The organism is Mycoplasma sp. 332, assembly GCF_052378275.1.
Classification (GTDB): domain Bacteria; phylum Bacillota_I; class Bacilli_A; order Mycoplasmatales; family Metamycoplasmataceae; genus Metamycoplasma.
The window spans coordinates 173014-634386 of record NZ_CP198998.1; the positions used below are offsets into that span (position 1 = coordinate 173014).

At 27.9% G+C, this 461373-nt stretch carries 336 protein-coding genes, 25 tRNA genes, 2 rRNA genes, 3 other RNA genes, 1 pseudogene, 1 CRISPR repeat array and 1 riboswitch (2 of these 369 cut by a window edge); of the genes and pseudogenes, 126 read left to right on the plus strand and 241 right to left on the minus strand.

Features of this window, described 5'->3' with window-relative positions:
• From ACT1UH_RS00765 to ACT1UH_RS00810, 10 genes are all read left to right on the plus strand, one after another.
• Positions 1-726: the 3' portion of a Cof-type HAD-IIB family hydrolase gene (locus ACT1UH_RS00765; RefSeq protein ID WP_438340737.1), read on the plus strand. Its footprint begins 171 nt before the window's first position; the window shows 726 of its 897 coding nt (coding positions 172-897); the start codon falls outside the window, past its left edge; the stop codon is at positions 724-726.
• 1 nt (position 727) lies between these two features.
• A complete protein-coding gene (locus ACT1UH_RS00770) occupies positions 728-1981 on the plus strand; it encodes a hypothetical protein (RefSeq protein WP_444705065.1) in 1254 nt (417 codons plus the stop codon).
• Positions 1982-2239: 258 nt separating this feature from the next.
• Positions 2240-5077, plus strand: coding sequence for an excinuclease ABC subunit UvrA (uvrA, locus tag ACT1UH_RS00775; protein WP_444705066.1), 2838 nt, complete (start codon positions 2240-2242; stop codon positions 5075-5077).
• Positions 5078-5144: 67 nt separating this feature from the next.
• Positions 5145-6101: a prolipoprotein diacylglyceryl transferase gene (lgt, locus tag ACT1UH_RS00780; RefSeq protein WP_438340740.1), complete on the plus strand. Its 957-nt coding sequence runs from the start codon at positions 5145-5147 to the stop codon at positions 6099-6101.
• Between the two features lie 35 nt (positions 6102-6136).
• Positions 6137-7051 (plus strand): NAD(P)/FAD-dependent oxidoreductase, encoded by a 915-nt coding sequence (locus ACT1UH_RS00785; protein WP_444705067.1) that lies wholly within the window; start codon positions 6137-6139, stop codon positions 7049-7051.
• Between the two features lie 5 nt (positions 7052-7056).
• Positions 7057-8604, plus strand: coding sequence for a hypothetical protein (locus ACT1UH_RS00790; protein ID WP_444705068.1), 1548 nt, complete (start codon positions 7057-7059; stop codon positions 8602-8604).
• A gap of 12 nt (positions 8605-8616) precedes the next feature.
• Entirely contained in the window at positions 8617-10170 is a 1554-nt protein-coding gene (locus ACT1UH_RS00795; RefSeq protein ID WP_444705069.1) for a hypothetical protein, read from the plus strand.
• Between the two features lie 208 nt (positions 10171-10378).
• Complete coding sequence (rpsD, locus tag ACT1UH_RS00800; protein ID WP_444705070.1) at positions 10379-10981, plus strand: 30S ribosomal protein S4; 603 nt, start codon at positions 10379-10381, stop codon at positions 10979-10981.
• A gap of 128 nt (positions 10982-11109) precedes the next feature.
• Positions 11110-11205: signal recognition particle sRNA small type (gene ffs, locus ACT1UH_RS00805), an RNA gene on the plus strand.
• A 10-nt stretch (positions 11206-11215) separates the two neighbouring features.
• Positions 11216-11833: a hypothetical protein gene (locus ACT1UH_RS00810; protein WP_438340745.1), complete on the plus strand. Its 618-nt coding sequence runs from the start codon at positions 11216-11218 to the stop codon at positions 11831-11833.
• 708 nt (positions 11834-12541) lie between these two features.
• Here ACT1UH_RS00810 and ACT1UH_RS00815 read toward each other — a convergent pair.
• The 6 genes from ACT1UH_RS00815 to ACT1UH_RS00840 all read right to left on the minus strand — a co-directional run bounded on the left by ACT1UH_RS00815 (position 12542) and on the right by ACT1UH_RS00840 (position 34446).
• The gene (locus ACT1UH_RS00815; RefSeq protein WP_444705071.1) at positions 12542-21808 is read right to left on the minus strand and encodes a hypothetical protein; all 9267 of its coding nucleotides are present in this window, start codon (positions 21806-21808) and stop codon (positions 12542-12544) included.
• 204 nt (positions 21809-22012) lie between these two features.
• On the minus strand, positions 22013-22336 hold the full coding sequence (locus ACT1UH_RS00820) for a hypothetical protein (RefSeq protein WP_444705072.1): 324 nt from the start codon (positions 22334-22336) through the stop codon (positions 22013-22015).
• 75 nt (positions 22337-22411) lie between these two features.
• Complete coding sequence (locus ACT1UH_RS00825; protein WP_444705073.1) at positions 22412-22762, minus strand: hypothetical protein; 351 nt, start codon at positions 22760-22762, stop codon at positions 22412-22414.
• Positions 22763-23223: 461 nt separating this feature from the next.
• Entirely contained in the window at positions 23224-23346 is a 123-nt protein-coding gene (locus ACT1UH_RS00830) for a hypothetical protein (protein WP_444705074.1), read from the minus strand.
• A gap of 230 nt (positions 23347-23576) precedes the next feature.
• Positions 23577-31817, minus strand: a complete 8241-nt coding sequence (locus ACT1UH_RS00835) for a hypothetical protein (RefSeq protein ID WP_444705075.1) — start codon at positions 31815-31817, stop codon at positions 23577-23579.
• 304 nt (positions 31818-32121) lie between these two features.
• Positions 32122-34446 carry a hypothetical protein gene (locus ACT1UH_RS00840; protein WP_444705076.1) on the minus strand — a complete coding sequence of 775 codons (2325 nt, stop codon included), beginning with the start codon at positions 34444-34446 and terminating at the stop codon, positions 32122-32124.
• Positions 34447-34640: 194 nt separating this feature from the next.
• On the opposite strand from ACT1UH_RS00840, the gene ACT1UH_RS00845 reads away from it, so the two are divergent.
• Complete coding sequence (locus tag ACT1UH_RS00845; RefSeq protein WP_438340751.1) at positions 34641-35555, plus strand: gamma-glutamylcyclotransferase family protein; 915 nt, start codon at positions 34641-34643, stop codon at positions 35553-35555.
• A 3-nt stretch (positions 35556-35558) separates the two neighbouring features.
• Positions 35559-37253, plus strand: coding sequence for an excinuclease ABC subunit UvrC (uvrC, locus tag ACT1UH_RS00850; protein ID WP_444705077.1), 1695 nt, complete (start codon positions 35559-35561; stop codon positions 37251-37253).
• A gap of 61 nt (positions 37254-37314) precedes the next feature.
• Here uvrC and ACT1UH_RS00855 read toward each other — a convergent pair whose 3' ends face one another.
• Positions 37315-39009, minus strand: a complete 1695-nt coding sequence (locus tag ACT1UH_RS00855; protein WP_444705078.1) for a S41 family peptidase — start codon at positions 39007-39009, stop codon at positions 37315-37317.
• A gap of 458 nt (positions 39010-39467) precedes the next feature.
• On the opposite strand from ACT1UH_RS00855, the gene ACT1UH_RS00860 reads away from it, so the two are divergent.
• Positions 39468-39543, plus strand: a tRNA-Arg gene (locus ACT1UH_RS00860).
• A 250-nt stretch (positions 39544-39793) separates the two neighbouring features.
• On the opposite strand, the gene ACT1UH_RS00865 is transcribed toward ACT1UH_RS00860, so the two are convergent.
• The 8 genes from ACT1UH_RS00865 to ACT1UH_RS00900 all read right to left on the minus strand — a co-directional run bounded on the left by ACT1UH_RS00865 (position 39794) and on the right by ACT1UH_RS00900 (position 53443).
• Positions 39794-43885 carry a hypothetical protein gene (locus ACT1UH_RS00865; RefSeq protein ID WP_444705079.1) on the minus strand — a complete coding sequence of 1364 codons (4092 nt, stop codon included), beginning with the start codon at positions 43883-43885 and terminating at the stop codon, positions 39794-39796.
• A 267-nt stretch (positions 43886-44152) separates the two neighbouring features.
• Entirely contained in the window at positions 44153-46282 is a 2130-nt protein-coding gene (locus ACT1UH_RS00870) for an MSC_0620 family F1-like ATPase-associated subunit (protein WP_444705080.1), read from the minus strand.
• The gene (locus tag ACT1UH_RS00875) at positions 46266-46739 is read right to left on the minus strand and encodes an MSC_0621 family F1-like ATPase epsilon subunit (RefSeq protein ID WP_438340756.1); all 474 of its coding nucleotides are present in this window, start codon (positions 46737-46739) and stop codon (positions 46266-46268) included. The genes ACT1UH_RS00870 and ACT1UH_RS00875 overlap by 17 nt, the downstream gene beginning before the upstream one ends.
• On the minus strand, positions 46739-47647 hold the full coding sequence (locus ACT1UH_RS00880; RefSeq protein WP_444705081.1) for an MSC_0622 family F1-like ATPase gamma subunit: 909 nt from the start codon (positions 47645-47647) through the stop codon (positions 46739-46741). Before ACT1UH_RS00880 ends, ACT1UH_RS00875 begins: the two co-directional genes overlap by 1 nt.
• Before the next feature lies 1 nt (position 47648).
• Positions 47649-48158, minus strand: a complete 510-nt coding sequence (locus ACT1UH_RS00885; RefSeq protein WP_444705082.1) for an MSC_0623 family F1-like ATPase-associated protein — start codon at positions 48156-48158, stop codon at positions 47649-47651.
• On the minus strand, positions 48145-49626 hold the full coding sequence (locus tag ACT1UH_RS00890; RefSeq protein WP_444705083.1) for an MSC_0624 family F1-like ATPase-associated membrane protein: 1482 nt from the start codon (positions 49624-49626) through the stop codon (positions 48145-48147). The genes ACT1UH_RS00885 and ACT1UH_RS00890 overlap by 14 nt, the downstream gene beginning before the upstream one ends.
• Positions 49626-52424, minus strand: a complete 2799-nt coding sequence (gene mip / locus ACT1UH_RS00895) for an Ig-specific serine endopeptidase MIP (protein ID WP_444705084.1) — start codon at positions 52422-52424, stop codon at positions 49626-49628. Before mip (ACT1UH_RS00895) ends, ACT1UH_RS00890 begins: the two co-directional genes overlap by 1 nt.
• A 140-nt stretch (positions 52425-52564) precedes the next feature.
• On the minus strand, positions 52565-53443 hold the full coding sequence (locus ACT1UH_RS00900; protein WP_438340761.1) for a DegV family protein: 879 nt from the start codon (positions 53441-53443) through the stop codon (positions 52565-52567).
• A 271-nt stretch (positions 53444-53714) separates the two neighbouring features.
• On the opposite strand from ACT1UH_RS00900, the gene tyrS reads away from it, so the two are divergent.
• Complete coding sequence (tyrS, locus tag ACT1UH_RS00905) at positions 53715-54947, plus strand: tyrosine--tRNA ligase (RefSeq protein WP_444705085.1); 1233 nt, start codon at positions 53715-53717, stop codon at positions 54945-54947.
• Between the two features lie 698 nt (positions 54948-55645).
• Here the strand turns inward: tyrS and rplS are convergent.
• The 3 genes from rplS to rpsP are packed head-to-tail and all read right to left on the minus strand — an operon-like array spanning position 55646 to position 56926.
• Positions 55646-55996: a 50S ribosomal protein L19 gene (rplS, locus tag ACT1UH_RS00910; protein WP_444705086.1), complete on the minus strand. Its 351-nt coding sequence runs from the start codon at positions 55994-55996 to the stop codon at positions 55646-55648.
• A complete protein-coding gene (gene trmD / locus ACT1UH_RS00915; protein ID WP_444705087.1) occupies positions 55986-56663 on the minus strand; it encodes a tRNA (guanosine(37)-N1)-methyltransferase TrmD in 678 nt (225 codons plus the stop codon). Before trmD ends, rplS begins: the two co-directional genes overlap by 11 nt.
• Before the next feature lie 2 nt (positions 56664-56665).
• Positions 56666-56926: a 30S ribosomal protein S16 gene (gene rpsP, locus ACT1UH_RS00920; RefSeq protein WP_438340765.1), complete on the minus strand. Its 261-nt coding sequence runs from the start codon at positions 56924-56926 to the stop codon at positions 56666-56668.
• A 194-nt stretch (positions 56927-57120) separates the two neighbouring features.
• Here rpsP and ACT1UH_RS00925 point away from each other — a divergent pair, with 194 nt between their 5' ends.
• Together ACT1UH_RS00925 and ACT1UH_RS00930 are read left to right on the plus strand one after the other, a co-directional pair.
• Complete coding sequence (locus ACT1UH_RS00925) at positions 57121-57525, plus strand: cytidine deaminase (protein WP_438340766.1); 405 nt, start codon at positions 57121-57123, stop codon at positions 57523-57525.
• Between the two features lie 12 nt (positions 57526-57537).
• Positions 57538-58590, plus strand: a complete 1053-nt coding sequence (locus ACT1UH_RS00930; RefSeq protein ID WP_444705088.1) for a helix-turn-helix transcriptional regulator — start codon at positions 57538-57540, stop codon at positions 58588-58590.
• A gap of 78 nt (positions 58591-58668) precedes the next feature.
• Here the strand turns inward: ACT1UH_RS00930 and ACT1UH_RS00935 are convergent, their stop codons facing one another.
• Genes ACT1UH_RS00935 through ACT1UH_RS00950 form a run of 4 tightly spaced genes read right to left on the minus strand, consistent with a single transcriptional unit; the run spans position 58669 to position 63093 of the window.
• Positions 58669-59250 carry a hypothetical protein gene (locus tag ACT1UH_RS00935; RefSeq protein ID WP_444705089.1) on the minus strand — a complete coding sequence of 194 codons (582 nt, stop codon included), beginning with the start codon at positions 59248-59250 and terminating at the stop codon, positions 58669-58671.
• A gap of 37 nt (positions 59251-59287) precedes the next feature.
• The gene (locus ACT1UH_RS00940; RefSeq protein ID WP_444705090.1) at positions 59288-59761 is read right to left on the minus strand and encodes a hypothetical protein; all 474 of its coding nucleotides are present in this window, start codon (positions 59759-59761) and stop codon (positions 59288-59290) included.
• A gap of 10 nt (positions 59762-59771) precedes the next feature.
• Complete coding sequence (locus ACT1UH_RS00945; RefSeq protein WP_444705091.1) at positions 59772-62120, minus strand: OppA family ABC transporter substrate-binding lipoprotein; 2349 nt, start codon at positions 62118-62120, stop codon at positions 59772-59774.
• 22 nt (positions 62121-62142) lie between these two features.
• Positions 62143-63093: a hypothetical protein gene (locus ACT1UH_RS00950; protein WP_444705092.1), complete on the minus strand. Its 951-nt coding sequence runs from the start codon at positions 63091-63093 to the stop codon at positions 62143-62145.
• Between the two features lie 102 nt (positions 63094-63195).
• Here ACT1UH_RS00950 and ACT1UH_RS00955 point away from each other — a divergent pair, with 102 nt between their 5' ends.
• Positions 63196-65061, plus strand: coding sequence for an MAG3240 family lipoprotein (locus ACT1UH_RS00955; RefSeq protein WP_444705093.1), 1866 nt, complete (start codon positions 63196-63198; stop codon positions 65059-65061).
• A 3-nt stretch (positions 65062-65064) separates the two neighbouring features.
• Positions 65065-66075 carry an HxHSH motif-containing lipoprotein gene (locus ACT1UH_RS00960; protein WP_444705094.1) on the plus strand — a complete coding sequence of 337 codons (1011 nt, stop codon included), beginning with the start codon at positions 65065-65067 and terminating at the stop codon, positions 66073-66075.
• A 61-nt stretch (positions 66076-66136) separates the two neighbouring features.
• Here the strand turns inward: ACT1UH_RS00960 and ACT1UH_RS00965 are convergent, their stop codons facing one another.
• From ACT1UH_RS00965 to ACT1UH_RS00975, 3 genes are read right to left on the minus strand one after another with little or no spacing between them, the layout of a single operon-like run.
• The gene (locus ACT1UH_RS00965; protein ID WP_444705095.1) at positions 66137-67312 is read right to left on the minus strand and encodes an ABC transporter permease subunit; all 1176 of its coding nucleotides are present in this window, start codon (positions 67310-67312) and stop codon (positions 66137-66139) included.
• The gene (locus tag ACT1UH_RS00970; protein ID WP_438340775.1) at positions 67302-68261 is read right to left on the minus strand and encodes an ABC transporter permease subunit; all 960 of its coding nucleotides are present in this window, start codon (positions 68259-68261) and stop codon (positions 67302-67304) included. Before ACT1UH_RS00970 ends, ACT1UH_RS00965 begins: the two co-directional genes overlap by 11 nt.
• 51 nt (positions 68262-68312) lie before the next feature.
• The gene (locus ACT1UH_RS00975; protein WP_444705096.1) at positions 68313-69248 is read right to left on the minus strand and encodes a Vmc-like lipoprotein signal peptide domain-containing protein; all 936 of its coding nucleotides are present in this window, start codon (positions 69246-69248) and stop codon (positions 68313-68315) included.
• 223 nt (positions 69249-69471) lie between these two features.
• On the opposite strand from ACT1UH_RS00975, the gene ACT1UH_RS00980 reads away from it, so the two are divergent.
• From ACT1UH_RS00980 to recU, 5 genes are all read left to right on the plus strand, one after another.
• Complete coding sequence (locus tag ACT1UH_RS00980) at positions 69472-70539, plus strand: hypothetical protein (RefSeq protein ID WP_444705097.1); 1068 nt, start codon at positions 69472-69474, stop codon at positions 70537-70539.
• Between the two features lie 220 nt (positions 70540-70759).
• Complete coding sequence (gene msrA / locus ACT1UH_RS00985) at positions 70760-71278, plus strand: peptide-methionine (S)-S-oxide reductase MsrA (RefSeq protein WP_444705098.1); 519 nt, start codon at positions 70760-70762, stop codon at positions 71276-71278.
• A 192-nt stretch (positions 71279-71470) separates the two neighbouring features.
• Positions 71471-72322, plus strand: coding sequence for an MAGa7180 family putative nuclease (locus ACT1UH_RS00990; protein WP_438340779.1), 852 nt, complete (start codon positions 71471-71473; stop codon positions 72320-72322).
• Positions 72312-74438 carry a UU173 family protein gene (locus ACT1UH_RS00995; RefSeq protein WP_444705099.1) on the plus strand — a complete coding sequence of 709 codons (2127 nt, stop codon included), beginning with the start codon at positions 72312-72314 and terminating at the stop codon, positions 74436-74438. The genes ACT1UH_RS00990 and ACT1UH_RS00995 overlap by 11 nt, the downstream gene beginning before the upstream one ends.
• A 51-nt stretch (positions 74439-74489) precedes the next feature.
• Positions 74490-74993: a Holliday junction resolvase RecU gene (gene recU / locus ACT1UH_RS01000; protein WP_438340781.1), complete on the plus strand. Its 504-nt coding sequence runs from the start codon at positions 74490-74492 to the stop codon at positions 74991-74993.
• Here recU and ACT1UH_RS01005 read toward each other — a convergent pair.
• The 10 genes from ACT1UH_RS01005 to prfA all read right to left on the minus strand — a co-directional run bounded on the left by ACT1UH_RS01005 (position 74983) and on the right by prfA (position 84618).
• Positions 74983-75279, minus strand: a complete 297-nt coding sequence (locus tag ACT1UH_RS01005) for an HU family DNA-binding protein (RefSeq protein WP_438340782.1) — start codon at positions 75277-75279, stop codon at positions 74983-74985. The genes recU and ACT1UH_RS01005 overlap by 11 nt on opposite strands.
• A 29-nt stretch (positions 75280-75308) precedes the next feature.
• A complete protein-coding gene (locus ACT1UH_RS01010; protein WP_438340783.1) occupies positions 75309-76283 on the minus strand; it encodes an NAD(P)H-dependent glycerol-3-phosphate dehydrogenase in 975 nt (324 codons plus the stop codon).
• Between the two features lie 2 nt (positions 76284-76285).
• Positions 76286-77602, minus strand: coding sequence for a ribosome biogenesis GTPase Der (gene der, locus ACT1UH_RS01015; RefSeq protein WP_444705100.1), 1317 nt, complete (start codon positions 77600-77602; stop codon positions 76286-76288).
• Positions 77602-78270, minus strand: a complete 669-nt coding sequence (gene cmk / locus ACT1UH_RS01020; RefSeq protein ID WP_438340785.1) for a (d)CMP kinase — start codon at positions 78268-78270, stop codon at positions 77602-77604. Before cmk ends, der begins: the two co-directional genes overlap by 1 nt.
• Positions 78270-78560: a hypothetical protein gene (locus tag ACT1UH_RS01025; protein WP_444705101.1), complete on the minus strand. Its 291-nt coding sequence runs from the start codon at positions 78558-78560 to the stop codon at positions 78270-78272. The genes cmk and ACT1UH_RS01025 overlap by 1 nt, the downstream gene beginning before the upstream one ends.
• Before the next feature lie 3 nt (positions 78561-78563).
• Positions 78564-79673, minus strand: a complete 1110-nt coding sequence (locus ACT1UH_RS01030; RefSeq protein WP_438340787.1) for a hypothetical protein — start codon at positions 79671-79673, stop codon at positions 78564-78566.
• An 81-nt stretch (positions 79674-79754) separates the two neighbouring features.
• Positions 79755-81596 (minus strand): type I DNA topoisomerase, encoded by a 1842-nt coding sequence (gene topA, locus ACT1UH_RS01035; RefSeq protein ID WP_438340788.1) that lies wholly within the window; start codon positions 81594-81596, stop codon positions 79755-79757.
• Positions 81597-81686: 90 nt separating this feature from the next.
• Complete coding sequence (gene dnaJ, locus ACT1UH_RS01040; protein WP_444705102.1) at positions 81687-82793, minus strand: molecular chaperone DnaJ; 1107 nt, start codon at positions 82791-82793, stop codon at positions 81687-81689.
• A gap of 35 nt (positions 82794-82828) precedes the next feature.
• Positions 82829-83539 (minus strand): peptide chain release factor N(5)-glutamine methyltransferase, encoded by a 711-nt coding sequence (locus ACT1UH_RS01045; protein WP_438340790.1) that lies wholly within the window; start codon positions 83537-83539, stop codon positions 82829-82831.
• On the minus strand, positions 83539-84618 hold the full coding sequence (gene prfA / locus ACT1UH_RS01050; protein ID WP_444705103.1) for a peptide chain release factor 1: 1080 nt from the start codon (positions 84616-84618) through the stop codon (positions 83539-83541). The genes ACT1UH_RS01045 and prfA overlap by 1 nt, the downstream gene beginning before the upstream one ends.
• A gap of 95 nt (positions 84619-84713) precedes the next feature.
• Between prfA and ACT1UH_RS01055 the strand changes: the two genes are divergently transcribed.
• A tRNA-Thr gene (locus ACT1UH_RS01055) sits at positions 84714-84788 on the plus strand.
• Between the two features lie 101 nt (positions 84789-84889).
• On the opposite strand, the gene ACT1UH_RS01060 is transcribed toward ACT1UH_RS01055, so the two are convergent.
• The 5 genes from ACT1UH_RS01060 to ACT1UH_RS01080 form a co-directional block, all read right to left on the minus strand.
• Positions 84890-84964 (minus strand) — tRNA-Trp (locus ACT1UH_RS01060).
• Positions 84965-85000: 36 nt separating this feature from the next.
• Positions 85001-85225, minus strand: a complete 225-nt coding sequence (locus tag ACT1UH_RS01065) for a phosphopantetheine-binding protein (RefSeq protein ID WP_444705104.1) — start codon at positions 85223-85225, stop codon at positions 85001-85003.
• Between the two features lie 8 nt (positions 85226-85233).
• Positions 85234-85779, minus strand: a complete 546-nt coding sequence (locus ACT1UH_RS01070) for an MHO_1590 family protein (protein ID WP_438340793.1) — start codon at positions 85777-85779, stop codon at positions 85234-85236.
• Positions 85779-86912, minus strand: coding sequence for an MHO_1580 family protein (locus tag ACT1UH_RS01075; RefSeq protein ID WP_444705105.1), 1134 nt, complete (start codon positions 86910-86912; stop codon positions 85779-85781). The genes ACT1UH_RS01070 and ACT1UH_RS01075 overlap by 1 nt, the downstream gene beginning before the upstream one ends.
• The gene (locus ACT1UH_RS01080; RefSeq protein ID WP_444705106.1) at positions 86896-87204 is read right to left on the minus strand and encodes an MG284/MPN403 family protein; all 309 of its coding nucleotides are present in this window, start codon (positions 87202-87204) and stop codon (positions 86896-86898) included. Before ACT1UH_RS01080 ends, ACT1UH_RS01075 begins: the two co-directional genes overlap by 17 nt.
• 124 nt (positions 87205-87328) lie before the next feature.
• Here ACT1UH_RS01080 and ACT1UH_RS01085 point away from each other — a divergent pair, with 124 nt between their 5' ends.
• Positions 87329-88036: a pseudouridine synthase gene (locus tag ACT1UH_RS01085; RefSeq protein ID WP_438340796.1), complete on the plus strand. Its 708-nt coding sequence runs from the start codon at positions 87329-87331 to the stop codon at positions 88034-88036.
• A 16-nt stretch (positions 88037-88052) separates the two neighbouring features.
• Here the strand turns inward: ACT1UH_RS01085 and ACT1UH_RS01090 are convergent, their stop codons facing one another.
• From ACT1UH_RS01090 to efp, 3 genes are read right to left on the minus strand one after another with little or no spacing between them, the layout of a single operon-like run.
• Positions 88053-89894 (minus strand): hypothetical protein, encoded by a 1842-nt coding sequence (locus tag ACT1UH_RS01090; RefSeq protein ID WP_444705107.1) that lies wholly within the window; start codon positions 89892-89894, stop codon positions 88053-88055.
• Entirely contained in the window at positions 89887-90198 is a 312-nt protein-coding gene (locus ACT1UH_RS01095; protein ID WP_444705108.1) for an MMB_0454 family protein, read from the minus strand. Before ACT1UH_RS01095 ends, ACT1UH_RS01090 begins: the two co-directional genes overlap by 8 nt.
• Complete coding sequence (efp, locus tag ACT1UH_RS01100) at positions 90198-90755, minus strand: elongation factor P (RefSeq protein WP_438340799.1); 558 nt, start codon at positions 90753-90755, stop codon at positions 90198-90200. Before efp ends, ACT1UH_RS01095 begins: the two co-directional genes overlap by 1 nt.
• Positions 90756-90896: 141 nt before the next feature.
• Here efp and nadE point away from each other — a divergent pair, with 141 nt between their 5' ends.
• Positions 90897-91664, plus strand: a complete 768-nt coding sequence (nadE, locus tag ACT1UH_RS01105; RefSeq protein ID WP_444705109.1) for an NAD(+) synthase — start codon at positions 90897-90899, stop codon at positions 91662-91664.
• Between the two features lie 147 nt (positions 91665-91811).
• Here nadE and ACT1UH_RS01110 read toward each other — a convergent pair whose 3' ends face one another.
• From ACT1UH_RS01110 to ACT1UH_RS01120, 3 genes are all read right to left on the minus strand, one after another.
• Positions 91812-92921, minus strand: a complete 1110-nt coding sequence (locus ACT1UH_RS01110) for an MHO_1580 family protein (RefSeq protein WP_444705110.1) — start codon at positions 92919-92921, stop codon at positions 91812-91814.
• 183 nt (positions 92922-93104) lie between these two features.
• A complete protein-coding gene (locus tag ACT1UH_RS01115) occupies positions 93105-93485 on the minus strand; it encodes a hypothetical protein (RefSeq protein ID WP_438340802.1) in 381 nt (126 codons plus the stop codon).
• Positions 93486-93625: 140 nt separating this feature from the next.
• Positions 93626-94174 (minus strand): inorganic diphosphatase, encoded by a 549-nt coding sequence (locus ACT1UH_RS01120; protein WP_438340803.1) that lies wholly within the window; start codon positions 94172-94174, stop codon positions 93626-93628.
• A gap of 112 nt (positions 94175-94286) precedes the next feature.
• Between ACT1UH_RS01120 and ruvA the strand changes: the two genes are divergently transcribed.
• From ruvA to hpt, 13 genes are all read left to right on the plus strand, one after another.
• Positions 94287-94898, plus strand: a complete 612-nt coding sequence (gene ruvA, locus ACT1UH_RS01125; protein ID WP_438340804.1) for a Holliday junction branch migration protein RuvA — start codon at positions 94287-94289, stop codon at positions 94896-94898.
• Positions 94882-95829, plus strand: coding sequence for a Holliday junction branch migration DNA helicase RuvB (gene ruvB / locus ACT1UH_RS01130; RefSeq protein WP_438340805.1), 948 nt, complete (start codon positions 94882-94884; stop codon positions 95827-95829). Before ruvA ends, ruvB begins: the two co-directional genes overlap by 17 nt.
• A gap of 87 nt (positions 95830-95916) precedes the next feature.
• Positions 95917-98559 (plus strand): protein translocase subunit SecDF, encoded by a 2643-nt coding sequence (secDF, locus tag ACT1UH_RS01135; RefSeq protein ID WP_444705111.1) that lies wholly within the window; start codon positions 95917-95919, stop codon positions 98557-98559.
• Positions 98560-98574: 15 nt separating this feature from the next.
• A complete protein-coding gene (gene hisS / locus ACT1UH_RS01140) occupies positions 98575-99834 on the plus strand; it encodes a histidine--tRNA ligase (protein ID WP_438340807.1) in 1260 nt (419 codons plus the stop codon).
• A 1-nt stretch (position 99835) separates the two neighbouring features.
• Positions 99836-101509: an aspartate--tRNA ligase gene (gene aspS / locus ACT1UH_RS01145; protein WP_444705112.1), complete on the plus strand. Its 1674-nt coding sequence runs from the start codon at positions 99836-99838 to the stop codon at positions 101507-101509.
• Between the two features lie 14 nt (positions 101510-101523).
• Positions 101524-101766, plus strand: coding sequence for a preprotein translocase subunit SecG (gene secG, locus ACT1UH_RS01150; protein WP_438340809.1), 243 nt, complete (start codon positions 101524-101526; stop codon positions 101764-101766).
• 12 nt (positions 101767-101778) lie between these two features.
• Positions 101779-103923: a ribonuclease R gene (rnr, locus tag ACT1UH_RS01155; protein WP_444705113.1), complete on the plus strand. Its 2145-nt coding sequence runs from the start codon at positions 101779-101781 to the stop codon at positions 103921-103923.
• A 31-nt stretch (positions 103924-103954) separates the two neighbouring features.
• Positions 103955-104386: an SsrA-binding protein SmpB gene (gene smpB, locus ACT1UH_RS01160; RefSeq protein ID WP_444705114.1), complete on the plus strand. Its 432-nt coding sequence runs from the start codon at positions 103955-103957 to the stop codon at positions 104384-104386.
• Between the two features lies 1 nt (position 104387).
• Positions 104388-104780: a transfer-messenger RNA gene (gene ssrA, locus ACT1UH_RS01165) on the plus strand.
• A 622-nt stretch (positions 104781-105402) separates the two neighbouring features.
• The gene (locus ACT1UH_RS01170; protein ID WP_438340812.1) at positions 105403-105579 is read left to right on the plus strand and encodes a DUF2188 domain-containing protein; all 177 of its coding nucleotides are present in this window, start codon (positions 105403-105405) and stop codon (positions 105577-105579) included.
• 2 nt (positions 105580-105581) lie between these two features.
• Entirely contained in the window at positions 105582-106454 is an 873-nt protein-coding gene (locus ACT1UH_RS01175; protein ID WP_444705115.1) for a tetrahydrofolate dehydrogenase/cyclohydrolase catalytic domain-containing protein, read from the plus strand.
• 158 nt (positions 106455-106612) lie between these two features.
• Entirely contained in the window at positions 106613-107284 is a 672-nt protein-coding gene (locus ACT1UH_RS01180; protein WP_438340814.1) for a deoxynucleoside kinase, read from the plus strand.
• Positions 107254-107808: a hypoxanthine phosphoribosyltransferase gene (gene hpt / locus ACT1UH_RS01185; RefSeq protein WP_438340815.1), complete on the plus strand. Its 555-nt coding sequence runs from the start codon at positions 107254-107256 to the stop codon at positions 107806-107808. Before ACT1UH_RS01180 ends, hpt begins: the two co-directional genes overlap by 31 nt.
• Before the next feature lie 415 nt (positions 107809-108223).
• On the opposite strand, the gene tig is transcribed toward hpt, so the two are convergent.
• The 5 genes from tig to ACT1UH_RS01210 form a co-directional block, all read right to left on the minus strand.
• Positions 108224-109657 (minus strand): trigger factor, encoded by a 1434-nt coding sequence (tig, locus tag ACT1UH_RS01190; protein ID WP_444705116.1) that lies wholly within the window; start codon positions 109655-109657, stop codon positions 108224-108226.
• Positions 109658-109705: 48 nt separating this feature from the next.
• The gene (locus ACT1UH_RS01195; RefSeq protein WP_444705117.1) at positions 109706-110407 is read right to left on the minus strand and encodes a hypothetical protein; all 702 of its coding nucleotides are present in this window, start codon (positions 110405-110407) and stop codon (positions 109706-109708) included.
• 285 nt (positions 110408-110692) lie between these two features.
• A complete protein-coding gene (locus ACT1UH_RS01200) occupies positions 110693-111079 on the minus strand; it encodes a hypothetical protein (protein WP_444705118.1) in 387 nt (128 codons plus the stop codon).
• Positions 111080-111172: 93 nt separating this feature from the next.
• The gene (locus tag ACT1UH_RS01205; protein ID WP_444705119.1) at positions 111173-111559 is read right to left on the minus strand and encodes a hypothetical protein; all 387 of its coding nucleotides are present in this window, start codon (positions 111557-111559) and stop codon (positions 111173-111175) included.
• 158 nt (positions 111560-111717) lie between these two features.
• Positions 111718-112035: a hypothetical protein gene (locus tag ACT1UH_RS01210; RefSeq protein ID WP_444705120.1), complete on the minus strand. Its 318-nt coding sequence runs from the start codon at positions 112033-112035 to the stop codon at positions 111718-111720.
• 187 nt (positions 112036-112222) lie between these two features.
• Here ACT1UH_RS01210 and eno point away from each other — a divergent pair, with 187 nt between their 5' ends.
• Positions 112223-113599, plus strand: coding sequence for a phosphopyruvate hydratase (gene eno / locus ACT1UH_RS01215; RefSeq protein ID WP_438340818.1), 1377 nt, complete (start codon positions 112223-112225; stop codon positions 113597-113599).
• A gap of 109 nt (positions 113600-113708) precedes the next feature.
• Here the strand turns inward: eno and rplA are convergent, their stop codons facing one another.
• The 4 genes from rplA to ACT1UH_RS01235 form a co-directional block, all read right to left on the minus strand.
• A complete protein-coding gene (gene rplA, locus ACT1UH_RS01220; RefSeq protein ID WP_444705121.1) occupies positions 113709-114401 on the minus strand; it encodes a 50S ribosomal protein L1 in 693 nt (230 codons plus the stop codon).
• The gene (gene rplK / locus ACT1UH_RS01225) at positions 114401-114844 is read right to left on the minus strand and encodes a 50S ribosomal protein L11 (RefSeq protein ID WP_438340820.1); all 444 of its coding nucleotides are present in this window, start codon (positions 114842-114844) and stop codon (positions 114401-114403) included. Before rplK ends, rplA begins: the two co-directional genes overlap by 1 nt.
• A gap of 295 nt (positions 114845-115139) precedes the next feature.
• A complete protein-coding gene (locus ACT1UH_RS01230; protein ID WP_444705122.1) occupies positions 115140-116381 on the minus strand; it encodes a hypothetical protein in 1242 nt (413 codons plus the stop codon).
• A gap of 776 nt (positions 116382-117157) precedes the next feature.
• Entirely contained in the window at positions 117158-120127 is a 2970-nt protein-coding gene (locus ACT1UH_RS01235) for an AAA domain-containing protein (protein ID WP_444705123.1), read from the minus strand.
• Positions 120128-120701: 574 nt separating this feature from the next.
• On the opposite strand from ACT1UH_RS01235, the gene ACT1UH_RS01240 reads away from it, so the two are divergent.
• The 3 genes from ACT1UH_RS01240 to ACT1UH_RS01250 are packed head-to-tail and all read left to right on the plus strand — an operon-like array spanning position 120702 to position 124651.
• Positions 120702-121076, plus strand: coding sequence for a hypothetical protein (locus tag ACT1UH_RS01240; protein WP_444705124.1), 375 nt, complete (start codon positions 120702-120704; stop codon positions 121074-121076).
• Positions 121021-122322, plus strand: a complete 1302-nt coding sequence (locus ACT1UH_RS01245) for a site-specific DNA-methyltransferase (RefSeq protein ID WP_444705125.1) — start codon at positions 121021-121023, stop codon at positions 122320-122322. Before ACT1UH_RS01240 ends, ACT1UH_RS01245 begins: the two co-directional genes overlap by 56 nt.
• Complete coding sequence (locus ACT1UH_RS01250) at positions 122309-124651, plus strand: DEAD/DEAH box helicase family protein (protein WP_444705126.1); 2343 nt, start codon at positions 122309-122311, stop codon at positions 124649-124651. The genes ACT1UH_RS01245 and ACT1UH_RS01250 overlap by 14 nt, the downstream gene beginning before the upstream one ends.
• Before the next feature lie 250 nt (positions 124652-124901).
• Here the strand turns inward: ACT1UH_RS01250 and ACT1UH_RS01255 are convergent, their stop codons facing one another.
• The 4 genes from ACT1UH_RS01255 to ACT1UH_RS01270 form a co-directional block, all read right to left on the minus strand.
• Positions 124902-125501: an FMN-dependent NADH-azoreductase gene (locus tag ACT1UH_RS01255; RefSeq protein ID WP_438340826.1), complete on the minus strand. Its 600-nt coding sequence runs from the start codon at positions 125499-125501 to the stop codon at positions 124902-124904.
• A 107-nt stretch (positions 125502-125608) separates the two neighbouring features.
• Positions 125609-125682, minus strand: a tRNA-Gly gene (locus ACT1UH_RS01260).
• 3 nt (positions 125683-125685) lie between these two features.
• Positions 125686-125759: transfer RNA gene (locus ACT1UH_RS01265), tRNA-Gly, on the minus strand.
• Positions 125760-125940: 181 nt separating this feature from the next.
• Entirely contained in the window at positions 125941-127434 is a 1494-nt protein-coding gene (locus ACT1UH_RS01270) for a hypothetical protein (protein WP_444704989.1), read from the minus strand.
• Between the two features lie 314 nt (positions 127435-127748).
• Here ACT1UH_RS01270 and ACT1UH_RS01275 point away from each other — a divergent pair, with 314 nt between their 5' ends.
• From ACT1UH_RS01275 to ligA, 4 genes are read left to right on the plus strand one after another with little or no spacing between them, the layout of a single operon-like run.
• A complete protein-coding gene (locus ACT1UH_RS01275; RefSeq protein ID WP_444705127.1) occupies positions 127749-128552 on the plus strand; it encodes an energy-coupling factor transporter ATPase in 804 nt (267 codons plus the stop codon).
• On the plus strand, positions 128537-129553 hold the full coding sequence (locus ACT1UH_RS01280) for an ATP-binding cassette domain-containing protein (RefSeq protein WP_444705128.1): 1017 nt from the start codon (positions 128537-128539) through the stop codon (positions 129551-129553). Before ACT1UH_RS01275 ends, ACT1UH_RS01280 begins: the two co-directional genes overlap by 16 nt.
• A 15-nt stretch (positions 129554-129568) precedes the next feature.
• Complete coding sequence (locus ACT1UH_RS01285; protein WP_438340829.1) at positions 129569-130519, plus strand: energy-coupling factor transporter transmembrane component T family protein; 951 nt, start codon at positions 129569-129571, stop codon at positions 130517-130519.
• A 1-nt stretch (position 130520) separates the two neighbouring features.
• A complete protein-coding gene (gene ligA / locus ACT1UH_RS01290; protein WP_444705129.1) occupies positions 130521-132527 on the plus strand; it encodes an NAD-dependent DNA ligase LigA in 2007 nt (668 codons plus the stop codon).
• Here the strand turns inward: ligA and ACT1UH_RS01295 are convergent.
• From ACT1UH_RS01295 to ACT1UH_RS01305, 3 genes are all read right to left on the minus strand, one after another.
• Positions 132513-133874 (minus strand): MAG0480 family ComEC-like protein, encoded by a 1362-nt coding sequence (locus tag ACT1UH_RS01295; RefSeq protein WP_444705130.1) that lies wholly within the window; start codon positions 133872-133874, stop codon positions 132513-132515. The two genes, ligA and ACT1UH_RS01295, sit on opposite strands and share 15 nt — an antisense overlap.
• Entirely contained in the window at positions 133799-134314 is a 516-nt protein-coding gene (locus ACT1UH_RS01300; RefSeq protein WP_444705131.1) for an MAG0490 family ComEA-like DNA-binding protein, read from the minus strand. The genes ACT1UH_RS01295 and ACT1UH_RS01300 overlap by 76 nt, the downstream gene beginning before the upstream one ends.
• A 572-nt stretch (positions 134315-134886) precedes the next feature.
• Positions 134887-135621, minus strand: a complete 735-nt coding sequence (locus ACT1UH_RS01305) for a YebC/PmpR family DNA-binding transcriptional regulator (protein ID WP_438340833.1) — start codon at positions 135619-135621, stop codon at positions 134887-134889.
• Positions 135622-135713: 92 nt separating this feature from the next.
• On the opposite strand from ACT1UH_RS01305, the gene holA reads away from it, so the two are divergent.
• From holA to ACT1UH_RS01335, 6 genes are all read left to right on the plus strand, one after another.
• Positions 135714-136697 (plus strand): DNA polymerase III subunit delta, encoded by a 984-nt coding sequence (gene holA / locus ACT1UH_RS01310; protein ID WP_444705132.1) that lies wholly within the window; start codon positions 135714-135716, stop codon positions 136695-136697.
• Positions 136697-138205, plus strand: coding sequence for an alpha-amylase family glycosyl hydrolase (locus ACT1UH_RS01315; RefSeq protein ID WP_444705133.1), 1509 nt, complete (start codon positions 136697-136699; stop codon positions 138203-138205). Before holA ends, ACT1UH_RS01315 begins: the two co-directional genes overlap by 1 nt.
• Before the next feature lie 63 nt (positions 138206-138268).
• Positions 138269-138790 carry an MHJ_0274 family protein gene (locus tag ACT1UH_RS01320; RefSeq protein ID WP_444705134.1) on the plus strand — a complete coding sequence of 174 codons (522 nt, stop codon included), beginning with the start codon at positions 138269-138271 and terminating at the stop codon, positions 138788-138790.
• A complete protein-coding gene (gene pgsA, locus ACT1UH_RS01325; protein WP_444705135.1) occupies positions 138777-139640 on the plus strand; it encodes a CDP-diacylglycerol--glycerol-3-phosphate 3-phosphatidyltransferase in 864 nt (287 codons plus the stop codon). The genes ACT1UH_RS01320 and pgsA overlap by 14 nt, the downstream gene beginning before the upstream one ends.
• A gap of 208 nt (positions 139641-139848) precedes the next feature.
• Positions 139849-140001: a 50S ribosomal protein L33 gene (rpmG, locus tag ACT1UH_RS01330; protein ID WP_438340838.1), complete on the plus strand. Its 153-nt coding sequence runs from the start codon at positions 139849-139851 to the stop codon at positions 139999-140001.
• Positions 140002-140020: 19 nt separating this feature from the next.
• Positions 140021-141073, plus strand: a complete 1053-nt coding sequence (locus tag ACT1UH_RS01335) for an aminopeptidase P family protein (protein WP_438340839.1) — start codon at positions 140021-140023, stop codon at positions 141071-141073.
• Positions 141074-141327: 254 nt separating this feature from the next.
• On the opposite strand, the gene ACT1UH_RS01340 is transcribed toward ACT1UH_RS01335, so the two are convergent.
• The 6 genes from ACT1UH_RS01340 to ACT1UH_RS01365 form a co-directional block, all read right to left on the minus strand.
• Positions 141328-141933, minus strand: coding sequence for a hypothetical protein (locus ACT1UH_RS01340; RefSeq protein WP_444705136.1), 606 nt, complete (start codon positions 141931-141933; stop codon positions 141328-141330).
• A gap of 1309 nt (positions 141934-143242) precedes the next feature.
• Entirely contained in the window at positions 143243-144088 is an 846-nt protein-coding gene (locus ACT1UH_RS01345; protein WP_438340841.1) for a deoxyribonuclease IV, read from the minus strand.
• Between the two features lie 13 nt (positions 144089-144101).
• The gene (locus tag ACT1UH_RS01350; RefSeq protein WP_438340842.1) at positions 144102-145643 is read right to left on the minus strand and encodes an RNA polymerase sigma factor; all 1542 of its coding nucleotides are present in this window, start codon (positions 145641-145643) and stop codon (positions 144102-144104) included.
• Positions 145633-147567 (minus strand): DNA primase, encoded by a 1935-nt coding sequence (dnaG, locus tag ACT1UH_RS01355; RefSeq protein ID WP_444705137.1) that lies wholly within the window; start codon positions 147565-147567, stop codon positions 145633-145635. Before dnaG ends, ACT1UH_RS01350 begins: the two co-directional genes overlap by 11 nt.
• A gap of 15 nt (positions 147568-147582) precedes the next feature.
• Entirely contained in the window at positions 147583-148956 is a 1374-nt protein-coding gene (locus ACT1UH_RS01360; RefSeq protein ID WP_444705138.1) for a glycine--tRNA ligase, read from the minus strand.
• 672 nt (positions 148957-149628) lie between these two features.
• Positions 149629-150207, minus strand: a complete 579-nt coding sequence (locus tag ACT1UH_RS01365; RefSeq protein ID WP_444705139.1) for a hypothetical protein — start codon at positions 150205-150207, stop codon at positions 149629-149631.
• Positions 150208-150570: 363 nt separating this feature from the next.
• Here ACT1UH_RS01365 and ACT1UH_RS01370 point away from each other — a divergent pair, with 363 nt between their 5' ends.
• The 9 genes from ACT1UH_RS01370 to ACT1UH_RS01410 all read left to right on the plus strand — a co-directional run bounded on the left by ACT1UH_RS01370 (position 150571) and on the right by ACT1UH_RS01410 (position 157066).
• Positions 150571-151233, plus strand: coding sequence for a 16S rRNA (uracil(1498)-N(3))-methyltransferase (locus ACT1UH_RS01370; RefSeq protein ID WP_444705140.1), 663 nt, complete (start codon positions 150571-150573; stop codon positions 151231-151233).
• Between the two features lie 108 nt (positions 151234-151341).
• Positions 151342-151776 (plus strand): 50S ribosomal protein L13, encoded by a 435-nt coding sequence (gene rplM, locus ACT1UH_RS01375; RefSeq protein WP_438340847.1) that lies wholly within the window; start codon positions 151342-151344, stop codon positions 151774-151776.
• A complete protein-coding gene (rpsI, locus tag ACT1UH_RS01380; RefSeq protein ID WP_438340848.1) occupies positions 151776-152174 on the plus strand; it encodes a 30S ribosomal protein S9 in 399 nt (132 codons plus the stop codon). The genes rplM and rpsI overlap by 1 nt, the downstream gene beginning before the upstream one ends.
• A 43-nt stretch (positions 152175-152217) precedes the next feature.
• Positions 152218-152294, plus strand: a tRNA-Ile gene (locus ACT1UH_RS01385).
• A 140-nt stretch (positions 152295-152434) separates the two neighbouring features.
• Positions 152435-152701: a 30S ribosomal protein S15 gene (gene rpsO, locus ACT1UH_RS01390; RefSeq protein ID WP_438340849.1), complete on the plus strand. Its 267-nt coding sequence runs from the start codon at positions 152435-152437 to the stop codon at positions 152699-152701.
• Positions 152702-152938: 237 nt separating this feature from the next.
• The gene (gene msrB, locus ACT1UH_RS01395) at positions 152939-153376 is read left to right on the plus strand and encodes a peptide-methionine (R)-S-oxide reductase MsrB (RefSeq protein WP_438340850.1); all 438 of its coding nucleotides are present in this window, start codon (positions 152939-152941) and stop codon (positions 153374-153376) included.
• A 161-nt stretch (positions 153377-153537) separates the two neighbouring features.
• The gene (locus tag ACT1UH_RS01400) at positions 153538-154065 is read left to right on the plus strand and encodes a tRNA (cytidine(34)-2'-O)-methyltransferase (protein ID WP_438340851.1); all 528 of its coding nucleotides are present in this window, start codon (positions 153538-153540) and stop codon (positions 154063-154065) included.
• Between the two features lie 12 nt (positions 154066-154077).
• Positions 154078-154920 (plus strand): ribosome biogenesis GTPase YlqF, encoded by an 843-nt coding sequence (gene ylqF / locus ACT1UH_RS01405; RefSeq protein WP_444705141.1) that lies wholly within the window; start codon positions 154078-154080, stop codon positions 154918-154920.
• Position 154921: 1 nt separating this feature from the next.
• Positions 154922-157066: an SGNH/GDSL hydrolase family protein gene (locus tag ACT1UH_RS01410; protein WP_444705142.1), complete on the plus strand. Its 2145-nt coding sequence runs from the start codon at positions 154922-154924 to the stop codon at positions 157064-157066.
• A gap of 151 nt (positions 157067-157217) precedes the next feature.
• On the opposite strand, the gene ACT1UH_RS01415 is transcribed toward ACT1UH_RS01410, so the two are convergent.
• The 8 genes from ACT1UH_RS01415 to ACT1UH_RS01450 form a co-directional block, all read right to left on the minus strand.
• Positions 157218-157451, minus strand: a complete 234-nt coding sequence (locus tag ACT1UH_RS01415; protein WP_444705143.1) for a type I restriction-modification system subunit M N-terminal domain-containing protein — start codon at positions 157449-157451, stop codon at positions 157218-157220.
• A 333-nt stretch (positions 157452-157784) separates the two neighbouring features.
• Positions 157785-159110: a signal recognition particle protein gene (ffh, locus tag ACT1UH_RS01420; RefSeq protein WP_444705144.1), complete on the minus strand. Its 1326-nt coding sequence runs from the start codon at positions 159108-159110 to the stop codon at positions 157785-157787.
• Positions 159111-160201: 1091 nt separating this feature from the next.
• The gene (locus ACT1UH_RS01425) at positions 160202-160885 is read right to left on the minus strand and encodes a hypothetical protein (protein WP_444705145.1); all 684 of its coding nucleotides are present in this window, start codon (positions 160883-160885) and stop codon (positions 160202-160204) included.
• 709 nt (positions 160886-161594) lie between these two features.
• Positions 161595-164723 carry a hypothetical protein gene (locus ACT1UH_RS01430; RefSeq protein WP_444705146.1) on the minus strand — a complete coding sequence of 1043 codons (3129 nt, stop codon included), beginning with the start codon at positions 164721-164723 and terminating at the stop codon, positions 161595-161597.
• A gap of 265 nt (positions 164724-164988) precedes the next feature.
• The gene (gene ftsZ / locus ACT1UH_RS01435; protein WP_444705147.1) at positions 164989-166122 is read right to left on the minus strand and encodes a cell division protein FtsZ; all 1134 of its coding nucleotides are present in this window, start codon (positions 166120-166122) and stop codon (positions 164989-164991) included.
• Between the two features lie 67 nt (positions 166123-166189).
• The gene (locus ACT1UH_RS01440) at positions 166190-167251 is read right to left on the minus strand and encodes a hypothetical protein (RefSeq protein ID WP_444705148.1); all 1062 of its coding nucleotides are present in this window, start codon (positions 167249-167251) and stop codon (positions 166190-166192) included.
• A gap of 3 nt (positions 167252-167254) precedes the next feature.
• Complete coding sequence (rsmH, locus tag ACT1UH_RS01445; RefSeq protein ID WP_444705177.1) at positions 167255-168163, minus strand: 16S rRNA (cytosine(1402)-N(4))-methyltransferase RsmH; 909 nt, start codon at positions 168161-168163, stop codon at positions 167255-167257.
• Positions 168157-168597: a division/cell wall cluster transcriptional repressor MraZ gene (locus ACT1UH_RS01450; protein ID WP_438340860.1), complete on the minus strand. Its 441-nt coding sequence runs from the start codon at positions 168595-168597 to the stop codon at positions 168157-168159. Before ACT1UH_RS01450 ends, rsmH begins: the two co-directional genes overlap by 7 nt.
• 171 nt (positions 168598-168768) lie before the next feature.
• On the opposite strand from ACT1UH_RS01450, the gene ACT1UH_RS01455 reads away from it, so the two are divergent.
• The 4 genes from ACT1UH_RS01455 to ACT1UH_RS01470 all read left to right on the plus strand — a co-directional run bounded on the left by ACT1UH_RS01455 (position 168769) and on the right by ACT1UH_RS01470 (position 169186).
• Positions 168769-168844, plus strand: a tRNA-Thr gene (locus tag ACT1UH_RS01455).
• A 108-nt stretch (positions 168845-168952) separates the two neighbouring features.
• Positions 168953-169027, plus strand: a tRNA-Asn gene (locus ACT1UH_RS01460).
• Positions 169028-169031: 4 nt separating this feature from the next.
• Positions 169032-169107: transfer RNA gene (locus tag ACT1UH_RS01465), tRNA-Glu, on the plus strand.
• Positions 169108-169110: 3 nt separating this feature from the next.
• Positions 169111-169186: transfer RNA gene (locus ACT1UH_RS01470), tRNA-Val, on the plus strand.
• 107 nt (positions 169187-169293) lie between these two features.
• Here ACT1UH_RS01470 and ACT1UH_RS01475 read toward each other — a convergent pair.
• From ACT1UH_RS01475 to ACT1UH_RS01485, 3 genes are all read right to left on the minus strand, one after another.
• A complete protein-coding gene (locus ACT1UH_RS01475) occupies positions 169294-169476 on the minus strand; it encodes a hypothetical protein (protein WP_444705149.1) in 183 nt (60 codons plus the stop codon).
• Positions 169477-169590: 114 nt separating this feature from the next.
• Positions 169591-169674: transfer RNA gene (locus ACT1UH_RS01480), tRNA-Leu, on the minus strand.
• Between the two features lie 5 nt (positions 169675-169679).
• Positions 169680-169755: transfer RNA gene (locus ACT1UH_RS01485), tRNA-Thr, on the minus strand.
• 348 nt (positions 169756-170103) lie between these two features.
• Here ACT1UH_RS01485 and truB point away from each other — a divergent pair.
• Genes truB through ACT1UH_RS01500 form a run of 3 tightly spaced genes read left to right on the plus strand, consistent with a single transcriptional unit; the run spans position 170104 to position 172673 of the window.
• Entirely contained in the window at positions 170104-170955 is an 852-nt protein-coding gene (truB, locus tag ACT1UH_RS01490) for a tRNA pseudouridine(55) synthase TruB (protein ID WP_444705150.1), read from the plus strand.
• Between the two features lie 9 nt (positions 170956-170964).
• Positions 170965-171771, plus strand: a complete 807-nt coding sequence (locus tag ACT1UH_RS01495; RefSeq protein ID WP_444705151.1) for a YcsE-related riboflavin metabolism phosphatase — start codon at positions 170965-170967, stop codon at positions 171769-171771.
• Positions 171772-171824: 53 nt separating this feature from the next.
• Positions 171825-172673: an FAD synthase gene (locus ACT1UH_RS01500; protein ID WP_444705152.1), complete on the plus strand. Its 849-nt coding sequence runs from the start codon at positions 171825-171827 to the stop codon at positions 172671-172673.
• Between the two features lie 313 nt (positions 172674-172986).
• On the opposite strand, the gene ACT1UH_RS01505 is transcribed toward ACT1UH_RS01500, so the two are convergent.
• The 13 genes from ACT1UH_RS01505 to ACT1UH_RS01565 form a co-directional block, all read right to left on the minus strand.
• On the minus strand, positions 172987-175623 hold the full coding sequence (locus ACT1UH_RS01505) for a DEAD/DEAH box helicase family protein (RefSeq protein ID WP_444705153.1): 2637 nt from the start codon (positions 175621-175623) through the stop codon (positions 172987-172989).
• Positions 175616-177253 (minus strand): DNA methyltransferase, encoded by a 1638-nt coding sequence (locus ACT1UH_RS01510; RefSeq protein WP_444705154.1) that lies wholly within the window; start codon positions 177251-177253, stop codon positions 175616-175618. Before ACT1UH_RS01510 ends, ACT1UH_RS01505 begins: the two co-directional genes overlap by 8 nt.
• 451 nt (positions 177254-177704) lie before the next feature.
• Positions 177705-181403, minus strand: a complete 3699-nt coding sequence (locus tag ACT1UH_RS01515; RefSeq protein ID WP_444705155.1) for a hypothetical protein — start codon at positions 181401-181403, stop codon at positions 177705-177707.
• Positions 181404-181585: 182 nt separating this feature from the next.
• Positions 181586-185194: a hypothetical protein gene (locus ACT1UH_RS01520; protein WP_444705156.1), complete on the minus strand. Its 3609-nt coding sequence runs from the start codon at positions 185192-185194 to the stop codon at positions 181586-181588.
• 388 nt (positions 185195-185582) lie between these two features.
• Positions 185583-189305, minus strand: a complete 3723-nt coding sequence (locus ACT1UH_RS01525; RefSeq protein WP_444705157.1) for a hypothetical protein — start codon at positions 189303-189305, stop codon at positions 185583-185585.
• Between the two features lie 383 nt (positions 189306-189688).
• Entirely contained in the window at positions 189689-190417 is a 729-nt protein-coding gene (tpiA, locus tag ACT1UH_RS01530; protein WP_444705158.1) for a triose-phosphate isomerase, read from the minus strand.
• A 48-nt stretch (positions 190418-190465) separates the two neighbouring features.
• On the minus strand, positions 190466-190972 hold the full coding sequence (locus tag ACT1UH_RS01535) for a hypothetical protein (protein ID WP_444705159.1): 507 nt from the start codon (positions 190970-190972) through the stop codon (positions 190466-190468).
• Positions 190973-191068: 96 nt separating this feature from the next.
• A complete protein-coding gene (locus ACT1UH_RS01540; RefSeq protein ID WP_444705160.1) occupies positions 191069-193576 on the minus strand; it encodes an ATP-binding cassette domain-containing protein in 2508 nt (835 codons plus the stop codon).
• The gene (locus ACT1UH_RS01545) at positions 193566-194696 is read right to left on the minus strand and encodes an ABC transporter ATP-binding protein (protein ID WP_438340873.1); all 1131 of its coding nucleotides are present in this window, start codon (positions 194694-194696) and stop codon (positions 193566-193568) included. Before ACT1UH_RS01545 ends, ACT1UH_RS01540 begins: the two co-directional genes overlap by 11 nt.
• Positions 194697-194698: 2 nt before the next feature.
• On the minus strand, positions 194699-196000 hold the full coding sequence (locus tag ACT1UH_RS01550; protein ID WP_438340874.1) for an ABC transporter permease: 1302 nt from the start codon (positions 195998-196000) through the stop codon (positions 194699-194701).
• Positions 196001-196025: 25 nt separating this feature from the next.
• On the minus strand, positions 196026-197159 hold the full coding sequence (locus ACT1UH_RS01555) for an ABC transporter permease (protein ID WP_438340875.1): 1134 nt from the start codon (positions 197157-197159) through the stop codon (positions 196026-196028).
• Positions 197160-197167: 8 nt separating this feature from the next.
• Positions 197168-199972, minus strand: coding sequence for an OppA family ABC transporter substrate-binding lipoprotein (locus ACT1UH_RS01560; protein WP_444705161.1), 2805 nt, complete (start codon positions 199970-199972; stop codon positions 197168-197170).
• A gap of 392 nt (positions 199973-200364) precedes the next feature.
• Positions 200365-200517 (minus strand): hypothetical protein, encoded by a 153-nt coding sequence (locus ACT1UH_RS01565; protein WP_438340877.1) that lies wholly within the window; start codon positions 200515-200517, stop codon positions 200365-200367.
• A gap of 364 nt (positions 200518-200881) precedes the next feature.
• Here ACT1UH_RS01565 and ACT1UH_RS01570 point away from each other — a divergent pair, with 364 nt between their 5' ends.
• The gene (locus ACT1UH_RS01570; RefSeq protein WP_444705162.1) at positions 200882-201430 is read left to right on the plus strand and encodes a deoxycytidylate deaminase; all 549 of its coding nucleotides are present in this window, start codon (positions 200882-200884) and stop codon (positions 201428-201430) included.
• A 561-nt stretch (positions 201431-201991) separates the two neighbouring features.
• On the opposite strand, the gene ACT1UH_RS01575 is transcribed toward ACT1UH_RS01570, so the two are convergent.
• The 32 genes from ACT1UH_RS01575 to rpsJ all read right to left on the minus strand — a co-directional run bounded on the left by ACT1UH_RS01575 (position 201992) and on the right by rpsJ (position 222366).
• A 23S ribosomal RNA gene (locus ACT1UH_RS01575) occupies positions 201992-204893 on the minus strand.
• A 181-nt stretch (positions 204894-205074) separates the two neighbouring features.
• Positions 205075-206595: ribosomal RNA gene (locus ACT1UH_RS01580) — 16S ribosomal RNA — on the minus strand.
• The 16S and 23S rRNA genes sit together here, the layout of an rRNA operon.
• A 363-nt stretch (positions 206596-206958) precedes the next feature.
• Positions 206959-207156, minus strand: coding sequence for a 50S ribosomal protein L32 (gene rpmF, locus ACT1UH_RS01585; protein WP_438340879.1), 198 nt, complete (start codon positions 207154-207156; stop codon positions 206959-206961).
• Positions 207157-207172: 16 nt separating this feature from the next.
• Positions 207173-207538, minus strand: a complete 366-nt coding sequence (gene rplQ / locus ACT1UH_RS01590) for a 50S ribosomal protein L17 (RefSeq protein WP_438340880.1) — start codon at positions 207536-207538, stop codon at positions 207173-207175.
• A complete protein-coding gene (locus ACT1UH_RS01595; RefSeq protein WP_438340881.1) occupies positions 207538-208599 on the minus strand; it encodes a DNA-directed RNA polymerase subunit alpha in 1062 nt (353 codons plus the stop codon). The genes rplQ and ACT1UH_RS01595 overlap by 1 nt, the downstream gene beginning before the upstream one ends.
• 33 nt (positions 208600-208632) lie before the next feature.
• Positions 208633-209010, minus strand: coding sequence for a 30S ribosomal protein S11 (rpsK, locus tag ACT1UH_RS01600; protein WP_438340882.1), 378 nt, complete (start codon positions 209008-209010; stop codon positions 208633-208635).
• Between the two features lie 2 nt (positions 209011-209012).
• Positions 209013-209381 (minus strand): 30S ribosomal protein S13, encoded by a 369-nt coding sequence (gene rpsM / locus ACT1UH_RS01605; RefSeq protein ID WP_438340883.1) that lies wholly within the window; start codon positions 209379-209381, stop codon positions 209013-209015.
• A 4-nt stretch (positions 209382-209385) separates the two neighbouring features.
• Positions 209386-209499, minus strand: a complete 114-nt coding sequence (rpmJ, locus tag ACT1UH_RS01610; protein ID WP_438340884.1) for a 50S ribosomal protein L36 — start codon at positions 209497-209499, stop codon at positions 209386-209388.
• Positions 209500-209513: 14 nt separating this feature from the next.
• Positions 209514-209750, minus strand: a complete 237-nt coding sequence (gene infA / locus ACT1UH_RS01615; RefSeq protein ID WP_438340885.1) for a translation initiation factor IF-1 — start codon at positions 209748-209750, stop codon at positions 209514-209516.
• The gene (gene map, locus ACT1UH_RS01620) at positions 209750-210502 is read right to left on the minus strand and encodes a type I methionyl aminopeptidase (protein ID WP_438340886.1); all 753 of its coding nucleotides are present in this window, start codon (positions 210500-210502) and stop codon (positions 209750-209752) included. Before map ends, infA begins: the two co-directional genes overlap by 1 nt.
• On the minus strand, positions 210496-211167 hold the full coding sequence (locus ACT1UH_RS01625) for an adenylate kinase (protein ID WP_438340887.1): 672 nt from the start codon (positions 211165-211167) through the stop codon (positions 210496-210498). Before ACT1UH_RS01625 ends, map begins: the two co-directional genes overlap by 7 nt.
• On the minus strand, positions 211161-212633 hold the full coding sequence (gene secY / locus ACT1UH_RS01630; RefSeq protein ID WP_438340888.1) for a preprotein translocase subunit SecY: 1473 nt from the start codon (positions 212631-212633) through the stop codon (positions 211161-211163). Before secY ends, ACT1UH_RS01625 begins: the two co-directional genes overlap by 7 nt.
• On the minus strand, positions 212633-213067 hold the full coding sequence (gene rplO, locus ACT1UH_RS01635) for a 50S ribosomal protein L15 (protein ID WP_444705163.1): 435 nt from the start codon (positions 213065-213067) through the stop codon (positions 212633-212635). Before rplO ends, secY begins: the two co-directional genes overlap by 1 nt.
• Before the next feature lie 23 nt (positions 213068-213090).
• The gene (gene rpsE, locus ACT1UH_RS01640) at positions 213091-213726 is read right to left on the minus strand and encodes a 30S ribosomal protein S5 (RefSeq protein ID WP_444705164.1); all 636 of its coding nucleotides are present in this window, start codon (positions 213724-213726) and stop codon (positions 213091-213093) included.
• Entirely contained in the window at positions 213726-214073 is a 348-nt protein-coding gene (gene rplR, locus ACT1UH_RS01645) for a 50S ribosomal protein L18 (protein WP_438340891.1), read from the minus strand. The genes rpsE and rplR overlap by 1 nt, the downstream gene beginning before the upstream one ends.
• A gap of 21 nt (positions 214074-214094) precedes the next feature.
• Positions 214095-214634 carry a 50S ribosomal protein L6 gene (gene rplF, locus ACT1UH_RS01650; protein WP_438340892.1) on the minus strand — a complete coding sequence of 180 codons (540 nt, stop codon included), beginning with the start codon at positions 214632-214634 and terminating at the stop codon, positions 214095-214097.
• 28 nt (positions 214635-214662) lie between these two features.
• On the minus strand, positions 214663-215073 hold the full coding sequence (gene rpsH, locus ACT1UH_RS01655; protein WP_438340893.1) for a 30S ribosomal protein S8: 411 nt from the start codon (positions 215071-215073) through the stop codon (positions 214663-214665).
• 2 nt (positions 215074-215075) lie between these two features.
• Positions 215076-215261, minus strand: coding sequence for a type Z 30S ribosomal protein S14 (locus ACT1UH_RS01660; RefSeq protein ID WP_004417000.1), 186 nt, complete (start codon positions 215259-215261; stop codon positions 215076-215078).
• An 11-nt stretch (positions 215262-215272) separates the two neighbouring features.
• Positions 215273-215827, minus strand: coding sequence for a 50S ribosomal protein L5 (gene rplE, locus ACT1UH_RS01665; RefSeq protein ID WP_438340894.1), 555 nt, complete (start codon positions 215825-215827; stop codon positions 215273-215275).
• Between the two features lie 21 nt (positions 215828-215848).
• Positions 215849-216184 (minus strand): 50S ribosomal protein L24, encoded by a 336-nt coding sequence (rplX, locus tag ACT1UH_RS01670; protein ID WP_444705165.1) that lies wholly within the window; start codon positions 216182-216184, stop codon positions 215849-215851.
• The gene (rplN, locus tag ACT1UH_RS01675; RefSeq protein ID WP_438340896.1) at positions 216184-216552 is read right to left on the minus strand and encodes a 50S ribosomal protein L14; all 369 of its coding nucleotides are present in this window, start codon (positions 216550-216552) and stop codon (positions 216184-216186) included. The genes rplX and rplN overlap by 1 nt, the downstream gene beginning before the upstream one ends.
• Positions 216545-216826 (minus strand): 30S ribosomal protein S17, encoded by a 282-nt coding sequence (rpsQ, locus tag ACT1UH_RS01680; protein ID WP_438340897.1) that lies wholly within the window; start codon positions 216824-216826, stop codon positions 216545-216547. Before rpsQ ends, rplN begins: the two co-directional genes overlap by 8 nt.
• Positions 216826-217053: a 50S ribosomal protein L29 gene (gene rpmC / locus ACT1UH_RS01685; RefSeq protein ID WP_444705166.1), complete on the minus strand. Its 228-nt coding sequence runs from the start codon at positions 217051-217053 to the stop codon at positions 216826-216828. Before rpmC ends, rpsQ begins: the two co-directional genes overlap by 1 nt.
• Positions 217029-217466, minus strand: a complete 438-nt coding sequence (rplP, locus tag ACT1UH_RS01690; protein WP_444705167.1) for a 50S ribosomal protein L16 — start codon at positions 217464-217466, stop codon at positions 217029-217031. The genes rpmC and rplP overlap by 25 nt, the downstream gene beginning before the upstream one ends.
• Positions 217444-218187, minus strand: coding sequence for a 30S ribosomal protein S3 (gene rpsC / locus ACT1UH_RS01695; RefSeq protein ID WP_444705168.1), 744 nt, complete (start codon positions 218185-218187; stop codon positions 217444-217446). Before rpsC ends, rplP begins: the two co-directional genes overlap by 23 nt.
• A 1-nt stretch (position 218188) precedes the next feature.
• Positions 218189-218557 (minus strand): 50S ribosomal protein L22, encoded by a 369-nt coding sequence (rplV, locus tag ACT1UH_RS01700; RefSeq protein WP_438340901.1) that lies wholly within the window; start codon positions 218555-218557, stop codon positions 218189-218191.
• 1 nt (position 218558) lies between these two features.
• Positions 218559-218840, minus strand: a complete 282-nt coding sequence (gene rpsS / locus ACT1UH_RS01705) for a 30S ribosomal protein S19 (protein ID WP_438340902.1) — start codon at positions 218838-218840, stop codon at positions 218559-218561.
• Positions 218840-219688, minus strand: a complete 849-nt coding sequence (gene rplB, locus ACT1UH_RS01710) for a 50S ribosomal protein L2 (RefSeq protein ID WP_438340903.1) — start codon at positions 219686-219688, stop codon at positions 218840-218842. The genes rpsS and rplB overlap by 1 nt, the downstream gene beginning before the upstream one ends.
• A gap of 114 nt (positions 219689-219802) precedes the next feature.
• Positions 219803-220267 (minus strand): 50S ribosomal protein L23, encoded by a 465-nt coding sequence (gene rplW / locus ACT1UH_RS01715; protein ID WP_438340904.1) that lies wholly within the window; start codon positions 220265-220267, stop codon positions 219803-219805.
• On the minus strand, positions 220267-221193 hold the full coding sequence (rplD, locus tag ACT1UH_RS01720) for a 50S ribosomal protein L4 (RefSeq protein WP_438340905.1): 927 nt from the start codon (positions 221191-221193) through the stop codon (positions 220267-220269). Before rplD ends, rplW begins: the two co-directional genes overlap by 1 nt.
• Before the next feature lie 2 nt (positions 221194-221195).
• Positions 221196-221984, minus strand: coding sequence for a 50S ribosomal protein L3 (rplC, locus tag ACT1UH_RS01725; protein ID WP_444705169.1), 789 nt, complete (start codon positions 221982-221984; stop codon positions 221196-221198).
• Positions 221985-222057: 73 nt separating this feature from the next.
• Positions 222058-222366, minus strand: coding sequence for a 30S ribosomal protein S10 (gene rpsJ / locus ACT1UH_RS01730; RefSeq protein ID WP_438340907.1), 309 nt, complete (start codon positions 222364-222366; stop codon positions 222058-222060).
• A gap of 287 nt (positions 222367-222653) precedes the next feature.
• Between rpsJ and ACT1UH_RS01735 the strand changes: the two genes are divergently transcribed.
• The 3 genes from ACT1UH_RS01735 to ACT1UH_RS01745 all read left to right on the plus strand — a co-directional run bounded on the left by ACT1UH_RS01735 (position 222654) and on the right by ACT1UH_RS01745 (position 224495).
• Entirely contained in the window at positions 222654-224147 is a 1494-nt protein-coding gene (locus ACT1UH_RS01735) for a hypothetical protein (protein WP_444705170.1), read from the plus strand.
• A gap of 186 nt (positions 224148-224333) precedes the next feature.
• A tRNA-Tyr gene (locus ACT1UH_RS01740) sits at positions 224334-224417 on the plus strand.
• A gap of 3 nt (positions 224418-224420) precedes the next feature.
• A tRNA-Gln gene (locus tag ACT1UH_RS01745) sits at positions 224421-224495 on the plus strand.
• Between the two features lie 152 nt (positions 224496-224647).
• Here the strand turns inward: ACT1UH_RS01745 and ACT1UH_RS01750 are convergent.
• The 4 genes from ACT1UH_RS01750 to leuS form a co-directional block, all read right to left on the minus strand.
• Positions 224648-229036 carry a hypothetical protein gene (locus ACT1UH_RS01750; protein ID WP_444705171.1) on the minus strand — a complete coding sequence of 1463 codons (4389 nt, stop codon included), beginning with the start codon at positions 229034-229036 and terminating at the stop codon, positions 224648-224650.
• Positions 229037-229356: 320 nt separating this feature from the next.
• On the minus strand, positions 229357-231012 hold the full coding sequence (locus ACT1UH_RS01755) for a hypothetical protein (protein ID WP_444705172.1): 1656 nt from the start codon (positions 231010-231012) through the stop codon (positions 229357-229359).
• A gap of 370 nt (positions 231013-231382) precedes the next feature.
• Positions 231383-232642 carry a hypothetical protein gene (locus ACT1UH_RS01760; protein WP_444705173.1) on the minus strand — a complete coding sequence of 420 codons (1260 nt, stop codon included), beginning with the start codon at positions 232640-232642 and terminating at the stop codon, positions 231383-231385.
• 536 nt (positions 232643-233178) lie between these two features.
• Positions 233179-235584: a leucine--tRNA ligase gene (gene leuS, locus ACT1UH_RS01765; protein ID WP_444704766.1), complete on the minus strand. Its 2406-nt coding sequence runs from the start codon at positions 235582-235584 to the stop codon at positions 233179-233181.
• 149 nt (positions 235585-235733) lie between these two features.
• Between leuS and ileS the strand changes: the two genes are divergently transcribed.
• From ileS to ACT1UH_RS01780, 3 genes are all read left to right on the plus strand, one after another.
• On the plus strand, positions 235734-238409 hold the full coding sequence (ileS, locus tag ACT1UH_RS01770) for an isoleucine--tRNA ligase (RefSeq protein WP_444704767.1): 2676 nt from the start codon (positions 235734-235736) through the stop codon (positions 238407-238409).
• Complete coding sequence (locus ACT1UH_RS01775) at positions 238396-238980, plus strand: signal peptidase II (protein WP_438340295.1); 585 nt, start codon at positions 238396-238398, stop codon at positions 238978-238980. The genes ileS and ACT1UH_RS01775 overlap by 14 nt, the downstream gene beginning before the upstream one ends.
• An 82-nt stretch (positions 238981-239062) precedes the next feature.
• Entirely contained in the window at positions 239063-239302 is a 240-nt protein-coding gene (locus ACT1UH_RS01780; RefSeq protein WP_444704768.1) for a hypothetical protein, read from the plus strand.
• 61 nt (positions 239303-239363) lie between these two features.
• Here ACT1UH_RS01780 and rpmE read toward each other — a convergent pair whose 3' ends face one another.
• The 11 genes from rpmE to rplJ form a co-directional block, all read right to left on the minus strand.
• Entirely contained in the window at positions 239364-239573 is a 210-nt protein-coding gene (rpmE, locus tag ACT1UH_RS01785; protein WP_438340297.1) for a 50S ribosomal protein L31, read from the minus strand.
• A 73-nt stretch (positions 239574-239646) separates the two neighbouring features.
• Positions 239647-242028 (minus strand): phosphoketolase family protein, encoded by a 2382-nt coding sequence (locus ACT1UH_RS01790; RefSeq protein WP_444704769.1) that lies wholly within the window; start codon positions 242026-242028, stop codon positions 239647-239649.
• A 586-nt stretch (positions 242029-242614) separates the two neighbouring features.
• Entirely contained in the window at positions 242615-243991 is a 1377-nt protein-coding gene (locus tag ACT1UH_RS01795) for an MSC_0618 family F1-like ATPase beta subunit (protein WP_444704770.1), read from the minus strand.
• Positions 243991-245535, minus strand: coding sequence for an MSC_0619 family F1-like ATPase alpha subunit (locus ACT1UH_RS01800; protein WP_444704771.1), 1545 nt, complete (start codon positions 245533-245535; stop codon positions 243991-243993). The genes ACT1UH_RS01795 and ACT1UH_RS01800 overlap by 1 nt, the downstream gene beginning before the upstream one ends.
• Positions 245525-246013: an MSC_0623 family F1-like ATPase-associated protein gene (locus tag ACT1UH_RS01805; protein ID WP_444704772.1), complete on the minus strand. Its 489-nt coding sequence runs from the start codon at positions 246011-246013 to the stop codon at positions 245525-245527. The genes ACT1UH_RS01800 and ACT1UH_RS01805 overlap by 11 nt, the downstream gene beginning before the upstream one ends.
• Positions 246014-246112: 99 nt before the next feature.
• A complete protein-coding gene (gene rpmA / locus ACT1UH_RS01810; RefSeq protein WP_438340302.1) occupies positions 246113-246373 on the minus strand; it encodes a 50S ribosomal protein L27 in 261 nt (86 codons plus the stop codon).
• A gap of 3 nt (positions 246374-246376) precedes the next feature.
• Positions 246377-246679: a 50S ribosomal protein L21 gene (gene rplU, locus ACT1UH_RS01815; RefSeq protein ID WP_438340303.1), complete on the minus strand. Its 303-nt coding sequence runs from the start codon at positions 246677-246679 to the stop codon at positions 246377-246379.
• Positions 246680-246847: 168 nt separating this feature from the next.
• On the minus strand, positions 246848-251308 hold the full coding sequence (locus ACT1UH_RS01820) for a DNA-directed RNA polymerase subunit beta' (RefSeq protein WP_438340304.1): 4461 nt from the start codon (positions 251306-251308) through the stop codon (positions 246848-246850).
• Positions 251308-254901: a DNA-directed RNA polymerase subunit beta gene (gene rpoB / locus ACT1UH_RS01825; protein WP_438340305.1), complete on the minus strand. Its 3594-nt coding sequence runs from the start codon at positions 254899-254901 to the stop codon at positions 251308-251310. The genes ACT1UH_RS01820 and rpoB overlap by 1 nt, the downstream gene beginning before the upstream one ends.
• Positions 254902-255044: 143 nt before the next feature.
• A complete protein-coding gene (rplL, locus tag ACT1UH_RS01830) occupies positions 255045-255416 on the minus strand; it encodes a 50S ribosomal protein L7/L12 (protein WP_438340306.1) in 372 nt (123 codons plus the stop codon).
• Between the two features lie 44 nt (positions 255417-255460).
• Positions 255461-255952: a 50S ribosomal protein L10 gene (gene rplJ, locus ACT1UH_RS01835; protein WP_438340307.1), complete on the minus strand. Its 492-nt coding sequence runs from the start codon at positions 255950-255952 to the stop codon at positions 255461-255463.
• A 343-nt stretch (positions 255953-256295) separates the two neighbouring features.
• Between rplJ and ACT1UH_RS01840 the strand changes: the two genes are divergently transcribed.
• Entirely contained in the window at positions 256296-256736 is a 441-nt protein-coding gene (locus tag ACT1UH_RS01840; protein WP_444704773.1) for a hypothetical protein, read from the plus strand.
• A gap of 535 nt (positions 256737-257271) precedes the next feature.
• Here the strand turns inward: ACT1UH_RS01840 and ACT1UH_RS01845 are convergent.
• Positions 257272-257430: a hypothetical protein gene (locus ACT1UH_RS01845; RefSeq protein ID WP_444704774.1), complete on the minus strand. Its 159-nt coding sequence runs from the start codon at positions 257428-257430 to the stop codon at positions 257272-257274.
• Positions 257431-257621: 191 nt separating this feature from the next.
• Here ACT1UH_RS01845 and ACT1UH_RS01850 point away from each other — a divergent pair, with 191 nt between their 5' ends.
• Positions 257622-257786 (plus strand): hypothetical protein, encoded by a 165-nt coding sequence (locus tag ACT1UH_RS01850; protein WP_444704775.1) that lies wholly within the window; start codon positions 257622-257624, stop codon positions 257784-257786.
• 552 nt (positions 257787-258338) lie between these two features.
• Positions 258339-259709: an APC family permease gene (locus tag ACT1UH_RS01855; protein ID WP_438340311.1), complete on the plus strand. Its 1371-nt coding sequence runs from the start codon at positions 258339-258341 to the stop codon at positions 259707-259709.
• Positions 259710-259880: 171 nt separating this feature from the next.
• Here ACT1UH_RS01855 and ACT1UH_RS01860 read toward each other — a convergent pair whose 3' ends face one another.
• From ACT1UH_RS01860 to ACT1UH_RS01920, 13 genes are all read right to left on the minus strand, one after another.
• Positions 259881-260717, minus strand: coding sequence for a hypothetical protein (locus ACT1UH_RS01860; RefSeq protein WP_444704776.1), 837 nt, complete (start codon positions 260715-260717; stop codon positions 259881-259883).
• Positions 260717-261001 (minus strand): hypothetical protein, encoded by a 285-nt coding sequence (locus tag ACT1UH_RS01865; protein ID WP_444704777.1) that lies wholly within the window; start codon positions 260999-261001, stop codon positions 260717-260719. Before ACT1UH_RS01865 ends, ACT1UH_RS01860 begins: the two co-directional genes overlap by 1 nt.
• An 11-nt stretch (positions 261002-261012) precedes the next feature.
• Entirely contained in the window at positions 261013-261453 is a 441-nt protein-coding gene (locus ACT1UH_RS01870) for a hypothetical protein (RefSeq protein WP_444704778.1), read from the minus strand.
• Between the two features lie 123 nt (positions 261454-261576).
• A complete protein-coding gene (locus ACT1UH_RS01875) occupies positions 261577-261729 on the minus strand; it encodes a hypothetical protein (protein WP_444704779.1) in 153 nt (50 codons plus the stop codon).
• 567 nt (positions 261730-262296) lie between these two features.
• Positions 262297-265092, minus strand: coding sequence for an Ig-specific serine endopeptidase MIP (mip, locus tag ACT1UH_RS01880; protein WP_444704780.1), 2796 nt, complete (start codon positions 265090-265092; stop codon positions 262297-262299).
• A 32-nt stretch (positions 265093-265124) separates the two neighbouring features.
• Positions 265125-267482 carry a putative immunoglobulin-blocking virulence protein gene (locus tag ACT1UH_RS01885; RefSeq protein ID WP_444704781.1) on the minus strand — a complete coding sequence of 786 codons (2358 nt, stop codon included), beginning with the start codon at positions 267480-267482 and terminating at the stop codon, positions 265125-265127.
• 335 nt (positions 267483-267817) lie between these two features.
• The gene (gene fusA / locus ACT1UH_RS01890; RefSeq protein ID WP_444704782.1) at positions 267818-269911 is read right to left on the minus strand and encodes an elongation factor G; all 2094 of its coding nucleotides are present in this window, start codon (positions 269909-269911) and stop codon (positions 267818-267820) included.
• A 44-nt stretch (positions 269912-269955) separates the two neighbouring features.
• The gene (gene rpsG, locus ACT1UH_RS01895; protein ID WP_438340318.1) at positions 269956-270426 is read right to left on the minus strand and encodes a 30S ribosomal protein S7; all 471 of its coding nucleotides are present in this window, start codon (positions 270424-270426) and stop codon (positions 269956-269958) included.
• A gap of 28 nt (positions 270427-270454) precedes the next feature.
• Positions 270455-270871 (minus strand): 30S ribosomal protein S12, encoded by a 417-nt coding sequence (gene rpsL / locus ACT1UH_RS01900; RefSeq protein WP_438340319.1) that lies wholly within the window; start codon positions 270869-270871, stop codon positions 270455-270457.
• 150 nt (positions 270872-271021) lie between these two features.
• Positions 271022-271600 carry a hypothetical protein gene (locus ACT1UH_RS01905; protein ID WP_444704783.1) on the minus strand — a complete coding sequence of 193 codons (579 nt, stop codon included), beginning with the start codon at positions 271598-271600 and terminating at the stop codon, positions 271022-271024.
• Positions 271601-271612: 12 nt separating this feature from the next.
• A complete protein-coding gene (locus ACT1UH_RS01910) occupies positions 271613-272788 on the minus strand; it encodes a hypothetical protein (RefSeq protein ID WP_444704784.1) in 1176 nt (391 codons plus the stop codon).
• A gap of 14 nt (positions 272789-272802) precedes the next feature.
• Positions 272803-273759, minus strand: coding sequence for a hypothetical protein (locus tag ACT1UH_RS01915; protein ID WP_444704785.1), 957 nt, complete (start codon positions 273757-273759; stop codon positions 272803-272805).
• A gap of 67 nt (positions 273760-273826) precedes the next feature.
• Positions 273827-274723, minus strand: coding sequence for an RluA family pseudouridine synthase (locus ACT1UH_RS01920; RefSeq protein ID WP_438340323.1), 897 nt, complete (start codon positions 274721-274723; stop codon positions 273827-273829).
• A gap of 35 nt (positions 274724-274758) precedes the next feature.
• On the opposite strand from ACT1UH_RS01920, the gene ACT1UH_RS01925 reads away from it, so the two are divergent.
• Both ACT1UH_RS01925 and ACT1UH_RS01930 read left to right on the plus strand, forming a co-directional pair.
• Positions 274759-275106 (plus strand): YigZ family protein, encoded by a 348-nt coding sequence (locus tag ACT1UH_RS01925; RefSeq protein WP_438340324.1) that lies wholly within the window; start codon positions 274759-274761, stop codon positions 275104-275106.
• An 898-nt stretch (positions 275107-276004) separates the two neighbouring features.
• Complete coding sequence (locus tag ACT1UH_RS01930; protein WP_444704786.1) at positions 276005-278599, plus strand: hypothetical protein; 2595 nt, start codon at positions 276005-276007, stop codon at positions 278597-278599.
• Between the two features lie 392 nt (positions 278600-278991).
• Here the strand turns inward: ACT1UH_RS01930 and ACT1UH_RS01935 are convergent, their stop codons facing one another.
• From ACT1UH_RS01935 to ACT1UH_RS02065, 27 genes are all read right to left on the minus strand, one after another.
• On the minus strand, positions 278992-279252 hold the full coding sequence (locus ACT1UH_RS01935; RefSeq protein WP_438340326.1) for a hypothetical protein: 261 nt from the start codon (positions 279250-279252) through the stop codon (positions 278992-278994).
• Positions 279253-279486: 234 nt separating this feature from the next.
• Positions 279487-280290 carry a SemiSWEET family transporter gene (locus tag ACT1UH_RS01940; RefSeq protein WP_444704787.1) on the minus strand — a complete coding sequence of 268 codons (804 nt, stop codon included), beginning with the start codon at positions 280288-280290 and terminating at the stop codon, positions 279487-279489.
• Positions 280291-280472: 182 nt separating this feature from the next.
• Positions 280473-280548 (minus strand) — tRNA-Phe (locus ACT1UH_RS01945).
• A 1-nt stretch (position 280549) separates the two neighbouring features.
• Positions 280550-280626, minus strand: a tRNA-Asp gene (locus tag ACT1UH_RS01950).
• A gap of 1 nt (position 280627) precedes the next feature.
• Positions 280628-280703, minus strand: a tRNA-Met gene (locus tag ACT1UH_RS01955).
• Positions 280704-280709: 6 nt separating this feature from the next.
• Positions 280710-280800: transfer RNA gene (locus tag ACT1UH_RS01960), tRNA-Ser, on the minus strand.
• A 1-nt stretch (position 280801) separates the two neighbouring features.
• Positions 280802-280877 (minus strand) — tRNA-Ile (locus ACT1UH_RS01965).
• A 27-nt stretch (positions 280878-280904) separates the two neighbouring features.
• Positions 280905-280981 (minus strand) — tRNA-Met (locus tag ACT1UH_RS01970).
• A 4-nt stretch (positions 280982-280985) separates the two neighbouring features.
• Positions 280986-281062: transfer RNA gene (locus ACT1UH_RS01975), tRNA-Ala, on the minus strand.
• Between the two features lie 5 nt (positions 281063-281067).
• Positions 281068-281144, minus strand: a tRNA-Pro gene (locus ACT1UH_RS01980).
• Between the two features lie 65 nt (positions 281145-281209).
• A complete protein-coding gene (gene obgE / locus ACT1UH_RS01985) occupies positions 281210-282481 on the minus strand; it encodes a GTPase ObgE (RefSeq protein WP_444704788.1) in 1272 nt (423 codons plus the stop codon).
• A 110-nt stretch (positions 282482-282591) separates the two neighbouring features.
• Positions 282592-283602: a hypothetical protein gene (locus ACT1UH_RS01990; RefSeq protein WP_444704789.1), complete on the minus strand. Its 1011-nt coding sequence runs from the start codon at positions 283600-283602 to the stop codon at positions 282592-282594.
• Between the two features lie 103 nt (positions 283603-283705).
• Positions 283706-285271, minus strand: a complete 1566-nt coding sequence (gene metG, locus ACT1UH_RS01995; RefSeq protein WP_444704790.1) for a methionine--tRNA ligase — start codon at positions 285269-285271, stop codon at positions 283706-283708.
• Positions 285264-286061 carry a tRNA1(Val) (adenine(37)-N6)-methyltransferase gene (locus ACT1UH_RS02000; RefSeq protein ID WP_444704791.1) on the minus strand — a complete coding sequence of 266 codons (798 nt, stop codon included), beginning with the start codon at positions 286059-286061 and terminating at the stop codon, positions 285264-285266. Before ACT1UH_RS02000 ends, metG begins: the two co-directional genes overlap by 8 nt.
• A 203-nt stretch (positions 286062-286264) precedes the next feature.
• Complete coding sequence (locus ACT1UH_RS02005) at positions 286265-287047, minus strand: hypothetical protein (RefSeq protein WP_444704792.1); 783 nt, start codon at positions 287045-287047, stop codon at positions 286265-286267.
• Between the two features lie 302 nt (positions 287048-287349).
• A complete protein-coding gene (gene secA / locus ACT1UH_RS02010) occupies positions 287350-289938 on the minus strand; it encodes a preprotein translocase subunit SecA (RefSeq protein ID WP_444704793.1) in 2589 nt (862 codons plus the stop codon).
• Positions 289939-290033: 95 nt separating this feature from the next.
• A complete protein-coding gene (locus ACT1UH_RS02015; protein ID WP_438340334.1) occupies positions 290034-290225 on the minus strand; it encodes a hypothetical protein in 192 nt (63 codons plus the stop codon).
• A gap of 3 nt (positions 290226-290228) precedes the next feature.
• A complete protein-coding gene (locus ACT1UH_RS02020) occupies positions 290229-291263 on the minus strand; it encodes a carbohydrate ABC transporter permease (protein ID WP_444704794.1) in 1035 nt (344 codons plus the stop codon).
• Complete coding sequence (locus ACT1UH_RS02025; RefSeq protein WP_438340336.1) at positions 291205-292215, minus strand: carbohydrate ABC transporter permease; 1011 nt, start codon at positions 292213-292215, stop codon at positions 291205-291207. Before ACT1UH_RS02025 ends, ACT1UH_RS02020 begins: the two co-directional genes overlap by 59 nt.
• Positions 292216-294171, minus strand: a complete 1956-nt coding sequence (locus ACT1UH_RS02030; protein WP_444704795.1) for an ATP-binding cassette domain-containing protein — start codon at positions 294169-294171, stop codon at positions 292216-292218. It lies immediately after the preceding gene.
• On the minus strand, positions 294172-295140 hold the full coding sequence (locus ACT1UH_RS02035; protein WP_444704796.1) for a thermonuclease family protein: 969 nt from the start codon (positions 295138-295140) through the stop codon (positions 294172-294174).
• A 53-nt stretch (positions 295141-295193) separates the two neighbouring features.
• Entirely contained in the window at positions 295194-297317 is a 2124-nt protein-coding gene (locus ACT1UH_RS02040) for a P68 family surface lipoprotein (RefSeq protein WP_444704797.1), read from the minus strand.
• Positions 297318-297565: 248 nt separating this feature from the next.
• Positions 297566-298420 carry a DNA-binding protein WhiA gene (whiA, locus tag ACT1UH_RS02045; protein ID WP_438340340.1) on the minus strand — a complete coding sequence of 285 codons (855 nt, stop codon included), beginning with the start codon at positions 298418-298420 and terminating at the stop codon, positions 297566-297568.
• Positions 298421-298503: 83 nt separating this feature from the next.
• A complete protein-coding gene (gene lysS, locus ACT1UH_RS02050) occupies positions 298504-299970 on the minus strand; it encodes a lysine--tRNA ligase (RefSeq protein WP_444704798.1) in 1467 nt (488 codons plus the stop codon).
• A gap of 29 nt (positions 299971-299999) precedes the next feature.
• A complete protein-coding gene (gene hinT / locus ACT1UH_RS02055) occupies positions 300000-300323 on the minus strand; it encodes a histidine triad protein HinT (protein WP_438340342.1) in 324 nt (107 codons plus the stop codon).
• A 12-nt stretch (positions 300324-300335) separates the two neighbouring features.
• Positions 300336-302069, minus strand: a complete 1734-nt coding sequence (locus ACT1UH_RS02060; protein ID WP_444704799.1) for a HinT-interacting membrane complex lipoprotein P60 — start codon at positions 302067-302069, stop codon at positions 300336-300338.
• 27 nt (positions 302070-302096) lie between these two features.
• Entirely contained in the window at positions 302097-304250 is a 2154-nt protein-coding gene (locus tag ACT1UH_RS02065; protein ID WP_444704800.1) for a HinT-interacting membrane complex protein P80, read from the minus strand.
• Between the two features lie 209 nt (positions 304251-304459).
• Between ACT1UH_RS02065 and ACT1UH_RS02070 the strand changes: the two genes are divergently transcribed.
• Positions 304460-305221: a hypothetical protein gene (locus tag ACT1UH_RS02070; protein ID WP_444704802.1), complete on the plus strand. Its 762-nt coding sequence runs from the start codon at positions 304460-304462 to the stop codon at positions 305219-305221.
• A gap of 375 nt (positions 305222-305596) precedes the next feature.
• Here ACT1UH_RS02070 and ACT1UH_RS02075 read toward each other — a convergent pair whose 3' ends face one another.
• From ACT1UH_RS02075 to ACT1UH_RS02115, 9 genes are all read right to left on the minus strand, one after another.
• A complete protein-coding gene (locus ACT1UH_RS02075; RefSeq protein ID WP_444704803.1) occupies positions 305597-306511 on the minus strand; it encodes an ABC transporter ATP-binding protein in 915 nt (304 codons plus the stop codon).
• Entirely contained in the window at positions 306511-314877 is an 8367-nt protein-coding gene (locus ACT1UH_RS02080; protein WP_444704804.1) for an ABC transporter permease, read from the minus strand. Before ACT1UH_RS02080 ends, ACT1UH_RS02075 begins: the two co-directional genes overlap by 1 nt.
• Positions 314878-315001: 124 nt before the next feature.
• Positions 315002-315706: a 16S rRNA (guanine(527)-N(7))-methyltransferase RsmG gene (gene rsmG, locus ACT1UH_RS02085; RefSeq protein ID WP_444704805.1), complete on the minus strand. Its 705-nt coding sequence runs from the start codon at positions 315704-315706 to the stop codon at positions 315002-315004.
• Positions 315693-316664: a ribose-phosphate pyrophosphokinase gene (locus tag ACT1UH_RS02090; RefSeq protein WP_438340349.1), complete on the minus strand. Its 972-nt coding sequence runs from the start codon at positions 316662-316664 to the stop codon at positions 315693-315695. Before ACT1UH_RS02090 ends, rsmG begins: the two co-directional genes overlap by 14 nt.
• Before the next feature lie 124 nt (positions 316665-316788).
• On the minus strand, positions 316789-319581 hold the full coding sequence (gene mgtA / locus ACT1UH_RS02095) for a magnesium-translocating P-type ATPase (RefSeq protein WP_438340350.1): 2793 nt from the start codon (positions 319579-319581) through the stop codon (positions 316789-316791).
• A 208-nt stretch (positions 319582-319789) separates the two neighbouring features.
• On the minus strand, positions 319790-320533 hold the full coding sequence (locus ACT1UH_RS02100; RefSeq protein WP_444704806.1) for an ATP-binding cassette domain-containing protein: 744 nt from the start codon (positions 320531-320533) through the stop codon (positions 319790-319792).
• 190 nt (positions 320534-320723) lie between these two features.
• Positions 320724-321692 carry a lactate/malate family dehydrogenase gene (locus ACT1UH_RS02105; protein ID WP_438340352.1) on the minus strand — a complete coding sequence of 323 codons (969 nt, stop codon included), beginning with the start codon at positions 321690-321692 and terminating at the stop codon, positions 320724-320726.
• The gene (locus ACT1UH_RS02110) at positions 321685-323028 is read right to left on the minus strand and encodes a hypothetical protein (protein ID WP_444704807.1); all 1344 of its coding nucleotides are present in this window, start codon (positions 323026-323028) and stop codon (positions 321685-321687) included. The genes ACT1UH_RS02105 and ACT1UH_RS02110 overlap by 8 nt, the downstream gene beginning before the upstream one ends.
• Positions 323018-323353: a hypothetical protein gene (locus ACT1UH_RS02115; protein ID WP_444704808.1), complete on the minus strand. Its 336-nt coding sequence runs from the start codon at positions 323351-323353 to the stop codon at positions 323018-323020. Before ACT1UH_RS02115 ends, ACT1UH_RS02110 begins: the two co-directional genes overlap by 11 nt.
• Positions 323354-323560: 207 nt before the next feature.
• A riboswitch (TPP riboswitch) is annotated at positions 323561-323651 on the plus strand.
• A gap of 39 nt (positions 323652-323690) precedes the next feature.
• Here ACT1UH_RS02115 and cypl point away from each other — a divergent pair.
• A complete protein-coding gene (gene cypl / locus ACT1UH_RS02120; RefSeq protein ID WP_444704809.1) occupies positions 323691-324824 on the plus strand; it encodes an ABC transporter thiamine pyrophosphate-binding lipoprotein p37/Cypl in 1134 nt (377 codons plus the stop codon).
• A 499-nt stretch (positions 324825-325323) separates the two neighbouring features.
• The gene (locus ACT1UH_RS02125; protein ID WP_444704810.1) at positions 325324-326475 is read left to right on the plus strand and encodes a hypothetical protein; all 1152 of its coding nucleotides are present in this window, start codon (positions 325324-325326) and stop codon (positions 326473-326475) included.
• Between the two features lie 51 nt (positions 326476-326526).
• On the opposite strand, the gene ACT1UH_RS02130 is transcribed toward ACT1UH_RS02125, so the two are convergent.
• The 4 genes from ACT1UH_RS02130 to ACT1UH_RS02145 form a co-directional block, all read right to left on the minus strand.
• Positions 326527-326602, minus strand: a tRNA-Lys gene (locus tag ACT1UH_RS02130).
• Between the two features lie 3 nt (positions 326603-326605).
• Positions 326606-326692, minus strand: a tRNA-Leu gene (locus ACT1UH_RS02135).
• A gap of 189 nt (positions 326693-326881) precedes the next feature.
• Positions 326882-328267: a hypothetical protein gene (locus ACT1UH_RS02140; protein ID WP_444704811.1), complete on the minus strand. Its 1386-nt coding sequence runs from the start codon at positions 328265-328267 to the stop codon at positions 326882-326884.
• Positions 328240-328374: a hypothetical protein gene (locus ACT1UH_RS02145; protein WP_444704812.1), complete on the minus strand. Its 135-nt coding sequence runs from the start codon at positions 328372-328374 to the stop codon at positions 328240-328242. The genes ACT1UH_RS02140 and ACT1UH_RS02145 overlap by 28 nt, the downstream gene beginning before the upstream one ends.
• 262 nt (positions 328375-328636) lie before the next feature.
• Between ACT1UH_RS02145 and ACT1UH_RS02150 the strand changes: the two genes are divergently transcribed.
• Complete coding sequence (locus ACT1UH_RS02150; RefSeq protein WP_444704813.1) at positions 328637-328915, plus strand: hypothetical protein; 279 nt, start codon at positions 328637-328639, stop codon at positions 328913-328915.
• A gap of 1545 nt (positions 328916-330460) precedes the next feature.
• A complete protein-coding gene (locus tag ACT1UH_RS02155; RefSeq protein ID WP_444704814.1) occupies positions 330461-335155 on the plus strand; it encodes a DUF4011 domain-containing protein in 4695 nt (1564 codons plus the stop codon).
• Positions 335156-335827: 672 nt separating this feature from the next.
• Here ACT1UH_RS02155 and ACT1UH_RS02160 read toward each other — a convergent pair.
• The 5 genes from ACT1UH_RS02160 to lepA all read right to left on the minus strand — a co-directional run bounded on the left by ACT1UH_RS02160 (position 335828) and on the right by lepA (position 341239).
• The gene (locus ACT1UH_RS02160) at positions 335828-336211 is read right to left on the minus strand and encodes a hypothetical protein (RefSeq protein WP_444704815.1); all 384 of its coding nucleotides are present in this window, start codon (positions 336209-336211) and stop codon (positions 335828-335830) included.
• Positions 336212-336997: 786 nt separating this feature from the next.
• Entirely contained in the window at positions 336998-338050 is a 1053-nt protein-coding gene (gene adhP, locus ACT1UH_RS02165) for an alcohol dehydrogenase AdhP (RefSeq protein WP_444704816.1), read from the minus strand.
• Positions 338051-338281: 231 nt separating this feature from the next.
• The gene (locus tag ACT1UH_RS02170) at positions 338282-338506 is read right to left on the minus strand and encodes a YneF family protein (protein ID WP_438340363.1); all 225 of its coding nucleotides are present in this window, start codon (positions 338504-338506) and stop codon (positions 338282-338284) included.
• A 6-nt stretch (positions 338507-338512) separates the two neighbouring features.
• Complete coding sequence (locus tag ACT1UH_RS02175; protein WP_438340364.1) at positions 338513-339418, minus strand: MSC_0882 family membrane protein; 906 nt, start codon at positions 339416-339418, stop codon at positions 338513-338515.
• A 24-nt stretch (positions 339419-339442) separates the two neighbouring features.
• The gene (lepA, locus tag ACT1UH_RS02180; protein WP_438340365.1) at positions 339443-341239 is read right to left on the minus strand and encodes a translation elongation factor 4; all 1797 of its coding nucleotides are present in this window, start codon (positions 341237-341239) and stop codon (positions 339443-339445) included.
• 71 nt (positions 341240-341310) lie between these two features.
• On the opposite strand from lepA, the gene ACT1UH_RS02185 reads away from it, so the two are divergent.
• Positions 341311-342174, plus strand: coding sequence for a diacylglycerol/lipid kinase family protein (locus ACT1UH_RS02185; RefSeq protein ID WP_444704817.1), 864 nt, complete (start codon positions 341311-341313; stop codon positions 342172-342174).
• A gap of 123 nt (positions 342175-342297) precedes the next feature.
• On the opposite strand, the gene ACT1UH_RS02190 is transcribed toward ACT1UH_RS02185, so the two are convergent.
• Together ACT1UH_RS02190 and ACT1UH_RS02195 are read right to left on the minus strand one after the other, a co-directional pair.
• Positions 342298-342645 carry a hypothetical protein gene (locus ACT1UH_RS02190; RefSeq protein WP_444704818.1) on the minus strand — a complete coding sequence of 116 codons (348 nt, stop codon included), beginning with the start codon at positions 342643-342645 and terminating at the stop codon, positions 342298-342300.
• A 317-nt stretch (positions 342646-342962) separates the two neighbouring features.
• Positions 342963-344618, minus strand: coding sequence for a hypothetical protein (locus ACT1UH_RS02195; protein ID WP_444704819.1), 1656 nt, complete (start codon positions 344616-344618; stop codon positions 342963-342965).
• A 246-nt stretch (positions 344619-344864) separates the two neighbouring features.
• Here ACT1UH_RS02195 and ACT1UH_RS02200 point away from each other — a divergent pair.
• Together ACT1UH_RS02200 and ACT1UH_RS02205 are read left to right on the plus strand one after the other, a co-directional pair.
• A pseudogene (locus tag ACT1UH_RS02200) lies at positions 344865-345170 on the plus strand (helix-turn-helix domain-containing protein); the annotation flags it as partial.
• Between the two features lie 98 nt (positions 345171-345268).
• Positions 345269-346213 (plus strand): IS3 family transposase, encoded by a 945-nt coding sequence (locus ACT1UH_RS02205; protein ID WP_444705178.1) that lies wholly within the window; start codon positions 345269-345271, stop codon positions 346211-346213.
• Between the two features lie 55 nt (positions 346214-346268).
• Here the strand turns inward: ACT1UH_RS02205 and ACT1UH_RS02210 are convergent, their stop codons facing one another.
• Together ACT1UH_RS02210 and ACT1UH_RS02215 are read right to left on the minus strand one after the other, a co-directional pair.
• Positions 346269-349127, minus strand: a complete 2859-nt coding sequence (locus ACT1UH_RS02210; RefSeq protein WP_444704820.1) for a cation-translocating P-type ATPase — start codon at positions 349125-349127, stop codon at positions 346269-346271.
• A 178-nt stretch (positions 349128-349305) separates the two neighbouring features.
• Positions 349306-351021, minus strand: coding sequence for an APC family permease (locus ACT1UH_RS02215; protein WP_444704821.1), 1716 nt, complete (start codon positions 351019-351021; stop codon positions 349306-349308).
• A gap of 208 nt (positions 351022-351229) precedes the next feature.
• Here ACT1UH_RS02215 and ACT1UH_RS02220 point away from each other — a divergent pair, with 208 nt between their 5' ends.
• Positions 351230-351769 carry an isochorismatase family cysteine hydrolase gene (locus ACT1UH_RS02220; RefSeq protein ID WP_444704822.1) on the plus strand — a complete coding sequence of 180 codons (540 nt, stop codon included), beginning with the start codon at positions 351230-351232 and terminating at the stop codon, positions 351767-351769.
• 52 nt (positions 351770-351821) lie between these two features.
• Here ACT1UH_RS02220 and ACT1UH_RS02225 read toward each other — a convergent pair.
• The 3 genes from ACT1UH_RS02225 to ACT1UH_RS02235 all read right to left on the minus strand — a co-directional run bounded on the left by ACT1UH_RS02225 (position 351822) and on the right by ACT1UH_RS02235 (position 354696).
• Positions 351822-351911, minus strand: a tRNA-Ser gene (locus tag ACT1UH_RS02225).
• A gap of 238 nt (positions 351912-352149) precedes the next feature.
• Complete coding sequence (locus ACT1UH_RS02230) at positions 352150-353892, minus strand: MATE family efflux transporter (RefSeq protein ID WP_438340372.1); 1743 nt, start codon at positions 353890-353892, stop codon at positions 352150-352152.
• A 33-nt stretch (positions 353893-353925) separates the two neighbouring features.
• Positions 353926-354696 carry a hypothetical protein gene (locus ACT1UH_RS02235; RefSeq protein WP_438340373.1) on the minus strand — a complete coding sequence of 257 codons (771 nt, stop codon included), beginning with the start codon at positions 354694-354696 and terminating at the stop codon, positions 353926-353928.
• A 173-nt stretch (positions 354697-354869) separates the two neighbouring features.
• Here ACT1UH_RS02235 and ACT1UH_RS02240 point away from each other — a divergent pair, with 173 nt between their 5' ends.
• Together ACT1UH_RS02240 and pepF are read left to right on the plus strand one after the other, a co-directional pair.
• The gene (locus tag ACT1UH_RS02240; RefSeq protein WP_444704823.1) at positions 354870-355397 is read left to right on the plus strand and encodes an adenine phosphoribosyltransferase; all 528 of its coding nucleotides are present in this window, start codon (positions 354870-354872) and stop codon (positions 355395-355397) included.
• A 52-nt stretch (positions 355398-355449) separates the two neighbouring features.
• Positions 355450-357282: an oligoendopeptidase F gene (gene pepF / locus ACT1UH_RS02245; protein ID WP_438340375.1), complete on the plus strand. Its 1833-nt coding sequence runs from the start codon at positions 355450-355452 to the stop codon at positions 357280-357282.
• 56 nt (positions 357283-357338) lie between these two features.
• Here pepF and ACT1UH_RS02250 read toward each other — a convergent pair whose 3' ends face one another.
• The 27 genes from ACT1UH_RS02250 to ACT1UH_RS02380 all read right to left on the minus strand — a co-directional run bounded on the left by ACT1UH_RS02250 (position 357339) and on the right by ACT1UH_RS02380 (position 383604).
• Positions 357339-358223, minus strand: coding sequence for an aromatic motif membrane protein (locus ACT1UH_RS02250; protein WP_444704824.1), 885 nt, complete (start codon positions 358221-358223; stop codon positions 357339-357341).
• Positions 358224-358227: 4 nt separating this feature from the next.
• The gene (locus tag ACT1UH_RS02255; protein WP_444704825.1) at positions 358228-359058 is read right to left on the minus strand and encodes an aromatic motif membrane protein; all 831 of its coding nucleotides are present in this window, start codon (positions 359056-359058) and stop codon (positions 358228-358230) included.
• On the minus strand, positions 359045-360022 hold the full coding sequence (locus ACT1UH_RS02260; protein ID WP_444704826.1) for an aromatic motif membrane protein: 978 nt from the start codon (positions 360020-360022) through the stop codon (positions 359045-359047). The genes ACT1UH_RS02255 and ACT1UH_RS02260 overlap by 14 nt, the downstream gene beginning before the upstream one ends.
• Entirely contained in the window at positions 360000-360704 is a 705-nt protein-coding gene (locus ACT1UH_RS02265) for an ABC transporter ATP-binding protein (RefSeq protein WP_438340379.1), read from the minus strand. The genes ACT1UH_RS02260 and ACT1UH_RS02265 overlap by 23 nt, the downstream gene beginning before the upstream one ends.
• Positions 360705-360706: 2 nt before the next feature.
• Positions 360707-362506 (minus strand): ABC transporter permease, encoded by a 1800-nt coding sequence (locus ACT1UH_RS02270; RefSeq protein ID WP_444704827.1) that lies wholly within the window; start codon positions 362504-362506, stop codon positions 360707-360709.
• 152 nt (positions 362507-362658) lie between these two features.
• A complete protein-coding gene (gene dnaK / locus ACT1UH_RS02275) occupies positions 362659-364458 on the minus strand; it encodes a molecular chaperone DnaK (protein ID WP_438340381.1) in 1800 nt (599 codons plus the stop codon).
• 215 nt (positions 364459-364673) lie between these two features.
• Positions 364674-365777 (minus strand): nicotinate-nucleotide adenylyltransferase, encoded by a 1104-nt coding sequence (locus ACT1UH_RS02280; RefSeq protein WP_444704828.1) that lies wholly within the window; start codon positions 365775-365777, stop codon positions 364674-364676.
• Positions 365778-367025 carry a Y-family DNA polymerase gene (locus ACT1UH_RS02285; protein ID WP_444704829.1) on the minus strand — a complete coding sequence of 416 codons (1248 nt, stop codon included), beginning with the start codon at positions 367023-367025 and terminating at the stop codon, positions 365778-365780.
• Positions 367018-367443: an iron-sulfur cluster assembly scaffold protein gene (locus ACT1UH_RS02290; RefSeq protein ID WP_444704830.1), complete on the minus strand. Its 426-nt coding sequence runs from the start codon at positions 367441-367443 to the stop codon at positions 367018-367020. The genes ACT1UH_RS02285 and ACT1UH_RS02290 overlap by 8 nt, the downstream gene beginning before the upstream one ends.
• Positions 367430-368605: an aminotransferase class V-fold PLP-dependent enzyme gene (locus ACT1UH_RS02295; RefSeq protein ID WP_444704831.1), complete on the minus strand. Its 1176-nt coding sequence runs from the start codon at positions 368603-368605 to the stop codon at positions 367430-367432. Before ACT1UH_RS02295 ends, ACT1UH_RS02290 begins: the two co-directional genes overlap by 14 nt.
• On the minus strand, positions 368598-369344 hold the full coding sequence (locus ACT1UH_RS02300; protein WP_444704832.1) for a TlyA family RNA methyltransferase: 747 nt from the start codon (positions 369342-369344) through the stop codon (positions 368598-368600). The genes ACT1UH_RS02295 and ACT1UH_RS02300 overlap by 8 nt, the downstream gene beginning before the upstream one ends.
• A gap of 1 nt (position 369345) precedes the next feature.
• Complete coding sequence (locus ACT1UH_RS02305; RefSeq protein WP_438340387.1) at positions 369346-369777, minus strand: transcription antitermination factor NusB; 432 nt, start codon at positions 369775-369777, stop codon at positions 369346-369348.
• Positions 369777-370583 (minus strand): TIGR00282 family metallophosphoesterase, encoded by an 807-nt coding sequence (locus ACT1UH_RS02310; protein ID WP_438340388.1) that lies wholly within the window; start codon positions 370581-370583, stop codon positions 369777-369779. Before ACT1UH_RS02310 ends, ACT1UH_RS02305 begins: the two co-directional genes overlap by 1 nt.
• 75 nt (positions 370584-370658) lie before the next feature.
• Positions 370659-371657 (minus strand): recombinase RecA, encoded by a 999-nt coding sequence (recA, locus tag ACT1UH_RS02315; protein ID WP_438340389.1) that lies wholly within the window; start codon positions 371655-371657, stop codon positions 370659-370661.
• A gap of 96 nt (positions 371658-371753) precedes the next feature.
• Positions 371754-373931: a phenylalanine--tRNA ligase subunit beta gene (locus ACT1UH_RS02320; protein WP_444704833.1), complete on the minus strand. Its 2178-nt coding sequence runs from the start codon at positions 373929-373931 to the stop codon at positions 371754-371756.
• A gap of 20 nt (positions 373932-373951) precedes the next feature.
• The gene (pheS, locus tag ACT1UH_RS02325) at positions 373952-374890 is read right to left on the minus strand and encodes a phenylalanine--tRNA ligase subunit alpha (protein WP_438340391.1); all 939 of its coding nucleotides are present in this window, start codon (positions 374888-374890) and stop codon (positions 373952-373954) included.
• Positions 374883-376097 (minus strand): AAA family ATPase, encoded by a 1215-nt coding sequence (locus ACT1UH_RS02330; protein ID WP_438340392.1) that lies wholly within the window; start codon positions 376095-376097, stop codon positions 374883-374885. Before ACT1UH_RS02330 ends, pheS begins: the two co-directional genes overlap by 8 nt.
• 128 nt (positions 376098-376225) lie before the next feature.
• On the minus strand, positions 376226-376540 hold the full coding sequence (gene rpsR, locus ACT1UH_RS02335) for a 30S ribosomal protein S18 (RefSeq protein WP_438340393.1): 315 nt from the start codon (positions 376538-376540) through the stop codon (positions 376226-376228).
• A 15-nt stretch (positions 376541-376555) separates the two neighbouring features.
• Positions 376556-377020, minus strand: coding sequence for a single-stranded DNA-binding protein (locus ACT1UH_RS02340; protein ID WP_444704834.1), 465 nt, complete (start codon positions 377018-377020; stop codon positions 376556-376558).
• A gap of 29 nt (positions 377021-377049) precedes the next feature.
• Positions 377050-377478 carry a 30S ribosomal protein S6 gene (gene rpsF, locus ACT1UH_RS02345; protein WP_438340395.1) on the minus strand — a complete coding sequence of 143 codons (429 nt, stop codon included), beginning with the start codon at positions 377476-377478 and terminating at the stop codon, positions 377050-377052.
• Between the two features lie 165 nt (positions 377479-377643).
• The gene (locus ACT1UH_RS02350; protein WP_438340396.1) at positions 377644-378342 is read right to left on the minus strand and encodes a ribonuclease HIII; all 699 of its coding nucleotides are present in this window, start codon (positions 378340-378342) and stop codon (positions 377644-377646) included.
• Between the two features lies 1 nt (position 378343).
• Positions 378344-379300 carry a Cof-type HAD-IIB family hydrolase gene (locus ACT1UH_RS02355; protein ID WP_438340397.1) on the minus strand — a complete coding sequence of 319 codons (957 nt, stop codon included), beginning with the start codon at positions 379298-379300 and terminating at the stop codon, positions 378344-378346.
• Between the two features lie 84 nt (positions 379301-379384).
• A complete protein-coding gene (upp, locus tag ACT1UH_RS02360) occupies positions 379385-380011 on the minus strand; it encodes a uracil phosphoribosyltransferase (RefSeq protein ID WP_438340398.1) in 627 nt (208 codons plus the stop codon).
• 32 nt (positions 380012-380043) lie between these two features.
• Complete coding sequence (gene deoC, locus ACT1UH_RS02365) at positions 380044-380706, minus strand: deoxyribose-phosphate aldolase (protein ID WP_438340399.1); 663 nt, start codon at positions 380704-380706, stop codon at positions 380044-380046.
• A 27-nt stretch (positions 380707-380733) separates the two neighbouring features.
• The gene (locus tag ACT1UH_RS02370) at positions 380734-382029 is read right to left on the minus strand and encodes a thymidine phosphorylase (protein ID WP_438340400.1); all 1296 of its coding nucleotides are present in this window, start codon (positions 382027-382029) and stop codon (positions 380734-380736) included.
• Positions 382029-382745, minus strand: a complete 717-nt coding sequence (gene deoD / locus ACT1UH_RS02375) for a purine-nucleoside phosphorylase (RefSeq protein ID WP_444704835.1) — start codon at positions 382743-382745, stop codon at positions 382029-382031. Before deoD ends, ACT1UH_RS02370 begins: the two co-directional genes overlap by 1 nt.
• Positions 382746-382854: 109 nt before the next feature.
• Positions 382855-383604 carry a DNA-processing protein DprA gene (locus tag ACT1UH_RS02380; protein ID WP_438340402.1) on the minus strand — a complete coding sequence of 250 codons (750 nt, stop codon included), beginning with the start codon at positions 383602-383604 and terminating at the stop codon, positions 382855-382857.
• Positions 383605-383999: 395 nt separating this feature from the next.
• Here ACT1UH_RS02380 and ACT1UH_RS02385 point away from each other — a divergent pair, with 395 nt between their 5' ends.
• On the plus strand, positions 384000-384311 hold the full coding sequence (locus ACT1UH_RS02385) for a hypothetical protein (RefSeq protein WP_444704836.1): 312 nt from the start codon (positions 384000-384002) through the stop codon (positions 384309-384311).
• Between the two features lie 671 nt (positions 384312-384982).
• Here ACT1UH_RS02385 and rnpB read toward each other — a convergent pair.
• The 3 genes from rnpB to ACT1UH_RS02400 form a co-directional block, all read right to left on the minus strand.
• Positions 384983-385294: RNase P RNA component class B (gene rnpB, locus ACT1UH_RS02390), an RNA gene on the minus strand.
• A gap of 38 nt (positions 385295-385332) precedes the next feature.
• A complete protein-coding gene (locus ACT1UH_RS02395; RefSeq protein ID WP_444704837.1) occupies positions 385333-393318 on the minus strand; it encodes a hypothetical protein in 7986 nt (2661 codons plus the stop codon).
• A gap of 10 nt (positions 393319-393328) precedes the next feature.
• A complete protein-coding gene (locus ACT1UH_RS02400) occupies positions 393329-394771 on the minus strand; it encodes a TrkH family potassium uptake protein (RefSeq protein ID WP_438340405.1) in 1443 nt (480 codons plus the stop codon).
• Positions 394772-395140: 369 nt separating this feature from the next.
• On the opposite strand from ACT1UH_RS02400, the gene ACT1UH_RS02405 reads away from it, so the two are divergent.
• The 13 genes from ACT1UH_RS02405 (at position 395141) to ACT1UH_RS02465 (ending at position 410758) form a co-directional block, all read left to right on the plus strand.
• Entirely contained in the window at positions 395141-395830 is a 690-nt protein-coding gene (locus tag ACT1UH_RS02405) for a potassium channel family protein (protein WP_444704838.1), read from the plus strand.
• A 31-nt stretch (positions 395831-395861) separates the two neighbouring features.
• A complete protein-coding gene (locus ACT1UH_RS02410) occupies positions 395862-397190 on the plus strand; it encodes a C1 family peptidase (protein WP_444704839.1) in 1329 nt (442 codons plus the stop codon).
• 103 nt (positions 397191-397293) lie between these two features.
• Positions 397294-397596, plus strand: a complete 303-nt coding sequence (locus ACT1UH_RS02415) for a 4'-phosphopantetheinyl transferase superfamily protein (RefSeq protein WP_438340408.1) — start codon at positions 397294-397296, stop codon at positions 397594-397596.
• A gap of 24 nt (positions 397597-397620) precedes the next feature.
• The gene (locus tag ACT1UH_RS02420; RefSeq protein WP_438340409.1) at positions 397621-398409 is read left to right on the plus strand and encodes a lysophospholipid acyltransferase family protein; all 789 of its coding nucleotides are present in this window, start codon (positions 397621-397623) and stop codon (positions 398407-398409) included.
• Positions 398410-398424: 15 nt separating this feature from the next.
• Complete coding sequence (locus ACT1UH_RS02425) at positions 398425-399231, plus strand: segregation/condensation protein A (protein WP_444704840.1); 807 nt, start codon at positions 398425-398427, stop codon at positions 399229-399231.
• On the plus strand, positions 399221-399841 hold the full coding sequence (gene scpB / locus ACT1UH_RS02430) for an SMC-Scp complex subunit ScpB (protein ID WP_438340411.1): 621 nt from the start codon (positions 399221-399223) through the stop codon (positions 399839-399841). The genes ACT1UH_RS02425 and scpB overlap by 11 nt, the downstream gene beginning before the upstream one ends.
• Positions 399834-400667 carry a pseudouridine synthase family protein gene (locus tag ACT1UH_RS02435; RefSeq protein ID WP_444704841.1) on the plus strand — a complete coding sequence of 278 codons (834 nt, stop codon included), beginning with the start codon at positions 399834-399836 and terminating at the stop codon, positions 400665-400667. The genes scpB and ACT1UH_RS02435 overlap by 8 nt, the downstream gene beginning before the upstream one ends.
• 12 nt (positions 400668-400679) lie before the next feature.
• On the plus strand, positions 400680-400982 hold the full coding sequence (locus tag ACT1UH_RS02440) for an Asp-tRNA(Asn)/Glu-tRNA(Gln) amidotransferase subunit GatC (RefSeq protein ID WP_444704842.1): 303 nt from the start codon (positions 400680-400682) through the stop codon (positions 400980-400982).
• Positions 400972-402300: an amidase family protein gene (locus ACT1UH_RS02445; protein ID WP_444704843.1), complete on the plus strand. Its 1329-nt coding sequence runs from the start codon at positions 400972-400974 to the stop codon at positions 402298-402300. Before ACT1UH_RS02440 ends, ACT1UH_RS02445 begins: the two co-directional genes overlap by 11 nt.
• Positions 402293-403720: an Asp-tRNA(Asn)/Glu-tRNA(Gln) amidotransferase subunit GatB gene (gatB, locus tag ACT1UH_RS02450; protein WP_444704844.1), complete on the plus strand. Its 1428-nt coding sequence runs from the start codon at positions 402293-402295 to the stop codon at positions 403718-403720. Before ACT1UH_RS02445 ends, gatB begins: the two co-directional genes overlap by 8 nt.
• The gene (locus ACT1UH_RS02455; RefSeq protein ID WP_444704845.1) at positions 403704-404792 is read left to right on the plus strand and encodes a YihY/virulence factor BrkB family protein; all 1089 of its coding nucleotides are present in this window, start codon (positions 403704-403706) and stop codon (positions 404790-404792) included. Before gatB ends, ACT1UH_RS02455 begins: the two co-directional genes overlap by 17 nt.
• Positions 404793-404870: 78 nt before the next feature.
• A complete protein-coding gene (locus ACT1UH_RS02460) occupies positions 404871-405878 on the plus strand; it encodes a hypothetical protein (protein WP_438340417.1) in 1008 nt (335 codons plus the stop codon).
• Positions 405878-410758 carry a valine--tRNA ligase gene (locus ACT1UH_RS02465; protein WP_444704846.1) on the plus strand — a complete coding sequence of 1627 codons (4881 nt, stop codon included), beginning with the start codon at positions 405878-405880 and terminating at the stop codon, positions 410756-410758. The genes ACT1UH_RS02460 and ACT1UH_RS02465 overlap by 1 nt, the downstream gene beginning before the upstream one ends.
• Positions 410759-410811: 53 nt before the next feature.
• Here the strand turns inward: ACT1UH_RS02465 and ACT1UH_RS02470 are convergent, their stop codons facing one another.
• Both ACT1UH_RS02470 and dnaE read right to left on the minus strand, forming a co-directional pair.
• Positions 410812-411699: a 5'-3' exonuclease gene (locus tag ACT1UH_RS02470; RefSeq protein ID WP_444704847.1), complete on the minus strand. Its 888-nt coding sequence runs from the start codon at positions 411697-411699 to the stop codon at positions 410812-410814.
• Positions 411699-414683 (minus strand): DNA polymerase III subunit alpha, encoded by a 2985-nt coding sequence (gene dnaE / locus ACT1UH_RS02475; RefSeq protein ID WP_444704848.1) that lies wholly within the window; start codon positions 414681-414683, stop codon positions 411699-411701. Before dnaE ends, ACT1UH_RS02470 begins: the two co-directional genes overlap by 1 nt.
• A gap of 428 nt (positions 414684-415111) precedes the next feature.
• Here dnaE and ACT1UH_RS02480 point away from each other — a divergent pair, with 428 nt between their 5' ends.
• From ACT1UH_RS02480 to ACT1UH_RS02510, 7 genes are all read left to right on the plus strand, one after another.
• On the plus strand, positions 415112-415978 hold the full coding sequence (locus ACT1UH_RS02480) for a hypothetical protein (RefSeq protein ID WP_438340421.1): 867 nt from the start codon (positions 415112-415114) through the stop codon (positions 415976-415978).
• A gap of 12 nt (positions 415979-415990) precedes the next feature.
• Positions 415991-416902 carry a hypothetical protein gene (locus ACT1UH_RS02485; protein WP_444704849.1) on the plus strand — a complete coding sequence of 304 codons (912 nt, stop codon included), beginning with the start codon at positions 415991-415993 and terminating at the stop codon, positions 416900-416902.
• 288 nt (positions 416903-417190) lie between these two features.
• Positions 417191-417616, plus strand: coding sequence for a hypothetical protein (locus tag ACT1UH_RS02490; RefSeq protein ID WP_444704850.1), 426 nt, complete (start codon positions 417191-417193; stop codon positions 417614-417616).
• A gap of 26 nt (positions 417617-417642) precedes the next feature.
• Positions 417643-418440 carry a hypothetical protein gene (locus ACT1UH_RS02495; protein WP_444704851.1) on the plus strand — a complete coding sequence of 266 codons (798 nt, stop codon included), beginning with the start codon at positions 417643-417645 and terminating at the stop codon, positions 418438-418440.
• A 2607-nt stretch (positions 418441-421047) separates the two neighbouring features.
• On the plus strand, positions 421048-421944 hold the full coding sequence (gene cas1, locus ACT1UH_RS02500) for a type II CRISPR-associated endonuclease Cas1 (protein ID WP_438340429.1): 897 nt from the start codon (positions 421048-421050) through the stop codon (positions 421942-421944).
• A gap of 4 nt (positions 421945-421948) precedes the next feature.
• Entirely contained in the window at positions 421949-422254 is a 306-nt protein-coding gene (gene cas2, locus ACT1UH_RS02505; RefSeq protein WP_438340428.1) for a CRISPR-associated endonuclease Cas2, read from the plus strand.
• 3 nt (positions 422255-422257) lie between these two features.
• A complete protein-coding gene (locus ACT1UH_RS02510; RefSeq protein WP_444704852.1) occupies positions 422258-423004 on the plus strand; it encodes a hypothetical protein in 747 nt (248 codons plus the stop codon).
• A gap of 38 nt (positions 423005-423042) precedes the next feature.
• Positions 423043-424135: a CRISPR direct-repeat array (repeat unit 36 nt; unit sequence ATTTTAGTACTATACTATTCTTAAGCAAGGTTAGAC).
• A gap of 89 nt (positions 424136-424224) precedes the next feature.
• On the opposite strand, the gene cas9 is transcribed toward ACT1UH_RS02510, so the two are convergent.
• Positions 424225-427704 (minus strand): type II CRISPR RNA-guided endonuclease Cas9, encoded by a 3480-nt coding sequence (gene cas9, locus ACT1UH_RS02515; RefSeq protein WP_444704853.1) that lies wholly within the window; start codon positions 427702-427704, stop codon positions 424225-424227.
• Positions 427705-428122: 418 nt separating this feature from the next.
• Here cas9 and ACT1UH_RS02520 point away from each other — a divergent pair, with 418 nt between their 5' ends.
• The 6 genes from ACT1UH_RS02520 (at position 428123) to ACT1UH_RS02545 (ending at position 435015) form a co-directional block, all read left to right on the plus strand.
• On the plus strand, positions 428123-429415 hold the full coding sequence (locus ACT1UH_RS02520) for a hypothetical protein (RefSeq protein ID WP_444704854.1): 1293 nt from the start codon (positions 428123-428125) through the stop codon (positions 429413-429415).
• A 50-nt stretch (positions 429416-429465) separates the two neighbouring features.
• Positions 429466-430344 (plus strand): phosphonate ABC transporter ATP-binding protein, encoded by an 879-nt coding sequence (phnC, locus tag ACT1UH_RS02525; protein ID WP_444704855.1) that lies wholly within the window; start codon positions 429466-429468, stop codon positions 430342-430344.
• Between the two features lie 2 nt (positions 430345-430346).
• A complete protein-coding gene (locus ACT1UH_RS02530) occupies positions 430347-432542 on the plus strand; it encodes a PhnE/PtxC family ABC transporter permease (protein WP_444704856.1) in 2196 nt (731 codons plus the stop codon).
• 3 nt (positions 432543-432545) lie between these two features.
• Positions 432546-433475, plus strand: a complete 930-nt coding sequence (locus ACT1UH_RS02535) for a DHH family phosphoesterase (RefSeq protein ID WP_444704857.1) — start codon at positions 432546-432548, stop codon at positions 433473-433475.
• A 94-nt stretch (positions 433476-433569) separates the two neighbouring features.
• Positions 433570-434505, plus strand: a complete 936-nt coding sequence (gene pip, locus ACT1UH_RS02540; RefSeq protein WP_444704858.1) for a prolyl aminopeptidase — start codon at positions 433570-433572, stop codon at positions 434503-434505.
• A gap of 363 nt (positions 434506-434868) precedes the next feature.
• Positions 434869-435015: a hypothetical protein gene (locus ACT1UH_RS02545; protein ID WP_444704859.1), complete on the plus strand. Its 147-nt coding sequence runs from the start codon at positions 434869-434871 to the stop codon at positions 435013-435015.
• Between the two features lie 310 nt (positions 435016-435325).
• Here the strand turns inward: ACT1UH_RS02545 and ACT1UH_RS02550 are convergent, their stop codons facing one another.
• The gene (locus ACT1UH_RS02550) at positions 435326-436231 is read right to left on the minus strand and encodes a nucleotidyltransferase (protein ID WP_444704860.1); all 906 of its coding nucleotides are present in this window, start codon (positions 436229-436231) and stop codon (positions 435326-435328) included.
• Between the two features lie 139 nt (positions 436232-436370).
• Between ACT1UH_RS02550 and ACT1UH_RS02555 the strand changes: the two genes are divergently transcribed.
• The 7 genes from ACT1UH_RS02555 (at position 436371) to ACT1UH_RS02585 (ending at position 444888) form a co-directional block, all read left to right on the plus strand.
• A complete protein-coding gene (locus tag ACT1UH_RS02555) occupies positions 436371-438530 on the plus strand; it encodes a helix-hairpin-helix domain-containing protein (protein ID WP_438340438.1) in 2160 nt (719 codons plus the stop codon).
• Between the two features lie 105 nt (positions 438531-438635).
• A complete protein-coding gene (nusA, locus tag ACT1UH_RS02560) occupies positions 438636-440240 on the plus strand; it encodes a transcription termination factor NusA (protein ID WP_438340439.1) in 1605 nt (534 codons plus the stop codon).
• Entirely contained in the window at positions 440224-440523 is a 300-nt protein-coding gene (locus tag ACT1UH_RS02565; RefSeq protein WP_438340440.1) for a YlxR family protein, read from the plus strand. Before nusA ends, ACT1UH_RS02565 begins: the two co-directional genes overlap by 17 nt.
• Positions 440484-442289: a translation initiation factor IF-2 gene (infB, locus tag ACT1UH_RS02570; RefSeq protein WP_438340441.1), complete on the plus strand. Its 1806-nt coding sequence runs from the start codon at positions 440484-440486 to the stop codon at positions 442287-442289. Before ACT1UH_RS02565 ends, infB begins: the two co-directional genes overlap by 40 nt.
• A 1-nt stretch (position 442290) precedes the next feature.
• A complete protein-coding gene (rbfA, locus tag ACT1UH_RS02575; RefSeq protein WP_438340442.1) occupies positions 442291-442620 on the plus strand; it encodes a 30S ribosome-binding factor RbfA in 330 nt (109 codons plus the stop codon).
• Positions 442621-442630: 10 nt separating this feature from the next.
• Entirely contained in the window at positions 442631-444454 is a 1824-nt protein-coding gene (mnmG, locus tag ACT1UH_RS02580) for a tRNA uridine-5-carboxymethylaminomethyl(34) synthesis enzyme MnmG (RefSeq protein WP_444704861.1), read from the plus strand.
• 2 nt (positions 444455-444456) lie between these two features.
• Complete coding sequence (locus ACT1UH_RS02585) at positions 444457-444888, plus strand: 23S rRNA (pseudouridine(1915)-N(3))-methyltransferase RlmH (protein WP_444704862.1); 432 nt, start codon at positions 444457-444459, stop codon at positions 444886-444888.
• Positions 444889-445016: 128 nt separating this feature from the next.
• On the opposite strand, the gene ACT1UH_RS02590 is transcribed toward ACT1UH_RS02585, so the two are convergent.
• Both ACT1UH_RS02590 and ACT1UH_RS02595 read right to left on the minus strand, forming a co-directional pair.
• On the minus strand, positions 445017-453860 hold the full coding sequence (locus tag ACT1UH_RS02590) for a hypothetical protein (protein ID WP_444704863.1): 8844 nt from the start codon (positions 453858-453860) through the stop codon (positions 445017-445019).
• Positions 453860-461373: the 3' portion of a hypothetical protein gene (locus ACT1UH_RS02595; protein ID WP_444704864.1), read on the minus strand. It continues 1390 nt past the right edge of the window; the window shows 7514 of its 8904 coding nt (coding positions 1391-8904); its start codon lies beyond the right edge, outside the window; the stop codon is at positions 453860-453862. The genes ACT1UH_RS02590 and ACT1UH_RS02595 overlap by 1 nt, the downstream gene beginning before the upstream one ends.

The window sequence follows — 461373 nt, forward strand, 5'->3', positions numbered from 1 at the left end:
AATTTAGCTAAAAGACTAAATGTGAGATATCTTCTTTGTTCATCTGGTGCTGAAATATATGACGTGAAAAAAGCAGAGATTATTAAGAGCTGAAATATTGAATTCTCTTATTTAGAAGAAGTAATTAAAATTGCAAATGAGTTAAATTTACAAGTTATTTTTTGAGATGACAAAAATTATTTTTATCTAAAAGATGAAAAGATTATAATTGACGAGGTTATAAATTATCATTTTGTTAGTGACAAAAATAAGAAAATGATACCTAAATTATGGAAAGGCGAGTTTATAAAACCTATTAAAATTGAGTTGTATGCCATTGACGATCAGCCATCAACAACACTATATGAAAAAATATATGATAGTATCAAACACCTAAAAGATAAAATGGAAATTATTGTGACCCATTGCAATATAGAAATTAATTCGTTAGGAGTTAATAAAGGAAGTGCCGTTAGATGAATGGTTGAAAATATTTATAGCAATGAAGAAGTAATGCTAAAAGAAGTTATGACTATCGGAGATAGTAATAATGATACCCCGATGTTAAAACTTACTGATTATTCATATGCAATGGATAATTCATCTAATGAAGTATTAAAAACTGCTAAACTTTTTACAAGTGATGTAGCACAAAATGGGTTAGGGGAAGCTATTTTGGACTATTTATATCGATTAAAGAATATTACAAGAAAATATATGTTTCATGAATTTATAAAGGAGAAGTAAAATGAAGGTAACAAGAATTGGACAAAATTATATTTTAAAGGTTAATAATATTAATAAATTATCTCCTTTTTTTAATGAAACTAATGTTAAACTAGTTGACTTTTTGGGCGAAGATCAGCCGTTAGAACTAATTATATCTGATAATTTAACATTTGAGGAATTGGGTAGATTAATTCTATCTTTCTATGGATATAATAAGAATCCATATTATCCAATCTTTGATACAAGTGAATTTGATGAGAAAGAACTTAGAGAAATAACTTTTGAAACAAGAGCTCAAAAAGGCTTGATTGTCAATGTTGATGACTTTTTATTCAAAAAAATAGAATATCTTGATAAGAAATCAAATTATTTTACAGCAATATTATCTGATTTTTCGGTTGTTTCGTTTGAATTTACTCTTAAGAAGGGCATTAAATACGCTGGAGTATCATTGGCCGAAAGATTTAGCGCTATGCTAAAGCAAAACACAGATGCGGTATTAAAGCATTCATTAAAATTTAATAAAACAAATAGGGTCGAAAATAGTAAAAACACAAGCGTTTTTGGTATGCAACTAGCAAAATCTTTATATGATAATAATTACGTATATGCTTTCCATAATTCTCTTGTTCCTTCCTTTGGGGAAGTTTCGGCTACGACGGAATTTTTTGATTTCGGTCTTCTTTCAAGATTAGAACTTTCAACCATATCTAAAGAAATTTCATCAATTTTTGAATGAAGAAGTAAAGATAAAATATATCAGTCATACTTTGAATACATTGCCCCTAGTTTAAATGACCATGAGATGCTTAATATGGGTTCAATAGGTAATTTCTTTGGTTCGAAAGAATTATCGGAATCTGAACATAATGATGTAAAGAAAATTCAAGAAATTCTAAGTAATCCTGAAAAATATGCAGAATCTGAGAAAGAAATGATTGAAAAAGTTAAGAATGGTGATTTAGACTTGCCTTTTGATACTTCAAAAATTCAAACTCGTGATGATTTGAGATACGCATTTATAGAAAGTTTCGTTGAACCTTTAATTGATATGGGAATTGATGAAGCAGAAATCGTTCAAACATTAAAGGAATTTGTTGCTCAGGTTAAACAGGGAACTTTTGTTCCTGGTGTGCCTGCGATGAACATTACGGACTTTGAAGATGAATCATTTATAAGAACTGTGCTTGAAATATATAGAGAAAAGAAGTCAGGAAGAGAAAAAACAAGAGAGCAAGAACAAGAAACAGTAGATGAAGATGAAATAAATTAGGTTAGTTCTTATAATATATTATTTTCATTATTTGCTTGTATTATAGAAATATAAAAAAATAGGTCTTAATTAAGCTAAAAATGGTCTATTTTTTAAATATGATAATAAATATTCTTAATTTAAAATGGTAAACATTCATTATTAAATAATTAGAAATCAAACAATCCATCATGAATATCGTATTTTATTATAGATATTCATTTTTTAATTTTTTATTTACTATTTAAAAACACTAATTTATTAATATAATTCTATATTATGAAACATAATAATATTATTATTAAAAATGCAAGAGAAAATAATTTAAAAAATGTTAATCTTGAAATACCAAGAAATAAATTTGTCGTTTTCACCGGGCTTTCAGGGTCTGGAAAGAGTTCACTAGCATTCAACACCATCTATGAAGAGGGGAGAAGAAGGTATGTTGATAGCTTATCAAATTATGCTAAACAATTTTTAGGTGGAACAAAAAAACCTGATGTGGATAGTATTGAAGGATTGAGCCCTGCCATTTCTATTGAGCAAAAAACGGTCCACAATAATCCTCGTAGTATTGTTGGCACAGTAACGGAAATTTATGATTTTTTGAGATTGTTATACGCAAGAATAGCAAAACCTTATTGTTCAAATCATAAAATTGAAATTACAGCGCAAAAAAGCCGAGATATTATTAATTATGTTTTGTCGCAAAATGAGGGCTCTAAAATATTTATATTATCTCCAATAATTAATAATCAAAAGGGTTCTTTTGCTACCACGTTAGCAAAACTAAAAAAGGACGGTTTTCTCAGAATAAAAGCTAATGGTACTATTTTGGAACTAGAAAAAGACCCAATTTTGGATAAGAATAAAAGGTGAAACATCGACTTAATCATTGACCGCTTTAGTTTATCAAATGATAAAGAAACAATGTCACGTGTTGCTGAGGCTGTCGAGATTGCTTTATCTTATTCTAATGGATTGGTGACTATTGAGGTTGTTGAAGGACAAACAAACACATATTCAACAACACATAGCTGTAAATACGGCGATTTTAATATGCCAAAAATTGAACCACGACTTTTTTCATTTAACTCACCAAATGGAATGTGTTATAAATGCAAGGGACTTGGTGCCTTACAAAAAGCATCATGAGATTTAATATGTCCAGATAAAACAATGTCAATAAATGAAGGCGCAATATTAATTTATAAAAATATCATTAATTCTCGTAATCTTGAGTGGCAGGAATTTGATAGAATGTTAGGCTACTACGGTATTCCAAAAGACGTGCCAATAGGTGATTTATCTAAGGAACATATAAATATTTTAAAATATGGCTCGATGGAGGAAATTTCCTATACTATTATTTCTGAAAATGGAATTAAATATGAACGTAACAAAAGGATTGAAGGTGTTTGTGAAAAAATTGAGCGTAAATACCTTGATACTTCATCAAATGAAATGCGAATGTATTATTCTCGTTATTTGTCTGATACTCAATGTGATGAATGCCACGGAAAAAGATTGAATAAATTTGCCCTTGCTACTAAAATTAATGGTTTGGATATATATGAATTATGCAATATGTCCATTGAAGAACTTAAAGAATTTATTAATAATATAATAATGACTGACCTTGAAAAAGAAATAACTAATCTTATTTTGCAAGAAATAAACCATAGAATAGATTTTCTTATCAATGTTGGATTACAATATTTAACCTTAAATAGAAAAGCAGAAACGCTTTCTGGCGGCGAAGCTCAAAGAATTAGGTTAGCAACACAGATTGGTGCTAATTTAACAGGTGTTTTATATGTTTTGGATGAACCCTCAATTGGTTTGCATCAAAAAGATAATGAAAAATTACTGAATTCATTGCGAAAAATGGTTAATTTAGGTAATTCCTTGATTGTTGTTGAACATGACGAAGATACAATAAGACATGCTGATTTTATAGTTGATATTGGTCCAAAAGCTGGTGAATACGGTGGAGAAATTGTTGCTAGTGGCAATATTCAAAAAATAATGAGCACAAATGAGAGCATTACTGGCCAATATCTTGCAAAAAAACTTGAAATTAAGGTGCCAAAATCAAGGCGTTCTGGTAATGGTAAAGTATTAACATTAAAAAAAGCTACTGCTAATAATCTAAAAAATATAACGCTAAAATTTCCGTTAGGTAAATTTATTGCAATTACTGGTGTTTCTGGGTCTGGTAAATCTTCCTTAATTAATCAAGAATTGGTTAAGGAATTGGAAAACGCGATGAATAGAAAGGCTTATTATAGCCTTGTTAAAAACGAAAAAATTAATGGATTTTTAGAAGTCGATAAGTTAATTAAAATTGATCAAAGTGCAATTGGGAGAACACCAAGATCTAATCCTGCTACATATACTGGTGTATTTGATGATATTAGAGAAATATTTGCTAATTTAGAAGAATCAAAAATTAGGGGATTTACTAAATCAAGATTTTCATTTAATATACCAGGAGGTAGATGTGATAAATGTGAGGGTGATGGTGTTATTAAAATTGAAATGCATTTTTTACCCGATGTATATGTGACATGTGATCACTGTGATGGTCAAAGATATAATTATGAAACTCTTGAAGTAAAATATCATGGAAAGTCAATAAATGATGTGCTAAATATGACTATCGAAAAAGCATATACATTCTTTATTCAAAAATCTAAAATTAGAGATCAATTGCAAACCTTAATTGATGTCGGTTTAGGATACATAAAACTCGGACAAAATGCAACAACATTATCTGGTGGCGAAGCACAACGAGTTAAATTAGCAACTTATTTGCAAAAGAAACCTACTGGTAAATCGTTATATATTTTAGATGAACCAACAACTGGCCTTCATTCTTATGACGTACAAAATTTATTGAATGTTTTGAATAGAATTGTCGACAATGGCGATACAGTTATAGTTATTGAACATAACCTCGATGTAATTAAGAGTGCCGACTATATTATTGATTTGGGCCCTGATGGAGGTAAGTATGGAGGCAATATCGTTGCAACCGGAACACCTGAACAAGTTGCTGATGTTAGCTACTCATATACTGGCCAGTATTTAAGTAAGATATTAAAATCATCATAAAAATTTATTAAATTAAAATATAATTTTATATAAATTATATATAAGTAATTCTTTATTATTTTTTATTATGAAGGGAGAAAGTATGAAGGATTATGCAGGCGTTAGTCTTCAAGTTGGCCCTTTTCACGTATATTCTTTAACTTTAATGTTAGGTATGATATGTGCAATACTGACAGTTGCTTATTTCTGAAGAAGAGAAAAATATTCCTTTGAGCAATTAGCAATTCTGATTTTTATTGCTTTGCCTACCGCTATTGTTGGTGCGAGATTTATCTTTGTCGTTCAACAACTAATTGAACATAGAGGATGACCAAATGGGCCTTGATATACAATATTTTATGTATGGCAAGGAGGTTTATCTATTCATGGTGGGGTTATTACTGCTACAATTTGTTGTGTATTATACATTGTATTTTCAAAAAATCCAAAGAGGATAAATTTAAGAAAAGCATTTTCTATTATTTTACCTGCCGTTTTCATTGGTCAAGCTATCGGTCGTTGAGGAAACTTTGCTAATCATGAAGTTTATGGACAAATTATGTCTGAAACATCGTTTGCATTTAAGATATTACCTAAGTTGATTAGAGACCATATGTTTATTAATGGACACTATCGTCTTCCATTATTCCTATATGAATCAATTGCTAACTTATTTGCTTATATCTTGCTTGTTTGAATTTTAAACAATTACAACTGATTAAGACCTGGAACCACTGGGGCATTATATATTATTTTTTATGGAATTCTACGTTTTGGAATGGAACCATTACGTCAAGATAATTATGGTATCTATAAGGTAATTTCAGCTTTATATATGGTCGTTGGTACGGTTTTATTAATTCTATTTGAATTTGTAATTAAGCTAAACTTTAATGTTTATAAGGTGTATAAATATAAGAAAGAATGAACTCATAAAATATTCTACTTTATTGTTTATGAACCTAAAAATGACAACAAAGGTCTATTAAGAAGAGATCTATTAAGTCGTAAAGAAGCAGAGGATCAAAAAATAACGTTAGCCTAAAAAACTAATGTTTATTTTTTTAAAAAAGGAGAAAAATGAAAAAAGTATTTGATGTTTTAATTATTGGTGCAGGTCCAGCTGGTTTAACAGCAGCTTTATATTTATCTAGAAATGAGTATAATGTAGCTTTTATTGAATCATCTGTTCCCGGCGGTAAAATCGCTCAACAATCTAAGATTGAAAACTATCCTGGTTTTGATTTTATAAGTGGTTTTGAATTAGCAACAAGTATGTTAAATCAAGCAAGAAAAAATGGAGCCAAATATATTTATGGAAAAGTTTTAGAAATTAGGAACATTAGCGATAATGAAAAATTAGTTATTTTAGAAAACGGTGATGAGTATTATGCACAAGTTGTTGTTATTGCTAGTGGAATGACTAATTTAGTGCCATTATCAATTGAAAATATTGAGAAGTTTAGGGGACGTGGAGTTTCTTATTGTGCTGTATGTGATGGCGCCTTATATAAAAATGAACCATGTGCAATTATTGGTGGTGGAAACTCAGCATTTGAAGAATCGACTTTTTTAGCAGCAACCGCATCAGAGGTGCACATTTTTGTAAGAGACATAGTTAGAGCTGAAGCAAAAATTATTAACGATGCAAAAAAGCATGCAAATATTTATATTCATTATAACTCTGAAATATTAAAACTTCAAGGTGAAGATAAATTAGAAAGTATTATTGTCAAAATTGATGGAAATATTCAAGAAATGAATATTAAGGCAGTTTTTCCTTATATTGGTTTTAAGGCTGCGACATCGTTTATTTCTAACAAAGAAATGTTAGATGAGCGTGGTTTTATAATAGTTGATAAAAATATGGAGACACAATCCAAAAATATCTTTGCCGTTGGTGATGTTGTAGCTAAGGATATCAGACAAATTACAACTGCAACTAATGACGGCACTATTGCGGCAAGAGTTATTTCCTCACGTATTATCAAATAATAAGTATGTCAAAGAAAACAATTTTTAAAATTATTCCTACGATTTTTTCGCCACTCAGCGTGGCTTTTTGTAATTCTTGTCAAGTCAGCGAAGATGATAATGTTAATTTAATGGTTCCGTTTGTAGAAACCCATGAAAAAAAAGCATTTGCCACTATTGTAGAGTTAGTTAATAAATTCAATGATACCCTTGATTCAAAATATGCCAATCACAAGATTAGAATTCGCAACTCATTTGACAAAAAAAACATTAACAATAAAGTTATTTTAGAGCTAAATATCAAAGATAGTAGAACACCTTCCTTAATTCTTTCCTACCCTTCTATTGTTTCGGCTATTCATTATAATAACCGATTAGTTGAACTAACCGATATTGCAAAAAAGAGTAATATTGAGAAAAAGATTTTAGATTATAATAATCGTCTTGGTTTTGATAATCAAAACGAAATTTTTAGCCTACCTGTTGGCATTAGTTCAGAGATGCTTATTGTCAATAAAAGATTATTAATTAATTATTTTTATTTAATTTATGACAAAATCAAAGAATCATCAGAACCTTTTTTAGCTAGATTTAAAAATTTTAAAATTATTAATACAATAAGAAGTTTTATACCAACTAGTGCAGATAAAAAAAATGAGGAATTAATTAATTATTTAAGTAATAAAATACTTTGCTATGATGATATGTTTAACGAGTTTGTTGATCTTATAAAAAAAATGGAAATTAATGAGGATAATACAAGTATTTTATTTGTTAAACATATCGAAAATTATATTTTTGAGACCTTATTTAAAAAAGCTGGATCTGACTTTAATAATTATTTTCTTAAATACAATCAAGATTTTAAAATAGATTATGCCAATATTTTTAAAATAAATAGGAATGAGTATGAGGAATTTAGAGAAACTCTTATGAACTTCTATACTGCCCTAAAATCAAAAAAAATTGATATTGATGTTACAAAAAAAATAACTATTGAAGGGCTACAAGACCAACTTTTTACCTTCATAACAACCAGAGCATATAAGTATAATCTAAAATATTTCTTAAATCATCAGGATGATTTTTTGATTTTAGATGTGCCTCATCGTAAAACTAAAGAAGATAAAAAAGGCTCATTTTTTATCCAAGGTTTATTTCTCTCTGCAATCAAATCGGCTGTAGGCGCGAAAAATGAGGTCATAAATCTTTTTTTAGATTGAATGTATAATCAAAATAATAGGCATGAGCAAATTGTTGATGGGAGGCCTCTTTATTTAACGCCAATTGAATATTTAAGCTATCAACTTGATTATATTTTTCCCACAAAAAATTTTAAAAATGAGATAAAAAAACACAACTATTCAAATATTGCGAATGATTTAGTTTTAAAAAATATCTTTGATAATGACCTGATACCCTTTAGTGATCTCATCGATATAAAAGAATCTAAATTTAGGGAATATATTAAAATATTAGTTGAGAATAACCTTATTGAAAAAATAAGAAGGGATATATCACCAAAACAAGCAACAGATGAATTTCTTGTTAAGCTAGAAGAACTTATAAAATAAAGGATAAAAAATATGAAGCTGAAATTATTTCCTAATTTCTATGAATCTACAAACAATAAAATAAATAGCAATTTCGTTAGTAGAAACAATCACATTATTGCTAAAATTAAGGCAGGATATGATAACTTTAATGAGGTTACTATTAAATTATTAGGATTTGCTATTAAGAATGTTTTATCTAATGTTAGCAAGGATAAAAAATCAATTTTAATTGCAAATGATGGCAGCCATAAATTTTTAGCTTTTTTTGAAAATGAATTAATTGATAAAATCAATGGTGATCATATAGACTCATATGGCTATGAGAAAAATGAGCCTGTTAGCAGAGCATTTTGTTCATTTACAAACAGTGTTAGCGAAGCTTTTGTGGTCATCATATATCTTCATAAATATGATAATAATAATTTTGCTATTTCGTTATATGGTAAGAATAATGAACCATTAAATCATAAAATAATTGAATATATTCTAGACGAATATACAAAAGTATCAATAGACTTAGTTAAGGATAGCAATACGCAAATGCGTAATTTAAATTTTAGGAAAATATTAAAGGAATACACTGATTTTCTTTTAAGTAAAAACTTTACTAAAAACGCTAATCATATTCTCAAAATAGGTGTAATTTCCAGTGCACTACAAGATTCATTTGTTAAGAAAATTCTTGGAAAAAATGATATTGCTTATACAGTTTTAAAAGATACATTTAAGCTTGATAAGCCTAATTATTTGAAATTTTCAATTTTTAAACTTGCATTGCTTAAAAATGTGGATTATATTTTTAAATTTTCATTTGACTATGAAAAGGTCTATTTATATAGAAGAAATAATAAACAAAAATATTTTATTCAATATGATTTGGTTGATATCTCTGACCTTGTGATAAATTATTTATCCTTTATTAATAATTACACAAATACAAACAATGACTTTAAAAATCTAAAAAGCATTGCTACATCAAATCTTTGCAAGAAGGAGAATATTACAAACATAGCTAATAAATATAAAATTAACCTTGGTTTTAGTTGAAAATTTGATTCAAAAAATATAGAAAAACCTGATTTTATGTTTTTTAATGAAGATTATCAGGTTTATTTTAGTAATGATAAAAAAATCAAGTATGATGCATTTTTATTTTTTAATATTTTAGTCGATATGTTAAATTATTATCAAACTCAAGAAATGAGATATGATGATATATGTGACCAAAATTTGGACCTATCAAATAAATTGATTATTAGTGAATTTGTTTATGATTGTCATCCATCAAATGTTGTTGACTTTGAGACTAAATTATATATGCAGGATTCAATTGCCCAATTAAAAGTTAGCACAATTGAAGATGTTAGAAAAAATTTTAAGGATAGTGATACAAAGTATGTTGCAAAGTTTAATTTTGAGCAAAGAGAATGAATGGCTATTAAATACGATGCTAAATACGAAAAATTAATTTTTGTGATTCAAGAAAAAAATAATACTAGAGGTAATATTGCAAAAAAAATCAAGAAGTTTATGTATAAATTTACAATAAAATATGATAAACCATTGATTAATTTGACTGAATAAATATTTCTTGCGAAAATAATTAGTTATTGACAATAAAAATAAGGTATAATTGTAAAGCATTGACAACAGCATAAATAATATTATTTAAAAGTTTTTTCTTTGTTTTATAAATTTGATAGTAAGGAAGCTGTTTAACCGAAATCATTAGAGAAAAAAAATATAAATTAAGAATTATTTAATTGTCTTTGCATATTGAAAGGAAAAAAATATGTCAAGATTCTTAGGATCAATTTTTAAAAAATCTAGAAGATATGGAACATCGCTTCTAGAAAATAATAAAGAATTCACAAAGGGTAAGAAGAGAATGACTGCACCTGGTCAACATGGTGCCAAAAGATCAAAACCTTCTGATTACCAATTGCATATGTATGAAAAGCAAAAAGTTAGATTTATGTATGGTTTAAATGAAAGACAATTCAAAAATCTATTTACTGTTGCCGCTAGAAAAGATGGTGTTACAGGTATTAATTTATTGCAACTAGTTGAATCTAGACTAGACAACCTAGTATTTAGAGCAGGATTTGCTCGTACTAGAGCTCAGGCAAGACAATTTGTAAACCATAATCACGTAGTTGTTGATGGACATAAGGCAAACATACCTTCAATGATTATTAAACCAGGTTCTGTAATCGAACTTAAATCTTCATTAGAAAATAATGCAAATGTTAAAGACGCTCTTGAAGTTATGACAACTGCTGCATGGTTAACTCGTGATGGGAATAAGTTTACATATACAAGAATGCCAGAAAGAAATGAGTTTGCAAAAGAAATTGATGAATCATTAATTGTTGAATATTACAACAGACGTTAAAATTTGCGCTTCGGCGCATTTTATAATTCATTTTGGTACATTTGTTAATGTTGCAAAATAAAGTAGTTTATTCAAAGTGTTTTTTTGGATCGATTTAATATAATAAAATGCTTGCAAATATAGTATAATAATAAAGCCATGAGAACGGTAACCTTGTAAATTGGTCAGGATAGAGATATAGCAGCCATATCGAGAAGTGCAGTGTCTTGTGGTTTTTATTTTAAGGAGAAAGAAATGATTTGCACACGTTTATTAAGTCCTATAAAAAATCAAGAAGATTATGATATATTACCAATTCTTGATTTAGGTGATTTTGTTATTTATAAAAAAATTGCAAAATCTCCGTTTTATAATTCTATTGATTATGAATCATACATAAGCAATGAAGAAACTCAATATAATTTCTACTTTGAGGAAAGTTTATATTTCATTTGTTCTTATGAATTGTTTTATAGTCAGTTTAATAAAGATGCTGTTTTTATTAAAAATATCACTGCCAATAAAAAAATTTCTTATTTTAAATTAAAGCAGTTAAAAAAAATTCGTGAAATAATAAACAATGATGGAAAAGGCGGAACATTAATTACGTTTAAATATAAAGAAAATAATTTTTGACCATTTTATGTTTTTTGCGATCAAGAAATTGCTGAGAAAGAATTTAAATATCTATTAGAAACAGTATATAAATGTGACGTTAATGCAAATATTCAGCTTCATGAAAATTATTTCATTAAAATAAAAACCGCAAATGATGCTTTTTTAAACAAAGAATCATCAGTTTATCATTATGTCCATAATATTATTGGGATTAATATTGAAAAAGCCATTTATGACTTGGAATCAATAAATTAAAAAGTCCAAAAGGACTTTTTAATTTATTATTTTTGGTACCTTATTCCTAATTGAGGGTCTGTTTTTAATCAGTTACAATTTTTTTGAAAAAGAAGATTAAATAATTAAAACATCCAAACAACATATTTGGAAGAAAATTTATCCAATTTTGTCATGTTGTTTGGTTGTTTTTGCATAATAAATTTAGATTTGTGCAATTGCTATACTCAAATCTCTTACTAAAAGGTAAGCCTGAGATTAATTTACACAAAATTTTGTACACTACTGAAAAAATTCTTTTATTTTAACTTAATAAACTCCATAAAAATGGAATATTTATTTTTTTTATACTTAAAGCGGGAAACACGGGAATTGTTCATCTATATATAAATCTTTTAAAATTTTTAGTTATTGTTAAATATTACCCGGTATAAGTAACGAATGATATTTTTTTATCATCTTCTAATAATATACATATTTATTGTCATCTTTTCTAATGATTTTGACATTTTTAGGCATTTGAACTCTTTGGCCTTTTAGTATCATTTTTACCTTATTTTTATTTAGTTTATTTATAACTAGATTATTATATATTTGAGGTCAAAAAAAGTAAAAAATGCTGATTTTTTTAATAAATCAGCATTTTCCCTTTATTTTAGTTATAAAAAATGTTAAAAGTTTAAGTTATTAATTTATGAAAATCATTAATTAATGTTGCAATAAAATATTTTATTCAAAGAACGGTGCATGTCTTAGAGGAAATCCGTCTTTATCTAATAGAACGCCTTTTAGTAGCGTATCCTTATATTTTGTTTTAAACTCATCTCATAGTTTTTTAGCAACTTCTTTTCTTTCATCAATATTTAGGGTAATTTTATCAATTCATATATATTTGTTTTCTTGACTAATTATATTTTCTGGTGCTTCAGCAACCATTGAAACCCAATATTCAACAAAATCGACTTGTGAACTTGCTCTCCAGAAATCCCTTGTATTAGTTCCTTTTCCGATCAAGCTAGAATCAATATCAAGAGCTACTTTTGCTTTGCTGTTTATATCAGCAGCTTTCGTAAATTTGTCAAATTGCACATCAAGTCTTGATTTTTCATTTTCATCCAAGAATGGGTTTAATTTTAAGTCTTTAATAAATTGTAGATAGTCATAATCAAGCTTCTTTAATCTTCTTGCATTAAAGAATATATATTTTAGATAATCATTTTCTGCTTCTATGGCTTGTTCACGCGTTGTCGCTTTATTTTTAAATATTGTTTTAATTTGTTTAATATGGTTTTCCGCAACATTTACTGGGAATGGACCAGCTTCAGGCGGACTTTGCGTAGAATGTTTTTCAACTCTTTCAATAAAGAATGCTACTCAATTTTGAGTTTTACTATCATCTTCTCAACGTTTAGCAAAATTTTCAACTTCCTGTTTAACTTTTTTATATTGATCTATGGTTGTTGTTTGATGAAGTATTTTATTTTGCAATTCAGCTCCCTTATTTCTGAATTCATTTTCATCATTTGAATTGCCTATCCCTTTTATTATTTTTATGTTTGAAATAATAGAGAATAAAAATTTCTTCATTTCACTAAAATCATTAAAGGTAGTTTGACCAGTATATGCGTCTAGTTGAAATCCGCCGTTAGCTCGCTGTAATTTTAAATCATTAAGCTCGGCTTGTTTCTGTCTTTCTATATCTGCCTTAATAGTTTGCAGTTCGTGGTCGGTTGTTGCATCAGAAATTCTTTTGTTAAGCATTGATAACTGTGAGCTGTTTAAACCTCCTCTGCCGGTTTGACCATTTTCATTTAGGTGGCCAGATAGGTCAAATAGTTCAAGTTTTGAAACTTCATCTTTTAGTTTATCTTTTTCCTTAATTAAGTTAAGTTGTTGCTTAACCATATCAAGGTCTTTTTCGCTCTCGATGTGTTTTAGTTGGTTTATTAAATCTTTTTTGTCTGGTGAATCTTTTTGCTTTTCTATTTCTTTTTGAATATTACCTTTTTTCTTTTCTAATGCTTCACGATGCTTCATAATAGCCTTACCGGTAATATGTTTAATACCACTATTTTGGCCATCGATGCTTATGGTGCTATCAAGCTCTCTTTTTAAATTTTCTTTTTCATTATTATCTGTTAATTTATCAATAGCTTCAAGTGCCCTCTTAACAGCATCTTTTATCTTCTTATTATTTTCATTTAATCTATTAATTTCATCAATTGATTGTGCTTGATCAATTTGCTGTTTTAGAGTTTTCTTAGCGAGTGATTTGCCTCCACCAGGATAATTAATTTGATCAATGATTTTCTTTGCTTCATCTTTAGCTCTTTGAAATTCCTTAGACTTTTGCTTAATTTCTTTTTCTTTTTGATTTTCTGCTTCAGTTTTAATAGCATCAAAGTTTTCGATACTATTTGTTGGGTTATCTAATTTTTCTTTCAGTTTTTTCTTTTCATTTTGATCAGTAATTTGCGAAATAACTTCTTGAGCTAAACGTTTTTTGTCTTTATAATCCTGTTTATATTTTCTAACCTTTTGTAATAGTGTTGAAATTTTAGTATGATCAGTCTTAGAAAATTCTGTTAAGAATTCATTTTTCTTTGCTTCTGGTTTAATTTTATCTATTTCTTTTTTTAATGCATCAATATCTGTTTTTAGCGCATTTAGAGTCGCTTCCACAGAATTTTTGTTTGAATAATCAATTTTAGATGTTAGAGATTGTTTAATTTTTTCTTTTGTTTTTAATGAATTAGTTCTTAATTGCGATGGTTTTTCTGGATATGCTAATTTATCAATAAATAAGTTGAAGTTTTGTCTTGTAGCATTTGTAACAAGTTCCTTAATGCCATTGATGGTTTTAGATAAATTTGTATGTTCATTAGGAACATGTATGTTATCGATATCTTTCGTTATATTATTTTTTTCATTTTGAGGAATATTGCTTAAAGTGCCAATCTTGTCTTTTGCAAGACGTTTATAGTTTTGTATTATTTCATTTTTTAAATGATTTTCATTATAAATGTCATTGCCAGTTATTGTTGTAGGAACAGTTTGGTTTAATCTTGTTATTAAATTGTTCTTATCAGCGCCATTATCAAACGAAGAATTAATTACATTTTTGTATGTTTCAATCTTATTAGCTCAACCATCTGGTAGGGCGTTATTAGCTTGATTTATATTTTGTGCTGAATTTAGCTTTTGTTTTATTTTTTGAACTGCTTGTGCATTATTTTCTGAATATTTTAGATTTCCGCCGTTAGCACTTAACTGATTTTTCTTTGTTTGCATATGGCTGCTAAACTTAGTTATCTCAGTTTGTTTTTGATCTAAACTTTGGATATTATTTAATTGTTTAACACTATTTTTTAATGCGGTTTTGGCTTGGGTTGCTTCAGGTGAATCAGGATCTGGATAAGGAATTTTATCAATTAATTTGTTAATTTCTGTTTTCTTATTAGCAATGCTTGTATCACTATCTTGCTTTTCTTTCTTTTGTTTAGCCTTATTTAACTCATCTTCTAAATTTTTAGATATTTCCTCTAATTGTGCTTTTGTTTTTGTAGTTAGATTAGGTTTATTTTCTGAATTGTATGTATTAAGAATATCTTGCAGTTCTTGCTTAATTTTTTTGTATTCATTTTTATTTAAGATTGAATTTATATAATCTTTAATTGCATCTGCTTTTTGTTGAGTTTGCGCTCTTAGTGTTTCTTTTTGTTTATTAATAGCATCAAGAGCTTTTTTGGCGACATCCTCAGCCGCTGTCAATTTTTTATTAGCATCGATAATTTGAGCATCCGTTAGTTTAGCAGTTTTATTAGCCGCTGGTTCTGCTGAGCTAATTGCATTTGTAAGTGCAATTGTTGAATCACTTAATGCCGGTTCTTTAGCCATTTCTGCTTTTGTAGCATTTGCTTTTTCAAGTGTCATTTCTAATTTTGCAATCTCGGCATCGGTTTTTTGATTTGCAGCTACTCTTTGCGTTTCAGCGTCTGTTGTTGCTTGTTCTAAGGCACTAGCCTTATCTGAAATGCTTTTAATTGGATCGGTATTTTTTATGGATTTATTTGTATTAATTTTTTGTTGCAATTGATTAATTATGATAGCTAAATTTGCACGGTTTGAATCTTTCTTTAATGAATCTAATTTTGCTTGTGCATCACTAAGCTTTTTCTTATGCAGGTCTTGCTCGGTATGAAGTCTGTTATTAAAATTAGTTATTGCACTGTTTGCTTCATTTTTTAAATTATTTAATTTATTTTTTTGTTCAATAAATTTTTCGTGTTCTTCTCTGTTGAGTACATTTTCGGCCTCAGAAATGGCAGAGTTAAGTTTTTCTTTTAACTTAGTCATTTCAGGGTCACGTGTTATGATACGATTTGCAACACCCTGCAGATCGTTTTTAGCTTTTGTAAGTTGTCTCTTATTTGTCTCAGCAATTTCTGCATCTTTTTGCGCTTTATCTCTTTTTGCCTTTTCTAGGGCTGCATCAAGTTTAGATTTGATCTGTTCTAGGTCGTGTTTAGTTTTAGAATTAATATTTGTCTTATCGTTATTGTTGTAGTTATTTAGGATTGTTTCTAGTTCGTTTTTGATTTGTCTATAAGCACTATCGTTAGATAAATTTTGATTTTTATATTGTTCAATTTCGTCGGCTTTGATTTGAATCTGCTTTATTAATTTAGATTTTTGGTTATTGATACTATCAAGGGCAGCTTTTGCAACCTTTTCAGCTTCTGCAAGGATTTTATTAGCTTCTTTTATTTGAGAATCTAGAGCCTTTTTATGTGCATTTTTAATGTTATTTGCATTATTTATCGCTTGCTCAAGCGTTTGTTTTTGATTATTTAATTCAGGCTCATTATTCATCGCGTTTTTTGTTGCATTGGCTTTTTCTAATGTTTTTTCGAAATCTTCAAGATCCTTGTTAATTTTTTTGTCTACCTCAGCTTTCTCTGCTTCAGCTATTTGGATAGCATGTTGTAATGCTTCCTTTTTGCTATTAATGCTTTGAATTGAATCAGTAATGCTAGAGCTTTGGTTATTGCTGATTTCTTCTTGAAGTTTGGTAATAACTTCTGTTAAGTTATTAGAGTTTACATCATTTCTTAGATCAGTTAGTTTATCATTAGCTTCCTTTATTTTTTTATCGTGTTCTGATTTTGCTTCTTGAATTCTTGCATCAAATTGTTTCTTTTGTTGTTCAGCCGTTATTTTTAGATTATCAAGTTTTTTCTTTTGTTCCTCATACTTTTCTGATTGACTACTTTTTATAATTTTATCTGTTTCATCTATAGCCTTTTTAATATCTTCCTTTAATTTGATCATTTCAGAATCGTTACTTGTTATTGTACTTGAAAAATTATTTAATGCATCCTTTGAATTTAATAATTGTTGTTTATTAAATTCCTTAATGTCACCATCTTTTTTAGCTTGTTCTGCTTTGGCTTCGGTTAATTTTGAACTTAAATCATTCAAAATTTCATCTAGTTGTTGCTTGGTTTTGTTGTTTAGCTCTTTTTTGTTTTGTGTTTCAAAATCGCTTACAGCTTTGACAAGTTTATCCTTTATGTCCTTATATTCGCTCTTAGTTAAAGCGTCCGCATAATCTTTGATATCCTTTGCTTTTTGATTAATCTGGGTTATTATTTCACTCTTTTGCTTATTTATACTATTTATTGTATTTTCTGCTTCTTGCCTTGCTTGACTTAGTTTTTTGTTAGCATTATTGATTTCGGCATTAGTTAGTTTTTTAGGACTGTGATTTTTCTTAGCTGTTGCTTCTTTTATTGCTTGTTCTAATTTATTTTTTGCATCATTTAGCAATGGTTCTGATTGCATTGAACTTGCAAGAGAATTGGCTTCATTTATGGTTTTACCTAAATTATCTAGTGCTGCCTCGGTTTCTTTGTTAGCTATAATTTTTTCATTTTCTGCTGTTTGTATTGCTTTTTGCAATGTGTCCTTTTTGTGATTTATATCTGCAAGTGGTTGGTTGTCATCAGTTATTTGATTATTTGTGATTGCTTGCTGAAGTTTTTGAATGACATCATTTAAGTTAGCAGAATTTTCATCTGCTTGAAGCTGTGAGATTTTATTTCTTACGTCAAGAATTTTTTGCGCATGAGCTTCTTTGGTGTTTTGTAATTCCTTAGCAAATTCTGTTTTTGTGGTTTCTGCTTTTTTACTTAGGTTTTCTAGTTTTTCTTTTTGACTAACGTATTTATCTGATTCTTCATTTGTAATAATTGCTTCTGATTCGCTGATTGCTTGGTTAAGTTCGTCTCTTAAAGCAGTCATTTTTGGATCTTTGCTTGTTATTGAATTTGAAACATTTGCTAATGCTTCTTTTGCTTCTGCTAGAGCTTGCTTATTTTTAGCTCTTATTTCTGCATCTTTTTCGTCTTTCTTTTGTTTAGCAGAATCAAGATGCATATTCATTTGCGTTACTAAATCATCTAGTTGCTGTCTAGTTTTTTGCCCTAGAAGATTTTTATCATTTGCCTCATAAGATTTTAAAAAGGCATCTAGATCATTTTTAATAGCTTCGTATTCAGGTTTCATTAAAATATCGTTAATATAATTTTGAATTTCAACTTCTTTTTGAGCAATATTTGTTCTGATACCATCTTTTTGCTTATTTGCTTTATCGATGGCATCATTTGCTACATCTTCTGCTTGTTTTAGTGTATCTTGAGCTTGTTTTATAGCGTTATTAGTTAACTTCGGGCTTTGCATATGTGAAGTTCTAGCAACTTCAATTGCTTTTTCTAACACTGTTTTTTGTGTATCTAAATCTGGTTCTTGCTCCATTGTGTTTTTAATTTGTTCAGCATTTTCGATTTCTTGATTTAGTTTGTCAAGAGCAGCTTGTGTAATAGCATCAGCTTTTTCTTTTTCTGCATTATAAAAACTTGCTAAACCATTAAGTTCAGCTGTTGCAGCATCAATATTTTTTAAAGGACCGTTTTCATCAATAACATCATTTTGACTAATCTTTTCTTTGATTTTAGTAATGATGTCAGCATAGTTAGCGCTATTAGGATCACTTTTTGCTTGTTCCAGAACGCTATTAGCACTTTCTTTAGCCTGGTTAAATCTACTTTTTGCTTCTGCTAATTTTTGTTCAAAATCAATAATTTGTTGTTCTGCGCTTTGCTTTAGATTATCAATAGTTTGTTTTTCTTGAGTATATTTATCTGTTTGTTCTTTTGCGATTATTTCACGTGCTTTTTGGATTTCAACATCTAAGTTGTGCTTTAGTTGCATCATTTCGTCATCATTACTTTTGATGCTATCTTTTATAGCCTCAAGTTGGTTTGTTGATAATGAAAGCTGTTCTTTATTTTGTGTATTTGAAAGCAGTTGTTTTGCATTATCTAGTGCGCTTGTGATATTAGATAATTTTTGTTGTAATTCTTGGATAGTATTGTTATAGCTTGGATAATTATTGTCTTTGACTAATTTTAGCGATTCTAATAATGGGGTTGTTATTTGAGGATATTCATCTTTATTTGCATTAGCAAAATCGGTTATTTCAGCAATCTTGTTATTAATTTTTTCGATTTCTTCATCTTTATTAGAATTAATTTGGATAATTTTTGTTTCCGCTTTTCGATTTTTATCCTTAAAATCTTCAACTAATTGTTTTAATTCATCAATAGCATCCCTATTGGTTGGATCTTGGGTTTTGGTTATTAAATCTTTTAGATCTTGTTTTTCAGGATTATATTCATCAGTTGGCATTTGCGATACAAAGTCATTTGCTTTTTTAACTAATTCATCCAATTTAGTATTTAATTCGCTAAATTTTTTATTGATTTCTTCTTTTTCTTTAGGTATTTTATCAATTATTTTTTTTAGATTAACTTTAACATCATCTAATCGTGCGACACCAAAATCGCTAACATTTGGCTCAATGTTAGTATTATAATCTTCTAAAACTTTGTCTAATTCCTTGATTAATGTCTTATATTTTTCAGAATTTTCATTTTTTAGCCCATTTTGAGCACCAATTAGCTCATCCTTTTTGCTAATAATGTCTTCTTTTAATTTGATAATTTCTTCAATTATTTTCTTGCGTTCATCTTCATCAGCATCACGGAATCTTTTAGCCTCTTTAATTGCTTTATTTAGCTCGTTAAGTTTTTCAAGAACATTGTAACTATTTGAGTTAGCATTGTTATTTGTTTCTTCGGCCGAATTTATTCTTGATTGTAGATCCTTTTTAGAAACATGATAAGTTCCGTTGTCCTTAAATTTTTCTTGTTCTAGTTCAGTGTTAAGTTTTTTAGCTTCAACTATTGTGCTTATAGATGCTTCCTTAGATTTTTGAAGGTAGCTATCTTTTAAAGTTTTAGCACCGTTGTTATATTCAACCTCAATTTCATCTACGGATTTTTGTTCATTATCTAATGTTTCTAGCGTTTTTTCAGCATCTTGTATGAATTTTTCAAATTCATTAGTTGAACTAATAATATTATTTTCTTTGGTATATTTAAGATTTTGTTTTGCAATGGCAATTTCTCTGGTCAGATTATCTCTTGCGACTTGCTTTTTAGTTTTCGTTAATAAACTATCAAGCATATTTTTATTTGTAACTAGATCGCCTAACAAAGTATTAGCATTATTGTTTCGTTGTGCATTTTCAATGGCATCGCTAATTTGGTCTCTATTATTTTCATATTCATCAGAAGATTTAATTTTATCTAATTGTTGATGTCCTTTTTCAATTAAGTTAGTTATTTCACTAATTAATTTGTCTTTTTGTTTTGTAATTAAATCACTTGCTTGTTCTGATTTGTTGTTTAGATTAGCTAAAGCTTCTGTAATACTATTTTTGTCAAGTTTTTTTAGAGCTTCATTACCTACATTTATTGCATTTTTTAATTCGTCCTCAATTTTTTGAGAACTAAATAAATCACTAGCTGATTCGATTTCTTTTAATAATTTTTGTGAAGAAGGTAATTCTTGGATTAAACCATCAATAGCTTCTTTAATTTGTTGTGCATCACTTTTTAGTGGTTTAACCTTTTCTAGAATATCTCTTAGTGTAGCAATTTCATTATCTTTGCTCATTTTATTTTTTATGTTGGTTATTTCAGCGTCTAATTTTTTGGCTAAATTTTTATATTTGTCATAATCGAGGGTTGTGTTCTTATAATTTTCGGCATCTTTTACTAAGTCATTAATTTGCTTTATTAGGTTTTGTTTTTCTAATGATAGGATTTTTTGGAATTCTGAAATTTTTTCATGTAAAGAATTTAGTGCTTTTTGTCTTTCTTCTAGGGTTGCATTTGGATTATTAAGAATTTTTTCAGCTTCTTTGATTGCTTTTTCAAATATACCTTTATTTTTGATATCAGAAGGAAATTTTGAATCAATGTTTTTTGCATTTAAAATTTCATCTGTCAGGTTAAACAACACTTGGAGATTGTTTTTTAATTCAATAGCTTTGGCTTTTACTTTTGCAAGTCCATCTTCATTGGTTGCACTATTGTATTGATTTTCCAAATTTGTTTTTTCTTGATTGTAAATAGTTATATATTTGGTAGCAAAAGGTTTATTATTGTACTTAGATTCATAGTTTGCAAGAAGATCACTAAATGACGATTTTTCAGAAATTGCTTCACCATTAAGTAATTCAAGATTATCATATTGACTTTTATAATTCTTGAAATTAATTTTAGATGATTGTAATTTAGTTAATATTTCATCTACTTTTTTGATGTCTTTTATATTCAATAATTGTTCTAGCTCATTTAGTTCTTTTTCAAAGGTTGCATAAAGATCGTGAGTATATGTTTTTTTATCAATTTCATTTTGTTTCTTCCACTCATTCATTCTTTTTATTAATGCCTGCAATTTTGCCATTGTGTGATTTCATTTTATTGTTTCATTTAAAAGAACATAGCCTGTTCCAATTGTTGCCCCAATTGAAACACCAGTTATTATTCCGGCTACAACTTTTTTTCTTCTATTTGTTTTTTTCATAAACACCTCAATAAAATATTTTTTGTATAGTTTTTTACATTAATTTAATATTTTAGATAAAAAAAAAAAAAAAAGAAAAGAGGTTCAAAATTCATTAATTAGCATGAAAAATGAGACCAATATTTTGAACTTGTTTAAGTATACATTTTGCATAATTTCTAATAAAAAAATATAAAAAAATAGCTCTACTAGGAATAGAATAATTTATAAAATTACAATTTTATTTATATCTCTTCTTATTTTTTCTAAATCTTCATTAATTGATCGCATTAAATCTATTTCTCTTTGTGAAATAAGACCAGTTTTAACAAAAGATTCTAAAATTTCTGTTTTTTTAGATAACATTTGATTGTAGTAATATCCGGCTTCTTGATGTTTCACAATTTTTTTAATTGTCGATATTTCAAGAGGAAGTTTTTTACTATATGCTATTTTCTCATACATTTGAATGTCATTTTCATTTAATTCAAAAGCTTTATATCTTTTATTGTTTATGTGAAAATAGTATTGTTGATCTGCACCGATCATAAAAGTTGCATCATTTTTTGATGTGACTTTTATTTTTAACTTAAACTTTTAGTTGTTTTTATAACTAAAACAAGTTTAAATTGATTTTTTCATTTTTGATTTAATGAAATCTTCATCGATATTTAATAAATTACTTAATCTTTTGTTATAAGTTTTTGCCATAATTATAAAGACATTGTTTTCAGAAGCAATATTTTGAATATTGTCTTTTGAAAAATAACCGCGATCCAATACTAAAGTTGCTGATTTATAACGCAAATTTAAAACTTTATCAATCATTTTTTTGTAGTAACATACATTAATAACTGATTTGGGATATAAATCATAAAAAAAGGTAATTCAGTCTTTTGATCTAAACAATAAGATAAGTTTATTTGTAGCAGTCCTTCATCAACATTTGGCTTTTTTATATTCAGCATATTTCATGTTTTTTGAGCTTATATTAAAGTTCGTTGAATCGACAGATAAATATGCGTGATCCGAATTATTCTAAATATGTTCTTGATTGTTTTGATCATCTATAATTAAATTTAATTATTTTTTATGTTGTTATATCTTTGTGTAAAAGCATTGATATCATTGAGTTTGAAGGAATTGAAAACAAACCAGAAAAATTTTTATATGCCGCTTTTTAAATAATTGTGAAACCGTAAATTCTTCATCAATATAATAAGATGCCAATGCCTTTATTAATTCGCTTTTTGTGTTAAAAATATTTTCCAAATGTTCATCTATATAAATCTTTAAAAAATTTAGTTATTGCCAAATATTGCCCGATAGGAACAACGGATGATATTTTTTATCATCTTATATTATTGTTATTTTTGCGCCGGGATAATTAAAAACACTTATCATTTGATACTAAAAAATTGTCATTTTTTTTAAATCTATTTTACCAATATTAACTCTCTTGTTGATATTATATTTTTTATTTTTTTATATTCAGTTTCTGCAACATAATATTCATATTTATTATCATCTTTTCTAATGATTTTGACATTTTTAGGCATTTGAACTCTTTGGCCTTTTAGTATAATTTCTACCTTATTTTTCTTTAGTTTATTTATAACTAAATTATTATATATTTGAGGTCAAAAAAGTAAAAAATGCTGATTTTTTTAATAAACCAGCATTTTCCCCTTATTTTATTGCTTATTTATAAAAAATGTTAAAAGTTTAAGATTTAAAATATTTATACAAGAGAATATACATAAAAATTTCTACATTACTTTGATATTTTTTATCTTCAAATATAAGGTTTAGCATTTTTTGGATAGCCATCGTTATCTAATTCACCAGGGCCAATTAGACTACTACTATAGAATCTATCTTTGAATTTTTTCCATTCTTCTAAAAATGCTTTATCTGTTGAGTCTGTATTTAAAGCTATTTTATCTAGCAATTCATATTTTTCCTCTTGGCTAATCAAGCTTTCTGGAGCATTGGCTATTTTTTTTGCTCATCAGTTTAAGAAACTAATTTGTGACGTTTTTTTTCATCATTCAGAAACATTGTATGTACCGAATAATTGTTTATTTGATTCTAAAATAATTTTGCTCTTATCTTCTGCATTTATAACACCTTCAAAATTATTTTTTAATTGCTCTAGACTATATCGGGTCGAATCGTCAACTATTCCAGCATCTTTTACTCTAGCTATTAATTTTAGAAACTCATAATTTAATTTAGCATTTCTTCTATATTTGTAGTAAACTTCATACAATGCTTGATTTTCAGCCTTTATAGCTCCCGCTCTATCAGTATCTGGTTTTTCAAACTCAGATATTATATGCGATCACGAACCTAGAGGAATTGTTACATTATATGGACCTGCATCAGCTGGGTGTTTTTTGTAATGCGAGTCAACCCTTTGTTTAAAGAATGGCAATCATTTTTTGGTATCTTTAGACTCATATTTTGCTATAAATTTTTCAGCTTTAATTTTTGCGGCTTTATATTTTTCTATTGTATCAGCAGATTTAATTTGTTCATTTAATGCATTATATTCATTACTATATTGAGAAGTAAACGTTCCTGTGCTATCTTTACCTTGATCATTTACGGCTATAGATAATGACTGATTTAATGCTAACTTCATGACACTATTACCGTAATCTGAATCACCGTTTGAACCTAACCTCGTTTTTCTTAAATCCTCTAACTCCGCATTTCTTTGTTGATTTATTTTCTGACTTATTGTATTTAATTCACTATCTGATGAGGCATTATTTATAAGCTTATAAAGATCTTTTAGATTATATTTTGTCGCTTCGCTAGCTTCGGGTCTAAATTCACTAGGTAATCCACCTCTATTATTAGACAAATCAAATAGTGCTAATTTGTCAACCTCTTTTCTTAATTCTATTTTTCTAGAAATAATTTTAATTTCTGATTTGATAGCCGAAAATTCTGGTTCAGTTTTTGATAATTCTACCTTATCTAAAAGATTCTTTTTATCAGGAGAATTAGGTAATTTGTTAATTTGTTTGATTAATTCTTGTTTTTTAGCTTGAATTTCAGCTTTTTGTTTTATCTCCTTATCCTTTTGCTTTTCTGCTTCGGTTTTAATAGCTTTAAGGTTTTCAATACTATTTGTTGAGTTATCTAGTTTATCTTGCAGTTTTTTCTTTTCTTTTGGATCAGAAACTTGTGAAATTGCTTGTTGAGCTAAACGTTTCTTATTTTCATATTCTTGTTTATATAATCTAATTTTTTGTAATAGTGCGGAAATTTTAGTATGACCAGTCTTAGAAAATTCTGTTAAGAATTCACTTTTCTTTGCTTCTGGTTTAATGTCATCTATTTCATTTTTTAATGTGTCAATATTTGTTTTTAGCGTATTTAAAGTCGTTTCGACAGAATTTTTATTTGAATAATCAATTTTGGATGTTAGATCCTTCTTAATTTTTTCTTTTGTTTTTAGCGAATCAGTTCTTAATTGCGCTGTATTCTCTGGATATGCTAATTTATCAATAAATAAGTTGAAGTTTTGTCTTGTAGCATTTGTCACAAGCGACTTAATGTCATCGATGGTTTTAGATAAATTTTTATGATCGCTAGGAACTTGTATGTTATCGATATTTCTCGTTATATTATTTTTTTCATTTTGATTAAAATTACTTAAAGTGCCAATTTTGACTTTTGAAAGACGTTTATAGTTTTGTATTATTTCATCTTTTAGGTTATTTTCATTATAAACGTCATTACCAGTTATTGTTGTAGGAACAGTTTGGTTTAATCTTATTATTAAATTATTTTTATCTTCCCCGTCATCAAATGAACTATTAATTACATTTTTGTATGTTTCAATCTTATTTGCTCAACCATCAGGCAACGCGTCATTAGCTTGGTCTATATTTTGTGCTGAATTTAGCTTTTGTTTTATTTTTTGAACTGCTTGTGCATTATTTTGTGAATATTTCAGATTTCCGCCATTTGCATTTAATTGATCTTTCTTTGTTTGCATATGGCGACTAAAATTAGTTATTTCAGTTTGTTTTTGGTTTAAGCTTTGCATATCATTTAATTTATTAACAGCACTTTTTAGAGCATTTTTAGCTTGGGTTGCTTCATTTGAATTTGGTTGAGGATAAGGAATTTGGTCAATTAATTTATTAATCTCCTTTTTCTTAATAGCAATGCTTGTATCGCTATCTTGTTTTGTTTTCTTTTGTTTAGCTTTATTTAATTCATTTTCTAGATTTCTAGATATTTCTTCTAATTGAGCTTTTGTCTTTGCTGCTAGATGAGGTTTATTTTGCGAATTGTATGTATTAAGAATATCTTGTAGTTCTTTCTTAATTGTGCTATATTCTTTTTTATTTAGGTTTGAAGTTATATAAGTGCTAATTGCATTTGCTTTTTGTTGAACTTGCACTCTTAGTTTTTCTTTTTGTTTATTGATATCAACAAGAGCTTTTTTGGCAACATCCTCAGCCGCCGTCAATTTTTTATTAGCATCGATAATTTTGGCATCAGTCAGTTTAGTAGTTTTATTAGCTGCTGGTTGTGTTGAACTAATCGCATTTGTAAGTGCATCTGTTGAACTTTTTAATGCTGGTTCCTTAGCCATATCGGTTTTTGTAGCATTTGCTTTGGCAAGAGTCGCTTCTAATTTAGCAATTTCAGCATCAGTATTCTTATTTGCGGCTACTCTTTGTGTTTCGGCATTTGTTGTTGCCTGTTCTAAGGCTTTAGTCTTATCTTGAATGCTTTTAATAGGGTCAGTATTTGCTTTGGATTTATTTGTATTAATTTTTTGTTGCAATTGACTAATTATGGTGACTAAATTTGCATGGTTTGGATCTTGTTTTAATGATTCTAATTTTGCTTGTGCATCCTTGAGTTTTTGGTCATGTTGAGCTTGCACAGCATGAAGTCTATTATTAAAATCATTTATTGCGCGGTTTGCTTCATTTTTTAAGTTATCAATTACTTGTTTTTGCTGAATATATTTACTTTGAACATTATCATTAATAATTCTTTCTGCTTCTTTAATAGTTTCTTTTAAGCGTTCTTTAAGTTTGACCATTTCGGGGTCATGAGTAATAATACGCGTTGCAACACTATTTATTTGATTTTTAGCATTTATTAGATTTTGTTTATTTCTTGCAACAATCTGGGTATCTTTTTGAGTTTTATCACTTTTGGCTTTTTCAAGTGCATCATGAAGTTTTGACTTAAGTTGTTCTAAATCGCGTTTTGTTTTAGAATTAATATTTGCTTTATCATTCTTATTATAAGCATTTAAAACTCGTTCTAATTCAGTCTTAATTTGATTATAATCACTATTATTAGATAAATTTTGGGTTATATATTGTTGAATATTATTAGCGTTTGTCTGAATTTCACTTATCAATTTTGATTTTTGAACATTGATATTATCAAGCGCAGCTTTTGCAACTTTTTCAGCATCAGCAAGTACCTTATTAGCTTCTTTTATTTGAACATCAGTTGCATTTTTACTTGCATTTTTAATACCATTAGCTGTATTAATTGCTTGTTGCAAGGTTTGTTTTTGGCTATTTAATTCTGGCTCATTATCCATCGCGGTTTTAGTTGCATCAGCCTTTTGGATTGTTTTTTCAAACTCAGCAAGTTCGTTATTGGTTTTTTGATTTGCAGTGGTTTTTTCTGTTTCAGCAGTTTGAATAGCATCTTGCAATGTTTTTGTTTTATTGTCTATATTTACAATGCTGTCATTATCATTAATGCTTTTATTGTTATCAATAGCTGATTGTAATTTTTTAATTACATTAGTTAAGTTTGCAGAGTTCTTGTCTTGATTTAATTGGCTTATTTTATCTTCTGCTTCTTTAACTTTTTTATTATGTTCAGTTTTTGCGCGTTGCAATTTAGCTTCAAATTGCTTCTTCTTTTGTTCAGCTTCAGTTTTTAGATCTTCTAATTTTTGTTTTTGAGTAACATAATTATTTGCTTGATTATTATCAAGAATTGTTTTTGTTTCTTTTATTGCTTCATCAAGTTTTGATTTAAGTGTTGTCATTTCATCATCATGACTAGTAATTGAATTTGAAATACCTTGTAATGTATCTCTTACTTTTGTAAGCGATTGTTTATTAGCTTCTTTGATATCATTATCTTTTTTATTTTTATTTTGTTGTGCCTCAGTTAGTGCATCATTCAATTCCTTTGATATGTTTTCAAGTTCATTTTTAGATTTTGAATCTAGCACATTTTTATCTTTGTATTTATTATGAGTTGCATCTAATTTATCTTTGATTTGTTTGTATTCATGACGGTTTTTTAATGTATTTAAAAAGTTTGAAACTTCATCTATTTTTTGAGAAATTTGGTTTCTTAAGATAGTTTTTTCGGCATTTATATTTTTAATAGCTTCTTTTGCTGCATTGTCAGCCTGAGTTAATGTTTGAATTGCACTTTCTGTTTGAGTATCAGCTAATTTTTGATTATTATCTTTTGCTTGTTGAGCAACTCTTATAGCTTCACTCAATGTATCCTTAGCACTATTTAGTGCAGATTCATTTGCCATCATATCTTTTGTTTTATTTGCGGCAGTTATTGCATCATTTAATTTATTTAAAGCTGCTTGTGTCTTTTGATCTGCTGCATTTTTGGCTTGATCTGCTGCCTGTATCGCATTTTGCAACGAATCTTTTTTGTTGTCAATATCCTGAATTGAATCATTAATATTAGCGTTTTGATTATTGTTAATTTGTTGTTGCAAAGCATTAATTACATCAGTTAGGTTTGCTACATTTGGATCGCTTCTTAGATTTTTTAATTTCTCGTTAGCTTCTCTTAATTTTTGGTCATAGGCATCTTTTGCTCGTTTTACTTTGGCATCAAATGATGTTTTTTCTTTTTCAGATTTTTCTTTTAAATCATCAAGTTTTTTCTTTTGTTCAACAAATTTATCTGTTTGATCTTGGGAAATTATACTTTCAGCTTCCTTAATTGCATCGTTTATTTTTTTCTTAAGGTCTGACATTTCCTTATCATTGCTAGTTATTGAATCGACAAATGTCTTTAAATTATCTTTTGTGGTTGTTAATTCTTGTTTATTAAGAGCATTTGTGTCATTATCTTTTTTAGCCTTGTCCACCTTAGCATCGGATAATTTTTTATTTAGATCCTCTAATATTTTATCTAATTCAGCTTTTGTTTTAGAACCAAGATTATTCTTATTATTGCTATTGAAATTATTTAATTCTGTAGTTAATTTATTTTTAATTTCATTGTATTGATTTCCATTTAGGTTATTTTTGTAATCCTCAATTTCCTTGGCTTTTTGGTTTATTTGCGTCTTGATTGAGTCTTTTTGGCTATTTATGTTTGTTATAGCTTGTTCTGCTGCTGTTTTTGCTTCTAATAAGGTTTTATTTGCATTTTCTATATCTTTATCAGCTAGTTTTTTAGGTGTGTGATTTTTTATACCCTCAGCTGTTTTTATTGCTTCATTTAATTTATTTTTGGCATCCGATAATAAAGGTTCAGAATTCATTGAAGTTAGCGTAGTTTTTGATTCATTGATTGTATTTCCTAATTTTGCTAAATTTGCTTCAGTTTTCTGATTTGCAACAGCTTTTTCTCTTTCAACTGTTTTTATTGCTTGGTCTAAATTATCCTTTTTAGTAGTAAATGATGAAATTGGGTCTCTGTCTTGGGCATTGTTATTTTGATTTATTGTGTTTTGCAAATTTTGAATTACAGTATTTAGATTTGCTGAGTTAGCATCATTTTGTAATTTAGATACTTTATTATTGGCTTCTTGTAGCTTGTGTCTATATGCTTCTCTTTCGGCATTTAATTTTTTAGTAAAGTCACTTATCTTTTTATCTGCTTCAGTTTTTAAACTTTCGATTTTTGAAATTTGCGATATATATTTATTAAATTCGTTTTTGCTAATTATGCCCTCAGTCTCAGTGACGGCTGTATTAATATCTTGTTTTAGTTTTGTCATTTCAGGATCACGACTTGTGATGCTATTACCAACACTTTTAAGGGTTTCTTTTATTTTTGTTAGCTTTTGCTTATTTTGTTCTCTAATTTCTAAGTCTTTTTGTTGTTTTTTATTCTTAATGTCTTGTAGTTGTGAATCTAATTTAGATAGTAAATCGGTAAGTTGTTGTTTTGTTTTATTTGATAAGCTATTTTTTTCATTATTTACATAATCATTTAAGTGTTTTTCTAATTCGCTTTTTATATTTTTAAAATCATTTCCTGCTAAATCGGTATTTATATAATCACGAATTTCTGTTTCTTTTTGATTAATTTGATTTTTAATTTGGTCTTTTTGATCATTTATCTTTTTAATTTCTTGTTTGGCAATATTTTCTGCTTGTAGTAATGTTTTTTTAGCTTCATCGATTTCGTTATTTGCTAATTTTGGAGTTTGATTTTTTGCTGTTTGTGCTATTGCGATTGCTTGCTCTAAGTTAGTTTGGGCACTACTTAATAATGGCTCAGAAGTCATTGAGTCTTTTGTAGCACTAACATCTGTTATTGCTTTTTGTAGTTGTGCTAAATGCTCGTTAGTTTTTTGTGCCTCAGCATTTTTTTTGTTTTCTGCAGTTTCTATTGCTTTTTGTAATTGATCTTTTTTATTATTAATTTCTGATAGTGGTAGATTATCATCGATTGTTTGATTATCTGCAATTGCTTGTTGCAGTTCTTGAATAACATCATTTAAGTTAGCAGCATTTTCATCTGCTTGAAGTTGTGAGATTTTATTTCTTACGTCAAGAATTTTTTGCGCATGAGCTTCTTTGGTGTTTTGTAATTCCTTAGCAAATTCTGTTTTTGTGGTTTCTGCTTTTTTACTTAGGTTTTCTAGTTTTTCTTTTTGACTAACGTATTTATCTGATTCTTCATTTGTAATAATTGCTTCTGATTCGCTGATTGCTTGGTTAAGTTCGTCTCTTAAAGCAGTCATTTTTAGATCTTTGCTTGTTATTGAATTTGAAACATTTGCTAATGCTTCTTTTGCTTCTGCTAGAGCTTGCTTATTTTTAGCTCTTATTTCCGCATCTTTTTCGTCTTTCTTTTGTTTAGCAGAATCAAGATGCATATTCATTTGCGTTAATAAATCATCTAGTTGCTGTCTAGTTTTTTGCCCTAGAAGATTTTTATCATTTGCCTCATAAGATTTTAAAAAGGCATCTAGATCATTTTTAATAGCTTCGTATTCAGGTTTCATTAAAATATTGTTAATATAATTTTGAATTTCAACTTCTTTTTGAGCAATATTTGTTCTGATACCATCTTTTTGCTTATTTGCTTTATCGATGGCATCATTTGCCACATCCTCTGCTTGTTTTAGTGTATCTTGAACTTGTTTTATAGCGTTATTAGTTAACTTCGGATTTTGTGTATGTGAAGTTCTAGCAACTTCAATTGCTTTTTCTAACACTGCTTTTTGTGTATCTAAATCTGGTTCTTGCTCCATTTTGTTTTTAATTTGTTCAGCATTTTCGATTTCTTGATTTAGTTTGTCAAGAGCAGCTTGTGTAATAGCATCAGCTTTTTCTTTTTCTGCATTATAAAAACTTGCTAAACCATTAAGTTCAGCTGTTGCAGCATCAATATTTTTTAAAGGACCGTTTTCATCAATAACATCATTTTGACTAATCTTTTCTTTGATTTTAGTAATGATGTCAGCATAGTTAGCGCTATTAGGATCACTTTTTGCTTGTTCTAGAACGCTATTAGCACTTTCTTTAGCCTGGTTAAATCTACTTTTTGCTTCTGCTAATTTTTGTTCAAAATCAATAATTTGTTGTTCTGCGCTTTGCTTTAGATTATCAATAGTTTGTTTTTCTTGAGTATATTTATCCGTTTGTTCTTTTGCGATTATTTCACGTGCTTTTTGGATTTCAACATCTAAGTTGTGCTTTAGTTGCATCATTTCGTCATCATTACTTTTGATGCTATCTTTTATAGCCTCAAGTTGGTTTGTTGATAATGAAAGCTGTTCTTTATTTTGTGTATTTGAAAGCAACTGTTTTGCATTATCTAGTGCGCTTGTGATATTAGATAATTTTTGTTGTAATTCTTGGATAGTATTGTTATAACTTGGATAATTATTGTCTTTGACTAATTTTAGCGATTCTAATAATGGGGTTGTTATTTGAGGATATTCATCTTTATTTGCATTAGCAAAATCGGTTATTTCAGCAATCTTGTTATTAATTTTTTCGATTTCTTCATCTTTATTAGAATTAATTTGGATAATTTTTGTTTCCGCTTTTCGATTTTTATCCTTAAAATCTTCAACTAATTGTTTTAATTCATCAATAGCATCCCTATTGGTTCGAATCTTGCGTTTTGGTTATTAAATCTTTTAAATCTTGTTTTTCAGGATTATATTCATCAGTTGGCATTTGCGATACAAAGTCATTTGCTTTTTTAACTAATTCATCTAATTTAGTATTTAATTCGCTAAATTTTTTATTGATTTCCTCTTTTTCTTTAGGTATTTTATCAACTATTTTTTTTAGATTAACCTTAACATCATCTAATCGTGCGACACCAAAATCGCTAACATTTGGCTCAATGTTAGTATTATAATCTTCTAAAACTTTGTCTAATTCCTTGATTAATGTCTTATATTTTTCGGAATTTTCATTTTTTAGCCCATTTTGAGCACCAATTAGTTCATTCTTTTTGCTAATAATGTCTTTTTTTAATTCGATAATTTCTTCAATTATTTTCTTGCGTTCATTTTCATCAGCATCACGGAATCTTTTAGCCTCTTTAATTGCTTTATTTAGCTCGTTAAGTTTTTCAAGAACATTGTAACTATTTGAGTTAGCATTGCTATTTGTTTCTTCGGCCGAATTTATTCTTGATTGTAGATCCTTTTTAGAAACATGATAAGTTCCGTTGTCCTTAAATTTTTCTTGTTCTAGTTCAGTGTTAAGTTTTTTAGCTTCAACTAGTGTGTTTATAGATGCTTCCTTAGATTTTTGAAGGTAGCTATCTTTTAAAGTTTTGGCACCGTTGTTATATTCAACTTCAATTTCATCTACGGATTTTTGTTCATTATCTAATGTTTCTAGCGTTTTTTCAGCATCTTGTATGAATTTTTCAAATTCATTAGTCGAACTAATAATATTATTTTCTTTGGTATATTTAAGATTTTGTTTTGCAATAGCAATTTCTCTGGTCAGATTATCTCTTGCGACTTGCTTTTTAGTTTTTGTTAATAAACTATCAAGTATATTTTTATTTGTAACTAGATCACCTAACAAAGTATTAGTATTATTGTTTCGTTGTGCATTTTCAATGGCATCGCTAATTTGATCTCTATTATTTTCATATTCATCAGAAGATTTAATTTTATCTAATTGTTGATGTCCTTTTTCAATTAAGCCAGTTATTTCACTAATTAATTTGTCTTTTTGTTTTGTAATTAAATCACTTGCTTGTTCTGATTTGCTGTTTAGATTAGCTAAAGCTTCTGTAATACTATTTTTGTCAAGTTTTTTTAGAGCTTCATTACCTACATTTATTGCATTTTTTAACTCGTCCTCAATTTTTTGAGAACTAAATAAATCACTAGCTGATTCGATTTCTTTTAATAATTTTTGTGAAGAAGGTAATTCTTGGATTAAACCATCAATAGCTTCTTTAATTTGTTGTGCATCACTTTTTAGTGGTTTAGCCTTTTCTAGAATTTCTCTTAGTGTAGCAATTTCATTATCTTTGCTCATTTTGTTTTTTATGTTGGTTATTTCAGCGTCTAATTTTTTGGCTAAATTTTTATATTTGTCATAATCGAGGGTTGTGTTCTTATAATTTTCGGCATCTTTTACTAAGTCATTAATTTGCTTTATTAGGTTTTGTTTTTCTAATGATAGAGTTTTTTGGAATTCTGAAATTTTTTCATGTAAAGAATTTAGTGCTTTTTGTCTTTCTTCTAGGGTTGCATTTGGATTATTAAGAATTTTTTCAGCTTCTTTGATTGCTTTTTCAAATATACCTTTATTTTTGATATCAGAAGGAAATTTTGAATCAATGTTTTTTGCATTTAAAATTTCATCTGTCAGGTTAAACAACACTTGGAGATTGTTTTTTAATTCAATAGCTTTGGCTTTTACTTTTGCAAGTCCATCTTCATTGGTTGCATTATTGTATTGATTTTCCAAATTTGTTTTTTCTTGATTGTAAATAGCTATATATTTGGTAGCAAAAGGTTTATTATTGTACTTAGATTCATAGTTTGTAAGAAGATCACTAAATGACGATTTTTCAGAAATTGCTTCACCATTAAGTAATTCAAGATTATCATATTGACTTTTATAATTCTTGAAATTAATTTTAGATGATTGTAATTTAGTTAATATTTCATCTACTTTTTTGATGTCTTTTATATTTAATAATTGGTCTAGCTCATTTAGTTCTTTTTCAAAGGTTGCATAAAGATCGCGAGTATATGTTTTTTTATCAATTTCATTTTGTTTCTTCCACTCATTCATCTTTTTTATTAATGCTTGTAATTTTGCCATTGTGTGATTTCATTTTATTGTTTCATTTAAAAGAACATAGCCTGTTCCAATTGTTGCCCCAATTGAAACACCAGTTATTATTCCGGCTACAACTTTTTTTCTTCTATTTGTTTTTTTCATAAACACCTCAATAAAATATTTTTTGTATAGTTTTTTATATTAATTTAATATTTTAGATAAAAAAAAAAAAAAAAAGAAAGAGGCTCAAAATTAGGAAATTTTTAAATATTACAAGCTAAAATGGGCTTAAAAAAATAATATTAAATATAATTAATAATATCTACCTAAAATTTGTTTATGTTTAAGGAGTAAAAATGGAAAAAGACAACAAAATTTATTTATTTTCATATGGAACTATTCAAGATGAATTGTTCTATAAAAATTTATTGTCGCCTGATTGCGTAAGAAGACCCGCTTTATTAAATGGCTATGCTAAGTGTGTTGATGAAACTGCATATTTTTTATTAAAAAAAGATATTGCCCATCAAGTTAAAGGCACTCTTTTTGAAATAACAAAGGATGAATTATTTATGATTGATAGATGAGAAATGTTTCCGCAATATCAAAGATTTCAGGCCAATGTTATTGCCACTGATACAAACGAAATTATCGAAAACGTATATGTGTATACTAAATTAGAATTTGGTAAATATTATCTAGCAACCGATGACATGGGATTTTCAACTTCGCCTAATGAAAATGAGCAAAATTTAAAGGCTTTTATCACGTTAGAACAACAAACAGAATTATTTCCGTTGGTTGATAATGCTATTTTGTATGAAATTTCCGATGAAGAATTTGAAAAAATAATTCATCTTTCGCATCCGTATGTTGCATTGATATTGGATGACCAAAAATTTAAGAATTATTTGGTTGACCCTTATGCAGTTTTAGGTATTAAAATTCATGATAAAAAATATGCTTTGTTAATTTCGTTTGGTAGAAAAAATTCATTAAATAGTATTTTTTATTATCATGCTATAGAAAATAAAATTGAAGGGGTAGAAATTATTAAAGATATTAAACCACTTTATAAATTTAATATTGATTTCTTATTAGATAAAAAGCCAATTAAGTACATTAATTTGAAGTTAGATAAAACAATCGAAAAACCTAAGTTTGGTGTATTTGAAGATATTGCCTATGAAATAACTCTTAATGATTTTGATATTGATCCATTTAGAAGATTAGATATTATTATTCATACTCTTGAAGAAAATATGAAATAGCTAATGATTGATAAAGAATTAATTAAAGACGTTTCAACAAAACCTGGTGTTTATTTTTGAAAAGATAAAGATGGCAATGTTATTTATGTGGGCAAAGCCAAAAACCTAAAATCACGGATGTCACAATATTTTGACAAAAATGTTCATAATTCATTTAAAACTAGTGCAATGTTAAAACATATTGCTTCTTTTGATACAACCGTTTTTGATAAGGAATCGGAAGCCTTGATGTTTGAACGAGCTAGTATTAATAGATATAAACCTAAATATAATGTAATGCTCCCCTCTCATAATAATTATCCTTATATTTGTATTATAAAAAAAGCCAATAGTATTGATATACAACTTAAAAATGAATATAAAAAACGTGATGATATTATTTATTATGGTCCGGTTGTAGATGGTGAAAAAACACGTCTATTAATTAAATATTTAGTCCATTTATTAAAAACGCAAGAAGGATTAATTATTAAAAAAATGACTCCGGTAGAGGTAGATAAGAGATTCGCAAAAGCAAAGGAAATAATAAAATTTAATAAAGAATTTAAACAAGAATTAATTAGTAAAATTAGAAGCGCCTCTTTACAACTTGATTTTAGAAGGGCGGAAGAACTTAAAAAAATTCTTGATTTTATAAACGAAAAGAATAATATCCAAAACATTAGATTAAAGACAAAAAAATCTATTGATGTATGGGGCGTATATTTATATGATAATATTTTGTTTGCTTCTATTTTACAATATCGTTATTCATTGTTAAATAATCGCCAAGACTTTCAATTTTGTTTTGAAAAAAATGAAGAAGAATTGGTATTTGAATTTATAGAAAATTTTTATAAAAACAATCCTATTCCTGATCAAATAATTATTGATGATAAATATAAAAATCAGCCTTTTAATAAAGAAATTAGAAATTCGATTATTAAAAAGAATTATAGTATAAATTCTAAATTACTTGATTTAGCTAGTGCTAATGCTAAGAATGATTTAAGCAATAAAATAAAGAAAATAAAAGATAAAACAAAAAGCAATGATATTCTCCAATCTTTAAAAAATATATTAAATATTGATTGTTCAAGGTTTGCAATATTCGATAATTCATTTCAATCAGCAACTAAAGAAGTCGTTGGTAGAGGGATGATTTTTGTTGATGGAATTAATGTTAAGAAATTCAATCGTTCTTATATACTTTGCAAAAATGAAGATGCTAATTCTGATTACCATTATATGTATCAAAATATTAGTAAATTTTTTTGTGATCATTCAATTGATGAAGATATTAATTTGATTTTTGTTGATGGCGGTGAGATTCAAATTAATGCTGCAATCAAGGCCTTGAAAAAATTTCATAAAAATGTGCCTATTTTCGGACTTGTAAAAAATAATCACCACGAGTTTGCAAGATTAATTAATGATAGTGGCGTAGAAATTAAAATTTCAGATGCTAAGGTGTTTAATTTTTTATCGCAAATTCAATATGATGTCGATAAGAGTGCTAAGGCCGTTTATAATAAAAGACACAATAAAATAATTACAGATAGTCTCTTAACAAAAATAAAAGGTGTTGGGCCTAAGATAGAACAAAAATTATTGGAAAAGTTTGGCTCATATCAGGCAATAATTGACGCAGATATTTTAGAATTATCTAAAATTATTAATACAAAAATCGCTAGTGAAATTAAGAAAATAAAAATCTAAAAGTAGGAATTTTAAATTCCTACTTTATTGTTTAAAGAAAAAAATCAATTTAAATTTAGATTTATTTAGGCAAAATTTTAGTTAGATAGTCTATATCATAAAAGTTGTTATATGGAATTTCAATGTCTGGTTTTACACCATCTTCTAGATTTATTTCTGATCCGTGATGTTTATATAAATAATTTAATGGTGAACTAGTTGATATTGATGTTCCATCATTCAAAACCAAGGGCAATACAGGCGCGGTCCCTCCTCCAGATTTTTGACCTATAATTTTGGCTACTTTTAGTTCCTTTATGATTCCTGAAAATGTGTTAGCAGCACTAAAAGTATTTTTGCTAGTTAATATATAGTAATTAAAGTTTTCAAATGCATCATTATCATAATAATTGCCATCCTTGTTAGCATCGATTTTATATTTTTGTGTTTCTATAATACCAGAAAGTAGTGATTTACTATGCACAACAATGTCCTTATTTGTTAATAAACCAACAGCACGATACATTGCTCCAATATTTCCACCACCATTTCTAGAAATATCAATCACAACATTTTTAATATTTTTTTGTTTTAATATTTTTTGCAATGTATTTCTTAAAAATTCAAATGTGTCACTTTTGATATTTTTTGCATAAATTTCATTATTAGATGCTGTTTCAAAATTATCGATAATAATATATGCTAAGTTACCATTTATAATAAAGCCATCTTGTTTAATTTTTTGCTCAAGTATGGCTCTTTTTTGCTCAAGGTATTCATTAACTTTGGCATATTCACTTCGTTCAGTTCCATATAATTTAGATGCATAATCATTGATTTTTTTACTATTGTTTGTGAATATATTTAACATATTAATTCTAGTATGCAAGTCATTTAATTTGTTAAAGAATAATTTTGCATATGCCTTGTTATATATATCGGGATTATTGCTTAATAATTCTTTTTTTATATCGCTGATATACTGTTGAAAGTTTGATATATTTTTGTATGATTTAAGTCCATAAAAATTGTCAAGGGTAAATAAGAGATTATCAAGGTTATAAATTCGATCCTGTGTTGTTTCTTTATCCACCGACCATGAACCTTGTTGATATGAGTAAGTGTCATTTTCATCTTCCATTAGTGAAAAAAATTTACCATAAACCGCATCGCCATTATAGTAGAGATTGTAATAGTTTTGACTACAAAATAAGGTATTAAAAATACTTAAAGGAATAAAAGTTCTTCTCCCCTCTTTAAAAATATCGATGTGATAACTTCTTAAATCAAATTTGATAGGTCCGCTTAAATCATTAATATTTTCAATTTTTGAGCCTTCATAACTTATGAAGCGTGAGTAATTAGTCAAATTGCTTTGCTTAACAAAATTAAAAAATGCTTCGTTGCTAACACTAATAATATCACGATCTGCGTCAATATACATTAATTGATTATTTGAAACTAGTTGTGTTGCATTGATGTCATAAGTCGGTTTTTTTCTAATTAGCGAAGTATCAACGAAGCCATTTAAAACACCTAACATTTCCTCAATAGCAACATATGGTTGATGAATTTTATTGTCAAGAAAATATAAGTTTAGATTTTTATTTTTTATTGAATAATCTTTTGATGATAAATTTATAAATTTTGTTTTCTTGATATTAAAAATTTTAGAAGGACCATTGTCTAAATAATCAAAATCACTATAACATGAAACAGCACTCAATGGTATTAGTGGTAATGGTGTACCTAATAGAAATAAGAACTTTTTCTTCATATTTTAATTCCCTCTTAATTCCCTATAATATTGAAATTTTACGCTTTTATTAAGGTTCATTATCAAAATTATTGATTTACTTATGCAAAGATGTGAAATAGATTAATTTAATTAGTTTCTTTATAAAAACTTATTGATTTTGAAAAATTTATAAGTTTGTGTTGCTTTATACAAAAACAAAATTTTTTGATATTTGAAATTAAATATTTATTTTTCCAATTTTATGATTTAAAAATACAAACTCAACTTAAATTAAGATAGATTTATGATTTTATTTAATTGTTTAACTACAATTTTATCAAAATTTTGCATCTTTTATTATAGGATAATAGCCTATATAAAAAGCTCATATTTTGATATCAAAATTCATTTTATATGTATTGTGATAATTAATGCAAAAATAAATTTTATAAAAAGCGTTCTTAAATTTATTTTAGTGCTAAAATATTATATGCAACGGTCGTGTAGCTCAGGGGATAGAGTACGTGCCTTCTAAGCATGTGGTCGCAGGTTCGAATCCTGCTACGATCGCCATTTTTTTTATTCTTTTTTTTATACTAAATTATTAATAAAACTTAATTTAATTGTTTTTAATACAAAATAAGAAAAGACCCAAATCTTTTTATTTAAATTTGAGTCTGATGTTTTTTGATATTTTTGTTTTTTAGTTATTAGTATAGGTTTGTGGTTTATTGATTAGTTGTTCAAGTTTCTTTGATTTTTCAACTAATTCTTGACTTGTTTTTTCTAATTCTTTTTTAGCATTTGTATTTGCTAAATTTGCTTATTCTTTTTCCTTTGTTTTACTTACTAAAGTTTGGTTTAGGTTTGTAATATCTTTATTTATAGTTTCTAGTTTTTCTTCTTGTTCACTTATATCTTGTGTTGTTTCCTTTAAGATATTTTGAGATTCGCTAAGTTGTTGTTTGGTTTTTTGCAACTCGTTATCTTTATTTTTTAATTGCTTAATTGTGTTATCTAGATTTTGTTGTGCAATATCTAATAATGATATTGTATTATCTTTATTATTTTGAGTTTTTTGTTGCTCTAATCTTGTGAATTCGAGATTTTTGTTTATTTTATTTATTTCTGCAATTTTTTTATCCTTTGATTGTGTCAAAGTTTTTAACTCAGCTTCCTTTTCTTCTTTTTTGTTTAAAAACATTTGAATATCACTATTTATTTTTTTCAATTTTGAAGCATCATTAGCTTTAGTATCTTTGATTTTTTTAATTTCTTTATTTGCTGCTTGTAATTTTAAGTTTATATTTTCTATATTTTGAGCTTTATTTGCTACCTTCTTATTTGCTTCTTCTAAATCCTTTTGTGCTTGTGCATTTGTGTTTTCAGTTATGGTTTTTGATTGATTTGAGTTATTGATAGCATGTTTTATATTTTTAATATTTTCATTAACAATGCTAATTTGACTTGCTAATTTGTCAGCTTCTTGTTGTGTATTTTGTTTTGTAGTTTTATAATCTTGCAATACTTGTTGTTCATCATTTAATTGCTTTGATATGTTGTTTAATTCTTGATTTTTATTATTTAGTTTTTGGGTTGCTATTTTATGTTCAAAATCTGCTTTTTCCTTATTAGCTTGGGCTTTTTGTTCTTCTAGTTTTGCTATTTCATGTGCATTATTTTTTTTGTTTACTTCTTTTTGTTTTTCATCTATTGTTTGTATCGTGGTTTGAAGTTGCGTTTCGAGATCACTTTTATTTTTTAGAGTTTCCTTTAAATTATTATCAGCTTCTAGTTTTGCTAAGGTTGCTTCTTCTTTATTTTTCTTAATTTCCTGAATTTTAGCGTTTGCTTCTTTTAATTTAGTGTTTGCTAATTCAAGATCACTAGTTTTTTGTGTTACATTTTTATTAGCTTGACTCAATTCGCTTTCAGCTCCGTTATTTTCTGTTTGCAATGTTTTGCTTGAATTAGTTAATGGCGCTAATGAAAGGTTGATTTTAGCAATTTCATTATCTATTTGATTTATTTTTGTTTCAGTTTCTTGTATTTTTTGTTGTAATAAATTTTTATTTGTTTCTACATTATTTAATGTATCTACAGCTTTTTGTTCTTCTGCAATTTTTGTATTTAAGTTTTTTATATTACTTTCATATTCTTTTTTAGCTTCTTGTAATTCTGCTATATTTGATTGTTTTGTAACATTAGCATCCTGAAGTTCTTGCTTCGCAGCATTTAACTCTCTTTTTATCCTATCTATCTCGTTATTTTTTGCTTGAATAGAAGATTTTGTTTGCTCAAGTTCACGCGTTGCGTTATTTTTTTCACGTTCAGCATTGTTGTATTCTTGTTGAACATTATCTTTTTCTTTAGTTTTTTCGGCAAGTATTTTTGTTTTTTCTTCTAATACCTTTTGGGCATCGTTATATTTTTGCTCAGCAGCCTTAAGTTCAGACATAATTTTGTCAGAATCCCAATCCATCAGCTCTCGATCATATTGTTTTTTGAGTCTCTCTAACCGAGATTTAAGTGAAAAATTATTTCAATAATATCATGATATTATTGCACTTCTTCACTCTTCATTTCTTTTTTCCCTTTCCTCACTTGTTTTGGTGTCAGGGGCGTTTTCGATATCTTTTATTTTTTTTCATCTTCTTTCAGTTTCGTTGTCAAGCTCTTTCTTTTCCTGGTTAAATTCATCCTGTATTTCTTTAATAGTTTCTAATTCATTCTTTTTTTCTTTTTTTATTCTTTCAATATTATTTTTTGCATTCAAACTTTCTTGCTCTACTGATTTATGTTGATTATAAGCCTCTTCATATGTATGTATTGTTTGCGCTAAAATTTGACTAATTCCGTCTAATTCGGTGTTTTTTTCTTGCAACACTTGCATATTATATTGTTCTAAACGTTGTAGATTTGATAAATTAGTTTCTTCTATTTCTAATTCTTTTTCTTTTTTAGATACAGCAACTGATTTATCTTTAATTGAGTTGTTAGTTTCATCTAATTTATTTTCAGTTTCTGTGACTTTTTGTTTACTTGTATCTAATGCACTTGAAGCTTTGTTTTTTTCTTGTGATTTGGTAGTTTTGGAAGCGGTTTTTTGTTTTATTTCTTCCGTGTATTTTTGTAGGTCTTGTTCTAGTTTTGCTTTTTCTTGTTGTAGTGAACTCTTTAGATTATTTTGTTGTTGCAATTCCCTATTTTTTAGAGCAATATCATTTTGATTCTGCGAAAGTTTTTGCTTAGCTTGCTTTGCTTTTTCTATTGCACTCTTTTGAGACTCATTTGCTTTTTTTAATGCATCAATCGCACTTTGTAAATCATTTGCTAATTGCAAAATTTTGATTGATTCCTCTTGTAAATTATTGTTGATATTTAAAAGGTTTGTATCAGCCTCTTCTTTTTTAGTTTCTAGTTCTTTTATTTGTCTGTTTGTGTTTTCTAGGCTTTGCTTTGTTGCTTTTTGTGCTTCCTGAGCTTGTACTAGTTCTTTATTTGCCTCTATTAATTCATTATTTTTAGTTGAAATTTCACTTGCTTTTTGATTTAGTGATTGTGTTGCTTGTGCTAGCTTTTCATTTGCTTTTGTAACTTCTTGTTGTGCTTTATTTTGTTCAACCATTAATTGTTTTTTTACATCGGTTTTATCTAGAATTTCTTTTTCTTTTTTGCCTATATCTAAACTAATTTTATCAAGAAGTTGTTGCACACTTCGTTTCTGAGTTTCGAGAGTTTCTTTTTGTCTTTGTGTAAGTTCTAATTCCTTGTTTTTTAGTGAAATTTCTCCTTGCTTTTTTAGCAGGTTTTGCTTTGCTTGTTCAGCTTTTTCTACTTTATTTTTTTGATTCTCATTTTCTTTTTTTAATTCATCAATAGCAGAGCGCAGTTGCATTGTTATTTGATCGATTTTGTTGGTTTGTTCTTGAAAACTGTTGTTATTTTGTGATAAATTTGCCTCAAGATTTTTTCTTTGTTTTTCGAGGTCTATGATTGTTTGATTAATATTATCTAAATTTTGCATTGAATTATTTAGGGCTTCCTGAGCTTGCGCTAGTTCTTTATTTGCCTCTATTAATTTATTGTTTTTAGTTGAAATTTCACTTTGTTTTTGTGCTAAAAGATGATCGGTTTGTTTGATCTTTTCTTGTAGTTTATTGATTTTCTCTTGATTGTCATTTTTTTGTGCTTCTAGTTGATTTCTAACATTAGTTTGTGCCTGAATTTCAGATTCTTTTTGGCTAATTATGTTGTTAATTCTTTCTAGATTTTTATCAGCATTTTGTTTTTGGTTATTTATTAGTTCTTTTTTATTTTTTGCTTCTTCAAGCTCTTTGTTTATTAAAGAAATTTCGTTTTGTTTTTTTAATTCCTGGTTTTTTGTAAGTGAATCTAAGAGTTTTCTTTCTAAATCTTCTTTAATTTTTTGCGCTTCTTTTAATAGTTTATTTGTTCTTTCTTGTTCTATTGCTTTCTTATTAAGTTCAGTTATATTGTTTAATGTCTTGAATTTATGGCTTAAAATAGGTTTATTTTTAAAAATTATTTGAAATTCATAATCAGTGCTAGATTCTAAAGGAGCTTCGTTTCTTTTTTCGCCTCAAGAAATAGTTTCATTATTTTTGTTTATAATGTATTTCTTTTCAAGAAAAGCTTTTGGATTATTTTCGGGAAAGATTCTTGCTGTAAATTCGGAGTTTTCATAATTTTTATAGTTTTTTAGTATAAATGAAGCTGAGTTACTAGTTATTTTTTGTTTGTTTATTTCTAACTTATTTTGGTTATTGCTAACTAGGTATGCTGTTATTATGGCACCAGTTGCTAATGTTGCTGCTATTGCTAGTTCTGCTCCTAGTAAAACTCTAGGTGTTTTTTTCTTTTTTGTTTTAATTTCATGTTTGTTTTCAGTCATATTTAAACCTTTTCTTATGTTTTGGTATTTAATTTTTTTACTAATATAATAATGTTTTTTTTTTTTTTTTTGAATTTCGGGTTATGAACATTGGGCAAGGTTATAAATTGGGCATCAAATTTGAACTTATTTTGCTATTGAAATGTGAAATTTACTAGCTTTTTTAAAATTTAGCCTGGTTAATTTTGCTTTTTTTTTTTAAAAAAAAAAAAAAAATAGAGTTTTAATAATTGCGTAACAATTTCTTATTAAAAACTCTATTTTGAATTAGATTATTGACATTACAATAGAAAGAACAAGAACAAACAAGATTATGCCGATTACTGAAATTGAAAGTTTTTTTAATTTTATAGTACCGAGTTTTTTGCTTTTTATAGCAATAAAGGTAATTGCAATTATTGTTAATAATGCACTAATTGCAAATATTGCATAACCAGCTTGGTTTAAAGCTTTCTTTCCTTCTAGATTATTATCTTTAATTTGAATTTCCGCTTTTAGATATGAATTTGTAAATTTTTCTTTGTCCTCTTTTTTATCTGGCTTTTTATTATCGATTAAAGCAGCAAGAATATCAAATCTTTCAATAATATTTTTGACTTGTTTAGTGTAATTATCATATCAGCTAAAAATATTAATAGTTCTTGAACCAGTTGAAGAAATTAAACGAGATATTTGTTTATTTATAAGGTCATAATATTGATTTATTAAATTTAAATCAAATCCATTTTGAGCAAAGTTTTTCTTAATAATGTCTTTATTTATCTTAATTATTTCTTCAAATTGTATTAAAACAGCTTTAAGAGAGTTAGCAAGACTACTAAAATAATCTACACCATTGATTGTTGAAGAAAATAAACTAGTTAATAATAGATAATTTGAGTTTTTAATGTCGGCTTCGATAACAGATTTGTTATTTTCGTTTTTTAAGAGATTTTCAGCAGCTTTTGTGATTATATCGTTAGCAGCATTTACATACGATTCTTTATTAGTGATTAAAACCCCTGTGCCAACCATATTATATAAAACGCTACGTAGCGTATCATTTCTTAGATCATTATAGTTTATTTTGTCATCAATTCCCAAAGCGGTAAATATTTTGCTAAATAGTTGTTTATTTTCTTTAATTATTTCTTCATATGCGTAATTAAGTGATTCTTGTTCCGGAGAAGTATCAATATTTATTTTAATTACATAATCACGACTCTTTTTAGGATCTACTCTATCACTAATTCTCACTGTTGCTGATAATGAATTTCCACCTTCACTTTTTAGATTAATTACGCTATATTTAAATCTAGTGTTAATGGCATTATCAAAAAAGAATATCTTTTCTTTTTCTTCTGCTTTTGAACTATCAAAAAACGTTTTTAGATTGTTTGCTGTTTTAGATGTGTAAATTGAAGAAACATTAGGTATTAGCGAAGGAAGAGCTTGAATTTGCTCTTGGGTATCAATTTCTTTTTGTTGTTTATCCCCGGGAATTATTGGCGGTTTTCTTATTGGTTCATCTTCTTTTTTATTTTTTTGTTCATCAAGAATGAATTTTTTATTCTGATCAAGATCAAATTTAACAAATTTCTTATGCAATTTCGAAACAATGTAATCTTCTCATGATGCAAAGTCTTTGGGCTGAGTAAAACTAAAACCATTAATTGTATTTTCTTTTTCTTTGAAGGTGCCGAATTTAATATTAATTTGTTCTCCTATTTTAGGAATGTCTACCTTGTCAAAAAGCATGTTTGGAAGTTGCTTTTGCAACGCGCCAAAGTAATCCTTTATTAATTTATCAAGTCTTTGTTTGGTAATTGTATTAAGTTGTTCTTTATCTTTTGTAATTTTTCCATTTGGCTTAATTTGTTCTTCATAGTTGGTTTCTTTAGTTTTTCCGACCTTTATGTTATCAAATTTTTGCCCTTCGTATTCAACTACAGATGGAATGTAATTTTTATTAGTTGACATTACATATGGAAAAACAATTGTGAAACCAAGGTTATTCATATGCTTAGTTTTTAATGCATCTTTGTTTTTTTCAAGATACTGTTGTAGGACTTGGATGTAGATGAGTTTTTCTAAATTAGGTTTAAAATCCTTGTCTAAATCTTTCAACAATTTTCCTTTTTCATTATCAAGATATTTAATGGTAAAGTCAATTATTTTTTCAACATTTTTTTCCACATTATCTTTTGTAAATTTGGCAAAGGTATCAAAGTCGAGAGCTAGGCTAGGTTTTTCTGGAGCTTTTGGTTTTTGCTTGTTTGGATCAGTGGGTTTTTGAGGCGCATCTTGTTTGAGTTCTTTTGTTTCATCTTGACGATTGTAGGCAGAAATAAGAGCTAACGAGGGAAGCGGGATCACACTGATTAAACTTAAAGAGAATAATTTATTTTTTAATTTCATAATTTTCCTCCTTGACTAATTTTAGTTTTTGCTCCATTTTTAGCATATATAGCCTTTGCTTTAAATGTTTTTCTTCAAGAAATTGGTCAAGACTTAGTCCAATTTTTTGCAATGATTCATAGTAATTAATTTTGGTTGTTATTTCTTTGATTTGCAAATTATCAAATTTTATCTTATTGTTTTGTTTGTATAATTCTAACTTACTAAATGAATTAATGTTAATTTCGTTTTCTTTGATGATTATATTTGCGTTAATTAAAAATAAAAATAATTCTTTTTCTTGATCAAGGTCTCTAATTTTAATAACTGTGTTTTCAAATGCCATCATTGAATTCGAATTAGCAAGACCCCACTCATCCTCTTCATCAATATTGATAAATAATATGGCATTTCTGATTGATAGATGTTTATTACCAATGAAGTGAATATTAATTTTAAATGAATTATTATTAATCATTATTTAATACCCCCAAAACCTTCGTTTGCTTTTGTTAATAAAACAATTTCTTCAATTTCCTTTTCGCGTTTAGTACGAATTATTTTTTTCTTAACCTTTGCAATATCTTCTTCAATTTGATTAATAATTTTATTGGTTGTAACAAGGTCATTTTTGGCATTGTAGAAAAATGACTCAATTAACAATGAATATATAGCATTTTCTAAAATGATGTTTATTTCATTTTCAACAAAATCCTCAATACCGGGATAAATTTTGTAACCAGAAATATCACCAACTGAATTTTGTTTATTAACTTCATTTACTAGTTTATTAATGTTGAATTCATCGATAGGAAGAACTGTAAAGTGCCCGTTATAATTTTTGTTGGTATTAAGAACAAAATTAACTTTTGAATAGTTGTTATCTATATATAAGGTCTTAACTAATTGACTAACTCTTCAAGCAAGATTGGTAGCCTGTTTTTCTTCTTCACCAAAGGATTTTATTACGTTAAACTTGTTTTGATTGCAAAATTCACTAGCTCTTTGGCCAATTGCTATAAAATCATCGTGTTTAGGATTTACATTTGTAAGTAGCTTTTTTTCATATCTACTATATGAATCTGTTGAGTATTTTTGGTTCTCGGTCAAATAAATCCAAAGTACTGATCGTTTTTTAAATATATTACGTAGTTTTTGAATAGTTTTATTATTATTTTCAGAATCATTAATTAACTTATTTTTTATTGTGTATTTTTCCTTAATAGCATTGATTAAGTTGATATTTAGCAATGCATTAGAAATATTGAATTTTAGCTTTCTCGTAAGCTTCATTATCTCGATCAAAAGAATATTTTTGGAATTATTTACCTTTGTCAATATTCCTTCAAGGTTTTGTAATTTTTCTTCTCATTTTTTTAAATGCATACTATCATCCTATAATACTTTTTTCGTTGTAAAATATGTTTAATAAATTAGATTCATTATCTGTTTTAACAATAATATTTTCAATAATTTCAACAAAGAAATTCTTATTTAATAATTGCTTTATCTCTTCATTGAAGTAAAGCGCTATTTTTGATTTAAATAGGTTAGTTTCAGTTCTTAGATTAATTGATTCAATATTTGTTGATGGAAATTGCTTTATAAATGGTACTAGGTAGTAATTATTCAATCTTTCGTCCAATTTATAAGATAAAACAAATTCATCAAAAATAATTTCATATTTTTTATTTTGAGCCTGTTTTAGATAATTAAACAATTTTTTAACATCTATATCCTTTGATTTTGTTTGAGCTTTTAATTGAATTGTTGACATTAATTTATCAAAGGAGATAAAGTTAGGTTGTTTTTTTAGTTGCATGAAATCATAATTAAATACTTCTAAATCATTTTGTACGGCTTTTAAAATATTTTGTTCTTTCCTACTTAACTTCATTTGAAACTCCTTGGTTTATGACATTATTTTTCTTCGTAATTACTGTTAGAGTTCAAATTAGATTTATAACAGTTGATATGTTAAATAAAACAGCAAAACTTAAAGTAGTGATTACAAAAATTTGGTCCAGCGAAAGTTTTGAAGGAATATTATAGAATGATTGGTTATTATTTGAAAGTAGTAATGCATTTAAACCGTTAATTATTAGGGTAAATATTACTAATAAAACTAAACTCTTCAATATTATTGAAACATATATAGGTTCATTTGAAGTTCTGTATTTATAAAGCATTAATATTATAATGCTGAATATTGAAGAAAATAAAAGAGTAATATTTGTGACAATAATTTCTTGATTTTTTAAACTTACAATTGCGGTTATTATTCAAATTAGTGTAAAAATAAAGCCGGTAAAAATTGTATTTAATAAAACTCCTTTAATTTTTAGTGGTTTTAGAAAACTTACTAGGACATAACTAATAAAAAATAGAACAATAAATATTAAGCCAATAAGATAAATATAATTTCTTGATGGTTTTTCAGCATCAATGACATTTGAACTTGTTTTATAAAATAGTGCACGAATAAATCAAATTACAGTAGTAAAGGCAAAACCAATATAAAGAAGTAGTCTTTCTCTAGATTCATTATTTTTTTGTTGTTTTGATGCAGTTCATAAAATTCTTTCGATATTAATTCCAAATATTAGCACTCCTAATGTGACAAAAATTAGAATTAAGTAAAATAGATTAATTCCACTTTTTTGTGAAAATAAACTTATAAAGAATTGATGTACAGGGTTATTATCAAGAAAATCAAATTTTTGCTCATCTTTTTCGATGGTGAATATTCACGCTGATATCGTAGCCATAAATCCTATGACTAAAATTGATCGAGAAATAATTGAAATAATAAGAGTTTTTTTGTTTTTATAAAATAAAGGATTTGTTTTTTTCTTTAATTTGTATGTATAAATTGCATAGGCAACATCGACAATTAATAATATAACTGATAAGAATGATAAATAGTAGTAACTTAGTGTTTTTTCATTAAACATCGTAAATAACAATATTACAGAAATAATTGATAGGGTTGAATATATGACAAATCAAGGTATATATTTTTTAGCCGATTCTTTATGGGTGAAGATATTAGAAAAGTTTTTGCTAATTGTGTATAAAAAGATACTAATTAATAGTGAAATTCTGAATATAGCGAGGTAATTAATACGTTCCAATGATAAACTTGAAAAGTTTAGGAAGTATTCAGGGGTATTTGTAAAAGGAGCGAAAAGTTTTGTTGAAAAAATTGTTATGGGGGCAAAAAATAAGATTAATCCTGATAAAAAAATAAACAAGGAAATGATAGTAATTTTCAAGATTGATACTAACAGATTTTTTCGTTTATTATTGAATAATGACTCAAAGTCATCATATATGCGATTTTCTTTGACTGTGGAATTTTGCATTATCTTGTGGTTCCTTTCTTAAATTTAAATTGCTCTGGAATATTCTCATCACCTAATCCGTTTGCAAATAGGTTAGTTTTTTGTAGATTTGGATAAAGATTTTTTAGAGCTTGTCTATATGATTTTGTTTGATCCTTGCCACCACCATAAATTAAGTCATATTCTGGAAGATTATATGTCCCGAATAAACCTTGATAATTAAAACCTTCTGATCTAAACGCAAGAGCAAGCCCAGTTCTTGCGAATTGATTGGTTGTATGGTGAATAGCAACTAATTCATTATTTTGGTTTCTAATTGATGAACCAGATGATCCGCCAGCTGGTGCTCATCTTCTTGGGAGATAGTTAAGACTCATGCTGATATATTTTTTGTTTTCATATTCAAATAATTTATCACCATTGATTGGTGCACTAATAAAAGAATCTAGAACCCCAGGTTTGTCAGCGAATGAACGATAACCAATTTGATATGATAAATAATTTCCTCTATTTAGCACATCGCTAGGGAATGAAGATGGCCCGTTTTCAGAATTGGTTAATTTTGCATCATAAAAGTCATAATTAGCATTAAATCATAAACTAAATGAATAACCAAACTTTGCCCTTTCTCTTTGATCATCATCGATGTATGCTTTTAAATAGAAATCTTCACGGGCGCTTGGCCATCCAACGGCAAATAAATGATCAAGACTAGGTGGAATCTTTCCACTTAACGGATAATCTATTGCTTGATAATCCACAAGATATGATTTGCTTCTAAATTTGATATGAGATTTTTTATCATTGGCATAATCATTTGTAACTTCTTTAGCTAGATTGAAATCTTTTTTAGCCTTTAAAACTTCAGTTAAGGTTGTTGAATTAGAGGATGCTGAAAAATCTTTAATTTTTTCAAAGTCAATTTCAATAACAGCAAAATCAGCAAATTCTTCAACACCTTCATAAATTTTCTTTTGACGTTCTGATAAAAAATCAGTTGGATGAGTGCTTAGGTAGTCAGTTGCATTAAAAATGGTTCTAATTGCATCTTTATTTTGAGTTCCAAAAGTTGTGATATTGTCATCCATATCTGATATTCTTAGTTTTGCTCCGCTATGAATGTCTTTATTAATTCTTGTTAATGAGAATCCACTTAAATCCTTAGTTATAGCCCTTGCAACGTGGGCATTTGTTCCAAAATATCATTTAGTTGGATATTTTCCTGTGCTATCTGGTTGAAAGTCTAGAATTCACATAGTACCAGATTCAACATTATTTTCCTTCTTTGATTCAGCACGTTTTTTGTATTCATTAATTTTTTGCTCTAATTCCTTAATTTCTGCCGGTCTTGTATGTTTTTCGAAATGAGTTATTCTATCATCATATTCTTTAAGACTTTGTGTTTTTTGTTTGTTAAGACTTTCCACAAGATGTTTATCAGTATTTTCTTTTATTTTTTTATCTCAATCTGCTTCAACTTGTTTTTTATCTTCTTTTAGCTGAGCAATTTTTTCTTGAATTTTTTTCTTGAAGGTTTCTTCATTTTTTTCATCTTTTCAGAATTTAATTAAATCATTAGATTCAGAAATTTCTTTTTCATAAGTTTTGTAATTACTTATTGAAATTGAAAATGTTTGTTTAGCTATTTTTAGATACTGTTCGTTAATGATTGTTCTTGCGACACCGATGGTTTTAAAGATATCTGGTTTTCCTAATGAATCAATTAAACTAGGTTGCTTACCAACCTCAACACCATTTAATTCCAATCCATCTAATGTGCCATCTTGTTTGTATGTAGGGACACTGAAACCTTTGTAGGCGGAATTTTCATAGGTATCTAATTTTAATTCTTGCGCTTTTTGATCAAATTCTTTTTTCTTTGCATCGCTTATATTTAGGAAAGCTCTGAAATCTTTTAAATTATTAATACCGTTTTTCTTATAATTATCTTTTAGTCTTTCTACATATTCATTGTTATCTTTTTTATAACGATCATATTGACTTAATTTTTGATATTTTTGAATTTCACTTTCTTCAATTTTTTCATCAGAAACTCTTCCATTAGGTCTATTACCTTCACTATCAACATTGAAATTATTTTTGTTTAAACCTGATAGTTTAAATTTGTAATTTTTTTGCGTGTTAGTTGCTTTGTTTCTAAATACAAGTCTAATTTCAGCTTCGCCAGTGGTGTTGGCCTTATCTTCCAAATCAATATTAAAGACACTAAATTCAATTTTTTTGTTTATCGCATCATCTTTGGCTTTTATAACCAGCGATGCATATTGTTTTTGAAGTTGACTAGGAAAGATTTGCTTTTTTTCATGATAAGGGAAGAGATTTTTAAAAGATAAAACAAAATTAGTCTCAATATCTTGGGAACTAGTTAATCTATTAAAATCAGCTAAAAATTGTTCATCAGAATATTTAAGAGTGCTATCAATTTTTGGTTTACCATCGTTTTCTTCGTTAATTTTGCGAATATTTTCTAGTTCACTAGAAATTTGATTGTTTAGTTGAGATAATTTAGTTTTTGCTTTTTTTAGTTCAATGTTACTAATGTTATTATCTTCAAGCAATTCATTAATTTTTTTAATTTCATTTTTTGATTCGATATAGGCCTTGCTTTTGAAATTTGTTTTATTTTCATTTTCAACATTTTTTAATAAACCTTCTAATTTAGTAAGGGCTTCTTTAACTAAACGCTTCTCTTTATCTTGCTCATTTTCACATGAAATTAAGCCTAGAGTAGGCAGAAAACTTAATACCGATGATGCTATTAAAATATTTAGCAAAGTGCGTTTTTTCTTTGTATTCATAATCTTTCCTTTCAAATGCTATATTTTTATAATTTATAGTTTAAGGTTTTAATTTATAAATTAAACTTGTATTCAATTATTAGGAATTATATACTACTTTTATTTAAAAAACGAGTTTTTTACTCGTTGTTTAAACCTAATTATTTTTTTAGTAATGAGTCGAATTTTTTTTGGGTTTCATTATCTATAGAAACTATTGAAACTGCTACGGCCCCAATTCCTGTATGAATAGAAACATCGGCTGGTAACTTGTATGTATAAATTGGAATCTGATCATTTATGATGTTTTTAAATTTTGTCAAAAGCTCCTCAATCATTTCATTATCTGAGTGAAGAACAAAAAGCACTTTTCCATCAGGAGTGTCTTTGTTTTTATTTCACATATCTGTAACAGTTTTTTCAAGTGATTTAGTAAATACGCGTCCAATTGAATCCTTTTCTAATACACCATTGTCAAAAGCGATTAGTGGAACTATTTTTAATAATTTAGCTATTGCAGCAGCACCTTTTGAAAGCCTTCCACCTTTGACAAGAGCGTCGTTAAATTGTGGAATTAAGATTAATCTTTCATTATTTATTTCAAAATGTTTTATAGCATCTTTAAAAGAAACACCTGAATTAATTTGAGATTCAAATTTAAATAAATCTTTTAGAATCAAGAAGGAAATTCTTTTTGATTCAACAATATATACTTTGTTGTTATCTTGAAATTGTGTTTTAAGAAATGATGTTTGTGATGATAAAAATTTAGAGATAGGATAAACTAAAATTAAATCATACTCATTTAAGTATTTGTTTATCTCGATATCATTAATCGCTGGCGAAGAAGCTGCAGTGGTGGCATTAATTTTTTTATTTTCTCTTCACATTTTAGCATAATCATCAACAACAATGTCTCTTCCGATTTGATATGTTTTACCGTCTATTTCGCATTGCAATGGTATAAATCCTCAACCAAGCTCATTAGCCTGCTTTTCTGTTAATCCAGATGAAGAATCAACAATAATTTTTATTTTCATACATTCCTCCTAAAAAATGGTTGTAGCAAAATAATTTAGTATTATATATAAATAATTTAAAAAAAAATTATAAAAACCCACAAAATAAGTTGATTTATTAAATTTTTTATATTTATATTTATGTTTGCCATTAGTACTTTTTCGTTTTTTAATTAGTATAAAAAGTTTTAAAAATTAAAAGTTAGCTATAATTTTAAAAATATTAAACAATAGAGTTTTAAAATAATCATAACCAAACTAGTTGGTCTTAATTTAAGGAGTTATTTACATTATGAATTTTTTAGAAGAGCTTAAAAACAGAAAAATACTAAATAATATTTCTAACGAAGAAAAGTTTTCTCAAATTTCTCATGATTCAGGAATTTATATTGGTTTTGACCCCACCGCCAAAAGTCTTCATTTAGGAAATTATTTGCAAATTGCTACCTTATTAAGATTTAAGAAACAAGGCTATAAGGCTTATGCAATTCTAGGGGGGATTACTGGGATGATCGGTGATCCAAGTTTTAGAAAGAGTGAAAGAAGCTTCCTTGATCAAAAAACTCTTATCAACAATAAGGAATCAATAAAAAAACAACTAGAAAATTTTGGTTTATCAGTGATTGATAATATCGAATTTTATAAAGATATGACGTTATTTGATTTTCTTTCACAAATAGGAAAAATGATAAATGTAAATTATTTATTAGAAAAAGAAAGTATTGCAACTCGATTGGATAATGGATTAACATTTACTGAATTTAGTTATCAGCTTATTCAAGGTTGAGACTTTAAGAACATGTTCGAAAAGTATGATGTGAAGATTCAGGCTGGCGGTTCAGATCAATGGGGTAATATTACAACTGGTCTTGAGTTTATTAGAAAAATTTATGGAGAAGCTGCTTGTGCGATTGCTTTAACAATTAATTTATTAACTGATGAAAATGGAAATAAATTTGGTAAGTCAACTGGCGGCGGCTCCTTGTGGTTAGATAAAAATATGACAACTCCTTATTCTCTATATCAATTTTTATTAAATCAATCAGATTCCAAAGTGGATGAATATTTAAAGACATTAACTTTTCTTAAATTAGATGAAATTCAAAATATTATGAGAGAGCATGAGCAAGCTAAATTTAAAAGAGTAGCGCAAAGAATTTTAGCATTTGAAGTGGTTAAGGATATTCATGGAATACAATATGCAAATCAGGCAAAAAAAATAAGTGAAATTTTATTTGCAAATAGTAAAGAGGAATTATTAATTAGCGATATTGAAATAATTAAAGAATCCCTTAAAACTTTTAGTGTTAAACACGGCACTAAATTTATTGATTTTATAAAGGAAAATAAAATCACTTCTTCAAATAGGGAAACTCGAGAATTTATAGCTAAAAAATCCTTTATGCTTGATAACGAGATTGTTGAAAATGAAAATATTGTAATTAATTTTGATAGATATGATAATAAGTATGCAGTCCTTAAAAAAGGAAAAAAAGAGTTTTTTATTTTAATAAATGCAAATTAGAAGAAAAAATATTCTACCCTTAAATTTAATTAATGAAATAAAATTTAATTTATTTGATTTGTTTTAGGCAAAATAGCAAAAGTACAATTGATATTTGCAAAAGGTGGAAATTACTATTAAAGATTTTGCAGAAATAAAATAGAGGATGATTATAACATAAGATATTTTGGAGATAAAAGACTAGATAATTTTGAAAAATACAAAGAAATCTCGAACCTTAATTTTTTGTTGTTAACAAAACCAAGAGTATATTCTAATTTTAGCTGTGAATAATTTTTTTGGATAATTTAAATATGAAGACAACCGATGTATGCTAGGCAGTAATTTTCCAAACTTATATTATGGTTTGCAAAAAATAGAATGACTAGCAAAAATTTAGTAATTGCTTTTGTAATAATTTTTAGATTAAGAATATGTATTGCACAAGTTAAATAGCAATCCTTAGAAGCAAAATAGAAGTATTGATACTTATTTTAAATTGCTATTTTTTTAATACTTTTGGTAATAAAGCTCCTTATTTTGAAAATATTGATATTAAGAAAATTATTTTAGCTATTGAAAAACTGTGGATACGATGTTTTGCAACTAATTTACTAAGATAGCAATATTAATTATTTTTAGGGTGATTGTTGAAAAAAATATTTTTGTTATAAAAAAGCATGTTAGGTGAAACATGCTTTTTTAAGATACAAGAATAACTATTTTTTAATTTCTTTCAATCTTGCGCTTTTTCCTTTAAGACCTCTCATGTAGTAAAGTTTAGCTCTTCTAACCTTATTTTTTCTAGTTACTTGAATAGCAGAAATTAAAGGAGAGTTAATTTTAAATACACGTTCAACGCCAATGCCATATGAATCTTTTCTAACAGTGATAGATTTATTGATACCTTCACCATATGCAGCAATAACTAGCCCTTCAAATACTTGAATTCTTTCTTTATCGCCTTCTTTAATTCTAACGTGAACTCTAACTATGTACCCTTCTCTTATTTCGGGAAGATCTATTCTAATTTGGTCTTTTTCTACAAGTTCTAATAAGCTACTTCTCATTTTTTATCCTTTCGATAATATCTTTACGATTTTTTAGTGTTTTTAAATAAGCATGTTTCTCACGTCATTCTTTTATTAGTTTATGATTACCAGAAAGTAATATTTCGGGAACTTTTAGTCCTTTATATTCTGCTGGTCTAGTGTATTGGGGATAGTCAAGTAGTCCTTCGTTTTCAAAACTTTCGTTTTGATGGCTCCCCTTGCGCAAAACTCCGGGAACTAATCTAGCAACAACTTCGCAAACAACCATAGCTGCAGTTTCTCCGCCTGTTAGAATATAATCTCCAATTGATAATTCTTCATCCACAAAATTTAAAACGCGTTCATCAAAACCTTCATAATGGCCACACACGAGTGTTATTTCATTATGCTTAGCAAGTTCGTGTGCTTTCATTTGGTTGAATTTTTGTCCTTGCGGACTAATTAGGATTTTATAACTATTGGGTAGTGTTTCGAGAGCGAGATCGATAGGCTCGACTTGTAGAAGCATCCCATCACCCCCGCCGTATATAGAATCATCAACCTTATTTCTTTTTTCTTTTGAAAATTTTCTAAAATCAATAATATTTAATTCTAGGTGCCCAAGACGTATTGCTTTGCCTATAACACTATAGGTTTTAAATGCTTCAAAATGTTCTGGGAATATTGTGAGAATGTTTATTTTCATAACTATTTGTTTTTTGATTCGATGTATTTTTTGTAGAAATCGTTCTTCTTTAAAAGAGTTCTAACTGTCTCAGTAGGCTTTGCTCCATTGTTTAAGTATACAGTTGTTAATTCTTCATTTAGATATAAATTTTTTGTATGAGGATCATAGTATCCTAATTCATCAATAAATTTTCCATCACGTGGTGCTCTAGCATCAGAAGCAACAACTTTATATGTAGCATGGAATTTTTTTCCGGTTCTTTTTAGTCTTAATTTAACCATAAGTATTCCTCCTTGAAGTTTTTATATATTTTTAGTATATTTAAATTTTAATAAAAAAATTTTAACATAAAAAAATAAATGTTAAGTAAAAATGCTTAACACTTTAATTTGATTTTTATATTTGATATAAGCAAAGATAATTTGTATTATTTAGTTTTATAGTTTTAAAAACTATAAATAGTATAATTATTATTATGAACAAAGAATTATTAAAAGAAAAATTAAACTATTCATTTGCACCATATTCAAAGGTTAAAGTGGCAGCTTTAGCTATTGATAAGTTGGGCAATGAATATTATGGAGTCAATTGTGAAAATGCTGCGTATCCTAGTGGACTTTGCGCTGAAAGATCTGCACTTTTTGGTTCGGTAGCATATGGCGCAGAAGTGGGGACATTTAAGGAAATACATATAATTAGCAATTTGAATAAAATATTATTCCCATGCGGTGCCTGTCTACAAGTAATGTCTCAATTTTTAGATAAAGATTCCAAGGTAGTATTGCATTCTACTGATCTAACTGAGGAAAGACAATTTTCGATGAATCAATTAATACCTAGCGCAGTAAAAAATGAAGACATTATCCACGCTGCAAAATAAAATGGGGATTTTATGGAAACTGAACATGTTTGCGATTTAAAACATCTTGATTTGCATGGAAATAATTTTGGAGAAGAAATTTCTTATTATTTAGAAAAATTTTCAATATCACAAAAAGAATTAGCACAACGTTTGGGGCTTAGTGCTCAATATGTCTACATAATTATTAATAGCAAAACGAATGTTAATTTAAGTATTGCGATTATTGAAGGCTTGGAAAATGTTTTTAATTTGGAATTAGGTACGTTATCCGAGGTTTATTCAATATATGCTAATAAGGAAAAATCTAATCTACAAGATGCTGAAAAACTTTTGGTGCAATATGGAGAGGACTTTATCATTAAGAATCCAAGTTTGCCACTGGTAAGTAATATTAAATTAACAAAGGATATGCCTATTAGCAAAAAATTGATGATTATGAATAGGTTTTATGGCGTTGCTAATTTAGATAATTATACCCAATATTTGCGTGAAAATGCACTAGCAGATGAAAGTATTTATGCCAACCCTAATAGTAAGGTTTGAATTAGATTTTGTGAATTATCGGTTTTAGAAACAATTAGTACTAAAAAAATTGGTGTTTTTAGAAAAAATAATTTTGAAGTTGTGTATAAAAGAGTTGTTAAATTAATATGCTCTAAAAATTTAAACTTTAAAAATAAAATTGATGAAATACAAAATTATTTATTGACTAAAGGAATTATTTTGATTACAATGCCTTTTATCGAGAATAGCGATATTGCGGCCATTACTTTTCAAAAAGGAGCTAGAAGACTTATATTTGTTTCTGATATTTTTAATTGTGAAGCATTTATTTTTAACTATATTTTGCATGAATTAACACATTGTTTTTTTGTTAATAAAAACGAAAATGAAATTGATGATATTTATATTGAGGCATATCATAAAATTAAGTCTGAATATAATTTTAAATATGAGGGTATTGATGATGCTCTATTGGCTTTCGACAAGTGTAGTGCAGTGCAACATGATGATCGCAAGGGTGAGGTTTGCGATATAACTAAGAAAGTTTTTTATAAATACGAAAAAGTTTCTTTTAGTTAATATTTCTTGTAAAATATTCATTAAATGAAATAATTAAGAAATAAAAATAGGATCTGACTTAATAGATCCTATTTTTATTTAATTGTCTAAATCCAAATAAATATACTCAGTGGCCTCAGTGTTCATTTTCCCATTAACAATTATATCTAGGCATTTTACAGAATATCTGATAGCAGGTTGCTTCTTTTCAAGACCTTCAAGTACAAATTCCATCTCTATAACATGACCAGAAAGATATTTTAAGTTTCCTAATGTTGATGTAAAAGATAAATATTTTTTAAAATTTTCATTTGCTTTAACATTTTCGAACGTTCTTAAAGGGTCATTAGCAACTTTTGATGTAATTCCCCTATCAATTGGATAGGAATCAGCTCTAATTTTTTGCAATATTTTCATTAATTCTTCGCGAGGTAACTTTTTACCTTCATTTGTTAGGGTATATGAAAATGAGTTTTTTATTTCGCCTAATTGTGAAGTCGTTAGAAGTTTTGCTTTAGGACGTTTTAAAGGGTTTATTTTGCCTGTTGCATTATTTTGACTTTTGTCAGGCAAAAGCTGATTGTTTTGGCTATTTGTCGGTCCTCCACACGAAACAGCTATTAGCGGAAATACGATTCCACTAAATGAACTAAATATTAGAAATTTTTTTATCTTTTTCATATCTATATTATACCACTCCATTTTTTAATGTTTTAAATTAATCAGTTTGCAATTTGACTATTCCATTAGCTTCTTCTTGATAATTTCTATCGACACATTTTATAGTGTATTTAATTATTGGTGTTTGTCCATCAAATGCCAGTTTGAATTCATATATATGTGCTGAACCTAAACCATTTAATTTATGATATTTAAATGAAAAGTTTTTTTTAAATTCAGCATCTCAATTAATGATTTGAAAAGTATTTATTTTAGTATTATATTTTGATTTTGTAAACTTATCTCATAAGGCATATAATTTTCCTTCTTCATTTAATTTTTTGCCCTCGGGTTTTAATGTGAATTCAAATTTGTCTTTTATTTCTTGGATTTGTGAGTCGGTTAATAATTGTACTTTTGGTTTATTTGGATTTTTTTTATCAAAATTACATGATAATGTAACAATTGGCAGTGCGAGGATAGAACTAGTAGCAATTATTGATAAGAATATTTTCTTCTTATTTTTAATCATTTTTTTCTCCTTATTTAATTTTTATATCTTGTAAATAATTTAAGTTATTTCAACCAAGTGGTTTAATGATGTTATTTTGATAAATAATTTTAGAAAAGCTATTGATGTTAATTTGATTTATAAGATTTATTGAATAACTAATTAGATTATTAATTTCATTAATAAGTTTTAATTGGTTTTCTACTTCTAAATTACTTAGATAAGTGATAAATAATGTTTCTTGTGTTTTGCTCAAACTATTTTTGAGATTTATATTATTATTCACTAAAAAATTATGCAATGAAATAATCTGTTCAAAACTAGTTAAATAATCTTTCTTATTTTTAGATATAAGGTCAATTAATTTATTTAAATTATTTTCAAAATTTGTTAATTGTTTGTATAAATATTCTGGTGTTGTTCCCTGGAATAGTTTAAATGTAGATTTTTTGTATATTGATTTATTTCTCTCAAAAAATTCTTGATATTTTTCAAAGTTATCAATTTTAGTTATATCTATGTTTAGCCGGCGGTCGATAGAATTAAAAATCTTTTTAATCAGCAGTATCCTTTTGTTAATAAATTGATTATCCTTGGTGATCATTATAGGAATATTTACATAAATATTTTCATTTGAATTAGATGTTTTATAAAAATTATCAATTATATTTCTTAGGTTAGTTTCAATAAATTTAAATCATGTTGATTTAATCTTGTCTTCAACAAAAACAATTAATGGATCATTTAGTCTATTTTTATTTTGGTATTGGAATGTATCACTTAATTTTTTATTATTCGCTCCAAAAATAATAGGCTTCGATATTTGATTATATGCATCCTTTAGTTCGCTTATTCCAATAGCTTCATTAGAAGCTAAAATATCAAGATTTTCTGGTGCTTGACTTAATCATAGATTTTTGTCATCCTCAATTAGGCTATACTGGTTTATTAGGTTGTTAAATAATGATTGAAATGTCAAATTATTTTTGCTAAGTTCTAGTGAGTTATTATCTCTTAATCCATAATATAGTTTCATAAAGTTTTTATTCATATATTTCGTTTTTATATCAGGATTTTGGTTAATGATAATATTGTTGTTAATTGAATATCTATTATAATTTTTTTGATATGAAAAATTATATTTCTTATAGTTTTCAAGAATATAGTTTTTTTCATCTAAATTAAGGTCTTCATATTCTATTTTTGAAATAATATTTTGCTTAAAAGCATTTAATGATTGGAGTGAAAACGTAGATTGCGATAAGGGCAACGAGTTGTATTGAATGATTATTTCTTTAAGATTATCATCTTCATTTTTTTGATAGTTTTTATTTATTTTTAAGGTAGTTTCATTGGCATTCATATGCGAAATAAAATAATTACTTGCATAAAATCTGTTTTGGTAGGTTTCACCATAATTAAAAAATCAATCAAGATTTTTTAGGGGATCTTTGTAACTTGATTCTATTATTTCATAAGGAATTGCATCTAGATAATTTTGAATAATTAGGATATTATCAAATATTTGTTTTAGATTTTTAAATGATCCGTCCCTTGTTTTAATAGTAATTTTATTATTATCAAAATTAAGTAATGCATCAACATCAATATTATTTTGAATTAGGTAGTTATATAAATCGAAACCATCATTTTTTTGTAGTTTTTTATTGTTATATTTTGAAAGATCGATCTTATGCTTTGTAGCAAAAGAGTGGCGATATTCTTTGTTTCGTAACAATTTTGATAATAACCCCAGTTTAAATGATTTGTGGTTAATATGGTTATTAGTATTTATAATATTGCCTAGGTAATTAATCCAAACATTGTCTCTATTTTTGATGTCTATTATAACTTTATTTGTGTTATTCAAATCTTTAGCAAAGTTTGGGTTATTTATTGATTTGATATCACTCGAAGGAACAAATAGGAAGGGTGAGTTAAAACCATTACCCTTATCCTTTTTAGGCTTAAAAATACCATTTTCTGGTTTGTTTGATTCATTTTCATAATCTACAATATCAGTATTATCATTACTATATTCATTAGTGCCTATTGGCGTTGTGATATTAATTTTGTTGGCCCACTCTAATTTATAGTGAAGTTCTGAGGGAGCTAAAACAATATTGTCTCTAAAATCAATTAAGGGCTGTTGGCTTGATTTTATTCGTATTAGTTTTGCTGCTGTTGCTAGGTTAATTTTGTGAATATTTTTACTAGTATAGTTATCATCAAGGTAGCTAAAGCTAGCATAATCATTGCCATAATTATTTTTTTCAATGAAACGATATTTATTGGTGTTGAAATTATTTTTTACACATGATATTGTAATTATAGGCATTAAACTGATTAACGGTGTTAATAAAATCATTTTTTTGTTCATTTTATTTCCTCCCTTAGTTTGTTTAAACATGACTATGAAAACTTAAAAGCATTATTGTTGTGACAATAGAAGCAGCAAAAATTATTAATGTTCGATATAAAGTTTTAGTATCTTTGTTTCTTATATGAATAAATTCAGGGACTAGTTCAAAGATAGCGGTAAATATGATAATTGCGCCTCCAAAAATCAATAATGAGGATTGTATTCATTTTAAATCATCGTTTATGAATCGCCCAGTAAATGCTCCTAAAAAAATGAAGGGGATTATAAGTAAAAAAGTTATGAAATTATATAAAACTGCCTTTCCTTTTTTTTCTCCATATTGAATTTGACGGAAGTATATGATTGTGACTTCAATAAGGATGTGGATGGTAAATGTTATTAGTAGAGTAAGTGAACTTGAAAAAGTATTTTGAGTAAATATTATTTTAAATATTGAATATCCAATAAAAAAACCATCAATTATTCTGTGACTTAATAACATAACAATTGCTAATCAAGCTGCTTTGGGGTTATCAATATCTTTAAATGAAATTAGGTGATCTGAGTGGTTATGTTCTTCATGACTTTTATGAGGATCTATTTTAGATTTTCTAATAAATAAATACCTTCCTGCAATAACAACACTAAAGCCTATTAATGCACTTATCCCGAGAATACCGACAGTTACTAGTGTCCTGTTTATTTCTGAACCAAACTTATTTGGGCCATCATGTGTAAAATCGATAGCAATTTTATATCCTTCTCGCAAAAAACCGAATGCTCCAATCATTAAAAACATTCCAGTTGAAAAAGCGTACATATAAATAATTGCATTACCTTTTTTTGCTTTTTCAGATGGCTTTATAAACGAAAGGAGACCTAATAATATGAGTGGTAAAATCATTAATATCGGGATATAAACTAGTATATTTATAAATATGGTTAATTCTATATTATTTTCAAATGCAGTTCCCACGTTATTTATTATCATATATTTACCTCCTTTCACAATTGTTTATTAATTCGTAATTTTGTAATAATTATACAATATTTTTATAACTATAATATAAAAAAAAGTGATAAAATTTGTATTATGAAAATAAGAAAAAAGCTATTAAATTTGTTATTAATTTCTCCTATTGTGGCAATTCCTTTTGCAGTTTTAAGTTGTAGTCAAAATATTAAAAAAGAAGTATATTTAGATATTGATAAGGTATCGAGAGTATTTTTGAATAGATTAACTCTTAGCCAAATAGCTTCAATAGAAAAAGATGAACATATATTTTATTGATTCGATAAGAATGGCCGCCATAATTTTGATGCAGTAAAGATAGAAAACAAAAAAATGTACCTACTTAATAAAAATGAATGGGTTGAATATAAACCGGATTTTCCATATAGAAATAATTGAAAGCAGTTTACTACTGGCAATAATAATATTCGTATATTTGATTCAGATGAAAAGAGTGATATTAATAGCTTTTTGAATGAATATTCGTTTGATGATGTTGACTCAGCAGGTTCTTTTAATGACGAATGATTTACAACTTTATCATTGATATTTGGGAAAGATTTTAATAGAAATAGGGATCCCTATTTTGAGGACATACAGACAGTAATTTTTAGATTGAACCAAGATATTGATTTGAATTATTCTATAATGAATCGTAAATATCTTATTAATGCTAAAAAGCATAGGGTATTGTTTTCAAATTGAATTCAACCTCAATATATACAAGCAAAATCTTTTTTGTCAAATGAACATAATGATATGAGATCAACATTTGTAAAACTATTAAAACTTTATTTAAATAAGTTTAACGTTGATGTGGCATCAATCGATATTGATTGAAGCAATAGCGAAATAAAACATTCATACTCTGGAGCTACAGATTATATTTCCTTTGAGATAAGTAGTATTAAGGATTGGAACGGTCAAGAATTAATAAAATCTAAAAATAAGAATAAAAAGTATTATTTAAATGGCTTCAGAAATTATGCCACAAATGGAAAATTTGGGGTCGGAACTAAAGGAATAAAAGAAGAATATCCATTATTTACTGATTACGTCGAAAATCCCCTTTTATTCATGGATGGAAAGAGATATCTAACAATTATTGATAATATTAATCACTTCATAAAGTCATCAGGTTCAAAAGATTATTGAAATGCCAAAGGTTTGATGAATTTATTTTGAAATCTAAAAGATGAGATTTTTGTAATAAAGATTCCAGAATATAGAAAAAAAGAAGATCTTGAATATAAAATAGTTGATTTTGAATTTACTGATTATTTTGACACTAATCAGGTTTTTAGAGCAATTGTTGAGGTTACTAAGAAAGATGGCACAAAAAAGAAATATTCCTGGTTAAGTTCTAACTTTGATGATCATGGACACAGGTTAAAGGGGTTGATTACTAAAAATAAAAATAACGCAAATATTTTACCTGAGGATATTTATTCATTTAAACCAAGTAATAATGGGATAAAAGCTGGCATAAAACTTTCGGATTTTGTTAATAGTAACAAGGATTCAGCGTTTATTGAAGGGCTTAATGAAGCATCAAATAAGATGGATAAATTGTTTAATTATTGAAATAACGATAGTAGACAAAATTTTGATGTTTCGCTTTTAGATAATAATTCATATCAAGTCAAGGTGCTTGAAGCATATATTAATAACTATTTATTAGCTTATGCTCTAGAAAATAAACAAGGCAAAACATTAGATGGTATAAAGAGAATTGAACTTAATTTAAAACCAGAAAAAAATAAATTAGGTCAATTATATATTGAATTAAATTTTATTTCATTTAATAATCCGTCTGATTTTAAGTATAAATCAAAAAATGATAAAGTTATAGCAAAGGCTTCTGTTTATTGAAATTATTTTAAGGGCTATGATGTTCAAAAATCTAATGATATATTTACACTTATTAATTTTGAAAGGTTGGTATAACTAATGAGGATCAAAAAAATTTTGACTAGTTTTTTGGGATTATCTTTATTTGGGTTGCCTGCTATTTCAATCTCATGTATAAGATATCCAAATGATTCAGAAAATGTATCATTAAATGAATCGATAGAAAATAAGAGTAATATTGTTGAGATAAAACTTGAAAATAAACCAACACTTGAAATAAAAAAAATATACGATAATGAACTCTTGAAATTATTTTTAGAAGTTAAACAGACGTATCGAAATTATCGTAAGCGATATATTAGAATTATAAGAAGAATAGATGCTTTTAGAAACAAGGTTGCTGCATTAATTATCGACCAAGGAAAACCTGAGAATTCAAAAAAAATTAATGATTTTTTTGTTAAATGATTAGAAGAAGCAGGTAAACAAAAAACAAGTTTAGCTAAACTTTTAGATAAATATCAACTAATTTTTCAAGATGTTGATGCCGTTTTGAACGATGTTAATTTAGTTTTTGATAATCAACAGTTTATTAAATTTATCGAAATTATTGATAAGAGATTGAGTGGAAAGGATATTAATCTTGGTGAGCTGCAAAAGTCCATTATCGATGCCTGAGATTTTTTAAGAAAGAATGTATTTAATGAAAAAAAAGTTTCGAAAATAGAAGATCTTGACAAGATAAATATCGAGAGTGACAAGAATTCTCATACTCATTCACATGCCATTGTTAATCTTACCTTTGAAATGGGGTTATGGCATTTATTGTTAAAAAAGAGTGTAAAGGATCAAAAAATAATAGGTGAATTAAAAAAAGATTTTAAAGTTTTAAAAGAAAATGTTATTGACAACATTGGCCAAAAAAACTATGAATCAGATTATAATTTTTTAATTAAACTATTTAGTGAAAATATGGATTTTAACAAATCTAATAATCTAATTAATGATAAATATCAAGCCAAAGCTAAACAAATTATGGAAAGTATTAAGAAAATATTGATTGATGTTGCTAAAAAGGAAGGTATATCTGATAAATTAAATCTTAATTAATTGAATTTTTTAAAAAAATAGGCCTAAGTTGAATTTCTTTGTGAAGTATGCTTGGCCTATTTTATTTTGTTTTTGGGTTAAATGTATTAGCTAAACTTGATGATAGTAGCTTTAAATTTATTGAAAAAGCAATTATAAATATTGATGTGGTTAAGAGATATCCAGGATTATTGGATACCAAACTAATTGCTTCTTTTAAAATGAAACCTATATTTATGCTATTTGAATCATTAATAAAATCTAGGAATGCTAATGAAGAAGCAATTAAGATATTAATAGAAAATCTTTCAACTAATATTATTAGAAAGTTTGCAAAAATTCTTTTGAAAATATGATTATAGGCAATTCTTCAATTTGATGCACCAACAGCCCTAGAAGCAACGATAAATTCTTGTGTTAGCAAGGAATTAATTTCTTCTTTTGCAAATTTGAAATATGAAATTCAGCAAATTATTGATAATGATATAAACAACCCATATAAACTTGTTCCGATAAAAATAGATAATAGAAAAACTCAAATAATTTCTGGGATAACACTAATAGAGTTAATTATTCTATCAATAAATCGTACAATTATATTTTGCTTATAAATATTTATAATAACTGCAAAATTAAAACCGATAAAAATATTAATGATAATTGCAGCAAGAATTATTAAAATAGTTGACCAAATAGATGTTATCGTTCTAGCATATATATCAATTCCTTGGTTGTTTGTTCCTAGAAATAAACCATTAGGAATTTCTATGGGCATATCTTTAGATAATTGTAAGAGATTTACTGCTTTGATTAGATTGTAAGGATTGTATGTTAAAGTAACAATATCTGTATAAATAGTTTGCTCTCCACCAATATCTCTCGCTGAGTCAAATTCAATTCAAAATATTAAGTTTCTATGTTCACTAGCCGCTGATTTTGCTTCCAGTTTTGCGATGTTTCTTATAAAATCTAATTCAACACCACGATTAAAGTTTTTTGTTATTTTTTGAGAAATATTTGATGGCAGGTCATTAACTAGTGTTGTATTTTCATTGATTGAGTGAGTAGGAGAGTTTTTAATTAAAAATGTGGCAATTAATAAAGCTAATATTAAAATAGCAAAGCATATAAAACAAATAAGATTAAATTTATTGGCAAAAAATCTTTTTCAGTATTGTTTTGCGGAATTTGTATGGATAACATAAGGATTCGAATTCGATTTTTTTTCTCTTGCAAAGTTAAATAGATTATTGTGCATTTTTACCTCGTTTATATTTTTTAAAAAGAAGTAAAGAAGTGAATTCGTTTTTCGGGCTCAACTTTATTATAGCGATTTTATTGATTAATAAAAGAAAACTTAGTAAAATAAAATTAAAGATAAAGTAAAACATAATAATATCTACTTCACCTTTTCTGAAAGCAAATGAAATTAATAAACTTTGGCCTGGGATTGAAAAAATTCTTTCAACTAAAATTGTTATTGTGAATAATAAAACATAGAGAACAAAAAATAAGTTGAGTTCGCCAATTAACAATTCTTTTAAAACAACTTTTTTTAGTAAATCACGCTTTTTCATTCCATATGTTTTTGCAAATAGATAATAATCTGATTTAAGAATTTCAAACGTTTTTTTTCTTGATTTAGAAAAGAAGATAGCTACTGTTGGAAGTGAAGAAATTAGTATAGGAACTATTAGCGAAGCAAAGCTAAGTTTACTATTTAAAAACTGCGAGGGATAGCCAAATATGTCTGCACTTGATAAAGCAAGAATGCAAATAATTAAGATTGGTAAGGAACCTAAAAAAGAAATAATAATAGAGGTTATAACATCATATGATTTATTAAATTTATAAGCAGAAAACACTCCTAATATGTTGCCGACAATAAAGCTAATAATAAATACTGATAGACTTATTAAAAAGGTCCAACGAAATTGCCGTAGGTAGAGAAATAAAATGTTATTTTCAACACTTGCTAATTCATGAGAGTATATTTTTCCGGGATTAAATGTAAATAAATTTGTTAAAAAGGTCTTAAATCTAGCTCCATAGTTATGTGAAATTTGTGAATAAATAGCTATATTTTTTTTAATTTGAGGTTCAATTAAAACATTTATTGCAAAGAATATAATAACAATTGAAATAAAGAAAATAAAAAAATAGAAAGCAATATTTTTGAACAAGTTTATTTTAATTTTAGTTGTCATAATTTACCCCCTATTTTTAACTCTATCTATCATTGGCGTATTTTGAATGCGTTATTCTTCGTGATGGTCATCGATGTTTTCTATTTGAATTGATTCTGTTTGAACTATTTTTTTGTCTGCGGTGTTATAGAAATTTATATTTAATATTAAGAAGTTATCTACAAATTTAGTTTTTGAATCATCAAAATTGATACTAAATTCAATATCATTTTTATTCTTATCAATTTTTTCGATTGGTAGTGTTTTTTGTAATTCTTCTAATAAATTTTTAAAGCCTTTTTCCTGCTCTGCTTTTAGTTTATTCAAGAAATTAGTTTGTGCTTCTTTTTCTTCAATTTTATTTTTTAATTTTGTTGTAAATTTTCAATTTGAAATCGTTTTTACAGGTTCGATTTTTTTGAAACCAATTAATGTAAATCTAATTGTAGTATTTAAAACCTTGAATTTAATATCTAGGTGAATTTCACCCTCATCATCATGCGAATGAGTTGAAGCGGAGATACTTAATTCTTCTTTTTCTCTTAATTCATTTTCGATAAAAATAATTGAATATTTTGAAAAAACTTTTTTAACATCTTCTCATTTTTTTGCTGATTTTAATTCCTTAACTACATCAGAAGCAATAACTTCTTCTTGATTTTCGGCTATTTTTTGAACAATTAATCCTGATTTTTCTTGTGTGTTTCTTTTATTGAAACTTGATATTGCTAATTTTATTTTTTCTAATAATGATTTAACCTTTTTTTCGTCTTTTTCATCTTTTTTAAGTTTATTTATCTCTTCTAGTATTTTTTGAGCATTTTCTTTTTCATTTAAATCTTCCTCATATTTAATAATTTTTTGAATTTGGTCTTTTTTTGAAATAATTTGGTTGATTTCCGCAGTTGAATCGCCATTTTTATTACTACATGATGCAACTACTAATGGAGTGCTTAAAACTGCTATTAAAGGTGATAGTGATAAAAATAACTTTATGTTTTTTTTCATATATTTACCTCATTTAAAATTAAATTACTTTAATAAATTATAACAAAAATAGTTTAACTATATTTTTATTTTTTTTGCATTTTTGTCTTATTTATGCGATTTTTATTAAAATAATGTGAAAAATTAAATAAAATTTAAATTAACAAAGTAATTAACTAAAATTAATTATAAAATTGTTTCCAATTGGTATTATAAACTTGTTGCTGAAAGGTTAAGATGTTATATGAGTAAAAAAGATTTATTGATGTTAGAGAATCGAATAAATTCATGTACAACCTTTGGAGAATTTTTAAGAAATATTTTCAAAATTGCCAATATTAAGACAAATGATGTTTGCAAAAAGATTAAAGCCGATCGAAGAAAAATATTTAACTTGTTAAACGATTTAAGAGATGATGTTAGTCTTAATTTAATTCAAGATTTAGAAAAAATGCTAGACCTAAAAATTGGCTATTTAACAAATAAATGATATTTTTTTAGAAATAATCTTAATGTTGGCCCATTAGATAAAGCAGAAATAATTAAAAGACTAGGCTGGGAGATACTTGAAAAAAATCGTTATCTTACTAATATCTTAGGTGATAATAGCCTTAGCCAGTCGCCAAGTGAAGAAGAAATAATTGAATTTCTTGAAAAATATTATGGAACATTGAACATTGAGGAATATTCAAAGTATATTTCAAAACATTTGTATATTAATCATTGCAAAATTACAAAACATAATAGAATCCCTTTTATTCGTTTTTGTGAATTATTCATTAGAGAAAATTTTAAAGGAAAAGACATTGCTTCAAGATCAAGATTTAAGGAATATTTACCAAAATTTGTTATTGTTAGATTAATTGATACACTGTTTAATGAAATTGATTCTTTTGATGAAAAAATTAGTAAAGTTTCTTTACTTCTTAAAGATAGAAATATTGAGTTAATAAAACTGCCCTATATTGAAAAAACGATGACAAGATCGATAACCTTTTCATTTGGCCCTAAAAAATATATTATTATAACTGATATGTATAATTCCGAAATATTGATTTTATTTTCATTATTTAGAGAAATTATGATTTGCTTTAATCCTTGATTATCAAGAGAAGAGTATTATGAAGAATTTAGAAAAAAATATGATATTTGAAGAGGATACAATAAGGCTAGAAATTTAAGAATGATTGATGATATTTTAGAAGGAATTAAGCAAATTTCTTTGCTTGATAAGAATAATGCTAATTTTTATGAAAATATTCTTGAAATTTATAAGAGCATTGCTAAAAAATATAAAAAAATAAAATTTTAGATGTTAAATATTTTAAAAACTACTAAAAATAAGTTGATTTATAGCAAAATAAAAAAACATAAAATATAGGCTGATATCTATTTTTTATTTTTAATGTTATTATATTAAAATAAACTAATAATAATTTAAATTATGAATACCTAATAGAAATTAAGATATATTTAGCTTGGTTTTTAAGTATTATATTAACTTAAAATTAAATTAAATAAGGAGGAAAATTATGAAAAAAACTATCTATCTAGCTGGCGGATGCTTTTGGGGTGTACAAGCCTATTTTTCGCGTTTAAAAGGTGTTATAGAAACTAAGACTGGTTATGCAAACGGTAATACTGATGTAACCTCATATTATCAAATTAAATCAACCTTACATGCTGAGACAGTGAGAGTCATTTATGATAATGAGAAAATTTCTTTAGAGGAACTTGTTTTACACTTATTTAGAATTATTAATCCAGGATCCTTAAATAAGCAGGGAGGTGATATTGGTATCCAATATCGAACCGGTGTATACTATGATAATGAAAGTGATTTTACTAAATTAGAAAAGTTATTTAATATTTTAAAGGGAAATTATAGTGAATTTTATGTAGAACTTTTACCTCTCACAAATTTTGTAATCGCAGAAGAATATCATCAAGATTATTTGCAAAGAAATCCATCTGGTTATTGTCATGTAAGACTTGATATTGAACCTGAATTAAATGAAAGTGAGAAAAAAATTATTAATTCATTAAAATAATATCCTTATATTAATGTAGGTAACGAGAAAAAAACATAGCAAGAAAAGCTATGTTTTTAGTTAAATCTATATTATTTCGTTTATTTTTTTAAAAAAATTCAAATATAGTTAACATAATACTTAGTAAAATTAATAAATAATAACTTAAATGTATTTATTTTTATTTTTTTTAAGTATAAGTGAGGTAAATGAATGAATGAAGAAAAGAAAATAATTATTCCCAATCGCTTGCATTATAATGGCAATCAATATGTAGTTGATCACGAAACAAAAACAGTTAAATTAACTGCTGAATACCATAAAAACTTATTATCAAAAAAACCTGGTGAATTTGGCGGTTTTAGAAAAATAACTGGTTCAGCTCTTGGAGATATTTTAAAACTAACTCAGTTTAATAGCCCTTTTGCTGCATTTGCGAGAATAGCTAATTTTAGATTTCCAGTATTGGATCCGAAATATGTAAATGCCGGAGTTATTCTAGAACCTAAAATTCTTGAAAAAATTGAAAAATCATTCAATTTACCTATTCAACGGTTCCCTGCCGAAAAGTTTAACTATGATTATTTCAAAAATAATGTTTTCTTTGGCGGATTACCAGATGGCTATATTGCTGAAAAGAAGATGATTATTGAAATAAAAACCGTCGGAAGCAAAAAACTTGAATCTTGGAAACAAGGTATGATTAATGTTGCTTATTTAAAACAAGCACAATTATATTCGTATTTGATGGGGGCCAAACATTTTGCAATTATTGCTTGTTTTTTAGAAGAAGAAGATTACAAAGATCCTAATTTAGTTGACATAAATAATCGAGTTGTTAAGGGTTGACCTTTTGAGGTAAATGAAGAACAGGTCTTGGATGATATGGCAGCATGCAAAAAATGATATGATAAATACACAAAATTAGGTATTAGTCCTACTTGAAATAATAGTATAGATGTTGATATTGTAAAATATTTAGAATGTAAGAATTATGATGAATGAAAAAAATTATATCTAGAGTGAGTTAATGAAGGCAAGGCTGTGGCAGAGTATGAAAAATAAGGTAAGATATTCATTTAGCGATTTTTTAGTTGCTAATACTACACACCCATGGTTAGTATTTAATAGCATTGATGGCAATTTAGATTCAAGCCATGAAATTTTTGCAGGTAATTTTAATTTTGATTTAGAGGACGATAATGATTCTAGTGTCAACCATGAACTTATTAACTTTTATTTTGATAAAATAGACAATATTTCAAACGAGTTTGCGTCTAAATATTTAGATAAGGAAAAGCAAGACTATATCCAAGAACTCGACACCCTGGAAAAAATAGATTTTTTAAAGGAAACAGTTCGTAATAATCATGAATTAATTAATAACACAGTTGATGAAGATGTATATAAAAATTTAAATTTTCTTTTTTCCATTTTTACGACAGTTAATATTCTTTCCTCGGGCTTAGATACCGTTTATGATCAGGCAATAGATTTTTTAGTTGATTTTTATAAAGAAAGATATCATATAAAGGACGAAGAAATCAAATATATATCATTGAAGCAAAAGCAGGATGATGTATTGGCTGATACAATTAAATCAATAAATGAAAATTATCGCTTGATTATAAACCCAGCCTTTGAATATCAATCTTGTTATGCAAAAGTTGCTTTCTATGATACAAAATTAAAACATTTTGGTGATTTAATTTATTCGCAAAAAACGAATAGAAAAAATCTATTAAAGGCATATTGAAATTATAATATCATCACCAAATCACTAAATAGTGATATTAATGAGATATTTTTGTTAAAACCTAGATATCAAAAGAAAAAGAATGTAAGAAAAAATATCCTAAAGTTCAATCTGTCAAAATATTGTTCTCCAAATAAAGGCGGCGTAGATATTAAACCTAATGATAAAGTCTTATTATCAGAGGATGAAGTTGAAGCTAAATATATTTGTGATCCTAATTTTGCATATACAAAACCAGTAAGATCAAAAAAAACAAATAATTTATCAATCATTGACCATGTTAAAGGTGAATTGATTTCCGCTGGATACGATTTTAATGAGAAAAGATTGGCAAATATTGAAGAGCACACAAAAAATATAAGTGATTATACGTGTTCATTTAAAGAGTTTATTTATTTGATTAATAATAGAGATTCGCTACAAATGGATTGAACTTTAACTAAGGATGATTTCATTGACAATTTTAATTCGAATATTTTCTTTTATAAATTAGTTGAAAAACAGTTCCCTAAATATAAATTTGGAAGCAAAAAAATATTAAAGCTAATTTCCGGTTTAAATAATGATGTTGATTTACTAACAAAGAGAACTGTCAGTGAATTTTATGATAATAATCTTATTTCTATAAATCCAGAAATACAAAGCATTTATGAGTATAATGTAATAACGGATAAGAATGCCAAGATTGCTTGGTTTGATTTTGAAGGTGTAACATTACCTACTCCAATGCTCGATTATTTGCCAGCATGAAATCAGGTAATATATCAAACATCAATTGTAAAGACGCAGAATGATGAAATTTATGAAAGTAATGATTATGTTTATGATCCTTTAACTTTTGATATCAATACATATAAAAAAATTATCGATGATTTATATGACCAAGAAATTTCATATTATATTATTTACAATATAAATTATGAGAAGAGCAGATTACTTGAAATAAAAGAGTCGCTTCATATTTATTGTTTACAAAATAAATTAGACGAGATTCAATTTAATGAATATGCAAAAAAAATCGATTTTATTGTAAACCGTCTTGTTGACATATGCAATTTTTTTTCTGGACGAAAACAGAAAATTTTTGTTGTAGATAGAATGATAAATCTAGGATATATTAATGGATCATATTCAATAAAAAAGATTGAATATTTTGTAACAAATAATAATTTAAATAAACATTTAAAATATAATATCACTCCATATTCAAAACTTAATGTTAAAAATGGTTCGGAGGCGCTAACAATTGCTACGACAAGAGCCCTAAATCTTATTAAGGATAATGAATGAAACCGAAAAATTAAAGATCTAAAAATTTATTGTCATAATGATGTTATGGCAATGTTAATGGCTGCAGAACTGGTTAAGTATTTGTTAAAAAATAAGGACGAATATTTTGAGAATTTTTATAAATACAATAAATAATTAGAGAAAAAACAAGGAAAAATTTTATTGTTTTTTTGTTGTAATTCTAACATGAAAGCTAATTTCAAAAATCGCGGTATGTTATTAGAAACAATCATCAATCAAACGAGAGAGTTTTATTTTAAGAATAGCATTTGTATTATCCATAAGAAGAATCTTGATATTACTTTTAAATCTGTTCAATTGCATGATAAAAAGTTGAAACTAGATAATGCAATAATCAGCAGCAAAAGCTCTGTTGATTATTATGGAATATATAAAGGAAGGTTTTTGGCATTTGAGGCCAAAAGTACTGAATCGGATGTTTTACCTTTTAATAATATTAAACAGCATCAAATTGAATACCTTGATCTTATTAAAAAGCATAATGGTATTGCTTTTTGAATAATTTATTTTAAGCCTAAAAATTTATTTTTGTTAATTGAACATCATATTTTGCAGGAAAAATTTAAAACAAAAAAAGCCCTTCACTATGAAGAAGCCTTGTGTTGAGGAAAAAAATTATCATTATCTTTTCCTGGAATATTGAACATAGTTGAGAATATTACTTTTTAATTTTTTGATATATTTCATCAACTTTTGATTTTAAAACATCTGAAAACTTAAATCTTGGGTCCATTTTTGAAGGAACTTCAATTTCCTCTTTTGTAATGTTATGCTGTTGGGTTTTTGCAGCTACATATTTGGAGGAAAAAACGCCGAAACCTGAAATAGTTATTTGTCTTGAATTAGCTAACTCTTCAATAATGATATCGACAACTTGATCAAAAATTGATTCAACCATTGCTTGTTGAAAGCCCGTTTCTTCCGATGTTTTTTTAATTAATTCTCTCTTTGTCATTATTCAGACTCCTTAATTTAATAAATAGTTTAAACCCTTTTAATTAAGCTATTAATAATAATTTGGGGATTTTCTTTATTATATACTATTTTGTAAATTCCTTCTATTAATGGTAAATTTAGTTTATTTTTAGATATATTTTGATGATAAATATATTTTAGGGCATATAACCCTTCGACGGTTGTTTGGCTATCATCTATTTTATTTTTTAGGAAGTTTAAACCATATTGGTAGTTTCTTGATTTTTCTGATAATCCTGTAAGAATTAAGTCGCCTAAGCCGCATAAATCATATATTGTTTCGGTTTTAGCGCCTAAAAATTTTCCATATTTTACCATTTCTTTTAATCCCATAGTTAATAGCGCTGCCTGTGTATTGGTCGAATATCCCAATGATGCGATTATGCCCGATGCTATTGCTAGTATATTTTTATATATTGAACCTATTTCAGCGCCAATAACATCATCAATAGCCGAAACTGCAAATCAGTCATTTGTGAATATTGTTTTAACTTCATTAGCTTTATTTATATCCTTTGAAACGACATTGACAATTGTTATGTGTTTATTTATTATATCAATAGCAAAGGAAGGACCAATTAATGAAGTTATGCCTTTGATGTTTATGTTATCTTTTGCCATTTCAGCCATTTTGTTATGTACAAAACTGTTTGTATTAGGCCAAAAACCTTTTATTACATTAATAATTGTTACGTCGTTTTTGATTAATTTTATTAATTCTTCAAAAACAGGTGGAATAAATCTTGAAGGTATTGCTATGATGATAAATTCAACATTTTCTATTGCCTTTTCAAGGATTTTTGTTGTTTTGAAATTGGTAATTAATTTATTATCAAAATATTTTTTATTAAAGCCCTTTTCAAGGTCCTGCAATTCATTATCATTGATGCCATAAAATATAACGTCATGTCCGTTTTCGGCTAAAACATTTCCACATGCAGTACCCATTGCCCCGCTACCAAGAATAGCTATTCTTTTTTTCATAATTATTTGTCCTCTTTTTTATTTTTATTTTTTAGTATAAGGGTAATAGGTGTTCCACTGAAATCAAAATTTTGCCTTATTTGGTTTTCTATATATCTTAAATACGTAAAGTGCGCACATTTTTCATCATTTACAAATAATAAAAAAGTTGGAATTTTTCCATCAATTTGTCTTGCAAAGGTTATTGATAATCTTTTACCCTTAATGGGTGAAGCAGGTTTTATCATTTGTGCAGTCATCATTACTGAATTCAATTGATTGGTAACTATTTTTCTAGAAATATTGTTTTTAATTTTAATTATTTCATCTTTTAGTTTGTTTATTCTAACTCTGTTCTTAGCAGATATAAAAACAATAGGTGCTCAATCTACAAATTTTAATTTCTTAGAAAGATTTTTTTTGTAAATATCCATTGTATTGGTATCTTTTTCAATTAAATCTCATTTATTTACAATAATAATTAATGGTTTTTTTAAATCATAGGCAATCCCAATAATATTTTGGCTAAAATGACTAACTTCTTCTGTGGCGTCTAACATTAATAAACATAAATCAGCTTCCTGTATTGAATCTGTGGCTCGCATTAATGCATAGTGCTCGATGCTATTGGATAATTTACTTTTTCTTTTAATACCTGCTGTATCAATAATTTCAAATTCCTCATTTTCAATTTTTATTATTGAAGAGACAGAATCTCTAGTTGTTCCAGCAATATTCGATACAATAGAACGTTCCTCATTGGTAAGGGTGTTAAGTAGCGTGGATTTTCCGACATTAGGCGAGCCTAATATGGTAAGTTTAAAATGATTTGTTTGTTTATCATCATTAAAATTTAGATTTTTAACTATTTCATCTAGCAAATCGCCAACTCCATCGCCATGAATAGCGCTTATTGGAAAAATGCTTTGAAACCCCAATTTATATATTTGATTATCAAAAAATGTTTTTATATTTGATTCTAGCTTATTTAAAACAAGCAAAACTTTTTTGTTTGATTTTCTTAATAAACTAGCGACAAAAAAATCTTCTGATGTGATCGGTTCTCTACCATCAACTATGAAAACGATAATTTCAGATTCATTGATTGCTACTTCTGCTTGTTTTTTAATTTGCTCTTTAAAGTCTTCGTTTTCTTGTGTTATTCCTCCGGTATCAATAATATTAAAATCATATCCAGACCATTTTGCGCTATGATAAATTCTATCTCTAGTAACTCCAGGAGTATCATAAACAATTGATTTTCTTTTATCAATTATTTTGTTAAAAAGAGTTGATTTTCCGACATTAGGCTTTCCTATTAACGCTATTGTATTTTTCATTAGTTTAACCTCTTCTTAACCTCTTTTAGCATTACTAAAAAGTTTTCATCCACACTCATATTTGTCGAGTCAATCCTTATACTGCCTTCACTTTCTATTAATGGATCTATATCACGGTTTGTATCATTTTCATCTCTTATTTTAATTGATTCTAAAATCTCATCATATTGGGACTCTATACCAAGTAAATTATTTTGTTTTAAACGACGATGAGCTCTAACTTCTGGTGTGGCTCATAAGAAGAATTTTGCTTCTGCATCTGGAAGAATACGGTAAGTAGCATCTCTTCCATCGACAATTATTCCCTTTTCTTGTGCGCCTTTTTTTTGAATGAATGTGTTAACTTTTAAACGTACAGATTGATATTTGGCAATTTCTGATGCATACAAAGAAACTCTATCCTCACGAATTTTTAGAGTAATATCTTCTCCTCTTAGAAAAATTTTTTCATCTTTTGTTATGAATAAGTCCTCAAAATTTCATGCTTTATTAATTTCTGATTCGTTATTAGAATCAATGCCATTTAATATAGCATTATATGCAATAGCACGATATAAATTTCCGCTACTTATAAAAATATAATTTAACTCACTAGCTAGCATTCTGGCCATTACAGTTTTGCCTACGCCGCTAGGTCCATCTATTGCGATATTAATTTTATTTTTCATTACTTATTTTCCTTCCTAAAGTCTTTTATGAGTTTTTCTAGTTGTTTATCAGTTTTTAGTTTGATAGGTTTAAATTTTTCTTGGATTGGTTGTTTTTTTAGCAAATAGATTAAATTTTTGATTAATAGTGTGATATCATCAGATTGATTATTATTTAATTTATTAAGCAAATCGTTTTGGTCGATGTCAAGGTTGTATTTTTGTGCCACTTTAATTAGTTTTATTGCGACTTGATGATCGCTTTTGATGATGGCCTTTAAATTGTTATAATTTTCCTTATCCTTACTCATATTTTAAACATCCAAGGTGAAAATTTTTATTTCATTATTGCTTTTAATTTTTTTGTTATTAATATTAACAAACTGATATTTGATGGTCAATTCATTAACACCTTTTTTCGGATTTCATAAAACATATTGGTCATTATCTTTTTCTTTAAACGGAACAATTTTAAAAGTTTTCTTTGGATATATGTCTTGTGCAGCATTAGTTTCATTTATCGCCTTAACAAATCATGAAAAAATTTCTTCTTGAAAATTATTGGCCTTGAAGATTTTATCTACTTCCTGTTTTAAGTTATTAATTTTAATTTTTAAATCTTCTAATTCCTGCATTTCTAAAGGAGTTTTTGATTCTTTTTCATTAATATCTTTTCGTTTTTCTTCATATTTCAGAATTTTTTCTTTAATTTTTTTGTTTATCTCATCATATTTGCTTACAATCTTTTCGGCTTCTTTTTTAATTTTTGGTCATTCTTTTGAAAATTCTGTGCCTTGATGTGTTTTTAAGGTATTTGATAAAAAAGTTACAACTTGGCTTGATTTATAATAGTATTTTGATTCAGGAGTGGATTTTATTTTATTTGTTTCAAAAACTCCACTTGCATATTCATAATTTAAAAAAACTTCATAATGAATTCTAAGGTCAAAAGGGTTATTTTGAATTCTTTCAACATCTGTAAAATGAAAATCTAAAAACTTTGATTTTTCAAAATCGAGGATAATATTAATTTTGTTTTTTAAAAATTTATCCGCGTCAAATGGTTTTGGCCGATTATTGAGGATTTTTCTTTGTTCAAAAGTAAGTTTGCTCTTGTTCATTTTAATAATATCTTTATAAGTGTTATCAAAATCTTTAGTTCGGATTTCTGCAAGTTTTTGTTGATTTTTAAAATCTTCATACAAATTCTTAGCTTGCAACGATCCTATGATATTTTTTTCTAAGAGAATTTCCTTGGCTTTATTATTGAATTTATCAATTGACCAAAATTCTTTTTGAATTGTTTGACTATTTTTAACAATATAATATATAGCACCTGCTACTGCAGATAGCGTGACAGTTGGTATTACAAAAAGTGTTCAAAAGTCTGATTTTCCCCTAGCTTTCTTTTGCCTATTTTTCATGATTAATATTTTACATATTAATATTTTTTTTAAATAAAATAAAAATAAAATACATAGTATTTTACGAACTTATGTATTTTATTATTTTTTTGCTTTTTTTCTTCTGTAGAATTTTTTTACAGGATTATCAATGTTCTTAATAAAATTGCATTTAGGGAAAGCAGAGCAACCAATAAATTTTTGTTTAGTTAGTTTTGTATAGCGATAAACGAGTTCTGCATTGCATAAAGGGCAGCTTTCATTTGGTTTAGCTGGCTCCAAAATAGTAACATTTAATTGATCCTTTATATCTTCATAGCGTTCATTGAAACTATCTCAGAATTTTTTCATTAAAGTTTTGTATTCTTCTTTTCCTTCTGAAATTAAGTCTAATTTTTCCTCAACCTTAGCTGTATATTCTTCATTAATAGTTCTTGGGAAACTTGTTAAAAGTTTTTCAAGAACAACCTTTCCGAATTCTGTGGGTACTAGATGTCCGTCAATTGGTTCAACAAATATTCTTTGTTTTAATACTTTTATTGTTGAAGCAAATGTTGAAGGCCTTCCAACTTTAATATCATCAAGTTTTTTAATTAATGAACCTTCACTATAACGTGCAGGCGGCAATGTTTTTTTGTCCTCTTTAATAAAATCTTTTGCCTTGATGATATCGCCAATTTTAATATTTGGAATATTAATTAATGACTCTTTGCCTGAATAAATATAATAACCGTCAAAAAGTATTCTACTATACGACATTCTAAAATTATTGTTCCCGTTATGTAAATTAAATCTTACAATTTCTTTTTCAGGACAGCTCATTAGTGACATTATTGTTTTATCATAAATCATCTTATATATTTCAAAATCGATATTGTTAAGATTATACTTTTGTAATGCTAATTCTGGTGTTAATTCAATGTATGTGGGTCTAATTGCTTCGTGAGCATCTTGAGCGCCAGAAAAACCTTTTATTTCTTTAGCTACATATTGGCTACCATATTGTTCAGTTATGTATTTACGAGCTTTTTTAACAAATGTTTCACTTAATCTAGTTGAATCAGTTCTGGGGTATGAAATTAACCCGTTTTCAAAAAGTTTTTGGGCTGATGATTGCACTGCCTGGGAATTGTGTTTTGCTTCCTTGTATAAAACTGATTGTTTAAAAGGTGTATAAGCTGATTCCTTGCGTTTAGAAACATTGATGTCATCAACAATTAGTTCATAGTTGCTATTTAATAATTCAAAAAGTATTTTTTCACCTTGTTCATTGGTTAACCAAGTATTATCTTCATATTTTTTGTCTTTTTTTAAGTACAAAGGAATGTTGACATCATTATCTATAATTGCTTCAATTTTTGAATAAATTATTGGATCAAATGTTTCAATTTCGCGCTCACGATCACAAACTAGTTTTAAAGCAATGGATTGCACTCTTCCTGCCGAAGGGTTAGTAGGAGCATTTTTTACTTTTTGCATCATTAATTGTGATAGTCTAAAGCCTATAATTCTATCTAGCATCCTTCTTGACTTTTGTGCTCTTACAAGGTTTTCGTCTATTTCAGAAGGATTTTCAACTGCTAATTTTATTGCTTCATCTGTAATTTCATTATATCTTATTCTTTTGTATTTATCTTTTAATTTTAAGGTTGAAATTAGATTACTTGCTATTGCTTCGCCTTCGCGATCGGGGTCAGTTGCAATTAGAACTTCGCTAGCATTTTTAGTTGCTTTTTTTAAATCTGAAATGGTTGACTTTTTCATTGGATCAGGAATCATCTCTGGTTCTCAATTTTCGAAATCTATTCCAAGATTATTTGTGCCCGATGTTGCCATTTTTAAAATATGCCCTGAACTAGCAATAACTTTAATTTGATCACCAACAATTTTTTGAATTGTTTTAATTTTATTTGGTGATTCGACAATCATTATTTTTTCTGACATAAGCTAAGCCTCTCTTCTGAGTAAAATATTTTAAAATGTTATCAAAAATAATAGCACAATTTTATTTTAAAAAACGAATTAAAAAAACGATTAGAATTTTTTTAATCATTCTTCTCGTTTTGTATCACTTGTATTTTTAAATATTTCCTTAATTTGAGAATTATCGCTCTTGCTTAATTTAGGAACATATAAATCAAATTTAATGAATAAATCGCCCTTGGAACTAGAATTTTTATATGGGTATCCGCAATTTTTGATTTTAAATGGTTCATTTATTTTAATGCTATGGTCTAACTTAATTTTTTTTGTTCCGTATGGTGTTGGAACATTAATTTCCTCTTCGAGTAATAAGCTCTTAATTGATAAAGGCATTTCAATGTAAAGATCATTATTTATTTTTTTGTATTTTTTGCTAGGTTTAATAGCGAATACTATATATAAATCTCCAATATTATTTCCGTTTGATGAAGGTTTCCCAAAGCCAACAATTCTAATTGTATCCCCATCCTCAATCCCTACCGGAATATTTATCTTTTGAATAGTCTTTGAATTTACTGTTTTTTTGCCGTGGCATTGATGGCATATCTTATTTATTTTCTTGCCCAATCCTAAACATACTGGACATGGCTTTATGGTAGTAAATATTGCAACTCTTTGTTGTATTTTTCCAGAACCATGGCAATTATTACATAAAATTACATCAGAAGGGGTGTCTGCACCGCTGCCCTTACAATGACCGCAAACATCATATTTATCTAGGTTAAGATCAATTGTTTTTCCATATAGTGCATCTTCAAAATCAATGTTTAATATTAGTTGTAGATCTTGACCTCTTTGATGGTTTGATTCATCAAAATTTGAAAATGATCCAAAAATATCCCCAAAGATATCAGCACCAGAAAAACCTCCGCCAAAACCCTCAAAAAAACTACGGAAAATATCATCCGAATCCCCGAATTGATATCCATTAGCATCAAAGGCGTTATGACCAAATTTATCATATTTTGCTCTTTTATTTGTGTCTGATAAAATTTCATATGCTTCTGATATTTCTTTAAATTTTTCTTCAGCATCAGCATTTTTGTTTTTGTCTGGATGATATTGCATTGCCAATTTACGGTAGGCAGCTTTGATTTCCTTTTCGGTCGCACTTTTATTTATGCCTAAAACTTCATAATAGTCTCTTTTATTCATCATAATAATAAAATTTTAGCACATTTTTAATTAGAGTGCTATTTTTTAAGGTCATCATATTTTAGAATTGCAATTCTAAAATTTTTATTAATATCTTTTTTAAATGTAACATTAGAATATTCCTTTTCAATTCATTCTTTGGCATAATCATCAATTTCAAGAATTAAGTAACCATTATTTTTTAAGAAATTCGGTGCCTCTTTTGTAATTTTTTTATAAAAAAATAATCCATTATCCTTGGCAAATAGCGCTTGCTTTGGTTCTCATTTTAAAGAAGAAGAAAATAAATGTTTCTTATTTAAATAGGGTGGGTTGGAGATAATTAAATCAAATTTTTTGTTTATTTTTTTAAATAAATTACTTCTTATAATATTGTATTTTGATAGATTATTAATTTTTGCATTTAATTTAGTTTGTTTGATTGCTTGTCTTGAAATATCTGATAATGTTACATTACATCCTATATTTTTGCAAATAGCAAGACCAATAAAACCTGAACCGCAGCATAAATCTAGGACATCAGAATATTTGCTAATGTAATTATATGATTCGATGATAACCTCTTCTGTTTCGTATCGTGGAATTAATACATTATATCTAATATCGATATGGATATTTTGCATTGTTTGATATCCGATAATTTTTTGTACCGGATAGTCCTTTTTTAATAATTTTTCTTCCTTTTTTGAAACAAAAAGAGGTAGCTCATATCTTCTTTTTTCTTGTAGCAATACCTCTTTTTTAATCATTATAAACCTGCTTCTTTTATTTTGTGAGCTTTTTCATCAGCAATTAGCGCCTCAATAATTTTTTTCAAATCACCTTCCATAACTATTTTTAAGGAAGTTGAAAACCCGATTCTATGATCTGTAACCCGATCTTGTGGATAGTTGTAAGTTCTAATTTTTTCACTTCTTTCTCCGGTACCCGCAAGTTTTCGAAGTCCACTTTCTTCTTCTTCGCGCTTTTGAACTTCTAGTTCATAAAGTCTACTTTTTAATACTTTTAAAGCAGTTTCTTTATTTTGGATTTGACTTCTTTCATCCTGTGACGTAACTACTATTCCAGATGGTTTGTGTGTAATTCTAACTGCAGAGTCCGTTGTGTTAACTGACTGGCCTCCTGCTCCTGAAGATCTAAACACATCAATCTCGATTTCATCAGGCTTAATTTCGATATGAACGTCATCATCTACTTCAGGTAAAACCGTAACTGTCGCTGTTGAAGTATGAACTCTTCCCTGTGTTTCAGTTAATGGTACTCTTTGGACTCGATGAACTCCTCTTTCAAATTTCATTTTTGAAAACACTTTTTCACCCTTTATACTAAAAACTATCTGACTATATCCACCTGCTGAACCGTATGTGTAATCAATAATTTTTATTTTAAATCCCATTTCTTCACAAAATTTTTGGTACATTCTAAACAAATCACCTGAAAAAATATTGGCCTCATCGCCGCCAGCAGCCCCGCGAATTTCCACAATAACATCTCTTTCATCGTTTTCATCGACTGGCAATAGTAATTCTTTTATTGTTTCTTCAAGTTCGTGCATCTGTTCTATTTGTCTATTAATATCATTTCTTGCTAATTCAATCAATTCAGCATCTTTTTCATTGTTAATAATATCTTTTGATAATAAGTATAGTTCTTCAATATCTTGGTATTTTTTGAATGATACATAGATATCTTCAATGCTTGCTTTTTCTTTAGATATTTTTGTGTATTGTTTGATGTTGTTATAGATTTCAGGATCGTTTAGTTTTTGCTCTAATTCCAGGAATTGCTTCTTTATTGAGCATAGAGATTCATACATTGTTTTTTCCATAGTAATAAAAGTATATTTTAAATTACTATAATTTGCGTCAAATTTATTAAAAATAATATGCATTTTTTTATATAATTATTAGCGTATTAAATATTGCCGTCATAGCTCAGGGGCAGAGCACTTCCATGGTAAGGAAGGGGTCGCTGGTTCAATTCCAGTTGACGGCACCATATGTTTAATTGCCAAAAGCCAATTCAATTGGCTTTTATTTTGCTTTTTGTAGAAAAATAGAACAACCTTAGTTGTTCTATTAAAACATTTATTAATGATATGGCACGGGTAGCAAGACTCGAACTCACAACACACGGGGTTGAAGCCCGTTGTTCTACCATTGAACTATACCCGTATAAGAAACGCTCATAGAATATTATACATTTTTTTTCTATTTTGTATATTTTTGCTCTATTATGTAAATAATATCACCAATGGTTTTTAATTTTATTAGTTCTTCGTCTTTTATTTCTATTTTTAGTTTTAGTTCAATATCTGAAACTAATAGAACCAGATCTAAACTATCGATATCAAGATCCTTAATTAATGTTTCGTTATTAAAAATTTTTTTTGTATGTTTTTTAAGTTCGTTAAATACTAATTCTTTAAAATTCATAAATATTATTATAACTTATTTGTATTTATCTTGTATGTTACAACACTTTTTTCTTTTTCACTGCTCCATTTAAAAGTTATTAACAAATTTTGGTCATCAATTTGTTTGTAAGCATATTCAACTTCGCCTTCAGTTACAAGCATTCTATTTATGATGTCTTTTATGATATAAACTATCATGTCTTCATCAATTCAAGCCTGCCCGTTTCTATAGTTTAATTTGTCATAATAGTCACTGCTCTTTATATTAGGGAAAACATCATTTCAATTAATATTTTTCTTTTCCTGTGGTTCTATGTATGAATCTTCTTTATGGTCATTTTGTTCTAATTCATTCTCTTTATTTTTTAAATCTTTTTGTTGCTGGCTTTTTTTAATTGATAGTTTATTAGTTTTGTCGTTTAATTTTTCTTTTTGAATAGTATCGACTTGGCTACTTTCTTTTTCTTTGTTTTTTTGTTGTAATACTACAAATGCTGTCGCCAACCCAGCACAACCACCAATCGCTATTGTTAATGATGTTCATAATAATAATTTTTTACTTTTTTCACTCATTATTTACCTCCTATTTGTTCTATTGATTGCAAAGAGTTTGCCATTTTGATTACGTCCGCAAAATTATCGTATTTAATTTTGTGCCATTTTTCATCTGTAAGTCAACCTTTAATTGATCTTGTATTCATTCTTATTAATCCATTGTTGATATCAAAAAAAGGTTTTTCAATTTCCTGCGAATAACTCATTTTGAAGGACTTTAAATTTTTGCCTATATCAAGGTTAATTTCATAACCATATGTTCCCTTGTATTTTAATGGTATTAGAATCCCTAATTTTGCATTAAGGTTTTGATTATTTACCATAACAGTATCTGAAAATTTATCATAATAAGAATATGTATCTATAACTAAGTCTGCATTATTAAAATTATGATAGCTAAGCTTAGTATCATACTTATTTTTTGCGTAGTCATAAATGTTTGCAGATGAAAATGTTAAATCATAAATATCGCTATTATCTAGAATGTATTCTTCATTAGTCTCTTGATCACTTTTGGCAATTTTTAGTGATAATAGTTTGATGTTATGAATTCCTTGTTTTAAATTGTTGGTATTAAAGAATAAATTCAAATATTTTGTTTTGAATTTATGGTTAATTATGTTCTTATTAATGCGGTCTGGTAGTGATTTTATTTCAATTTCACTTAATACATTTATGGCCTTCGTATTATTTAGATTTATATTTTTAGATCTTGGATTGTTTTTAATTCAATAGGTAAATGCTTTTGCTTGATATCATAAATTTTTCACCTTATATTCAATTTCAAAATTGATATTTGCTATGTCATTAAATTCCAATTTATTTTTAGAATCATTATCACTATTATAAGTTAGTATAAAATGCCCACTATTATATTCATATTTTGGCTTGAATTCTATTATTTTATTATTAATTAGTCCATTAACTCTTATGGCCTCTATTTCTTTTAATGGATTTTTATGCTCAAATGTAATAATGAATTTATCACTTCTTATAATGCGTCTGATTTTAATTGTGGTTAATTCATTGAAACTATTTCAGTTTTCTAAATATTTTCTTTGTTTTGCATTTATGATATATTCTTCCATTCACTGTTCTTGCTTATTTTCTAATGAATGAAGTTTGGGGGTTTCATTAAAAGCAATAAACATAATCTATAAATAGGTCTACTAAATAATTTAATTTTTTATAATAAGCATTTTTAGATCAGTTTTCAAGATATCACGACGAATCACTATCTACTGTAATAAAATCATTAATGAAGATTTTTTTATAGTCCTCACTTAGCGAACTTATGAAAAAATCTAACAATCCTACATTCTTAGTATCTTTCATGTTGTTTTGTATTCTTTTAAGTTTTTGATTTAGGCAAAAATCAATTATAAAAGCTCGTTTTCTTTGCAAACTCATACTTTTAAGATTTTTAATTTTGTTTTCCAACATTTTTCCTCCTGCTTTAATTAAATTAGATAAATCAAAAAGATAAATAAAAAAGAAACTATGAACACAAAATATTTATAATATAAATATATTTTTTTTAACGTGTTATTTGAAGGGTTTGTTAATTATGGAAAACAAGGTTAAATTGCAAAAAATGATTTCGGATTTTGGTTTTTGTTCGCGACGCGAGGCCGAAAAAATGATTATGCAAAAAAGAGTATTAGTTGATGGTCAAGTTGCAAAAATTGGTCAGAGAGTTGATGCTGAGGCTGTTATTAAAATAGATGGCGAGATCATCGAAAGAAGTGATAAAAAATTTTATATATTACTTAACAAACCTCGAAACACCATTTGCACTTTAAGAGATCCGCAGGGTAGAAAAACTATTTATGAGTGAATGGGAATGGATAAATATTGCTATTCAATTGGAAGGCTTGATTTTAATACAACAGGAGTAATAATTATTTCTAACGATGGCAATTTTGCTAATATTTTGGCCCATCCTTCATCTAATATAGAAAGAGAATACATTGCAACATTGGAAAAGCCAATGAGTGAAAAAGATTTAAATTTTTTAAACTCTAATTTTGTAAAACTTAATGGTGTTTTTTCTAAACAAACAATAAAACATATTAAAGATTTAACCTACTCTATCGTTCTTAAAGAAGGTAGAAATCATCATGTGAAAAATCTTTTTTTATTAGTTAATAATTTTGTTAAAAAATTACACAGAAAAAGATATGGAGTTATTACAGATGATGGTTTAAGAGTTGGAGAACATAGGCATATTACGGCCTCTGAGTTGGAATGGTTTAAAAAAATTAAAAAAAGCTAGGTAGATATATAAGAACCTAGCTTTTGTTATTAATGATTAATTTTATATTTTTTTCAATATAATTAAAATCTGATTTAATTTTGTTGTTTGAGTTATTTATGTTGAGGTTATATTTAGCATATTTCATTCAACCTTCAGAAATATCTTTTGTGAATGTTATAGCCGTTTTTTTATCATAATTTAATTTTGCAATATTTTCATCATTTGATATTGAAATTAAATTCAAGTTATGCTTATTAGCAATTTTGAATGCAATCTGGAGATCGTTGCCTTTGGCTAAAAGGCTATATTTTGAATCATTTTTTAGTACATGATAAGACCCTGATAGAAATTTGTATTTTGAAGTTTTTTCACAATTTCAATTGCTATGAAAATTGGCTATAATGATTACGGGACCATTAAATTTATTAAGGTAATATTCAATAGAGCCCATCAATTCATTAAGATCGCCAGGATATAAAATTTTTATATTAGGAATTTGCAATAAAATACCTATTTGTTCCTCATTTTGGTAATAAATATTAGAGTTTTCAACAGAATTTAAGTCATTTTTTAGAATATATAATACCTTTAGGTTATCACTAACAGATTTTTTGATTCCTTGAATTAACTTGTCTGTATTTGATAAGGAATCAATTATTATTGGTTTAAAATTTGAGTGTCCAAATATACCATTTGCAATTAAACTCATTGCCTCGTTTTTTAATCCTAATAGTAAAGAACGGCCATCTTTGTTGTTAAAATCAAAAACTCCGTTAGTTGATTTAATTCTTGTTATTGGATCTAGCGAAGAAGAAAGTAGGAAAGCGTTTTTGTATTTATCAAATATATTATTTAAGATAACAACCATATTAGAGTAGATATCGCCTGAATTTGATATAAAGTTATCATTTACATTTTCTTTTAGATCTTCTCCCAAGAATTCAATTAATTTATCTGAAGCAGTTCATTTATTAAATAAATCGTTATTATAATTAATAACTTTCTTATACTCATCTACCACTTCTTGATATTTCTCAAAAAAGTCACCACGCTTGAAGTTAGTTGTTTCTTTGAATTCCTCAATTTCATCTACTGTTAAATAATATTTATTATTGTAGTAGTTGTTAAAATTATTAACTGCTAATTCAACAATTGAACTTTTGATTTCAATAAGTGTTGGTTTTTTTGATTTCTTAGCTTTCGATATTGCGTTTGCAATAGATTTGTAATTAGCATCCTTTAAAATAATATAATTAAATCCATATGATTCATATGTTTTTCTAATGTCATTACTATTCTTTTTAGAATTAAAGTTGTTTAATAATGTGTTTGAATCATATAGCACAATTAGTTTATTTAGTTTGATTGATCCTGCATATTGTAGAGCTTCAGTCGCAATGCTTGTTTCTAGATCTTTGCTTGAAGCGAAAACATATGTAAAGTGATTTATTTCAGAAAAATTACTTGATAGAAAGGCCTCAGCAACCGCAATACCAACAGCCTCTGCAATACCGCAACCATGTTTGCCTGATGAAAAGTCAATACCAAGTTTGTTATTGCGTTTTAAATAGTTATGATATTTGCAACTTGGTTTATTAATGCTTTCAATTTCTTCCTTCGTAATAAGATTCATTAAATATAAAATTGTGTAATAGGTGGTATTTACATCCGGACACGAAAGAATGAATCTATCTCTAGATATTCACTGGGGATTATTTATATCAAATTTATAATGAAAAGCAAAGAGTGCATGAAAAATCTTTGCAGCGCTAATATTAATTGCTACATTTGGATTTTTAGTATTTGCTATCTGGGCTAATGAATTAATTTTTATATTATCAATAGCTAAATTATTAATTCTTCTATTTTTAAACATTTTCAATTCCTTCAAAAACAATGTTAATATTGTTTGGTCTAACATTGATTAATGAATAAATTCTTTGTTCAAGCATGAATATTGTGTTCTTAGTTTCGAATGATAATATAGCTTCTTTTTTTAACTTGTAAGAAATAAAAATCTCAATATTATTTGTGCTATTTTTTATATTAATAATAGGTTTTTTTGTAAGAATTATTGAGTCTTGAGACTCAAAAAATTGATTTATTGCTTGATAAATAACATGTTCTTCAACCTTGAAGTCAAAATTCATTCTTGTGTTGACTGAGATAAAATTGCTCATTATGCTCTTCCTACATATTTACCAGTTTCAGTTGAAACCAAAATTGTTTCTCCTTCTTTGATGAATAGAGGAGTTTCGACTACATAACCGGTTTCCAAAGTAACTTTCTTTTGGGCGGCTTGAGCCGTGTTTCCTTTAACTGCATCTGGTGCTTCTGTTACTACTAATCCAACATTAGCTGGTAATTCAATATCCAAAACTTCTGATTCATATTTTCTAACAATAACTTTCATACCTTCTTTTAAAAAATTGACTTCTCATTTTATTGTTGATACAGGTATTTCTATTTGTTCGAATGTTTCTTGGTCCATTAGCACAATGTTATCTCCTGCATTGTATAGATAGTCCATTGATACCTTATCAATCATTGCTTTTTCTACTTTTTCACCACCAGTAAAAGATTTTACAGTTATCGATCCGGTTCTTAGATCTTTTGCCTTTGCTTTAACATTGGCTTGGCCTCTTCCTTGTTTTGAGTGTTGTGCTTCTAAAACAACATAAATATTACCGTCTAATTTAAAGGTTACACCCGGTTTTAGGTCATTAACATTTATCATAATTTAACTCCTTAAAATATTGTTTATTAATTATATTTGCTTTATATTGTTATAATAAAAATATCTAAATTATAAATTAATAAATTAATATTAATTTAAAAACATTTATAAAATCTAAATTTTAATAATAGAATAATTACTATGAAAAAAAATGAATTAAATAATTATAATGATAAAAAAAACTTAAACAATAAATACTTGATAATGATTAAAAAAATTCAAAATTGGATAAGAAATAAGGTGAAAAAAGCTAATGCTAGTGGGGTTGTCCTTGGGATTTCTGGCGGCATTGATAGTTCAACCTTGGCAATTATTAGTTATCAAGTTTTTAAAAAAGATGCTCATTTTTATTATTTAAAAACAAGGGTAGATGATATTAATGAAATACACATCAAGAAGTTAAATTTAGTTGTTGAAAATAAGATTGAAACGATTGATTTAACAAAAGAATTTAACGATTTTTCTGATAAGTTTAATTTAAAGGAGGATTGAATAAAAGCCAACACTAAATCACGATATTTTATGAATGTTTTATATACCAAAGCACAACAAAATAACTCATTGGTATTGGGTACAGACAATTTTGATGAATATTATTTAGGATATTTTACCAAATGAGGTGATGGTGGTTGCGATTTATTACCATTTGCAAATATATTTAAATCTGATATTTATGAAATGGCTAAACTATTAAATACACCAACAGAAATTTTGGATAAGAGGCCTTCTGCTAATTTGCTTAATGATCAATATGATGAAGATGAACTTGGCTTTTCATATGATGATTTCGAAAAATATATTATGGATAACGCTTTAATAAGTAGTGATATTTCAACTAAAATTGAGTATTTTCATAAAAAAACAAGCCATAAAAGAAAGTTAATTCCAAGAGGCCCAAAGTTTAAATAAAATTTATTTTTTTATAACTACATTGAAATTATTAATTTTTAATTAATGAATGTTATATATAAATTTTTTTAAATTTAGTTAATATATAGGCATAATGTTAAATTAAAATTTAGGTCTTTATTAATTCGGACCTAAATTTTAAAAAATTTATGAAGTTTTTATGTGTTTTTTTCAATTTGAATAATATAAATTTTGATATTCATCAGTTGTCTTTACAACTTGACAAAAAAGCTTGATTAATCCCTCGTTGGAATCAAAAAGTTTTTTGTCAAAATGGTCATAATATTTAATTTTGCTAACATTATTTATGATGTTTTGATTTAGTTGAAATTCTAATTTAACATTACCTTTAAATGTTGGCGAAATATGATAGCCTATAAGTCCGTCTGTTTTGGAACTGATAAATTCTTTCTTTTTATTATTTCAACTATTTTTATTATTTATATAGTAATCTATTGTGTGCTTGAACTTGTTTATTTCGGTTTTTCTTGATATTAATTCAGCAGTAATAAATCTATTGCCTTCTTCAATAGAGATACTATTTAAAAATTCTAACTGATATTGCCTTTTAGGAATGTAATATTGATCTGGACTCTTTAATTCAATTGTTTGTTGCATTGCTTTTTCTAAAAAATTATTTTGTTTTAGGTTAAAAAACTTCATATTGTAAATTAGGCTATTAGCATAAGCAACATTATTTTCGAAAATGTTTGTATATTCCCCAGTCTCGCCATCGAAGGTAATTTTTATAGATTCAATTAGCTCAAACTTCAAATCTTTTTCTTTAACATTAATATTATTAAAATCAACAACATTATTTTCTATTTTGAAATTAATAACAAAAGAAAGCTTGTTATAAAAATTAGCTCTTCACCTGTTATAAAAACTAACCTTTAATTCCTTTAAATCTTCGAATTTTATTTCGCTTTTGTCTACATATTTTGAAATGCGAAATTTTATCCGTTCATTTTCTAATTTCTCTAGATCTTGCACTTCAAGATCCTTATTATTTAATTGCAAAATTTTAATTCTTGAATTCTCATATGCTGATTTAGGAATCGTGAATTCAATAATTCATGTATTCTCTTTTAGGTTTCTTAAAATTAATATTTCACATTTTTGATCTTTTGTAAGTCCGATGTCTAAATTTCATCTATCTTCGACATTGTATGTTCCGACAGTTGCACTAATTTTCTCTTTATATTCAACAACTTCTTTTTGGTGTTCAATGTTTGAATAATTATAAATTGGTAGCATTAAATCCTCTCTATGCCTCTCTCATGGGCATAATAAGTACACCATTATTTTTTACTTTATGCTAATAAATGAAACTTTTGAAATCTTTTATTACATAAAAAAATATTTTGTTCTCATTTTTTGCCAAAATAAATAAAAGCCATATTTGCTATCTTTGCAAATAAGCTTTATTTGACTATTTTATTAATCGAATAAACATCAATATAATAAACTTTCGATAAATTTTAATCTTCGATAGAATGTGGATTTTGATATATTGAAGGTTTTTCAAGTTATGTTGCTTAGATCATCTTTGAATAAAATTGTTAGTAATATTGAACGGTCCAATTGACTTAGACTTTTAATTAGTTTTATAACTAATTGTTTCGATCCGCTCGTAATTTCTAATCTTTGCAATCTAAGTTCTTCAAAATTTGCAATTTTTTTGGATAATTCCAGTTCAAGTCTAGTAATGTCTAATTCTAATCTAAAACTGCCATTTTCATTTTTTAAACCCACAAAATCCTTTAATAGTTTTAATAATATTGGTCTTATAATAAGGATATTTTTAAATCTTTGTCTCATTTTTTACCTTTCACCATTATTTTAATATTTTTTTTAGGAATTATAGGAATCTATGAAACTGAAAAAACATTTTATATTTATAAATATAAAAAAATTTTAAAGTTTCAAAAAAAATGTAGCATTTTTAGCAATGCTACATTTTATAGATATTTATCTGGGTGTAATTCTTTCATTTTTTTAATGAATTCCTCTTTAGTAAGAGAGCCGTATTTTTGCATTAATTCGACACATTCATTATATTCATTTTGCGCTCATTTTGCATCTTCAAATCCAGTTATGCTGGTAATATTTGGGCCTTTGAAGAATTTATAGTTTTTAAAGAATATTTCTACTGAATGTAGTCACATTTTATCCAAGTCATCTAATGATTTAATGTGATCAAGACGATAATCATCAGCATGAACAGCGATTAATTTAGTATCAGTTTCACCTGAATCAATCATTTTCATTGCTCCAATAATTCTAGCTTCAACTGAGACACCAGGCATAAAAATTTCAGGTGAATAAACTAAGACATCTAGTTCATCGCCATCTCAATCAAGCGCTTCTGAAAGGTAACCATAGTTTGCTGGATATCTAAAACCCTCACGCAAAATTCTATCAACTTTTATTTTTTTGGTTTTTCGATCATACTCATATTTAATATTTGAATTTTTAGGAATTTCTATATTTACTATTACATTTTTCATAAATAAAATTTTATCAATTTTTATTTTTTCTAAAAAATTTCCCTATTTTTTCTTAAAGTCGATGATTTTTAAAATTTCGCACTTATATTTGAATTCAGGAGGAAGAAAAAAAATGACAATTTATTTATACGGAAAAATTGTACACACAAATACAAATTATTTTATTTTAGACCACAATGGTAGAGGTGAACTTATTTATGCGCCACAAATGAGTAGATTTAAAGCAGGGGAGGTGAGAAAAATATTTATATCTGAAATAAACAATGAATATTCTAGGGTGACATATGGATTTGACAATTTTAAAGAAATGGTAGTTTTTGAGGATTTAATTTCATTGCAAGGATTAGGCCCTAAAACTGCTATTTCAATATTAAATTCAGGTTGAGAAAATATTATTAATTATATTGCAAACTCTAATAAAGAAGAGTTAATAAAGGTACCTTATGTATCGCCAAAGATTGCTAATGCAATTTTATTGACCTTAAAGGATAAATATATTAAATTTATTTCAAAGATGAGTGATGAAGAAATGCAAAAATTCAATAAAGTTTCAAAAAACAACACAGTTTTAAAAGAATTTGAAGAAACAATGAAAATGTTAGGATTCAAAAATAATCAGATCAGACTTGCTCTTGATAATATGGAATTAACGAGCAATATTGAAGAATCTGTTGAAAATGCAATTAAAATAATTAGTCAAAAACAAAATGAAGCAAGAATTTAGAATAAAAAGTTTTGATAATTTTATTGGGCAAAATAAGATTACATCTACTTTAAAAGTGATGATAAACTCAGCACTAAAACAAAAAAGACCTATTGACCATTTATTATTTTACGGGCCACCAGGATTGGGGAAAACTACCTTAGCTCAAATAATTGCTAATGAGACTAAAAGTAACATCATTTATGTGCAAGGGCCCCTGATTCAAAAGAAAAGTGATATATTAACTTTGTTTTCTTCGTTGCGTGAAAATGATATTCTGTTTATTGATGAAATTCATGGTATAAATAAGAATATTGAGGAATTATTATACTCTGCCATTGAAGATTATGTTATTGATTTGCCTGTTGGTGTTGAAGGTGATATGAAAATAATGAGATTAAATTTAAATAAGTTCTCATTAATAGGGGCTACTACAAAATTTAATTTAGTATCAAATCCACTAAAAGATAGATTTGGATATATCGGAAAATTATTGCCTTATAGTAACGAAGAAATTAAAGAGATAATCAGTAATTCAGCCAATAGAAATAACATTATAATCGCACCAGATGCAATTGAGGAAATAGCAAGAAACTGTCGATCTACTCCAAGGATTGCTAACAACTTATTAAAAAGAGTTTATGACTTTGCATTATTTCGAAACTTAAATCAAATAGAAGCAAGTTTAGTAAAGGAATCATTTGAGTATCTAGATATATATCCCGGGGGATTAAATATTTTTCAGGTTGAATATTTGAGTATTTTAAAAAATGTATTTAAAAATAAAAGTGCTTCTTTAGATACTATAAGTTCAATTTTAAAAGATGATAAGGTAACAATAATTAATGATTTAGAGCCTATTCTTTTAGTAAAAAAGTTCGTTGAAAAAACTGTTAGGGGCCGAAGAATAACCAGCGACGGAATTGAATATCTAAAATCAATTAATAAATAACTAATAAGTTTTTATGTTTTTTATATTTAAAACTTTATAACTATTAAAATATATTCAAAATATAACAATTATTATATAATTGTACCTATGAATAAAAAAAATAAAATTAGCCCTGCAATAAAATGAGTTTTTAGTATTTTTATATTTATTGGGATGTTGTTAGCATTTATTTTTGGTTCTATTTTTTATTTAACACCAACATTGAATAAATTTAATCGTACTAATAATGAAATTATCGGAACTAAAACAGTTTTAAAAATTCAAAAAAATAGCAACCAAACAAGTTCTAAAAACGAATTACAACCAAATAAAATTGCAGATATTGTAAAGCAGTATCTTCAAGAAAAAGGTGATAAATTAACTTCTAACTATGATGTTAATTTATTGTCTAATAATCTTATTGAAGTAAAAGATTTGTCAGCAACTGATGATAAATCCCAAAAACAGCTTTTAGACTCATTAATTAAAAAACCTAATTTAACAATTACTGATCATAATGGTAATCCATTATTTTATAAAGGTAGATATCAAGGTAATGAAAGCTCATTTCATGGGTTGAAAGAGCTCATTGATGAAGGGTCTCAAAATTTTAACATGGATTTAGATCCAAATCCCGCAAGTGATAAAATACCTGAGGGTTATGCAGATAGAATTCAAATTAAATTGAATAGTTATGCATGAGATCAATTTACACACCTTGCATATGATTATTTTATAAGAGGTTTTCAACAACAAGGACAAGGTCAAGATGACCCTAGCTCAAAAGTATACTTTTGGTTAAATTTGGATGAATTCATTCAAAATGCCATTCAAAATGATAGAGAAAATTGAGATAGAGCAAAAAATAATCCTGTTAATTATGCATATGCCAATAATAAAGCAGGTGATGATGTTACACGCGATAAGGACGGAAAAGTATTAAAGACATTAAAACCAAGCTTAAAATATTCAATTAATGCCCAAAGATATTTAATTTCTGCAATATCTCCTATCTCGTTGATTTCATCAAAAAAACGTGATTCAATATTTTACTTAATTAATAATATTTCTAATGGTTATTCAAATAAACAATTAACTTCTTTAATTAATTTCTCATATACACCATTTAAATTAGAAAAACAAACCTCTTATTTTATTACTAAATCATATAGACAATTTGATTCATATATCATTGCTATAGTTGTTATGTGAGCCGTTATGTCACTATTTTTATTAATAAAGTACAGACTACTTGGTGTAACTGCTAGTGTTACGTTGGCATTCTTGATATTTGTATTTTTATCAATCATAACTGCTTTTGGTGTAGTTATAAATTCAATAATTGGACTAACAGCAATTATGTTACTATTTATTGCATTTAGTTTATTAATTAGAAAATTGCACATCTTTGCAAAGGAAATTAAGGAAGGTTCGAATACTAACAAAGCTATAAATAAGGCGACAAAAAGGTCATTGATATCTGGACTTGATGTAGTAGCTGTTATAGGCATTGGGGCCATTTTGGCTTTCTATTTAAATATTAATCATTCTTCAACTATTGGTGCGTTAATGGGTATTGGCGCTTTGTTAATTTCTTTTATTGTTATTGGTTTAAATACCATATTGTTTAGACTTATAATTCAAACCGAATCGTTTGATAATAAGAAGTATTTGCTTTTAAGTGCAAATAAAAAAATACATAAATTTACTTTAAAGATTAATAATTTCTTTAAAGTAAGACTACTTATTATTCCTATTATCGCTATTCTTATGGTGTCAATATTAATATTTGGTTCCTTTTCTGGAATACAAAAGTCAGCATTATTAGGTTTTAATGTCGATTCTAATTTAAAATTTAAGTTTATTTATAGTGTTGGTTTAAATTTCAAAAATGGCGTTGATATTAGTGGACAAACTACTATATTAAATGAATTGCAAAATTTTATTATTTCTCATAATGAAGGTGTTTTAATCGGGAAAGTAAAAGCAAGTGAAAACGGATTAAATTCGCTATTAATTTATTCTAATATGGATATGAGCAATTTAATAAACAACGAATTGCTAAAGTTATTTAATTCAAAGAATTATGCAGATGTTACTTTAGTAACTAGCTCTAATACTTTAGGAAATAACAGCATCGGGTATTCAACTGCCTGAATCTCTCTATTAATGCTATTAACCAATATTTGCATATTCATATATATCACAGTTAGATATTCAATGCAATCAGCAGTTATTTTTATAGTAAAACAAATTCTTTTGATTGGTTTAGTGTTGGGGATATTCATTATCTTTAGAACTAAAATTGATAATTTTGTGTTTGACGGTTTATTATTTGTTTCATTTATCAATATTGTTGATTCGGTAATCAATTCATCAATCATAAAAGATGAAATTTTAAAAGATACTAATACCAAGAACTTTATTTATAATCCAACCCAGGTTCATAATATTATCAAAATATTAATAAGTGATACCTTTACTATTCAAACATTTAATGTTATTTTGGGATTTGTATTATTATCATCAGCTCCATTCTTGCTTGTGAGTGTATCGTTTAATGCAATATTTTCACTTCAATTAGCATTGTTATTTACTTGATATTTAAACATGTTTATTATTCCAAGACTATTAGAACATTTAATTAATTTAAGATATAAAAATAAACACAAAAGAATTGAAAATGATTTTTGAAAAACAGAAAAAATCCAAGAGCAAACCTTTATTGGTATTAATGATTTTTCGATGTAATTTAGTGAGGAATATATGTTCAAAAGATTAAAAGGCACACAGGATATTTATAATAAAGAGGCTAAAATACTAAATTTTATTCGTAAGACTTTTGAGGGAATAAGCAAAAAATATAATTTCCAATTTATTGAAACACCAATTATTGAAGACTATAATCTTTTTATAAGAGCAGCTGGTGAAACTAGTGACATTGTAACAAAAGAAATGTATGTTTTTCGTGATAACGGCAATAGAACTATTAGCTTAAGGCCTGAAGGCACAGCATCAGTTATTAGAGCATATATCGAAAATAAGATAAATAATTTTACAAAGGCAAAATTATTTTACTTTGGTCCTATGTTTAGATATGAGCGACCACAGAAGGGTAGATATAGACAATTTATTCAAGGTGGAATTGAATTAATCGAAAAAAAATCAGTTCTCTCTAATTTTGAGGCAATTAAATTTGCTAATGATTTCTTGAATGATTTAAAAATAAATGATTCTATTTTAGAAATTAATAATCTTGGTAGCATTGAAAGCAGAAATAAATATATTGCATACTTAAAGGATTACTTTTTAAAATACAGAGATCAACTAAGTGAAATTTCAAAAATTAGATTAGAAAAAAATCCCCTTAGAATTCTTGATGATAAAGAGGAAAATAAAAAAGAATTTGTAATGAATGCTCCTAAATTACTTGATTTCTTAAGTTATAATGAAAAGCAGGAATTTAATGAGTTGTTAATTTTGCTAGATAAATTTAATATTAGATACAAGGTTAATCCATATTTAGTGCGAGGATTGGACTATTATACAGATATTGTCTTTGAATTTGTTTCAGACTCGAAGGCTCTTGGTTCGAAATCAACAATTCTTGCTGGTGGCAGATATGATGGAATGGTTGAATCTTTCGGCGGCCCTATGATCGGATCGATCGGGTTCGCTTTCGGCGTTGATAGAATATCTAACATAATTGCTTATAACATTGACAAATACGAAGAGATAAAAGAAGATTTAGATATTCTTATAGGTTATATAAATGATCACGAAAAAGATGAAATATTAAAAATCGCTTATGATTTAAGAAAAGAGTATAACATCGAATTCATTAATGAAAAATGCTCAGTTAAACAACTTTTTAAATTAAATTATCAATTAAAACCTAGAATGCTCATATTTAAGGAATTAAATTCAAAACATCAAGAAATAAAAATAAAAATTAAAGATATTGAAATTATTCATAAATACCATGACATCAAACAATTTCAAGAGATAATAAAGGATGTAATATAAAATGAAAAAAATATATTGTGCAGATTTAGATATAAATAATATAGGTAATAGTGTGGAACTGTTTGGTTGAGTGGCAACTAAGAGAAAATTTAAGAATCAAATGTTTGTTGATTTGAGAGATTCTAGCGGTATCATTCAATTGGTGTTTGTTAATATTTCTGACCCACTTTTAACCAAGGAAAGTTGCATTAAGGTTAATGGTATCGTTAAGAAGCGCCTTGATGCTAATGCAAACTTAAAAACAGGTGAAATTGAAGTTTTAGTTAATGAATATCAAATTCTTAATTCATCTAAACAAATCCCTTTTGATATTGAAGATGATAAGAATAATTCTGCAAATGAGGATTTACGTCTAGAATATAGATTTTTGGATATTCGAAATAAAAAAGTATTGAACAATCTTAAAATTAGACATAAATTATCGCTTTATATTAGAAATTTTTTCGATAAGAAAGGTTTTATTGAGGTTGAAACACCTATTTTAGCTAAATCAACTCCAGAAGGCGCAAGAGATTACCTGGTGCCAACAAGAAAAAAAGGAAGGTTTTTTGCACTACCTCAATCACCTCAATTATTTAAACAATTATTGATGGCTGGAGGTGTTGAAAAATATTTTCAACTAGCAAGAGTTTTTAGAGACGAGGATTTAAGAAAGGATAGACAACCAGAATTTACTCAATTAGATATTGAAATGTCTTTTGGCTCGGAGGAAGAAATCTTTGCATTATGTGAGGAAATGTGAGCAGAAGTTCTGGGAAAGTTAGGCTATAATATTGAAACAAAATTTCCACGAATGGATTTCGAATACTCAATGAAACATTATGGAAACGATAAACCCGACACAAGATATCCATATTTAATTCAAGATTATTCAGAGGAATTGAGTGATAAATTCGGAATGAAATATGTAAAGGGTATAATATTTGACCGGGATGTTAATGAGCATATTGATATAATTAATGAAATTTTTTATAAGAATGGTGGTGAGTTTTTTGAAACGTTAGATTTAACTTGTCCATCATGTGAAGTTAGCAAACACCTTGCAACAAAAAAAGAGTCAACTCATTTATCAAACCCGATCGCTTTAATATCGGCCGGTAACGATGAAGAAAATGTTTTAAAAGCCTTGGGTGCAATAAGAACACTATTGAATGAGCTATATAAGTTAGCAGATCCTAATAAATTAAACTTTTTGTGAATAGTTAATTGGCCAATGTTTGAATTTGATAAGGAAACTAATTCTTATGCTCCTGCACATCACCCGTTTACTCAATTTGATGAATCTACTGTTCATTATTTGAAAAATGATGAGTTTAATAAGGTTAGAGCTAAATCATATGATTTAGTTTTAAACGGTTTTGAGCTAGGTTCTGGATCGATTAGAATTCATGATCTCAATATTCAAAAAATGATTTTTGATATTTTAAAAATATCAAGAAAAGAACAACAATCAAGATTTGGCTTCTTCTTAAAATCATTTGAATACGGCCTACCACCGCATTGTGGCATTGCATTTGGTATTGAAAGAGTTTTAATGATTTTAACTAAATCATTATCCATAAGGGATGTTATTGCTTTTCCAAAAAACGCAAAAGGTGTAGATTTACTTACTTCAGCGCCATCAGAATTAGCAAAAGATCAACTTGCTGAGTATGGGATAGAAATTAAGAGTTAGGAGAAAATAATATTATGGTATGAGCATTAGTTGTAATTCTTTTAATAATATCCTTAGGTATTATAGGAATATCGTTTATGATGGCCCCAGATTCTAATAGTTTTAGCGGTGCACTTGTTGGTAGCAATGATCTTGACCTATTTAAAATTTCAAAAGAACGCGGAATTAAAAAAGTTCTTAAATGGTCGATGATTTCCTTAGGTATTTTAATGTTTATATTTGCAATTATTTTGCGCGTTGTTTGACAGCAAGGTTAAAACTTACATATAATGAACAATAAATTTTTTAAAAATTTTAAAAAATTAGACTCAGTTGAGATATTAAAATTCATTCAATCTCATCCACAAGGTTTAAGTTTTTTGGAAATTGTAAAGAAATTAAACATACATCCATCATTAAATACTGATTTATCATTAATACTTAAAAAATTGGAAGAAAACGAAAAAATCGAATACAAGAGGGATGGTTCCTATATTCCTATTTTTTATCTTACAATGGTCGAAGATATTGTTGCAATAACTAATAAAAGATTAGGTTTTATTGATTTTATTGACGCTAATGATGAATCGAAGAAAAAATCTGCAATTTTATTTCCATTTGAAACAAGAAATCTACTTGATGGCGATTTAATAGAGGCCAAAATTTTCTATTATTATAACGATCAAAATGAATTGTTATATAAGGCAAAAATTACAAAACTATTAAAACATAAAAAAAATATTTTGATAGGAAATTTCTTAAGATCGCATAATGGGAAGATTTATTTCGAAGCATCAAATGATCGAGATAAAGGAAAGTTTGAGATTTTTAATTTAATGAATATACCTAAAAATATAAATAGAGATGATGTTGTTGAGGTTTTTGTTTTAGAACCAAATGAAAAAAATATTGCTATTAAGTTTAATAGAATTATTACAAATATTAATTCTTTTGAATTTCCATTTGCTAAAATTCTCGCAGAAAATGAAGTTAGCCAGAAATTCAATGATAGTGTTCTTCTAGAAGCTTCCAATATGCCTACATCTGTTAGCGATCATGAAATTAAACAACGAAAAGATTTACGCAGTTTATTAACTGTTACTATTGATGGTCTAGATACAAAGGATTTTGATGATGCAATATCATGTTTTGTGTTACCCAATGGTAATACAAAACTTTATATTCATATTGCGGACGTTTCTTATTATGTAAAAGAAGGAAGCAAAATTGATAGTGAGGCATTGCTTCGGGGTACATCAATTTATTTGCCAGGTGAGGTTATACCTATGTTACCTTATGAATTATCTAATGGAATTTGTTCATTAAACCCTAATGTCGATAGATGTACTATTACACTTGAGTTAGAAATAGATAAAGAAGGTAATAATGTTAAAAAAGATATTTATGAAAGTGTAATTAATTCTAATTATCGCCTAACTTATAATGAAGTGAATGATTATTTTAATAAAAAGATAAATGTATCGTTAGAATTAAAAAAATTAATGGATGATTCGCAAAGAATATCAAAAATTATTCGACAATATAAGATCAAAGAAGGTTATGTTAATTTTGAAATTAAGGAACCAAAGTTAATTATAGAAAATAATAAAGTAGTAGACATCAAAATAAGAGAGGATGGCGAAAGTGAAAATATGATTGAAGATTTTATGGTTAGAGCAAATGAAACAATAGCGGAAATGATGTTTGAAAACCATATTCCTTCAATATATCGTGTTCATGATAAACCATCTGATGATAAGCTTTTTGATCTTCAAGAACTTATTAAATTTGCACATTTAAATAATATATTGGTACCTTTTGATGGAAACCCATTAAGTTTTTCAAAAATGGTAAATAAACTAAAAGAAAAAGGATTGGATGATTATATAAAAAATGCTTTTCTTAGAACAATGCAAAAAGCAGTATATTCATCTAAAAATATCGGTCATTTTGGTCTTGCTTCTAAATATTATTCACATTTTACCTCACCAATAAGAAGATATCCTGATCTATTATTGCATCGTTTAATTAAGAAATATTTGTTTGCTCGTAACAAAATTAGCAATGAACAATTTGCGGAGGAATCTAGTAAAATTGAGCAAATTGCGCTTATGAATTCTGAAAGCGAAAGAACGGCAATGACTGTTGAAAGAGACATTGTTGATATTAGAAAAGCTGAATATTTTGAATCACTAATCAATAAGACATTTGTTTCTACGGCCGTTTCTATTGAAAAATTTGGAGTATTTTTTAATATTAACGAATATCAAACAAGTGTTTTAATAAGATTTGAAGATTTGGATGATAATGTTATAAAAATTTCCAATTATGAAGCTAAAGGCGACCGCCTTTTATTCAAGGTTGGCCATAATTATAAAATAAAAATTATTGGGATTGAAAGAGAAAAGGGAAATATTAATGCGTCTTTGTGTTAATATTTCTTTTTTTGATCTTATAATATTATTTATGCCAAAGTTAATTATAAAAAATAAATTTGCTAAATTTGATTATGAGATTCATAGTACTTATGAGGCAGGAATTTCATTACTTGGTTGAGAGGTAAAAAGTTTGAGGGCACAAAATGCAAAAATAGATAATGCTTTTTGCTCTATTAGCAACAAAAATGAGGTTTGGATTAATAATTTGTATATTTCCCAATATATGCTAGTTAAGGGCGAATTGGATAGATCAAGAAAATTATTGATGCATAAAAAAGAAATTTTGAGAATAAGTAATTTAATTGATAGATTAGGCTTAATAATGATTCCCCTTTCGATTTATTGAGTGAACAATTATATAAAAGTTGAAATTGCTTTGGCTAAAAGATTAAAAAAATACGATAAACGCGAAAAAATTAAACAAGAAGAGCTAAAAAGAAACCTTAGAAAAATATATTAACGGGGATGTAATGGCTTCGACAAATATTTACGTATTTCAATTGCAGTGGTCTTGTAAACCATAATACTTCTAGGCTTTTTAAATGCAAACTTAGAAAACAAAAAAGAAAAAGACTACTTCATGACAAACGTTATGAATCGTCAATTAAATCCAGTATTTGCTTAATTAAAATCTGGTCAAAATCTTATAATGTGGCCCGCATTTAAGAATTTTGTTGTGTTGGGCTTGATTCAGTACTGTTTCAGTTAAGGGCTGAATGACTCAAACAAACTGACACCCTTTTAATTTTTTTTCTATTTTAATTAAAACTGGTTTAGCATAAAAATAGAATAAACTGTAGATATTGAAATATTACAATGTATGGACCGGGGTTCAATTCCCCGCATCTCCACCAAATGTAAATACACTAGCATGATGCCTTGGCATCATGTTTTTTTGTTTATGTTAAGAATCAATTATAAAAATAATTAGATAAAAATTATAGTAAAAATTTTTATTAGACAAATAGCAATATTAATAACTAAATAAGAGGAATCACCGATATACCAACGTCAAGTAAAATGATAGATGTAGAAAGTTAAAGAGTCGCCATTATTAAAAAACTCCTTAAAATTTATTTTTTTCAATTTACAAAAAAACTCAAAAGATATCGAAAGAAATGACCTTTTAAAATTTTGGGAGATAGCAAATTTTAAAATATTTAAGATATTTAGCAAATAAATAAATTTATGAAATTATTAATTTGTGGCGGCTTTATTTCAAAATAACAATTGTAATCTTGCTGAATTATTAAGTTAAATTTTACAATTATCATAAAAACCTATTTTATTGCTTTTTTTGATGGAAAGTTTAGAAAATAATTTAATCCGGTTTTTTGATAAAAAAATATATTAATAACAAAAAAGTTTTTTATTTTTTTTAAATAAAATAGCTTATTTTTAATTAAAAAATAATGTATGATTTTATAATATATAAAGTATTTTTATTGTAAATCTTAAAATAAAAGGGGAAAAATAATGGCAGTGAGATTAGTCGTAAATCATCCTGATGGATGGGCAGTAAAAAACCCAAAAGGACAAAGAGCTTTGAGAGTTTTTAAAACGCAAAAAGAAGCTATGGATTATGCAAAATCATTGAAGGATACAACGTCAATTAATGTGCAAAGTAAGACTGGTGCATTTAGAAAAGTATAAAAATGTACAATATTTTAGATGGTAAAAAAACTAAGGAAGAAATACAAACTAAAATAAAAAAGCAATTTGAAAACATGGCAGAAGATAAAATGCCAATTTTAGGTATATTACAGGTTGGTGATCTTGAGGAATCTAATATATATATAAAGCATAAATTAAATATTGCTCATTTCCTTGGGTTTAAAACAAAATTAATAAAATTAAATAGAAACGTATCAGAAGAAGAAATAAAGCATAATATTGATATTCTGAACAAAGAAACAACCGGTTTTTTAGTTCAGCTTCCTTTGCAAACGGATAAAGTCAAAAATCTACAAAAGTTACTTAATTGCATTAATATAACTAAGGACATTGATGGTTTGACACAATGGAATCAAGAAGCAAATTTTCTAACTAATTTTAATTCATTTCTCCCTGCTACAGCTCTTGGTGTTGTTATATTATTAAAAAAATATCAAATTAATTTTAATAATATGAATATTGCCGTTGTCGGTCAAAGCAAGATAGTTGGAAAGCCGCTTGCTGATTATTTTGAGCAAAATGGGTCTCATGTAAGAAGATATGATATTAATACTCCGAAGGACGATTTATTATTGAATGATTTAGTTGTTGTAGCAACTGGCTGCCGTGGCTGCCTGGACGGAATAAAATTAAAGGATAATGTTATCCTTATTGATGTAGGAATACATCGAATAAATGGTTTAATTGTCGGTGATATTGATATTTCTAAGATAAATAACAAAATATCATATTTAACTCCAGTACCTGGCGGTGTTGGACCCATGACTATCATTGCTTTAATGCTTAATTTGGTTAAGGCATATGATATACAAAACGATTTAAATTTTTTATCAAAAATATTGATAGATTTATAATTAACTTTATATGTTTTTTAATATAATTATTAACTGTTTTTTTATAAAAAAATAGCATATTACACAAATTGCTATTTTTTATTTTTTTACTATTTTTTGATTACAACATTTAGTAAAATAATTTAAATATTTTTAGTTTTCTTATTTAGGGGGTCTTTATGATAATAGGAATAAGTGGAATGATTGCTGCGGGAAAAAGTTCGCTTTCTTCCAAATTGGCTAATCATTATAAAAATTCTTTACTACTGAATGAATTTGAAGAAAATGATGAGGTATTCAATACTTTTTTAAAGTGATTATATGAGAAAAAACAAAATTTAACTATTAGTTTTCAAAGTTTTATTATTGAAAACCATTCAGCAAAATTTATGGAAATTTATAATAAATTGCAAGATAAACCCGATATAGATCGGCATTTGTTTTTGGATAGATTTTCTATTGAACATTATATTTTTGCTAAGTTAATTCTTAGCAAAAAGGAACCTAAATATTTTGATGGCTTCAAAGCCTTATTTTCTAAGTTAATTACAAAAAGCGAATTACCGGACTTAGTAATATTTCTTGATATAAGTTTTGATACTTTTAAGAAAAGAATTTTTGAGCGAGGGAGAGCTATTGAAATAGATAATTGAGATCTTAATTACGATTATTTCAAGAACTTGCATGAAAATTATTATAAAATTTTTAGAGAACTTGCTGATGATTTTCAACTTAATTACAAAATTATCGATACAAACAATTTATCTGAGGATGAGGTATATAAGCAAGTAGTAAAAATTATTGATGAAGAGGAAAAACAATGGCAGTTAAGACAATTGATCCACGAATAGAAAAAGTTCTTTTCAACCAAGAACAATTGGAATCAAAAATAATTGAACTAAGCAATTGAGTTAATGAAACATATAAAAATTCAAATAACTTAATTCTTGTCGGTTTATTAAAAGGATGCTTACCGTTTTATGCTCAATTGATAAAAACAATTAACATAGATTTTATTACGGATTTTATGATAACTAGTTCATATGACGGGAAAGACAAACCATCAGGAAATGTTAAGATAATTCTTGATCTTGTTAATAATATCGAGGGTCGTGATGTGTTAATAGTTGAAGATATTGTCGATACAGCAAAAACTATGACTAAGGTTGTGTCAATTTTGAAATCTAGAAATCCTAAGAGTCTTAAGGTCCTTACTTTATTAAATAAACCTAGTGGTAGAATTGTGGAATTTGAGCCTGATAATTATGGTTTTATTATTCAAAAAGAAGACTTTGTTGTTGGTTTTGGTTTTGATTGAGAAGAAAAAATGAGACAGCTGCCTTATATAGGTACAATTAAAAAAAGCATTATTTAATTGTGATTAAATAAAGGAAAAAAACAAAGAAAAATGAGCCTTCTTCAATATATGAGGTTTCAGCATTAAAACATTGATTTTTTACAGTTTTTTATTCCGTTGAGGAATTATTTTATAACTTGTTTTTACATTAGGAATTGCTATACCATGAGTTTATTGTGCAAGACAAAATTTATTGCAAACCACACCATTATAAGCGCTAGAAGATTGAAATTTGATGGAACAGGTGGACAAATTATTTGGCTCATTTATTAAATAATGACTATTAGGTATTGTAACATTTGGTTTTTATACTTTCTTTATCTTGCCACAAAGGGTTGTTGCTTGATACACAAAGCATACACTCATTGCTGAATAATTAAAAGAAATTATAAAATGCAAGACTTTAATCTTGCATTTTTATTTTTGCGTTTATCTATTTTTCAGCCTTGTCAGCCTTAGTTGTCGATTCTTTATCATTGTCCTTAGGTTTTGATTGTACCATTTTAACAATAGCTTGTTCAACATTCTTTTCATATTGTTTTATATTTTCTTCTAATTTTCTATATTTTTCATAATTTTCAGAATCGCTAAATTGGACTAGTAAAGTAAAAATTTTATGTGGTAGTTCATTTTGTTCCAATGATTTCTTTGAAACGAAGGTTTTTATTTGTTCTGGTTTTAAATTATATGATTTAGCTATTTCATTAACCTTATTTTCATATTCTTCATCAGTGATTTGTAGATTTTCCTCATCTACAATTTTTCCTAAAACAAATGATTTAAAAAGATTTTTAAAGGCTTCATCTTGATATGTTTTTAGAACATCCTCTTTATTGGTTTTTGTGAATTCAAAATAATCTCTTTCGCTAATCCCCTTTTGTTTTAGCTGTTGAATAAAACTTTTATAATATTTTTCAGCTTCTTCATTAATAATTATGTTAGAAATTGTTATTGAAGAGTTTTTGATGATTTCGTTGATTGCTTCATCTGTGTAGGTTTGCGAAGCTACTTGTAAAACTGCTTTTGTTGCTTCAAATTCAACATATTCATTAAATTGTTCGATAGTGTTTACTAATGGATTTATTTTTGCTTCTTTTAAGAATTGATCATTTACCTCTGGGTAATTATTTGTTTTAACTGAATTAATTTTTACTTTAAAGACTACATCTTTTCCAGCTAATTCTTTTGCATGATATGTTTCAGGGAATTTAAGATTTATATCTTTTGATTCACCACGATTTAGATTGACCATTTGTTCTTCGAAGCCAGGAATGAATTGATTTGATCCTATTACTATGTCAAATTTTTCAGCTTCTCCACCTTCAAATTTTTCACCATTAATGTAACCAGTAAAATCAAAATTTACACTATCACCCATTTTTATTGGTTCATTAGATTCAATGGAAACAGCGTAATTTTTTAGAATTGTTTCTTTGGTACCTTCAATCATCTTTTTATCAATGTTTGCAATGTTTAACTTAGTATTAAGTTTCTTATATTCACCTAAATTTACATTAGGAAATAGAGGGAATCTAAATACATATGTGGCACCTTGGTCAGAATAATCACTAACATCAAAACTAGGGTGATAATCATTAATAATTTTATCTTCGTCTTTAATTTGAGTAATTATATGATTTTTATAAACATCATCAAATTTATCATGAATTACTTTATTAAAAATTTTAAATGGATCAACTCTTTTTAGAGCTTCTTTTAAAGGGGCTTTACCTTTTCGAAATCCAGGAATTGTAACATCATTAGCTAATGATTTTTGAGCTTTTTCATAGGCCTTGGTTCACTCCTCGCCATTAATGGTATAATCGATAATTAATTCGGTATTTTCCTCATTGAATTTTCTTGACATTTTTTTGTTCTCCTTGAATAAAAAATATTGTTATTATTATAACATTATTTATTTAAATAATGAATATAATGATTTTTCATTATCTGATAGTGAATTTTCATCCCTTTCGCCAAATAAAACCTTAGTAACGTTGATTATTTCTTCATATTCGCTAATAGTTTTATTTTTTAAAATATTAATTCAATTTTTGAATAAATATGCACTGAATACTTGTCTGGCGATTTTGCTTTTTGCTACATCATTGCTGTAAATTGTTAATATTTCTTTTTCCAGTTTAGCAATTGCCTCATTTTTTAAAAATGAACCATCTATTTTAGGATTAATTATTATATTATTAACTTTGTAATTGTAATCAACATTCTTTGTTTGCAATAAATCATATATTAGCGTTTGAAATCCTCCGTTGTCAAAACCATCTCCATTAAAAAAGAATTGAAATTCAGATAGATATTCATTTATATCTCGATTTTTTAATTCATTATAGTTAAGCATAAAAATATAATCCATTTTTTTGTTTTTTAATGAATTAATTAGTGATAAAGTATCTAAATTGGTTTTTGTTTTTAAATTGTTTTTTTTAATCTGAAATAATATAGTATTTCTGAAAGCGTCAATTTCTTTTTGCATTGCATCAATAACAAATTTATTTCTCGAGTTATCTAAGAGATAAATCGCTTTGAGCGGGTCGTCATATCTTATTTCTGTTATTTTATCAATGAAATCATTAAATTCTTTTTCTATTAAATCCATAATATAAAATTTTACACTATTAACATTATTAAAATAAATAATGTTGCTTCTAACATTAATTAGCGTGAAAAATGAGCCACCGATATTTTGAATTTGTTTAATTATACATTTTGCATAATTTCTAATAAAAAAATATAAAAAAATAGCTCTACTTTAGGAATAGAATAATTTATTATAAAATTACAATTTTATTTATATCTCTTCTTATTTTTTCTAAATCTTCATTAATTGATTGCATTAAATCTATTTCTCTTTGTGAAATAAGACCAGTTTTAACAAAAGATTCTAAAATTTCTGTTTTTTAGATAACATTTGATTGTAGTAATATCCGGCTTCTTGATGTTTCACAATTTTTTTAACCACCGATATTTCAAGAGGAAGCTTTTTACTATATGCTTTTTTCTCATACATTTGAATATCATTTTCATTTAATTCAAAAAGCTTTAAATCTTTTTGTTGTTTATTTGAAAATAGTATTGTTGATTTGCGCCAATCATAAAAGTTGCATCATTTTTTGATGTGACTTTTATTTTTTAATATTACAATTCCATTAAAAATTTGTCTTTTAATTGGAAAATCAAAATAAGCTTCAAGAGTTGCACTGTTTGGTTTTCTAAATTCATTTTTTTCAGAATTGGTAATTGATTTTCTTGTTTTTATATCATTAAGCATTGCAATAATTTCGTATCTATATTTATTAGCGTCTTGGTTTGTTTTAATATTTCTATCTTTTAAAAATATTGGAATTCTATTATGTGCAATTCTCTAAAAACTTTCTATATGTGGTTTTTCATTAGATACTGATGTTGTTATAAATTCAGTAGCTAATTTTGTGACTGTATTATACAAAATAGCGCTAGATTCAAGGCTATTATGAAAATTCATTCTATTATCGCTAATCATTACTTTTGGTATCCCATATTTATTAATCATATCTTGAATAATAATTTGATAACCTTTTACTGATTCGGCTTTTTCGTCAAAATAAAGTGATAAAACTTTTGAAGTTGAAACATCGATACATGCAACAATTGTTCATAAGGTTTGATCAACATAAAAATGAATAGACCCATCAAGTTCAACACATTCACCCATATTTACTAATTTTCTTTTTGAGATCATGGTTGGTTTTGCAATCTTTTCTTTAGGCAAAATATTTGGCTTATAAGGTATATATTTTTTACAAAAGTTTTTTGTCTTTTTATTGTATTTTTATGAGCAAAAGCACTTAGAAAACCGCTTTGTGTAAGTCTTCTTGTTAATTGACTATATGATATTTTTGCATTAGCTATTCTCTAATAAAACAAACACTAAGACATATATGAATTACAAGAACTATTTTTTGTTCCAGCAATTATTTTTTTTGCTTTCATATTTTTTTCATAATTGATAATTAAATCATTGTTGTAAATCTTCTTTCTATCGCCTCATTGATTACCATGTGCTAAGTTAACCTCTTTTTTGCATAATTTAGCATTTCTTAATTTTTGTTTTAATCTTTTTATGGTTGATATTGAACATTTTGCTTTTAAGGATAATTGCTTATTTGTTAAATTAGAATATGTAGTTATAACATCTAATTTTCGTTTTCTATTTAATTGAAAATAGTTTAATTCTATTTCATGCATAATAAGACCACCTATAACATTTTACTATATATGTTAGGTGGCTCATTTTTGTTGCAATTTAACGATTAAAATAAATAATGTTGCTTCTAAATTAATAAATAATTCTATAATTTATATATAAAAAAATTAACGTTATTAGATGACGAAAATTAATTTTATTTTTAAAGAATTTTTAAGGAGAATAGGAATGTCTAAAATTAAGAAAATATATGCATATGAAGTTTTAGATAGTAGAGGGAATCCAACAGTTAAGGTTGAGATAACCACTAAAAAAGCTTTCGCTGAAGCTCTAGTGCCATCGGGCGCATCAACTGGATCAAAGGAAGCTTTAGAACTACGTGATAAAGGAACAAAATATGAAGATAATTGATTTGGTGGAAAGGGTGTTCAAAGTGCTTGCGATCATATAAATAATGAAATAGCTAGTTTATTAATTGGGCATGATGTAAAAAATCAAGAGTTGATTGATAATATTATGATTGATGCTGATGGTACTCCAACAAAATCAAAATTTGGTGCCAATGCAATTTTAGCTGTATCTCTAGCATGCGCAAAAGCAGCTGCAATCGAAGCTAAAAAGCCATTATATGAATATCTGGCTTCTTTAAAACAAATTAGTGCAAGTTCATTTACTTTGCCGGTGCCGATGTTAAATGTTATTAACGGTGGTGAACACGCTTCAAATACCATTGATTTTCAAGAATTCATGATTATGCCGGTAGGGGCTAAATCATTTAAACACTCTCTGCAAATGGCAAATAAAGTATTTCATACATTAGCTAAATTACTTAAGAAGGCAGGACACGGAACACAAGTAGGTGATGAGGGTGGTTTTGCACCTAATTTACATACCCATGAGGAAGCACTTGATTTTCTTGTTAAAGCAATTAAGGATGCTGGTTTTAATCCCGCAACAGAAGGCGTAAATTCGATTGCAATTTGCTTGGATGCTGCATGTTCGGAACTATATGATTCAGAGACGAAGAAGTATGTATTTAAGAAATTTAAGAAGGCATTATTAGATAAAAGAGCTGGTTTTGAAAAATATGCTAAAAATAAATACGAATTTACAACTAAAGAACTTGTGAATTACTTTGGTAAATTGATTAATAAATACCCTATCATTTCAATTGAAGATTCACACCATGAAGATGATTGGGATGGATTTATTGCAATGAATGAGAAGTATGGCGAAAAGGTTCAGTTAGTAGGGGACGACTTAATTGTAACAAATCCTCAATATATAAAGGAAGCTATTACTAAAAAAGCAATTAATGCTTCATTAATTAAGATTAACCAAATTGGTTCATTAACAGAGACAATCAAAGCAATCAAGATGTCTCAAGAAGCTAATTTAGTTCCTGTGATCTCACACCGTTCTGGTGAAACAGAAGATACATTTATCGCTGATTTATCAGTAGCATTTAGCACCGGGGAAATAAAAACTGGTTCAATGTCAAGAACTGATAGAATTGCTAAGTATAACAGATTAATAAAAATCGAAGATGAGCTAGGTAATAGAGCTAAGTTTAAAGGAAGAGAGACATTTTATAATTTAAAATAATATATCAAAATAAAATTAGACCTAATCCCCAATTGTTATGGGTTTGGTCTATTTTATTATTTTTGTTTTAAAAAAACTTAGCCAAAAAGCCAAGTTTTTTTAAAACAAATTAATCGATTTTCACTTTAACAGCAGCACCCATTGAAGTAGAAACTACAATGTTTAAAACATATGTTCCCTTAACAGTTTGTGGTTTTAATCTCTTAACTGTTTGAATTATGGTTTCAGCATTTTGAGCCAACAATTCAGTAGACATTGATTTTTTACCAACCGAGGCATGGATAATTCCACCCTTATCAGCACGGTAATTTGCTTTACCTTTTTTCAATTCTTCAACAGCTTTAACTGGATTTGTTGTAACTGTTCCTGTCTTTGGGTTTGGCATTAAACCTTTTGGACCAAGCTTTTTACCATATTTTCCTAAAACAAGCATCATTTTTGGATCGGCAACAATCACATCAAATTCATATTTATCTTGATTTAAAATTTCTGGTAGTTCTGAAGATGAATAAACGAAGTCTGCCCCAGCCTCTAATGCTGCTTTTTGCGCTGAAACTTCATCAGTAGCCACTAAAACTTTAATGCTTTTACCAGTACCATTTGGTAGCACTACAGCTCCGCGTAGTTGTTGGTCTGATTTTCTTGTGTCTAAATTTAATTTAATAGCAATATCTAATGATTCGTCAAATTTTGCAAATGAAGCTTTCTTAGCTAATTCAATTGCATCTGCTAAAGGGTAAATATCTTTTTTGTTAACTAATGTTTTTAAAACTTTAGCGTTCTTTGTAACTCTCTTAGCCATTAGTTAGCACTTCCTTTTAGTCATTCTTCATAACCTTCAACTGTAATACCCATATTTTTAGCAGTTCCAGCAACCTGATGCATAGCGCCTTCTAGAGTTATTGCATTCATATCTGGCATTTTATATTCCGCTATTTCTTTTAATTGTTCCAAAGTAATTGAACCAACTTTTTCTTTGTTTGGAACTCCACTACCTTTTTTAATTTTTGAAGCTTGAATCAATTTATATGATGTTGGTGAAGTAAATAATTTAAAAATAAATGATTTATCCTTATAAACTGTAATTAATACAGGAACCGGTTCCGAACCTCTGTCTCTTGTTTGGTCGTTAAAAGCCTTAGTAAATTCAGGCATGTTAATACCAACACCTGCTAGTGCAGGGCCTGGTTTGGCTTGTCCAGCTAAAAATTGTAATTTAGCTTTTTTTACTATTTCCTTTGCCATTTTTAAAAATCCTTTCGATAATTGTGGTTCAAACGAATTAATAAATTCTTCCACATTTTAGGCAATTTTACATTGCACCTAGAAATTATAGCAAATAACTTATTTTATAAAAATAAACTCATTATATTTATCTTAAAATTTAATCAAAATAAATAATATCGGCATAATAGAAGCACAATAAGAATTCTATATTAGTAATTTTTTAGAAATTTTTATGCTTTTCTAACTAAATTTATAAAAAAAGTATCCACATTTGGATACCTTATATAATAACCTTTACAAAATTACTAAGGCTTTAGTTTTGTAAAAAGTCAGCACTACTTGGCATTAATAATCTAACTAAATGATCAAGCAATTGAATTTTTAGGTTTGGGTATTTTTTATCATTGCCATCTTTTGAATTATTCATTTTTGAAAGTTTAATTAGTTCATCAATTGTTTTTATTGCTTCGGCAATTGATTTTTCATTATATGAGTTTCCCCCAAGACCATATTTAGAAAGTTTATCATTATCTTTCTTGTAATTTTCTTTGTATTCTTCAAGTATTTTCTTAAGGTCTGAAAAACTAGATTCATTTGCTTCTATATTTAGTTTTTTAACCATAGAAACAATAGTTTTAACGTTTTCAATTTGTTTTTCTTGTTGTGTTTTTTCTTCGAATTTTAAATTTTCACCATTAGGGAAAAGTAGATCACTTGCTGTCTTTGTTAATAGCTTACTAATTTCTCCTAATAATTGAATTTTAACTACTGGGACACTAGTTTGAGTTAGAATTTTAACCTTATCAATTGAATTATTAAGTACTTCTTCTTTGTAATTAAATTCTGTAATATTAAATTTTTTCAGAAGTTCATTTAATTTTTTTTCATCTTCAAGTAATTTTTGAAATTCTTCTATTGATTTTTTGTCTGAATTAACATTAAGTTTATTCAATTCAACACCTAAATTAACATTTTTGTTAAATTCTTTTTTAAGTTGAGGATCGATTTGTCCCTTGAATAAGCTTTTTGTAAAAATGTTTTCAATTTCACCTAATAATTGAATAATTACATTTGGATTTTTATCATTAATTTTAATGATATCGTCAAGATTAATTAATAATGAAAATGCTTTTGTTAAAACATTTTTGAAATAATAATCACTTTTACCAAGTTTTTTAAATGCCGCAGCTCCTTCTTTTTTAAGTTCATCAATAAAGTTATCTTTTGAAATATCAACCTTAGAAATTTTTTCAGCGAAAAGCATTACTGCTTGTTTGTCTTTGTTAAATTGAATTGATTCAGGTGTTTCAATTTCTGGTTTAATTGGCTTATCATTCTCTGAATCGCCTTGCATTGATTGATCAGTATCACTTTCTTTATCAGGTGTTTTTTGTTGAGGGGTTTTTGTTTCTGGGTTTTTTGGTTTCATTGGTTCAGCTGGTTTTTCTGGTTTATCTGGTTTTTCCGGTTTAGCAGGATTTGCACATGATAGAGCTATAACTGGTGTTGCCAAAACAGGTAAAAATCCTAGAAAAAGTAATTTGCTTTTTTTCATTTTTCTCCTTATATTTAATTAAGTTTAATAAAGCAAATTTTATAGTATTTTTTTTTTTTTTTTTTTGTTTTGGCAAAATTTCATGATTGATGCTCTAATTATGACCAAAATTTTAGACAAAGCCAAGGCATTTATAAAGGCACTTTTTACTACTTAGTATTATTCTAATTTACGACCTTGATCTAATAAAAATATATTTATTGCAAAAATGTCTCTAATATAAATCAAAATTATTTAATTCATTTTTATTTTCCCAATTTTAAGATTAAAAAATCATAAATCCACCTTAAATTAAAATAGATTTATGATTTTTATTTAATTTTTTAATTGCATTTTTTTTAAAGTCATCATTTGAATTTCAAATACTATGTTTTTAAGCAAATTATCAATTCATTCATCACCATACACTTGCTTGTATACAAATCGTTTTTATTTTCTATCGAGTCTGTTAAAGTTTTTTCTACTTTTTGGTTATTATTTTTTGTAAAAATTTTTAGCTTTCCCTTTGTTGCTTCTATTACATTTAATTTAGATTTTTTAATTAGTGCTTCAACATTGCTAAAACTAAATTGATTAGTTGGGCTTTCATTAGAGGTGTTTGACTATCTTTTGTATATTTGTAAATTATTCCTTTTGGGCTCTTTATTAAAATTAAAAATAACTAGATTCTTTTTTACAATATCCTTATATTAAAAACCTAGGAAAAATATCGGTTCTTAAATAACTTGATTCGGATTTAAAACATATATAAATAAACTTAATATTCATATAATTTTTTATTGCTCATTTACAATTTCTAGGTGTTTTAAGCAAGCTTTAATTACATCACTATTGAGTGATTCATATACTTCCTTGTCACCAATTATATAAAACTCCTCTTTTGCACGTGTTACTGCTACGTTCATAATATTTGGATTATTGCTGCCAACAGCTCATTGAGCAGAATTTATACTATCTTTATCGCAACCTAGCACTAAAAAAACAATTTTAGCTTCTTTTCCTTGGAAAGTATGTACTGTTCCTATATTACTTTTATTAATTAAATCATTGAGATTTCTCTTAAGTTCACTTACTATTGCTTTAAAAGGAGAAATAATAAAGACATCTTTTAAATTTGCATCACGGTTTTTTATTTTAAATAAATATTTTTTTAAAACTTGACATTGTTCTTTTACATAATGTTTGTTTATGGCTTTTCCCTTAACATGGAGCCAGAATCCATTGTAGCTTTTTTGTTTACTGTTTTCTTTTCCTTGGACCATATTTCCTTCATAGGAAATTTCGTTTGAAATATCAAACATTGGACTTAGACATCTTCTATGTACTCAAAGAGGTATGCCAATTCAAACTCCGTTTTTCTTATAAAATCCATATTTGCTATGATTATCAACAATTTCTTGCACCGAGCTATTAAGACCATAAGGCAATTTATATTTTTCTTTTATTCATTTTAAGGTATTTTGGTCTAATACTGAAACTGGTTCAATTTGCGATGGATCACCAACAGCAATAATATTCTTCGTTCTAAAAATTGCACCTACCGCTGCTTGTGGAACCGCTTGGCCCGCCTCATCTATAAACAAAAATCCCATTGATTCTTTTGGAAAATTCTTATACATTGTCCTTATGCTTGCAAAGGTTGAACTAATTGCGGGTACAGCCATATTAATTCAATTTCATGCTTCCACTAAACACTCGCATTTATCAATAGTTTTTCCTTTGATTTTATTATTTCATATTTTGACAGCGCTTTTTAAAGCCTCCCTGTTTTCATATAAAAATTGTCTTCTGACTTTTAGCGCCAAAATAAACAATTTTGATTGTTTGATTCTAAAATTCTTGTTAAATCATGGGTTACTTTTTTGAAATACATTGTTGTCATTAATTGCATTGAATTTATTAATTTTCTTATTGATAAAAAAATCTTGGATTTTATTTTTTTGATCTAGCATTTTATTGATACTATCGATTTTTTTGCCTATGTTATTCTTTTTAGATTCGAGAGATAATAGTGAGTCGCATATTTTAACGCGTTGATTTAAATAGGAGTTTAATTTTTCATTAAATTCTTTGTATTTCTTTGTTTTAAATAATTTACTTATTCAGCTTGGTTTTTGCAGTTTTAAATTTTCAATAGATTTGTTTATATTTTTTAATTCATTATGGTTATTATTTATTAAGTTTATTATCTCTTTTAGGCTTTCATTAATTGCGTTTTTAATTGATTCAATATTAATATTTCTATTTTCAAATTTATCGTCAGGTTTATCCTTCGCGAAATCGTCAATTAAAGCTTGTATTTCTAATTCTATTTTAGCTAAAAGGTTTATGTGCATTTGTATATCATTTTGTGCTTTTTTAATGTCATTATATAAATTTAAAAAATCTTGATATACATTTGAATTGTTATTTTCTTGCTGGTATATTTCTTTTATGATATTTTCGACAGCTTTTATTATTTCTATAATATTCTTCTTTTTGCCGCCTTCCAATGAAAAAAGACCTCATTTTTCTTTTGTGATTTTATGCTTATTGGAAATACCTTCATTATTATCTTTTTCTTCAGTTATTGCATTAGCAGTTTTGTAAAAATAATCAGCATTCTTTATCTCATTTGCTAGATCTTTGTCAACATTTTCCAATAGAGGCAATTCGTTTACTATATTTTGCACAGCCCCATTATTTGAACTTGCTATTAAAATGCTCTTATTTGCAATTTGTGTAGGCAAAATTTTAATTTCTTTATAAAAAACATCCTTAATTATCTTTGAATCTAGCTTGCATATTTCAAGCGATTGTTGAGTAATTAGCTCAGCAAATATATCCTTTAGTAGGGTTGTTTTTCCTGTTCCTGGAGGTCCATTTACACTTTTCATTTTAATATTTTCATAGTTTTTACTTGTCGATAGATTTACTGCAATTTGTTGCATTAATGAAAGCGCATATTCTACATTGCTTGGAAATCTTGAACACGGATAATTCTTGGGATCTAAAATTTCTTTGATTTGTTTAATACCATCAGCTTGTTTATTATCTAAATTTATTTTTATTAATTCATTGCTATTTTCTTCTTTTGATGATGATAAATATTTGTCTAGATTTTGTGTTGATATTCCTTTAGCTTCTACTAAGTCATCAATAAAAAATGAATGCAATAAAGTATCATCTTCATCATCATTTACTATTTTATATCTGGAAAGATTAACATCAATATTGTAATTTTGTATTAATTTTTGAAATGCTTTATTAAAAAATGCTTTTAAATCTTCGGTTTCTTTCTTTTTAAATATATTTTCAATATCATCTGAAAGTTCATGTTCTTTTTCTTTAAATTTAGACATAGAATTAAATTCCAAATCACTCTTGGTCTCTCTAATATATGCACTTCAAGTATAGAAAGTGCATTGTTTTTCTATTTCAAGATTATTATTAAAACGTATAGCAAAACTGAATTTATTATTTCCTATTGATTCTAATTCATCATCATTAATTTTAGTATTATGTTTTTTGTTTAGAAGATCAATTAGTTCTTTTGAATTAAATGTGTTAAAAATAAAAACTAAATATTTTTCCTTTTTTTGCTTAGTTTCTTGTTTTAAAATCGTATTAAAATAGTCATAATAATTATCGTTTTGTTTATCTAGTTTAATCTCGCAATAATCTTTTTTATTTCAATTACCTTCGCTAAGTTTTTCAATCATTATTCAATGCTCAAGAATATTTTCTTTAATACTTTTAGGATTCATTATATCTCCACAATGTAATCATATACAGGTTTAATTTTAATATTGTAAATATGACTCATCTAATCATAATATTTCTCATTATTTAAATAATTTAATATTATTAAATACATTATAGTTGATAAAAATGTTTTATTTAAAAAAGTAGTTATGAAGCAGTATTTATTAGATGTCAATTTATTTTGATTTTTTTGATGTATTGATATTTATAGCTCTTATAATTTATTAAATAAGATACCTGTAGAATAATGTCTTAATTTAAATTAAATCATGATATAAGAAAAAGTGCGTTTTTGCATAAAAACATTTCATATTGAAATTTTAAAATCTTTATATATATTTTGCAAATATAAATATAAATAAAAAATATATATAAGAAAACATTATTTAACTTCCGTTGCATGTATTTTTATAATAAATTAGATCTAATAAGAGAAATATTATTAATTTATGAAAACAAGATTGTATAAAAAAGAACTATTGATTAAATTGTTCAATAAAAACTGTCTTTTAATCTATTTTGATTTCTCTTATTTAGTAAAATTAATTAAATATCATAAGCTATAAGGAGATATTAATGAGTTTATTAAAAAATTACATTCAGAAAATTGATGATATTTCTTCAAAAGAGTTGAATACAGATCAAAAAAGACTGGCAATAAAAATTTTAGAAAAATTTCAAGACGACGAAAAACAACTACAATATGTTTTTCAATTCATTGTGCAAAGAATTAAAACAGGTTTTAGATTTGATGTGGCGCCTGAAAGTGATTGGCAAACAGTTGCGCTATTAGAAAAAGATGAAAAACTTAGCTTTGTTTTAGATGAAAACAAAAGCAAAGATAACACATTAATCATCGGCGAAAACTATGATGCTTTAAAGAATTTGATAGTGATTGAGAGAGAGAGAGAGAGAGAGAGAGAGAGAGAGAGAGCTGCCTTCGCTTGATAAATATGATGTAATTTATATTGATCCTCCTTATAATACTGAATCAACTAAAAAAGATGGTAATAGTATTGCAGATAATAATGAAGATGTTAAGGCAAAAAAATTCATTTATCGTGATAAATATTCTAGAAATGGTTGACTTAATTTAATGAATGAAAGATTACAATTAGCAAAAGAGCTTCTCAAAGATGATGGAGTTATTTTTGTTTCTATCGATGATGCTGAGCAAGGCTATTTAAAAGTTCTGATGGATGAGATTTTTGGCGAAGAGAATTTTGTTTGTAATTTTATTTGGGAAAAAAATTATTCTCCAAAAAGTAATAATCATTACGTTTCTGTTAATCACGATTATATTCTATGTTATTTAAAAAATAAGCAAATAGTAACTAAATTTAATCGTTTAGAACGCAATGAAAAAAATAATAAAATGTATAAATTTAGTGATGAAAAAGGAAGATATAAAATAGCTGATTTAACAAGAAATTCTAATAATAAATTTGACATTGTCTGAAATAAAAAAGTTTATAAGTGCCCGGAAAATTCTGGGTGATTATTTTCAGAAAAAAAGATTTATGAATTGATAAGAGAAAATAAGATATACCTGCCAGATGATGTCACAAAAAGGCCAGGTTTAAAAAGATATTTATCTGATGTTAGAGATATTATATCTAAGACAATTTTGGGGTATGAAATTGTAGGACATACACAGGATTCAAAAAATGAAATAAGAGATATCCTATATAAAAATGCTTTTGAAACACCTAAACCTATAAAATTAATAAAATATTTGATTAGACTTCATAGTGATAAAAAAAATATTCGTGTCCTTGACTTCTTCGCCGGTTCCGGAACAACAGCTCACGCGGTTTTAGAATTAAATCGCGAAGACGGTGGCAATAGAAGCTTCACTCTTGTTACAAATAACGAAAATAACATCGGTATAGATGTAAACTATGAAAGACTTTATAGAATAAATCACGGCGTTGGTACTAAAAATGAAACTTTTGATTGAATAAAGAAAAATGAACCATATAAGGCAAACTTAAATGTCTTTAATATTAAATACTATGATATAAGTCCAGCAAACAAAGATATTGAAATTGAAGACTTAGCTAATAAATTAATTGACGTATTAAAAGAGTTTGGAATAACTTCAATAGATAAAAACAATCAACAACAATATATTAATCTATTAAATGATTTATCATCTTTAAAACCAGAGAAAAGAGAAGATAATGAATCTAACTAATTCTCAAGAAAAAGTTATTAATACTTTAATTAATAAAACCATAAATAGCTTAGAAGAAAACAAACAAAATTCCGTTTATTTTAAAGCCCCAACCGGGTCTGGTAAAACATTTATGATGATTAACTATATTGATAAATTAATTGAATGAAACAAATTTAATTTTAATCAAAATTTAGTTTTCGTTATAGCAACTTTATCTAGTGCAGAGTTGCCAAAACAAATGGAGGAAAACTTCAATGATTATAAACAATATTTAATAAATAACGATTTAAAAATTACAAGAATTGAAAGTCCTTCAAATATTAATAAAAATTCTAAAGTAGAAAAAAATTATCAGTTTTTTGCTAAACCAAATAATGTTTATATTATGGGCGGAGCATCATTTAAAGCTAACTCAATTTTAAGAGAGCAACGTGCTATTGAGGCTTTTTTAGATGAAATAAAACTAAATGACTATAAATTAATTTATATTCGTGATGAAGCTCACATTGGCGCCGATACTTCTAAAAATAAAAAAGATGAAATTTCATTTGAACAAAATATGCAATTAAGGGCTGATTTTGTTATAAAAATGACAGCAACTCCAACTGATTTGAGTTTAGATCTTATTGAGCTAAGCGAAAAAGATTTATTTAACGATAAAATCAGATTATTAAAAAGCAAAAAAATTTTTAATGAAGGTATCGAAGATAATGAGGACATTGCTTATATTGATAATGATGTTATTTTAGAGCAAGCCTGCTTAAAATTCAAGGACATAAAAAAACAATATAATGATGATAAAAATGAACCAGGTTTAGTAGGCATTAATGCCGCTATGTTAATTCAAGTTGATAACGCTAGTAAAGATCCTGAAAAAGAAAAAATATTCAATGAAACCATTGATTTAATAATAAAAAAATTAGAGAAACATTCTTTATCATGAGTAAAGTATTTCGATCAAAATGATAAAGAGTCAAATCTAAGACAAAAAGATAATTTTTCACTTAGAGATATATCTAAATACAATTCGGACACTGATGTGATAATTTTTAAAGTAGGACCAGCAACAGGCTGAAATATACCGAGAGCATGTATGCTAGTTCAACTTAGAAATGTTTCGTCAAAAACATTAAGTGCACAAACTATCGGAAGAATAAAAAGAAATCCCAATCCCTCTTATGATTTTAGAATTAATTCAATTGCTAATAAATACTACATTTATAGCAATGTTGATAGAGATATAAATGACCAAAGAATGCTGATTTTAAAATCTCAGTTTAAAAAAGAAAAATTTGTGTATGGTTCTCTTGTGAATATCAATAAATCTAATTCTGTTTTTAATTTAGATGATTATGAAAAACAAGTTGCTAATTATTTAAATAATTATTCTATTGAAAACTTTGAAACAAAATACCAAGTATGCAAAAAAGAGTTTTGTGATAACAACTTTATAATTGCTAATCAAAAAAGTTATGGTAATAAAATAGAAATAACATTAAAACTAAAAAATAAAATTGATATGGAATTATTTAATATAAAAACAACTAAAAATAATAAAAAAATATTTACAGAAAATATTAAAAAAGAAATAAATAGCATCTATGAAACAAAATTAAAATCAATAATGGATAAAACATTCTTTTGATTTTTGATAATTAAATATGAAATCGAAAACTTTAATGACTTTTATAAAAAGCATTTGCAAAAACAATTAGATAATCAAGAAATAAGATATGTAATAAATAATTCTAAGTTTTTACCAGATTATTTAATAGAGAGCAAAGATGATGACGATCCAAAAACAGACAATAAATTTGCTTATCAAGAAATAAATAAAGAATTTGCAAATATTTATTTAAAATCAGAGGCTGAAAAAACATTTGTAAATGAGTTTAAGAAATGTGTATCACTGCGGCCTGAAATTAGAATTTGAGCAAAGAATCCAGTACATAGTGGAATTAATTTTGAATATATCAATAATAATTTTGACATAAGTAATAGTTATCCGGATTTTATTGTTATACAACGAAATCATTACATTTATTTGGAAATTAAAACATACAAACATGATATTGATAAAGACAAAACAAAAAAATTAATTGAAGAGTATAGAAAATATATTAATAATATTAATAACATTAATAATAACTTAGAATTTAAACTTACGCTCGCTATCATATTTGTAGATATTAAAGGAAATAATCTCTATGCAAATGGCGCAAGTACAATAAAAAGTCTAAATGACATGTTTTTGTCACAAGACAATAACTGAGATAAAAATGGGGAATTCTTTATAAATAATGTAAGCGTACAATTTTCGCAATTATTAACAGAAGACAAGGAATAATAAAAGTTTCATAAAAAATATTTGCTTTAGCTAATTTATTATTATTTTGCAATAAATTATTAATATTTTTTGTTTTTGATAATTTAGATAAAATATAAATATAAGCTGTGTTGGAGAATTATTGTTCAAAATAACATAATTTTGCAAAAAATGATGATCTAATTTTTTACCAAAAATTTGGGCTTAAAATAAAAATAAAAAACCAAGCTTTCTCATTATTTTAGAGCTTGGTTTTTAAAATTTTAAATTATTAAAAGTTCATAACCCTTTCTTTAATTTTGTTAATTTTATTTTTAATAATTTCCTCAATTGAATAAGAATTAAATGGTTCTACTTTTGTTGCGTCAATTAAAAGGGTTTCACTAACCTCTGCACCCAAGAAATTTCAGATGCCCTCTAGGTAAGAAATGTGACTTGCTCAAGGATATCAATCGCATGGAGCTCCCTGAGAAGCAATTATTTGTACCTTTAAATTAGACAGCAAACCTATTGAGCTACCTTTTTTAGCGTATTTATAAGAAAATGTCTTATTAGCAACACAAATTCGGTCGATAAAATTTTTTAACACTGCCGGGACATTAAAATTTATCATTGGGGCTGAAATAATTAATTTGTTGGTTTTTTTCAAAATATCAATATATCTACCTGATAATTCATCATTAAAAAAATCAGAAAAATTATTTGAGTTCATTGGATGTGTTGCCATTTCAAGTTCGTTTAAATCTAACTCCACAATTTCATCATTTTTGTTAATTTTTTTATATTCCTCAACGAAGCTCTTAGTAATAGCACTTGAAACAGACTTCTCTTTTGATATAGGCGAAGAATATAAAACTAATACATTAGCCATAAAACTCCTTTATTATTTATTTTTTAATATTATATAAGTTTTAATTGCCTTATTTTGAATAAATTTAGTTAAATCAAAAAAACTTGGTTTCCCAAGTTTTTTTGAAATGGTGCGGATGAAGGGAATCGGACCCTCGTATTCAGATTGGCAACCTGATGTTCTACCATTGAACTACATCCGCAACTGGTGCAAGTGATGGGAATCGAACCCACGTAGTTAGCTTGGAAGGCTAAAGTTCTACCATTAAACTACACTCGCAATTAGCGTTATATATTATAAACTATAATTTTTGTTTTATCTAAAAATATTTTTTAATTTGCATTAATTAGCGTGAAAAATGAGCCACCGATATTTTGAATTTGTTTAATTATACATTTTGCATAATTTCTAATAAAAAAATATAAAAAAATAGCTCTACTTTTAGGAATAGAATAATTTATTATAAAATTACAATTTTATTTATATCTCTTCTTATTTTTTCTAAATCTTCATTAATTGATCGCATTAAATCTATTTCTCTTTGTGAAATAAGACCAGTTTTAACAAAAGATTCTAAAATTTCTGTTTTTTTAGATAACATTTGATTGTAGTAATATCCGGCTTCTTGATGTTTCACAATTTTTTTAACCACCGATATTTCAAGAGGAAGCTTTTTACTATATGCTATTTTCTCATACATTTGAATGTCATTTTCATTTAATTCAAAAGCTTTATATCTTTTATTGTTTATGTGAAAATAGTATTGTTGATCTGCACCGATCATAAAAGTTGCATCATTTTTTGATGTGACTTTTATTTTTTGATTTTTTTCATTTTTAGGAATATATTTTTTATTTTTAAATGTTACAATTCCATTAAAAATTTGTCTTTTAATTGGCAAATCAAAATAAGCTTCAAGAGTTGCGCTGTTTGGTTTTCTAAATTCATTTTTTTCAGAATCGGTAATTGATTTTCTTGTTTTTATATCATTAAGCATTGCAATAATTTCGCATCTATATTTATTAGCGTCTTGGTTTGTTTTAATATTTCTATCTTTTAAAAATATCGGAATTCTATTATGTGCAATTCTCCAAAAACTTTCTATATGTGGTTTTTCATTAGATACTGATGTTGTTATAAATTCAGTACCTAATTTTGTGACTGCATCATACAAAATAGCGCTAGATTCAAGGTTATTATGAAAATTCATTCTATTATCGCTAATCATTACTTTTGGTATCCCATATTTATTAATCATATCTTGAATAATAATTTGATAACCTTTTACTGATTCGGCTTTTTCGTCAAAATAAAGTGATAAAACTTTTGAAGTTGAAACATCGATACATGCAACAATTGTTCATAAGGTTTGATCAACATAAAAATGAATAAATCCATCAAGTTCAACACATTCGCCCATATTTACTAATTTTCTTTTTGAGATTATGGTTGGTTTTGCAATCTTTTCTTTAGGCAAAATATTTGGCTTATAAGGTATATATTTTTTTACAAAAGTTTTTTGTCTTTTTATTGTATTTTTATGAGCAAAAGCACTTAGAAATCCGCTTTGCGTAAGTCTTCTTGTTAATTGACTATATGATATTTTTACATTAGCTATTCTCTCATAAAACAAACGGTAAGACATATATGAATTACAAGAACTATTTTTTGTTCCAGCAATTAATTTTTCACTTTCGTATTTTTTTCCATAATTGATAATTAAATCATTACTGTAAATCTTTTTTCTATCGCCTCATTGATTGCCATGTGCTAAGTTAACCTCTTTTTTGCATAATTTAGCATTTCTTAATTTTTGTTTTAATCTTTTTATGGTTGATATTGAACATTTTGCTTTTAAAGATAATTGCTTATTTGTTAAATTAGAATATGTAGTTATAACATCTAATTTTCGTTTTCTATTTAATTGAAAATAGTTTAATTCTATTTCATGCATAATAAGACCACCTATAACATTTTACTATATATGTTAGGTGGCCCATTTTTGTTGCAATTTAACGGTTTTATCTAAAAATATTTTTTAATTTGTTTGTTTTTAGCCAAACTATATTTTAAAAAAGCAGAATATTTATAAAAAACTATTAGTTATAAGAAACTACGACACTTGGGTTTTTGCATTAAAAGAAGTTAAATAATATGTTTATAGTTGTTGATTTATATAGTTTTTTTATATATTTTATTGTATACAATAAAATGTCAATTTAAGCATTTTTGAAAAATAAAATTAATATTATATTTATAATTATCACTATGATTGAAATTAAAAAACTTTGTTATAAATATCCTGGTGCTAAAAAATATGCCTTAGATAATATTAATTTTACAATTGAAGATGGGCAATATGTTGCCATTTTGGGACATAATGGTTCAGGAAAGAGCACTTTTTCAAAACTACTTGCCGCAATTTACAAAGCTTCATCTGGGAAAATTATTATTGATGGTCTAGAAATAAATTCTGAAAATTTGGCGGAAATTAGAAAAAAAATTGGTATTGTTTATCAAAATCCAGATAATCAATTTATAGGCGCTACTGTTGAAGATGATATTGCTTTTGGCTTAGAAAATAAAAAAATGTCATATGATGAAATGAACGTAATTGTAAGAAAATATGCCAATGAAGTAGGAATGGGCAATTTTTTAGATAGGGAACCTCAAAATTTATCGGGAGGTCAAAAGCAAAGAGTAGCCATTGCTTCTACTCTTGCATTAGATCCTAAAATTATTATTTTTGATGAAATAACTTCAATGTTAGACCCTAGAGGCCGCAATGACATTTACAAAATAATTCATGATCTGCATTCCAACACCAATAAAACTTTAATTTCGATCACTCATGATATGGATGAAGCTTTGTTAGCTGATAAGTTAATTGTCTTTTCAGGTGGCCATGTGATAGCTCAAGGAAAACCTATTGAAATTTTAAATAACAAACAAATAATTGAAATTGCAAAAATAGATTCACCTTTTATATACAAACTTAGTGAAATGATTCACGGAATTGAGCCAACATATGACGATAAAAAATTATTGGAGACATTATGCAAATTAAAGTAGACAATATTTCAAAGGAATATAACAAAAAGCTTCCTACATATATTAAGGTGCTAGATGGTGTATCAGTGGAAATTAATGAATCAGAAGCAATTTCAATTATTGGGCCAACCGGCTCTGGTAAAACTACATTAATAGAGCATCTTAATGCATTAATATTACCCGATGAAGGTTTACTGCATTTTAGTGATGTCCCTTTGTTTAAGAAAGCCAAAAAGCCATCTAAACCAAAAAAACAAAGTGATGATAATGATGAAACATACCAAGCTAAATTAAATGAATATATAAAGAATTTAGAGAAGTTTCAAAAAACTAAAAAAAGTGATCGTGTTGAAATAGCATATACTGATATTGATATTATCAAAAGTAAAAGAAAAATCAAAAATGTTAAAGCATTAAGAAAACAAGTTGGAGTTGTATTTCAATTTGCTGAATATCAATTATTTGAATCTACTATTGAAAAAGACATTATTTTTGGACCCGTTTCAATGGGTATTAAAAAAGACAAAGCTAAGGAATTAGCGGCTAAATATATTGAGATGGTCGGTCTACCAATTGATTATCTTAAAAGAAGCCCCTTTGATTTATCAGGAGGGCAAAAAAGAAGAGTTGCTTTAGCAGGTATTCTTGCTATGGAGCCAAGATTTCTTGTTTTAGATGAACCTACTGCTGGTTTGGACCCGCAGGGTGTTGAAGAAATGCTCCAGCTGTTTTATAATTTATATAAGCAAGGCACAACTATTATTATTGTTACACACGATTTAGATAATGCTCTTAAATGAACAAATAGAACCTTATTTGTTAAGGATGGGAAGATTATTAAAGACGGTAATACTTATGATATTCTAAGTGATAATAAACTATTATTAGATAATAATTTAATTCCCACAAAATTATTATCATATGTAGAAAGGCTAAATAATGCTGGTTTTAATATTGGAAAAGTAACAAATATTGAAGAATTGGCAGATAAAATAAATAACATAATTAAGTGAAAAAAATAAAAAGGAGCTATAAATATGGATAAAACAATTATTGGCAAATATCTCAATATACAGACGCCAATTCATAGACTTGATCCCCGACTGAAATTTTTAGCTAACATACTATTTATAATTTTGTTTTTTATTTCTGAACATTATATTACATTATCAATTTTAGTAATTATTAGTATGGTTTTATATGGTATTTCTACTAAATCAGTAATTTCTATTTTTAAAAAAATTAAGTTTCCTATCTATATTGCTATTTTTCTCCTGGTCATTAATATGCTAACTGTTAAGGGCGCGGTGATGTATTACGAAATTGATAAATATGTTCCTCTTTCAACAGAAACAAATGCTGACGCTTTTGTGATTTATCGCGGTAAATTAATAGTTAATGTAGTATATTTTGCTCCTAACAACGATGTTAATTCGATATTTCAATTGTCATTATTCTCAATTCATCGAACTTTTACAATACTTTTGAGAATTTATGGCGTTGTATTAATAACAACAATTTTGACAGTAACAACAAAACCTGTTTTATTAACGAGAGCAATCAATGATCTGCTATATCCGTTAAAAATATTTAGAGTACCGACTGAAATAATAACGATGATTATATCCATTGCCTTAAGATTTATTCCTACCTTGTTAGAAGAATCAGGAAGAATTATGAAGGCTCAGTCAAGCCGAGGAGTAGATTTTAAAAATGGTAATTTTAAGGATAAAATAAAATCTTTCATTGTCCTAATGGTCCCACTTTTTGTTTCATCCTTTAATAAGGCTAATGATTTAGCTGATGCTATGACTTCAAGAGGATATGAACCATATGCAAAAAGAACCTATTATCGTCAATTAGTTCCTAATTGAAGAGATTTGATTGCTACGCTAATATTAATGACTCTAACTGCATTGGTTGTAATATGTGCTATAGACCATATTGCTTTACCATCATGGTGAATTGCTTCATTTCAAAAGGTTTAATATGAATGAGAAAGATTTTGAAACAAGAAAAAAAATACTAGAATTACAACAAAAAATAAGCCAATGAGATAAATATTATTATGATTTTGATAAACCGTTAGTTTCTGATGAAATTTATGATATTGAATTTAATCAATTAAAAAGATTGGAATTGCAATATAAACATCTTTTTTTAAAAGAAGAATTAGAGCAGTCGCCAACCAATAAAATTAATGCTAATGTATCTAAAAATTTTGCTAAGGTTAAGCATGATAAATCAATGCTTTCTTTAAATAAGGCATATACCATTGCAGAAATCCAAAAATTTATTGATAATATTAAAAAGGTAACCTCGCATTTTTCTTTTTTTATTGAACCAAAAATTGACGGGCTCTCAATTTCTATTAAATATAATCAAGGCAAGTTAATGCAAGCAGTGACAAGGGGCAATGGGTTAATTGGCGAAGATGTTACCAATAATGTTTTGCAAATAGATAATATTCCAAAAATAATTAATTATAAAAAGCCCCTTGAGGTTAGAGGTGAAATTTTTCTTCCTATTGATGAGTTTAAGAAAATAAACGAAAAATTGCTTAGTGAAAATAAAACGGCTATGGCTAATCCACGCAATGTTGCTGCTGGTACTTTACGCCAATTGGACCCACAAATTGTAAAAGAAAGAAATCTTTCATCCTTCTTATATTATGTTGTTGCACCGGAAAAACATAATATTCAAACTATGTATGAATCATTTGAATTTTTAAAAAAGTTGGGTTTTTGTGTTACAGAGCAATCAATCCTTGTTTCTTCTATTAAAGAAATAGAACAATTTATTGAGGAATTCAAGACTAAAAAGTTATTATTTAACTATGAAACTGATGGCATAGTCATAAAACTTAATGAGCTCAAATTTTATGATAAATTAGGTGAAACAGCAAAATTCCCTCATTCAGCAATTGCTTTTAAATATGAGCCTGATGTTGTTTCCACCATATTAAAAGATATTTTTATTACTGTTGGTCGGACTGGCTTAGTTACATATAACGCTTTATTGCAAGAAGTTGAGTTGTCAGGAACAAAAGTATGTTTTGCAACGCTTAATAATTATGAATTTATTAAAAATCTAGATATAAATATTGGTGATGAAATATACATAAAAAAATCTGGTGAGATTATTCCATGCGTTATAGGTTTGGCTAATAAACATAATTTAGAGAAGCTAGACCCATTTAAGGTATGCCCATATTGTAATAACGTTTTGTTATTTAATGAAACAGGATTGGAACAATATTGTTTGAATCAAGATTGCCAAGAAATAAAAGTTAGAAAACTTATTCATTTTGCTTCAAAAGAGGCGCTTGATATTAATTCACTTGGTGAAAAAAATATCATATATTTTTACAAAAATGGTTTTATAAATAATATATTGGATATCTTTAATCTTCATAAACATCGTGATGAATTAATTAAATTGGAAAGATTTGGATATTTGTCAATAAACAAAATTTTAAAATCAATTGAGGATATTAAAACTAAACCACTTGAAAATTTGATATTTGGTTTATCAATCCCATTAGTCGGAAAAAGAACTGCGAATATTATTGCTTCAAAAATTCTAAAACTAGAAAATGCCTTAAATTTTAATTTTGAAGTGTTTAGAGATTTTTATGATTTTGGTGATAAGATTACTAAACAATTAATAGAATGATTCTCCAATGAAGAAAACATAAGTTTAATTAAAAAATTAATTGAACATGGTATAAATCCATCATATGAACAAAAAGCAATAACCAATATCCTAAATAATAAATCTTTTGTTATAACAGGCAAACTTACAAAACCTAGAAGTTATTTTGAAAAACTTATTGTGGAAAACGGCGGCGAGGTACTTTCGTCTATTTCCGCTAATATAGCCTACCTATTAATTGGCGAAAAGGCAGGAAGCAAGCTATCTAAGGCGCAAAAACTTGGTATAACAATAATTAATGAAGATGATTTAAAATTAATGCTAAATTTATCAAACTCCTAACCTTAGTTGGCTATGGAGTTTTATTTTATAAGCCTTTAATAAGGCTATACTAAATATAAAGCATATTAATCATGATGTATCAAATTTTATGATTATGTTTGATTCACTAATTATGTCAATGAACGCATCAAATCAAAGGATGGTATTTTCAATAATGATATTTATCCTAAAAAATAGAAGTGTAATAATGTAGTTTAAGGAAATAATTGGAATAAACAGAAGTTGAATAAAAAAAGAAAAAATATTATAGTTTTTATTAAAAGTGTGAATTATTAAAGTGGAATAAATATGTGCAATTAAAAATACCGCAATTGTTTTGACAAAATATCCTTGTTTTGTTAAAACAAAAATTGTAATAAATATGGATAGTGTAATCAAAAATGATAAAATGAAAGAGTATGAAAACATTATAAATGGATTGTAAAAAACCATTATTAAACCCGTTATTGCTAATAGTGCAATATTGTTTATTTTTTTGTTAAAAATAATTTTATTTAGATATGCTAATATTAAAAAGATTAAAGACCTTGTTGCACTTACATGAAATTCGATTGATATTAAATAAATAATCAATAGAGGAATAGCGATAAAATCTTCAATAAAATAGCCATTTTTAATTCTTCTAATTATTTTGGATATAAATAGATAAATTAAATTAAAATTAAAATGAAATCCGCTAATAGTGAAAAAGTGAATAATATTAAGATCACTAAGCTTTTTATATATGTTATTAGCTTGATTATAATTGTTGAAAATGATGATATTAAGATAATCTATAACTATGTGGTTTTTTGTGTTAAAAATTGATAATTTTTCATTTTTTTTAATAAATTCAATATTTGAATTAATGAGATTAAAAAATAGCCTATTTGCAACTTCAAACGAGCTTAAATTCTTATTTAAAATAAGTGTTCCTTTGATATGAAATGTATACTCATAGTTGTTCATAAAAGCAATATCTATAATGCTTTTGGTCTTAAAAACTTTAAAATAAGCCTCCTTATATTTGAATATTAGATAGGTTTTATATTCTCTAATCATATTTAAATTATTATCTAATTTTATCCCGTCAATTTTTGCAAAAATTGACTGGTAAACTACATAGCTTAAAAAAATAATTGAGCTAAAAATGAAAAATGTAATTCAAAATTTAATATTAAAAAAATTGAAAATGCAAATCATTATTAAAGCTAGTGAAATTAAAATAATTTCAATTCTCAATATTAGTATAAATATTAAAAAAGAACTGATGGACGATATTAATAGAATATCTATATATCTATATTTTCTGTTAATATTTGATAAGTTTTTTCACCAATGCCTGGTAGTTGTAATAAATCATCTCAATTCTTAACATTCCTTTCTTTAATATATTCAAAAACTTTTTTTGCAATATTTGTTTTAATTCCTAAATTTATTAAAATTTGCAAATCATTGATATCTGTTATCTTTAATTTTTTATTTTTAGTAAAGGGAATAAAAACTCTTTCATTGTTTTTTAACAACTGTGATTTATTTATCTTTTGTAAATCTGCACCACTTTTTAAAATACTTTCTCTTATTAAATCAAAATAATTTGCTCCATCCTTTAAAGTATATTCACCCGGATATTCCACTGCACCTTCAATAAAAACAGTTATATAATTACTTTTAAAAGAAGATTTGTTATGATGTCATTTATCTATAATTTCTGTTTTAACTACAACGCCACTAATAAGTACAACTGATGAAATAATAAAAAATGAGGCAGTTAGAATAAATTTCTTTTTGTTTATTTTTAATTTCATAAATCAAATTTTTAATAATACACAAATGTTTTTATCTAATATGGGAAAAAATAAGGAAAGTATTAAGAAAATAAATCAAATCTCATAATAAACAAGCAATATTTAAAGAGAATAAATTTTGGCATCTCGAATATTTTTTCCTTTTTAAATCATGCCTTTGAATTTCTTTTTTTCAAAATGAATTTAAAATAAAAATCTAAAATTTGTTTTTTATTTTTCTAAAAATAAAGTTTTGGAAATAAACGGAAACATAATTAATAGCTTAGATAATAGAGAGATAGGATATTTTTTCAATATTGAAATCCGAAATTCTTTTAAGTTTCAACAAAAGATGTCTGAAAAATGATTTTTTAACGATTTATCAAGAAAATTAAAGAGTTTGTAAATTAATATAATAACGAAGGAATTGCATTATAAAAAAATGCCCATATTAAGATTTTGTCAAGTCAAATTCTTAATATGAGCTAAACTGTCTGAAAAAATTTTACAAGTTTATTTTGTGCATTTTTAAAACCTTTCTCTTGGTGTGAAAAAGGTTTTAAATATTAATAATTATTAAGTAGAACTAATTTTTATTCAATAGTTGTTGCATTATGTCAAACTTCCTGAACATCTTCATCATCTTCAAGTAAGTCGACGAATTTTTCGAGTTGCCCCATTTTTTCTTCATCAATTTCAACCTCGCTATTTGGAATATATGTAACTTCAGCAGTTGAATAGTTATCAATTTTTAGAATCTCATCAAGAGATTGTTTGACTTTTTGAAAATCTGATGGATGGGTAATAATAACATATAAGTCATCTTCAACCTTAAAATCTTCAGCGCCGGCTTCCAAAACGGTAGTCATTACTTCTTCTTCAGAAGCTAATGAAATTGGAAATTCAATTAATCCTTTTTGGTCAAAAACATACGGAACAGTACCTTGTTTTCCTAGCTGTCCATTATATTTATTAAAATAGTGTTTAATGTTAGATGATAAACGGTTAAAGTTATCGCTTAAACAACTTACTACAAAATTTATGCCGCCAAAGGCTGTTCCTGAATATAGATATCCTTGAAAGTTAGCGCCTTCCTTTGACCCACCCGAAACTTTTGAGATTGCTTTTTCAATATTTGCTTTGGGCATCGATTTTGCCTTTGCCTTAGCAATTGCTAATTTTAGTGCTGGATTTGAATCTGGATCTGGGCCGCCAATTGTTGCTGCTACAATAATTTCTTTAGAAAATTTTTGAAACATTTGTGCTCTCTTTGAATCCATTGCAGCTTTATGATGTTTGGTAGTTGCTCATTTTGAATGTCCTGACATTTCTTTAATGCTCCAATCTTAAATAAATAAATTGTAAATAATATTAGTTTATTATACCAAAAAATGTCCTTATTATAATATAATAAATTAGTATGTACCTAATTAAAGGCAATGAAAATTTTTTGATAAATAAAAAAATTAATGAAATAATAAACAAAGAAAAAACTATTGAAGCAGGTGATATCGAGATAGTTAAATTTTATGATTTTTTTACATTAGAAGAATTATCAGATGCATTAAATAACAATTCCCTTTTTTTAAATAAAAAAATCATTTTATTTAAAAATCCCTTTATATTTAATATAAAAAATAAATATGTTAATGGTTTGTGTATTGATGAGTTTATAAAAATAATTAATGCATCACTAAGTGATGCTAATCTAATTCTTATTTTTACACAGGAAATAAATAAGTATGATAAATCTTTTTTAGCATCAAGAGCTTTTGCATTTATAAATGATAATAGCACTACTATTAATATCGAAAAAATTAGCGATAAGGAATTATTTTCTTTTGTTTATAAAATGATTAAAACAAAAGGCGGAACAATCAAGGATAAGGTCCTTATTGATTTGCTATCAATGCTACCACATAATCTAGAAATAATAGAATCAGAAATTGATAAATTGCTATTAATAAATAAAGATATAAGCGAAAAAATGATTAATGATAATAATTATGCAGTATCTAATAATATCGATTTTGCCCTAAGTGAGGCAATGTTAAAATGTCAAGACACAAAAACTATTATAAAAAAGATAAACGAACAGATTAGCTACGGGATTGAGCACAATTATGTGATATCACAAATATCAGCGATATTGCTTAATGCAAAAACAATTGGAATATTAAAATCAACAAAATTAACTAATGATGAAATAGCAAAAATGCTTAATATTCATATATATCGTGTCAAACTTCACTATGACTTTTTTAATAGAATTGACACTAACACATTAAATCAGTTAATCATTGATTTAGCAAATATTGATCTAGATTTTAAAAAAGGCAACATTTTACCAGATACGCTTATTGATTTATTGAGTATAAAATTATTGAGATTAAGGATTTATTAATGGTTAATTTAGGTAAAAAAATCATCTTATATGAGCTAAAAGTTGAAAATTTTGTTGACACCAATGGAAGCAATTTTGGTGATTTTAAAGGGGTTATGAGTAAATTGGAGTATTTCAAAAATTTAAGTGTTAATGTTATATGCTTTGAAGATATTCTAAAACTATATGAAAATAGATTTGATCTTGGACTAATAAAAAAAAGGTATGGTTCAATTAAGGATTTTGCAAAGCTTGTTGAAACATTTAAAAATAATCAAATTGAAGTAGCTCCAATTATAAATTTAAAAGAAGTAAGACAAGCTTTTGTTAACTGAAATAATATGATGAGTTTATATAATTTGAATTATTATGAGTCAAATAGATACTTAACAAAATTAGATACATATTTAATTAATAAAGAATTTGAAAAAACATCATTATATGAGTTATCTGATTTTATTAAATATTTTGAATCAGTTTTAGGTTTCTACTTGCAACTTAATGTATCAACTGTTATACTTGATAATTTTGAATTTCTTGCTTTTGAAGGCTTAAAGGAGGAAGAAAAATTAAAATTTATTAATGATTTATATAAGATTATCAAGCGTAAAAATAGCAATATTAATGTAATTTTTAAAACCAGTAATAATAACTTCAGTCTATATAAAAAGATGCTAATGGTCGACAATAAATGCCTAGATTATTTGTATTTAACTTGAATGTCTGTTATTGGCAATAATGATGCATTAGAAAAACATTTCAAGAATAAAATGAGTTTTAAATCCTTATATAGATTTGTAGCTAATTTTAAAAATCATTCAAATGTGATATTATCATTCGGCTCTGATTTATCAGGTCGTTTCTTTTCTAAATGAGCTAATGAAAAGGCTTACCTAAATGAATCAACAAAAAGTTTCTTTGTATTTTTATATAGTGGCAATCATTCAATAGGTTTTTATTATGGCGATGAAATAGGTGCCTTGCGTGCTAAATTCAACCAACGTTTCACATTTAACAACGAAGATTATAATGAGGAAAAAAGATTTCTCCAATATAAAAATATAAGTTTAAATGAATATCATAAATATAATTGTTATTTCAATAAATGATCATCTTATATTCAAATGCCTTGAAATGGACAAAAAATAAAAAGCAATGAAAATACTAATATTTTTTACCCAATTAATTTAGAAAGTAACAATGTAGAGGAACAAATTATTAATAAAGATAGCACAATAAACTTTGTTTATTTCTTGAATAAACTCTCTTTAAATTCCAAATTTTCTTCTTATTTCATAAAGGGTGTATGAAATATTAAACAAAGTCATGGTATATTTAAATTTAGCAAAAAACTTAACGAACAGAGGATGGTATTGATTACAAATTTGACATCAAAGCATCAGAAGATAACTCCGCTTTATGGTTATAAAATTTTAGCAAGTTCATATGCTAATAAATTCTACTCAGAAATTCCAAAAGAACTAAACCCTTTTGAAGCTTTGATTTTATATAAGACAAAAAACAATTAACATTGTTTTGTAGTTTGGATGATATTAATATATAATTTTTAAAATATAATTAAGGAGAAAAATATGGGTAATGGACAAACTATTGTGTATGTCTTGCTCGCAATTGTTTTAGTACTTATAATTGCTTATATCGCTTGAAAAGTTACGAAAAATAAAAGAGCAAAAAGAAAAGCAGCAAAATTAGAATATAAAAAGAATGCTGAAACATTGGCGTTATATTATGAATATATTATGACCTATAAATATGTCATTGATTTTAGTATGAAACAGTTAGAGAAATTTGGCACAAATGAATCCCAATTTAAAATGGGGCAAATTAAAAACGGTGTAAAAAAATTGCTAACCAAATTAATTAATAGAGAGGATTTTGCATATTCTTTCCAAAACGATGAGAAGTATACTCTATTTGTAGAACACGCTGAAAAATTAACAATAACTCAACCAAATTTGTGAACTAAAAAAATTAATGATACATTAGATTTTTTTGAAACTCAGTATATTGGCATTCCAGAAGATAAGAAAAATATAGCATTAGAAGAAAAGACAATTAATGCTATTGAGAGTCAATTTTATGAAGAAGATTAAAGATATTAAAAAAAGCAAAAATAATAGCCCACACATAAAAAAATTTGGTATTGCAAATTGACTAACAGTGTTGAGGATAATATTAATGATTCCTTTTATATTTTTAATGTCGTCCGCTTTCTTTTTAATTATTAAACACAATGGAACATTTTGATATGATGGAATTAAAATTGTTGGTAATCAAAAATACCCGATAACTTTATCAATCATATATTGATTAAATGTCTCAATATTTATTATAGCAATGGTGACTGACTTTATTGACGGACATATAGCCCGAAAAACAAAAACTATTTCACAATTTGGTAAGATTTTTGATCCAATTGCAGATAAGATTGCGACAATAATGATGTTGTTATTTATATCAATAATGAACTACTCGTTCTTGCCAATTGTTGTTTTGTTTATCATCCGTGATATTTTGGTTGATGGTGCGAGAGTTTATGCCGTAAAGAAGGACATTAAAGTAGCAGCAAATTGGTGAGGTAAGATTAAAACCATTATTGTCTCACTTGCAATTATTGCAATAGCATTTAGTGCACCATGATTTACTAATTTTGATAATGATTTAGGTAAATATGTTTCAAATGATAAATATATTCTTTATGTTAATATCCCTTTAATTGTTGGTCTTATTTTGTCATGGATTAGCGGCATTATATATTTAGTTAAGTATTTGAAGGGAATAACCAAGCAATATCTTGAAGACATTTCGAAAAAAAATAATGACGATATCAAGAATCTTGATATAACAAAAGATAATATTATTATTGAGCCAATCCAAGGTGATAGTATAGAAAATAAAGATATAGAGCAAAAAAATAATTCAGAACAAATATCACATAATTAATCGCTTGTTAATAGTTAGCAATAGCAATAAAAAGTTATGTTATTAAATAATTTTTTAAAAAATAATTAATCATTTTTTTATGTTATCCTTAACATATTAAAAAAAGTAAATTAATAGCAAATTATAATATAATTTATAATTATTTTAAAATACATAATGTTATTTAAAGTATTCAAAAATTAAATATTTTAAAAAAGAAGGAGAAAGTATGCCAAGAGAAGGTTTAACATTAAGATGTGAGTCATGCAAAATGGAAAATTACATCACAAAGAAGAATAAAAAGTTGCATCCAGAAAAAATGGAAGTAACAAAATATTGTCCAAAATGTAATGAACATACAAACCATAAAGAAAAAAAATAAATAGAGTTTAGGAGTTAAAATGCTAAAACAACAAATAACCAAAATTTTCGAAGAATTGAAGCTAGATGCAATTATCTCTGAGGCGCCTCAAACAAGATTATGATATGCTGGTATTCAGACAAGCGATGGTTTTATTGTAATTGAGAAAGAAAAAGCCTTTTTATTTGTAGATGGTAGATATATTGAATATGCAACTAAATTTGCAAAGAATGTTGAAGTTATTTTATTGGAGTCAGGAGAAGAAACACTATCGAATTTTCTAAACAAGAAAAAATATTCTAATGTTGGTATTGAATCAGATTATTTGCATGTTCAAACATTTGAATATTTTAAAAAAATGATGCCAAAAGCAAAATTTCATAATGTAAAAGGAAAACAATTTAGAATAATAAAAGACCAAGAAGAATCCGATTACATCCAGGAAGCTTGTTTAATTTCATTGCAAGCATTAGAGGAATTAAAGAAAATTTTAGTTGAAGGCATGACTGAATTAGAAGTATCAAATAAACTTGGATATTTAATGCGCCTTTTTGGTGCTGAAAAAGAAAGCTTTGAAACAATCGTTGCATTTGGTACAAATGCTGCCGAACCTCATCATCATCCAACAAATCGTAAATTGGTTGATGGCGATATTGTTAAAATTGATTTCGGAGCGCAATACAATGGTTGAGCTAGCGATATAACAAGAACATTTTTCTTTGGAAAACCCAAGTCAGCTGAATTAGTTTCGATTCTTGATGTTGTTAGCGAAGCTCAAAAACTTGGCCGCGAAGCTGTAAAACCAGGAATTGAAACATCTGAGATTGATAAAATTTGTCGAGAATATATACAATCAAAAGGATATGGTAAATTCTTTACTCATTCAACTGGCCATGGTGTAGGAATCGATGTACACGAACTACCAGGAGTTGGCAGAAGAACGGGCAATGTGGTATTAGAAGAAGGAATGGTTATCACGGTTGAACCCGGGATTTATGTAAAAGATTTGGGCGGGGCTCGTATTGAAGATACAATCCTTGTTACCAAAAATGGTTCTAAGATCTTAAGCCGCCCTGAAAATTACGAAGAATAATTGAAGTAATTTTAAAAGCAAAGGTTTGTTACCTTTGCTTTTAAAATTTTTTTATTGAGATTTCTTAAAAGATATTAAAGTTCAACCTTTTGACCATCAATAATTAATTCTACAAGACGAATTGACTGAATCTTATGGGTAGCTGATTTAATTTCACTATTTAAAGAAAAATCAAAAGTGAATTTTTTGTTAAATGAATTTATTCTTTTGTTAGTTAAGGTTAATTTCTGCGATGTAAATTTTTGTGACGATGTTTAGAAGGCATTAACAACAATTGTTATTGTAGCTATTTTATTAAAATATGAATCATTATTTGTTTTAAATTCAATAGTTAATTTATCATTTTCAAATTTTCCACCAAAACTCTCGAAATCAGTATCTTTTATCTTTAAACCGTTTGTTTGTCTGCTAAATTCTTCCTCACCAATAGTTGCGCTTCCAAAACCCAATAATTCAAATGTTGGCGGTGTTTGGTATTCTTTTGGTACATCAGCCTGTCCGAAAATCTGGCGATTAAAGTCCTCTAATTTAATGTTTTCTTTATCATATCCTAGCAATTCGAAAGAAGATGGAACATCTGAAGATTCATTTTTTTTATGTTCTTCATTATTTTCTTGTTTTTCTTGTGATTTATTATTTGAATCATCTCTAGTTCCTCCGGTATCGGGAGTTGTTTTATCGGATTTACTCTTATCAGGCATTTCTTGTTGAGGGGTTTTTGTTTCTGGGTTTTCTGGTTTCTTTGGTTCAGCTGGGTTTTCTGGTTTTTCTGGTTTAGCAGGATTTGCACATGATAGAGCTACAACTGGTGTTGCCAAAGCAGGTAAAAATCCTAGAAAAAGTAATTTGCTTTTTTTCATTTTTCTCCTTTAAATACTATTTTGATGTAAGTATTTTACATTTTTTTTTTTTTTTTTTTGATAATTCTCATCAAATCAATTAATGATCAATGGTGTTTGTAAATAACGCATAGGGTATGAATGAGTAAATATGAAAGCTAGCAGAATTAAATAAAAATTGATATTACAGAACAATAAAATAAATTAAAAACATAAATAGTTTTTTTAAATACAAAAAGTAAAAAAATCCATTCAGCGCGTAAATGATGATTTTGTTAGTAAGAAATTGATACATGCTAAGAAATAAGAATAGGCAGAAATTCTATCTACTAATTAGAATGTAAATGGTTTTAGCTCTGATGTTACTAATTTAATTAATATTTATCTCAATGAAATTCCTTTAAGATAAAAAATTAGAAGAAATGGGCGAGGCGCATTGCTATAATGACGAAGTATAAACTAAATTCTAAAGGTGTTTTCATTGGGCTAAACAATACAAAAGAGAGTTGTTGGTTTTGGATGATATTCAAAAAAATTATAAGGGCACATAGATCAAGTGATTTTAAATCTATTATGATTGAAGAAGAACATTCGGCTTTTAAGTGTTTAGAAATATCTTTAGATAAAAAAAGGGGGTAAATTTGATAAATATATTTTAATCCTTATTAGTCAAAACCACGAAATATAATAATGCAACTTTGTTGTTAAGCAACTAAAAACTAGCTATAAATAAATTTGTCGCATTTCAAAGAACAGATGTTACTTTATTTATTGATAATAAAGAATTTAGAGGTTCAATACTAATGTTATTAGATGAGATACTTCATTTTTCTAGTTTTCCTAATAAAAAATCTCCTCCTCTGTAAGATTTGATTGAGACAAATTTTTAGATATATTAAAAAGGTAAGATAAACAATTGTTAATTGCTTTTGTCATAGAGATAGATATTGTACATTAAGCAAAGATATGGAAACTAAATTTTATAACAATAGATCTTAAATTTTCTCTTTCAAATAGTTTGTCCGAAGGTTTGCATTAGAAAATATTAAAATATGTATGCTCACAAAAAAAGAAATGAGATAATTATCAGTACTTTAGATAAAATTGAGTTTAACAAAAACTATGCGCCAAGTTTTAGGCGCATAGTTATAAAATGTGTTGTTTTTAGGAAGCAACTCAAATACTATATTTCTAACAATGGTGTAATTATTGTTTTTTTAGCAAAAACTATGAAGAAAATTTGAAATTAGGTGTTTAAAATAGGATAGAAAAAAATTTAGATTTAGTCAAAGATAATAGACAAATTACAAAAAGCGATCTTAAAGATATTTTAAAATAAACTAGGCTCTGTGTTATCTAATAATAAAGCAATTTCCTCTTTATAAGGCGCTAAGTCGCCAATGTATGGTGTTTCTAAAATAATGGGTATATTATCAAAATCGGGATCATAAACAAATTTTTTTAAAGTTTCTAAACCAATATACCCCTTTCCAATATTATCGTGGCGGTCCTTCTTAGAACCTAGCGGATTTTTTGAATCATTTAAGTGAATAATTTTTATATACTTTAGAAAATCGTTGTCTTTTAAATATTTTTTAAAATTATCATAATCCCTAATATCATATCCAGAATCCCATATATGACATGTGTCAAGGCATATGGCAACTCTATCAGATTTAATTTTCTCAATTATTTCTTTTAATATTTCAAAATTATTACAATAATTACTTCCATTACCAGCCATAGTTTCTAAGGCGATTGTTACATCATTAGTTTTTGCTAAAACTGTTTTTAATGAATAAATTAAGCTACTTTTAGCTTCTTCTTTGCTAAAAGTAGTATGTGCGCCAGGATGCAAAACAATTATTTTAGCCCCTATAAAATTCATTCTTTTAATTTCAGAGATTAAAAAATCAATCGCAAACTTATTTTTTAGCGGGTTTGAAGGATTAATGATATAGGGTGCATGAACAATAATATCATCGGATTTAATTTTATCTGCATAAAATTTATTGTACTCATCATACTTGTAGTATTTTTCTTCAACGCGATAAGGGGATTGATTTGGCCCGAGATAAATCATCATGCAGTTAGCATTATTATGATGTGATTCACGTGCAGCGCCTAATAGATAGTCCGGTTTTGAAAATGAGACATGACTGCCCAACTTAATCATTTTTCACCTCGATTTAATCTAAATTATAACTTTCATTAGCATAGAACTCTTTTAATTGCTTACGTTTTTGCGGATGTCTTAATTTACGCAAAACCTTCGTTTCAATTTGACGAACTTTTTCTTTACTTACCCCTAGTTCTTTAGCAAGTTCATCTAAGGAATGAGGACGATATGATTCTCCGTTTGGGTCAGAAATTCCATATCTTTTTCTTATTAATAATCGATCAGATTCATCTGTTAACGAATTAATCATTTCATTCAAAATGACACTCAATTCTTCTTGACTTGTAAAATTAGTTGGACTAATTACACTTTCATCCTTAACAAAGTCTGAAAAGCTTGAATTTTCTTCCTTTCCAATATTTTTATCAAGTGAAATAGGGTCAATGTTTATTTTTCTTATATATCTTACCTTATCAGCAGTGAATTCGGGTTCACCAAACTTCTTGGCAATTTCTTCATCTGTAGGAGGATAACCTTGTTCTTGTTGTAATTCTCTCTCAATCTTCAAGACTTTATTGATTGTTTCAACCATATGTACAGGGACCCTTACAGTTCTCGCTTGGTCAGCAACGGCTCTAGTAATTGCTTGTCTAATTCATCAAGTAGCATATGTAGAAAATTTATATCCCTTAGTATGTAAATATTTATCAGCTGCTTTCATGATTCCAGAATTACCCTCTGAAATTAAATCAATAAAGCTCAAACCTCTATTCTTATATTTTTTAGCATTATTGATAACTAGCCTTAAATTTCTTTTAATTAACAAATCGCGTGCTTTTTTATATGCTCATTTGTCACCATTCTCTCTAGCCTTAGCCATTTTTTCAGCTGTTTCTAATTCTTCCTTTGGTGTTAAAAGCTTACCATACTTGCCTATTCATCTCATATATCACTTAACAATATCATTTGTTTCAGTTAATCTGTTTGACAAATTACTATTCTCAGAATTTTTTCTAGCTGAACCAATTTTTATTTCTTCACTATCATAGTTTTTTAATAGTTTTGATGCATCAAATTCATCATTAGATCTTCTGCTTTTTCAATTAACTTCACTATAATCATCATATTCGTTAAGATCATAGTCATATTCTTCATCTTCTTCATCATACGTTTCACTAATTTTGCTTGAAATATATTCATCATCTTCACTAAAGGTTTGATCTTCTTCTACAGCAGAATTGATGCTATCATTTGGTACCAAGGTGCTATCATCATATTCAAAGTCATAGTCAATATCTTCGTTTTCAGCATCCTCATCATCAATATCTTTTAACATACTTTCGTTAAATTCTGCATCTTGAACAAAATTTTCAACATCATCGTTATCGCCTTCATCAACACTATTAGAAATAAGATTTTTTTCAAACAATTTAAGCAATAATAAATCTGCTTCTTCATCATCGACATAAAGTTTTTTCTTATAAAGAATATCAAAAACTTCCTCTTGAGATAGGGTTTTAAATTTTTTATCTTTATTTTTCCTTTTAACTACCTCATTTTCAATTACTGAAATAACATAATCTATTGATTTTTCTAAATTATTACTTGTCATCCTGCGCTCCTTTGGTATACATTAAAATCTGCTTTTTTGGTTTCTTTCGATTCTCAACAAACTCATCTACACGATCATATAGATTTTTGATATCTTTTTTCAAATCATCACTTGTGAGAGTTAAATTTTTTATCTGAATTGCTTGTTCTAGATATGATTTATATTCATTTATTAAATCAATGTTATTTGATATTTTTGCTTTATTAAGGTCGGATTCAATTACCGAAACAAGATTGGATTGACTTAGTTCTAAACCTTCCTTGTTCTTTTTGATAATATAACTAATTAATTTTCTTAATATCTTTTGTGAATCATCATCTAAATTAAGATCATGAAATCCATCATTTTTTCATTGTTTGGCAATAAAAGGTTGATTTAATACTAGCAACAAAATTTCCTTTAATAGCATATAATGCCTACTTATTTCTTGTTTTAATATTGTTCTAGCATTAATGAATTTTTTATTTTTTTTATTAATACTTGGCGAATTTGCTTGCTTCGAAACTTCTGGTTGAAGGCTTGCAATATCATTTTTGATAAAAAAGTTATTATCATAATTTTCATTTGTATAAATACTTGGGTGATTTGTGCTATGTTTTTTTTCATTAATTTTATTTTTAAATAATGGATCTGATAAAAAAAGGGGATTAGAATTTTTATAGTAGTTTTCAAATAAATCGGCAGTTAAAATGTTTTCATTAATAAATCTTTCTTTGAGCATTAAAACTAATGAATTATCAATATAATAAACATATTCAAATATCTGCTTAAATATTTCATTTCTCTCAAATGATTGTTTATTGTTTAAAATATTTTGCTTGGCCAGCATTAATAAATATTCGACAATATCAACCTTGTTTTCACACATTTTTTTTAAAGTTAAACCATTATCCAGATTATAAAGTTCATCTGCATCTTTATTTAATGTATTTATAACAAATTTAGCATTTAAATTGTATTTTTTTGAATAGTACAATATCATCCTTAAATTCTTTAGTGTTGCATTTTGCCCTGCACTGTCATTATCAAAAAATAATGTAATAGTTTTATTATTTAATAGTTTTAGATGGGCTGGTGATAATGAAGTACCCATAATTGCTACGGCATTTTTGAATCCAGCTTTAAACATGGCTATGCAATCAAATTGCCCCTCTACTAAGTAAACTTCTCTTTTATTATTTATTTCATCTTTTGCATGAAAATAATTAAAAATTACTTCATTTTTTCGAAAAACAATAGTCTCAGAACTATTTAAATATTTAGGGTTTTGTAATCCAGTAATGTCTCTACCTGAAAAAGCAATAATATTGCCTAATTCATCGCATATTGGAAACATTAGACGATCATTAAAAAAATTTTTATTTTCAATAGAAGATAATAATGATGAATTGGATATTTCAAACGAATCAAATTTATGTTCGATAAGAGTTTCATAAATTGACTTGTTTTTTGATGAAAAACCAATTTGAAATTCTTTAATTAAATTATCATTTAGGTTTCTTTTGTGCAGATACTCTATTAATTCGGCGCTTTTTTCAAAAGTAATTTGATATCTAAAAAAATTAAGTGCTACCTTATTGACTTCAAGAATTTTAGAATGTTCAGTTGTGATAGCAGAATTATTCATAAAATTGCCGAATTTGGAAATATCTAGGTTTTGTTTATTGACTAAAAATTTTAGTGCCTCAAAGGATGTTAAATTTTCCTTATATTGAATAAATTTAATTACATCTCCGCCTTTTCCGCATCCAAAACATTTAAATATTCCTTGCTCTGGGCTAACAACAAAAGATGGCGTTTTCTCGCCATGAAAAGGACAACAAGCCTTATAATTCTTCCCTTGCTTCATTAAAGTTAGATATTGCCCAATAATATTAACAATATCACTTTTAGAAATTACATATTCTCAAACACTTTCCTGCAAAATTAATTCCTTTTATTATCTGTTTTCTAATAAATAACTTGCAATTTCACTAATTGGTATTACATCTTGCTTCATTGTGTCTCTATTTCTAATAGTTACAGTATTATTTTTGGTTGTATCAAAATCAACAGTTATGCAAAATGGTGTTCCAATTGCGTCTTGTCGACGGTATCTTCTACCAATAGAACCAGCTTCATCATATGCTATTCTAATATTAGTATTTTCCAATAAATTGTTATAAATTTCCTTGGCTTCCAATGACTGCTTTTTCATTAAAGGCAATATAGCAACTTGATATGGTGAAATTTTTTTGCTTAATTTTAAAATCGCTCTTTCTTCTTTATCATCAATTTTTTCGACTGTATAAGCATCGATAATCAATGCAAAAAGCAATCTGTCCAATCCAATTGAAGGTTCAATAACATACGGAATTATTTTGGTCCCATCGTCTTTTAAGTATTCAAGAGATTCACCAGAAAATTTCATATGTTGACTTAAATCATAATTGCCGCGATTAGCAATTCCTAATAACTCACCTCATCCAAAAGGAAATAAGTATTCAATATCGCTTGTTCCTTTTGAATAGTGACTTAATTCTTCTGCTTCATGTGGTCTTATACGTATATTTTCTTCCTTAAGACCTAATAATAAAACGAGTTTTTTACATTTTTCAATTCAATACTGATAAAAATTATTGCTATCTTTTTCTTCGCAAAAAAATTCTAATTCCATTTGCTCAAATTCTCTTGTTCTAAAAATAAAGTCACGGGGGGTTATTTCATTGCGAAAACTTTTACCTATTTGGCCAATTCCAAAAGGCAATTTAGCTCTTGATGTTCTAGTCAAGTTCTTAAAATTCACAAATATACCTTGTGCGGTTTCAGGTCTTAAAAAGGTTTCAGAAGAACTGTTATCAATTGCTCCCATTTGCGTCTTAAACATCAAATTAAATGGTCTAATTTCTCCTCATTCTGCACTTACGCCATCATATTTTTTAACATTTTTTTTAATGATTTTCTCTAATTCATCAAATGTACATTTTTCGACATTAATTTCAGGAAATAGATCTTTAATAATATGGTCAGCACGGTATCTTTTATTATTAACTTTATTTTCAATTAAAAAATCAGAAAAATTATCAATATGACCACTAGCTTTTCAAACATTCTTATTCATAATAATTTTAGAATCAATTTGATAATTTTTTTCTTTTCTTATAAATTCATTAATTCATATATTTTTGATTTGAGTCATCATAGTAGTTGCTAACGGACCATAATCTCATGTATTCACAACACCACCGTATATTTCTGAATTTTGATAAACAAAACCCATATTTTTTAAATGAGCGATAACATCATGAATATTTTTTTTAGTATTATTTGGCATTGTAACCTCATTACATTTTTTATATATTTATATAAAATTAATATAAAAATTGTATCATAAAACATAATAAATTAAGTTAAGTTGGCATTTAAATTTTGGACACAGCTATTTTTTGGATTTGCTTATTTCTTCTTTTATTCATTCCAATATTTCGCTATTGATATAACTTATATTTTTATAAATGACAATATTATTAACTTTTCTTTTATTATAGACTGATTTTTTAAAAAAATATTTCCTAAAATGCTTATAAAAGTTGTTATACCAAATTTATAAAATGCTTTGATTCCTAAATAAAATTTGTATAAAGGCAAAAACATATAGACATGTTCTTTATAAGAAAAAAAATATGTAAATATTGCAAAATTATTATTAATTTAATTTCCAGCATCGTAACATAATAATCAAAAAATCAAAAAAAGACCCCGCAAGCAATAAAAAGCAATAAAAGATATAAAGGGATTTTTTTGCTTAGCCACCGTGTGCAAATGGGCATATTTTTTATCCATAAATGAAAAACATTTGGCTTTTTATTTTAAGTTTTTTATCAAAAGTAATAATAATAAAATGAGCACAACATAATGGCGCAAGTAAGAACAAAAAATATTTCTATTTTTTAAGTAATCCTAATCCATAATGTTGATTGCTCTTTATAATTTTTTTCTTAATTTATTAGTTTGGTAGAAATGATGGAAAAATGTCGTTGTTATTATCAATATGTGTTTGATTGAAAACAATTCTTTCAGTTCCATCTTTTTTTCAAAAAACAAATGTGTAATACTTTCCTGTACCTAACTTGTTTTCTGGCTTATCAAATTTAAATCTTAAAGGATATTCAACACCAGCTCCTTCATCGGCTTGTGTCGATGCAATTTTTATATTCAAAGGATCTACTAATGTATTATCATTTCTTCCTTTAACTTCTGTGGCAAAGGCTAATCATTCGCCTTTAACACCTTCCACTGGCCGGTGGTGTAATCTGAATGAGAATACACCATCCTTATCTAGAAAATTTTCACTTATTGCCGCCGCAAATAATAATGTTCTGGTTTTTACTTGACCATTAAATTTTTTAACACCAAAATTAGTAAAATCTAATGTTTGATTTGTTTTTTTATTTTCATTAATTTTGGGCCCAGCGTCTGGAACTGTATGTTCGCTGTTATTTGTTGGTGCACATGCAACTAATGTTGCAGTGGGTAATATCGGCAACAAAAATAGTGATGCTTTTAGGAATTTATTTTTAATCATATATTCTCCTTTATTGTTTTTTATTTGCTATTAGTTTAATATAAAAAAGTTAGATTTTTTCATTTTTTTTACAAAAATAACAATAAAAATATAAATACAGTTATTTAATTTATGTTAAATATTCCGAATTTCCGTTATATTTTTTTATTTTTTATGTTGCATTTATAATTTGGATCATATAAAAGGCCGCAATTTGATTAATTATTTAATTACATGTTTTTTTAAAAAATAAGTGCTTATATTATTATTGTTTATTAAGTGTTTATTAAAAAAAACTTATTATCTTTCTATCTCTAAAACTTTTATTTATGATTTAAGGATTAAGTATTAGATATTTATAAAAAATTTTATAATTTAATAATTATGTATAAATTTTTTAGCAGTTCTAAAAGTGAAAATTATTTCTCTTTAGATGAAGATACACAAAAACATTTAAAAGTAATCCGGATTAAAAATCAAGATTTTTTAATAAACTTTAATAATGAGTTTTACTTATGTTATTTTGAGTTTCCTAATAAGGCCATAATTAAGAAAAAGTTAAATATAGATAATGAATTAGAAGATGATCTAATAGTAGCAATCCCACTTATAAAACAAAATAATTTTGAGATTGCTTTACAAAAAAGCGTTGAATTAGGAGTAACAAAAATTATTCCTTTTATTTCAGAATACACAGATAAAACTAATATGCAAATAGAAAGCAAAATAAAGAGATTTAAAAAAATAATCCTTGAAGCATCACAACAATCTTTTCGAAATACAATGCCAATATTTGAAAGAGTTATGACCTATAATGAGATTATTAAACTAGATGTTAAAAACAAAATTTTAGCTTATGAAAATGAAAAAGATAAAAAGATAACCAAACGAAAAGGAGATACTCTTCTAATTGTCGGGCCAGAAGGTGGATTTTCGTTAAATGAAATAGAATTGGCAAAAAAAGAAAATGTCGAAATCGTTTCATTAACCAAGACAATTTTACGAGCAGAAACAGCATTAATATATATGATTGCAAAAATGAACTAATGAAATTTTTTTTGCTATAATAGTTTAGTGAAATTTATTTATATTAAGTTATGTATATAAATAATGATCATTAATTTTTAAATATATTTAAAACATGAAAGAGAAAGTATGCGTCAAACAACAATTATTAGAAAAGAAATAGTTGATAAAAAATGATACATCATCGATGCAGCCAACGTACCTTTAGGTAGACTTTCAACTCTTGTTGCTTCAATCCTTCGTGGAAAAAATAAACCAACATTTACTCCAAATGTTGACATGGGCGACAATGTAGTTGTTATTAATGCAAAAGATGTTCTTTTAACAGCTAAAAAAGATGAAAAGAAAATTTACTATCACCACACTGGATATCCTGGTGGTTTAAAACAAATTACTGCTGCAGATTTAAGAGCTAAAAAACCAATTGCTCTAGTTGAAAAAGCAGTTAGAGGTATGTTGCCTCATACAAAATTAGGCCGCAAACAATTTAAAAATCTTTATGTTTATGCAAATGCAGAACATAAGCAAGTATCACAACAACCAACACAAATAGAGGTTAAATAATGGCAGATAAAATTAGATACTATGGCCTAGGACGTCGTAAATCTTCCATTGCTAGAGTTTACTTAATCCCTGGAAAAGGCAATTTTGTAATTAATGGAAAAGAAGCGAAACAATATTTAAATTCAGAAATTTTATTAATGGATGCCTTAAGTCCATTTGGTGTTACCGAAACAACAAATCAATTTGATGTTTTTGCAAATGTAAATGGTGGTGGTTTAACCGGTCAAGCAGGGGCCATTAGATTAGGTATTGCAAGAGCATTATTAGAAGCATCAAATAATGAATATCGTAACAAATTAAAAGATGCTGGATTCTTAACAAGAGACGCTCGTGTTAAGGAACGTAAGAAATTTGGATTGAGAAAAGCAAGAAGAGCAAGACAATTTTCAAAACGTTAATTTTTTTGTGATATACTTATATGGGTTTATCCCATGTTTTTATGCGAGCATAGCTCAGTTGGTTAGAGCACACGACTGATAATCGTGAGGTCGATGGTTCAAGTCCATTTGTTCGCACCATTTCAAGAAATTGACCATAACACGCTAGTCGTGTTTTTATTTTTTTATGATATAATAAAAGCGAATGCCCTATATTGAGGTATTCGTTATTTATTCCTTGGTAGTAATTAAGATTATTGCTAGGTTATGAAAGGAAAAAGATGGTTTCTAAAATTAGAAAAAGCGAATTGGTAAAGCAATTTGGAAGAAATGAAAAAGACACAGGTTACTTGCCTGTACAAATAGCAATATTAACTGAAGATATTGAATCATTAAAAAAACACTTTGCTATTAATAAAAAAGATTTGCACTCAATGCGTGGATTTATGAGAAAAGTTAATCACCGTAAAGCATTGCTAAATCACTTAAAAAACGAAGATTATACATTATACCAATCAACCATTAAATCACTAAATATTAGAAAATAAATTTTTTCTATATTACTTTTTAAGTAAAAAATAGTGTTAAAACACCACAGATCTATGTATTTGTGGTGTTTTTTTAAAATATTAATATGAGCATATTTAATATTAAGTTCATCAAACTCTTATTAAGTTAGAAAATTCCTAATTCACAAATTCTAAAATAATTTAAATTATGCATAAAATCATATAAAATCTTTATATACTTACTCAATATAAAATTATAAAATATAAGGAGGGTTTATGAATCCCCAAGAAAAAGAAAAACGTTTAGCACAACTAAGTGAACTTGAGTATAATGTAACGCAAAAAGCATTTACTGAGAGACCTTATATGAATAAATATAATAACCATTATGAAAAAGGCATCTATGTTGATATTGTTGATGGTACAGCATTATTTATATCAGATGATAAATTTAATTCTGGTTGCGGTTGACCAGCATTTTCTAAGCCGATAGATAATAGTCTATTGGTTGAATTGACAGATACTTCGCATGGAATGATTAGAACAGAAGTAAAATCAAAAAACGCCGATTCACATCTAGGTCATGTCTTCAGTGATGGCCCAAGAGATAAAGGTGGATTAAGATATTGCATTAATTCCGCATCTCTTAGTTTTATCCCTTATGAAGAACTTGATGAAAAAGGATATGGTCAATATAAAAAATTATTTAAATAGTTTTTTAATATCGTAGTTTATATTTATAGATTTATAAAAAGTTTGTTTATTTCTAAACCAAACTTTTTTTATTTACCAACATATCATAAAGATTGGATTAAATATTTGTTTAGTGAGTTTTATATTTGCTAATTTTTGTTATATATAGTAAAATTTTTACTATGATTAATATTATTCTATATCAACCTGAAATAAATGCTAATACAGCAAACATAATCCGTACATGTTTCGCTGCTAAAGCCAAGCTTCATATTATAAAACCAATAGCTTTTGACTTACACCCTCATTGATTAAAAAGAAAAGCAGCCGGGCACTTTCTTAGTGAAATTCAACATGAAGTTCATCAATCATATGATGATTTTATTAAAAAATATCCTAGCAAAAATATTTTTTACATAACACGTTATGGTTTAAAAAATTATATCGATATTAAATATGATGAACTGGCACAGAAAGAAGGCGAAATATGAGTTATGTTTGGCACAGAGAGTACAGGGATACCAAAGACAATTATGCAAACTAACATCGATAATTGTTTAAGAATTCCTATGAATTCTAATTGTCGCAGTTTAAATTTAGCTAATTCAGTAGCTATTGTTTTATATGAAATTTTACGACAAACAAACTTTAATGATCTGTCAATTTATGAAGTCCAAAAAGGCAAGGATTTTATATTAAAAAAAGAATAGAAAGGAAATAATATGATCCATTGATTTCCTGGCCATATGGCCAAACAATTTAGACTATTGCAAGAAAAACAAAAATTATTTGATTTATTTATTATTGTAATGGATGCTAGATTACCTCGAAGTTCTTTTAATGATGAAATTTTCAAAATAATTAATAACAAACCAGTTTTATTTGTTTTTAATAAGGCGGATAAAACTAATCTTGAAAAACTCAAACCTTTTCTTGAAGATTATAAAAAACGTGGTCAAGTAGTTGTTACCAACCTAAAAGCACAAAACACATATGCAAAAATTAATATTGCTCTAAATAAAGAGTTCCTAAAATTTAAGGCCAAAAATGATCAAAAGCAAAAACTTACTCCAAGCCTTAAATGTGTTGTTTTAGGTGTGCCAAATGTCGGTAAATCAACATTTATTAATATGATGTCAAAATCGAGAGCAACTAAGGTCGGGTCGATACCTGGTATTACGAGATCGGAACAATGAATTAATTGCAAAAATTATCTTTTGTTAGATACTCCTGGTTTATTGATGCCTAAAATCGAAAATAATGAAATTGGAGCAAAATTAGCCATTGTTGGATCAATTAGACAAGAGGCCATTGATCAAAACGAATTAATTGTTTCTCTTTATCAATTAATGTCTAAATATTATCCTGAGAAACTAAAAGAAATTAATTTAAATCCTACTTTTGATTTAGAGGATATTTTTGCAAATATTTCCAAATATGCAATGCAAAACAATTTATTACTAAAAAACGGTGTTTATGACATTAAAAAAGGCATCAATATGTTAATTAATCATTTCAAAAATTTAAATAATGTTATTTTTGATGCATATGAAGGCGGAAAATAGAATGGATGAGAATACAAAAAAACCCATTATCATAAAATATGTTGCCCTAGGCGACGCATTTTCAGCAGGTTATAATTCAAAGATTGGTTTTCCGACTAATGGTTATATGGATAAAAATGGTGAAATCAAAGGTTTATGCTTCCCATCGATGTTAGCAAATTTTCTAAATGATACGTCTAATTTACAAGTTGAAAGTTTTTATAATTTTGCTATATGTAATGCCTCATGTGAATTTTTGGAAGCATTTTATAGCAACAATAAAAAGGTCCTTAAAAAAATGGGGAGCAAATTAGACTTAATTCAGTCAATAGATTGATCCTCAAATAATCCATTTAATAACTTTTTTTCACCATTTTTGAAGGATTGAAATATTAGAAATAATGATTTCCAATATATCAATGAAAAAATTGCGGAAGCCAATTTAATTACTTTAACTATTGGCTTTAATGATTTTTTTTCCAATTTACCATTTCAAAAAATATTTCTTTTGACTAAATTAAATGGTGAAGCTAGAGATAGACAAATTTCCGTAATCAAAAAAGATATTGAAAATTTAAGCATTGTTATCGAAAATAAAATAATAAGTCTAATTTCCACCATCAGAAAAATTAATAACAAAGCAAAAATAATAATCACTAGCTACTCACCATTATTATTGAATTTAAGAAATACTATTTCATCTTTTTTAAACACTCAATTAAGCGACCAATTTGAAATTTTTGATTACCTACAAATTAATCTAAACAAAACAATTGCGGAATCTGCTAAAAAATGCCGAATTGATTTTATTAATATAAACGCCACAAAATATTGGGAAGAAAATAAAAAATATTTATTTGAAAATATTTTTTCAATTTATCCAACTGAACGTGGCTATAAAAAAATAGCAATGGATATTTATGTTAAGCTTTTTCTAAATTTCAAAATGCTTAAAAATGATCTTAATAATCATAGTTTTACTAATGAATATATTTCCGACACCAAATATTGAGAAGACAACATCTATTCATATAATCCAATATCACAATGTAGTGAAAATTTAAGTTTATTTAAAATGATTTATGGAAAAAATAAAAATGAAATTCTCTTCAGACAAAATAAATCACAAAGATATTTTAACAATCTTTTACATAATAGAAATCGTATAACTGATTTTTGTTCAATATTCATAAGATATAGCAAGTTGCCAATAAGCGAAATGATCAAAAAAATTATTAGTCAGAAATTTATTTATGCCCCAGAACAATATGAGAGCATTGCTAAAATTCTTAATTTTTTAACAAATGAACGAAGATCAAAAGAAGCTATTCTAATACTCTTAAAGGATCATAAGGTTGATGACATAGTTTACATTATTGAATGTATTTTGCAAAAAAAGGCATTATCAAAAAAAATTATTAACTACAAACTAATAAAACAAGAATTAAACAACTTTTTCAAAAATGAACAAAATATGGTTTATGATGTTTTAAAATATCTTTTTAATTCCGGTTTAATAAATGATTCAAAAAAGGAATTCAAAGACATAATCCATTCCTTAATAAAAGATTCCTTAAATACTAGCTTTTTAACATATTTATTTAACATCAAAAATAATCAAAAATTTAATAAGGTAAAAGAATATTTATCTAGCCTAAATTCGTTTTCAGAATTTACTGATTTTTTCGTTGAATCTCTTATTAATTATTCTGATGTTTATGTTAAATTAAGAAATTTTGATGAATTATGAAAACATTTTATTATAAAAAATAAATATAATTTATTGTTTATATTCGACAAAATGTTAGTAGAAATTACAAATGAAGAGAATATAGACCATACTGCTAACTTTTTTATTGATGCAATTAAAAGCTCACTTCGCGTAGAGCTTGATGCAAAAGATTATAAAGTGTTAAAAAATGCAATTAACAATATTTTAAATATATGTAAAAATAGTCCTAAATATTTAAACAATGTGTTCTTAAAATTTCTTGATAATATTAGAAATCTTTCCTTATATAAACTTATTCTACACTCAAAAACTAATAGCAAAAAAACTTTTAAACTGTCTAATTTATTTTCTTTAAACATCTTCTTAGTAAGTTCAATTAAACTATTAAGAAATCTATTTATAATAAAGAAAATTGTTAATAAAAATAAAATATAAGATAAGGCATATGAGGAAACATAGATAATTTTAAGTAAATCTTTAAAGTCTTCCTCAGGGTCATGACCAATTGTCGAAGCTTTTATTTCATCAAAAACTGTAGTTAATATTTCATTAAGATTTTCATTATCTTTGCTGCTTCTTAAGATATTTATAAAAAGATGAAAAAGGTTTCTTTATCAAACCTTTTTCATCAATTATCATTAAAATATTTGGTAATGTTCTCAGATGTGTATCTATAAAACAATGTAACTAAAATGTATTGCTTAAAGTCTCAAGCATCAACGCTTCCCCTTAAATCTTCAGCAACTCTTCAAATTGCACTATAAAGTTTTTTTTCTTTCTTCTTCTCTTTTGTTATTTTGCATTTAATTGCTCCATTCATCAATTAATTTAGTAACATATCAACTATTTCTTTTTAAAAAAAATCTTAACTAAATAAGAACTCACAGTAGCCAAATTAACACATGCTTCAAAGCATTTTTTAATATTAAAATCTTTTAAACAAGATAATATTTTGCCATCGTTTTTGGCAGGATTAAAAGCCTAACCGGCTTTTACATTTTATTTTTAGTTTTTTAAATTTTGCCAATGCAGTAGGTTAAGCATTCGCAACTAAATTGTTTACTAATAATTTATGCATTTATAAACATATACAAAAAAATCTGAGCACATTTGTACCTGGATTTTTGTCCATGTTTTAATATGCCCATCTTTTTTATCCTAAAATACCATTTTTGATCTGTGGATTATTACCTAATTCCTTCATTTGTTTAGACATTCTCTCAAAATCATTTAATAACATGTTATACTCACGAGCACTTCTACCCGAGCCTTTAAGAATTCTTTCTTTTCGAGACGAATTCTTTAATAATTTAGGCATCTTTTTTTCTTGTTCAGTCATTGAATTAATTAGATATGTATAAATTTTAAACTTGTTTTCAGCTTCCTCTATTTTTTCATCGCTTACTCTATCAGCCATTCCGGGAATTAATTTAAGAATTGCCTTCATCTTACCGAGTTTTTTAATTTGCGCAAGAGAATTCATTAGATCATTAAGATCAAACTTTCCGCTGATCATTTTATAACCTATTTTTTTCATCATTTTTTCATCAACTTCTTCTGATGCTTTCTCAATAAGCGAAAGAACATCACCCATTCCCAAAATTCTATCTGCCATTCTATCTGGATAAAATAATTCTAGGCCAGCTATCTTTTCGCTAATCCCAATAAAGGCAATAGGAATTTGAAGAAGATGCGTTATTGATAGTGCTGCACCACCTCTTGCATCTGAATCTAATTTAGTTATGATGGTTCCATTTAAATTTAATTTTTCATGAAAAGCCTTCGCTGTATTAATAACATCTTGACCGCTCATTGAATCAATAACTAAAAATATGTAATCTGGTTTAATATTTTTTTTAATTTGTTCTAATTCATTCATTAACTCTTCATCAATTGCCAAACGCCCTGCAGTATCAATAATAACTAGGTCATTTTTATATTGTTCAGCTACTTCAATCGCTTGCTTTGCAATTAATAAGGCATCATTTTCTTTCTTTGTAAAAAAGTCGGTTTGAGTTTGCTTTGCAAGCTGTTCTAGTTGGTCTCTAGCAGCGGGGCGATATATATCATCACCAACTAATAGTGGTTTTTTGAATATCCCTTTTTTTCGAAGATAAAATGATAATTTAGCGGATGTTGTAGTTTTACCTGAACCTTGTAGTCCTACCATCATAATTTTCGTTGGTATTGCCTTTGGTTTAATTTCAATAGAATTGCTACCTAGTATTTTGGTTAATTCATCCTTAAAAATCTTTAGGACAGTTTGCTGCTGATTTAATTTACCTATAATTTGGCTATTTAATGCTTTCTCTTTTACTTGTTTTATAAATGATTTAACAACTTCTAAATTAACATCAGCTTCTAATAAAGCTAACTTAACTTCTCTTAAAATTTCTAAAATATCTTCTTCATTAATTGACAATTTTTTATTAATTTTATCAATTGATTTTTGTATTCTTTTTTGTATAAAATCTAGCATGTATTTATTATATTATAATAAGTTGATATAGACAAAATAAAAATACTAATACGAGATTTTTACTTATACTATCGAGTTAAATTACAATAATATTTTATTTTTTATTTATTACATCTAAATTTAATTTTGAAAATAACAAAAAACATTTCAGCTGTTATATATCCTTATAAAATCAAAAGTTTTTAAAAATTTAGACTGTGCCACAAAAAACTAAATGGGCAATTGAATGTAACTATTCAAATTTGTATTTTGCCACAATCTATCATTGCCCAATAACTTCATTGGTAATCCACCTAATTTATGTCAAATAATAATTAATCACACGTTGCTCTCATACAAGCAAAAAGCGCACCAATTAATTATTTCGTATTTCATAAGTGTAGCAAATTCATAATAAGCGATTTTGTAAAAATTAAGATATTCAAATTTTAAATTTTTATTGAATAACCATTTTATGGTTTTATTTTTTGCTTTTATTAAACCATTTTCTCATTATATCAAATGAAGTTATTGAAGTATCTATCTTTCATTTTCATAGCAGCATCTTAAAGATGCTTTTCTTTAGTGGCACGCTTTTTATTACTACTGAATTATGCTTTGCTAAAATGTCTTCTATGATTTGTTGATAATTAGACCACTTGTTATTTTCTTTGCAATTTAAAAAGAAATTCCTAATGGTTTTATCTATTTTGCACATTTTTTATGGTCTGAAACGTAAATATTTAACTATTTCTCTCTTCCTAATTTCTTTATTTTATCTCCTTAAGAGCAAAAAATCTAGACACAAATGCATCTAGATTTTTATATATTTTTTAACAAACCCAAACTCGTTATTATAAAAATTTAAGAACCGCCGGCAATTTTAAATAAAACCGATATAAATTAGATTGTTTTAAAATATTCCTTGCAAAGTTAAAAGAATTAAATATTTCTAATTTCTCTTTAGAAGTTTCCTTAAAACAAGCCATATCCTTATTTTTAAAAAACCGATAGTTATCATCGTGATATAGGTAGCTTAAATAGAATGCAAACTTAAAGTTTTGGTACTTTTAAGTCATCTAGTTTTTTGTAAAAATAGTTATTATTCCTTCTTAACTATTTTTTTCCTTAGATTCTTTACTTTCGGGAGTTAATTTTAATTCGCCTAATTTAATTTTGTCATCAAATTTAGGAATATTTTTTTTAATTTGATCTGGAAGATCGGTAATTAATTTTTGTAAATCTTTTTCTAAAACTTGCTTTTGAAGGTCTTCAAAACTCTTTTTAAATAGACCTTGAAATACAAGGACTTCATTTTTTTCAATTTCTTTAACCTCTTCTTCATCAAGATTATTTATCAAATCATCTTCTTCTGGTGTTGGCTCTGGTTTAGGTAGGGCTGGAGATGTAAGGGTATCCTCGCCATCCTCATCTTCTGTTTTGCCGTCAGGAAGGGTTTTTCCTAAATGTTCATTATTTTTATTATTTTCTTTTTTTGAATCATTATTCTTGCCATCATCTTTTGGATCCTTATTTTCAGGTTCAGTTTTGCCATTAATTTCTGGTTTCTTTTCTTGTTCTTTGCCTTCTTCATTCTTTTTAGGATCTTCTGGTTTCTTTTCTTGTTCTTTGCCTTCTTCATTCTTTTTAGAATCTTCTGGTTTCTTTTGATCATCTATTTTAGGATCACTAGGTTTTTTATCATTATTTGAACTGCAAGAAATAACAGTTGCAGCTGTTATAAAAGGTATTGAAATGCTTGCTAATGTTAATAAAATTTTGTTAGATTTCTTCATGATATCTCCTTAGATAAAATTTTTATATACAAAACAAAATTATAGTTTTTTTTTTTTTTTGCAAAATTTGGTAGAAAAATAGCAAAAATTTGTTTTTTTGTATGCCATAACATATTATTATTTTAGCTTTACTACGAATTTGCTATTATCAAAAACATATGCAAAAATAAAGGTATCATTATCATTAACTTGTTCGTCAAATAATTATATTTATGAGAATTTTACAATTAAAATTAACTTAAAAAATGAGATAATGTTGTTTCCAATTTAAGGCATCTCTTTAATCAGACTCAATTTCTCAGTAGACACAAATGATAAATAACAAAAAAATAACCAAACATCAGATACAAAAATTTTTTCAATTATTTTGTTGTTTGGTTATTTTTATATAATAAATTTAAATTTGTGTAATTACCATTCTCAAATCTCTTAATAAAAAGTAAGCTAGAAATTAATTTACACAAAAAATTCTTACACTTCTTTATTAAAAAGATTTAAATTATGTTCCTTATTTTTATACTTAAATGGAGGGCTATAGGAAAGCAAAATTACTTTTGCTACCTTTTTTATTTTTTTAAAAAAATCAAGCTTTAAGTTAAAGTTTATTTATTTTTTTAAGCTAAACGATACTTCTTAACTTCTGAAAAATTTATTAATCTAATAGCATTTAATATTCCTTAGTGAATTCATGAAATGTTTATGCATTATTTTATTCCTTCTTTATTTTTTGAAGTTCTTTTTCTTTAAAAGATACATTCTCTTCATCTGATTTTAATTCTTTTTCATTTTTTAGAATTTGTTTTTTTATATTATCACTTTCACTAAGAATATTTTTAATACTTAAATCAACATCGTTTATTGTTTTAATTATTTCTTGATTAAGACTATAAATATCATTAAATTTATTTTTTGCTTTCTCTAATTTTTGCTGTTTTAGATTAATTTCAATAGCTATTTTTTCTAATTCCTTTTGTGCTTCTTTGAGTTTATATTTTTCATTATTTAGTTTCAGTAAAGCAGCATCATTTTTTTGCTTAGCATTTTCATATTCTTTTTGTTTTTTATTTGTTAAATTATTATTATTATTATTTGTTTTATTGATAGCTTTTTCAATATCTTGCAGTTTTTTTATTATTCGCTCTACTTCTTTAGTTTTTTGGCCTACATTTTCAAATAAACTTTGAACTTTATGATTAGCACTATTTAATTCATGTTGAACTTTTTGCAATTCTATATTATTCTTGTTAGCTTTTTGCGCAGATGCATTTTTATTAGAAGTTAGCAGTTCACGTCTTTTATTTAAATCACTTAATTCGTTACTTTTTTGATTTAACACATCAGTTTTTAAAGAAATATCATTGTTAATACTTTCAAGCGCCTTCATTAATCTCTTATTATTCATAAAAGAATTTTGCTTTTGCACTTCAACATTACTTTTACTTTTCTCATTTTTAGCTACTTCTTTTTGCTTTTCAACCACAATTTTTTTTGCGTCTCTTAGGCTTTGTTCCAATGCAGCTAAAATATCATTAGAACTATTTAATGCATTATTAGCATCTTGAATCTCTTGATTTTTTGTTATTCATTTTTCCTTAGTTAATCTTAAATTGTTTTCTGCATCTTTTCTACGTTTTTTAGCTTCAGCGGCTTCTGCTCTTGCCAATTGTAATAATTCGAACTTATCATTCTTTTGCTTCTTTTTGATTGCTACATTAGCATCAGCTTCTTTTAGTTTCTTTTCAGATTGGGCTTTTCTTTCAATATTTTCGTCTTTTTCTTTAGTTAACTCCAACAGTCTTTTCTCTGCTTGTAATATTTTGCCATCAAAATCTCGATATTCTTTTACTACTGGCACAATTTCCTTTTCGAGTTTTTTCTTTTTTTCTTCCCATTCTGCCAATTCTTTTTGTGCCCTTTTATAATCTTTCTCAATACTACTCTTTTCGGATTGAAGTCGATCAATTATCTCTCAAATTCTATCCTCCGCCGCAGCTCCTCCATCACCAATACCAGTATCAGATCCATTGGCCTCAGCAATTCTATCTAATGTTTCATGATAATCACTTATATTTTTATTATATGAATCAATTAGTTTCTTATTTTTTTCAACCAATTCAGATACTTCTCCGATCTTGATTCTCATAGATGTACGATTATTTCCTAGTTCAACCAGTTTATTTTCTAATAATTTTTTTTGATTAGTAAATTCAGCTATATCTAATTTTTTTTGTTTTATTTCTTCTAAATTTTGCTTAATTCTTTTTTCGATATTTATAGAACTTTCAGCAGCACCATCTTTAAGATCATTTGCGAGTTTTAAATTTTGTTTCAAAATTTCATATTCAATGTTTAACTGATTAGCATAACGATCTTTGTCGATTTCGTCATTTTTAATATCAGCAATCAATTTTTCTATTTTCTTAATGGTTACATCAACTAATTTTATTTCATTACTTAGTTTATTAATCTCTTCATTTTTTTGCTTTTTATTTTTTTTAATTTCATCTAATTGTGTTTGTAAGTTATTTTGTGTATCTTGAGCCTGTTTCAATAATCTTTTTAATTCTTCCAATTCATTATTTATTTGATTAAAATTTTGCTCTTTTTCTTGATATTCGCGTTTAAAATTTTCAATTTGTTTTAAGATGTTTTTTTGATTGTCCTTTGCTTTTACTAGATTATCATTTGCTTTCTCTAGTTCTTTAAAAATACGACCTGCGTCAATGGAAATTTCTTCTTCAAGTCTACTTGCTTCTTGAACTTGATTGTTTAATTCGATATTTGTAGAAATAAGACTATTCAGTTTTTGAGTTTTCTCACTTACTTCCTGCTTTGCATCATTAAGTTGTTTATTTGCTTGATCTAGTTGTTTTTGAGCATTATTTAATTCATTATTTATTCTATTTTTATCACTATTAAGAGCAATTATAGTATTATTAGCTTTTTCTGATTCTTTTTTAGCTTCTTCTAATTCCTTAGTTTTCTTTGCTAAATCATTATCTATATCAATAGCATTAGAAGTTGAAGATTCAACGCTTTCTTGAGCATTTTTAACCTTATTTTTAGCTTTTTCTAGTTTCCTATTTGCTTCATTTAATTCTTTGGTTAGTTTATCTAACTCATTATTCGCATAAATAACGCTATTTTCTAATTCTTGTTTATTTTGCTCCGCATCTTTTTTTGATTTTTCAAGCGCTTTTATTTTTTCTTTAATAAGTTGAAGTTGTTTTTCCAAAGCTTCCTTATTTTTCCTGGTTTTATTTAGTTTTTCATTAGCCTTGTTTAATTCTTCTGTCTTAGAAATTACATCCCTATTTTTTAATAAATCATTTTGTTTTGCTTTCTCTAGTTCGCTGTTTGTTTTATCTAATTCATCTTGTGAATATTTTTGCTCAGCTTTTAAGGTTTTAAATTGATGAATAAAAACAATTTTATTATTATAAACCATCTGGAATTCATAATCAGTATTAGGAGATAACGGTTTCTCATTATTTATCCCAAAATGCATATTTTCGCTATTTTTTCCGACTGTGTGAGACTTTCTAACTATTTCATATGGTGTTTTTTTGGCATAAAATAAAACTAAAAATGTTCTATCCATATTATCATTTTCATCAATATTTTTCAAATTAAACACTGCTGAGTTTGAAGCAATTTTCTGGTCCTTTATTTTTAAACCTTTAATATCATTTGCGCTATTAACTCCATTTTTATTGGCATTTAAGAAATAATAAGCAACCAAAGCGCCTGTTGCAACAATTGATAACGAAAGGGATAAAGCTAAAATAATGTTGCCACGTCTTTTCTTTTTTTGTTTGTTTTCGCTGGTATTTTCCATAAATTTATACTCTTTCTTTTTTTAAGCTATCGTTTTCAAATATTTTTCAATTTTTATAGGTTATATGTTACATTTTTTTTTTTTTTTTGCAAAGTTGCTTATTTTGTAAGGCTATCATTATTTATAATAATGATAAAATTTGTATATGTTTTAGCTTATTTATCCAATATATTCATGCTTTCTAACCCTGGGTAATAAAAAAGAGGCAACTGCCTCTCTCTAAAATAATTTACTTTTAAAACAGGAATTCTTACATCTTCTTATTTTAAAATTTATTGTAAATAATTTCATTGCTTTCATCATCATTTGAATATTTATTATTCAAATGGGATTTAGATTTAGATGAATCAAAACCTGAAATTGTCAAATATTCTTGTGTATCATCATCTGTATGATTTTCGATTTCACTATTTGTGAGTTTAAAATCATTTTCTTCTTTATTGTTGGTTCTATTTATTCCTGTAGCAATTACAGATACATAAATTTCACCAAGTTTTTCTGCTTCTTCATTAGCAGGAGAACCAACGCCAAATATAACATCAATATTTTCGCCAGCAACATTCTTTAAAACATCAATTGCGGCTTCAAAATCATTGATAGTACTATTTCTTGATGACGAAAAATAAACTATTGCTTTAGTGATACCTTTTATATTACTTTCTAAAATAGGACTGCTTATCGCATTATGCATTGCTTTCTGCGCCGCATTCTCACCAGTTGATTGTCCGATTCCTACAATGGCTTCACCACTGTTTTTAATTAACGTTTCTAGGTCGGCTAAGTCCAAATTAATCAAACCAGGTACAGCTATAATATCGACAACAGTTCTAATAAATTGCTTAACAATATTATCTGCAACCTTAAAAGCATCCTTAAAAGAAATTTCGCCAAAAGATTCTTTCAATTTATCATTTGAAATAATAATATAAGAATCTACATTTTTCTTTAATTCTTCAATCCCTTGGAGTGCAATCTGACTTCGCTTTTTTCCTTCAAATGAAAAGGGTGTAGTTACAATTGCTATTACCAAAGAATTTTGTTCTTTAGCTAATTTGGCAATCACGGGGGCTGCTCCAGTACCGGTGCCGCCACCCATCCCAGCAGTAATGACTACTAGGCTAGCATTTTTTATCTTTTCCTTTATTTCATGTGTTGAATGCTCGGCAGCTTGTCTTCCAATTTCTGGATTCGCACCAGCCCCGATACCTTTTTTATCACCTAATTGTAGTGTTAGTGATTTATCAAATTTATCTAGAATTTGTCTATCTGTATTTGCAACAACAAATTCTAATCCATCAATTTTTGTATCAAGAAGACTTTGAATACTATTATTTCCACCACCACCAACACCGATAACCTTAATATTAGCAACGGAATTGAAATTTTCAAATTCTGGCATGGCAGTACTCCTTACTTTTTTTCTACTTTATCTTTAATTTAACTAAATTATATAAATAAAATTGAGTTTATTTTTTGTAATTAAAAGAATATCCTTTTGCCTCTCGTTTATTTACGTCTAAAATAAATAATTCAGAGGTTATAGTCATTTCTTTAATAGTATTTTGTCTTTTGTTAACAAGATTAATAATTCCCATCATTTCATAACTAATAACATCAATTGCGCAATAAGCTTTGTCTGATAAATAATTTAAAATTTTAAAGTTTTTAAACGTTTTTATGGTTTCTAGGAATTTGCTATTACTTACATTAAAATTAACTTTTATATTAATATCTTTTATATTTTTTAAAAAAGATTCAACATAATCATTAATTTTTTTTAAATAATATCCAAGAACTTTTTTAAATAATAAATTATTGCCAGAATTTAAGTTACATTGCCATAAATTAAATTTAGTATAAGCTATTTTTTTGGTAGTTTTCAATTGTTTAGCAATGAATTCAATTAAATAATCTATTCCTAAATTAGCATTTTTTTTAATTATAACTACATCATTTTTTAAAACATTTAATTTCAAGCTGTAATCATCTAAATAAATTTGGGTAGCTATTCCAGAATCTCTTTGTTGATTAAAATAAATATTTTTAAGAAATTCATAGTCATAAATTTTTAAAATATTTAGGTTATTTTTCTTAAATAGATTAAAAATGTTTTTAGCAACATTTCATTCTAAAAGATTAAGACTTATTAATTGATTGTTATTATCATTATTTAGATATGAGTAATCAAATAAGTAATTACTATTTGATTTTTCTAAGTAGTATAGTTTCTTAGCTAATTCATAATTAGTTAGCTTTTGATTACTTTTATTAGAAATTATTTTCTTATTAATTTTCAAAAAAGGTGAATCTTGAATAATTACAACAACATTTTTTATTGTCAAAGATATGGTTGCTTCAATTTCTTTTTTAGTTTTGCAAATAAATGAATCTAACTCAAATAGGTTAAAAATTGTGCTACTAATGCTTCTTTTATAAATCAAAATATTTCCAAAAGAATTTTGCTCTATAACCTCAACAGAAAAACTGCTGACCTCAAATTTGTATGCTATAATAACACTTTTCTTCATAAATTAACCTATTTTTGTTATCACTCTCATTTTTGCGCTACGTGATCTTTTATTATTCTCAAATTCGCTTTGAGAAGGAAAAATAATTTTTTGTTTTCACTTTAATTCAGTCTGAACTGGCAATCTTTTTAATTTAGGATCTACATAATTTAAATTTTGAAAGAATCTTTTGACTTTTGCATCTTCCTTGCTATGAAAGGTTATAATAGCTAACTTGCCGTTAACATTTAATAAATCTATAACCTGATTTAGCAAATCATCTAATGCATTTAATTCATCATTAACCGCAATCCTTAAAGCTTGAAATACAGCTTTCGATGGATTCTTTTGTCTAACAATTTTGGCTGGTAATGCTTTTTTAATAATTTCATTTAATTCAAAAGAAGTACTAATTGGTCTATTTTTAACAATTGATTTCGCAACTATTCTTGCTAGCTTTACATCACCATAATCGTATAAAATTTGTGCAATTTTATCTTCTTCTCACTCATTGACTATTATATGTGCATTAAGTTCTGCATCCAAATCCATTCTCATATCCAGTTTTGTATCCTGTGAATATGAAAAACCTCTTCTAGCATCATCTAGTTGTGGACTAGATACACCTAGATCAACTAAGATTCCATCAACTTTTTCAATATTAAGTTTCGCTAATTCTTCTTTCAAGAATCTAAAATCACTCTTAACTAATATAAAAAGGTCACTCACTAATTTTAATTTTTGTTCGGAATCACGTATTGCTTCAATATCTTTATCAAAGCAAATAAGTCTCCCGTTATCTTTTATTTTTTTTAAAATTTCAACACTATGTCCAGCTCTTCCTAAAGTTAAATCAAGATAAATCCCATTTGGCTTAATGTCTAATGAACTAACTACTTCATTTAGCAAAACAGGAATATGTTTTTCTATAATTTAACCCCTTGTTCAAATAATTTCTGAGCTAGATTATTAATGTCGATTTCATCTTCGAAATATCTTTCTTTTGCATCATAAACTTCTTTTGCAAAAAGTTCACAGGTGTTTCCTGATCCGATGAAGACAACATCCTTTTTGATAGTGGTTTTAAAAGCTAAATGTTTCGGAATAATAATACGATTTGACTTATCTGGCACAACTAATTCTGTATTTGCAAAGATAAATCTACTTAATTCTCTCAAATCTCTATTAAGCAAATTATTATCCTCAAGTTTAGATTTTAGTTTTTCAAACTCAACCTTATCTCTCAAAACTAATTGTTTGTCAAAACCAATTGTGATAAAAAATTCCTTTCCTAAATCATTAAGTATTTTAGGCGGAATGACAACTCTTAACTTGTCATCTAAGCTTCGCTCGTATTTACCATACATTTCCACTTCCTCCCACTATCAACCAAATTTTACTATTTTTATAAACTATTTTTTGAAAAAAGTATTTTTTTAATAAAAAGCGACAAGTTTATATTTTTTAAAATTAACAAATGAATAATTAATAATTTAGAAAATTACTTTTTTACTAAAATTTGCTAAAATAATTTACATGCTGGTTTAGCTCAGATGGTAGAGCAACTGATTCGTAATCAGTGGGTCGGGGGTTCGATACCTCTAACCAGCACCATAATTGCCGATAATACGAGATATGATGGTGCTTATATAAATAAATTAAAAATTTTTATTAAGAAATATTTTTTTAGGTTATAATAATTAAGCATTTACTTATATGAGTGCCGACTTAGCTCAGCGGTAGAGCAGCTGGCTGTTAACCAGTTGGTCGTTGGTTCAATCCCAATAGTCGGCGCCAGTATGGCCCTATGGTGAAGTGGTTAACACATATGGTTTTCATCCATACATGCGTGGGTTCGAGTCCCGCTAGGGTCACCATTTGGAGAATTAGCTCAGTTGGGAGAGCATCGCCCTTACAAGGCGAGGGTCGTGGGTTCGAGCCCCTCATTCTCCACCATTTGTAAATCACCAATAAAAAATGCCTTCACGGCATTTTTTTATGCTTTTTTTGTTATCCACTAATTTAGGTGCATAACAAATAAACCAACATAATAAGATTTTTAACTATAAAAAAAAGTAATTACGATTACCGCAATGAATTATCATATATGAAATAATTGCATCAATATAAAAATCACAAGCACCCAAACTAACTGCTTTAAAATTCAATTTATGCTCTAAATTCTTAAGAGCTTTATATTGGCTGCCAATGCCTGAAAACATTTCAAATAATTTTATTTTCCTCATAACATATTAAGTTTAGCGCGCAATTTGAATTATATTAATTATTTTTTCATTATAAAATTTAAAATAAAAAAAGAAAGGCATTTATAACCTTTCTAAACAACATATTTAATGATATGGTGCGCGAGGAGGGACTTGAACCCTCACGCCGGAAGCATTAGTGCCTAAAACTAACGTGTCTGCCAATTTCACCACTCGCGCATATATGGTGCCGTTTATAGGACTTGAACCTACGACCTACTGATTACAAGTCAGTTGCTCTGCCAACTGAGCTAAAACGGCTTACTTATTTAATGCTATATTATTATATATAATTTTTTTGTTATTTAATAAAAAAAGTAGCATATATTATAATTTTTTGAAATATGATTCAAAACACCTATTTTTATTTTATACACTTTTATAAATTAGTAAATTAGTGTTTTTTATAAAATAAAGAGATATTTTTTAACTAGCAAATCAAGTAAAACTTGTCTCATGATAAATATGGTAATCTTCGTTAATACATAAATCCAACACTTAATTTAAAAACTAAGAAGATAAAGCTTTTGATATTCAGTTATCTCATCAATAACCCCTTCAATTGATTAAATAATTTAAAAATGATATAATAAATTACATTGAGGAAAAATGTTTTTTAAGATTAATAAAAAAAGAGGAGAATCAAGTTTTTTTGCAATTAAAAAATTTGCAAAAGAACATAATATTAAAAAGATTGGTCATAGCGGTACTCTTGATCCGTTAGCCCAAGGTCTTTTAATAGTTGCTAGTGATGATGATACAAAAGTTTTGCCATGACTTATTAATGATACAAAACAGTATTTTGTTGAAGCTTCACTTCATTGCTCTTCTAAAAGTTATGATGAAGGTGAAGAAGTTATTTTTTTAAAAAATAAAAAAATGATTACCAAGGAACAATTAGAAAATGCGCTAAAACATTTTAAAAATCAAACCAAACAAATTCCTCCAGTTTTTTCGGCCAAAAAAATAAATGGACAAAGAAGTTATGATTTAGCTAGAAAAAACATAGATTTTTCATTAGCAGAATGTAATATTAAAATACACAACTTGGAGTTAATAGATTTTAACTATCAAAAACAATCATTCATCATTAGGACAAAAGTATCAAAAGGAACTTACATAAGGTCATTAATTCATGATATTGGAACATATCTTGAAACGGATGCTGTTGTAAATATTTTAAAGCGAGAGAAAATTGGAAATATCAAATTAAATGAAAGTCTCGATTTTGAGCAAATCAATAACATAAACTCTCTTTTTAGAGTAAAATTATATACACTTACACATTTTGAAGTGAAATTAATAAAGTCAAAATCGGTTTTTTTCGATAGATTTAAAAACTTTAACGGAAAAGGCCTTTTTACATTTAATAATCAAATAATTGGTTGAGGACAAATAAATAACGGTTTCATAACCTTCGACAAGGTTTTATTCAACCGTATATTTTCATTGCCTAGTTAAGAGGTTAAAATGAATAACAAGTACAAGATGGTTGTGTTTGATATAGACGGTACATTGCTACCATTTGGCATAGATGAACTTTCTCTAAGAATGAAAGAAATGTTTCGCAAATTAAAAGATGCAGGTTATATTAATGTGCTTTGTTCAGGACGTGATATTTTTACAGTCGGAAAACAAATACATAATCCATATGTTGATTATTTTATTGGTGCAAATGGAACATTTATTTTAGATTTAAAAACTAATGAATACATATTTGAACAAACTATTGATTATAATGATTTTGTAAAGTTCAGATTATTTGCTAATGAAAGAAAGATACCATTTTCATTTGTAGGATATAAATGGGGCTATTATAATGATTTATTTAATCTAAATCACTGATTCTATCTACCTTATAAAGATAAATTTATATCAGAAAAAGAATTCGAAACAAAAAATGATAAAAACTATCTAATCACTGTTAGCACAAATAATCCCGAATATTGAGCTAAGCAACTTAATATTTTATTCGAGCACCATAATATGAATATGTGAGTTTTAGCAACATGACCTGGGGGAATATTTCTTTCAGCTAAAGGCATTACCAAGGCCGTGGGTCTAGAAGTATTGGGCAAACTGTTGGATATTAAGCCAAGTGAAATGGTTGCATTTGGTGATTCTGAAAATGACATTGAGATGCTAAAACTAGTTGGTTTAGGAATAGCTATGGGAAATGGAGAAGATACCACTAAAGATGTTGCTAATGAAATATGTTTACCTGTTACTGAAGATGGACCATATTTCAAACTAAAAGAAAAAGGATTTTACGAGTAATCGTAAAATTTTTATTTATTTTTAAAATTATTAATTAAAGTAAAATTATTAATATGAAAATTTTTGAATGAAATTTTAAACAAATTTTTGAAATAAATAATGACTTAATTATGGTTTTAGGCAGTTTTGAAACTCTTCATCTAGGACACTATGAATTAATCAAAATTGCAAAGGACCTAAAAAATTCAGGGGCAAATTACAAATTAGCAATTATGCTATTTAACCAACCATATAAAAAGTCGAAAATACATGAAAACAAGGCCTTTCAAGTCCAAACAAGACTATATACATTATTTAATTTAGGATTCGATTTCGTATTTTTAGTTGATGTTAATGAAGATACAATGAATGTTTCACATTATGACTTTTGCAATAATTTAAAAAATAATAACGTTAAATATGTTGTATGCGGTAATGATTTTTATTTTGGCTTTCGTAGAAGTGGCGATGTTAATTACCTTAAAAAAAATTTTGAAGTCTATACAGCAAACGAACGAAAGATTAATAAAAGAAAAATTTCCTCAACATTAATAAATGAATTAATTGATGAAGGCAACATTTCGGCAATAAATAATCTGCTTATTGAAAAATATGCTTTTATTACTAATTTTGAGAAATTTCATTTTAAATATCCTGAAAATATCAAAAAAATTAAATCAGGAATTTATATTACAAACGTTGTAATTAATGATATAGAATATCACGGTTTAGTTAAAATTGGTATAAAAAATGATGAAGGTTTTGATAATGTTGCCTATCTTTTAGATCTTGATATAATTCCAAGCAAGTATCAAGAAATATTTGTCGAGTTTGAAGCATTAATAAGATATATCAGTCTTAATCATGAAAATAAAATTCAAGACAGCGATATACAAATTGCCAAAAAATGATTTGCTAAATAAATTAAATTTGGATACTGTGGATAATTTTGTATAAATCAGTCTCAAACTTATTTTGAAGGTAGTATAGAAATTTTGTGTAAATTTATCTCTGGCTTACTTTTTTTAGTAAAAGATTTGAGATTAGCAATTACGAAAATCTAAATTTATTATGCAAAAAACAACCAAACAACATGACAAAATTGGAGAATTTTTCTTCCAAATATGTTGTTTGGTGGTACTGTAGATAATTTGGTGTAAAAATCTTCTGTTAAATATTTGCTATTTAGTGATCTCTACACAAAATTATCTACGATAGCATTTTAAAGCACGAGTGCTATAGACTTTCAATAAAATCATCAAATTTTTGACTAAATTCGGTGGTTTTTAATTTATTGAAAAAAGGCATACCAATAACTCTTCAATTACCATTATTTGGCATAAGATTGATGTCACTGTTTATCAAGCTCAATAAATTCGCTTTCCAATTATCATGTTCGATTAGATGTGTACCTTTAGGTTCAACAAATACTTGCGAACTTATTTTATTGGTTTTGAAATAAAGAAGAAAATCAGGTTCAAAACGATCACCACTATCAAAATCATAAAGTGCAAGATCACTAAAACGTTCATTTCTAACTAAATAAAATTCAATATTTTTGTTTTCGAGTCGCTTTGCATAGTTATCACTAAATCATTTGACAAATTCTTTTTCTTCACTTGTTCCATAATTTTCATTAAAAACATATCATTTTTTAGAACTAAGATCCATTCTAAGTTTTTCGCTTGCTTTACTTTGAGGGTTACCATTTCCGTCTTCATCCTCAACATTAGCAACATATATTAATTTATCTTCAATAACATCTTTAAGATATTTAGGACGTAGAACTTTTTCACCTACACTTGCATCTTTGAGTGAATAAAGATAATTTTCAATTTGTTTAAATGCATCCATAACAGCACTAAAAATATCTCTTCCACTTATTTTTGCTTTAGAGCTATTAGACCAGAAGTTGATTTTAACATTTGAACCTAGATAATCAGATGAAGTTAAAAATTCTTGAAGTGATTTAAGATTAGAAAACTTAGATTTTAGAAAATCAAACTTCAGTGTTTCAAAATAAAGCGCACAGCCCTCAAGAATGTGATATTCAACTTCTTCAAGATTAAGATGATAAACAATTTTAAGTTCTTCTATTTCATTATCTGATTGTGTGTCTAAATCAAAAAGTTTTTCCTCATTAGCCTTAATTTGTTTAACTTTAAAATCAATAGTTTTAGTAAAATTAACTTTATCTTGCTCGCTTGGCATACTATTTTGTTTTGGAACTCTTTTGTTAGTTCAAACTAAAGCATTTTGAAAAAACTCTGAATTTTTAAATTCTTCTTTGAGTTTAATTTTGACTACTTTACCCTCATCAGCATCAATAAGACCAGTTTGTTTAAGTGTATTTTGAAGGTCATTAATATAGCGTGAATCATGTTTACAGTGATAATAAAGAGTTTCGAGAACACGGTATTTATTGCCTAAGTCTGCATCGAATTTTCGTTTGTTTCGATTTTGTTCATCATTGTTATACACAAAAGGACAATAACGGGCTCCACGTCCAATTAATTGAGCTTCTTTAATTGTATACTTGTTGGTTTTTACACGTGTATTTTCTTGACGTTCATCATGTAGTCTAACAATGTCAAAAAGGTTAAGTACATCTCAACCCTCATTTAGTTGATCAACTACAAAAATACCTCGCAAGACATTGTCTTTATCTTCTAACGTATTGAGCAACACTTGCATTTGTGCATCAATTGCACTTTCAGTGGATGAGTTAATAATGACTAGTGTTTGCTCACGAAAACTTTCTTTGAGTAGATTAACTAATAATTGATAGTCTTGATGTCCTAAATTTTTAAAGTAACTAAGACTTTGCTTCATAATTGGAATATCAATAGTTTCAAGAGCCAATATGTCTTCAATGCTTAGTTTTTGAATTTTTTGCTTGAACTCTTCAAAAAACTTCTTACTTTCTACAATGGTTTTTGACTTAAACAAAACCACAGGTTTTATTTCTAAGCCTAAATCATTAAAAAGCATATGACGATATTCACTAATAATTAATGCTATAAGCGATCTTTGTCAATATGTTGTCTCAGAACTAATGTTTTGAAAGTTTTTGGTTCATTTTTCGTCTCTAAAAGTTTTGAGTGGATAGTCAAAAACTAGCTTATCAATGTATTTTTTGTTAATATCTTCATGATTAAGACCTACAGTTGCGCTAAATTCAAGTAGAAGCGATTCGGGATGTTTATTATATAAACTAATTACAGTGTTTTCCCAAGAAGGTTCTTCAAATATCTCGGGTTTTTGTACTTTACTTTTGGCTTTTGTGCTTGCATTTAGATGATGAGATTCATCGCTAATAAATACTACTTTATGATTGCTAAAATCATATTCACTCATAGCATTTTCGCGTGGACTAATAATGTCATTATGTAATTTTTGAATGGTTGTAAAGCATATATTAATTGAGTCTTTATCAATGTTTGAAGCTTGAAAATTATCAACAATATTGATTTTTATTGTTTTATTGAAGCATTTTAAAGGCGAAGCAAATAAATATTTTGAACTTGCTGGATTTGCAAAGTTTTCTTTAGTTTTCTCAAGAATATTGGTTTGTGATACAAAGAAAATAAAGTTTCTATAACCTTGTTGATATAAAAACAGAATTAAAGCAGCCATTATTACTGTCTTTCCACTCCCTGTTGCCATTTGGAATAGGTTGTGTATTTTATCTTGAGTACGTAATTTTGTATTACCTTCATCAAGATAATACAAAATAAATGACTGAATTGCTCTAGTTTGGTAATCTCTCAATTTAATTTTAGGATTTAGTCCATTTACAATAAATGTATCAAGGTCTTTAGGTGGAAAATAATCTAATATATTTTTTAATTTATCAGCTAAATTATTATTCATTCTCTGCCTCATAAAATGATTTACTAAATTGTTTGTCAGCTTCACTAATTCCATATGACTCATCATCTATTTGAGAATAATTTACATACAATTTGTTTTTGTTAATTATTGAAATAAGACGAGCTTTTTTCTCATCAAGACTAAGTGAATCAAAAGTACTTAAGCTAGATTCAATTTCTGCTTTACTTAAATAAGGAATGAAGTCATTAGAATTTAGTATTTGGTCTTTAACATCAACAATGTTGTATTCAGTTGCTTTTTTTACCAAATCCACTCATTTTTGTGTATTTTGGGCTAATTCGCAGTACACAAATGAACCGCCTCCCTGTCAGCCTACTAACTGAGATATTCCGCCTTGTTCACCATCAATAACTTTTTTAAGCCTTGCTAGTGTGATGTCTTCAATATAATCCATTTGCTCAATACCAATATATTGTCGATTCATTTTATGTGCTACAGCAGCGGTTGTTCCTGAACCAAGAAAGAAATCTAGAATAATATCACCCTCATTTGTAGTAGCATCAAGGAGTTTTTTTATCAATTCTTCAGGTTTTTGACCCGCACCAAAACCTACACTTTGTTTTGCTCCTACGACCCAATCCATTGAATAAATCCCATTTTCCTTTGCTTTTATAATGCTTGAAGTCATTATTTTAGAACCTGAACTTGATAATTCAAATGTATAGGTAGGTTTATAAAAAATTTTACTACGCACCTTACAAAAATGGTAGATTGTTTCATGAACGCGAGGCCATATAGTGCTAGTCGCTTTATACCCAAAAGGTTTTCCGCTTTCTCATATTAACTCTTTAAAATAATCAAATCCCAAACTTCTAATCAAAATATCTAAATATGACTTCATATTTTCGTCTATACTTATAAAAATACTTCCATCATCCCTTAATAATTTTTTGGCTAGCTCTAATCTGTTCTTCATAAATACAAGTCATGTTGAATTGTTGAATTTATCATTGTAATTAAATGAATCATTGCCAGTGTTGTAAGGTGGATCGATATAGATACATTTAACTTTTCCTTCATATCTCTTTAATATAGAGCTTAATGCTATAAGATTATTTCCTTTAATGATAAGATTATCTTTTTTATTAAATAATATGTTTTGTTCAACTCCTTGTGAGCTATAACGTTTTGCATTAACTAGGGATTTAGGATCAAGAAGTCTGTTAATATCATCAAGCCCAAGAGTTTCATTGAGCATAACTTCACTACATTTCTGGTCGTCTTTGTCTTGATTGCCAACTAAAACACAATCTTTGAAGGGGAATGAAAGTACAACATCGTTGCTTTCGTCAAGAAAGTGTCCATTGTTATCAACTAGGCCAATGCGATTTTTAAAAGAAGTAAAACTATCAGGCATAAAGTCTTTTAGGTTGATAAAATCTATGAATTTTTTGTCATTAAAAATTCATATGTCTTTAACCTTAACAAAGAAATTTTTGCGTATTAATTCATTAGAATAAAGAATTTCCAAAAGATCGCTATCATGATTATTAACTGCAGCAAAAATATTACCTAATAAAAGCTTATTTTGTTCAGAAGAATAATACTTATTATTATCTTTAAGTATATCTAATAAACATTGAGTTAATGACGTGATTTTTGGTTCCATATTAGTCCTTTCTTTGCGGTTTTTTTGCAAAAACTATAATTAAATTTCTTATCTTGTTCACTTATGTTGTGGGAAGTAAAAAACTATAATTTTGTTTGAATTATATAAAAATTTTATCTAAGTTAAGGTGATATTGTTAAGAAATACAACAAAATTTTATAGACATTAGCAAGTATTTTATTACTATTCATAAATACAACAGCAGTTATTCCTAATTGAGGACCTGCTTTTAATTAATTACAAATTATTTTTGAAAAAGAAAATTAAATAATTAAAATAACCAAACAACATATTTGGAAGAAAATTTATCCAATTTTGTCATGTTGTTTGGTTGTTTTTTGCATAATAAATTTAGATTTGTGTGATTGTTATTCTCAAATCTCTTACTAAAAAAGTAAGCAGGAGATAAATTTAAACAAAATTTACTACACCACCTAAAAATATATGATTATTAATGTTTCATATTAAGAGATTCTAGCAATCCATTAGCTTTTGAAGCCTCTTTTTTAGCCCTATCAAGTTCTTCGATTTTACTATTTGAAATAGATTCTTTTTGTTTAATTTCCTTATTTGATTGGGAAATCTTCTTATTTAATTTTAAATCCTCTAATAAAGCATTCTGAAGATTATTATTCGTTGTGTTAATCATAGAATCTGCTTCCTTATTTTTTTGGATTGCTTCTTCATTATCTAAAATCGCTTTGTCTAGTTGTTTTTGCTTTTGATACAAATCATGAGTTTTATTTTCAAAGTCTTTATCAACATCTTTTATTTGGCCTTGAATATTGTTCTTTTCAAGTAAAGAATCATTATTTGATTTCTCAGCATTTTCATAATCTAATTGCTTCTGAGCTAATAAATCAGTTTTATTTTTTACATCTTGATTAGCTAAATTAACCTTATTTTTAGCATTGTCCTTAAGGCTATTAGCATGAAGTATTGCTTGATTTAATTCACTTAAACTATTATTTTTATCTTCCAATTCTTTCTTTTTTTCTTCTAAATTAGTATTTAAATTTATAAGATCTTGCTCTGTTTTCGCCTTATTTTGCGATGCTTGTTCAATCAATTTAGCATTATTTTTTAATTCATTATTTTTATCAGCAACTTCTTTACTTTTATTATTTGTGTTTTCAAGTTCTTGTTGGTACTTTTGATTAGCCAGAGTTATATTATTAAGTGCCTCTTGCAATTTATTATGAATATCGGTTTGTTTTTGAATTAACGCTTGATGATTTTCTTGCGACTCTTGATGCTTAGCATTTGCATCATCTAAATCCTTTGTTTTTTTATTGACATCTTCTTGTTTCATGCTAGCTTCTTCATTCGCACTTTGCAATTTCTTTTCCAAATCTGTCTTGCTTTTTAGCGTTTTTTGGATTTGCATATTAGCATCATCAACAGCGCCTTGCTTTTGAGATACTAAAGTTGTCTCATTATTAACCTTTTGTTTTAATTCATTTAATTTTTCTTGTAAGAAAGACTCTTTGTTTTTAGCTTCTTGCAATAATTTTTGAGTGCTCTGAAGTTGCTTATCTTTATCATCATGTTCTTGTTTAGCTTCTTGCAATCGATGCTCTGCATCTTTTTTAGCCTGGCGTGCTTGTTCTGCCTCAACACGTGCAACTTCTAATTGACTAAGTTTTTGTTTAATTACTTCTTCCTTATCCTTTACGGACTTTATTGCTGTATTTTGTTTCTGTTCAGATTGAGATTTTAGCTGCTCATTGTTAGATTTAGATTCTTCTAGCATCCTTTTATCATTTGTTTTCTTGGTAATATCAGCTTCAATTTCTGAAATTTTTCGCGAAGCTTCCCCTATTAGATGTTGTTGCTGATTTATCTGGTCTTCATATTTCTTGAGAGAACTAGTCGAAATACTAATATTTTTATTAATTTCAGCAATTTTATTATGAATAGCATTTTCATTATTCTCTTGCTTATCATATTCGCCTTCAGCATCCAACCATTTTCTTTTAGCTTCTTGTTCTTCTCTTAAAGCTTCATTATATAGAGATTCTTTATGTTGCCTAATAAAATATTCATCTCTACCTCTTTTTGAATTATTTCAATCTTTTGCCTTTTGCTCTGCGTCAGCCTTTTTTTGCAAATAAGCTTGATATGCCTTTTGTTTTTTATCTTCCAATGATTTCTTATTTCTTAATATCTTTTCCAGTTCTTTTTCTTCTTCGTTACGCTTATCATCTTCAAAACCAATTATTGTTTTTAAATTTTCATAAGCATGATTCAATTCATTAAGTTTTTTATTATGATTTTCTTTAATGCCCTCTTGCTCTACTTTCATCCTATTAGCTTGGTCAATATCTTTTTGCTTTTGTGCTAAATCTATAATTGTTTTTTCAAGATCTCTATTTCTTCTTTCGACTTCGCTTGCTGCGCTATCCTTTAGACCTTGAAGCCTTTTTAGTTCTTGCTTTAATATTTCATACTCATTATTCAATTGATTAGCATATTGGTCTTTATCAGTCTCATTTTTTGATGCGCTATCAAGCTCTTTTTGAAATTTATTTCTATCATTTTCTGCATCGGTTTTTGCTTTGTTTTTCTGCACTAAATCATCATTTTTTTGCTTAGTGTTTCTTATTGCCTCTTCTAGCTGAGACTCAATTTCTCGGTTTTCAGATGTGGCTTGTGCTAATGATTTTTTAGCTTCTTCTAATTCCTTGGTTTTTTGATTTAAATTTTGTTGTTTTTGCTCATAATCAAAATTGGATTTTTTTATTTGTTCAGCAATATTGCTTTGAGTTTCTTTTACCTTTGACAATTCAGAATTTGCATCTTGCAAATCTTTAGAAATACGAGCTATATCATTAATATTCTCTTTTTCTAATTCATTAGCTTGTTGTACTTCGTTATTTAGTCTTATATTTTCGTTGGTAAGGTCTTCAGCTTTTTGTCTAGCATCATTTGCTTCTTTTTGTATATCTGCAAGTTTTTGATTTGCTAAAGCTAATTGTTGCTTAGCGTTGTTTAACTCATTATTGATTCGGGTTTTGTCAGTATCAAGAGTATTAAGAATTCTATTTATCTCTGCAACTTCATTTTGCATACGATTTATTTCTTTTTCAGATTCATTTTTAGCCCTTAATGCACTATTATATTCACCTGTTTTTGAATTAAGATCCTTAATTTTTTTATTGATATTTTCCTCTTGTTGTTCAAATTCAGAATTAGCACTGTTTTGGGCATTTATCGCATCTTGCAATGCTTTTTTTGCTTCATCTAACTCTTTGGCTTTTTTAGCTAAATCATCAGATTTTAGAATAGCATCTTTATTAACGCTATCATGATCTGAATTAGCCTTATCTTTTTTATTTTTTGCCTCTTCTAGGGCTTTTTTTGCTTCTCCAAGTTCTTTGGTTAAACGCTCAACTTCTTTAGTGGTGGAAATTACATTATTATTTGTTAGTAGCTTATTTTGTTCGGCTGCTTTTTTTTGTTTTTCAAATTCCTTAATTTTTTCCTTAATACTTTGTAATTGTTTTTCCAATTCATCTTTAGATTTTTTGGCTTCTTCTAGTTTTTTATTTGCTTCACTTAGCTCTTTGGTTTTAGAAATAACATCATTATTTTTTAATAAAGCATTTTTCTTAGCTTGCTCTAGATCTTGTGATGCCTTTTCTCTAGCTTTTTTAGCTTCTTCTAGATCTTTATTTGCTTTATCAAGTTCTGCCTGCTTGTCTTTTTCCTCTAGCTTCAAAGTTTTAAAGTGATGAATTAAAACTGTTTCACCATTATAAATCATCTGAAACTCATAATCAGTATCTGGATATAAAGGTTTTTCATTATTAATCCCAAATGACATAGATTTTTCTTCTTTATTAATAACATGAGTCTTTCTTTGCACATTATAAGGAGTTTTTTTAGCATAAAATAAAACTGAAAAAGAACGATTAGTGTCATCATTTTTATCAATATTTTTTAAATGAAAGATCGCTGAGTTTGCAGTAATTTTCTGGTCTTTTATTTCCAAAGCCAAAAGGCTTTTTTTATCATGCTTATTTTTGTTTGTAAGATAAAAGGCTGCAATAGCTCCGGTTGTAATTGATGCTGCCAATAAAGCTGATGTTAATAAAATAACATTACGTTTTTTTCTTTTTACTTTGTTTTCTTCTACATTTTTATTCATAATTTCTTATACCTCTCTTTGATAAAATTAGCTTTTGTAAAATGCCCAAGATTTTTCAAGAAAATATTAACATTTTTTTTTTTTTTTTTGCAAACTTGCTACCAGTGTTTATGTATCATTATGAAATAATGATAAAAAGAGGCTATATGCCGCCTCTTTTATCATGTTTTAAAAAAAAATTGCTATCTTTTTAATTTATTCAAATCTTTTTTTAATTCATCCAACTTATTTGTTATTTGCAAAACTTCTTGATTCTTCTTATTAACTTCCTTATTAATTTTATTTAACTCTTGGTGTGTCTCATCCTTGATTTTTGATAATTGCTTAATCGAATTAACCATTTGATCTATGTTTTTTTCATTCTTTGTTTTTTGATTATTAAGGTCTTTTAATTTCTGTGCTAATATCGATAAGGAATTTTCTTTTTCTTTTTGTTGTTTTTCATAGTTAGCAATATTTTTAGACTCCTCATCTAATTGCTTTTTAATAATTTCTTTTGAAAACTGCGATGCTTGTGTTTCTTGCAAAAGAAGATTTTTATTATTTGTTTTAGCTTCAATGTTCTTTTTTTGTAAACTAATGTTCTTATTTTGCTCTTCAATTTGATGTTGAACTTTTGAAATATCTTCCTTAGCTTTTTTGATTAACTCATTTAAGAGAGGAATTTCATCATTAGCTTTTTTTAATTCTTTCATTCTATTCATTAGTTCATTTTCTAGTTCGAGCAATTTATTATCAATAGCAGCCTTTGCTTCTTTAGCTTCCTTAAATTCATCATCTTTTTGTTTAACATCTTTTATTTTTTGGGTAACTGTATCATTTTCTTGAGTTAATTTTTCTCTTTTTTCTTTCCTTAGTTCTTCAGCTTGTTTTTTATCTTCTAGTAATTTTTGCAGTAGCATTTCTGCATCTTTTTTCTTTTGTGCTACAGCTGCCATTTTTTGTTTAACATCATCTAATTCATTGGTTTTTTGTTCTAATGATTCTCTTTTTTGCTTAATTTCTTCTTCTAAATTACTTAGTTTATTTTGAATATTGCTTTCAGTTGTAAGGCTTTGTTGATTTTTTTGCTTTGCTGCATCTACTTCTTGTTGATTCGTTTGCACATTGCTTCTATTTTGTTCCACTTTTGCATTTGCATCATCATGTTTTTTCTTAGCTTGTTCACTTTTAGTTTTTGCCGCTTCTAATGCTTGCATTGCTTCAGAAATTTCATTTGATTTTTGATTTAAATCACTAGTTTTTTGTGCAATTGTTGTTGAAATGGAAGATAATTGACCATCAACATTTTGCTTTTGGTTTTTTACAGCATCAAATATTGTTTGAGCATCATTTTTAGCACGGTCTGCCTCAGCCATTTCCTTTGTTTTTTGTGCAAGTAATTCTTTTAGTTTTTTTAGTTGTTGTTGCGAATTAGTTTTTTGCTGATTGAGACTTTCTATTTCTTCTTGAATTTTTTGTTTCTTTTGTGTTTCTTGTTCAATATTTTGCTGTATTTTTTGATCATTTTCTTCTAATGTTTGTATTTTAGATTCGAAATCTTGAACCTTACTTGTAGCACTTTTAAATGAAGCATTAACTTCATTGTTTTTATTTGTTAATTCTTCTTTAGTTTTTTGAAACTCACTTAATTGCGATTCTTTTTGCGAAACTTGTGCTTCTTTAGTTGTTTTTTCTTCATTAGCTTGTTTATAATCTTTATCTGCTTGCTCTTTTGATGATTTGGCTTCTTGCCACTCTTCTTCTGCTTTTTTAAATAATTCTTCTTTTTGGACTAATTCTTGGGTCGCTTGTTCTTTGGCTTTTTCATTATCATCTAAGGCCTTTTTAGCGGCTTCTTCTTGCTTTTTGAGTTTTTCCAATTCATTTTCAAGGTAAGCTGCTTGTTGTTTTTTTGATTCTAGTCGGCTCTCTAAATGATCTCGTTCATATTCATCATCTGCATCATAAATTTCTAGTTCTAATTCTTTTATTTCAACTTCTATTTGATTTAGTTCATGTGTTTTACGGTTTATCTCAAAATATAATCTTTGATGTTCATCGAGCGATTCACGATATTTTTTATCAATATTGGATTTTTTAGATTCGGCTTCTTTCTTAACTTTATCGGCGTCTTCTTTTACTTTTTGTTTCGATTTTAATTCTTCAGTTTTATTATCTAAATCATCTTTTGCGGTTTTGGCTTTTTCTTTTGCGGTTTGTAATTCGGCCTCAAGCGTTGATTTTTCTTGTGTTATAGTATCAACATTTTTTGAAGCCTGCTCTAATTCTGATTCAATTTTGCGCTTTGAATTTTCAACTTCCATTAAGTTTTGCTTTTCTTTTTCTAGTTCCGCTTGAGCTTGTGCTAATTCAGAATTGTTTGTCTTTCTTTCTGCTTCTTTGTCTTGTATATTTTTAATGGTGTTAGTTAATTGCTCCTGCTTTTGTTCTTCTTGTTGCTTAATTTGCTGATTTTTTAATTCTTCTTGCTGTATTTTTTCGCTTAATTGTGCATGTTGTTTATTGATTTCTTCTAAAGAATCTTTTTTATTTTCCAATTCAACACTTGCTTTATTTTCTTCTTCAGCTAGCCTATCAACCTCCTTTTGCAGCCTATCTTTTTCTTGGTTAGCTTCTTGTATTTCTTCTTGAATTGTTTGTTTTTCTTTGTTTTTTTGAGTCAAATCAGATTCTTTTAACTTAGCATTTGCTTTTGCACTTTCAAATTCATCTTTGGCTTTTTGTTGATTTTCTAATGCAATATCCAATGATTTCTTAGCCATATCTAAATTCTTAGCTTTTTGTTCTAATTCATTTGCACTTTGTTGTGAATTTTTCTTTGCTTCTTCTAATTTTTGTATAGCTTCTTTTTGTTTTTCTAATGCAGCTTGCAATTCATTTGTTGCAACATTGACTGCTTCTTGTTTAATGCTTGCCTCACTAGACTTTTTTTCTAGTTCTTTTGTTAATTGCTCTATAAGTGCTTCAGCATCGCTTATTTGTTTGCTTAGAGAATCTATTTTATTTTCTACTTCTTGATAATTTAATTGAGCTTCTTTTTGTTTTTTCTTTAATTTTTCAAGCTCATCTTTTAAAGCTGCTAGTTCTTGCTGTTTTCCTGAAAGATTTTTGTTGGCCTTGTCTTGTTCTTCAGTGACTTGTTTTATATTTTCTTTTACTGTTTGTATGACTTGATTGGCGCTATCTTTTATACGCTTTTGTGACTCTAAATCATTAATTTTTGTTTGGACATCAGCTTGTAATCTGCTTAACTCTTCTTGAAGTAACTTGTTTTGATTCTTAGTTTGCTCTAAGTCCTTTTTAGCTTCCTCTAATTCCTTAGTTTTTAATGCTAATTTCTTAGCTTTTTCTTCAAAAACTTGTTCTGCTTTTTTAAAATCCGATATGGTTTTTTCGTGCTGCGATTTTAGATTATCTAGTTGTTTTTTTATTTCTTCTAAAATCCGACTATGTTCTAAAACTTCTTTTTCTTTTTTTATAGTCTCATTTTCTATTTGCTTTAATTTATCCTGAGATTCCGCATTTAAAGCCTCAAAATTTTCGATATTTTTATTTATTTCATTAATTTTTTTGTTTAATATTTTTTTCTTATTTTTTAGCTTTAACAGCATGTTTTTAGCAAGAGATAATTCTCTTTCCTTCTGCTCAATAACCTTTTTATTTAAAGATTGCAAATTAGAGCTATCTTGTTTTTTGCTTATACTATAAACAAAAACAGAACCAGCTGCCACAACTAAAGCAGACGATAATGATAAACACAATGCTAAGGTAATTTTCTTTTTTTTCATTACAATACCACCTATAAAAAATGCTTTATTTTAATGTATATATATAAATTATTTAATATAAAATAAACTAGCCTAATATCGGTTTTTAATCAAAACAATATATATATATATATAGTAAGACATATACTAAAAAACAGATAATAAATGGTACTTTATACTCATTTTTTATGCTTTTCTTGCGCTTTTTTTAGGATTAGTGCTAATAAATTATTTAATTATCGCCTTATCTATTTTTTGTTTTATTTTGTATTTTTTCTTATTTTGCATGTTTTAACATGTCATATATTAAGATAAATAAAAAAGTAAAACAAGAAACTCCTAAATGAAATTGGTTGTTTTACTTAAAAATATTTTTTATCTTGTTTGGGTGGCTTTTAGTAAATCTTGTTTAGCAGCTTCTAGACTCTCGGTTTTTTTCTGCGACATCCTGAATTTTTTGACTAACTTCACTAGTAAGTTTATCTAATTCTTTTTGTGCTAATTCTTTATTTTTTAGTTCTTGCTGAATTTTAGTACCAAAATTATTGATTTTTGATTCGGCTTCTGCTTTTTGATTTTTAATATCTTCTAATTCTTTATTTATTTCAGTTATTAAATTTGTTTTAGATTCAACATCATTTTGTTGTTTCTCTATTTTTTTATTTGCATAATCTAGCAGTTTTTCCTTCATTTCCTTAGGAAATTGAACGGCTTGTTTTTCTTGCAATGCAACATTTACAGCATTTTGCTTTTCTTGAATATTTTTTTCTTGTTGGGAAATGTTTTTACTTATATTTTCAATTTCTTGGGGTGCGTTGGCAATTGTTTCGCTAGCTTTTGCTATGGCCTCTTTTATTTCTTTTATTTGTTTATTTGTATTACTTAAATTACTATTAGCATCATTAAATTTTTGAATTGCTTCATTATGTTTTTGGTCAGCAATATCTTTAGCTTCCTTTGCCTTAGATTCAATGCTTTTAACTTGATTTACTTCCTCGATTTTTGAATCAACTTCCTTAGTCTTTTCATCTAATTTCATTTTGGCTCTACTTGCATTTTCTTGTGCTTGCATTCTTTTGTTAGAAAGATCAGTTTTAGCAATTTCTAAATCAGTCTCCGCAGCTTGTTTTTCTTTTTTAGCTTCCTCATTTTCTTGTTGCGCAGTTTTTAAATCATTTGTCGCTTGCTCCAAGTTTCTTGTTTTTTGTTGGAAATTATGATCAGATTCATCAAAGGTTTTCTGGGCTTCATTTTTCTTTTGAACTAAGTCTTGATTATTTTTTTCAGATTCATTTTTAGCTAGTTGTTTTTCCTCAAATTCTTTTGTTTTTTGAGCTAAATCAGTTAATGCACTAGTTTCTCTTTTTGTGGATTCTTCATTTCTAGTTTTTGCTGCTTCAAGCACTTCTTTAGCTTTGGAAATAATATTTTTTTGTAGGTTTATATTACTTTTTGTTTGAGCAATCTCAGTTGTTAATTCTTCTAATCTTTCGAAATAGCTATCCTTTTGTTGCTTAATTTGTTGATAAGCGCCTTCGGCTACACTAGATGCTTCCTCTTTTTGAGCCTTTTCTTCTGATTTTGATTTAAATTCTGGTTCAATTTTGGCTTTTTCAGCTTCGGCTTCTGTTTTCTTAAGATTAGCTTCATCCAAGGTTTGTTGCGCTTTTGCTTTATTTTCATTTGCATCAGCTAAATCTTTTTCAGCTTGCTTGATTAGTTTATTAGTTTGCTCTATTTCTTCATTTTTAGCATCAATTTCATTTTTGGCTTGTTCAATAGCTGTATCAGCATCATTTTGAGTCTTTAATAGAGCTTCAACTTCCGCTTGAAGTGTATTTGTTTCAGCAAAAATGACTCTAGCTTTCTCTTCTGTAGTTTTCAAAGTATCTAAAACAGAATTATACTTAGCACTTGCCTCACTTTTGGCGTTGTTATAGCTTTCTAATTCAGCTTCTAGACGTCTTAATAATTCGTCCTTCTCTGCTATTTGTGCTTTAGCATTTTCTAGTTCTTGTTTTTTAGTATTAACAGATTCCTGTGTTTTGACTTTTTGTTTTTCTAAATTAACCTTGTTAGTCTTTTTATTATTTCTTTCTCGCTCTTTATTGCTTAATTTAGCCTTTGCGGGATTAAACATGTTTTTAAGATAATTATGAGCTTCTTTATCGGCTTTTGAAAACTCAGCAAAATCAATTTTTTTTGCATTTAATTTATTTGTTAAATCTATAACTTTTTCAAAAAGTCTATCTTTCTCTTTTTCTACCTTATTAAATTCCACTTTAGCCTCTTGGGCTTCTTTTTCGGCTTTTTCATATTCAGTATTTGCACTAGTAATTTTAGCTTCTAATTGAACTAATTCGTCTTCTAAAACTAGAATTTCCTGAGCTAATGTATCTTTGTTTTGCTCAGCTTCCTGCTTTGCTTGCATTGCTTCACTCTTAGCAGTTTCTTTTTGGCTTAATTCTAAAATTCTTTGATCTAGTTCGCTTTTAGCTTCGTTCTCATTATTTCTTTTTTCTGCCAATTGTTCTTCAATCTCGGTTTTTTCTTGCAGTTTAGACTGGTATTTAGCATCTAATTGTGGAAATTTTTGCTTTGCATCATCCGATATTTTTTGGTCTTGCTTTTGTTTATTCTTAATTTCTTCTAATGAACGCTGTATTTCGGTTATTTTATTTTTTAATTCTTGAATTTCAACTGGTTTAGTTTGCGGTGCATTTGTAGCATCTTCTATTTTCTTCAAGGCTTCCAATCTTTGCTGCTCTATTTCGGCAACTTTTTGTTGTGCTTGTTCAAATTGTTGAGCCACTTGTGCATATTCTTTTAAAACTTGTTCTAACTCATCTTTCTTTTCTTCAAATTCAACTTGCGCCTCTCGCTCTTGCATTTGGAGATCATCAAATTTTTGGCGTAAATCTCTTTGATTATTTTCAAGAACTTCTTTTTCTTTTTCAAGTCTATTTTTTTCTTCTTCGTTTTGGGCTAATTCTATTGTTTTTTGATCTAGATTTTGTTTTGCATCAACTATCTCTTGTTTAGCATTTTGTAATTCTTGTTGTGCTTCTAGCAAGGCTTGATTAGCATTGTTAAATGATTCTGTCTTTTGTTTTAAATCTTCATTACTTATCGACAAGTGTTTTTTTGCTTCATCTAGTTGCATTAAAACAATGTTGTGAGGTTCTCTAATTTTTTCTATATCATTAGATAAATTTTTTACCTCTTCTGTTTTTAGAATAATCGTATTGTCAGTTTCTTGGATTTTTTTAGCAGCTTCTTCAATGCGTTTTTCATTATTTGTAACTGCTTCTGATAATCCATCTAATTTTTGCTTAGCCAACATATATTCATCAGAAAGTTGATTTTGCTGCGTTTTTAATTGATCTAATTCGCTTGTTATGCTATCTAGATCCTTCTTTTTTGATTCATACTCAGTAGAAACCTTACTTGCCTTATCCGAAGCATTTTTCTTCTCATCAGTAGCATCTTGAATAGCTTGCATTAATTGTGGTAAGGAATGTTCCTTTTGAATTAATTCCCCTGATTTTTGTTGACTTAAAATTTTGGCATCTTCCAATTGCTTCTGTGCTAATTCTTTCTTTGTTTTTGCTTCTTTTAATAACTTATTAGCTTCTTCTAATTGCGCTGTTTTTAAATTAAATTTTTCTAATTTTTCATCAAAAAGTTTTTTGGCGCTATTAAAATCAGATTGAATTTTTTTCTGTTCTTGTTTAGCATCTTCTAACTTAGTCCTCGCCATCTCTAAAGCACTATTAGAAGTGCTAAGTTCTGCTTCCTTGCTAACTAAATTTAAACTAGCTTGGTCTATCTTATCTTGGATATCTTGATTTGAAGATTGAATATTTTTAATATTTCTTTCAATATCGCTAATTTTCTTACTCAATTCTTTTTGTTTATCTTGCGCTTTTGTTAACTTATCTTTTGCAGATTCTAATTGCGCTTGCTTTTGATTAACAAGTTTTGTTTTTTCGGCAATCAATAAATCTCTTTGAAGCCTTATTTGATTGCTTTTTTTAATCGACGTATAAGTTATTGCTGTTGCTCCAGCAATAACTAAGCTAGCTGACAATGTTAAACACAATGCCAACACTAGTTTTTTTCTTTTCATCATAATTATTCCTTTATAAAATATTTCATCAAGACATATATAACATTATGCTTTTTATGACTAAAATCAATGTTTTTTATATTAATACAATAATTTATATATGCACTTATATTGTATAGAGCACGAGAAAAAAATTATAATATTTCCTAAATATTTTTAATAGTAATCAATTTTAATAACATATTTTTTATAAGTTTATGTCTTTATATTATAAGAGATTCATACATCATTAAAATTAAAAAACAACTTAAAATAAGTTGAATTTTAATTTTTTTAAATTTCATTTTTTAATTTTATAAATAGTTGTGCTTCTTAAAATTGTCTTGCTTCATAATTTATGGCTCTAAGTAAAAGAAAATAAAATTTATATGCTAAAAGTCGTTATTTTATTTAATTTTTAATGCTAGCGATACAAAGTCATTTGCATTTAGCGAACCCTTTCCAACAAGATATCCGCTCAAATTCTTTACTTGTTCCAATCTTTCTATACTATTAAAGCAAACAGAGCCACCATATAAAACAGGAACATTTTTATCTAATTCATTGTGAATAAAATTTACAACATTTTGGACATGTTCGACCTTTGGAATAATTCCATTGCCAATACAATAAACAGGCTCATATGAAATAATTAAATTATTATAATCACTAATGCCTTTTAGGGCGCTTTGGATTTGCTTTTGTAAAACATCAAACGTACGGCCAGTTTCGAATTCGTTTATCGATTCCCCGATACATAATATAGTTTTAATATTAGTTTTTTTAAGATGCAATATTTTTTGGTTGATTAATTCATCAGTTTCGCTAAATAATAATCTTCTTTCACTATGTCCGATAATTACAAAATCAACATTTGCTTCAATTGCCACATTAAGCGATACTTCACCAGTATAAGCACCATTTAATTCATGGAATATATTTTGCAATCCAAATAAATAACTACGCTGAGGATTATTATAAGCTATATATGTGCTATCAAATGAAGGGGCAATGCCAATCTTAATGTTATTTAATTTGGCTTTATTTTCATCTATGAGATAATCAAGAGCATCGATATAAGATTCGACATCTAAAAAAGTTTTATTCATCTTAAAATTTCCGATTAAATATTTCATAAAAATTCCTTCTTTTGTTTTTTTATAATTTATTATTAATTAAAATTCTTATAAATGTATTGCTAGCATACCAATAACTAGTGTAAGGGAGGAAATGCCGATAATGAGATATGAAGCCAAGTTAGTTGATCCTAAAATATTTTTGTTCTTGCTTTTTTTTGCTTGTTCGATATTATAAGCATTTCTTTCACTATTTAAAATCTTATCTTTTTCAAATTGATTCATACCAGAATAATATTTAGCCTTGGCACGCATGTTAATGCGATAATTATGATAAAAGCTTAATATCGGCGAGGCCAATCCTTTACCAAATCCGCTACGAGAAATTAAGACCAATAAGCCAATACCCATAATAGTTACACAACCAACACTAATTGCATTAGACCATGTTATTTTTACAGAACTCTGCTTTTTTAAAAAACCTGTTAATAATATCATTAAAATCATTAAAAAAATTGAAATAAAAAAATAAATAATATTACCTAGTGTTCAGCTTCGTGATCAATAACTTCCAGATTTTCTATATTGACTTTTTCTATAATTTTTTTTCTTCATATCTGTTCTCTTTAATTACTAATTATACTTAATTAATTATAATTAAAACAGATAAAAAAACATTAGACAATATTATTCGTCTAATGTTTAATTAAACTATTTTTTAACTCATTTTGCAATTTGTTCTTTTGTTCCGTATATTCAATGTTCTTTATCGACTTGATAATTAATTGGCATATTTGGAAACTGTTGCTCATAAATATAATCAATATTAAATGAAACATTTTGAAACTTTTCATTAGCATTTGATATTTTGGGAATTGCCTTAAATAAATTAATTGTATATGGGTGTAAAGGATTATTATAAATAGCTTCCGTTTTACCGCTTTCTACAATCTTGCCTAAATGCATAATTTGCACATTATCTGCAACATATTCAATCATACTCAAATCATGGGCAATAAATATTAAACCAATATTTTTTCTAATACATAAATCTTTTAATAAATTAACAACTTGCGCCTGAATAGAAATATCAAGAGAAGCAATTGGTTCATCGGCAACAATAACTTTTGGTTCAGTAATCAATGCACGAGCAATAACAATACGTTGTAATTGTCCGCCACTAAATTCATGTGGATAGCGATATGCAAATTGTTTTAATAAACCAACATCTTCAAGAGAACGATAAATAATCATTTTATACAATAATTCTGAAATTAAATATTTAGCAAATGGAAATGAAAACTTATAATCATAAAGATTAAATCTTTTAGACCATTTCGTATGATGAACGTCAACATTTTCGCTATTTTTCTTATTAAGATTTAATTCAACTCATTTATAGTCAATACCAAGTAATAGATAAATACGCTTAATGTCTTTTCTTAAATAATCTCTTTCGATATTAAATGATTTTAATGTATCCTCTTTCAAGGCAATATCAGAGTTATACATTTTAACAACAGTATCTTTATCTTTTTTGATAGCCTGAATTTTTTCAAGAATCCTTTTGATATCTTTATTTGTTTTAAAAATATTTAGGTCATTAGGTTTTGCTTTTAGTGATTCTTTTAATACGTTATATTTCTCGGTTAGAGAATTAATTTTAGTATCATAAAGATTTTTAACATATTTAATGAATTCAAATTTATGTTTTTTGTATAAATCATTGCAAATAGTTTGATCAGCCACTAAGCGTTGATACTCTGCCTTTTCAATTTGGATTTGTTGATACAAGTCATCAATAATTTTCTTATAACTTACTAAGAAGTTAGAGCGACCTTGCAAATACAGTTCTTTGGCCTCTTTAAGTTTTTTATGCGCTTGTGACAATTCTTGATGTGAATATTGCGGAATTTGTTTTAGCGCTATTCTTTGCTTTAAAGCAGATATTTGTGAATTTAATTGTTCTAATTCATCGCGAAAGTTTTGCTCATTTCTATTGGAAATTTCAGTATATTTAGAAAAATCAAACTTAAAATTTTCTTTTAATGTTTGCTTAATTTGCGCTAACATTATCTTTGAATACTCAATTTTTTCTAGATGTGTATTATAAAAGTTCAAAACATAACTTTCAAGCTCTTTAACCAATTGTTTTATATCTTCATAATGTAAAAATGTTAAACATTTTTTTAATGAATTCAAGGTCATAACTCTTGCTTTGAATAGATATTCATTTTTTAAATTATACAAATAAAAATCTAAATCAGTAGACATTAGTCGTGCAATATTCACTAAGCCTCTTTCATTTTTATTTTCCACACAGAAGTTACTAAACGTATTTTTAGAAATATAAATTTGATGTTTATGCTCTTTTATTAGTTGTTTTTTCTTAGTAAGAAGATATTCCAATTCCTTCACATCATCATATTGTTCGCAAGATAAACAACTTAATTTACTAATTTTCTTAAATTCTTCTTGTGCTTTTCGATATGCTAATTCTTCCTTAGATAATTCTTCGCGACGGTATTTAGATTGCATTTCATAATAGAAATTTATCAACGACGAAGCGTTTGAATACATATTATTAATAATCAAACTTTCCATTTTTTGTTTTTCTTCTAGGTAGGCATAAAACAACGAAAAGTTATCTTCACGGCTCAATTCCTCATCTAATTTAAAATCAGCGAATGCCTTTTTTCATTTTGAAAAGAAAGGATTAGCAAGGCGATTAATTTCTTGATAATTTTGAAGTTCTAGCTTCATGGCTTGAATTTGAAATGTATATTTAAATGTTTTTTTGACTTCTAACCAATCTTTGAAAATATCATTTATTTTAGTTTTCATTATACCGTTGACTAATAACGGTTCTCTTAGGATTGTATAAATATTTTGTTGACTATTTAAAGAAGCATGAGGATCTTGAAAAATCATTTGAACGTTTTTACGTAAATATTTTTTAAGCGATAGGCTAATATGCTTACCTGAAATTATTTTATCTTCTAGTCGCACAAATCCATTATAGTCATCATAAAGTCTCAATATTGTTCTACCAACAGTTGTCTTCCCTGAACCAGACTCACCAATAAGACCAACAATTTCTCCTTCATGAAGATCAAAAGATACACCATCAACAGCTTTATTAATGATACCTTGACTAACAAAATATTTTTTAAGATTATCAATTGATAATATAACTTTTCTTTCTTCTTTATTTTTCATTTTGAAATGCCTTTTTAAATAATTCTAAACGATTTTGTAGATCTTTTGTGAGTTCAACCTTCGGTGCTTCAGGACTTAATAATCAAGTAGCGGCTGAGTGTGTTTCAGTTATTGGGATTAAAGGAGGTTCTTTGATAAAATCAATTTCAAGAGCATAATCATTACGGGGAGCAAAAGGGTCACCAACAGGAAGGTTAGCCATATCTGGTGGCGTTCCTTTAATGTTATACAATTTTTCCTCTTTTGATTCAGGAATAGCAGATATCAAAGCTCATGTGTATGGGTGAGCGGGTTGTGTAAAAATTTCTTCTTTCGAACCTTTTTCAACAATTCTTCCGGCATACATAACATAAATATAATCGCAGAATTTCGCAATAACGGAAATGTTATGGCTAATTAAAATAATGGAAATCCCCATTTTTTGTCTAATTTCTTCAAATAAAGCGAGAACACTAGCCTGAACAGTAGGATCAAGAGCAGTAGTTGGCTCATCAGCAATAATTAAATCTGGTTTAAGAGCAACTACCATAGTAATAACAATTCTTTGTTTCATACCACCTGACAGTGTATGAGGATAAGCACTAAAAATCTTTTCGACATCCCTTAAACCAAATGTTTTTAATAAACCTAATAAATAGGATTTTTTTTCAGTATATGTTTTAGCACTTCACTCAGTATTATTATTAAGTGCATCTAATAATTGTTTTCCAATGGTGCGAGTTGGGTTTAGCGATGTTAAGGGGTCTTGAGGAATATATCCAATTTTTTGACCTCGAACAATTTGCCAATATTTTTCTTTTTTAAAAATGTTGCTTAGTTCCAAATCACCAATTTGGATTTTATCAGCGCTTATAATTCCATTCTCATTAACATTAATTAACGTTTTTGATGTTACTGATTTGCCAGAGCCTGATTCACCAACTAATCCTACAATTTGCCCACGCTTAACATCCAAGTCAACACCACGAACAATATGAATAGTTTTTTTTCTGCCTGCTGGAAAACTTACATGTAAATTTCTTACTTCTAACAATTTATCATCTTCCATTATTTCTTGCGATTGAAATCTAGAATATAAATATGATCGCTTTTGAGTAGTTTGTTTTTTAATTTGTGACATAATTATTTTCTCTTTCCCTTAGTTATTACTCTAGGATCAAGGGCATCATGAATACCGAGAGCCATAAAGTTTAGCGATAATGATAGTAATAATAATATTAATGTCGGAAGTAGGATTACTCATACGTTTTCACTAGCTTCTGAAGCAGATTCAATTAAGATCTGACCTAAGTTAGTATCATTCCCAGATTTAAAGAAACCAAGAAATGCCAATGATGCAACTCATAAAATTACACTTGGGACATTTTTAACAAATGAGTTAGCAATTTTCCCAATAATTGCAGGCAAGGCGTGAACAAATATTTGTCTTGAGGCAGAAGCACCTATTGCTTTTGAGGCTGTTATATATTCCTCGTTTTTAACGGTTATTATGTATAACCTTGTTAAACCCACAAACAATGGCCATCCAGCAATAGACATAGCTAAAATCAAGGAAATTTGGTTTGTCCCAAAGATTCCGACAAATATAAGAATCCAAATAATTGTTGGTGGAGCATTAAAAATATTAATTATTCTCATAATGATTGTATCAATTAATTTACCTGCATAAAAACCAAGGACCGCACCTAAAGTGATGCCAAACACAGCTTGAATTATTGTGGTAATAATAGCAATTTCAATCCCTCTCCATGTTGCATATCACGTTGTAACTCATATATCATAACCAGTTGAAGAGGTTCCTAAAATGGTTTTTAATGTAGGAACTTGCGGTATTAAAACCTTAGTTACATATTCATCAGTTAGTAAAACTCCGTTAGGTCTTGAGTTAATTAAACCATTCAGAACTCACGCTTTAAATAAATGATAAGCATTATAGTGAATAAATAATTGACCTTGATCATTAGTGTCAATGGTTGTTGAATTTGTAAAGAATGCAAATCAATTATTTCATTCAACTTCTTGTCCTAATTCCTTTCCATGACTAACAACATAATTATAGAATTTATAAATCTGATCGTCGGGTGTTATAGCTTTAGTTACAAAAGGTGAATATGCCGGCGGCAACGAGTTAATAAAATCATAACCATTAATTGGTTTGTTGGGGGTATAATTTGTGACTAGACTTGATGGAATTAATAATGATGCCAGTAATATAAACAAAAACACAATTAGCGAAACAACAACAATTGGGTTTGAAAAGAATCTTTTTATAATTTCAATAGCCATTTTTTTAGGGCGCCCTGCTATTGAGGAGGTTTGAACCTTATCACTTTCAGAAACAAAACCGAACTTTCTAGATAGTTCAGAACTTATTTTGTATTTTTTGTTAAATTCTTTAATCTGAGATTGTAAATTATCTTCCATATTTAACGTTCTAACCTACCTTTCATTATGGATTTTGAGACATAGAATTATGGTTTTGTTGATTCAATGCCCTTTTTGCATATAGATCTTTTTCAAGTTTCTTTCTTTCTAAAAATGCTTTAAAAAATAGCCAATAATTTTTCTTATTTTGTGCAGAATATGTAATTTTTGGATCTAATACAGCAAACATTACATCTACAAATATCTCAGCAGCTAATCCAATTCCAGTAAAGAATATCGTTGAAAACATAATAATATTAATTTCTCCAGTTGGAAATGAATTAGCAATAACAGTGCTTGTTCCTGGAACATCTCAGTATCTTTCAATAATAATTGAACCAGACAATAGCCCAAGGAATGAGCCAAATAATAAGCTAAATAATGGAATCGAAATATTTCTTAATACATACTTAAAAAATATTTGAGTAGCCTTCAATCCTTTAGTTTTCGCTATTAAAACATAATTAGATGTTAATACAGTGATTACTTGATTTCTTGTATAACTAACATATACAGCCATTGAAGTTAAGGTAATAATTAACACAGGCGGTAGATATGATACAAATAATTTACCAAATGTTGGTTCAAGAGCGTCTCTCGGAACTACGGTTGGAATACCAATTTTTAGTGAAATGGTAATTAATATCGGAGCTAAAACAAATGAAGGAATTGCTACAAATAATAGAACAAATAAATTAGCGCCAGAGTCAAATAATTTTCCCCTTTTATAACCGGCAAAAACACCAATAGTTATACCGCTAATTGAGCTAATAATAAATGCAGGAAGAGTAATTCTAATCGAATATTTTAATGGGGTAAAAAATAATAATTGTATGTTAGTATATTCAGAAGGATTTGGATTATTTTCTTTATTAATAATAAATCCAAAATCACCACGAAAGATATTTCCGATATAGCGGAAATATCTTACGATGATAGGAATGGGCGTACCATCTTCATATCTAAGCCCAAAAGCTATTTCATTGTCATATGTAAGTTGCTCAATTGAGAGCTTATTTTTAGGATTTTGAAATAGTTTTTCAACTATTGCTTTAACCGGACTTTGCCCAAAAGCGCTGACAAGTGTATATACAACAAAAGTTATAATAAACAATGTCAGGAGTGCAAATAATATTCTTTGACGTATATATCTAAACATTGTATAAATTAGTTTTTAATCTTTCAATCTACATATAGATCGACACCAGGATTTGTTGAATCAGGTACGACAAATTTTTTCTCGACTAATGCTCTACCAAATTCGTTCTTTTGTTTAAAAATTGCATATGTGAATCCAATATTAAAGAATGATGTAAATTGTTCCATTAACTCAATTGCTTGTTCATTAGTATGTTTTGCAATATATTGTAATCAAAATGCTGCTGTTCATGCATAAGCATCTGTTCCATGCTTGCCATCATGTGATGTTCAAGGGATTGCTTTATTATTGCTATCTCTTTTTAGAAAATAGTGTTCTTTCCCGTTTTCAGTTCTTTTTTCAAAGGTAACAGAGGTAGTATATGGTAGGTATTGTCCCTTATATTTGTTTTCAACTAAATGAAGATCCGCAAACGGTACTGAACCAATTCACTTATGTGGTCCATCCTCGTTAGCATATTTAACCATATCCTTTGCAAGTTGATAAATTTTTGGATAATTTTCTTTTATTAATTTGTTTTTATCACCCGAATCATTTGCTGCTATTCAAGTTAATGTCGGAACTAGGTTTGCGCTAAATGAAAGGCCATCATATCCTGAACCGATTGAGTCGTAGTCGTATGATCACAAAACAGTTTCTGATCCATTTGATCCTCTTGATCTAAAATTATCAAATCTAGGATCATCTTTATTATCAGTGTAATATATTGATAATTTTAATTTTGGATGTAATTGTGAAAATGTTTCTTGAATACTTTCAAATGCTGTTTTATATCCCTTAGGTATATTTACAAATGGAAAGGCATATTTAAACTCAATATCTTGGTCTTTATATTCAGGAAATTCTTTATAAAAATTATCAATTAATTTATTTAGTTCTTCTTTAATTTTTTCAAAACCGGCAGATTCAAGTTTTTGTGATCTCGTTCCATTCTTTTTAAATAACACTTCTTCATTTTCGCTAGGACTTATTTCTTTGCCTATTGTGGTGCCAAAATCAATTTTTCCAGACTTATCTGCCTTTAGAGCAAATAAAGAGTTTATTCTGTCTCTGACATCATTTGGAGTTCTGAATTTTGATGATTGTTGGTCATTACCGCCAATTGGTGAACCATCTGCAACTTTTGCTATTCATGCCGATGATTGAGAACTGGTTGCTTGCGAAGCAAACTCATCTCAATTAATTGCAGCATTTATTAAAGTTCTAAAAATTAACCCACGACCAGATATAAATTCACTTGGATCATTTAAACCCTTTGATAGCTCGTCTCTTGTTGCCCCATAAACTAATTTAGCAAAAGCATCATTGAATTCATAGAAATTAGTTTTTTGCCCTTGAGGAAGTGCTCTAACAAATGGTTGTGCAACGTTTCTATAAAATGGTCTATTTGTATTTACAACTTGAATGTAACGCAATCCAAATTTCTTACCATCTCTCAAAATTTCATCTTGTTGTGCTTTATTTAATTGACTAAATGCAATTTGCGAAACGCTACCTTCTTTGTACTTATTAAAAATTCTGTCTGCAAATGTTTCTGCCGCAACGTTTTGATTATATATAAACACTATTTGCTCAATAGTATCAGGGCTATTCACAAATTTTTGATCATAGTAATTCTTATTTTTCTTAAGAATTAACTCCTGGCCTTTTTGAGGCGATATATAATATGCGCCATTGTATAAAGTGTTTTTCAAACTTACTCCATACCAATAGGCTCCAATCTTATATACTATAGAATTTTTATCTAATTTTCTAATCTTATCTTCAAATTTTTTGGTTTCATCATTTTGCAAACCGTTATAGTTATATACTGGCAATTGCTCTGTTTGATTCTTTTCATCAATATATTGCGAAGGAGCTGGTTGAAAGGTATAATCTCTCAATATTAACTTATTAAAGAACTCTGTAAATTCTGGATCATCATGATTAGAAATTTTTTCAAATGTTACAGCATCATCTAATCCTACTTTTTGTATAAATTCTTTTTCTACAGAAAACTTCTTATGATCAATACCGAAAAGACTGAATAAATAATCATTTGAATACTCCTCTTTATCAGTAAAGGCTGATGAAGAAGCGTCTGATAAAACTTTGGCAGCCTCTTTATCAAGTTCCTCAGAACCACCATTTTTATCTCTGAATGATTGACTGACAGAAAGTGTTCTTAATCACGAGTAATAAAAATCTTTTGCATTAACTTCATATTTCGTCTTTTTACCCGTTTCGTCAACCCAAAAAACACCTTTTCGAATAATAAATTGAACTTTAGTAGCTGATTTTAATTTATTATCAAAGTTAAAACTGTTGATAGATTTTTGATTATTCGATTTTAATTCTACTGAAGCAGAAGTGTAATATTTAACTCCGTCTTTTTCGCCATTAGGCTCTGCCATGATATCAGCATCATCGGAATCAAATGTTGTTATAGAACCATTTTTATCTGTTATAACAACTGCAGAAGCCATTGCTAATGCTTTTTTTGTTCAAGTTGGAGTTGTGATATATTGAGCAGTTCCAATTATTTTACCACTTTGATCCTTTTTGACTTTGTTAGTTAAAACTGGTTCTCCGATATTTTCAATGCGAACCAAACCAGCTGAAGTTTGTTGTGTCGTTGCGACACTTACATATCCACCATACGATCTTGAAGCATCATATACAAATGCTTGTCCTGTATAAGGTGAGTTATATTCAAACACGTATTTATGAACTTTACCGCTTTGTAAGTTGTTGCTGCAGCTTGCTAAAAGCAGGGGCACTGAAGCACTAAGTAAAGGTAAAGAAGCTAATAATATTTTGTTTGCTTTTTTCATTTTAATCTCCATTTTTTATAATTCCATAAAAGTCATTAAGGTGTTATTGTATTTAAAAAATTATTATCTAGTTATATAAAATGACTTATATAAAATTACAAAATAATTATAAATTATTTTTAATCTTTTGTTAGGTTTTGCTCTTAAAGAGGCGCATTTTCTCTTGTCTTTCAATGTGACTTTTTTAATACATTTTTGATTGATTTTTATTACTTTTTTATTGAAATTATTTAAATCTGGGTTTTATTAAGAAAATGCTAAAAGATACTTTTTTATTAAGAAAATTCTTATGTTTATTGAGTAATTATGTACCTCTAAAATCCATAATCTTAGGACGGTAAATAATGTTGAAATATGAAAAATCTATATTATTCTTTTTAATTTTAATCTTATTAATTATGATATTTAAATGTATAAGTTGCATTACAAATTCCTCCAAGAATAATATTTTTATTTCACGAATTCATAGAATTCATCTTAATAATACCCTTGTTGAAATTAATAATTTCAATAGCAAAAAATGCAGCTATTATAGCTGTGAACATACTAGAAATTTGATAATTTTCATTTATTTTTTTTATGTCCATCATTTTTTCCTAACATTAATTATTTTAACAACATTTAAAATTTTTTTGCAAAAAAATATAATACTTTTTAAATTTATTTATAAAAATCGACTTAGTTTTAGTAGTTTTATTAATATAAAAAATAAAATAAAAAAATAAAGCAATATTAGATATTTTTGATATAATTTTTTTAATTCAACTTGTTATGGCTAATTATTTAGCATAATGAATTGGATTAACATAGTTAATGTCTTATCCGAGCTTTTTTGCTTATTTCACTAAATAATTTAGATCAGGGTCTGCGGAGTCTGATTTTTTAAAATTGTGATAAAATTTTACTATTATGAATTCAAAGACAAAAAATATTATTTTTAACGAACATAAAGACAATATTAAATGAGATATATATTTTATGTCCTTAGCCAAATTAAGTGCATTTAGATCTAAGGACCCAACAACAAAAGTAGGGGCCTGTATTGTAAGCCCAAATAATTATGTCATTTCATTAGGTTACAATGGAATGCCAACTAGTTTTAATAACACTGAGGTTGATAATGACCTAGCCTTTCCATGGAATCGACCAAGTTGTTCTGATGATGTGCTACATTCAAAATATACATATGTTGTTCATGCTGAAGCAAATGCTATAATTAATGCTAATCTAACTAATTCTAAAATTGAACCAGGTTCAGCAATTTATGTTACACATTCGCCATGCTATAACTGTGCAAAATTAATTGTCCAATCAAAAATATCAAAAGTTTATTATGCTAGTGAATATAAACCGGAAGCAGATGATTTTAAAGCTAGCCTAAAAATATTTAGCACCTTTGGTGTTGAATTTATAAAAATAAAAAATGATTTTGATATTGATTTTAAAATAAAGAAATAATTTTTTATTTAATTTAAATTTTTAGGTCTTAAAAATAAATTTAATATCACAAGTTTGATAAATATTTTTAAACTATAAAAATATTGCAATTTGACTAAGAATTAACATTTTTTTATTAAAAAATTAGAAAAAAATAGTTCTACTTTAGGAATTTCATAAGAAATTGTTTTATTTTTTTCATCTACTTTAAAATCAAAATAATTTCTTATGAAATAAATAAGAAAAATTATCAAGCAGGTCTTGATAATTTTAATTATTTTGTTATAGTTTCTCCACATGATTGAGAGCTCAAAAGAGTTGCTAGATTTATTAAATATCGATGAATATTTTATTAAATCAAACATAAAAAAATCAATTTAAATTTGTTTTGGTTATAAAAACCACTAAAATTTAAGTTAAAAAAGAATAAAGTCATCATTAAATTAAAAAAATTCCCACTTTTTGGGGAAAAATTAAACAACTAAAAATATAAAAAAAATTGTCTATATTTATAGCAAGCTTTTTTTGTTCCCTGAAAACTGAATATCGACTTTTTTTATTTTAGATAACTTCTATAGAATCACTATTAAACCAATCAATTTATTAGTACTGGTCAGCTGAATATATTGCTATACTTACACCTCCAGCCTATCAACCTCATAGTCTATAAGGAATTTAATAGGGAATACTCATCTCTGAGGGGGCTTCCCGCTTAGATGCTTTCAGCGGTTATCCCTGCCGCACTTGGCTACCCAGCTATGCTTCTGGCGAAACAACTGGCACACCATCGGTGCGTCCACTCCGGTCCTCTCGTACTAAGAGTAGCTCTCATCAATATTCCAACGCCCACATCAGATAGGAACCAAACTGTCTCACGACGTTTTGAACCCAGCTCGCGTACCGCTTTAATGGGCGAACAGCCCAACCCTTGGAACCGACTCCAGCTCCAGGATGCGATGAGCCGACATCGAGGTGCCAAACCTTCCCGTCGATGTGATCTCTGGGAAAGATAAGCCTGTTATCCCCGGGTAGCTTTTATCCGTTGAGCGACGGCCTTTCCACGAAGAACCGCCGGATCACTAAGTCCTGCTTTCGCACCTGCTCGACTTGTAGGTCTCACAGTCAATCACACTTCTACCTTTATGCTCTTTGATACGGTTTCTGACCGTATTGAGTGTAACTTTGAACGCCTCCGTTACCCTTTAGGAGGCGACCGCCCCAGTCAAACTACCCACCACACACTGTCCTCTTACCAGATCATGGTAACAAGTTAGAAGTTCAACGTAACAAGGGTGGTATTTCAACGACGACTCCACTTGAACTAGCGTCCAAGCATCACAGTCTCCCACCTATCCTACACAAGTTAAATCAAACTCCAATATGAAGTTATAGTAAAGCTCCACGGGGTCTTTTCGTCTAGATGCGGGTCTCCGGCGTCTTCGCCGGAACCATAATTTCACCGAGTCCAATGTCGAGACAGTTAAGAGATAATTACTCCTTTCGTGCAGGTCAGTATTTAGCCGACAAGGAATTTCGCTACCTTAGGACCGTTATAGTTACGGCCGCCGTTCACCCGGGCTTCACATCAATGCTTCGCTAATGCTAACACCTTTGCTTAACCTTCGGGCACTGGGCAGGAGTCACCCCATATACATCATCTTACGATTTAGCATAGAGCTGTGTTTTTGATAAACAGTTCCCCCTTACTATTCACTGCGGCCCACTTGTTATGGTGGGCATCCCTTCTTGCGAACTTACGGGATGAATTTGCAGAGTTCCTTGACATTGGTTTTCTCGCTCGCCTTAGAATACTCATCTTGGGGACGTGTGTCCGTTCTCGGTACGGGTTTCCATAAACTATATGTTAGAAGCTTTTTTAAGAGGTATGAAATCATCCAATTCGCTACTTAGTTGCCCTTTCACTATGCATCATAGCTCCCGGTTAAAAATTTATTATGCGGATTTGCCTACATAACCCAGTTACTATTTACCCCACAATCCAATAAGTGGTAGTACTATCCTCCCCCGTCACTCCATCACATTTATAGAAAGTACAGGAATATTAACCTGTTGTCCATCGGCTACGCCTTTCGGCCTCGTCTTAGGACCCGACTAACCCTGGGTGGACGAACCTTGCCCAGGAAACCTTCCCCAATAGGCGTCAGAGATTCTCACTCTGAATCGTTACTCATACCGGCATTCTCACTTGTAAGCGCTCCACCAGTCTTCACAGTCTGGCTTCAATGCCCTTACAACGCTCTCCTAACGCATTTTCATGCCCGTAGCTTCGGTATTGTGTTTTAGTCCCGTTGAATTATCGGCACAGAGTCTCTCGACTAGTGAGCTATTACGCACTCTTTAAACGATGGCTGCTTCTAAGCCAACATCCTAGCTGTTTAAGAAACTCCACAACCTTTCTCACTTAACACAATTTTGGGACCTTAGCTGACGATCTGGGTTGTTCCCCTCGCGTGCATCGACGTTATCACCGATGTACCGACTGCATAGCAATTCATGATAGTATTCGGAGTTTGATTATAGTCAGTACAGCTAGGCGCCGCCATTCCATATTCAGTGCTCTACCCCCATCACTTAACACTACACGCTAGCCCTAAAGCTATTTCGGAGAGAACCAGCTATCTCCAAGTTCGATTGGAATTTCACCCCTACCCACAAGTCATCCGGGCACTTTTTAGCGTACTACGGTTCGGTCCTCCACTTAGTGTTACCTAAGTTTCAACCTGCTCATGGGTAGATCACCTGGTTTCGGGTCTATATCAACATACTAAGCGCCCTATTAAGACTCGATTTCTCTACGGCTTCGCTTTAATCCACTTAACCTCGCATGTTGACATAACTCGCCGGTCCATTCTGCAAGATGTACGCCATCACCCATTAACGGGCTCTGACTAACTGTAAGTAATTGGTTTCAGAATCTATTTCACTCCCCTCCCGGGGTTCTTTTCACCTTTCCCTCACGGTACTAGTTCACTATCGGTGTCTGGTTAGTATTTAGCCTTACCGGGTGGTCCCGGCAGATTCAGACAGGGTTTCACGTGCCCCGCCCTACTCAGGATACTACAAAGAGATACGCACATTTCGCTTACGGGAATTTCACCCTCTATGTTCAAGCATTCCAACTTATTCTGCTATGTGCGTATTTTGTAACTCTATAATGTAGTCCTACAACCCCAACAACGAATGTTGGTTTGGGCTTTTCCCCTTTCGCTCGCCACTACTTAGGGAATCATTCTTTATTTTCTCTTCCTGCTGCTACTGAGATGTTTCAATTCACAGCGTGTCTCTTCATTTGACTATGAATTCATCAATATGATAATTAAGTATTAACTTAATTAGGTTTCCCCATTCGGAAATCCCGGATCACAGCTCATTTCCAGCTAACCGAGGCTTATCGCAGGTAATCACGTCCTTCATCGACTTCCAGACCCAAGGCATCCACCAAAAACTCTTATCTTGTTTAATAGTAGTATAAGACCTATTGTTTGTCTATTGTATGATATATTCTATAGGTTGATCTAAACTTTGAAATATTAATAAATTTAATTTTCAATGTCGATATTCAGTTTTCAAAGAACAAAATGAGAGATAAATCTCTCAAAACTGGATACAAATATTTTTTTCCATAACAGTGTGTACTCCGTATGAAAGGAGGTGATCCATCCCCACGTTCTCGTAGGGATACCTTGTTACGACTTCACCCCAGTCACCAGTCCTACCTTAGGCGGTCGCCTCCGAGGTTAGCTAACCGACTTTGGGTATTACCAGCTCCCATGGTGTGACGGGCGGTGTGTACAAGACCCGAGAACGTATTCACCGCAGCATAGCTGATCTGCGATTACTAGCGATTCCGACTTCATGGAGTCGAATTGCAGACTCCAATCCGAACTGAGATCGGCTTTTTGAGATTTGCTCCATGTCGCCATATTGCTTCTCTTTGTACCGACCATTGTAGCACGTGTGTTGCCCCACTCGTAAGAGGCATGATGATTTGACGTCATCCCCACCTTCCTCCCAGTTACCCAGGCAGTATCTCTAGAGTCCTCGACATGACTCGTTAGTAACTAAAGATAGGGGTTGCGCTCGTTGCAGGACTTGACCAAACATCTCACGACACGAGCTGACGACAACCATGCACCATCTGTCACTCCGTTAACCTCCGCTATATCTCTATAGCATTGCGAAGGATGTCAAGAGTGGGTAAGGTTCTCCGTGTATCTTCAAATTAAACCACATGCTCCACCGCTTGTGCGGGTCCCCGTCAATTCCTTTAAGTTTCACTCTTGCGAGCATACTACTCAGGCGGATCATTTACTGCGTTAGCTGCGTCAGTGAACTATCCACCGACTAATGATCATCGTTTACGGCGTGGACTACCAGGGTATCTAATCCTGTTTGCTCCCCACGCTTTCGTCCCTCAGCGTCAGTGTAGACCCAGTAAGCTGCCTTCGCCTTTGGTGTTCTTCCATATATCTACGCATTTCACCGCTTCACATGGAATTCCGCTTACCTCTATCTAACTCTAGTTTATCAGTATCCAAAGCGAGCCAGGGTTGAGCCCTGGGATTTAACTCCAGACTTAATAAACAGCCTACGAACGCTTTACGCCCAATAATTCCGGATAACGCTTGCGACCTATGTATTACCGCGGCTGCTGGCACATAGTTAGCCATCGCTTTCTGACAGGGTACCGTCAGCTTGGAAGCATTTCCTCAACCAAGTATTCTTTCCCTATAACAGCACTTTACAATCCGAAGACCTTCATCGTGCACGCTGTGTCGCTCCATCAAGCTTTCGCTCATTGTGGAATATTCCCTACTGCTGCCTCCCGTAGGAGTTTGGGCCGTATCTCAGTCCCAATGTGGCCGTTCAGTCTCTCGACCCGGCTAAACATCATAGTCTTGGTAGGCCATTACCCTACCAACTAACTAATGTTCCGCACCCTCATCCTCTAGCGGGGCTTTAAGGCCCCTTTCACAACGGAATCATGCGATTCCATGCGTATCCGGCATTAGCCAATGTTTCCATTGGGTATTCCAATCTAAAGGGTAGATTAAGCACGTGTTACTCACCCATTCGCCGCTAAGGTATTGCTACCTTCGCTCGACATGCATGTATTAGGCACACAGCCAGCGTTCATCCTGAGCCAGGATCAAACTCTTAAAATTTGATTTTGGTTTTATTATATTTTTAAAAAATTAAAATTGACGTTATGGTATTCGTATCCAGTTTTCAAAGAACTATCTTAATATTTGTTAGCAAAAAAAGCTACAATTACTATTATACGCTTTTTATTTTTTTTAATAATATTTTTTTATTTTTTTTAAAAAATCTTAGATATTACTAAATTAGTTTAATTAAAAACTAATCAAGCAAAAATAGAAAGCTTATATATTATATATAAAATTTTTTTATTTTTGAAATTATTAATAAAAAAATATAATCTAATATAGATAATATCTTTTACTAAGAAAGTCAAGTATAACTTATTAAATATAAAACACCAAGTCAACAACTTGGTGTTTCTAAAATTATTTAATTTTATCATTAATAACATTTTTAAGAACTTTTTCTTCCTTATAAAATCCACAATATCTACATGCTTGGTGAGGAATAATTGATTGTTTGCAATGCTTGCATTCTACTAACGTAATAGGACTTAATGCATGATGACTTCTTCTTAAATTTTTTCTTTGCTTTGAGGTTTTTCTTTTTGGAACTATAGCCATAATTTATCTCCTATTTTTATACTAATTTAATAATTGCCATTTTAGCATTATCGCCAGCACGGTTATTAATTTTAATTATTCTTGTATATCCGCCATTTCTTTGGGCGTATTTTGATGCTAGAACATCAAATAAATATTGTAACGAATCTTTGTTTTCAACTTTTGAAGGAATAAGTCTTAAAAATTTAGCTGCTTGTCTTCTGGTTGAAAGGGTATTTTTCTTTCCGAGTGTAATCATCTTTTCTGCATTTGATCTAATTCTTTTAGCTCTTTCAAGAGTGGTTTTAACTTGACCGTTTACCAATAAATCGGTAACTAACGATCTTTCTACATGGTTTCATCATTCAGTATTTCTACGAAATAGTTGTTTTGGGTTAGCCATTATTCTTCTCCCTCATCTGATTTTTTAAGTTGTTCTAGTGAATCTATCGTGGTGTCGCTTTCGAAATCAGCATCATTGCCAATTCTATTTTTTCAATCATTTCTTTTATCAATAATATCTTGAATTGATTTTTTACCTAGGTTTTTAATATTTGCCAATTCTTCATCAGTTAAATTTAATACTTCTTCAATAGTGGTGAATTTTGCTCTTTTTAAAGCATTTTCTGATCTTACTGATAAGCCAAGTTTACTGATTGATACAGATGACTTAATTTCCTTATCTTTTTTATCTTTATTTTCTTCGAATAATTCTATCGATTCCAAAGCATCAATATTACCAATGATTTGAAAATGAGCAACAATAATCTTAGCAGCCTGTTCCATCGCATCTTTTGCTGTAATCGTGCAATCGGTTTCTAGTTTAATTTTTAATCTTTCTTCAACTAATTTAGATGAACTATTTAATTCCTCAAAAGAGATTGCACATTTTTTAACAGGACTAAAATCACTATCCATTGCTAAAAATTGACCATTTTTAATATTTGATTCTAATCTTGAACCATATTGACTAATTACATTCTTATTTTCTTCAAAATCAACAAAACCGCGACCTTTTCTTAAAAATAATTCAAATTCTAATGAGCCACCTTTGGCTATATTAGCAATGTATTGATCTTTATTTACTATTTCTAGGCCACTAACCTCAGGAATATCATAAGCATAGATTTCGCCTTCCTTATTGGCCTTAAATGATATTTTTGCTAAGTTATCTTTTTCAAACATTTCTTCATTGTAAACAAAACGGATGCTTCTTATATTTCTAACTAATGTTATCGCATCTTCTTGTAAACCACTAATTGTTTGAAATTCATGTTCGACATTATTGATTTTAATCGCAAATGGAGCAACTGATGTAATAGAAGAAAGTAAGGTTCTTCTTAAAGTAGTCCCCATTGTATTTGCATAACCACGCGATAATGGTTCGATTACAAATGTTGTATTAAAATCATTTACTTTTTCAGCGACTAATTCTTTATAAGTAATTTTTTGAATTTTTTCCATAATATCCCCCTATGTTATCCTTGTAAATCTAAATTATTTTTCTCTTTTAAGAATTTTCTTTGGAGGACGAGTACCATTGTGAGGAGTAGGAGTAACATCCTTAACATCCTTAATTGTAAAACCACTTGTTTCAATTTGCTTGCGAGCTGTTGATTTTCCAGGACCAACACCCTTGACCATAATCGACACTTCCTTTAAACCAAATTCTTTGGCTTTTTCAACAGCAGCAGCTGCGGCTAGGCCAGCAGCATATGGAGTTTTCTTCTTCGTACCTTTATATCCAATTGCCCCCGAAGAAGATCATGCAAAAACATTTCCCTTTAAATCTGAAAAAGAAACAATTGTATTTTGGTATGTTGAGTGAATATGCGCAATACCTTGCGTAACAACTTTTTTGTTTTTCTTAGCCATTATTATTTACCTTTCTTTCCAGCAATCGTTTTTCTTGGGCCTTTTCTTGTTCTTGCATTTTTCTTAGTTGATTGGCCTCTTACTGGCAATCCTTTTCTATGTCTAATACCACGATATGATTTAATTTCCATTAATCTTTTAATATTTAGATTAATTTCTCTCTTTAAATCACCTTCAGTAGTATATTGTTTAGCTTCATCTCTAATGCGTGTTAATTCTTCTTCACTTAATTCTTTAACTCTTTTTTCTCCATCAACATTTGCGGCAGCTAAGATTTGCTTAGCAATTGTTGGACCTATACCAAAAATATATGTTAGAGAAATACGAACTTTTTTATTATTTGGAATTTCTATATTTAAAACTCTAGCCATTTTTTTATCCTTGTCTTTGTTTGTGTTTTGGGTTAATGCAAATTACTCTATTAACGCCGTGTCTTTTAATTATTTTACAGTCTTTGCAAATGCTTTTAATCGATGCTCTAACTTTCATAATTCTCCTTAGTTTTATTTATGGCGAAAAACTATTCTGCCTAACGTTCAATCAAAAGGACTGATTTCAACATCAACCATATCACCGGGAATAAGTTTAATGTTATGTAGAGACATTTTTCCTGAAATATAAGCCTTAATTTCAAGATTATTTTCTAACAAAACATCATAATTTTTTGTTGAATGCATCTTGGTAACTTTACCAGTCATTTTAATAACTTCTTCTTTTTTATCTTTCTTGTTTTTTCCCATTAAATGTTGTCTCCTGATAATATATATGCTTCACCATTATCAATTAATACTGTTTGCTCGTAGTGCGAAGTATTAAAACCTAATGGATCAATAACAGTTCAATTATCTTCTTTAATTAATGTTTTTTTTGACTTTTGTAAAATCATCGGTTCAATACAGATAACCATACCGTTTTTAATAAAATCACCTGTATTTGGAATACCGTCATTATTTATAAGCGGATCTTCATGCAAACTTTTACCTATACCATGGCCGCAAAATTCATCAGGTGTATAATAGCCTTTTTGACGAATATAATTTCCGATTGCAGCAGATATATCACCAAAGCGTTTACCTACTTTAATTGCATTAAATCCTGCATAAAAAGCGTCTTTTGCAACTTGAATTAATTCCTTATCTTTTTGTGTAATATTGCCAACACCTTTTGTAAAGGCAGAATCAGAATAATACCCTTCCCATACTACCCCGGTATCAATTTTTACAATATCTCCATCCTTAACAACATAATCAGAAGGGATACCATGAATTAATTCTTCATTAACTGAAATACAACAAGTTGCAGGAAAACCATACATATCTAAAAAAGCTGGTTTTCCTCCTCTTTTCTTAATTTCTTTAAAAGCGACGCTATCAATTTCTTTTAAAGAAACGCCTGGTCTTATAAAGTCTCAAAGAATTTTTTTGACTTCTGCCAAGATTGCGCAGGCCTTTTTAATTTTTTGAATTTCGATTTGATTCTTAATTTTTATCATTTCAAGGCCTCTTTAACGTCATCAAACACTTTTTTTAATGATTGATAGCTATTTACTTCTGAAACTATATTCTTTTTTTTATAAAAATCTATTAAACATTTTGTTTGATCGTTATATATCGCAAGACGTTTTAATACTACTTCTTCTTCATCATCAGCTCTTTTGACAACTTCTGTTTTACAATGTTTACAGAATTTATCATTAGCTGGTGGGAATGATTCTAGGTGATAAATTGTTTTACATGAAGGACAAATTCTACGCTTCGATAAACGTTCAATAATTTGTTCATCGGTAATATTTAATAAAATAACTTGGTCAATATAAATCCCTTTTTTTTCAAGTGTATCTAAAAACTCAGCTTGATCAATCGTTCTTGGAAAACCATCAAGAATAAAAGGTATTTTCTCATTAACTAAGCTAGTTAGTTTATTTTCAACTAGCTGATTAGTTATATTATCATCAACATATTTTCCTGATTCTAATATGTTTTTAATTTTTAGCCCTAATTCTGTTTTATTTTTAATTTCTTGACGAAACATATCACCAGTTGAAAGTTGAAAATATCCAAAATTTTCAACTAATAGCTTAGAAAGAGAACCCTTGCCAGCACCTGGTGCACCTATAAAAATCAAATTAGGCTTCTTAATTTGACATCTTTCTATCATATTAAATCTTCGTCTTCTCCATATACTTCTTTTAATTCTTTAATCATTCGTCTTCTTCGCGCAAGTTCCTGTGATTTATATCTTGCTTGAATTTGTTGAACGGTTTCTGTTGCTGTTGAAACTAGAATCATTATTGATGTTCCACCAAACGCTATTGGTGCAGGCATTCCAAACATTTGTTGAATAAATTGCAATGCCCCCAATATTATTAAATACCCAGCAGAAAAGAATGATAATCTTAACACAGTATTTAATAAATAATTTTCAGTTTGCTCACCCGGTCTAATTCCAGGAATAAACGTACTGCTTTTTGCAAAATCCTCACTAATCTTATCAATTTTAGATTGTTGTATTCCCATTAAAATAGTTAATCCAAATGTTATGATAACAAATAAGAAGAATCCTAATGGTTGTGTTAGTTGAAGATTTGAATAAACTCATTGATAATATCTACTTGTATTAGGATCAAATAACCCTGCAATCAATGTAGGAACAGAAAGAACCATCATTGAAAAAATTACTGACATAATTCCTGCTGGGTTTGCTTTGATAGGTAGATAACTTAATTCTTTTTCCGTTTTAGATAATCCTGCCCCAACTTGTTGAATTGGAATTTTTCTTTCAGCAAGAGTAAATAATATTACAACAAAAATTACTAATAAATACGCCAGTAAATAAACAATAAAGTTTAGTGTTTCCTTTAAAACAACCGAATTATTATTTTTTACTGATGGCATATAGTATTCAAAAGCATGTCTGAAGGTTGGAACTAGTGAGCTAGCAATTCCGACAAAGATAATTAAGCTCGTTCCATTCCCAACACCTTTATTTGTTATTTGTTCTGATAAAAATAAAGAAAAGAATGATCCGGCTACTAACAATAAAGGAAGAATCACTCATTGATAAGCAAAGGTTCCTTTTTCGCCAAGAGACTTAACTAAACTATCAGAAAATCTTATACCAAAATTATCAGTCTGTGGATTTACTAATGCTCTTGTAATCAATATTGCTTGAAATATTGCAAAGAACAATGTAACAGTATAAGTTATAAAATTAATTTTTATTCTACCCAATGGACCTGATTGACTTAAACGATGAACCGCCGGGAATGCTTTTGTTTGCAAAATCATCATTACTAGCGATGAAGAAATAAAAGGTCCAATCCCCAAGGCGACTATGGAGAATCTACGTAATCCACCGCCACCTACCAAGTTTAAGATACCAAAGAAATCACCTTGATTCAATCTGTCTTGATGTGCTAATTCAACACCTGGTAAAGTAATAGTACCAGCTATTAAGAAAAGTGAAATAACAAAAAGAGTAAATAAGATCTTCTTAAAAAGACCATGATTTTTTCATCATTCTGATCACGAGTTTCTTTTTTTAGCAAAAAATTTATCAATTGCTAATTTGCGCTCGAGTCTTTTGTTATATATTTCCTTTTCTACTTTAGATCTTTTAGCCATTATTGAACCTCGATTTTTCCTCCAGCTTTTTCAATAGCTTCTTTAGCTGATTGTGAAAGAGACGGAATTGAAACAGTCAACTTTTTAGTTAGTGTTCCTCTTCCTAAAATTTTAACCGGCAATACTCCCTTGATAAGGTTTTTTGCTACCAATGTTTCATAAGAAACAACTTCATTATTTGTATATTTTTCTTCTAGCGAAGAAATATTAACAATTTGGAATTCAACGTGATTTACATTATTAAAACCACGTTTAGGAATTCTTCTGAATAGTGGTAATTGTCCACCTTCAAAACCTAGTCTAACTGTACTTCTTTTTGTTTGTCCACTTTGCCCTCTACCAGCTTGTTTCCCTTTACCGGCAGCATGACCACGTCCGACACGATGTTTTTCTTTACGAGCGCCAGGTGTTGCTTTTAATGTATGTAATTTCATAAATAACACTCCTTAATATTATATTATTTAGCTAATAAATGCTTTACATCAATGTCACGTAGTTTAGCAATTTCTTCAACTGTTTTAATCTTCTTAAGTGCATTAACTGTGGCATGAACAATATTGTGTTTTGTTCTTGAACCATATGTTTTTGTAGAAATATCGGTATAACCAGCTAATTCCACAACAGCACGCACTGTATTAGAAGCAATAATACCAGCACCTTTAGGAGCAGGACGTAGTTGTACTTTTGAAGCTAGGAATTTTTCTTTTATTTCGTGTGGAATGGTTCCGTTAACTATAGGAACGTTGAATACATTTTTTTGTGCATCTTTAACTGCTTTTTTAATAGCATCTTGAACTTCATTTGCTTTTCCGTGTCCAAATCCAACTTTACCTTTTTTATCGCCGACAACAACATATGCTGAAAATGAAAATCTTCTTCCACCCTTAACAACGGTTGTAACTCTGGCAATATCAATAACTTTTTCTTCAAAAATCTTAGCTGCAGGAGTTGCACTAAATTGTTTCTTGGGAGCAAAAGCTTTTCGTTCAGTAGTTGCTTTATTATTTTCTTTTATTTCTGGTTTTTTAATAGGTGAAACTACCTTAGTTTCCTTAGCTACTTCAGTATTTTCTTTCTTTAATTCTTCAGCCATTAGAACTTAATCCCTTCTTCTCTTAATGTGTCTGCAAATGCTGCTAATTTACCATGATAAATATAGCCTGAACGGTCAAAAACGATTTCAGAAACATTTACTTCTTTTAGTTTTAGAGCAAATTGCTTTGCTACCATTTTTACTGCCTCAATATTATTCCCTTTTTCAGATAATTGTCTAGTTGAAAATGAAGCTAATGTTGTATGTGTTTCATCATTGACTGCTTGCGCATAAAAGTTATGTAATGATTTAAATACAACAACACGTGGTCTTTGTGAAGTACCTTTTGCTAATTTATTAGTAATTTTTAAATGTTTAACTTTACGTCTTTCATTTCTTGATAACATAATTTTTTACCTATTTTTTAACTACTTAGCAGCAGTTTTTCCTTCCTTACGTCTAATAACTTCATCTTTGTACATAATTCCCTTACCTGAATATGGGCTTGGACGTCTAATATCTCTTATATTTGCAGCAAATTCTCCAACAGCTTGTTTATCAATACCAGAAATTATAATATTAGTTGGTTTTGGTACCTCAATTTTTAGATTTGATGGAATTGCCTTAACTACACTGTGCGAATATCCGGCAATTATTTCGATTTCATTTCCCTTAAGTGTTGCTTTGTAACCAACACCCTTAATTTCGATTTCTTTTTTATAACCTTTTGAAACTCCGATTAACATATTACTAATAATAGCGTTTGTTGTACCATGCAATTGCTTTGTAGTTTTTTCTTCATTAGCTCTTAAAGTTTTAATTTCATTATTTTCAATAATAACAGAAATTAATGGTGAAAATGTATATTCTAATTGGCCTAAATTACCTTTAATAACAATATGGTTTTTTGATAAATTTATTTCAACACCTTGAGGAATAGATAAAACTCTTTTTCCAATTCTTGACATAGTTTAAATCCTTAAATCTAAGTAAGTTCTATCAAATAAAGGCAATAACTTCGCCACCTAAGTTGGCTTTTCTTGCTTCTTTATCAGTTAATAGACCTTTTGATGTTGAGATAATTGCTGTACCATATCCACTTAAAACACGAGGTAATTTGTCAGCTGATGAATATACTTTTAAACCTGGTTTAGAAACTCTTTTAATATCTGTAATTGCAGATAGATTTTGATTCATTCCTTTGTATTTTAAAGTAATTTTAATTTCTTTAAAACCTTTGGGTGAGGTAATGATTTCATATGAAGTAATATAACCTTCTCTTGTAAAAATTTCTAAGATTTTTTCTTTTTTAGTTGAGTGAGGAACTAGAACTTCATGATACTTTCTTGAAATAGAATTTTTAATTCTAACAAACATATCTGCTATTGGGTCTGTAATAATAGCCATAATTATCAACTCGCTTTCTTTACGCCAGGAATCTTTCCTTCGTGTGCTAATTCTCTAAAACAAATTCTACAAATTTTATATTTACGTAACACTGCATGAACACGACCACAAATTTGACAACGTGTGTATTTTCTAACTGAAAATTTTGGTTCACGTTCAGCTTTAATCATTAACGCTTTTCTTGCCATACAAATTCTCCTTAATTAGTACCTTTTGCAAATGGAATTCCAAGTTTCTTTAATAATGCAAATGCTTCTTTATCTGAATTTGCACTGGTTACAAGAATAATATCCATACCTTTTAACTTACGAATTTTATCAAATGAAATTTCTGGGAAAATAATTTCTTCTTTAATACCAATCGCATAGTTACCACGACCATCAAAACTTTTTAAGCTTGTACCATTAAAGTCACGTACACGAGGTAAAGCAATATTAATTAATTTAGTTAAAAATGATCACATTCTTTCACGTCTTAATGTTACTTTTCCACCCATTGGCATACCTTCACGCAATTTTCAAGATGCCAATGATTTTTTTGCCACTGTTTGATATGGTTTTTGTCCAGTTATTTGGCTTAATTCAACCATAACCTCTTCAATAGCTTTTGAGTTTGATACTTCATTTCCGGCTGTCATATTAATAACAATTTTTTGTAAACGCGGAGCTTGCATAATTGATGAGTAACCAAATTCTTTAACTAATTCAGGGCGAACTTGCTCTAAATATTTTTTTTCTAATTCTAATTTAGCCATTTTCTATTTCTCCTTATTTACTTATATAACCTTATTAACTTTTTTCATAACTCTTTGTTTTTTACCGGTCTTAGCATCAACTTTAAATCCTATTTTTGTTCCAATTGACTTTTGGCCTTGTGCACCTTTTTTTGCTAGGTATGCTACATTGGAAATATGAATAGGAAATTCTTTCTTTTCAATTTTTCCTTCAGTATTTTCTTGTGAAGGTTTATGGTGTTTGGTTTTTATGTTAATTTCTTTTAGAACAACGGTTTGTTTCTTGACATTTGTTGATAAAACTGATGCAAATCTACCTTTTTCTTTTCCTGAAATAACTAAAACAATATCATTTTTTCTAATTTTAGCTTGAGACATTATAAAACCTCCGGAGCTAATGAAATTATTTTTAAATATCCTTTTTCACGAAGTTCTCTCGCTACAGGACCAAATACCCGAGTACCTCTCATAGTACCATCTTCTTTAATTAAAACAACAGCATTATCATCAAATCTAATGTATGAACCATTTTCTCTTGCAATGCCTCTTTTTGTTCTAACAATAACTGCTTTTAAAACTTGACCTTCTTTAACCACACCATTAGGGATTGCCTTTTTAACAGTAACAACAACAATGTCACCAATATTTGTGCTTCTTACAACCGAACCACCAAGGTTCTTAATAATCATTACTTCTTTGGCGCCAGAATTATCGGCTACATTACATCTCGAAAATTCACTAAGCATTTTCGTTTCCTCCGATAGCGTGTGATTTAATCTCAACTAATCTAAAGTGTTTAGTTTTTGAAAGTGGTCTTGTTTCTTGTATTTCAACAACATCACCAATTTTTGCTTCATTTTTTTCATCATGAACAGCAAATTTCTTAGATACTTTGAAACGCTTTGAGTATAATGGGTGTTTTGCATATGTTTCAACCATAACAGTAATAGTTTTTTCATTCTTAGTACTAATTACAGTTCCAACAAGCTTCTTACGATGATTTTCTCTAACTTGTTCCATTATTTATCTCCTTCTTCCTTTTTGGCATTTATAGCAGTTAAGGTTCTAGCAATATCTTTTTTAACTAAATTAATTTTGTGGGTTTGGTCTAATTGACGAGTCGCATTTTTGAAGTGTAGAGAAAATAATTCTGCTCTTAATTCTGCTAATAAAGTTTTTAGTTCTTCAACTGTTTTTTTCTTTAATTCAGTATATGACATAATTATTTTTCTCCTTCCGATTGACATGTAGCATCTCTAGAAACAATTTTTCAAGTAACAGGCAACTTATGACCGCCTAATCTTAAAGCGTCTTTCATAGTATCAGTTTGGTTTCCCATAACTTCAAACATCACTGTTCCTTCTTTAACAACTGCAAATCATTGATCAGGACTACCTTTACCAGATCCCATACGAACCCCAATAGGTTTAGATGTTTTTGACATATGTGGAAATATTTTGATAATAACCTTACCTTCACGACCCATACGACGAGTAATAGCAATACGAGCTGCTTCAATTTGTCTTGCACTGATTCATGCCGATGAGGTTGATTTTAAACCAAACTCACCAAATGAAACTGTGTTATTACGATGTGCTTTAGTTTTATCGTGGCGGATACGAAACATTTTTCTATGTTTAGTTCTCTTTGGTTGAAGCATGTTTTTCACCGCCCTTTCTAATAACTCTCGGTCTTCTTTCAGTTTTATTTGATTCCAAAGCACTAACTTGTGCTTTTCCGTTTTCTAAAATTTCACCTAATGAAACTCAAACCTTAATGCCCAAGATACCATATGTTGTTTTAGCCTTAGCAACAGCATAATCTACATCTTGTCTTAAAGTATGCAATTTCATTTCACCTTCGGTATATCCTTCCGTTCTAGCCATATCAACACCATTTAAACGGCCAGATACAGAGGTTTTAATACCTTTAGCTCCTGCTTTCATAGCACTTTTGATAGCAAATTTTTGTGCTAATCTGAAGCTTCCCCGATTTTCTAATTTAACAGCAATGCCTTCTGCTAATAGTCTTGCATTTAAGTCGGGATTTTTTAGTTCTATTACATCAATAGTAATATTAATTTTTTTATTTCTTAGTTCTTTTTTAAGAGCTAATGTTATAGCTTTAATATTATCACCATTTGTTCCTAATAAGGCAGCCGGTTTAGCTGTATACACATAAACAATAATATTACTGTTTTGGTTTCTCTTAATTTGAACATTGCCAATTAAATATTCACGAACCTTTTTATCAAAGAAATCATAAATTTTTTGATCTTCTAATAAGAACTTAGCAAAATCTTGCTTGTCTGAATATCAAACAGTATTATGCGATTTTGTTATACCAAAACGAAAACCATTTGGATTAACTTTTTGACCCATATTATTTTGCCTCCTTATTTAGTTCGTCTGTATTTAATTCCATTAATTCAACATAAAAGTGACTAGTTCTTTTTAAAATTGGGTATGCTCTGCCACGTGAGTGAGGTTGAAATCTTTTTAATGTAGGACCTTCATTTACTAAAATTTTTGAAACTACTAATTTAGTAGCATCTAAACCAAAATTATTTGTCGCATTAGCAATCGCTGAATTTAAAAGTTTAAGAATAATTTCTGAAGCCTTTTTGTATGTTGTTTGCAAAATGATTAATGCTTGTGTAGCTGATTTATAGCGAATTAAATCTGCTACTAATCTAGCTTTTCTCGCACTAATTCTTTGCATTTTAACTGATGCCTTAACTATTTGTGCCATATTATTTCTTTCCTTTAGCCTTATCAGCACCGTGACCATTAAATGTTCTTGTTGGTGCGAATTCACCTAATTTGTGGCCGACCATATCATTTGTTACAAAGACATCAAGAAATGCATGACCATTGTGAACTTGAAATGTTAAACCAATAAATTCAGGATAAATTGTTGAACGTCTTGATCAGGTTTTGATTGGACGCTTTGGTGCTTTATTTTCAATAATAGCAACCACTTTTTTCATTAAGTGATCATCAACAAAGGGCGCTTTCTTTAATGAACGAGACATTATTTACTTTCCTTTCTTCTTCTAATAATAAATTGGTTAGATGATTTTTTAGTTGCTCTAGTTTTAACACCCAGAGCTTTTTTACCTCATGGAGTCATTGGTGATTTTCTACCAATAGGTTGTTTACCTTCACCACCACCATGTGGGTGATCATTAGGGTTCATGGCTGAACCTCTAACTGTAGGTCTAATTCCTCTCAATCTATTTCTACCAGCTTTACCGATATTAACTAATGAGTGTTCTTCATTTCCAACTTCACCGATTGTAGCGCGGCATACACCTAGAACTTTTCTCACTTCGCCAGATTTTAGTCTTAAGATAACGTATTTTCCTGATTCATCCTTACCTAAAATTTGCGCTGAACTACCAGCAGAACGAGCAATAATTCCACCTTGTTTAGGTTGTAATTCGATATTGTGAACAAATGTACCTTCTGGAATATTTCCAAGTGGTAAGTTATTTCCTATTTGTATATCTACATGTTCTCCTGAAATAACTTTTTGTCCAACCTTAATATTTTTTGGACTGATAATATATCTCTTTTCTCCATCACGATAAACAATTAAAGAAATATTGGCTGATCTGTTTGGATCATATTCGATTGTTTTAACAATAGCCTCAATTCCATCCTTGTTATATCTTTTGAAGTCAATAATACGATAAAATCTTTTTAATCTGCCACCGTGGTGACGAGTTGTAATTTTACCTTGATTATTTCTTCCGGAATGTGTTGGAAGTGCCACAAGCAATGATTTTTCTGGTTTATGTCCAGTTAAATTTGCTTGATAGTCAAGAGAAGACATATTACGACGACCATTTGTATAAGCTTTAAATTTTTTAATAGCCATTGTCTTCTTTTCTCCATTTCTTAAAAATATTTGTTTGTATAATATTTATCTTTTAAGAATCTAAATTATTATTTTTAAAAATTAATCTTATAGTTTTTGTTTTATCGAGATTAATTATTTTGATTCTGTTTCTTGCTTAATTTCTTCTGCTTTTTCTTCAGACTTTTGCGTTTTTGCTTCTGCAGCTCTTTTAATTTTTTCTGCTGCTTTTAGTTCGGCTTCTGATATTTGTTTAACTGTTTCGACATTTTCAGACTTCATTTCAGTTTCTTTTGCCTTCTTTGCTTCTTTAGCTTCTTCAGCAAATAAAACAATCTTTGAATCTTTGTCCAAAAACACAACAGCCTTCTTAACGGCATTTTTAAACCCTGCAAATCTACCTAATTTAGCTGGTTTTTTATCATAATTAATGATATTAACTTTTTCAACTTTAACATCAAAGATAAATTCAACAGCTTTTTTAACTTCAATTTTGTTTGTTCTTCTGTCAACCACAAATGTATAGACATTTTGATTAGATCTAGCAATTTCTGATTTTTCAGTTAAAACTGGATATTTAATAACATGATTAATATTCATTATTTTGCCATCCCTTCTAAGAACTTAACATCTTCCTTGCTAATCACTAAAACATCAGCAGCTACTAATGATTCGATTGACAATGATGTAACCTTGTTTACATTAACATTTGGTAAATTTTTAGCCGATTTATAAATGGTTTCATTTGAAGAAACTATTAGAATATTGTTTAATCCAATTAGATTATCCTTATTTAATTCAACTAATAAGGCTCTAGTTGAAATACTTTCTAGTTCGTATTCTCTAACTAAAACAGAATTTGCATTTGCTAGCATTGTTAATGCTGAGAATAAAGCATTTTTTCTAGCTTTTTTATTAATTTTAAGATTGTAATTTCTTTCGGTTGTTGGTCCAAATGCTCTACCGCCACCAACAAAGATTGGACTTCTTAATGACCCAGCACGAGCATTACCTGTATGTTTTTGTGGTCATGGTTTTTTGCCTGTTCCACTAACTTCACCACGTGATTTAACCTTATGAGTAGCCAGACGTTTTGAGCCTCTTTCTACCAAAATAGCGTCAAAAACTGATTGAGTATGTATCTTTTCTAATCCAAACACACTCTTTGGCAATTCAAAATCACTTTCTTCCATTTTTTTAGCTGGTGATGCTGGTTTATCAACTAAATTTTCTTTTTCAATAAACTCGATAGCATCCTTGCTTTCAACTTTAGCTTCAATAACTCTGTTAGCAATAATTCTAGCCTTTTCTACATCAACACTACCACTATATGCTCCATTACGGTGAAATCATACTCTAGTACTATTCTTAGATTTTTCGCTAACATTAATGAATTCATTAACGGCATCAATAAATTCAGCAAAATTTCCTGAAACTTTTTCTTTTGCTTTTTTGAAATTAAATGATATGTTTCGGTCTTTATCAAACTTTTCTGAGATATAGTATTTATCAACAATTGTAGACATAATTATTTATCCCCTTCTGTAGCTTCTTCAAGAGCTTTCTTCATTTCGCTTAATGACATATCCATATTTAATTCAAGATTATATTTCTTAGCTTGTTCAAAAATTTCATTCTTTGCTAATGTTTCTTTTAAATTAACTAATTTAATTTCAGCTTTCTTTTGAACTGATTTCTTAGCATTTTTAATAACTAACAAAGCGCCTTTCGCTCCAGGAACGCTGCCTTTAATAATTAATAAGTTATTTTCTGCTTCAGTTTTTACAATTTCTAAATTTTGAATTGTAACTTGTTCAGCTCCAAGGTGACCAGGCATTGTCATACCTTTTCAAACTCTATTACCAGATATATCACCAATAGAACCGGTTTGTCTTATAGGTTGCGAACCACCACCACCACCATGTGATTTAGGACCAATATGTTGGTTTCATCTCTTAATGGTTCCGGCAAAACCTTTTCCTTTTGAAATAGCCGTAACATCAACCACATCTCCGCCTTCAAAAATTGAGGCATCTAATGTTTCACCTAAGTTAAATCCGGCCATATTACGGATTTCTTTTACGAATCGCTTAGGTGTTGTATTTGCTTGCTTGAAATAATTTACTTCAGGTTTCTTAATTTGAGATTTTTTCTTATCTTCTAAACTAAGTTGTGTTGCAATATAACCGTTTTTTTCTTCGGTTAAAATTTTGGTAACAACATTTGGTTTAACTTCAACAATAGTTACAGGTATTAACTTACCTTCGCTAGTGAATAGTTGAGTCATTCCAACTTTTCTTCCTAAGATTCCTTTCATTTTTATCCTTTCATTTTTTTAAAAAATCGGTGCCACATATACGTATATATTTTTAAAAAAAATAATATCTGTATTATGCTACAGATTTAACGCTAATTTGAACACCAGCAGGCAATTCAAGTCTTTTTGCTTTATCAATTAGTGTTTCGCTAACATTTGACAAAACAATTAGACGTTTATGAGTTCTGCTTTCGAATTGTTCACGAGATTTTTTGTTAACATGAACAGATCTTAAAATGGTAACAATTTCTTTTCTTGTAGGTAGAGGAATTGGACCACTTACCATAGCCTTCTCAGCTTTCGCTAGAAGTATAACCTTTTTAGCAGCATCATCTACTAAACTAGCTTCAAAGGCTTTGATTTTAATTTCTAATTTTGCCATTGTTTGTTCTCCTTCTTCATTATATGAAGCACTCCGCATAAGTTCTCGATAACCAAGATGAACAACTAAGCTCGGTATATCGTAACCTTATGCTTCTTTGCATAGTTGCTAATTTATTATACCAAAAACATTTTTTTTGTAATTTTTTTAAACTTTTTTTATATAAAACACTAGAAACTGGGCAACAAGATAATGAATTTATTTTTTATTTTTTAACAAATAACGTTAAATTGCAACAAAAATGGGCCACCTAACATATATAGTAAAATGTTATAGGTGGTCTTATTATGCATGAAATAGAATTAAACTATTTTCAATTAAATAGAAAACGAAAATTAGATGTTATAACTACATATTCTAATTTAACAAATAAGCAATTATCTTTAAAAGCAAAATGTTCAATATCAACCATAAAAAGATTAAAACAAAAATTAAGAAATGCTAAATTATGCAAAAAAGAGGTTAACTTAGCACATGGCAATCAATGAGGCGATAGAAAAAAGATTTACAGTAATGATTTAATTATCAATTATGGAAAAAAATACGAAAGTGAAAAATTAATTGCTGGAACAAAAAATAGTTCTTGTAATTCATATATGTCTTACCGTTTGTTTTATGAGAGAATAGCTAATGTAAAAATATCATATAGTCAATTAACAAGAAGACTTACGCAAAGCGGATTTCTAAGTGCTTTTGCTCATAAAAATACAATAAAAAGACAAAAAACTTTTGTAAAAAAATATATACCTTATAAGCCAAATATTTTGCCTAAAGAAAAGATTGCAAAACCAACCATAATCTCAAAAAGAAAATTAGTAAATATGGGCGAATGTGTTGAACTTGATGGATCTATTCATTTTTATGTTGATCAAACCTTATGAACAATTGTTGCATGTATCGATGTTTCAACTTCAAAAGTTTTATCACTTTATTTTGACGAAAAAGCCGAATCAGTAAAAGGTTATCAAATTATTATTCAAGATATGATTAATAAATATGGGATACCAAAAGTAATGATTAGCGATAATAGAATGAATTTTCATAATAACCTTGAATCTAGCGCTATTTTGTATGATGCAGTCACAAAATTAGGTACTGAATTTATAACAACATCAGTATCTAATGAAAAACCACATATAGAAAGTTTTTGGAGAATTGCACATAATAGAATTCCGATATTTTTAAAAGATAGAAATATTAAAACAAACCAAGACGCTAATAAATATAGATGCGAAATTATTGCAATGCTTAATGATATAAAAACAAGAAAATCAATTACCGATTCTGAAAAAAATGAATTTAGAAAACCAAACAGCGCAACTCTTGAAGCTTATTTTGATTTGCCAATTAAAAGACAAATTTTTAATGGAATTGTAACATTTAAAAATAAAAAATATATTCCTAAAAATGAAAAAAATCAAAAAATAAAAGTCACATCAAAAAATGATGCAACTTTTATGATTGGTGCAGATCAACAATACTATTTTCACATAAACAATAAAAGATATAAAGCTTTTGAATTAAATGAAAATGACATTCAAATGTATGAGAAAATAGCATATAGTAAAAAGCTTCCTCTTGAAATATCGGTGGTTAAAAAAATTGTGAAACATCAAGAAGCCGGATATTACTACAATCAAATGTTATCTAAAAAAACAGAAATTTTAGAATCTTTTGTTAAAACTGGTCTTATTTCACAAAGAGAAATAGATTTAATGCGATCAATTAATGAAGATTTAGAAAAAATAAGAAGAGATATAAATAAAATTGTAATTTTATAATAAATTATTCTATTCCTAAAAGTAGAGCTATTTTTTTATATTTTTTTATTAGAAATTATGCAAAATGTATAATTAAACAAATTCAAAATATCGGTGGCTCATTTTTCACGCTAATTAATGAATTTATTTTTTATTTTTTAACAAATAATTTTTTTTATAATATAATTTAACTTGCTAATGTAAATTGGAGGGGTAGCGAAGCGGCCAAACGCGGGTGGCTGTAACCCACTTCCTCACGGTTCGGGGGTTCGAATCCCTCCCCCTCCACCATTTTGCCCTTTAGCCAAGTGGAAAGGCAGCGGTTTTTGGTACCGCCATCCGTTAGTTCGAATCTAACAAGGGCAGCCATATCATTAGTTGATTATTTAATCAAACATGACTAGTAAACTCAAGTATTTTAACTTGAGTTTTTTTATTTAAACAAAACAAAAAGCTCAAACCTCTTTATATGGGTAAAAGCTTTTTTTGTAACGACATATTATAATTCTTATTATTTGTTTTTATTTAGATTCACTAAGATTAGATAATATTTGCTTTAATTCATTTATCTCGTCTATTAAATCTGAAATTTCTTTCTTTTTCTTGGCAAGTTCTTTATTTGTAGTGCTTAGAGTTTGGCCTACATTTTCTTTATTTTTCAACTCTTTTTGAATGATATTATTGATATTACTAATTTCCTCACTAATATCATTAGCTTGGCTTATTATTTCTTGAAGTTTATGCTTATTCTTCTTTAATTCTTCATTTTTATTTGAAAGACTTTGTTTATTAGATTCGAGATTTTTCTCAGATTTATTAAGTTGCTTTTCGAGACCTAATTTAGCAAATTCTGAAGCATGCTTTTGTTGTAGGACTAGATTTTTTTCATTTTCAATAGAACTAAATAATTTTGTTTTTTCAACTACGTTCTTATTTGCTAATTCAAGTCTTTGCAATACTTGTTTCTTATTTGTTTCTAATTCATTTAGTAATTTTTCAACTTCTTCAATTTCAACAATCTTAGTGTTTAAATTATTACTATCCTCTGCAACCTTTTGCTTTGCGTTTTTTAAGCTTTTGCTAGCATTATTTTTCTTTTCTTTAGCATCAATAAATAGTTTTTCTTGATTATTATAAGCTTCTTGTTTTCATTGTACTTCTTTATTTTTATTATTTAATTCTATCTTAGCATATTCAAACAATTCATAAGCCTTATCTTGCTTTTCTAATGAAACATCTAAATCCTGTTGTGCCTTTGCTTCTGCTTGTTGCACGCTTTTTTCTATTTTTTTAGACTCTTCTAAATCTTTTGTTTTTTGATCCTTAATTTCTTGTTTTGATATAAATTCCTTGTTAGCGCCTTCTAATATTTTTTGAGTTTCTTCTTTATTTCTGAGATCATTTTGATTTTGATTTTCAACTTCTTGTTTTAGCTTTTTCTTTTGGTCTAATTCTTCTATTTTTAATGATTCATTTGCAAGTTTTTCTTCATATTCAGCCATTGCTAGATCATTGCTATTTTTTGCTTCATCTAGTTCTTGTTTGACTTTTTCTACTTCATTTGTTAAGTGATTTAGATCACTAGTTAACTCATTTATTTTTTGTGTTTGGGTTTCAAGCTTGCTATTATTTATTTCTTTTTGTTTTTGTAATTGGCTAAGATTAGATTCAGCATTTTTAATTTCTTCTTCTTTATTAGTTTTTTCTTTTAATTTACTTTGTGTTTGCGATTGCAATTCATTTTCTTCGGCAAGTTTATTGTTCTTTTTTTCATTAGCATTATCTAAGGATTTTTGCGCTTCTTGCTCTGCGAGTTTTGCTGCTTCGAATTCTTGTTGCGCTTTTTTTAGCTGTTCTTGCTTGGTTTGCAATTCAGTATTCTTGGTTTGAACATCTTTTCGAGCTTGTTCTAATTTTTGATCAGCTTTATTTTTTTCTTGTTGCAATCTAGTTTCATTTTGCGTGGCAGTTTCTACTTCGCTAACCTTGGTTTCTAAGAGTTTTTGTTTTTTTAACAAATCCGTTTGTACTTGATTATACTTCATTTCAGCGCTATTTTTTACTTCTTCAGTATGTGAAAAATCTTGATTTGCTTTTTGCAATAGTTTATCTTTATTTATAACTTCTTGCTTGGCAGTTTCTAATCGCTTTTTAGCTTCCACAAGTTTTTGTTCAGCCATCGCTTTTTCGGAGCTAGCTTGATCTTTTTGTGACATTAAATTATTCTTAACTTCTTCCTTAGTCTTTAAGTTTTTCTTAGCTGCATCAATTGTTTTAAATGTTGCCACATATTGTTTATTAAGTTCATCATATTTTTTATTTGCATCATCAAATTCGCTTTGTTTGGCAATTATTTTTTCGTCAAATTTAGAGTTGGCAAGCCTTTGATTTAATTGTTTATTTTCATCATTTATTCTATCAATGTCTTGTTGATTTTGCGCAAGTTCTTGTTTAGTTGTTTCAATTTCTTTTTGTTTTTTAGCCACCTCATCTTGCATGTTATGAATATCAGGAAACAAATTTGAAGTTTCTTTATATATTTCTACCCAATTGTCTGCAGTAGCATCAGACATAGAAGTATTATAATGCCTTCATTCATCTAAATAAGGCTGGGCAAACTCAAAAATATCTGGATATTTTTCTTTTATCTCATCATATTGAGCTTGAGCAAGATCATACAGTCAAGAATCATCATCATCATTGCCAAAATTATAAATTTGGAAGAGTTTTACGATTTTTTCTAGCTCTTCATAACTATAATAATCACCGCCATAAGGGGTATAGTATTTTTTACTTTCTTCAACAATTTCTTCTTTATTTTTATCTATTACTTGATTAAGTGATGAAACTTCACCTTCTAAATTAGACAATTTATCCCTTTTTTCGTTTAATTTCTGGTTTTGTCTTTCTAAGTCTTCTTGATTTTTTTTAAGTTGCTGATCTATTTTCTCTTTTTCACTTCTTAATTGTCTTAATTCAGTATTATTTTTATCTTTTTCTTCTGTTGCTTTTTCTGTTTTTTCTCTAAGTTCATCACTTTTTCTTTGTTCCTCTAATAATGTTTGTTGTGCTTGTTGAAATGCTTCCTCGGCTTGCTGATAATCTCTTGCAGCATTTTGTTCCTTCTCACTCTTTTTGGCAAAATCTTCTTCAAGACTTGAGATTTTCTGTTCAATTTGAGATTCTTTTCCTTCTGCTTCTTGCTTTTCAACATTTGCCTTATTTTTAATTTCTTGTTTCGAAGCTAACTCGCTATTCTTATTATCTAATTCAGTTTTTGTTTCTTTTTCTTTATCTTTAGCTTTTTGTAATTCAGATTCAGCTACGGCTTTTTCGCTATTCTTTGTTTGCAAATCATTTTGCGCATTTTGCAATTTTTGATCAGCTTCTTTTTGGTTTTTTATTGCTTCCGTTTCTTTATTTCTAGCTTGTCCTAATTCCCTATTTGCATTGGGCAAAGCATTTTCTAATTCTTTTAGTTTTTGTTGCTTTGTTTCTAAAACTTTTTTTGCATCTTTAAGCTTTTGTGTTAATGATATTATTTCATTTGATATATTTTGAATTTCTTGTTCAACTTCTTTAGTTTTGTTACTTAATTCAGTATGTTGTTCTGATAATAATTTCAATTCATCTTTTTTTGATTCTAGTTCTCTTTGCAATTCGGCTTCTTTTAAAACAGAATCATCATAAGCATCAGATAATTTTTTCTTTTGTAATTCAGCATCTTGTTTTTCTTCATGTTTTTGTTGCTTAGCTTCATTTTTAGCTTTTAAATCATTTTCTTTTTCTTTTAGTGTTTCTTTGGTTTTATTTAGTTTAGTTTGAGCATTATTTTTTTCTTTTTTGGCTTCTTCAACAGCTCTTAATGCTAGATCTACCTCGCGAGATTTTTGCACTAAATTATCACTACTTTGTTGTAATGCTTGTTGTACCTTTTTTAATTTATTTGAAGCCTCTTCTTTTATGGCACTTGCCTCATTTAATTCTCTGGTTGCAATATCAAGAGCTTGTTGTTTTAAATTAACATCTTCACTTTTTAATTGTAATTGTTCTTTAGCTTGATCTAAGAGTTTTTCTTTTTCTATAACTTCGGCATTTAAAAAATCCATTTTTTTCTTAGCTTGACTATAGCTAGCTTCTGCTGAATTTTGTTGTTTTTTTAAACCTTCTAACTCGTTCTTTAATGTTTGCAAGGCATTATTTTTTAGATCAAAATCTTGTTCTGCTTGTTTAAGCAATTCTGATGTCTGTTTTTCTTTTTGTTTAGCTACTTCAAGATCATGCGATATTTTATCTTTAACTTGTTGCTTGTTGCTCAATTCCATACTTTTTTTATTAATATCACTTTCGATATTTGAAATTGATTTTTTGGCATATTCATTATCTGTTTTAGCATCAGCCAATATTTTTTTAGCTTTTTCTAATTCGCTAGTTTTTGATAACAATTTTTCTGATTTTTCAGTAAAAATCTTATTTGCAAAATCAAAATTTGATTGATTTTTTTTATGTTCTTGTTTTGCTTTTTCTAATTCCTTTTTAGCCTCATCATATGCTTTTATTAAACTCGCAAATTCCGCTTCTAGCTTTATTTGTTCATTTTTGATTTCTTCTAACTTAATCCTAGACTCACTATTTTTTGCTTCAAGATTCTCGATATTTTTCATTATTTCTGCAAACTTATTTTTAGAATTTTTTTGTTCTTTTTTAATATATAGCAATGCTTTTTTAGCTTCTTTTAACTGCTTTTGTTTTTGCAAAATAATTATGTTATATTTAGATATATCTTCTGCTTTTTGTGCAATTGATTTATTCTTATTATAACGTGCATAGATAAATGCTGAAATACCTGCGACCACCAGCCCTGTTGACAATCCTAAACACAATGCTAATGTACCCTTACTTCTTCTCATTATTAAATACCGCCCTAAACATTTTTATTAATTGATTCTATTTATTAGTTTTTAGCATACTAATAATCTCAAATTATATATATATATATATATATATGAACGAATATCGTCTAAAACAGGGCGCTTTTTAGCTTTTTCTAGTGATTTTACTATCAAGAAAGCAGTTGTTTATTGAAAGTATTCTATTGATTTATTCCTATGTTTATCATAAAATTTTTATGTTTTAGAAAACAAAAAACATCTTGAAATATAACAAGATATTTTTTGTTAAAACATTTTTTGTTTTCATTTTGATAAACTTCATTAATTATTATAGATTTTTAAATAACTGATAGCTTATTTTTTATTTGTTCTAATTCCTTAATTTTATGCTCTAATATTTTTGCTTTTGATAATACGTCCGTCGCCAAAAATGAAATTGCCTTATCCGTATTTTCAACACTTGCTTGAATATCTATAATTTGCTGTTTAAACGACTCTTTTTGCTTAAACAACGAAGCTAATTCATTTTTAGCATTTTGATATTTTTGTATTAACATTTCTTTTTGTTTATTTAAAACTTTATATTCACTATCAATCTTATTAAGATTTTCTGAGTTCATAATTTGTTCTTTTTTATTTGCAATTTCTAGAACTTCTTCAAGTTTCGCTTTGTTAGATTCTAATGTTTCTTTTTCTTTAAATAGGTCTATATATTCTTGTTTTACTTGATTAAATTTTTGGGTTCTGCGCTCTACTAAAATGTTTGCGGCTTGAAAGTTATTTAAGGCATAATTGTAATTTTCTCTAGCCTTTGTTAGCTCTTTATAAGTTTCACTAACCTTTTTTTGATTATTTATGTTTTTAGTACCAATCTTATTATTATATTCATCAAACGAAGCTCGAAAGGCTTCGTAAGCAATACGAACTTGCTTTTCAGTGTCTTCTAATTTTTTAGCTACAGAAGAAATTTTTTCATTTAAATCACTAATTTGTTCAGGAATTTGATTCGATAATTGGCGTTCAACATTATCCTTATTTTCCTTTTCACTCATAAAATCATGGTAATAATCTTGTACATCAGAAACTAAACCCTTTATTGCTTCAACATCTTTAATTTCATTTTTTAGCGCTTCGTTTAATTGATTATTAATTTCATCATACTTAGATTCTAGTTTTTTAGTATCCTCTTTATATCAAGGTAATCGTTCCTCTAATTCGGATTTCCTTTCATTTATATGATCTAAATCTTGCTTTAATGATTCATATTCTTTTTGAACTTTTTCCAATTCCTTTTCTTTTTCAGCAAATTGCTCGTGTACTTTTTCATGTTTAGGTCTGAGAACAAATTTTATATAACGACTAAACTCTGCTGCCGTTTCCTTAGCAGCAATGTGCTCATTAACTGCCTTTATAAGTTGTTCATTCATGTTTTTTAATTTTTCGCTAGCTATAACTAATTGTTTATCAGATTCTTGCTTTGCTAGTTCATTTTTTGTTATGGCTTCCTGTTTTAAGAATATATCGTTTTCTTTTTGCTTAATTCTTTTCTTTATTTGTTCTAATTCAAATGCTACATTTAATCTATTTTGAGTAGTTTGATCTAATAACTTCTTAGATTTTTCAAGTTGTAGTGAGGTATTTGCAAGTTTTATATCTAAATTACTAATTTCATTCTTAAATTGTTTTATAGTTTGATTAAGACTAAAATCTTTGCTAGATAATTCACCCATTTCTTGATTAGTTAAATCAAGATTTTTAATTAAATCTTTTTGTTTAATTTTAGTGTTATTTAATGTATGCTGTGCTTTTATTAGTATTTTCTTTGCAACTTCAATCTCTTGTTCCTTTTGTTTAATAATCGAAATCCTATTATTTAATAAATTTTGATTTTTATTAACTAGTGAAACATAAGTTAATGTTGCTCCGGCAGTAACTACCAGCCCTGATGCAATCGCAAGGTATATTCCTAATTTATTTTTTTTAGTTCTTCTCATAAAAATAACTCCTCAATGAATAAAAAATGGATTATATTTCACCACATATTAAATTAAACTAGATAAATTTTAGTCAAGATTTTAAACCATAAGTTTATTTACGGGTGGATCTTATATGATAATTATATATATATATATATATATATTGATAAAAAGGTTAAAAATTCTTTAATAACCATTGAATATATGAAATATTTTAACTAATAAATTAATAATTATGTCTATAAATTCATACATATATTTATTTTTAGCAAATAAATAGCCTTCATTAAAAAGGTTTATAGTTGCGATTTTAAAAAATAAAAAAGGTGAGTTTAACACCTTTATTAAATTTTTTTATTTTAAATATTTACTTTTTTAGGATGTATTTTTAGCTGAAATCAATAGTTTTTGAATCTTCTTTTAGCTTTTTTAGCCTTTTTTGCTGTTCATCAATTATCTTATTGATAAAATTGTGCATTTTTTCAACGGTATCATATGGTCTAGTATAAAACGATTCATATGGATTTAATATATATACCTTAAATTGAATTTTTTCTCGCAATTCTCTAAAGGATTGTTCACGATATTTAATAAGTTCTTCCTTAGGATAAGTAATACCAATATTAGATAAATCAGATTCCTTTATTACTTTTCCATCAGAGGTAATAAATGTATTTCCAAAATCTTTATATTGTGAATATGTTTTTTCTAAAGTTTGAACTTGTTTGATATACTCTTTAACTAAATTAGCTCGTTGCTCAACATCTCAAAGAGTTGTTGTGTCGTCAATTGGACGATTTATCATATTGAAATAATCATAAATTTGATCTTCAATTTCTTCTATTTGAATTTCCAAAACATCTTCAAAAAAATTTTTAACCTTCTTAATTTCAGATTCAACAAAACCACTAAATTTAGCACTTATTTCATCTTCTAATTCTTTATGATTTTTTGTATCCTTCTTTAAATCTCTTAATAAAGTATCTTTTTTTTCCTGAGTAAATGGCAATTTTTTACCACTAAAAACTTCGAATAATGCATTTATTTTTTGATCACTTGTTATTATAAAAGGTTCATCATCTTCATCTCAAGGAACATTGTGTTCTGGTTCATTTGGAAACAAAACTATTCCTTTATCATTGTTTAATAAAAAATCAAAACCTTGCTTGCCTTCTTTTGATCTATCATAATGTTTATATAAATTCTTGTAATAAAAATTATCAATTACATTCTTAATTTCTTCATTAGTTGGATCACCAAAATCAATTTCAATTTTTGGTGCTTCATTTTTTATATTATTTATAAGATTATTGTTAGTATTGATTGAATCAACTGAGTCTAGTTTAATTGCATTTTTAATTAATAGATCCTTAATTGGTTTATTTTGTTTTATTAAATCTGTAAGAACTTCTTTTGAATGATGTTTCTTTAAATCTTCATAAACAATTTTGGTATTATTGCCAAACTCTTGATTTTTATCTTTATTTGGAGTTTCTGGTTTCTTTGGTTCAGCTGGTTTTTCTGGCTTGCTTGGTTCAATTGGTTTTTTTGGTTCTTCTGGTTTAGCGGGATTTGCACATGATAGAGCAATAATTGGTGTTGCCAAAACAGGCAAAAATCCTAAAAAAAGTAATTTGCTTTTTTTCATTTTTTTTCCTTTCAATTTAGTATTTTTTATAATTATATGACCAACCAAAAAAAAAAAAAAAATAGCGCTTTTTTTAAAGAAAATCATATTTTAAATTAAAAATTTATGGCTAATTTAACTTACTATACACTTTTTTTCCATCACTTAATTTTTGTATAATATTTCTAATTTTAGGCTTAAAAAAACTAAAGTTTTATACTGTCATAAACCAACGCAAATAAAAACATAAATAATTCATTAATACATATTAATAAAAAAATGAAAGTCACAAATTAAGCTTAAATTAAACATAAAATAAATAGTTTATATATTAATATTTAAGAATTTTTTAACCGATATTTCATTTTTAAAAAATATATACTTTAATAATATATGTTATCGCCTTGATTATACTTATTTTTTGTTTCACTAGAGGCATTTATAATAATTGATACACGAAATAAAATAATAAAAAACTCAAATCATTATTTTTGACTTGAGTCTAATTATTTTATTTTGCCTAATGTATTCTTATTTTGGTTATTATCTAAATTTCTTTATTTAATTAGAATGTTCAATATTTTATTTTCAATATAAATAACTTTAATCACTTGCTTGTCTTTTAATCATTTTTTAATTGAATCAAGCTGCATTGCCTGCGTAACAATTTCATCATTGTTCCAAATTGGTCGAATTTCTAACTGACCACGCAACTTTCCGTTAATTTGTACACCAATTTGCGGATTTTTTTCAATAATTAAATTAGTTTTGGCAATTGGCCATTTTTGGTAAAATATCGATTTTTCACCAATCATTTCCAAAAATTCTTCTGCTATATGAGGAGCGAAAGGTGAAAATAAAATAGCAAAGTTTTTAATAATTTCTAATGAATTAATTTTTTCAATATTCGCAAGAAAATTAATAAAGACCATAAACTTGCTTATTGCTATATTAAACTTATATTTTTCAATATTTTCACTAATATCCAAAATAAGTTGATTAATATTGCTATCAAGTTCCTGATTTTCGTCAGTTATATCGATGTTTTTTCTTAATTTATCAACAATAAGATAAATTCTATCGAGTCATTTTCTAATTCCGTTGAGAGAATCTGTATTTCATGACTTTGACTCAGTTAAGGGGCCCATAAACATCTCATATAACCTTAGGGCATCAGCACCATGTGATTCAACTAAACCATCAGGATTGATGACATTGCCAAGAGATTTTGACATTTTTTGTCCATCTGGTCCTAAAATTAAACCTTGGTTTATTAACTTTTGAAATGGTTCCTTGGTATTGACAATGCCTAAATCATATAAAAATCTATGTCAAAATCTAGCATATAATAAGTGTAATACGGCATGCTCTTGGCCGCCAATGTATAAATCCACTGGCAACCATTGATTAAATCTTTCCTTTGCTTCTTGACTATCAAGCGGCAAATATGTTCCGTCATCATTTTTTAAAATATAGGCCAGGAAATATCAACTAGACCCCGCTCATTGGGGCATTACATTAGTATCATGTCGATATATCTTATTATCAACTTCAACATATAATCAATCCTTAATGTTGGCAAGCGGTCCTTCTGTTGAGCCTGATGCTTTAATATTATTAACCTCAGGAAGTTTTACTAAATTATCAACTAAATAAATTTTATTATTTTCATCAAATAAAACCGGAAACGGTTCGCCCCAATATCGTTGACGTGAAAATACTCAATCTCTCAATTTAAAATTAGTTTTATTATCAACGACGCCCATCGCATTTAATTTATGATAAATAACTTCTGTTGCTTGTGCTTTTTTAAGGCCGTTTGCGATATCAGAATTAATATGTTTAGAATCGTCAACAAACGGTAACTTCTCCGCTTCTAATACTTGTTTAATAGTTAGATTATATTTTCTTGCAAACTCATAATCCCTGGCATCATGAGCAGGAACAGACATTATTGCTCCTTCGCCATAACTCATTAAAACGTAGTCAGAAACTCAAACCGGAATATTTTCATTTGTTAGGGGATGACTAACATATGCACCGGTGAACAAGCCTGTCTTGTCTTTATTAAGTTGTGTTCTTTCAAGATCGCTTTTTGTCTTTGTTATATTTATATAATCGATAATTAATTTCTTATATTCATCTGTACAAATTTCTAAAAGCAATGGATGCTCAGGACTAATAATAATCGATGAAACACCATAGATAGTATCTAATCTGGTTGTGAAAGTTGCAATATTTTTCTTTGAATTTTTAAGATTTCATCTAACAATATGACCTTGTGATTTTCCGATTCAATTTTTTTGTAATAATTTTAAACTTTCGGGCCAATCAAGGCTAGTCAATCCCTCTAGGAGTTTATCAGCATATTTAGTGATCTTTAGGACTCATTGCTTCATCGGCTTCTTGACGACAGGAAAATTACCGCGCTCCGAAACTTTTTGCCCGTTAATTTCAATAATTTCTTCGTTGGCCAATACTGTGCCCAATCCTTCGCATCAATTAACGTCAATTTCCTCAATTGAAGCAAGTCCATGCTTATATAATTCCTTAAAAATTCATTGAGTTCAAATATAAAACTTGGGATCAGTAGTGTTAATTTCTTTATCATAATCATATGAAAATCCCATTAGTTTTAATTGTCTACGAAAGTTATTAATATTTTTTATTGTGAAGGGGGCTGGGTGGTTTCCGGTCTTAATTGCATATTGCTCAGCAGGTAATCCAAAAGCATCTCAGCCAATTGGATGCAATACATCAAATCCGTTTAATCTTTTGTAACGTGAAATTATATCTGTTGCAGTATAGCCTTCAAGATGTCCAACATGTAAACCAGACCCCGAAGGATATGGGAACATATCAAGAATATAGGCCTTTTTATTGCTTTTTTTTGTTGTCTTAAATGATCTATTTTGTTCTCAAAAATCTTGTCATTTTTTTTCTATTAGTTTATGGTTATACATGTTATTAATTTTACATTAATATCTTTTTTTACAAATATAATGTTGTTTAATTTCTTGCAAAAAACATTAGCACTGTTTTTATATAAATTATTGTAAAATTTAATATATTATTTTTAACTGTAATACAACAAAACAATAAAGGAAAAAATATGGCTGAAGAAAGTAAAGATTATAAAGACACATTATTAATGCCACAAACAGAATTCTCAATGAAAGCAAATCTTGCTGATAAGGAAATTATCTTCCAAAAAAAATGAGAAGATGAACAACTATATCAAAAAATTTTAGCTTCCAACAAAGGGAATAAAACATTTGTTTTGCATGATGGACCTCCATATGGGAATGGGAATATTCATGTTGGTCATGCGTTAAATAAAATCCTTAAGGACATAATTGTACGATTCAAAAATATGCAAGGCTTTTATGCTCCATTTACACCCGGCTGAGATACTCACGGGCTTCCTATTGAACACAAAATGTTAGTAGAGCGAAAAATGACTGCAAAAGATTTTTCAGTTGTGGAACTAAGAAGAGCATGTGAAGAGTATGCCCTAAGTCAGGTTGCAAAACAAATGGAACAATTTAAAAAGCTTTCATTGCTAACTGATTTTAAAGAAATTTATGTTACTTTAGATAAAAGATTTGAAGCACAACAATTAAGACTTTTTAAAAAAATGCTATTTGATGGTTTGATATACAAGGACCTAAAACCAATATATTGATCGCCTTCTTCACAATCTGCCCTAGCAGAGGCTGAAGTTGAATACGCAGACCATATTTCACCATCAATATTTGTTGCCTTTAAGATTACAAAAGGCAATAATATTGTTTGTAAGGATGAAAAACTAATTATATGAACAACTACTCCGTGAACATTAATTGCAAATTCAGGTGTAGCTATCAATTCAGAATTTGAATACATCAAAATAAAAGTTAATAATACTACTTACATTTTAGCCGAAGGCCTAGTTGAATCAGTTGCTCAACAATGTAAATGAGAAAAATATGAAATTATTGGAAGCAGTTTCAAAGGTAAAGACTTATTAGGAATAAAATACGAAAGTCCAATTAATAAACTAATTTGTCCAGTCGTTGAGGGACACCATGTTACACTTGAAAATGGGTCAGGATTAGTCCATATGGCGCCTTTATTTGGCGAAGATGATTTTATTATTGGAAATAAAAACAACCTTGAAAAAATTATGCACGTCAATGATGATGGGACATTAAATGAAAAAGCACTTCAATTTAAGAACATTTTCTATGATGATGCTAATCCATTAATTGGTAATTTCTTAGAGGAAAATAATTTGTTGCTTGGATTCAAAAAGATAAAACACTCATATCCTCATGATTGAAGAACCCATCTTCCAATTATGTATCGCGCAACTCCTCAGTGATTTGTATCTGTTAAAAAGATTAAAGATAAAATTCTAAATGAAATAAATAATGTTAAAACATATAACGAGTGATCAAAAAACCGCCTTGAATTAATGCTTGAAAATCGCGATACTTGATGTATTTCAAGACAACGAAGTTGAGGTGTTCCTATTATTGTTTTTTATGACAAAAACAAAAATCCAATATTGGAAGAAGAAATATTTGACTATGTCATAAATCTTATAGAAAAACATGGCTCAAACATATGATATGAAAAAACAGCGGACGAATTATTACCTGAAAAATATCAAAAACTTGGATACACTAAGGAAAATGATATTATGGATGTTTGATTTGATTCAGGATCAACTTCACTAGGCGTTAAACCAGCTGCTATTGAGGCGCCATTTGACTTATATCTTGAAGGTTCAGACCAATATCGCGGTTGATTTAATAGCTCAATGATAAATTCGGTTGCTTGAAGAAATAAAAGTCCCTTTAAGTCATTTCTATCTCATGGTTTTACCCTCGATGGCAAGGGGCGCAAGATGTCTAAATCATTAGGAAATACGGTTGACCCGCTAGAAATAGTAAAAAAATATGGTTCAGATATTTTAAGATTATGAGCTGCAAACTCTGAATACACGGCCGATATTACAATTGATAATAAGATTTTGGAACAAAATGTCGAAATTTATCGTAAATTAAGAAATACAATCAAATTTATGCTAGGAGCACTATTTGACTTTGATTTTAATTATGTTAGTCTTGAATCTATTCATGCATTAATGTTTGAAAAAATAAATAACTTGGAAGCTAAAATTCTATCTTTTTATGAAAATTATAAATTTGTAAATGTTATTAAAGAAGTAAATAATTTTATCATTGATTTAAGTTCTTACTACATCACAATTACAAAAGATATTTTATATCTAAATAAACAAGATAACTATGAAAGAAGACAAGTTCAAACCGTTTTTGCCAAAACCATTAAAACTTTATTGCAAATACTTGCTCCTATACTTCCAACAACTATGGAGGAAGTATATCAATATTATAACGAACCTAATAAGCAAGAATCTGTACACTTATTAAAATGAAATCTAAATAAAACTTTTTCAACAAAGCTAAGCGATAAATGACAAGAATTTTTTGATCTAAAAGACGAAGTTTATAGATTAATTGAAGAAAAGATTAAATTGCAAGAAATTAAGAGACAAAACGAGGCATTTGTAACTATTACAACTAAATCAGAATTCATAAAATCATTACCACTAGCTAAATTACTAATGATTGCTAAATTAACCATCGGAAACGAAATGAAGGTTGAAAAACGCGAATCATATAAATGTCTAAGATGTTGAAATCACTTTGAAAAAGATCAATTTAGTTTTAAAAATGAAATTTGCTTTAGATGCGAGGAGGTTATTGATGCAAGAAAATAAAAAGGAAAAATACTTTTCAAAAGAATATTGAAAAACAAATTGAAAATTCATTCTTGTTAACATAGCAATTTTTTTGGGAGCATTATTTATTTTCTTATTAATAGACCAACTTACAAAGGAATATATTTTTAGATGAAAAGATAAAAGCATTTTATCTCCAGATCTAGACTATGAAATCGGCAACAAATTTATAATCTTTAAATCAGTTTTTCACGCTGGCACTACGTTAGGTTTTTTTGAAAGCAATTTGCCAGTCTTGCACACATTTAGTTTTGCCATTATTTTAGGTTCACTATGAGGCGTAACTTTTGTTAGAGAAAAGCATTCAATATGCATAACTATTTTTCTTGGTTTAGTAAGTGCTGGATCTATGGGTAATATGATTGATAGATTTATATTCGGTGGCGTAAGAGATATTATGAATTTTCCGTGAGCAAACCAAGGAGTTTTAAATTTTGCTGATATTTGATTAGTTTTAGGAGCAATAAGTGTGGTTTTATCGATTGTAACCATACATTGAATAAAACATTATAAAAAGAACAAACTAACAAAAGACGAAAATAAGGTTTAACTAAACCTTATTTTTTTCGCTCTTTTTTCATATATTTGTTATATTTCCAGGTTTATAAATTAAAAATTTATAGGGAGGAAAAATGAAAAAATTAAGTGAAAAAGAATGTGATGAAATTGCTGGCGGATTTGCTATATCAGCCTTAATTACTTCTATATTAGGAGCAATTCCAATAATCACCTCAGCAATAAGCTCCACCGTAGGCCTAATAAGATCAGTAAATTCTTCAAAGGGCGAAATTAAAACCAAAGATTTCAATGCAAAATGGGAAGATACTGATAATAACATTGGCTTCAATGTTGGCTTTCATTACTGCTTATAAATAAAAAACTAGGAAACTTTCCTAGTTTTTTATTATTAATCTTCTTTTTTGAAATAAGTACTTATTTTTTTGATTTTTCTAATATCTTGTTAAATCTTTCTACACGACCACGTGCCTTAACGTCTGTACGATTTCCGGTGTAGAATGCATGACAATTAGAGCAAACATCTAAAGATACTTTTTCAGCGGTTGAACCAAAAATAAAATCTGTGCTACACGATGAACATGTTGCATGAATTTCAGAATATTTTGGATGAATTTCCTTTTTCATAGAATATGCTCCTTATATATTATTTATTGAAGTTAATTAACTAGCAAAAATTATAACATAAAAGCGTTATTTTTTACTCATTAATATTTTTTCATTTTCACTCAACAACTTCTGGCATATCGTAGCCAAATTCATGAATATATTCATTATGTTCTTGTATTTTTTTATTCATTAAATCGATAAAATTTTGTTCCTTAGAACCATATAATTTCTCTATTGCATCTTTAGCAATGTGGTATCTATCCATTTCGCTTAATTGTCTGATATCAAAACTAGTTGTTATATCACCATTTTCACGATAACCATGAATAATTAAATTGTGATTTGTTCGATCAAAGAAAATATCTCTTATTAAACCTTCAAATCCATGGAAAGAAAACACAACTAGTTTATCTCTTGTAAATGCCTTATCAAATTCCTCGTCACTAATTCCACGTGGATCGATCTTAGGATTTCTTAATTTTAATAAATCAACAACATTAATATACTTGATTTTAAGATTAGGAAAATGACTATGAACAATAGAAATTGCTGCTAGTGTTTCTAGGTTCGGTTCAACACCAGAGGATGCAAAGACAATATCAGGCGTTTCTGTTTCCTTAACATTTGAAGCTCAATCAATAACCTTATAGCCTTTTTCAACAAGTTCTTTTGCTTCATCGATATTGAAAAATTGTTCTCGCGGTTGCTTAGAAGCAACAATTAGATTAATAACATTTCTTTCGGTTAATGATTTTTCCATAACAGCCAAAAGTGTATTAGAATCTGCAGGCAAATATTCTCTTATTAATTCAGGGCGTTTGTCGGCAAGATGGCCTAAAAGGCCAGGATCTTGGTGCGTATAACCATTATGATCTTGTTGAAATGCTGTTGAAGTTGCAATAATATTTAGAGATGGATAATCATTTCTTCATTTCAATTCTAAAGACTTCTTTAATCACTTCATATGCTGAGTTAACATTGAATCGATAACCCGTAAAAATGATTCATATGAAGCAAAAAAACCATGGCGTCCAGTCAAAACATAACCTTCTAAAAAGCCTTCAGCCTGGTGCTCACTTAATTGTGAATCAATAATTCTACCAACAGGACCAACAAATTCATCATATTTGTCCGAATATTCCTCTAATCATTGACGCTTAGTAACTCTAAAAAGTTCAAATAATCTATTTGATTTTGTTTCATCAGGACCAAAGACCCTAAAATTATCAGGATTTTTTGTTACAACATCAGCCATATATTTTCCCAGCTCAACCATATCCTGCCCTTTATTTTTACCAGGATATTCAACATTAGTAGCAAATTTTTCTCATGGAGATAAATCTAGATAGCGTGAATTGATTCCTCCGTTTGTTATCGGATTTGTTGCCATTCTTTGCTTACCTTTTGGAGCAAGGTTTTTAATTTCAGCTAGAATAGTTCCGTTTTCATCAAAAAGTTCTTCAGGTTTATATGATTTTAGTCACTTTTCTAACTCTTTAATGTGAGTAACATTAAAAGCACTAACAGGCAAGGGCACTTGATGTGCTCTAAAACTGCCTTCAATTGCTTGTCCATCTCAATCTTTTGGACATGTCCAACCTTTCGGGGTTCTAACAACTAGCATAGGCCATAATGGTCTTGTTACATTATTTGGCCCGACTAATTCTGCCTTAGCCTTAATATTTAGAATATCTTCAATAGCTTGATCCATGATTTTAGCCATTTCTTGATGAATTTCAACACTAGTTTTATTACCACTTCATTCAAAGAAATATGGCTTTCAACCTAAACCTAAAAAATATTGTTCAATTTCCTTTTTTGGTTTTCTTGCTAAAAGAGTTGGATTAGAAATTTTCCCACCATTTAGATGAACGATAGGAAGAACAACACCATCATTCACTGGATTAATAAACGAATTTGAAAATCATCCAGCACAAAGGGGCCCAGTTTCAGCCTCACCATCACCTATAACCGCAGCTGCAATCACACCAGGATTATCCAATATTGCTCCTGTTGCATGCGATAATGAATAACCTAACTCTCCACCTTCATGAATTGATCCAGGTGTTTCAGGAGCGGCGTGACTTGCTGTTCCACCAGGAAATGAAAAACGCTTGCACATTCGTTGTATCCCTTTTTCATCCTGTGAAATTTGGGGATAAATTTCTGAATAAGAACCATCCAAATATGAGTTAGATATCATGACTTGGCCGCCATGTCCAGGACCCTCTATATAAAACATATTTAAATCATATTTATTAATAACACGGTTTAAATGGGTATAAATAAAATTTTGTCCAGGAATTGTTCCTCAGTGACCAATAGGATATAATTTAATATCATCTTTTGTTAATTCTTTTTTTAATAATGGATTGTTTCTTAAATAGATTTGAGCAACACTTAAATAATTGGCTGCTCTAAATCACTTATCCATTAATTCAAAATATTCTTTTTTATCAAAATTACTATTCATATTCCTCCATAATATATTTTTGCAAAAAATATAGTAATAATATTTTACATCAATTTATTAAGAAGTAAAGGGGTTAATAGCTAATCATACATAAAAACAAAAAATGCCCTACAATAAACATAGCCATTTTTTTAAAAACACATTTTATTGTCAAATTCTCCAAAAAAGCGTATGTCGAGTTTCTTGATTTAATGACAACTGTATCTTTTTTGTTATATCAATTTATTATAATTTTCTACAATAGTTTTTAGTTATAAAAAGCCATTTTTTTAACATATGTTTAATAACAAAATCTAGATCATTTACTGAAAATAAATTTTAATTGAGAATTTTATTTGTTTTGTGATGAATTACAACTGATAAATAAATATAATTTAATTTTTTGATGTTTCAATATATGAAACACAATGTTTGGCGTATCTCTATTACAATTTCTTTTTTTTACATAATCAATAAACAAAGAACTCAAGCCTCTTATTTCTTCTTCTTTTTTTCTTTTAGCTATTTCCTATTAGCAACTAATTAAAAAAATCCAAGCACAAATGTGACTGGATTTTTTATCTATGTTCAACAAAAGCAAGTAATTTTATAATCCTAATTCCTCATCAGTCGGAATATCTAGATTTGAACCAACATAAGCAAAAATTTCGGGACTTTGTTTTAAATATTTACCATCTAAAATTCTTTGAACAGATTTTATCGTATCTTCCAACGAAACATAAACACCAGGAGATTTTGTAAAGTGTTCAGTCATAAAGAAGTTTTGAGTAAAGAAATTTTCCAATTGAAGAGCCTTTTTAACTGTATTCTTACTTTGTTCATCTAATTCATCAAATCCTAGAATCAAAATAACATCTTCAAGGTCTTTATATGCTTTTAAAATTCTTTTTGTTTCTATGATAGCGTCAAAGTGTGCTTTACCAATAATTTTTTCATCAACAGAGTGTGATGAAGAAGCTAGAGGGTCAAAAGCAGGGAAAATATTTTTTGAGGTTTGATTACGCGATAAAACAAGATTACCATCAAGGTGGTTAAATACTGCAACGGCTGATGGATCACTTAAATCATCCATTGGCAAGAAAATAGTTTGGAATGATGTTATTGATCCATTTTTGTTTCTAAATAATCTATTTTCAACATTAGCAACATCTGATTCTAATGTAGATTGATAACCACCTACAGAAGGTTTTTTACCCAATGAAGCAGAAACCTCATTTTCAGCCTGAATAAAACGATAAATATTATCAATAAATAATAAGACATCATCTTTTTCATAATCTCTTAAATATTCGGCAGCTGTAATACCAATTGGTACAATCGACATTCTAGCTCCTGGTGATTCATTCATTTTTGAAATATACATTACTGAATTCTTCATTAAATTTGATGATTCTAACTCATCAAATAATTCAATAGCTTCACGTGATCTTTCTCCGGAACCAATAAAAATATTTGAAGTCTTTGTTGATTTTTTATTAACATTAAAAATAATTTCCTTCATTAAAACAGTTTTACCAACACCGGCGCCACCAAATATACCCAATTTATATCCTTTAATAATTGGCATAAAGAAGTCAATTGCCTTAATTCCTGTTTCAACTATTTCTAGATTACTCTCTAGATAGCGATCGTTGTTAATAATTGAATTCATTTCAATATATATAGGTTTTGTTCCACGTTTTTCAAGTAACGGTTTTCCCTCAAATGAATAGATATTATTTTTGGAACCTGAACCAACTGGAACCATAAAACTTTGTTTGGTATTAATAATTTCATCATTGATGTTAATTTCTTTTGAAGAATAGATAATAATAGCTCTAATTGTTTCCTCATCAATAATTCTTTTTACCAATAAATAAGTTTTGCCGTCATTCGTTGTTAGTAATTGATTAACTAATGGCAACTCTTTTTTATTAAATTTAACTTCAATAATGTCAGATCATAATTTAACTATTTTTCCCATTATTTATCTCCTAACTTTTTAGCAACTAATTCTAAATATTCCTTACTAAATTCAACAAACTCATGTTCATATTCAACATCTCATCCTAAATTTAAATAATCTGAATATTGTTTTAAAGCATATGCAAAAAAGTTTTTCATAATCTTATCATCATAATCTGTACTTGTTTGCATAGTATTATAAGCATTTTTAGCTTCCTGATTTGTTTCAATTAAAAGATCGATAAATCTTAGCGCTTTTTCTTCATCCTTAATTCCATGTAATATAGTTCATGAAATTAGTTTAGACATCAATAAAACAAATTTATTCGAATATAATGTATATCCTTTTTGGATAAACATCTTATCAATCATTTTTCCTTTGTACAATAATGTTGCGGTTTCTTTATTCAATTCATAATCAAGAGCAGCAAGCTTTAAATGTCTCTTATATTGTTTAAAGATTTTACCTACTTCTGAAGCTACCTTTGACATAATTCTATTTTGTACTGATGAACCAGTTCTTGAAACTGATAAATTAATATTGATAGCCGGTAAAACACCTTGAGAAAATAAGTCAGCGCTAGTTACAATTTGACCATCAGTAATTGATATAACATTAGAAGAAATTAATGAAGTTATATCGCCATCAATAGTTTGTAAAATTGGTAAAGCAGTAATTGTTTTTCTATTTTTAAATGAACCAGCACGTTCTAATAATTGTGAATGAGCAAAAAATATGTCTCCGGGCATTGCTTCCTTACCAACAGGCTTATCAGTTAATAAAGCAATTTCTCGAATAATATTAGCATGCTTTGTTAAGTCATCAAATATAATAACAACATCATCAGTTAATGAAATGTTTTCAGCATGTGCCATACCTACATACGGAGCTAGATATTGCTCGTATGCACTAGTAGCAGGCGCATCAACAATAATAGTATTTTTTAAAGCATCATGTTCTTTTAAGGCATTATAAATTTTAGATATGCTTTCTCTTTTTTGTCCAATTGCAACATAAACACACTTGGTATTGGTTTTTGCTTGATTTAAGATAACATTAATTGCTATGTGAGTTTTTCCGGTTTGTCTATCCCCAATAATTAATTCACGTTGTCCTTTTCCGATAGGAATTAATAAATCTATTGATGTGAATCCTGTATATAGTTGCTCATTTAATGTTTGAACACTCATTAATTGATGAGCAAGTTTAAATGTGGCACTTTCAGGATCATTTTTTTGTTTTTCAACAGCAAGCTTTTTAGGTAAAACAACATCACCAAAAATATCGACTACATTTCCAAAATGTTGTTTTGAAGTAAATACATCACGCTTTTGGGTAGCGATTATTGTATCATTAATTTTTAACTCTTTATTTTCATTATTAGCTAATAAAAACGCGTGATCATTTGTAGCACTAATAAGAATTAATTTAATATTTGTATCTCTTTCACAAACAAATTGTTGTCCTTGTTCATAAGGAAATTGTCCTGATACTTCAACAATATAACCAAAAATAGAAATTATCTTGGGATTTTTATTTGGTTTAGCATTACTATTTTCCATTTTCTTCTCCTTTATTATTCATAAAATAACTTTTTTTAATATATAACTTCAAAATTCCTGCTATGTCTGAGAAATATAAAATAATGTTAGGCAAGAATTCAACATAATATCCATTTTTTATTAGGTCCTTAAGAATCTCATTATATAATTTTTCGAAGTCATTATTTCATTCAAATTCTTCATTATTCGCATAAATTAATGGAACTTTTTTATAAATGCTAAATATAGCGTTTTCTTCGAAGTTAACAATAAAATTGGCAAATTTTATAGGTAGATAATCCATAAGTGATTTCTTAATTCTCTCTAGAAAGTCAATTACACGGGAATCCTTTGTATTAAAATTACCTTTAAATAAAATAGTTGAAATAAGTTTATTAAAATCAATTAATTTAATTTCATTTTGATTTTTTTGATCTTCAAACCAGAACAAAATTCTATCTTTATTTCCATCTATTAATATAGATTTTTTTTCAGGCATTTTTCTCCTTAAAATAAGTTAAATAATAAAACAACATTATTATAACCATAATTTCCTAATAATTTAGGAATTGATAATAAAAAAATAATAGCAAAGCCATTATTTTTCTACAATAGGATATACTGAAGCAAATTTTCTATTAATTCTATTTTCGAATTTTACAATACCATCTATTAAAGCAAATAATGTATCATCTTTTCCTTTGCCTACGTTATTGCCAGGAAAGATTTTTGTTCCTCTTTGTCTATAAATAATGCTTCCGGCTGTTACAAATTGTCCATCAGTAGCCTTAACGCCTAATCTTCTACCAGCCGAGTCTCTACTATTCGAGGTTGTTCCACCAGATTTCGTATGTGCCATGTCTTATTTCTCCTTAATTTCTGCAATTTGAACTTTTGTATAAGGTTGACGGTGACCTAATTTACGTTTATGAGTTGATTTAGCATTGTGTCTATAAACAACAATTTTCTTTGCTTTCCCTTGTTTTTCAATGATACCTAAAACAGAAGCAGCTTCTAAATATGGAGTTCCAATTTTATTTTCGACTGCTAAAACTTTATCAAAAACAACCTTGTCCCCTGCATTTCCATCGATTTTTTCGATATAAATAGAATCGCCTTTTTTAACGATTAATTGTTTACCACCTGTTTCGATAATTGCAAACATTTAAAATCTCCTTATATTTTGTCACATCTTTGAGGTACTTTTAAAAAGTTTAAAAACCTGTTTAGAATGGTTACTCTATAAGTAACTTGATTATTTTACCACAAATTTGCGTATATTTCGGCAAAATAAAAAAACAAGGAAATTATTCCTTGTCCTTATTCTAATTAATTATTCGTAATCTATTTTATTATCATCAAATTCTTCTGATTCATTATCATCAGTCTCAAAATCTTCATTGTCATAAAAATCATCAGCAAAGTCATTAACAAAGCCTTTATCACTAAGACCTTCTTCATCATATTCTTGTGTCAAAGTATCTAAATCAATCATATTTTCATCGCCTAATTCAATATCGTCTTGTTCTTCATTTTCATCAAAATTTGTAAAGTATTTAATCGATGGTTTAATATCGTATTTAGAATGTTCTTCAAATGAATATAGTGCAGTTCCTGAAGGGATTTTCTTTCCAACAATAATATTTTCTTTTAGACCACTTAAATTATCTGTTCTAGAAGAAATGGCAGCATTAACAAGAATTTTCGAAGTTTCTTGATATGAAGCGGCAGCCAAAAACGAATCAGACAACAGCGGAACTTGTTTAGCACCTTTAATAACAACACTTCCATATGCTGGAATTTTGTTTTGAGATAATAATAACGAATTTTCTTCTTGATAATCAAAGATATCAACAATAGCACCAGCAAAGAATTTTGAATCTCCGGGATCACTAATAACAATTTTAGACATCATTTGTCTAATAATAATTTCAATATATTTATCACTAATAGCAATACCTTGAATGCGATAAATTCTTTGAATTTCTTTTAGTAAGTAATTTTGAACTGTTCTAACATCAGTTAGTGCTAATAACTCTTTTAGAATAATTGGGCCTTCTGAAAGCTTTTGGCCGACTTTAACATCATCACCAATAGAAACTCTTAATTTCTTATTAGTATTAACTAAAATAGATCTAGTTTCAATTTGATTTTTATTATTCAGAATTTCGATATAAACAACATAATCGTTATCAGATTTTTCAAGTTTTTCAATATCAACTACAATACCTTGATATGGCGAAATTGTTGCTGGTCTACCTCATGGTTGTTCATGAGCATCAATTAATTCAATTAATCTAGTAAAACCACCAGTAATATCTTCAACACCAGCAACCCCACCAGTATGGAATGTACGCATAGTTAGCTGTGTACCAGGTTCACCGATTGATTGAGCAGCTATGATACCTACTGCTTCTCCAATATTAACAACACGGTTTGTTGCTAAGTCCTTACCAAAACACATTTTACATACACCATTACGGGTATTACATCCAAGGATCGATCTAATTTCAACTTCTTCAATACCAGCATCAATAATTTTTTGTGCTATCTTATTAGTAATTAGGATGTTTCGGCTACAAATCAAATTACCTTCTTTATCATAAATTGGCTTATTTGAAAATCGACCAATTATTCTTTCTTTTAGAGATACAATAATTTGTTTTGTTTTAGTATCAATGATATTTCTAGCTAAAAATCCATATTCCGAACCACAATTTTCTTCTCTAACCACAATATTTTGAGCAACATCAACCAATCTTCTTGTTAAATAACCTGATTTAGCAGTATTAAGTGCAGTATCAGTAAGACCTTTTCTAGCACCATGGGTTGACGAATAGAATTCAAATGCGGTTAGGCCCTCGATAAATGATGATTTAACGGGAACTTCAACGGTCGAACGAACAACCCTATCATTTTTAGCATCAGCTTTAGTGGTTTTTGTATTGTTAGCCATCAGTCCACGCATACCAGCTAATTGAACATAGTTCGAAATGTTTCCACGAGCACCTGAGTTAATCATAGTGATAACTGGGTTTTGTGGATTTTCTTTAATGATTGTTTGCAATTCTTGTTGGATTTTATCTTTGATTTCAGCTCATTTTTTAATAGTTAACGAGTATCTATCATCATCAGTTATATAACCTAATTTGTAATAATTTTTTAATTTAGCAATATATTCATCACCTTCAGCGATATATTCTTTTTTCTTTTCAGTTTCTAAAATATCCGAGAAGGAAATAGAAATACCTGAAGTAGTTGAATAATCAAAGCCAAGTTGCTTAATATCATCCAGAATAGAAGCAACAATATTTGTATATTTAAATCAAACCTTGTCTAACAATTTGGCTTTCTCTTTAGCACTTAATGGAATATGAATTTGTCCGCGGTATCTCTCTTCATTTTCTAAATTTAATTTTTGTTTTTCTTCTAAAACAAATTCAGTCAATAAATCTGCATGTTCTCTTTCAAGATTTTGGCCCTTGTAGGTTTTTAATTTTAGAAATTCTAAAACAATATCTGAATCTTGCAAATCATTAATTTTATCAATAACGCTAGCAACTTCCGCTATGCTTATTGTTGCAACATAGTTATCAAACATGTAACGAATAATCTTGGCAATATTCTTTTTATTAAAGGCATCTAGCAATGGTAAGGTCTTAATATATTCAGGAATATTTATACCAGCTTTAACTACATATGTTTTATTAAACTCATTCTTATATTCCTCTAAATTAATTGCCTTTATTACTTTATTATCAAAGATAAAAGGAAAATCTTTTGGAAACACATTATTAAAAATAAATTTACCAACTGTTGAAATAACATAAAGTTGTTGATTAATTGTATTTTTATTAAATATTTTGGAGTTCTTTACCTCTTCAGCAGGTAATGCTACCCTTGCATGTAAAGAAACTTTTTTAGCTTCAAGGTTCCTTATCATGTGATCATAATTGTCAAAGACTCTTCCTTCGCCCTTAGCATCTTTTTGTTCAATTGTTAAATAATATAAACCCAAAATCATATCTTGTGAAGGATTAATAATAGGTTCTCCATCCTTAGGGCCTAGAATATTTTTATTGGCAAGCATCAATTCACGACTTTCCAATAATGATTGTTCCGAAATAGGCACATGAACAGCCATTTGGTCACCATCAAAATCGGCATTAAAAGGGGTACATACTAAAGGGTGTAATCTTATAGCCTTTCCTCTAACTAAAACCGGTTCAAATGCTTGAATAGACAAACGGTGAAGCGTAGGAGCACGGTTAAGAAGTACTAATTTTCCTTTAATTGCTTCAGCAACATGAGGTCAAATAATTGGATTTTGATCTTCAATTATTTTCTTAGCATTTTTAACAGTTGTTGCAACCTGTTGATCAATTAAACGAGCAATAATTCATGGCTCAAATAATTTTGCAGCCATCTCTCTTGGAATACCACATTGATGCATCTTTAAATTTGGCCCAACAACAATAACAGAACGACCAGAATAGTCTACACGTTTTCCAAGTAAATTCTGTCTAAAACGTCCTTTTTTACCTGTTAGTGCATCTGAAATAGATTTAAATGGACGATTGTCCTTTGATAAAACAGGGTTAGGGGTTCTTCTTTGATTATCAATTAAAGCATCGACGGCTTCTTGAACCATACGTAATTCGTTTTGCGTTACGAGTTCAGGAGCATCTTTTTCTTGTCATTCTTGTAAACGATTATTTCTAATAATAACTCTACGATATAGCTCATTTATATCACTTGTTGAGTGTCTACCACCATCCAATTGAATTAATGGTCTAAGATCAGCTGGAATAACTGGTAAATTGTAAATTAGCATATTTGTTGGCGATTGTTTTGATTCAATAAAAGCGTTAATAACTTGCAATCTTTTATATAATTTTTCCCTATTTTGTTTAGTAGTAGTTGCAAACTTTTCGGGATTTTTAGATTCTTGTAAATTGAGTTGATTAATTTGCTCTGTTACATAAGCTTTTTCAGCGACTAGATCTAAATTCTTCAATAGATACTCAATAGCTCTTGCCCCAGTCATAATTTTTGCGTCTGAGTAATGTTGGATGATATCATTTAATTCATAAAAGTCAATTCCATATTCTTGACCAATTTTTGAAGTAGCTTTTTCAACCAATTGCTCAATTGTTTCTGAAATTTCATCATAAGCTTCTTTATGGTCTGGATTTTTTGGATCAAAACGTGTTAATAATTCATCCAATGCTTCTTTATATATAACAGCAGCATCATTGATTTCGATTATTAAGTTTTTAGGTAATGATTTAAGTCCACCATCTTCTACAACAATATGATTTTTATAATAAATAAGATTTTCAAGTTCCTCTCTTCTAACTGTTTCAGATGAATTTTGACTCGAAATTCTTAAACCTAATAATTTATAAATAATTGAATGGTCAACCTTAAAAAACCAAAAATGAACAACAGGGCTATTTAACTTAATATGCCCCATATGATTTCTACGTGCTATTTTAGGCAAGATTTGAACATTTTCTTTACGACACAAATCAGTTCTTGTACAATATGAACCTTCATTTATTTTCTTATATTTATAACCACAAGTAGGACAACGATAATCTATCATTGGTCCAAAAATAATTTCATCAAACAAACCACCACGTTCAGGTTTATATGATTTATAGTTGATAGTTTCTGGTTTTGTAACTTCCCCATGCGATCAAGATTCAACATCCTCAGGAGTAGCTAATGATAAAGAAATTTTTCTAATTTTTGATTCATCTAATAAATCGAATTTTGCATTGTTTTTCATTATTCTGCTCCCCCATCTCAATCTTGTTGATATTTAGTATCAATTCTTTCATATTCAAGCTCATTTTCTTCTCGTGAATCATCATGAGTTTCAAGTTTGATGCACAAACCTCTTAGTTCATATGCCAAAACATTAAACGACTCAGGCATACCTGGCTTTGGCAACTTTGTTTTTCTTGCAAGCGAGTTATAAAGCTGATTACGTCCATTAATATTATCTGACTTATATGTTAATAGTTCTTGTAATAAATTTGCTGCACCATATGATTCGATGGCTCATGTTTCCATTTCCCCAAATCTTTGCCCACCATTTTGCGACTTACCACCAAGCGGTTGTTGCGTAATTAATGAATATGGTCCAACTGAACGAGCATGCATTTTATCATCAACCATATGATATAGTTTTAAATAGTACATTATCCCAACCGATATTGGTTGATCAAATGGTTCACCAGTGCGACCATCATACACAACAGATTTACCTGATGGATTAATTTTTGCTTCTTCAAGAATTTCTTTAATTTGATTATGAGTAATTCCATCAAATGTTGGAGTAACAAATTTTGTATTTAATTTTTGCGCAGCTAAGCCAAGGTGCAATTCTAAAACTTGTCCAATATTCATCCGTGATGGAACACCTTGAGGGTTAAGAACAATATCCAGTGGAGTACCATCTTCTAAATAAGGCATTTCCTCAACTGGTAAAACAACGGAAACAACGCCTTTATTACCGTGACGACCTGCCATCTTGTCCCCAACTTTAATTTTTCTCTTTTGGGCAATTGAGACTTTAACAATCTTTTCAATACCGTCTTCTAGAACATCACCAAATTCACGACTTAAAACATCAACAGCAACAACTGTACCATTATGACCATGTTTAACTTTTAGTGATGTATCCTTTTTTGAAGCAGTCTTTTGTCCAAAGATAGCTCCCATCAGTTTTTCCTCAGGAGTTGGGTTTTCTTCACCTTTTGGCGATGTTCTACCAACCAAAATATCACCTGCAGAAACTTCAGAACCAACTCTAACGATACCATTATCATCTAAGAAACGCTTTGAGTGGTTTGAAACATTAGGAATATCAGTTGTTAAAATATCTTCACCGGCTTTTGAATGTCTAAATTGAATAGTTTGTTCTTCAATGTGAATCGAAGTATAGACATCATCCTTAACTAGTCTTTCTGATAAAACAACAGCATCCTCATAATTAAAACCATGTCATGTTGTGAAACCGACCAAAACATTCTTGCCTAATGCCATTTCACCATTTTTCATTGATGGACCGTCAACCAGTAAATCTCCAGTTTTAACACTTTGACCTACCTTAACTAATGGAACCTGATGAATTAAGGTACCTTGATTAGATCTCTCGAAAGTTCTTAAATGGTATTCATCTTTCTTATTGCTTTCATCTCTCTTAATGATAATAACGTTAGCATCAACATAAGATACCACACCATCATATTTAGCAATAATGTTTGTTGAGGAATATTTAGCAATATCAGCTTCAACACCAGTTGCAACTAATGGAGCTTCAGGGAATAATACAGGTACAGCTTGACGTTGCATATTAGAACCCATTAATGCCCGGTTAGCGTCATCATTTTCTAAAAAGGGAATAGCAGAAGCAGCGATCGAGGTCATTTGACGGTTTGAAACCCCAACAAAATTAACTTCATTAGCTGGGACTTCAAGATATTCATTATCACGACGAACCATTACCATTTTATCCACAATTATATCATTTTCAATATTGACGGTTGATTGCGCAAATGTATACCCAGCTTCTTCGATGGCTGTTAAATAGTGCGGACTTGAAAAATCTACCTTTTTGTTTTCAACCTTAAAATATGGCGATTTAATAAATCCGTATTTATCAATGTCTGCGAATGATGCAAGATTAAGAATAAGTCCAATATTCGGCCCTTCAGGAGTTTCGATTGGGCAAATTCTTCCATAATGGGTAGGGTGAACATCACGAACCTCAAATTGAGCGGTATCACGGTTTAGACCTCTTGGCCCCAGCGAGGTAATACGACGTTTGTTCGAAATTTCAGCTAACGGATTACATTGGTCCATAAATTGCGAAAGTTTTGATGTATTGAAAAATGATTTAAACTGGTTAAATATTGGTTTATTATTTGTTACATTCTTTGGCGTAATCTTTGATGTTTCCTTGGTTGAAATTCTTTCACGAGTATTTTTTTCTAATTTAATTAGACCGATTCTAAATTGATTTTGCAAAAGCTCACCAATAGTAACAATTCTTTTATTTACTAATGAGTCAGGATCGTCATCAACACCAATATTAAACAATAAATTAAAATAGTATGATATTGTTGCAATTAAATCAGGAATTAGTAAAAAGTTTTCAGTTGAATTAGGATCATTACCTAGCACTTGAACTTTATTAATGTCATTTATCATGTCATTTTCTGTCGGATAAACTCATACCCTCGGAACAGATAAACGCAAAGCAAGTTTTTCATTTCCAGGCATATCCAATTGATTACCATATACTGAAGGATCAACATCAGGCAATTTTCACAAAGGAAGAATGCCTAATCTAAATTCCTCCGCAATCTTTCTTGCTATTTCTCAAGTAATTAACAAACCTTTTTCATACTTAACTTCGCCATCCATATTAATGATATGCTCAGCTAAATAGGTGTTTACTAATCTTTCGGCGATATTTAACTTACGGTTCAAAGTAAAACGACCAGTTTCAGTTAAACTGTATCTTTTTTCATTAAAAATAGTTGATGGAATTAAATTACGGGCCGATTCGGCGGTCATTCTATCACCCTTTCTAATTAAGCGATATATTGTTTCCTGGGCATCCCTTGTAATTTCCTCATCAGTATTACCTAATGTTTTATCTTTTCGTAAAGTTTCATTTAATTCTGGAATATCACCAAACATTTTCTTAATACCTTTTTCAGTAAAACCAAGTGCTTTCAAAAAGGTAGATAATAAGAATGATTTATTTTTATCGATATGCACCTTAACGGTGTCCGGGTTAGATGAAGTAGTTTTGTGGTATATTTCAACTCATGAACCGACTTGAGGAATAATTTCAACTTTATTAAACAAGTCATTAGCCTGTTTATTTCTTACATTAACTCCAAAGTAAGCACCAGTTGAACGAATCAATTGAGAGACAATAACCTTTTCTGAACCATTAATGACAAATGAGCCTCCATATGTCATAATAGGAATTTCAGCAAAAACAACTTCAGCAGGTGTAACTTCACCTGTTTCTTCATTAACTTGCTTTAATTTAGCCTTTAACTTACCTTGATATGAAGAACCTTTTTGTTTTGCCTCTTTAATACACTCAAATTCAGTTTTATTAGGATATTCAAAAGTAGCAGAATTTTCAATATACTCAATCCTTACTTTTCCGCGTGATTCAATTGGATATATGTTTCTCAATTCTTCTTCAACACCTTTGGTTAAAAATTGTTCAACAGAGTCTCTTTGCATTTTTAAGAAATCAGGAGTATCGAATTTCTTTTGACTAATTGAATAATCTCTACGTTCGGTAACCGGTCCAAATTTTCTTAAAACATATTCTGGTTTTTTGTTCATATCTAACCTCATTTTTTGTTTAAATTTACTAAAATATACTCAAAGTATTTACAACAGTTTACACATACGCATGTATGCGCATATTATTATTATATAAAAAACACAAAAACGGCTTTTTAAGCCAGTTTTTTATGTTATCTTTATTAGTCTAAAACTACTTCAGCCTTAACTTCAGCTAATTTAGCCTTTAATTCTTCTGCTTCTTCCTTCTTAACATTTTCTTTTAATAAGGCAGGTGCTGACTCAACCAATTTCTTAGCATCCATTAAACCTAAACCTAGTAAATCCTTAACTGCCTTAATAACAGCAAGTTTATTTCCACCGTCTGATTTTAATGTAACATTAAATGTTGTTTTTTCTTCAACAACTTCAGCAGAAGCTGGAGCAGCGGCAGCAACAACAGCACTAGGATCAATTCCAAATTCTTCTTTTAGTCCTTCTACAAGTTCCATAACTTCTTTAATATTCATTTCTTTCAATGCTGAAACGAATTCTTCTTTTGTTAATTTAGCCATATTTTTCTCCTTAAAATTTTATTTTATATTTTGATTATTAAGTTTTACATTTCCTTTTGTTTAACTAACTCATTTAGACCAATTGCAAGATTTCTAATTGGTGCAAGCAATGAGTTTCCAAGAATCATAAGTGATTCTTCATATGAAGGAAGTTTTGAAATTTCTTCAAGATTTTTTGCATCAACAACTTTGTTTTCATAAATACCAGCGACCAATTGTAAGGCAGGGTATTCTTTTTTGAATTTAGCTAATGCTTTTAGTGTGATTAAGTCATCTTCATTAGCAAAAATAAATATATTTTGGCCAACAAGATAATCATTTAATGTTTTGTGTTCTGTTGATAATAAGGCTTGTTTAACTAAACGATTTTTATAAACTTTTATTAAAACGCCATACTTAGCCAATTCTCTACGAATTGCTTGCAACGAACTAACATCTAAAGTTTTATACATAGCAACATATAAAGCCTTAGACTGATTTAGGTTTTTAGAAATTTCATCAACCACTAAGACCTTAGCATCCCTTAATGCGCTCATTTCTCCTCCTATTTTAAATTATGTTTTTGCAATATCAATAGTCAAGCATACTCGGTAACTTATTAAGCGTTTGCCGTTACTGTCTTCATATATTGCAAAAGCATTATATCATAGAAAAAATAAAAATTTAATATCATTATCATAATTTTCCATTATTTAATGTGTATTTATAATATACAATATATTTTGACTCATTTTCTATTTTGATTATTTATATTTTAATAGGAGTCAAAACAAAAGTCAAGCGTTTTTTGGTGTTTGACTCTTCCGTTTTTTCAATCTATTTGTAGCAAACAAAAAAAATTGGAATGGAAACTTTTTTACAAAATACAAGGATTTTATTATGACAGGTAAAAATGCAGCAATTACATCTTTTATAATATATATTTTTGGCGCGCTTTTTTTAACAATAGCCTTAGTTATGTTTTTGTTTTTAGCTTTAGTTAACATAAAATCTAATTCTAATGAAGAAATATTTGAAGAAATATTTGTTATTTTACCTTTTTTACCTTTGGGACCAGCGTTGATATTAAATATTATAGGTTTAGTATTTTATTTTATAGCTATGGTTAAAACAGGTTTATCAGCAGCTAGAATATTAATGATAATCGGGTTATTTCTTCCACTTTTAGGATTAATAGGTTTAATTATTGCTATGACTGAACAAACAAATTTTAATAAAGCAAAAATTTATATAAATAATGGAAATTATTGTAGTTTATGTGGACAATTGTTACAAAAAAACAATCAAACAATACAAAATCCGCAAATCAACACTCAGTAAGAGGCCACTATTATTAGAGAAGTAATACATGTTAGTGGTAATGATGCAAATCTAGAATAAAACAAAAATTAAAATAAACCTTAATACATAAAGTATTAAGGGGGGAATGGAAAACTCAAATGTGAAAAAATTTCATTTTTTCATTTTTCAGATTTTCTTAAGTTTTTGAGCAAAAATAAAAAGTGTAAAATTGACCATTATTTTCAAGCAAAACACACTTTTTGTTTTTTTTTATATACAATTTTTTACAATTTCTAAAATTTCATTATAAGTTTCTTCATTGCTCTTATTAATAGCGGGGTTAATAAATCTTTCTTCAATTATTTTCGCGTTTCTTAACTTAGTTAACTTATTACAGTCTTTTAAAAAAATCAATTAACTTAGTATTGGTTATTTTTCAATAAAACCTTGTTGATGATAGAATTCATTAATTTCAAATATTGTAAAATAAAACAATTAATGCAATGAAATTTAGTAAAAAATGCCCTCGAATATGTTTTTCAGTTCGGATAAATATCGGTCAGATTTTTAGTGATTATTTCAATGTTTTGAGGTTTTCTTCAATTTGATATTGTTTGCGATAAACTAAAACAATTTCTTCAAGTTTAAGATCTTTTCTTGATGTTTCATAAACAAAGTAACCATCAAATTTTTCATCTTCTTCGATTTTGTCTAGATCAAGAATAAAACTCATTTTTCAACTCTTTATTTAAGAAAATATCTAACAAAGATGCTTTTATTACGCATCCTCAACACTATACAAATTCAAAAAAAGAAATGAGTTTATTATCCCATATGATATTTTACTTACTTATAAGTCTATAGGAAATCATTTAGGTCAAAATCTAAGTGCCATAAACCTAAGAAAAAATTGCTGGCAAAATAATGCATGAACAACCTAAAGAAATTAATGATTGATTAACTTTGAATGACTATGAAATGGATATAATCTATAGAAATATAAAATCAAAGAAAGTCATATTAACTTTGATAAATCGCTTAACAAAAAATCTTATGCAATCATATCAAGACTCAATGCTAGAGCAATAAAAAGAGCTATCAAAAAATTGGCTGCTAGATTTAACTTTAAGATTAACATTTTATGAATAGATAACAGATCTGAAAGCTATATGTTGGACAAGATAAAGAGTATCAAACAAATTTTTAACACAAATGCATTTGCTTCATCTCAAAAGGGTTAGATTGAGAATATACATAAACTTATATTCTAAAAGAAAAAATTATTTGACTGATACAGCAATGATGAAACCTGATCCATGATGGACAAAATTAATAACGTTGTTCGGCATAATATTAAGCAATTTCCATTTCTGATGTCGGCTAATGCAGCTCAAAATTTCTTTCAGAATAATTAAAAGTTTAATGAACGAAATTGTATGTTAGATTAGTTATCCATGCAAACAAAAAGCAATTAGATATATGCAACTCTCAAATCCTTAGATATTAAAAATTCGCGTTTTTTTAGGAATGCTTTTGCATTTTTTTTACATAAAATTATTCTAATAAAATTTAGTGAAGATGCACTTTTTCGTTTTATATTTAACAAATAATGTATATAATTAGGAGCATTAGGTATTTAAAATGAAAAATAAATTTAGTGAAAAAAGTTTTTTCTTATATGGTATTAATTTTATAGTTGGTTTTGGTTTTATAACAACAATCACAGGAATAATTGCTCAGGGTATATGAGGTATGTTAGTTTTTGCGCTAACATCATTCATCAGTTTTAGTGTTATTTTAGCATTTGCGCGTGGAGCTCAAGCATTTGGTAATGAGGCCGGCGGTTCATATGTTTATGCCAAAAAGGCTTCAGCAAATAAATTTTGAGTCTTTTTTAATGGCTGGAATCAATTCTCACAGATACCGCTTTTTTCAGCCACGACCATTTTATTTTTTTCAACATTGCTATCAGAATTTGATAAATCACATCAATTAATCTATCAAATTGTTTCTCTTGTATTCTTTCTTTCTTTGACATTAATTGCAACGTTTGGAATAAAGACATCTAAATGATTTATTTTATTTTCCGCATCAGTAAAATGAATAACGATAATATTAGGTGTGTCTTTAGGTATTTATTTATCCTTTAGTTCACTCGATTTTGCTAATAACATCTTGACAAATAGCAAAGTTTCAGTCTCAATAATTACTATAAATGTATTGAATTTTATTTATGCATTTGGTGGTGCAGAAGGTCTTGCAGGAATAAGCGCTAACGTAGAAACAAAACGCTTTAAAAAGATATTATTACTAATTTTTGCTGCTGTACTTGCAATTTACTTTACTTTATATCTCTTACTGTTAGGACTGCAAAAAGGATTTATTGGTGAATCCACTTCATTTTCAAAATTCTTTCAATCGTTATGAGGTTTAGCTGGGCTTATAATTTTTATGATAGGCACACTATTCAATAGAATTTCAAGCACTCTTTCGGCAAACATATACTATTCAAGAATTGTTGCTCCTTTAGCTCATGATGGATTCTTACCTTCAAAACTAGGCAAGAAAAACAAACATGGCGAATATAGAAACGCATTATTATTTGCAACAGGTTTTAGTGTTATATCAATGATTATTTTTACAGCAATACCATATGCATTAGGCATAAAAGATCAATTTAGTTTTATCCTTAATGCTGGTAACGTGGTTTTTTTAATGCAGTATCTTTTAGTAATAATTTCGATTTTAGTTATTGCATTCAAACATAGAACATTTAGGCTTACTTGATGAGAAACTACAATATTTATTTTGTCTATTATTTTAATAATTTTTATATTAGTAGTTAATTTTATCCCTCCAATTGTAGGTGATGAATACACAAAAGGAACTATATTTTTAGCACCTAGTTATCTAGGTGTAATGTTGATTGGCTTTGTCATTTGAGGAATATATTCAGCAGTAAAACGACGTAAAAAGAAAAATATTTCAAAAACTTATGAGCTCAAAATATAGCTATATTATCACTTTGCTAATTTTCCTGATTACTGGTTTGAATTTTTAGGTCTTAAAAAATAAATTTAAAATCATAAGTTTAATAAACATTTTTAAACTATAAAAATGTTGCAATTTAAATAAGAATTAACAAAATAAAAAATATAACCCAGAACGTAGCTGGGTTTAATATTAATAATCAAGTGTAAAAAGTTTATTCTTATGAGTTAATTTTCTTACATCGATTTCGTATTTTTTTATATATTCGTCATCGCTTTTATTATCCATTTCAGGATAATATCTTTCAAAAACAATAGATGCTTCGGCCTCTTCATGATAATGATTAACTCATATTGTGAATCCATCAATAACATCCAAAGTTTTATCTGCACTATACTTAATTTTATTTTTTCTTAAAATCTTTAAAAGGGGGCATTTCCCTTCTCCTGGTTGTCATGTATCGAAATATAATGGATTTCTAAATTTCATTTCATCATTGATAGTTCTTGCATTTGAAATCGGTATTATAAATTCTTCATTTTTTTTGAGAGGAGATGCAAAATAATCACTTGTATTATTAAATTGATCTGGAATTAGCAATTTTACAGAATGAGGAAAGTACAAAAATGTAATTTCTTTAGCTTTTGTAAGCCAAATTTTGAATTCTTTTTCGTATCCTTCTTTATTGGTCGTATCATTATTTTCCAATTTCACATTTATAGCAAGCATATAATAGTTTTTAACTTTATTTTCATTAACAAAATCTATTAATTCTTGATATTTATTTTCTGTTTTAAAAGTTATTTTTCTAAAAGGTCTTTTAATTACCTCGCCTTTATCTTTATTGCGAAGTTTTGAATATAAAAGCGGATTATGAGAGTATTCAGCTTTATAAATCCCACCTGGTTTTATAATGTCTTCATGTTGTTCATTATCTTCAATTTTGTGAATTATACAACTTGTAGATAATAAAACAGTACTTAAAAATGGAACGATAGTTATTATTTTTATTCATTTATTTTTTTTCATTATTTTATAAATCCTCATAATTTAAGTGACTCTGTCATTTCGTCACCAGTTACATGTTTTTTTAACATATCTATCATATAAATATTTTCCAATTCAGGTGAAAACTTATTTTCGTATAGATATTGTTTCTTAATTTCTGGTAAATAACTTCCCATTGCTTCTTTTAGTTTTATTGATGGAGATTTTCTATGTCTTGGGCTTCATTCTTCTGGTCCTAATGTAGTTATATCAATATGAAAGTCTTCTTTTTTGTTTATATATTTATCGCTTTCTGTTATCGTCATGTAATTAGAACCTAAAAAATGATGATTGTATAGCATCATTTGATTCACAGTATAATATATGCACATATTCCTTCTCATTCTTCATATATATAATTAAAAGTGTCGTTTTCTCCAAATGTTTTTCTTGGTTCTGTTTTAAAAATTCAAGAATGATTTATTTCGTTATCGGCATATAAAAAGCCATTCAACTTATCTCTTATTCCAAGATTAGAATATTCCGATTTTTTTGCATTTTGCAGTTCTAATAAATTAAGGTATTTGAAATTATTGAAATTTACTTTACTCTTTTTGCTATCTTTTTTATTTTTTCAATCTTCATTTATGCTCTCGTTATTAGTCTTCTTTTTTGGTCTTCTATGATCCCCTATCATTAATTTATCTCGATCATTTTTATTTAATATTGATATATCTCCGATGGTTTCTCTGTAATATACCAAATTATCATTAGACATGATTTCTGAACTTAAATTAGATATGTTTCAATTTGGATTAACCTCTATTATTTTTTCTTTTTCTTGATCAAATATTGAAAAACCACCTTTCTCATATCCTACTATATATGAATATTTATTTGTTTACGGATCTAGATAATTTCTACTTACAAATTTTACTTTTGTGTCTTTTTTTCCAGTTAATTTTATAAAATCATATAAACAGTATGAAGATAATTTTTCTTTATATTGTCTTTCTTTCTTTTCCTCAATATATTTTGTATCCTCATATGGCATTAATTGTAAATGGTATAACGCTAGCTATCGTAGCTAAAGAAAAACTAAATAATTTATTTTTCACATATTCTCCTTTTTTGTTTCTTCATATCTTTATTGTATTATTTTTAAGAAATAGTGTTAAATTTATATTTAAAATACTCATATATTTTCATAATTATTTTTTTGTATTTCCCAGTTTTGGCATAAAAAATGCAGAATTTCAAACCAAATAATCTGTTTATACTATTTATAGTATAGGTTGTTTTTATTTTCTTATTTTTTTAACAACATTTTAATTTAATATAGTCATGTCAAAAGAATCTAATTTGGTCGATATTTTTCCAAAGCCTAGAAAGAGGGTTGATATAAATTCTCCCAACAAAAGAAATTATGAAATACAAAAAAGAGGATTCTAATACAATAAAAGACATTTGATCGATTTATGATGATATGAAAAACGTTGTTAAAAGATAGTTAAAAAATAACAAATATACATCAAATTTAGGTAGATTTGTTATTTTTGTATAATAAAACTGGGAAACTCAAAAGGAAAATAAAAAGCAAGAAATAATTCTTGCTTAATTCTTAATTATTATTAAATTTAAATTCAGAAGGTATTTCACTCAATCCGTTTTTAAATAGGTTGGTTTTAAAATCCGAGGTTGAATAGAATTTTTTTAGCGCTTCACGATATGAATTTTGTTGTTCTTTACCACCACCATAAATTAGATCATATTGTGGAAGATTATATTTGCCATATAAACCATCATAGTTATAACCTTCAGATCTAAAAGCAACCGATAGGCCGACACGTGCCGAAATATTTGATGCATAAAATATTGAAACTAGCTCATTATGTTGATTTCGAATAGAAGTTCCAGAAGAACCACCAATCGGTGCATATCTACGTGGAATATAAGCTAGTCCCATATTTACATATCTTTTACCATTAACATAGTAAAAATCTTCGCCAATTTTTGGAGCCGCTATAAATGTATCTAAAACACCAGGTTTATCAATAAACGAACGATAACCAATTTGGTAAGAAAGAAAACTTCCTCGATCAAGTTTTTCTTTTGAATATGAAGAAGGTGTACCATCTTCGCCATTAGTTATTTTTGCATCATAATATTCATATTCGCTATTAATTCACAAGCTAAAACTATTGTTTTTTCTTTTAATTTGATCATCATCAATGTCTTTCTTCAAATAATAATCCTCACGTGATGAAGGTCACCCTACAGCATACAAGAAATCTATATCTTTAGGTAATGTAGATTTTAGAGGAAAATCAATTTTTGAATAATCCCTTAAGTATGATTTTTGTTTAAATTTAACTTGTTTATCAGCGTGATTAGCATAATCATTAGTAATTTCTTTTGCTAAATTTTGCGCAAAATGTTCACTACCGACTTTTGGATATCTTTGAGTTACATCTTGGTCATTTGAAGTTGCATAATATTTATTAATCTTAGTAAAATCAATTTCTAAAACAGCAAAATCAACAAATTCTTCCACATCAGCATATTTTTTCTTTTGACGCTCAGATAAGAAATCAGATGGATGAGATCTTAAATAGTCAGTTCCATCAAAAACCTTTCTAATTGCACTAGGATCTTCAAACGAAAAGCGAGTAATATTATCATCTAATTCAGAAATACGCAAACTTTGCCCAACCTGTAATTTATTGTCTATCTTAGCAATTGAAAAACTTGTCAAATTATCAGTTAATGCCCTTGCAACGTGAGAATTAGTTCCTAAATATCATTTTGTTGGATAACCATTACTATCAAGTTGGTAATCAAGAATTCAAGTGGTTCCATTTTCGCCAATTAAATGTTTTTTTGATTTTGCTTTTAGTTCTAAATCAAGAATAGCTTCTCGTTGCTTTTGGATTTCAATTTTAGTAGTTCTTTTTTGATATTCTGCAATAGCGTCATCATATTTTTTTAGTTCAGTTTCTTTTTCTTTTTGAAGACTTTCAGTTAAATTAACATCAGTGTTCTTAGCAATTTTTTCATCTAATTCTTTTGTTAGAGCTTCTTTTTGTTCTTTTAATTCAGCAACCTTTTTGTCAATTAATTTTTTAAATTCTGATTCATTATTAGGATCTTGCCAATGTTTAATAGCTAATTCAATTTTTGCTATTTCATCTTTAAAATCATTGGCTCTTGTTAAAGCAATTGTAAAAGTCTGTTTGGCTATATCAAGATATTTTTGATTAACAATTTTTCTTGCTAAGCCATTAGTTTTAAAGGGATCATTTTTACCTAGCGTATCAACTCATGAAGGTTGTTTTCCTAATTCTGAAGGCTCAAATAGTTCAATTCCATCGACTTCGCCATCTGCTTTATATGAAGGCAAGCTAAAACCTTTATATGCGGCATTTTCATAAGAATCTTGACCTAACGTTTTTGCTTTTTCATCATATTTTTTAATTTGTTCACTAGTTGCCTTAGTATTTTCTCTTAATTTAGTTCAATCATCAATACCAGCAGAAAAAGCCAAATATTGTTTTAGCGAACCAACGTATTTATCATTATCATATTTAAAACGCTCTTTTTGGCTTAAACTAATATATTTTGAAACTTCATTATCTTCTGGAGTTGAATTAATTTTGTTATTCGGTTTATCACCATTTGAATCACTATTAAATGGCGAAGTTTTTAAACCTGATAATTCAAATATATGATTTTTTCTTGTTAATGTTGCTTTATTTTTAAAAACAACATTAAATTTAGCTTTTCCGGTAGTATTAGCGTCATCTTCTAAAATAATACCTTCAATTGATATGTTGATTTTATTATTTAGATTTGCATCCTTAAAATTAATTTTTATATTAGAAACATTCTTTTGCAGCTCACTAGCAAATAGCTGTGACTTGGTATTGCCTGTTAAAAAGTTACTAAAAATAAGTTCAAAATTATCTTCAATGTTTGTATTAACAATTAATTTGTTAAAATCATCATTAAATTCATCATCCGAATATTTTATGCTTTTGTCCGGTGTCTCACTAGACTGATTTTTCTTAATGTTTTCCTTAATATTTGCAATTTCGCTTTTTATGGCATTAATGGCTTGATCTGCCTTATTTTTAGCCTTACGCAAATCAAATACGCCACTGCTTTCATTAGTTAGAATATCATTAATTTCTTTTTGAACTTTTATTCCTTCAGCATAAGCGCTCGATTGTTTAGCATCACTGCGGGTATCTTTTAATTCTCTTAAAGATGTCTCTAATTCGGTTAATTGTTTTTTAATGTTGTCTTTTAGTGATGTTATGTCATCCTGACATGATATCAATGCAAATGTTGGAGAAAAAAGTAACGGCATTCCAAAAAACGCAGTAATAATTGCCTTGTTTCTTTTTGTTAATTTCATAATTTTAAGATTCCTTACATACTTTTCTAAAATTAGTTGAATGCTTCATCACTAGCAAAACTTACTTTGTAACCATTAGATTCAAGCTGACTCTTCAATGCAGTTGCCCCCTGTGGAACTTGAACTTCCCTCGAAATTCCTGATAAATTAATTAAAATGCTTAAATTTGTTAAGGCTGAACTGGTCAAATTTTCTTTAGTTGTCAATCTAACATTTTGCGTAACACTACCATTACTAAATTCAATTTTAGTTGGAGGAAATCCAGGTTCACCGCGTGACATTACGGTGTCAAATTGTGCACCATCTAAATCATCACCACTAATTTCGTATCAGGCTTTATCACTAAAGAATTTAGCATTTTTTAGTTTTCTTGGTTTATTTGATGATTTAATGTAATCATAAAAAATTAAGCCTTTTAATGATCTGATAGAAGGAGCTCTTGAGAAATCGATTCTTGTTGGATAACTATTTCCACCTTCATTGGTATCTGGATTTAGACCAGGGCCGAACCCACCTTGAAATATCCCTTCATTATTTCTAGTGTAATAAGCCATTCTTAAACCATTGTTAATTCTTTCATATTTCTTTTGCGGATCCGATTCATTTTTTAGTAAATCAGACTCTTCAAATGCTAAGGTGTTAAATGTAATTCTTGAAGCAATTTCGGCTCCGGGTCTTGTATCTCAACTAACATTGTAATCAATAGTATTAATTCACTCAACATTACGCAATGCTCATGGGTTAATCGATCAATCATCAAGTAGAGAATTACCTAAGGTAAATAACGCTAGTTCCTTAATGTTTTTCTTTTCTAATTCGACTAATGCTGATGTATTAGTTGCTCTATGATCAAAGAAAAGTTCTAATTGCGGCAAGTTATCAGGTAAAGCTCTTAAAATATCTTTGAATTTTTGGTTAGGATCTTTTTTACCCATATTTTTTATACGATATGAAGTAATTTCAATACCTTTATTCTTTAATGATTCAATTAAATTCTTAGTTTTCTCATAACCATCATAGTTAGCAGCATCAATTTCCACAATGTAGCCTTTATTTAACTTACCTTCTTGCGGTTTTTGTCTTGTTAATTCAGTTATGGTTATACCATCATTATTTCCGACATTGAATTCTTTAAATTTTTCAGATTGGGTAACATCTTGTTTAGTTCATCCTGGATATACACCATTTTGAATTTGTTCTGGATTTCGACCAAAATATCCCTCAATGCCAAAAGCACGACGGTCACGATTATCTCTTTCACGTCTAGCTATCTCGCCGTTATAACCAGGAGCTGGTGAATAGCTATATGAGTCGATTTCTCCATTTTCATTAATATATGCATTATTAGGAGAAGCAGTATAACCTTGTTTTAAATATTCTTCTGCTCCTTTACCTAATTTTGTAAATTTTGAATAATCTAAATTTTTAATTAATCAAGCATATTTAACATTTTTACTCTTAAATTGTTTAGGTTTTAAATATTCTTTTTTTGCATCCTCTTTTAAGAAATTAACAACATTAGGGCTATCTAGAAGACGTCTGAATTTATCAATTAATTGAGTTCATACTTGACTATTTAATTCAATATATCTATCAGGGTCAAACAATTCATTTGGTTCAAATAGTACATCATCGATAAGGCTTGGGAAATAGTTTTGTAGTCCATCTGCATTATTATTAATAAGTTTTTTAAGAGTTGCTTTTCTTAACTCATCTGTTACTTCAACACTTTTAACATTTCCAACAATTTCATTTACATAAGGATTTTTATTAGTAATTCCTGCAGCAACATCACGAGGGTCTAATGGTCTAGTTGGAGGTGGTGTTACTTCAGCTAGAACCTGAACACCATTAATTGTAATAGTAATTCTTTCACTTCTAGGTGTAGGGGCAGGTTTAGGAGCAGGGGCAGGCTTTGGCGCTGGTTTGGGAGTTGGTTTTGGTTTCGGTGGAACCGGAACAGGTTTCGGCGGAACTGGGATAGGTTTAGGTTTTGGTTTGGGTTGTGGAAGGGGGACTGGGTTTGTTTTTGGTTCGGGTTTTGGTTCGGGTTTTGGTTGTGGTTTGGGTTCAGGTTTTGGTTCGGGTTTGGGTTGTGGAGGAACTGGGATAGGTTCTGGTTCGGGTTTGGGTTGTGGAGGCACAACAACAGGAGGTTTTGGAATTTCTTTTAAATTCTTATCAGTTATAGACACATCAGCTTTAGTTACATCGGGTGTACCTTTGTGAAATATTTCAGAGTTTTCACCATAAATATTGTTAAATTCTATACCATTTTTATTCTTTTGGTTAGCAGCAAAAATAGCATTACCTATAATTGCTGAACCTAATATTGTTGATCCTAAGGTAAATAAAACGATCTTATTCTTTTTACTCTTTAAAAGCTTCATATTTTCTCCTTAAAATAATTTCAATTCATAAAAAAATCTTATGAACCTTTAATTTAACCTACATTATACTAAAATTTATATAATAATACACAAAAATAAGCATAAGTTAACTACTATCTATTTTCTCCAAACTAACAATAGTTAGTCTAAAATAATAAAAATAGATTTTACTACTTAATTTAAGGTGTTTTTTTATTTTTAATTCCTATCATATTTTATATTGCAAATAAGATAGGCTTGTTAATTTGCAAATATACTAAGAATATACAAGTATAATAAAAATGCCTAGGCAATTTTGCCCTAGACCTTTTTATTATTTTTAAAATTTATTTAAATTAATCTTCGTCAACCGAAACTTTTCCGCCACGTTTCTTAATAATTTCGTCAGCTAAATTGCGAGGTAATTTTTCATAATGATCAAATCACATTTGATATGTACCACGTCCAGTTGTCATTGATCTTAATTGAGTTGCATATCCAAACATTTCGTTTAATGGAATGTATGCTTTAATAACATGCGCTCCATCATTTCGAGTTTCGTTATCTCTAACTTGACCTCTTCTACGAGAGATATCTCCCATAACATCACCAAAGAAATCTTCTGGCACAACAACAGCAACATCCATAATTGGTTCTAATAAAACAGTCCCCAATTGTTCACGGCCCTTGGTCAATGATTTTGAAGCAGCAATTTTATAAGCAAGTTCTGATGAATCGACTTCATGGTAGGAACCATCAAATAAAGTTGCCTTAATATCGATCATTGGATAACCGGCAAGAATACCAATTTCCATTTTTTCTTTAAGACCTTTTTCGATCGATTTAATGTACTCTTTAGGGATTTTACCACCGACAATTTTATCAATAAATTCAAATCCACCATCAGGGTTTGGTTCGTATTTAATTCACACGTGTCCATATTGTCCCTTACCACCAGATTGCTTCTTATGAATACCTTCAACTTCTGCTGACTTAGTAATTGTTTCACGATATGATACTTGTGGAGCCCCAACACTTACTTCAACCTTAAACTCACGTTTTAGTCTATCAACAATAATGTCTAAATGAAGTTCACCCATACCAGCAATAATAGTTTGCCCAGTTTCTTCGTCTGTATAGTATTTAAATGTAGGATCTTCTGCTCCTAAACGTTGTAGAGCTAATGAAAGTTTCTCAGAAGCATCTTTTGTTTTAGGTTCAATTGCTTGCGAAATAACTGGCTCAGGAAAATTCATATTTTCCAAAACAATTTCTTTATGTTTTTCATCGATAAGTGTGTCACCAGTTGTTGTGTATTTTAACCCAACAGCAGCACCTATATCACCAGTTCTAACCTCATCAATATCAGTTCTTGAATTAGCATGCATTAATAAAATTCTACTAAATCTTTCTTTTTCACCTTTTGTTGAATTTATTACATATGAGCCTTTTGAGATAACCCCACTATATACTCTAAAGAAGGTTAAATTACCAACAAATGGGTCATTCATAACTTTAAATGCTAATGCTGAGAAAAATTCATTATCAGAAGCAGGAATTGAAATTTCTTGTTCACCTTTGTATGCCTTCATTGCGGTAATATCCAATGGTGAAGGTAAATATTCAACAATAGCATCAAGCATTAACTTAACACCTTTATTCTTAAACGAAGTCCCGCAAACAACTGGGAAATATGTTGAAGTTAAAGTAGCCTTTCTAATAGCTTTTTTCATTAATTCAGCCGAAACTTCTTGTTCCGTTAGGATTAATTCAGTAATTTCTTCATCAAAATCTGCTAGTGATTCGGCAAGAGAAGCACGCATTAAATTTGCTTCGTCCTTTAGATAATCAGGAATTTCGATTTCCTTCATATTTTCGTCGACACCACCATCAAATTCATAGGCTTTCATGGTTACTAAATCAATAATTCCATTAAATTGTGATTCTTCACCAATATTAAGTTGGATAGCATGTGCATTAGCACCTAATAGCTTTCTTAGCGACTCAACAGATGCTTTGAAATTAGCACCCATTTTATCCATTTTGTTAACATAAACAATTCTTGGAACTTTATAGTTGGTTGCTTGTCTCCAAACAGTTTCTGTTTGAGGTTCAACACCTGATTGAGCATCTAGAACAGCTACAGCACCATCTAAAACACGCAACGAACGCTCAACTTCAATAGTAAAATCAACGTGTCCAGGGGTGTCAATAATGTTTAATCTTTTATTCTTTCAATATGCAGTTGTAGCTGCGGAAGTAATAGTAATACCACGTTCTTGTTCTTGAACCATTCAATCCATTTGTGAAGCACCTTCATGTGTTTCACCGATTTTATGAATTTTTCCTGTGTGGTATAAAACTCTTTCTGTAGTTGTAGTTTTACCTGCATCAATATGAGCCATAATTCCGATGTTACGATAATCTTCTAATTTATATTCTCTTGACATACTTTGTTCCTAATAAAATAAATAATTTAAATAAAAATAGGTAATTATCATCTAAAGTGAGCAAATGCCTTGTTTGATTCAGCCATCTTGTGGGTATCGTCACGCTTTTTGATAGCTCCACCCATTTTATTTGCTGCATCAATGATTTCATGTGCTAACTTTTCTTCCATTGTTTTGTCATTTCTTAATCTGGCATATTGAATAATTCATCTTAGTGCTAATGTTTGTTTTCTTTTAGCACTAACTTCACATGGAACTTGGTAATTAGAACCACCAACTCTTCTTGAACGAACTTCAAGTTGTGGACTTACATTTTCTAGTGCAGAATTGAATACTTCCATTGGTTCTTTACCAGTTTTGTTTTTAATAATTTCAAAGGCACTGTATAAAATATTCTCGGCAACAGATTTTTTACCATCTAGCATAATTGTGTTAATTAATTTGGTAATAATTTTTGAGTTAAAAACTGGATCTGCTAAGACATCTCTCACAGGTGCTTTATGCTTTCTTGACATATTCTTTCCTTTCTATTTAACTTTCTAATTAATTACTTTTTGGTTTTTTTGTTCCATATAGAGAACGACCTTGTTTTCTATTGTTTACCCCAGCGGCATCTTGAGTACCACGGATGATAGTATATCTAACCCCAGGTAAATCTTTAACTTTACCTCCACGGATTAATACAACTGAGTGTTCTTGTAAATTGTGCCCTTCACCAGGAATATAAGCAGTAACTTCTTGTCCATTAGATAATCTAACACGGGCGTATTTACGAATAGCTGAGTTAGGTTTCTTAGGAGTCATTGTAGCAACCCGAGTACATACACCACGTTTAAATGGGGCTGGAATTGCTTTTTCTTTTTTTTGTAAAGAGTTGTACATCTTTAATAAAGCAGGGGCTTTAGATTTAGTTGTCTTATCTTTACGGCCTTGTTTAACTAATTGCGCAACTGTAGGCATTTTTTTCCTTTCTTAACATTGTTTTACATATTTTCAGATATTTTTAACTCTTATTTTAAAAATACTAAATTATTATACAACAACTAAACCAGTGTTTTTACTTTTTTATGTTTTTTATTAATAAAAAAGCAGCCAGATATAATTAGGCTACTAAAATTTCTTGGTAACAATATCAATTTGCTCTTTTTCTTTCTTTATTTGTTGTTCAAATGCCTTAAGTTTGCTTATTTCTTTGGTGATTTGGCTAATATTTCAATCATATCTAAATACATGATCTTGCAAATATTTCTTAATTTTTAAAATCAAGGGCGTGTATTTAACATTAATCAAATTATCTAGAGTTCATTGTGAAAAATTACTTAGTTCTTCAAAAAATTCAGAAACAAGGCGAGTATTATTATTGTACATATCCACAAATTTCTGTACTAAGTTTTTAAATTTTTGTTTAGCTTTATTTATAAAAACGTCAATATTATTTTCATGAGTTATCTTTTCTTCTTTTAGAGACCTTAGAAGATTGCTAATTTCATCCTTTAATTTAATAACTTCTTCATTCTTAGAACTTCCAAATAATGCATCAACATTTGCTAATAAATTTATAATATCATTCTTAAGCGAGTTAATTACATTATATTTTAACTTTTCGAGATTTTGACTACATGAAGCAACAAGGGGTGCAATAGTAATAACTGGCAAAAAACCTAGTACTAATTTTATTTTTTTAGCCATAGCAAAAGCAAATTATTTAGTTGCTAAAAATTTTGAAATTAAAAATTGTTTATATTCATGCATAAAATCAATAAGTTCTTTTTCATAAATAATATTTGAATCTTCATAATAATATGAAACATTAGAATGTGGATTAAAGAATAAATCTTCAACTTCATTATCACGATAAAATAATCATGAATTTTTAGTGGCGCTTTGATATAAAGGATCATTAGCACGAGCCGTGTATACATATTCCTCATATTTTTTATTAAATTCAGCTTTTGACATTGCTGCTAATTCCTTAGTTTCGTTAAGAATTTTAGCTTTTTTGTCCATTTTATCCATCCAAATAATTTCCTGCTCAATCTTTGATAAATCTTGATTGTGAATTGGTGTAGCAAATTCCGCAATATCAGAAATTTTTTGAGCATTACTTTTAATTTCGTTTTGGACTTCTACAAAATACTCTACTTTAAATAATTGATTTAAAAATAAGTTATATTGTTTCTCGAATTTTATTTGATCCATATTATTATAAAATTTCATTCATCTTAATAACACATTAGATAATAAAAGATTAGAAGATTTTAACTTATCAAACTCTATATTAATTTTTTCAGGATATTTAGCTAATTCTTGTTTTTTTAGTTCCTTAAGAGAAATAATTTCATTATACACTGCCTCATTCTTATGTTTATATTGAGGATAGTTAAAACTTATGTAATAAATTACAACAAATGCGATACCAAATGAAATCAAAAGAACGATAGCAAAAGAAATAAATGTTATAAATAAAGGAATATATGAGGCAATGGTGTCTTTATATTCTAGATACTTCATTTCTGTAACCAGACCTGAATTAAATTTCTGGGTTGCAGTTCCCATATATGAATATACTTTTGACAATGATACAGATGAAAAAATAATTTGGATAGCTAGAATAACTAAAATTGTAACTATATTATAAAACGCGGTACTTTTTATATTTAACCCTTGTATATATTTTTTAAACAAAAAACCATCTAGTACTGCTTTTGTTTTATTAATGCTACGCTTAAAATTAATAAAAAACTTAATTATTAAATATAAATTAACTATTGCCAAAAGTGTCAATATTAAACCATAAATTAGAAAAGGATTAGAACCGACACTTTCAAAATTATTGGGAACCTTTGAATTCTGTCCTTGTAAAAACAGCTGACTCATTTTACCTCCTAAAATTAATCATAATCATTATTATTCTCAATATCTTTTATTTCTTTGGCATTATCAGATTCATTTTCTTTATTATTTTCATTGTTACTCATATTAGCTTTTTCGTTATTACTATTATTATTTTCAAATATGGCACTGATTTTTTCAATTAATTGCTTACGCTTTAATTCGCTAGCACCAAATATATTTAATTTTTGCGCCATAATTATTAGTTTTTCATCGCTTAATGTTTCTAATTGTGAGCTATATGATTTATTATTTTTTTCGTCAATAATCTCATCATTGTTTTTTTGTTCATTATTATCAAATATAGAAGGTTGTGTAGAATAAGTTTGTTGGTTAGTTTGTGAAAACTTTTGCCCAAAAATTTCATTTATTCTACCTTGTTCATTGTTGATTCTTACAATTCTAAATAATTTTACAATTCTTGAAAACGGCCAATATATTGTGAAATATCCTATTAAAAATATGATTGTAACAATAAGATTTAAAATTTGGTTTATATCCCATGGTTTAATTCTAAAAATACCACCAGCTGAGAAAAATAAATTAATAAATATAATCATAACAGTCATACTATATAAGGTCAGTAACCAAGGCGAATATTTTGTGAAATCTTTTTCTTTTAGTGAAAGTGTTAAAGAAACAATGTGTCAAATCAATACAGCTCCAGAGAATAATGCCACAACGATAGAAAATGCAAATTTTCTTATAAACAAATCTTCAACTGAAGCATTAATGGTAGATATCTCATAACTAGGATTTGCATTTGAAAATGCTTCTTTATAATTCAATAAATAGACTTGTTTTCTAACTGCATACTCAATAAATATGGCCATCAATGATAAAAACATCACAACTAAAAATGCTGTAAATAACATTGATTTTACTAAAATTGCCTTTTTGTTGTGTTTGTAAAGTTCATCAATTGAGTTGTATTTATTTATATCAATATTTTTCATAAACACCTCCTTTTTGGTTTTAATGAGTTTACTTAATTTTAAAATATATTAGAATTATAACTAAATTTTATCTACCTTGCTCGATTTCTCTTTGCATTAGTTCGGGAATAGGGGCCTCAAGATGTATGTTTCTTCCCTTATTATCAATAAAATCTAGTTGTGCAGCGTGAAGCCTTTGATTAAAAGAATCAATTCTTTTATTATAAACAGGGTCCCCATAAACTGGATGCTTAATATATCCTAAATGCACTCTTATTTGATGAGTTCGTCCTGTCTTTAAATTACATTTTACTAATGTTTTATCTTTATTATCAATTTTCAAATATTCAAGACATTCAATCATTGTATATGCATTTTTCGAGTTTTGATCGCTAACAGCAAATTTTTGACGATTTTTTATATCTCTTCCAATGGGCAAATTAATATGCATTTTTTTGTTAGCTATTCTTCCATCAACTATAGCAATATATGTCCTGTTAATCTTATGTTCTTTAAGCAAAGAAGCAAAATAATTGTGGGTTGAATTATTTTTAGCAATAATTAATAGCCCGCTAGTATCTTTATCTATCCTATGAACTATGCCAAGTCTTAAAAGCCCATTAACATTACTTAAATTATTTTTAAAGTGGTACATTAAGCCGTTGACCAAAGTATTATTCCTGTGGCCGGGGGCCGGATGAACTACTAAACCCGAAGGTTTATTTATAACCAAATAATCTTCATTTTCATATACAATGTCAAGGCTGATTTCTTGTTCCTCAATCTTTATTTGTTTATCGATGACTCTAACAATTTCTATTTCATCATTGTTTTTGATAACAAATTTATTTTTATTAATTTTAATTCCATTAACAAAAACAGCCCCCTCTTTAATTAATTCTTGAATATCATTTCTAGTTATTGAAGAATTATTTGCTATATATTTATCAATTCTTTCAGAATAGTTTGCAACAAGTTTCAACATAATTTTTAAATTATAACAAATGTTATAATAATAGCATGAAGTTTTTGGAAATCAAAAAATCAAAATTTATCCCCATTTTATTTAATATCAATTCAAAAGAAGATGTAAGAAAAAATATTGAATCTCTTTGAAAAGAACATAAAAAAGCAAAGCACATTGTTTATGCTTATATTATAAAAGACAATGATGTTATTATCAATGGATATACTGATGACCATGAACCAAAAGGTGTGGCTGGGATTCCTCTTTATAGCTATTTAAATAGTAAAAATTTAAAAAATAAATTATTAGTTGTTATTCGTTATTTCGGTGGTATTGAATTAGGAAGAAGTAATCTATTAAGAGCTTACTTGCAAGCAGCCAAACTACTTTTTAATGAATAACTAAGATTCAAATTCAAATATAAGTCTCGTTTTTTAGAATTAATGTTTTAAATATTTTTAATATTTAAAAGCTCTATCATTACACTAGATTGAAATTTAGCAAAAATAATGGAGTAAAAATTTAAGGAATTTATTTTTAGATTTAGTTGAAACTATATGTCTTTTTAAAATTAACATCAATCATATCCTTGTATAATAACTAGTTTTATTAGTGTTTTTTTATAGTTACCAAACTATCAATGGTTATAACCTATTCTATCTTTAAGATATTAAACAAAACAAATCAATGTAACATGAAAGAAAGTAAAAAGCAATTATAAAAACTAAGAAAAACCCAAATATACTTTTTCTAATTCTTTTGAACCTTTTAAGGCAATCCTTTGAATTAAAATTATTTAATAAATTAAAACAAAACTCCAACTTAGGATCCTAAAAAAATAACTAACAAGCTAGTATAGAAAAAACCAAAATTGCAAATCCAAGAAACAATGAGAAAGATAAAAAATCCCCTTTTAAAAAAATAGTATAAAATTTTTCTTAATTTTGAATTCTAATTTATTTTGTAACCTTAGATTTTAATTTTATTTTGTGTTAAAAAACTTAGAACTCAACTAAAATAACAATAGTTTCAAAAAATGCTATTTTCACCCAATGTTCAAAAATTATGAATTATTTATAAATAAAAAGTAATAATTTTATATAATTTTTTATCTATTTAGATTTAGCGATTATTAAAAAACTATAAACACTAATTTGCCTATTTTTTCTTGAAATAAAACTATTTTTTTGTTCTATTAATCTGGCATTTTTATTAATATAATAATAAGATATATTTTATACCTAAAATAGCATAATAATAAATTGATTTATAGTAAATTTTTTCATTAAAAGGAGTAATATGAAGTTTAAGTTAAGCCCATTGTTAAGTGCAGTTATAATAGCTGCAACACCATTAGTAATTAGTGCTCAAAACAATATGGCCAACAATATCGATAAAGAGGAAAAAAATTCTAGCAATAATGTTAGCGTTTATGCAACTGAGGCAATATCGATACCCACAAATGATGACTATAATGATGTTGAAAGTTATAACATTTACTGAAAGACTGAAGCTTTTAAAACTCATTACAAAATGTTATTTGCATATAGAGTACTAAAAAAATTAATTAATTTTCAAGGTGAGAAATTAGACATACTTCCATATAAAGAAAAATTAATGGAATTTAAGATTTTTCCTGATGGTGTTTTTGATAATTTTAACAATGAATACTTTTTTTATGACCATAACCTTTTACATTGGGCAACCTTTATTAAATTATGATCAGATGTTAATTTTGACTATAATGTTTTCTTACTTAATGAATACAAAAAATTAAACATTGATAGTGTTTATAAGGTTGCAGATGATTTAAGATCAAATGTAACTTCCGGAAAATTTTCATCAAAAATTAGTGATATTTATATAGTCCAAACTATTATTGCTCATTTTGAAGCCATTAATTTATTGATTAAACACAAAGAAAATTCAAATATTAAAAATTTGATAAAAGATCTATTTAAGGTGCAAAGTGGCATTAATTCTGCAGATCCTGCTTATTTAAATACCTTAAAAGATTCATTGCCAATTCTCGAAAAAATTAAAAAAGAAGCGAATGATAGTATTATTGAAGAAATCATAAAAGAAGTTGAATCAGAATTTTCACATGATAAGTTAATGTATGATGCATTAATTTCCGCACAAAAATCATACGGTTCTATCGAATACGATGAAAAAATTAAACCATTAGTTAAATTAGTTTCGAATTCTAGCACAATGGAATTTTTGGAAAATCTTAAAAATTCCGCTAACAATATTTATCTTAGTGAAAAACAAAAAGTCGATATGACATTTGAAGATTTAAGAAACAAAGACCCTAATATTAAAGAAAAAATTAATAAAGCACGTAATGTAGGAATTTTAAGAGAACTTTATGCTGATATTATGGCTAAAAAAATACAGGAATATCAAAACGATGTAATGATATTAATTGAAAAAACAAAGGGTTCTAGCATGTATGATGATTTTATGAGAACATTTAGTACCATAAAAGAAAAAAATGAGCAGCAAATTGAACAAAGAAAAGTTGCAATAGAAGCTTTTGATAAAAAATGAAAAGATTTTGGCCGTAACCATACTAAAATTAATATTGATATTAAAAAAGAAAAAGATGAACTTAATACTAAATTATCAAGTCAAATAGAAAACCAAAGGATTACTATTGAACAATTTAATGATCTTAATGATAAATCAACTAATTTGTTTTCTGATGAAAACAACAAAACAAAATTGCTTATAAATAGCATCAACTCAGTAGACCTAAGAACTAAAAAACTTGAAGAATTAAAAAAAGCAAAAAACATTGAAGATCTACAAAAATTAATAGTAGAGGCACAAAAAATTAAGAATGTAGAAGATTTAACAAAAGCAAGGGAAGAAGCTACAAAAGCACTGAAAAAAATTGAAGGTTCAGTGAATTATGAAGAATATAAAAAACAACATAGTGAAGCGCAAGATGATATTATCAAACTAACTAAGTTAGCGGATAAAATAAATGCTGAATACAAATTAAAAAGAAATGAAGTTGAAAAAAATCTAAAAAGTTTAGATGATAAAACAGGATTCGAACAAGCGCTAGAAGAAGCTGATAATATTCAAAAATTAAATAAATTAAATGAAGCGCTATTAAATCAAATAAAAGAACAAGATTTAAACAAATTAATAAAAAGAGCGCAAAAAGCTGTTGATCAAACTGAAGGTTCAGAAAGATTTGAAGAATTTAAAACGTTGTTCGCTAATGCAAAAAATGATGTTGTTAAACTTACTAATGTAGCAGAAAAAGCAGAAGAAATTTATAACATAGAAAAGCAAAAAATATTAGATACGTTTAACAAATTGTTAGATAAAAAGGATTATCAAACAAAAATTAATAATGCAAATAATATAAAGAATCTAAAAATTCTATTAAAAGAAATAACTCAAGAAAAAATACTTCAAGAAAATGCCCAAATAAAAAAAGAGGCGAATGATGCTATTGACAGACTAGAAGGTTCTGAATTAAAAAAACAACTAGGTAGGGAATTAAGCAACAACAAAGAAAATACTAATAAAATAAAAGATATTGCAGCTAAAGCAACACAAGAATTTAATATGGAACTTAATTCTACAAAAGAAGAACTAAACAAGCTAACAAATTCAAATACAAAAAAAGAGTTAGAAAAATTGATAGAAAACGCCCAAAATATAAAAGAATTAAGAATTATTAAATTGAAGATTCAAAAAGCAATTACTGAGCAAGAAACAAAATCTAAAAAAGAAGGCAAATCAAAGATAAATGTAGCTGCGATTGTAGGGCCTCTTGTGGTAATACTAGCATTAGCTGGCGCAAGTGTTGGGACTTGATATGCAGTTAAACGTCATAAGATTCAAAAAAGAAAAGAAATAAACAAAAATTAGGTCAAAATAAGAAAGTCTTGAATCTCTTATGAGGTTTTAGACTTTTTTGTTGACAATTTTTAGCTAATAAAAAACAAAAAAGTGTTACCATAAATAATTTTGTGCAATTTTTTTAAAAAACTTATTTCTTTTTGATAGCTCTTTAATAAGAGTTTATTTCACAACCCAAAATCAGTTAGAAAATGAAATAAAGTTTGTTCCTAATTGGGGGCCTGTTTTTAATCGATTACAAATTATTTTTGAAAAAAATAAATAATTAAAACAACCAAACAACATAATGTTGCTTGGTTGTTTTTGTATAATAAATTTAGATTTGTGTGGTTGCTATTCTCAAATCTCTTACTAAAAATAAGCCAGAGATAAATTTACACAAAATTATCTACACTACCACATTATTTTTTTATCAATCTTATTAATGATATTAGTGACAATATACCAAATATCGCAGCTATCGCTATACCAACATAAGATATAATTCTTATATCACCAAGTTTCAAAAAGCCGTTTAGTTTAAACACTAGTTTTCCAAGCGGTGTAGTAGCATTTGATAATAATGCTTCATTACTAAATGTAATAGAAGCAATTATTGAAGAAACAACAAGTATTGGGAAGCTTATTATCAAACATATTACCCAACCAATTTTATGACCCATATTTTTTCCTTTCAATCTTAAAATAATTATATATGTTTTTTAAATGAAAAACTATTTTTTGGCCAGTTCATCATGCACATATTTTAGAAGTAGCATACAAACAATAAATAGTTTTTGAAGCTTTGTTTAATTTTTTTGTATTGTCCACTATTAAATTAAAACAGGTTTTTTATAAAAAAAATAAAAAAGAGACTTCGATATATTTCAAGTCAAGGCCTCTAAAAATATAGAATCTTATTTTTGTTCCATTACATCGTCCTGTATCATCATAGTTCTTTTATGCAAAACCTCGCACTTTTTCATTTTCACTTCATATGATATAACAAATGAAAATTGCACTGTATAAACAATTAATGATACAATTTGCCATACAAGAGCCCCGATTAAACCATTCAAGGCAGCTTCCTCACCTTTGATATTTTTATCTACAATACTCAAAATAAAGAAAATAATTCATCATAAGTTATTTAAAATAAAAATAAATAGCATTCAAGGACTTATTGATTTAAAGTTTCTTGTTTTTAATCCTTTTATTAATTGAGGCATAAAAGCTAAGGTTGTTCCCGCAGGCGTAATTAAACCAATAATAAGCGACGTAACTTTATCAAATACCGCAATTCTATTCCCAACAATTGGATAAAAATAACCAGCATTAATCTTTTGAAATACTAATACTATAAATACAGCGAATATCGAAGTTGCAAATAATTCTACTAAAACTATAGCTGCCGTTGCAAATTTTTTTTGATTTTTGGTAATTGCTTTATTATAGTGATATAAAAAATACATTGTAAAAGCATATATAAAAGAACAAATTAAGTTTGCTAAAAAAATGTATCAACCGTTTTCATCACCTGTAAATACACCATAAATTAACCAAATAATAATTCCAATATAAAAAATTCAAAATGAATAATAATTTATGTTTTCAGCTTTTTTGGTTTTAACAACCCTAACTAGTTGAGGAACACCTAAAAGAATTGTCGCTATCGCTCCTAATGCTCCAAAAAACTGAATAGATATTTCTAATGCTGTCATAACTAAAAAATTATACATTAATACTAATTTATAAACATAATATTGCCTAGTTTTTAATATTTTTTTATAGCAAAAACATATTATTAAAAATTATTATAAAAATCATCTAAATTTTGCTATGTAAAATTAGAACGTTCAAAAAAAAAAAAAAACACCAATTTGGTGTTAAGTCATTTCTGAAATGGTGGCTCCGGCAGGAATCGAACCAGCGACACACGGAGCTTCAGTCCGTTGCTCTACCAACTGAGCTACAGAGCCATGGCGGTCCAGACGGGAATTGAACCCGCGATCTCTTCCGTGACAGGGAAGCGTATTAAACCACTTTACCACTGGACCGTGGTTGCGGAGATTGGAATCGAACCAATGACCTTTGGGTTATGAGCCCAACGAGCTGCCGCCTGCTCTACTCCGCTATATTATGGCGGGCAATGAGGGATTTGAACCCCCGCGGGCCGTGAAGCCCCTGGCAGTTTTCAAGACTGCTCCCTTCAGCCTCTTGGGTAATTGCCCATGGTGGACCCAACAGGACTCGAACCTGTAACCGACCGGTTATGAGCCGGTTGCTCTAACCATTGAGCTATGGGTCCTAAAATTTCACTATTGGGTTTTACATTTGGTAGCACCGAAGAGAGTCGAACTCTTGACCTTCCGGGTATGAACCGGACGCTCTAACCAACTGAGCTACAGTGCCATAATGGTGGAGAGGAAGGGACTCGAACCCTCTACCTCCTGCGTGCAAGGCAGGCGCTCTGGCCAGGTGAGCTACCCCCCCATAAATGGTGAAGAAGACAGGATTCGAACCTGCGACCGCTTGAGCCCAAGTCAAGTGCTCTACCAAGCTGAGCTACTTCTCCACACAGAAATTTTTGCTAAATGCTTTATTATTATATATTATTTTTTATGTTAGTTATTAATTTTTTTAAAAATCTTCGTTGTTTCAAATAAACTCATAATCCTTAATTTTAATAGTATCACCATCTTTAATATCGGAATTTTTAATTAAATCAAATACACCTAATGATTTTAATTTGTAATTAAATCTTCATAAATTATCAATAGAAATAACAGGAATTTTTTCATAAACCTTATAAATATCACTGCCAACAATTTCATAAGTATCATCAGACAGTTTGATAATTTCTATTTTCTTTTTATCTAGCGAAATAACAACAACTTCTTCAGATTCTTTTAATTCATTAACAATATTAATTTTAGCTTCTTGTAGAGTTTCTCATAACACCTTTTTTATTTCTTCTATATGCGAGTCAAGCAATGATGAATTTTCTATTAATTTAATATTAGGGTACTTACTTTTAAATTTTTCTAAATGAGTTTGATATGATTCGAGATCAGATTTGTTAGCTACAACAATCTGTGGTAATTTTTCAAGTCTAAGATTATAAGATCTTAGTTCATTATTAATAATTTCATAATCCAAAATTGGGTTTTTATTTGAATCACCAAAATCAATAATGTGGCATATAACCCTACAACGCTCAATATGCTTTAAAAATTGAATCCCAAGGCCTTTGCCCTCCGAAGCTTTTTCTATCAATCCAGGCAAATCTGCCACTACAAAAGTATTTTCATAAAATTTAACTAAACCCAATTGTGGAACAAGTGTTGTAAAATCATAATCGGCTATTTTGGGTTTAGCATTAGAAATTTGAGATAAGATTGTGCTTTTCCCTGCGCTTGGTTTTCCAACAAAGCCCACATCAGCTAAAACTTTTAATGTTAGATGCAAATTAAATCTTTCGCCTAATGTCCCGTTTTCGCAAATTCTTGGAGCAGTATTTCTTGATGATTTAAATCTTAAATTGCCCTTACCACCTTTACCGCCTTTAGCAATCAGATATTTTTCTTCTGTAACAATATCAGCAACTAACTTGCCATCATTATAAACCATAGTGCCCAATGGCACCTTAACAATTAAATCATCAGCGCCTCTGCCAAAAGCATTTTTAGGTTTGCCGTTTTCCCCATCATTAGCAACAATCTTTTTTTGGTAGTAAAATGGCAATAATGTATTTTGCCCAGGATCACCCTGAAAATATATTGAACCTCCATTTCCTCCATCGCCGCCGTCCGGACCGCCTTTATCAACATTAGCCTCACGACGAAAACTAATGATCCCATCACCGCCTTTTCCGGCAATAACCAAAATATCAACTTCATCTATAAATTTCATGTGTTTTATTTTATCAAAAATTTAGATAAATTTAGCCATTATGAGTAATTATTAAATAGTTTAAAAGCAACCTTTTTAAAATTGACAAGGTTGCTTTTCTATTATTTAATTTACTTTTTTTGTGATTCAATGGTTTTATTTAATTGTTGCAATAATGCATCTGTTAGTGACAATTTTTTATAAAGATCTTCGATATTTTTCTTCCAATCTTCTTTTGCTTCTGAATCCGTTATTTTTTCTAGAAGCTCAGTTAGATTTTTATGTAATTCTTCCTGCTTTTCAAGTTTCTTAGATCATGTTTCTTCTGCTTTGGCTCTTGCTTTTTGTGAAAATTCTTCAATTAACTTATCACCTTTTTTTTCTGAAAATTCCGTTATAAGTTCCTTTATTTTTCTAAGAAGTTCTTCATCAACATCATTATGCATACTTTTTTCTTCTTTAAGTTCCGAAAATCTACTATTAATTTTTTGATTTATTTCGTTAGCTAAATTAATCCGGAAGGAAAGTTCTGTGTTATCTTGAATTACTTGTTGTCTGGTTAGTTTATTTATTTCATCTCCATTAAGTTTAGATTGTAAATCATCAATCTTTTTATTAACATCATTTCATTTTTGTTCATAATAGGCAAGTAACTCTTCAAATTTTTTTATAATGCCATTTTTATCATTTGGTATAGTATCATCATCCTTTTTTGGTTTATCATCATGTTTATCCATAGGATCATTTGGGAGGGGTGTTTGTTCAGGTTTTTGTTCAGGTGTTTGGGGATTTTTTTCTTCTTTTTTATTGTCATGTTTTGGATTATCTTGTTGAGGATTTTTACTTGACTGATCTTCTTGCTTTCCTTCGCCGGGTTTTTGGGGATTCACTATTGGAGGAGTAGTATCTTTTCCTTGATCTGGTGTCTCATGCTTATCAGGTTGTTTTTCTTTTGGCTTATTTTCAGGGTTGCCTTGATCGCCAGGTTTGCCGGGACTATGCGGATTGCTTGGTTCAGCTGGTTTTTCTGGTTTTTTAGGCCCCGGGTTAGATGGATTTGAACACGAAACCAACACAGCTCCTGTAATAACTGGTAACGAAATAGATGTCAATGCTAATAGCAATTTATTTGATTTTTTCACTTGTTCTCCTTATTGTTAAATTCCTTATTTTGATAAAAAAGAATCTTTTTTGCTTTTTATAGATATTCCATAATTTCAATTATATTATAAATGAAAAATGGTCTTATTTCTTAATAACTCTTGCAAATAAGATTTCGTTAGCCTCAGGGTACAAATTATCAAATTTGGCAAAATTAGTTATTTGTTCGTAATTAATCAAATCTATCTTAATAAAACTAAATATTTTTTCCATCTTTTGAGGCATGACAACAGATAACATTAAGGCTATGCTATAAATCCCGTTAAGCAAGGTATTTAAAACGCAATTAAGTCTCTCTAAATCTTCCTTCAACAATCATGGTTTTGTTAAATCTATATATTCATTTAATTTTGAAGACAAATTAATAGCATTTTTAATTGCCTTATCAGCATGAAATTGATCAAATTCTTTTTTATATTCCTCATAATAAACACTTAATGAGTCTAATATTTTTTGATCGATTTCAAGCAAATTATTCTTATCAAAGTATGTGCCATTTGCAAAGTTTTGATTAACCATTTTGATAGTGCGATTAACAAGATTACCAAAATTATTTGCCAAATCAGCATTTAGCACGTTAATTAAAAGTTCTTCACTAAAAGAAAAGTCATTATCGATATTAACCTGCGAACAAAAGAAATATTTAATTTCCTCAGCTCCGTATTTGTTAATTAAGGGAATTGGTTCCACAATGTTTCCTTTTGATTTTGACATTTTACCCTCGGGAGTAATAATTCATGAATGAACAACTTCTTTTGTCGGTAGATTGATATCAAGTGATTTTAAAAATATTGGTCAGTAAATTGAGTGAAAACGCGAAATTTCCTTCGCTAAAACGTGAACACGTTCATTACCATTACGCCAAAATTTATGATAATTATCATCGTTATTTGTTTCATATCCCAAAGCAGTTAAATAGCTGAATAATGCATCTAATCAAACATAAATAACATGTTGCTTTTCATCATTATTTTTTTGTTTAGGTACATTGATTCCCCAATCAAAGGAAACCCGAGTAATTGATAGATCTTCAATTCCTTTGGAAAGAAAATTACTCTTTAGCTCCTTGGCAATATTTTTATTAGTTAAAAAGTTAGAATTTATATCAAAAAATTCATTTATTCAAGGTTCCAACTTTTTCATATCAAAGAAATAGCTTTCTTCTTTAATTTCTTGAAGCTTATGACCTGATGTCGGGTGGTAATATCTTCCATCTTTATAGATAGCTTGTGTTTTAGTAAAAAATTCTTCATCGCTAACCGAATAAAGACCTACATACTTATCTTTAAAAATAAATCCCTTTTCGTACATTTTTTCGAAAATTTTAATAATTGCTTGTTCATGTTGTTTACTTGTAGTACGACTGTAGAAATCATAGTTAATTTTCAATAAATCTCATAAATCAATAAATTTCCGAGATTGAATATCAACATATTCTTGAGGGGACAAATTATATTCCTCAGCTTTTTTTTGAATTTTTTGACCATGTTCATCAATACCGGTCACAAATAAAGTTTCGTATCCTTGAGTTTTTTTATAATTTGCAAAAACTCATGCCAGTGTCGTTGTTAAGACATGACCAATATGTAAATTTCCGCTAGGATAATATATTGGAGTAGTTATATAAAATGTTTTTTTTGAATTATTCATGTTTTTCTCCTTTTTGTTTCATTGGGATATAAAGTTTTTGCGTTTCTAGGCGATATGAATGGTCGTTTTTATCATCATTATGAAGATAAATATTTGGTTCAAAATACGTGCCTCAACCCGAGTTAAATCGTGATTCAACTAAACAAAATTTAGGTTGAGAATTGATTCTAGTGAAAACTAGTTGCACTCTTTTTGGTTCAAAATTATATTTGCGCAATAATGATATTAAATCAATATATCTAGCAATTGGAAGCACAACACTAAAATAACCTTTTTGCTCAATTATTTTAGAAGATAAAGAAATAAGTGTTTCTAAATCTAAATTAATTTCATGTGTAGCCAGTTTTTGCGCATATGTACCAGTTTTTCTAACTTGATTATAGTTTTCATTGTAGTAGGGTGGGTTAGCAACAATTGAAGAGTATTTCTTAGCAAGATTATTCCCACATTTAAAAGCATAATCTTTTGCATATTCTTTAAAATCAGCTTCAAAAATTTTTATTTGGTCTTCCAAATTATTTAAACATACATTTTGCTTAGCCAACAAAACTGCTTTAGGTTGAATTTCAACTGCGTCAATTTTTATTTTCTTGGATCTGGCAGCCATAAAGATTGATAAGGCTCCATTATTTGTACCAACCTCAAGCATATTCGATACATTGCGATTAATTGAAACGAAATTACCTAATAAAATTGTATCAACAGAATAATTAAACATCTCCTTATCTTGATAAACAAAGAGGTCATTACCATATCCTAAGTTATTTTTAAAAACACCGATTTTTTTCATAATAACTAATTATAAATTAATATTTTTTTTGATACTGCATTAAGTTAGATTAATCTTTTCGTTTTAATAAAATGTTTAAAACCTTATAATTTATAAACGCCTTATACATAATGATAAATAACAACAAACTAGTTATCCCAAAAATGAATATTTTCCTTAAGCAAACTAAAAACCAGAATAAACCTGGTTTTTAGTTTGAATTTCTATTTTTTTTCACCGGGGATGCCATATATTTCAATGTTTGGACCTTTACCATTAATTCCGTTTAAGAAAGAATTATAAATATTTTCTCATTTTGATGGCCCGCTTAAATCTTGAACTTTCGGTTTAGAATCACTTTTTTGTTCTTGTTTAGATTGCACTTTTGGTGAGGGTTGCATTGGTTTTGCTATACCAGGTTCATCACCTTCATACCATGGTTCATTATGTTCTTTTTCATTTTTTGAAAAAATATCTAAATCACCATAAGATGCATCATCTAATGGAAAATCAAATCCATGATTGCCATCATCCTTAGTTTTGTCGTATTCTTTATATAAATTCTTGTAATAGAAGTTTTCAATTACATTCTTAATTTCTTCATTAGTTGGATCACCAAAATCAATTTCAATTTTTGGTGCTTCATTTTTTATATTATTTATAAGATTATTGTTAGTATTGATTGAATCAACTGAGTCTAGTTTAATTGCATTTTTAATTAATAAATCCTTAATTGGTTTATTTTGTTTTATTAAGTCTGTAAGAACTTTTTTTGAATGATGTTTCTTTAAATCTTCATAAACAATTTTAATATTATCGCCAAACTGTTGATTTTTATCTTCATTTGGAGTCTCTGGTTTCTTTGGTTCGGCTGGTTTTTCTGGCTTCATTGGTTCAGCTGGTTTTTCTGGTTCTTCTGGTTTAGCGGGATTTGCACATGATAGAGCCATAATTGGTGTTGCCAAAACAGGTAAAAATCCTAGAAAAAGTAATTTGCTTTTTTTCATTTTTCTCCTTATGTTTAATTGAGTTTATAAAGCATATTTTATAGTATTTTTTTTTTTTTTTGTTTTGGCATAATTTCGCGATTAATGCTCTAATTATGACCAAAATTTAGACAAAACTAAGGCATTTATGAAGGCACTTTTTATTACTTAACATTATTCTAATTTACGTCATTGATCTAATAAAAAACATATTTACTGCGAAAATATCACTAACATAAATTAGTTTTATTTAATTCGCTATTCAATCATTAAACTAAGAAATAAAAAAATGGCAAAACAGCCACTTTTTTGAACAAATTAATTTAATTTGTTCTTTTTGTTGTGGAATCAAAACCCTCTAATTTTAGTTTAAATTCGCGCAAAACTTCATTCTTTTGATTATTAAGAATTTCAACTATTTCTTCTGGGGTTTTTCCTTCAGAAACTAGCCGTTTTCTTTCTGATTCAAGTAAAAAGTTAATAAATTCATTTGCAGCATTAATGCTTTCTTGAATATTGTTTGGATTAATATTATTTGCCAATCAAGGAAAATCAATTTGGCTATTTGAGGAAGGCAATGCCTCATAGTTATTCAATAAGTTAATACTACATTCCATTGCTATTCTATCAGTAAGTTCCTTAAATTTTTTTGAACCTAATTTAGTGTAAATTTGATATGGGTTTTTTTGAGCATACTGAACTAAATGAGTGCTACGACGCAATTTGTCCATAACATTAATATGGTCTTGTCATCCTGAATCAAAAACATTTAGGATAATATTTCTTTCTGATTTTACTAATGAAGTTAAACCATATTTTTCAATTATGTTTTGTCTTAAACGGTCATATTCTTTTTTTCAGATATTTGTTATATAATTTTTTAACTCTTCACGATCCATTTTTATAATTTCACCTGGTTCAAATTGATGCTGAGTTAATAGCATAAAATTACGATTTAGATATTCGGCAAAATTGTCAAAATCCATTGTGTCATTTTTCTTAACAAAATAAGGATTATTAACAATTTGCTTAACAGCCACATTAAACATCTTGTATATAATTGAACCCAAATCGTCTCGTTCCAAAATTAAGTCGCGTTGTTCGTATATTAGGTCACGTTGTTGTCTAATAACGTCGTCAAAATTTAAAACACTTTTACGACTATCATAGTTAAAACCTTCAATTTTCTTTTGCGCTTTCAAAAATGCTGAACGAATTAATTCACCAGGAATTGGATTTGAACCATATTCCTTAAATATTTCCTTTCATCTATCTTGAACAGAAAATCTCAAAATTAATTGGTCATCTAACGATAAAAAGAATTTAGTATAACCTATATCCCCTTGACGGCCAGAACGACCCTTAAGTTGATTATCAATACGACGTGATTCGGCTTTCTCTGTTCCTAGAACGTATAAACCGCCATGTTCAATAGCTTCTTTTGTTGGCTTAATATCCGTTCCACGTCCTGCCATATTAGTAGCAATAGTTACAGCACTTGCTTGGCCAGCCTTTGAAATAATTTCAGCTTCGCTAGCATCCTGTTTTGCGTTTAAAACAGTATGTGGTATGCCTTCTTGCAATAAATATTCATGCAGAACCTCAGAATCTTCAACTTGTGCTGTTCCAATTAAAATAGGTTGTTTACGTTGAAAGGCTCTTTTTACTTCTTTAACAACGGCCATTCATTTAGAATGCATATCAACATAAATTTCATCTTTTTCATCTTTTCTAATAACTGGTTTATTTGTTGGAACAACATTAACACGCATATTATAGATATCAATAAATTCCTTTTCTTCCGTTTTGGCAGTACCAGTCATACCGCTAATTTTTTTAAATAATCTAAAGAAATTTTGATATGTAATAGTAGCAAGTGTCTTTGTTTCTGATTCAATCTCAACTCTTTCCTTCGCTTGAATTGCTTGCTGCAAACCTTCAGAATAGGCGCGACCTTCCATAATACGACCAGTAAACGAATCTACGAGTTCGATCTTATCATTTCTAACAATATATTCAACGTCAAGCTTCATAACTTTATGAGCTCTTAATGAATTTTGAATTCTATGAACAAGCTCCGAATTTTCAAGATCATATAGATTTCTTAAATTAAAATATTTATTTGCTTTTTCAATTCCTTCATCAGTAAGATAAACAGATTTTGTTTCTTCGTCAATAAAGTAATCATTTTGGTTTAATGTTCTTACAAATAAATCTGCAATAGTATACATTGTACTTTCTTCATGATCACCACCGGATATAATCAATGGTGTTTTAGCTTCATCAATTAGAATAGAATCAACCTCATCCAATAAAATATAATCAAGTCCTCTTTGAACTTTTTCTTCTTTTGACATAACCATATTATCTCTTAGATAGTCAAAACCTAATTCTGAATGAACCGAATAAACAACATCACATGCATAAGCTTCTCTTTTTAAATTAGTATGCATTTGTGCTTTATTAATACCAACACTTAAACCGAGAAATTTAAAAACTTGTCCCATTTCCTCAGCATCACGTTCTGCTAAATACTCATTAACTGTTGAAACAATAACACTATTGCCACCAATAGCATTTAAATAAACGGGAGCGATAGATGTAATAGTTTTTCCCTCACCTGTTTTCATTTCTGCAACAGAACCTAAATCAAGAATAATACCACCTATCATTTGCACATCATAAGGTCTTTTGCCTAAAATTCTTTTTGTTGCTTCACGTGAAACAGCAAAAACTTCAGGTCTAATATCATCCTGACTCTCGCCTAACCTAATTCTTTCGCGAAATTCAATTGTTTTATTTTTCAGTTCCTCATCGCTTAATTTGGCAATACTTTCTTCTAATTGATTAATTTTTTTTAATGTTTGCTCTGCAATACGCATTTCAGTTGATTTGAATTTAAAAAATTTCATAATTTAATATTTTATATTAAATTTAGCAAAAAATAGACAAATTAAAACAGACCTATTATAAAGATCTGTTTTAATTAGATTTTGCATATTCTATTTTAACTCAATAATCTTAATGTGTCTTGAGTGAATATATTAGTTACACCAACAATTAAACCATAGATTATGAATCCTAGTATAACTAAACCAGCAACAACAACTGTTAAAATTCCTACAAAACTCAAAACTCTTTTTCCAACTTTTTTTGTTTTTTGTTGATCATTTATAATACTGTAATTTTTATAATCCATAGTTTATCCTTTTGTTGCATTTCCTTGTCTAGAAATAGCAGCCATAATTCTCTTTCTTAAAACAAAGTACACAATCATCATAGGCAAAATAGCTAAAATTGTAGCAGCCATTCTTACCGATAAAATTATTTGTGCTTCGCCACCATCTACTTCAACTCTACCAGTTGTAAATAATCATAAGTTAATTGGTGCATAATAACCAGCAGTTTTACCAGGTGCTGCATCTCACAATAATGCAGGTCATGTATATGAATTCCATGAAGCAAGAGCGGTCAAAATAATAACTGTTCATGTTGTGGCTTTAACCATAGGTAAAGCTACATTAAAGAAGTACTTAATTCCACTTGCCCCGTCAAGCATCGATGATTCCTTAACTGAATTTGGAATAGCTTCAAAAGCGTTTTTATACATATATGCATTAAAAATTGATGTAGCAAATGGGACAACCATTGAAATAATAATTAATGGATTTTTAGTACCGATTCAACCGGCTTTAGAAACTAACGTATATTGTAAAGACAATAAAGTAATTTCAGGAATAACTAACAATGATAATAGCATTCCGAAAAATGCATTTTTTCCTCTTCAATTTCTAAGAGATAATGCATAACCAAGTGTAGTTGCAAAGAATAATCTGACAACAACAGATAAAGCTGTAAATCCAGCTGTGAATACTAGTGCTTGTAGATAACCTTCCTGTAGTGATTGTAGGAAATTACTAAAGTAAAAACTAGTTCCCAAATTGCCGCCAAACTCTTTACCATTTGACAAGAATTTTTCATAATCAAATGGTCATCAAGCAATCTTTGAACCTGGTTGGCCATAAAATCTTGGGTCAACAAGCGATTGCTCAATCATAAAGTAAAACGGAAGAACAACTAAGAAACTAAAGAATGTTAATATGGAAATTTTAAATGATCAAGAGAATATTTTGCCTCATACATTTGTTGTTGAATAAGGCTTGGACATTAATTCTTGTTTAGATTTTAAAGCTGATTTTTCTCTTTTGTATCTCAGCTTTAAGCTTGTTGATAACATTTCTTTCTCCCAATTTAGTTTTTAGTTTAAAAATTGATGATACTGATTTCTTCAATGTAAATGAAACTAAGGTGCCTAGTATAAATAAGAACACTGAAGCAGCAGCGGTTCTTCCGAATTCTCCAGATTTTGTTGCTTGAAAAATGTAAAGCAATAACGTACTACCATTTTCTGTAATAGAAGCTGAGGCATCGTTATTATATAAGGCCAACGGAAAGACCTTAATACCATTAATAATTCCTATCGTAAATAAGAATGAAATTGTTTTTTGAATTGAAGGTAGAGTAATTTTAAAGAATTGAGACCCACTACTTGCGCCATCAATTGCTGACGATTTATATAAGTCAGGATTAACTGATAACATTGATGTGGTTAGAATTAACACTTGAAAGGCCAATCCTCCTCAAATCCCACGGATCAAGATCACTATAAAGGGATTTCATCTATTACCTGAACCATACAACAGTGGAAAGATAGCACCTTCACTTGTTTTACCAAAAATAGCTGAGAATGTTAGCGAAACAGCTACAGCACCAGTCATGTATGGCAAGAAGAAAACAGTTTGTCAAAAACTACGTGCATATCTTCTAATTACCGTTGTAATAGCAGAACTTATTAATATTGATATTGAAAGCCCTATTGGTAGAGCTACAACGGCATATAGCAATGAATTAACAACTGCTACATCAAATTTAGGATCATTAAAAACCCCTGCTTTTCCTTTTGTTTGATAATAATTTGCTATTGATCATCCGAATCCTCTAAATGATGTTGGGGCACGGAATGATACAATAATAACAAGAATAAATGGAATAATAATCATAAACGCCAAGGCAATTAAGGAAGGCAACATCAATAAAAATGGTTTTCAAAATGGTGTTTTAGTATTTAATATACTTAGAGCTTCCCCCGTCTTTTTGATACGATATTTTTTCCAAAAGTAAGTGTTCATTTAAACTCTTTCCTTTGTATCAACATCAAACAAATGGTACAATTCTTTTCTTTTAATACTTAATCTAACGTTTTCACCAATTTCATATTTTGTTTTAGCTGAAAGGAAAACATTAGCAATCTTATCAATTGATTTTATATAAATTTGGGCTTGGATTTCTTTTCCTAGATATTCAACTAATTTAATATCACCAGTAATAATTCCGTTTTCGTCTTCAACCAACGATTCACCGCGAAATCCTAAGTCAATAGTTGCTTTTTTGTAATTTTCAGGGGCTTTAATTAATTTTTGTCCTTCGTAATATACATATCCATCTTTAATTGGTGTTTCAAAAATAGTCATTTCAGGAACACCAAGGAATTTAGCAACAAATTCATTTTTAGGCGTTAAATAGAGTTCCATTGGAGCGCCAATTTGTTGAACTTTGGCAGTAGACATGCAAATAATTTTGTCACTAATAGACATAGCTTCTTCCTGATCGTGAGTAACAAAGACTGTTGTAATTCCAAGTTCTTGTTGAATAGAACGTATCCATTTTCTTGTAGAAACACGTAGCTTAGCATCAAGGTTTGATAATGGTTCGTCCAATAGAAGAATCTTTGGTTTCTTAACAATAGCTCTAGCAATAGCAACACGTTGTTGTTGCCCCCCTGATAACTGCGTTGGTCTCTTACGTAAATTTTTAGTAATTTCAACTCTTTGAGCAACATCTAAAACATCTCTAATAATTGCTTCTTCTATTGTTAAAACATCTTTGCCTAAAATTCTAATTTCTTTTTGTAAATCATCTGGCAATAAAGCAATTAATTCATTTAATGACTTCTTTAAATTTCTTGTTTTTATATTATTGCTTTCTAAAATTGGAATAATTAAAGAACGAATAGCTTCTTTGTATACTGTTTCCGTCTCAATCTTCGTATGTTTTAAACGTTCCTTAATTTGCTTAATTTGCATTCCGATAGGATCGGTCTTTTGAACAACAATTTTTTCTCTCAAAATTTGTTTTGCTTCGTTGACCTTTTGAGTATATTCAAGTCTACTTTCATTATATCTTTTAACATACTCATTTTTAAGATTCTTAATCTTTTCTTTAAGATGTTGTTTAATTTCTTTTCTTTTATTAGAAAATTCAACTATAATACTCTTTTGCTTTTCAAATAAATCACCACACCCTGACTTATCTCTAACCATCATAATTTCAATTTGTTCTTTAATTTCACTTATTTTTGCAGCGCGTTCAATTTCTAAGTCATTAAGTAACTTATTTGTTTCTTCCCTAACATCTTTAATATCTTTTAAAACTTTTTTAGTTAAATTAGATAAGATAGCTGTTTTTTTAGTAACAATGAAATTATAGTTATTTACTTCATTATCAATAATATTGTTATATTGTGTTTTTAACTCAGTTAAATAATTTCTTGTTTCGCGCGGATTATCAATAGTGTGGTATAGTTTTGTTCTTGTTTCAGAAATAAGTTCTTCAGAAACCCCATAGAACTTAAATATTAGTTCAAATATTTTTTGTTGAGCTAATTTTGATTTTTCAATAATTTCTTCTTTTCAGTGTTTATCATTCAATAGTGGAAATGCTATGTTATCATAAACAGTCATATGAGGGTATAAAGCGTAATTTTGGAACACTAACCCCAATTCTCTTTGTTGAGGTGAAAACTTTGTAACATCTACACCAGAGAAAAATAACTTTCCACTTGTAGGACGCAATAATCCAGAAATGGCATTCAGAGTAGTAGTTTTACCTGAACCTGAAGGGCCTAGTAATGTAACTAACTCTCCTTTTTCAATCGCAAAAGAAGCATTATCAACAGCTAGTGATTCACCAAAGTCAATGACTAAATCCTTGACTTCGATCGCAGGAACTAATTTTTTAGCCTGATAACGTTCTTGAGAAAAACCGTGAATATGGCTTTGCGTTATTTTTTTATTTTCCTTTTTCATTTATTTTACTTCTTTCTTTGATTGTTTAGTTCCTAAAAATTCAAAAATATTATTTTGTGGATTAACAAATTTTTGTTTATTTTTTTTCTCAATATTAAATGGATACATAAATTGATATGCATCATTAATCAAATCAGAGCCATGAGCTTGATATTCTTTTGACAAATCAACTGGCAATTTAAATTTAAGGTTAAGGTCTTGACCGCCGACAGAAATATTAACACCTTCTTTAGCATAAAATCCTTTATTGTTGAAATATCCGTCATTAAAAGCCCTTGCAGCATAAGGTAATAAATAAGACAATACTGCGCTCTTTTCGGTTTTTTCATAATCATTAACAAATGTTTTAAAATCTAAAGCGTCAATTCTTGGTAATGTCCAACCATTAGCCAACATTTCAATACTAAAGTTTTTTTCAAATGAATCGCCAAAGAATACATATGCAACGTATCTACTATATGAATTATTAGACCAATTATCAGATACTAGTCTTACATTTTTACCTTGAAGAATACCCTCAACATAAGCACTATCAAGATTTGATAATTTTCTTTCACGCTCTGTTGTACCCTTAGTATTTTGCTCTAAAGTATCAATTAATGGAATTCTAATCTTAATTTTTTGTCCATTCTCAAAGGTTGTTTTTGAGGTCAGATTTTTTTTGATTGTAACTTCAATAGTATCACCATCAAATACTTGAGTTACTTGCCCCTCAACAGCCCCAAAGTTTTCTCATAATGATAAAGCGATTTTTTTAGTTGTCCCTTTTTCCACATCATCAATAATTTCAGTTTCAATAACATTATCTAATGTTTTTCCAACACTGTGATAATTGCTAGGTTCAAATAAAAAAGTAGCATTTAATTTTAAATTATCATAGTATTCTTTTGTTTTTTCATTTTGACAAGAAACGGACAATAGTGGAAAGGTAAAAATTGGTGCTAATAAAAATAATTTTATTTTTTTCATTTCTTCCCTTTTGTTAAAAAAACACAAAAATTTTGTATTTTTTTATTTTGATATTATGCAAATAATTTAAGAATTTCATTAATAAAATCTTCAAATTTAACTGGTTTTTTATTTAAAACCTTGTTAACAATAGCTCTACCAGCGGCACCAATTGATTCTCTTAGTTTATCAGAAGATGTTGAATAAACGTCTTCTGCTGGTTGATATTCTTTGCTGTTTGTTTGGATTTTTTTGAAGTTTTCAAATGCAATTTTTGATGCTCTATTTGAACCTTTAATTTCATTTACATCTTGATTAATGTAATCTGCAGTTGGCGAAATATAGCTACCAAAGTAATTAAATGCATCAATTGGCATAACATCTTTGTATTCAGTAGTTTTACCTTTATTTGTAAAACTTATTGATGCTATTTTTTCCTTAAACAATCATTGTACAAATAATTGAGTTGCCTTATCTTCTTTTTCATTAGCATGAATCAAAACAAGTGAAGGCCCTTGAATAAATACTGATTTCTTATCTTTAGAAGCATCTTTAACCAATGGAGTACTGATTCAATCAGCATCTTCAAAATTCAATAATTTATCAGCGCTCAATACTAATTGTGAAATTAAAGTCTTATCAACTAATACATATGAACTTCCATCATTAACAAATGTTGTACCTAATGAAACTACTTTCTTTATTTCTTCAGGACTAAGTGCAATTTTTAGTGTACTTGATAAAACTAGGTTATTGTTTTCAACGCTTCCGGCTAATAAGCGATAATTATTATTTTTATTAAATTCATCAGCTAATTTTGTCCCGACTTCTTTAGATACTAATTGTTTATCATATTGGCCAACAGTAGTACCTTGAGATAAATTATATGCATAGATATTATTTGTATGGCTTCCTGATTTAAATTTTAGTACAACATCATTGCCATCTTGTGCACCTTTATTTTTAAGTTCATATAATTTTTCAACTGTATTTTTTTGATCCTTAATATAATTTATTGTTTGTGTTTTACCGCTTATATATGTATGTGAGTACCCGGCTGTTGAACCAATACTTATTGCCATATTATGTTTAGTTAATAAGCTTGAACCAAAAGCTCCACCACCACCAATTCAAACTGCCCCGGATTTAATGCCATCAAAAATAGTTTTTGTTATTTTTTTAAATAATTCATTTTGGAATGTGCCATTTTGTTTAAACGATTCATAATCATATCCACCAGTAAGATCATGACCTGATGAAGGATTAATATATTGTGCGCTTGCATTGCCCTTAGTGATAGCAACATTCATAACATTAACAGCTGATGCTAATGAGTCAATGCCTAAAATAGGTTTATTTAAATCACTTGGATATAATTTTTTGGCAGCAATAGCAAAATTAATTAACTTATCATATTCTTGAAAAATTGAGTCATCAAGTGTTAAATTTAGTTCTAAGATACTTTTTTTAGCAGCTTCCATATCAGTAGCTTTGCTCTTTGCTCACTCAGTGTCTACGTATTTAGCATCACTCTGCGATGTGTTTTTGTAATAATCAATGTATTCTTTAACTTTTTTGGTTGAAGCATCTTTGCCCATTTTTACACCAGCTTCTTCTAATTCTTTTAATAATTTACCTAAAAGAACCTTATTAACTGATTGCATTTCAGAAGATCTTGAAAATGGAACTACTCATTTTTCTTTTGATTCTAGATTACCACCAATTTCATCATTAACATGCTTAAATGCTTCGGCAATATTCAAATTTTCATAAACATCATTTGGTAAAGCCAAATTCATGTCCAACTTCGCCAATATAGATGCAGCAGTTGGGTAGTTAATCATTATATTTCAAAATTCTTTTGTTTCTTTTGCACTTAATTTAGTTTCTAAGGCATTTGTTGAATAACCATTTGGTGTAAAAACGATTTCAACAGGTAAATAACCATTTTCAGTCTTTTTAGCTTGTTCTTCAGCTGAACCAGATTTTAATCATTTGTTAAATTCACTAACAATAGTTTTTAATCCAATACCTTGAACATTATTTTCAGAAAAACCAGTAGCAATTTTTAATTTGCCATCATAAACTTGGTCATATCTAGCACTAGAATGTGAAGGACCACATGATGCTAAAAACATAGGGACTGCAAAAAGTGATAAACCACTTAATGAGAATAAAATTTTATTACTTCTTTTCATTATTTATCCTTTCATTTTTTTACTTAAAAACAAAAAACAATAACGATCAGAAAACTAATCGTTATTGTTCAGTTGTGAAATGTGAGTTTTGATTTGTGTAATTCACAATATAATTTTACTACTTTTTAAATTTTATTAATTTAATAAAAGCGACGGATTTTTATCAATTCATTCGATTTTAAACCTAAAAATAGCATTTAAATTGCTAAGAAACTTATGCAAATTAATTTTAAAATATATTATTTTTTCTAGGTTTTGGCTAGTTTAACATTTTTTGAACTATATTTCTTTACAAATGTTCTTAATTTTATTAACGAATGATTTAATGATGATCTTGACTTATAAATTTTTTTATTAGCCAATAGTTCCACCAGGTTAGATAGACTACTATCAAGATTATTTTTTTTAATTTTAAAAAAAGCTAATTCCTGCTTAGTAAAAAGAAATGTTAAGTTATTTTTTTGCACAAAATCATAGTTTTCTAAAAACTGGATATTAGCATTAGCAATTCGTTGTTGATTATATATATCAAAGTTTGTAATGCGATTTATATTATTAAAATAATCTCGTTCAATTTTATATTCTTCAAGTTGATAATATGAATTAACCGTTTCAATGGCTTTTAAAAAATCACAAATATGTTCAATTTTTTTTAAATAAATTAAAAATTTATTTTCTCTTTTTAATAATTTAAATTCAAGATTATATTTATTTAGTATAGTCAAACATTGTAAAGCATTATCAAAATTATAAAACTTCAATTCAAGATGATTTGAAGAACTTTCAAAATTTGAGACTGAGCCCGATGCCAAAAAGATGCCAGAAAAATATTCACGTTCATATTTTAATTTTCCGTTATAAAAATCTGCAATTTCAATAACAAATTCATTTTTTCTTTCTAAAAAATAAGGAATTGATTGTTCTACTAAAAGCTGCTTAATAAATTCAAATATTATTTTATTATTAATGATTAATTTAAAAGCATTTTCTTCTATTTTTGACGTAGCAAAAACACCACTTAACAAGTTTAATTTATCTTGTTTTTTTAATGGTCTATTTATAATTTCTTCTTTGATTGTTTGAGTAAACGTTTTATTTCCCATAAGTTTATTTTAGTTATATTATATTAACACATTTTTAAATAAATAAAATATGTCCTTTATTGTGGAACATATTTTATTTAAAATTATTTTATTTCTTTTAATTGTGGAAATAAGAGAATATCTCTAATTGAATCATTTTGAGTTAGAAGCATTACCAAACGGTCGATTCCAATTCCGCAACCACCTGTTGGCGGAAGACCATATTCTAAAGCATTAACAAAATCTCAATCAATTTCGTTTGCTTCTTCATTACCGTTTTCTCTTTCCTCAAGTTGGGACTCAAATCTTTCTAGCTGATCGATAGGATCTGAAAGCTCAGTAAACATATTAGCAAATTCTTTGGTTCCAATAAATAATTCTGCTCTTTGAGTAAAACGGTCATCATCTAATTCTTTAAATGCTAAGGGGCTAATCTCAATGGGATGGCCATAAACAAATGTAGGTTGTATTAATGTTTCTTCGATATATTTCTCAAATAGTTCATTAATAACGTGACCTAACTTATAATATTTTTGCGTCTTGATTCCATGTTGTTTAGCTAATTCAAGGGCCTGAGCATCACTTAAATTACGGACATTAATTCCTATTTTTTGCGAAACGGCATCAACCATATTAATCTTTGCAAAAGGGTATTTAAATTCTATTTCATAGCCGTTAAATTTAACATTTTTAATATTTAACTTTGTGGTTAAGTGTTTAAATACGCCTTCCGTTCTTTCCATCATTCCTCACATATCTGAATATGCTTCATAAAATTCAATTGAGGTAAATTCAGGATTGTGTGTACTATCAACCCCTTCATTACGGAAAATACGTCCAATTTCATAAACTCTTTCCAGACCACCAACAATACATTTTTTTAATGGCAATTCTGTGGCTATTCTTAAATAGAATTCACGGTTTAAAGCATTATAAAATGTTTTAAAAGGTCTAGCTGCAGCTCCACCCAATATTGGTTGCAATACAGGAGTGTCAACTTCGAGATAATCTAAATTATCAAAAAATTCACGTACACCTTTAATAATTTTGGTTCTTAAGATAAAAGTATTTTTTGATTCTTCATTAACTATTGTATCAACATAACGATGTCTACGTCTTTCCTCTGCATCAACTAAACCATGGTATTTATCAGGTAATGGTTTTAATGACTTTGTTAATAAAACAAGTTTTGAGGCCTTGATCATTAATGCTTCAGTATGGGTTTTAGAGATAAATCCCTCAACACTAATAATGTCACCTAGATCTAATTGTTTTAAAACTTCTTGAGAAAATTCATCTAATATTTTTTTATCAATATAAATTTGCATTTTACCATTGCGGTCCTGTAATACTAAAAAAGGACCACGTTGAGCAACAACCCTACCATTAAAAACAACAAATTTATTTTCAGCATCAATTGCTTCTCTTGTTTTACTTTCATACAATTTCGTTATTTCTTGCGATGAAATTGTTGGTCTAATAGTTGAATTAAATGCTCTAATATTTTTTTGCGCTAAGATTGAAATTTTGTTTCTTCTTATTTGTTCTTGTTCTGAATATTTTCTTTCCATAAATTTATATAATCTTTCAAAATAATATCCTAATCGTAATAAGGAATGATGTGAATATGTGTTCTAAAAATTGCTTGTCCAGCAGCTTCATTATTATTTATAACTAATTTGAAACCAGAAGCATTAAGCTTATCTGTTTGTAATAAAGCTAATTTTCTAGCTTTTTTGACCAATTTAACCAAGTCTTCTTCTTCGATATCATATAAGTTTTGTGAAAACTCTTTTGGTACAACCAAGAAATGGCCTTTTTCTACTGGATCAATATCTAGAAAAGCAATAACATCAGCGTCCTCATAAATAATTGTTGCGGGTATTTCTCTATCAATAATTCTCTGGAATGTATCTTTTTCCATAATTTTCTTTTTTTAAATTAATCCTTCCACTTTAAATAATTCTAAAACAATCGGGTTTAGCTCTGTTAACTTAAATCCTAGATTGTCTATTATATATTTATTAGCCTCTCTAAACAATGTGTTTCCTTTTGAGACAACAATATAGTTAGCAATAATACTTTGCTGCGTTGCATCATTTCATGGGGTATTTTCAAAAGTAAAAATTTTCTTATCAACAATTTCATTTTTTAGATTTTTTACTTTTTTAGATAAATATAATGGTGCTAATTTAATTACATATGAAGCATCAATTTTTTTATCATTAATAACATCGATAAATGTTGGATACTTATCTAGGTTATAATCATTTGCATTAGTTTGGTCTATAAATTTCTTATCCTTATATTCTAATTCAGCACTAAAATCGTAATAATGTCTCGATCCAAGTTCCTTAATACTTAATCTCATTGGCGCTCTTAGAATTTGACCACTAAAAGTTATCGAGTCTTTTAATTCAAACATAAGAGTATATTTTTTGTTTTCTAATAAAGTTATTTCTTTAGTAAATACTTTTTCATTATCATTTTGTCTTGTAAGGCCTTCGAATTCAATATCCTTAGCATTAAATACTTTTAAATTTTCTTCCTTATCTTGTTTAGATTTGAGCGATGCTGTGGCCTTAATTTTTGGTAACTTCTTTTCTTGAGCAAGAATTTTTGCTAATTTAAAATAGTCCTGGTCTAATACTTTTTTAGTTTTTGGATCTACAAAACCAAAAACAGGTGAAGTAAATTTTTTGGCTGTGTAAAATGAGTTTGATAAATCGCCTGTTGTTTCTGAATTAGCAACAATTCCGTTAAATGCTCTTAATGTTTTAAGTTCAAATCCTTCTGAAGCACCAGTTTTTAAAATATATTCGGGATATTTGGCAACCGGATTGTAATCATACTGTTGAGTTTTTTTAGGATTATATGATGCTAGATTGTTAAAATCGTTAAAGGTTGAAATATTTGCCTTACCAATTCTTAAATTCATATCTTTTGTATCAGTAAATGATCATCTTTGGATAAGGGGGTTTTCAAGAAGATACTTAATTAAATAAAGATTATTACTTGAAAAATCAAGGGCATCATAAATATCTTTTTTTAACAATGTAGTTGAATCTTTCTTTATTTCCTCTTCGAGACTTACTTGATATTTATCTAGGCCATTTTGATTAACGGATAGTTTTTTAAACTCATCTCTTGATTTTAATAGATAAATTTTAGAAACTAGCATTTTTTCTAACTCTAATCTAAGATTTTCCTGCAAGAATTTAGAATTCTTCATTAAAAATATAAATTCATCTTCGCTAGGAATATTTTCAGGGGCTGGATTATAGGTGCTAGTGTCAATATTTAATCGAATAAAATCATGTTTTAGATTTCAAAACTTTTGAGCATCAGTATTTAGTGAAACAGAGGCATAATATTTAAATAAGTCATATAAATCTTTATGAAGCTGATTATTTTTATTTTCAATCGCAGAAGCAATTTTGTCTTTTTGATTAATATTTTTTAAATCATTAACATAAAATTTTTCAAGATATGTATCAACAACTGATAAAATCATTTGATTCTTTGATGTTTGCTGTTTTAAAAAACCTGATTGATAACCCGGGGTTTCAGCATTATTTTGTGATTTATTATTTGCACATGATACTAGTAATGGAACACCAGAAAATATTAGAGGTGATAAACTAAGCAATACTTTTGAAAGTTTTTTCATTTTTTTCCTTTCCTTATAAAAATTTTTCTATTCTAAAACATATTTAACTATGATGTCAAATAAATAAGAAATAATATCTTTATTATCATGTGGTTTAATTATAAATTTATTTGTACTTGTATCATATTCAAAGTCAGCTACAAGATTATCATTAATTTGTTTCTTAATAAAATCTTTTATTTGACCATATTTTTTATTTACAATAGTTGCCTTATTTGTTTGCTCTAGTGTTGAAATATAGTTTAAAGCTCCTTTAATATCTGCATCATCAAAGTTTTTTTCTTTATCCGAATCAATAGGAGTAAATTTTTGTTGTTTTAAATATTCTTTAAATGTATCTTGTGAAAGAAGATCGTTGATTTGATATGTAGTATCCAATATATCTGCAAAAATAGTATTTAAATTAAATAATTCACTAGTAAATGTATTTTTGTAATTTGCTTTTGATTTAATTGCTAAATCTTTAACAATTAATTTTTGAACAGCTTCCACTGTATCAAACTTGTGTAAATTTTGAATTAATATTCCTTTTGGAGATACTGAAACAAAATTTTCCCCGACCTTGTAAATAGCGTTAATTTTATTGTCCTTATTATCTTTCACAAATACATCTTTAAATGCATTACCAAATAATTTGTTAAATTCCTTATCTTCAAGGTTATTAATTATTTTCTCAACTTCATTATTATACTTAGCATATTCCTCAACGTAATCAGCATTTTTTTCTTTTAAAGTAGGATCTGCATTCAATGCACTCTCAAGTTTTTTCTTAAAATCTGTTTCGAGATTATTATAACCACTAAGCGATTTTAAAGCCTCAATTAGCTTTTTCTTTAAATCCTTAAACAAATTATCCTTTTGAGTATATTTATAAATACCTTTATCAGTTTGTGCGTCACCTAGTAAAATTGATAGTAGCCCAAAGTATGAAGATGGTTCACTTGAAGAAATTGCTTGTTTTAAATTAACAAAACCCTTTGATCCAAATTTTGAAGCATTTGCCTTATCGGCTGATAAATATTCAATTAATGTCTGGTCATTTTTTGCATGTCTTTCATCATCTGAAGTAATGTTATCGTTTTTTATTAATGTGCTAAATCCTCTAAAATCATTTAATGCATCAATTGCAAGTTTTAATTTATTGTGAGTATCATTTTCCGGATATGCTGAAAACTTAAGAAGATTAATTATTTCAGCCTTTGTTACAATCCATGGTTTTTCAGCACCAGTTGTATCTTGATGAGCAGATAATGAAAATTCTGATAAAATGGCTTGTTTTCTGTCGATTCATGGCTTGATAAATCTTTCAGGATTTCTAAATTCCTTAACAAATGATGTTGTAACAAACATCGGAATTTTGATTGAAGCTTGTGAATTTGTTTGTGACTCAATTGAATCCTCTGCTGGTAATACATAATTTTTGTTTTCATGAGCAAAAGGCAAAAATATTTTTTGGCCTTTTTTAGCTATTTCAACTTTTTTGCCATTGTATTCATAAAAAACATCTTTATTGGCTAGGATACCATTTTTTAATTCATTGTATGTTCAATCAGTATTAACTTCGGTTTTATATCTACGATAAGCATTTTTGTTGATTTCTAAATTAACTCGGTATTCCAAAGCTTGTTTCTCATTTTTTGACGATCCTCATGATGGCTTCGAAATCTCTTCTAAGAATTTTTCTTCTCATTTTTGTTCAAGGCCATATTGCTTTTGATACTGTCTTTTTAAATCATCAATTTCTTTTTGCACTTTTTCTTTAATTTTATCAATCGAATCTAGGGCAAAAGATTTTTCATCTGTTTTTGCTTTGTCGGCATTATAAACTGCTTGATATCATAAAGAAGCCTCATACTCTTTCTCATAAAGATATTTGGCAATGTTTTTTTCAATAGAATCAAAAATATTTTTGTTTTTATTTGTTAGAGTAGGATTTTTGTCTAGCTCGCCATATGTTAAAGTTTTAATAGAACCATCTGGTTGAATGATTTTAATAATTGAGCTTTTTTCATCCAATATCGGAGTTGGAGCAGGTAGGGCCTTCGAAGCTTGAACAAGTGGAATAGAAATACCAGCTGCTAAAACAGCTGAAATGGCGGTTGCTCAAAAAGTGCCTCAAATGACCTTTTTTCTCTTAGCTTTTTGTTCAGTGGTTATTTGTTTTTTAAATTTTTCTGACATATTTGCCTTTCATTCTGAATATAGTAATGTACAAATAAAAATATTCATATTTAATTAATTAAATAAGATAACAAAATTTTACCACTTTTTACATATATTTTGCTAACAACAAAACCAAGTTAACACGGGCAGGTTAAGCAATATTTAGTAGAGAATTAGCAAATTAAATAAATTAAGGTAAAAATAAATTTAAATTATAATTTTAAAATATGACTAAAATTTTTAACCATAAACTTGACATCTTGAAAGAATTTATTAATATTTGTAGTAAGCATGAGCTCTGATATAGTCTTGATTTTAATAGTCTTTTAGCAGTGGTTAATAACCTGGAATATTGAAATGAAACTGATCATTATGAAGTAATGATGACTTTTGAATCATATGAAAAACTAAGACAATTATATCCACACAAGGTAATTGATTCGGTCAAACACTCTGACTATTATTCGTTACAAAATAAATTTGTTGAAGATAGTAAAAATATATACAATGATTGTCCTTTTGTTGATATTAATTTAATCATTCCCACAACGATTAAAAAAATAAAAAAGATGTATAAATTTTCTAATAAAAGTAAAAGCTTTATACAATATTATGCTACTATGAATTATTCAAATATTCCTAAAATTAAAAACAAAATTATTATTTCTAAATTCCTAAAGGCTTTAAAAAAATCGATAAACTATAAGGATTTAGTAAATGATCTAAACGATGATATGTATGAAGGTTTTGTTATAACATCACCAATAATTAATCATTTTTTTCTAACAAAATGATTAACAAATACTAACTATAACATTCGTATTTTTGAAAAAGATGGGCTAAAACTTCATGTTATAAATGAATATCAAAATTATTTAAGAAACATCTTTGGAAGTGATTGAAAAAACATTAAAGAAATTGCAGTTCCATATTACTTTGGCTCATGTATCGACATTATAAAAAGTGTTTCTAACAACGATGATAAATAATTAAGATTTTCTTAAATTAAAATAAAAAACCAGTTTATTACTGGCTTTTTTTCTTCAACTAATTACGCTCTTTTTTCAGCTATTCTTCTTTTTTTGGTTTGAGTAGCAACTTTTATTCTAGCAATACCAAATACAATTGCTGAAACAATTATTAATATTAGCGTAATACATATGAATACAAGTAATACTATTTTCGTCAATGTGAATGCAGAGATAAATAAAGCGATCCATATTGGTAAGCAGGATGATAACATGCAATATGAGGATACTATGTAAGATTTTTTAATTTTCTTTGATAGCAAAAATGCTGATAGAGTAATAATAGCAGTTGATAGTATTAATCCAAATATAATAAATAATATAGTTATAATCATTTTAATTTTCTTTTTCCTTTTTTATTAATCATTTTCGTTCTTGATGTTTTATATCCTTAATATGTCCTAATTCAAGATAAATAACTTTATCCGCAATTTGTGCAACATCAGCATCATGTGAAACAATAATTATCGTAGTTCCATAATCGCGGTTGATTTCTTGAAGAATTTTTAAAACAATTCATCCTGTTTTTTCATCAAGAGCGCCGGTTGGCTCATCGGCAACAAGAATATCAGAATTTTTAGCTATTGCTCTTAGGATAGAAACACGTTGTTGTTGACCGCCCGACATTTGTGAAGGGTATTTAAACATACATTCTTCAAGGTCGAAATCCTTAAATAATTTCTTAATATCCAAATGTTTTGACTTGTCCTTCTGTAAATAAGCGCCGGTCTCAACATTATCATAGCTATTTAGATTTTGCAATAAATTATAGTTTTGGAAAATAAATGAAATATTATCGCGTCTAAATAGCGTTTGTCTAGATTCATTTAGATAAGGCAAATTTATATTATTAACAATAACCTTACCACTAGTTGGTCTATCTAGTGCACTTATTATATTTAAAAGTGTCGATTTTCCTGACCCTGATTTACCATACAATATTGCAATTTCGCCCTTTTTTATGGTTAAAGATACACCTTTTAGAACATCGGTTGCAACGTTTCCTGATAAATAAGTTTTCTTAACATCAAAAACTTCAACAATATTGCCATCGCTATTCTTTTCCTTTTCTAATCCATCTTTTTTTCGAGGTTTATTATTTGCTAATTTATATTTTTTTAGCGTTGCACTATCTAATGGATGCCCTGATATTCCGTCAGCATTCGAAGCTATTGATGTCTCTTTTTTATTATTCATAGAAACATTTAAATCTTCATTTTTAGATTCAACTTTTTTATTTCTTCTTCACATTATTTTCCTTTCAAGGTGTCAATGGCCTTAATTTTATTTAAACTCTTTCAAGTAGCCATCGAGGTCAGAATAAACACTGTTAAGCAAATTGCTGCTGAGATAATAATTGTTGAATAGTGTAAAACAAGTGGCAAGACAATTTGAGATGTAGCCATCATAAATGCATTAAATACCGAAATCAATAGTAATGTTGCAGGTATCATTAATAAACAAGCAAATATTATAGTTGGAACAAAGTTAGCAAAGAATAGTGAAATCTTTTCGCGATTAGTATAACCTAAAACTGAAAACGTAGCTATTGCTCTTTGATTTGAGGCAATCATAATATTAGTGATAACAATTAATATTATAATGGAAATCAATAGCGACATAACAATAAAAGCTATTATAATAACATTTACAGTTTCAGAAATATCAGCTATAAAACCTGCTTCAATATCTTTACTATTAACGTTAAATGAAGCACCATACATAATATTTTTACCATAAATAGTATCAGGTTGTATTCCATAAAATTTCGTAAGAATACTGCGTGCTAAACCTTTAAATTCTTCATTTGAATTAGCTTGTTTTACAATCTTTTCATATTGAGATTCATTTATATTAAGAAGTCTAAATAATACGTCTTTATATCTTAATTTAGCTCCAGGGTGTGCTTCATTATAGGAATCAATATTATGTTCATAAACAGATATATAATTTAGATCTTTATTAGATATAAATATGCGTTTAAAGAATTCCCAAACAGTTTGATCGCTTGCACCTTCAACTTCAAATGAAGAGGTCGCGCCTCAAAAACCGGTTGATGAATAAGTAGTTAAGGTATCGATCGTTTGGACTGGTGTTGTATCACTAGATAAAATACCATTAAACGCTTCATATTTTCGTCTAAAGTCTCTAGTAATTTTTTGTTTATTTTGTGGGTTTAAGAATATAGCATTTTCTAGTTCTTGCTTACGTGCGTTTTGCAAACGAGTAGTCAATGTGTCATAACCCAAAATTTTGTCTAAGATGTCCTTTCTTGTAATAAATTCACTATTAATGTATGTTTCGGATATATCAATAACTTCAAAGGTATATTTAGTTCTCGGTGGCTTTTGATTTAACGCACGATAACTAAAGCGATCAACATGGTTTAATAAATCAAATTCAATTTTTGAACCAATAGAAAGATTGTATCTTTTTTGGGCAACAGTATTGACAATCAATGGGATTGTAGTATTTTCATTATATTGATAGTTAGCTAATTTCTGTTGTAAATCTTCATTATTAGCATTGTGCATTGAAATGAATCTACTATCACCATAATATCCATAAATCTTTATTTCTTTATTATTATATAGTGTTTTAGCATAAGTATATTTTTCATTAGTTACATCATTTCAATAAATACCGCCAAATGATACAAAGAAATCAAGACCTTCAATACGACGGTAGGCATTAACCAAGAAATTACGATATTCCTGTCTATATCTCGATGTTGAAACAGATTTTGGTTTAAAGTATGTTTCATTAATGGGATCTCATTCAATAAATTTAAATTGTTCGCTAATTCTTCCGTTGGATTGATTGTTTTGATATAAAGACGACGAAGTGAAATAAAAGAAGCTCGTACGATTTTTTATATCTTCTGGCTTATTATTGGCAAGATCTTTTTGAAATTTTTCCAAATCAGTAACGGCAATAATATTTGATATGTCACTATCTTCAACATTTAAATAATCCTTACCGGTTTTTAACTTAGAAATATCAATTAAATATTGGGTAGCTTGCATTTCTTTTGATACACGCTTAAATATTTGCGCGACTCTAGCTCTTTGCGTTTCAGGCAAACTAGCATAAGTAATATCTCAAGGGCTTAATTCAACCGATAAATCAATCAAGATATCAAGTGATGATTTAGTCAACACTGTTGGTGCGTACGGAATATGTGGGACATCGGTATTAAATGAACTGCCTGGTCTTAGGAAATTCGGGTTGGCATAATCAAGTTGACTACCATTTGATGAAGATGATCCAGCTAAATCATTAGGAACATATAATAATGAATTTATATCAGATTTATTATAAGTAACATAAGGCCCACCTTCAGTTGTCGGGCTTTCAAGATCAAGCTTAAATTTATAGAGTCTATCTTTATATGTTTTTGTTATAGCCTTATTAAAAATGTTGTTTGACGATAAAAAGAACATAGAAATCAACGATGTGGTTGAAAATGCTAAGAATAGCGAGAACATTTTTCAGAAATTATTTAGTGCCATAGAGGCGATAAATCTTGCTTTAACTGGCAGTTTTCTGAACATTGCTGAAATTCTTTGAGCAAAATTCCCAACCTTAACCTCAACAAGACCACTCATTAACTCAATAGGTTTTTTTCTAACAGAAATTGCTGTTATTATAAAAATTAAGAAACTAACAAATAACAACGGTGCAATTATTGTACCAAGGATGGCGGAGGTGTGAATAGGAATTATATTATTTTCAAGTGTCCAGTATGAAGACAAAACATTCATTGCTGTTCCCTGTAAGGCAAAACCAACAATATAACCAAGTAAACCACCAACAAAAGCAGGGATTCAACCAAAAGCACAAAATGCAAATGCTATTTTTGAGGTTTTATAACCCTGAGCACGCAATATTCCAACAACTTTATTTCTCGCTTCAATATATCTCTTCATAATAAAGTATATGATGAATGCAACTAAGATAGTTAAAACAGAAATTAAATAGAATGTGGCATTTTTGATTGAATTAACAATAGTTCTAATGGTTACAATTCTTATCTTTCTTTCAGGATTTATATTGTCTAATTCATCTTTTAAATAAACCTTTTTGTTAAATGAATTAGGATTAATAAGATTAATATCATTATTAAATTGCTCCTGCAATTCCTTCGGCGATTTATTATGCAAATATTTTCCATTCTCATCAACAGGCGCTTTAACTAATGCATAAGTCTTAACAGCAAAAGTTGGATATGCTGAATTTATACGGTCAAAACCCTTTGAATTGACATAAATAATTGCTTGGGTATTAGTATCTACTTGAATATTTTCTTCATTAATAACAGGATATAAATAATCAACAGTTGAATCAATACCAATGATTAAATACTCCTGCGTATTAACTTTAACCTTGTACTTTTCATCTAATGAAGAAATAAATAATTGCATAGCATAAGGGTTCGATAGATATTTGCTTATATCACCTTTATAGACTTCTTTACCGTTTTTAGATGCATAACCATAATTAACTTTAGCAACATATGAGCCTGAATCTGAATAAGAAATTAAATTTGATATTTTAATAGGTTCTATGATTTTATATACTGATTTTTCTAAAGATGAGGTAATGTTAATACCAAATAAATCAAGTCCCTTACCATTACTATTTCTTAATTTTTGATTAAAAATATAATTAAATCTAGATAGGTCTAAATCAATAGAAGTATCGTTTTTTGATTCAACATAATAAGCAGAATTTTCAAAATTTTGTGTAATTGCTTCAATTTGATAAAATATATCCTTAACATTCGAAGACTTAAGATTATTTAAAACTTTTTTAACAATATAAGCAATATTACCTTCGTTTGGATTTGGACTTAAAATATAATATAAAGGAATTTGAGGAAAGCTTAGTAGTGTCAAAGGATTTAATAGATTATTAGGAATATTTAACAATGATAAATGATTATTAAGTCTTGAATTTTCAATAACCTTTTTGAATGCCAAATCTAGTTCATAATCATCTTTAATTAACGGTTTTATAGGAGTTTTGTCATTAGTTTCAAGGAATGAATCAAGAAACATTTTTAATGAATTATTGTAATAAGTTGGAATTTGCGAGGCTGTTGCAATGTAACCAAAGTTATAAGTAAGTTCATTTGAATTCTTAATTAAAAGGTCAATTATTTTATCAATAGTTTTGGTGTCAATTCCAGCATTAATTAAATTAGATTTAAATAAATTAATACCTTGCGATTTTTTCAATAAAGAAATAAGTTCACGATTTGCTAAATTAGTATGTGCATGAGCATAAGGAATTTTTAAAAGTGTTGCTTGATACTTATTATCGCTTCCCAATATTCCCAAACTAGGAATTGGATTAATAACTTTATCGAAGTTTTGCATTGCCTTAACAAATTCAGGATTTAGCGCTAGTTTATAGATTTCATTTAGAACAAGTTTAATTTGTGCATAAGAAAGTTTTTTAGCATATTGCTTTTCAATAATCTTTTGTCCAGTATTTTGATCAATAGATATTTTATCTTCAATACGCTCAATTCTATTCAAAAAATAAGCCATCTTAATTCATATGCTATATAAAACAAACATATTTTTAATAATTGATTCCTCACCATTTGCAAGAAATGATGAACCTAAATATTTAGCTAGAAAATTATGCAAGGTTTTTAGAATTTCTATTTGTGATTTTTTATCTTTAGCATTTGAATCAATAATTGCTGATAAATAGGCTAAATCAGCATATGATTCGGGCTTTTGGTTTTTGTCTTCTAATATAAAGTCGAACTTATTATCCCTTGGTTTAAGAGATTTTAGTTTTAAAAGAGATACAAAATTAAAATATTTTTCAAGTTTAGCAAGTAATTTTGATAGATTATTTAGCTCAATATCATTAACAAGTGCTTGCTGTTTAACAAAATCAAACTCAGATTTAGTTAATTTTAATAAAGTTTTAAAATTTATTGCTTGTTTTACCTTCGCAATAATCTTTTTGATATCAACTAAATCAAATTCATTAATAGGAACATTATATGATGAAGGAATAGAAAAACTGCTAGACAAATTATTTGGCAATGCTAATTTAGGCAAAATAGCCAAATCTAGTAATGAAATTTTTCCTTCTTCTTTGGTTGGAATAGAAATATTTAATTCTTTAACCAAACTTTCTGTTTTGTTTGAAAAGTTAAAAATTTTAATAATCGCATTTTGAATTTGAATAATTTTGCTTGCTGAAATTTCATTTTCGCCAACAAGGTTTAGAGAGGACATAAATGCTGCCAAATAATCAGATTGATTTAAATATTCAGTATTGTAATCGTTATAAATTTTATTATTAGCTGTAATTGGATATTTATTAATCTTAATTAATTTATTAAGTGAATTAGTGAATTGTTCAATATTTATATTTGAAAAAATACTAAATAGTCCTTCGTTAATATTCTTATATGAGCCATCTTTATTAGCGTCTAAGGCTTTAAAGAATTTTTTAGCCTCACCCTTCGTATTTTTATCTAAGTCTTGATTTATATTTTTGTATGCTTGAACTCATTTTTGGTAGTAGCTGCTTTTTTGCTCTGGATCAAGTATTTTGCTAAAATCTACTAAATTAAAAAGGTTCTTAATGGATTTTTTGAATTTTTCTTCATTCAATGAACTTAATAAAGAAATAATCATCCGTTCATGAGACATTGTTCAATATGTATCATTTACCGCAGTAAACGGTTTATATGGATGGCGATCGTATCAATCGTTTATTATTGCTGAAAATTTAACAAAATCAATTGATGAAAATATTTCGGTTAAAATATCGAAAATTTTTTCTTTATCTCTTATATAAACAAATAGATCTTTTAATGAAATCTTGAGTTGTGGAATAATGTATAAATTAGAAAAATTTAAAATTCCGCTTAGATTATTTATTTGTGAAACAAGATAGTTTTCCCTTTCTTCATTAGTTTTAGCCGATAGTAAATATTGTTTTTTGAAATATAAAAATATCTTTGCAAAGAAATTATGAATGAAAGCATTTGCATTTATATTTATGTATTCAAGATTTTGGTTATTATCTTGCGGCAGAGGTTTAACTAAAAATTTAATAATATCTAAAATTGTTTTTTCTAAAATAAAACGGTTAGTTTTTCCGATGGCAAGCAATGTATGTAACCCATTGCTTTCAACAGAATCGGTGACAGCTTTGAAAATACGATATACATCACGGCGATCAAATAATTTTCCAAAATCTGTATCTAAAAGAACTGAACGCAATCTATCAACTAAGGTTTTAATTGTATTTTTTTGTGTAATTTCAAGAATTAAATCTGGTGAAATTGATCCGAATGATATTGGTAAACTTATTGCGTTTCTAAATTGAGGATTAACAACGGCTCAACCGTTTGCACCTATTTCACCACGAACAGTATAATCTTGTTGAACAAGGTAATTATAAACTTCATCCAAGCTTAAATATTCCTTGTCATTAACTAAAACCTTATTTCACACGATATCATCTGTAAAACCATCAATATTGCTTTGAACTAAAAATATATATTTATTTGGTCTAGGCATTGCAATTGCCCCAACGACAGTAGATCCTCCGGGGCGCTTTATTTCTGGCGTAGCAGTAGTTAAAACCAATATTTTTCCATCAACTAGGGTTGGAATTTTTGTGTTTTCAAGAAAATCATAGTACTTTTCAAATCTTATATCCGCATTAAAATATTCATTATTTGGCGTAAAATTACGAAAAATAGTTTCAACTAACGACCTAGTATAAACAGCAGGAATTTTAGTTATAAGATTGCTATTTTTATCTGGCTTTAATAAGAATTTATCAACATTTTCATTTGAAATACTTGAATGCAAAATAGATGGATTAAGACTTTCGTTATATAACTTACCGACATTATTTTCAAATCCTAGTATTTTTTTATCCTTATCACCAATATTAACAAAATGAAATACATTCTTTTTTGCGTTGCCCTCATTAACTGTTTCAACAGTGATGGTTTTTCTAATACCTAAATTATCTTTACCAACAGTTTTTTTAATATCTTCTAGTATTGAAGAACGAGCAAAACTTAAAGCATTATTACGAATAAAATTTTGAGCTACATTAAGCTTGCCAACATTTGATACATCTTGAAATTCTTCATCACTTAATGGCTGCGATCCTAATTTATTAAATTCTACTTGCTTAATATTTCATAAATTAAAGGCATCAAGGTTTTGTTTATTTTTAGGAATTCGTGTATTTTCTTTCCCTCCACTTCACGGCTGTTTAAAGGTGACATCAATATCATTTTTATCAATTGGAACCGTTTGCACAAAGGTTTGTTTATATTTATTTCCGATACTGTATGTAGTGGTTATGGTCTTATCTCAATAAGAGAAATATAAATTTTGCTCATATTCTTTAGGTTGATTTTTGCTAAATTGCTCAATAAATTTAAAGTACGATCCTTTTCAATTGGACTTATCTTCTTGATTGCTTTCATTTCAATTTAAAATGTAACGATATCAATTATATGAAACCATTCGCTCAGCTCTTCTTATTCATCCTTCCGGAATTTTATAAGTATTATTAGAAGCTAGTTCGATATACAGAGGAGAATTAGAAACTATTTTATTTACATTTGCAAATGTCCCGAGTTTAAAATCATCAACAAGGATATCATCATTAATAATATTTCATTGTGTTGTTTTTTGGTTGCCAGCGATTTTAATTTTTGCATTTTTAGCTTTTTCTTCATTAAAATATCACTTTTGATCATTTGATTTTTTTTCAAATCCCATTAATTCAAGGACTTTATTAGATTCAATAACATATAAAACACCTTCTGCTTTTCATTCATCATAATCTTGGGTCAAAAATGATGCTTGCTTAGTTACGGTATTGATATAAAGAGGCGAGGATTCTACAACGCTATCTTTAATTGTTTGTTGATTAAAAGGTCCTTTAGGACCATATGATATAGTTAAAATATCACCTAATTTTACTTTTGTTTTAAATCTTATTAAGTCATCGGTATTAACTCTGTTTACTTTAGTTACCAAAGAATATTTATTTCCCTCTTTTTGATAAACTTTAAATTTTCTATTTTCACCTGAAAAAGTAAATTCTCTAATCTTTTGGGGATTAGGGTTTTCTTTATTAATCTCGAATCTGACACTTGAAACTTGACCCGAAAGTTGTTCATAATATAATTTTAAAAAGTCTTCAGTCTTCAAATAATATTTAGGATTGGTGTTTCAATTTTCGATAGTATCTTTTATGTTAATAAAATTGTGCTCGCTTCCCGGCAAATTAATCGTATAAGAAACATCCGAACCATTTTTAGATGATTCGAATTTTATTGGCGAAGTAATAACACTATGATTATCCTTGTCGATTTGATTATATCCATGGCTAGGGATGACTCCTGAAGGATTAATATCTAAATCAACAGTTAAATCATGCAATTTAGAAACCTTATCATATGCATTTATTGTTCGTGAATATGAAGTCTTAACATCATTTAACAAAGTAAATAAAAATGTTGTTAAGAAAATTAAGATTGTTAAACAAATTAATGTAACTTTGTTTTTAGCAAGTGACCTAAAAACTTCTTTAAATAATCTCTTCATCTCTCACCCCTTCCCAAACTTTGTAATGTTAATTATATAGTTTATTAAATTATTATTTAATAAATTTTTTTAAATATGCAACAAAAAATTCTGCTCATGTACATAATGAGCAGAAAATTTAAATTTATTTTTTGGAATTTTCTTTAATAATTATCGACCATTTTCTTGGGATAAAATTAGGGGTAGGAATTTTTTTTTCATAATAAACCAAGACATTATCGATAGTAAAAAATTTATTTAAACATAAAGTATTAAATTTAATTTGTAATATATTCTTAATATTTTTAGAATTATCAATTTCCTTTTGAAAATTAGTTGATTTTAAAAAACAAAAAATTGAGCCTATTTTTCCAACATGATGAGATATTTCAACAAGATTCTTTAATTCTGAAACTGCTCTTGCGCTTATAAAATCAAATCTTTCCTTTTCTAATGATTCTTCTGATCTTATTTTAAGAATCCTTACATTTTTTAAATTACATTTTTTGACTACAAGCCATAAAAAATTTACCCTTTTTTGCATCGGCTCATAAATTGTAAGATTAAAATTTTGACTATATATTAAATAAGGGATAATAGGAAAACCTGCTCCTGAACCAATGTCAAGAACCTCCTTATTACATAGATTTGCAATATTTTTATTTATATTTTTAAAAATAAGAATTGATTCTATAATGCCCTCTTTAATTAATTTTTCACCGTAGAAACCAGTTAAATTATACTTTCTATTTTCTTCTTCAATTAACTGATAATATAAATAAAGTTTAGCAATTATGTCTTCATCTTCAATGCAAAGATATTGAGTTATAATTCTTCTAAATTCTTCCATTACTATATTCTTTATAAATTTCACTTATTGATGTGCTATTAGTATTAGCCTCAATAACTAAACCAAGAAATTCGGCCATTGATAATTCTTTTAGCTTCTTAAAATGTGATAAATGCGAGTGATCTACTGAATTAGTTATTATAACTTCATCAATGATAGGATTGCTTTCAAACATTTCAAAACCTCTTGAAAATAACCCGTGTGTTGCAGCGATAATAACTTTGTTAGCGCCTTGTGCCTTTAGTGTTTCTGCGGCATGTATAATAGTTCCACCAGTATCAATAATATCATCGTAGATGATTACATTCTTACCATTAACATTACCTAAAACGCCCATAATTTCAGATACATTTGGGCCAGTTCTTCTTTTATCAATAATTGCAATTGGTTCATCGGAATTTAGGCATTCTGATAATTGACGTGCTCTAACTGCGCCGCCATGATCAGGAGAGACAATAACAAATTTATCTTTTCTTTTTCTTAATTCCTTAGCAAAAATAAATTGACCTCTTAGATCATCAACAGGAATATTAAAAAAGCCTTGAATTGATGCATTGTGCAAATCAACAACAATAATTTTATCAGCACCAGCAGTTTCTAATAAATCAGCAACAAGTTTGGCTGAAATTGGATGTCTGCCGCTTGTTTTTCTATCTTGTCTTGCATAACCATAATAAGTAGTAACACAAATAATTCTTTTTGCGCTAGCACGCTTCAGCGCATCAATAAATATCAAAAGACTCATCAAATTATCATTGACTGGTTTTCCTGTATTGTTGATAACAAAAACAGTTTTATTTCGAACAGTTTCGTCGGGATAAACTAAATTCTCGCCATCAGCAAAAACAACTTTATTAACCTTTTTAACATCAGTGTCTAAATATTTAGCAATTTCATTAGCTAGTTTTTCAGAATTATCCATCCCAAAAATAATTACATTTTCATCTAATTTTTTCATTTTTTTTAGCTTAAATTTTCCTTCCCTAATTTTTAATATTAATTTTAATATATTAATGTGTTAATATTTAACTTTTTCTTAGATTATTACAAAATTAAAAAAATAAGCCAAGTTGACTTATTAATTATAAGAAATGCTTATAGATCTTACGATAAATAATTTTGGTTATTATCACAAGAAATGTATAGGTCGAAAGCAACAGTGCAAGCCAAGCATAAAATATCGAGGGTAGCGGTGCTAGTTGCAAGGAAGTATTTAGCTTTGGAATATAAGGAAGAGCAGTTACCAATGCAACTCCGGTCAAGGTTGAAATAATCACCGGAGTAGAAGCGTTAGATTTAATTAGTGGCACTTTATCAGTTCTTAATAGATGAATAACAAAAGTTTGTGTTCACATTGAGATGACTAATCATCCGGCTCAAAACATCAATCTAAATTCTTTTTGTTGTTCAAGAGATAAATTACTATAATCACTAATTTTGGTAAATGTTGTTTGTTTAATTGCTTGTGGAATGATAACAAAAAATAATAAACAAAACGACATAACATCAACAATTGAACTAGCAGGGCCAAATCATAGCATAAATCGCCAAATAGACTTATGTCCCCATTGCCGCGGAGATTGAATAAATTCTTTATCTACATTATCTCACGGAATTGTTCCACAACAAAAATCATAAATTAAATTTAAAAAAATAATTTGCACAGGTGCTAAAGGAATAAATGGAAGCATAATTGAGGCTATAACTACGCTAAAAATGTTTCCAAAGTTTGAGGACACAGTCATTTTTATATATTTATTAATATTGGCATGAGTTTTTCTTCCCTCAACTATCCCTGTAGCCAAAACATTTAAATCTTTTTCAAGAAGAATGATATTAGCTGACTCTTTTGCGATATCAACTGCTGTATCTACAGATATTGATACGTCAGCAACCTTCATTGCTGGCGCATCATTAATACCATCACCCATGTAGCCAACAACGTGACCATTATTACGCAAAATGGTAATTATTCTAGCTTTTTGATCGGGGCTAAGTTTAGCAAAAATTTGTGTCTTTTCGACTTCGATTGCTAGCTCGACATCACTAAGCTTAGTAATGTCTTTTCCTAGCAATATTTTTTCATAAGGAATGCCGACTTTTGAACAAACTGCCTTTGTAACCAATGGATTATCACCAGTTAGTATTTTTACTTCTACGCCCAAATTATGTAACTTCTTAATAGCATCTTCAGCAGAATCTTTCGGTGGGTCTAGAAATGTTAGATAGCCTATTAAAGTCATATCTTTTTCATCGTTTACACTCAGCTTTCCGACAGCATCAATATTAGACTTTTTGGAAGCGACAGCAACAACTCTCATTCCTTCTTCACTAAATTCCTCAACCTTATTCAAAACTTTACGAATTACCTTTTTATCAAGAGGAATTACTTTTCCGTCTAAATAAATTGTGCTACATACATTAATTATTTCTTCAACAGCTCCTTTAGTAATCAATGTAACCTTATTATTTTTAAGAGACTTTACAAGCACTGACATACGCTTTCTATTGAAATCGAAAGGAACCTCATCAATTTTCAAATAATGCAGTTCAAGATTATCTAATGATTTTTGCTCATCAGCTAAATCAAGGGTACGATTAATAATCGATTTATCTAGTAGGTTTTTTAATCCTGTTTGATAATAAGAATTTAAAAAAGCATACTTTAAAACATGATAATCCTCTTTCCCATTAACATCAAGGTGCCTTTCAAGAATAATTTCATCTTGAGTTATTGTTCCAGTCTTATCAGTACATAAAATATCCATAGCGCCAAAATTTTGGATAGAGTTAATATTTTTAACAATAGTTTTTGCCTTCCCCATTGCGATTGAACCTTTTGATAAACAAGCAGTTACAATCATTGGCAACATTTCAGGGATTAATCCGATAGCAATAGATATACCAAATAATAAGGCATTAAATCATGCATTGTTTCCTTCAATCTTTTGATGGGTTAATCCAACAATTAAAAAAATGATAGGAATAACAAAAGCAATGATGCAGGTTAACATTACAGAAATTTTTTTAATACCTTTTTCAAAGTTAGTAGGAACTTGTTTTTCATTTAATTTTGAAGCCACCTTACCAATGACAGTATCATTTCCAACTACTAGCACCAATGCCTTTGCTGAACCAGAAATAATGTTTGAACCCATAAAAGCAAGATTGGGTCTATCTGTCAGATTATCATAATTAGTTTGTGCATCAATAATACTATATTTTTCAATTGCATCGCTTTCGCCAGATAATGAGGATTGCGAAACAAATAAGTCTTTTGCCGCAATAATTCTAACATCACCGGGAATAATATCACCAGCTGCTAAATGGACAATATCACCAACAACTATTTCGTCCATCGGTATTTCCTTTAGAACCCCATCACGCTCAACCAAACAAGTTGTCTCAATAATTTCAATAAGTTTATTGGCACTAGAAGCAGATTTTTGTTCTTGAATAAAGTGAATAATACTGCTGGCAAAAACTATTACCAGAATAATAATGACAGTTATATAATTAACTTCATTATACTTACCACTGCTTATTGGCAATATAATATCGACTACAGCAGTAATAATTGTAAGTATAAAAAGAATAATATTAAACAAATTAAAGAAAGAGCGGATTAATCTTTTTCCAGCAGTGTCAGCCCCTTTTTTGGAAATTTTATTTACACCATATTCATCGCGGTTTTGCTCAACTTGTTTTTCAATCTTGATGCCATTTTTAGAAGATTTATATTTTTCAAATAAAAGTTCTACATCACTAATAGATGCTTCAACTAGTCGCTTATTTATCGGATTATTTTTTGCTAAATCTTGCTTAGATAATTTAATATTTTGACTTTCAATATTATTAACCTTTGCTTTCTTCATTATTCACCTCCTTTATATTTAAAATATGTTTAAGGAAGCAGTAATTCTACATAATTAACAAAATGTGCTTAGTGAAAACACAATATTTGTACTACTTCGATCACTACTTTGTACTTCCATTAAGTCACCTTTCCATTTTATATTTACTTAATTTTACATTAAACAACAATTTAAAAAATAAAAAAGTAATAAACATACCTCTTAATATCTAACTTTCATATAACTGTTCTAATTCTTTTTCAGAAAGATTATAAAGGTCTCCATTTTTAACTATTTGACCATTATTAATAAAAATATATTTAGAAAAATTATTTCTAAGGACATTTAAATCATGAATATTAACTAAAACTGTTGTGTTATATTTCATGTTGATATTTTTTAAAATTGACATTATATCCTTTGATGTTTTAATATCTAGTGAACTAGTTGGTTCATCAGCTAAAATAATATCAACGTCTCTTAGCAAAATTTTTGCTATTTCAACACGTTGTTTTTGACCGCCTGATAAATCAGAAATTTTTGTAAAGATCTTATCTAAAATTCCTAAGGAGTCGAGAACATTATAAATTTCTTGTTTTTGTGATTTAGTTATTATTTTTAACAAGGAAAATAACACATTTTTATATTTTGAATAAAAATGCAAAATATTTTCATAAACATTTAGCGACTCAATAAGATTTGTTTCTTGCGAAAGATAACCAACTCTCTTTACTATTTTTTTTCATTGTCGTTTCGAAATGTTCTCTATATCATATTCATTAATAAAAAGTTTGCCTTTACTAGTTTTTAGTTGTTTTAGAATGGCATTAAACAATGTAGTTTTTCCTGAACCAGATCTTCCTATAATAGCAATCATTTCACCTTGATTAATTAACAAATTTATATCATTTAATATATTCATCTTTGATCTTGGGTATGCGGCATAATAATGCTCAAATTGAATTTTCTTCATATTTTAATATTATATTGTAATTTTTAACATATTAATATAACGCAATTATGCAAAAAATAAATTTACATCATATTAATATTAACAAATAGGCCTGACATTATAAATTCTCAATAAATTAAACTTAAAAGAAATAAATAAAAAAACTCCCAATTAAAGAGAGATTTCCATGTTTAAACAATAGCTTTAATCATTACTTAAAATCTGGTTCTATACCTAAATTTTTAAGAATTTCAACAACAGTTTCCTTCATTTCCTTTGAAAATGAATCAAATATGGATTGTTCATCATCTGTTAATCTAATTTTTGGTAAATGACGATAACCATTTCTTCCTAAAATTACAGGTAATCCAAAATAAACACCACTATTTTCATACTCTTGTGGAAGTTTAACTCCTAATGAATAAATTGCTTGACGATCAGTTAAAATTGATTGCGTAATTTCGGCTAGGTTTTCACCAATTCCAAAATTTGTAATTCCTTTTCCAGTAATAATTTCAAATGCTTCATCCTTAACTTTTTGATTTAATTTTTGTAATCATTCTTCCGAAATTGTATTATTTGCTAATCAATCCTTTAATGAACCAAGTCCTATTCTTATTTTTGAAAACGGAATTAAACATCTTGCTCCGTGTTCTCCAATAACGAATCCAGTGATCGATCCTGCCTTAACATTAATTTTTTCAGACAGGAATTTTTTCATTCTAGCGGTTTCAAGAATTGTTCCAGATGATATAACTCTTTCGGGAGCAAATTTTGTGATTTGTTGATATATTGAAGCCATAATATCAACCGGGTTTGAAGCAATAATAGTAATACCGTTGAAACCTGATTGCTTTATTTTTGTTCCTATTTCAGCAATTAATTTAGCATTATCTGTTAATAATTCAAGTCGATCTTTTAAAACTCCATCCTTCGGTTTTACCGATGCAGTAATAACAATGATCTCAGCATCTGCTAAATCTTGATAAGTTCCAGCCACAAATGTTGAACCGCTTTGTAACATCGAACATGCAGCATCATTCAGATCTTTAGCTTGTGCTTTTGCATATTCAACAAAGGCATCAACCAATACATAATCAGCCTCAATCGATTTATTCAATGAAGCATATAAATAGGCCGAACCAACGGCCCCAACGCCAATAATTCCTATTTTAGTCATTTTTTTGTCCCCCCATTAATTCGTTAATTTTTTTAGCCATAACGATATTAAACGTTTTTAATCCGGTTTCTTCAAATGGATCTATTTTCATAAGATGTGCACTCATTATTGATGCACGATGAATAAAGGAAACAATTCAACCCAATGTTTTGTCCTCTAAATCACTAATAACTATATCTATAAAAGGTATTTGAATACCTAGATAATAATCCTTAGTTGCTTGCAATAATGCCTTATTTACATTGTTAAATGTTTTCTTCATTAAAAAATTAAGTTCATCGCCATCATTGTCATTAACAATAGCTATATTGAAGTCAAACATGGGATTTTGAACCGAAATATGAGTATTAAACATTCTTCTTTGCTTATTATAAAACAAATTAGCAAACGTTTTAGTATCAGAAGGATGAATAAATGTGTTAACCTGTATCCCTTTATAACTCCGATATGAAGACGAAACCAGATACATAGCAAATAAATCATTTAAACATTTATAAATTTTAGATCCCGAAACAATATTCTCAATTGCAAAAATATCTTTCTCTTCATGATTGCGATCTTGTTTATTAAATATATATCTAACTAGAGCGTAACGATATGCACTATTATTTTCTAAATTTGTGTTACTAAAATATTCATTTGCTTCTTTTGCACCTTCAATATAATCATCAATGTCAATATTAGCACAAGCAAGAGGTAATAAAACTGCTGCTGAATAGTTTAAATATCTTTCAGGGGTATTATCTAATAAAACTAAATGATTATAATTTTTTGTTTGAACAAGATTGAATAATTTTCCATAGTTGTTATTAGTTGTTATAAAAATATAATTGGTTGCATTATTTCTGCCAACCTGTATATTAAGTAATGTAACCAATTCTCTAAAAACAATTAAGCTCTCAATATCCTCTCCATTTTTTGATATAACATTAATTGCAAATGACCTATTTTCTAAATATTGAATTAGGTTTAAGATATCTATTCCTTCATAACTTTCATCAACATACATAATCTCAATTCCACAATTGTTTCTTAAGCGGGAATTCGCTAGGCCTATTATACTCTTTGATTGAATACATATATGTTGTGGAGCAATGACAACAAAGGTTTGGATTTTTTCATCATTAAAAAATTTCACAATTTTTTTTATCTTTGAATAATCACTCCTTTGGATATTTCTATCAATTTCAAAAAAACCAAAATTTTTATATCCTTCAATTTCTTTGGATTTTATTTTATCATTAATATCGTTAATAATATCCTTATATTTACCACTAAATAATTTAGAGTCAATAACCTGGTCAGATAAAAAATCTATCTTACTTTTAATCGCCATAATGTATTCCTTTATTTGTAAAATCAAGCAATTTATCAAACTTAGCGCCATTTTTATCAAGTTTAAAACTAAAAGGATTTCTTAATTCCTTTGGATGAATTTGCTTAAACGAAAAAATAAGTTCACCATTTGCTGCTATATCAATAATTATTAGTTCTTTAATGTCATTAATCTTAAAAAATGAATTCAAATTACTTATATAATAATCACTAACTTCAGAAATGCCTAAATAACCAACATGGTTGGTTTTGGTTATAAGAGTTATAAATTTGCTTGAAATTTTGTAAACTTTTGCCTTTATTATTTGACCGACTGAATAACTCATCTTTTTCCCTTTTAAATGTACTTAGTAGCATATAAATTATATGCTAAATAACAAAAAATAATTATGATATCCAAAGTATATTTTATATTTTCAAAGCAAAATAGCATATCTATAAAACTTACTCATAAATCCAATATTAATTACAACATAAGCAAAAAGAAATTTTTTCCTTTTTGCAAACTAAAAAGTACTATAATTGAATCATAAATTTATGAACAGGGGTGCCCATTAAGGCTGAGAAATACCCTCGTTAGCTGATCCAGATAATACTGGCGTAGTGAGTTCTTATTTTTTGGTCATCATCCCTTTTTAATTAAATTGAAGGGATTTTTGTTTTATGAAAAATAAAAAAATAGCGTTTATACTAAGCCTAAGCACTCTAATGTCCACATTTGCCTTTATTTCTATTGCGTGCAGTGCAAAGCAGGATGCTAATTTAACATTAAAATTTGTTATAAATGAGCCTTTTTTTGGTAATAAAAAACATCTATTTTTTAGCAAAATTTTATCTGAATTTAAAAAGAAAATAAATAAGGATGCAACAATTAAAGTAAGATACGTTTCAGCAAATAATGATATAGCTAGTATTGTTAGAAAAAAAACAAGCAACATTGCTATCATTACGACTCCTTTATTCATCAGAAACAATGACCAAAATATTATTCCTATCTTGCAAACTATGACTAGGGCATTTAAATTTGATAAAAATTTTAATGATAGCTACTCAGATGGATCAAACACTGACAAATTAAGAATTATTGCTGCTAAATTACAAAAATTGTTTAATAAAAAATCATATACCGCATGAACCGATGAAGAATATAGTTGGAATGGAAATATATACGAATATTTCTATGCAAAAAATAATGAATTAGTTGAATACTATCGTGGCATTATAATGATTCAAGGCACAAATGAAGAAAGAGAACAAATTAAAAAAGCATGAGACAATAAAGATTGAAATACTTTTAGAAATTTTGGTATTGTGACCGGTAAGGAAAGCAGCGGTTCAAAATATATTCTACAAGAAGCATTATTCAAAAAGCATTTTAATCTAGAAAACAATAAATTTAATTCTTTTGCTGAAGATAAAATAAAAAATATCGAAAAATATACACAAGGAGAAGCAAAAAATATAGGGAATGGTTCACTTAAAAAATATCATATTGTTTTCGATGAAATGGCCTCGTTTGCCTATCGCAATAATAAAAGGGGCAAGTTCTACACCCCTGATGATGAGAATGTTAAAATTGAGTTTTTAACAGCCACTGATCCACTAAAGTATAATGTTGTAGTGGTTAATAAAGATGATTTCAATACGGAACAAATAAACTATTTAAAAAATATAATAATAGACTTATGAAGAAATAACGAAGATGATTATGGTCCTACCGTAGGATTTAATGGCTACAAAATAATTAATGATGTTGATAAGGAAGTAATACAACCTTATAATAAAATATTTAGTTAATATGTGATTAAAAAGAAACATTTTTAAAGAACAGTTAAAATTAGGCAATACTATTTTAAAAAACGGACCATATCGGCTAGTTTGAAAAATAGCATTTTTTGTTTTTATTATTTTATTAATTATAGCTTCAATCTATATTGTTAATTTTAGTTTTGCACCATCAGGTATTAATCTCTTTATTAAAAATTTAAGGGATTTTTTTTCTCCAAGTAGTTTTAGTAATATATATAAACAAAATCTCTTTTATATTTCTTTTTTGTTTTTATGAAATAGTATAAAAATAATTTTCCTAAGTACAATTATTGGATTCATGCTCGCATTTCTCACTTCGTATTTTTCTAATATTAAAACCAATAGCAAATATATAGCTATTCCATCTAAAGTTATAGTAATTGCTTTAAGAATTTTTCCAGAATTGTTTTTTGTATATTTATTTAAAATTTCTTTTGATAAAAAACTAGCGATAGCATTAATTTTTTGTTGGTTTACATGACTTTGATTGCATGAGTATTTTTCACAAATAATTGAGAATGCTAATTTTAGTATTTTTTATCATTTGGTAAAATCACAGCACTCAAGACAAAAGGCTTTTTGAACAGAAATATGACCTCAACTTAGAAAAAAATTCATAAGTTACTTCATCTATGCATTTGAAACAAATTTACGTTGGTCAGCAATACTAGCTAATATTGGTTTTTTAGGGATAGGAATTTTAATAAATCCTCAAATTCAGCCAATAAATTATACAGAACTAATAATACCTTTGTTAATACTAGTTTCCTTCTTGTTTTTAGTGGAAATTATTAGTGAAAATATAAACAAATTCCTATTTGAATCTCGAAAACAAGATAATATAAATTTTAAGAAATATCAAACTAATAATATAATCAAAAAAACTTTTATTTCACTATTTATTTTACTTACCTTTGCGCTAATTTGCATAGCTATAAAAGATTTAGCTCATGAAAAATTTTATGAGACCGAAGCTACTGGCTTTTTAAATAATATGTTTAAGGGGAGTTGAAAAGATATAATTTTTAGCTTTAGCGAAGATGGGATTTTTTGGATTATCATTCAATTTGCATCACTTGTATTCTTAACCTTCATTTTAACATATTTTATTTCATATTTTAGAATGCTATTAATGTCTAAATCAATAGTAGGAAAACATTTAAGTATCTTCTATAAGTATCTAAATATATTAATAAGAGCAATACCTGCTGTTATTATATTTCTAATGCTTTCTAATCTTTTTGAAGAATTGTCAGCATCATTTGTTTTTGCTTTTGGTATCCATAGTGCATCTTCAATATCAAGAAACTTATATCAGACAATTAATAACATTAGTATAGAAAAAATAAAAGAATTAAAAAAACTAGGCTTCTCTAATTTTTTGATATATAGAAATTTTATTCGCCCAAAAATTAGACTAGATTTCATTAGCTTTGCAAGCCTAGAACTAGAAAAAATAGCTAGAAATTTTATAATTTATGGTTCTTTGTCTTCTTCATTATTAGGCCAAAAAACAAATCTAACAAGAGCAAAAGATATAGCTGATGTTTCGCCTTATTTGTGAATAGGTTTTATTATCATTGCGCTAATCAGTTTCACTTCATATTTCATAAGATTTAGTATTAAACAAAGAAATTAAAATAAAAGACAGATAATCTGTCTTTTATTTGTTTATGTCAGTCACCTGAAATGGTACGCCCTAGAGGATTCGAACCTCTGACCCAATGGTTAAAAGCCATTTGCTCTACCTTCTGAGCTAAGGGCGCTTCTGGTGCCCAGAACTGGACTTGAACCAGCACGGCCATTACAGCCAACGGATTTTAAGTCCGTAGCGTCTACCATTCCGCCACCTGGGCATTAATTGATTAATGCTTAAATATTATAATATATTTTTTAAAAAATAAAAAAAATTAATTTTATTACATCATTAATTAGCGTGAAAAATGAGCCACCGATATTTTGAATTTGTTTAAATATACATTTTGCATAATTTCTAATAAAAAAATATAAAAAAATAGCTCTACTTTTAGGAATAGAATAATTTATTATAAAATTACAATTTTATTTATATCTCTTCTTATTTTTTCTAAATCTTCATTAATTGATCGCATTAAATCTATTTCTCTTTGTGAAATAAGACCAGTTTTAACAAAAGATTCTAAAATTTCTGTTTTTTTAGATAACATTTGATTGTAGTAATATCCGGCTTCTTGATGTTTCACAATTTTTTTAACCACCGATATTTCAAGAGGAAGCTTTTTACTATATGCTATTTTCTCATACATTTGAATGTCATTTTCATTTAATTCAAAAGCTTTATATCTTTTATTGTTTATGTGAAAATAGTATTGTTGATCTGCACCGATCATAAAAGTTGCATCATTTTTTGATGTGACTTTTATTTTTTGATTTTTTTCATTTTTAGGAATATATTTTTTATTTTTAAATGTTACAATTCCATTAAAAATTTGTCTTTTAATTGGCAAATCAAAATAAGCTTCAAGAGTTGCGCTGTTTGGTTTTCTAAATTCATTTTTTTCAGAATCGGTAATTGATTTTCTTGTTTTTATATCATTAAGCATTGCAATAATTTCGCATCTATATTTATTAGCGTCTTGGTTTGTTTTAATATTTCTATCTTTTAAAAATATCGGAATTCTATTATGTGCAATTCTCCAAAAACTTTCTATATGTGGTTTTTCATTAGATACTGATGTTGTTATAAATTCAGTACCTAATTTTGTGACTGCATCATACAAAATAGCGCTAGATTCAAGGTTATTATGAAAATTCATTCTATTATCGCTAATCATTACTTTTGGTATCCCATATTTATTAATCATATCTTGAATAATAATTTGATAACCTTTTACTGATTCGGCTTTTTCGTCAAAATAAAGTGATAAAACTTTTGAAGTTGAAACATCGATACATGCAACAATTGTTCATAAGGTTTGATCAACATAAAAATGAATAGATCCATCAAGTTCAACACATTCGCCCATATTTACTAATTTTCTTTTTGAGATTATGGTTGGTTTTGCAATCTTTTCTTTAGGCAAAATATTTGGCTTATAAGGTATATATTTTTTTACAAAAGTTTTTTGTCTTTTTATTGTATTTTTATGAGCAAAAGCACTTAGAAATCCGCTTTGCGTAAGTCTTCTTGTTAATTGACTATATGATATTTTTACATTAGCTATTCTCTCATAAAACAAACAGTAAGACATATATGAATTACAAGAACTATTTTTTGTTCCAGCAATCAATTTTTCACTTTCGTATTTTTTCCCATAATTGATAATTAAATCATTACTGTAAATCTTTTTTCTATCGCCTCATTGATTACCATGCGCTAAGTTAACCTCTTTTTTGCATAATTTAGCATTTCTTAATTTTTGTTTTAATCTTTTATGGTTGATATTGAACATTTTGCTTTTAAAGATAATTGCTTATTTGTTAAATTAGAATATGTAGTTATAACATCTAATTTTCGTTTTCTATTTAATTGAAAATAGTTTAATTCTATTTCATGCATAATAAGACCACCTATAACATTTTACTATATATGTTAGGTGGCTCATTTTTGTTGCAATTTAACGAAAAATAAAAAAAATTAATTTTATTACCATTAATTATGTGGATTCTCAATTATTTTGCTACATTTCAATTCTCAATTATTTTGCAACATCCTATAGTTTAAAATAATTATAAGAGGTAATGTGAAATATAAAAAAATAGAAATCCAAAATTTAACAGATTTTGAGAAAAAGGAAAAGATATTTATACCGATATAACTTTTGGAAAAATTAAAAATAAACCAAATCGCCATAAAACACGAAGTTAGCCGTTTTACAGTTTCTAAAATTAAAAAATCTATAAATTTTAGTGGGACATTTAATGCCTCGCACAAAAATAAGGGAAATAAATATAAACAAAAGTTTAGTGATGATCTTGTAGATTCTGAAATTGAAAAAATCAGAGATTTTAGTTCTTTTGTTTTTGATCAACCCAGAGATAGAACTAGAAATGTTACTATGGCAATTTATTATAGAACAAAAGGTTCAATATCTCTTTAAAAACTCTTTACAGACGCACTTTAAAAAAAGGCTATGCAACAGAGCACTCGCACAAAGCGACTAGAAAAGAAGCTAAAAGAAACGCAAAAAATATTTTAAATAACGCAAGTTTTAGAAACAATATTTTATTATGCAATAAATAGCAGATTAGAGAATCCTAAAACAATAGAAAAAATGCAGTAATAAAAAATACCTGGAAAAATCTTTCTTCAGGTATGATCGTTGAGATCGATGCTACGCCAGACACAATGGGATTGGGTGAAACTTTTCATACTTACCACGCTATTGATCCTGCCACTAGTAGGCTTTTAGCAGTCCGTGTGTCTAAAGAGGAAACCGATATTGGTTATATGAATCTGATTGAAAACTTTTTAGAACACAAGGAATTCCGCAGATTATAAGAACCGATAATAGAACAACTTTTTGAAAAAGAGTCTTCATACACACCTATTACTGAGTATTTGCAATCCTTAGGCTTTAAAGTTCAAACTTCTAGTGTTTTGTAATTTAAGTCTTTTGTTGAAAGGTCTTTTAAAACTGCTCAATTAAATTATCCCATATGCTTTAAAATAAAGAATATAAAACATTGAACAGAAATTAGTAAAATTGAAGACCAATTAATAGATTACTTTAATTTTATATCTCCAAAATTAAAAAAGAAATAGCGATAAAAACTGTTTTAGAAAAATAACTGAAGGCGATCCTGGTTGAGATGTTGATTATCATTTTAAAAACAAAACTCATTCAGGCGCAGTGAAGCACCCAGACGAATATTATGCCCCAGTTGATACTAACGGCAATAGAGTTAATTTTTCAAAGAAAATAAAAGTTTTATTTTGTATGAACTCAAGCGGTAAATATTTTTTTCAAAACTCCAGAAAATCGTTACAAAGCAAGCAATGATTTATCTAACTTTAACTCACAAAGGATTTTAATTAGGTAAAAATCTTGACGTTTGAGACGATTTGGCTTATAAAATTGAGTTTGATAGTCGTAACGCATAAGTCAGTAGTTTTGACATTTACGGACAAGTTTAATTACTTGATTAGAAATTTAGAAAGATTTAAATTAAATACATCGGATTTAAAACAAGAAATTAACCACTTAAAATCAATGTTTAAAAACGTAATTAAAGAAGTGGATAATAACCTATCTGAATACTTTAAGTAGATTTTTAATTCTATTCTATTGTCCGCAAAAGTGGGTTTAAAAAATTTTGTTTACCAACCAATCAAAATATGAATAAAGCTTAAAAAATAAATTTAATATCATAAGTTTAATAAACATTTTTAAACTATAAAAATGTTGCGATTTGATTAAGAATTAACATGCAATTTAACGCATAAAAGTAAAAAAAGTGCCGTTTTTTTAAGCAAATCAGCACTTTTTGTATATTTTTATAATTAGTTATAAAATTATAAAAATCATTAAAAGTTTAAGCTGTATAAAAAAATCATTATTGAAAGTATTTTAAACATAAAACCAGCAATAACAATCTAAATTTAATACAGTATTAAATGTACATAGAAATGGGGATTAAAAGACATGATCGATAATATCAAAAAAGAAAAACTAATAAAAAATATTAATCATTGAAAAACGAAATTACTTGACTTAACTTTAAGAAACAAATCCTTAAATATTGGTATCTCTTTAAAAAAGACCATTCCCAATAAATTAAAAATAGTTTATCCTGACTTTTATTCATTACTAGAATTGTTCAATAACACTGAAAAAGAAGTATTCCCATTGGCGATTTATGACCAAGTTAGAAAATATACAGAAAGCCAATACGGATATGAAGCTTTATATTCACATAATTTAGAAGATATTGAGCAACAAACAACTATCAAGAAAAATCAACTTTATCCAGAATTTGGTGAGTCTATATTTTTAGAAACAATTAAGAAATTGAGAAAAAGGCAAGAATTTTTTAGAGAGGAATATTCAATTGATATTGCTTATATGACATTTGGTTTAGTGAAGTGATACGAGTCAACAACTTCATATGAGCCAAATTACGCTCCTTTATTATTCTATCCAGTAGAAATTAAAAAAGATAGCAATACATCGGGTTGAAGAATTACAAGAAAAGCGGAAAATGATTTTATTCAAAATGAAACATTAGTACGTAAAATGAAAAATAGTTTTAATGCTGACTTTACATTTGAACCTTCAAATAATAATGCCAATGAAATGTTTGATGAATATGCTGAAAAAATTCTAGGCCAAATTAGCGATAAAAGATGAGAAATTACAAAAGATATTTATTTATCTACATTTGATTTTAGTAATATATACATCTACAAAGATATTGAACAAAATATTGAGAAAATATCTGAAAGTGAATTTTTCAAAAGAATGATCAGCGCTGAAATTGACGATGCAACAGATATATCTAATATTAATGAAACAAATATAAACCAAAAGATTGATATTCAAAATCAATATAAAATTCTTAACTCAGATTCTTCACAAGAAATCGCCATTCAAAATGCCATTGAAGGAAAAAGTTTCATCTTACAAGGACCTCCCGGAACAGGTAAATCCCAAACAATTACAAATATTATTACCGAACTTATAACAAGAGGTAAAAAGATTCTTTTTGTTGCTGAAAAAAATGCTGCTCTTCAAGTCGTTTTCAACAACCTTAAAAAAATTAAATTGGAAAAGTATGCGATGCCTATTCACGACACAAAAGTCGATAAAAAAGAAATATTAAGAGATATTAATAAATCAATTGAAGAGGCAAGATTATATGAAATCGATGACAACAATATTCAAACATTGATTTCTAACTATCAAAGAAGCAAAGAATTTTTAGAAAAATATGGAGAAATCTTATTAAGAAAAAGAGAGCCTCAATACAAAAATCTTTACGAATATATTGGTAAATATTTTTCATTAAATGACTTCCCAAACATAAGATTCAGTATTAATAATATAATGTCTATTAATGGTGAAGATTTTGAAAATATTAAGAATACAATTCAGTCATTTGAACATTCACTGAAGAACATAGATTTTAATTTTAAACAACATCCATGGTACGGTTTATTAAAGGATACAATTAAATTTAAGGAAAAAGATGAGATTGAGGAAAAACTATTTTTCTTAAAAGATCATTCAAAAAATATTGCTACTTGAATCAAAAACTTGAATATTTTTGCACAACCAAACGACTTTTATAATGAATTTTCTAAACATACTTTAAATATAAAATTTGTTGCAAACTTCATTGAAAATAATAACTTCAAGGATATTTCAAACTATTTAAATGGCGGTATTGATTTAGAAATAATAAATTTAAAAGAAATTATTAGTGTGTTCAATGACAAAACCACTAAATACGAAACCCAATCTAAAATTTGAAAGAATTTAGAATTTTTTGAAACTAATGATGCTATAGAAGTTTATTCAACACTTAACAAAAACAAATTTAACCCTTTTAGGGTTTTTTCAAAAACGTGAAGACAATACAGAAGTTATTTCAAAAAACAAAATGTATATGAACCTGAAAATCTGTGAAAATTAAGAATCCTTGATGAGGCTAAAAAATTCGCTGAAATAAAAGAATTGGACACAAAATTTAATGAACTAATAAACAAAATAAATCTAAATTTAGACAACTTCAATATTGATAAAGTTAATGAAGTTTTAACCAGTCTTGAGTTTATTAAACAAAATAATAATGATATCCTAACAATATTCAATGCATATGTAAAAACTTATAATCAAAACAAAGAATCAATAAAGACAAATATAAATAATTTAAACACACTATGTGAAAATATTGAATTTCTTGGTTCCTTATTCGACAATAATATTGTAAATTTTAAAACAGTATCACTAGATGATTTTCTATCTAAAACAATAACATTATTGACAAATATGGATTCAATAACTAGCTACATAAGTTTCATTAGCGCAAAAAATAGGCTTGCCAATTTAGGTCAAAGTTCTTTCATTGAAGCCATTATTTCAAACAATATAGATAGCAATTTTGAAAACATTTATCTTAGAAAATTCTATGAAAAACTAACAGAAACTATTATTCAAACTGAAATTTCAAATGCAGATACAGTTTTACTAAATCAATGTGTAAATGTATTTAAAGAAAAAGACAAAGAAGCTAATGCTTTGGCAAGAGATAAAATTATTTTAGAAAATGATAAAAGAATTAAATCTAGTTTATTCTTCGCCGCTGCTAATAGTCAGTATATGTTGCTTAAAAAAGAAAGCAGTAAAACTCGTGCCATTATGCCTTTTAAGAAGTTTTTTGAAAAAGCGCTTGAACTTATTTTAAATATAAAACCTTGTTTAATGCTTTCTCCTCTAACAGTAAGCAACTTCTTTAAAGATGTTGACTATACATTCGATACAGTTATATTTGACGAGGCATCTCAAATTAGGCCAGAAAGTGCTATAAGTTCATTATTTAGAGCTAAACAAGTTATAGTCGTTGGGGATAAGGAACAAATGCCTCCATCAAACTTCTTTTCATCAGCAGAAAATGAAGAAGGTTTTCTTGAAGTCGAGGATTCAACAGATAACTTTTCAGATGGCTATGATTCACTTTTAAATTTAGCCGAAGCTAGCCTTAACTCAATTAGACTAAAATGACACTATCGTTCAAAATTTGAAGAATTAATTTATACATCAAATAAAGAAATTTATAAAGACTTAATAACATTCCCTAACTCTAAACAACCTAATGATATCGAAGGATTAAGATTCCTTTACGCAAAACCAAATAAATATATTGACGAAACAAACACATTATTTGAAGAAGCAAAGAAAACAATAAAGGACATTATTGAAAAGTATCAAAACAAATATTCAATCGGTGTTGTTGTGTTTAACGCTGAAGTATTAAATCAATTTGAAAGAGAAATGGATAAATTTATTCATGATAATCCACATTTAAAATTTTATTTTGATGAAGATAGAGAAGATGCATTTTTTGTTAAAAACATTGAAACAGTTCAAGGTGATGAAAGAGATATCATATTATTCTTGCTAGATAATAAAAGGAACGCAAACGGTGAAGTTAGTGTAAACTTTGGAGCAATAAATAACAGCGAATCCGGATATAAAAGACTTAATGTTGCAATATCTCGTGCCAAAAAAGGTTTAATTCTTATATCATCATTCAAAAGTCATGAAGTTAATTGATTCAGAAGTGAACAAAGAGGGGTTAAACTTCTTGAAAAATTCATTAAAAACGCTGAATTCGGAATAAACGCCTTAGAAGATTTAAAAGAAACGAGCGGAGGTGTTGAATCACTTTTCGAACAACAAGTTTATGATAAACTTACTGAACAAGGTTTGACTTTAAAAACACAAGTCGGATCATCAGGATTTAGAATTGATTTAGCAGTAGTTCATAAAAATAATCCAAACAAATATATTCTAGGAATAGAATGCGATGGAGCAACCTATCACTCTTCAAAAACAACACGTGATCGTGATAGATTAAGACAGGAAGTGTTAGAAGCAAGAGGTTGAAATATTCACAGAATTTGATCAACCGACTGATTCAAAAACCCCGATGCACAAGTTAACATTATTTTAAATAAATTGCAAGAATTATATAACAACACTAATTCGGCTGACGAATCAGAAGACAACGAAGAAATGACAAAATCATTCACAATAGAACTAAATGAACACGAAAATGAACAAGCAACTTTCCCAGCATTCCCTGATCTAGATAAATTTATTGAAATGAATAGTTTAAAATTTTTAAAATCATATCAAGGAGAAAGAAGTCTTATTATTGCTCAACTATTTTCAGTTGCAGGTGCATTGCCTTATAAAACTTATGAAGGTATCGTTAAAAAATTGCTACGCGAAGATCGTTTAACAAATGGTGTTAAAATGTTAGCAAGCAAATTAGCATATGGACTGGGTAGCAAAGATGAATACCTATTCATAGTTCCTTCTTTCCCTGATTTCAATTTTAAATTTAGGGAAAGCTTTTCAAAAGAAACAAAAAGATCAATTTTTGATATCCATCCATATGAATTGCGTGATCTATTTATAACAATATTAGAAAATTCTTATATTACAATTAGCTTAGATGATTTCTGTAGAGAATTATCAAATAGAATTAAAACACAAGTTTCAAACCTACAACAAAAAAATTACGTTCTTGATATTTTAAACAAAATGGCAAAAGAAAGAAAAATTCAAAAATTAGATGATGAATTATTCAAAGCCAATGATAAACTCGACTAATAACTAATCAAATAAATTCAATATAAATATTCAAAATTATTTCCCAGTTTAAGTATAAAAAAATACAAATACATCTTAAATTAAGGCGTATTTGTATTTTTATTATTATTTTTTAACTACAATTATTAACCGCAATAGACAGATATTAAACAATCTAAGCACCTACTTTTTTAAAATAAATGAAACGAATTATTAAAAATAGAAGAAAAATTAAAATTTCTTTTTTTATCATAATCGTACTGGTTCTTTTTATTTTTTCAATATTTAATATTGACACCAAAACATTTATATGGAGCTCTCTGATCTCATTATAAAAAAGATAACAAATATTTTTGTTGCCTTATCGGGGTTTTTAGGAGTTATTTCAATATATTGATTTGCAAAGAAAAAAACAACGGTATATTTAACCGAAATACTCAATGCAATTTTATACGCATTCTTTTCATTTGCAAATGGCTTAGTCATTGATGGAATTCTATAATTCATTTATATAGCAATATTGATATCGATATTAATTAATAAAAAAATCAAGAAAAATTTCAAAATAAGTGAGCCAAGAAGTTCGTTATATTCGTCACTATTATTTGCGTTATATTTTTTAATTTTCTTTGCAATATTTTACATTTCAAACCCATTTACCAACAATATATTAGGAAAAATATTCAATATAAATTATTTAGAATTTGGTTCAAATTTTAAATATAAATTAGTGTCTGCTATACTGTTAGCAACATTCAATCCAATATCAGCAGTCGCTTCAACAATAATGGCGTTAGATTTTAAAGATTCGTAAATTGTATGATGTTTAAAAAGCATAATATGCTTTGCGTTTTTCTCTGGTGTTGCCTTTCCAAATTTCGATGCTTTGATCATAAACATTATCCATTTTTCAATTTCATTATATCTATATTTTGCAACTTCAAGGAGAACAACATTAAGAATTACATTTTCAGGAATGGGAGCAAGCAAAAAATCTACTGTTATAAAAAATATTGCTCCTTTTCTAAATGAGCACGGTATTAAAATTATTGACAAAAGACTGACTGATACAAGCATTTTTCTAAACTATATAAATGATTTGAAAAAGAATGGGTATAAAACCAAAAAATATTTTTCAAGTATAGACTAGAACAAATTAAAAATATGCAACAATTTGACAAGTGTTTAATTGATAGACATATGATTGATGACTTTTTATTTTTAAGGTTTTGATCAATATGAATTTTTTTACAAAATCACAAAAAATTAAATGAAATTTATTTTATAAAACCAAATACAAATTCCTTTTATTAATACAACTAAAAATTGATATATGCTTTGCAATTCTAAGAGATTACGAATTCATACAGAATAATAGAAAAAACGCCAGCTTAAGTCACAAAGTAGAGTTCGAAAGATGAAGAAGATCGGTCGAGCTAAAAAATGATTTATTTTTTAAAAATGTAAATAAAGAATATTTATAAGATAACGGAGTACTGGGAAAAATATTGGCTGAAAATCTTAATTACTTCTCTAAAAAACATTTTGTATTCATAAATACAGAATATTAAATTTCCAGCGAATACATCAAGAAAATAATAGAAGAAAAAATGAATAAAAATTTATATAGTTTAATGAGGTAAAAATATTCAGGGTCCGAATTTTTTTATGTAAGGATTTAAGTGAAAATAGTTTAATTCTATTTCGCACATAATAAAATCACCGATAACATTTTACTATATATAATAGATGGATCATTTTTGTTACAATTTAACATTTATATTCATTTTTTAAAAATACTACTCATATTAATTGAGTAGTATTAGAGACTTATATTATTCTACTTGGTATATTTTTAAAAAATTATTTTGTTCTAAAATCAATAACTGCTCTTCCAAGAAATTCGCCTTTTTCAAGTTTTTCAAAAATTTCTTCAACATCTTCAAGTTTAACAATTTTTGTAACTTCTGATTTTACCTTTCCCTCAGCTGCATATTCAATTGCTTCTTTAAGATCTTGTCTAGTTCCTACAATTGAACCAACCAATTCTTTTTCTAACAGAACAGTTCAAAAAATAGAAACATTAATATCAACCTTTCCCATAGCATCCTTGGCCGGCAATCCCACCAAAACTTGACGCCCACCACGCCGTAATATTGCCATTCCTTGTTCGGCTGCTGTCGGATGTACTGAAGTGTTGATAACAGCATGGACTCCACCGTTTGTTAACTGCGTAATTTTACTTATAAAATCAGGATCTTTTCGTGAATTAAAGGCAGCAACCGCCTTACTCTTCAATGCTAAGTCAACCTTATCATCACTAATATCTATTCCAATAGCCTTATATCCCATTGCATTTGCATATTGAATCGCAAGTTGACCTAATCCACCAACACCTATAACCGCTACATAATTATTAGGTTTAATGTTAGTTCTCTTTAAAGCCTTATATGTTGTAACACCAGCACAAATAATTGGCGCGCCAGAAACAATATCAAATTTTTCAGGAATAATTGCTACATAATCCTCATGACCAATAGCATATTCAGCAAATGTGCCATCTTTTGTATAAGCAGTCATATTTTGGTTAGGACATAGAGTTTCTCTTCCGGTTAAACAAAACTCACAATGACCGCATGTGTCATGAAGCCAAGCCAAACCAACACGATCACCAACTTTAAGTCTTGTACATCCTTCTCCAAGTTCACTAACAATTCCGATCCCTTCATGTCCAGGAATGAGTGGATATTTTGGATCTACTAATCAATCAGCATTAGCTGCATGCAAATCAGTATGGCATATTCCACTTGTTTCCATTTTTATTAATACTTCCTTATATTTGGGTTTAGGAATAGCCACTTCTGTTATCGATCAATCCTTTGGCCCCCTCACAACAAATGCTTTCATTTTTGTCATTCTAATATACCTCCAAAGTTATTTACATTTAACTTAAATTATATCAATAATATTCTAACTTATCATATTTTAAAAATGTCGGTTTGATATTGTGCTTGTTGTTAGTAGCTATACTCATAGCATTCAAAAAAAATATTTAATAATAAATATCGATAATGCATATTAAACACAAAAATTTCATAACGCATGAATAAATAATAAAAATAGAATGTGCTCATTATTTGGCACACTCTATTTTGCTTGTTTCATCGAACGCATTACGCTTCTAATTTGCGCTTCAGAAGCCTTGCGACCCATTTGTTGAAACATAACTCTAATCATCTTTTCATTGATTGGTGGGTTTTCTTTTAATTGCTTTTCAAATTTTTTCTTTGTTATAAAAATAGCTAAAATAGCACCAGCAATTCCAAATATGATAGGTAAAATTACTAATAAAACGATTCCTCATACAGGCATAATATTTTATCTTCCTCTCTTCATAATTCTTTTAACAATTAATAAAATTATAATAGGTATAACTAAAAGCACTAACACACTTATAAAAAAAATTTTAGCTCAAAACTTATGTGCTTCTGCTCTTATTTTTGATAGTTCTGTATTGCTCATCACGTCACTACCAAAAAAAACTTGAATATCAACCATTCTTTTTTTTCTTTGGATTGTTCCAATAATAAATAAAAGTAAAACCCCAAGCATTATTCCACAAAGAATATAAATAACTAAATTTGGGTCAGAAAAAGCCTTGTGTATTCAATCCTTAAAGTTCAGAATTCATCACTGAGCATCCTTAAGGCCTCAAAAGGCAAGAGTAAATAAACCCACATAAAATAAAATCGCAACAACAAATCATGTAATTCTAACTTGTCTTCTCATAAGTTTTTCATACAATGAGGCAATAAAAGGTGGAGCAAAACTAATTCCTTGTTTTATTTTTTCACGATAATCATCAACAGACTTAGATAGTGCATTCAGGTCTATTACATCCAAAATAAGTAAGACTAACGATATTAATCCAAATAGGATTGGAGAAACATATCACCCTCATGGGACTAATTTAATATCTTTGCTTAGATAACTAGAAAATAATGAGGGCGCAAATGCAAATAATAAGCAAGATATTAATGCCAAAAAAAATACAAATAAATAAGCTGATATGCTAAACTTTTTTAATGATTTTTCAGCTCTGAAAACCTTATATATTCCATTTGGTATTAATCCTTCTGGGTCGAGAGTTTTTTTAATGTTGGAACTTAATGATTTTGTCTTGATTTCTGCACCTGACATATTATTAACAGTTAACATTTCAGAATATTTTGCAACTACATCGCTACTTTGAGAACTATTGGTTATAATTGGTTTTAATTCCATAAAAGCGCAGTCCTTTCTCATGACCTATTTTTTATTGTTATCTGTTTTTAAGATTGCTAAAAAAGCTTCTTGTGGCACCTCAACACTGCCGATCTGTTTCATTCTTTTTTTGCCCTCTTTTTGCTTCTTTAGCAATTTTTGGCGTCTTGTAACATCTCCACCATAAAGTTTAGCAGTTACGTCCTTACGATAAGCCTTAATTGTTTCTCTTGCGATAATTTTACCACCAATCGCCGCCTGAATCGGAATTTCAAAATTTTTTCTTGGTACTACCTCCTTAAGTTTTTCGGCTAATTCACGACTTTTATTGTATGCGAAATCACGATGAGCAATTAGCGCTAAAGCGTCAATTTTTTCCCCATTCAACATTATATCTACCTTAACAAGATCGCTTTCTCTTAAGCCAATATGTTCATAATCAAAAGAAGCATAACCTTTTGAGTAGCTTTTCATTAGATCAAAAAAATCGAATATAGTTTCATTTAGTGGAAGTTCATATATTAAACGTCTTCTTTTTTCATCTAAATACTCAATATTAATATACTTCCCTCTTTTTGATTGACAAAGTTCCATAATAGACCCAATATATTCCTCAGTTAACATAATTGATGCTCGGATATATGGTTCCTCAATAGTTTTAATATAACTACGATCAGGAAATAATGAAGGATTGGTAATATATTCAACCTCACCATTTGTTAGAGTAACAACAAATTCCACAGAAGGGGCAGTTGCTAATATATCAATGTTAAATTCTCTTTCAAGTCTTTCTTGTAAAACGTCCATATGTAATAGACCAAGAAAACCAATTCTAAAGCCAAATCCAAGGGCCTTTGAGGTTTCGGGTTCTCATATTATTGAAGAATCAGAAAGACTAATTTTTTCTAAAGCGTCCTTTAAGGCGTTATAATCCCTGTTATCAACGGGGAAAAATCCAGTATAAACAACAGGCTTCATTTTTTTATATCCAGCAAGAGGATAATCGACAGGATTATCTAACAAAGTTATAGTGTCACCAACAGCGACATCCTTAACATCCCTAATTGATGCAGTGATCCAACCAACTTCACCGGCAGAAAGTTTATCTCTTTTTTCTTCATAAGGATTCTTAACACCTAATTCTGTAACCATATATGATTTTTTGGTTTGCATAAAGTAAATGGTATCACCTGGTTTTACTTCACCATTAAAAATACGCGTATAGATAACAACCCCTCGATAATTATCAAAATAACTATCAAATATCAAACCTTTAAGAGGCTTGTTGGGATCAGCTTCTTTGGGAGCGGGTATTCTTTCAATAATTGCTTCAATAACATTATCGATATTCTTTCCTGTTTTAGCTGAAATTAAAATTGCATCACTTGCATCAATTCCAATTATACTTTCGATTTCTTTCTTAACTCTTTCCGGTTCTGAACTAATTAAGTCAATCTTGTTTATAACCGGTATTATCTCAAGATTATTTTCAATGGCTAAATAAACGTTAGCTAATGTTTGCGCTTGAATACCTTGTGTTGCATCAACTAATAAAATAGCCCCCTCACAGGCTGCTAGACTCCTACTTACTTCATAGGTAAAATCAACATGACCAGGTGTATCGATCAAATGAAAAATATAATCCTTATATTTAATCTGAACAGCATTTAATTTAATAGTAATTCCTCTTTCCTGCTCCAGATCCATCGAATCTAGAATTTGAGGTTTTGATTCACGCATTGTAATTGTATTAGTTTGTTCCAAAATACGATCTGCTAATGTACTTTTTCCATGGTCAATATGTGCAATTATTGCAAAGTTTCTAATTTTAGGATTCGTCATATTTTTATAATTATAAGTTTAAAATGGATTTTTAATACTTTTTTCTAATGATATTATTATATAATACTTCCATGCTATACGTTTTATATAACTCATTATCAAAAACAGGTAGAAATCAATCAAAAATATTCAATATTGTTTCCAAAATCGTCAAAATAATGAACGAGGATTCCTTAAAAATTATCAATGTAGCAAGTAGCAATAATAACAATTCCCTGCTAGACCGCCTTACTAACGAGGATAAAATTATAATCATTGGTGGTGATGGTACCCTAACACACATTATTAACACTTTAAAACAATCGTGCGCTAAACCAGAAATATATGCATATAAGGCGGGTACGGGAAATGATTTTGTGCGAAATGTTAAGATCCACCATAAACCAGAAAAAAGATCGCGACATCTTTACAAAATTAATGAGTTTATTGAAAAATTGCCAATAATTAAGTCAGGAAATACATATAGATATTTCTTAAATGGAACTGGTTTTGGAATTGATGCTCTAATTGCTAAAACTGTTAATGAAAAAAAGAAGTCAGGTGCAAGGGGTTCTTTTTTTCGAACAACAATTGAATGTTTAAAAAAATATAAGAGATTAAACAACATAAAGATTACTGTTGATAAAAAAGAGTATTTTTTTAATAACATAAATCTTGTTTCAGTAATGAATGGGCCTTATTATGGCGGAGGAATGAAAATTGCTCCAAATGCTGATATACTATCTGATAAATTATGTGTTATTGTCGTGCATGATTTAGCAATTACAAAACTTCTCGGTGCTTTTATGCTAGTCTACTCAGGAATGCATACTGCAATAAAAAACGTTGAACAAATATTTGGCAATGAAATCAAAATCGAAAATATAACCAATGATTTTTCGCAAATTGATGGCGAAATATTTGAAACTGGATCTATTATAGAATTTAAAAAATAATTTTTTTTTTTTTTTTTTGCTACAACTTAAGCTTTTAGAAGTTTTTATAACCAAAACAAGTTTAAACTACAAAACAATAATTAAAAATATTTGGACAAATATCCAAATATTTTAAAATTTTCATTAAATATTATAAAAAGGCAGAGTAGCAGCAGCAGCTGCGTGTGAGGCGAGACCAAAAATTAATGAAATAATTAAAATTGGTAATATTAATGAAACAACAATACCACCTATCGCCAATCCTTTACCAGATCCTCCAAGATTCTTAGATTGTACAAGACCAACAATACTAAAAGCCAAACCTAATAAAGGAATAAAAAACGCAAAAACCAATCCAAGAATCGCAAAAATATTGTTTTGTGTATTATTCTTTACTTGCTTATTAGAATTGTTAGAAAGATTTGCGCTGCAAATTGGACAAAACTTAACATATTCATCAAAATGCTTATTACATTTTCCACAGAATTTCATATTTTTAATATCCTTTCAATATATAAATAAATATAACATTATTAAATGTTACATATAAATAATACTATATATATATATATATATATATATATGAACGAATATCGTCTAAAACAGGGCGCTTTTTAGCTTTTCCTAGTGATTTTGCTATCAAGAAGGCAGTTGTTTATTGAAAGTATTCTATTGATTTATTTCCTATGTTTATCATAAAATTTTTATGTTTTAGAAAACAAAAAAACATCTTGAAATATAACAAGATATTTTTTGTTAAAACATTTTTTGTTTTCATTTTGATAAACTTCATTAATTATTATAGATTTTTAAATAACTGATAGCTTATTTTTTATTTGTTCTAATTCCTTAATTTTATGCTCTAATATTTTTGCTTTTGATAATACGTCCGTCGCCAAAAATGAAATTGCCTTATCCGTATTTTCAACACTTGCTTGAATATCTATAATTTGCTGTTTAAACGACTCTTTTTGCTTAAACAACGAAGCTAATTCATTTTTAGCATTTTGATATTTTTGTATTAACATTTCTTTTTGTTTATTTAAATCTTTATATTCACTGTCAATCTTATTAAGATTTTCTGAGTTCATAATTTGTTCTTTTTTATTTGCAATTTCTAGAACTTCTTCAAGTTTCGCTTTGTTAGATTCTAATGTTTCTTTTTCTTTAAATAGGTCTATATATTCTTGTTTTACTTGATTAAATTTTTGGGTTCTGTGCTCTACTAAAATGTTTGCGGCTTGAAAGTTATTTAAGGCATAATTGTAATTTTCTCTAGCCTTTGTTAGCTCTTTATAAGTTTCAGTAACCTTTTTTTGATTATTTATGTTTTTAGTACCAATCTTATTATTATATTCATCAAACGAAGCTCGAAAGGCTTCGTAAGCAATACGAACTTGCTTTTCAGTGTCTTCTAATTTTTTAGCTACAGAAGAAATTTTTTCATTTAAATCACTAATTTGTTCAGGAATTTGATTCGATAATTGGTTTTTAATGTTATTCATATTTTCCTTTGAACTCATAAAATCATGGTAATAATCTTGTGCCTCAGAAACCAACTCTTTTATTTCTTCAACATTTTTATTTTTATCTTTTAGCGCTTCATTTAATTTTTTATTAGTTTCCTCATACTCAGATTTTCATCTGTTAGCATCCTTACTATATCAAGATAATCGTTCCTCTAATTCGGATTTCCTTTCATTTATATGATCTAAATCTTGCATTAATGATTCATATTCTTTTCGAACTTTTTCCAATTCCTTTTCTTTTTCAGCAAATTGCTCGTGTACTTTTTCATGTTTAGGTCTGAGAACAAATCTTATATAACGACCAAACTCTGCCGCCGTTTCCTTAGCAGCAATGTGCTCATTAACTGCCTTTATAAGTTGTTCATTCATGTTTTTTAATTTTTCGCTAGCTATAACTAATTGTTTATCAGATTCTTGCTTTGCTAGTTCATTTTTTGTTAAGGCTTCCTGTTTTAAGAATATATCGTTTTCTTTTTGCTTGATTCTTTTCTTTATTTGTTCTAAATCAGATGCTACATTTAATCTATTTTGAGTAGTTTGATCTAATAACTTCTTAGATTTTTCAAGTTGTAGTGAGGTATTTGCAAGTTTTATATCTAAATTACTAATTTCATTCTTAAATTGTTTTATAGTTTGATTAAGACTAAAATCTTTGCTAGATAATTCACCTATTTCTTGATTAGTTAAATCAAGATTTTTAATTAAATCTTTTTGTTTAATTTTAGTGTTATTTAATGTATGCTGTGCTTTTATTAGTATTTTCTTTGCAACTTCAATCTCTTGTTCCTTCTGTTTAATGATCGAAATCCTATTATTTAATAAATTTTGATTTTTATTAACTAGTGAAACATAAGTTAATGTTGCTCCGGCAGTAACTACCAGCCCTGATGCAATCGCAAGGTATATTCCTAATTTATTTTTTTTAGTTCTTCTCATAAAAATAACTCCTCAATGAATAAAAAATGGATTATATTTCACCACATATTAAATTAAACTAGATAAATTTTAGTCAAGATTTTAAACCATAAGTTTATTTACGGGTGGATCTTATATGATAATTATATATATAGTACGCAAAAAAATGACTTTTGATATGTACCCTCTTTACTGGACAAATAAAAACCAGTAAGGAGGGTTATTTTTATGCGCTATGATTACGAATTTAAAAGAAAGTGTGTTGAAATGTATCGACAAGATATATCCCCAGACACGCCTGATGGTTTTTCAAAAAAATTATTTAGAGACACAGTTCGAAAATGGGTCAGAATCGAAGATGCACGTGGACCTGAAGCATTAAAGCACAAATTACAAAATAAAGCTTGGTCTTCAGAAGAAAAGCATGAGTTAGTATCTCGAGTGCTTGCAGGAAATTCGATTAGTTCTGTTGCGATTAATGCAGGAATAAGTGAAGGAATTCTATATCAATGGGTTCGCAAATATGAAATTTATGGATATAATGGTCTTATCGATAAAAAGAAAGGGCATAAATCAAGGAATCCAGATATGAAAAAGATTAATCATAACAATCGCATAAAACTTGAAGAATCCGAATACGAAGAATTAATTCGTTTAAGAGCAGAAAATGAATATATCAAGGCAGAAAACGAAGTAATAAAAAAAGAGATCGCCTTGAGAGAAGAAATGAAAGCTGCACTACTCAAGGCGAAAAATCAGCACTCATCAAAGAACTCCGTGAAAAAGGATATCAATTAAAACATCTTCTTAAAGCTACCCGAATGGCAAAATCAACTTATTACTTTGAGATAAATAAGGTAGATGTTATAGAATTAAGAAACGAAGAATTATTAAATGAAATCAAAGATATCTTTAATGAACATAAAGGAAGATATGGGGTAAGGCGTATTCACCAGGAACTTTTAAAAAGAGGTTATCAGGTTAATCATAAAAGAGTTCAACGTCTTATGCATAAAGCATCTCTATTAGGAAAGCGACCAAAAGAGAAGTATCATTCTTACATGGGAGAAGTTGGAAAGATTGTTGATAATGCAATAGACAGAGACTTTCGTACAACTGCGCCTTTGCAGAAATGGACTATAGATGTATCACAATTTAACTTCTCATGGGGTAAATGTTACTTGTCTCCTATATTAGATATGCATACAAATGAAGTTGTGTCATATAACTTAGCATTACATCCAAACTTAGAACAGGTGAAGAGAATGTTGGACAATGCATTTGATAAGTTCTCAAATGTAGAAGGCTTAATATTTAACTCTGATCAAGGGTGACAGTATCAACATGCTTATTATAGAAACAGATTAAAAGAAAAAGGGATTATTCAATCAATGTCTAGAAAGGGAAACTGTTATGACAATTGTATTATGGAGACTTTCTTTGGCAGAATGAAAAATGAGATGTATTATGCTTTTGAAAAAGACTTTGAATCTTTCCAATCTTTTTCAAAAGCTGTAGATGAATATATGGATTATTATAACAATAAAAGAATTCAGGCAAAAACAAAATGGATGCCTCCTGTAAAATACAGGAAAACATCCATTTGTGTTGCCTAGTTAATAAATATGTGTCCAGGATTCTGGGTACATACCATTTTTTGATAATTAAAGCTTATTTTTTAGCTTGTTTTCTTTCTTTCGGAGTTAATATCATTTCGAAATTCACAATAGAGTTATTTTTACTTCTTCTTTTTTCAATTAACAATAATATGACCTTATGAACAAAATAAATAGGAATAATAATTAATGGAAGGCCAAGCCCATAAGCAAGCAATGTCGGTGATGATGAAATATCCTCATATCCCTTAAATGCTATTGTTATTTTTTGAACAAGGGCAACAAGCAATAAAAATGACAATGAGAAGATAACAGATGTATAAACCTTTCAATAATATAGTGGATTTGAAAGAATTATTGGTTTTTTAGACATTAAATTAACGGAGTTAAAAGCTGACGTAATACCAAGAATTAAAAAGGCAATAGTTGAAGCGGCACTAATTATTTGATCAGGCCCAAGACCCTGATTATAAGCCCATAAAGCACCCAAATAATAGCCAATCATTGATATAATACCTATTAAGATGCCCTGCCATAAAATATTTATACCCATTTTATTAGCAAATATTGACTCATATTTTGAAAGAGGACGTCGATTCATATAATCCTCTTTTGTATCTTGTAGTCCTAAAGCGATGGCCGGAAAACCATGGGTAAATAAGTTAATTCATAAAAGTTGTGTTGCTGATAAAATATATATTTCTTTATTCTTCAAAACATCTCAATTATGAAATACAGCCTTAAATATCAACAATCCAAGAAAAACTAATATAATTTCAGCAACAGAAGTAATTAGCAAATTCTGAATTACATTTTTTATTTTTTGATATATTGAACGACCGTTTTTTACTGCTGAAACAATTGTCGTAAAATTATCATCAGCTAGTATCATATTGGCTGCTTGCTTTGAGGCTTCTGTACCAGTAATGCCCATCGCACAGCCAATATCAGATGCCTTTAAGGCAGGAGCATCATTGACTCCATCGCCGGTCATTGCTACAACTTGATTTCTTTTTTGTCAAGCATTTACAATTCTAAGTTTATCTTCTGGTTTAACGCGAGCATAAACTGAGTATTTCTCAATATTTTGGCTTAATTCTTGATCGCTAATTTTATCTAAATCTATGCCAGTTATTGCTAGATCGCCTTCATTAAAAATATTTAATTTTTTAGCAATTGAAATGGCTGTATTTATATTATCACCAGTAATCATTACTGGTTTGATACCAGCTTGACGACAAATTGAAATTGCGTCTCTTGCCTCTTCTCTAGGAGGATCAATCATAGCAACTAAACCTTCGAAATGTAAATTATTCTCTAGAAAATCAAGTTGATCACTATTATTCTTAGCTAGCAATTCCTCTAAAGTTGATTTAGTTATTTCTTTAGATGCAACCGCTAATACTCGGTATGACTCATTTGACCATTGATTATTAATATGAAAAATGCTATTTTTTTCATAAATAGTTGTTAATGTTCTATTAACTAAAACATCAGGTGCACCTTTAACGATAACTATATATTTATCGCCAATCTTATTGATAGTAGTCATCAATTTACGATCAGAATCAAATGGTCAAACATGAATACGCTTGTATTGTGATTCAAGTTTAGCCTTGGTCATAAATTTTGAATGCTTATATAATTCATATAAAAACGATGACTCTGTAGGATCGCCAACAACCTTAAATTCTCCATTATCTAGTGATAAATTTGCCTCTGAACAAAGTGAACCGTACTCAATAATTTTTAGATATTTTTCATTCATCGATGTATCACTGAGTTTTTTATTATCTGAGCTAAAAATGTCAACAATTGTCATTTTATTTTGAGTTAAAGTACCTGTTTTATCAGAGCAAATAACTGCACAGCTGCCAAGAGATTCAACTGCCATCAAATCCTTGACAATTGCTTGTTTCTTAGCCATTCTTTGAACTCCTATTGCCAAAATAATTGAAGTAAATGCAATTAAACCTTCAGGAATGGCGGCGACGGCTAGCGAAACTCCGTTAACAATAACTGTACTTCAAAAGGTCATTTCCTTATACAAAGAAGGGCTTGAGACAGCAAACAAAATTTGTGCTAGCATGCTACATAAAAATAATCCAAGTCCTACATATCCAAATATTTTTCCTAATTTGTTAATTTTAATTTGTAGCGGACTCATAGCCTCTTTTTGATTACTTACAAGTGATGAAATTTTACCAAGCTCGGTTTGTTGTCCAATGGCACTAACGACATAATAACCAGTTCCGCTAGCAATAATTGAAGATGAATATAACATAAATTTACGATCAGCTAAAGGTAAATCTAAATTCCTCTTGAAATTATAATCTTTTATTGCCGGTTCACTTTCGCCCGTCAGCGAGGATTCGATTGACGATAAATTCGAAGAAAATAATAAATAACCATCAGCAGGCACCACATCGCCAGCTTCTAGCAATATAACATCTCCAATTGTAACATCTTTTGAATCTATTGAAATCAATATACCATCACGGATAACTTTGGCCTGCAAGGGATTTAATTTACTTAATGCATCAACAGCCTTTGCACTTTTTATTTCCTGAATTGCACCAACAAGAGAATTTGTTAAGACTACAAACAATATAATTGATGGCTCAATAAATTCAACAACTAATTCTGTATTAAAGTTTCATTGCCTATTAGATGCGCTAATAATTGCAAAAATATATGATAACAATGCAGCAAACAACAAAATAATTACAAGGATATCTTTAAATTGAGTTAAATATGTAAAAAAAGGATTTATTTTCTTTGTTTTTTTTAATTCATTTAAACCAAATATTTCCTGGCGATGAGCAGCTTCGGCTGAAGTTAACCCTTCTTTTATCCTAGTATCTAACATATCATCATTAATTTCTGGGTATTTTTCGATCTTTTCTTTTTTCATAAGTTACCTTTTTATTTTACAAAACAGTGGAAATAATTTTATTGATATATTTTTAAAATTTTACATTATTTTTATAGTTTTTAAGGGGAGTAAAAAAAATAATGAATCCGTTTTAATAAAATACAAAAATATAAAAACCAGCACTTTAAAATAAGTGCTAGTTTTTATTTTTTTGGAATTAACGAGCTGTTTCAAATGTATTAATAACTAAATTATTTAATTCATTTGCTTCTTTAGCTAATTCTAATCTGCATGGGCAGTAATATTCTGCTTCACATTCGCAGTATTGACCAGCAAGAATTTTTGATAATTTTTCTCTTCTTCATAGAGCTAATTGTTTTTCAATAGGTGTTGAAGCAAAGAAAATTACCATATATAGAACAAATAACGCTGATGTTGCACCATATCCAACTAAGTCAGAAACAAAGTTTGCCTTATCAGATCCTTGAGCTGTGAAGTATTTAGCAAGTGTCAATCCAAGTGAAACAAATGGATCTAACATGTAGAATACTAATGTTGTTATAACCATAACAACAGCAATAATACCTGCTCATACTGTGTGTTTGTTCTTTTGAACAGCAATAAAGTTTTTCTTTCTGTTTTCAAGAGCACCAACAACTGCTAATGCAATAAACATAAATGCAAATACAGCCATTCAGTTAGCCATTAAGTCTGAGAATGACAATAATGTACCAATGTCGTATCCGTATCCTGTTCCATAACCAGTGATGTCGATATATGCATACGATCCAATTGCTGTAAATACAACCATAAATGGTAGAGATAATAATAAACAGAATAGAGTTCCAACGATTGGCATTTTACTGTTTTTCATATATCTGTATACTGAAGCAGGAACATAAATTTCCCCTTCTTTAATTAAGTCTTCTACGAAACGAGTTGCTCATAATGAGAATCCATTTAGAATACCTATAACACCAATAGCAATAAATACATTAATTAGACCAAATGCTCAACCATGACCTTTTCCTGCTAATAAATCACCAAAGTCATAGAAACCACCTGACTTAGCACCAAGTGACATAGCTGCAGCAATAACAATGTAAATACCAGTCATTGATAATAGACCAATAACTAAAGCTGCAGGAGTTTTTTCAGGATTCTTCATTTCTGATTGAATACCAGCAGAAACATAGAAACCATCAAATGCAAAGAAGATACCTGCAATTGATCCAAATATACCTAGAACTGGAGTTAATTTTAAGAAGTTTGTAGAATCTTTGTTAAATAATGTTTCCTTAGTAATAGGGGTTCAGATATCTGCATTTCCTTCTTTTACACGTAATCCTAGGAAGATAAATCCAACAATTACGATAGCTACTAATGGGATAAACTTAACTGATGTTATTATTAAGTTTTGAATGTTTCCAGCACGACCACTTAAACCAGCTGAAAATAGCATTCATATTGTTAATACTAGTCCAATAACGAAGTAAATTCATGGAGCAGCATGTGATCCACCAAAGTTTGGAGTTAATCCAAATCCAGAAGCTGCGTCTTGGAATTGAAGTATTACATAATAAGGCATAAAGAAGTATGTAAATGGTAGATATAAGTAAGTCATAAAGAACTTATTAGCCTTATATATGGCTAGCGTGTTAAACGCCTTAGATCAACCAATCATACCTAAGTTGTCATTACGACCTGACGCTACTTCAACTAAAGCAAGAGCTAAAGTAACAACAGCAAAACCGGCAATTAATCATGTCGCTAATGATAGAGCGATATTTCCGGCAGAGTATTCTAGAACTGCTTTAGATCTTAAGAAGATACCAACACCAATCGAACCACCAAGTACGACCATGATTGCTGCAAAGAAACTTATTTTTTTCTTTGTGTCAGAAGTAACAACCATTTGTTCTTCGGCCATCATATATTTCCTTTCATATAAATTAAAAAATAAATAAAATTCGAACTTTAGATACACCAACATTTATATGTCTCTATGTCCCACAAAAGATGTATCCAAATTAATATTATATTGTTTTTTAAAAAATGTTAAAATAATTCACGATAGCAAGGTCTTTTTAATAGAAGAGCTTAATACATTGATTCTATAAAATTAATATTAAGAGGGTATAATGAATAAAATAATTTTTGTAATTGATATGCTAAACGGTTTTTGTAACAAAGGGAAAATGGCAAGCATTCATATCAATAATCTAATCCCAAAGATTGAAAAGTATTTATTTAAAAATAAAAATGAAAAAATGTTATTTGTTTGCGACTCACACAAGGAAAATGACGTAGAAATGCAATCATACCCTTTACATTGTTTAGAAGAAACATGAGAAGCTGAAATAGTAGACGAACTAAAACCATATGTAACCAATGTTATTAAAAAAAACTCAACCAACGCTTTTTTTGCCTTTGTTAAATCAGGTTTGATTGACTTAATTTATAAATATGATGTATTTGAAATCCTAGGATGTTGCACTGATATTTGCATATTGCAATTTGCCCTTACCTTGAAAACATATCTTAATTTTAAGGGTTTAGATAAGGAAATTATCATTTATAAAGAACTTGTTGATACATTTGAAAATGAAAATCATAGTAGAAAAACATATCATGATTTTGCACTTGAATTAATGAAAAACAGTGGTATAAAAATTAAATAAAGTAGGCCTTTGAGATGCCTACTTTTTTGGATATTTCATTTTTAAAATAATATGGCGGGCAATAAGGGATTTGAACCCTTGCGAGCTATTAACTCCTAACAATTTTCGAGACTGTCCCCTTCGGCCGCTTGGGTAATTGCCCTTTTTTAACAATATAAATTATAAACAAAAAACTATTTAAGCATTTTATTTTAATTTTATCTTTATATACTTCTTACCAAACATATTACTTTCGTAACTTGTTTATTTAAAAAATTCTAATATTATTATCAAAAGTGCCCGAATTCTTAGCTGCGCAAATAATTTAAATTAGATTAGTATTGATACTAACCGCCAAATATTTTTTTATAGCAATGAAGAATTATATTAATTATGCTAACTTACGAAATTGTTTTTGGTTTCTTATGTTGGTTCTCTTCAGTCACATTTCTTAATCAATTAACCTTAGCTGCTACAATTTCAAATATCCCTCATCTAACGAAATCAATTGAAAAATATAGAAAATATGACAATTCGAGGCTCAAAGAGCTTGTATGATTATTTCGTAGCGGTATAATGATTACAAATGTTAGGATTATTAATCACATAAATGATAATCAATGCGCAGATAACATAGTTAATGAACCAACAATATTCCTTCCGCCAGCCCCTGGCAATGCAGCAGCTGTATAGAACCAACACCAAATAGGATTAATAAATAAAAATGTTAATGATGTAAGCAAAAATATTCTAGTAAATGTTGATGCAACCTGAGCTTTCATTAGACTTATTCATTCCAAAACAACGGGCAATCTAAGAAATTCAATAATCTCCCTATTGCCGAAATCTGATTGTCCATTTCTAACATCTTTAAGCATTTGAGTTACCTTATTAATTATTTGCGGATCAATTACTCCAGATTTTAGTTGAACATCAAACACTGATTGTATTAACTTTGGGTCACTTGATCTTAAATAAAACTCAATATTATGCGAAATAGATTCCTGCGTCCCTTTTGATGTAGCAGGTGAATAGGCAATACCAAAAATAACGCCTAACATAATCAATGACATACAAAAACCTGAAATAGTATGAAAACCCCTTAGAGCATAACCGTGTTTTTTTGCCTCTTCAAAATTATTTTTACCTAGATTACCAGCGACAAAATATGAAACATTAGATGAACAGGCAGAGGTAATGGCCGATGTTATTGATGAGAGACTCTCAACTAAACCTAAAATTGTAACTGCGTTAATTCCCATTCACTTTTCCCCGATTCCGGAACCGTTTGCCAAATCATCCGGAAAGGCTCTAGCCCAAATGATCATTCTAATAGGTAGAATAACCATTGCAACAATTGTTATTAACATAGCAGGTATGCGTTTTAATATTTGCTTTGCAATCGGCCTAGTTATATAGTGAATTTTGAAAATGTTAATAAATATTGGTCTATCCTTATAGTAAGTTAATAAGGAATCTGACAACAAACATACCAATCCACTAACAATAGAACCAAAAGCCGCATAATAAGCATGACCCTTAAATGCATACAACAAAATAGAATTTATTGTAGCATTTGTAGCAAGAGTTAGACATGCTGAAATAAAAGCTAGATTTGAATGGCCAGTTTCATTGAGTTGCATATTCGTGTTAAAGTTAAAGGATGTCAAAACTCACGAAATTGCAATAAGCATTAAATACATTCTTGCTTCATTTAGAGCTGCACCCTTAATCTTGGCACCGCCAATAAGATGTATCAATGCAGTCGGCTGACTTCAAGAAGCCACAGCAAGCAAAATACTTATAAATAAATACATCCATATTCTAAGGTTCATAATTTGTTTAACCTTATCAAAGTCTTTTCTACCATAATATTGGCCAACAAACATACCTGCAATACCTTGTATAGCAAAAAATATTGTATATATAATTCCAGTGTAAGTATTGGCGTAAGTTAAGGCATCAATTCCCGAAGGGATGTGGCTTACCATAAAGTTATCTAAAAAACCATTTAAGCAAAACAAAATTTCACCAATAATTATTGGCCATGTTTTTGAAAAATAGAGCTTTAAATCATGCTTAGATTGAGGCAGCAATCTTCTCAAATAATGCTTTTTTTCTTTCTTTAAAACATTAGATGACATAATTACTCCTTTCTAAAATATTTAAAATTTAAATTAAAGAATTCAAATCTTCTCCTTAATTTCTTTTAGTGTCAAATTATCATCAAAATCAATATTTTTTATTAACTTTAAAAAATCTTTTTTATATAAATATCTTTTTATTAACAAATCTGTTCTTTCTGGGTCAGAAGCTAAAAATATCATTTTATTAACATCATCACCTGAATAATGTCTAAGTTCCTTAATAACTAAATTTTTATTAAGATTGAGCATATATTTCTTTCTTTTATCATTGGCTCTTAAATGTGAAACTGAATTAACATACAACCAAAAGCCTACAAAAGCAGCAATTGCACCGTTTCGACCTGCAGTTCGTTTTTTTAATGATATAACGTCAGACTGATTAATAGCCTTCTTTATATTAGGAAAATATTCCTTACTAAATTTTGGCCCTGTGAGTTTAGATAAAGATAAAACAGGACATGAGGGATCTAATAATGGATTAACCAAATTTTTTGGAAACAATTTTATTAATATTTGTTTTTCTAATGTTGGGTTATGTCCTATAAATGTAATTTCATTAATATCAATTTTTGAATTAATATCGTATATATGTTTTATTATATTTTGCTTCAATGTTGATCAAATGCCTTTTATTGATTTAATTTTTAAAAAATCAATAATAAATGTTCTTGTTTCGAATTTTCCATTTTGATTTAAAGCACCCACTGTATAAGCAAAGGGAGTATTAACTGGAATTGCTAATAATCTTGCAAAAGGATTTGATATCGCTTCAAAATCAATATATACATATTTACTATTCATAATTAGAATTATAGCACTTTTATCAGAATCGAAGGTTCTAAGAAACATTTGACAATATTTTTGATTTAAAATTAAGTATATTTTTTAAAAATGTTTTTATAAAAAATACAATTACTTCCAAATTTTAATTTTTGTAACTACTTATTTTATAAGTAAATTTGTAATATAATATTATGGCTATGGAATTAAAAAAATATATTAGAACAGTTGAAAACTTTCCTGAACCAGGTGTTAAATTTAAGGATATATCTCTTCTTTTGGCTAACGGTAATGCCCTAAATTACACAATTAATACTATGTCAGAATTAGCTAAAGATGCAGACATTATCGTCGGACCAGACGCTAGAGGATTCCTTTTTGGCACTCCTGTAGCCGCTAAATTATCTAAACCTTTTATTATGGTAAGAAAAAAGGGGAAACTGCCTGGCGAAGTTATTAGTTGTGCTTATGGTTTAGAGTATGGGCGCTCAATCCTGGAAATTCAAAAGGGATTAGTAAAACCGGGACAAAAAGCAGTTATTATTGACGATGTTCTAGCTACCGGAGGAACCTTAGAAGCAATAACAAAATTGTTAAAAGATCAAGGAGTTGAAATCCTAAAAATTATTGTGCTAATGGAACTTGACGGTTTTAATGCAAGAAAAAGATTGAACTGTGAAATTGATAGCTTAATTTTTATAGATAAAGATAATAATAAGTAAGTTCTGCTAGAACTTATTTTTTGTATAATTTAATTTTATCGAGGAGGTATTAATGAAAAAATATAGTAAATATGAAGAAATTGAGTCAGAATATCGCTTTGACCTGGAAGATATTTTAGGTAATAAAACATATCAGCAACTTTTTGATGAATATTTTGCCTTGTTTGAGAAACAAATAGAAATAAAAGATTCAAAATATGATAATTTTGATAATTTTGTTGCTTCAATAAAACTAAATGAGGAATTCATTTTGTTGAGTAATAAAATTGAAAATTATCTATCGAATAAATTAAATATAAACATTATTGATCCTAAAATCAATGAGATGATAGCAACTTTTGAAGCAACAAATGCCAAATACGCAAAAAGATTGGGCTCAGAAATTAATCGTATTGATCGACATAAACAAAAAATTAAGGAATGGCTAAATAAACCAGAATTAAAGGAAGTAAAAAAAGATCTTGAGGCAATATTGCTTGAACTAGATCATAAATTGGATGATAAGATTGAAACATATTTAAATGATACAATCTCTGGTCATCCAGATGTAACTGAATTGTTTGGTGTTTTAACCGATAGTGAAATTACATTTGGCTATGCACACGATAGACATGGCAAAAAACATGAAATTACAAGAGCAAGCATGCAATCATTTAGAAAACACGCTGATGAACGAGTAAGAAAAGAAAGCTATTTTAACTATTTGAATGGTTATTTAAAACATAAACAAATTTTAGCCAAAATGTTATATCAATATATCAAGGAGTTATCGGTTAATGCCCTACATCGAAAATATCCTTCAACGCTTGATTCAATTTTAATGAATGACCATGTTGACAAAAAATTGCTTGAAATTATTTATGAAAGCGTAATTTCAAATATAGATATATTTAAAAAATATCATAATGCGCATGCTAAATTCTTTGAAGCTAAATTCAATAAAAAAATGGAATTATGAGATACTTCACTTGATTTGATAAAAATCAAGAATTCATATTCAATTAAGGATGGCCAAAAAATATTAAAAGACATAACCTCGGTAATGCCATATGAATACCCAAAAATAGTTGATAGAGCTATCAAAGAAAGATGAATAGATTATATAAATGTTCCCTCAAAAAGATCGGGAGCATATTCAATTGGTTCAACGCATGGAATTAATAAGCTTTATATTTTAATGAACTGAGATAATACATTCAACTCTGTGAACACCTTATGCCATGAAATGGGACACTCAATGCATTCATATTTTTCAAATAAAAACCAAAGTGTATATCGAAGCCAATACACTATATTCATAGCCGAAATAGCTTCAATATTTAATGAGTTATTACTAAATGATTATTTAATTTCAAAAGCAAAAACAGATGAAGAAAAATTCTTTTTACTTAATGAAAGTATTAATGACTTTGTCGTCACAGTATTAAGACAAACACATTGGTCTAATTTTGAATATGAGTTATATAATCGCATTGATAATAATGAACCTCTTAATTCATATGAAGCTATTGAAAAAATTTATGTTGATGTATCAAAAAAATATCAAATAAGTGAAAATGAAGTAAAAATTGGCAATCCAATAAATATTCATAGCGTTATGGTGCCGCATTTCTTTTCATATTTTTATGTTTATAAATATGCACTCGGTTACATTGTAGCAAACTTCTTCTTTCAAAAATATAAAGTCGAAGGAAAAAGCGCATTAGAAAATTATGTTAACAACTTTCTATCAGCAGGGGATAAAGATTGACCGGTTAATGTCTTAAGGGACGCTGGTGTCGATGTATATTCAAAAGAAATTTATAATATGGCTTTCGAAATTCTTGATGACAAGGTTAATGAGTATATAAAATTAGGAAACAAAATTTTTACAAAAAATAAATAAATAAAAAACTCACAATTAATTTTGTGAGTTTTAGTTTTTAAAATAAATATTTATTTTTATTTTGAATCATCAACATAGACAATTGTGAATCTAAGCGGTTCGCCGCCAAATTCTTCATCGAATAAAGTTTTTATATAAGCCTTATCGGCGCTTGTTTTGTATAATCTCAAGGCTCTTACATATTTTGCAAGATCAAATTTCTTTAAAATAGCTTCATTTTGAAACAAAGCCGGATAAATATGAGAATATGTAAAAATTGAGACTTCTGAATTTCCGTCAGATTTTTTAGTAATCGATAATTCAAGAATAATACCTTGCTTAGTTAATAAATAAACATCATAGGAATCTTTATTATTTTGTGAACTTTCTTCAATAACATATTGAAGCATTTCATTTGTTTTAGGACGATTAAATGACCCTAGATCCAAACTGTTTTTTTGAAGCTCTTTACTTAAAATGTCAGTAATACCTTTAAATTGATTAAAAGCTTCATAAAGAGCAAACGTAAATCGATCAAGATTAAACAAAAACCATAATCAATTATCTTTAAAAAGTTTAGCTAATTCAGGGCGATATTTTTCCAAAGCAATGACCTTATTCTTTGAATTAAAATTATCATTTGATTTAAAAAATGCAATAACATTATTTGCATAAAGCAAATAATCTTTAATCTCGGTTAAATAGTTATCATTTATCCTTTTTTGTTTTTGTATATAGGCATTTTTATCAGCGTTGTTTTTAAAGGCTAAATCAAGAAGTGAATTAACATATTCATATTTCAAAAAAACATCTCATTTTTTCTCTTTTTCATCATTAACAGCTATGGGGGATAATTTAGATTTGTTATTTTGCTGACTCGTATTTTGGCATGATATAACAGCAATTGGTGCAAATAATGTAGCAAGAGCTAAGCCAGAAAGAATTATTTTTTTTCGCTTCATAATATTATATGTCCTTCAATATTAATAAACCAAGTGCTGGAAAATTATAGTTCTTAACAACAACATTCTCAAAAGCATCAAATCCACGTTTGTTATGATGAATAATCGCATTGTGAACAGCATCTGAAACTAACTTAATTGATATCTTCGAAGATATTGATTTAGGAAAATAAATCATTCTATCAAAAGTCAAAAAACTTTTATCACTTTTATTTTTAGAAATCAAAATTCTTAATAAGAACTTGTTTTTCTTAAGATAAAAAATATCATCTTTGGATTCAGGAGATTCATCTCCTTCCCTCAATTGATCCCAGTTGTTATCAATAAAATTTGCATCATTTGGTTCAAATTTTTCTGCGTGGTTTTTTAAAGCTGCTATAAATTCATCGCTATGCTTAACTTGACCAAAATCCGGAAATTTTCATCAATCCAAAAAAGTTCATGTAAATCTTTTAATGTTTTTTATAACAAATAGTCAATTTTTAGAATAAAAATCCCTTAAATTTTCAATGTTTTCCTCATTATTTTCATTGGTAAACTTTTTGGTTATTTTTTTTGCTTCATCAAAAAGTTTCTTCTCATCTTTTTGAGACTCAAGAAAATTTGTTTTTGCTACTTCATCGCCTTTAAATCTTAGGTCTATTAACTGCTTTATCAATAAGCTGGTTCTCTCTTCATCAGGATTTTCAATATTAGGAATATATTCAAAACCTTTAGGGATATTATTTCTTAATTGAGTGCTTGGCTCATTATTAATACATGAAACTAGCCCATATGATAAAGGTAAGACTGAAATAAATGAAGTAGATAAAATAATCTTATTAATTTTTTTCATCGATAAACCTCATAGTAAATTTAAATATTTTAAGTTCTTCTTTATTTATTTCATTTAAAACATCAGCTAGATCATCATTATATTGATATATTGCGTGAAATTCAATATATTTTTCATCAATGTATGGCTTAATAAAAGTTTTTTCATCAAATGGCTCATTTTCTAGTTCGGCATCTTCTTTTGCTGATTCTAAATTCGATTTGAAAGTTTTAACACGCTTCTCAAAAATTTTTTCTTCTAGTTGTTTTAGTTGATCTTCAATATTCATTTCATTTTTAAAAATAAGAATGTCTGGAACTATCAAAAGTTTAGGAATTCCCTTATCTATAAATTTCCAAATCTTAATTACCTTGTTATTATCAAATAAAAGATAAACAATTTCCTTGTCTGTGAAGACATTATATTTTTTAAGTTCAGGTATATCCTTAAAAGGCATTTTAATCAATTTTTTAGGTGTATTATCTCGCACGCTAATAGAAAGAGAATTAAATTTTTTTCTAACCTCATTAAAGTATTCTTGCTCTTTGGCAAAAGTTTTATATCTATCGCCATAAGGATTAAAAATGTACTTAAATTTAGATAAATTATTCAACGTTCAATATCAATCATTCGATAATGTATTTTTAATAACCTGCATTGAAGTCAACGCCAAAGGGCGATAATCTTGGTTTTTATGAACGCTATTTTGAATAAATACGGGATCATAAACAAAAGCATATTTTAATTCGTTAAATTTAGAATCTGATTTATTTTCTTGTTGAAAAATGTAAATATTTTTTTCATTAAGATTATTTTTAGCAAAGAAATCAAGCAATAAACTAATTGATTCATTTCTATAATATTCTTTTCTTTGTTTTTTAGGAAAATCGATAGAAGTATCTTTAATATTATTTATGTTAGCACAGCTAATAGCACAAAGCGGTAATATCGGCAAAACCAAGCTAGTTAGATATAACTTTTTCATAAAATAGTTTTTCTAATGGTTCTTTTTTAATTCCGGTATATAAGATATTGCCATTATGTATTAGGGTTACAGAGTTAACATATTTATCGATTTCAGCCAAAACATGGGAACTAATTAAAATTGTAATTTTTTCATTTTCATTAATATCTTTTAACAATGAAAAAAGTTCAAATCTAGCTGTCGGGTCCAAATTAGCTGCTGGTTCATCGAGAATTAATAGTTTGGGCTTATGCAATAGTGCTTGAATTAATAAAATCTTCTTTTTTTGTCCAGAAGAAAATGTATAAGGTCTTTCATATAATAACTGTTCTATATTAAAAAATTTAAGGTAGTTTTTAATTTCATTAATAGCATCAGTTTTTTTGATATTCGATAGTATTGAAAGATTGTAAAGATAATCAAAAACGGTTAATTCTTTCGGAAATTCAGCAACTTCTGGAACATATCCAATAATTGAACGTGCTTCTGCTTTTTTAATATTAATATTATTTATTAAAATATCACCCTCATAATTTGCATATGCGCCAATAATTGTTTTTATTGTTGTTGTTTTACCGGCACCGTTTTCTCCGATAAAGGCATGAAATGCACCATGCTTTATAGCAAAATTAATTGATTTAATTCCGCGATCAGTTTTTGGAAAGATTTTTTTTAGATTAATGATTTCTAGAATATTTTCCATAATTACTTGTAATCCTTTCTCTTGTATAAAGCAAAAACTGAAGCAAATAATACACCAATCAAAATTGCTCATAAAATAAAGTAAACATTTTTATTAACAATTTGTTTTTCACGATTTATAGCAAACACTTTGTCCGCAGATTGGAAAAGATAGTTTGTAGGACTTGTTGTTAACTCGTATCTAATTAAAACTTTTTCATTCTTAACAAAAAGTCTCTTTTCAAACCCTGCATATCCTCCGATGTAATAATTGAAACCAGCTATTTTTAATTCAATTTGATTATCGCCATATGAACTTGAACTTTTTGGATTTTTTATAACTGCTTCAAAAATTTTATTATTTTGGTAATTAAAATATATATAGTTTAGTAATGCAACGCCTAAATATATTTTTCTCTCTATTTCTGATTGCAATTTCTTTTCTTTAACAGCGTTTTCGTTGAATATTGTAACATTTGAATTCAAATATTGATTAATTGGACTTTCTAAATTATTTATAAAAGTAGAAATACCTTTTGTTAATTCATTATGCAAATCAATAACATTTTCAGATGTTTTATTCTTTATAAAATCATCAACAAATCTTTTAGCTATATTGTTAAAAATTTTATCATTTAATGCTTCATAAACATATTGTCATTTTAATCTCCCTACAATATTGTTTTCGGCAGAAAATTGTGAGTTATCCTCAGGGAATGAAATATTAACGCTGGATGCTCCCTCTCTCGCATAAATAATATCAGTATTAATAGTATTAGGTATAACTGAATTAGATTTTAACAACCCTGGAACAATATACTTTTCAATATTACCTTCTTTGGATGTAGCCGTAAATTTAGGCAATTTAGGATTTTCGTCTAACTTATATTTATATAAAATGCTATCTAGATTGTTATAATAAATATAATTATCTTGATTTGAGTATTTAGTTTTGCTAATTGACTCAAAAACATTTTGGTTTTTAGTATTAAAAATATCTAGTAATTGATATGGAATAGATAATCATGAATAAAATTGCCACTCACTCGATGAATTATTAGCAAGTTTCATTACCTCTCTAAGATATGAAACTTGCTCGTTTGAAAATTGCTTATTTTGAGATCCGTTGGGAATAATTAACAACTCATCCTTATTATTGTTTATAAAATATGGTTCAACATTTGCTTCATTGCCAGAAAAGTGATATGGATATTTCTTATTAATAAAGTAAGCAGCGTTATTAACGTTTGTTGTTGCGTTAGCTGACAATAAAGAACCACCAAGAGCTAATGGAATAAAAAACACCAAAGGCAATGTAATAGCAATTTTTTGGCTTAGCTTATATCCTATTAGCGCTGTAATTAAAGCAATCATTAAGTAAGATGCTAAGGAGATAACAAAAAATAATAGCGAATATAAAAACAGATTTGCTCCTGAATATAATGCGTATGTTGACAATAATGAAGAAATAAAAAGAACTGTTGATCATAATAAACCGAAGTATATTAATGATAATAATTTACCTAAAACCAACCCTTTTCTTGAGATCGGTTTAGCAATGCTAACAAGCTCTAATCCTTCCTGTTCGAAATCTTTAAAAATATTTAGCGCCTTAATAGATGCAAATAATACAGTTACTATAAGAACAGAAAAAATATAAAGATATGAAGCAAGCGTCAAATATTTTTCGCTAATCACAAATTTAAATACAAAACCAACTATAAATGAAAAAATTAAAGTTATAGCAGGAATGATAATCGAACTTTTCTTCTTAAAAACAGTATTAAATGCAAATTTCGAATATTTAAATGCTGAAGTTTTCATTTTTTAGACCTTTCAAATTTATAATATATAATTATATATTAAATTAGTAATAATACATATTTTTTATAATTATAATTATATTTTTAATGCAATTTTTTAAACAAAAATGTAAACAAAAAACCACTAATAAGTGGTTTTTAATATATTATAAATTAGTTCATTTCAGTATTATTCTCATCTGTTTGTGGGGTCGTATTTTGTTGTTGTTGCTGTTGTTGTTTCTTTATGAACTCCATAGCTTGAGACATTTTTTGTTCAAAATCATTTATTTTCTTTTCTAATTCATCATAATTTTTATCATTCAATTCTTTTTGGATATCTTCCTTAACCTTTTTAATTTCAGAAAGTTGTGATTCCTCTATTTTTTTAGCTTCTTCTGATTCAAGAGTTTTGTCAATTTGATGAATTAATTGTTCTGCTCTAACAGTCAATTCAATTTCGCGACGTTTTTTCTGATCAGCTTCTCTATTAAGTTCGGCTTCTTGCACCATTTTTTCAACATCTTCCTTCGATAATGAAGATGTATTTTGAATAGTAATGCTTTGTTCTTGATTTGTCTTTTTATCTTTGGCTGTAACCTTGGTAATACCATTAACATCAATTGAAAAACTTACTTCAATTTGTGGTACTCCTCTTGGTGCAGGGCTTATTCCGCTAAGATCAAATCTTCCCAAAAATTTATTATCTTGTGCCATTTGTCTTTCACCTTGTGTAACAACAATCGATACAGAGGTTTGATTATCTGCGGCAGTTGAAAAGATTTGACTTCTTGTTACAGGAATAGTAGTATTTCTTGGGATTAAGGGTGCGACAATATCTCCCTCAACAACAATACCTAGGGTCAACGGAGTAACATCAAGCAATAGAACATCTTGAATATCGCCAGCAAGAACTGCACCCTGAATAGCAGCACCAACACTAACTACCTCATCAGGATTAATTGAATTATTTGGTTTTTTGCCAGTAATATCAGAAACTATTTTTTGAACAGCTGGCATTCTTGTTGAACCACCGACCAATAAAACTTCGGTAATGTCATTTCAATTTAATTTTGCTTCATTTAATGCATCAAGCAATGGCTTTTTAGTTTTTTCTAATAAGTCCGAAGTCATTGCCTCAAATTCTGATCTTTTTAGCTCTAATTCAACATTAATTGGACCATTTTCATTCATAGCTAAAAATGGAAGTGAAATGTTTGCAACCAATGATTCTGAAAGTGAAATTTTTGCTCTTTCTGCTTCTTCTTTCAATCTAGCCATTGCCATCTTATCATTTCTAGCATCGTATTTATACTTATTGCTTATTTCTTTAATTAGTCAATCAACAATTTTGTGGTCTCAATCGTCACCACCTAAATGATTATCGCCAGAGGTTGATAACACTTCAAATGTTCCATTTTCCATTTCAAGAATAGAAACGTCAAAAGTACCGCCCCCAAGATCAAATACTAATATTTTGTGATTTTCATCCTTTGACTTATCTAACCCAAATGCTAATGCTGCTGCAGTTGGTTCGTTGATAATTCTAACAACATCTAGACCTGCAATAATACCGGCATTTTTAGTTGCTTCACGTTGCGCATTATCAAAATACGCTGGAACTGTAATAACTGCTTTTTTAACTGCGCTCCCAATTTTCTTTTGCGCATATTCTTTCATATATGAAAGAATTAAGGCACTAATTTCCTCAGGTTTATAATCTTTTTGATTTGCTTTAACAGTTTTTGAACCACCCATTAATCTTTTAATTGAGGCAATACTATCTGGATTTGTCTCTAATTGTCTTTTTGCACTCTCACCAATTATTGTTTCGCCGTTTTTAAAGGCAACAACAGATGGGGTAGTTCTCTTACCATTTGGATTTTCTAAAACCTTAGGAGTTCCGTTTTCAACAATCGAAACCACAGAGTTAGTTGTACCAAGGTCAATTCCTAAAATAACTTCTTTTGTCATATTCTTTATCTCCTTTTTTAAAATTTAAGATTAAGATTTTTTACATATTTAAATCATCTTTCAATAATTTATAAAATAATTGTACCATATTTTTTAGCACTTTAATAAAATGAGTGCTAATTTTTATTTTTATTATTAAATTTCATTGATTAGCGAATTATTGCTAATTGATTTGTTATCTCTAAAAACCTTGGATATATAAAAAAAATGAGGTTTTAATTTTCGCCTCATTTTTTATATATTTCTTTTTGCTCCTCGCTGAAGCAATGGCCTCTAACATCAGATTCATATTTTGCACACCTTGAAACAATATATGAAAATGCTTTATCAAAATTTTGAAAGCTTAGTTGTCTTATTTTTTCTATTCCTTCTCATCTACGGCCCTGACTTATCTTATCAGCAACATAAAGAATCTTATCAAGCAACGATAATTCTATATCTAATGAAGTATGCTTTTTAATTGCTGAGAGAACTTCCGGATTATTATATTTATAAACATCTCTTAACCAAAAAAAAGCTGTGGTTTGATGCAATTTATATGGCTCCAAATTTGTTCGACTAAATCCGTATTTTTCCAAAAAATCATATGCATCTTGTTCATTCCAATTCTTGGTTATATCATGAGCATAACCCGCTTGGTAAGCATTTTTTATTTTATAATTATTTAATTTTGCAAGCTTTATAGCAAATTCTGCCGTCCATTTTAAGTGAAAATATCTAAATTGCTTTTCTTTATCTTTAATATCAAAGATTAGATTTTTAGCAATTTCCTCAAAATATAAAAAATTTTCACCGATGTATTTTTGTACTCTATCTTCTACTTGCGAAAAATCACCTTTTCTATATTTTGTTGAAGAAAAATTATAAATAGTATTGTTCAAAATTCTTACATTAAATTTCTTCGCATTAACTTTTGAAAACTTATTACCGCGGTTAAATGCACAAATTTTTACTTTATTAGCAATCTCATCAATTTTTTTTCATTTATTTAACATGGGTACATTATCGGTGCCAATAAATAAATAAAGTTCATCATTAGGGAATTTGCTTCTAAAATAATTTATTGTATCAATTGTGTATGAATTACATTTTCTATTGGTTTCAAACTCAGACAAAAACATTTTATCTTCCAAGACCATATTGATCATATTAATGCGATGGTTATTAGCAACATACTCACTACTATTCTTAAAGGGGTTTTTATTAGTGGGCACAAAATATAACCTATCTAATGAAAGCTCATTTATTGCGAATTTTGCTAAGCTAATATGGCCTTTATGAATTGGATTAAAACTACCACCATATATTCCTATTTTCATTTAATCCTCCAAACTAATTCTCTTGTTTTTTGTCTTTGAATTCTTTCTTAGAAATTTTATATTGTCTGTATTGATATTTTTTTCCATGCTATATTGATATAAAGTTTTTAATAAATTATTACCATTTATAAAATTTTGTTCATTAATTATTTTTTCAACCATATTTTTTGAATCGCTAGAAAGTATATCAAATGAAGAATCAGAATTAAAAATTGTCCTTAAATTACCAATACTTACCCCCAAACCACGAAGTGGCTCTTCATCTCACAAAGAATCAAAAATCAATTCAACATTTTTTCATATCAAATCAAAGTTGCTAGTTCAAGTTGAAATACTTTTGTTTTTTGAAATCCATATCTTATTTTGACGTCTTAGCATAACAGAAACTTGTTTAGCCTCTAAATTTGCGTCACTCGCTCTAAGACATACATTTTGAGTAATTTTCTTTAATTCATTAAGTAAAAAAAGTCTATCACTAGAGTCGTCAGTAATAAATGTTTTGCTATTACTTATACTTTTAGCATCGCTATAAAATATATGATCAATCCCTGTATTAATTCCCTTTAAATTTTCAACAAGTTTAAAATAATTTTTGCCAAAAACGCTTCTTAAAAAAATATCATTATCACAATTTACTAAATCTGCTCAAGTCTTAATGTTATAGCTAATTATTTTTTTCGAATTAGCTTTACCAATACCAAAAATTTTTTCAACACCTAAATCATAAAAATGTTTTTTAATATCTTCCTTTTTTGTTTCCAAAATACCAAATGGTTTTGCCTTGTTTGTAGACATTTTTGCTAAAAATTTTGTATAAGAAATACCTATTGAGCAGGGAATGTCAAATACATTAAGGATATCATTTTGTATTTTTCTAGCAAAATCTATCGCATTGCCATTCTTTTTAATATTATTAGTAACATCTAAGTAACATTCATCAATTGAATAAACTTCCAACATATTAGAATAGTTTGTTTTTATAAAATTAAAAATTTTTTTAGACATTAAAGAATAAAGTTGATAATGAGGTGAAATAACAATTAAATCCTTAATCTTATCTCTTACTTTAAAAAGGGGATCTCCACTTTTAAAGCCTTGTTTTTTTACTTCATAAGACATAGCAAAAATGATTGCTCTCCTTGAATTCAAAGCAATTACCACTGGTTTGTTTTTTAAATTTTCATTCTTTGATCTCTCACAACTTACAAAGAATGCATCCATATCAATATGAAATATAACCTTAGCCATTTAATCCTTTTTTAAAAGCGCGATAAACTATTGAGGCACATTCTAAACGATTAAGATGAACCTTAACATTTTCAAATACCAACAATTTACCTAAATCAATATTTATATCTATTTGTTCTTCTCTGTTAATTAATTTAAAGTACTCTTCCAGAATACATAAAATTTCGCTCTTATCTTTATTTAAAACTTGATCAATCATCAATTCCACACTTGAAATAAAGATAGCACATCCGGTTGCATAATACTTTGCATCAATTAATTTATCATTTTCAAATAGTAAATTTAGCTCTATATCATCAACGCAAACTCTTGAATGTTCTTTTATACCATTTCCTCTTGGAATAGATAAACTGTGCTTTGGTTCAGAATAAGAATTAAATATTATTTGTTGTTTTTCTTGGGTACTAAATGATTTCAATAAAATTACCCCCATTTTTTAATTCCTTAATTAATTTATCAATATCCCCTTTATTGTTATACATTGCTAACGATATTCTTACATATGAACTACAATATTTGTTTGTATCTTTAAATTTATAAGCGCAAAAAGCACCAGATCTCACATAAATATTTCTGTTCCCTAGATATGATGCGACATCCTGGGCCGGAACGCCTCTAATATTGAACAAAATTATCGTATCGCCTTTTTTAGAATCAATTAAAACATTAGGCAAAGTTTGCAATTTCTCATAGGCATATATCGCAATTTCTTTCTCGTATTTAAATAATTCTGTAACATTAAAACTTTTAAAAAACTCAATTGCCCTTCCTAATTGGATAATGCCAGCAAAATTTGGTGTGCCGGGTTCTCACTTAGAAGATGAATTTCTCATTACTCAATTATTTGATTCTAAAATATTTTGCACCTGACCACCACCCCATTTTGAAGGTCGAAGATTTTTTAAAATATTATTTTTTATAGCTAATATTCCAGTCCCAGTTGGACCATATAATTTATTGCCAGAAAATGCAATAACATCGCAATAGCGAAAATCAACGCTACTATGTACAATAGCTTGGGCTGCATCGTTTATTAAAATAATGTTATTTTCTCTACAAAGTGAGTATATTTTCTTAATATCAAGATTTATTTGAAAATTATTTGTTAATTGAGGTAAAACAATAATTCGTGTATTTTTATTAATAGATTTTATAATGTCCTCACCGTCAAAACAATATCTAAATCTTATATTTTTAATGCTAAAATTTTCAAGAAAGGGAACAATTGCAGAAGAATGGTTAAAATAAGTAAATAATATTTCACCACTCTCTACAACCTTTGAAAGCATCTGCGCCACCAAATTTAAACTTTCAGTTGTACCCGAAGTAAAAATTATCTCTTCAGGATCAGCATTAATAAACATAGCAACATCACGTCTAATTCTTTGTAGATCACTGTTTAATTTTATTCCTAGTTTCGAATCAGCAGTACGAGTTGAAATTGAATACTTTTCATAAAATTCCATCCCTTTTTTTATCACTACATTAGGCTTAAATGTTAAGGCAGCGTTATCTAAATAGATAATATTAGGATTATTTTTAAACATAGGAAAAATTTTTTCTCTTTGTTCATTAGTCATTTTTTTTCTCCTGTTTAACAAAAAAAGAAAGATATTCAATATTTTTTGACTTCTCCCCACGGATTGGGCTCTCAATAATGGGCTTTAGTAATATAAAATTATTTTCCCTAGCTATATTAATCACTTTATTAATTATATATTCATGATGTTGTTTAGGAACATATCCACCAGGTTCAACATATTTGCTGCTTGCTTCAAATTGAGGTTTAATTAAAGCAACTAATAAAACACCATTACCAAAAGTCTTATTGCAAACCTCAAAAACATATTTTAAACTTATGAAAGAAACATCACAAGTCACTAAGTTTATATCCTCACCGAATAAATTATTATTTATTACCTTAAGGTTTGTCTTTTCATATACAACGACCTTATCATTTATTCTTAAAGAAAAAGCTAATTGGTTTGTGCCTGAATCAAGAGCATAAACCTTTCTTGCTTTGTTTTCTAATAATACTTGAACAAATCCACCTGTTGAAGAGCCAATATCTAAACAAACTTTATCCTCCACGTTAATACCATATTCCTTAATTGCTTCTTTCAATTTGTATGCCCCGCGTGAAACATAATTATCCTTTTTTTGTTTAATGGTAATAACACAATCATCACTAAATCTTAATGTTGGGTAAAAAACTTTTTCATTATTTACAATTATCCTTCCTTGCATTGCTAAAGAATCAATGGTTTTTTCATCCAATAAAAATTTTTCCTTTATTAACTGTTTCAAGGTTTTTTTCATATTATTTATTAATTATTTGTTTAGAAATTTTATCGAGAATTTTATTAACAAATTTATAATCATTGCCAGGTGAAAAAAGCTTAGTAATATTAACCAATTCATATATCACTACGCTACTATCATTGTAAGTTAGTTCATAAACACCAAATATTAATATTGCTCTAATTAATGGGCTAATTCGCTCTCACTCCCATGTTTCTAGTATAAACTTCTCAATAATTTTTTTTAAAGTTTCATATTTTGACTCTATTATTTGCAACGCTTGTATTTCACAAGGATTTATTTCATTTAGGGGATTATTAACAATAACGCTCGTATCTAAATGCACACTAAATAGTTCTGATTGATAAAGATAAAAAATGATGTTTTTTCGATAATTATACTTTTTAACTAGAAAATTACCTTTCATGCTTATTTGTTTTTTTTCTTTCATTACTTCTCCAAGAAATTTATTAATTTAATCATTTTTTTATCTTTATTTTTAGTTAGCGTAAAAACTACACCATTAAACTGACACTTATTGTTTGATACTTTAAATGGCAATCTTGCATCATATCTCATTTTTTGATAAACTTCTTCAAAATTAGAACCAATAGCGCAATCCCTTGGGCCACACATTCCGGCGTCAGTTAAATAATATGTTCCATGTGGGAGAATTTTAGCATCATTTGTTTGAATATGTGTGTGGGTACCGATAAGTGCGTCAGCTTTTCCATCAACATACAAACCAAAAACTGATTTCTCTGATGTCGTTTCAGCATGAAAATCAACTATATAATAATCAGCTTTATATAAGCTGTATACCTCATCAAACTTATCAAAAAAGTTATTTGCAACCTCTTGTTTCCAAGGTTGCAATAGGGGGTTAAAAGTTATCCCCATAAATGATATAACAGCAATTTTATTCCCTTTAACATCAAATAGTCTAATACCTGACCCTGGATAGCCTTGATCTATGTTAACAGGTCTAATTAAGTCGTTATTATCAATTATATCCATTATTTCATGTTTAGCTCAAACGTGGTTACCCAATGTAAAGGCATTCACCCCCGCATTTTTTAATTGAAAGTAATGTTCAGGAATAAAGCCTTTTCTACCAGAAACATTTTCAGATTGTGCTATTACAAAGTCTATATTCTCGTCTTTAATAATTTTGTCTAAATTCTTTATAACAAAATCAATACCTGGGTTTCCAAATATATCACCAAGAAATAAAATGTTTATATTCTCTTTTTTCATAGTTTTAAATTATATATAATTTAACGTTTTTTAGGTTAAACAAGTCTTTATAAGTAAACACATTGTTAATAAACATTAGACATTGTTTAATTTTTCAATGACCTGATTATAAATTTCACTATAGAGTTCATTATTTGTTTGTAACAATAGCGATAAATTAATTTGACCTTGGGCAATATTTTGGCCATTATAGTTATATCATGAACCTTTACGAGAAATAATCATAAATTCCTCTGCTAATTGAATAATCTCATTAACCCTTGATACACCTTTTGAAAATACAATTTCAATTTGTGCACTTTTGTATGGTGGGGCTAATTTATTCTTAACAACCTTACATTTAATTTGATTCCCCGTTATATCACCGTTGCTAGTTATATTTTGTGACTTTCTTACCTCAAGCCTAATCGAGGAATAGAACTTAAGCGCCTTACCGCCAGTTGTAGTTTCTGGATTGCCAAACAATACTCCAATTTTTTCCCTTATTTGATTAAGAAATATAATCGTTGTTTTATTTTTAGATAATGTACCGGTAATTTTTCTTAATGCTTTCGACATTAATCGAGCTTGAGCACCAATTGTTTGGTCTCGCATTTCGCCATTTAGTTCAACTTCTGGAACTAATGCGGCCACTGAATCAATAACAATCAAATCGACTGCACCGGTTTTGGCTAATCTGTCAGCTATTTCTAATGCCTCTTCACCGGAATTTGGTTGAGCTAGAATTAAATTTTTAATATCGACGCCAAGGTTTTTAGCATATATTGGGTCAATAGAATGTTCAGCATCAATAAAAGCAGCAATACCGCCATTCTTATGAATTTCGGCAATTGCATGTAATGCCAATGTAGTTTTTCCACTGCTTTCAGGACCAAATATCTCAACAATTCTGCCTCTTGGTCATCCACCAATTCCAAGAATATTATCAATGTTTAAAGAACCGGAACTAAAAGTTTCTGGAATTATGTTAGGTTCTTCTCCTAATAACATAATTGATTCCTTACCGAATTCTTTTTCAATTTCCTTCAAAATTTGATCAATATTAACAACCTTTTTTATGTTTGTTTCATTCATATTTTTGCCTCCACTAATATTTTGCAATACTCGCTTTTAAAGTAGGTTATTTTAGGAAAAAATAGCGAAAACAGATGAAAAAAATATAAATTTGAATTATTTAGAAACAGCAAAAACTTGCTCAAGTTTTTTAATTGCTCAATCCTCAATTAAAAAGGAAAATGTAACATTTTTAGTATCATTATTTTTATAAAAAGTATCAATAATTTTGTATGAATAAATGCCCTTTATTGACTTAATTTTTTCAATGATTTCTTCAACAGTTTCGTGTTTATTTAGTTCAAAAGTAATATCCCTTGTTTTTATAGGTTCATGTCGATAATTAATAAAAGTATTAGAATCATTTAATAATTTATCAAGCATTATTTCTGCAAAAATATAATCTGAGTTAATAATTTGGGGATGAATTTTAGATATATATCCAATCATTTCTGACCCTAGATAAATAACACATGATGCGTTGGGATGAAAAATTGTGCTATGTGTTTTTTTAAACTCTAATTGTTTATTAGTCAATGACATAACATCTTGTTTAATTTCAGCAAATGATTTAATATTTGAACAAAGACCCAAAATATTCATTTTGCGCCCGATCATTCCGATATCAAAATAAGACCCTTTTTTAAAACCTTGTTTTTCATTATGAATAGCCACCTCATTCAAACTATGAATAAATGATAGACGAACCTGCGAGTGATCATAATTTTTTGCATCCACTGCATTCAAAATTTCTCTGATATTAAAAGGGTCGAAAATATTTTCCTCAGGTTTTATTAGTGTATATGTTCTAACATTTGAATAATTTTTATTTGCTAATGTTCTATAGTATTCATAAACGTTGTTAATATCATAATTTAATCTTGTTATTTTAGGTTGTTTTAGTGGAAAATTATCATAACCATAAAATCTAAAGACCTCCTCAACGAAATCTTGCAAAGTATTTAAATCATAGCGATAAGTTGGAAAAACAACAACTGATTCATCATTTTTAAATTTAAAATCAAGTTTAGATATTTTTTTCATTACCTCATTAAACTTTTTAGTTTTATTAATTGAAAACCCTGCGCATTTATTCAAATATGATTTATCTATTAAGATACTCTTCTTGTGGGTTTTGGGAACATTGATTTGATGTGAGTAATCAGTTAAATATTGAGCTAAAAAATTATAAGCCAAAATCAAAGAGCCATCCGATATCTCACGACTTGCACGCATTGATGAATTTGTATTTAATTTGATTTGCTTAGCATTTTTTCTAACACTCATAATATTAAACGAAGCAAGTTCAAATATAACTTTTTGAGATTCTTTCTTAAATTGATATTGTTCTAAACCTATAGTAGCAGCAATAGATATAGGCGTTTCATTATTAAATACACAAAGTGCATTTTTTAATTCAACTTCTTTATTACCTAAAATATTTAGCTTACCACTATAATAATCAACATTAAACACATTTGATTGTAGGTCTTCTTTATTATAAATATGACATGGGACGCCGGCAAATAAAAGCACTAAGTTGGTAAGGTCTACAGCATTATTGAATGTTTTAATGTTATGTCTTCATAATAGCATTTGTTCTTGTAATGAACATCTTAAATTACTATTAGACGCTTCAACCAATGAAAAAGAATGAGTATCATTTAACTTTTTGACCTCAAATGAAGAAATCAAGTTAGGGTTTGCCTTTTTTGGTCATTTTATCTCGGTATCAAAAAATGCTGCTAATTCTCTAGCCATAACAAGATAACATTGCGCATCAGCACGGTTAGAAAGAATTGAAACTTCAATCATATAATCATCTAAATCAAAATAAGTTATTGGGTCGATATTTAAATCTATTTTATCTAATTGAAATATTTGATTGCCAAATTCCTCTGGAATTACATTCGAATTAAAACCTAATTCATCCAAACTCACAAACATACCTTCCGAAGTAATGCCTTTCATTTTTCTTGGAGCAAAGATAATTTCTTTACTTCTCGAACCAGGAACAAAGGAAAGAACATACTGACCTTTTTTCATATTGGTTGCAGTTGTTTGAATAATAGCTTTATGTCCGTCACTATATTCAACCTCACACACTGTTAAACGATCGGCTTGAGGATTCTTGTATGTATTTGTAACATGACATATTTTTATACCTTCAACATCACTGAATTTATAATATTGTTCCACTTCAAAACCAATTGAATTTATTGCTTCAACAACATCCTCGATAGTATGAGTTTGTAAATTAGCTAGTCTACATAATGTTTTAAATGAAAAAATCATATTCTTAACTCCTTAAACCTCTATTTAAATTGATTTAAAAATCTTTTATCATTAGTATATAACTCTCGAATGTCTTCAATACCATATTTAATCATTGTAATTCTCTCAATTCCAATGCCAGCTGCAAACCCGTTCATCATATTAGTATAACCAGCAGATTTTAAAACTTTATCATTTAACATGCCTGCCCCCAAAACCTCAATTCATCTATTTTTGAAAAAAATATCAACCTCAACACTAGGTTCTGTAAATGGAAAATATGATGGACGAAGCCTAATTTTTATGTCTTCCTCAAGTACATAAGAAAGCATTTCTTTCAATGTATACATTAATGACGCAAAGGAAACATTACCCACGCTCACTAAATCAAGTTGTGTAAATTGATGAGTATGTGTTTTATCTTCTTCATCATTTCTATAAACCTTACCAATGGCAAACTGTGAAAATTCCTTATTAGCAAATTTCTCAAGTGCACGAGCGCTTATTCCTGTATTATGTGTTCTTAAAAGCTCATTATTATTTAAATATAAGGAATCCTGCATTTCTCGCGCTGGGTGTGATGCAGGAATGTTTAAATTCTCGAAATTATATCTATCATTTTCAATTTCAGAATAACTTAGCTCAATATAACCATTAAATAAGAGCCACTCTCTAAATTTTTGAGAAACAAGATTAACGGGATGAATTGAACCTTCATTTTCAACAGGAGTGGCATAATCCACAAAATCTTTTTCTAGTTGTTTTTGGATTTCTAAATTATTAAGTTTATCCTTTGCTATATCAAAAAAGTCTTCTGCTTGTTTTTTTAATTCTTGAATTTTTTTACCTATTTCTGGTTTTAATTCCTTAGAGGCTGTTTTTAATTGCTCCATTAATTGTTTTAATTCAGGAGAATTATTAAATTGATTTTTAATATTTTTTAAGTCTTCTAAATTATTGATTTTATCCAAATTAAACATTATTGTTCTCCTTTTTTTTAACTATTTCTCAGTATTGTTTAACTTTCTTTTCTCAACCTTGGCCTTGATATTCATATGTCTTTAAATTTATCAATTCATTAGGCAGATATTGTTGCTGGACTCAATGATAAGGATAATCATGAGGATACTTATATTTCTCTTTTTTAAAACTTGCAGACAAATTAAATTCCTTAAGATAGTAAGGAGGCTGATAAATTAAATTACGTTCCAATATTTTTTTAGTTTGTTGTATAGCAAGATATCCTGAGTTTGATTTGGGACTCAAAGAAATATTAAGAATCGCAAAACCAATCGGCAAATAACCTTCTGGTAATCCTAATCGCTCGAAACTTTCAATTGCTGCTAGCGTTTGTGGGCCGACCATTGGATTTGCTAACCCAACATCTTCATAAGCGGCGCATAACATTCGACGAAATAAATCGCTAGTGTCTCCAGTTTTTAAAATTAATAGCCCTCAATACAAAGCAGCATCAGGATCGGAACCTCGCAATGACTTATGAAAAGCACTTAGCAAATCATAATGATTATCGGCATTATTATCACTTGCAAAATTTATTGAGGGGACCAACTCTTTAATTTTTCCCAATGTAATATTATCACTTGTACTAAGTTTACTTATAAGATCAACAATATTTATGGCTCCTCGAAAATCACCGTTAGCCTGTGTGGCAATAAAATCTTGTATTTCAACATTTTTTAATCAGTCGAATTGCATTTGTATAGATATCTGTTGTAGTCTTTTTTTAATATCTTGTTGCGTTGGAAAATCCATTTCAATAATATGAGTTCTTGAACGCAATGCTGGTTGTATTTTAAAATAAGGATTTTCAGTAGTTGTGGCATAAATGGTAATAAAACCGTCTTCTAAGTAAGGCAACAAAATATCTTGTTTATCTTTATTCAATCTATGCAGCTCATCAATTATTAAAATGTCGTTATTTTTGATTTTTGTAAGTAAATCATCCTTCTTATCAATAGCAGCATTAAAAAAATCATAATTAACATTCATTTGATTAGCAAGAATTGAAGCTATTGTAGTTTTGCCACAACCTGGTTTACCATAAAAAATAAATGAAGAAAGGTCTTTATTTTTGATTATAGAATTGAAAAGGTTTCTTTTAATTTTTGAACAAACAAAATCATCTAAATTATTAGGGCGCAACTGATTAGATAGGTTTAATTTCATATTACTAATTATAATTGAAATTAAAAAACTATAAGAATATTCTATGATGGTGTTTTAAAAGCAACTCTCATTCAATTTTACCAATAAAAAAGCGCACACTTTCGTGTGCACTTATTTATAAAATAAATTTATTTTGTTTCCTGTGTTGTAGTATCAACCACTGGTTTTGGGGTTGCTTCCTTCTTAACAAATTCTTTTTTAACTGGACCAATATAAGGCAAAATAGCAACTAATCTTGCTCTTTTGATTGCCAATGCTACCGCTCTTTGGTGTTTAGCACATGTTCCAGTTATTCTTGAAGATATAATTCTTCCTTGTAGATTTACTAATTTTGATAATAGTTCTTCATTTTTATAATCAACATAAGCAACAGGTAATTTATTTGAACAAAATTGACATGGACGTTTACGAACGAATAATTTCTTACGAACAATTCTCGCCATTTTTTTCTCCTTTATTTAAAAGTCTCAACTCAAACCATCTATGGCATCATCAACATCACTTGTATGTTCCGTAGATGGTTGTTCACTAGTTGGAACCTTGTTATTTTCTTCATTGGAAATGCTAAACTCTTTAAAATTATTTTTTCTTCTAGCCTCAGTAACTTCTCGCGATTCAAGAGATTGTATTTTATCAGCACTAACAACATAATTATTAATTAATTGCCCATTTTGATCAGTTGTTCTTGTTGATTGGAAAGTTCCCTCAACTAGCATCAATGACCCTTTATCTAAAAATTTATTAATAAATGATGCATTGCTTCTCCACGCTACGCATGGAATAAAATCCGCAACAGGTTCAGAGTTAGGCGTCGAATATGTTCTAGTTACAACAATTGTAAACCTTGAATATTCAACACTTGAAGCAGTAATCCCCTTATATGGCTTTGAAGCTAGTCTTCCGACTAAAATAACTTTGTTCATAACTTTTGCCTCCAATAAAATAAAATTAACTATTTAGCCACTGGTTGTTGTTTTTTAATGTATGGTCTTCTTTGTTCATTTCTTCTATCATTTGATGTTGCTTCTTTGTTTTCATTTTTATCAAATGATCTTCTATTTTCAAAATTTCTTTTTGTAAATCTTCTTTGTTTTCTTGGCTTCAATCCTTTTTCTGAATTTAAATTAATAATTAATGATCTAATAATTGACTTATCAATATTAAATTTTCTTGTTAATTCTTTTATTAATTCAGGTTGTGCACTTGTTAAAATCAAGAAATATGTTGCACGTGTTAATTTGTTAATTGGATACGCTAATTCAGTTCTCTCTAATCTTTCGAATTTTGTGTTTTTTTCATCTAATACTGAGAATACTAAATCTTTAACACTTTCTTCTGTTGATGTAGGGTTAACTAGAATCATAATTTCATATTTTGACATTATAGTTCTCCTTTTGGACTTTTGGGCCTTTATATTTGGCCAAGGAGTCTCACCCTTTTGTTAATAATTTTTTAAAATTAAAATATTTTAACCTAATTATTTTACTAGAAAATATAGGGATTTTTTCAATATATAAATTTTATGGTTAAGTTACACAAAACACAGCTATTTTTCTAGTTCTTCAAGAATTTTCTTTGTTGTTTTAAATTGAAACTTTGCGACGTTATATAACTCAGAAATCCCAAATTTCTTCACAAAACTAACTCCTTGTTTAATAACCAAATCGCTTGCTCCAAGTATAAAATCAAAGCCATCATAATTAGCTTTTTGAGCTTCCATCTTTTTAAGAAGAATATATCTTGCTAAAATGGAAGCGCAAGCCACGGATAAAAATTTATCCTCAGCTTTTGTTTCTTGTACCAAACTAATTCTCTCAAAAATATTCTTCTTGATAAGATTCTTATTATAAAGGTTTGCTATATGCTCATTGAACTTATTCAATGTTGTATATTGGTCAATAACAACTTTTTTATTATTTTTTACAATATTCTGCAATCTATCAATTGAATTCATATGAATAAGAGTCTTAACTGCATTATTATTAATTCCAAACTTAATCAAGTTATTATAACCCTTCTGGCTCATTGTTGTATCTTTAAACAAAACAACATTATTTTTGATAATGTATTCAGCAATCCCCATTATCTTAGAATCACTAAGTTTTTTACTATCCTTAACGCCAAGATTTTTAATTAATTGAATATTTTCTTCCGGAATAAAACAAGCAACTGAAACAATAGGAGCAAAATAATCGCCTACTCCTGTTTCATCAACGCCAATATAATCAGAATCTTTTGTCATCATATTATTTTTCGTCTTTATTATAAAAATTATCGGCTTTTACAGTTTTTAAATTCTTCTTTGATTCATTTTTTAGATTCTTAGCCATTTCAATATATTTATCTGGATTATCTAAAAATTCATCAATAAAGTATCCAACCGCTCCTTCTTTATTTGTTTGAGGCATCACAACTGTCGAAACCTTCTTAATTGCTTGCTCAGCGTTCGCAGGGCAAACTCCCACATTACCGATTTCATACATGCTCAGATCGTTATATGAATCTCCCATTACAATGGTATCGTCAATATCAATGTTGTAATATCTCATCATTAAAGAAATAACCTTACCTTTATCAACTCCAATAGATGTAATATCAAAAACAGGGCTTAATCCTTCACCTTTTGATCAAGATGAAAATTCGCCAAGATCTCCATATCTTCTTTTTAAATATGTTAATAAATCAAGAACATCAGTTGTAGGTTGACAATCAAAAACTATTCCTGTTGGTTTTAAGGGTAATTTTTCCAAATTTATTGATTCGCGGAATTTTGTAGCTTGATTAAAACCAAAGACCTTCTCTAGGTTCGGATCTCTATGCATTAATTGAACTCAGTCCGGCCCTTCAATAGCATAATTTGAAATTTCTTTTTTAACTTTTTGATCACCTAAAATGTATAAAACCTCATTCAAATCAAGATATGTTATTGTTGGTATAAAGAATGGATCTGCAGGATTATGTATATGAGCTCCATTATAATTACCCACAATAGCGTTTAATCCAAGTTTTTGATAAACCGGCATTGTGCTTCTTCATGGTCTACCAGTTATGATAGATACAATATGTCCTTCCTTAATAGCTCTCTTGATTGCTTCTTCTGTTTTAGGGTGAATAGTTCCAGCACCAGAATCTGCTAACAATGTACCATCAAGATCAAGAGCAAATAAAAATCTTCTATTATTTGATTCTTTATTAAAAGCCATTTTTTTCCTTTCTTCAAAATTTAAATATTTATTTTCTTTAAAAATAAGGTAGAAAATAGAAAATGAGACACATAGTCTCTCTTTCTATTTCTTTGTTCCAAAAATACGGTCACCAGCATCTCCTAAACCCGGAAGAATATAGTTATTTTCATTTAATTCTTCATCTTTTGAAGCTAAATAAATATCTACATCAGGATGCTCAATATTAACCTTGTTAATCCCTTGTTCAACACCAACCAAACATATAAGTTTAATGTTTATAAAACCTTGTTTTTTTAATCTACTAATAGCATCGCAAGCCGATGAACCAGTTGCCAACATTGGGTCAACAATAATTACATAGCTATCTTTCTCAACATTAGGAATTTTAAAAAAATACTCAACTACTTGTGTGGTTTCCTCGATACGATACATTCCAATATGACCAACTCGAGCTTGTGGTACTAAATCTAATATACCATTAACCATACCAAGACCAGCACGCAATATAGGAATAATAACAATCTCCTTATCCAATTGCTCGCCATGAAAAATTGAACCTGTTGGTGTTTTGACCTCTAACGGCTTAGTTTGATAATCTCTTAACATTTCATAAACCATTAAAGATGCTATTTCATTAAGATTTTGCCTAAACTCATTATGAGTGGTGTTTTCGTCTCTCATCTTTGTCAACTTAGCATTGATAAGAGGGTGTTGAAAAATTTTTACCATATTTTGTCCTTACTTATTTGTTAAATTTTTAACTAGTAATTTGAACTATTATCTACTTTACCTTCGATAATTGTAACTGATTTTGAGGTACCTAGTCTATTAGCGCCTAATTCAACCATTTTTAATGCATCATCCTGTGATTTGATTCCACCAGATGCTTTAATTAATAAATTATCCTTAGCGACTTCCTTCATAATTTTAATATCTTCAAAACTTGCTCCTCTATATGAAAAACCAGTTGACGTTTTAATAAAATCAGCACCTGATTGTAATACTATTTCAGTTGCTTTAGCAATTTCTTCATTTGTTAGTAGTGCTGTTTCAATAATTACTTTTAAAACTTTATTACCACAAACTTCTTTAATTGCTTTAATTTCATTAAGAACATATTCATATTGTTTGTCTTTAAAACGCCCAACATTCATAACCATATCAATTTCATCTGCGCCGTGTTCAAGAGCGATTTTTGTTTCAAAAACTTTAACACTTGCAACGTTATATCCTAATGGGAAACCAATAACTGTGCAAATTAAGACATCAGTATTTTTTAATTGTTCTTTTGCATATTTAACATAAGAAGGCGCTATACAAACAGATTTAAAGTCATATTTTTTAGCCTCTTCTATTAATTTATCTATATCTTTTGTTGTTCCTGCTTGACCAAGGAAGGTATGATCAATTAACTTATTTAGCATTTTTTTCTCCTATTTTTTGTTTTTTAATTACATTAATTTAGTTAGAACTTCTTTGGTTTCAAAAGGTTTTGAACCAAACTCAATTTTATCTATTAAATCATTAGATAGCTTTTCATCGATTGGTTTAGATGAATATAAAGTAAATAAAACATCACCTTTTTTAACAAAATCATTTGTTGTTTTATTTAAATAAACACCAGCATCAAAATCAATATTATCCTCTTTTTTGCTTCTTCCAGCGCCAAGTTTCATGGCCACTAATCCAAATTCAATAGCTGAATTAATTTTTAGATATCCTTCATTTTGTGAGATGATTTCAAACTTATATGTTGGATTAAATCAATTAGATTCATAAACTTCATCAACATTTCCGTTTTGCGCTTTAATTCATTCATTGAATTTTTGCAATGCTTTACCATTAGCGATAACTTCTTTAATCATTGCTCTGGCATGTTGCTCATCTTTAGCATTATTTGAAATAGTAAGCAATGTAGCACCCGATGAATATATAATTTCGGTAAAATCTTTAGGACCCATACCTTTTAAAGTATCCACTGCTTCGAGAATTTCAATTTTATTACCAATAGCACGGCCAAGAGGTTTCTCCATATTTGTAATTTCAACTGCAATCTTTTTGTTTAATTTTTTACCTATTTCAATCATTAATTTACCAAGTTTTTCAGCTTGATCAATATTTTTCATAAATGCCCCATTACCACATTTAACATCTAAAAGTATACAATTTGAACCTGTTGCTAGCTTTTTAGACATAATTGATGAAGCAATTAAGGGTATGGATTCCACAGTGCCTGTAACATCACGTAGTGCATAAATCTTTTTATCTGCTGGAACTAGTCTCTCGTTTTGTCCCACTACTGCAATGTGATGTTTTTCAACAACAGTCTTAAATTGATTGTCCGTTAGAGATATCGTATATCCGGAAATTGATTCAAGTTTATCCAATGTTCCGCCAGTGTGTCCTAGGCCACGGCCAGACATTTTAGCAACTGTAAGACCAAGCGCCGCTAGTATTGGACATAAAACAATACTTACCTTATCTCCAACTCCGCCCGTTGAGTGCTTGTCAACAATAGTTGTATTTAAATATGACCAATCAATTGTGTCACCCGAATTTATCATTGCATTAGTTAGATACGATGTTTCTGTTTCATTTAATGAATTTAAACGAATTGCCATAAGAAGGGCTGAAGCTTGGTAGTCAGGAATATTTCCATTAACATAGTTTTCAACAAAGAATTCTAATTCTTCCTTTGTTAATTCTTCTCTATTAGCCTTCTTATTTATGATATCAATTATTCTCATTATTGAAAATCCTTAGCAAGTGCAAGAGCAATTTTCATCATTCCATTAAATGAATTTTGTCTTTCTTCACTAGTTGTAAATTCATTTGTAACTAGATTATCAGAAATTGTTAATAATGTTGCAGCTTTTTTGTTTAATCTTTCGGCAACAGTAAATAAACCATATGCTTCCATTTCTGCACAAACCGCACCACCAGATGTTTCAATTCTTTCGCTAATAGTTTTTTCTGTATAAAATGCATCTTCACTTAAAATTCTTTCAAAATGAACATCCATTCCCAACTTTTTAGCATAATCCAAGATCAATTCATTCAAGCCATGACTTGGTATTGCGATATTATTTTTATCTCCTTTAATAATTGAACTTCTAAAAGCTGTACTTTCGCTATATGCAGATGATGCAAGAACGATTTCATAATTTTTTAATTCTGCTTTAAACGATCCTGCTGAACCAATTCTAACGATTGCTTCAACACCATATTCTTTAAATAGTTCATATGCATAAATTCCGATTGATGGAACGCCCATCCCGGAAGCGCACACAGAAACTTTGTTTCCTTGATAAAAACCAGTATACATTAAGACATTTCTTACATTAGAAACTAATTCAACATTTTCTAAGTAATTATCAGCTATATACTTAGCTCTCAAGGGATCACCAGGCATTAAAACTAACTTTGCAAACGCATTTTCTTTAGCATTTATATGAGGTGTCATAAAATCTCCTTTTTTCTTATTTTTTTCTTATATATTTCCATATTTTTAATTACATTAAAAATTTTATTACAAAATTAGTTTTTAATTATCTTTATGATATATAAAAGTCCTAACAAATTTGATTATTATCATTTATAAGTGTAGCCCCCTCATTAATTAAATCAATATTTTGATCTTCACTTAAATGATCTCTAAAGAGTAAGCATTGCACATCTTTACCCTGGTCAAGAAACTCATTAATTGTTCCGTTATATTTTTTTTCCAATGAAGAAAGCAAAATTATCTTTTGACATAAACAAGCGTTAATTCTTTGTCTACTATAAAATGCATTTTTAGTTATGTGATATTCACTAGGATATTCGGATATAATTAAACAGTTATCATTTAAAAATTCTTTTAAATTTAAATTGTTTTTAGCATATTCAATTCCACATGGAAGCAATATAATAACCTTAAAATTACGCTTCAAAAATGTTTTTAGGATTTTTTGCTCTAATCCAGTCCAATATAAATTAATAAACACGCTATCATTGTCATTTTTGTATTTTTCTATATATTCAATTATATTTTTAGTTTCATATGATCCTGTTAAGTAGATGCATTGTTGCCTATTGCTTTGTTTTAAGATATTAAGATTTCCTTCATAAAATAATACAAATGGTGGCTTAGTTATATTTAAAAGTTGTTTAGGGTATTCATCATCTAAAATAGTTATAAATTTTTTATTTTTCTCATGAATTTTAAATTTAAATGTATCAAATTCTTCTTCTTTAATTTCTTCCTTATTTTTTATTGCCTTATAAACATCATTTCAATCACCTTTGTATTTAAATATAAAATATAATAGTATTTCGTTCATTCGTCCTCCACATATAAACATAATATGCTAAGAAGATGATTTCTTCAACCAAATTGGGAAAAAACAGTGAAAATAAAAAGACACAAAAATGCCTTTTTATAAAAAGATGAAATTCCATATGCTATATAAAATACATCTCCAATTTTTATCTAAAATTTCGCTAATAACACAACAAAAAGTATACTTAAATGACGTTATAATATTTATTTTTGCCTATTCTAGTGTATTTCAAATCATTTTTGTAGTCTCTATTCTAATGTTGTTTTAATAAAAAATTTTTATGAATTACGCTTGCGAAATAGTAAATTTTAAAGAACGATAAAATTACAAATAATGATGATGATAGAAATAGAAATGCTTCTAATACTTCTAGATTTTCATAATAAATTATCGAAATGGCTTTGTGCTTTGGATTTAAGAATTCAGTCGGTTTATTGCTTTTTAGTTTTCATAAAAGAACATCAATTGCATTGAGTAAGGTTGCATCTAGTATAACTGATATCGATAATAAAATTATGTTAATTGCAAATAATATATTAATTATTATTGTGTTCATTTTAGATATAGTTTTTATTTTTGCTTTAAAACAAATATATAAGATAACGGAAAATGTGATTAATATTATCCCTAAAACTAAAATTGTGGCTCTAAATCCACTATATCAAAATATTGCTACTGCTTCCTCGTGTTTAATGACTTGAGGATAAGATTGCCGGGCTTCATAATCCAAAAAATACTGCGTATATAAAAGTGTTATAATAAAAAATAAAACTACAAATATTGTATAAATGGTTAGTATTGCTATTCATTTTGATTTAGAATTGTTTTTATTTTCCATTATTTATATTCTGTATATCTTCTTTCTAATGATGAAGCAAAACCAAATATTACAAATATAATGTAAGCAATAACCAAAATAGTTACAATAGCAATAATTATTTTCTTCTTTTTACTCATTATTTAATATACCCCTTTTCTTTTAGTAAAAAATTCATTTCATTCCCGTCATATTTAACTCCATTATAGTTAAACATTTTTTTCTAATTTATCTCTTTTCTTATTATTTATTACAAAATTATAATCTCCAGTAACAAGGCATTATAGTTAGTATAGGTAATAATAATTTCATTCTTTTCATAACTGTTCCTTTTTAACATCCATATATATTTAATTTTATTCCAAAATATAATGTAGATACCCAATTCACCAAATAATGAAAATTAGTGACTTATTTTTTGTTAAAAAAGATAAAAGGCTTTAGTTTTCGCTTTTATCTCTATAAATTTAATTTTTATATAGTTCTTAAAATTAGACTAAATTTATCAACGCCTAAAAATGCTGTGCATAAAAAAATAAAAAGGCACAAAATGCCTTTTTGCACGATAAACCGCTTTTTGTTCTGTAAATTAACAGCGCCAACTATTTATCTAAACATATTAAAATAATATGCTTCCCGATCTTTATTCATTTATATTAATCAGGTTCCCCTACCAAAATTTGGGTTTCTAACTCATGGAGTTTACATCGTTGCACCTTAACTAAATAAGCTCGTCTCTGTTGCACTAGTCGTCAATTATTTAAATAACTGCCTAGGCTTATTTGGCCTAGCATGATCACTACTTGCATCGCAGCAAGTGCTAGAGCGGATTTTCCTCTACATAAAATAATTATGCAGCAGTTGGCTGTGCATAATTATTTTACTCTATTTTTATTTTTTTTAGCTAAATCCTAATAGAAATCTTCGGGATTAATTTTATCAAGTCCAGACCATGATGAATTCGAACGCTTATTATTTAATTTCATGAATTTACCATAACCGCCTTCTTTTAAGGTTAGTAAGATATATTCTTTTTTAGAAATCTCATATGCTTGTCCGACCTCGCTAATTTTATATTTAAATCTAGTTAAATTGCCCTTTTCTTTATCATTATAACCAGAACTAGTAATTAAATAAGTAATTGATTCAGGACCATAATTACTATCATCAAAGTAAGTTCATGACTTGACAAATCAAAAACCAGATTCACTTACTGCATAATTAGTAAATTGACGACGATCAATATCTTTTGTAAAATAGCTTTGCATACCTGAAAATTTAGAACTTAAAAACGGAATGGCCGAAATGTTAGTTCCTTCCTGAATCTCTCATAATAACGAACGAACACCTGTATATAAATTAATTTTTCTTTGACTCACATCACGTTGAGCAATATCTGTTTCACGCCCAAATGTTTCAAAAAGAATATAATCAATCGCCACCTTAAAACGATATAACGCCTGCCATTCAGGTGTCTTAGATCTGACTTTAAAACTATTATTTTGAGTATTTTGATTCTTATAATATTCAATACTTAACATTTTAAAGATTTCATTAATCAATGACAGTGCATCAAGGTCAGGAGAAATATTATCTGGATCATCATTTTGAATGTTACTCGTTGAAGTCGAATTGCTTAATTGTCCAATACTTACAAAATCAAGTAGAGTATTAATATTGGTACGCTTTGTTGGATCGGGATTCATATTAATGTTTCGCAAACCATTATATAAAACCGAATCCTTTAAATTACTTTTTCCAAATAATAGATTTATAAGCTTAATCAAGCGAGCACCATTAATAGCCTTAGTTTCACCAACAAAAGAAGCAATAATCTTAAGATCATTAAATGAAAATCCGGCCTTAATTTTTTCAATGGCATCAAGGAGTCATTTGACTGGTTCAAATATTGAGAAATTTTTACTATAGCCAACAATATGATCGATAGTTCTCTTAACAACTTTTCGTTTATAAAAATCAGTTTTGATTAATTCTTTAAAAATAGCGCTAATTAATTCTTTGATAAATGAAATGTCTTCGGCTGTAACATTTTCCAATTTTAAATAATTTAATACATGACCAATAACAATCTTCATTAAATCATCGTCTTCAACAACTGCTTCCAGCACTTTTGTTACATTATCTTTTAATTTTTGCGAAACTTTTTCTAATGTTTTAGTTACTATTTCACCAATATTTGTTGCTTGGACTTTTGGTTTTGTTAGAAAATCAGATATAACATCGCTAATTAACGTTTTTAAAATTGGTTTGTCTACAAATTTATCAACTATAGTTTGTAATTCGGACTTAGGTATTAAATCCTGTTTTATTTCTTGCCATTTTATCTTTTTAATTTGGTCTTTAAAGATTGTATGAACAACCTCGATTATTGCTTCCTTGCCAACAGTTTCGCTAGAATCAAGAGAACCATTCAAGCCAGTTAATACATTGAATATTGTGCCTTCAATATTCTTTAAAAACTCTTTTTGTTCATCAGAAATAACTGGATTTAGCACATTTTGAGTGTTATTAGATATTGTATGTTGGTTGTTTATTTGATTAGTCAATTTTGGTATATTTCTTTCCAAATAATGATATAAAGAACTAAATTCTTTAACTAACTGTTCTTTTGATATGTTATTTCCAATAAGTGATTTAAACATATCCTCTATATTTTGGGATGTAAATAAAGCCTTTCAATCGATTTTCTTTAACCCTGAAATTATTTTTGATATCAATATATTTTGATCAAAATGGCCCTTTGAATCAATAATATCAATGTCAACAAGACTCTCAAAAAGCTTACTTATTATGTCTGATACAATATTTTTATTACCTAGATTTTTAATAATTCTGGTCCCTAAGTTAGCAATATTTTCAAACTCGTCGCTAGTTGAATCAAATTTTAATTCTGAATGAATTGCATTCAACACAAATTTAACTAAACTATTAATATACGCTTCATCAGAAGTGGCATTAGAAACAATTTTTTTAATAAAGTCACTGATCGAAGACTTATTTAGGTTCAAAAGTTTCTTAATTAATTCATTTATATTATGAATGTTCTCTAATGATTTTTGGTCTAAGGAAATTAGTGTATTAATAAAGTTAGTTATAAGGTCCTTAGTATCGTCCTTATCAAAGATAAATTTAATAATCTTTTCTTTTGTTTTGTCAGCAAAATCTCGAGCGTTTGAGTCAACTTTTAAAATAAGATTTGTTAAAAAGTCTAATTTAGTTTTTACATACTCTTTTATTTTTGGAGATTTACGTATCTTTTGAACTAGACTAGGAATTTCTTTTTTGATAGACTCACGATCAGAGGCATTTAAAATTGAAAATCCAACTTTAATTAATCTAAAAATATCATTTATATTTATCTTAATTCCCTCTTTTTTATTGAACTCAACAATTGTTTTATTCTTTGATTTTTCTTGCAAAGTAACAGATGGAGTAGCAAAAAGTAACTCTAGCTTATCAAAATTATTTATAACTAAAAGAATAATATTAGCTAAGTCATGCGAGTCTAATCCTGATAAGAATTGGTCTAACTTATCTATGTTTATTTTATTAAATATACTAATAAAGTCGAACGCACTATTAAAGTTATATTTCTCAAAATTGAATTGATATTGGTTAATATTTTTAACTAATAATTTAATAGCAGATTTAGTTATAGCGTTGCTTATATTAAGATCTGGAAGGAAATTAATTGCCTTGTTAAATATTGCTTTTAGCGATTCTTTTTGGCCGTTTTTAAATTCAATGCCATTAAGTTTTTCGGCAACAAATTCAACTAAGAAATTAGCAATTGATTGCTTTAATTGTTCGCTTTCTTTTGATAATAAAATATCATTTAGAATTAAGTCTACCTTTTTAATTATCCAATCCTCATTAACTATGAAGAAATTCTTAAATCAGCCTTCAAAAGAATCTACATTCCTTAGGACATCCTCAAGCAATAATTTTTCAATAATTTCATTGATATTTTGCGAAACAAGATCATTATATTTTAGATTAATAAGATCTTTCGTGTCTTTAATTATTGAAGTAAGAGCTCCTTTTGAATGTTCTCCTAAATTTAAATTAGATAAATTTATATTATCAAACATATTATTAATCAATTGTTTAGGATTAATATTTTTTAAAATAAATTCTAAAAACTCTTTTTTGCCTAACAATACTTTTAAAGTTTCTACAAGTTTTTTTTCACCTAGTGCTTTCTTGTCTTGTTTTATAATTAAAAAATCAAAAATTTGTTCTATATTTTCCTTATTAAAACTAAATGTTTGTTTAAGGGCATCACTCAATTTTTTTTGGAAATCAATATAACTTGATGTGTCTGTTAATTCGCTGAGTTTTTCTTCCAAATTCTTCTTTAATTTATGGATTAAAGAAGAATTTGGAATAGATTTTAATAATGATTTTAGATAATTAAGAACTATTAGATCTTCATTGCCACTAAATTTTATGTTTACTTGTTGTTTTACTAAACTAATTAGATATCTGGCAATCACATCCAGCAATTCCTCATCACCCAATATACGGTCTAAATTGGTTTTAATGAAATTTAATAAATTATTTGTTTTAACATTTTTAAATAATTTAATCGCAAGTTTATTTGCATCTAAAACTATTGGTTTGTCATCGGCAAATAAACTATTTAAAATTAAAACTAAACCTTGTTTATTTTCTTCGTTTAATAAAAGGCTATATGACTTGTTAATAATTAGACTAGCTAATAGTGAATAATCTCCTTTATTATTTAATATTTCCTTAATAACTGTCTGATTGCCATTTTTAAGAGATTTAGATAGTAAATCAGATAAGAATTTCTTAAAACCTTCGTTTTCTTTTAGATCGTAGATAGCATCAACTAAATAAGGTATTAATTCCTTCTTATTTTCAGAAGAAAGTTTGTTCAATATCTTTTGAACTATACCTAAAATTTTTTCAACATTAATGTTTGGAATAGTTTTCTTAGTTGGTTCTTGCAATGAAGATGCTGTAGATTCATCATTTGTTGGCTTATCGTTCAAAGCAAAAAGATGCATAGCATTTAGAAGAAGAGTTTTTAATAATGTTTTTAGCTCATCTTTTGATATCTTGTTAATAAAGAAATCCTCAGATGCTTCAACAATTTTTATAATATCTAAATCATCGATAAAGTCAACAATTTTTGCTCAGTCATATTTATTAAAATCAATACCAAATTTCTTGATATTTGAAGTCATTGTATTTAATAAGCTTTCGACCAATGGCCCAAATATTTTTTTATCCTTAACAAAGGCAATTGCTTTTTTGACTATCGATTTGATGTTTCCTTGTTCACTAACACTTAATTTTTTGTAATTAATTTGAGTAGAAATTAAATAAACAACTATATCAACAGTTTTTTGCTCGCTTTGTTGATTAACCAAAATAACATTGTTTATTATGTCTAAAATAAATTCCTTCAAAAATTCCTTATTTTCATTAATTAATAAGAAAAATAATTCATTTAAATTTTTTACATTTTTAATTTTTTCATTTGAAACTGAATTTTTAATTAATTCCTTAATTTTTGGATTTATCTTGTCATCTCATTTTTTAATTATTAATGCCAATACATTATTTAATAACCCTTTAACATCATCTCTAACATTTTGGGGCAGCTTTGCAAAATCAATCTTTTTAGGGATATCCGCAACAATTTTTTTAAGATTTAGCTTGTCAAGAATAAAATCAACATTATTTTCATTTTTTAAAAATATTGATAAAACATTAATAAATTTGTTAAATCCATCTTTTTCTTTTGTATTCTTTAGGCTTAAAAAATCAAGAAACATTTGTATTGCACCGGGGTTTGTTGATTCAATCAAAAGATTGCTTAATTCTTCTTTTAGATATAAACCCAGCTTATCAAAAGTATCGATTTTTGATATATCAATTTTTTTAGTTATCTTCTTAAAATTATCAATAAAGTGTTTAAATAAGTTTGAATCCTTAATGTTTCTTAAAATGCTTTGTATATAAGTTTCAATCAGTTCTTTTTCAACATTGGTTAGTTTTACATTTAACGATGAATTAATGTATGAGGTAAGAACATTCACTAATAATTTAGTATTTTCCTTACTCGATATTTGTTGCAATAAAGTCTCTACTAATGTTATCAATCCATTTTCTTGTACTCTTTTTAAGGTTGAAACAACAAAAGCAAATAGTGAACTTTTGTCATATAGCTTACCATTATCAACAATGTCATTTACCAAAAATTTTAGCTTATCAATAATTATCTTATTATTAACTGATTTATATAATGAAGAATAACTAGACTTTACAAACTCTTCTATATTATTAAATTCGGGATTTGCTGATAGTATTTGTTTCTCATAACCTTGTTTTTTAATGAAATTAATTAATGGATGTATAACAACATAGTCTCCAAGTCTATCTAAAATTTGGTTAAATAAGCTACCCTTTGCAGTGATATCGTCAATCAATAATGAAAATAAGTCTTTTATATAGTTCTTACCTGTTATATTCAAAATGTTATCAGAATTATTTGCAATATTTCTAAGCAATGTAAGCATAGCTTCTCTTGTTTGATCATCAAGCAGGTTACTTATATTATTTGAATTTATTATGTTTTCCGCTTGCACTAATCCAACTCCGAGATATTTTATTCCATTATAGTATTTATTAAGATCAATATTATGTGTTCTAGGAACATTGCTAATTAGAGCAAAAAAGACACGATTATTTTTATTGGCATCCTTTGTATTAAATAGCAACCCCTTAACAAATGCTTTAATAAATGAATGTGTATCTAACAACTTATTATCTTTGTATGAATCGAGTGTAGTTTCTACAAAAAGATCAAGAAGTTCATATGAATACTTAAAATCCTTTAGATTTTCCACTGTTGTTTGAATGAAATATTTAATGTCATCAAGTCTTTCTTGCGGCACTCTATAAACATTTTTTAAGGAGGTTGCAATCTTATCAATAATCTTTTTTAGAGATCCCTTATCTTTGGTTAATCAATCAACAATTGCTTGAAATAGAGAAATAATTTCTTTCTTAGAGTCCCTCAAAATATCATTTATAAAACCATCAAAATTAGTATTAGCAAAATATAATTCGCTTTTGCTTAATAAATTATCCACTGCCTTATTAACAAGATTATCAAATTTTACAACTATATTTTTATCCATTGTTTTCTTATCTCATAATAGCAATAGCTCTTGTGGAAATAGTTGCTTAATAGATTTGTTTGAAAATAATATTTTAATTAATGACGCTAAATTTTGTCTAATAAAAACCTTATTTTCAATTTTAGATAAATAGTTAGAATTTAATACTGATTTTAAGATTAAGTATATACTGTTTTTATCTTGAAATTCTTGCGTAAGAATTTTCCTAATTTCAGATGTTAAAGTATTTTGAGGAGATTTTTTTGCCAATAATTGTGAAACCTTGATATTTGCCTTATTAAGAAAGTGTTGAACATAAACTGAATCAAACAGCTGTTCAAATAATGAAACTATTAAATTATTTTTATGCTTAGATATCAATGAATTAATTAATTCATTAAATCATGTTTTTGCCTCTTTATCATTAATGCCAATAATTGAAAGAACGTTATCAATAAAAGTTTTAAGTTGTTCATTATTTAGCATTTTTATTTTACTACTAAATTCAGCCAAAACAGTTTGAGCAAAAACATTGCTTGATTCAGAAGCAATAAGACTACTATTTTTTGAATTTTTTTCAAATGGATACGGTTTCTTAAATGTATCTACATTATTTCCAACTACTCCAAAAATTAATGATTTAATTGTTGTTGCTTTTTTTATAAATGAAATTGCTTTATTGTGATTTGAAAATTCATTGTTGTTGAATAATGAATTATATTCTGTAATATTTGTAGACATTTTTGCAAATATGTCTTGCGCAAGTTTTTTATAACCGTTGACACTTGGAAAGATACTTAAATAATCAGTCGAAAATTGTTCAGCATTTTCATAAATGCTATTTTCAGATGAAAAACTATAATAGTTTAAACTCTCACTGTCGGCGATATTGCTAATTGTTTTATTCAATAAATCTGTTGTTGTTTTCAAAACATTATTTTGAAAATTACCTTGAATATTGATAGTATGAATTAAAGGCGCACTATATCCAATTAGATTGATATTTATATTAGGATTTATTTGTTTTATTTCCCTAACTATCTCTGTATAATTTTTTGATAATTGTGCAATTCTTGCTGAAATAATTTTATTATAGCCTACAATAAATTGATTTTCTTCTTTTTTATCTTTAAATTGTCTTAATACTAATGACAAAATTTCATCTTTCTTAAAGATATCATTAAATCCTAATGAAATGGTTATAAAATTTGATTCTTTAATATTACTAATAACCTTTTCACTATTCAAATTAGCATTATACAAACCTAATTTTTTATTTAGATTTATTACCTCATTAAATTCATTTAAATTGCTAGTATTGGTTGGTTTTAATAAATGCAATCAAGCATCAGTAGTAGAATAAGATAAACCCAGATTTTCATATCTATTTAATATTGTTTCATCATCATTGATTAGCGAGATTGAATTAGCTAAATATGAGGCATATGAAATTCCGTATACTTCATTATCTTCTTTGCTAAAAAAGTTATTACTATGAGCATTAAAACTATTATTATTTCCAGCTGCATAATCATCACCGATGGCAACATAATTTATTTTTCCGCTAACTGGTTTTTGAATATTTTTCTTTTGAATTTTAGGTTTTGCTTGATCTGGTGCTTTTTTATTATCACAAGAAATAGAAGTAATTGGGATTACTAATCCAAGTGATAAACCAACAGTTATTTTAGTAACTTTTTTAATCATTTCTTTCGTTTTCATGAGAAACCTCCTAACCAATCGATACATCTTCATAGATATATTGATAGTATTCTGGTGCTTTTCTTCCTCGACCAAATATTTTGATAGTCTGAGGAATACCAAATTGTCCAATTATCATGATAAAAATAAGACTTAATTTGCCAGCAATATGCAAGTTGTGTGAATTTGAAGATAATCCTGTTGTCAAACCAGTATTACCAAAAGCTGAGCATGCTTCAAATGTTGCAAAAATAATTGGATAATTAACATCACCAATTTGTTTAGTTTGAGTCGGAAGAGTTGAATAACTAACAATTGATACAATAAATATCAAGACAATAGATAGAGTAAAAACATTGACTGCTTTAATAAGAGTTTCCTTACCAATTTGTCTCTTAAAGGCGTTAATTCTACTGCGACCAGTCATCATTGTAACTATGCTTAGAAAAATAACTGCTATTGTTGTATTCCGAATACCACCTGCAGTTGAAACTGGTGAAAAGCCGATAAACATAAGGATGCTATGTAATAAAACGGTTGAGTGTGTAAAATTATAGTAATTTACAGTTGAAAAACCAGCAGATCTAGTTGAACTAACTTGAAAGTATATAGCAAATAGTTTGTCGCCCACAGTTCCATATTCCTTTTGATATCAAAAAGTAGTTTCTGATTTAGAACTATATTCCAATATAACACTTATGCTAAAACCTAATACAGTAGTAATTAGATAAGTTATTATTGTAAATTTAGTGAATAAATTAAATCTATGATGTGGTTGGTCTAACTTGACTGATTGAATTTTTTTTCATATATCATAGATCACCGGGAAGCCTATTCCGCCAATCAAAAAGGTTATTATTGTCACTATTTGAAAAGCATAATCATTATAAAAAGGTTGTAAACTCTTATTTCCAAACAAGTCAAATCCCGCATTATTTATTGAGCTAATCGCATGAAAAATTCCATACTTTAATGATTGAAGAAAGTTATTATATGGTATCTCATTAGCCTTCAAAACGACTTTATTATTAAACAATAAAGGGCTAGTTTCTTTTAACTCTTGTGTTATAAAATTTGAATTTGGTCTCAAATATAAAAGCATTGTAAAGATAAATGAAGCAACAGCAGTTGTAATAATTAAGAACGAAATTGCTATCTTAATCATCTTTCTTGTTTCACTAACAGTTATAGAACCTCTTTCTGTTTGAGAAACCATATTGCTAAAGATGTTAGATCTCAAACCCAATATAGATTGAAAAATGTAAATCTTAAATGTAAATATTCCAATTCCGCCAACAACCATACTTAAGGCAATCAAAAACTGGCCAAAGGTATTAAATGTATCGGATGTGACTAATGGCGTTAGCCCGGTGTCGCTAAATGCTGATGAAGATACGAAAAGTGCATCTATATATTTAACTGGTTCCTTTATATCGGCCTTATGGGATATGTTTCAGAATAACAAAAGTGACATAAGAATAGTAAATAAGATATATATTATAAAAATATATCTTACCACCCCAAGCTTACGTAAAAATCTTAGGAAAATATTAGTTTTTTTAGGTATATGATGCTTTTTTATCATTGCTATATTATATAGCAAAAGGTAAAAAAATATATTTTTGGTGAAATTGACTAAAAAAATTTAAATGTTAAAATTTAAAAAGGCAACTTAAATTTAAAAGAAAAATTTAATAATTTATATCTGCAGACAACTAGATTGAATAGTTCAATCATTTGCTAGGGTTATCTTTTTGAAATTACTTTACTTTATTTAAATATAAAAGTCTTAAAATTTATTAGTATATGATTTTGTAATCATCAAAATAGTTTAGGAGAAAATATGAAACTTTTTAAAAAGGCAAGGGAAATTTGCATAATCGGCATTGGCCGTTTTGGTCAAGCGGTTGTAAGAAAACTTCTTTTAGATAGAACGAACAATATTCGATTAGTACTAATTGACCAAGATGAAAAACACCTTCTACCATTTAAAGATGAAGTTGAAAACATTTACGTCGCTGATTGTGCTGATAAAAAAACTCTTGAATCAATTAATGTTAAGGAATTTGATGTCGTTATCGTTGCGACATCAGACAACATTGAAATTGTTGCAGCGCTGGCAGAAATAGGTGTGCAAACAGTAATTGCAAGAGCATCAAATTCTCGTCATTCACGTGTTTTAAAACAAATTGGTGTCAAGTGAATTGTTTCTCCAGAAGAAGAAGCAGGAACAAAAACAGCTATCCTAGTTTCAGATAATGCTTTGACAAATTTTTCGGAATGTATTACTGAAATTCAAGATGGGTTTGTTAGCTCAAAAGTCGGGATTAAAAATCATGAAATAATTGGCAAGAAAATTAGAGAAACAGAATTTAGAAGCAAATACTCCGTATCAGTTTCATTAATTCAAAGAGGCGAAAGTTGATTTCTTCCTAGCGGCGACTTTGAAATAGAAAATGGTGACCTAATTACGTTTATTGGTAAACTTGAAGATATTATAAGAGTGACGGAATTTTGTACCAAATCAAAATAATCTAAATAAAATAAGGAGAAAATATAAAAATATGTCAGAAATTAATTTTGAATTAATTAACAAGTTTGAAGAAAATTATGAAAATAATATGAATAACAAAATTATTGAATCAGCCATTTTTAAAAATGGATTAAAACAAAGCTCAATAAACAATGAGGCAATAAAAAAACATAATTTTGTTTTTTCTCATGAAACAAAAGTAGGGAATATTACTAATCAAAAAGCATCAGGAAGATGTTGAATTTTTGCTGGCTTAAACTCTATTAGAACTAAACTAATGGAAGAATTTAATGTTGAATCATTAGAACTTTCACAAAACTATATTCATTTCTTTGATAAATTAGAAAAGGCAAATTTCTACTTAAATTGAATTGAAAATGAAGGACTAAAATTAGAGAATGAAGATCGCCTATTTAGATATTTTAATACTAACCCAGTTTCAGATGGTGGCTATTGAGATTTCTTTACAAATCTTATTAAGAAATATGGAATTGTAACAAAAGATGCAATGAATGAATCATTTAGTTCTGAAGCTACGGGTGAAATGGTAGAACAAATTAATTGAAGATTAAAGGCTTATACTGCTAAGATGAGACAAACATTTTTGCAAACAAATGATTTAAATAAAGTTTCTTTACTAAAAGAAAAAGCACTAGAAGATGTTTATAACATTTTAGTAAAATCATTAGGTAAACCACCAAAGGAATTCAAATTCGAATATATGAATAAGGATAAAAAATATGTATCATTAGATAAAATGACACCAGTTGAGTTTTATCAAAAATACCTAAGCAAACATATTGAAACAAAAATCACTCTTGTATCTGATCCGAGAAATAAGTTTCCACATAATTCTGTCATCCAAGCCCCTCTATGCAATAATATGGTTGGCGGTACTCCCTTAACAATGATTAATATTGATATCGAGATAATGAAAAAAGTTATGATTAATCAAATTAAAGCAGGGGACCCAGTATGATTTGGATGCGATGTTTCTACATTTGGAAATAGAGAGGGCATCCTAGATTCCGAACTTTACAATTTTGATCTAACACTAACAAAAACGCCAGACTTCTCAAAAGCTGAAAAGTTCGAATCAAGAGCTTCAGTAATTGCTCATGCAATGAATATGGTAGGAGTAAACCTAGATTCCCAAGGAAAAGCAATTAATTGAAAGGTAGAAAATAGTTGAGGAAGCGATCGAGGATCAAAAGGTTTTTGATCAATGAGCGACCAATGATTTACTGATTATAATTACATGGCTATTGTTGATAAAAAATATTTAGATAAAGAAATAATTGAATCGTTTAATAAACCTATTTTTACGATTTCTCCATTTGATCCACTATGTGATGAATAATTAATAGCAAAATACCAGTTTAATAGCTTGGTATTTTTTTCCTTTTGTAATCATAATATTTATTAATTAAATTATAATTAATAATTATTTATTAAGGAGTTTTATGATTTCAATTGATATGGCTAAAATTAATAGGTTTATAAATATATCCACCAACGCCATTAAAAAAATTTTACACCCAATTGAAATTGAAGAATATTTAAAAATCAGCGACTCTAAAAAACCAATATTTTTAGCAACCAGATGGGCATTAAAAGAGTGCATATTCAAAATTGACAATTCAATATTTAGTTTTAAAAACATACTAATCAAAAAAACGAATGCTGGAAGATATACATATGCCAATTACCAATTATCTACAACTAGTGAAGATGGTTATGTTGTTGCTGTTGCATTTAAATCCTAAAAAATAAAACAAGGAGAAAAACTTATGACACTAAAAACAAGAAAATTTCTTAGATTTATTCCTTTACTACACAACTTTGTGAGACTTTTGGCAAAAGCAAAAAGAAATAGAGCAATGCCAGATTATTATAAAGACGTAGAAAAACAACATTTTATCCACAAATATAGTTCAAATATTTTGCGACACCTGAATGTCGAGGTTGAAGTTGAAGGATTTGAAAATATTCCAAGTGGGCCTTGTTTCTTAACGCCTAATCATTCAACTTATCTAGATCCTTTAATTATTGCTTCAGCTTTATGAAACCATGGTAATGGCGAAAGAAAATCAAAACCAATGACATTTGTTGCTAGAGAGGAAGCTAAACAAAAGAAATCAATTTACAAAATTAGTCAACTAATTAGTACCTTTTACATAAATACACAAAAGCCAAAGGAAGCGTTAGCAATTCTAAGAGATTTTGGACAATATGTTAAAAAACACCAAACTTGTGGTGTTATTTTCCCTGAAGGCACTAGAACAAGAGATGGCAAGATAGCTCATTTTAATAGTGGTGTATTTCTAACAGCTCAATCAACCTACATTCCCCTTGTACCAGTAACAATAAATAATGCAGCTAATGCTCTTGATAATAAAAGACAAGGAAAGCTTGTCGTTAAGGTAATTTTTCACCCTTCAATAAAACCTCAGCAATTTCAAACATTAGATAAAAAAGATTTTGCTAACTGAGTTAAAAATATTGTTTCAAGCAAATATCAAGATCAAAATATCTCATCAGATGAAACCATAAAAAATACTTTTACAAAAAGAAAATAGAGAATAACCAATATTATGAACCATACAAACACACCAAAATCAGGTAAATTATCTTCAGAAGATGACAAAAAAATAAACACAAGTACCGAAAGCGATAAACATATTTTTAAACTTTCTAATTTTGATGGTCCACTTGACCTTTTAGTAACGCTAATAAGAGAAAAGAATATTAGTATTTTTGAGGTAGATTTAATTGAATTGACTGCTCAATATTTAGAAATTATTAAACACATAGAAAGTTATGAAATTGATCTTGCATCAGAATATTTAGTTATGGCTGCAACACTAGTTCAATTAAAAGCAAGGATGTTATTACAAGACCCAGAAGCAGAAGAGGAAATCAAACAAGAAAAGAAAAGATTGCTTGAACAAATTGCGGAATATGAAAAGTTTAAGGAAATTTCCTCAATATTAAAAAAACAAGAAGAACAAAGACAAAACTTGTTTTCAAAAGAACCAGAAGAAACCGAGGAATTTGTTAAAGAAGTTGATTCAACAATTCTTGATGGACATTCTAATAGCTCGAAGTTAGTTATAACATTAAGAAAAATGTTTGAACGAACATATTCGGAATTAATTAGAAATATTACTATATCAACAGTTGCTGTAAATCCTGAGGATCAAAAAAAGAGAATAATCAGTCTTTTTGTTGATAAAAATGAGGTTATGTTTAATGAGATTTTTAATGTACCAACAATAGGCCATTTTGTCATAACAATGTTGGCCGTTTTGGATCTCGCAAGACAACAAATTGTTATTTTAGAACAAGATGTTGATGAAGGTATTATCAAATTTACAAAAGGAATAGAATATGAAGAATAAAATAATTGAAGCACTACTATTCGTTCAAGGAAGTGAAGGATTAAGTTCGGAACAAGTGAAAGATATTTTTAAATTAAACACCATCCAAGAAGGCAGAAAAATATTAAGAGATTTCAAGACTTTTTTTAATAACCAAGATCATGGTATTAAGGTTTATGAATTCAATGATGTTTATAAATTTCTTACAGTTGAGGCTGTAAAGGAATATATATCTGAACTAGTTACAATTGTCAAGAAACAAAGACTTTCAAATGCAGCTATTGAAGTAGCTGGAATTGTTGCATATAAACAACCAGTAACTCGTTCAATGATTTCAAACATTAGAGGTGTTGTTAGTGACGGAATTGTTGCAAGTTTATTAGAAAAAGGAATTATTGAGGAGGTAGGTGTAGCTCAAACTCCGGGTAATCCCATCATTTATGGAATAACTAACAAATTTTATGATTATTTTAAAATTAAAACACTAGCTGAACTTCCTCCTTTTCCTGAATTTAGCCGCTACTCGAATATCGAAGAAGAAATGGCTGATGAAAATTTTGACTTATTTGATTCTCAAAGAGTCGACGCATCCAATAATGAATTATTTGTAGAGGAAACATATAATGAATAAATTTAGAGCAAAAAAAGATGATGTGGATCGTATTCTTTATAAATACATATTAAAAGTATGTGACAATGTCCCGAAATCACGAATTGAAAAAATTTTCCGTGAAAAAGACATAAGAGTAAATGGAATTAAAACTAACGATAAGCAATATAAATTACAGTTAGACGATGAAATTATTGTTTACGGAATCTCTGAAATTCAAAAACCAAAAAAGAGAAATACTGCAAATATTAATTTTAAAGTTATATATGAGGATAAAAATATTTTAATTGTTGATAAAGCAATAAACATCGCAATGCATTCAGAAGAAAATTGCCTAGATGACCAAGTTCATAAATATCTAAATTTTAAAAAAACTTCTTCTTTTGTACCGGCTTCAATCGGCCGGATTGATAAAAAAACTAGTGGTTTAGTGGTATATGCAAAGAACTATAAAACCTTAGTAGTTTTTGATGAGTATCAAAAATATTTTGAAAAAATTTATCAATTTGTTGCAGACTTTAACGAAGAAAAGCTTGACATAACTGTACGCCTTGAAAAAGATATTAAAAATAAAAAAATGCGAGTAAATCCAGATTTTGGAATAAAAGCTAGAACCATCTTCTTCAAGGAAGGAAACCGTAGTTACGCTCAAATTGTTACAGGAAAAAAGCACCAAATCAGGGCTACTCTTGAATATCTAAAATCTCCAATTTTGGGAGATACTAAATATGGTGGAAAAAAAGCAAAAAGATTATATTTGCATTCATATTCAATAAAATTTCAAAATTTACCTGATGAATTTAATGAATATAATAATCAAATTTTTATATCTCAACCGCGTTGATAAAAAGGACCAAAAATGAACGATGAAGAACTAAAAACAATAGCAAATAATTTATTACTAGACCCATCTGATGAAGTTATTAATATGGCCAAAAAATTATTAGACTCAATTAACCAATCGCTAACTGATCTTGACGAAATAAATCTAGCCAATATAAAACCGTTATCGCATATCAACGAATCTAAAATTTCTTTTAATGATTTAAGAGACGACGAAATATGCGATTGCACTAAAATTGACAAAGAAAAACTTCTTAAAAACGCATATAATAGCAATGAAGATCTAGTTATTATGAAAAGAGTTGTTCATGAAGAATAAAAATATTCAAAATATAATTGATAAATTATTACAAGATGATAATAATGCTATATCCTACATTTTCAAAGATGCTAAATTAAATGATAGTGGTCTTCCACTATCCAATACAATATACACAATAAAAGATAACTATGCTGACATAAATGTTGAATGTAAAGCCTCAAGCTTGTTTTTGCGCAATTTCAGACCTGGATATAAAGCTAGTGTTATTAAATTGCTCGAAGAAAATGGGTCAACATGTGTTGCTAGAACAAATCTTGATGAATTCGGTCTCGGGGGATCGGGGGAGTATTCTGCCTTTGGTTTAATAAAAAATCCTTTAAATAAAGAATATCTAGTTGGTGGATCATCGTCAGGAGCTGCTGCCACTTTTAGTAAAGATATTGACTTTGCAATTGGTTCAGATACCGGAGACTCTGTAAGAAAACCTGCTTCAAATATCGGCGAGATTGGATTTAAACCGTCATATGGAGCAATTAGTAGATATGGACTTTTTGCATTTGCCTCTTCATTAGATACTGTGGCTTATTTTACACACAACATTAAGGACCTAATAAAATTATCATCAATATTGTACAAGCAAGATCTAAAAAATGATTTAACTTCAATTGATCTTAGCTTTAAATATGATGAGATTAAGGAAGAAAAGCCAAAATCTATTGCCTATTTAGATTGTTTTGATAAAATTAATCCAGAAATTGCTAAATCATACAAAAACTTTCTTAATGTGATGGAAAAAGATGGAATTAAACTAATTAAAATTAAAGAAAATATAAAGCTTCTTAACTCAATAGATGTAGTTTACAAAATAATTGCCTTTTCAGAAGCATCTTCAAATCTCGCCAATCTTACTGGTGTTTCCTTTGGATTAAGAGAAGAAGGCAAGGATTGGATTGATACATTCAAAAAAACCAGATCAAAATATCTGGGCAAAATGGTTCAATCACGTCTAATTCTAGGATCTTTTTTTCTCAAAGCCAATAATCAAATTAGATACTTTGTAAAAGCCAAAAAAATGCGAAGAGTCTTGGTTGAATATTTTGAAAATATTCATAACACAGCTGATGTTTTTGTTTATCCTGCCTCTAATGATGTTGCTCCCAATATTCAAAATGGGTCAAAATATAAATCATATTTAGATTTTATTTTAACTTATGCAAATCTAGTTGGGAATCCATCATTAACAATGAAACTTGGTATTGATTTAAAAAACCATTTACCATTCAATATTGCTTTTGATACAAAAAGAAATAATGACAAAAAGTTATTTAGCCAAGCATTATATTTTGAAAAAAAACTAGGAGAAATAAATGGATAAAAATTGAGAATTAGTTATTGGTATTGAAATACATATTGAACTTAATACAAAAACTAAAATGTTTTCATCACAACCTAATCTTTATACATCCAACCCTAATATTTATGTATCGCACATTGATTTAGCATATCCAGGTTCATTACCGATCGTAAATAAACAAGCCATCATTAAGGCAATAAAATTAGCAAAAGCTTTAAATATGGAAATCGACCATAATATTCGCTTTGATAGAAAAAACTATTTTTATCCAGATTTAACAAAAGGCTACCAAATTACACAACAATTTAATCCAATTGGCAAAAATGGAAAAATAAAAATTAAAGTCAATAATGAATGAAAAGATATTGAGATTGAGAGAATTCACCTAGAGGAAGATACAGCCAAATCTCTTCATGAAGGCAATCAAACCTTACTAAACTACAATCGTTCAGGTGTTCCGTTAATCGAGATTGTCTCTAATCCAGTTCTTCATAGTGCTAAAGAAGCGATTGCATATGTTGATGCAATAAGAAAAATTGTGCTAGCTCTTGACATTTCCGATGCTAAAATGAATGAAGGTAGCTTAAGAGTTGATTTAAATATTTCTGTTAGAAAAAAAGGAACTAATGACCTAAACACAAGAGTTGAAGTAAAAAATTTAAACTCAATTTCCAATATTGAAAAAGCAATAGAATATGAATATAATTGGCAAACATCATGTTATGAAAGCGGCCAAACTTTCTCGCAACAAACAAAAAGATTTGATGAATCTAAACTAAAAACTATAACAATGCGTTCAAAATCTGACTCAATTGATTATAAATATTTTCCAGACCCCAATATCCCTTGTATCGAACTAAAACCAGAATTTGTTGATAGTATTACAATTAAAGAACTACCATATGAAAGAGAAATGCGTTATCTAAAATATGGGTTAAATAATGTTCAAATTATGCAATTAATTGAAAATATGGAATATGCAAGTTTCATTGATATGCTCAACACAACAGATTTTAAGAAGAGCGTGAATATTTTCTTTGCCGAAATCGTTTCATTTCTAAATCAGAATAATTTGTCATTATCAAAGCTAAAACTAAATATTGATGTTATGTCAAAAATCATTCAATATACAATAGATAAAAAAATACAAAAGACCAGCATAAAAACCATCCTAAGTATTCTAATTAATCAAAACGAAAACAATGATATTGATGAAATAATTAAACAAAATAACCTTTTCATTGAACACAAGGAAATTTCATTAACAGATATTATTAAAGAAATTTTAAATGAATTCCCAACTTTAAACAAAGAATTTGAAATAAATTTCAACAGAGCTTCAAAATTTATGTTTGGCCAAGTAATGAAAAAAACTGCTGGGAAAGCAAATGCAATTGAGCTAAGCCAAATAATTAAGGATCTTTATGAAAAAAAGGAATAAAAACTTACTCCAGACCGGTTGAAATAATGATAAAAACCAAGAAAAAAAACTAAATAATAATGCTAATTCTATTTCAGCAAAACAAGTAATAAAAAATAAAAATAAACAAAACTTTTTTGAAAAGGCTTTAAAGGCGATTATATACGGGATTCTCTTTGTTGCTATTCCAAATTACTTGCGAAGTTCGAAAGTAAAAGGAAAAGAAATAGTTAGATCGACATATGCTAAAATAAACTCAAATGAATTTGCCTTTGTTCCAACAGGATACGCAATGTACCTTTTTCTTTCATTTATACCGACTCTAGGTTTAGTTATGGGAATTATTGGAGCAATAAATTCTCAGTTAGAGATTGTTATCAAAGTCACAATTCTAGGCCAGCTAATTCCCGGTATTGAAAACGTTATTCCGGCATTTTCAGAAATTTGAAGTAGCCCAGGCGGAATTGCTGCATTTATTTTTCTTACCATATCTATATTGTGAATATCATCAAAGGGCTATAGCAAATTTATTTGATCATTTGATGCTCTATACGAACAAAAAACTTCATCCTCAATGTGGAGAACACGAATCAAGGGATTTATAACAAGCATAATTATCACAGTATTACTCGTAGTTTTTTTATTAGTTACATCAGCTTTTCTTAACTTTATATTAAAGAATGTATTTAGTATTAATGTTGATCACACAACAACACTTAAAATGTTACCCTGAGAATTTCAACTTATTTTTTGAATTCCAACAGTTTTATTTTTACCCATAATAACATATGTAGCATTTTTATTTTTCTTTAAATTTGCACCTAACTTTAAACTAAAATTTTCACATGTAAATCCCGGCGCACTAATAGTAACAGTGCCAACTACCCTATACATTTTAATTTTTGGATCTCTAACCTCAGTATTTGATTATAAGAAATTTGGTGTTGTCGCATCATTTATGTATATCATTTTATTGCTAAGTGTTATGTCATATTTTATCTACACTGGCGTAATAGTTAATTCTAGCTTTTATAAAACTTTTATTAATTTACCCATTCTCGAGAAAAATAAGTGATTTTCAAGAAAATATTAGCAAAGCATAACCATACTTTATAAGTAGTTTCAGAATATAATAATATAATTATTATTAAAAAGATAGCGAAGGAAAAGCATGAATTCAAAGTTACCAGGCGGCTTGAGTCATTATATTAGATGGCTAAGATCACAAACAAATATTTCATTCAAAAAATGAAACCCAAAAAGAATTGCCTTTGTGGGTGTTTTAATTGCTATCTCTGTTGTTTTCTTTCTAATTTCAGTAAGAATTTTACCAATTAGCGCCCTACCATCATTTAAATTTGGTTTTATAGGCCTACCAATAAAAATTACAGGCTTTATTTTCGGACCGTTTGTCGGAATGATCACAGGAGTATTGGCAGATTTCATTTCATTTGCTTTAGTTCCTACATATTATAGTTTCTTATATACTATTGCAGTGGCTATTGCTGGATTTATTCCAGGAATAGCATCATATTACTTTTTTAACATAAATGAACTTTTCTTTTCAAGAAACTACCGAATATATAAATATAAGCAAATTGTAGAATTTTTTAAAATTCAGTTTGCTGAAGCACTAGCAAAAGGGAATTCTGAAGATTTACAATATTTTTCAGAAAAAATTGCATTCTATGAAGTTAAAATCATTATTTTAGAGAACAAGCCAAGACCTACGGCAATGATGAATTTCTCATTTATTTCTACTTTAGTGCTATTATCCTTGCAAATTTTAATCATTGTAACTATATTTTCTAAACTTGACAATTCAATATTCGAACACAATCGTTTTGTTAAAAATAAAACATTTTATATTCTACTAACGACATCTGGTTTTATTGGAATGATTTTATTTGTTGTTATATATCGCCTTTTTGTGAGAAAAAAATACCAAACGTTCCTTGAGGTTATGGCTATTATTTCATTTAGCGCTCTACTAGAACTGGCAAACACCGTGTTACTCGCATGAGCCGATACTCAAACATTAAAAACTGATTTTTGAGTTAATTTTACTGGTCAAACATTAACGGGTCCTGTTAAGATTTTCTTTAATCTAGCTGTCATACTTGCAACATATAGAGTTGTTGCATCGCTAGTTAAAACAAAGGAAGGTGACAGATTCTAATGAATAAGAAAAAAATTACTGGTTTTAGAGTTCAAGAACTAAAAAAAATAAATAAGATCAAAAAAAACAATTATTACTCATTCGAATATCTTATTAATGATTTAAATTTTAAGCTTTCTAAAAGCAGTATTTTAGGCATTATTGCTGATAATATTCAATCTAAAAAAAACATTTTCAATCTCTTGATAGATAGAGATAATAAAATCAAAGATTTTCAAGGATTTATCGAATTTAAACAAGATGATGAAAATTTCTATATGATAGATTCAAACCAAAATTTCCGTGATAATCTTGCATATGGCTTTGAAAGCGATGATCTATTTGAAACAAAATCAGAAGAAACTGTTTTTGCTTATCTGAAAAACTATATAAAAGAAAATAAAGTTACTAGCTCATTTAATAATATCTTTAAAAATAGTTGAAAAGATGTCTACCAAGATTCGAGATACCATTTTAGATTAGAATATTCTAAAACAAATTACCAACTTCAATACTCATTAGAACCATTAGTAAATGAATTAAAATTAATACTCTCAAAAAATAATGCGCAAAATCTTAATAAATTAAATCAAAATGACCAAATTTTACTAATGCAAAATCTCTCAGGCATTATTCATAATATCGCAAAAAATATACAAAATCATGAGCAATCCTTCTTTACATATATAGAGCAAACAATAAAGAACTATGTTTCTGGAAAGTCGTTAATGCAATATAATGAATATAAAGAAGCCAAAACTAATTATCTTGAAATATGTTCCAAAAAAGACATAAACTCAAATCATGGTTTTAAAAGTAAATTACTAACTAAGATAAAAAAAATAATAGACAAATTAAAAGAAAAAAAACAAGTTAAAAAGGAAAATAATAAATATTTTTCTAGATTAAGAAAAAGCTTCAGCAGTGAAATTCTTTTAAATAAATTTCATTTAAAAACAAATCTTAAAATTGATTCTTTTAATCACTATTATGGTAGATATTATATTAATAAAATAATACAGCGTTTTTTAACAAAACATTTCTTTCTAATTTCGCTTCTAAATCGCACCTCCCCACTTTCGTTTATTGATGATTTATATGATTTGAGAAAAAATATAATCAATGAAATTAGTTTATTAGGAACTTACTGAACTAGAACGCAATTAAAAAAGCAAATAAAATTAATTGCTAATTCAATGATAACCAACAATTTTAGTTCATTTATCGAAAGATTTAAATCGCTAAAAAATAAAAAAAATCATTCCCCAAGCTTATTACTTGTAGACAAAGAAGACAATAATGAGAAAACTAGTGATTATATTGATATTTCAACAATCAAGGAATACGAGTATAAGTTTGAAGAAAAACAAGCAGAATTTCATTGAAATGTTGAAAATATCGGTAAAAGTATTAGGGATGAAACAAAAAATTACAATTCGAAATTAGCAAATGTTTTTCAAAATAATATAGAAAATGCTAAAAAAATATTTAAAAATATAAAAGAATTATTGAACAACCTCCACTCATTAAATAAAATTGAATTTGAAGAAGATTTTAATCAAGAATTAACCTTTTTGAATCCTTTTTTAAGAGCATTTTTTAATCTAAAAGAATTAAACTTCTTACTTAATAATCTTTTTAATCAGTTTCTAATCTATAAAAGAATTTTTGAAACAAGTGACGCTGAAGAAGCGATGAAAAGAATTATTTTTAAATCCAATATTTATAGAATCCTTTTAAATGCAAACCTTTCGTTGGACAAACTTACAATGAAATTGTCTTATCTTTCTAAAGATGAAAAAATTGCTCTTGAGCTAAGCAAAATTTTAATCAACAATCCAAGCTTAATTGTAATCGGAAACAACATTGATAAAATTGATGCTAAAAACCAAATCGAAGTACTTAATAAAATAAATGAATACATTCTTGAAAATGAAGCTATCGGGATTTACTTATTAAGTGATATAAAAACGGCCAGTAAGTTAACAACAGATTTGCAAATAATGATAAACTCGCGAATTATTGAGAGAGGTAAAACAAACATTGTTGTAGACAACCCGATAAATCCAGTTGTTAAAAAAATGTTAGACAAAAAAGATGATTACCTATTATCTAACTATGAAGAATTTATTGATAATATTGATGAAATTGAAAATATTTTTGAATATGAAATTGAACCAGATCATTATATAAGTTGCAAGTGAAATCAATTATCTAAATGAATAAACAAAGATAACACTCAGAATAAAAAAATAAGAAATATTTTTTCATTTGATCGCTCATTAAATAAGAATGAAAAAGCTATTAAGGATAAAAGAAATTACGATGAGGAGAAAATTATTGATTTCAGTATACAAAACATTGCTACAAATTTAGGAGATAACATGGATAAGAATTTTAATCACAAACTCGTTGAACAAGGACGCCATCAAAAGTGAATAGATATGAAAACCTTTTCAACACATGATATCAAAAAACCTCCTTTTACAATAATTTTACCGCCTCCAAATGTAACTGGAAAGCTTCATATCGGGCACGCCTTAGATACATATATTCAAGATACAATTATTAGATATAAAAAAATAAAAGGATTTGATGTTATGTGAGTGGCTGGCAAAGACCATGCAGGCATCGCAACACAAGCCGTTGTTGAAAAAAGATTATCAGAGAGCGGAAGAAATAAATATCAACTAGGACGAGAAAAATTTATTAAAGAGATTTGAAAATGAAAAGATGAATATTCGCAAAACATTAATGACCAATGAGCAAAACTTGGATTAGCGCTTGATTATAATAGCGAACGATTTACTCTTGATAAGGATGCATCGGAAGCGGTTGCAAAAGTCTTTATTGATATGTATAATAAAGGATTGATTTATCGTGATACAAAAGCGATTTTGTGGGATCCAAAGCTAAAAACCGCATTATCTAATATTGAGGTAATACCCACTGAAACTAATCAAAAAATGTATTACATTAAATATCCGTTTAAAAATGATAAGAATAATTACTTGCTTGTAGCTACTACCCGTGTTGAAACAATGTTTTCCGATGTTGCAATTGCTTTAAATCCAAATGATGAACGTTTTAATTCACTAAAAAATAAAACAGTAATTCATCCATTAACCAAAAAAGAAATTCCAATTATTAGTTCAGAAAATATTGATCCCAATTTTGGGACAGGGGCGATGAAAGTTTCAGCTCATGCTATTGATGACATTGAAATTATCAAAAACTATGGTCTTAGCATTAACGAGTGTATTAACGATGATGGTTTAATGAACTCATTAGCGAAGGAGTTTCAGGGTTTAGACCGTTTCGAAGCAAGAATAAAAATTGCACAATATCTTGAAACAAAAGGTTTTATTTACAAGACAGAAAATATTATTTCAAATATTGGCTATAGTGAAAGAACCAAAGAACCAATCGAAATATTAGTAAAACCACAATGATTTGTGAAAATGAATTCACTTTCAGAACAACTTCTAAAAAATCTAGATTCTATGGAAGGTGTAAAAATAATACCTAAACGATTTAAGGATAATCTAGTCAAATGAATGGAAAATGTTCATGATTGAACAATTAGCAGACAAATTTGGTGAGGTCATAGAATTCCGGTATGATACAAAGGCAACGAAATTAAAGTACAAACTGAAAAACCTGGTAATGAATGAATTCAAGATAGCGATGTTTTAGACACTTGATTTAGCTCAGCATTAGCGCCTTTTGTATTTTTGGGCTGACCACAATCATCAGAAAAATTAAAAAGATACTTTCCTACAAGTTTATTAGTAACAGGATATGACATTATCTTCTTTTGAGTATCAAGAATGTATTTTCAAAGCCTAGAATTTATGGACAAGATACCATTTAAAGAGGTTTTATTGCATGGGTTAGTAAGGGATTCACACGGACGCAAAATGTCTAAATCACTTGGCAATGGTATTGACCCAATTAAGGTTATTGGCGAATATGGATCAGATGTTTTGAGAATGTCTTTAATATTTAATTGCACACCTGGATTAGATATTAATTTTGGAGATGAAAAAATTCAAAGCGCAAGGTTATTTATCAATAAAATTTGAAACATTGGTCGCCTAATAAAAAATATTCCTATTAATATTAGAAGCGAGTTGCAATATGAAAAATTAGACAATTTCGACAAATGAATATTACTAGAATTTTTAAAAATGACATCTAAAATTGATGAAGCAATGAAAAACTATGAATTCACCCTTGTTTATAAACATATTCAAGAATTTATGATCAATAAATTTTCATCATGATATTTAGAGTTTTTAAAATTCAAAAAAAATGATTATTTTATTCATTATTTATTTAGAGAAATCTTAATAATGCTTCAACCATATATGCCTTTTGTTACAGATTATTTGTTTCAAGAAATATACAACGAGGAGCTTTGGGATAATGCACTTGCCAACTACACAATTGAAGATACATTTAATTCAAATGAAATAAACAACCTAATCGAACTAATCACTACGTTTAGAAAATATCGTGAAGAAAAACAAATATCTAAAAACATTACATTAAACTACTTTATCGAAAACTTCGATATTTCTGAAAATCAACAACTAATAATCTTTAAATTGTCAAATTTTGTTATTGGCGAAAATAATGACTTGTCTATCCAAACCTCCTTTGCCAAGGTCTTCATTAAACAAAGCAAAGAAGATAAGGAAAACGAAATTATTGAACTTAAAAAGTTAATTGAAAAAACGAAAAAAGAAATAGAATTTAATAAAACTTTTATTAATAACCCAAACTTTATGAAAAATGCTAGTGAGGATAAAATTAAAGAAAAACAAGAAAAACTAGCACTTCACCAAAGAAATTTAGAAGTATATGAAGAAGAATTAACCAAGAAAGATAACTCATAATAACATTAAAAAACGCACCTGGTTTGTGCGTTTTTTCTTACTGAAATAGGGCTTTAATTAATAATTTTTATTTTATTAAAAAATGCTCTTCTTATTGAATTAAGTTGAAACTCATCAATAATTTTTACGGCGTCAAGGGTTAGCTCAACATTCGCTATATCTAATAAATTTAATTCAATACCTTCTAATTCAAAATTAGTAACTAATTTAGCAATATGTTGATCTCTGAATGCAATAGATTTATAATCAATGAATTTTTGCGCAAGCCTAGAAGATGATAAATTTTCTAGATTTTCATAAATGTTATCGAGGGTTTGATATTGATCAAGAAGTTTTATAGCTGTCTTAGACCCGACACCCTTAACACCAAAAAAGTTATCGCTTGAATCACCGACTATGGCCTTATAATCAACTACTTGATTAGGGTTAATACCATAAATTGATTTAAAATTTTTTGGCGTTAAAATAACAATTCCTTCTTTTGTTTTTTTAATTATTGAAGTATATTCATTAATTAATTGATTAAGATCCTGATCGGCTGAAAAAATTATCTTTTCAATCAAGGGATATTCAAAACATACCTTGGCAATTAAATCATCTGCTTCAACCCCTGTTTTTTCTACATTTACAATATTTAAAGATGTAAGTAATTTTCTTATTATAGTCATTTGATTATAAAATTCATTCGGCATTTTTGCTCGGCCTTCCTTATAATGCTCATATAAATTATGACGAAAAGTTTTTCCCACTGCATCAAATGCTATAAAAATATGCGATGGCGAATATTCTTCAATAAGATTAAACAATGTTCTAAAAAATAATAATATTGTACTTGTTGAAGCGCCTTCTGCGTTTGTTAAATAAGTATTATTCTTATTTATTGCAAAATAAGAACGATACGTTAAATAAGTACCATCAATAATTAATATTTTTTGTTTCATTATTTAATTACCTCGTAATTTCTTAAAATAATTTTATTATCTAATTTTCTTATAAATTTAATTTTTACAAGTCTGCGTTTAAGTTTGGATAGCTCAGGATCAACTCTAAACATAAAAGCAACTACTTTAAAACTTGAATCTTGAAAATCAATTCTTTGATATTGTCTACCATTTTTATCATTTCCAACTACTACATTAACACATTGAACAATCATTACATACTCATTATTAGGTCTTGTATCTATTAATCTATTGCCATCAATCTCGTAGTTTTGTGTTGTTGAATAATTGTATATTTGGCCAAGCAATTCAATTTCATTTTTTTCAACTATTTGAGTTTCATCTTCATAAACATTTTGTGGTTCACAATTAATGATTTTATCAACAATATCAACCGTATTTTTAAATAAATTTTGTTGTACAAAAACACTAGAATTCGAAGATGAATCAATCTCTTCAAGCATTGTTTTTTGACTTAATTTAAAATTTCGCAATGCATTAGCCTTAATCAATGTCTCTAATGTCGATTTGCCAAATGTTTTAATTTTAAACAGGCTAAAATAACAATGTAAGAAATTTTTATATTGGCCATTTACTTTGCGATCATTAATAATTATCCTTATTATCTCGGGACCAATGCCTTTGATTAAACCTAATGGTAAAATTATTTTATTATCAGAAATTATTGCCTTATTTGTTGAAAGATTTATTTCTGGACTAACAATTTGAATGCCCATGGTTTTTGCTTCATTTGCATATTTTGAAATCGTCGCTTGGGCTCCATTTGAACTTGTAATGCATGAACTATAGAACTCTAATGGAAAATTCGCCTTTAAATAAGCCATTTTAAATGTTAGCATTGAATAAGCGACGGCATGCGATTTATTAAATCCATAATCAGCGAACTTTTCAATATTACTAAAAATTTTATTAGCCACTTCTAAACTATATCCATTTTTAGTTGCTTGCCCAATAAATGAATCCTTAATCTCATTCATTTCATCAGCTTTCTTTTTTGAAATAATTTTTCTAAACAAATCAGCCTCTTCGAAAGTCATATTTGCTACTTTCTGAACTATTTGCATAATTTGTTCTTGGTAAATTATAATTCCATATGTATCTTTAACAATTTCATCATATTCCAACGAGATGCTTGGTATTGGTTCTATACCTGCTTTTCTCTTTGCATAGCTTGATACATAAGCCATTGGTCCTGGTCTATTCAATGATATAATAGCACTAATATCCTCAAACGTACTTACCTTAATTTGCTTTAAGGCCTTAATCATTATAGGACTTTCCACTTGAAAAATACCGGAAGTATTTCCTTGTGAAAGAAGATCAAATGTTTTTTGATCATTATAATCAATAATGTCTCAATTGATATCCTTTTTTGTTTTCTTTTTAACTTCATCTTCAATTTGTTTAATTGTCGATAGGGTTCTAAGGCCTAAAATATCCATCTTTATTAAACCAAAATAGTCAAGGTATTCCATGCTAAACTGCGTTTGTTGAAAATTATCAATATTTTTAAAAGTCGGCACAAGCTCCATTATTGGCCTTGATGATATTACAATTCCAGCGGCATGTGTTCCTGTTTGACGATAGAAACCAGAAATTCGAGACGTTTGGTTGATAACGTTCTTAGCAAAAGAATTATCTGTTGGCTTAATTTGCTGCAAAGCACTAATAAATGCCGTATTTTTATTTGCTTCTTCAAATAAACTTCTGTCATCAGACGAAATTAATTTTGAAACTTGATTTATTTTATCAGAAGATACATCTTTATAAGTTCTCAAAACATCTCTAATCGCAGATTTTTTACCTAGAACAGAAAAAGTTACAATATTAGCAACACATTCATACCCATATTTTTGTACAAGATAATTAATAATTTCATGTCTCTGGTCATCCTGAACATCGACATCAATATCGGGCATTGAAATTCTTTTAGGATTAAGAAATCTCTCAAAAATAAGATTGTATTTTATTGGATCAATTTCTGTAATTCCAAGAATATATGAAACCAACGAACCAGCTGCAGAACCTCTTCCAGGGCCAATTGAAATCCCTTTTTTTCTAGCCCAATTGATTCAATCTTGAATAATTAAAAAATAATCCTCAAATCTTAATTGTGAAATAATTTGAAATTCTTTTAATAGTCTATCCTTATAAGCTTGGTTTTCAAAAAGTGCCTTAATTTTAGTATTATTTTTAATTTTTTCTCATATTAAAAATTTTAGATAGCCTTTTGAATCAAGGTTTTGTTCGTTTTTAAAAAATGGCAAATTATATTCATTTTTTTGATGTTCAAAATATATTGACTCAACAAATGCATTAGTTCTATTTACTAATTTATTCATCAAGCCATCTCCATCATCAACATCAAAAAACAAAGTACCATCAAACAATATGTTATTTGTCTTATTATTCATTTTATTCAGTAATTCTATAATCATAAAATCCTGAAAATCGACTGTGTTAAAATTATTTACAACCAAAATATTCTGAAAATAAGAACAAAATTCTTTATTTTTTTCAATATCTATGATTGTGAATCCTATATAATAATTCGATTTGTTTATAACATTTTTAGTTAATTTAAAGTAGCTTAAAATAGGGTTTTCTATAATAACAATATCATCTTCAAAATTAAGAATATCATTAAGATAAATTATTTCATTATTTAATAATTGATAAGATAGCTTTTTAAGGATCTCAAAACCTTTTTGATGCTTAGCAAACAAGATAAATTGGTATCATTGGTCATCAATCATTAGTTTTACATCAAGCCCGAAATTAGCCTTAATGTTATTCTCCATGCATTTTTTATTAGCTTCAGCTAAGCTAAAAAAATGATTCTTTTCTGTAAATGCAAGATAATTTATACCACTATTAAGAGCTTGTTTTATTGCTTCATCAACAGTTATTGTACTTTCTAAAAAAGAAAACGTCGTATTAAGATGTAGGTTATTTAATTTCATAGTTTAATTATAAAATAATATTAAGTTTAATTTTAAATTAGAGACGTTGAAAAGATATAAAAAAATATTAAATAAAAATTCTATAATAATGATTTTTAAATAAAAATAATAGAATTCAACTTAAATCAAAAAGATATTTTTATAAGTAATCAAAACTAGCCATTTTTAACCCAAAAACAGTTATTTTTTTAAACATTTTCATGTAGAAAACTGAATTTTTTTTATAAATTTTTCTTAAATTTAGATGATAAAGGCTATTAACGATGTCTATAAATTACACTAAAAATACTTAGCCCCAAAAAAACTAATAAAAATGAGACAAAACATTCTCTTAGTCCCATAAAATAATTTTGCTATCAAGTAAAAATGCGTTTTAACATAAATTAATTTTATGCAAAAACAAATATATAAACAAGAGGGGGATAAAAATGGATCAAATTAAATTTTTGGTTGATAATTCAGCTGATATTTCTTCAAAAGATTTAATTAATTTAAGAACCTTCTATTCTCCTATTATTGGAAGTCTGGGTGTTGCTTTCTATCAACATTTATATGATTTATATAATATAAATAGACTAAAGAAATATGATTTAGCCAAAACTTCAGAATTTCTAGTTATGTCGATAAACCAAATAAAAGATGCTAAAAATAAATTAGAGGGTTTAGGTCTAATTAAAACCCTACAGGACAAAGATGGCACTTTATTATTTAAATTAATAAAACCACTATGTGCCAATGGAATTGTAAAAAATTCCCTTATCGCTAATTTGTTAAAAAATAAATTAGGTGAAGTTTTATATAATAATTTAATTAAGAATAATGCATTTTATTATTATGATGAAACAGAATTTAATAATGTTTCAAAAAACTTTTTTGAGGTCTTTTCTAGTGAAAAAATTTCTTTGCAGCAGGAAGATTGTTTTGATTTTAAAATTATTAATGAACATGAATTAATTGAAGATCTCACTTCAGAAGAATATATTAGTTACCATACAAGAAAAGAACTCAGTCCATCGCAAATTTTGATGTTAAAAAAAATAAAGTCATTAAATTTTAAGGATAATGCTATTAACAATATAATAAAATATTCAATTTCTATAAATAATGCCATTATATGCAATTACATCCTAAAAATAGCCAATGACTTTGCAAGAAGAAACTTATATGATGCATATTTAATCGATAATGAATTATGTCAAGCTTCTCTAAATAGAAATAATAGCTATTCTTTATTTAGTAAAAAATATAATAATATTAATGATGATTTAAACGATGTACTAACATGAGATGACTAAAAGGAATAAATAATGGAGAAAAAGATTTTTGATTCAATATTATCACCTAATGAAAAAATAAATATTGATGAATTAAGGAATGAAGTTCTTTCAAAGGATTTTATTCAAACAGAAATTAAAAGATTAAACCTTAATGAAAAACAAATAAAAAAGGGTATGGGTATCTTACAAAGATATCATGATTCAGTTATCAAAAATCATAAAAAGCCTGACTATAAGCTGTTTGTTGATATTTATGGTTTTTTGGCTGAAGATTATAGTAATGATAAGGAGATAATAAGAAGCCAACAACTAGAAAAATTCTGATTAACATCAATCACAGAGTTAGATCCAATATTTAAGAAATATTTTCAAAAAAATAACAATTCGTCTGATGTTGTTGCTTTAAAAAAAACAACAAAAATTTTTATCGACTCATTACCTAAAACTATTGCTAGTGAAGATATTAGAGCTAAATTTAGAACAATGATCACCGGAAAAGGCGTTTTTGATTTTAACATTTGATTATGAGGAACCAATTTTACAATAAGCAATGATATTATTAAATATATAGCTCTAATGAATGTAATTAGCCAAGGCAAGACAGTAGCCTTTTTAAATGCTAATGAACTATATAATTTTCTATCATCAAATAAAGAAGAAAAACAATCAATATGTTATTATTTGAATAATGTTGATGTATTATTCATTGCAAATCTTAGTTTAGGTTTGAAATCCCAATGATTTTTTGACTTATTAATTAACATATTTGAAACACGTATACAAAAAAAATCACCAATTATTATTTCTTCAACAAAGGATCTTTTGAGTAAAAACACAAAATTACTAACTACATACTATTATTCAAAAGATAATGAAAATGATTTAGAAGAAGTTTTTAAAACAATGGTAGCTAATTTCTTTAAAAAAATTGTAATTTCATAAAAAAAGCGTTAAATTGTAACAAAAATGAGCCACCTAACATATATAGTAAAATGTTATAGGTGGTTTTATTATTCATGAAATAGAAAACAAAAAATTAGATATTATAACTACATATTCCAATTTAACAAATAAGCAATTATCCTTGAAAGCAAAATGTTCAATATCAACCAAAAAAGATTAAAACAAAAATTAAGAAATGCTAAATTATGCAAAAAAAGTTAACTTAGCACATGGCAATCAATGAGGCGATAGAAAAAAAGATTTACAATAATGATTTAATTATCAATTATGAAAAAAATATGAAAGCAAAAAATTAATTGCTGGAACAAAAATAGTTCTTGTAATTCATATATGTCTTACCGTTTGTTTTATGAGAGAATAGCTAATGTAAAAATATCATATAGTCAATTAACAAGAAGACTTACGCAAAGCGGATTTCTAAGTGCTTTTGCTCATAAAAATACAATAAAAAGACAAAAAACTTTTGTAAAAAAATATATACCTTATAAGCCAAATATTTTGCCTAAAGAAAAGATTGCAAAACCAACCATAATCTCAAAAAGAAAATTAGTAAATATGGGCGAATGTGTTGAACTTGATGGATCTATTCATTTTTATGTTGATCAAACCTTATGAACAATTGTTGCATGTATCGATGTTTCAACTTCAAAAGTTTTATCACTTTATTTTGACGAAAAAGCCGTAAATCAGTAAAAGGTTATCAAATTATTATTCAAGATATGATTAATAAATATGGGATACCAAAAGTAATGATTAGCGATAATAGAATGAATTTTCATAATAACCTTGAATCTAGCGCTATTTTGTATGATGCAGTCACAAAATTAGGTACTGAATTTATAACAACATCAGTATCTAATGAAAAACCACATATAGAAAGTTTTTGGAGAATTGCACATAATAGAATTCCGATATTTTTAAAAGATAGAAATATTAAAACAAACCAAGACGCTAATAAATATAGATGCGAAATTATTGCAATGCTTAATGATATAAAAACAAGAAAATCAATTACCGATTCTGAAAAAAATGAATTTAGAAAACCAAACAGCGCAACTCTTGAAGCTTATTTTGATTTGCCAATTAAAAGACAAATTTTTAATGGAATTGTAACATTTAAAAATAAAAAATATATTCCTAAAAATGAAAAAAATCAAAAAATAAAAGTCACATCAAAAAATGATGCAACTTTTATGATCGGTGCAGATCAACAATACTATTTTCACATAAACAATAAAAGATATAAAGCTTTTGAATTAAATGAAAATGACATTCAAATGTATGAGAAAATAGCATATAGTAAAAAGCTTCCTCTTGAAATATCGGTGGTTAAAAAAATTGTGAAACATCAAGAAGCCGGATATTACTACAATCAAATGTTATCTAAAAAAACAGAAATTTTAGAATCTTTTGTTAAAACTGGTCTTATTTCACAAAGAGAAATAGATTTAATGCGATCAATTAATGAAGATTTAGAAAAAATAAGAAGAGATATAAATAAAATTGTAATTTTATAATAAATTATTCTATTCCTAAAGTAGAGATATTTTTTTATTAGAAATTATGCAAAATGTATAATTAAACAAATTCAAAATATCGGTGGCTCATTTTTCACGCTAATTAATGATGTTTAAAATATTTTTTTAACATTTATTAAAAAATCCTTTATAATGATTATGTACAGAAATTTGATCACAATCTGATCTTGCTTAAGAATAGTATGTACTAAAATAAGGCTTTATGCCGAATTTACCGCCACTGGCGGTTTTTATTTTTCATTTATTGATTTTTATATTATTGATAATATAAATGCATAGATCAATTTATAAAATACAGTAAAGTTAAAGAAATATGATTAATATAGTTTTATACGAGCTTGAAATTAGTCTAAATACATTGAATATCATTAGAACATGTTATGCGACTAATGATAAATTACACATTATTAAGCCAATCACTTTGATTTGCATCCCGCATTGAATAAAAGGAATTGGAGGTAACCATTTTTTAAGTGAAATACCTCATAAAATTCACAATAGTTATGATGATTATAAAAAGAAACATGGTAATAAAAATATTTTTTATATTACAAGATACGGGCCTAAAATTATGGTGACATTAAATTAAAAGAATAGTTAAATACACATGGTGATATTTGATTTATGTTTGCAACAGAAATTTTGGAAATACAAAAAAATAGTAATCCATAATTTGACAGATTTTGAGAAAAAAGAAAAGGTATTTATATTGATATAACTAATGAAAAAATTAAAAATAAACCAAATCGCCATAAACACGATGTTAGCCGTTTTACAGTTTCCAAAATTAAAAAATCTATAAATTTTGACGTGACATTTAATGTCTCACACAAAAATGAAGGAAATAAATATAGACAATAGTTTGGTGCTGATCTAGTAGATTCTGAAATTGAAAAAATCAGAGATTTTAGTTCCTTTGTTTTTGATCCGCCTACAGATAGAACTAGAAATGTTACTATGGCAGTTTATTATAGAACAAAAGGTTCAATAATGTCTTTAAAAACTCTTTACAGACGCACTTTAAAAAAGGGGGTATGCAACAGAGCACTCGCACAAAGCAACTAGAAAAGAAGCTAAAAGAAACGCAAAAAATATTTTAAATAGCACGGTTTTAGAAACAATATTTTATTATGCAATAAATAGTAGATTAGAAAATCTTAAAACAATAGAAAAAAATGTAGTAATAAAAAATACCTGGAAAAATCTTTCTCCAGGTATGATCGTTGAAATCATTGCTGCGACAGACACAATGGGGTTGGGTGAAACTTTTCGTACTTACCACGCTATTGATCCTGCCACTGATAGGCTTTTAGCGGTCCATGTGTCTAAAGAGAAAACCGATATTGGTTATATGAATCTGCTCGAAAAACTTTTTAGAACACATGGAATTCCGCAGATTATAAAGACCGATAAGAGAACGACTTTTTGAAAAAAGAGTCTTCGTACACACCTATTACTGAGTATTTGCGATCTTTAGGCATTGAAGTTCAATCTTTGTTTTGCAATTTAGGTCTTTTGTTGAAAGGCCTTTTAAAACTGCTCAATTAAGTTATCCCATATGCTTTAAAATAAAGAATATAAAACATTGAACAGAAATTAGTAAAATTTAAGACCAATTAATAGATTACTTTAATTCTATATCTCCAAAATTAAAAAGAAATAGCAATAAAAACTGTTTTAGAAAAATAACTGAAGGCGATCCTGGTTGGTATGTTGATTATCATTTTAAAAACAAAACTCATTCAGGCGCAGACGAATATTATGCCCCAGTTGCTACTAACGGCAATAGAGTTATTTTTCAAAGAAAATAAAAGTTTTATTTTGTATGAACTCAAGTGGTGAATATTGTTTTAAAAACTCCAGAAAACCGTTACAAAGCAAGCAGTGATTTATCTAACTTTAGCTCACAAGAGATTTTTTAATAGGTAAAAATCTTGACGTTTAAGACGATTTGGCTTATAAATTGAGTTTGATAGTCGTAACGCATAAGTCAATCGTTTCGACATTTACAGACAAGTTTAATTACTTGATTAGAAATTTAGAAAAATTTAAATTAAATACATCGGATTTAAAACAAGAAACGAGTCACTTAAAAACAATGTTTAAAAACCCAATTAAACAAGTGGGTAATGACCTATATGAAAACTTTAAGTAGATTTTTAATTTTATTTTAATGTCCGCAAAGTGGGTTTGAAAAAATTGGTTCGCCAACCAATCCAAATATAAATAAAGCTTAAAAAAATGGATTCTAATTTTTAAAATAAGACCCGTAAGGTTAATTTAAAAATATATTACTATTTAATTTTTATTTTCGAAATATATAGATTTACAAAAAAATAATAGCAAAGTATGACACTTTGTTAATTTTCCTGATTCCTGTTTTAAATTTTTTAGGTCTTAAAAAACATATTTGATATCTTAAGTTTAAGAAACATTTTTAAACTATAAAAATGTTGCAATTTGATTAAGAATTAACAAGCTAAATAGTTATATTAATTATTAGAAGCCCAATTTAATGAATTTTTTAAATAATATTTAAAATTGCAATGTAATTTTTTTGCTTAGTATATAAGCAGAAAGAAGAATATGAAGAAAATAATCGATGTTACGGAAAGTGAATATTTATCACTTTTTTTAGGAAATTTAATTATTAAAAAAGAACAAGGTAAAATTACAATACCAACTAATGATATTGATAGTATTATTTTCGAAAATAATAAAACAACAATATCAATACCACTAATTAATAAATTTATAAAAGAAAAAGTTAACATAATTATATGCAACGAAAAACATCTGCCTCAGGCGCAAATTATTCCGTTTGATAATTATTATAATAACAAAGTATTTTTATCTCAATTAACTTGAGATGAGAATTACAAAGCCATAACCTGAAAAAATATTATTAAATTAAAGATTTCTAATCAACTTAATTTGTTAGTAAATTTTAATTTAGTTAATGATGAAGATTATCAAAAATTTAAAAATTATATTTTAGATGTCAAAATTGGTGATTTATCTAACCGCGAGGCTCATGCAGCTAAACTTTATTATAAAAATATTTTTGGAGCTGATTTTAAAAGAGAAAGAAATAACTTTGATGATGATATTAATGCGATGCTAAATTATGGGTATACGATTTTACTATCATTTTATAGTCGGGCAATTAATGGGCGTGGCTTTGATAATCGCATTGGCGTTTTTCACAAAAGCTTTAATAACCCTTATAGCTTAGCATGCGATCTAATGGAAATAGCTAGAGTGTTTATTGACTATGTTGTATATCAGTATTTAATCAAGAAAGCTAATTATCAAGAAGTGAATTGAAAAATTTTTAAGCAAATGCTATATGAATTTTTTGATGAGCACATTAATGTCAACAATAAGCATATAAGAATTCGCGATTATATTGATTATTCAGTTAAAAAAATATTAGAAAATTGTTCATTAGAAGAGTTAATCATTGATTGAAATTCAAAGTAGATTTATGCGAATAATTGTTATGTATGATATTTCGATGGACGATGATAATATCGCTTATTATAATAAATTTAGAAATGAACTAATTAAATTAGGTTATAGCATGATTCAATATTCAATCTATGTTAAATGTATATCAGCTCACACTCAATATCCTTATGAAAAGGATAAACTAATAAAAATCGTTCCAAAAAAATCAAATGTGAGAATTTTATTAGTAACAGAAAGTCAATATCAAAATATTGAAATCATTAATGGCGAAAAATCACTAAATGAATATTACTTGGATAAAAAAATATATTTAGAGGTATAAATTATGTTAGAAATAGTAAAATTTAGTCATCTTTTAGATTATGACTATCAAGGAATTAGAGTTATTGAAAGCAGTAACTCTTTAGCTTTTTTAGCTATGTTAATTAATCATGAAAATCAAAATAATCAACCAAGTCTTTTAATTAATAATAAAGGCTATTTTGTTAATGAAAGTATTATTATTAATCCATTATCAAAAGTTATTGATATCCTTAACTTTAGCAGCAAAAATAGTTTATATAAAATGTTTATAAAAGACAGTAGAATTGATCAAGAAAATTTAATCAAAAATGATTTATTATCTGAAGTATTAAATTTTTATACAAATTTAGTTGCTGAAGATTTTATTTATCTTAATTTAGATAAATCAAAGTTAGTTAAATTTTTATTCCAACTAAATGATCAGAAATTGATTAATAAAGATATTTTATTTAAGTTTTTTGATTTAACAAATCAATTAGATAAGCAACTTGTAATTATCACTAATTTTGATAATATCAATATTAGCGAGTTGGTTACTTTTACTAATAAATTTAACTTTATTATATTAACTAACAATATTTGAGATATTTGTAATAGCTTTGAAGAGTTGGAAGTTTGTTCAATTTTTGATAATAAAACATTTATCAATATTGATAATGTATCTTTAATTAAAGAAATACTTATGCAAAAGTTCAATGTTGATGACATTGAAAAAATCAAAGAAAGTAAAACATTGCAAAATGCTATAAAATCAATCATTTTAGATTAATTTTTAATCGAATTTAAACGTTTATATACAAAAATGACATTTTAGTACTATACTATTCTTAAGCAAGGTTAGACATAATGAAAAAGAATGCTTATCAGAAGAGGATTTTAGTACTATACTATTCTTAAGCAAGGTTAGACTGAAATAAATATTACAATAAAGATACAGGGATTTTAGTACTATACTATTCTTAAGCAAGGTTAGACACTAACAAAGAAGTTGATTATTTAACATTTATTTTAGTACTATACTATTCTTAAGCAAGGTTAGACTATATGAGATATGGTAAAAGATATCCGTATATTTTAGTACTATACTATTCTTAAGCAAGGTTAGACTGATACAAAGTTATATATTAATGCTAATAAATTTTAGTACTATACTATTCTTAAGCAAGGTTAGACATTATATTTTATAATTGTATTATATAAATAATTTTAGTACTATACTATTCTTAAGCAAGGTTAGACTTGGCTTATTAAATGTAGAAAAGGTTGAAAATTTTAGTACTATACTATTCTTAAGCAAGGTTAGACATTAAGAAAGGTTTATAAAAAATGACGTTGATTTTAGTACTATACTATTCTTAAGCAAGGTTAGACATTTAAATGTTATTTATGCTATGCACGGTAATTTTAGTACTATACTATTCTTAAGCAAGGTTAGACTTAAATGACTAATAAACAAATCAAGCGTATATTTTAGTACTATACTATTCTTAAGCAAGGTTAGACAAAAAAGATTATTAAGATTAAAGTCCGCACATTTTAGTACTATACTATTCTTAAGCAAGGTTAGACTTTTGATTTTAAATTAATACAAGATTATTAATTTTAGTACTATACTATTCTTAAGCAAGGTTAGACTTTAAACCTGAGGGATTATTTGGACTTTGTGATTTTAGTACTATACTATTCTTAAGCAAGGTTAGACTTAGATGTGTAAATAATAATATGAAACGAGATTTTAGTACTATACTATTCTTAAGCAAGGTTAGACTTTACTATGAGTACTTATCTAGAGGAATTAATTTTAGTACTATACTATTCTTAAGCAAGGTTAGACTCAAAGAGTAATACAAGGAGCTTTATAATGATTTTAGTACTATACTATTCTTAAGCAAGGTTAGTTAACTTTTTTAAACTTAAAATTAAAAACAAAAAAACATAATTTACAATATTTGGCAGTTGTTGTAAATTTTGTTTTTTTGTTTTTTATTCTTAAATAATTTTATTATTTAGTTTTATAGCTTTCTTTAAAAATTTATTTATAACAATATTCAGCACATTTTCACTATTTGTTTTTTTGTTTATTAAATTAAAACTTAACCCTTGATACATATAGTTGTAGGAATTTAAATAATAAACATTGTCGTCTTCGATGTATTTAAATAACATGCCTTTATAAAATACATCAATAATTTTGTTATTTACAGGAATATTTCAATATTTTTTAATCTTATTTAGATTTTCAAGATTGTAATTATCCTCATTTGATAAATCAACTTTTTTATCATTACTAAATGTATAGATCTTTGCATTAACTGGTATATATGTGTAATTATTTTTGTTATCTTTATAAATTAGTAACGCTATTCAACTTAAGGATTCTTTAAATGATTTATTGCTATTTTTATCAAAACAAACAGTGTTTTTATGTTTCTTTTTATCTTTTATTTTTAATTTTTTAACCATTTTGACTTTATTATTTTCAACAAGTAATAAAATTTGGTTATTTTTACAGAAATCTTTATACTCTTCTGAAATTAATTCACTATATGTTTTTTGTAAATCATTCATATAGACTTCAAAAGGACTTTTTTCACCTTTATATTCTAGATAAATATTTTTAAGTTTATTAAACTCTTGAGGGTGACTTCTGAACATTAATACATTATCGTGTTTATCTTCTTTTTCGAAGTAATCTTTCATATCATAGACACTTTTACGTTCAACTTTATAAATTATATTTTCATCATCTGGATCTTTGATAGAAGAGTATAAAGTTGCATTAAATAGTTCGATATTATGATCTTTCGTTAATTTTCTTGTAAATCTTACTTTAGATTTAATTTCTTGTTGTCTATTTTCGCCTATCGATTTTTTTACTTTATCTGTTATATCCTCGGTATTGACAGTTAAATCAGAACGCTTACAAATAAATTCACCAGTTTCTTTATCAATAATGTTGTTGTCTTTGTCAATGTAGTAATTTTCCAAAATTGCTCATTTATTATGGTTCATTTTCATATTGTTTGCTGCAATTGCCAATATTGAAGCATCAATAGCATGGTGATCAAATTCATCACGGTTCTTTTTATCCAATTGCGCTAATTTTCTAATTATGCTTGTAAATTTACCTCTAATAGGTTTTATTGTAAATTGATTGTCATGATTTTTAGCATAGTTTGCTAAAATACTTAAAAATTCTTTACATGCATAACGCGTGTCGTTTAAATTTCTAGAAGCAAATTCTATTTCATCGCTTTGAGAAAGTGTGTCATGCAATAAATTGTTGTACTTTGCAATTAATTCATCGTATGTTTTAAATCAAGGTAAATCTTTGATTTTATCTTTTTTAGAAGTATATTTATCGGCTTTTGATCTTCAATGTGCATATAACCATTTTTTTAGCTCTTCAAATTTTTCGGTTGATAAAAAGTCTTTAGGAACCTTATTTTCCTTTTGCTCATTTGACTCTTTTAGTACCAAAACCTTGTTTCTGATTGAATCGTCAAAACTTTTGCTTTGAGGAAGAATATGATCAATATGTGTATATCCTGGATTTTTATAAACTTTTCTTAAATCAATATCTTGAAGAGAATATAAATCAATTCCGTCCTGTTGTAATCATAGCAATAACTTTAATTTTGTATGATCTGAGCAATTTGAAATACTGAATGAATTATCCATAGTTCTTTCTTTTACTGCCACTTCAATTAGATCATTAACTTTTTTATTGTGTTTATTTTGAGCACTGATTTTTTTAGCTTCTTCTTCACCGTTTTTATCCCTTGGCATTTCTAGGCCAACTTTTGTGATTAAATATTTTTTTCCAAATTCTTTGATAATTTGGTTAAATACCTTAACGCTTTCTCTAATTGAACTTTTAACTGCTGGAGAAACAATTAAATCGTCTAAGAAATTTGCTTGTAAATATTTGCCAGTTTGTTCTTTTGAAATTAGTTTAATTTCATTTTCTTTATTATATTCACTAACTGCTTTATATAAATCACTTTCTTTATTTCATTTTAATGACTCTAGATTGGTAATTTCATCAAACAATGCCTGCAACGTATGTTCAAAAACACGGTATGAAAGTGAATGTGTTTTATTTCCTTTTAATTTAGAACTTTGAGCAATATCTTTTATCGTGTTCTGAATATCACTGTCATTTAATAAATATTTATTGAATACTTTAATACATTCTTTATCGTTTAACTTGTTGATACGGTCATCAATGCTTCTATTATAAAATATTGGTTGATATAGCTTATCTAAGTCTCTTATTACATTGAATAAATTTTCACTGTTAAACATTGAAGCAATACAATTATTTTTTACAAAGATATTTAAAATTTCATTTGTTATATTTAGATTTCTATAATCGATATCTTCATTGGTAAAACTATTTGTAGTTAAATCATTATTAATTTTTTTCATTTCTTTAATAATTGATTTTTTATCTATGTTTTTAACTTTTTTATCGTTTTTAAATGAATTAAATCAATTTAAAATTAGATCTTTTTTAACTTGATTGTCTAGATTTATTTTATTTTGTGAATTTTCGTCAATATAAAAAGTTGTATTGTTTAAATTGTGTAATAAATTAAACATTTCTGCACTTGGCGTATTAATAGGCGCTCTATTGTCTTTTTTAAACACGCTACATTTTCCAGTGGTTTTTTCTCATATTACAGTATATTTTTGAATAACTTCACCATTTTCATCTCTTTGAAAAATTCCGTATTCACTCGGACTTTTTATATTGCCAGGCCCTTGTTCAAATGAACGTATATATTTAAATAAATTTAGATAATTATCACTAAATTCTTTAAATAATTTTTGATCATATTTTTTAGACTGAACTTCGAAAAGTTTTTCAAGTTCGGCAACTCATCTTTTATTAGTAAATAAATTACCTGTATTTGCTTCAATGTTTTTGACAAATCCGAATCTATCAAAGTATTTTTTTTCAATTTCGCTTGGATATTTTGAATCGTCTTTAAATTCGGCAAATGAACTGTTATTCTTATCGCCGCCTTTCTTATCTTTGGTTTCTTCTTCTATTTCATAAAATACACCACGATTTTTTAAATAATCGTGTAATATTCAGATTAATTCTTCTGATAAAATTTCTTTTGATAATGCTTTATATTTTAAATCTATAATATGTGGGTGTTTTTGTGAAGATTTTAAATAAATATTTAAAACATCTTCGACAGATTTTAAATCTAAATTAAACATTTTGCTATATTTAATAACTAATTTTGCATAAGCATTTTTCTTTAAAGCTTTTCTTCTTATGCTTCTTCTAAGAGATCTGTGTGCTCTTCTATCTTCAGCTAAATTAGGTTCATCAAACAATCTAGAACCTAGCGCAATAACTTCGTTAGTTTCATTATTAACAAGTGACCAGCCTACTGAACCAATCCCTAAATCTAGGCCTAATGAAACCTCAATTTTTTTATTATCTTGCATGAATTCTCCATTCTAAAAAACATATTTATTATAAATTACAAATATAAATATTTATTTTTATCATTAAAATTTAGCGAAAATTTGAAGATTTTATTATTGCTAATATTGCAATTTTAATACACTAAACTTTTATCTTAAATTTTCGAACCAAATGAGATTACACAAAATTTATAAAATAACTTTTTTTAACATTTACGTTAAATTGCAGCAAAATAAAAAAATTGTAATTTCATAAAAAAACTAATTTTATAATATAATTTTTCACCACAAAAAATTTATTTTTTTTCATACTTGTTAATTTTTTTAAAAAAACTCTTCTAATAAGTGTTTTTTTATTGCTCCTTGAGTTTTTAATATAATTTCGTTTGTAAATTTAAATACTTTATATTAAAGAAAATCCACACAAAAAGGAAAACAAATGAAAAAATCAATCAGAAAGTTCTTACTACCTTCAGTTATAACTAGTGCTTCTATACTTCCGATGGCTATAGGTCTAATTTCTTCACAATGTACAACAGATTCCAATGTCGAAGCAATAAAAACCCAGGGCTATGCTGATGCTATGCAAAAACTAGCTAACAAATCAATCACTGTTGCCGGGGCATGATCAGACGCTCGTTTTTATGCTAAAGACCATGCTAATGATCTAGCAGTTATTGGGGCCACATCGCACATTTCAAATGATGGTGTTCAGGCGAGATCTGACTTAAAGCTTGGCGATATTAAGGCTCTTCAACAACTTTTAATTGCTGCAATAAAAGAATCAAACAAACAAGTAAAAGATAATAAAGATTCTAACAAAGAAAGCAATCTAACTTACTTAGATAAAAATAACAAGATCCAAAGTATATTCAAAATATACAACCATGATGGCTATGCTCCAGTTGGATTTGATGCAAATATCGTTTACAACATAAATGGAGATTCAAAAAAAGCCTATGAAGTTATTCCTAAGGGCGATAGTGAATATATTTCCTTTGATGAAAAAACAAATAAATTCACAACTGTTGATGAAAAGAAAAACCTTAAAATTCAATTCATTCCTTCTTCTGATGCCGCATTAGTACAAAAAGCAACAGAGAAACTACAATTATGAATAAAGGAAAAAGGAATCAAAAATATTGAAATTAGTGTTTCAAGTGATTACAATAGTGCTGCAACAGCTTTGAAAGCTAAATCGATCGATGTCGCCTTTCTACCCGTCGATACATGAGCTAAGCTATCCGGAGATTCTAGCTTTATTATTCAAGCTGGTAGAAATGTCCAAATTATTGACCCATATATAAGCAAGCAGAATCCATCAACACCTAAATTTAATGATGAAAAACTACTAGTTGAAGCATTTAATAACTACAAAATATTCAATAAAAATAATCTTTATATCAACAAGGAACCATCTAAAAATCCAAATTCAACTACAAACGGATACAACGATGAATTAAAAACACATATTGATTCGTTGGCAACAGGAGAAGAACTTCCAACCGTTGGCTTCTATCGTTCATATATTTATGTTCGCAAAGATTCTGAAATTTACAAAATTGTTATTAAAGCCCTAAAAGAACAAGGTTCTAATTGAAAACTAAAATGATCAGAAGTAAGGGATTATGTAATTTATGGTTATACTTCAACAACATCAGCCGCCTCATATATATACCCTGAACAATGATTTAAAAAACATTTTGAAGGCTTTAAATCTTTCTTAGAATAATACAAAAACTTAATTTAATATAAAACTTAATTATGAATAAAAATTTAAAAATGAAAAGTATTAGCAACATACAACAAAATACTAATAATAATTGAAATATAAACTGAGATAATGTATCAAAAACATATCCTAATGGAACTAAGGGCTTAATTGATGTAAATCTTTCAATTAATCAAGGCGAGTTTGTTGCAATTATTGGTCTATCGGGAGCCGGAAAAACCACGCTAATTAAAACAGTAAACAAAATAAATACCATTACCTCAGGAAAATTAACGGTTGGACCTTACAATGTTAATGAATTAAAAGGAAAAAAATTAAGACAATTTAGAACAAAAATTGGAATTATCTTTCAAAATTATAATCTAGTTGAAAACATCACTGTACTACAAAATGTTCTCTCGGCAAGATTACCACAAATGAATTTATTTAGAGCGTTTTTTGGAATTTATAGTAAAAGCGATATTGAACTAGCATATCAATGTTTAGCAAAAGTTAATATTCTAGAAAATGCTTATGATTTAGCAAAAGATTTATCAGGCGGTCAGATGCAGCGTGTGGCCTTAGCACGTACTCTAGCCCAAAAACCAAAAATTATTCTTGCAGATGAACCTGTAGGGGCACTTGATCCGATTATGGCTAAAAGTGTTATGGATGGTTTTTTAATAGCTAACAAATCTGAAAAAATTACCATAATTGCAAATCTCCATCATGTTGATCTAGCCCTACAATATGCAGATCGAATAATAGGCGTAAAAAAAGGCAAAATTATTTTTAATGATAGTTGAGATAAAGTTAATTTAGAACAATTAAAAGAAATATATGGAAAAAAATTGGAACAATTTGATGAAGAACAATTCAATGAAAACCGTAGAAAAAGACTAATTATTCAAAATGAAATTAAAGAAAAAATTAAAAAATTGGAAATCTAGAAATGGATAAACAGCAAAGCAAATCTAGCGGTCCTATTGAATATAAAAGCAAACTAAAATTATTTAGTGAATCAGTAACAAATTACTTTAATCCTAAATTCGTTGACATCAATGGCCAAAAGGTAACTAAAAAGTTCCCATGGTTCAAAATCTTGGGTGGTGCATTAATCTTTATTTTGGTTGTAATAATAATCGCTGCTATTAAACCTGATTTTCAAAACTGAAAAGCTTTTTGAAATCATATTTCACACTTTTTTGAGACTAATAAAAAAGCGCAAATCGGAGCTGCAGAGTTCACGCCTTATGCAACCTTCTTGCGCAGCTTATCCTATTTATGAACCACTATTTCATACTCAATATTAGGCACTATACTTGGTATTTTTATATCAGTACCGCTAGCATTATTAAGCTCTAAAAATATTATTAAAGATAAATTAATTTATCTTCCCTTTAGAATAATAATGTCGATAATTAGAGCAGTCCCCCCAGTTGTATTCGCATTTATCTTTTTCTTCTTATTTTCAAAATCATTAGCGGCAATGTTTTCAATTGCTATATTTGTTAGCTCATTAATGACAAAATGATTATATGAAGACTTAGACACCTATGACACAAGCGCATTTCAGGGAGCGCAAGCAATTGGTAATAATAAAACTCTTGCCTTTAAAAGTGCAATTTTACCTTATTTAATAAAGAGAATTGTATCATATGGATTCTACTCATTCGAAATGGTTGTTAGATTTGCAGCTATTTTATCAATTGTTGGAATATCAACAATTGGACAACTTCTTTCTGATCAATACGCCATAACAGATAACCTATCGCATATGTCAATTGTTTTATGAGTGTTAATTGCCTTGATGATAGTAATCGAAGCATTAAACTATATGATTAAAAAATTCATTTTAGAATATTCTCAAAAGCACCCTCAAATTGATGAAAAACTTCCATTTGCAAAACAATTAGAACAGCTTAAAAAGCAAAAGTCAAAAATATATATATTCAAGATTTTTGTCATTATTCTTGTGTTTGCGCTTATCCTTGCTTCGCTAACACAAATTGAATGAAAAATTGGAAATAGTATAAAAATTAGCCAATTCAAAGATGGAATTAATAAGCTTTTCAATCCGGATTGATCGTTGTTTGGTGGTAATTGAAAAACATCAAAAACAAGTGTTATACCATTAGGGGCTTCGGCTCTACTAGTGGCAATAGCTTCCTCAGTCATTGGTTTGTTTTTTGCAGTAATATTAGGAATTCTTGCCGCAAAAAATATTAATAAGTATTTTTCTTACCCATTTAAATTGATTATTATTGTTATTCGTGCTATACCAGCGTTCACTTTTGCCATTCTTTTTATAATCTTGTCAAAAGACTCAAAACTATTCGCCGGGGTCTTGGCACTGGGGATACATTCAATTGGTATGCTTGGAAAACTAATTATGGAGTCAGTTGAAAAAATTCCACACAAGGTGTTTCAATCCTTAGACTCACTAGGCGCAACATGATTTCAAAAAGTCAAATTTATTGTTATTAAATCAATATTACCGCAATCTCTGTCTAACTTCTTATATAGAGTTGAAATTAACTTCAAAAGTACAGTAGTAATTGGCGCCGTAGGAGCTAGTGATTTTGGTTTCCAAATCAGTACATACTCATCCAAAACTGAAGACTGAGACAAGCTTTCATCATACCTAATTTTTACCATTATTGTATTATTGACAATTGAACAAATTTCAAATATCATTCGCTCAAAACTAACAACTGGATACTTCTTTGGCCAAGATGTTTGGTTTAAAAAACTGATTAAGCAAAATATGATTATTAAGTCGCTTGCCATTGCTCTTGTGAACAATGAGGAATTCAAAAATGAAACAAGATATGCAAAATATATGATTGCAAAACACAAGAAGGATCAATTATTTATATACAATTATTGATTAAAAAATGATTTAATTCCAGATGAAAAAAATTATAAAAGGCTAATGACAAATAAAATAGATTATTTAAATCAATATAAAAAAATATTAGTTAAAATTAAAAATGATGTTAAAAATGTTTATAAAACAACATATATGCGAACAATTCAAAATCTAGCAAATATGAAAAACTGATTCAAGAAATCTAAAATAGCTAAAAAATCCGCCAAAATTGCGGTTGATCATTATTTTGACAATTATTCATTAACGGTGGCCTAAATTATGGAAAATATGAAACAAAAATTTATTAAATTTTGAGAATATCTAGAAAACGCAAATAATATAACATTATGTACCCATGTTGAACCAGATGGTGATACCCTAGGATCTGCAGTCGCTCTCAAGCATCTTATAAAAATAAACCTAAAAAATAAGAATGTAAGAATTTCTGGCGGTGATTATCCAAGAAACCTATTGTTCTTGGAGGATGAAAAAATTTCATTAGTTGATAATGACTTTTTTAATAACTCACTAAAGGTGGTTGTTGATACATCTACAAAGAATAGAATCTTTGATCAAAGAGTCAAAACCGAAGAATCAATTAAAATTGACCACCATCCTTTGGAAGGCAAATGATTATTTGAAATTGGCGGTGATTTTTGACCCGCAACCGGACAGGTAATGACTAAACTTGTTATGGAACTAAATTTAAAAACAGACAAAAAAGTTCTCGAAGGCCTTGCTGTGGCAATCATTACTGATACTGAATTTTTCAAAGAGAGAAATGTTACCCAAGAAACTTTTAAATGTATGGAATTTTTATTAAAGGAAGGTCTAGATTATAATCTTTTACTTAAAAAAATGCAACTTAATGCGGAAGAAAACAGATTCATTTTTAATGCAATAAACAATTCCCAAAAAGAAGGAATAGTTACATATATGATTGTTGATCAAATTGTTTCAAATGATATCGCAAGACCTCTTGTTGCTAAATTTGCAGAAGTATCTAACACCGAAGTTTCACTAGCATTATTAAAACGAAAACAGGGTGATTATCGCTGTGAAATTAGATCAAAAACTACTTATGATGTATCAAAAGTTGCAAACTATTTTCAAGGCGGTGGGCACTTAAACTCATCTGGATTTATTCAACAGGATTTAAATAAATTGCAAGAAATAGTTAACTTTATAAACAAACATTATTTAATATAAAAAATAAGAGTTAGGGGGCGCATTAAACCTCTAACTTTTTAAAATATTAAAATATAATTTTAAGTACTAATATTTTATCTAAAAGGAAATTGTTATGTTTGAACCAATTGAACCATATAAAACTGGTTTTTTAAAAGTAAGCGATATTCACTCTATATATTATGAAGAAGTAGGTAACCCAAATGGTCAACCAATTTTATTTATACATGGTGGTCCAGGAGGGGGAATTTCTGAATCGAATCGCCAATATTTTGACCCAAATCATTACCGAATTATTTTATTCGATCAAAGAGGTTGCGGCAAATCTATGCCATCTGCCGAAATAAAAGAAAATACTACACTAAACTTAATTAGCGATATTGAAGAGTTGCGCAAAAACTTAAATATTGATAAATGGATACTTTTTGGTGGTTCATGAGGATCCTGTTTGTCACTTATTTATGCCATTAATTACCCTCAAAATGTATTGGGTATGATTTTGCGAGGTGTATTCTTAGGGCGCCAGGAAGACGATTATTACCTTTATCAGCAAGGTGCTTCTTTCTATTTTCCTGAAGCATATGAAGAATTTTCCAACTTTATTCCAATTGAAGAAAGACATAATTTAATCAAGGCATACCACAAGTATCTAAATAGCCCAAATATTGAATTAGCATACAATGCAGCATACCATTGAGCTAAATGAGAACTCGGGCTTATAACGATGAACCCGCTAACAGAAATAGAAGAAATTTTATCAAATAAGAAAAGCAATTTAGAATTAGCTAGACTTGAAAATCATTATTTTATTAATCATATTTTTTTAGAAGATAACTATATATTAAAAAATATTGACAAAATCCGAAATATTCCAACAATAATTATTCATGGTAGATTTGATATGGATTGCAGACCAGAAGGCGCTTACCTTTTACATAAAAATCTAAACAAATCAAAGTTAAATTTTGTTATTGCAGGTCATTCCTCAAAAGAAGAAAAGATTGCCGAAGCACTAGTTAATGCTACAGAAGAATTTAAAAATTTGCAATAAATAATTCATAGACTTTGAAGGCAAAAAACATTCAGAAAATACACCTGAATGTTTTTTTTACAAAATCTCATTTAAGTTTTTCATCTAGATTAGATTCAAAAAAATATTTTAAATAAATTGAATCAAAATTTTTTAAGCTTTTGAAGCTAAAATAAAAAAGATAATAAAACCTACAAGTATTAATATTAGCAAGATCAAGCCGACAATTATTAACAAAATAAAGTGTTTATATTCAAACATAAACAATAATGCTTTGCTTCAATGTCTATATTATTGAAATTCAGAAATAGTACGATTTCATTGTTAATTTCACTAAGAGCATTATCATAAAATATTAATAATATAATAATTGTAGGTCTATAGATGCTAGATTATAATAAAAATAATTGACGCAAAACCTGGACCAACATTAGCTATATTGCAACAAATGTATATATCGACATTGCAACAACAATAAAAGTAAAAACAATGCCAGTGCTAGATCAAATGAAACAAAATGACCTTGTTTAGACTTTTTTGTTTCGCACAAATGTTGCTTCATCAAAATAGCCAGTCACTCATAAATAAATCCTTTAAATTTCAAATCTATAACCTATTATATTTTTTGAATATTTAGCTTAATAAACTAAATTATGATTTATAAAAAATGTGATCTTTATTTCAGTATCTTCTTACCTTCTAAGCGCCTGAAGTGCCTATGATTACCCTGATAAACAATAATAATGAAAAAATAATACCTAGAGGTATTAATAACTTGCTGCATCCAATTTAGAATTAACTTTTTTCCTCAATTGCGCTTTAATTTAAAATTAAAAATATACTAGTTTTTTTTAGCAAATCACTTCTTTAAGACATACAAATAAGTTCGCTTAATACGTGATTTTGTATATCTTTTTGATGTACAAGAATCAATAAATTCATCGTAGGATAAAGCATCAATGTTTTTCTTAAATAAATTTTCCATTCCTTCACTAACAAGTTTAATTTTGGCGATTCTTTGTGGTGACCAATGTCTTATTATTCTTCGGAATTTTTTATATGTATCTTCAATCCTCTTAACTCTTTTAATTTTTAGTGGAGAAAAATTTGAAATATCCTCATTATTTTTTATCATTTCTCTTAATTTTGTTCCTGATGCATAAATTGAACTTGTTTCCCCAGAATGATGTGAAATTGACCTTTTTATACAATCAAGTTTAATATGAGGTTTATTTTTTAATATGTATTTAGTGTATTCAAAGCCCAAAATATCCTGCGGAATTTCTTCTTCTTTTAAGAATAGTTTTAACGATTCATAACAGGATAAAATAAAGGATTTTCCTTGTTTTAAAAGCAACTTAACATTTTTGTTATATAAATCCTCATTTTCATCCAATAACCTTGCAGCACTTATATATTTTTTTATTTCATCGCTATCGGATGTTCCAAAAAAAAGAATATCAATTTTTTGCTTATCTAACATATCAATTGAGCCTTTTGCAAAAAAGTGTGCTGCCTGTGTTGAAGTTTCAAAATCTAGCTTAACAACCTTATCAACACCATATTTCATACATATTTTTTTCCTTTTTGCAAAAGGAGCGCAAGCAATCTCACCACGTTGGGTAAAATTAGAGGACAAGGCAACAATAATTTTCGAATTTGGATATCTTTCTTTAATTTTATTAATTAAGTATATATGACCATTATGAAATGGATTATATTCTGCAATAATGCCAATTTTTAACATAAATTTATTCTTCCTACAATTCAATAATTCTTAAAAATTATAAATTAATTTGCTTTAAAAAAAATCTAAAAAGACCTATTAAAAAATAATTTCTTTATAATTAATGTACTAAAGATAATAAATAAAAATTGGAGAAATTATGATTGATTTATCAATAAAAAATGTTGCAAAAAGATTGAATATACGTAATGAGCAGGTTAGTGAAACCCTTAAATTATTAAAAGAAGGCGCTACAATTCCCTTTATTTCACGTTATAGAAAAGATGTGACCGGTGGTCTTGATGAAGAACAAGTTGCAAATATTAGCGAATTTTATGAGTATGATGTAGAACTTCAAAAAAGGAAAGAATATGTTAAAAAAATTCTTGAAGAAAAAAAGCTACTTGATGTTGAAATATCGAAAAAAATTGATGATGCAATAACTAAGCAGGAAGTTGAAAATATATATGAACCTTTTAAGGTAGGCAAAAAAACAAAAGCCACCGAAGCTCTTGCATTAGGATTAGGGCCACTTGCTGAGCTTATTATGACAAATAAGGATGAAAAATTTAATGTTTTTAAAGAAGCTTCGAAATATATTAATGGAGATACATTAAAAGATGTTGAACAAGTTTTAGAACAAGCTAAATATATAATTGCTCAAAATATTTCACAAGATATTTCAGTTCGCGAATATGTTAAAAATCAACTTATAAACTACGGTGTTATCGTAACAAAAAAGAAAAGTGTGGATGACGAAAAAGAAACATTCAAACAATATTATGACTATAGTGAGAAGGTTAAAAATATCCCTAACCATCGTGTATTAGCTATTACTCGTGGTGAAGACAAAAAAATCATTTCATATACAATTGAATTCAATGAAAAAGTTATCATTTATTATCTAAACAACAAATTTTTCATCAACAAAAGAACAGCTAAGATTGTTAATGAAGCAATAAAGGATTCACTAGATCGTTTAATATTTCCATCGATAATAAGAGAAATAAAGACAGATTTATTTGAGCGTGCCGAAAAAGAAGCTATTGAAATTTTTGCTCAAAACCTTGAAGATTTATTACTTTCTCCAGCCACAAAAAATAAAAATATTTTATCTATCGATCCTGGATATACTAACGGCTGCAAATGTGCAATGCTAGACGGTAATGGAAAATATTTAGAAGGTTTTGTTATCCATCCACACACTAACTCAAAAGAAGAATTTCTAAATGCAGTCAAAAAGATGCATGAAATACTTAACAAATATGAGATTGATCTAATTGTTATTGGAAATGGAACCGCTAGCCGTGAAACAGAAGAATTTATTGATAAATTATTAAAAATAAGAAGAGAAAAAGAATTAAACAAAAACACTAAATTTGCCATTGTTAGTGAAGTGGGCGCTTCTGTATACTCGGCTTCAAAAATTGCGCAAGAGGAGTTCCCTGATTTAGAACTAGAATTTAGATCAGCAATTAATATAGGCAGAAAATTTCAAGATCCTTTGAATGAGCTAATTAAAATTGAACCAAAATCTCTTGGGGTAGGTCAGTATCAACATGATGTTAATCAAAAAGAATTATCTTTAAAATTAGCATTCAAAGTCGGAAAGGCAGTCAATATGGTTGGAATTGATTTAAACACCGCAACCAAATATATATTAGAGTATGTTTCTGGCCTTTCGAAATCATTAGCACAAAATATTGTTGATTATCGTAATGAGAACGGCTTATTTAAATCAAGAACTGATCTTAAAAAAGTTAAAGGTTTAGGCCCTAAAGCTTATGAACAATCAGTTGGTTTTCTACGAATTTATGATTCTAATGTATTTTATGATAAGACAAATATACACCCTGACTTATACGAACTTGCCGATAGAATAATAAAAGAATTAGCTATTGATTTAAAAAATATCGATAAGGAAATATTGCTTTCAACTAATAAGGATGAATTAGCTAAAAACCTAGGCGCAAATCAATATGACATTGACCTAATTATTGATTCTTTATTAGCACCTGGAAAGGATATAAGGGATGATAAACCAGGATATATTGTTAATGACAAAATTTTAAAATTTAGTGATATCCAACTGGGTCAAGAAATTATTGGCCAGGTTCAAAATATTACCAACTTCGGTGTATTTGCCTATATTGGCCTAAAGGAAAATGTTTTGATTCATATTCGTAATATGAAGAAGGAAAATTCCCAATATATCAACCATCCTAATGAACTAGTTTCAATTGGCGATAACATAAATATAAAAATTATTGATATTGATAAAGTAAACTCAAAAATTCAAGGAAAAATTATTTGAAAATAAATTAATGTATTAAAATTTTATTATACTGTTTTTAATTAAGATTAAAAAGGGTTGGCCATAGGCCGATCCTTTTTGTAATTATAAGATATAAAAAAGGAGATAAAAATGAATACTAAAACTTTTGATTCGGAACTAAAAGCAACACAAATTTTTAGTGCTATATATAATGTTTCACAGATCAAAAATATTGATGAAGAAGCAGTAGTTGATTTATTTAAAAAAGCTGTTGAACAAGTGATTTTTAGTCAATATGATCCTGATGCTGAATTAGAATTTATCATTGATAAAGATAAGAAACAGTTTAAAATAATAAACCATACAAAAATCGTTACTAATGACCCTATAACATATGAAGACAAAGATAATTTTTGCCCTTGCATTGAAATTGCTTTAAGCGATGCTAAAAAAATTAATGCAGATATTAAGGAGGGTGATATCATTGCTGAGGAAATAGATTTCGAATTATTCCATAAACGTGATTATCAAAAAATTCTAAGTATCTTCAACCAACAAATTAGAGAATTGGAAAAACAATTAACCTTTAATAAATATAGTAGCTTAATAGGTACTATAGTTAAAGCTAAAATAACAAATATTACCAAAACTGGTACACTCATGGAATTTCGTGATGGAACTGTTGCTTATATGCCACCATCTACAAGTAATTTAAGATTATTATCCAATCTAAAAGCCGGCGATTTGTTAGATGTTTATATTGAAGAAGTAAAACCTGAATCTAAAAATGCACAAATATTAGTATCCTCAGTTGAATCTAAATTAATAAATAAATTATTCGAACAAGAAATACCAGAAATTGCTGAGGGATTTATTGAAATTATTAAGGTTGTTAGAATACCAGGGGAAAGAGCAAAAGTTGCTATAAGAAAAACAGAAAAAGCGCCTTTTGCTCTCGAAGAATTAGGCACAGTAATCGGAACAGATTCAGCTAGAATTGAAGCTATTTCGAAACAACTAAACCACGAAAAAATTGATGTTGTATTATATGATGAGGACAAAAAGAAATTTGTAATGAATGCTGTTAGTCCTTCAAGAGTTATTGATATTGTCGAAAAAGAAGATTCAACTCCACAGTTCAATAGTTTTATTGTTATTGTTCCTAATGCTCAACATACTTTAGCAATTGGTAAAAAAGGGCAAAATGTTCGACTTGCCTCAGAATTAACAAGAAGCCGCTTGGACATAATTAGCCAAGCGCAAGCCGATCAACTCCAAATAAAATATTCATTTAAAAATGCAAATATTACTGAAGAAGAAGCTAAATTAAAATATGTAGGTCAAAAGTTAAATCTAAAACCAATTAGCAATCATAGAAATTCTAAGAAATCCAATGAATCATTCTTTGATAATACATTCAATATATCAGAATTTGACCAAGACCTAGCTGAGCTTAGACAAAAAGCACAACAAACAGATCATATTTTTGAAAAACAATTATATGAATCTATTTCTGATGAGGAAATAGAAAGAACATGAATTGATATGCAAAATGAATTAGAAAACGAAGAAATGGAAGATTTAGATGTATACTCAGGTAACACTAAACAAAATGAAATTAAAGACAAAGCAAAAATCGAAGCCGACTATGAAAAAATAACTCAAACAAAAATGAAGGACTTCAAAAAAGATGATGACCTAAGTGCTGGTTTAGAGAATTTAGATTTAGGTGATTTAAATGATGAAGATTGATAAAAAATATAGTCGTAAATCTATTGTTGATGGAAAAATTTATCCTATAAAGAACTTAGTTAGATTTGCAAAAATTAATAATGAATTTTATTTTGATCCAAACATTGAACTAGGTGGCCGAGGAACATACTGTTTAGATAATGAGGAACAAATCGAAACCCTTTTTAAAAAGCATTTACTAAATAAAGCATTTAGACAAAATATTGATGATTGTATTTATAAAAAATTATGAAATGAGGTGAATATATGGCTAAGCAAAAATGTAACAAAAGAATTTCAAATGTAGACAATATTAAAGAAAAATTAAACGTTGTAGAAGCAAAAGTCAAAAATGGTGTATTTATTTTTACAGGTCCACTAACAGTTTGCGAATTTAGCCAAAAAATTAACCAAACTGCTGCGCAAATTTTAACCTACTTCTTTAAAAAAGGAATAATGAAAAATATTAACACCTTTTTAAATGAAGAAGAAATTGCGGAAATATGTTTACATTATAATCTTGATTTTCAAAAAGAAGAATCAGTTGATGCTGAAAATTTATTTGATAAACTTGAAGTTATTAATGATCCAAACGACCTTTCAACACGCCCTCCCATTGTGACAATTATGGGCCATGTTGACCACGGTAAAACAACACTAATTGACCAAATTAGAAAAAGTAACATTCTTTCAACAGAATTTGGCGGGATTACCCAACATACTGGTGCATATCAAGTTGAATATAATGGTAGAAAAATTACCTTTCTTGACACCCCTGGACACGAAGCGTTTACTGAAATGCGTTCGAGAGGGGCTAGGGTAACTGATATTGTTATTATTGTTGTAGCTGCAGATGACGGTGTTAAACCGCAAACTATTGAAGCCATCGATCATGCGAAAGCTGCCAATGTGCCAATTATTATCTTTGTTAATAAGATGGATAAGTCAAATGCAGACCCTGAGAAAATTAAAAGCCAACTAAGTGAGCATAATATTATTTGTGAAGAATGAGGAGGCGAAAACCAATTCATTTATGGTTCAGCAATGATGAATAATAATATTGATGCTTTATTAGAATCTATTTTTCTTCAAGCTGATTTACTAGACCTAAAGGCAAATCTGAATCGCGATCCTTTTGGAACTATTATTGAATCAAAGATTGATAAAGGTAGAGGGGTAGTGTCAACGGTTATTGTTGAAAATGGTACTCTTATGCCTCGAGATTTTATTGTCGCTGGTGGTCAATATGGAAACATTAGAAGCTTAACCTCAACCGAGGGAAAACCATTGCAAAAAGTCTTACCAGGCACACCTTGCATAATTACAGGTCTCAATAAGAATCCCTCATCAGGTGATAGATTTATTGTAATTAGTGATGAAAAATTCGCTAAGAAGCTAGCAGAAGAAAAATCTTTTATTAATAAACAAAAAGAATTAAGCGAAAGAAATTCCTTCACTATAAAAGATGGACAAAAAACCTTAAACATAATTATTAAAACCGATGTGCAGGGGACTGCTGAAGCAATTAAGCAAACGCTATCTAAACTAAAAAATGATGAAATCTCTGTTAATGTTATTAGAGCAACAGCGGGAGAACTAACTAAAGCAGACTTACTCTTAGCTGAAGCATCTAATTCAAGAATTTATCTATTTAACATTAGCACATCAAGCGAAATTAAAAAACTAGCTGAAACTAAAAAAATAAAAATTGTTTCTCATAACATTATTTATAAAATTGTTGAGGAAATAGAAGCAATTATCAATACCTTAAAAGAACCAGTTTATGAAGAAAAATTAATTGGACAGGCTGTTGTTATAAAACTTTTTTTCTACTCGAAAGTAGGAACAATTGCAGGTTGCATGATGCTTGAAGGACAAGCGAAAGAACTTTGCAAAGTTGAAGTAATTAGAAAAGGCAAAAGTATCTTTAAGGGCTCAATAAGCTCCTTAAAAAGAGAAAAAAATGATGTTAAAGTTGTCGAAAAAGGCTTTGATTTTGGTACCCATATTAAAGATTTTGATAAAATAGATATAGATGATGAATTAAAATTTTATGAGGATGTATTAGTATAATATGAACGCAATTATGCATGAAAGAAAAACTCAATTATTATTAGAATTAATTGGAAATAGTTTTTTTGAATTAAAAGATTTTGATGTAACAAACATCTCAATTAACGACGTAATTTTATCAAATGATGGATCACATGCTAAAGTATATATAACCTTATTTAAAGACAAGGAAAGATACTTTGACAAAGTGACTTCAATGGCGCCATTTATTCGTTCAGTTGTAGCTAAAAGTTGAAAATATAAAAAATTACCAGAACTAGTATTTTTAATTGATAAAGTTGAGCCTGAAGCTGCAAGAATTGAAAAAATACTTAAAGATATTAAAGAATAGTACTTAATAAATGAACAATCAGTATGATGCTATCGTAATAGGTGGTGGTCATGCCGGAATCGAAGCAACTTTTGCACTAGCAAAAAGAAATCTAAAAGTAGCCTTAATAACTCTAAATACTAACCGCTTAGCAATGCTACCTTGTAATCCATCAATCGGTGGATCGGCAAAAGGAATTATTACTCGTGAAATCGATGCCCTAGGAGGAGTTCAGGGCTTTTTTGCCGACCTATCCATGATCCAAATTAAAATGTTAAATACTTCAAAAGGTCCAGCTGTTTGATCGCTTAGGGCCCAAATAGACAAAGATAAATATTCACAAATAATTCTAAATGCTGTAAAAAAAGAAAATAATATTGTTTTAATTGAAGATGAAGTTTCTGATCTAATCATAGTTGACAAAAAATGTGTTGGTGTTAAAACTTTAAAACACGGCGATATACACTCACAAGTCACAATTATGACAACCGGTGTCTATATGAACTCACGCATCCTGCGAGGCACTGATATTAAAAACGATGGTCCTGACGGCGAAAAAAATAGTTCAACTCTATCCAAAAATTTAGCTAAATATGGCTTTGAAATCCAAAGATTAAAAACCGGAACTCCTTGTCGTATTTATACTGATAGTATTGATTTTACAAAAGTAGAAAGAGAAATTCTAGATAAAACTGAACTTTGTTTTTCCAAGCGAAGCAATATAAAATTAGATGAACAAACTTCTTGTTTTCTAACCCATACAACAGCCAAAACTAAAGAAATAGTGCTAAAAAACCTTGATAAAAGTTCATTATATTCTGGAATAATTATTGGTATCGGACCAAGATATTGCCCTAGCATTGAAGACAAAATTGTTAGATTTCAAGACAAGGAAACACACCACATATTTTTTGAACCAGAAACTAAAAAAGGTGACATTATGTACATTAACGGCTTATCCACTTCAATGCCTGCCGATGTTCAAGATGAAATGATTAGATCGGTACCTGGATTAGAAAATTGTAGAATTCAAAAATATGGATACGCCATTGAATATGATGCTATTAATCCACTTAACTTATATAAATCGCTAGAATCTAAAATATTAGAAAACTTTTTTTCGGCCGGGCAACCTAATGGGACAAGTGGTTACGAAGAAGCAGCGGCCCAAGGCTTAATAGCTGGAATTAATGCAGCAAATAAGATTCAAAATATGCCTTCTATGGAAATCAAAAGAAGCGATGCTTATATCGGTGTCTTAATTGATGATATCGTTACCAAAGGCACCACAGAGCCATATCGTATGTTAACAAGTCGTTCAGAATATCGATTATTATTAAGAAATGACAATGTTGATGAAAGATTATGCCAATATGCTTATGACAATAAAATGATAAATGAAGAAGAATATCAAAAAATTGTTAATAAATATAATCTTATTCAAACAACAATTGAAGAACTTAAAAATAAATATGTGTCTTCAAAGAGTGAATTAGGCATTAAATATAACGTTATCAATGGCCAATCTTACCTTAAGTTACTTGCCAATCCTGAGACAGACCCAATAGATATCTTAGGAAATGATTTTCCCTTCATTGAAGAATTAACAATTCAAGTAAGACTATTTGGATATCTTAAAAAACAAGAAACAGCTGCTGAAAAAATGATTCGCCTGGAAAATCTAAAAATCCCTGAAAATATAAATTATTCCTTGGTAGATAATCTCGCTACAGAAGCAAGACAAAAACTTGAAAAAATTAGACCCTCAACTATTGGACAAGCAACAAGAATTAGTGGAATTAACCCTTCCGACATACAAATGCTAATGTTCTATCTAAATAACCGTAAAAAATAAAAATGAAAATAAACTTAATTGCAGTTGGTTCTTTAAATTCTGATATTAAGAAGATTTATGATTCATATTTAAAAAAAATAAACTTTTTAGCAACAATTAATTTAATTGAAGTTAAAGAAATTATTAATGATAATATTGATATTAAAATTGCAAAGGAAACTGAAGCAATATTAGCAAAAATACCAAAAAATTCAAAAGTTTTTTATCTTTCATTACAAGGAAAACAAATGAGTAGTGAGGAATTTTCTAATATACTTATTGAAGATAATTTAACTTTTATTATTGGTGGATCGAATGGCGTAGATGAAACAAAATTTAAAAATAAAATTTGTTTTTCCAGAATGACCTTCCCACATCAGCTATTTAGAATCATGTTAATTGAACAAATTTATCGTGGATTAGCCATTAAGAAAAATATTAAATATCACAAATAATTACACCAAATTTTGGTGTAATTTTATTATTTGTTTTTTTTCTCTAGACATTTGGGGATCTATTGACGAAGTTAAAACAAAAAAATCAAAACCTTTACATCTTATAGGTTTTGATTTAAAATTAAGCATTATTTCTTTAAATCTTTAAATTCAAAATTAATAATACCAGAGTTATAAACTACTGCGAGTTTTTCGATTTCACTATCTTGAATTATTTGTTGTTGATCATTATTTGTTCATATATAAGTCCCTGATGATCTTGTATTTTTTACTCAAATATCATTATTTAACATATGATCTCATTCTTTATTTGAGCCACCACTATATCTAAATCCGTTATTAGGGTGATCAAGTGGCGATTTATGGCTACTATCAGCGACATCTGGTGTTTGTCAGCTCGTAGGATGAGTAGACAATCATTTGGCAAAGTCATAATTAGATCAAACATACGCTTTTGATTGAGGGTTGTTGCTATTAGACATAAATTCAGAAGTAGGTGTTATTGAATCATCATGTAAACTTTTATTTTTTGCAACATTAAAGCTTTCATAACGATTGACAAACAATGAAACATCTTTTGTATTTGAATCATAATCAACGCCTAATCTCAATGTATATATTGCTGAAACCGGCATAGTTTTAGTTGAATCATAGATTTGTGAATTTGCATTAGTAATTTCATTACCATTTGTATCAAAAATGGTATTTTTATTATTTGTGTAATTTTGTGGCCCAACTAACAATTTTCCAGGTAATATTGCTTCAACTTGAATTAAACTATCATTAATAACTCTTATTCTTAGTATTTGATTTTCCGACTCTCATGTAACTGATGTGGATTGTTGGTAAACATCGAATTCAGGAAATTGAAACTTAATATTAAAGTTAGCTTTGTCTATTCAATCTTTACGTTTTGTAACTGTAGGGTTATTTGCATTGCCGCCATTGTTTTTATAATCAAATATTTCTCTAGTTTTATAATTTATAATTACAGCATCATTAGAGTTTTCAAGACCTAGTGCCTTTTTAAATGTATCAATAGTTTGTTTTTTAATTCCATCAGCATCCGTTTGAGTTCACCCTAATTCATCGGCTTTACCAATGACTTGTTTAGATTGTTTACCTAAATTATTTTTATTATAATCTTTAAAGAATAGGCTAGATGTACCGGCAGGAAGTTCAAGGTCTTGTTTTGTTTTGAATGTTATATCAACATCCTTTTCTATTGAAAATCCTGAGAATTCTTTAAATATCTCCAGGTTAGTTGGTTTAAATTCATAACGAAGTTTAAGGGTATTTGTTTTTTCTGCAATACTTGAACTGCCTGGTTTAACAAATTTAGCAGTGCTAGTATCTTTAATTAATTTAACCTTAAAGTTTAAGGGATTATAAATTGAATCTCTATCGATCTTAGTAAAGGCAAATTTATCAAATAATTCAAGAAAACCATCTAAATTTGTAATATCAAGTTCATTTTCATTATTTTTTGGAACTAATTGTTCTAATTTTCTATCAAACTCCTCTCTTGTGATGCCAGACTTAGCAGAAATTTGATAATATGGTTTAGTTTTATTAACACTTGTATCACTACCTGTTTCACCTAATATATTTTCATAAAACAACTTGCTATTTGTATTGGTTCAATCTAGTAACACCTTTAGCTTAGATTCAATATTGCTTAGAGCATTATTTGTTTTTTCGGATAAGAATGTATCATTAATAATATCTGAGGATTTTTCCTTAGTGATCTCATCTTTTTCACTAGCTAATGAATCGTAATTTTGAGTATATTGAGTTTCAAGCGCACTAAGTTTATCAGTGTTACTTTTTCATTTAACTGATGATTTAAATAATAATTGATATATATCATTTAAATTTTGTCTTTTATTCAATAATCCAACTAATTCTGACTTAAATTCACTAACTAAATTATCATATCCATTAATTAATTCTTTTGTTTCTAAAGCATATCTTTGTAAATCAGGAGCAGATTCAGTAGTTTTAATCATTGAATTTTTATTCTTTAATAATTCAAATTTAGTTTTTAACTCATCAAATAACTTCTTAGAATTTTCAAATCCTGCTTTTTCAAATAATTTAGTTGAGTCTGAATTAGAAAATGCATTATTATATTTATCAAATGTAGCGGTTACTTTGAAGATAAAACCAGTATTTTCCTCAATCATTTGAGCAATATCTGCTTTTATTTTTTGTATAAGTTGCTCTTTTACTTCTTTAGCTAATTTAATATTTTCAAGATTAGAATTAACAAAATCTGTTATAAAGGAATTTTGTGAGTCAATTGAAATATATTTGCTATCAACGGTATTCTTGAAGTTTTTATTTTGGTTAATAAAAGTTTCAATAGTTGTTTTTAAATTTCCTAATGTTGTTAATTTATCTTTAGCGCTTTGTGTTCATAACGTATCATTAATTATATTTGCATTAAAATCAACAAGCTTTTGAAATTCGGAATTTAAAAGTGTTTGTTGTGTATCAAAAGTAGCAATAATTTGCTTCTTGTACTCATCAAGGGCTTTTCTTAAAGAAGTGTTTATTTTATTAATTGTTTCAACAGCCTCAGGATAAGTATTGTCTCTTGTCTTAACATTATTGATATTTAGAGAGTTAACGGCGTTTTCTAAAAATGTAGGCAACAATACCCCGCTTTTTACCTCATTTGCTCCTTGTTTTGATAATTTATCATAAAGTTCGCTGGTTTTAGTACGAAGTTGTCTTACTGAGTTCGCTTTTTCATTAACAAGATGATCAATTTTATCCTGAATTTTCTTAATTTGACCAAGTTTTGCTAATTCATCATTATTAATATTTTTATTTAATTCTTTTGATTCAGTAATTAATTTTTGAAGTTGCGTATATGCTTCCTTAACAGCATTAGAATCAAGCAACTCATTTAAACCAGTTTGTTTATAGTCAAGGATATTTTGGGCATCTTGATATTTATAAGCTAATGTTCTTGAATTTGTTAAAACATATTCAATCGAATCATTTCCTGTACCATTTAATCATTTTTGCGCTAAGTTAGCAAATGTATTAGGATCAGTATTTTCGTTTAATTGAATTGCCTTCAATTCGTTCTCAAAATTGGTAACTTTTTTATTAATTACGTCTTTCTCACTTGCTATTATTACAGTATCATTCTTTATTTTAAGTTTAACACTAGCTAACTGTTGATAAACTTCCAAGCGAGCCTTCAAAAGTTCAAGCTTTTTAATCTTCTTATCTATACTGTTTGACGCTTCTTCTGCTTTGTCAGCAGATGGAATATCAGATGTATAAAATGTTTTAACTGTTATTAGTTCATTTTCAAGTTCCATCTTATTATTGTCAACAGTAACATCTAGTGGTACAAAAGCACTTACAAATTGTTCAATTTCTGTCGCTTTTGAAGCTAATTCAACTAATTTTGATAAAAACGCCTTTAGATTATTAATCTTATTCAAGTTTTGCGCTAATTTTTCAACACTATTTGTTTCTTCTTTATTTGTTGAAGAATCAATAATATCGTCGATTTGCTTATTTAATGAGGTTATTAAAGTTAGATATTGCTTAGCATTTTGATATGAAGTAGAATTTTTAATGTTATTAATACCATCAAATAAGTCCTTACGAGTTTGACGAATTTTAGTTTGTTCAGAAACCTTATTAGTTAATTCATTAATAAATACACTAATTTCAGCCTGAGTTGGATTTTGACCAATATTTGGTAAGGCAGCTCACATATATTGAATTACTTTATTCTCATCAAATTGGGTTGCATCATAATTTGTTGACCCTTGACGTTCAAGTCTTCAAGTAGCAACATTTGAAGACACTTGCTTTAATAATTGAGTTAATTTTAGAGCCTCTTCACCCCTTGCCTTAACATTAGCAATTCTTTGGGCTTTTTGCATATCAGTTGTCTCTGAAAGGTTGTTAGCAGCATCTGCTAATAAAACATTTAATCAACTATCAATTTTATCATTATTTCTCGTACCACTTATTGATTCAAGATTATAGAAATCAAGATCACTATTAATTTCTTTAATTTTATCAATGATTTTTTCAGTTATTTCAATCACATCTAGAATACGCTCTTTTGAAACCTGAATTTTTTTAATTAGGTCAATAAATTTCTGTTTATTTAACTCTGCTAATTCATCAGAAGTTTTTGAATTATCTGTTACCACTATCTTAAATAATTCTCTTGCCTGTGATAATAAAGGATTAAGATCTTGTGTTATATACGAGTTTACAGTATCAGTTACTGATGAACCAGCAGCACTAATCACCGTTTCAGCGGACCCGATAATTAAAGCAAGTGTATCATAATATTCCTTGATCTTTTCAATTGCTTCAATTTTGGTTCTTACTTGTACAAGTTGAGCTTTGGTTGTTGATTGAAGATTTAAATTAAGAATTTGATTAATAGCTTCCTTTGTATTTGTAACTAAGAAGTTGTCAGCTAAATCACCAAGCTCAACGCTTTTATTTCCAAAAATTTGTTTAGAAAGTGTATCAACTATCACACGGTTTTGGTTTTGACCATTATTTAGGCCTGGTAATGCTCTAAAGTTTTCAAAGTGTTGCAATAAGCTAAGGGCTTTTTGTTTGTTTCTTGCTCTAAGTCCAGCTTCTTCCTTGATGCGTGTTAGTTCCTTTAAAACATACTCATTTTGTTGTTTTATTTTTAGAGTTTCTAATGGGGTGTGCTCATCACTTAACAATGCCTTAAGCTCAGCAATTGCCCTCTTATTAACATCAGTATTCGAATCTTTTTGATATAGTTCTAATTCAGTAGCTACATCAATTTGAAGCGTATGGAATTTTAACATCTCGTTAATATTAACAATTAGACCTTGTGCTATTGTAAAATCAATATCAACTGATAACTGATTATTAATTCTAGCTAAAAATCTATCTGAATGCGATTTGATAAAGGTTTTTTCTGTTGAATTATTTAGTTTATCAACATCCGTTTTAACAAATTCTTTATATTTTTCAAGGGAAATTAAAACAATATCTTTATGATATCCGGCAACCATTGCTCTTTCATTTTCTTTAATAGATTCAATAGTTGAGTTTATCGGATCATTTATATCCATCGCATATTTTTGGCGAGCTTTTTCGTAATTTTCAAAATTCGTTAGTGAGTCTGGTTTAGGCAAATTATGAAATGACTTTTTATCGTATTGAATAACTTCAAGATCAATCCGAGCTTTCTCTTCACGATATTTTTTAATTAGGTCATCACGTTCTTTCGACAAATTTTTAACAAGTTCATTTAATTCGCTAACCTTTGAAGCAAGACTTTCAGGTGTGTAAGTTTCACCACCAGATGATGAGTTAACTGAAAGTATTTTTTCATATGTTTCTCTTGCGGCAGCAACCTTATTCTTAACTACTTCAAGAATCTTATATTTTTGTTGTTCCTCTGATAAAACATTAACTAAATCATTAATTACAATTTTACGCAATTCATGTTTTGATTGCGAAATAACAATAGCATCCTCGATTGCTTTCTTCTTTTTATTAATAATTTCAATAGTATCAGAGTTATCAGGTAGATTTTTATCAATCTCATCTAATAAAGCATTAGCATCCTTGGCGGATTCGGTTTCTACTAATGAAGAAGAATTTTTAATTTTATCAGATTCAAGAATTGCTCTCTTAACTACGTCAATAAGTTGCGTTTGTCCAGTTAAAATCTTAACAGCATCTTGAGCAGTAACATCAGAGGTTGTAGATTCTTTCCCTTTGGCATATGTGTCTATCTGCTTGATTGCATCATTAACCTTAGCTTCTATAGGTTTTAGATTAGTTGAAGATGGATATGATTTAGATTGAACATCTTCATTTCTTGCTCGAATCTGATCCTTATGAAATGCCAAGTCTAAATCATCATTTATGGCCTTGGATTGTCGTGCAGAATCAGCGACCTTGGCAACATCAGGAAGATTATTAACATTAGCAATCTGTCTTATAACTAAATCAATTTCATTTTTGGTTCTCTCTGATGAGGCAATGGCTTGTGGAACTCTTGAACGTTTGTCAGTATGAGCATTATATTCATCAGAAGTTTTTTCAAATCTAGCAATATTATTTTCAATATCTTTAACATAAAAGACCATAGCCTTAATCTTATTTACCTTATCAAGAATTTCATCTTTTTCAGCTTTTGATAACCCCGGTTGGCGAGACTGATTTAATAATTCATTATAAGCATAACGCAACGATGTTTCACCTTCGGAAATCGGCTGTGATGAATCCTCATGTTGATAATTTTTATTAATTAGTTTTTCAATACTCTTTATTTGCGATTCGAGGCTGCTGTCTTTTCTCTTATCTCTTAGATTTTTTAATTTTTCATCTGCAAGATTACTTAATTTATTAACTAATTCAAAATCAACAGGTGTTGCTTGAAGCGCTATTTTAATATCAGATTTTACTTTTTCAATTTCTGCAAAATCTTGTGCAAATTGATGTTTAATTTCATCATCATCTTTAATTTCATCAATTAATTTATCCAACTCATTTAAGGTAGAATTAACTTTTCTGATAATTTTTGCACTTTCTTGGATGCTATTTGTAATGCCAATTACGCTATCAATTGACTTTGTATTGCTGAATTGATTAGCTTTTTGATTATCGAATTCAAAACCTTTCAATAATACATCATTTAATAAATTATTTATTTGCGTAGCACGGTCAGCAAGAATTTTTTTTGTACTATTCAATTTATCCAACTGCGTTTGTTCATAATCAGTATAAGAATGTGGTTTTTCATTTGTTGGATTAAATGTTAAAAGTGCATAGTCCTCAACTTCACTACGTGTTTTTGCGGCATCATTTTGATAACGGGTAGTTTCTATAATTGCTATTAGTTTATATTTTTGAATTTGGTTAAGAATATCTTTTGAAACAATGGGATTATAATTAATTGATGTTATTTTTTTTGAATCAATATTTAATTTTTCAAAGATTTTAGCCAATAAATTAATGTCAACACTTTGAGTTTTTATGTTATTTAACTTTCCACTAGTTAATTGACTTATTTTTAATAAATCATATTCTTTTAATTTAGCAATTTCTTGCGACGTTCTTTCTTGTAAATAAGCTAACTGTGCCTTTTGCAAAGTTCTTAGTTGTTCCCTAATACTATATTTTTTACTAATAATTTGCTGTGTAGATAAGTCAGAAAGAATGTTCTCGCTTAGAATTTGGTTTTTTAAATCAGTTGCTTTTTGTAGAACATCCTTGCTTAAATACTTAGTCTTAGTATTGGCATCAAAACCGTTAATATTAATAATAGTATCTTCAATCTCTCTTGCAATATTAGCTAATTCAAGTCTAGTTTCAACCAATGTTGAGGCTAGATTATTGATTTCTACTACTCTTTTTTGGACTTCGCTAATGCTAATATTAGGATTATATAAATCACTTAATTGTTTAAGAAGAATATTTAATTCTTGTTCATTTAGCAATTTAGGATTATTTTTATGGACTTGCGTAAATTCTTTAATAACATTTGAAATTTCATTATCAACATATTGCACATAATTGATTCTATTCATAAAATCAATCACTTTATTAATAATTTCTTGTTTATTGTGTTTATCAAAATCAACAATATTAATTAAATTTTTATATGTTTTTTCTTTTAAAATAGATTCAAAATGTTGAGTTAAATTATTAATATTCACATTCTTTACATATTGAACAAATAAACCAAAATCATCAATGACTTGTTTTAAAGAGGTTTCTTTGTCATTCAAAGCCTTTTCGTAAATATCAAAGTTTGCTTTGGCTAATTTTAGATCAGCTATTGTTAATGAATTATCAATTTTAATAGAAACGATATTCTTGTAATAATCGAATAAAGCTATGTAATTTTTAGTTACTTGATAATTTAAAATTTCATTTAGAGATTCTTGCGTAATCATTTCGTTTCTAATTACAAATGTAATCATTTGATCAAACACATTCTTATTTTGATACACAGAATTGGTTAATAAAATTTGATCACCAAGTAACTGAAGTTGTTCAGATAAATTCTTATCAGTTTTTCTATCAATTGACTTCTTAAGAATTTCTGATGTAATAAATAAGATATTAGCATCAACACTTTTTTCAATACTATGAATTGTTTTTTCATAAAAATCATTGAATTCTGCATATTTAGTCATGCTTCTAATATCCATTAATTTATTTTCAACCAATTGCTTATTTATGGATATATCATTAATTCTAAAATCATTAAACAATATATCATCTTCAATTTGTTTAATAATTTGCTCAATATCACCACGTAATGCTTTTGTTGGCAGCATTTTCTTTAATTCGGCAATATTTTCATCAAAACTATTATTTGGAACCAATAAATATTTCTCAATTAATTCCCTTTGCAATTCAGTTTTGGCGCTTAATGACTCACTGTATTTATTAATTCAATTAAATTGTTGTTCTTTACTTAATTGATTAAGATTTGAAAGGCTTATTTTTATATCAGTTAAGTCGACTGAATCAAATTGATTCTTAATATCTATTTCCCTAATTCTTGATGCCTGATCTCTCAATAATTCTTCAATGTTTTTTAAATCATTTTTACTAAGTTCTTCACTATTTATTAATCTTTTAACATATTTAATTATGTAATCTTTCTGAAAATTTTTAATGTTATCTAAGGCAATAAATTTTTCAACAGCAGATGACTCAGGATTTGATAATGTTAATTTAACAAGGTTATTAAGATTGTTAAATTGCGATTGTTGTTTTGGACTGAAGGATAATTTCTCAACCACTTTATTAAAAAGTAGATTACTATTTTCAAGTTGTTTTAATAATCTGTCATTAATTTTTGGAGCGGTAGTTTTATGGTTAGAGTTAGTCAAATACATTGCTACAAGAGTTGATGCAGTAGCAATGGTTGCCATAACAACAGCAGCCGTTCTTTTCTTAGTTATTTTGTTCATTATTTATCCCCTTCTTTATCTTCATGAATTTTTACCATGAAATCAAAATGATCATATGCCTTTAAAATTTGTGGTTCATTCCATTCTTTTCCACCACGTTTACCTTTTGGATGATTGCTTTGTTGGTAATCAGGATAACCATGGCCTTGTTGATTGTTTGCTTGTCTTGTTTTATCAGTTCACTTTGCCGCAAACATTTCGGCAAAAACATATGCCTTAATATTAACGTCATTTGGATGAGCTTGAACTAGTGGATTGTTATTTATTTCATTTTCCTCCGTAGTATCTTTTGGAGGATAGAAATATCATTTTGAGTGACCCGATAAAGTCATTTTAAATGATGCATCATTTTTATTTATATTATTTTGAATTAATAATTCATATCATGTGTGTAGCACACCAAAATCCATTCTTCCATCTTCCTCAAAAACAACTGGTATTGTATATCCAAAAGGAATTCAGTTTCTAAAGGTATTAGATGTAAAATCAAGATCGGCGCCCGTTTGTGTTCAATATGAAAACATTTTACCATTCGATAACATTGCATGTTTGAATTTTCTACCACTACCATTTTCAGCGAAGATAAAGCTTTTTGAATTATCTATTTTAATTTTATATTTTAAGTTATTATGTGAATTTGAAAGATCAAAGTTTTTGTATTCATTCTTCATTGCTTCTTCTAATGTTAATTTATACAAATCAACATTTTGCGGCTTCTGAAGCTTACCAAATAATAAATCATCTCATTGCTGACTACTAAACGAAACATCCTCACGAATGAATTTAAGATTGTGGTTTAATAAATGTTTATTTGCACCTTCCGCAATGGCATTCATTAGGTTAACATTCATATTTCTATTGTTTCAACCCGCTTTTTTTGCCTCAAATATTTTGTGATTGTTAACAAAAGTTTTATTTTGATTAAGTGTTTGGTTTTCTTGCCCTAAATCAGTTTTTGTAACCCTAAAGAATGGCAAAGTTTTAAATGTAATTCAAACATCATTAAATGTTAAAGTTCTATCAGCTACATCATTGAAAAAGTTTTGATTTGAATGACTTGAAGGATGCTTATATACAACCTTAAGATTAATTTTTGTCTTCTTGGTTGAAGTATCGGTTTGTAAGAATTCAGGTGCTCATGAATTAGAAGTTGCAGTTCTTGTAATAAACACCCTAACATTAGTGGTATTGTAAGGTAAATTTCCGTTATTTTTTAGAATAGCAAAGACATCAAATAAGTTAAGCAATCCTTGATTTTGCGTGATATCTAATTCAGTTACATTTGATTGATTATTTATCTTGTTAATTTCTTCAACAAAGTTTTCATACAAAGTACTTGATTTAGGCTTTATTTCCCTTATTTTCTCAGCATTATTTTTATTCAAATAATCAAATAAGAAAATATTATTGCTTGAATCATTAATTCAACTATTTAAATTATTAAGATTTGAAAAAATAGCTTTTAGCGCTTCTTGCTTAGCAGCTACAGAAGAATTTTTATTCATCAATGCCTTATCTGTATTTGATTGTTGCGTTACGGCTGAATTATGTATTGCGTTGTATGAGTTAATTATATTAGCAAAGACACTATTTGATGAATTGTTTTGTTTGAAATTATCTCCAGCGACCAAATTAAGCATATGATCAAGCACACTTTTAGAAACAACCTCAGTATAGAAATTAATTAAATTACCAACTGCTTTTTTAGCGGTATCCAAATTACCAGAACCATATATTAGATTATCGATTGCTTCTAGAGCGGTAATTATTTTTTCAATAGCTTCATAGTATTTCTTAAAATCATCTCTTACTGCGTTCTCAGTCGAGGCATTAATATCTTGATTAAAGTTTATATTTAATTGCTGCACTGCAAGATTGTTAAAATCAGAAGGAAGAGCAGTATTTGCTTGGTTTATCTTTTGAATATTTTGTTTAATCTCATTTATACCATTAATATTATCGCTGCTTGTAGTATTTAATTTTCCATCTAATAATTTTATTATGTTAAAGATATTGGTCGTACTTTGATCTTTCATTTCTTCATTAAATGAATTAATTTGGATCTTCAATTGTTCGGCAGCATTCTTTGTTAATGTTTTAATAGCTTGATAGTCATTTTCTAAGGTATTCGAGGTATTTCTTAACTCTTGTGAAATTAACTTATAGTTTGAAGTATCTTTATTTAAGACTTGACCAGCTAAGGTCACATTATTTTCAAAACCATTAATCAACTTATCAATATTAAATAAAACACTTAATTTTTTAGCTCGCTCAGTAGTCAATTGCTTATTACTATTATCTATTGAAACTTGTTGTGATTTAAACAATTTAACATACGAATCCAATCTATTCTTGACAATAGTTAAATGATTTTTTTCGAATTTAATGATTGCAGCTATTTGATTTTTAAGAGCTTCTTTAGCTTTTAATAATTTTTCGTTAGCATCTTTAATGTTTGCTAACGTATCAAGAGATAAATTAGTTGGCAACGAAACTGCATTATTAGTAAAACTCTCTTGCAAAGGCGTCTTTGTTTTATCAGGCCCAATATTCGTGTATGAAGAAGTTAGAAAATTATTTGCTTCATCAATTTGTACTTTTAACTCACGTAATTCTTCACGTTTTTGATCCTTAAGTTTTTGAACTACACTTTCAGTTGGATTTGTAAGTTTAAAGATAGAAGCTAGTTTATTTTCTTCATTATGTGTCTCATTTTTTAAATTATTTTTAGCTTCATCGACCGCTTGCTGCAACGAAGTATATAAACTCATCATTGTAGCACTTTCCTTGGTCTTGTAAGCATTATCGGCGCTAGTTGGTATAAATGCTTCTGCTTGAGTTATAGCCTTTTTAAGTTCGATGCTGTTTTTTAGACTAATATCAAAGCTATTTTTTCCTACTTCTAAATAAGTTTCTTTTAGGGCTTCCAAGCCACGAACATCAATAGCATCGCGGTTGCCTAATTCAACTAATAAATTTTCAAGAATTTTTCTTAATGGTTTTTTGGCTTCTTCATCTAGGTCATTTGAGCTTGTTAATTTACTTAATTTATCTGAATATGAAATTAAAATATCAATCTTCTTAGCATTACTTTCAATTAATTTATGTTTTGCTTCAATTTCAAGAGTAATCAAAACTCCAAAGTAAAAATTATCTTTTGATTGTGCTGCTTGTGTTTTTTCAACATTATTAAATTCTGTTTCAAGAGTTTTAATAGCATTGGTTAAAGCTTCTGATTTGTTTGCTGCAGCCTTACCTTTTTCAACTTGTTCCTTAGCGCTTGCAACAACAACAGCCAAATCAGCATACTTTTCAAATAATGAATGTGAAGATAAAACTTCTGATTTTATATTATCAATCGCATTTATATCGGCAGCATTAATAACCTTTGAAATAGCATCTAATCTCTCTTTGAATCTAGTAGTTCTATCTTTTTTAAGTTCATCAAAAATCGTTTGGGTTTTGTCCTTATATTTATCCAATGTTGTTAGCATATTATTTTCATCACTAAATGCTTTTTCAATGTCAGTATATGCTGTTTTTCTTGAATTATATAAAGCTTGGTATGCAAGATGTTGGCTTTCCAGCGTTTTAGTTGCTGCGTCAATTTTTGAAGTTATAGTAATAGGCGCAAATACATCAGCTGGTAGTTCGGGAATTGAGTCATTTACAAATTGACCTATGTTTTTCTGATCAATTTCATAACCATATTTTTGGCCTTCAAAACTAAACTCTCCTAACGAATCATAAGTTGCTAAGATTGTTCTTTGTTTTTCGATTAATCTCTTGAATTTGGTTACTATTTCATCTAGAATTTGCATTTGATTTAGGTCACTATTTACCTTTGAATCTTTTGCAAATAATTCTAACTTTTCAACATATTTGGTTAGCATCTCTTTAGCAGCGGCTGCACCAGTATTGTTTCTGCCTTCTTTATAGGTCATGCTTGATGATTCATCTTTTAGAGTTTTTATATTTTTGTTTAATTCAATTATTTTCTCTAATCTCACAACTAATGAAGATAAATCAGCTTTCTTTTGACTTAAAATTGAAAACTTAGATGGATCATTATATGAAGACTTAGCATCATTTATTTGTGTTTCAAATTGTTTCTTTAAATTATCAAAAACATCCTTGACGGGACCATCAGTAACTGAAAGTTTTGCTACTTTTTCCTCATTTTCCTTAACTGCCTCTGCTAGCGATAAAATAGTTTTAAGATTTGTTTTTACAATTTGAAGTTTTTTATTTACTTCATTAACTTCTTCAACATATTTAGCTTTATCATTGTTATAAACAATATCCTCAAGTTCTTTAGTATATTTTGAAATTAATCCATTAGTTCCAATTAATGATTCCTTAACCATAGAATCATATGTTTGCGCATTAAACTTGCCTTCAACTTCTTTTTTGAATGCCTCAAATCTATCTCTTTGGTTTTGTTTTAATTGTTCAAAAGGCACTGATTCTGCAAATGCATTGCGTAGTTCAGTGATTTTATCTTCAATTAGAGCTGTAGAAGCATTTTGGCCTGGAACTGACTTAACTAAAGCATCTGCTAGACGTTTGTATGCATCGGCACTTCTACTATTATTTTTCTTTAGCTCTAGTAATCTTTTTGAAACAGCTAGTTGTTCTTCGATTAGATTTCCTAGTGTTTCCATTCGTTTAGTTTCGGCTAAAACATCATTTACATCTGTAGAATTAACCTTAGGCATAACCTCATTGTCTGCGTGTGTGACAGTTTCACTAATGTTTGCAATAAAGCCTTCAATAGTTAAGTTATTTTCAAAATTAACCATTGGAGACTCATTCATTTTATTTTTTAGCTCATTTAGTTTATTATCAACTTGTGATTTAGTATTTTTAAATTCATCTTTTCTAAAACTAATATCAACTTTTGAAGCTAATGCTTGCAATTCTTCGAATTTAGCTTTATCATAATTTGATTTATTAAACTTATCTTGAGGATCTGATTTTTGGCTACTAATTAAATCATCAAATTTTAGTTTTAGTTTTTGCAACTCTGACCCATTAGTTAAACTAGGTGTTTGTACTAAAACCGAAAAATTATTATTTTTTTCTTCATTTAAAAATTTATCAATTTGCTTTTCTAAACGATTTTTGGCATCATTAAATAAACTGTGAATTTCCTGTTTTTTAACCATAAATTGATTAATTAAATATTCAATTCTTTGTTTTTGATTAACAAGGTCAGCCTTTGTTGTGCGGTAATTTGAAATATAAGCGCTAAATTTAGCGATTTCTTCTTCTATTTCCTTATCAATCTTTTCAAAAATATATCTTTGTGATTTATCATTTTGGTCTGATTTATATTGATTATCTCTTACAGCTTGTAAGCGTACAATAGCATCCTTAACTTCTTTCGATATTTCAATCTTTGCATTAATTTCATTTAAGGCAATAATTTTATCATTAATTTCAGCTAAGGAATCATTCAGCGATCCTCTATTAACATTTATAACTTGGGTAAAAGCGGTATATAACTCAAAATATTTAGTCTTATCAACTTTTGATAACTCAATAGCAGACAATTTTGTTTTTTCCAGTAAGCTATGTTGTGAACCAATTTTAGCTACTATCTTATTAGTGTCATTAATTATATTTTGATAATTAAAAGTGATACGTTGTGCTGTGCCATCAATTTGGAAGTTCTTTGATTCAATTTCCCTTTGAATTGCCTTAATTTTTTCCTCTTCAGTTTCTTTGATTAATTTATCATATAAACCTTTTAGTTCGCCTTGTAAAGCATCAATGCTTGAAATCATACCATCAATAGTTTTTTGAGCACTATCAATAGCACTAAGACCATCTTCACTAGCTTTTTCGAATATTGATATATCACCATTAATTAAAGCAAACGGATCATTATTAATTTTTAAATTGTTGGATAAATCGGCATCAGCAATTTTATTATTTCCTAATAAAATTTTTTCTTTAGTTAATTTGTCTTTTGCTACTTCAAGTTTAATTTTTTGAGTTTGATTAGCGATATCAACATTTTGTTTTGTAATTCATGTCTTATTATGAATCTCAGGATTATATAATTGTTTTTCAATTATTGTGTGATATTTTTCAATTAAAGCATCTGTTTGGCTATTTAAAACTTCGAGTCTATCAACTGTTGTTCTTATTTGATCTCTTGCTTCCATTGTTTTAAATAAATTATTATTAGTCGAATCAGCTTTTAGCGCATGATACACTTTTTTTGCTTCGTTATTTTCGACTTCAAGTTGCTTAATAGACAATTCGAATGTTGCCGCAACCTCGATAGATTCACGTAAAATATCAAATTTATTGGATATTAATTGGCGCTTGTCGCTCTTTTCTTTTTCTGATAAAGTTTTATCATCTTTAATAGCATCAACTTCCGCTTGAAGACTATTTAATGTTTCTAAAAATTTAGATTCAACAGGAGTAGTTTTACCTTCTTCACGTCGAGACGAAAATGTATCATCAATAAGTTGAGCAATGATTGCTGATTGAGTTGATGATTCGAGTTTTGAACGTTTATTTTCAAAATCATTCAAAGCTGTTGATAATTTAGATTGAATATCATCCAAATCATGTTGTGTTGGATCGGCTAGTGCTTCATCAGCTAATCTCTTCAATTTTTGAATTTCATTTAATTCCTTACCCAAATATGTTTTAACTTTTTCTTTATTTTTAACAATAGCCAAAATTTGAACAGTTTCATCCTTTGTATTTTCTAATCTTTTAGCACTAACCACTTTCTTAGAATATTCATCCTGTAATTTTTTGAGCTTAGCAATCTCTATTTCTTTTTGTTTGTGGGTAAGCTTATAATCTTCCATAATTAATTTAATATCAGCACTAATACGTGCTGTTTTAAATGATAAATCTTTAGCCACTGGCGAGTCAGGATTATTTTTTCACTCTTTTTTTATAGCTTCCAATAACTTGTTATTGTCTTCAAAAATCGGGCTAGATTGATGCGACAGCCTTGCAACATCAAAGAAATCAAGAGCATCCTTGATTAAACCACCCGCTATCGCTTTTTGACCATTAGGTAAAATGGCTTTTTCATCTTCAAAAACAGACATTTCCTTACGTGTTGCAGTTGAATAAATTGAAGCCAATCCTAATAATTTAGTTTTTAAACTATCATATGTTTTTTTGATGGTTGGATAATATTTATTTATATTAACGATTTTTGAAACTTCGCCTTCGATTCCTTCGATAATAGTTTCAATTTCCTTCTTGTTGGCAATTCTTTCATATTCACTATATTCCTCAAATTTACTACTTAAATCCGCAAGAGAAGTATTCTCAAAGTCAATTTCATTAATAGCTAAAAGTGCTTGTTGCACATTTAAAAGCGTAGAATCATCATTTACAAAAGTTTTGTTGTATCTATTTTTTCCGGATGTAAATTTTAACTGTTTAGATAATATGTTAAATTGTTCTTTATAGAAATTTTTAAGGGTATTATTAGTGTCAATATCACTTAATATCTGATTTATAGTTGAAA